The sequence below is a fragment of the Pseudomonas sp. TE31087 genome (genome assembly GCF_057284075.1).
On sequence record NZ_JBXVNN010000001.1, the window covers coordinates 608,060 to 1,060,097 of the forward strand.

The following is a 452,038-nucleotide window of genomic DNA, read 5'->3' on the forward strand; positions in this document are numbered from 1 at the left end:
GCCTACACCGGCCGCCGGGTCGATGCCCAGGAGGCGCTGCGCATCGGCCTGGTCAACCGCGTCTATGATGACCAGGCGGCACTGCTCGACGGGGTCTTTGCCATCGCCCGCGAGATTGCCGCAAAATCGCCGATCGCCGTGGCCGGCACCAAGGAGATGATCAGCTACATGCGCGACCATCGCATCGACGATGGCCTGGAGTACATCGCCACCTGGAACGCGGCCATGCTGCAGTCCGAGGACCTGCGCGTGGCCATGGCCGCGCACATGAGCAAACAGCAACCGACGTTCGCCGACTGACTGGACAGTGGCGGGCGCCATCAAGGGACCCGAACCATGTCAGCACGCTGGACAACCGCAGTACTCGACCCGCAGATCACCGGGGGGCTGGCCGTCGCCCGCAGCCCGGAGGGGTTCCTGGTGGACGCCAACGGCGCGCTGTTTCCCCGCGACTGGCTCAAGCGCCAGGACCTTGATGTGCTGTGCGAGCATGGTATCGGCCATTTTGATGGCCAGCCGGTGTTCCTGCTGGAGCTGCGTGGTGCCGGTGAAGTGCCGGGGTGTCACTGGCAGGGGCTGCGCCGGTTCATGCTTGAGGGCGACTTCGACACCTACAAGGTACTCGGGTACGCCGCGCAAATCGGTACCTGGGCTCGCGAGCACCGTTTCTGCGGCAGTTGCGGGCAGGCCATGACGCAGATTCGCTGGGAGCGGGCGATGTACTGCCAGCCGTGCGACTTGCGCAGCTATCCGCGGATTTCTCCGAGCATGATCGTGCTGATTACTCGCGGTGATGAGGTGCTTTTGGCCCGTTCGCCGCGCTTTGTCACCGGGGTCTACAGCACCCTGGCGGGTTTCGCCGAGCCTGGGGAGTCGGCCGAGGATTGCCTGGTGCGCGAGGTGCGTGAAGAGGTGGCGGTCGAGGTCAGGAACATCCAGTACGTTGGCAGCCAGTGCTGGCCGTTTCCGCATTCGATGATGCTGGGGTTTCATGCCGAGTACGCTGGGGGGGAGATTGTCATGCAGGCGGATGAGATCGAGGATGCGCGGTGGTTCAATGTGCATGAGTTGCCGCCTTTGCCGGCGGGGCGGTCGATTGCTCGGTATCTGATTGATTTGTATGTTACTCGGCGGTTGGGGTTGTCTGAGCCGGTTTTGCCTGTCTGAGTTGGTTTTAGTTGGGTTGGTTGGTTGGTTGGTTTTGGAAGTTGTATGCGCATTCATTTGTGATGTTGACGCTTATTCACCTTTCCGCCCTTACGGCGGGTTACTTTGGTCTTAACTCGCCGTCCGCGGCCAAAGTAACCAAAGCCGCCTCGCTCCATTCATCCGGCCCTACGCTTCGCTCCGGGTTCCCTCACTCCGGCCTTGCTCCCGGGAGGACCGCGCTGCAGGGCCCATCCTGGGCCCCAGCGCTTGACGGGCATCCATGCCCGTCACCTCCCCTCCGCAAGTCCTGCGTTCGGCCTCCTGAAGTCGCGAAGTTACGGGCGGCGCCTGGACTGGCGCAGCTGTCGCTAGTGGGAGCTTAATTAATCTCTCGATCACATCGCGGGGCAAGCCCGCTCCCACGCAATAGTCGCCGCTATATATAACCCTGTAGGAGCGGGCTTGCCCCGCGAAAGGGCCGGAACAGCCAATACATAACTAATGGTAAAACAACTAACTTCGCGCCTCTTGCTCTTGCTCTTGCTCTTGCTTCTAAGCGCGCGATAGTCCAGGCAACACCAATTGCGACTTCAGGAGGCCGAGCGGAGTTCTTGCGAAGGGAGGTGACGGCCATGGATGGCCGTCAAGCGCTGCGCCCCAGGATGGGGCGTTCAGCGCGGTCCTCCCGGGAGCAAGAACGGAGCGAGGGGACCCCGGAGCGCAGCGTAGGGGCCGGATGAACGGAGCGGAACGGTTTTGCCTACTTTTCCCAAGAGAAAAGTAGGCCGCCGTAAAGGCGGAAAGGTGACTAAATGTCGATATCTTCTACGAATGTGCTTAAAAAAATCAAAACGCTCACCAGAGTCCAAGCCCAAGCCCGACCCCTACCCAAACCAATGCTGCCAAGCCAACCGCACAGTCAACGCCAACACCACGGCAATAAACACCGGCCGAATAAACTTGCTCCCCCCGCTGATCGCCGTACGCGCCCCAAAGAACGCCCCGACCATCACCGACACCCCCATGCACAGCCCAACGATGTAATCCACCTGCCCGGAAATGATGAACACCGTAAGCGCCGCGATATTGCTGACAAAGTTCATGCTGCGCGCCACGCCACTGGCGCGAACCAGGTCGATCGGGTAGAGCAGCAATGTGCTAACGGTCCAGAAGGCACCGGTGCCCGGCCCGGCGACGCCGTCATAGAAGCCCAGGGTGAAACCTTGCGGGAACTGCCACTTCTTCCTGATCGGCGCCTCGGCGTCCAGAGGCGCCTTGGGCGTACCACCGAACAGCAGGTAGACGCCACAGGCGAAGACGATCACCGGCAACATCTTGTTCAGCCATTCGGCGGGCATGTAGTGGGCCACCACCGCGCCGATCAGCGCGCCCACCAAGGTGCCGACGATCGCCAGGCGCCACTGCGCCGGATGGAACAGCTTGCGCCGATAATAGGTGATGCTGGCGGTGGCGGCGCCGAAGGTCGAGCTGAGCTTGTTGGTGCCCAGCACCAGGTGCGGCGGCATGCCGGCGGTGAGCAGCGCGGGAGTGGTCAGCAGGCCACCGCCGCCGGCAATGGCGTCGATGAAGCCAGCGACGAAGGCGACCAGGGCGAGGATCAGCAGGGTGAGCGGTTCTACGGTGAGTTCGAAGGGCATGGAGTTTGGCTGGCGAGGGGGTGGGTGCGGCAAAAGGCCGCGCTAGAGGGGGCACATGGTAATCCCGGACGGTAGGGGTTGCCAGTGCCGGCCTCATCGCGGGGCAAGCCCGCTCCCACGCCAGTTCGGGATCGTTGCGTGGGAGCGGGCTTGCCCCGCGATGGATGTCACAGGAACCAGCGATATTCCCGCGCACTGACCTCCTGCAGGAACGCCAGATGGTCCTGGCGCTTGTTCTCGCAATAGACCATCACGAATTCCGCACCCAACCCTTCGTTGACGGCCGGATGCCCGCGCATCGCCGCCACCGCGCCGAGCATGTCCTTGGGAAAGTCGATCCCGCTGCCACGATCCTCGTTCAGCGGTGCAATCGGCTCCTGCGCGGTGTCCAGCCCATGCTCCATCCCGCAGAGGATCGCCGCCAGTACCAGATACGGATTGGCATCCGCCCCGGCCAGCCGGTGCTCGATCCGCAGGTTGCGCGGATCCGACTCTGGAATGCGGATGCACGCGTCGCGGTCCTCGAAGCCCCAGCTCGCACGGCTGGCGGCATTGACCATGGCGCCGTAGCGGCGAAACGCGTTGTGGTTGGCGGCGAACACCGGCATGCAGTGCGGCAGCAGCGCCAGGCAGCCGGCCACGGCGTGGCGCAGCGGGCGCTGGGCGTCGGCGGCGAGCAGGTTGTTGCCGGCCGGGTCGTAGAGGCTGACATGCACATGCATGCCGCTGCCCGGCGCGTGCAGGTAGGGTTTGCTCATGAACGAGGCACGCAGCCCATGCTTGAGCGCCACGCCACGGGTGCTGCGGCAGAACAGCGCCGCCCAGTCGGCGGCGCGCAGGCCGTCGTCGCAGTGGCCGAAATTGATCTCGAACTGGCCAGGGCCCAGCTCGGCGGTGATGACATTGGCGTCCACTCCCTGGGCGTTGGCGGTCTCGACCATTTCGCGCAGCACATCGGAAAAGCGTGACAGGCGCTCGATATGCATGTTCGGCTGGTCGTCGGCATCGCCACTGGCCGGGTCGCGGGGGAACTGCGGCAGGCCCTCTTTCAGCGCCCGGTCGAACAGGTAGAACTCCAGTTCGAACGCCACCACCGGGCGGATGCCCCGGCGCTCCAGGCGTTGCAGGACACGGGCCAGCACCTCGCGGGGCTCGAATTCGATAGGCGCCGCGGTACCGTCCGAGGTGATCAACATCTGCCCCAGCGGCTCACGCTCCCAGCTCACCGGTTTCAGCGTACCGGGTACCAGGCGGCGCGGGGCGTCCGGGTCGCCGTCGTTGAAGCAGTAGTCGCCGATGGGGAACAGCCCACCCTGCACGCCGAGCAGCACGCAGTTCTGCGGCAGCTTGAGCGGGCTGCCCGCGGCCACCTTCTCCAGCATGTCGATGGGGTAGCGCTTACCGTAGAAGTGCCCGGGGATGTCCAGGCTGATCAGGTCGACGTAGCGCACCTGCGGGTGTCGGGCGCGGAAGGCGCGTACTTCGCTGAGCAGATCGGGGAAGCCTGTTGTACTTGTCATTGGCATGCTCTCAACGGAAGACCCAGAGAACCCGGGTCGTTCGGGCGGTCAGGTTGGCGTAGCGGAACTGGCTGTGGGGCGGCAGCTGGAAGCTGTCGTTGGGGTGCAGGGTAATAGCGTCATCCTGGCCTTCGAGCCACAGGGTCAGCTCGCCCTCGAGGACGAAGCCACCCTGTTCCGAGCTGTCGTCCAGATGCCCTTCGCCGCTGCTGGCGCCGGGCGCCAGGTGGCTTTCGAGCATGGCGAAGCGGCCGGTGAGGGTCGGCGAGACCAGCACGTCGGTGACCCCGGCGGCGTAGTACAGGGTACGCCGCTCGCCGGGGCGGGTGACCCAGTCGAGCGCCCGGGGCGGCACGGCCTGGTAGAAGTAGGTGGTGGGAACCTGCAGCGCCTCGCTGATGGCGGTGAGGTCGGCCACCGTGGGACGCGACAGGCCGCGCTCGACCTGCGAGAGAAAGCCCAGCGAGCGCTTGACCCGCCCGGCCAGCTCGTCCAGGGTCAGCCCGCGGTGCTTGCGCAGGTCGCGCACCAGCCGCGCCAGGCCCTGGTTGTCGTCGATCTGCTCAGGCATGGTCGCGCATCCTGTACCAGGCCTTGGCGGCCGCTTCCAGCGGCGCGGCCAGCAGGTCGCCGCCGGGGAAGCGGCCATTTTCGATGCCCTGATAAAGCGCGAGCAGGTCGTCGTCACCCAGAATCGCGTCACTGACGGCGCGTGCGCCGGCCAGGGTCGGCAGCACGCCGTGGCCGGAGAATCCTTGCAGCCAGTAGCGTTGGCCCTGACGGCCGATATCCGGGGTGCGCTGGATGCTGCAGTCGATGTGGCCGCCCCAGGCATGTTCGATGGCCACCCCGCGCAGCTGTGGGAACACCCGCTCCAGATAGGGCCGGGTGGCGCTGGCGACGTCCTTGGGGATGCCGCCCAGGTAGGTGCAGCCGCCGCCGAACAGCAGGCGGTGGTCGGGCGTCAGGCGGAAGTAGTCGGGAACGAACTGGTTGTCGATCACACAGCTGTTGCGCGGCAGCAGCGAGGCGGCGAACTCGGCGTCCAGGGGGGCCGTGGCCACCTGGTAGGAGCCCACCGGCAGTAGCCGGCGCGAGAGCGTGCGGTCGAGGCGGTCGATATAGGCATTGCAGGCCAGCACCAGTACGCGGCTGCGCACTTCGCCCTGATCGGTGCGTGCAACGAAGCCGTCGGCGTGTTCGTGGTAGTCGAGCACCTGGCTCTGCTCGTAGATCCGCCCGCCGTTCGCCTCGATCACCCCGGCCAGGCCCTGGGCCAGCTTCAACGGGTTGAGGTGGGCGCCATTGGGGTCGTACAGCGCGGCCTGGTAACGGGGGCTGTCGATCCACTCGGGTAGCTCGTCGTGGCCGATCAGGCGCAGGCAGTCGTAGTCGAATTTCTCCTGTGCTTCACGCTGGGCTTCCTCCAGCAGTTTTACCCGGCGCGGCAGCACGGCGGTCCACAGGCTGCCCAGGTGATAGTCGACATCGAAGCCATGACGCTGGGGCAGTTCGCGCAGCTCGCGGGCGGCCCAGCACATGCTGTCCCACAGGCGTCGGCTGCGCTCCAGGCCCAGGGCTCGCTCAAGTGGGGGCATGTCGCACGACCAGCCCAGCAGTGCCTGGCCACCGTTGCGGCCCGAGGCGGCCCAGGCCACCCGGCTGGCTTCCAGCAGGGTCACGTGCTGGCCGGCCAGTGTCAGGCGCAGGGTAGTGTGCAGGCCGCTGAAACCGGCACCGACGATCAGGATGTCGGTGTCATGGGCGCCCTGCAGGGTGGGGCGCAGGGGGATGGTGGCGGGGTAGGTGCGGGCGTAGTAGCTGGCGACGTGCTGGGCGGATTGCTTGAACATGCCGGGGCCTCGTGAAATTTTTTCTGATTATTTTCATGAAAAAATAGCAGAGGATTTTCATAGCGCCAGTAGATGGCGCCATCGCGGGGCAAGCCCGCTCCCACGCGTCGAATACGAACAGGCGTGGGAGCGGGCTTGCCCCGCGATTGGAGCGCGCTAGGTCGCTGCCTTGCGCCGCGGCTGTCGGGGCTTGCCGGCTGCTGTCTTGCCCTTGGCGGCACCCTTGCGCTTCTTCTTCCACGGCGCCGCCGCCTTGCCCGCCGCCGGCCCGCTGATGGTCAGGCGCAGGCCGCTGCAGCGTTGCACCAGCTTGCCCATCCAGGCCGACTGGCGGGTGACGAACTCGTCCAGGCTCATCTCGCCGCTCTGCACCATGTCCAGCGCCTGTTCCCAGATCGCCGTGGTGCCAGGGTCGGCGATGGCCCGAGGCACGGCGTCGATCAGGCTGAAGGCGGCGGGCGTGGCCGACAGGGCCTTGCCGTTCTTGACCAGATAGCCACGGTCGAGCAGGCCCTGGATGATGCTGGCGCGGGTGGCCTCGGTGCCGATGCCGGTGGTTTCCTTGAGCTTCTGTTTCAGCCGAGGGTCGTCCACCAGTTTGGCGACGTTCTTCATTGCCTTGATCAGGTCGCCTTCGGTGAAGGGCTTGGGTGGCTGGGTCCACAGGTCCTTCAGTTGCAGGTCCCGCACTGCGCAGTCCTGGCCTTCGCGCAGCGCTGGCAGCACTTGGGCCGGTGGCGCCTCGCGGCCCTTGGCCGGGGTCAGTGCCTCGGGCAGCGCCCGGCGCCAGCCCGGCTCGACGATCTGCTTGCCCACCGCCCGCAGCGCATGGCCGGCGCAATCGAACTCGGCCTGGGTGCGGTCGTACTCGTGGTTGGGCAGGAACTGCGCCAGGTAGCGGGCGCGGATCAGGGTATACACCGCCTTGTACTTGGGCGGCAGGCGCGCCGGGTCGCTGGCGGCGGCGGTGGGGATGATACCGTGGTGGGCGCTGACCTTCTGGTCGTTCCACGCCCGCGAGCGGCGACCTGGATCCAGGTGCGCCCGCAGCGGCGCGAGGCTGTTGTCGGCCCGTTGCAGGGCGGCGAGGATACCGGCAGCCTCGCCGTGCTGGCTGAGGGGCAGGTAGCCGCTGTCGCTGCGCGGGTAGGTGATGAGCTTGTGGGTCTCGTACAGGGCCTGGGCGATGTCCAGGGTCTCCTGGGCGCCGAGGCCGAGTTTCTTCGAGCACACCTCCTGCAGGGTACCGAGGTCGAAGGGCAGTGGCGCCGCCTCGCGCACGCGTTCGGTGGCGATCTTGCGCACCCGGGCGCTGGCGGCCGCCTGCATGTCGGCGGCGGCCTGCTGGGCCAGCTCCTGCCTCAGGCAGCGGCCCTGGTCGTCGCAGGCGTCTTCCGGCGCGCGCCACTGGGCGTTGAACACGCTGCCGGCGCTTTCCAGCTGCACCTCGATGGCCCAGAAGGGCACCGGCACGAAGTCGGCGATGCTGCGGTCGCGGTCCACCACCAGGCGCAGCGTCGGTGTCTGCACCCGTCCCACCGGCAGCACGCCCTGGTAGCCGGACTGGCGGCCGAGCAGGGTGAACAGGCGGCTCATGTTCATGCCGATCAGCCAGTCGGCGCGTGAGCGGCCAAGGGCCGAATGGTACAGGCTGAAGGTCTCCTGGCCCGGCAGCAGGCGGCCGAGCGCCTTGCGGATCGAGGCATCGTCCAGCGCTGACAACCACAGGCGCTGGATCGGCCCCCGGTAGCGGCAATGCTCGACCAGCTCCCGGGCGATCATCTCGCCCTCGCGGTCGGCGTCGGTGGCGATCACCAGCTCGCGGGCCTCGCCGAGCAGACGCTTGACTGCCTTGTACTGGCTGGCGGTTTTGGGCTTGACCGTCATCTTCCACTTCTCCGGGATGATCGGCAGGTCCTCGAGGGCCCAGCGCTTGTAGCGCTCGTCGTAGCTGTCCGGCGGGGCGGTCTCGAGCAGGTGGCCGATGCACCAGGTCACGCAGACATCGGTTCCTTGCCAGCAGCCGTCGCCACGACGCTGGGCGCCGAGGACCTTGGCGATGTCTTTTGCCTGGGAGGGTTTTTCGCAGAGGAAGAGGCGCATGGCCGAAACGCTTGATCGCGGAAGATGGGCACTAGGATGCGCAAGCCAGGGCGTGCAGGCAAGCTTTATCTGTATGCATGTACAGGTTTTTCGCCCGCATGTTTGGCAGGGTAGCCACCCCTTGGGGTTGGACGAGTCGGCAAATGCGTGCCAGCTTTGCCTTTCGCCCGCCAGTCGTGTCACTGGACGATGTCGCTGGGGTGTCCTTCCTACAATAACAACAGGGATGTAAACCAATGCCCGTTTTCGATTACCGACAGCTCGACAGCACTGCCTCTTCCTCGCTCTATAAAGATGCCATGGCCCTGGCCACCTATGCCTACCATGGTATCGACGATGGCTTCAGCGCCGGCTACCAGAAGTACGGCTTCGGTCTGGGCCTGCCGGCCACCCTGGTCAAGGCGCTGATCGGCGGCACCGACAGCCAGGGCGTGATCCCCGGCATCCCCTGGAACCCCGACTCCGAAGCCCGCGCCCTGGCCCAGGTCAAGGCCGCCGGCTGGACGCCGATCAGCGCGGCGCAGCTGGGCTACCAGGGCAAGACCGACGGCCGTGGCACCTTCCACGGCGAAGCGCCGGGCTACACCTCGGCGCAGGTGGAAATCCTCGGCCGCTACGATGCCGCCGGCCAGCTCAGCGGCATCGGCATCGCCTTCCGCGGCACCAGCGGCCCGCGCGAGAACCTGCTGGGCGACACCATCGGCGATGCCATCAACGACCTGCTGGCGGCGATCGGCCCGGCCGGCTATGCCCGTGACTACGCCGGTAACGCATTCGGGCAACTGCTCGCCGATGTGGCGGCCTTTGCCAAGGCCAATGGCCTGAGCGGCGCCGATGTCACCGTCAGTGGTCACAGCCTCGGCGGCCTGGCGGTCAACAGCCTGGCCGACCTGAGTGGCTCGCGCTGGGGCGGTTTCTACCAGGATGCGCGCTACGTCGCCTTCGCCTCGCCGACCCAGGCCGCCGACGCCGGCAAGGTGCTCAATATCGGCTACGAGAACGATCCGGTGTTCCGCGTGCTCGACGGCACCTCGGCGACCTGGGGCACTCTGGGCGTGCACGATGGTGCCAAGGCGTCGGCCACCAACAACATCGTCAACTTCAACGACCACTATGCCTCCGACGCCTGGAACCTGCTGCCGTTCTCCATTGGCAACATCGCCACCTGGCTGTCGCACCTGCCGACGGCCTATGCCGATGGCCTTGGCCGGGTGCTGGGCTCGTCGTTCTATCAATGGACCAGCCGCGACTCGACCATCGTGGTCAGCAACCTGTCCGATGTCACCCGTGGCTCGACCTGGGTCGAGGACCTCAACCGCAATGCCGAGCCGCACAAGGGCAGCACCTTCCTCATCGGCTCAGAGCAGGACGATCTGATCCATGGCGGGCGCGGCAACGACTACCTCGAAGGGCGGGCCGGCAACGACACCTTCCGCGATGACGGCGGCTTCAACCTGATCGATGGCGGCGCCGGTCATGACACCCTGAAGCTGCAGGACGCCCTGGCCAATCTGAGCATCGCCCGGGACGGCGAGGGCACGCTGTACGTGCGCGACGCCCAGGGCGGCATCAGCCTGGTGCGCAATGTCGAGAACCTGGTGAGCAAGGAGTCGAGCCTGCTGATCTTCAGCAAGGAGGTCAGCCACGGGGTGGCGGCGCAAGGTCTGTTCGAGAGCGGCAAGGTCACGCCCTATGCGTCCTCGCTCAATGGTACCCAGGCCGGCGATCAGCTGGTGGCGGGCAATCAGGGCCAATGGTTGTTCGGCCTCGGCGGTGACGATCGGCTGCAGGGCGGCGCCGGCAATGACGTGCTGGTGGGTGGCGCGGGCAACGATGTGCTCATTGGCGGCGCGGGGCGCGACACCTTCCTGTTCAGTGAGCATTTCGGCCAGGACCGGGTGCTGGACTTCACCGGGCAGGACCGGCTGGTGTTCATCGGTGTGGATGGTGGTACGGCGACGCCGGACTGGCGTGCCCATGCCAGCCAGGTTGGCGATGACCTGGTGCTGAAGTTCGGCGGGGACAGCGTGACGCTGGTGGGGATCTCTGCTCAGGGGGTGGGGGATGGGCAGATCGTGATTGCCTGAGGGGGCGGGCGTAACCCTGTAGGAGCGGCCTTGTGCCGCGAAAGGGCCGCATAGCGGCCCCGGCGATCTTTGCGCCAACGCTGAAATCCTGGGGCTGCTATGCAGCCCTTTCGCGGCACAAGGCCGCTCCTACAAAGAGTAGGCAGCCAACCTGGTGGCTCAGGCCATCTCGCGCGAGTCGCGAACCATGTCCACGTGCGGGATGCCGGCCTCGAGGAACTCCTCGCTGACCACGCGGAACCCCAGGCGCTCGTAGAACGGCGTGGCGTGTACCTGGGCGCTGAGCATCTGCTGCTTGAGGTCGCGGTTCTGCGCCTCGATGATCACCGCGCGCATCAGCGCGTCGCCCACGTTCAGGCCGCGCCAGTCCTTGAGCACCGAGACCCGGCCAATCGTGCCGTCGGGCAGCAGGCGGGCGGTACCGATCGGGTAGTCGCCCTCCATGGCCAGGAAGTGCACGGCGGTCGGGTCTTCTGCGTCGAATTCCAGCTCCGGCGGCACGTGCTGCTCGGCGACGAACACGGCGCTGCGGATGCGGTGGATGTCGGCGTTGTCCTTGTGCCAGTCGGCCAGTCGAACACTGATCTTATTCATCGGCGAATCCCAGGCTGCCTTGCATGACCAGCTGTTGTACCAGCATCAGACCGTCTTCGTCCTGCAGCCACTGGCCAAGGTTGTCGATGTGCAAGGCATCGGCGGCGCACACCAGCTTAAGCAGTTCGCGCAGTTTGGCTGGCAGCGGGCAACTGCGCCCGCTGGCGAACAGCATCAGGTCGTCGTTGAGCTCGGACCAGGCCATGCGTGCGCTTGGGTTGCGGATCAGCACGGCGCCCTGTTCGAGATAGTTGATCAGGTCCTGCTCGCTCAGCTCTTCACCGACAACCTGCTCGGGATAACGCGGCTCGGTCATGAACTGGCCGAACCAGGTCAGCAGCAGGTCCTTGTCGGCCATGTGCTTGTCGATCAGCGCCTTGAGGCGGTCGAGGGCATCATGCTGGATCTGGTGCGGGTCGCTGACCGGCTGGGCGTCGGCGTCGCTGTAGCGCTCTTCATCGGGCAGGAACTGGCCGAGGAAGTCGGTGAAGTGGGTCAGCACTTCGGCGGCGCTCGGGGCGCGGAAGCCCACCGAGTAGGTCAGGCACTCGCTCTCGGCAACGCCGTAGTGGGCCAGGCGCGGCGGCAGGTAGAGCATGTCGCCCGGCTCCAGGGTCCACTCCTCGCTCTGCTCGAAGTCGGCCAGGATACGCAGGTCGGCGTGGTCGATCAGCGCGCTGTCGCTGTTGCACATCTGCCCGACTTTCCAGTTGCGCGTGCCGTCGCCCTGCAACAGGAATACGTCGTAGTTGTCGAAGTGCGGGCCGACGCTGCCGCCGGGCGCCGCGTAGCTGATCATCACATCGTCGATGCGCCAGCTGGGCAGGAAACGGAACTCTTCTAGCAGCTCGGCGACTTCCGGCACGAACTGGTCAACCGCCTGCACCAGCAGGGTCCAGTCGCGCTCGGGCAGGTCGGCGAAGGCGTCCTCGGCGAACGGGCCGCGACGCAGCTCCCACGGGCGCTCGCCGTGCTCGAGCACCAGGCGCGACTCGACTTCTTCTTCCAGGGCCAGGCCGGCCAGTTCGTCGGCGTCGATGGGGCTGATGAAGTCGGGGAAGGCCTGACGTACCAGCAGTGGCTTCTTCTGCCAGTAGTCGCGCAGGAATTCACGGGCCGTCAGGCCGCCCAGCAGTTGCAGTGGAGTATCAGAATTCATGTTCAACCTATTGAAAAAACTTGGTTTTCGTACGGGAATAAAAACGCCCGGCCAGGCCGGGCGTTAGGCGCGGGGCGCAGGTCAGATGCGTTTGGCCTGGGCTACCGCGTTGCCGATGTAGGTGGCAGGAGTCAGTTGCTTGAGCTCGGCCTTGGCTTCGGCCGGCATGTCCAGGCCGTCGATGAAGGTCAGCAGCGCTTCAGGGGTGATGCCCTTGCCACGGGTCAGCTCCTTGAGCTTCTCGTAGGGGTTCTCGATGTTGAAGCGGCGCATCACGGTCTGGATCGGCTCGGCCAGGACTTCCCAGCAGGCGTCCAGGTCGGCGGCGATGCGGGCGGCGTTGACTTCCAGCTTGCCGATGCCCTTCAGGCTGGCTTCATAGGCGATGACGCTGTGGGCGAAGCCCACGCCCAGGTTGCGCAGCACGGTGGAGTCGGTCAGGTCGCGCTGCCAGCGCGAGATCGGCAGCTTGCTGGCCAGGTGCTGGAACAGTGCGTTGGCGATCCCCAGGTTGCCTTCGGAGTTCTCGAAGTCGATCGGGTTGACCTTGTGCGGCATGGTCGAGGAGCCGATTTCGCCAGCGACGGTCTTCTGCTTGAAGTAGCCCAGCGAGATGTAGCCCCAGACGTCACGGTCGAAGTCGATGAGGATGGTGTTGAAGCGGGCGATGGCGTCGAACAGCTCGGCGATGTAGTCGTGCGGCTCGATCTGGGTGGTGTAGGGGTTGAACACCAGGCCCAGTTCGTCCTCGATGAAGGCGCGTGCGTTGGCCTCCCAGTCGATCTGCGAGTAGGCCGACAGGTGGGCGTTGTAGTTGCCCACGGCGCCGTTGATCTTGCCCAGCAGCGGCACGGCGGCCACCTGGGCGATCTGGCGCTCCAGGCGGTAGACGACGTTGGCCAGCTCTTTGCCCAGGGTGGTCGGCGAAGCCGGCTGGCCGTGGGTGCGCGACAGCATCGGCACGTCGGCGTGGGCGTGGGCCAGGGCGCGGATGGATTCGGCGATCTGGCGCATCAGCGGCAGCAGCACATCGTCACGGCCAGCGCGCAGCATCAGGGCGTGGGACAGGTTGTTGATGTCCTCGCTGGTGCAGGCGAAGTGGATGAACTCGCTGACCTTGGCCAGCTCAGGCAGTTGAGCCGCTTGCTCCTTGAGCAGGTACTCGATGGCCTTGACGTCGTGGTTGGTGGTGCGCTCGATTTCCTTGACGCGTTCGGCGTGCTCGAGCTTGAAATCGGTGGCCAGGCTGTCCAGCACGGCGTTGGCTTCGGCGGAGAACGCCGGCACTTCGCCGATCTGCGGGTGGGCGGCCAGGCGCTGCAGCCAGCGCACTTCGACCAGGGCGCGGAAACGGATCAGGCCGAATTCGCTGAAGATGGGGCGCAAGGCCTGGGTTTTGCCGGCATAACGGCCGTCTACAGGGGAAACCGCAGTGAGCGAGGAGAGCTGCATGGGGTGTTCTCGGACAGTCAGGCTTTTGGAAGGGCGCATATCATACATGAAAAACGCGCCCGAGTCGGGTGGCTGACCAAAGGTCGGGCCTGTGAATCATGTCGCAATACCCTGTGTAGGAGCGGCCTTGTGCCGCGAAAGGGGCGCGCAGCGGCCCCAGAACCTTCGCCCCGGCACAGATTGCCGGGGCTGCTGCGCAGCCCTTTCGCGGCACAAGGCCGCTCCTACACAGGGCGCAGTTTCAATCAGCGGTACGCATCATCCCGTACAGTTCATTGAGCAACTTGCGCCGGCTGAACACCAGTTGCCAGCGGTGTCCGCCCAGCTGTCGCCACAGGCGCGCGGCACGGATGCCGGCCAGCAGCAGGGCGCGGATCTTCGAGGCATTGCTGGCCTGCTGCAGGAAACGCATGTCGCCGTGCACCTGGATACGCTGGCGCAAGGTGCTCAGGGTGTCCTGATACAAGGCTCCGCTGGAAGCGATGACGTTTTCGTGAACCAGGCCGAAATGCTCGGCCTGGGACTGGATCTGCGGCAGGCGGTTGCCGATCGTGTCGAGCAGGTCGCCACGCTTGTTCAACTGGCGTTCCAGGCCCAGCATCGACAGGGCATAGCGCAGCGGTTCGCGTTGCAGGCTGCTGGGGTCGCGCTCCAGGGCGCCGACCAGCGCGCGGTAGCCGTCGCGCAGGTTGAGGTCGTCGCCGCCGAACACCTCCAGGGTGTCCTTCGGGTCGCGCACCAGCAGGCTGCCGAGCATGCAGCCGATATTGGCTTCGCTGGCCTGGCCGGTGCGGGCGATGCGGTCGACCAGCACCGCGGCCTGGAACACGCCGCCCAGGGCGATCAACTGCTCCTGGAGGTTGTTCATCGGCGCGGGCTCCACGGCTCGGCGGTTTCAATCACGCCGCCGCCCAGGCACACCTCGCCGTCGTAGAACACCACCGACTGACCCGGGGTCACGGCGCGCTGCGGCTCGTCGAACACGGCGCGGTAGCCGCTTTCGGTGCGTTCCAGGGTGCACTGCTGGTCGCCCTGGCGGTAGCGCACCTTGGCGGTCAGGCGGCGCGGGCTGGACAGGTCGATCGGGTTGACCCAGAAGATCTCCGAGGCCAGCAGGGCGCGGGAGAACAGCCACGGGTGCTCGTTGCCCTGGCCGACCACCAGCACGTTGCGCGAGAGGTCTTTCTCCAGCACGTACCACGGCTCGTCGCCGGCGTCTTTCAGGCCACCGATGCCCAGGCCCTGGCGCTGGCCTATGGTGTGGTACATCAGGCCATGGTGCTGGCCGATCACTTCACCTTCGGTGGTCTGGATCTCGCCGGGCTGGGCCGGCAGGTACTGCTTGAGGAAATCGCTGAAGCGGCGCTCGCCGATGAAGCAGATACCGGTGGAGTCCTTCTTCTTGGCGGTGGCCAGGCCGTGTTTCTCGGCGATGGCCCGTACCTCGGGCTTTTCCAGTTCGCCGACCGGGAACAGGGTGCGGGCGATCTCCTTGCCGCCGACGGCGTGCAGGAAGTAGCTCTGGTCCTTGTTCGGGTCCAGGCCCTTGAGCAGCTCGGTCAGCTCGCCGGTATCGCGGCGGCGCACGTAGTGGCCGGTGGCGATCAGGTCGGCGCCCAGGGACAGGGCGTAGTCGAGGAACGCCTTGAACTTGATCTCGCGGTTGCAGAGGATGTCCGGGTTGGGCGTGCGGCCGGCCTTGTACTCTTCGAGGAAGTGCTCGAACACGTTGTCCCAGTATTCGGCGGCGAAGTTGGCGGTGTGCAGCTTGATGCCGATGCGGTCGCACACGGCCTGGGCGTCGGCCAGGTCTTCGCGGGCGGTGCAGTATTCGGTGCCGTCGTCCTCTTCCCAGTTCTTCATGAACAGACCTTCCACCTGGTAGCCCTGCTCGATGAGCAGAAGGGCGGAGACGGAAGAGTCCACGCCGCCGGACATGCCGACGATGACGCGGGTCTTGGCGGGGTCTTTGAGTGCTGGGCTGGTCATGGCTACCGGTGTGTATCAGAGGGGAAAAACGCCGATTCTATCAAACCCGCGGGCTGGCGTCAGTCGCGCAGCAGATCGAGGCTATGCAGCGGGCCTGCGAGGTAGTCGTCGAGGCAGCGCGGTACCAGCTCGCTGCGCCAGCGCGACGGCTCGGCCAGCAGTTCGTCGCGGGTCAGCCAGACGGCGCGGACAATGTCGCTGTCCAGCGCCAGGTCAGCGTGATGGCGCACGGGGCGGGCGGCGAAGCAGATGCGCTGGTAGGTGACGCCGTTGCTCGGGGCGGTATAGAGGTAGATGCCGACCACGCCGGTGAGCTCGACCTCCCAGGCGGTTTCCTCGAGGGTTTCGCGCAGGGCCGCCTGGGCGATGGTTTCGTTGGCTTCGAGGTGGCCAGCGGGTTGATTGAGTACGTGCTGGCCGGCCTTGAATTCCTCGACGAAGAGGAACTTGCCGTCGTGTTCGACGATGGTGGCGACGGTGATGTGGGGTTGCCAGGTCATGTGCGATTCCTATGGTAGGCGCGGGCCTTGTAGGAGCGGCCTTGTGCCGCGAATGGGCCGCAAGGCGGCCCCGGCAATGTTTGTTGCGAAGCTGAAAATCCGGGGCCGCTTCGCAGCCCATTCGCGGCACAAGGCCGCTCCTACAAGGGGCCGTTTCTGCGCTGCAGAAAGCACAAACCCCGGTGCGTGGCCGGGGTCTGTGCTGTTACGTCAAGCGAACCTTACAGGGCGGCAATGGCGCTGTTCAGGGTCTGGCTTGGGCGCATCACCTTGGCGGTCAGCTCGGCATCCGGGGCGTAGTAGCCACCGATGTCGGCCGGCTTGCCCTGGACGGCGTTGAGCTCGGCGACGATGGTCGCCTCGTTCTCGCTCAGGGTCTTGGCCAGCGGGGCGAAGCGCGCCTGCAGGGCGGCGTCGTCGGTTTGGGCGGCCAGTGCTTCTGCCCAGTACAGGGTCAGGTAGAAGTGGCTGCCACGGTTGTCGATACCGCCGACCTTGCGCGAAGGCGACTTGTTGGTGTCGAGGAACTTGCCGGTAGCCTGGTCCAGGGTGTTGGCCAGGACCTTGGCGCGCGGGTTGTCGTAGGTGTTGCCCAGGTGCTCCAGGGAGGCGGCCAGGGCCAGGAACTCACCCAGCGAGTCCCAGCGCAGGAAGTTCTCTTCGACCAGCTGCTGCACGTGCTTCGGTGCCGAACCGCCGGCGCCGGTCTCGAACAGGCCACCGCCGTTCATCAGCGGGACGATCGACAGCATCTTGGCGCTGGTGCCCAGCTCCATGATCGGGAACAGGTCGGTCAGGTAGTCGCGCAGCACGTTGCCGGTCACCGAGATGGTGTCCTTGCCTTCGCGGATGCGGGCCAGGGAGAACTTGATGGCGTCGACCGGGGCCAGGATGCGGATGTCCAGGCCGGAGGTGTCGTGATCCTTAAGGTACTGTTGCACCTTCTCGATCATCACGCCGTCGTGGGCGCGGGCCGGGTCCAGCCAGAACACCGCCGGGGTGTTGCTCAGGCGGGCGCGGTTGACGGCCAGCTTGACCCAGTCCTGGATCGGCGCGTCCTTGGTCTGGCACATGCGGAAGATGTCACCGGCTTCGACGTTCTGCTCCAGCACGACCTGGCCCTTGCCATCGACCACGCGCACGACGCCGTCGGCCTTGATCTGGAAGGTCTTGTCGTGGGAACCGTATTCTTCGGCTTTTTGCGCCATCAGGCCGACGTTCGGCACGCTGCCCATGGTGGTCGGGTCGAAGGCGCCGTTGGCCTTGCAGTCTTCGATGGTGGCCTGGTAGATGCCGGCGTAGCAGCGGTCCGGGATGATCGCCTTGGCGTCCTGCAGTTCACCGGCGGTGTTCCACATCTTGCCCGAGTCGCGGATCATCGCAGGCATCGAGGCGTCGACGATGACGTCGCTCGGTACGTGCAGGTTGGTGATGCCCTTGTCCGAATTGACCATGGCCAGGGCCGGGCGAACGGCGTACAGGGCCTGGATGTCGGCTTCGATCTCGGCTTGCTTTTCAGCAGGCAGGTCCTTGATGCGGGCGTACAGGTCGCCGATGCCGTTGTTGGCGTTGAAGCCGACTTCGGCCAGGGCGGCGGCGTGCTTGGCCAGCACGTCGTTGTAGAACTCTTCGACGATCACGCCGAACATGATCGGGTCGGAGACCTTCATCATGGTGGCTTTCAGGTGCACCGACAGCAGCACGCCGGAGGCCTTGGCATCGGCGATCTGCTCGGCGATGAAGGCTTTCAGGGCCTTGCGGCTCAGGGTGGCGCAGTCGATGACTTCGGCGGCCTTGACTGCGGTTTTTTCTTTCAGGACGGTGGTGCTGCCGTCTTTACCGACCAGTTCGATGCGCAGGCTGTCGTCAGCCTCGATCAGCGCGGCTTTTTCGCTGCCGTAGAAGTCGCCCTGGGTCATGTGGGCAACGTGCGACTTGGAGTCGGCGGCCCAGGCGCCCATCTTGTGCGGGTGCTTGCGGGCGTAGTTCTTGACCGACAGCGGGGCGCGGCGGTCGGAGTTGCCTTCGCGCAGGACCGGGTTCACGGCGCTGCCCTTGATGCGGTCGTAGCGGGCGCGGGATTCTTTTTCCTCGGCGCTGGCTGGCTCGTCGGCGTAGTCGGGGATGTTGAAGCCCTTGGCTTGCAGCTCCTTGATCGCGGCCTTCAGCTGTGGAACCGATGCGGAGATGTTCGGCAGCTTGATGATGTTGGCTTCAGGGGTGGTGGCCAGCTGGCCCAGTTCCGCCAGGTGATCGCCTACCTGCTTACCTGCGCCCAGTTGCTCCGGGAAGGCGGCAAGGATACGGCCGGCCAGGGAGATGTCGCGGGTTTCGACGGCGATATCGGCCGAAGCGGTGAAGGCCTCGACGATCGGCAGCAGCGAGTAGGTGGCGAGGGCGGGGGCTTCGTCGGTGAAGGTGTAGATGATCTTGGAACGGGTGGGCATGCGGGTTAACTCTCTATGTGCTGAGCGTACTCGAGTCTCGAGGTGCGCAGGGTAGGCGCTTCGCCCTGGCGACGCCATGAGCGGAAAGTCGAGAGGCTGCGAGCGGTGATGGTGGATGCATCAGTCGAGCGTCAAGTGCTGGGCCGCGGTAACAACCCAGGCTTTGTGGTCATTCATGACCAAGGGCGAGCCGCATTTTCCTAGGGTTCGCCCCGATGACCCTATGGTCGCGCCGGAGTATATCAAACCCTTTGGGCTATTCAGCAAGGCGAAGTGGTATCAGCGCATTTATAAGACCAAAGACGTAGGAGCAATGTGGCGTGTTGCCGCAGGCTTGGGCGGTGAAACACACCCAGTTCTTTGGTGGTCGACGTGGGAGCGGGCTTGACCCGCGATGCGTGCGCCGCAGTGCGTGGCACCGGCTTCGCCGGTGTTCGCGGGGCAAGCCCGCTCCCACGTGGTGCTTGCAGGGATGGCGATCCAGATCGGCGAGCGTACCTTGCAGGTCGGCAGATGTGGTTTAGGCTCAGTGGATCGCACGATTTCCAATCACACCAGGAAAAGCGGAGTAGTGCAGCATGGGATACCAGAAAATCAAGGTTCCGTCTGATGGTGCCAAGATCACCGTCAATGCAGACCATTCGCTCAATGTTCCCGACAACCCCATCATTCCCTACATCGAAGGCGACGGTATCGGCGTGGATGTCTCGCCGGTGATGATCAAGGTGGTTGATGCCGCCGTGCAGAAAGCCTACGGCGGCAAGCGCAAGATTGCCTGGATGGAAGTGTACGCCGGCGAGAAAGCCACCCAGGTCTACGACCAGGACACCTGGTTGCCCCAGGAGACCCTGGATGCGGTAAAGGATTATGTCGTGTCGATCAAGGGGCCGTTGACCACCCCGGTCGGTGGCGGCATCCGTTCGCTCAACGTGGCCCTGCGCCAGCAGCTCGACCTTTATGTGTGCCTGCGTCCGGTGGTCTGGTTCCAGGGCGTGCCGAGCCCGGTGAAAAAGCCGGGTGACGTCGACATGGTGATCTTCCGCGAGAACTCCGAGGACATCTATGCCGGCATCGAGTGGAAGGCCGGCTCGCCCGAGGCGAACAAGGTGATCAAGTTCCTCAAGGAGGAGATGGGCGTCACCAAGATCCGCTTCGACCAGGACTGCGGCATCGGCGTCAAGCCGGTCTCGAAGGAGGGCACCAAGCGCCTGGTACGCAAGGCGTTGCAGTATGTGGTGGACAACGACCGCAAGTCGCTGACCCTGGTGCACAAGGGCAACATCATGAAATTCACCGAAGGGGCCTTCAAGGATTGGGGCTACGAGGTGGCGCGCGACGAGTTCGGCGCCGAGCTGCTCGATGGCGGCCCGTGGATGAAGTTCAGGAACCCGAGAACCGGCCGTGAGGTGGTCGTCAAGGATGCCATCGCCGACGCCATGCTCCAGCAGATCCTGCTGCGTCCGGCCGAGTACGATGTGATCGCCACCCTCAACCTCAACGGCGACTACCTGTCCGACGCCCTGGCGGCGGAAGTGGGCGGGATCGGCATCGCGCCGGGGGCCAACCTGTCGGACACCGTGGCCATGTTCGAGGCCACCCACGGCACCGCGCCGAAGTACGCCGGCAAGGACCAGGTCAACCCGGGGTCGGTGATTCTGTCGGCCGAAATGATGTTGCGGCACATGGGCTGGACCGAGGCGGCCGACTTGATCATCAAGGGCACCAATGGCGCCATCGCGGCCAAGACCGTGACCTACGACTTCGAGCGCCTGATGGACGGCGCGACCCTGGTCGGTAGCTCGGGCTTTGGCGAGGCGCTGATCAAGCACATGTAAGCGGGGCAAAAAAACCGGTCGCGTCTTTTATTAAAGGGGCGACCGGTTTTTTCGTTTACCGGCAGGCAGGTCGGGGATCAGACTTCGACGGTGTTGCCCGGGTTCGTCGCGCTGGCCTGGACGCTGCTGGTGGCGCTTCTGATGTCGGTCGCGTGCAGCCCTTTGGGGCCCTGGATGATCTCGAAGTTCACGGCTTGGCCTGCTTTCAGCGTCTTGTAACCGTCCATCTGGATCGCTGAATAATGGGCGAACAGATCATCAGTCTTGCCGTCCTCGTTGATGAATCCGTAGCCCTTGGCATTGTTGAACCACTTGACTTTACCGCTTGCCATCCCTATGTCCCTCTGCAAAGGACTCCATCACTGGAGTATCATCCACTTCATCCGCATACGAACCTTGCGAGAAAATCTGGTTGACTGCGCGGATCTTTATCGACCACGGTGGGTTCTTATTGGTTGTAACACCGTTTTGCCGATAGTCAAGGTCAGCCGGCGCCCGCGCCGGAAGTGGCCTGCGCGGTCAACCCACAACCTTAACCTGTCGCTCATGATGAAATTCTTTCCATGCATGTACCCAGTGAGATTCGACTAACATTCAATCAGGATCGCCCGCAGTCGAACGAGGACGGGCATGAGGACGATGGCGCCGGCCTTGCGGTCCAGGAGGCCAAGCCGATCCTGCAGGCGCCACCGATGTACAAGGTGGTTTTGTTCAACGATGACTACACGCCAATGGATTTCGTCGTCGAAGTGCTCGAGACGTTCTTCAATCTGAACCGCGAGCTGGCAACGAAGATCATGCTGACCGTCCATACCGAAGGACGGGCAGTATGCGGATTGTTTACCCGTGACATCGCCGAGACAAAGGCCATGCAGGTCAACCAATACGCCAGGGAAAGCCAGCATCCGCTACTCTGTGAAATCGAGAAGGACGGTTAATCGCCGACCACTTGGGTATGAGGTGAAGCTATGTTAAACCGCGAGCTCGAAGTCACCCTCAATCTGGCCTTCAAGGAGGCTCGTTCGAAGCGTCATGAGTTCATGACCGTCGAACATCTGCTGCTGGCACTCCTTGACAATGAGGCTGCCGCGACCGTTCTGCGCGCCTGTGGCGCCAATCTCGACAAACTCAAGCACGACCTGCAGGAGTTCATCGATTCGACCACCCCGCTGATCCCCGTGCATGACGAGGACCGCGAGACGCAACCGACCCTGGGCTTCCAGCGTGTGCTGCAGCGTGCCGTGTTCCACGTGCAGAGTTCCGGCAAGCGCGAAGTGACCGGCGCCAACGTGCTGGTGGCGATCTTCAGCGAACAGGAAAGCCAGGCGGTGTTCCTGCTCAAGCAGCAGAGCGTGGCGCGCATCGACGTCGTCAACTACATCGCCCACGGCATCAGCAAGGTGCCGGGCCACGGTTCGCACAGCGAGAGCGAGCAGGACATGCAGGACGAGGAGGGCGGCGAAGCGTCGTCTTCCAGCAACCCGCTGGACGCCTATGCCAGCAACCTCAACGAACTGGCCCGGGCCGGGCGCATCGACCCGTTGGTCGGGCGTGAGCAGGAAGTCGAGCGCGTGGCGCAGATCCTCGCCCGCCGGCGCAAGAACAACCCGCTGCTGGTCGGTGAGGCCGGCGTGGGCAAGACCGCCATCGCCGAAGGCCTGGCCAAGCGCATTGTCGATGGCCAGGTGCCCGACCTGCTGGCACAGAGCGTGGTCTACTCGCTCGATCTGGGCGCGCTGTTGGCAGGTACCAAGTACCGCGGCGACTTCGAAAAGCGCTTCAAGGCGCTGCTCGGCGAGCTGAAAAAACGTCCGCAGGCCATCCTGTTCATCGACGAGATCCACACCATCATCGGCGCCGGCGCGGCTTCCGGTGGTGTGATGGATGCGTCCAACCTGCTCAAGCCACTGTTGTCATCCGGTGAGATCCGTTGCATCGGTTCCACCACCTTCCAGGAGTTCCGCGGCATCTTCGAGAAGGATCGCGCCCTGGCGCGGCGCTTCCAGAAGGTCGACGTCACCGAACCGTCGGTGGAGGACACCGTGGGTATCCTGCGCGGGCTCAAGGGCCGCTTCGAGAGCCACCACAACATCGAGTACAGCGACGAGGCCCTGCGCGCCGCCGCCGAACTGGCCTCGCGCTACATCAATGACCGGCACATGCCGGACAAGGCCATCGACGTGATCGACGAGGCTGGCGCCTACCAGCGCCTGCAGCCGGAAGCCAATCGGGTCAAGCGCATCGACGTGCCGCAGGTCGAGGACATCGTCGCCAAGATCGCGCGGATTCCGCCGAAGCACGTCACCAGCTCCGACAAGGAGCTGCTGCGCAACCTCGAGCGTGACCTGAAGCTGACCGTGTTCGGCCAGGATGCGGCGATCGACTCGCTGGCCACCGCCATCAAGCTGTCCCGTGCCGGCCTCAAGGCACCGGACAAGCCGGTCGGCTCGTTCCTGTTCGCCGGCCCCACCGGCGTGGGCAAGACCGAGGCCGCCCGCCAGCTGGCCAAGGCCCTGGGCGTGGAACTGGTGCGCTTCGACATGTCCGAGTACATGGAGCGGCACACCGTGTCGCGCCTGATCGGTGCGCCGCCCGGCTATGTCGGGTTCGACCAGGGCGGTCTGCTGACCGAGGCCATCACCAAGCAACCGCACTGCGTGCTGCTGCTCGACGAGATCGAGAAGGCCCACCCGGAAGTCTTCAACCTGCTGCTGCAGGTAATGGACCACGGCACCCTGACCGACAACAACGGGCGCAAGGCGGACTTCCGCAACGTGATCCTGATCATGACCACCAACGCCGGCGCCGAAACCGCCGCGCGGGCCTCGATCGGCTTCACCCACCAGGACCACTCGTCCGATGCGATGGAGGTCATCCGCAAGAGCTTCACGCCGGAGTTCCGCAACCGCCTGGACACCATCATCCAGTTCGGCCGCCTGTCCCACGAGACGATCAAGAGCATCGTCGACAAGTTCCTCATCGAACTGCAGGCGCAGCTGGAAGACAAGCGTGTGCTGCTGGAGGTCACCGACGCCGCCCGCGGCTGGCTGGCGGCCTCGGGCTACGACGTGCAGATGGGCGCGCGGCCGATGGCGCGGCTGATCCAGGACAAGATCAAGCGGCCGCTGGCCGAGGAGATCCTGTTCGGCGAGCTGGCCGAGCACGGTGGCGTGGTGCACATCGACCTGCGCGATGGCGAGCTGGTGTTCGATTACGAGACCACGGCCGAGGTCGCGTAACGACCATCGCGGGGCAAGTCGCATCGGCGCACCGCCGCTCCCACGCCAGCAGAAACTGGCGTGGAGCGGGCTTGCCCCGCGATGCTTTTCAGCGCCCACAAAAAAGCCCGGCACATTGGCCGGGCTTTTTCATGGCTTGAGCTTAGCGCGCACGGTAGGTGATGCGGCCCTTGCTCAGGTCGTACGGCGTCAGTTCGACGCGGACCTTGTCGCCAGTGAGAATACGGATGTAGTTCTTGCGCATCTTGCCAGAGATGTGCGCGGTAACGACGTGCCCGTTTTCCAACTCCACGCGGAACATGGTGTTGGGCAGGGTGTCGACGACAGTGCCTTCCATTTCGAAGCTGTCTTCTTTCGACATGCAGTAAAGCCCTCGGTATCCAGTGATGGCCCGACGCACGACTGCACCGGGCAAAAAAGTGGCGTGGATTATGCCCGAAATTTGTGTTTCAAGCCAATGTCTTTCAGTTGAGGCTGACCCAGCGCTGGTTGATCAGCAGTTCGATGGGGCGGTACTGGGTCTTGTAGTTCATCTTCTTGCAGTTCTTGATCCAGTAACCGAGGTACACCGCCTCGAGGTCCTGGCGCAGGGCCTCGGTGATCTGCCAGAGGATGGCGTAGCGCCCCAGGCTGCGGCGTTCCTCCTCGGGTTCATAGAAGGTGTACACCGCCGACAGGCCGTTGGGCAGCAGGTCGCACACCGCCACGGCCAGCAGCCGGCCCTCCAGGCGGAACTCGTAGAACCAGCAGAACGGCAGGTCGCGGACCAGGAAGGTGGAGAACTGGTCGCGGCTGGGCGGGTACATGTCGCCGTCGGCGTGGCGTTGCTCGATATAGCGCCGGTACAGGTCGAAGTATTCTTCCTTGAAGGACGGGCGGGCGGCAGTGACGGTCAGGTCGGCATTGCGCTTGAGGATGCGCCGCTGCTGGCGGTTGGGAATGAAGCGCGCCGCCGGGATGCGCGCCGGCACGCAGGCGTTGCATTGCTGGCAATGCGGGCGATAAAGGTGGTCGCCGCTGCGGCGAAAGCCCATTTCCGACAGGTCGGCGTAGATGTGCACGTCCATCGGCTGGCTCGGGTCGAGGAACAGCGTGGTCGCCTGTTCATCCGGCAGGTAGCTGCAGGAGTGGGGTTGAGTGGCATAGAACTTCAACCGCGCCAGCTCTGTCATGATCAACCCCTTAGGTGAGACGTTGTCTCTAAGTGTAAGCCAGCTCCGGGAACTCGCCTAGGCAACCCAGCGGGCGCCGCTGGGCTGGTCCAGGTACTGCGCCAGATGGCTGGCGAAGTCGGCCCGGCTGATGGCGCGGGCGCCCAGGCTGTGCAGGTGGTCAGTCGGCATCTGGCAGTCGATCAGCACGAAGCCGGCCTGCCTGAGGTGCTCGACCAGGGTCACGAAGCCTACCTTGGAGGCGTTGTCGGCGCGGCTGAACATCGACTCGCCGAAGAACAGCCGGCCCATGGCCAGGCCGTACAGGCCGCCGACCAGCTCGCCGTCGCGGCGCACCTCCACCGAATGGGCGATGCCGCGCCGGTGCAGCTCGCAGTAGGCGGCGCGCATGTTGTCGGTGATCCAGGTGCCGTCGGCATAGTCCCGTGGCGCGGCGCAGGCGTCGATCACGGCGCTGAAGTCGCTGTCGAAGCTCACCTGGTAGCGGCCCTGGCGGATCAGCTTGGCCAGCGAGCGCGAGACGTGCAGCTCGTCCGGGAACAATACGGTGCGCGGGTCGGGTGACCACCAGAGGATTGGCTGGCCATCCTGGTACCAGGGGAAGCAGCCATGGCGATAGGCCGCGACCAGGCGGTCCGGGGTCAGGTCGCCGCCGGCGGCAAGCAGGCCATTGGGGTCGTGCAGGGCCTTTTCCAGGGGCGGGAAGGTCAGCGAATCGCGGGTCAGCCAGGTGAGCATGGGGTTCTTGAGCGGCGGGGGAGGGGAGAGGGCAGCATGGCGTGCGTGCCTGGCAGGGTCAACTGCTGTGGCGCCTTCGCGGGCAAACCCGCTCCCACAGGCGTGCCGATAACCCTGTGGGAGCGGGTTTACCCGCGAAGGCGCCGGATCAGGCGAAACCCTTGGTAATTGCCCTGCCATTGACAGGTCACTTGGCACCATCTGGCGCTTTTGCTGTCACACCTGTGCAAAAACACAGCATAAGCCTTTGTCACAAAAGAAAATGCATGCTCAAATTGCAGCTATATGAAAGTAGCCCCCGTTCACGCCCCACACGGCGTGCCGCCATGGCGGCTGGCGGGCAGTAATGTTAAAAGTAGTGGTTCATTGGCCAGTGACCGGCCAATCACTATTGGACGCGCAGCACGCGCAGGAATAGACGCGTTTTGAAGAAATCCACCGCAACTCCAGCCCCCTTGCCAGTGCCCCTGTGGCGGCAACAGCTGCATTACCGCCTGAAGGAAGGTGCGCTGATTGCCGTCGGTGCCCTGTGCCTGTACCTGTGGATGGCACTGGTCACCTACGACACCGCCGACCCGGGCTTCAGCCACACCAGCAATGCCGAGCAGGTGCAGAACGCCGCCGGCCGCGCCGGGGCCTACTTCGCCGACATCCTGTTCATGGTGCTTGGCTACTTCGCCTATATCTTCCCGCTGCTGCTGGCGATCAAGACCTGGCAGATCTTCCGCGAGCGCCACCAGCCCTGGCAGTGGAGCGGCTGGCTGTTCTCCTGGCGCCTGATCGGCCTGGTGTTCCTGGTGTTGTCGGGCGCGGCGCTGGCGCATATCCACTTCCACCCGCCGGCGAGCATGCCGTTCTCCGCCGGTGGCGCCTTGGGCGAGAGCCTCGGCGATCTGGCGCGCAACCTGCTCAACGTGCAGGGCAGCACGCTGATGTTCATCGCCCTGTTCCTGTTCGGCCTGACCGTGTTCACCGACCTCTCGTGGTTCAAGGTGATGGACCTCACCGGCAAGATCACCCTCGACCTGTTCGAACTGGTGCAGGGCGCCGCCAACCGCTGGTGGGAGGCGCGCAACGAGCGCAAGCGCCTGGAAGCCCAGCTGCGTGAAGTCGACGACCCGGTCTTCGACCTGGGCGACAAGCGCGAGCCGGCCAAGCCGCAGCCGCGTGAACGCGCCGAGCCCGTGGTGATGCGCGAAGAGCCGCCGGCCCGCCCGGTCGCGCCGCGCGAAACCGTGGTAGCTCGCCCGCAGCCCGCCGCCCCGGTGATCATCCCGCCGACCGCGGACAAGGCGCCGGAGCCGAGCAAGCGGGTCATGAAGGAAAAACAAGCGCCGTTGTTCATCGACAGCGCTGTGGAAGGCACCTTGCCGTCGATTTCCATCCTTGACCCGGCCGAGCAGAAAAAGATCGAGTATTCGCCGGAATCCCTGGCCGGCGTCGGCCAGTTGCTGGAGATCAAGCTCAAGGAATTCGGCGTGGAAGTCGCGGTCGACTCGATCCACCCGGGCCCGGTGATCACCCGCTACGAGATCCAGCCGGCCGCAGGCGTCAAGGTCAGCCGTATCGCCAACCTGGCCAAGGACCTGGCGCGCTCGCTGGCGGTCACCAGCGTGCGCGTGGTCGAGGTCATTCCCGGCAAGACCACCGTGGGTATCGAGATCCCCAACGAGAACCGCCAGATGGTGCGCTTCTCCGAGGTGCTGTCGTCGCCGCAGTTCGACGAGAACAAGTCGCCGGTCACCCTGGCCCTGGGCCATGACATCGGCGGCAAGCCGGTGATCACCGACCTGGCCAAGATGCCGCACCTGCTGGTGGCCGGTACCACCGGTTCCGGTAAGTCGGTGGGTGTGAACGCGATGATCCTGTCGATCCTGTTCAAGTCGGGCCCGGAAGACGCGCGGTTGATCATGATCGACCCGAAGATGCTCGAGCTGTCGATCTACGAAGGCATCCCGCACCTGCTGTGCCCGGTGGTCACCGACATGAAGGACGCCGCCAACGCCCTGCGCTGGAGCGTGGCCGAGATGGAGCGCCGTTACAAGCTGATGGCGGCCATGGGCGTGCGCAACCTGGCGGGCTTCAACCGCAAGATCAAGGACGCCCAGGAAGCCGGCGAGATCATCCACGACCCGCTGTACCGTCGCGAAAGCATGGATGACGAGCCGCCAGCGCTGAAGACCCTGCCGACCATCGTGGTGGTGGTCGACGAGTTCGCCGACATGATGATGATCGTCGGCAAGAAGGTCGAAGAGCTGATCGCCCGTATCGCCCAGAAGGCCCGTGCCGCCGGTATCCACCTGATCCTGGCCACCCAGCGCCCGTCGGTGGACGTGATCACCGGCCTGATCAAGGCCAACATCCCGACCCGCATGGCGTTCCAGGTGTCGAGCAAGATCGACTCGCGGACCATCATCGACCAGGGCGGCGCCGAACAGCTGCTCGGTCACGGTGACATGCTCTACATGCCGCCGGGCACCAGCCTGCCGATCCGCGTGCATGGCGCGTTCGTTTCCGACGACGAGGTGCATCGTACGGTCGAGGCCTGGAAGCTGCGCGGCGCGCCGGACTACAACGATGACATCCTCAACGGCGTCGAGGAGGCCGGCAGTGGCTTCGAAGGCGGCGGTGGCGGCGGCGATGGCGACGACCCGGAAGCCGACGCGCTCTACGACGAAGCCGTGCAGTTCGTGCTGGAAAGCCGCCGGGCGTCGATCTCGGCGGTACAACGCAAGCTCAAGATCGGCTACAACCGCGCCGCGCGGATGATCGAGTCGATGGAGATGGCCGGCGTGGTCACGCCGATGAACAGCAACGGCTCGCGGGAAGTGATTGCCCCGGGCGGCCCGCGCGACTGATGAACAACCTGCCGGGCGCCATTGACGGCGTCCGGCCCCTTCACTGTGCAATGAGGATTTCCATGCGCGCGATTCGCATGCTGTTGGTTTCTGCCCTGGCTACGGCCAGCCTGTCGGCCCAGGCCGGCGAACAGGACGTCCAGCGCCTGACGCAATTGCTGGAAAAGTCGCAGACCATCGAAGCCAATTTCTCCCAGCTGACCCTGGATGCCGGCGGCACCAGCCTGCAGGAGACCAATGGCAAGATGACCGTCAAGCGCCCGGGCCTGTTCTACTGGCACACCGATGCGCCCCAGGAGCAAGTGGTGGTGTCCGACGGCAAGAACGTCACCCTGTGGGACCCTGACCTGGAGCAGGCCACCGTCAAGAAGCTCGACGTGCGCCTGAACCAGACCCCGGCGCTGCTGCTGTCCGGCGATGTGTCGAAGATCAGCCAGAGCTTCGACATCACCTCCAAGGAGCAGGGCGAAGTGATGGACTTCACCTTGAAGCCCAAGACCAAGGACACCCTGTTCGACTCGCTGCGCGTGTCGTTCCGCAGGGGCCTGATCAATGACATGCAGCTGATCGACAGCGTCGGCCAGCGCACCAACATCCTGTTCAATGGCGTCAAGGCCAACCAGGCGGTGCCGGACAGCAAGTTCCAGTTCGACATCCCCAAGGGCGCTGACGTCATCAAGGAGTAAGCGGAGCCTGTGATGGACCTGTTTCGAAGCGAACCCGTCGCCCAGCCCCTGGCCGCCCGCCTGCGTCCGTCCAACCTGGACGAGTACGTCGGCCAGGAGCACCTGCTGGCGCGTGGCAAGCCGCTGCGCGAGGCGCTGGAGCAGGGTGCGCTTCACTCGATGATCTTCTGGGGGCCGCCTGGGGTGGGCAAGACCACCCTGGCGCGGCTGCTGGCGCAGTTCTGCGACGCCCACTTCGAAACGGTGTCGGCGGTGCTGGCCGGGGTCAAGGAGATCCGCCAGGCGGTCGAGGTGGCAAAGCAGCAGGCTGGCCAGTATGGCCGGCGCACCATCCTGTTCGTCGACGAGGTGCACCGCTTCAACAAGTCGCAACAGGACGCCTTCCTGCCCTACGTGGAGGACGGCACGCTGATCTTCATCGGCGCCACCACCGAGAATCCGTCGTTCGAGCTGAACAACGCGCTGCTGTCGCGGGCGCGGGTCTACGTGCTCAAGAGCCTGGACGAGGCCGCGTTGCGCAAGCTGGTCGATCGCGCCCTGAGCGAGGAGCGCGGCCTGGGCAAGCGCAACCTGCGGGTGGGCGATGAGGCGTTCAAGATGCTCATGGCCGCCGCCGACGGCGATGGCCGGCGCATGCTCAACTTCCTCGAGAATGCCTCGGACCTGGCCGAAGACGGCGGCGAGATCGGCGTCGAGCTGCTGCAGAGCCTGCTCGGCGACAGCCGCCGGCGTTTCGACAAGGGCGGCGAGGCCTTCTACGACCAGATTTCCGCGCTGCACAAATCGGTGCGCGGCTCCAATCCGGACGGCGCGCTGTACTGGTACGCGCGCATGCTCGACGGCGGCTGCGACCCGCTGTACATCGCCCGGCGCGTGGTGCGCATGGCCAGCGAGGACATCGGCAACGCCGACCCTCGCGCCCTGAGCCTGTGCCTGGCGGCGTGGGACGTACAGGAGCGCCTGGGCAGCCCCGAAGGCGAGCTGGCGGTGGCCCAGGCCATCACCTACATTGCCTGCGCGCCGAAGAGCAACGCGGTGTACATGGGCTTCAAGGCGGCCATGCGCGAGGCCGCCGAGCACGGCTCTCTGGAAGTGCCGCTGCACCTGCGCAACGCACCGACCAAGCTGATGAAGCAACTGGGCTATGGCGAGGAGTACCGCTATGCCCACGACGAGCCGGACGCCTACGCCGCCGGCGAGGACTATTTCCCCGAGCAGCTCGAGCCGCGCCAGTACTACCAGCCGGTGCCGAGGGGGCTTGAGCTGAAGATCGGCGAGAAGCTCAAGCACCTGGCCGAGCTCGACCGCAACAGCCCCCGTCAGCGGAGAAAACCGTGATTGCACTTATCGCTGCCGTCAGCGCCGGCGGGATTGCCGGCACGCTGCTGCGCTTCGCCACCGCCAACTGGGTCGCGGCCCACTGGCCACGGCACTTCTATGCCGGTACGCTGGCGGTCAACCTGGTCGGCTGCCTGCTGATCGGCCTGCTCTACGGCTTGTTCCTGCACAAGCCGCTGGTGCCGGTCGAGCTGCGCGCCGGGCTGATCGTCGGCTTTCTCGGCGGCCTGACCACTTTTTCCTCCTTCTCGCTCGATACCGTGCGCCTGATGGAAAGCGGGCAGGTCCCGCTGGCCTTGGGCTATACCATTATCAGCGTGGTAGGCGGCCTGCTCGCGACCTGGGCCGGCCTGTCCCTGACCCGATTCTGAACCAACACCTACTTATAACGAGAGAACGATATGCTCGATTCCAAACTGTTACGCGGCCAACTTCAGGAAGTGGCGGACCGCCTGGCCTCCCGTGGCTTCAGCCTGGATGTCGCGCGCATCGAATCGCTGGAAGAGCGCCGCAAGGCGGTGCAGACCCGCACCGAGCAACTGCAGGCCGAGCGTAACGCCCGTTCCAAATCGATCGGTCAGGCCAAGGCCAAGGGCGAGGACATCGCGCCGCTGATGGCTGACGTCGAGCGCATGGCCAATGAGCTGGCCGCCGGCAAGACCGAGCTGGACGGTATCCAGGCCGAGCTGGACGGCATCCTGCTGACCATCCCCAACCTGCCGGACGCCAGCGTGCCGGTCGGCGCCAGCGAAGACGACAACGTCGAAGTGCGCCGCTGGGGCACCCCGACCACCTTCGACTTCGAGATCAAGGACCACGTCGCCCTGGGTGAAGTCAGCGGTGGCCTGGACTTCGAGGCCGCGGCCAAGCTCTCCGGCGCCCGCTTCGCCGTGCTGCGCGGCCCGATCGCCCGCCTGCACCGCGCCCTGGCGCAGTTCATGATCAACCTGCACACCGGCGAGCACGGCTACGAGGAGCACTACACCCCGTACCTGGTGCAGGCCCCGGCCCTGCAGGGCACCGGCCAGCTGCCGAAGTTCGAGGAAGACCTGTTCAAGATCAGCCGTGAAGGCGAGGCCGACTTCTACCTGATCCCGACCGCCGAAGTGTCGCTGACCAACCTGGTGGCCGGCGAGATCCTCGACGCCAAGCAGCTGCCGCTGAAGCTGGTCGCCCACACCCCGTGCTTTCGCAGCGAAGCCGGCGCCTCGGGCCGCGACACCCGCGGCATGATCCGTCAGCACCAGTTCGACAAGGTCGAGATGGTGCAGGTCGTCGAACCGGCGAAATCCATGGAAGCCCTGGAAGGCCTGACCGCCAACGCCGAGCGTGTGCTACAGCTGCTGGAACTGCCGTACCGCGTGCTGGCGCTGTGCACCGGCGACATGGGCTTCGGTGCGGTGAAGACCTACGACCTGGAAGTGTGGGTGCCGAGCCAGGACAAGTACCGCGAGATCAGCTCCTGCTCCAACTGCGGTGATTTCCAGGCGCGGCGCATGCAGGCCCGCTGGCGCAACCCGGAAACCGGCAAGCCGGAGCTGGTACACACCCTCAACGGTTCGGGCCTGGCTGTCGGCCGGACCCTGGTGGCGGTGCTGGAGAACTACCAGCAGGCCGACGGTTCGATCCGCGTGCCGGACGTGCTCAAGCCGTACATGGGTGGCGTCGAGGTCATTCGCTGAATGGACTACCTGCCGCTTTTCCATAAGCTGCAGGGCGGCCGCGTGCTGGTCGTCGGTGGCGGCGAGATCGCCTTGCGCAAGGCGCGCCTGCTGGCCGATGCCGGCGCCGCGCTGCGGGTGGTGGCGCCGGAGGTCGACGGCCAGCTGGCCGCGCTGGCCCGCGAGGGCGGTGGCGAGGTGCTGGTGCGTGGCTACCAGGCGAGCGACCTGGAGGGTTGCCGCCTGGTAATCGCGGCCACCGACGACTCGGCGCTCAACGCCCAGGTCTCGACCGAGGCCCAGGCACGCAGCCTGCCGGTCAACGTGGTGGATGCCCCGGCCCTGTGCACGGTGATCTTCCCCGCCATCGTCGACCGTTCACCCCTGGTGGTGGCGGTCTCCAGCGGTGGCGACGCCCCGGTGCTGGCGCGCTTGATCCGCGCCAAGCTGGAAGCCTGGATCCCGTCCGCCTACGGCGAGCTGGCCGGGCTGGCGGCGCGTTTCCGGCACAAGGTCAAGGCCTTGTACCCGGACGTCAACCAGCGCCGTGGCTTCTGGGAGAGTGTGTTCCAGGGCCCGGTCGCCGAGCGCCAGCTGGCCGGGCAGGGCGCCGAGGCCGAGCGCCTGTTGCAGGCGATGGTCGATGGCGCGCCGGTGCAGCAGGGCGGCGAGGTGTACCTGGTGGGCGCGGGGCCGGGCGATCCGGACCTGCTGACCTTCCGTGCCCTGCGCCTGATGCAGCAGGCCGACGTGGTGCTGTACGACCGCCTGGTGGCCCCGGCCATCATCGAGATGTGCCGGCGTGACGCCGAGCGTATCTATGTCGGCAAGCGCCGCGCCGACCACGCCGTGCCACAGGACAAGATCAACCGCCTGCTGGTCGACCTGGCCCGTCAGGGCAAGCGCGTGCTGCGGCTCAAGGGTGGCGATCCGTTCATCTTCGGTCGGGGTGGCGAGGAGATCGAGGAGCTGGCGGACGAGGGTATTCCGTTCCAGGTGGTGCCGGGCATCACCGCGGCCAGTGGTTGTTCCGCCTATGGCGGAATTCCGCTGACCCACCGCGATTACGCCCAATCGGTGCGCTTCGTTACCGGTCACCTTAAGGATGGCACCAGCAACCTGCCCTGGGATGACCTGGTGGCGCCGGCCCAGACCCTGGTGTTCTACATGGGTTTGGTCGGGTTGCCGACCATCTGCGCCGAGTTGATCCGTCATGGGCGTGCGGCGAGCACGCCGGCAGCCCTGGTGCAGCAGGGGACCACGCGCAATCAGCGGGTGTTCACCGGTACCCTGGCTGACCTGCCGGAGCTGGTGGCGCGGCATGAAGTGCATGCGCCGACCCTGGTGATCGTTGGGGAAGTGGTGCAACTGCGCGAGAAGCTGGCGTGGTTTGAAGGGGCGCAAGACGCCTGAGCACGTTGTAGATCCACGTGGGAGCGGGCTTGCCCCGCGATGGCGTCAGAGGCGGCAACATTGTTGCCTGATCTGGCGCCATCGCGGGGCAAGCCCGCTCCCACGTGGGGTCTTCATCCTCTCAGCCAGATTCCCTTGCCCGACAACCGCTCCCGATCATGCGGCAAGCCAAAGTCCTGCAACGGCCCCTTGGGCACGATCCCATTCGGGTTGATGGTCTTGTGGCTCATGTAATAGTGCTTCTGGATATGCTCCATGTTCACCGTGCCCGCCACCCCCGGCCACTGGTACAGCTCGCGCAGCCAGTTGGACAGGTTCGGGTAGTCGCTCAGGCGGCGCAGGTTGCACTTGAAGTGCCCGTGGTACACCGCATCGAAACGCACCAGCGTGGTGAACAGGCGCACATCGGCCTCGGTCAGGTACTCGCCGGCCAGGTAGCGCTGGCGACCCAGCAGCCCTTCCAGATGATCCAGCTCGTTGAACACCTCGTCGAAGGCGGTCTCGTAGGCGTCCTGCGAGGTGGCGAAGCCGGCGCGGTATACACCGTTGTTCACGGCCGGGTAGATACGCTCGTTGAGCGCATCGATGGTCGCCCGCAGCGGCTCGGGGTAGAGGTCCAGGGTATTGCCGGTCAAGTCGTCGAAGGCGCTGTTGAAGATGCGGATGATCTCGGCCGACTCGTTGTTGACGATGCGTTTCTCCTGCTTGTCCCACAGCACCGGCACGGTCACGCGCCCGGTGTAGTGCGGGTCGTCCTGGGTGTAGCGCTGGTGCAGGTACTGCAGCGCATCCAGTTGATCGCCGCTGGAGCCTTGCTGCTGGTCGAAGGTCCAGCCGTGCTCGCCCATCAGCCAACTGACCACCGAGACATCGATCACCGACTCCAGGCCCTTGAGGGCGCGGAAGATCAGGGTGCGGTGCGCCCATGGACAGGCCAGCGACACATAAAGGTGGTAGCGGCCGGCCTCGGCGGCGGGCAGCGGGTTGCGCCGCTGCGCGTTCTCGCGCTGGAAGGCGCCGTCCTTGCTGCTCTGGTACCACTGGTCATGCCAGCGGCCATCGATCAAAAGGCCCATCTCGGAGCTCCTCGAAACACAATCGTTTGTCGTTGGAGCTCAGTCTAGGGCAAAGCGTTCGAAGAAATAGCGCAAAGACTGCCCTATTCCTATCGGTTTATTCGATGTCTTTACGGGCGGCCCAGTAGGCGCGGGCATTGCCGAACGCCTGCTCGCGTTCCTGGCCGAGCCCACGCAGGGCCAGGGCCATGGTCGCGACCACGGCCAGTTCGCCGTAGCTGTCCTGCGCCTCGCCGCGCCACACCGCCAGCAGGTGCTCGGGCTGCAGGCTGGCCGGCTTCACATGGCGCTGGGCGCTGAGCGCCGGCCACTCTTCGTCCCAGGCCTCGCCGGCCGAGGTGCCGTACAGGTGGCTGATGACATCCGGGTTGACCTCGATCTCGCCACCGTCGCCCTTGATGACCACGGCATGATCGCCGAGCAGGCGGCTGGCTTCGCGGTGCACGGCCTGGTAACCGGGGTGGAAGATGCTCTGCAGGCCGCAGCGGGCGGCAAGCGGGTTGAGCACCCGGGCCAGCGAGTGGATGGGCGAGCGCAGGCCCAGGGTGTTGCGCAGGTCGATCATGCGCTGCAGTTGCGGTGCCCAGTCCTGCAACGGGAAGAAGGCCAGTCGGCGGCTGTCCAGGGCCTGCTCCACGGCCGTCCAGTCACGGCAGAGCGGGATGTCCAGCAGATCGAGCAATTGCTCGGTGTACAGCCGCCCGGCCGTATGGGCGCCACCACCGTGCATCAGGATGCGCACGCCATTGCCTGCCAGGCATTTGGCCGCCAGCAGGTACCAGGGCAGGTGGCGCTTCTTGCCGGCGTAGCTCGGCCAGTCGAGGTCGATGGCGATGCGCGGCGCCTGCAGGTGGGCGCGCAGGGCCTCGGTGAAGCCGGCCAGCTCCTCGGCGCTTTCTTCCTTGTGCCGCAGCAGCATCAGGAAGGCGCCCAGCTGGGTGTCCTCGACCTTGCCTTCGAGCAGCAGGGTCATGGCGGCGCGGGCCTCCTCGCGGGTCAGGCCGCGGGCGCCGCGCTTGCCCTTGCCGAGGATGCGCACGAACTCGGCGAACGGGTGTTCGGCCGGGGTTTCCAGGGTCAGCGGGCGTACGTCGTTCAGCTGTGGCTCGGTCATATGCAGTTGGTCGGCTTGGGCAGGCCCGCCAGCTTGGCGGCGAGTTTGGCGGGGGTGCCGTTGAACAGGCGGTTCAGGTGCGGGCTGTTGCCTTTTTCCGCCCCGAGCTTGAGCGCGGTGTACTTGATCAGCGGACGGGTGGCCGGCGACAGCTGGTATTCCTGGTAGAACTGGCGCAGTAGCTCGAGGATTTCCCAGTGGTCCGCGGTCAGGGCGATGCTTTCGCGCGTGGCGAGGGCCTCGGCGACTTCGTGGGACCAGTCCTGCAGCTCGACCAGGAAGCCGTCCTTGTCCAGGGCGATGTGGCGATCGCCGACAGTCAGGGTACTCATAGCCAGCTGTTGACCTTGTCGTGGTGCAGGGAGAGCTCGACGAAGGCGGCGTAGTCCACGGCCTTGGCCAGCGGGTTGTCGAGGGCGCGGGCCTGCAGGTCTTCGGCGAGGGCGAACAGGCGTTCGCCGAGGTTGGCGGCCTGCAGGGCAGCGAACGGCTCGCTGCCGGCCTTGAGCGCGTAGGTGGCGTCGCCGCACAGCAGCAGCGCGTCTTGCGGGCCCAGCAGGCGCAGGCAGCTGGCCAGGCGCTCGTCGCCGAAGGGCGAGTGGGCGATTACATGCAGGGTCGTCATCAGAGCGTCACCACCTGGTCGAAACGGGCAATCAGCGCGGCCAGCGCGGTAGCGTCGAGGACCTCGACCGGCAGCGCCAGGGCATCACCGTCCAGCCCCCGGCGGGCCAGGCTGTGGCCGCAGGCGAACAGTTCCTCGACCCCGAACATCGGCAGGGCCTGGAGGTTGGCGGTCAGGTTCTTCTGCTGCAGGGCGTCGGGTTGCTGCGCGGCGGCGAGCTGGAACACGCCGTCATCGAGGAACAGCATGCCCAGCGGCAGGTCGAAGGCGCCGCCGGCCAGGGCGATGTCCAGCGCCTCGCGGGCGGACGGGCCGCTCCAGGGCGCCTGGCGGCTGATGATCAACAAGGACTTGGCCATCTCAATCACCTCCGAAGCAGACCAGGCGGTCGGCCAGTTGCGCGGCTTCGTGCAACTGGCCCAGGCCGGACAGCTCCCACGGCATCGGCAGGTTCACCGCCGGGCGCTGGTAGCGGTTGGCTTCAGTATCGTCGAGCACGCCCCGGCGCAGGGCCGCGGCGATGCACACCACGGCGTCCAGGCGGTGGTCGCTGACAAAGGCGCGCCACTGCGCGGCCACGTCGAGCTCGTCCTGGGGCGTGACGATATTGGCCGAGGCGCTGTGCACCCCATCCTGGTAGAAGAACAATCGGGCTATTTCATGCCCGCCGGCCAGCACCGCCTCGGCAAAGCGCAAGGCGCGGCGCGAGGAGGGCGCATGGGCCGGGGAAAAGACCGCGATGGCGAATTTCATGGAAGGCTCGTGCAAATGAATGCGGCCATGATAAAGCAAAAAGCCCGCGCTGGTGGGCGCGGGCTTTTTGCTCAGGCGGGCACGGCTCAGGCCTGTTCCTTGCCCTCGGGCAGGAACCAGTTGAGCAGCAGGGCGCAGATACCGCCGGTGGCGACGCCCGACTCCAGCACGTTGCGCAGCGCCGCCGGCATGTGCGCGAGGAACTCCGGCACCTGGGCCACGCCCAGGCCCAGCGACAGCGACACGGCGATGATCAGCAGGGCGCGGCGGTCGAGGCGGGTGCTGGCGAGGATATTGATGCCCGAGGCCGCCACGGCGCCGAACATCACCATGGCCGCGCCGCCGAGCACCGGCTCCGGCACCGCCTGGATCACCCCGGCGACGCTGGGGAACAGGCCCAGCAGGATCAGCATGACGGCGATCCAGATGCCGATATGGCGGCTGGCGATGCCGGTCAGCTGAATCACGCCGTTGTTCTGGGCGAAGATCGAGCTGGGGAAGGTGTTGAACAGACCGGCCAGCAGCGAGTTGGCACCGTTGACCAGCACCCCGCCCTTGATCCGTTGCATCCATACCGGGCCTTCCACCGGCTGGCGCGAGACCTTACTGGTGGCGGTCACGTCACCGATGGCTTCCAGCGAGGTGACCAGGTAGATCACCAGCATCGGGATGAACAGCGACCAGGAGAAGCCCAGGCCGAAGTGCAGCGGCGTCGGCACCTGGAACAGCGCGGCCTGGTGCATGCCGGTGAAGTCCAGGCGGCCCAGGTAGCCGGCCAGGGCATAGCCCACGGCCAGGGCGATGACGATGGCGCAGCTGCGCATCCACACCACCGGAATGCGGTTGAGGATGACGATGATCGCCAGCACCACGCCCGACAGCAGCAGGTTCTCGCCATCGGCGAAGGTGCCGTTGGCCATGGCGCCAAAGCCGCCGCCCATGCTGATCAGGCCGACCTTGATCAGGGTCAGGCCGATCATCAGCACGACAATGCCGGTCACCAGCGGGGTGATCAGGCGTTTGACGAAGGGCAGGATGCGCGACACGCCCATTTCCACGAACGAGCCGGCGATGACCACGCCGAAGATCGCCGCCATCACGCTCTCGACCGGCGTGCCCTGCTTGACCATCAGCGCGCCGCCGGCGATCAGCGGGCCGACGAAGTTGAAGCTGGTGCCCTGGACGATCAGCAGCCCGGCGCCGAACGGCCCGAAGCGCTTGCACTGGACGAAGGTGGCGATACCCGAGATCACCAGCGACATCGACACGATCAGGTTGGTGTCACGCGCCGACACGCCCAGCGCCTGGCAGATCAGCAGGCCCGGCGTGACGATCGGCACGATGATCGCCAGCAGGTGCTGCAATGCCGCCAGCAGGCCGATCAGCAGGCGAGGCTTGTCCTCGAGGCCAAGGACCAGTTCATTGGCAGGCGCCGCCGCGCCTGGGCCGTGTTCGTGTGAACTCATGGGAAAATGCCGCCCCGGAAGAAAAAAGGAGCGCATTCTACGGGCAGAAAGGCCATAGGGGTAGAGGCAAGCACGATGGCCGCACAATCGCGGCGGAATGGGCTAATAAGCTGACTTTTAAGTCAATCTTCGGGGGCTTTGCCGATGCTGTTCAGCAGGCACGAAAAAGCCCGCCGAAGCGGGCTTTTTGTGAGGCGCTGTCGACCGATTCGATCAGTCGTCGCGGCCCATGATGCCGAACAGCTGCAGCAGGCTGACGAACAGGTTGTAGATCGATACGTACAGGCTGATGGTGGCCATGATGTAGTTGCGCTCGCCGCCATGGATGATGGCGCTGGTCTGGAACAGGATGCAGACCGACGAGAACAGTACGAAGCCAGCGCTGATCGCCAGTTGCAGGCCGCTGATCTGGAAGAAGAAGCTGGCCACCACGGCACCCAGCAGGACGAAGAAGCCGGCGGTGATGAAGCCGCTGAGGAAGCTCATGTCCTTGCGGGTGATCAGCACGTAGGCCGACAGGCCGCCGAACACCAGGGCGGTCATGGCGAAGGCCGAGCTGACTACTTCGGCGCCACCGGCCATGCCCAGGTAGCGGTTGAGGATCGGGCCGAGGATGAAGCCCATGAAGCCGGTGAGGGCGAAGGTGGACACCAGGCCCCAGGCCGAGTCACGCAGCTTGTTGGTGAGGAAGAACAGGCCGTAGAAGCCGATCAGCACCACGAAGATGTTTGGGTAGCCGACACGCATCTGCTGGGCGACGAAGGCCATGATGCCGCTGAAGGCGAGGGTAAGGGCCAGCAGGCTGTACGTGTTGCGCAGGACCTTGCTGACCTCCTGCTGCTCGACCTGCTGGCCGTGTTGGACGGCGTAATCCTGTTCGCGCATGGCGCACTCCTTTGGGCTGAGACCGCGGTCCGGGACCGGCGGTAGTGGAACGTATGAGGCAGAGCATATCAGAGCTGTCGCAGGGCGCGACACAGAGAGTTTGACAGCTTGTTACATTACGGTATGATTGCCGCCGCAAAACAAGCTGGAAGCGTGGCCGAGTGGTTTAAGGCAACGGTCTTGAAAACCGTCGATGGGCAACTATCCTAGAGTTCGAATCTCTACGCTTCCGCCACATTCAAAGCCCTGATTTTTCAGGGCTTTTTGCGTTTTTGGGGCTTAGTAAAACTACCCATGGGAACACCTTTGGGAATGGCTCCAGGTACTTTGAATTAGGACGCGTCCTAATACTTTGCTCATTTGGTCGGCTTGGCGAGTGCCCCGACGCGTCGATAAACCCTCTCGGTTATGTCTCCTTTCGTATGGCCAAGCAGTAGGCTGGCATGGTCGACATCGGTGATTTCCGAGGCTGCCTTTGGGCGAATGTCGCGGAACTGGAATTGGCTGATCCGGCCCGCTAGCACCTGGTCCCCGGTTGCTACAGCTTCCTTCACCGCTTGCTCTCGTGCATCGTCCCAGCGGTGGCGTAGCATCGCGGCTGTGACCCGTTTGCCCACCTCGGTGAGTATCAAGTAGGGCGAGCCATGAGCCTCATTGCGTTTCAAGATCTTTTCGATCAAGACGCCCAGGCCGCTGGCCAATCCGTCCACCTCCAGCATGATCCGCAGCTTCTTGTGGGTCTTCTTCTGTTTGACGCCGAGAGCTTTGTCCTCGATGTCATCCTTCCTCATCACCAGCACGTCTGCAGGACGCTGGCCTGTCAAATACGCCAAGTCCATGGCGACCCTCAGCTCATCAACCGCTTTCGCATAGACCGCACTCCAGACCGCGTCATTGGCGTAAAAGTCTCGCGGCGTCTCCTTGTTCTTACGCACGCCCTGGCAAGGGTTCTCCTTCGTGGTGAAGCCCCATTCTCGGGCCAGGTTGTAGACGTGGGATAGAAGCGCAATCTCCCGGTTTGCCCTCACGGGCGCTGATCTGGCATCCCTGTACTGTGCGACCAGAGCCGGCGTTATTGCGTCAATCGGCGCCTCATCGAAGAAGGGACGAAGCTGGCGAAGCTCTGCCAGATTGTCCTTTTGTGTTCGTTCCGCCTTCTTGGGGATTACGTCGCGTTGGTACCTATCGAAGATCGCTTTCATCAGCAGCAGATCAAGAGGCTTGTCTTTCGCTTCAAGCTCCGCCCATTTTATTCGGGCGATGTTCAGGTCGGCACCTAGGGTGATCTCTTTTCCCGATCTGTCTAGGTAGTAGTAGCTGACCCAGACCTTGCCACTTTTGCGCTTGCGCTTTCGTTCGTACAGTCGGGGCGGGAGGTGGCGGTTTTCAGTCTTGCGCGGGCGCATGTCATCTCACTTTCGAAAAATCTGGTGTCCACGCGGCGGCCGGTGGTCGGGGTGGTGGAGCGAGGGGTATCGCCTCAAGGGTTACGCCCAGCTTCATGCGGGCGTACTGGCGACCCACCAAAGGGCGGCCGCCGCGGCTCTCGACAAAGTGCCAGCAGCGATCATTGAGCCAGCGGCGTTGCCACCCTCTGGCTTTGTAGCCGGTTAGATCTGCCAGCTCTTCGTCAGAAAGGATCTCGGTTTGCATGGGATGGTCTCCGCGCCGCCGGTGGCGGCAATAGCTCTCCATGCCCGCACACGTCGGCGGGCTTGAGTAGTTGGGGGAGGGGTTAGGCTCTAGCGATGATGTCGGCTTCGGCCAACTCGCAGAAGAACGAGCAGGCTGGCAGCTTTTCGTTTCGGCGAATCGGCCCGTCGCCGAGCTCGCGCAGGGAGAACCGAACGTTTGAGGTCCGGTTGCGGAACAGGTAAGAGCCTTCGCCCAGGTCATCCTGAATGGCGCACAGCGCCTCGAACTGCTCCGGGAAGTCTTGCCTGATGGCCCGGAAGTAGCCTTCTCCACCCTTTACGCAGCCTATGCAGTTGGCGTTGTCGTAGCCCAGCCGGTACATCAGGGGCAGCTCGATGCCCGCACGCAGCAGGATGGCCTTGCAGTCATCCTTGCCCAAGCTGCGGTCAATCAGCGGGGCGATCACTGGGCGGTCTGGATTTCGCTCCCTGAAGTCTTCCAGGCGGTCGGCTTCCTCGGCGGTGTAACCGAGCACCATCACATCACCTGGCTGTTTCCACGAGTCGAGCAAGCGCCGCTTGAGGATCTTGGTACACGGCGCCCCGGTTCGGCCTTTCATGTAGCGCTCGCGGCGAAACACCTCGTGGGCGTCGGCGCCGTACTTCTCGTCCCGCAGGACGGTGATCGGCTGGCCGAACCATGTTTCGCAGTCCTGGGCGAATCGGCGGTTGTCGGATTCCTCATTGGCAAGGAACGCATTGATGATCTGCACGTCGTGCGTGCTGCCGTACTCTGCCAAGGCCAGCTTGGTGGCCACCGCCGAAGCGGCGCCGCAACTGAACTGGCAGACGATCCTTGCGCTCATTGCGGCGCCTTCCAGATCAGGTAGGCCATGTAGGCGAGGGCAATCATGATGCAGCCTGCTTTGCTGGCGGCCAGGATGCGTATTCTCCCTGCGGCAGCTCGTCGGTCACGTCATGGCCGGCCCACTCCAAGAATTTCTTGATAGGCATGCGCGGATAGTGGCGCCCAGGGGCCACTGATGGCCCGTCGTACTGGACCTCATCCACGCCGACATAGATGACGGTTCGATCATTGACCAGGCCGCAGCTGCGCACGCACGCGGGCTTCTTGCCGCGATAGGCGCGGCCGCGCTCCAGTTTGAGTATTTCAGGCATGACGATTCCTTGGCCGCTAGATCGCGGCAGTGAATAGAGGGGAGAGGGGTTACAGCTGGGTGGAGTACAAATGTGCTCTATGTGATCTGCGATAAGCCTGGCGTGCTAACTGTCCAGACCATCGAGCACTACCGCCAGCGCATCGTCGAGTCCTAGAGCCAAATTACCGCTCGGAGCGACGAATGAAACGAACCACTGACGCAATCAATCTTGTGACCGCAATCGTGCGACTCATTGATGCGCTATTGCGCGCTGGCTGGCTTTGAGTTAGCGCTTCAGGCACTGACCATCTCTGTGTTGCTGGATCGGTTTTCTATGGGCATGGGGATACCTCGCGGCTATAGTTTCGACGCAGTCAATTTTCGACTGCGGCGAGCTCAAGGTTGGATTACGAATGCCATTTTCATACATAGAGTGCCGGTTAGGAGCGACATCATGGCCAGCGTTTCCCAAACGTTAAGCAATCTAGCTGCCCTCCTATCAGCGTCATTGGGTGCGGGGTAGTGATGGTGCGGATCGTCCGCTTTGTAGCCTTGAGACTTGGATGAGCATGGCCTGGTTTGGTGATGAGGGATCAGTGGAGGCGGCAAAATCGAGGTGCCGGCCTGCTGGTATCTGTCACCTTCCCTCTTTCCGACTTTTAGTTCAGAATGGCCAAAAGCTTTTAGTTGGGAACTGATATGCACAGTTTTGAGAACTTCAAGAATTACTCAAAAGCAAGTATTGACTTGTTTTCGAATGTGACGCTTCTAATTGGTAAGAATGGAAGTGGAAAGTCCAACTTGATTGAGGGTGTTGAGCTTCTTGCAGCCCTAGCGGAGGGGCGGGCGCTGCATGAGCTCGTTGATGGGCGTGGCGGGAGTCAGGCAAGCCTAGCCATTCGTGGTGGGATTCACAGTTGTGTTAAGTTTGGCGAAGATAATTTTACGCTTGGTTTTTCAGGGGCTATCAAATTCTTAGAAGCCAAAGAGCATTTTGATTATGGGATATCTATTTCTATAGATCCGTTTCCGTGCGTGGTTAGTGAGTGGCTTACGGTAGGGGCGCGAAAAATTTTCTTCGCAACTCCCGATGGCCCTAGTCGCGATGGTATGTTGAGTGTGCTGTTTGATAATTTTGCTCGAGGTGGTACCAAGCCACACCGAAAAATGTATGGCGATCGATCAATTTTATCTCGTTATGAGGAGCTTGCTGACGGAAATGATGCAGGAGATAAGAATAAGAAGCTGAAAGCTGTTCAAATGGTTGCAGGGATAAAAAGGTATTTGCAGTCGTCTTATGTTTTTGATCCTAGTCCGAGACTCATGAGGGACTACTGCCGGCTTGGCCAAAACGTCTTGTTGAAGGATGGCTCTAATATTTCTGCTGTCTTGCACATGATGAGTCAGCAAAAGAATAGTGAGGCTCTTAAAAGAATTCTCGCGGTCCTTCGTCAAATTCCCGAGGAACCGTTCCTGGAGTTCGGATTCGTTGTGACTACCCAGCATGATGTTCTGCTGACCCTCAAGTCAGGAGATGCGCCAGTAGATGCGCGCTTGATATCTGACGGTACTTTAAGGGCTTTAGCGGTGCTCGTTGCTTTGGAATCAATACCTGAGCGTTCGCGAGTCGTTATTGAAGAGTTTGATAACGGGCTACACCCAAGTCGGGCTGAGGTGTTGCTAGATGCCATTAAAGAGATAGTAGAGCGTAAAAGTCATAATATTTTGTTGTCTACGCACAATCCTGCAAGCCTAAACTCTCTTGATTCTGAGTGGCTGGCTAATGTTCATGTTTGCTATTGGAGTGCTGATGAAAAGTCCTCCAAGTTAGTTGCGTTGCTGGATATACCTAAGGTTGACAGCTTGCTAGAGGCCAAAGGTGGGTTAGGTGATCTGGTCACTCGCTCAGTGTTTGAAACGCACCTAGCACCTCGATTCGCTGAAGATAAAAAACAGAAAGCCAATGAGTGGCTAAAGCGGTTGAGCAAATGAGCAAAATCATCGTACTCGACACCAGTTTTCTTCTTGAATTGTTTCAGGTTCCTGTAGATTCTGATCCCAAGCTTCATGCTCCCGCTCTGGAGCTAATGAGGGAGGCAATCGAGGGGGCATACGATGTATATTGTACGGTTGGTGTGCTCTATGAAATGGCTAATCATATAGTTGATATAAAGAACCCGGCGGCACAGAAGGGTATTGCTCAGCAATTTAAAGAAATGGTTGAGATGTCTTGGGTGGATGGAACTCCATTTACGATAATTCCGGGCGCGAGTAGCTCGGAGCTGGTGTTGGAGCTGTCTAAGCTCCCGGACTTGTGTGTCACTTATCAGGAATCTATACGCCAGCGACTGAGTTTGGTCGATTGCGTAATTATTGATTTGGCTAAGAGGCTGAGAGAAAGTTATAGGTCTAGACAAAAAAACTGGCCGGCTCATATATGGTCTCGTCATGGTTCTCTCAAGGCTTTAGAGCCTGATAAGTTTGAGCATCTTTATTTTTAGTTTGGATTGGTGGGCTCAGCCTAAACAGCGAGGGGGCAAACTTTTACGCTACAGCCCGGGGCATCGCTGCCTGCGGAGGATGCTCCTCTGCAGGACTCACGCGTGATGTTCGAAGATCTCGGTTTTGCGAACGATTCGAGCCTGGGCAATGCGCCGCTCGGGCGTCCTGCGGTCGCGCCGCAATGGATCATCCTCATCGATGACTGCATGTATGGCAATCAGTCCGGCGAGTGCGATGCACAGCGGGCTGATGATCTGCCGGCGCATAGCTTCGGCCACAGCAGCTGCTCGACGCGCTACGCCGAGTTTGAACATTGCGTTTTCGATGCGGTTGGCAACAGTGCCCGGGGTGATCTGCATCTGCTGGGCAATCTGTTTGGCGGTCATGCCCTGGGCGACACCAAGCAGCGCTTCTAGCTCTCGGGGAGCCAGCCCTTTACCAAGGTGGCCTGTCCATGTGCCGCAAGTGATCGTTTCCATGAGTTATCTCGGTAGAGCGCCTTCCAGGGCTTTGCGCAGCTCAAGAACCAGCACGGTCGGCAGAGTGAGGTGTACGCTGTCTTCGTCGATGGAATCCAGCGTTGCAATCAAATTGCGTGAGGCGGTGTGCACGGCCATCAGCCTGGGCTTCGGGATCGTCGGTCCTTTCATCGTGCCGGCCGTGACCTTCTTCTTTCCTTTGGCCTGAGCTTTTTCCAGCTCGGCGCCTAGCACCTTTCCGGCACCGTCTCCGTGCTCGCGGACAATCTGGGCGGCTGTCGTCGCCGATACATGTCCGGCTGCGACGAGGTTCTGCACGTCGGTGTTTGCATTGCCCACGGTGAGCACCTGCTCGACATGCTGTCTTGTCTTGCCGACCTTCTTGGCGATCTGATCGGGCGTCCACCCGAAGGCTCGCAATCGCTTGTAGCCCTCGACCAGCTCAAGAGTGGAAAGCTTTTCGTTTTCCTGGCTGGTGATGATCCGTGCGACTCGATCTGCATCGCTGCCTTCGAAGGCGGTGACTGCAATCCAAGCCTCGGGAGGCTGCTTAGGATCTTTGCTTGGCGTGCGAGGTAACCGCCCGGCGTTGTCGAGCTTGAGGAGTGAGCGCCGGCGCCGGTGTCCATCGACTACCCAAACACCGCCTTCTGCGCGAGGTCGCACCTCAAGCGGTGGGATCTAGCCGCCCCCGGCGATGAACTCTGCAAGGGTGTCGATACTTGCTTCGAGAGCATCGCCCTCTGTGCGCAGGTTAAAGCCGGGTTCCTCATGGAGGTCTTCCAGCTTCACCTTCATGGCGTCTGCGCGGCGCACATCGCCATCCTTGATCATTTGCTTGAATGACTTTGTCATTGCAATTTACTTCCGTTGGGGCTGCATTGGAGAGCCAATCCCGCCTGTCTCCCTGAACATGTTGATGTAGGGTCGGGAAGGGCTCTCCGATGCAGCCTGGTGCTGGGGAAGACCAAGTGATCGGGCAGTTAACGTCAGGCTGACATGGTGCTAGCGATCTAAATGATTGCTGTCAGAGTCTTGCTGCCATCAGGCTTGATCGTTGTCATTTGCATGACTGCGGCAACGCCTCCAAGGGAAGTAGTGCCATTGCGTATGGTGTTCGCAGATCTGCGAAAGCGCTCATCAAACTTCTCGTCACCATCTGGCAGGTGGGTGGTCACGGTAAGCTCGGTCGCATCTTCGCCATTCGGCCCGGCGGCACCAACTACACCGGGGATTGAGGGGAAAGGAATGATCTACAACAGCGTAACGGGCGCAGTAGTCGCCGATCTGGCGGCCGGAGAAAAAGGGGCGGCCAAAGGTGTGGCAGAAGCTGTACCACTCTGCTGAGGATGAGGGTGGCTGCCTGGCTTCGCTGGGTGGCCGATCTGATGGAGTGGATAGGGTTCAGATGGATTACTGGGTGGCAGCGCGCTTACGCCACTTGTTAGCTCCACAGCAATGGAGTGTACTGAACGCCAAATACGCAACCAGCAAGGCCAGTAAGCTCAAAGGTATCTCAGCAATCGCGCCGCTTGTTGCAAGTCCTGCCCCGCAATTGTTCATTTTCAAGGCTGTGACTGCCTGGGCAATTCCGAAGTTGAAGGGCGTCCATCGCAAAAAGGCTCGTTCGGTGGTGGTCGACGTTCCGCTAGATGCGCCGGCATGGCGTCGAGAGCGCATGATGAATGCTGCATCGGCTGCTGATCATGCCGAGCGCAAGAAGGTGGATGCTCTTACGCAGGGCTTAATAATACTCCCCGACAGCTTCTATGATATGAATACGTGGTACCTTGGCGGAGTTCCGGAGCCTACGCGGTACCGCTGGCGTGCTGGGATCAAGGAGAAGTTTGACGGGCTGGTCAGTGATCCCCTAATGGCCGTGCAAGAAATTCTGGAGGAAGAAGAGCTGCTTAGTGAGCGGGCAGCGTAATTAACTGTTGACTTCGATGAGTAAGTGAGAGAAATTGCCGCCATGATGCCGCTTCTATGTCCTGAATAGAGGCGCTTTCAGCCCAGGCATGGTTGCCGGGTTTCTATGGCTATCTGCCATGTTCTGGGTTATCGTTACAGTATTTCGATACGGTAGTGAATTACATGGACGAACCAGAACCGCTAAATATTGTAATCAGATCTGAAGCTCAGGCATTTGAATACTTAGCTCGGGCTCAGGCAGGTGAGTTTGAGGGAGAAGAAGTTCTTTTATCTTTTTCCGGCTGGCCTGTCCTGGATATCAATGTAAAGGGTGATCGGTACCATAGCACTATTCCTGCGGGGATAATGAAAGGGCTTGTTGAATACCAAGGTGCACTGAACAAAGCTTTTGCGCTAGTATCAAATAGTGATACTTCAAAATCTTTGACTGACGATAACCGGAAAGCGCTAGATGTTACCTTCGAAGTAAAGGAGGGTAGCTCAGATATCAAAAGTGATATTGCTAAGCAGCTTGGAGTTATTGCGCAGCAGGCGATGGGTCATATGAGCGGAACAGAGATAGTCCTAACAGTGCTCGGTATCGCAATTATTGCGAGCCTGACGTACCTTGGTGCAACTAAAATTCGAACTACTGGCGAGAGCGCGGCTGAGAAACAACGCCTAGACTTTGCTAAGGAAGTTGTTGAAAGTAATGTTAAGCTTGCTCAGATTAACAAAGAAGTTACAGAGTCGGCGTTGTCTGTGATTAAAGGTGCTCACGACGCAGAGATACTGAAGCTTGGAAAGTCCGTACTGACTAGGACGGATATCGAGTTTCTCAATCGACGAACACGTTCCTTATCTGATAAGCGACGAATTGATGACTCATTCCATGTGATAAAGCTTCACACCACTGACCAAAAGTGGAAGCTGATCTTAGAACATCCGGTTTACGGTCAGATAAAAGTTGACCTGTATAAGGGTGAGGAAGCAGGCAAAGTTCTAGATGAGATCCAAACCGCTTTCCGGCAAGAAAAGACGGTTAAGCTTTATATGGTGGCATTATTCAAAGAGGAAACGGTTGTTTCTGCGAGTATTGTAGGTACCCCGACACTGGGGTTGCTATACGAAGACGAATGAATAATTTTTTCTAAAAGCCCGCAGAAATGCGGGTTTTTTTGATTTTTTGAGCGTGTTTAGCATGAATGAAAAAGATCCAACTCTTTGGGCTGCAGTGGTTGCATGGCTTGCAGCGCACCAGCCGCAGCTCTACGCGGCTGGAATGTCAGTCGGGATTGCTGCCTTGAGGGTGTTATATGGAGGGGGTAGCAAACGCCAAATGTATCTCGAAGGTGCGTTATGCGGTCTGGTGACTTTGTCGTAGGCCCCACTACTTGAGTGGCTTGGTCTCCCTCAGAGTGTGGCAACCTTTGCAGGGGGTACAGTTGGCTTCTTTGGGGTAGAAAAAGTCCGAGGCTATTACGATCGGATTGTAATTAGACAAAGCGAGAGGTGATTATGCCGCCAACGCGAACTACGAGTGCCCGTCGTCGGTGTTTGTGGAAGGCTTGCGAAGGGCGTTGGCATGAACACCTGGGCCCTACGCTTCACGGGCGCCGGCCTGCTGATCGTGTTCGGCATGGCCGTCGGTACCTGGGTCACAACCCGTCACTTTCGGCCTCTACTGGACAACCAGCAGGACCTGACCACGCAATGCGCGGCGGCCCTGGACAGCCTCGCAGGCTTGGTACAGGAGCAGGGGGAGGCCATTGGTGACCTGACCCTGGCCGCGAACGAGCGCCAGGCCAAGGCTGAGCATGCCGTGGGAGAGGCAACAGCTAGCGCCCAGGTCGACTTTGCCGCAGCGAACCGGCTGCAGCATGAACGCACCGGTGGCGACCAGTGCGCAGCGGCCGCCTCGATCATAGACAAGGAACTGGCTCTATGAGAATTCAGGCGCTGCTGGCCGGCCTGATGCTAGCTGGATGCACGGTCAAACCTCAAACGCAGATACAATACGTGCGCGTTGAGGTTCCGGTGCAGGTACCGTGTCGTGTGCCAGAGGTAACTATGCCGACATGGGTTACTGACAGTCTGCGGAAGACCGACAGCCTTGAAGTGAAGGTGAGAACGTTATTGGCTGAGCGTCGTCAGCGGATCGGATATGAACGTCAACTAGAAGCATCATCATCAGTTTGCCGTTGAGGTGGGTAGCTACATCGACGATAGGGCTCACCTCAACGGGGTGTGCAGCTCTGAGCGTTTAGTCGTCGAGCTCTTGAGCTGCGTCATAATACTGGATTTCGAACAGGTCTTTCAGCCATTCGTACCCATAGTCCCCATACTCAAACAGGTAATGTTCTCCCCGTACCGTCGCGGAAAAAAAGACTCCTTTGCTAGGGTCTGAGTAGGTGTCGACATCCACCTGTCCCAGATGCTCAGCATGATAGACGTTGATATCGGCTGTTCTAAAATATGCAATAGCGAGCGATCTCTTGCGCGCCGGGACGGTCCACTCGGCTAGCGGTCCGTAACCGTTCCGAGTTTTTATGAGATAAAAACGTGATTTCTTTGCCATTTTCCCCTCTCCTGATGGTTGCCGAGGCCACAAAATACGCCTAGCGAGTAATGGTGTGATGGCAAAATGGGGGCGTTCAAAGATATTTCAATCTAGCATTTTCATTATTTTGCGATCGCATAGGCTCTAAATGGCAATCCTTGAGCTGCATCCATGTTACTTCAGCCGCTAGGGCAGAATCGTGAAGCGAACCCTCGAAGGAATGATAGGAGGCGGGTGAGCCGTTGATTCGCGAGGCAATTGAGGCCCTCCGTACCTTCCACAATGCACAGGCTGTCTGAGCCCCGGCGGAGGAGATCGAACGACTTCGGGTAGTCGCTGAGTGCTCTTTCCAAGCTGTGACTGACTACCAGCTCTACGCCCTAAGGCATGAGCCCTTGGTCCGTCACTGAGGCGCCGGACGGTAGTGGCCTGACCATCCGCTTGAGTGGTCAAATGCTATATTGATATACAGTATTTGGTGCTGCATGTACTTTCTCCTTGTCCGCCGCCGTGAGCTCGGTTTCGCTATCCCGACAGACAAGTTGTCCAAGATAACCCCGATCAGGGCTGACGTTCACTTGCACGAGTGCCATAGCGCGGCCCTTGGCCGCTGCTGCATTGAGGTCTGGGTGTTCATTATCATCCCGCGCCTACTGGATGCCAAGGTGAATGGCATGGGCAGCCTCGGGCTGAACATCACCGGTGTTGAGGATGTCGACGGTGTTCTCTATGCGCAGGAGGATCGAAATTAGCAAGACAGCCAGGAACCCATTCACCTACGCAGCCATCCCATTGCTATCCACCGGAGCAGGCTTCGCAGCAGCTGGAGCCATTGGGCAGCCTGCTTTTGGGTATAGCGGTGCAGCGATGATGGTTAGCGGAGCTGTCCTGCTGATTATTGGTTTCAGGCGCAATCGTCGTAAGGCTTAAGCTACTGCTCCTCTCAGGCGTACTATGGTGACGAATCAGTGCTCCCGACATGACCTGTTCAACGAATGTCTAGCCTCAGACTTCGAGCCCGCAGCACAAGACTCTCTGGTCTTGTAACCGGTCAGTTCGGCTGATTCTTCATCTGAAGGAGTTCCAGTTTTTATGGATCGTCCCCTGTCGTAGCCGCCGGCAAGCCGGGATATGGAAAATTCATGAAACCCCGCGTACCCTCGGCTTGTTTTTCAGGGCCGGAGGGCCACATGTCGAACGGAATCAAGTTGTGTGCAGTAATCCTTCTGGGCTTCCTAATGACAGGCTGCGGTAGTCAGCGGTTGATCTACTCGCCATCTGCTGCACACTTCGATGATCGTCAACACGCCGCTGATTTCGTCGAACAAGCGTTTTTCGAGGATTACGGAAAGAAATTCCGGCCTCAGTCCGTGCTGATCACCGACAAGGTCATCATTTTGTCCGACGGGGTGATTTCTGAGGCTACGGGTTTTGCTTCTGCTGCACCGCTAGGCTCGGGCGCAATCGCTGCCGGGAGCAGCAGGAGTGTCACCAAAGACGCCAGCAGGCGCATCTATCTGAGCTCCATTGATGAAATCACCATCTATCAGAAGCGCGGCAGGTCTAACCGCTTCACGGTGGTCATTCGTGGTGACGACGGCAGAGAGCTTGGCTCAGTCAGGACCGGTAGCCTGGAGCGAGCACAGCGATTTAGCGATGCGCTGACCTACCTGAAAGGCTCGGCAAGCCCGAAACCCTAGCCCGCGCATGCAGCGGGCTGGCGTTGATGGAGTGGTCTCCATCAGAACTGCGATGCAAACGTCAGCGATACGACTTCGAAGTGCCTGCCATTACGGGATGCTGACAAAAGCCCCTCTTCGGCAGACATTCGCTTCCCTGCTTGCTTTCCCTCAAAGCCAAATCGCCTCAGTGATACAGAAGGGGGGTTACAGCAGAAGTATTTCCGGGTACTTTCCCGTTTTTCAGGAGAACCCCACGTGATTGTTCATGGAGTTGAGTACCATTTCTGCACCGCCTCTTGTGTCACCCTAGGCCACGATGGCCTGGGGCTTGAGTGTGTCCGCGGCGACCAGATCATTTTCGAGATCTTTCGTAACGACGAGACACTCAGATTCGAGGTGACGCTGTTCGAGCGTGACGTTCCTTTGGAGCTGCTCGAGTATGCAGTGCCCGTTGCCCGGGAACTACTTGGGGATTTCGACCCTTTCGTCCCAAGCTGATCCCGGCGTTACCGGATGGGTTCAGGGGTACCTCATTGAACAAGGAGAGTGGTAATGCGGTTGCAGGAAAGGCATGCAGCGTTCAAGGAATGGTTCATACCGAAGCGCAAGCGTCGAGTTGGCGCGGTGATGGTTGTTATCTGGGTGATCGGAATGGTGATCAACCCATCCGTACACTGGTCCTGGTCGTACATCGGGGGGCTGGGGATGTTCTATTTCATCAGCGCTTGGCCGCCAGAGCTCCACGACAAGCGCTAAAGAGCTGGCGGGCAGTGTAGAGTCTGAGCCCTGATCGTTCAGGCTCAGTCCACAATAAAGAGCTTGGCTCCAGTAGCCGTCGATGACCGGTGCGCCTCCGCTTCGTCCCCCACTTGATAGCTCATACCCGGCTGCAAGGTGAACGTGCGACCATCCTCCAGCTCGGTGTCCAGCCGACCCTCCAGGCAGAACAGAATATGACCCTTCCGGCACCAATGATCGGCCACATATCCTGGGGTGTACTCGACCCACCGAACCCGAACGTCCCCAAACAGACAGGTACGCCAATACGCCGTACCGTTCTCGCCCGGATAAGCGACAGGATCGATTTTTGACCAGTCCGTGGTGCCAAACGGGATTGCTGCCAGCTCCATGACAACCTCGCAGAAACAGTGAGGCCTGAACCGTACCGATGAAATCGCTCTGCCAATAGACACAGACCGCTGGGAATTTGGACATACAGACAGTCCAGCGAACCTGCCTCAGGGGCCAAGCTGCTTGAGAACTGCCGCCACAATCGCTTCCGGCCTGTCTTCCTGCATCAGGTGGCCTGAGTTCTCTACTCGGACACAGGGCTGTTGGGAGATAAGCCCAGCAAGGCGCTCCCCTTGGGAATAGGGAATCCAGGCGTCCTCCGAGCCCCAAAGTACCGATACGGGGCAGTCCAGCTTCCCGTAGAGCGGTTCGATTTCGTCGGTGTAGCGCTGATTCATCTGTGCGATCTGTCTGTAGAAGGCTGCCTGGCCAATCGGCCCCAGCCATGGAGCGCTGTACGCTTGCCGGGCTTCGCCACTGAGGGGATTGGCCGCAGCGGTTTGCAGATAGGCTGCCAGCAGCGCCCGGTGCATGTAGTCGGGCATCCCGGCAAAGGCGGCCTCATGTTGACGGACATGCTGAACGAAAGGAGAGCCCCAAGGTGCCAGGGCTACGGCATCGAAAATGGTGAGGGACGCATAGCGCAGACCGTTCAGGTAGTAAGCGCGCAGTGCTGTCGCGCCTCCAAAGTCATGGGCCAGGACGTCAGGGCGCTCGATGCCCCATTCCTCGAAAAGCGCAGCCATGACGTTGTTTTGCATCGCCAGTGAAACGTCCTGGCCTTCCCTCATTTCAGACAGGCCATAGCCAACCAGGTCGAAGTAATACACGGTTCTGCGGTCAGCGAGATGAGGTATGACGCGCCTCCATACCTGCGAAGAGAAGGGGGTGCCATGGATGGCAACCAGCGGCGCCCCGGTCCCCATTTTCCCCCATCTGACGGTGTTGCCTTCGATGCTCGATTCGTAGGGTAGATCCAACATGGCTCACCTCACATTGTCATTTAGCTAAATGACTATATGATGTGGGCATGGACAGATCAATACAGATGAAAGCGATGAGCAGTGAGGTTCGTATGGCGATCCTTCGCCTGCTCGCAGCACCTCGTGACCACTTCGCTGAACAATGGTCGGCAGACCCCGTCGAGTTCGGCGTCTGCATGACCCTTATCGCAAGTGCGCTGGGTATTGCCCAGCCAACAGCGAGCCGGCACCTTGAGATTCTCAGGCAGGCGAGGTTCATCTCGGTTTCAAAGCAGCAAAAATGGTCGTACTGCAAGCGTAACGATGCCGAGATTCTCGAGTACCTGGAGTGGCTCAGGTTTGAGTTGGCGCCGGGTGGATGTGTCTAGCAATTTTGCTTCGCTGGTGCCGCGCAGCACCGCAGGCGATCCGCTTCACCGCAAACCAAACAGGGAGAGTGAGTGCCAATGGGCAGAAGGTTAGAAAAGGTCCGAGAGTGGCTCACGCCACGCAGGCGTATCTGGGCAGGAATAAGCCTGTTAGCCGCGTACTATTTGATTCCGGCAGTCAGCTCGGGAACGAAGGTGGATTGGCTGATAGGGCCAGCAGCCGTTTTCCTCATAGGCGGCCTCATGCCCGAGTCGACCAGAAGACAATGAGGCGCTGATGGGCAGCGCCAGCGGGTCGAAGGAGGGCAGCAGGCATTGTTCGCCGCTGCCCTGTCTGGCGTACTTACCGCGAGGCTTGCCAGCATCACTGCGCTTATCACGGACTTGGCCGTCCTTGTTGCGAGAGCGTGGTTGTTCACCACCGCCAGGTGTGGAGCCTTATGGCCTTTCCCGAATCCAGGAAGCGACAGCGGCAGATGCAAAAGAGGGAGGGGTTGGGCGACCTCCATTTGGGCTTGAGGACCAGCTCTTTCAAGGTGTTGGGAATGGGCGTTCGACTTGGATTTGCCGGGGTCGCTTTGCGACCCTTTCGCGACACAAGGCCGCTCCTACAGGTGACCGCGCCATCCTGTAGGAGCGGCCTTGTGTCGCGAAAGGGCTGCAAAGCAGCCCCGGCAATCTTGAATTGAAGCGGCCATATCCGAAAAAACGCAAAGACCTTTTGGGGACGGTAGGTTGGGGCAAGCTATTGAGTCGAGCCCCAGAGCGTCCTCTTAGCCGGCCTGGGGGTGATGCTCAAGCCTCCGGAACCCCTTTCTCCCAAACCGCCCAATTCTTCAGGATCTCCTGCACCAGCGGATTCCCAGTCCGATAAAGATTCTCCAGCGCCGGAACAAAACCGCCCTGGTCGGCATACTTGAGCAAATTTCCCACCTCGCTGCCCCCCGGCTCAGGCCGATCAAAATCAGACCCCGCCCGCACCACCGCCACCCGCTGCACATCCACCAACCCTTCACGACTGGCCCGCAGCAGCGCTTCATAGGTGGAGTTATCTTCCTGCTGGGTCGTGCAGTACTCCCCCTTGTTATCCGTCAGCAACCGAGTCCAGACCTCGGCCCGCTCACTCAAGCGCGTCCCGGAAAACCAGGTGTTGCCCGCCACGGTGTCACACCGGGTCACCACCGGCGGCTGGTTGGCCGGCGCCATCGGGTACTTGAGCCGCCAGGCCGCCGATTCCTTGCTCTCGCTCAGGCTCACCCCGCGTGACAGGGCATAGGCCTTGGCCTGCAGCTTCGGATTGAGCTCGAAGACCTCGGTCTTGTAGTCCAGCGGCGGCTTCTCGTTCGGGCCCTTGGTGTTGATCCCCAGGTAGCCCGTCGGCCAGTCCTTGGGCGCATCCCGCGAGTCCAGCTCCCACTGGGTGCCGAACTCCACCAGGTAATGGGCCCAGGCGGTGGTGCCGAGGGTCCCGTGCTTCGGGTTGATCCCGGCAATCCCCGCGACCAGGAAGTAGCTCTTGCGCAGGTCGAACTTCGGCGACAGCGCCAGTGCCAGGGTCGAGGCCGCGGCGTTGGTCTGGCCCATGCCGGTCACCAGCAGGCAGACGTCCTGACTGTTGCAACGTATCACCGGATATTCCGCCGACAGGCCCGGCACACGCACCTCCTGCTTCAGCTCCAGGCGCTCGATCCAGTGCTGGGCCTCAGGGGCGAACATAGTGATCAGCATCACCTTGGGCTTGATCGGCGGCGCAGCCGTCTCGCCGGCCTGGGCCGTCGAGGTGAGCAGGATGCCGCAGGCCAGGCCCACGGCGAGGGAAAGACGGTGAATCGGGTGCATGCGAGCCTCCATGGCGCAAGTGATCAGAACTGGTAGCCGACCCCGGCGTAATACCCCCAGCCATCGGACCGGCCGCGGAAATCGCCGTCGCCGAAGTTCAGCTGGCTGCCATCCTGCCAGTTGCCGCCATTGTGGAAATGGCGGCCCACCAGGGTGAAGCGCAGGTGGGTGAAGGCGTACAGCAACACGTTGGTGGATACCGTGGCATTGGCCGTGCGGTTGGGGTTGTCCTTGTGCAGGTCCGAGCCGAAATCGAAGTTGGTGAAGCCGATATAGGTCAGCGAGGCGCCGTTGTCGAACTTGCCGAGGGGCACGATGTACTTGAGCTGGGCCCGGTAGCCGTCCCACGAGTACTCGTTGCTGGCGCCATAGTTCTCCCACTGGTAACGGCCATAGAAGTTGGCCGACAGATTGACCCGCGAATGGGTGTCGATGTCGGTGCCCAGGCCGCTGTACAGGGTGTTGGCGCGGTTGGCGCTATTGCTGCCGTGGTCGTAGATCCAGTCGAAGGCCACATACCACTCCTTGAACGGGCCGACGGCCAGGCTGCGGCCGGCCAGGTAGTCGATGGAGATCCGTGGCTCGTGCTCCATGAACAGCGGCGAGCCGTGGTCCCACGCGCCTTTGTCATGGCTGTTGCCGATGTCGAGGATCTTCGGGATGTCGATGTAGCCGTACAGCTCGAACGGCCCCTTGCGGCCGAAGTACTCGTATTCGAGGTAGATATCGTCGACAGGGCGGGGGCCGAAACTGATGTCCTTGGTGCCGATCAGGGTGAAGTTCTGGTTGTACCAGTCCGACAGGTAGGGCCCCGATTTGGCCGGTGCGGCGGCCGGGCTCAGGGTCTCGCCCTGGGCTGACTCGCTGGGGGGATTGTCCTGGGCCTGGGTGGTGACGCTGAGTAGTCCCGTAACAGCGCCCAGTAGCAAGGAGACAGCCAGGGGGGAGCGAGCTGCTGGGCGCAGGGATGCAGGTTGACGCATTGAAAGTCCTTGTTCATGCGGTGGTAGCCCCGAGAGGCTGAGGTGAGCGAAAGCTTCGGCGATTGTTCGCTTAATTGTTTTGAGCAAACGTTTGCATACTCTGTACCAACCTGCCAGAGGTGTTTGAAATAAAAGCCGAACTCGGGGTTTTAGCTGACCTTTCGGTTAGAAAGTTGCACTGGATCTGGGCGTGGGATGGGGGCGGGCGCGAGCTTGGGGCAGTCATGCTGCGGGTAGCGACGAAAAATGAGGGAGTGGGTCTTCGATTGAGCGTGGGCGGTGTACGCGATGGGCTTGCGGCGCCTCACCAGGGCGAGCCGCAAATCCATCACCACCTTGCTGGCATCACTTCACTGCAGTGTTTCGGGCTTCCTTCCCTGGGAGGCCTCCTTCAATCCCTGCTCCATCCGCCCAATTACCTGCGCCAGTATCGCTGCTCTTTCCAGCTCTCCCGACGCTTTCATCCGTGCATGATCCCGGCGCAGGTTCAGCAGGCATTTCTGCAGTCCAAGCGCCGAGCTGTCGTAGTTGTCCATGTCGTTCTCACTGGCCGTGGGCATCCGTGCCGTTGTAGGAAAGGCTCGACGGTATCAGGTCAATTCCCCAGCCAATACTGATTATTCATACACCGGATCACAAACCCGTAGAAACGTCCTACAGCGACAAAAGAGGCGTCTTACAGGATGGCCGGGGTGAATGTTTCGGCATGCGTCCGCTCATTTTGCGGCAGGCCGCGGAGTACAAGGCCTGCCACGGAACAGACGGGTCGCAGAGGCAATCCGCGCATCCCGGCACCCGACACGCGCCGCCGAAACGATATGTTGCAATTGCCCTTACAGATGGTCCGCATCCACCACGGCCTTGACGAACGCCTCGGGCGCTTCCTGCGGCAGGTTGTGGCCGACGCCGCCGCTCACCAGGCGGTAGGCGTACTTGCCGGTGAAGCGCTTGGCGTAGGCCTCGGCCGGTGGATGCGGCGCGCCATTGGCATCGCCTTCGAGGGCGATGGTGGGCACGCCGATGGCGGGGAAGGTGGCCAGCTTCGCCTCCAGTGGGTCGTAGCGGGTCTCCCCCTGGGCCAGGCCGAGCCGCCAGCGGTAGTTGTGCACGGTGATGGCGACCTGGTCGGGGTTGTCCAGGGCCTTGGCGCTGCGCTCGAAGGTGGCGTCGTCGAACTTCCACTGCGGCGAGGCGGTCTGCCAGATCAGCCGGGCGAAGGCGTGGCGGTTGCTGTCGTAGCCGGCGCGGCCGCGCTCGGTGGCGAAGTAGTACTGGTACCACCACTGCAGTTCGGCGCTGGGCGGCAGCGGGGCCTTGGCGGCTTCCTGGCTGCTGATCAGGTAGCCGCTGACCGACACCAGCGCCTTGACCCGCTCGGGCCACAGGGCCGAGACGATATCGGCGGTGCGCGCGCCCCAGTCGAAGCCGCCGAGCACGGCGCGCTTGATCTGCAGGGCGTCCATGAAGGCGATGACGTCGCTGGCCAGGGCGGCGGGTTGGGCATTACGCGGGGTGTTCGTGCAGAGGAAGCGGGTGTCGCCGTAGCCGCGGGCGTAGGGCACCAGCACCCGGTAACCCTGGGCGGCCAGTTGCGGCGCCACCTGCTCGTAGCTGTGGATGTCGTACGGCCAGCCGTGCAGGAGGATCACTACCGGGCCGTCGGCGGGGCCTTGTTCCACGTAGGCGACGTCCAGCACGCCGGCCTGGACATGCTTGAGCGGGCCGAAGGGGGTGGACTGGCGGGCTGCGGCAGGCGAGCGGGTTTCCTCGGCCTGACCGGGGGTGGTGGTCAGCAGGGCCAGAGGCAGCAGGGCGCAGGCGAGCAGGGCTGAGCGGTTGAGGCGGTTGGCGCTGGCGAACATGGTGCATCTCCTTGGCGGGCCATCGGTGTGGGCGGGATGGCGTGTAGTTAAGGAGGTGGCTGTGTCCGGGGTGTGTCGGGTGCTGGTGGGGTGGGCGTTCGTGTGTATCGGGAGGCGGTTGGTACACAGAATGCTACAAAAGGGCAGGGCTTTGTTGGTGGCTGTCTGGTTATTCGGACTGCGTTGCAAGCTATCAGCGTGGGAGCGGGCTTGCCCCGCGATGCAATGGATGGCACCGGCCAGGCCGGTGATCGCGGGGCAAGCCCGCTCCCACGTTGATCTCGTTAGTTCGCTAGATCAGAGACTCGAGGTTTGGGCGTTCTCGGGTTTCATCGTTTGCCTGGGCCTGCAGCCAGTGCACCACTTGCTCGGCGGCCGAGCCTGCCTGCGGAGCATGGCCGGCGAGCAGGTGGAAGCCGGCGTTGCTGTGCAGTTCATGGTCTTCAAGGGCGAGTACCAGCGTGCCGGCCTTCAGGGCATTCGCCACCAGCAGGCGGGGCACCAGGGCGATGCCCATGCCTTGCTCGGCGGCCTCGATGGCGAGGATGGTCTGGGAGAACACCGGGCCGCTGAAGCGCGTGCCGGGCAGCGCGTAGTGATCGAACCAGCGCTTCCAGTTGTTGTGGCTGTCGGAGATCAGCGGCTGCTGCGCAAGATCCGCGGCTTGCCGCCAAGGGTGTTCACCGCGCAATGCCGGCGCGCATACCGGCACCGCCACGCCGGGCAGCAGGGGCAGGGCATAGGCGTCGGCGAAGGGCGGGGCTCCCCAGCGCACCGCCAGGTCCACGGCGCCCTTGCCGCTCAACGGGCGGGTACTGTCGGAGGCATCGATCATCAGCGCCACCGGCGGGTGGGCCTGGGCCAGCAGGCCCAGGCGCGGGATCAACCAGCGGCTGGCGAAGGCGGGGGTGGTGCTGAGCAGGATCTGCCGGGGATCGCGCTGGCTGTCGCGCTCCAGCAGTTCGCCGGTGGCGTCCTCGATGATGTCCAGGGCCAGGCGCACGCGGGTCAGGTAGTCGGCGCCGTCCGGGTTGGGCCGCAGGCCTCGGGGCAGGCGCTCGAACAGCGGGCGGCCGAGCTTGTCCTCGAGGGTGCGCACCTGCTGGGCGACGGCGCCGGGGGTGACGTGCAGCTCGTCGGCGGCGGCGCGGAAGCTGCCCAGGCGGGCGGCGGCCTCGAAGGCCACCAGGTGATTGACGATGGCGGGGGCATTGCGTCGCTTGGGCGCGCTCATCCAGTAGATTTCCTGCAGGCTGCTGCCAGTATTTGTGATTGGTGCGATAAGCCGGATTCTGGCTTCATGGGCCTACTTGATCAACTCCCATAAGGAGCAGCATATGTCTTCCCAGAAAGTTGCAATCATCACCGCAGGCGGCAGTGGCATGGGTGCCGAGGCCGCGCGGCGGCTGGCCGCCGATGGCTTCAGGGTGGCGATCCTGTCGTCGTCCGGCAAGGGCGAGGCGCTGGCGGCCGAGTTGGGCGGCATCGGCGTGACCGGCTCCAACCAGTCGGTAGAAGACCTGCAGCGTGTGGTCGACACGGTGATGCAGCAATGGGGGCGGGTCGATGTGCTGGTCAACAGCGCAGGCCACGGCCCGCGCGCGCCGGTTCTCGAGCTGAGCGACGACGACTGGCACCGTGGCATGGAGGTGTATTTCCTCAACGTGGTGCGCCCGACCCGCCTGGTGACGCCGATCATGCAGCGCCAGGGTGGCGGCGCCATCATCAACATCTCGACCTTCGCCGCCTTCGAGCCGGATCCGACGTTCCCGACTTCCGGGGTGTTCCGCGCCGGGCTCGCGGCCTTCACCAAGCTGTTCGCCGACCGTTACGCGGCCGAGAACATCCGTATGAACAACGTGCTGCCGGGCTTTATCGACAGCCTGCCGGAGAAAGAGGAATTCCGTAGCCGGATTCCCATGGAGCGGTACGGCAAGGCCGAGGAGATCGCGGCCACCGTCGCCTTCCTGGTCTCCGAGGGCGCGGGCTATATCACCGGGCAGAACCTGCGGGTCGATGGGGGTATCACCCGTTCGGTCTAACTGGCATGGCGGGCATACAGCTGGGCGACGACTTCCGTTAGCATGTCGCCCCTGTTTCCCGCTATCCGGATCCGCCCCATGAGCACCCCGATGTTCCGCCAGGCCACGGCAACCGACGTGGACCGTTGCTACCAGATCGAAACCAGCGCCTACGAAGGCGACGAGGCCGCCACCCGGGAGAAGATCGCCACGCGCATCGCCCAGTACCCGGAGGGCTTCCTGGTGCTGGAAGCCGATGGCCAGGTGATCGGCTTCATCAACAGCGGCTGCGCCGACCAGGTGGTGATGTCGGACGAAGCCTTCAAGGAGCTGGTCGGGCATGATCCGCTGGCGCCCAACGTGGTGATCATGTCGGTGGTGCTCGACCCTGCGTACCAGGGCCTGGGCCATGCCAGCCGGCTGATGGCGCGTTTCGTCGAACAGATGCGTGAGCGCGGCAAGGCGACTATTCACCTGATGTGCAAGGAGCGCCATGTCGGGCTGTACGAGAAGATGGGCTACGCCTATGTACGCCCGTCGGCCTCCGATCATGGTGGCATGGCCTGGCACGAAATGATCATGGTGCTCTGAAGGACCTTCGACTAGCATCGACGCTTTTCGCAGCCAGGGAGAGGCCTGTGAACTACGTCGTGATTGCCGCACACCGCAGTGAGTATCCTGCGCCCATCACCTTCGCCCGAGGCACGCTGCTGGACATCGGCCAGCGTTACGAGGGTGACGAGCACTGGGAGGACTGGTACCTGTGCAGTTGCCAGGGCCAGGAGCCAGGCTGGGTGCCCGGCCAGCTCATCGAGCGGCTTGGCGTCGGCCGGGGCAGGGCGGTGGAGGCCTATTCGGCCCATGAGCTGGACGTTGACCCCGGCCAGTCGCTGGAGGGCCTGCGCCCCCTGAACGGCTGGCTCTGGTGCCGTCGGGCTGGCAACGGGGAGCTGGGCTGGGTACCACTGGCGAAGCTGCGCCAGCTGGACTGAGATCAGACCGCAGCCAGCAAGGCCGCGCTGTCGAGAATCCGCGCATAGTCCATGGCCAGGTTGCCCAGGGCCAGGGCATGGACGTCTTCCGCCGGCCACAGTCGGCCCTGCAGGTCGTGCTGGTCGAAGGTGTAGCAGGCATCGGCCACCACCAGCGTATCGAACCCCAGGTTGCCCGCCGAGCGCGCGGTCGACTCTACCGAGTTGTTGGTGATCACGCCGACGATGACCAGCTGGCTGATGCCGCGCTGGTGCAGCCAGCGTTCAAGGCCACTGTTGCAGAAGGCGTCGGGCACGTGTTTTTCGAACACGGTCTCGCTGGCCTGCGGGGTGAAGGCGGGCTGGAACTCGCAACCGGGCTGGCCCGGCCAGAACACCGAATCGGGATCGCGGGAGATGTGGCGCACGTGTATCACCGGATGCGTGCTTGCACGCCAGGCGGCGAGCAGTTCGCTGATGCGCTGTTCGGCTTCGGGGTTGTTGCGACGGCCCAGGCGAGGGTGGTTGATGCCGTTCTGCATGTCGATGATCAGCAGGGCGGCGTTGCTGGCGAGCGCGGTCATCTCCGGGAGTTCTCCTTGTCTGGGCTTCGGACCGTAGCACAGGTGTGTTGCCTGCGCGGAGGTCATCGCGGGGCAAGCCCGCTCCCACGCCGATCGCGTTGGCCTCAAGGTATGCGCCCCGCGATGGGAGAAATCATCATCTGATCCGCTTTTTTTCCACGAACCTGAATCTGTAACCGTATCAGCCGCTGCCGGAAAATACACCCAGGCCCAGCCTTCCAACCCGGTGTGCGCTGGGCAGGCTGCCCCGCTGCACTGCCGCAGCGGCCAGCCCCGCCGTTACGTCATCACACTGTAGAGGTTCCGATGGGCAAGCTCGCGCTGTTTCTGGGTGGTTTTCTGCTGCTGACTATCATGATTGGCCTGCTGGGCACCATTCCGCCAAGCTGAGCCGCAACTTTTTCCTGTCCCGGCCCGCCTGGCACAATGGCGGGCCAGACCCTTCCCCAAGTTTTTCCCGCCTCTTGGCTGCAGTCGTCTAGACAAGCGGTAGCTGCAAGTCGTTCTCAAGTACAAGTCGCTCGTGTAATCTCCCGCCCCCAATCCCAGGGCCCGGGCACACGGGCCGTTTACTTGCCTTGGAGACAATACACACTATGGAATGCAAGAAAGGCACTGCAGCGATGCTGGAGTGGCGCGGTCGTTTTCTCGGTGAGGGCATCCTCCACGAAGCGGACTACGATCAGGCACTGCGCCGTGCCGAAGAGTTGGAGCGTTCCGGTGTGATCAGCGCAAGCGAATGGATCGAGTTGGTCAAGTTGGCCAATGCGGCCTTGCTGCGCTTGTAAAAATTCCTTCAAGGCTTGCAGAAACTGTCCACAAAATTCGTGGGTAGGTCTGTGGATAAAGCGCTACAGGCCATGGTTCTCAGGGCCTCTGTTAGATTGAGCAGAAATTGAGCAGCCCACTTCAGGGCTGTTCCCCTCCCCGCAGACCGGCCTCGCGCAGGGTCTGCAGCAGCTCGCGGACCTTCGCCGGCAGGTCGCCGGCCGGGTACACGGCGTGCATCTGCGGGTCCTGCCCGGTGCTGGATGTCAGGTGGTAGTCGGGGCAGACCCGCACCAGGCGCCCGGCACGCACCTGCGGCTCCCCCAGCCAATCCGCCAGCCGGGCGATACCGGCCCCTGCCAGGGTACTCTGCAGCACCGCCACCCCCGAGCCCAGGCGCAGCCGTGGTCGCGGGCGCAGGCTGACGATGTGTCCGTCCTTGCTGAAATGCCAGGCCTTCAGGATGCGTGGCGCGGTGTGCAGGATCAGCGTATGCCGCTCCAGGTCTTCCAGCACCTGCGGTGTGCCGGTCAGCGCCAGGTATTGAGGGCTGGCGTAGAGATGGCGGCGGTAACGCCATAGTGGGTAGCCGATCAGCTCGCTGGACTGCGGGAAGGCCCCGCGGATCACGAAATCCAGCTTGCCTTGCAACGGGTCGAAGGCCTGGTCGCCGTACTGTACGTCGAGGGTGACGTGGGGGTGGCGCCGGGCAAATTCGGCCAGCACCGTCGGCAACACCTGCTGGGCCAGCACCTCGGGCGCGGCCAGGCGGATCCAGCCCTGGGCGTCGCCGGTCAGCGCTGCCAGTTCGTCGGCGGCGTCCCGTTGCACATCCAGCAAGCGCTCGGCATGGGGCAGCAGTCGCTCGCCAGCTTCGGTCAGGGATACCGAGCTGGCGCTGCGGTTGAACAGCTTGGCGCCGCTGTTATCCTCCAAGGCCTGCACGGCCCGTGTTACCGCGCTGGGTGAGCGACCCAAGGCACGGGCGGCGCTGACGAAGCTGCGCTTGTGCGCGACGCTGACGAACGCCTGTATTTCTCGCAGCATGTCCAGTGCCATTACGGGGTTCCTTGTTGCAGTTTTCGCAATATGGCATTTCAACACACGCGCGGCGCTTTGATTAGTCTGGCAGCCTGTTTTATGCCGCCCGGACCCCGAGATGATGGATATCGCCCTGCTTTCACTGTTCGCCTTCGCCGCTGGCCTGATCGATGCCGCCGTGGGAGGCGGCGGGTTGATCCAGATCCCGGCGCTGTTCAACGTGCTGCCCAACGCCCAGCCGGCGGCGTTGCTGGGCAGCAACAAGCTGGCCTCGGTGTGCGGCACCAGCTTTGCGGCGCGTTCGTTCATCCGCAAGGTCAAGCTGGACTGGGGGCTGATCGTGCCGGCGGCGCTGAGCGCCTTCGTCATGTCGTTCTGCGGCGCGGCCACCGTGTCGCTGGTACCGGCAAGCGTGATGCGGCCGATGGTGCTGGTGTTGATCGTGCTGATGGCCATCTACACCTTCTGCAAGAAGGACTTCGGCACCTTGCACAAACCCATGGCGATCGGCCGCAAGGAACAGTGCCTGGCGGTGTTGATCGGCGGCGCCATCGGCTTCTATGACGGATTGTTCGGCCCAGGCACTGGCAGCTTCCTGATCTTCCTGTTCATCCGCTTCTTCGCCCTGGACTTCCTGCATGCCTCGGCTTCGGCGAAGCTGGTCAACATCGCCACCAACCTGGCGGCGTTGGTGTTCTTCATTCCGTCGGGCAATGTGCTGTGGGCCATTGCGCTGCCGATGGCGCTGTTCAACATCCTCGGCGCGCTGACCGGCACCTGGCTGGCGGTGCGCAAGGGCGCGGGGTTCGTGCGCGGGCTGTTCCTGGTGCTGCTGTGCGTGCTGATCGCCAAGCTGAGCTGGGACCTGCTGGCCGGCTGAGTCACACCACCTGGCGCTGTCCCTCGGCCTGTTCGACCCGGTTGCGACCCTGGGCCTTGGCCCGGTAGAGCGCCTGGTCGGCGCTGGCCAGCAGTTCGTCGAGGCTGGGCGCCGGGGTGTCGGCGGTGCAACCGCTTACTCCGATGCTCACGGTGATCCGCAGCACCTGCCCGGGCTGCGCGATGTGCTGGTCCTGTACCGCCCGACGCAGGCGCTCGGCGGTGAACCTGGCCAGTTCCGGTGCCAGCCCCGGCACGACGATGACGAATTCCTCGCCGCCCAGGCGGGCGAACAGCTCGCCGTCGTGCAACTGGTCCTGCAAGGTCATGGCGAACTGGCGCAGCACCTGGTCGCCGACTGCGTGGCCATGCTGGTCGTTGATGGTCTTGAAGTGATCGATGTCGAGCATCATCAAGGTCAGCGGCGCTTGCCGACGGTTGTCGAGCAGGGCGTGGGCGCGGCGGATGAAGGCGCTGCGGGACAGGGTGCCAGTGAGGTGGTCGATGGTCGCCTGATGCGCCAGGCGCGCCATCAGGCTGCGGTTGGCGCTGCTGACACAGGCCAGCACCAGCGGGCCGAGCACCAGCATGGCGATGCCCAGGCGCGCCGACATCAGGGTGGTGACCCCCGATTCGCTCTGCGGGATGCTGAAGTGCATGAGGTTCTGCGCCACGGCGACGATCAGCGTGCTGCCGGCGGTGAGCGCCAGCAGCGCCACCAGGAATGGCGAGTAGCTGAGCGCGCACCACAGCAGCGCGGCGATCGGGAAGGCGATGGCCCCGGGGCCGCCGAAGACGATGCTGACCGCCAGCGAGGCGAGCAGCACCAGCAGCGGCGCCAGGCGGATCGGCTGGCTGGCGCTGCCGTGGCCGCTCAGGGCGCGTGGCGAGGGGGCGGTGAGCAGCACGGGCAGGACCAGCACGCTGGTGGAGAACTGCTCGCTGAACCAGGCAAGCCAGGTGGCGCGCAGCGATTGTTCGAACCAGGGCGTGGCCATCACGCAGGCCAGGCTGGCGGCGACCACGGCGCCGACCGCGCAGGTGCCGAACAGGTACAGGGTGCCGTGGGGCGTGCGCAGGCGTCGGTGCACGCGTGGCAGGCGGGCCATCAGGTACCAGATGCTGACGATGGCGCCGAGGTTGCACAGGTTGAACCACAAGGCTGGCTTCCAGGCGCTGCCGCAGGCCAGGTCGGCGCCCACCATGGCCAGGTAGATCAGGGCGAAGCCGGAGGGGGTGGCCTGGCGCGGATTGCGCAGCAGCACCCCGGCGAGCACCGCGTTCACCGGCCAGAACAGCGACAGCGATTCGATGGGGCGGGCGAGGATGCCGGCCAGGGTCAAGGCGAGGGTCAGGCCGAACAGGCTCAGCAGGGGCAGCAGGCGCGACGGGGCTGGTGACACCATGGGTTCGACCGGCAAGCGAAGACGAAATCCAGGAAAACGGCCGTAGGCACCTGGGACGATAGTCTGAGAGTGTCTTTCAAGTCGCCAATTGATGTCAATTCGCCGCAAATCGCCTGGATCGTGCCGCCGACTACAAGCCGAACACCCACGGCACCATCAGCACGGTGACCAGCATCACCAGCAGGGTGAAGGGCACCCCGATTTTGACGAAGTCGGCGAAGCGATACTGGCCGGGGCCCAGCACCAGGGTGTTGACCGGCGACGACACCGGCGTCATGAACGCCGCCGACGCCGCCAGGGCCACGGTCATGGCGAACGGGTAGGGCGACATGCCCAGCTGCTGCGCGGTGCTGACCGCTACTGGGGCCATCAGCACCGCCGTCGCGGTGTTGGAGATGAACAGGCCGATCAGCGCGGTAAGGGCGAACAGGCAGGCGAGGATCACGCTCGGCCCGGCGCCGCCGAGGGTGTTGACCAAGGCGCCGACGGCCAGGTCGATGCCGCCGGTCTTCTGCAGGGCCAGGGCGAAGGGCAGCATGCCGACGATCAGCACCAGGCTCTGCCAGTGGATGGCGCGGTAGGCGCTGTTCATGTCGATGCACCGGCCGGCGCCCATCAGCAGGCAGCCGATCAAGGCGGCGATGACATTGGGTACCAGGCCGCTGACCATCAACCCGACCATCACCGCCAGGCTGATCAGCGCGTAGGGCGCGCGGGCGCGAGCCGGGGCGACCTGGTCGATTTCCGCCGGCAAGCTCAGCACCAGGAAGTCGCGGGGCTTGCCCTGCAGTTGGCGTACCGCTTTCCACGGGCCGACCACCAGCAGGGTGTCGCCCAGGCGCAGCTTTTCTTCCACCAGCGGCCCTTCGATCGCCTGCTGGTCGCGGCGCAGGCCGACCACATTGAGGTCATAGCGGGTGCGGAAGGTCAGCTCGAGGAGGGTCTTGCCGATCAGTTGCGAGCCCGGAGGCAGCGAGATCTCGGCCATGCCCACTTCCTGGGACTGGTCGATGAAATAGGCCGCCTTGAAGTGCAGGGGCTCGAGCAGCATCGACTGGCACAGGCTGCGCAGGTCGTCGCGGTTGGCGAACAGGTCCAGCAGCAGCACGTCGTCCTGTTGCAGCAGGGTACCGGAGTCGGCGGGGATCACCCGGGTGGTGAACTTGTGCTGGCGTTCGATGCCGATCACGTTGGCGCCGTGGCGGGTGCGCAGCTCCAGCTCGCCCAGGGTGTGGCCGATCAGCGGCGAATGGGGGCGGATGCGCAGGCGCCGCTCGCGGCCGCTGAGCTTGTAGTCCAGCACCAGGTCGAGCAGGGTGCGTCGGCTCTCGACGCGGCCGTCCTTGCGCACCTCGCCGTTGAGCCAGTGGCGGGTCAGCAGCATGTAGCCGATGCCCAGCACCAGCACCACCAGGCCGAAGGGGGTGAAGCTGAAAAAGCCGAAACCGCTTTCGCCGTGGCGCACCAGCTCGCTGTGCACCACCACGTTCGGCGGGGTCGCCACCAGGCTGAGCATGCCGCTGATCAGGCCGGCAAAGCTCAGCGGCATCATCAGCCGGCTGGGCGAGAGCTGCAGGCGCGCGGCGATGCTCAGCACCACCGGGATGAAGAGAGCCACCACGCCGGTGGAGCTCATCACCGAGCCCAGGCCGGCCACCGCCACCATCAGCAGCACCAGCAGGCGCGCCTCGCTGTTGCCGGCGCGCTCGCTCATCCACTCACCGATGCGATAGGCAATGCCGGTGCGCACCAGCCCTTCGCCGATCACGAACAGCGCGGCGATCAGCACCACGTTGGGGTCGCTGAAACCGGCCAGGGCCTGCTCGACGGTGAGAATGCCGGACAGCGGCAGCGCGAGGATCACCAGCAGGGCGACCACGTCCATGCGCGGACGGTTGATGATGAACAGGACGACGACGACGGCCAGCAGGCCTAGGACCCAGAGCAGCTCATGGTTCATGGGGAGGGGTGTTCCTTCACACAGGGGCACGAAAGGTGGTGGCCCTAGTGTGGCAGCTTGACGCGAATGCGTCGTTGACGTGCTGCAGTGTTTTGCCGGGTGGTGACCAGGTGCGCGATGGCAGAGTGCTTGGGGGCGGATGTGTGGGAGCCAATTTTGTGGGAGCGGGCTTGCCCCGCGATGAAGCCAGCCTGGACAACATCACCGCCAGGTCAGCCGCCATCGCGGGGCAAGCCCGCTCCCACAAGGCCCGCAGGCTCGCCCGTGTTACTTGTTAGTGGCGATGCTTGTGCTTGCGGTTGTTGTCGCCCATGTGGTTGCCGATCGCGCCGCCCGCCGCGCCGCCCAGGCCCGCGCCGACGGTCGAGCCGGTGGAGCCGCCGAGCTTGCCGCCGATCAGCGAGCCGCCGGCCGAACCCAGGCCACCGCCGATGGCGGCTTCGGCACGGTTGCCCTTGCGTGCGCCCACCGCGCTGCCGGCCGCGCCGCCCAGGCCCGCGCCGATGGCCGCGCCGGTGCTGCCGCCGATCTGTTTGCCGACGACGTTGCCCAGGGCACCGCCCAGGCCGCCGCCGATGGCAGCGGTACCGTCACCGGCGAAGGCGCCCTGGCAGAGCAGCAGGCCGAGGGCGAGGGAAGGCAGAGTCAGACGCATGTTGTGAACCTCAGGGGAATCATCAGGGGTAGGGTGCCGCGTGGTTGGCGGCGAGTCAGGGTTTGAAAGACGCTTCAGCGGTAGTAGCGGTCACGGTACTGGCGGTCGTCATCGTCACGGTCGTGGCGATGGTGATGACGGTGGCCGCGGTCACGGTCGCGCCAGCCGTCGTCATCGTCGTGGTAGTGGTTGCTGTAGCAGCCACCGAGCAGCAGCAGGGTGGCGACCATCGAAAGGCTTGCAAGGCGTTTCATCACGTTATAGGTCCTTGATCCGCAACGGTTTACGCGGTACCTCCTGTGACCTGTGGCGATCGATTTGGTTCTTCGCCGCGCAAACTTTTATCGCGGCGGCGATGAGCGGTAGCGGCGATTCCCCGGCCGGCCCGGCAGTGCTAGAGTCTGCTTCTTTTTTGTCCCGAGGATGGAACATGCGAGCAATTCTGCCGATCACCGTGGCGCTGCTGCTGGCGGGCTGTGCATCGTCGACCATGGAAGCGGCGCGCAACGGCTCGCCCACCGCACGCCTGGATTCGCACAAGACGCCGGACCTGGTCGCCCAGTGCATCCAGTTCAGCTGGCAGGAAGAGAACACCTTCGGGGTCGATGCCAGCGGCTACCTGGAGGCGCGCAAGCAGGGCGGGTTCACCGTGTACACCCGGGAGGCGGAGTCGTTCGTCGATGTCTACGCCCAGGCGGGGGGCACGCGGGTGGACTATTACGCGCAGAAGAATGACGGCGTGGCGTTGCAGCGCCGGGCGGCGGCGGCCACCTGTCTGTAGCTTGAAGCCAGGCCAGTGCAGGACTGGAACAGGCAAATCGACACCCTGTGGGAGCAACTGTCTTGCTCATTTTTTGGAGTCTGGCGCGATACCTGTGGGAGCGGGCTTGCCCGCGAACACCGGCGTAGCCGGTGCCAAGCACCGCGTCGGATTCTTCGCGGGTAAACCCGCTCCCACAGGGGGGGGGCGCTGTGATGCTTACCCTGCCGCGCGCTCGGCAGTGATGTCCTCGAACACGCTGATCAGATGCTCCGGCTGCCCGTCGGCGCGACGTTCGAGTGAGGTGCGCGCCCGTACCCAGATATAGCGCCCGTCCTTGTGGCGCACGCGCTTCTGCACCTCGTAACGCTCGATCTCGCCGGCCAGCATGCGCTGCAGCAACGCCAGGTTGCCCGGCAGGTCGTCGGGGTGGGTGATCTGCTGGAAGGTCGTGCCGTACAGTTCGTCCTCGCGGTAGCCCAGCAGCTCGCAGAAGCTGCCGTTGACCCGCTGCCAGCTGCCATCCGGGTCGATATAGGCCAGCGCGCCCCAGGCCAGTTCGAAGATGGTGCGAAAACGCGCCTCGCTCTGGCGCAGCTCTTCTTCGGCGACCTTGCGCTCGGTGTTGTCCATGCTGATGCCGACCATCTTCACCGGGCGCCCGACGCTGTCACGCAGCACCGTGGCGCGCGAGGCGATCCAGCGCTGGCCACCGTCGGGGCGAGTGATGCGAAAATCGCATTCGCAGCCGGTGCCGTCGGCCACCGCCTGGGCATACATGCCCTGCATGTGGCGGGCGTCATCGGCGTGGATGTGTTCCCAGAAGTCCTCGTTGCGGCGCAGCGGCCAGCCATACACCGCCTCGACGTTGGGCGAGTAGGTCACTTCGTCGGTGACCAGGTTCCATTCCCAGGTGACGATGCGCGCGCCTTCCTGGGCCAGCTTCATGCGCGTCTCGCTTTCCATGATCTCGGCGGTGTAGCGGCGGCGCACATCGGTCATCGGCAGCTCGACCACCTCGGCCTGGCGCACGCTGTGCAGGGCCTCTTCGCCGTAGCGCAGCCAGATCCAGTTGACCTTGAGCAGGTCGGCCAGGCGGCGCAGGTTGTCGTAGTCGATCTCGCCGCCACGGGTCCACTTGTGCACCGCCGTGCGCGAGATCCCCAGCGCCGTGCCCACGGCCTGCAGGGTCAGCTTGTGGTGTTCGAGCAGTTCCTTGAGGCGAAAGGCGAAGCTGTTTTCGGTCATGGGCGCTGGATCCTTGGGCGGGCACGAAGCGGGCAGTATACCCGAGCCGTCAACTTCTGGTTGACGGGGTGGTTGCCGGGTTTGTCGGGGCCGGTTAACGTGGCGCCTGACTCAATCAGGACAGGGAAGCACCGCTATGAGCCGATCACTGGAACTCAACCGCGCCAGCTGGGACGAGCGCGCCCCCCTGCACGCCGCCTCCGGGGACTACGAAGTCGAGCGTTTCGTCGCCGAGCCCGGGCACCTGTCCGAGGTGGTGCGCTTCGACCTTCCACGCCTGGGCGATATCCACGGCCTGCGCGCGGTGCACCTGCAATGCCATATCGGCACCGACACCCTGTCGCTGGCTCGCCTGGGCGCCGAGGTCTGCGGCCTGGATTTCTCTGCGGCGTCCCTGGTCCAGGCACGCCAGCTGGCCGAGCGCTGTGGGGCGGGCATCGCCTATGTCGAATCGGACGTCTATCAGGCTACGCAGGTATTGCCGGCGGCGGCTTTCGACCTGGTCTACACCGGCATCGGCGCGCTGTGCTGGCTGCCGAGCATCGAGCGCTGGGCGCAGACCGTGGCGGCGTTGCTCAAGCCGGGCGGGCGGCTGTTCCTGCGCGACGGTCATCCGATGCTGATGGCCGTGAACGAGGACCATCAGGACCGCCTGCAACTGGAGTACCCGTATTTCGAGCGCGAGGCACCGACGGTGTGGCACAGTGACGAGACTTATGTCGAAACCGACCAGGCACTGACCCAGACCGAAACCCATGAGTGGAACCATGGCCTGGGCGAGGTGATCACCGCGCTGCTGAACAACGGCCTGCGCATCACTGGCCTGGAGGAGCACCAGAGCATCCCCTGGGAAGCGCTGCCGGGGCAGATGACGCTGGGCGATGACGGCGAGTGGCGCCTGAACGAGGCGCCGTGGCGGTTGCCGCTGAGCTATACGTTGCAGGCGATCAAGGGATAGATCCGCGGGTTGCGCCATCCCTGTAGGAGCGGCCTTGTGCCGCGAAAGGGCTGCAAAGCAGCCCCGCGATCTTTGCACCAGCGCTGAAATCCTGGGGCTGCTGCGCAGCCCTTTCGCGGCACAAGGCCGCTCCTACACAGGGCGTGCGTGGATCCGGATCAGGACAGGAACCCACCATCGACATTGAGCGCGGTGCCGGTGGTATAGCTGGAGGCATCGCTGGCCAGGTACAGCACCGCGCCGGCCATCTCGCTCGGGTCGGCCACGCGCTTGAGCGGGATCTGCTGCAGCGCGGCGTTGCGGATGCTGTCGTTCTTCACCAGCGCCGAGGCGAACTTGGTGTCGGTCAGCCCCGGCAGCAGAGCGTTGCAGCGGATGCCGAACTGCGCGCACTCCTTGGCGAAGACCTTGGTCATGTTGATCACCGCCGCCTTGGTCACCGAGTAGATGCCCTGGAACAGCCCGGGCGAGACGCCATTGATCGAGGCCACGTTGATGATGCTGCCGCCACCGTGCTCGCGCATCAGCTTGCCGGCTTCCACCGACATGAAGAAGTAGCCGCGGATGTTGACGTCGACGGTCTTCTGGAACGCGCCCAGGTCGGTGTCCAGGACGTTGCAGAACTGCGGGTTGGTAGCGGCGTTGTTGACCAGGATGTCGAGGCGGCCGAATTGCTCGCGGATGCCGGAGAACACCTGCTGGATCTGCTCCATCTCGCCGATGTGGCAAGCCACCGCGGTAGCCTTGCCGCCGGCGGCGACGATCGCTTCGGCCACCTGCTGGCAGCCGTCGAGCTTGCGGCTGGAGACGATCACATGGGCACCCTGCTGGGCCAGCAGGTGGGCGATGGCTTCGCCGATGCCGCGGCTGGCGCCGGAAACGAAGGCGATCTTGCCGTCGAGGTCGAACAGGTGGGTCTTGGACATGCGCGTATTCCTTGTTGTCTGCCGGGATTACAGGCTGGATTTGCCGATCAGTTGCAGGCTCATCTGCTCCAGCAGCCGGTTCATGTGGATGAACTGGGCGAAGCGCTTGTCCTGGGTCTGGCCGTGGAAGAAGCGGTAGTAGATCTGCTGGACGATGCCGGCCAGGCGGAACAGGCCATAGCAATAATAGAAGTCGAAGTTGTCGATGCGGATGCCGGCGCGCTCGGCGTAGTAGTCGACGAACTGCTGGCGGCTGAGCATGCCGGGGGCGTTGCTTGGCTGGCGGCGCATCAGTTGCACCGGTGCCGGGTCGTCGGCCTCGATCCAGTAGGCCAGGCTGTTGCCCAGGTCCATCAGCGGGTCGCCGATGGTGGCCATCTCCCAGTCCAGCACGCCGATGATGCGCATCGGGTTGGCGCTGTCGAGGATGACGTTGTCGAAGCGGTAATCGTTGTGCACGATGCCCGGGCGCGGATGGTCGGCGGGCATCTTCTCGCGCAGCCAGGCGATCACCTGCTCCCAGCGCGGCGCGTCGGGGGTCAGGGCTTTTTCGTAGCGGCTGGCCCAGCCTTCGACCTGGCGCTGCACATAGCCTTCCGGCTTGCCCAGGTCGGCCAGGCCGCAGGCCTGGTAGTCCACCTGGTGCAGCTCGACCAGGCGGTCGATGAAACTCTTGCACAGGGCTTCGGTGCGGCCGGCGTCCAGGTCCAGTTCGGCGGGAATGTCCGAACGCAGGATGATGCCGTTGACCCGTTCCATCACATAGAATTCGCCGCCGATCAGCGACTCGTCGGTGCAGTGCACGTAGGCCTTGGGGCAATAGGGGAAGCCAGCGTTGAGCTGGTTGAGGATGCGAAACTCACGGCCCATGTCGTGGGCCGACTTGGCCTTGTGGCCGAATGGCGGGCGGCGCAGCACGAACTCCCGGTCCGGATAGCTGACCAGATAGGTCAGGTTGGAGGCGCCGCCGGGGAACTGGCTGATGCTCGGCGTGCCCGCGAGGCCGGGAATGTGATCCTTGAGGTACGGATCGATGACGGCCGCGTCGAGTTCTTCGCCGGGGCGTACCTGGGTGGACTGGTCGGTGAGCGTCATGCGATTTCCTTATGATCAGTAGCAAGGACTATTGGCTAATCTAATTTCCTGTCAAAGCTGGTACAAGCGTGCCAGACGTTTATTGGCCTGGGTGTTGCCGGGCGATCAATGGCCCTGATGGGCGGGCCTTGCAGCGGGCGAAAAAAAACCGAAGCCCGTCAGGCTTCGGTTTTTTCATTGGCGATTCGCCGCGCCGATCAGGACGGGAACAGCTCGCTGAGCTTCATCGACAGCATCATGTCGCCTTCGACGCGCAGCTTGCCGCCCATGAAGGCCTGCATGCCGTCGGTGTCACCGCTGACGATGCCCTTGAGGGTTTCGCTGTCCATCACCAGGGTGCAGTTGGCATCGGCGTTCTCGCCTTCCTGGATCTCGCAGGTGCCGTCCTTGACCAGCAGGGCGTAGTGCTTGTCTTCGTCGGTGATGTTGAAGCCGAACACCAGGTCCAGGCCGGCGGCAGCGGATGGGTTGAATTTTGCCTTCATCGCCTCGACGGCTTTAGCTACATCGCTCATGGTGTATTCCTTGTTAAGTGATATTCGCGTCCGCAGGGACACAACAGACCGGGCTCATCGGTAGGTGACGAGCTCCGGCAACCGCAACAGCCGCACATGGGCTTGGCTGTTGAAGGAAGCCAGGGTGACGTCGCGGCCACGGAACTTCAGGTGGCTGAGCGACGTGTTGATGATCTGCCAGTTCAGGGTGAACGCCTGAGCCGGCGTAATTGCGCTTACCAGATGGAGCAGGGCGGCGATGGTGCCGCCGGAGGTGAACAGGGCGATGTTGTCGCCGTTGGCGGCGCTGTCGAGCAGGCGCCGCAGGCCATCGCCGACCCGGCCGGTGAAGGCCTGCCAGGTTTCCAGGTGTTCGTCGTGGGCGTGGTCGCCGTCGTGCCAGCGCTGCACCATCAGGGCGAACAGGCGCTGGAACTCGCTGCGGTGCTGGGCGCCGTTGCGCAGCACATGCAGGGCCTCGGGCTCTTCGGGCAGCAGGGCAGGGAGCAGGGCGCGGATCACGCCGTCGGCGTCGAACTCATTGAAGGCCGCGTCGGTCTCTATGGCCGGGACTGCTTCGCCATGGGCTTGCAACGCGTCCAGAGCCAGGCGGGCGGTGTCCTGCTGGCGACGCAGGGTGCCGGCCACGCAACGGTCCAGGCGCAGGCCCAATTGGGCGAAGTGCTCGCCCAGTGCCTGGCTCTGACGCTCGCCGACCGGCGAAAGGACGTCGTAGTCGGCGGCACCAAAGGAGGCTTGGCCATGTCGGATCAGGTAGAGATTGCCCACGTTGAAGTCCGGCCCGGTTGGAGGTTGCTGCGAGGTTAGGTTGCCCCAGGCGGGCTGTCAACGAAAAAACATACAAGCGTTTGAAAAGGTCGTTTGAACTGTGTTGCCAGCATTTTCACCGGCTGGCAGCGGCCCTGGCGCCCCGGTATGCTTGCATCCAGTTCGCGCCGTTGCGGCGCTGGTTTATCAAGGAGTCAATGTGGAGTTTCTTGCCGAATACGCAAGCTTTCTCGCCAAAACCGCCACCCTGGTGATCGCCATCCTGGTGGTGCTGTCGGCCATCGCCGGCCTGCGTGGCAAAGGGCGGCGCAAGCCGGGCGGGCAATTGCAGGTTACCCGTCTCAACGAGTTCTACAAGGAACTGCGCGAGCGCCTTGAGTCGGGCCTGCTCGACAAGGCCCAGCTCAAGGCCCTGCGCAAGCAGCAGGCCAAGGCGGAAAAACAGCAGAAGAAAAAGCCCGAGGACAAGCGCCGGGTGTTCGTCCTCGACTTCGACGGCGACATCAAGGCCTCGGCCACCGAGAGCCTGCGCAACGAGATCACCGCACTGCTGACCCTGGCCACCCCGCGTGACGAGGTGGTGCTGCGTCTGGAGAGCGGCGGCGGTATGGTGCACAGCTACGGCCTGGCGGCTTCGCAGCTGGCGCGCATCCGCGAGGCCGGCATCCCGCTGACCATCTGCATCGACAAGGTCGCCGCCAGCGGCGGCTACATGATGGCCTGCATCGGCGAGAAGATCGTCAGTGCGCCGTTCGCGGTGCTGGGCTCGATCGGCGTGGTGGCGCAGATGCCCAACGTCAACCGCCTGCTGAAAAAGCACGACATCGATTTCGAGGTGCTCACCGCCGGCGAATACAAACGCACCCTGACCGTGTTCGGCGAGAACACCGACAAGGGCCGGGAGAAGTTCCAGGAAGACCTGGACATCACCCATCAGCTGTTCAAGGACTTCGTCGCCCGCTACCGCCCGCAGCTTCATATAGACGAGGTGGCCACTGGCGAAGTCTGGCTGGGCATCGCCGCGCTCAATCGCCAGTTGGTCGACGAACTGGGCACCAGCGACGAGTACCTGAGCCGCAGCGCCCGCGAGGCCAATGTGTTCCACCTGCGCTTCGCCGAGCGCAAGAGCCTGCAGGAGCGTATCGGCGTGGCCGCCAGCGGGGCGGTGGAGAACACCCTGGTCGGCTTGTGGAGCAAACTCGGGCGTCTGCGCTAACACCTTGAACCCCTTGAAGATTTTTTTCTCCAAGGGGGTTGCAAGGTGCGTCGAATGCCGACATAATGGCGTCCATCGAAACGCAGCTGACTTGAAAAAGCCCAGCGGTTTCAAGGAGATAGCGAAAGCTGACTCCGACTTTGAGGCCGAGTAGCAAAGTGGTTATGCTCCGGATTGCAAATCCGTCTACGCCGGTTCGATTCCGACCTCGGCCTCCACCATTCGAAACCCCGCAGATCTAGGTCTGCGGGGTTTTTTAATGCCTGCGAATTGTTCGTCGCCCCGCCATCTGGAACAAATCGTGGGACACTAAGGAAAGTGTGTGACCACCGGTAAATTCGCTGTGATCCTCTACTGGTTATTCAAGGATGAAACGCAATGAAAAAGCTCAAAGAACTGGACGCAGCCGCCACCCGTTACCTGAGCAGGTACTCCCGCAAGCAGTTTTTCTCGATTTTCGTTGTGATTACGGCGATCAACTATTGGTGCGCCTACAACGTAGAGGGATACAAATCGATCTGGCTGGCAATGATCGGCGGCTGGTTCTTCGGTATGACCTTTGCGCCGTTCCACGCTAAAAAGGGCCAATCCTGAAGGCAACTGCCGGGTAGCATCCGGGGTGGGAGCAAGGGCGGCCAGCGTGGGACAGCAAGCGGCCTGGATCAGCCGCGTCTGCGCAGCCATTCATCCGCAACTTCCCCCATGGTGGCAGGTGCTCCGCTCTTGATCCAGGCCATGAAGGCGCGGTCGAACTTGAAGGCCTCGCCACATTCACCGACCAGGAACCGCCGGACCTTCTGCGTGTTCCGGTAGTGCCTGTCCAGCGGGGTGTTGCGGGTGATCGGTCCAGCGTGCCAGTCGAGGCTCATCTTCATTCCCTTGGATGGCTGTGATCCCAGGAGCGTAGCATTGTCGGCGGCTGCGCGGGCGTGCCCTGACCTGATGGTCTGCGCCGTCTCATTAAGCCAGGCGGCTTGCCAGCAGCTCGATGAATGCACGCACCTTGACCGGTCGAAAGCGAGCCGTTGGAAAGACTGCATGGATCTCGCCTCGGGGCAGCGACCATTGCGGCAGGACCTCGATCAGCCGGCCTGCTTGCAGGTCTGGTTCCGCCACATAGTCCGGAAGGACCGATAGCCCGGCCCCGAGCAGCGTGGCTTCGCGCACTGCCAAGGTGGCGTTGAGCGACAGGCTGGCTCTCATCTCCACCGTTTCGCGCTGCATCGCGTCCTTGGCAAATACCCACCGGGTCGGCTCTCGCAGCGCCAGGTTCGCCACGATCGGCAACTCGGCCAGCTCCGCTGGGGCCTGCAGTTTGTCCGCTCGCGCTTGCCATTGAGGGCCGGCCACCAACCGTTGCGCAAACTCGCCGATTCGCCGGGCCTGCAGATGTTGCTCGGTAATCCAGCCAACGCGAATGGAAAGGTCCAGATCGTTGGCGCCCAGGTCCAGGGTCTGGTCGCTGAAGTGTGCCTCGACCTTGCACTGCGGATATCGCTGCGAGAATGCGGTGATGGCCGGCACCACGACACCGATGCCGTAATCGAAAGGGGCGGTCAGGCGTAGGGTGCCCGTCGGCTCGCTGGCCGCTTCGGACAATTCCTCGAAAGCCTCTTCAGCTTCTTTGAGGATCAATGCACAGCGGTGATAGAACTGTTGGCCCGCCTCGGTGGTGCGGACTTTGCGCGTGCTGCGAACCAGCAGTGTGGTACGACAGTCGCTTTCCAGCCGCGCTACCTGTTGGCTGACCACGGCCTTGGTGATGCCGAGGCGCTCTGCTGCTGCGGTGAAGGAGCCGGTTTCGACCACTGCGGTGAAGTACGCAAGCCTGTTCAGGCTGGAAGCGCCGGTCATTGATATATCCTTTAATGTATGTTTGTAGCATACAGTGTGTTTATTTCGTATGTGTTTAAATGTCAATTCGCTCGCTATAAGATTCGAGGCATTCCATTCAAGGCGTTTCACCATGAACAAGACCCTGGTTTACCTCTTCGACCCACTGTGCGGCTGGTGCTACGGTGCAGGAGGACCGCTGCCTCGGGTTCTCGAATCCACGGGCCTCGCGTTACGCCTGATACCGACGGGGCTGTTTTCCGGCAGCGGTGCTCGCGCCATGGATGATGACTTTGCGGCCTACGCCTGGAGCAACGACCAACGCATCGAGCGGCTGACCGGGCAGGTCTTCAGTGAGCGCTATCGCGACCAGGTACTCGCCGACCGCCTTCAGGCGTTCGACAGTGGTCCGTCTACCCTGGCGCTCAGCGCAGTGAACCTGACTGCGCCTGAGCGCGAGTTCGAAGCGCTCAAGGCGATTCAGGCGGCGCGCTATGTCGATGGCCTGGATGTGACTCGACTGGAGACGTTGACAGCTGTGCTGGCGAACCTGGGCTTGAATGCCGCCGCCGAGCGGCTGGCGCGCCCGGATTCGGCCTTGCTGCAGGCCAACGACGATCGTGTGGGGCATGGGCGTGCCTTGCTGGGTCGCGTGGGCGGCCGAGGCGTCCCGACATTTGTCCTGCAACAAGCGGACGATGCCCTGCAGTTGTTACCTGCCAGCGCTATCTTTTCAGATCTTCAGGCCTTCATTCGCGAGCTGAACGTGGGGGTAAAGCCATGAGCAAGAGCAACCTGGACATCATCCGAGCCTCGTACGAAGGCTCAGCCGAACAGAATGGCCAGAATCTGCTGGCGGCGCTGGCAGCGGACGTGACCTGGACCGAGGCGGCCGGCTTCCCTTATGCCGGTACCTATGTCGGCCCGCAGGCGATCATGGAGGGTGTGTTCCATCGCCTGGCCACCGAATGGGATGGCTACCAGGCCAAGGTGCATACCTATGTGGCCGAGGACGACCGAGTTGCCGCCTTTGGCGTTTACTCGGGGACCTATCGCAAGACCGGGAAGGCGATGACGGCTACCTTTGCCCACCTGTACCGGCTGAACAACGGCAAGATCGTCAGCATGGAGCAATACGTCGACAGTGCGCAGGTCAACGCGGTGCTCACCTGAGGTCGCCGTCGGTTCCAGGCGCAGGCCGCTGCAGGGCGGCCTGCGCCGACTGGCAATTACTTGCCCGAAGCGTCCTGCTCGACCACCAGGTCCAGCACATAGACCTGCGACGGGGCGTCGGCCGGCGGGTTCTTCCATTCGTATTGCTTCACGCGCAGCACGGTGCGCACGCCGTCACGGTACTCGAAGCCCTCGATGGACTGGTACAGCGGGTGCCAGCTGTCCTGGGTCGCCAACTGCAGGCCGGCGTCGTCATAGCGACGCTCGCGCACTTGCAGGCACTGGTAGTTGGGGATCAGTGGATGGCTGCACTTGACGGTCTTGGCGGCCACTTCCAGGAACTTGATCTCGCCCTTGCTGCCGTAGCGGGTCTCCGGGGTGGCTTCACCCTGGAACTTCAGCACAGAGCCGTCCTGGGTGGTCAGTTGCAGCATCGGCTCCCCGGCATCGTCGGATAGGGTGGTACGCAGGTCGCCCTTGAACAGGCGCCCGACCTGGGCGTCCAGTTCCATCAGGGGCTTGTCGCAGGCCTTCAGGGTCGAGGCCAGTGATTGCACCTTCAGTACGCCGTCCTGGTAGGAATAGCCGCCGAACTGGTTGTTGCAGCCGCCGCTGATGTTCAGCTTGCGTTCGGCGAAGTTCAACCGCAGTTTGCCCTCGATGCCTGGGGCCATGGCGGTGATGGGCTTGCCCGACGCATCGTTGGCCGCTACCAGGTTCCAGTAGTAGGCCGAGAGGTTGGGCTGGGTGGCGCTGGATGCGGCAGTGGCGGGCATGGAAGGCGTCCCTTCATGGGAGGTGGAAGCCGGGGCACATGCCTGGAGCAGGGCGGCGCAGACGGCAACGAGGAGAATGTTCTGTTTCATGGTTCGCTCTTTCAGCCTTGAAAAATGAGGGCGGCATCCTCGACAGGTGGGATGCGCGCGCCGGTAAACCGGGATATCGAGGCCGTTTCAGGATCGCTTCGCGATGTGGACCTTGCCACGTCTGTGAGCGCTATCGGACGGCCTCGGCAGTAACCGATGGCAATGGGACAGCATCGATCCCATTGAGTTTCATCGACGGGGTGGCCTGTAAGTGTTGCCAGATTTTGCAGCACAGCCAGCGCCCTCTAGACCTGCGGACCTTTGCAGGAGTATCCACTCATTTTCGCGGCCTGCAGCGCCCGCTCGCTGGTCAAGGGCTTGAGTGCTCCCGCGGCGTAGCCGTTCTTGATGTAAAGAAAATAGTTGCCCTTCAGATCGTGGAAGATCCGGTACACATCGGCAGCTCTATGGGGGGTTGGCAGCGTGACGTTGTCGACCACCAGTTCATAGCCGTCGATACCCAGGTTGCCCAGCCTGGTCGTGAAGTCTGCTTCGAAGGCTGCGCGCCAGCGATTGCGCTCGAAGGTGCATGCCCAGAAGAGGGCGATCAGTAGCAATAGCCCCGCGCACAGGAAGGCTATGTCGGTGAGCAGTTTCAGCATGTCGTTCCTTTGACCTGTGGTCCTTCAATACCGGCTGGATGCCACTTTACCAAGTCGCCCTTGCCCCCAGGCATCGCCAACACTCGATGGCCGGCTGCTGGGCCAACTTCCGCGTTATGACGGTTACGAATGGATGCAGGCGGGTGTCGACCTTATTCTGGTAGCAGTCGCCACGAGGGTGATCTACGAAGTACTCAACGGCGCTTTCGACTAGCGCGCAGGCAAAGAAAAGGCCCGCTGGGGAGGGCGGGCCAAGTGTTTCACGGATGAGTCATTACCTTGGCACGGCAGAGGTGAAAAAGTTGTCAATTGGCGCGCTCTGGTTTGTACGGAAAGCGCAAAAAAGAAAACCCGCCAAAAAGGCGGGTTGAACAGAACGTATCGAAGCCAGGTCAGTCTGCCTGGGCGTTTGTCAGAATTTCGTGAAGGCCATCCGGATAATCGTGCAGTAAACGTTACCGAGTTTTTCATAAGTCCGGCGAACGTTCCCCGGCAACGGCTCCCGAGCCTCTAACGGTGCAGCAGTTCCAGCTGGCTGATCACGCAGACAGACGCATCCGTGGACGGGGTGTCATCGCTGAAGTCCACCTGGTTGTAGACACCGCCATGGAAGTTGAAGGTGTGGTCCTTCCAGCCCGAGGTCATTTGCAGCAGGCCGGAGTCGCCGCTGCGGCCGTTGCAGGCAGCGGTCACCGTCGCGGCCCTGGCCGCAGTGACTTCGAGGGTGATGTCGAAGGGTGTGCCCAGGGGTACATCGACGAGGAGGGTGCTGTTGGTCGGCGTCGCCTGGTTGAAGTCCCGGCGAAAGCCGAGGGTGATCTTGCCCTTGTTCCAGAACACCTTGATCGCCGGGCTGTCGTCGTCTTTCACATGCAGCTGCGCGATCACCACCTTCTGTGCCGAGTTGACCTGCTCCAGCACCATGCGCTGGTGGCTGAAATGTCGGCTGGCGCTGCTCATGGCCCAATAGGTGGCCTCCTTCCACTCGCAGCGGGTTCGATGGGTACTCTTGCTCGATGCGCCCTTGGTCGGGGCGCTCATGCGCACTGCGCCACTGCTCAGCCGGCTCACAACCTGGGGCAGGCTGGCGAGGGCCTGGGCGCCGGTGACCTCCAGGGCCACAGGGTTGGTAGCGGATTTGGGCACCGGGGTGGTAATGATCAGGTGGTCGATATTCACGGCCATGGGGAAAGCTCCTTGATGGAAAAGATCCTGCACCCATGCGAGCGCTGAAATGGCGGGCGGTTCAGTGGTGCGGGGGAGGGCCGGGCAAAAAAAGCCCGCCAGGGCGGCGGGCAAAGAACGTTTTTGAAGGGAGAGCCTGCACCATGCGCCTTGTCGGTTAAGCCGGGGTTAAGCGCCGCGAGGATTGACCGCCCGCGTCGATGCGCCTATACAGGCGTGCCGTTGTTACCGGAGCCTGCGATGCACGACGAAGACGATCTGCCCGAACCCGAGCACGACCACCTGCTCGACCCCGAATTCCACGAAGACTTCGACCCCGAGGCGGACGCCTACGGGGCGCTGGACGAAGTCGAGGAGGACGAAGAGTCGCTCGACGACTTCGATGATGAGGACGACCATCCAGCCTGGCACGACGACTGCGACGACTGAGGCCGCAGTCGCGTTCAGCGACGGTCGAGGGAGAAGCGCCCGGCGCCGGTGAGGGCCAGCAGCAGCAACCCGCCGACAATGGCGAGGTTCTTCAGGAACTGGGTCATGTTGGCGCTGCGCTCGGGCTCGACCATGTTCCAGAACGGGTGCCCGAGCAGCGCGGTGCCCAGCACGAACAGGGCGAACAGCAGGGCCAGCGGGCGGGTGTAGAAGCCCAGGATCAGCAGGATGCCGACCAGCAGCTCCATGATCACGGCAACGGCCGCCGCCAGCATGGGCGCGGGCGCGCCGAGAGAGGTCATGTAGCCGACCGTGCCTTCGAAACCGCTCAGCTTGCTCCAGCCGGAGAGCACGAACAGGATCATCAGCAGGATGCGGGCGAGCAGCAGGATGACGTCGCGTTGACCGTCGAGCAGGCTATAGCGCATGGCGGCGCTCCAGTGGACAGTGACAGGTTCCACTCTAGCAGCTGCGCGGCGGTTTTCCGGCGGGCATGAAAAAGGCGCCGCAAGGGCGCCTTGATCGACAGAAGATGGTGCGAGTGGCGGGACTCGAACCCGCAAGGCTCACGCCGACAGATTTTAAGTCTGCTGTGTATACCAATTCCACCACACTCGCACGATTGACCGGCATGCTTCATAGCAGCAGGGCCCAGGCAATCAGGCGCGCTTTATAACCCATTGTTATAGGAGCGTCAACCGGCCACAGGGTTCAGGGCCTGATGCTACGGGCGATTTCACGCATCTCGCAGGCCGAGTGGTGCAGGTCATCGACATGCCCGTCCATGGCCTGGGCATCGGCCTGGTGGATCGAATGGCGCAGGAACCGTGCATGGCCCTCCAGGGCCTGGCACAGTTGGTCGAGTTCGCCGGCGCTGCGCACAAGGTCGTCCTGCAACCCTTGCATGCGAAGGTTCGAAGTCATGTCGCTTCCTTGTGGGATCGGGGCGCGGCCACTATAGGTCAATTGACAGGATGCCGCCATTACGCCACTGTTGACTCATTGGATCCAATGGTCGTGTCGCCATGTCATCGCGTTCCCCCGACCCAGACGCAGTCCGGCGTATCCGGCCGAAGCTGTTCTGGCGTCTGCTGTTCCTGCTTGTCTGCCTGCTGGCGGCATTCCTGTACGCAGGCTTCATGAGCCTGGGCGGCTACCTGCTGATGCTCGGGCTCGATCAGGAACAAGCAGAACCACAGCGCGTGCTGGCATTGGGCGGCGGGGCGTCGATCCTGCTGCTGGGGCTGTGGTTGCTTAAGGTGGCGATGCCGCGCCGGCTGGTGCCGACGGTGGTGGAGCGCGAGCACTGACGATCGTCGCCTGAAGGGCTGTGTCTGCGGGACTTTTGACTACGCTCAATATGTCCTTTCGCGGTGCTTGTGGAGCTTGCATGGTGTCGACAGACCGCCCCACCCATTCGGTGATGCCCGAAGCGCGCTACGAGCAGTTGGTCCAGGCAGTGGTGGACTACGCCATCTACATGCTCGATCCGACCGGCCATGTGGTGTCGTGGAACGCGGGTGCGCAGCGGATCAAGGGTTATCGCGCCGACGAGGTGATCGGCCGGCATTTCTCGTTGTTCTTTACTGACCAGGACCGTGCCGAAGGCCGTCCGCAACAGCTGCTGCACCAGGCCTTGGAAGAGGGCAAGGTGCAGGACGAGGGCTGGCGCGTGCGCAAGGACGGTACGCAGTTCTGGGCGCTGGCGGCGCTGGATGTGATCCGTGACGAAACTGGCGAGGTCATCGGCCTGGCCAAGGTCACCCGCGACATCACCGACCGCCGCGAGTCCGCCCTGCAACTGGACGCCATGCGTGCGCAGCTGTTCCAGGCGCAGAAGCTCGAGGCCCTGGGGCAGTTGACCGGCGGCCTGGCCCATGACTTCAACAATCTGCTGACCATCATCCTCAGCTCTGCCCGGCTGGCCTCTGGCAGCCAGGACCCGGCACGGGTACGACGCCTGCTCGAGCATATTCTTGATGCCGGCGAGCGCGGTACCCAACTGACCCAGCAACTGCTCAGTTTTGCCCGGCATCGGCAACTGAGCATCACCCGCATCGCCCCGGCCCAGATGGTCGACACCACCTGCGGGCTGGCGGAGCACGCGCTGCCCAGGGACATCGAACTGCTGCCGCAGGTGCAGCCGGACCTGCCGCTGATCGAGGTGGACGCCGGGCAGTTGCAGATGGTCCTGCTCAACCTGGTGTTCAACGCCCGCGACGCCATCGCGGCGACCGGGCAGATCCACCTGGCAGTCGAAAGTGTTCGCCTGGCCGGCGAGGTGGAGGGGCTGCATGGGCACTTCGTGCGCTTCGATGTGCGTGATGACGGGCAGGGCATCGACCCTCAGGTGTTGCCGCGCATCTTCGAGCCGTTCTTCACCACCAAGGCCTTCGGCAAGGGCACCGGCCTGGGGCTGAGCCAGGCCTATGGTTTCGCCCGCCAGAGTGAGGGCGCGATCAGCGTGTCCAGCCGCCCTGGCGAAGGCACCTGCATGAGCCTGTACCTGCCCGCCCGAACGGGCGACGATACGCCTGCGAGCGAGGGATAGACGACCATGGTCGAGCAACTCAAGCGACTGGCCACCGGCATCGAAGGGCTCGATGCGCTGCTCAAGGGCGGGCTGGTGGTCGGCGCCTCCTACATCGTCCAGGGGCACCCGGGCTCGGGCAAGACCATCCTCGCCAACCAGCTGGCCTGCAACCATGTGCGCGACGGTGGCCGGGTGCTGGTGGCGACCCTGCTCAGCGAGTCCCATGAGCGCCTGTTCCAGTACCTGTCGACGCTGAGTTTCTTCGACCCGGCGCTGGTCGGTGACAGCATCCAGTTCGTCAGCGCCTTCGACACCCTGGAGCAGGATGGCCTGGATGCGGTGGTCAGGCTGTTGCGCCAGGAGATTGCCCGGCAGCAGGCCACCTTGCTGGTCGTCGATGGCCTGCTCAACGCACGCTCGCGGGCGGAAACCAGCCTGGACACCAAGAAGTTCGTCTCCGAGCTGCAGGGGCATGCGGCGTTCGCCGGTTGCACGGTGCTGTTGCTGACCAGTGCCCGGCTGGAGGAGGGCAGCCCCGAGCACACCATGGTCGATGGCGTGATCGAGCTGGGCGAGCACTTGGTCGGCAGTACCGCGGTGCGGCATGTCCAGCTGCGCAAGACCCGCGGCAGCAGCGCGCTATCCGGGCGCCACGAATGCCAGATCGATGAGTCGGGGTTGCAGGTCTATCCGCGCCTCGAGGCGCTCTACAGTCGGCCCAGCCAGCAGGATGCGCAAACCCTGGCGCGGGTCGCCACCGGGGTCGCCGACCTGGACGGCATGCTCGGTGGCGGGCTGGCCGAGGCCTCGGTGAGCCTGCTGATGGGACCATCCGGTGTGGGCAAGACGGCCTTGGGCATCGCGTTTCTCGCCGCTTCGACGAAGGCCGCGCCGGGCCTGCATTTCGGTTTCTACGAGACGCCGGCGCGGCTGCGCTTGAAAGCTTCTGCACTGGGCTTTGAGCTGCCGGCGCTGGAGCGCGAGGGGGCGGTGCAACTGAGCTGGCAGCCGACCACCGAAGGCCTGCTGGACCAGCTCGGCGCCCGTCTGCTGGCGCAGGTCGAGGCATTGGGTGCGCGGCGCGTGGTGATCGACAGCCTGGGCGCCTTCGGCCGCCTGGCGCTGGAGCCTGCCCGCCTGAACGCGTTCTTCCGCGCGCTGACCGGCGAGCTGCGCGCCCGCGGCGTCACGGTGCTGCTGACCTGGGAGATGCGCGACATCTTCGGTTCGGAAATCACCGCGCCGGCCCCGGACCTGTCTAGCATCGTCGACAACCTGATTCTCATGCGCTTCGCCGAGCTTGATGCACAACTGCACCGTGCCCTGTCGATCATCAAGGTGCGCGACAGCGACCACGATCCGGCCCTGCAGGCGTTGAGCCTGGGACCGAAGGGCATCAGCCTGGCGCGGGCGTTCGATGGCGCCAGCGGCGTGCTCAGCGGCTCGGCGACAACGCCAGGAGACCGCTGATGGGATGAACAGCATCCTGATCGTCGATGACGAGTACCTGATCGCCGATATCCTGGGTTTCGCCCTGGAGGACGAGGGCTACCTGGTGGAAAAGGCCAGCAATGGGCGCAAGGCCCTGGAGGCCCTGAAAGAAAAGCGCGTGGACCTGGTGATCACCGACTACATGATGCCGGTGCTCAATGGCGAGGAGTTGCTCAACGCAATTCGTGAAGAGCTGCAGCTGGCGGACTTGCCGGTGATTCTCATGAGCGGTGCCCAGGCCAGCCAGGGTCGGGCCTGCCCCGGAAGGTTCGCGGCGGTGTTCGACAAGCCATTCGACATGGATCGAATGATCGCCACGGTGCGCGAGCTGCTCGGCACCTGAGGTTCGGGAGAGGCTCCCCGCATGGGCGGGCAATCGATCAGGCGCATCCGTGCGGCATGATGCGTTGGCTTGGGATTACTCGTCGTTGCTCTTTTCCGGCGCCGGGCTGCCGGCCTGGATCCGCTTGTAGATCTCTTCACGGTGCACCTGGACATCCTTCGGTGCATCGATACCGATCCTCACCTGCATCCCCTTGACGCCCAGAATGGTGACTTTGATGTCGTCGTCGATGACGATGCTTTCGCCAACCTTGCGTGTGAGTATCAGCATGTAGTTCTCCTTGGTGATGTAGAAAACCGCCGAGCCTGATGGTCTGCGGTGGGAGCCTGTCCCTCTTCCTTCTCATTAAAGACGCTTTCGGCGGATAGTAATTCCCCGACAGACAAATTCTGTTATCGATCTTTAGTTGCAGGTGCCAGTGGGGGTGCTACGCATTCCACTGGCCAAGGTGCTCGGTGGCAAGGATAGGGTGCTTGGCGCCATATGGGAAATTTCTCTGCTCGATGAACTAAATAGTGGGGCTCAATGATCGTTCTGGCCCTGCAGGGCCTGGAGGAAGCGCAGCAGCGACACTTCCTCGAGTTCCAGGCCCTTGCGCGCCCGTGCGCGGGGCAGGTCCGCCAGGCGTCCGAGCTGGAAGTGTTCGAGAACCGCGGGATGGATGTAGCAGCGCCGGCACACCGCGGGGGTGTTGCCCAGGCGCGCCGCCACCTGGCGGACGGTGTCGGCGACCTGGCGCCGCGCTTCGCTATCCGGCTCCCAGGCCAGTGGCCTTAGCAGGCTCAGCGCCAGGCTGCTGCCGGCCCAGGTGCGGTAGTCCTTGGCGGTGAAGTCGGCGCCGGTCAGTTGCTGGAGGAACTGGTTGATCTCGGTCGAGCCGATGCCATGGCGCTGGCCCTGGTCGTCCAGATACTGGAACAAGGCCTGGCCGGGCAGCTCCATGCAGCGCTTGACCAGCCCGGCCAGACGCCGGTCGGTCAGGGTGACGTTGTGCTCGACCCCGCGCTTGCCGCGGAACTGGAAGCGGATTCGGCTGCCCTTGACCTGCACATGGCGGGTATTGAGCGTGGTCAGCCCGTAGGAGCGGTTGTCACGCAGGTACTGGCGGTTGCCGATGCGGATCAGCGTGCTGTCGAGCAGGCTGATCACCAGCGCCATGACCTTCTCCCGGCCCAGCCCCGGGCAGGCAAGGTACCTGTCCAGTTGCTTGCGCAGCCTTGGCAGCGTTTCGGCGAAGGCCAGCATGCGTCCGTACTTGTGCTGGTCGCGCAGCTCGCGCCATTGCGCGTGGTAGCGGTACTGCTTGCGCCCCCGGGCATCCCGTCCGGTGGCCTGCAGGTGCCCCTGCGGGTCGGCGCAGATCCATACATCGGTGTAGGCCGGCGGGATCACCAGGGCGGCGATGCGCGCCAGGGTGTCGGTATCGCGTACCCGCTGGTTGCCGGCGTCGAAATACTGAAAACCATCGCGCCAGCGCCGCCGGGTCAGGCCGGGCTGGCTGTCATCGACGTAGTGCAGGGCGGCAGGCAGCGGGCAGTCGGACATGGGCGCGGTCCATCAGGGGCACTGTTGCTGCAATGGACAGCGTCCGTTGCTGCATTGCTCAACCCAGCAGCGCCACCGACTTGATCTGCGCCCACAGCATCTGGCCCGGCTGCACCGCGAGCTGGTCCGCCGAATAGCGGGTGATGCGCGCCAGCAGGGCGTTGCCGGCGGCATCCAGGCTGACCAGCACATGGGCCGGGTTGTCCGCCGGGCGGCACTCGCGGACCCGCACCGGCAGGCGGTTGAGGATGCTCGAGGCGCTGTCCGCGGTCAGTGCCAGGCTGACATCCCGGGCTTGTACCTTGAGGCGCAGGGTGCTGCCCATGTGCAGCCCGGGGTGGGCGATGCGCAAGCACTGGCCGTCACCGCCGGGCAGGCGCAGCTCGAACAGCTGGTAATGCGGGTCGTGGCCCACCACCACGCCTTCGAGCACCACGCCGGCATCTTCGCCCTGGGCCAGGGGCAGGTCGAGGCGCGCCAGGGTCTGGCCGATCGGCCCGCTGGCCACGGCCTTGCCCTGTTCGAGCAGGACCAGGTGGTCGGCCAGGCGCGCCACTTCGTCCTGGGCATGGCTGACGTAGATCAGCGGGATATCCAGTTCGTCGTGCAGGCGCTCCAGGTACGGCAGGATCTCGCGCTTGCGCGCGCTGTCGAGCGCGGCCAGCGGTTCGTCCATCAGCAACAGCCGTGGGCTGCTGAGCAGGGCCCGGGCGATGCCGACCCGCTGCGCCTCGCCACCGGACAGGGTCGCCGGCTTGCGCGCCAGCAGGTGGCCGATGCCCAGCAACTGGCAGGCCTGCTCCTGGCTGATCTTGCGCGCCTCGGGGGCGATGCGGCGCCAGCCGAACTCGAGGTTGCCGCGCACCGACAGGTGCGGGAACAGGCTGGCTTCCTGGAACACGTAGCCGACCGGGCGTTGGTGCGGCGGGGTGAAATGCCCGCGTGCGCTGTCCTCCCAGACCTCGCCATTGACCTCGATGTAGGCGCTGGTGGCTCGCTCCAGGCCGGCCAGGCAGCGCAGGCACGAGGTCTTGCCCGAGCCGGAGTGGCCGAACAGGGCGCTGATGCCGCGTCCGGGCAGGTTCAGGTCGACGTCCAGGGTGAAGTCGTCGCGCGCCAGTTTCAGGCGCGCCTGTATCGATGCACTCATGTCAGCTCCAGCCAGCCTTGCCACGGCGGCCTGCATAGAGCATCAGCAGCACCAGGAACGAGAATACCAGCATGGCCCCGGCCAGCCAGTGCGCCTGGCTGTATTCCATGGCCTCGACGTGATCGAAGATCTGCACCGAGACCACGCGGGTCTTGTCGGGAATATTGCCGCCGATCATCAGCACCACGCCGAACTCTCCCACGGTGTGGGCGAAGCCGAGGATGCTGGCGGTGACGAAGCCGGGGCGCGCCAGTGGCAGCACCACGTGGATGAAGGTGTCCCAGGGGCTGGCGCGCAGGGTGGCGGCCACCTCCAGCGGGCGCTGGCCGATGGCGCCGAAGGCATTCTGCAACGGCTGCACCACGAAGGGCATGGAGTACACCACCGAGCCGATCACCAGCCCGGTGAAGCTGAACACCACGCTGCCCAGGCCCATGGCCTGGGTGGCCTGGCCGATCCAGCCATGAGGGCCAAGGGCCAACAGCAGGTAGAAGCCGATCACCGTCGGTGGCAGCACCAGGGGCAGGGCCACCACCGCGCCGATCGGCCCGCGCAGCCAGGAGCGGGTGCGCGCCAGCCACCAGGCGATGGGCGTGCCCAGCACCAGGAGGATGGCGGTGGTCAGGCTGGCCAGCTTGATGGTCAGCCAGATCGCGCCCAGGTCACTGGCGTCGAGCGGCATCAGAGCTCATAGCCGTAGGACTTGATCACCGCGGCGGCCTTAGGACCCTTGAGGTAGTCGACCAGGGCCTTGGCGGCCGGGTTGTCCTTGCCTTTGTTGAGGATCACCGCGTCCTGGCGGATCGGGTCATGCAAGTCGGCGGGCACGATCCAGGCGGAGCCTTCGCTGACCTTGCCGTCCTTGTAGATCTGCGACAGGGCGACGAAGCCCAGCTCGGCATTGCCGGTGGACACGAACTGGAAGGCCTGGGTGATGTTCTGGCCTTCGACGATCTTCGCCTTGGTGGCCTCGGTCAGCTTCAGCTTGTCCAGCACCTGGGTGGCGGCCAGGCCGTAGGGCGCGGCCTTGGGGTTGGCGATGGACAGGTGCTTGTATTCGTTCTTCTTCAGCACTTCGCCCTTGGCGTCTACGTAGCCCGGCTTGGCCGACCACAGCGCCAGGGTGCCGATGGCGTAGGTGAAGCGCGAGCCGGCGACGATCTCTTTTTCCTGCTCGAGCTTGGCCGGGGTGCTGTCGTCGGCGGCGAGGAACACTTCGAACGGTGCGCCGTTCTTGATCTGTGCGTAGAACTGGCCGGTGGCGCCGTAGGCGGCGACCAGCTTGTGGCCGGTGTCCTTTTCGAAGTCCTTGGCGATGGCCTGGATCGGCGCTGTAAAGTTGGCCGCTACAGCGACCTGGACTTCATCGGCCTGGGCGGCATTGACGGTGATCAGGGTGGCCAGGGCACTGAAGGCCAGGTGGGACAGGCGAATACGCATGCAAACGGCTCCTAGGGACGGCGGGTTATCGTTATGGCTTGAACTATATAGCGATACGCCATCCGTCGGGAAGAGGGTGTCCGAATATTTCCTGATCTATGGGTCAGCTTTTTGCTGTCTGCCCGGCAATGGCCCGAGTCAGGTCGCCCGCCGGCATATGCCGCCCGAGGCGCAGCGCCTGTCCCGACCACAGGTTGCTGAAGTCGGCGTTGCCCTGTGGATCGGTGATCGCCCGCAGTGGCATCAGCGCGCCGCCGGCCAGCGGGAAGCGTGGGGCGAGGGGACTCATCGGCCCCAGTTCGCGCATCAGGCGGTTGTTGATGCCACGCGCCGGACGACCGGTGAACAGGTTGGTCAGGGCGGTATCGCTGGCGGGCGCGCTGTCCAGGGCGTGGCGGTGCGCCGGGGACACCTTGGCCTCGGGGCAGAACAGGTAGGCGGTGCCCACCTGTACCGCCGAAGCGCCCAGGGTCAGGGCGGCGACCAGACCGCGATGATCGCCGACACCGCCCGCCGCGATCACCGGCACCTGCACCGCATCGACCACCTGGGGCACCAGGGCGAAGGTACCGATCTGGCTGGTGATGTCGCTGCCGAGGAACATGCCGCGATGGCCGCCGGCCTCGTAGCCCATGGCGATGATCGCGTCGCAGCCGTGCTGCTCCAGCCACAGTGCTTCCTCCACCGTGGTGGCGCTGGACAGCACCTTGGCCCCGCTCGCCTTGACTCGCCGCAGCAGCTCGGGCGTCGGCAGACCGAAGTGGAAGCTGATCACCTCTGGGCGCAGTTCCTCCACCAGCCGGCAGCTCTGTTCGTCGAAGGGCGCACGATTGGACACCGGCGTTGGCGCCTCGAAGTCCGCGCCGACTTCCTCGTAATAGGGCTTGAGCGCCTGCTTCCAGCGGGCGTCGCGCTCGGGGTCGGGCGCCGGCGGCTGGTGACAGAAGAAGTTCAGGTTGAGCGGGCCCTGGCAGGCGGCACGAAAGGCCTCGATCTCGCTGCGCACCTGTTCGGCGCTGAGCATGGCGCAGGGCAAGGCGCCCAGGCCACCGGCGTTGCCCACGGCAATGGCCATGGCCGAACCGCTGGCGCCGGCCATGGGCGCCTGGAGAATGGGCAACTCGATACCCAGCAGGTCGAGGATGCGGCGGTCTTGCCAGGGGCTCATGGGCGACTCCTTGAGTGCGGGGCGTGCGGCGTGGTTACAAGGCCTTGCTGACCTGAATGTCGCTGATCTTGTCGGCGTCGTCGCCGTGGATCTTGCGCAGGGCTTGCTGCGCCTGCTCGAGGGAGGCATCGGGCATCAGGGCGAAGTCCCAGCGGCGTTCACCGTCGAGCTTGTACTTGATCACGTACTTGATGGTCTGGGTCATGCGGCTATCCGAGTGTTATCCGAGTTTCGACGACGAGCGACGGATGATCTTGATCTTGTGGCTGAGGGCCGGCTTGCGCGTCACCGAGATCGGGCGAGTGGTCACGGTATCGATGGTGATGTTCCAGAAACCGGTGCTGGGCACGGTGATCTTCGCCGGGAAGCGCTCGAAGTGACCACCGTGGTAGGTGTGGCGCCCGCCATTCTTGAAGCTGCGGAAGTTGGCGTCGTTCATCAGGCGGATGTTGCAGCGCTGGGAGCACTCGATGACGACGATGTCGTCCTCGTTCAGGTGCTCGCGCTGGTGTACGAATTTCATGGGGTGCTCCGCAAGGATTGGTTCAGCAAACGCGAAAGATACCACGATGTGAGGTTACACTTGCGCCCGGGCTGGCCAAGCCAAGGAGATTTCTGCCAGACGTGGGAGCAAAACCGCCTGGATGTGGTCAGAGGATGACTTTGAAGAAGCTGGAGACGATGTAGATGAAATGGGTAGCAGCAGCGGTGGCGCTGACGTTGGGTGGCTGTGTCAGCGTGACGGAGCTCGAGCAGTCCCACGCGACGCTGGATGTGATCTCCGGCAAGACGCCGCGCGAGTATGCCGACTGCGTCAAGCGCAAGCTGGCCGATACGCGTGATCCCTTGCAGGAAGAGGTGCGTGGCGATGGCTTGCGCCTGACCGTGCCGCAGAAGGTGTCGGCCGGCGTCGGCCCTGCGGCGCTGCTCGATATCGACAAGCGCGGCAGTGGCAGCGCGATCAAGGTGTACGAGCGGTTGAACAACTTCCCGCTGCGCCTGGGTGATGTGCGCACCTCGGCGACCCAGTGCATCTCCGGTTCTTGATCCAGCTCAGTTAATCGGCAATTAGCTGGCGGTTTGCCACTTTCCTTCCCGGTGACACGTTGTCGCACGTCGGGGAATAGGCCTAGTATTTCTGGGCTTATATCGTTTAAGCCTAAGCTTATAACAAGGAAATGGAGCCTCCGTGATGAAACCCCTGAGCCATGTCGTGATCGGCAGCCTGCTGATCTTGGCCTGGCCCTCGGCGCACGCTGCCGATGGCCAGAAAATCTTCAACCAGGGCGGGCAGAACCCCGCCGCCATGGCCTGCCTGGGCTGCCATGGTCCGGACGGCAAGGGTATCGCCGCCGCCGGTTTTCCCCGTCTTGCCGGCCTGCCTGCCGGCTATCTCAGCAAGCAATTGCATGACTTTCGTAACGGCAGCCGCAAGCAGGCGGTGATGGAACCGTTGGCCAAGGCCCTGGACGATGCCGAGATCGAAGCGGTCAGCGCCTATCTGGCCAAGCTGCCGGCCGATGCCGCGGCGGACACGCGCCGTCAGCAGATCGCCAACGATCCGGTGACCCGCCTGGCCATCTATGGCGACTGGAGCCGGTTGATCCCCGGTTGCGTGCAGTGCCACGGCCCGGGCGGCAGTGGCGTCGGTGAGCACTTCCCGCCACTGGCCGGACAACCCGCCGCTTACCTGGTGGCGCAACTCAACGCCTGGCGCGATGGCAGTCGCAGCAATGATCCCAACCAGTTGATGGTCAACGTGGCCAAGGCGATGACCGATGCCGAGGTCAAGGCGGTCGCCGACTACTTCGCCCAACCGGCCAGCCAGGAGGTCAAGCCATGAAAGTCCTGATGCCAACCCTGCTGCTGGTGGCCATGGGCACTGCCCAGTCCGCGCCCATTGCCATGGAAGACCAGTCCCAGCTCAAGGTCCCGGGTGTGCAGGCTGCCCCGCAGTTCGTGCCACCTGCGGAAAGCGCGATCCCGGACAACGCCTTCGGCAAGATGATTCGTGAAGGCCACGCCCTGTTTGTCGATACCCGGCGCCTGATGCCCGAAGCGGTCGGTAACGGCATGAACTGCAGCAACTGCCACCTTGACCAGGGGCGCCTGGCGCATTCCGCGCCGCTGTGGGGCGCCTACCCGATGTATCCGGCGTATCGCAAGAAGAACGACAAGGTCAACACCTTCGCCGAGCGTATCCAGGGCTGCTTTACCTTCAGCATGAACGGCAAGCCGCCGGCGGCCGACAGCCCGCAGATGACCGCCTTGAGCGTTTACGCCTACTGGCTGTCGACCCAGGCCCCGACCGGTGTGGAGATTGCCGGTCGCGGCTACCCGGAAGTGCCCAAGCCCGAAGGCGGTTACGACTTCAAGCGCGGCAAGCAGGTGTTCGACGAGCAATGCGCGATCTGCCACGGCGGCAATGGCGAAGGGCAGAAAGTGGCCGGGGAGTACGTGATGCCGCCGCTGTGGGGCAAGGACTCCTACAACTGGGGCGCCGGCATGCACCGGATCAATACTGCGGCGTCGTTCATCAAATACAACATGCCACTGGGCAAGCCCGGCAGCCTGAGCGACCAGCAGGCGTGGGACGTGGCGGCGTGGATCAACCGCCATGAGCGGCCGCAGGATCCGCGGCTGGTCGAAGGCTCGATCGAGAAGACCCGGCTGAAGTTCCATGCCAACGACGGGGTCAACCTGTACGGGCAGAAAGTTGATGGCGTGTTGATCGGGCAGGGGATCGGCGGTTGAGCTGAAACCCTCGCGGGGCAACCCCGCTCCCACGCCCAGCAAGGGACGATCGTGGGGGCGGGCCCGCCCCGCGATGATGTCGCCGGTCGCCTGAAATTCACGGCCTGGCGGAACTATCTACACTGGAATGTCTCTATGATGGCATCGGCCAGCGCGGGGGGCATTGTAAGGTGACCGCCGCCTGATTAGACTGCGCCGAATTTCGTACGCAAAGCCCTTGTTAAGGACGTATATGATCAAGAAATGCTTGTTCCCGGCAGCCGGTTACGGCACCCGCTTCCTGCCCGCTACCAAAGCCATGCCCAAGGAAATGCTGCCGGTGGTCAACAAGCCACTGATCCAGTATGGCGTTGAAGAAGCGCTGGACGCCGGCCTCAACGAGATCTCCATCGTCACCGGCCGTGGCAAGCGTGCCCTGGAAGACCACTTCGACATCAGCTACGAGCTGGAAAACCAGATCAAGGGTACCGACAAGGAGAAATACCTGGTCGGCATCCGTCGTCTGCTCGACGAGTGCTCGTTCTCCTACACCCGCCAGACCGAGATGAAAGGCCTGGGTCACGCGATCCTCACCGGTCGTCCGCTGATCGGCGACGAGCCGTTCGCCGTGGTGCTGGCCGACGACCTGTGCGTCAACCTCGAAGGTGACGGCGTACTCAAGCAGATGGTCAAGCTGTACAAGCAGTACCGCTGCACCATCGTGGCGATCATGGAAGTCGACCCTCAGGAAACCAGCAAGTACGGCGTGATCGCCGGTGACCTGATTGGTGACGACCTGTACCGCGTACGCAACATGGTCGAGAAGCCAAAGCCTGAAGATGCACCGTCGAACCTGGCGATCATCGGTCGCTACATCATGACCCCGGACATCTTCAAGCTGATCGAAGAAACCGAGCCGGGCAAGGGCGGTGAAATCCAGATCACCGACGCCCTGATGAAGCAGGCCCAGGACGGCTGCGTCATCGCCTACAAGTTCAAGGGCAAGCGTTTCGACTGCGGTGGCGCCGAAGGCTACATCGAGGCGACCAACTTCTGCTTCGAGAACTTCTACAAGACCGGCAAGGCTTACTGAGTCCCCGGCGTTGTAAAAAGCCACCTTCGGGTGGCTTTTTTGTTTGCGGCGGCCAACGGCGCTATGCTGGGCGCCTGCCCAGGAGATTGAATACATGGCTTACGATTTTGATCTGTTCGTGATTGGCGCCGGTTCCGGCGGTGTGCGCGCGGCGCGTTTTGCTGCGGGTTTCGGCGCAAAAGTGGCGGTGGCCGAGAGCCGCTACCTCGGCGGCACCTGCGTCAATGTCGGCTGCGTACCGAAGAAACTGCTGGTGTACGGCGCCCATGTCGCCGACGAACTGGAACAGGCTGCAGGTTTCGGCTGGACCCTGGAAGAGGGCCACTTCGACTGGGGCACGCTGATCGCCAACAAGAACCGCGAGATCGAGCGCCTCAACGGCATCTACCGCAACTTGCTGGTCAACAGCGGCGTCACCCTGTTGCAGGGCCACGCCCGCATCACCGGCGCCAATGAGGTGGAGGTCGAGGGCCAGCGCTACAGTGCCGCCAACATCCTCATCGCTACCGGCGGCTGGCCGCAGGTGCCGGACATTCCGGGCAAGGAACTGGCCATCACGTCCAACGAGGCGTTCTACCTCAAGCAACTGCCGCGACGCGTGCTGGTGGTGGGCGGTGGTTACATCGCCGTGGAGTTCGCCGGGATCTTCCAGGGCCTGGGCGCCGACACTACGCTGCTGTATCGGGGCGATCTGTTCCTGCGCGGTTTCGACGGCTCGGTGCGCACGCACCTGAAGGAAGAACTGGAAAAACGCGGCATGGACCTGCAATTCAACGCCGACATCCAGCGTATCGACAAGCTTGCGGACGGCAGCCTCAAGGCCACCCTCAAGGATGGTCGCGAGCTGGTCGCCGATTGCGTGTTCTACGCCACCGGCCGTCGGCCGATGCTGGATAACCTGGGCCTGGAGAACACCGGCGTGGAGCTGGACGAGCGCGGTTACATTCGCGTGGACCAGCAGTACCAGACCACCGCCCCGTCGATCCTGGCCATCGGCGACGTGATCGGCCGCGTGCAACTGACCCCGGTGGCGCTGGCCGAAGGCATGGCCGTGGCCCGCCGCCTGTTCAAGCCCGAGCAGTACCGCACGGTCGACTACCAGAACATTCCGACCGCAGTGTTCAGCCAGCCGCCAATCGGCACCGTGGGCCTGACCGAGGAGCAGGCGCTGGCCGCCGGGCACAAGGTGCAGATCTTCGAGAGCCGCTTCCGGGCGATGAAGCTGACCCTGACCGATATCCAGGAAAAGACCCTGATGAAGCTGGTGGTCGATGCCGACACCGACAAGGTGCTGGGCTGCCACATGGTCGGGCCGGATGCTGGCGAGATCATCCAGGGCCTGGGGATCGCCCTGAAGGCAGGTGCGACCAAGCAGCAGTTCGACGAGACCATCGGCGTGCACCCGACCGCCGCCGAAGAGTTCGTGACCATGCGCACCGTCACCCGCTGATACGCGTTATCCCAGATCGCGGGGCAAGCCCGCTCCCACGCCTGAAAACCTCCTGGCGTGGGAGCGGGCTTGCCCCGCGATGCATTTTGCCCTCGCAATCCTTTGCTCAGCCCAATCCCTTCTATTAATAATCCCGCCTTATAGCCAAAACCAATCACCAGCATGAGCTTTGCCAATGAGCCTTCGAGGGGACCAGCGGTTAGGATTCTCTCCGTCAACCGAATTCAACCCATGAAGGAGCGTCTCTCATGCCAATCATCAACAGCCAGGTCAAACCGTTCAACGCCACTGCTTTTCACAATGGCGAATTCGTCCAGGTCAGCGAAGCCGACCTGAAAGGCAAGTGGTCCGTCGTGTTCTTCTACCCGGCCGACTTCACCTTCGTCTGCCCGACCGAACTGGGTGACCTTGCTGACAACTACGCCGAGTTCCAGAAGCTGGGCGTGGAAATCTACGGTGTGTCCACCGACACCCACTTCACCCACAAAGCCTGGCACGACACCTCGGACACCATCGGCAAGATCAAGTACCCGCTGATCGGTGACCCGACCCACGTCATCTCGCGCAACTTCGACGTGCTGATCGAAGAAGCCGGCCTGGCCGATCGCGGTACCTTCGTGATCAACCCGGAAGGTCAGATCAAGATCGTTGAAATCAACGACGGTGGTGTAGGCCGTGACGCCAGCGAACTGCTGCGCAAGGTCAAGGCTGCCCAGTACGTTGCCGCCCACCCAGGTGAAGTCTGCCCCGCCAAGTGGAAAGAAGGCGAAGCCACTCTCGCTCCGTCCCTTGACCTGGTCGGCAAGATCTAATTTTCGTCCGATAAGCGCCTGCGCGACGACCATGCTGCGTTGAAAACAGGCTCGGAATGCTCATTTGCAACCAGCAAAGTCGAGCGCGACTCCGACCGTTCCTCGCCTGTTTTCGCCTTGCCTGATCGCCGCGCAGTCACTTCTCGAACGAAAATCCGGTTATGCGCCAATCGCGGGCGGTAGACAGCCGCCAAAGCTGAAGTAGTTACCGCCCCGTAAAAACGCCCGGGCGATCTCGCCTGGGCGTTTTTGTATCCGAGTTTTGAAAAAGGAATCGCCCGTATGTTGGACGCCACGCTTAAATCGCAACTGAAAACCTACCTGGAGCGGGTCACCCAGCCGATCGAGATCGTTGCCTCCCTCGACGACGGCGCGAAGTCCCGCGAACTGCACGACCTGCTGGTGGAAATCGCCGGCCTGTCGAACCTCATTACCTTCAGCGCGGATGGCAACGACGCCCGTCGTCCTTCGTTCTCGCTGAACCGCCCTGGCGCGGATATCAGCCTGCGTTTCGCCGGCATCCCCATGGGCCACGAATTCACCTCCCTGGTGCTGGCGCTGCTGCAGGTCGGAGGCCACCCCTCCAAGGCCAGTGCCGAAGTGATCGAGCAGATCCAGGCGCTGGAGGGCGAATTCACCTTCGAAACCTACTTCTCGCTGTCGTGCCAGAACTGCCCGGACGTGGTCCAGGCGCTGAACCTGATGGCGGTGCTCAACCCCAATGTGCGCCACGTCGCCATCGATGGCGCGCTGTTCCAGGATGAAGTCGAAGCCCGCAAGGTCATGGCGGTGCCGAGCATCTACCTGAACGGCGAAGTGTTCGGCCAGGGCCGCATGGGCCTGGAAGAGATCCTCGGCAAGATCGACACCAACGCCGGCGCCCGCCAGGCCGAGAAGATCAACGCCAAGGACGCCTTCGACGTGCTGGTGGTCGGGGGTGGCCCGGCTGGCGCCGCCGCCGCGATCTACGCCGCCCGTAAAGGCATTCGCACCGGTGTCGCCGCCGAGCGCTTTGGCGGCCAGGTGCTCGACACCCTGGCGATCGAGAACTTCATCTCGGTGCAGGAGACCGAAGGGCCTAAGCTGGCCACGGCCCTGGAAGAGCACGTCAAGCAGTACGACGTCGACATCATGAACCTGCAGCGCGGCGAAGCGCTGATCCCGGCCACCGATGGTGGCCTGCATGAAGTACGCCTGGCCGGCGGCGCCTCGCTCAAGGCCAAGACGGTGATCCTCGCCACCGGCGCCCGCTGGCGTGAAATGAACGTGCCGGGCGAGCAGCAATACCGCGCCCGTGGCGTGGCCTACTGCCCGCACTGCGACGGCCCGCTGTTCAAGGGCAAGCGCGTGGCGGTGATCGGCGGTGGCAACTCCGGCGTGGAAGCGGCCATCGACCTGGCCGGCGTCGTCGCCCAGGTGACCCTGATCGAGTTCGACAGCCAGCTGCGCGCCGATGCCGTGCTGCAGCGCAAGCTGCACAGCCTGCCGAACGTCAAGGTGATCACCAGTGCACTGACCACCGAAGTGGTCGGCGATGGCGAGAAGGTCACCGGCCTGTGCTACAAGGACCGCACCAACGACACGCTGCATGACCTGGCGCTGGAAGGCATCTTCGTGCAGATCGGCCTGTTGCCGAACACCGATTGGCTTAAGGGCACGGTGGAGCTGTCGCCGCGTGGCGAGATCATCGTCGATGCCAAGGGCCAGACCAGCATCCCCGGCGTGTTCGCCGCCGGCGACGTGACCACGGTGCCGTACAAGCAGATCGTCATCGCCGTGGGCGAGGGCGCCAAGGCGTCGCTGGCGGCCTTCGATCATCTGATCCGCACTTCGGCGCCGGCCTGACGGCAGCGGGGTGTAAATGCGAAAACGCCGCCATTCCCTGGGGATGGCGGCGTTTTTGTGTTGGGGCTATCGTGGGCAAGCTCGCCCCATGTAGCTGATCCCGGTCAGGCTGGATTACCCAGCGCTTCGTCGGCGGCCTTGCCGCGCCCGCCCAGCCACACCAGCAGCAACCCGGTCGCCGCCAGCAGGCCACCGGCCATCGGCACCGCCGCATAGCCCAGGTCCAGGCTGATCACCGCGCCACCCAGGGCGGCGCCGACGGCATTGCCCAGGTTGAATGCACCCACGTTGATCGATGACGCCAGCCCCGGTGCCTCGGCTGCGGCGATCATCACCCGCATCTGCAGCGGCGGCACCACGGCGAAGGTGAACATCCCCCACACCAGCAAGGCCAGCGCGGCGCCGACATGGCTGCCCAACACCAGCGGCATCAGCAGCATGATCGCCGCCAACGCGCCGAGGAAGATCCGCGCGGCGCCGTCCAGCGACCAGTCGGCCAGCTTGCCGCCCAGGCTGTTGCCGAGGGTGAAGCCGACGCCGATCAGCACCAGGCCGAGGGTGACGAAACTGTCGGAGGCGCCGGTCAGTTCGGCGAGCACCGGGGCGACATAGGTGTACAGGGTGAACATCGCGCCGGCGCCCAGGACCGTGGTGGCCATGGCCAGCAGCACGTTGGGGCGGGCGATCACCGCCAGTTCCTTGCGCACATGGGGCACGCTGCCGCGCTCGCCCTTGGGCAGGGCGTACCACAGCGCCGCGATGGCCAGCACGCCGAGCACCGCGGTGCCGGCGAAGGCCATGCGCCAGCCGACCTGCTGGCCGAGCCAGGTGGCGGCTGGCACGCCGCCGATGTTGGCGATGGTCAGGCCCATGAACATGGTGGCCACGGCGCTGGCCTGCTTGTCCCGGGGTACCACGCTGGCCGCCACCACCGCGCCCAGGCCGAAGAAGGCGCCGTGGTTGAGGCTGGTGATCAGGCGCGAGAGCAGCAGGGTGTAGTAGTCCGGCGACAGGGCCGAGAGCAAGTTGCCGACGGTGAAGATGCCCATCAGCATCATCAGCGCGGCACGCTTGCCGAAGCGGCTGAACAGCAAGGTCATGATCGGCGCGCCGACCATCACGCCGATGGCATAGGCGGTGATCAGCATGCCCGCGCTGGGGATGCTGGCACCGACGCCATCGGCGATCACCGGCAACAGGCCCATGGGGGTGAACTCGGTGGTGCCGATGCCGAAGGCGCCGATGGCCAGGGCGAACAGCACCCGTTTGGGGGAAAGCGTGCTCATTGGGAGCTCCGAAAAAGCGGTTGAGAGCGGGGCGGTGGGCCTCCATGCCCGAAGGATATCAGTCCCAGGCTGGCGCCAGGCCGTCCGGGCTGACTTCGCGGCCGTTGCGCTCCAGGGTGGCGATGCGCGCCATGTCGTCGGCGTCAAGGCGCAGGCTGCGGGCAAGCAGGTTGCTGGCCAGGTTCTCGCGTTTGGTGGACGACGGGATAACCGCATAGCCCAGTTGCAATGCCCAGGCCAGGGCCACCTGGGCCACGGTGGCCTTGTGCTTGGCGGCGATCTCGGTCAGCAGCGGATCCTTCAGCACCTTGCCGTAGGCCAGGGTCATGTAGGAGGTGGTAGTGATGCCCTGCTCCTGGAGGAAGGCAGTCAGCTTGCTGTTTTGCAGGTACGGGCTGAGTTCGATCTGGTTGGTGGCGATCTCGCCCTGGCCGACCACGGCGATGGCCTGGCGGGTCAGCTCGATATTGAAGTTGGAGATGCCGATCTGGCGGGTCAGGCCCTGGCGCTTGGCGTCGGCCAGCGCCTGCATGTATTCGGGCAGCTCGACGCCGTTGCCCGGCGCCGGCCAGTGGATCAGCAGCAGGTCGACATGGTCGGTGCGCAGTTTGGCCAGGCTCTCGCGCAGGCTAGGGATCAGTTTGTCGGCGGCGTAGTGGTCGACCCAGATCTTGGTGGTGATGAACAGCTCGTCGCGCGGCACGCCGCTTTCGGCGATGGCCTGGCCGACCTCGGCCTCGTTCTTGTAGATCTGCGCGGTGTCGATGGCGCGGTAGCCCAGCGCCAGCGCCGACTTGACCGAATCGATGACGGCCTGGCCGGTGAGGCGGAAGGTACCCAGGCCAAAGGATGGAATGCTCATGCAACTGCTCCTGTCGAGTGAGGGGATCGAGGCCCGGGCAGTGGGGCACGGGATCGAACGGGTAGGTGCAGTGTGCGGTGTTCGGCGGGATTGATTAAGCCGTTGACGCGCCAAGGTCCTTTGACCTGGAGTCATGAATACCTGGTTGGATTGTGAGCGGGGCGAGGCAATGGCGGCTATCGCGGGGCAAGCCCGCAGGGGCTGCGCTGACTGCTCTCAGTAACAGCGCAGCCCCGGGGGTGGGCGATCTGCGGCAGGTTGGCAGTGCTGTCAGGCGACCGGTATCAGCGGGTCGGCCGCTGCCAGTGCGGTGGCCCGGTCCGCCGCCGGTGGGTAGATCCACACCGAGTTGATCTGCTGCTTGAGCTGCTTGGCCTCGGCCTTGTCGGTCGGTGGCGAAACGGTGCGTTCCCAGCCTTCGGTGTACACCGCGCCCCAGGCGCCGAGGTCCAGGCAGGTGACGTACTTGGGCTGGCTGTAGGTCATCGGCGCCACGCCGATCAGCTCGGCGGCGGCGTTGTTGCCGGCGTAGCGGCCCAGGGGGATGGCGTGCTGGCAGGACATCACGGCAAAGTTGCCGACCTCGTCGCAAGCCGCGTAGGCCACATCGCCCGCGGCATACACATCCGGGTTGCCGATGACCTTGAGCTGGCCGTCCACATGCAGGCGGCCCTGGCGATCGCGCTCGCCGGTGATCTGCTCGGTCAGCGGGTTGGCCTTGAAGCCGACGGTCCAGACCACCGTATTGGCGGCGATGCGTTCGCCGTTGTCGAGCAGCACGCCACCGGCATCCACCGAGGCCACCGTGGCGCCGCAGACCCATTCGATGCCCAGCGCCGCCGAGGCCTGCTCGATGGCCGGGCGGATACCGTCGCCCAGGGCGGCGCCGATCTTCGCCCCGCGGTCGACCACGACGATGCGCGGCGTGACCTTGTCGCCCAGGATCGCCCGCAGCCGGCTGGGCAGCTCGGTGGCGGTCTCGATGCCGGTGAAGCCGCCCCCGGCCACCACCACGGTGTTGCGCGCCGGGCTGTCGGGGCGGGCGGCCAGGGACTTGAGGTGTTCTTCCAGGCGGGTGGCTGACTCGATCTTGTCGACGTCGAAGGCGTGGCGGTCGAAGCCTTCCAGCGCCGGGCGGTTGAGCAGGCTGCCGCAGGCCATGATCAGGCGGTCGTAGCCAAGCCTGGCCTCGATGCCGCCGGGCTGGCGGTACGCCACTTCACGGCTGGCCTGGTCGATGTGGTAGGCGCTGCCTTTGACGAAGCGCACGTTGACCGCGTCGAACAGCGCCTGCAACGGCGCGCCCATGGTGTGTACGTCGGGTTCGTAGAAGCGTGGGCGGATGTGCAGTTCCGCCTGGGGGGCGAGCACGGTGATCTGCACGTCGTCGTGTTTGTGCTGGTCGAGCAGGCGGGCGGCGCCGAGGGCGCTCCACAGCCCGGCGAAGCCTGCGCCAATGATCAGGATCTGTTTCATGGGGTGCTCCTGGATGCCGCGATTATCGATGTTGTCGCTGCGGCAGTGGGAAAAGGGTACGCCTTGTGGGTGGGCCTGGATTGCGGCCCGACAGGCGTGCAGCAGATGCTAAAGGCGTGCCCCGTTTGCCCCTAGGCCAAAGAACCCTGGATTTCGGCCAGCGGCACGCTGCGGGCAAAGCGTGCCCGGTAGTCCCGCGGGGTCACCGCCAGATGGCGCTGGAACGCCAGGCGCATGCGCTCCTCGCTGCCGAACCCGCAGTGGCGGGCAACCTGCTCGATATGCTGGTCGGAGTTCTCCAGCAAGCGCCGCGCCGCCTCCAGGCGGAACACTTCGATGGCCTTGGCCGGGGTGCGGCCGGTCTTGTGCTTGTACACCCGGGTGAAGTTGCGCAGGCTCATGCGCGCCTGCTCGGCCAGCCGCTCGACCGTCAGGCGCGGGTCGCCCAGGTGCTCGTTGAGCCACAGGTGCAGGGCCTCGAAGGCGGCGCCGTCCTCGCCCTGGGCCTTGAGCAGTTCGCTGAACTGCGCCTGGCCACCGGGGCGCTTGAGGAACACCACCAGTTCGCGGGCCACCTGCATCGCCACCTCGCGGCCGCAGTCGGCCTCGACCAGGGCCAGCGCCAGGTCGATGCCGGCGCTGACCCCGGCCGAGGTCCACACCTGGTCCTGCTGCACGAAGATCGACTCGGCATCCACCTCGATGGCCGGGAAGCGCCGGTGCAGCGCATCGCACATCGCCCAGTGGGTGGCGGCCCGGCGGCCGTCGAGCAGGCCGGCGGCGGCCAGCAGGAAGGTGCCGCTGCACACCGAGGCGGTGCGTCGGGCGCGCTGGGCGGCCTGGGCCAGCCAGGCGATCAGCTCGGCGTGATCGGGGAGGGTGTGGACGATCTCCGGTGCGCCGGGCACCACCAGGGTGTCAAACGGCTCGCACAACCAGGGTGCCAACGGTTCGGTGCCTATCGACAGGCCTTCTGCGGTGGGCACCAAGCCGCCTTCGAGGCTGGCAGTGACCAGGCGATAGCCCGGCAGGCCACGCGCGGTACGGGCCTTGGTCGCGGCCCAGAACACCGTCTGCGCGCCGGTGAGGTCGAGCAGGCCCATCTGCGGGTAGGCGAGGAACAGCAGGGTGCGCGGCTGATCCAGGGCGTGTACGGGCGGGGTGGGGATCTGCGGGATGTCGGTCATGGCGCGCTGCTTGTGACGGAGGCGTAGCGCTAAGTCGAGCACCTGGCGCGGCGCCGATCAAGCGCCGCGCGACAGGCGCAGGCGCCGAGGCTTTGCAGGAACAGCGTGGGAGCGGGCTTGCCCCGCGATGACGTCGGCCCAGGTTGGCGAAGCATCGCGGGGCAAGCCCGCTCCCACGCTGCCCCAGTCAGATCGGAGATTTACATTTTGAACCCCGAGTGGGCTGTACCTGCCTCAGAAGCTGTAGTCGACCGTGGCGAAATACGAGCGCGGCGCGCCCAGCAGCCATTGCTCGCCGCTGAAGCTGGACTGGGCGTACTGGCGGTCGAACAGGTTGTTCAACTGCAGGCCCAGGCGCACATCGGGCAGCACCTGCCAGCCCAGGTTGGCGTCGACCACCGTGTAACCCGGCACGCGCTGGTCGTTGGCCGCGCTGGAGTAGCGCTCATCCACATAGCGCAGGCCGATACCGGCATCCACGGCCTGGCCGAAGCCCTTGCTCAGCCACAGGTTGGCGGTGCGCCGCGGCACATCCTGCGGGCGGTTGCCGGCGCGGTCGTTGACCGTGCCGTTGTCGCCTTCCTCCAGGAAATCGTCGTACTTGGCCCTCACCAGCGCGGCGTTGGCCGAGAGCTGCCACTGGTTGCCCAGCGCCAGTTCCAGGCTGGCCTCCAGGCCGTCGGAGGTCTGCTGGCCGGCCTGCTGGCTGTCGTGGGTGAGCGGGTTGTACACCGGCAGTTTCTTCTTGACGATGTGATAGGCCGCCAGCGTCCACTCGCCACGGGTATCCCAGAAACGTTGCTTGAGGCCGATCTCGGTCTGCTTCGCTTCGGTCAGCTCCAGGCGCTTGTTCGGGCGCTGGGTGAGCAGGTCGCCGACGCCGTCCTCGCTGGTGGAGTACTGCCCGTACAGCGACAGGTCGTCGGTGAGCGCGTACACCAGCCCGGCGCGCCAGTTGCCGCCTTGCAGGCTGCGGTCGCTGCGGGCGTTGTTGACCAGGTCGTCACGGTCGATGTGGTTCTGGTCGCGGCGGATGCCGGTGACCAGCGCGAGGCGGTCGCTCAGCTGGGTGCGGTTCTCGGCGAACAGGGCGAAGGTGTCGACCTTGGACAGCGTCTGCGCGCGGGTCGGGCTGAGGCTGTGGAAACCGCCCGGAGCCGGATGCCACGGGTCGAGCGGGTCGCTGCTGCCATCGCTGTAGGGCGAGTTGCTGTCGACGTTGAAGCGGATGCGGTTGTATTCGGCGCCGACCACGGTCTTGCTGGTCAGGCCGAACAGGCCATGGTCGAAGGTAAAGCTCTGGCGATCGCCGAGCTGCTCCTGGTTATGGCGAATCTCGAAGAAGCTGCCGCGCTGGATCACGCCGTTGGCGGCGTCCCAGGCGTAGGACTCGGCGTTGCGCCACTGGCGGCGGCTCTTGATGTAGTAGAGCTGGTTGCTGGCGCTGACACTGTCGCTGAGGGTCCAGTCGGTGGTCAGGCGCGTCCACTCGTCGTGGTAGCGCTGTTCGTCGTTGCTGACGTTGTAGTTCTTGCGGCGCACGCTGCTGCGCAGGTGCCCGTCGATCAGCGGGGTGCCGTAGTAGTTGGCTGGTTGCGCATCGCCGCGTTCGTGGGCGAGGGTGAAGCTCAGGTCGTCGCTGGCATCGAAGCGCAGGGCGGCGCTGAGGGCCAGGCTGCGCGAGTCGGTGCGGTCGACCCAGCCGTTGCCGGCCTGCTGGTTGAGGGTCACGCGGTAGCTCAGCCGCTCGCTCAGGCTGCCGCCGCTGTCCAGGCCCAGTTGCTGGCGGTCCCAGGAGCCGTAGCCCAGGCGCAGGTGGTTGCGGATGTCACCGGCGAACGGCTTCTTCGGCACCACGTTGACCACCGCGCCGGTGGCGCCTTCGCCGTACAGCACCGAGGCGGGGCCGCGGATCACGTCGATGCGCTCGACCATCCACGGGTCGACCGGGAAGGTCAGGGTGCCGGCGCCGGCGTACAGGCGCGAGCCGTCGAACAGGGTCATCACCGAACTCTGCCCGGTGAAGCCCCGGGCCGACAGGCCGGTACCGCCGTCGCCCGGTGTGCCGATGAAGGTCAGGCCCGGCGAGCGGGTCACGGCGTCCTGCACGGTGAGGTTGTTGCGCTGCTGGATCTGCGCCTCGGTCAGGCTGCTGGTGCTGGCCGGGGTGTCCAGGGCGCTGAGGTTCAGGCGCGAGCCGGCCGGGGTTGGCGTGGCCAGGTCGATGACCTGTGGCTCGCGGGTGTCGGTGATCGCCGTGGAGGGCAGGGTGAGGGGCGCCACTTCATGGTCGTCGGCCAGTGCTGGCAGGGACACGGCCAGGCAGGCCGCCAGGGTGTGAAGCTTGTTGAATCGGGACATGTCGTTCCACTGCTGCAGGAAGGAATGGATCCCGGTGGAAAACACGCAACGGCGAAGCGCGCACGCAGGCGCGCGCGGATACCGGCCTGCGCCCGCCCACCGCGGGTTGCCAAATGAAGCCTCAGGCCGGTCTCCGGGCTTGCGAGGAGCATGAAGCCTTCACCTTCCCATGCGTGCGCACAGTGGTCTGTCGAAGGATTCGCTCGCTTACCGTTGCGGGGGCAGCGCCGGACTTGTCGTGACAACGACGCACCGGCTTCCCGTTTCACCCTGCGCGCGGCGGCGCAGGACACCTGAAACTGGCGCGCATCTGACCATCGAACGGGTGGCGAGTCAATCGCCTGGGTGGCAGGAAAATATCTGGTGGGGCAATGGGTTAGCTGCAATTGCGTTGTCGCTGATCGCGGGGCAAGCCCGCTCCCACGGCGATACCCTGGCAGCTCCAGGCAATCGGATCGTGGGAGCGGGCTTGCCCCGCGATGGGTTCAGCGCCCGCGCCGACGCGAAACTCGCGCCTCGATATTCTTGCGTCCGATCAGCAGCGCCGGCTTTTCCACCACCGGCTCGTCGGCCAGCCACTTGTACATCACCAGGCAGTCCACCAGGCCCAGCTCGGCATGGCGGTAAGCCCTGGGCAGGCGGCCGACGGTCTCGAAGCCGAGCTTGTGCCACAGCGCCACCGCCACCTCGTTGCTGGCCACCACCGAATTGAACTGCAGGGCCAGGAAGCCCTCCTGGCGCGCCAGCTTCTGCGAGTGCTCGCACATCAGCCTGGCCACGCCCCGGCCGCGGGCCTGCTCGCAGACCATGTAGCCGCAGTTGCCGACATGCCCGCCGGGGCCGGCGGCATTGGCCTTGAGGAAGTAGGAGCCGAGCAGCACGCCGTCGTCCTCGGCCACCAGGGTGCGCAACGGGGTTTCCAGCCACAACCGACGCGCCTGGTCGACGTCCAGGGCCGGGTCGAAGGCGTAGGTCTGGCGGGCCTGGACAATGGCCTGGAAGGTCGGCCAGAAGCGTTCGAAGTCTTCCGGGGTCATGGGGCGGATCTGGATCATGGTGGTTCCTGCACGGGCTGAACCGCCAAGTCTGGGTGTCGCGGCGCCGTCGCGCAAGGGCGGCGGCGCCATGAAGTTTCAGGCGCCAGTCTTGCCCACGGCGTCCAGCGCCCTGGCCGAGTAGACCAGCGCGGCGCCGGCGTTCATTGCCACCGCCACGCCCAGGGCCTCGGCGATCTCCTCGCGGGTGGCGCCGTGCTTGACCGCCTGCTGCGAATGCACGGCAATGCAGCCGTCGCAGCGGGTGGTGACGGCGACGGCCAATGAGATCAGCTCACGGGTCTTGGCGTCCAGGTGATTGGTCTTGGCCCCGGCGCCGCTGGCGGTCGCGTAGCCGGCCACGGTATCGGGTGAGAGTTGCTTGAGATCGCCGATGCCGGCCATCAACTGCTTACGGTAGGCGTCCCAGTCCATCATGCTCATCGTCTTCACCTTGTCAGGTTGGCAACAGGAGCATTCAGGCTAGTCGATATTTCGCTGGAGGGGCTGGCCCCAGGGAGGATGGATCAAACCCGGGACCTGTTCGAATCACTGGTCAATCAGTCGGTACCCGGCGCAGCGCCGCCGCCAACGCTACGGTCAGTGCCACTGCCAGGCCCATGGCGAGGCCGATGGTCACGGCAACCCCCAATCGCTCCAGCAACCCCGCCATCGCCAGGTAGAATGCAATCACTCCCAGCGCACCAATGGCATTGCCCCGCACCATCGCCGCCATCCCGGCTCGGCCGCCCTGCACATGGGCGAACACCACCAGCGGCCAGGCGATCACCGGTATTGGCGCCAGCATGCCGCTGGTGGCCGGCCCCAGCCAGCTGGCCAGGCTGGTGGTGATCATCAGCAGCGAGGTGGCCGATACCATGCGCAAGGGAATCTCCCAATACCGCTGTCGGGGACGGGCGAGGGTGTCGGGCCTGGGCTCGCGGCCACTGGCACGGATCAGCACGCCGATCAGCAGCAGCGCCACGGCCACCGACAGGTAAAGCCCACCCCAGTGGGTGAAGGCATAGGCCGCCAGGCCGTAGAACAGGATCGCCAGCAGCACGGCCGGGGCGATATCGACCCTGCGCGTGGCGAACAGGTAGAAGGCGTAGGTGGCCTGCACCGCCGCCAACCCACCCAGCGCGCCGGGCACCGCGCCCAGGGCGAAGCCCGTGCCTTGCTCCAGGCACAGGAAGGTCATCACCAGGGCCGAGGTGATCGGCAGACCGGACAGCAGCCCGCCGAGCAGTCCGCCCCAGCGCCGCGAGGCGAGGGAGATGGCCCACATCAGCAGCGGGGTGACCAGGAGTTTCAGGTAGAAAAGGGTCATTACGCGAGGTTCCGGTTCTGCAGGGTACGCGCCCGCCGTCGGCATTGGGTGGGGCGCGGGTCGATCAGCCGCGGCTGGCCTCAAGGGCCTGGGCGAGGTCGGCGATGATGTCGTCGCTGTGCTCGATGCCGATCGACAGGCGCACCATGTCGCGCGGTACGCCGGCCTTCTCCAGCTCTTCGTCGTTGAGTTGACGATGGGTGGTGGAGGCGGGGTGGCAGGCCAGCGACTTGGCGTCGCCGATGTTGACCAGGCGCACCACCAGTTGCAGCGCATCGATGAAGCGCGCCCCGGCGGCCTGGCCGCCCTTGATGCCGAACGACAGGATCGCCGCCGGCTTGCCGCCGGTGTAGCGCCGGGCCAGTTGGTGCTCGGGGTGGTCGGGCAGGCCGGCATATTTCACCCAGGCCACCTGGTCGTGTTCCTGCAGGTAGCGGGCGACCTTGAGCGCATTCTCGGTATGGCGCTCCATGCGCAGGGCCAGGGTCTCCAGGCCTTGCAGGATCAGGAAGGCATTGAATGGCGACAGCGCGGCGCCGGTGTTGCGCAGCGGCACCACGCGGCAGCGACCGATGAAGGCGGCGGGGCCGAAGGCTTCGGTGTAGGTGACGCCGTGGTAGGACGGGTCGGGAGTATTGAGCAGGGCGAAACGCTGCTTGTGGTCGGCCCAGGGGAATGTGCCCGAGTCGATGACGATGCCGCCGATGCTGGTGCCGTGGCCGCCGATGTACTTGGTCAGCGAGTGCACGACGATATCGGCGCCGTGCTCGAACGGGCGGCAGAGAATCGGCGTGGCCACGGTGTTGTCGACGATCAGCGGCACGCCATGGCGGTGGGCTGCCTCGGCCAGCGCGGCGATATCGACGATGTTGCCGGCGGGGTTGCCGATCGACTCGCAGAACACTGCCTTGGTGCGCGCGTCGATCAGGGCCTCGAGGGCGGCGATGTCGTCGTGGGCGGCGAAGCGGGTGGTGATGCCCATGCGCGGCAGGGTGTGGGCCAGCAGGTTGTAGGTGCCGCCGTATGTTGTCACCAGCTTCGGCGACGGTCTGGATGGCGTAGGTGATGGCGGCCATGCCCGAGGCCACGGCCAGCGCGCCGACCCCGCCCTCGAGGGCGGCCATGCGTTGCTCGAGGACGTCGTTGGTGGGGTTCATGATGCGCGAGTAGATGTTGCCCGCGACCTTGAGGTCGAACAGGTCGGCGCCGTGCTGGGTGTCGTCGAAGGCGAAAGAGGTGGTCTGGTAGATCGGCACGGCCACTGCCTTGGTGGTCGGGTCGGGGCTGAAGCCCGCGTGGATGGCGAGTGTTTCCAGCTTCATGCGGTCGTTCCTTGAGCGTGGGATGGAAGCGGTTGAGCATGGGCTGGGGCGGCGCTGGCGGTCAAGGGTCGAGATTCAACGTTGCGCCGAGGGCACCTGGCGCCGTTGTGTTTCTTCCTCGAGATAGCTGATCAGCGCGGCCACCTCGGTTTCCCCCAGGCGCATGTTGGGCATCGCCAGCTGGTTGTACTGCGCGTACAACAGCATTGCCAGCGGGTCTTGCTCCGCCAGCATCCGATCCGGCTCCTTCAGCCAGCGCTTGAGCCACTGTTCATCCCGCTGACGGGTCACCCCCAGCAGGTCCGGGCCGATGCCACGGGTGGCACCGGGCTCGGCATCACCCAGGGTATGGCATGACGAGCAGCGGGTACGGAACAGTTGTTCGCCGGCGCTCGGCGGGCGGATATCCGGGGCCTGGGTGTAGTCGCGGCGCTGGGCGCTGGCGGTCTTCCAGTTGTGCAGGCTGTTGGCCAGGCGGTCGGCGAGGATGTACGGGCTTTCGAAGGGCGAGGCCTTCATCCAGCGGCCGGTGGCCTGGTTGCCGATGATCAGGCTGAGGTTGTGGTCCTTGCTGCGGCCGTTCTCCAGGCCCTCGATGTACAGCCCGAGGCTGCGGCGCAGTTGCTCGATGTCGGCGGCTTCGCCAGTGAGCAAGGTCCAGCCGGGGCCGATGGCGAACTTCTCGGCGTAGCGCTTGAGGGTGGCGGGGGTGTCGTTGTAGGGGTCGATGCTGATCGAGTAGATGAAGATGTCCTGGCCGACGCGCTCGCCCAGCAGCTTCTGCACCTGGCGCAGGCGCGCGGTTTCCACCGGGCAGGAGTCGCCGCAGCCGGTGAAGATGAAGTTGATGGCCACCACCTTGTCCTTGATCAGGTCGTCGAAGAAGCGCACCTGTTGGCCGTCCTGGGTGAGCAGGGGGATGTTGGGGAAGTAGTCGGCGCCCCAGGGTGTGGAGGGCGTTGCGCGGGTGCTGGGGGGGAGCGACCAGGCAAGGCTGAGGGGGAGCAGCAGCAGGAGCAGCAGGCGGCAGAGGCGGGGCATGGTTCTACCCTCTGGTCAGGGGACAGGCAAGGACAGCGTGGGGGCGGGCAAGCCCGCTCCCACGCCAATCCCCAGTGTGGTCTTGGCGATATCAACGGATACTCAGCGGCACCGTCACGCTCTGCCCCAGCGCCGACTTCACCGTCACCGCCGGTGGCGAGGCCGGGCCGCTGCCAGTAGTGGTCACCGACAACTTCCAGCGCGCGCCGCTGCCGCTGGTGGTCAGGGTCGCCAGGCCCAGGTCGAGCGGCCCGCTGGTGGTGTTGGTGGAGACCCGGATACTGTTGCCGGCGGCCACCGAGGTGGTCCCGGCGATTTCCCAGGTCCAGCGGCTGTTGCTGCGCAACTGTACCGTGGCGCTGCTGACCTGGATCTGGTCCATCGGTACCGCCGGCGAGACCGCAATGCTCACCGTGGCCGGCGCCAGCGACTCGAGGCCCTTGGCGTCGCGCGCGGCATAGGTGAAGCTGGCGGTGAATGCCGTGGCGACCGTGGCCGGGGGGGTATAGGTCAGCTGGGTGCCGTTGCTGCTCACCGTGCCCTGGCCGGAGTCGGGCTGAGCCAGGCTGCTGATGCTCAGCGGCAGGTTGCCGTCGGGATCGGTGTCGTTGGCCAGCACGTTGAGCACGATCGGCTTGCCGGCCATGGTCGCGGCGCTGTCGTTCACCGCCACCGGCGGCTTGTTGCTGTCGTTGCCGGGGCCACTGCTGGCAGTGCGGAAGGTCGGCAGGGCGGCGGAGTTGATGTATTCCACGCCATCCCAGCCGGGCAGCGGCGTCGGCATCATCTGGAACTGGCCGGGGTGTTCCAGGTCCCAGCGCAGCAGCATCGAGGTGTCCTCGTGCTGGGTGTTGTGGCAGTGCTCCATGTAGGTGCCGGCGAACTCGCGGAAGCGAATGGCCATTTCCACTTCTTCCGACGAATCAGCATCCGCGCCGATGCGGTACACGTCCTTGCGCGCCCATTTTTCCCATTCCGGCGGCGCCTTGCCGTCGCGGCTGAGGATCACCCCTTCCTCGAAGTGCACGTGCACCGGGTGGCTCCAGCCGTTGCCGCCGTTCTTGATCTTCCACACTTCCAGGGTGCCATCGCCGCTGAAGCCAGCGTCGGTGGCTTCGTTGGCCAGTTGCGGGGCGGCGCTGATACGCCGTGGGTCCATGGTGAAGCCAAAGCCGCCGTCGGTCTTGATGGTCCAGGGCGTGCTGTCGGTGCCGTCGGAGCGGCCGAAGATGAACTCGCGGTGGCGAGCGGCCTTGATCTTGACCTGATCGCTGGCGCTGTTGCGGTCGATGGGCAGGGGGATCATCGCCAGGCCAGCAGCCTTGCCGGGCTTGGCCGGTTCATACAGGCTCGGGTCCATGCTGACGTCCTGGCCGGTGTAGGGCTGCACGATCAGTTGCATGAACTTGCCGACCACCGGGTCGCCGCCATCCCATTCCGGGCCGTTGCTGGTCTGCTTGATCACAGGCTTGTACTTGCCCGACAGCACGTCGGCCAGGGCGATGGGCTGTTTCGGGCCCTTGCCGGTCTCGTGTTCCATGAGGTTGACGAAGTACAGCTTGTCGCCGACCTTGATCCCGTTCCTGGCGAAATTGATGATGATGTCGTAGCGCTCGGCGATGCCCTGCAGCGGCATGATGGCGTTGTTGTCCTGCAGGTTGCCGTCACCGTTGAGGTCCAGGGTGCCGTCGAACGGCACGGCGTGTTCCATGATGTTGCCGTCGTTGGCGATCATGTGGAACGGCACCCGGGCGTAGGAAAGGTTGGAGCCGGTCGGGCCCTTGAACTCGCCGCTGGTGCCGGCGATTTCACGCACCACGGCGAACTTGAAGTAACGCGACACCGAGCCGTTGAGAATGCGGAAGCGGTAGCTGCGCGCGCGCACCTTGAGCTTGGGCTGGTACTGCCAGTTGACCAGGATCTGGTCGCCGAGGAAGCCGTCGGTGTTGAACGGGTTGAACCACAGCTGGCCGTTGGCATCCCAGGCCTTGTCGGCGATCACCAGGTTGACGTCATAGTCGCGGTTGCCCCACGGCATCGCCGCGCCGCTGGGAAAACGCAGGTTGACGCCGTCCTGCAGGGCCTCGTTGCCGCGGTCGATGGCCGAGTAGTAGTTCATCATCACCGCGTTGCCCTTGTAGACGTTCTGCGCGGTGAAGTCGAGCATGTGGTCGTGGAACCAGTGGGTGCTCATGGTCTCGCGCCAGTCGCCGCGTATCTTGATGCTGCCGTTCTCGCAGGTCTTCAGGCCTGGTGAGGCGTCGTTGACGTACAGGGTTTCGCCCGGCGCGCAGGGGAAGGCGGCGCGCGGGTCCTGGGCACGGGTGTTGATGGTGTCGTAGCCGGCCAGCTGGATCGGCCAGCGGTAGTCGTAATACTGGCCGGGGAAGAAGTAGGCATTGGCGAAGCCGTCGCTCTCGGCCGGCGAGTGGCCGTTATGCTCGTGGGTGGAGATGGTGTGCAGGCCGAAGCCGTTGTTGGCCGATGGGTCGATCGGCAGGGCGTTGTAGTGGCGCATCAGTACCGGCTGGCCGTAGCGCACCATCAGCAGCTTGACCGGGAAGGTGCCGTCGAAGGTCCACAGCGCCTTGTGGCCCTGCAGGGGCATTTTCGGGTGGAAGCGCGTGTCGATGCCCTTGGTGGTGCCCAGGGTGGTGGGGATGTCGGAGGTCTGGTAGTACAGCCCGCCCGGGGCGAATTCACCCTTGGCGTAGTTGTGCAATTGCTTGCGGTCGCGCAGGCCCTGGTTGATGCGCGCCCCGGCCTGGGCGGTCTTGAACGCGGCCTGGGGGTAGAACTCGTTCCAGCGCTGGTGCGACCAGCCCTTTCCTGGCGGCCGGCCTTCGGCGGGCGAGCCGACCCCGCTGCGGTTGAGGAACATCTCGATCTGCGCCTTCCACGGGTTGCGGTCGAGCACGTTGGCGTACTGCGACGGGAACGGCGTCAGCCCCGGCTGGGTCAGGAACGCTTCCAGGGCGTTGCCGTTGGGGCTGCTGCGGGCGGCGTAGTCGGGGTCCTGGGCGGGGGCCGCGCCGATCACGGGCGGCGGGAAGGTCATGGCGTAGGGCGGGGTGGCCGGGTCGAGTTTCTCCGGGCCGAATTCTTCGAACAGCAGCAGCTGCTGAGTGAACGGCTCGGCGCCGAACAAGGGGCTGGGCTTGCCGTTGGTGGGGTACTTGCGCGAAGTCTGCAACGCAGGGGGCAGCACGTTGTTGCTGGTCACGGTGGCGCGGGTGCCGTAGACGCCATTGGTCAGCTCCAGCGAGCCTTCGTTGGCCTCGGGCATCGACTTCAGGGCCTCCAGTGCCGCCGCCTGGGCCGCTGGCGTGGCGGGCGGGTCGCTGTACGCGGAAGGATCGGTAGGAGGTGGCTGGCTCACGTCGTCGAGCGACCCGGCGACCGCGCTGGCCAGCCCCAGGCTGAGCAGCAGTGCCGTGAGGGAGGACAACCTGGACACCTGGGTCGATGTTGCAGCTGGTTTCTTCATTGCCGTATGCCCCGTGTTGTGCAGACTGGCATCTGTTGCCACTCGAGGAGCGGCGATGTGCCTTGAACAGAGGTCAGCAACGGCTGTGCCAAGCGGTAAATGGCCAAACGCCAGTTGTTTCAAGATGTTGCAGTGTTGCGAACGAGAAACGCTCAAGGTGTTGCCGCAAACCTGGGGCTGGACACCCATTGCTGGGTGGGGAATGCTCCCCAGCCGATGTCATCGATCGTCGCAGGGGGCCCACATGGATCCGCTCTATCTCATCGCCCTTGGCGCCATCGTCGCCGGTTTCGTCCAGGGTCTGTCGGGCTTTGCCTTCGGCATGGTGGCCATGTCGTTCTGGGCCTGGGGGCTGGAGCCACGGGTGGCGGCGGTGCTGACCGTGTTCGGTAGCCTTACCGGGCAGTTGATCGCCGTGTTCAGCGTGCGCCGGGGCTTCAGCTGGACGCTGCTGTGGCCCTTCGTGCTGGGCGGGCTGGCGGGGATTCCACTGGGCGTGTGGGTGCTGCCTTACCTGGACATGCTGTGGTTCAAGGCGGTGTTCGGCACGCTGCTGGTGGTGTGGTGCCCACTGATGCTGCTGGCGCCGCGCCTGCCGCGTCTGCAGGGCGGGCGCCTGGCCGATGGCGCGGTGGGCATGGTCGGTGGGGTGCTGGGCGGCATCGGTGGCTTTACCGGCACGGTGCCGACGCTCTGGTGCACCCTGCGCGGGTTCGAGCGCGACACCCAGCGGGCGGTGATCCAGAACTTCAACCTGTCGATGCTGGCGGTGACCATGCTCACCTACCTGGGCAGCGGACTGGTGACCCCGGCGTTGCTGCCGGCGTTCGCGGTAGTGGCGTTGGCGATGGCAGTGCCGACGCTGCTGGGTACGCGCCTGTACCTGGGGATCAGTGAACTGGCGTTTCGCCGGATCGTGCTGGGGCTGCTGACCCTGTCCGGGGTGGCGATGCTGGTGGTCGCGGTACCGGGGTTGCTGGCGCGGGGCTGATGCGGCCGATCACTCTCCCCTGTAGGAGCGGCCTTGCCGAGGCGTCGGACCGGTCGGAAAGGGGTGCGAAGCGCCCCCAAGATTTGTGCCTCAAGCTGATATCGCCGGGGCCGCTTTGCGGCCCTTTCGCGACACAAGGCCGCTCCTACAGGGAAACGCTTACATTTCGGTCATCGCACAAGACCGCTTCATCACACGCAGCCAACCCTTGCCCGAACCCGGTGTTCTTGGCACCCTTGCCTGCCTTGCCTCTCGTCACGCCCGTAAACAAGGAACCCTCAAGGTGAATTGGGAAAAAGTCGGTAAATCCCTGGTGGGCCTGCTGGCCCTGGTCACCGTCGCCGCCGCGCTCTATGCGGTGCTGCGCGACGACGACCGCCTGCAGGCGCGCCTGACCTACGCCCATCTCACCTATCCGGGCCAGTTCAGCGAGCGTATCAGCCAGGCCAACGACCTGCTCAAGTACGAGCGGCTGCACACGCAGATCAGCGAGATCGGCGCTGGTTCCCTCAGCCATCCGCAGATCGACAAGCTGGTCGATCTGGCCCAGGCCCCGTATCTGCAGCTGTTTGCCAGGCCGTTCGAGGCCGGATTGGTGGATCACCGCACCGGCCTGCTCATCGAGCTGTACAACCCCGCGCAGGCGCCGCTCAAGGCCGTGCACATCCGTTTGCCGGCCAAAGGCCTGGTGCAGGTGCGCGACGCCGCCGGCAATGACACGCTGGTGCCGACGCCCACCAGCAGCATCGACCTGCCGGCCATCGACGGGGTGAGCGAGAGCAAGGTCTGGGTGTACTTCGACGCCGACTACTCGCAGATCCGCCAGGGCGGCATCAGCATCCGCGATGCCGACGGCAGCGCCGATATCCAGGTGACCCGCGAGGTGGTGGGGTTCCCGGCGCTCCTGGCGCGCTACAGCCAGCTGGTGGCGGCGGTGTTTGCCGGGCTGGTGCTGGGGTTGCTGGCGTTGGCGTATGCGTGGCTGGGGCGGAGCAGGGCTGCGGGTGTTTCGCACTCTCTTTAGGTGAGTGCGCCGGGCTAGTTCCGCGCTTATGAGAAGTGTTGACTTCAACCTCGGCGAACGTGCTTGACCAACACCTTCTCCAGCAACTCCCACATCGCCGGATCGGTACTGAACGCCACATTGAAGCGCATCCAGCCGGTGGCCTTGGCATCGACCATGAATAGTTGCCCGGGCCCGAGCATGATGCCTTTCTCCAGGGCATCATCCAGCAGCGCGGCGCTGTCGGGGATCGCCGGATGGCGGGTCCAGATGTACATCCCCTCATCCGATTCGATGAACAGCTCGAAGCCCAGCCGGTGCAGGTGCCGGCCGACTTCCTGGTGCGCCTCGGCCAGGCGCTGGCGCAGGCGCTTGAGGTGCTTGCGCCAGCGACCGTCGATGATCGCGGCGTATACCACCCGTTCCATCACCTGCGAAGTGGTCAGGCCCGAGCGCATCTTCAGGTGCAGCAGTTGCTGGGTCAGTTCGGGGTTGGCCAGCAGGTAGCCGACCCGCACGTTGGGTGAAATGCTTTTCGAGTAGCTGCCCACGTACACCACCTGCTGCAAGTGGTCGAGGCTGGCCAGGCAGGGCAGCGGGTCGGCGATCATGTCGGCGTAGAGGTTGTTCTCCACCAGGCGGAAACCATGCTGGCTGGCCAGTTGCAGCAAACGGTGCAGCTGCGCCAGCGGAGTGCGCGAGCAGGTCGGGCTGTGCAGGTGCGGCTGGGTGAAGAACGCCGTGGGGCGGTGGTGGACCAGCAGGCGCTCGAGCTGGTCGAGGTCGTAGCCGGCCGGAGTGCGAGGCACGCCCACCAGGGTGGCGCCCTGGGTGCGCAGGATGCTCATCAGGTTGGGGTAGCCGGGGTCGTCCACCAGCACTACGTCGCCGGGACGTACCAGGGTGCGCACGGCCAGGTCCAGGGCCTGGCTGGCGCCGTGGGTGAGCATCAGCTGCGCCGGGTTGGCGACGATCGACAGTTCCTGCTGCAGGTTCTGCGCGGTCAGCGCACGCAGCTCCGGCAGGCCCAGGGGGTCGCCGTAGCCGGACAGCTCCAGCGGGCTGCCGGCCACCTGGCGCAGGCCGCGGCGCAGGCCCTCCTCGTACATCCAGTCGTTGGGCAGCCAGCCGCAACCCGGCTTGAATGGCAACTGGCGGATCTCGAAGATCTGCTGCAGGTACCACTCGGAATTGAAGGTGGGGCGGCTGGTGTCGACTTCGACGTTGTGCTTGTCCAGCAACTCGTTCGCCGCACGATTGACGAAGAACCCTGCATTGCCCTTGCTCACCAGCAACCCTTGGGCCACCAGGCGGTCATAGGCTTCGACCACGGTGAAGGTGCTCACCGAGTAGGTCGAGGCGAACGCCCGGATCGACGGGACCTTGGCCCCGGGCTTGAGGGTCTGGTCGTCGATCAGCGCGCGCAGCCCGTCGATGATCTGGTTGACCAGCGGGGTGGAGGAGTCCGGATGGAGCTGGAGCATTCGGGTGCCTGCAGGGGGTATCGCGGGTGTATTGCATCGGCGGCCTGTACAGTGCAGTGCGATTTTCATGCCGCTGTGCATGGCCCTATGTGTTCGACATTTTTACATTACGTGTCAGATATAGCCAACACAGCACGTACCAGCGCCATGAATAATCACAACATCGCTGCTTTGCCGTCGGGGTTTGCCCCGCACCTTCCTTTCGCCTGGCCGGACGCTTCTCGTCCGTCCCCAGCATGGTTCAGTTCGTCCAGAGGGTTGCCTCTGGCCGCGTAAGCAGGCCGCCACGGATGGCCTGCGTGTGCTCCGCACACCTCCCTGCCCGCAGTAGCACTGATGTACAGGTGAGACCGATAACCATCGGGGTTTCACAGTTTTTCCTTGGATAAAAAGAAGCACGGGGTAAATAACTGATGGACGCAACATCCACATCCACCACCGCGAAGGATGGGCACGAGAGCAAGCTCAGTGCCTCGCTCAAGTCGCGCCACCTGACGATGATGTCGATCGCCGGGGTGATCGGCGGCGCCTTGTTTGTCGGTTCCGGCAGCGTGATCCACAGCGCCGGCCCGGCCGCCGTGCTGGCCTATCTCGCCGGCGGCATCCTGGTGGTGCTGATCATGCGCATGCTCGGCGAAATGGCGACCTCCTCGCCGGACACCGGCTCGTTCTCCACCTACGCCGACCGCGCCATTGGCCGTTGGGCCGGTTTCACCATCGGCTGGCTGTACTGGTGGTACTGGGTGATCCTCATGGCCTGGGAGGCCTACGTGGCGGGCAAGATCCTGCACGGTTTCTTCCCCGACGTGAGCGTCAACGTGTTCGTGCTGGCCACGACGCTGCTGCTGATCACCGTCAACTTCTTCAACGTCAAGCACTACGGCGAGTTCGAGTTCTGGTTCGCGCTGATCAAGGTGGTGGCGATCGTCTGCTTCCTGGTGGTGTGCACCGCCGCGGTGATGAACATCTGGCAGTTCGGCGAAGTGCGCGGTATCACTCATTTGACTGCCGAAGGCTTCATGCCCAACGGCATCACCACGGTGATCGGGGCCTTGCTGGGGGTGATGTTTGCCTTCCTTGGCGCCGAGATCGTCACCATCGCGGCCTCCGAGGCGAAGGATCCGGCCACCCAGATCGTCAAGGCGACCAACTCGGTGGTGTGGCGGGTGTGCCTGTTCTATGTCGGCTCGATCTTCCTGATCGTCTGCCTGGTGCCGTGGAACGACCCGCACCTGGGCGTTTCCGGCTATGGTGCCTACCGCCGTACCCTGGAGCTGCTGGGCGTGCCGTATGCCGAGTTGCTGATGAACTTCGTGGTGCTGACTTCGGTGAGCAGCTGCCTGATCTCCGGCCACTACACCGCCTCGCGCATGCTGTTCTCCCTGGCCCAGCGCGGCGACGCGCCGCGCCTGTTCAAGTACACCCGCACCGGTACCGGCGTGCCGGTGAATGCGATCATCGGCTCGTGCCTGGTGGCGGTGTTCTGCGCGCTGATCAACTTCAGCGACACCCTGCGGCCGAAGGACGTGCTGGAAACCCTGATGAACACCACCGGCATGATCGCCCTGCTGGTGTACCTGGTGATCGCCTTCTCGCAGTTGCGCATGCGCCGCAAGCTGATCGCCGAGGGCAAGGAAGTGCGCCTGAAGATGTGGCTGTTCCCGTGGCTGACCTACCTGGTGATCCTGTTCATCGTGGCGGCCCTGGTGACCATGGCCTTCATGCCTGACTACCAGATCCTGGTGATTTCCACCGGCATCGCCGCGGCGATCGTGGTGGCGATGGGCGTGGTGCACCAGATCCGTACCGCCACGCGTCACTGATCGCGGCAGTGCCTCCGGCAACGGCCGGTCCCTTTTAAGGGATCGGCCGTTTTCATTTGTGGGCATCGCCTCCTTTGCCAGTCAGATCATCCTTACGTTGCTACATGCCGACATGGCTTATGCTGCACACAATTGCCCTACAAGGAGTCGCCCATGGCCTGGTCCGCCACCCAGTATTCGTTGTTCGAAGACGAACGCACCCGCGCCGTGCGCGATCTGCTGGCTGCCGTGCCGGCGCGTCCGGTGCGGCATGCCACGGACCTGGGCTGCGGCCCGGGCAACTCTACCGAGGTATTGCTGCAGCGCTGTCCGGATGCCCAGGTCCTCGCCCTGGACAGCGATCCGGACATGATCGGCAAGGCCCGGCAGCGGCCACGCCTGAGCATTCCGCGGGTGCGCTGCGAGATTGGCGAGATTGCCAGCTGGACGGCCCACGAGCCCCAGGACCTGATCCTTGCCAACGCGTCGCTGCAGTGGGTGCCGGATCATGCCAGCCTTTACCCGCATCTGGTGCGGCAATTGGGCGATGGCGCCAGCCTGGCCGTGCAGACCCCCGATAACCTCGACGAGCCGGCGCACCGCCGGTTGCGCGAGATCGCCAGCCAGGGGCCCTGGGCCGGGAAGTTCGCCGATTTCAGCCTGCCGCCGCGGCACAACGCCGGCTTCTACTACGACCTGCTCAGCCCGCTGTGTGCGCGGGTGGATGTGTGGCGCACCACCTATCACCACCCGCTGGAAGGTGGTGCCGAGGCGGTGGTGGAGTGGTTCAAGGGCTCGGCGCTGCGGCCTTACCTGGCGCGGCTGGATGAGCAGGAGCAGACGAGTTTCCTGCAGCTTTACCTGCAGGCCATGCAGCGTGACTATCCGCCGGCCAGCGATGGCAGGGTGTTGTTGCCGTTCCCGCGGTTATTCGTGGTGGCGACGCGCTAGGCGCCAGATCACGCAGGCGTAGACCCCCAGGTTGAGCAGCAGCACGACGGTGCCCAGCCACAGCTGGATCTGTGGGGTCAGGCCGGCGGGGTAGATCACTGGCCAGATGTAGTGTTCGACGAAACCGCCGTGGTAGCCGGCGTCGCCGGCGGCGGTGCGCAGGTGGTTTTCCCAGTCGGTCAGGGGGCACTCCAGGTGCAGGCCTTCCACGGCCAGGCCCCAGGCGAGGGCGGGGAGGTGGATCAGCAGGGCGCGGCGGCGCCAGAGCACCAGCAGGCCGCCGAACAGGACCAGCAGGATGAACGAGAGGTGGAACAGGACCAGGGTGTCGGCGGCCAGGCGGTAGAACATGGTGGGTGGGGCCTTGCTGTTGGAGATGGGTTAGTTTGTCATGGTTTTTTGATTCTGGGTTTCTGGGTTTCTGGGTTTTTGAGGCTGGGCGGTAGTTGTTTTGATAGTTGTATGCGCGTTCATTTGCGATGTCGACGCTTATTCACCTTTCCGCCCTTACGGCGGGTTACTTTGGTCGTGGCCAAAGTAACCAAAGCCGTTGCGCTCCATTCATCCGGCCCTACGCTTCGCTCCGGGTTCCCTCACTCCGGCCTTGCTCCCGGGAGGACCGCGCTGCAGGGCCCATCCTGGGCCCCAGCGCTTGACGGGCATCCATGCCCGTCACCTCCCTCCGCAAGTCCTGCGTTCGGCCTCCTGAAGTCGCGAAGTTACGGGCGGCGCCTGGATTGGCGCAGCTGTCGCTAGTTGGTTTTTAATGAATCTCTCGATTGTTTCGCGGGGCAAGCCCGCTCCCACGCAATAGTCGCCGTTATATAAAACCCTGTAGGAGCGGGCTTGCCCCGCGAAAGGGCCGGAACAGCCAATACATAACTAATGGTCAAACAACTAACTTCGCGTTTCTCGCTCTTGCTCTTGCTTCTAAGCGCGCAATAGTTCAGGCAACACCAATTGCGACTTCAGGAGGCCGAGCGGAGTTCTTGCGAAGGGAGGTGACGGCCATGGATGGCCGTCAAGCGCTGCGCCCCAGGATGGGGCGTTCAGCGCGGTCCTCCCGGGAGCAAGAACGGAGCGAGGGAACCCCGGAGCGCAGCGTAGGGGCCGGATGAACGGAGCGGGGCGGCTTTGGTTACTTTGGCCAAGACCAAAGTAACCCGCCGTAAGGGCGGAAAGGTGCCTAAATGTCGTTATATTCTACGAATGCGCATACAAAAACCAAAACAATCACCAAAGACCCAGACCCAGACCCAGACCCAGACCCAGACCCAGACCCACCCCTAAATCCCCTCCAAAACCATCTCCAAAAACGTAGCCACCACCCGCCGCGTCCTCTGCTCACTCAAACAAACCAGCGTCTCAGTCAAATGCCGCCGACAATCCACAATCGGCAAAGCACAAACCCGCGCATCAGCCCCAAACTCCGCCGCCGAAACAACCCCAACGCCAATCCCCACCACCACCGCCTCCCGCGCCGCCTCACGCCCCTCGACCTGGATCGCCGGCCGGATCCGCAACCCGGCCCGTTGCATTTCCTCCTCCAGCGTCTGCCGCGTCACCGACCCCGGCTCACGCAGCACCAACGGCGTGTCATCCAGGTCCACCAGGTTGATCTGCCCCCGGCTGGCCCACGGATGGTTGTGCGAAACGAACGCCACCATCGGGTCACGCCGCATCGGCACGCAGAACAACCGCTCATCATCGACATCGCGCCCGAGCAGGGCCAGGTCCGCCTGGTAGCTGAACAGCCGGGCCAGCGACTCGTCGGTATTGCCGGTCTCGATCTTCACCTGGATCCCCGGATAGCGCTGGCAGAACCGGGCGATCTGCGGCAGCACGTGCACCGGCGCGTCCACCGCCAGGGTCAGGCTGCCGGTGTGCAGGGCGCGGGAGTCCTGCAGCAGCTCCACGGCCTCGGCCTCACAGGCGAACAGACGCTGGGTCACGCCCAGCAAGCGCTCGCCCAGGTCGGTCAGCTGCACCGAGCGCTTGTTGCGCTGGAACAGCAGCACACCGAAGCGCTCCTCGAGCTTGCGCACCTGATCGGACACCGCCGGCTGGGTCAAAAACAGCTTCTGCGCCGCACGGGTGAAGCTGCCCTGTTCGGCGACTGCATGAAAGGCCTTGAGTTGAGCATGGGAGACCGACATCGAACACTCCGCTTACAAGCTGGGCTTATGTGTGAAATACGATAAATCGATTTTATTTATCAGTCAGCAGCTGTTTCCATGTGTTTCAACCCGGCTGCGCCGCCACGAGCGGCGCCATGTCGGCCATGGCGGCACCACCGCCATCTGACCAGGTGACGTCCCTCCGTCACGCAGTGCGCAACACAACAACAAGACAGGCGTTTCTTCACATTCTGCCGGCACACTCAAGCAAGAGGTCAGAGTCAATGAATCAATCCCTGGGCGCTATCAAACGCTGGCGCGTGCAGATCTTCGCGATTACCTGGCTGGCCTACGCCGCCTTCTACTTCACCCGCAAAGCCTTCTCGGTGGCCAAGCTCGGCATCGGCGAGGATCCGAATTTCATGCTCGACAAGGCCGCCATGGCCAACCTCGATGCGATCTACCTGGCCGCCTACGCCGTGGGCCAGTTCACCTGGGGCATGCTCGCCGACCGCTTTGGCCCCCGTGTGGTGGTGCTGGGCGGGCTGCTGATCTCGGCGGCGGCCGCGGTGGTGATGGGCAGCTACGCGACCTTCCCGATCTTCGCCACCTGCATGCTGATCCAGGGGCTGGCGCAGTCCACCGGCTGGGCGGGGCTGTGCAAGAACATCGGCAGTTTCTTCCCGGCCTCCCAGCGCGGACGGGTGCTGGGGCTGTGGAGTTCGTGCTACGCCTTCGGCGGCCTGGTGGCCTCGCCGTTCGCCGGCTGGTGGGCCTACACCCTGGTCGGCACCTGGCATGCGGCGTTCTTCTCCAGCGCCGTGGTGGTGGCCGTGGTGGCGGTGCTGTTCTTCATCTTCCAGCGCAACAAGCCCGAGGACGTCGGCTTGCCGGCGGTAGAGCCCGAGCCGCAGAGCATGGCCCCGGGGGGCAATTTGTGCAGCGTGTGGGCGCCGCTGCGCGAGATCCTGCGCAACCGCACGGTGCTGACCCTGGGCCTGGCCTACTTCATGCTCAAACCTGCGCGCTACGCCATCCTGCTGTGGGGCCCGGTGATCGTCTTCGAGCAGATGCCGTCGGTGGGCAAGGTCGGCGCGGCGATCATTCCCACGGCCTTCGAACTGGCCGGGTTGCTCGGGCCGATCCTCATCGGCCTGGCCTCGGACAAACTGTTCGGCGCCCGGCGCATGCCGGCCTGCGTGATCAGCCTGGTGCTGCTGACCCTGACCCTGGCCGGTTTCATGGCGGCGATGCACAGCGGCAGCGTGCTGCTGGTGGTGGCCCTGCTGTTTGTGATGGGCCTGACCCTGTATGGCCCGGACTCGATGATCAGCGGCGCCGCGGCCATCGACTTCGGCACGGCCAAGGCCGGCGCCACCGCGGCCGGCTTCGTCAATGGCTGCGGCTCGGTGGGTGCGGTGCTCGGCGGCCTGCTGCCCGGTTACTTCGACAGCGTCACGGTGTTTATCGTCTTCGCCGGCACGGCGCTGTTCTCCGCCCTGGTGCTGCTGCCGCACTGGAACAGCCGCCCGGCAACAGCACCCCAGGCCACCGATGTGGCACCCAACACCAGCATGGCGATCAAGCCACTGCGTACCTAAAGGAAAGCAAGTAGATGAGACCCTTCTGGCTGCAACAGGCCCTGGACCAGGAAGACCAGGCGCCGTGCCCGCCGCTTGCCGGCGACGTGCGCTGCGACGTGTGCATCGTCGGCGGTGGCTACACCGGCTTGTGGACCGCGCTGATGATCAAGGAACAGGCGCCGCAGCTGGAGGTGCTGCTGCTCGAGGCGGACATCTGCGGCGCCGGGGCCAGCGGGCGCAACGGTGGCTGCGCGCTGTCCTGGTCGGCCAAGTACTTCACCCTCGAGCGATTGTTCGGGGTGGCCGAGGCGGTGCGCCTGGTGCGCGAGTCCGAGCGCAGCATCGGCGCCATCGGCGAGTTCTGCGCGGCCAACGGTATCCGCTGCGACTACCGCATGGACGGCACCCTCTACACCGCCACCAACCAGGCCCAGCTCGGCGGCACCGATGCGGTGATCGCAGCGCTGGAGCAACAGGGTATCAACTCGTTCCAGCACCTGGCACTGGAGCAGGTGCAGCGTCTGGCCGGTTCCGAACGGCATCTGGAGGGCTGGTATTCGCCGGCCGCGGCCACGGTGCAGCCGGGGCGGCTGGTGCGCGGCCTGCGCCGGGTGGCCTTGCAGCGTGGCGTGCGCATCCACGAGGGCACGGCGATGACCGGCCTGGAGCATGGCGCGCCGGTGCAGGTGCGCACCCGCGCCGGCACCGTTCGCGCCGACCGTGTGGTGCTGGGTCTCAATGCCTGGATGGCGCGGGCCTTCCCGCAGTTCGGGCGCAGCGTGGCGATCGTCTCCAGCGACATGGTGATCACCGAGCCGTGCCCCGAACTGCTGGGTCGGATCGGCCTGGACAGCGGCGTCAGTGTGCTCGACTCGCGGATCTTCGTGCACTACTACCACAACACTTCCGATGGCCGGCTGATGCTCGGCAAGGGCGGCAATACCTTTGCCTACGGCGGGCGCATGCTACCGGTGTTCGACCAGCCGTCGCCGTACCAGCCGCTGCTGCGCGAAAGCCTGGCCGAGTTCTTCCCGGCGCTGGCCGAGGTGCCGCTGGCGGCCAGTTGGAACGGGCCGTCGGACCGCTCGGTGACCGGGCTGCCGTTCTTCGGTCGGCTCGATGGGCAGGGCAACGTGTTCTACGGCTTCGGTTACTCCGGCAGCGGGGTGGGGCCGTGCCACATGGGCGGGCAGATCCTGTCGTCGCTGGCACTGGGGCTGGACAACGCCTGGACCCGCTCGCCGCTGGTCAAGGGGCCGCTGGGGCAGTTCCCGCCGGAACCGGTGCGCTACCTGGGCTCGTTGCTGGTGCGCGATGCCATCCGCCGCAAGGAGCGCGCCGAAGACTGCGGTGTGCGGCCGCGCCGGCTGGACGTGCGCCTGGCGAAGTTCGCGGCGGCGGCGGGGAAGGCGGACAAGGGCTGAGCTCCCATGTGGGTTATGCGATTTCTTGTCGAACCCGGTGCGCAGGGCGTATAAACTCTCCCCACTTTATTAAGGCCGGTCGCTTCCTGAACCGGCCGCGGAAACAAAGAGAGTCGATATGGGCGCACAGTGGAAAGCCAAACATAGAGAAACAGCGGCCAATGCCAAAGGCAAGATCATGGGCAAGCTGGCCAAGGAGATCCAGATCGCTGCCAAGTCCGGTGCCGACCCGGACATGAACCCGCGCCTGCGCCTGGCCATCGTCCAGGCCAAGAAAGCCTCGATGACCCGTGAGACCCTGGAGCGTGCGATCAAGAAAGGCGCAGGCCTGGACGGCGAGGCCGTGCAGTACCATGCGGTCAGCTATGAAGGCTTCGCCCCGCACCAGGTGCCGCTGATCGTCGAGTGCCTGACCGACAACGTCAACCGTACCGTGGCGCAGATCCGCGTGCTGTTCCGCAAGGGTCAGCTGGGTGCCAGCGGTTCGGTGGCCTGGGACTTCAACCATGTCGGCCTGATCGAGGCTACCCCGGAAGGCGACGCCGACCCGGAAATGGCGGCCATCGAAGCCGGTGCCCAGGACTTCGAGGATGGCGAGGAAGAGGGTTCGACCCTGTTCATCACCGACACCACCGACCTCGATGCCGTGCAGAAGGCCTTGCCGGAGCATGGCTTCACCGTCACCTCGGCGAAGATCGGCTACACCCCGAAGAACCCGGTGAGCGCAGCCAGCCTGAGCGCCGAAGCGCTGGCCGAGGTCGAGGCCTTCCTCGAGGCGATCGACGAGAACGAAGACGTGCAGAACGTCTATGTCGGCCTGACCGACTGATCCGCGCGTCATCCTCGCGGGGCAAGCCCACTCCCAGCACATCTGTGGGAGCGGGCTTGCCCCGCGATCATTTCCGGACCTGCGCCATGCACCCCACCTTCGCCTCCCTCAGCCTCGCCCACCTGCGCACCCTCGACTGCCTCCTGCAACTGAAGAACCTCAGCCACGCCGCCGAGCGCCTGGGCTGCAGCCAATCGGCCCTGAGCCGCCAGCTGGCCAGTCTGCGCGAGGCCTTCGACGATCAGTTGCTGGTGCGCCAAGGCCGCGGCTATGTGCTCAGCGAGCACGCCGAGACGCTGGTCGAGCCGTTGCGCCAGGTGCTGGAGGAACTCAACGCCCTGCGCCAGCCCGCGGCGTTCGATCCGGCGCGCTGCGAGCGACGCTTCTGCCTCGCCGCCTCCGACTACGTGGCCGAGCACATGCTGCCGCAGCTGGTCGCGGTGCTGGAGCAGGAAGCGCCGGGCGTGTCGCTGGAGTACCGCACCTGGCAGGCTGGGCAGTACGCCTTGCTCGCCAGCGGCGAGATCGACCTGGCCACCACGTTGTTCGACGAATCGCCGCCCAACCTGCACGGCCGGCTGCTGGGCGAGGACCGGGCGGTGTGCCTGATGCGCCATGACCATCCGCTGAGCACCCGCGCCGAGCTGAGCCAGGACGACTACCTGGCCTTCAAGCATGTGCGGGTGTCCGGGGGCGGAGACAAGGACAGCTTCATCGACCGTCATTTGCGCGCCCAGGGGCTGCAGCGGCGCATCAGCCTGGAGGTGCCGTTCTTCAGTGCCATGGTCCAGGTGCTCGGCAATGGCCAGGCCCTGGCTACAGTGCCCGAGCACATCGCCCGGCAACTGGCGCGGCTGCACGGCCTGAGCTGGCGGCCGATGGGCTTCATCGACCACACCCAGCGCTACTGGGTGGTGTGGCACCAGCGCCTGCAGGCCTCGGCCGAGCACCGCTGGCTGCGCAACCGGGTATTCGAGGTGTGGCGCCAGTCGCAGTTCGGCGTGCAAGGTGGGCATGCGCCTTCGCCATAGCAGCTATGCGCGAAGCGGGGTTATTCGCAAGCCGGCAGGCGCCTAGACTGCGGGCATTGTGTTGCCAGTGCCGGCCTCTTCGCGGGGCAAGCCCGCTCCCACGCAGAGATGTTGCCTGTTGTTGGAAATAGCCCGACGCTGTCGCTCAGTGAACAGGGTTGCAAGCAAACTCGCGTGGGAGCGGGCTTGCCCCGCGATGAGGCCGGCACTGGCAGCGGACACCTCTCAGGAGAACGCGCATGACCCCAGAAGAGTTTCGCCAATACGGCCACCAACTGATCGACCTGATCGCCGACTACCGCCAGACCGTCGGCGAGCGCCCGGTCATGGCCCAGGTCCAGCCGGGCTACCTCAAGTCTGCCTTGCCCGAGGGCGCGCCGCAGCAAGGCGAACCGTTCGAAGCCATCCTCGCCGACGTCGACAAGCTGGTGATGCCCGGCCTGTCCCACTGGCAGCATCCGGACTTCTACGGTTACTTCCCCTCCAACGGCACCCTGTCGTCGGTGCTCGGCGATTTCCTCAGCACCGGCCTGGGCGTGCTCGGCCTGTCGTGGCAGTCCAGCCCGGCACTGAGCGAGCTGGAGGAAATCACCCTCGACTGGCTGCGCCAGCTGCTGGGCCTGAGCGGGCAGTGGAGCGGGGTGATCCAGGACACTGCCTCGACCAGCACCCTGGTGGCATTGATCAGCGCCCGCGAACGCGCCACCGACCACGCCCAGGTGCACGGCGGCCTGCAGGCCCAGGCCAGGCCATTGATCGTCTACGTCAGCGCCCACGCCCACAGCTCGGTGGACAAGGCCGCGCTGCTGGCCGGATTCGGCCGCGACAATATCCGCCTGATCCCCACCGACGCCCGCTACGCCATGCGTCCGGAGGCGCTGCGCGAGGCCATCGAGCAGGACCTGGCCGCCGGCAACCAGCCCTGCGCCGTGGTCGCCACCACCGGCACCACCACCACTACCGCGCTGGACCCGCTGCGTCCGATCGGCGAGATCGCCCAGGCCAACCAGCTGTGGCTGCATGTGGACTCGGCCATGGCCGGCTCGGCGATGATCCTTCCGGAGTGCCGCTGGATGTGGGACGGCATCGAGCTGGCCGACTCGGTGGTGGTCAACGCCCACAAATGGCTGGGTGTGGCCTTCGACTGCTCGATCTACTACGTGCGCGATCCGCAGCACCTGATCCGGGTGATGAGCACCAACCCCAGCTACCTGCAGTCGGCGGTCGATGGCGAGGTGAAGAACCTGCGCGATTGGGGCATCCCGCTGGGGCGCCGGTTCCGCGCGCTGAAACTGTGGTTCATGCTGCGCAGCGAAGGGGTCGAGGCCCTGCAGCAACGCCTGCGTCGCGACCTGGACAACGCCCGTTGGCTGGCTGCCCAGGTCGAGGCGAAGGCGCAGTGGGAAGTGCTGGCGCCGGTGCAATTGCAGACCCTGTGCATCCGTCATTGCCCGGAGGGCCTCGCGGGTGAGGCGCTGGATGCCCATACCCGTGCCTGGGCCGAACGTCTCAACAATTCGGGCGATGCCTACGTGACCCCGGCGACTCTCGACGGGCGCTGGATGGTGCGGGTGTCGGTGGGGGCGCTGCCGACCGAGCGTGCGCATGTCGAGCGGCTGTGGGCCCGGTTGCAGGCGGTAGTGGCCGAGTAACGCGGCAAACTCAAGCGCTGAACGCTGTCGCGGGGCAAGCCCGCTCCCACGTGTTTGTGGGGGCGGGCTTGCCCCGCGACACGTTTTGCAATGCTGACAGAGCAAGGCTATCACCCCCCAATAGCGCCTCTATTAGACCTCTGCCCAAGCTCGGCTAGTCTTTCTGCTGGTTCCGCGAAAAGCCGGTGCACCGCCGTGCCCGGCCACACTGATGAGGAGTGGGCGCGCTTTCGGGCGCACCCGTTCCAACACCTGGCAACGAAAATACAAGAACGCCCGGAAATCTGAATTGAACCGACCCAAAAGGTAGAAGCAGATGGCGAACGAATCGAAATGCCCGTTCCATCAGACCGCCGGTGGCGGCACCAGCAACCGTGACTGGTGGCCTGACCAGCTCAACCTGAAGATCCTCCACCAGCACTCCAGCAAGTCCGACCCCATGGACCCGGACTTCGACTACGCCAAGGCGTTCAAGAGTCTCGATTTCCAGGCCCTGAAAAATGACCTGACCGCCTTGATGACCGATTCCCAGGACTGGTGGCCGGCCGACTTCGGCCACTATGGCCCGCTGTTCATCCGCATGGCCTGGCACAGCGCCGGCACCTACCGCATCGGTGACGGCCGTGGCGGCGCCGGCTCCGGCCAGCAGCGCTTCGCCCCGCTCAACAGCTGGCCGGACAACGTCAGCCTGGACAAGGCCCGGCGCCTGCTGTGGCCGATCAAGCAGAAGTACGGCAACAAGATCTCCTGGGCCGACCTGATCGTGCTCACCGGCAACGTCGCCCTCGAATCCATGGGCTTCAAGACCTTCGGCTTCTCCGGTGGTCGCGCCGATGTGTGGGAGCCCGACGAGGACGTGTACTGGGGCTCGGAGAAGGTCTGGCTGGGTGGTGATACCCGCTACGGCAAGGACCAGGTCAAGGCCCAGCCGCCCGGCCAGGGTGACCTGGTGGCCGAGCCCGCCAAGCACGGCGAGGAACAGAACCGCGACCTGTCGGCCGAGCGCAACCTGGAAAACCCGCTGGCCGCCGTGCAGATGGGTCTGATCTACGTCAACCCGGAAGGCCCGGAAGGCGAGCCCGACCCGGTGAAATCCGGCAAGGACATCCGCGAGACCTTCGGCCGCATGGCCATGAACGATGAAGAGACCGTGGCGTTGATTGCCGGCGGCCACGCCTTCGGCAAGACCCACGGTGCCGGCCCTGCCGACAATGTCGGCGCCGAGCCGGAAGCCGCAGGTCTGGAGCTGCAGGGCCTGGGCTGGAGCAACAAGTTCGGTACCGGCAAGGGCGGCGACACTATCACCAGCGGTCTGGAAGTAATCTGGACGTCGACCCCGACGAAGTGGAGCAACGAGTACCTCAACAACCTGTTCAATTTCGAGTGGGAACTGACCAAGAGCCCCGCGGGTGCCCACCAGTGGCGGCCAAAGGACGGCAAGGGTGCGGGGACCGTGCCCGATGCCCACGACCCGGGCAAGAAACATGCGCCCTCGATGCTCACCTCTGACCTGGCGCTGCGTTTCGACCCTGTCTACGAACCCATCGCCCGGCGTTTCAAGGACAATCCCGACCAGCTTGCCGACGCCTTCGCCCGTGCCTGGTACAAGCTGATCCACCGTGACATGGGCCCGTTGGCCCGCTACCTAGGGCCAGAAATGCCCAACGAGGAGTTGCTGTGGCAGGACCCGTTGCCCAAATCAGGACCGCAACCGAGCGACGCCGATATCGCCGCGCTCAAGGCCAAGGTGCTGGCTTCGGGGCTGAGTGTCCCTGAACTGGTTTCCGCCGCCTGGGCCTCGGCCTCGACCTTCCGCGGCTCCGACAAGCGCGGTGGTGCCAACGGTGCGCGGTTGCGCCTGGCTCCGCAGAACGGTTGGACGGCGAACCAGGGCCTGGACAAGGTGCTGACGGCACTGGAGAAGATCCGCAGCGAGGGCGGCAACAAGATCTCCCTGGCCGACCTGATTGTGCTGGCTGGCAGCGCGGCGGTGGAGAAGGCGGCCAAGGATGCCGGGCACAACATCAGCGTGCCATTCCATCCGGGGCGTGTGGATGCCTCGCAGGAGCAGACTGACGTCGAGTCGTTCGCCGTGCTCGAGCCGCTTGCCGACGGTTTCCGTAACTTCAGCAAGACCCGCTACAGCGTCAAGGCCGAGAAGCTGCTGCTGGACAAGGCCCAGTTGCTGACGCTCACCGCACCGGAGCTGACCGTGCTGATCGGCGGCCTGCGGGTGCTCGGCGCCAACCATGGCGGCAGCAAGGACGGCGTGTTCACCGACAAGGTCGGCGTGCTCAGCAATGACTTCTTCCGCAACCTGCTGGACATGGGCGTGGAGTGGAAGCCGACCTCGGCGGACAACGAAGCGTTTGAAGGCCGTGATCGCAAGACCGGCCAGGTGAAATGGACCGCCAGCCGGGTCGACCTGGTGTTCGGCTCCCATGCGCAACTGCGTGCCTTGAGTGAGGTGTATGGCAGCAGCGATGCCAAGGACAAGTTCGTCAAGGACTTCGTGGCGGCGTGGGTGAAGGTCATGGAGCTGGACCGCTTCGACCTGGCCTGAGGAAAGGCCTGGGGCGTCGTTTCGTGGGAGCGGGCTTGTGGGAGCGGGCTTGCCCCGCGATGAGGCCATCAACCGTTCAGGCCATCATCGCGGGCAAGCCCGCTCCCACGAAAAGCCCCAGGGCTATCACCTACAGGTCCTGCGACACCCCAGGCTGATCGTTGCCTGGGGTGCCCTCATGCAATGAAGCCTGCGAGGTTTCCGGCAAGGCCAACCCACCCACCAATGCCAGCAACGCAATCACTACCAGGTAGAACGCCGGTGCCAGGCGGCTGCCGCTCTGTTCGATCAACCAGGTCGCCACCAGCGGCGCGGTGCCGCCGAACAGGGTGTAGGCGACGTTGTAGGTGATCGCCGAGGCGGTGTAGCGGCTGCGGGTGGGGAAGCATTCCGACAGCAGCGCGGCGGTGACCACGCCACTCATCAGCGCGCCGATGGCCAGCAGGATCACCCCCAGCAAGGCCCCCGACAGCGAACCGGAACTGGCCAGCCAGTAGGCGGGGAACACCGCGAGCATCACCCACAGGCAGGTGAAACCGATGGTCCGGCGCCGGCCGACGCGGTCGCTGAAGGCACCCGCCAGCGGGCAGCCGGCGGCGGCGAACAGTAGGGCCACGGTCGAGACCAGCAGCGCCTGGGCGCGGCTGAGGTGGCCGACCGTCTGCAGGTAGGTGGCGAAGTAGGTGGTGAACATGTAGAACGACAGCGCCGTCAGCGAGATGAACGCGCCGAGGTTGCGGATGGTGCGGCCGTGGTGGCGCAGGGTGTCGCCCAGCGGCGAGTGCGCGTGGGCCTTGCCTTCGGCCAGCGCCTGGCGAAACGCCGGGGTCTCCTCCATGCGCCAGCGCAGGTACAGGCCCACCAGGCCCAGGGGCGCGGCCACCAGGAACGGCACGCGCCAGCCCCAGGTATTCATCGCCTCGGGCGTAAGGCTGGCCTCAAGGCCGTAGGCGATGACCGCCGCGCAGGCGAACGCGGAGAAGGTCGAGACTGGCACGAAGCTGCCGTAGAACGCTCGTCTGCCTCGCGGTGCGTGCTCCATCAGGTAGGCGCAGGCACCGGCGTATTCGCCGCCCGCGGAAAACCCCTGCAGGCAGCGGGCGAAGGTGAGCAGTACCGGGGCCAGCACGCCGATGCTGGCGTAGGTCGGCAGCAGGCCGATCAGGGTGGTGGAGCCGGCCATCAGCAGGATGGTCAGCGACAGGATGCGTTTGCGTCCGAGCCGGTCGCCCAGCGCGCCGAACACGATACCGCCGAGCGGGCGCAGGGCGAAGGCCACGGCGAACACGGCGAAGGTCTTGAGCAGGGCGACGCCTGCGTCTTCGCTGGCGAAGAACTGGCTGGCGATCAGCGTGGCGAGAAAACCGTAGACGGCGAAGTCGAACCATTCGACGAAGTTGCCGATGGCCGAGGCGGCGATCACCCGCCGCAAGGTGGCGGGCGGGACCTCATGGGGAATGGACATGGATGCTCTCCGTTGCGCTGGGCAGCCTGGGCCGGTGCGGCTCACTCGGGGCGCGCCGTCGTTGTTCTGGGGCCAGTAGACAAGCGGCAAGAGGTGGAGGCTTTGTCATAGACGACATCGGGTTATCCGTTACGACCATACCTGGGGCACAGAGGCCGGAGCACTTGCATCGGTTCTCGCCCGAAAGGTCGAGGAAAGGGCCGTTAAGGGGGCGCGAGCGCTCTAGGGGGCGAATGGCGGATGCCTGATGGGTTTGGCTGGTGGCACTTTGATGGTAATTTGGCGGGCAATCAATTTCTGGTCAGCCTGACAGGTTTCTGGGGGGTGGCCATCTACTCATGGAAAGAGGTCGACATGACATCGGTTCCCCATCAATTGATTCTGTTTGGGCCGCCGGGCACCAGCAAAAGCCATCGTGCCCGCAAGTACAAGGCTCGTGAGCTGGGTGCCGACGACCAGAACATCATCCCTGTTACCTTTCATCCTGAGTACAGCTATGGCGAGTTCGTCGCCCGGGTGCTTCCCCTGACTAATGCTGACCATCGGATCGAGTACAGGGTGCATGCCGGCCCGCTGATCCAGGCGCTGACGCGTGCGTATGCCGAGTTGGAAAAAGAAACGCCCGGGAAGGTGATGTTGTTGATCGACGAGATCAACCGGGGTAACTGCGCTGAGATCTTCGGCGATATCTTCCAATTGCTGGACAGGGACGATGAGGGATGGTCGAGCTATTCGATCACCGTATCTGAGGTGATCTGCTCGGCATTGAAGGTTTCAATGGGGCCTGTCACTACCACGCAAAGCATTCTGCAGCAGAAACTGCGCGAGGGCCTGGAGCACAACCGGCTCATGTTGCCGCCGAACCTGCACATGATCGGCACCATGAACACCAGTGACGAGTCGATCTTCTTCATGGACTCGGCATTCAAGCGCCGCTGGCATTTCGAGTTTTGTCGGGTCCACCTGGGCGAGTCGGATGAGGAACGCATCCAGGCCGATGCCTTGATTCCGTCGGCCGAACCGGTTCGTTGGGAGGCATTTCTCAAGGTGCTGAATGACTTCATCCGCGAGACCTGCACGGCGCCCCAGCTGGATGACAAGCTGGTCGGGCCATGGTTCATCAAGGCGCGCCCGCCCCGCAAAGGCAAGGTACACGAGCTTCAGGACGCAGATGCCTGGAACAGGCTGCGATCGCTTGCCAACAGAGTCACGGAGTCTGGGGCCGGAGGTGACAACAGCACGTCGTTCGAAAACAACGTCTTGGCATTCACCAGAAACTGCAGCAAGGCGACGCAGGACAGGATCCATGAATTGGCCGACTACGATCCTGGGGCAACCCGCAGGTTCAAGTCCATTCTCTCTGACGGTGGCGGTGCCTATCCGTACTACCTGACCAAGGCGGACGCCGGTAGTGAAGGGCTCACCATCCTGAAGTTCCTGGATGCGCTGCAGGAGCTGGAGGCGGAAGTCGATGAGCCTTGTATTCAGCGAGCCGATATCGCCGGCAAGTTGTGCCTCTACCTTTGGGACAATGTCTACGCGCGCGACAAGACGCCTCTTGCGGAGCTGGTCGGCATGAATCGACAGACGTTGCGCACGTTCGACCAGTTCGTCGATCGGCTCGATACCTTCATCGGCAACCTGATGAAGCTTCCTTCAGCTGATGCCAAAGGTGAGGAGTCTTGAGCCAGGATGCTATGCGAAGCGCTTGAAATCGTCGAAGGCGATAAGGACATTGGCCTGTTCCTGAGCGCCGAAGGACGCACTCTGCTCAAGGTGCCTCACGGTCTCGACTGCAGCGGGTTATCACCTACCGCAGTCTTTTCGCTGCTTTACCGCATGTTTGCCGTATTTCGCCGCACCGGACATGGCGAGCGCATCATGGCGGCCAGGGATGGCGTGGAGCGGCATGGCAAAGGTGGCGCGCAGGCAGCGGGTAACGGGGCGGGGTTTGTCGACATGCTGGCATTCGACGAGCTGTTCGATGAGGTGGACCCTCGCAGCATAGTGTCCTTGCATGCGCATCCTGGCATGACGTCTCCTCAGGACGTCCAGCGACTCGACCGGTACCTGTCCCGTGCGCTCTTCGACGAAGGCGACATCCCGTATCTGGACCGGGTACCAGGCATGCGTCGGACAATGGGCCTGGGCAAACAGGCAATCGTGGGGCTCTATTGTTTTCTGGCACGGGACTTCTACCAGCACCTGCTGCAGGTGGATCTTCAGTGCGCCTGGGGCAGCTTCTTCCGAGATGGAATAGCCCTGGCGGAGGACTTCCAGCACCGCTACCTGGCGGCAGACGACTCGCTCTACCTGGGTGATGCCGAGCAGATCAAGCACTGCCGCGAGCGGCTCAGCCACTTGTTGTGGCGCATCGACCGCCAGGCCACGCCAAGGGATGCCACCTACTGCCGGTTGCATGATGCCCTGGCGCGCTACCTGCAGGGTGCGAGCAGCGTGGAGCAGTCACCTGGCCTGGTTTGGGGCGTTAAAGGATTCTGGGCGGTATGGGAGTCGATGTGCCTGTGTCATGCCTTGGCCGAAAATGCCGACACCACCATCCACAACTGTGACTTCGAACATCTGCCCCGCGGGTTGTGCGGTCCCAGGGACATGGCGCGCTGGCAAGGGGCGCAGCGCTTGGTGTTCTCGCGCAACCATCTGCATCGGCGCCCCGACCTGGTGGTGAACGCTGGCGAGCGGTGGCGTGTGGTCGACTTCAAGTATTACCCGCAACCCCTTTGGCAGCGGCCGAAGGAGAAAGAAGACGAGCCACCGACCAAGGAGGAACGTGATTTCACCAACCTGGAAATCTACGCTTTGCTGCTGCGTTGCCATCTATCCGCGACTGCGTCGGGCGAACCGCCCATTGCCCTGGAAATGTGGCTGCCGGGTCGCGCCTTCGAGGTGCATGCACTGGAAGCGACTCCAGCCTGGGACCCGCCATTGTCCGTGCACTTGCTGCAAACCAGGGTCTTGCTGGAACGCTACGCGAGTCTTTACCAGTCAATGGCGCTGCGCAGCGAGGCCGCTGCGTTCAACCGTAGATCTCCCGCTCAATTGCCTTGATCTGTTCGTGCAGGTCTTCGTTCACCGGGGCGGGTATGCCCTGGGCGTGGCTGATGGATTCGGCCTCGAACTCATGGAGTTCGAAAAAGTCGTACATGTATTTGCCCATGGGGGTGATCAGGTCGTAGTGAAACAAGGTGCTCCGTCCGACCAGGTGAACGTTTATGGAAAGATGCTTGTAGGCATCGGTCAGGTTCGGGTGAGCAATGCGGTAATGATCCGGGTTGAACAGTAGGCTCTTGTGCATTCTGGGGATGCGCAGCAATGCCGGGTCAATGAAGTCCAGTCGTGCGCGTTTGACCTTCCTGTTGCATTTGGCGCAGGCCACCGCCAGGTTCGGCAGGTCGAAGATGCAATGATTGAACTGGCTCTTTGGCAATACATGCTCTATATCCAGCACCATGTTGTACTCGCCGCCAATAGGTCTCTGGCAATAACAGCAGCGCTCGCCTTGTTCACGGCGTTTGTGCGCCTTGAGCCGTCGCTTGATCGGTGCTACATGGGCGGATTCCCAGATTTCTCTGGCCGAAGGGCGAGGTCTGGTGCCGACCTGTAGTGCCCTGGCGATACTCAGGTGCTCATCCATCGTGTAGGTGAATGTGGTCATGATACGAGCATCCTCGCCTTGCGAATCAGCAGCAGTTGCTTGCCGTCATGTGCGGCGGCGGCTTCCAATTCATCGAACTCACGGTGGAACAACTGTTCAGTCAGCATGCCCTGCTGCCGGCGGTGCAGCAGGGTGGTCATATGGTGGGACAGGAAAGCGCTGCGTGGCGTCAGCATCCTGAACACGTCCCATAGCACTTGCTCCATGCCTTCGTCGCCACAGTCCAGGGGGCGGGGGGCGTTGTTCTTGACGGCATAGGCCTGCCAGGGCATTTCGGCGTGGGGCGCGGTGGTGACCATGACCGGTGAGTGGGTTGCGATGACCACCCTGGGCCTGTGGTAGTGAAAGAGGTCGAACAGCCTCTTGATGTAGTCATGCTGCCAACGTGGATGAAGACTGTTTTCCGGTTCGTCGATCAGGATCGCCGCATCTTTGTCGATGTGGGAAGCAATGAAGGCCAGGGTCGTGATCAACTGGATCTCACCGGAGCTCGCCTGCTCCAGCGGGAATTGTTCGTTGCCCTTGTGCAGGAATATCGCCGGCCAGTTGCGTAGTTCGTCCTTGTACAGATTCAGTGTCCACGCCCCTTTGTCCGAATACCGCGAGAGACTCTCGGAAGACTGGCTGCTTCCTAGGTCGAACCAGTCGATTCGAGCTTTGGCGTTCTCCTGGCAGATGCCCATGCGAGGCTCATATCCCAGGCGCTCAAGTACCTTACCGATCAGAAAACGGGTATCGGAAGGTTCCTTGATCGACGCGATGACACGTTGCAGCGCGATCGAGAGGAAGGTTTGGCCATAGCGGCCACCCATGAAGAAATAGCGTTTGCCCTTGTCACGGAATTTGTCGAACGGGCAGTTGGCAATGGCGATGACCGTGCGGTTCTTGCTGATGTAGGCCTCGGCGATATCCGCCAGGGCCTGGCTCTTGCCACTGCCGTTTTCGCCGATAAGGATCGATAGGGGGCAATCGTAGTCGAAATCGTGCAGTCGGGTACGCATGAAGAATCCTTTCCTGGGATCGGCAATCGGGGCCATTCGCGAGTGGGCAGCATACGTTGGGTGATGGCTTTACGCCATTTCTTGCCTCCCTCAAGCCTGTCCGTCGACCGGTTTATTGTCGATCACAGCCGGCCGGTATTGGCCAAGTCTGGACCGGGCGCTGGTCTTTCAGGGCCTCCGGCACCTCTATCGGTGCCTCGCCCGGGCCGAGCAACGCCTCGATTTCACGAACGCTGCGCAGGTATGGGTCGAGGTCGGTGCCCAGCCCGGCCTGGTGCGGGATCCACCAGGCGATGACCTGGGGCTTGCCCTGGTCATCCTCGGTCAGCAGCACCTTCCAGAACACCTCGGGCGTGGCAATGCCGTGGGACGTGACAAAGGCGTCGTTGTCCAGTGCCGCGCCGGCATGACCAAACACCACGCCACCGATCACCGTCACCGGGTGCAGGTCGCGGTAGCACTCGGTGAGCAGCTCGGTCTGGTACCAGGTGCGGCTGTTGTGTGAAGCCAGTTGCGGAACGATGTTGCTCATCAGGTTGGAGGCATCCATCGCCACGCGGTCGTCGTCGAAATGATTGTTGGCCGCCAGGTGTCCGCGGTGGTAACCCTTGGGAGTCGAGTAAGCCTTGGCCGAGAACTGACCCCTGCAGCCCTCGGGCAGACTACGGTCGATACGGAAGTTGTCGATGCGCTGCAAATGGCCCTGGTCTTTCCATAGGGTGAACGCGAAGCGGTGCGGCTCGCCGCGCTGACAGTCGTACCAGAGCCGGAAGCGGCCGTGATCGAGCAGGGTGAGGGGCGGGGCGGCGGGTTCGGGAGCCGGCGGGGAGGGCAGGCGCGGGGCGCAGGAGGTCAGGCTGAGGAGCAACAGCAGGAACAGCAAACGGCGCATGGCGCGTCTTCCTTGATCAAAGGCGCGGGATGGTACAACAGTCTGCGGATCGGTTGCCTGTGAAAGGGCTGGCCATCAGGCATGAAAAAGCCCGGCCTTTGCGGGCCGGGCTCAAGCAACGGTGGACTGCCGAGGCATTCAGTTCAGCGAGTCGATCACCTTGATTGCCTGCCGCTCGCGGGCGGCGGGCCATTCTTGTTGCAGGGTCTGCAGCACGCGACCGACAAAGGAAGTGTCGGCGGCGGCCTTCCTGCCGACGTAGCCCTGGCCACGGCGGTAGACCTTGAAGCGGGCGCGCATGCTGGGCATGTGCGATTCGAATTCGGCTTCAACCGTGTTCGGCGGCAGGCGATCCAGACGGACCTCGCCGGACTGGCTGACCCACAGCAGGTGGTCGTCGAGGCTGTCCTTGCGTGCGGCGAACAGCCGGGCCAATTGGTCGATGGTTGGATTGTTGTTCAAGTTCATCATAAAGCCCCCATTACTCTCATTCGTTGGTGAAGTTCGGCTGAAGTTCACATTCGGCGCCACACCATGTAGCGCGCTAACCAAGGCTGCTACAGCAGCATCGCAACAGGGGCTTTCTCACGCTGCCTTCTGGGCAGTTTCCCTCTCCACGGACGGCCTGCGTTACCGCGCAGGCCGTCTGGAACACCCTTGCCACCGCTCCCGATCGGGGAGACGGCCTCATCATGCACAAGGCGCGGGAAGGGCGTCAACAGGTTTGTAGTGATTATTTTTGCTCACTACATCTTGTCGGACAATCCTGCCGGTTCTGTCACGCCAGTCCGTTGTCGCCGTGCTCGAGGTAGCCGGGGCGTTGGCGCAGCCGCTCATGATAGGCCTCCAGCGCCGGCAACTCGGGGTGCTCCAGGGGCGTGCGCCGCCAGCGGTTGAGGGACAGGCCGATGGCCACGTCGGCGAGGCTGAAGGCGTCGCCGGCGACATAGGCGCCGGTGGCCTGCAGGCGTGCTTCGAGCAGGCGCATCCTGGCCGTCCACTGGGCGCTGCTGGCGGCCAGCAGCGCGGGGTCCTGGTGCGCCGGCGACTGGCGCACCAGCGACATGAACGGGTAGCGCCAGGCGTCGTTGAGGTCGGTGGCCTGCCAGTCGAGCCATTGGTCCACCGCGGCGCGGGCGCGGGGGGCGCCGGGGTAGAGCGCCTCGCCGTCGTACTGGTTGACCAGGTAGCGCAGGATGGTATTGGACTCCCACAGCACGAAGTCGCCATCGACGATCACCGGCACCATGGCGTTGGGATTCAGCGCCAGGAACTCGGGCGTGTCGGTGGTGCGAAAGCCGCTGCCCCAGTCTTCGCGCTGGAACGGCAGGTTCAGTTCGGCGCAGGTCCACAGTACCTTGCGTACGTTGATCGACGAGGCCTTGCCAAGGATCTTCAGCATGTCACGGCTCCAGGCTGGAAAGGATGCGTTGCGCGGCGCGCACGCGTTCTTCGTTGGGGTAGTTGCGGTTGGCCAGCAGCACGATGCCCATCTGCCTGGACGGCACGAACGCCACGTAGGCACCGAAGCCGCCGGTGGCGCCGGTCTTGTTGTACCAGGCGGCAGGCTCGGCGGGCAGCGCCGGGTTCAGCGCCTGGATCGGGTTTTCTCCGCGGATGATCTTGTCGCCGTTGTATTCCAACAGGGTGTCGAGGCTGACCGGGTAGGGGTAGCGCTCCCAGCCCAGACCCTGGGTCATCGCGCCGACCTTGAAGTAACCGGACTGGGTGATGGCGATGGCCTTGCGCATGACCGGGTCGAGGGTGTCCGGTTGCAGCTGTAACTGCACATAGCGCAGCAGGTCGCTGGCACTGGTCTTGATGCCATAGGCCTGCTCGGCATAGGGGCCCGGGTTGACCCGCACCGGCTTGTCCTTGGCGTCGTAGCCTTGTGCGTAGAGCCCGCGGGCACTGGCCGGCACCTCCAGATAGGTGTGCTTGAGCCCAAGGCGGGGCAGCACCTGTTGGGTCATCAGTTCGGCGAACGGCCGCTGTTGGGCGCGGGCCGCGAGGTCGCCGAACAGGCCCAGGCTGGGGTTCGAGTAGCAGCGGTGGGTGCCGGGCGCGAAGCGGCGTTGCCAGTGCTGGAACCAGGTCAGGGTCTGGGCCGGCGTCTGCACCTCATCGGGGAACTGCAAGGGCAGGCAGTCGCCGCTGTAGGCCCCCAGTTCCAGCACGCTGGCGCTGCCGATCGAGGCTTTGGCCAGGGCCGGCTGGTAGCGGCTGGCAGGGGCCTGCAAGTCGAGCTTGCCTTCGGCGCTGGCCAGGGCGGCGAGGGTAGCGGTGTAGGTCTTGCTCACCGAACCGACCTCGAACAGCGTGTCGCGGCTCACTGCCTGGCGGCTGGCCTTGTCGGCCAGACCGTAGTTGAAGTAATGCGACTGGCCGTTGGCATACACCGCCACGGCCATGCCGGCGATGCCTCGCTCGCGCATCAGCGCCGGGATCACGTCATCGACGGTGGCTTGCAGGTCGTTGGCCAGCAGCGGCGGCGCGGCCAGCATCAGGGTGGCGGCCAGCAGCAGGCGTGGGGGGCGTTTCATGGTGGGGCGTTCCTTGTCGTGGATCAGGGGCGTGGCGAAGCGAGGTGTCCGTTGGGCGACACCGACAGGGGTTCCGGCGTTAGCGGCACAAGGGCCAAGACCTTATCGTCCAGGCTTGCACAAAGACAAGACGGAAACTGTGATGAGATATCTACGGATGCTGTTCGACAACTTTACCCTGGCCCTGCTCGGGGTGGTGTTCATCGCCACCGTGCTGCCGTGCTCCGGCGAGGGGGCGGTGCTGTTCGGCTGGCTGACCAACCTGGCCATCGGCCTGCTGTTCTTCCTGCATGGCGCCAAGCTGTCGCGCGAGGCGATCATCGCCGGTGCCGGTCACTGGCGCCTGCATTTGCTGGTGTTCTCCTGCACCTTCGTGCTGTTCCCGTTGCTGGGCCTGGCGTTCAAGCCGCTGTTCGTGCCGTTGGTGGGCAACGAGCTGTATCTGGGCGTGCTGTACCTGTGCGCCTTGCCGGCCACGGTGCAGTCGGCCATCGCCTTCACTTCGCTGGCCCGGGGTAACGTGCCGGCGGCGATCTGCAGCGCGGCGGCCTCGAGCCTGCTGGGGATCTTCCTGACGCCGCTGCTGGTGATGCTGTTGCTGGGCGCCTCGGGCGACACCGGCTCCGGGCTGGACGCGGTGCTGAAGATCACCCTGCAGTTGCTGGTGCCCTTCGTCGCCGGGCAGGTCGCCCGCCGCTGGATCGGCGCCTGGGTCAAGCGCAATGCGCGTTGGCTGAAGGTGGTGGACCAGGGTTCGATCCTGCTGGTGGTTTACACCGCCTTCAGTGAAGCGGTGGTCACCGGTCTGTGGCATACGGTGTCGCCGCAGCACCTGGCCGGGCTGTTCGCCGTGTGCGGTATCCTGCTGGCGGTGGTGTTGCTGGGCACGCGCTTGCTCGGGCGGGTGCTGGGATTCAATGTCGAGGACCGCATCACCATCCTGTTTGCTGGTTCCAAGAAGAGTCTGGCGACAGGCGTGCCCATGGCGCAGGTGTTGTTCGTGGGGGGCGGCATTGGGGCGATGATCCTGCCGTTGATGCTGTTTCATCAGATCCAGCTGATGGTCTGCGCGGTGCTGGCGCAGCGGTATGCGGCGCGGGTGGAGGAGGGGCATCCTGAGGTGCGCGCCTCGCTGTAAGGATCATCCCTGAAGGCCTGGCTGTAAGGATGCGGTGGGAGCGGGCTTGCCCCGCGATAGCGATTGCCTGGGCGAGCGCTATCGCGGGGCAAGCCCGCTCCCACGAGTTCGCTCTCACGAAGGCGTCCGATTCACATTCACTGACCCACCAACGTCTGCAATCGCGCCAGCGCCGGCCCTTCGCGCTGGCGGTCGAAGACCAGCAGTGACACTTCCAGCATCGCCCCCGGCGCACGCGACAAGCGTTGCTCACAGCGCAGGCGCAAACGCCCCTGGTCGCATTCGAACTGTCTGACGCCTGCCTTCGCGCCGCCCTCCAGGCGCAGTTCGGCCAGGCGCCCCTGGGCCGCCAGCAGGGCCAGTCCCTTGTCGCGCAACTGCCCGTTGCCCTGGGTCATCAACCCGGTGGCACGCACGGCGGCGGCCATGGCCACGGCGACGATGGTCAGCGCCACCAGCACTTCGATCAGGGTGAAACCGTCCTCGGTGGTGCGCACGGGAACTCCATTCGCGCAGGCCAAAGCGGCACTGTAGAGCGGTGCGATGACGGTTTGACGACGCCGACTCCCGAGCTTTTTCAATATCCGTGACATACCGGCTTGCCACAATCGGCCCCCGATTCGAACTCACGCAAGGAATGCCGAGATGCAGATCGACCGCCGCAACATGCCCGCCCAGCGTATCCGCCAGCAAGGCTTTACCCTGATCGAGATCATGGTGGTGGTGGTGATCCTCGGGATTCTTGCGGCGATGGTGGTGCCCAAGGTGCTTGATCGCCCCGACCAGGCCCGCGCCACCGCAGCACGCCAGGATATCGGCGGGCTGATGCAGGCACTCAAGTTGTACCGGCTGGACAACGGCGCCTACCCCAACCAGAACCAGGGCCTGAAGGTGCTGGTGGAAAAACCGGCCCAGGCCAAGGACGGCCAATGGCGCGCCTACCTCGACCGCCTGCCCAATGACCCATGGGGGCGCCCGTACCAGTACCTGAACCCGGGCGCCAACGGCGAGATCGATGTGTTCTCCCTCGGCGCCGACGGCCAGGCCGGCGGCGATGGGGTGAATGCCGACCTCGGCTCCTGGCAGTTGTGACCGGCCATGGCGCGCCAGGAGGGCATGGCCGTGATCAGTGCGTTGCTGATCGCTGCGGTAGTGGCGGTGATTGCCGCCGGCATGATCGAGCGTCAGGGCTTGCTGACCCGTCAGGCGGAGAATCGCCAGCTGGCATTGCAGGGCCAATGGGCCCTGGAAGGCGGCTTGCAGCTTAGCCGCCAGGTGCTGTTCGAACAGCGCCAGCGCGATCCGCTGGTGCGCGGCGGCCAGCCCTGGTCACGCCCGATGCGCGATGTGCCGTCCGCCAGCGTGCGTTTCGATGGGCAACTGGAAGACGAGCAGGGCAAGTTCAACCTGCGCAACCTGGTGGTCGATGGCCAGGTGGACGCCGAGGCGTTGGCGACCTTCCAGCGTCTGTGCGCGCTGATCGGGATCAATGAGCGACTGGCCACGGCCATTGCCGGGCAGGTGATCGATAGCTATCCACAGCGTCCGCTGGCCACTCCCGCCAATGCCGGCTTGGGCCTGGCCAGCGGCCGTGCGACTTCACCGGCCAGCGCCGACGAAGCGTTGCCGGCCAGGCGCCCGATGTTGCGCAGCGTCGAGGCCCTGGCCGGGCTCAAGGGCATGGATGGCGAAGCCCTGGCGCGCCTGCGCCAGTTCGTCACGGTGCTGCCGGCGCTGACCTGGGTCAACGGCAACACCGCCAGTGCCGAAGTGCTTGCCGCTCAGGTGCCGGGCCTGTCGTTGCAGCAGGCCGCGGCGTTGGTGGCTGAACGTGACGGCGGGCGCTGGTTCATCAATCGCGGCGATTTCGTCAATCGCCTGCGCATGCCATCCCTGGCCATGGCCAACGTCCGGGTGGGGATCAACAGCGACTGGTTCCGCCTGCATGGCCTGGCGCGCCTGGGCAGTCGCGAGCTTCCCCTGCAGGCGCTGCTGCGCCAGCGCGAGGGGCAGTTGCCGGATGTCATCTGGCGCCGGGTGGGCGCATGAGCACGGTCATGGAGGTATGGCTGGCACCGCTGGCCGAACTGGACGAGGCGTCGGTGCTGGAGTATCGCCTGGCTGATCGGCACGGGCAGGCGAGCCGTGGACAGTTGCTTCGGCAGGCCAAGGGCGCGCCCTGGCGTCTGCACCTGCACGAGCAGGATAGCCTGGCCCTGGAGATCGCCATGCCACCCTTGGCCGGCAAGCGTCTGATGTCGGCGGTGTGCTGCGCGGTGCAGGGGCTGGTACTGGGTGATGCCGGGCAGGTCCATGTCGCGCATGGGCCGCGTCGGGCCGATGGGCAGGTCGCGGTGGCCTGGCTCGGGTTGACGGAACTGGCGAGGCTGCAGGCGTGGTTGCAGGCCGATGGCATCAGGCCGGCTGGATTGTACGCCCGACAGGACGATGCCCTGTCGGCGGCGGATCTGTGCGGCGGGCTGGCCGGGCCGACGAAGCCGATGGCCTGGGGGCGCACGTTGGGCATCTGGGCGGCGGCAACGTTGGTCTGGTGCCTGGGCCTTAATCTTTACGCCGCGCACCTGATTCGAGAGGGCGAAGCATTGCGTACCCGCATGGTCACACAGGTGCGCACGGCCTTCCCGCAGTTGCCGGTGGTGCTCAACCCGTTGCAGCAGGCGCGCCAGCAACTGCAGGGCGGGCAGGGTAGCGCGGCGGCGGGGCTGACGGCATTGCTGGAGGGTGCCGGGCAGGTCATGCCGTTCCTGGCCGGTAATGTCGAGGCCATGGATTACCAGGATGGCCAGCTGCGTATTACCCCCTTGCCCGACGGCGGCAAGGTCCCGGCGGACAGCGCCTGGCAGGCTGATCTTGCCGCCCGTGGCATCGACGGCCAGGCCAGCGGGCAGGGCTGGACACTGCGAGCGGCCAATCCGTCTGGCGAGGAGCTGGCCCATGTCGATTAAGGCGCGCCTGGCTACCCTGCGTGCGCAGGGGCGGCAACGCTGGCAGGCCCTGGCCGCGCGGGAGCGCCGCGCCGTCGCCCTGGGCGGCGGTCTGCTCGGCGTGCTGTTCTGCTGGCAGGTGCTGGTCCAGCCGGCCCTGGCCCGGATCGACCACTGGCAAGCCGAGACACCCAAGCTGCGCGGCCAGGCCCAGGCGCTCGACGCACTGCTCGGCGAGCGCTTGGCGCAGCGGCCCGCAGATACCGCCCTGGCATTGCGGCAAAGCCTGGAACAGGCCGGCCTGCTGGCACAGACACAGCTCGATGGCGAGGGCGATGCCTGGCGCCTGAGCTGGCAGCGGGCCCCGGCCGAAGCGGCGATGGCCTGGCTGCAGAGCGTGCCGCCACGGCTCGGCCTGGACACCGGCCAACTGGCGCTGCGCCGCGATCCGGCTGCCGAGCCGGGCAGCCCGGTGACCTTCTCCGGAACTCTTCGCATGGATCAGGCGCATGGCGCTAAGGACCCTTCATGACGTGCCTCCGTTCACCGCGACTGCCGTTCGCGCCCTTGCTCCTGGCCTTGGCGCTCAGTGCCTGCGCCAGCGCGCCGATCGCGCAACGCCCCCTGGCCAGCAGCGAGCTGGGCCGCCCGCTGGCCGAGGCCGGCGCCTCGTCGGCCGGGCTGGATCATCGTGCGCAGCCAGAGCCGCAAACACGCCCGGCAACGCGTCAGCCTGCCCCTCGGGTCGGTCAGCGCCACAGCCGCGCCGTGGCGACGCCGCCCCAGGCCAATCCACTGGGTGACCAGCCGGTACAGCTGAACTTCGTCGACGCCGATATTCAGGCGGTGGTACGTGGCCTGTCCCGTGCCACGGGGCGTCAGTTCCTGGTCGATCCGCGGGTCAAGGGCCAGCTGACCCTGGTCTCCGAGGGCGAGGTGCCCGCCAGCAAAGCCTATGGCATGCTGTTGTCGGCCCTGCGCATGCAGGGTTTCAGCGTGGTCGACGTCGGCGGTGTGGCCCAGGTGGTACCGCAGGCCGATGCCAAGCTGCTCGGCGGCGCACTGGTGACGGGGGACCGCGACGCCGGCAACGGCATGGTCACCCGCACCTTCCGCCTGCAATACGAGAACGCCGTCAACCTGATCCCGGTGCTGCGCCCGATTGTCTCGCCCGACAACCCGATCAATGCCTACCCCGGCAACAACACCCTGGTCGTCACCGACTACGCCGAGAACCTCGAGCGGGTGGCGCAGATCCTCGACCGGGTCGACATTCCCACGGCCATCGACACCGATGTGGTGGCGATCAACAATGGGATCGCCAGCGACATCGCCGGCATGGTCAATGAACTGCTCGACAGCCAGGGCAGCGACCCGACCCAGAAGATCAGCGTGCTGGGCGACCCGCGTTCGAACAGCGTGGTGATCCGCTCCGGCAGCCCCGAGCGCACTCAGCTGGCCCGCGACCTGATCTACAAGCTTGACAACGCCCAGAACAGCGCCGGCAACCTGCATGTGGTGTACCTGCGCAATGCCCAGGCCGACAAGCTGGCGCAGAGCCTGCGCGGGCTGCTGACCGGCGAGAGTGACACTGCCGGCAACGACACCACGCGTGCGCTGCTCAGTGGAGGCGGCATGCTCACTGGCGGCAGTAGCAACGGCGCCAACGGCAATGGCAGCAGCACGCAAGGCAACAGCGCCAACAACAACGCCAGCAGCAGCCGTGGCAGCAGCCAGGGCGCCGGCACGACACCGAACGGCTATGGCAGCACCACCCAGCAGAACGACCAGGGCACCGCGTTCTCCGCCGGTGGCGCGACCATCCAGGCCGACAAGACCACCAACACCTTGCTGATTTCCGCGCCCGAGCCGCTGTACCGCAGCCTGCGCGAAGTCATCGACCAGCTCGACCAGCGCCGCGCCCAGGTGGTGGTGGAAAGCCTGATCGTCGAAGTCGGTGAAGACGACGCCAACGAGTTCGGCATCCAGTGGCAGGCCGGTAACCTCGGCAAGAATGGCGTGTTTGGCGGCGCCAACCTCGGCGGCAGCGGCTTGGTCAAGGGACCCAGCAGCATCGACGTGCTGCCGAAGGGGCTGTCAGTGGGGGTGGTCGATGGCACGGTGAAAATCCCGGGCATCGGCGAGGTGCTCGACCTCAAGGTGCTGGCCCGTGCGCTGACGAGCAAGGGTGGCAGCAACGTGCTGTCGACACCCAACCTGCTGACCCTGGACAACGAGGCGGCGAGCATCTTCGTCGGCCAGACCATCCCCTTCGTCAGCGGCCAGTACGTCACCGACGGCGGCGGCAACAGCAACAACCCGTTCCAGACCATCCAGCGCGAGGAGGTGGGGCTGCGGCTGAACGTGCGTCCGCAGATCTCCGAGGGCGGCACGGTCAAGCTGGACGTCTACCAGGAAGTCAGCAGCGTCGACCAGCGCGCCTCCAGCGCCGCCGGCACGGTGACCAACAAGCGCGCCATCGACACCAGCATCCTGCTCGACGATGGCCAGATCATGGTCCTGGGCGGCCTGCTGCAGGACGGCTACACCCAGACCAACGAGGGCATTCCGTGGCTGTCCGGGCTGCCGGGGGTCGGTGCGTTGTTTCGCAGCGAGCGCCGCGCCAGCAACAAGACCAACCTGATGGTGTTCCTGCGCCCTTACATCGTGCGCGATGCGGCGGTCGGGCGCAGCATTACCCTGAACCGCTACGACTTCATCCGCCGCGCCCAGGGCAGCCTCAAGCCCGAGCACTCCTGGGCCTTGCCGGACATGGACATGCCCCTGCTGCCGCCAGTGGAGCAGGGCGTGCCCGACCAGGGCCGCGCCCAGCCGGCAGCGCTGCGCGCACCACGGGCCGCGATCCGCGCGGTGCCGGTGGACGAGGTGGCGCGTTGAGCCGCCTGCCCTACGCCTGGGCCAAGGCACAACGCCTGGTGCTGCAGGTGGATGGCGAGGCCGGGGCGGTGCTGTCGCGCTGCCCGTCGAGCCCGGCCTGGGCAGTGGCCGAAGTGCGCAGGCGCCATGGCCAGGTGCTGGTCGAGGCGCTCGACGACGCGCAGATGGACGCGCTGCTGGTCAGTGCCTACGCCGACACCGGCAGCGCGGCGGCGGTGGTGGGCGCGGCGGAGAACGAGGTGGACCTGGATCGCCTGCTGCAGGACATCCCGGAAGTCGCCGACCTGCTCGAGGCCCAGGACGACGCGCCGGTGATCCGCATGATCAACGCCTTGCTCACCCAGGCCGCGCGCGACCAGGCCAGCGACATCCATATCGAGCCGTTCGAGAGCCATTGCCTGGTGCGCTACCGGGTCGACGGCACCCTGCGCGACGTGGTTTCGCCGCGCAAGGCGCTGCACGGCGCGCTGGTGTCGCGGATCAAGATCATGGCGCAGCTGGATATCGCCGAAAAGCGCTTGCCCCAGGACGGCCGCATCGCCCTGCGCGTAGCCGGGCGACCCATCGATATCCGCGTCTCCACCGTGCCCACCGGTCATGGCGAGCGGGTGGTGATGCGCCTGCTCGACAAGCAGGCCGGACGCCTGCGCCTGGAAGCACTGGGCATGGACGCAGGCCTGCTGGCGCGGCTCGACCAGCTCATCCGCCAGCCCCATGGCATCGTGCTGGTCACCGGCCCCACCGGCTCGGGCAAGACCACCAGCCTGTACGCCGCGCTGGCGCGGCTGGACGCCAGCGTCAGCAACATCCTCACCGTGGAGGATCCGGTGGAATATGACTTGCCGGGCATCAGCCAGATCCAGGTCAACGCGCGCATCGACATGAGCTTCGCCGTGGCCCTGCGCGCCATCCTGCGCCAGGACCCGGACGTGATCATGATCGGCGAGATCCGCGACCTGGAGACCGCGCAGATCGCCGTGCAGGCCTCGCTGACCGGGCACCTGGTGCTGGCCACCCTGCACACCAACGACGCGGTGTCGGCGGTCAACCGCCTGGTCGACATGGGGGTCGAGCCGTTCCTGCTGGCCTCGGCGCTGCTCGGGGTACTGGCCCAGCGCCTGGTGCGCCGATTGTGCCCGCACTGTCGCGAGCCCGACCCGGCCACGCCCGGGCAGTACCGTGCGGTGGGCTGTGCGCACTGCAACCATTGCGGCTATAGCGGTCGTACCGGCATCCACGAGCTGTTCTGCGTGGACGACGAGGTGCGCAGCCTGGTGCATCAGGGCGCGGACGAACAGGTCCTGCGCGCCGCCGCCCGGCGCAACGGCATGCGCAGCATGCGCGAGGACGGCCAGCGCTGGGTCGACAGTGGCAGCACCTGCCTGGAAGAGATCCTGCGCGTGACACGGGACGCTTGATGAATCGCTATCGCTATGAAGCCGCCGATGCCCAGGGCCGCGTAGTCAAGGGCCTGCTCGAAGCGGACAGTCCGGCGGCGGCGATGGCCCAGCTGCGCGCCCTGGGCCTGACCACCCTGGAGGTCGAGGCCCTGGCTGTGGGCGGGCAGGGCAATGGTCTGTTCGGCGCGAAGCTGTCCGACGGCGACCTGGCCTGGGCCACGCGTCAGCTGGCCAGCCTGCTGGCCGCCGGCCTGCCGCTGGAGGCGGCGCTGGGGGCGACCCTGGAGCAGGCCGAGCGCAAGCATGTGGCGCAGTTGCTGGGCGCGGTGCGTGGCGATGTACGCAGCGGCATGCGCCTGGCCGATGCCCTGGCCGAGCGGCCGCGGGACTTCCCCGAGATCTACCGGGCGTTGGTGGCGGCGGGCGAGGAGTCCGGCGACCTGGCCCAGGTGATGGAGCGCCTGGCCGACTACATCGAGGACCGCAACACCCTGCGCGGCAAGATCCTCACCGCGTTCATCTACCCCGGGGTGGTGGGGCTGGTGTCGGTGGGTATCGTCATTTTCCTGCTCAGCTACGTGGTGCCACAGGTGGTCAGTGCCTTCACCCAGGCGCGCCAGGACCTGCCCGGGTTGACCCTGGCCATGCTCGCGGCCAGTGACTTCGTGCGCGAATGGGGTGTGCTGTGCTTCGCCCTGTTGGCCGGGGTGTTCTGGGGCTGGCGGGTCTACCTGCGCGCGCCGGCGGCGCGCCTGGCCTGGCATGGGCGGATCCTGCGCCTGCCATTGTTCGGACGCTTCGTGCTGGGCCTGAACACGGCGCGTTTCGCCTCCACGCTGGCGATCCTCGGCAGCGCCGGGGTGCCGCTGTTGCGGGCTTTGGAGGCGGCGCGCCAGACCCTGGGCAACGACCGCCTCGACCAGTGCGTCAACGAGGCCACGGCGCGGGTGCGCGAGGGCGCCGGGCTGGCTTCGGCGCTGGCGGTGGAGAAGGTCTTTCCGCCGCTGCTCATCCACCTGATCGCCAGCGGCGAGAAGACCGGCAACCTGCCGCCGATGCTCGACCGCGCCGCCGACAGCCTGGCCAAGGACATCGAACGCCGCGCCATGGGCATGACCGCGCTGTTGGAGCCGTTGATGATCGTGGTCATGGGCGCGGTGGTACTGCTGATCGTCATGGCCGTGCTGATGCCGATCATCGAGATCAACCAGCTGGTGCAATGACCTGTTGCGCCACCTCCCACACCTGCTGGCGGAACCAGCCACGCAAGGGATCGGCGTGGGTGCGCGCGTGCCAGATCTGCATCACCTCGACGTGCGGCAGCACCAGGGGCAGGGCATGCAGGCGCAGGCCGGGGTCGCGCTCGACTGCCTCCATGGCCAGCGAGCGCAGGCAGGTCAGCAGCAGGTCGGTGCCACGCACCAGGCGTGTGGGGGCGATGAAGCTGGACAGCCCGGCTACCACCCGACGTTGCTGGCCGAGGGCCCGCAGGGCCTGGTCGACCCGGCCGTCGAGATCGCCGGTCAAGGTCGTCAACAGGTGGTCGCAGGCCACGAATGCCTCCAGGGTCAGGCCGTCGACCAACCTCGGGTTGTCGGCGGCGGCCAGCACCACGAAGTCCTCGCTGAGCAGCCGCTGCTGGTGGAAGGTGTCCGGCAGGTCGCTGTAGAAGCCGGCGATGGCCAGGTCGCAGGTGCCTTTCTCCAATGCCTCGCGGGGCAGGTCGCCCCGGGTGTTGTGGGTGATCAGGGTCAGGTTGGGCGCTTGGTCACGAAGAATCGGCAGCAGCCCGGGCAGCAAGGTCTGCTCCAGGTAGTCGGTGCTGTACAGGTGCAACTGGACTGGGCGTTCGAGGAAGTGCTCGCCGTCGCAGCGGCTGAAGAAGTCCTGCAGGTGCCCGATCAACTGTTGCACCTCGGGTGCCAGTTCGTGGGCCCTGGGGGTGGGCGTGAGGCCGCGTGGCGCGCGCACGAACAGCGGGTCGCCAAACTGGTGGCGCAGCTTGTTGAGCTTGTGGCTCAGGGCCGGCTGGCTGAGCGCCAGGCGTTGCGCGGCACGGGAGGCGCTGCGCTCTTCGTAGAGCACCTGGAACAGGTGCAGCAGGTTGAGATCCTTGTTACCGATATTCATATATTGGATCGCAGAAATAAGTTCTTTCGAATTATCGAATCATAGCGCGATGGTTAGGATGGGCCCAACCTGTTGAGGGAGTCGCCCATGACCATCGCCATTTTCGCCATCATCCAGCCCCTTCCCGAATACCGTGACGCTACCGAGCAGGCCCTGCGCCGGATGGTCGAGCATTCCCGTGCCGAGCCAGGCAACCTGCGCTACGACTTGTTCGTGCGCGAGGGCGGGACGCTGGCGTTCGATCTGTTCGAGCTGTACGTCGACGAGGCCGCCGTCGAGGCCCATCGCCAAAGCACCCATTACCAGGCCTACCGCGCCGCCACCGCCGATTGGCTGGCCGCACCGACCCAGGTGCAGCTTGCCCGTCCGTTGGACATCGCGCCATTCAACTGAATCAGGAATCGACCATGAACAAGATTGCTCCCGTTGCGCTGGCGCTGGCCGGCGCCTTGCTGGGTGGCCACGCCGCCGCTGCCGCGAAGGGCGAAGTGCTGGTGCTGCTGTCCAGCGAGAACCAGTTGCCGCTCAAGGACGGCAAACAGTATCCCACCGGTTATTATCTCAACGAGTTCGGCGTGCCCGCCGACCGCTTGCTCAAGGCCGGCTACAAGCTGGTGCTGGTGACGCCCAGGGGCAATGCGCCGAGTGTCGACGAACGCTCGATCGACCCGATGTACTTCGGCGGCGATGCCGGCGAGATGCAGCGAATCCGCCAGGTGGTCGAAAGCCTGCCGGACATTCGCGACACGCTGTCGTTGAAGGAGGTGCTGGCGGGCGATCTGGATCGTTACGCCGGGATCTTCATCCCAGGTGGCCATGCGCCGCTGATCGACCTGGCCAACAACCCGGACGTCGGCACCTTGCTGCGTCATTTCCACCAGGCCGGCAAGCCCACGGCCGCCATCTGCCACGGCCCGATCACGCTGCTGTCGGCGCAGCAGGATCCGGTCGCCTATCGCGCCGCATTGGCCCGTGGCGAAACCCCGGCAGCCGGAGATTGGAGCTACCAGGGTTATCGCATGACCATCTTTTCCGACCCGGAGGAGCAGGTGTTCGAAGGTTCGCTCAAGGACCAGCGCCTGCAGTTCTATCCGGCCAAGGCCATGGCCGGCGCGGGAGGTGACATGAGTTATGCCGAGGCCTGGCAGCCCCATGTGGTGGTTGATCGTGAGTTGATCACCGGGCAGAACCCGTTCTCCGACAAGGCGTTGGCCGATGCGCTGCTGGAGCGGTTGGAGGCTGCAGGGCAATAGCGATTCAGGTGCTTGGCGAAACAGGTATAGCGCCTATGAGATCGAGCGCCGCGCGGGCGGCGCTCGATCTCATAGGCGCTGCAAGGGTTACGGCAGGCACCTGGCGGCCTAAACGCGATCAATAGCTTCGCGACACCAGGGCTCACATTTCTCAGGTGTTTGAGAGCCTGCGTGGCTTGCGCGGCCTGCCAGCATAGGCTGAGCTTTCGACATTTTTGAAGGCATCAATGACTTCATCTGTAAGGAAACTGCCGTACTGCTTCGATGCTAGAAGTCGGGACAACTTCTCGACGGCAATAGCCTCGAAGTAGGCGACGTCTGAATTGACCTCATGCTGATCTTTTATCTCTTCGTCCATGCGCTGCCCTCGAATGCAGGAAAACTGAGGTAGCGTGAAATTAACTCGAGTTGCTCTCGGACTGGGCCTTGAGAGTTGAAGGAAGTTTCCTGGGCTTGTGTGGCCAGTATCTGGCCAAGCGATTTTGGAGGTCGGACGCCCCTGGGTGCGCGACCTCCTGGCAAGAGGGATCAGACCCTGGCCGGTTTCTTCCAGGCACCCAACGCCAGCACCAGCGCACCCGCCATGATGCCGATGTCGGCAAGGTTGAACACGCCGGTATGCAGCGGCCCAAGGTTGAGCACGAGGTAGTCGACCACATGCCCGTCGCGCAGCACCCGGTCGATCAGGTTGGCCAGTCCGCCCATGGCGATGAAGTAGGCTGCGCCGGCCTTCACCGGGGTCGCCTGCCAGTGCCTGAGTGCCCAGGTCACGGCCCAGCAGCAGGCCACGCCTACCGCGGCGACGAAGATCAGTTGCTTGAGGCCCGGCGACAAACTGGCGCCGAGGCTGAGGAACGCGCCCGGGTTCAGGCTCAGGGCCAGGTCGAGCCAGGCGATCTGGTTGCCGAATACATAGCTGTGGTTGTTCAGGGCGACCAGGGCGATCAGTTTCACCCACTGGTCGAGCAGGATGAAGGCGACGCCGAGGATCAGGACGAGGGTACGGCTGGAGGGCATGCAGGCAATTCCTTCGCTGCGCGGGCGCGGCCGTCCGGTATTGGCGGGGCTGCCGACAGCGCGGCGAAGATAGCGCAGGCGGGTCTAGACTTAAAGTCCGGGTCGGTTGCAGACGCGGCCCGATCATCCATCCGACCACCGCCTCCCGGACCGGACGTCGCCGACGGTGGCCTTCTGGCAAGAGGAGGGCAGGTCATGGACGAGGCACGGCTTCAGGCATTCATGGGCAAGCTGGTGGGCGACATGGGCGCGGCGGCGACGCTGGCCAATGTCATTCTAGGGGATGAACTCGGGCTGTACCGGGCCATGGCCGACAGCCTGCCGGTCACCCCCGAGGCGCTGGCCGAACGCACCGGTTGCCAGCCAAGGCTGGTGCGCGAATGGCTCAATGGCCAGGCCGCGGCGGGTTACCTGGTGCATCACGACGGGCAGTTCACCCTGCCGCAGGAGCAGGCCATGACACTGGCCCTGGAGGACTCCCCGGTCTACATGGCCGGTGGTGCCTCGGTGCTGGCGGCGCTGTTCCATGACAAGGACAAGCTGGTCGCGGCCATGCGCGGCGACGGCGCGCTCGCCTGGGGCGATCATCATCCATGCATGTTCAGCGGTACCGAGCGCTTCTTCAGGCCGGGCTATCGGACCTTCCTGGTGGCCGACTGGCTACCGGCACTGGAAGGCGTGGTGGCCAAGCTGCAGGTTGGCGCCCAGGTGGCCGATGTCGGTTGTGGCCACGGTGCCTCGACCATCGTCATGGCCGAGGCATTCCCGGCCTCGCGCTTTATCGGCTACGACTACCATGCACCGTCGGTGCAAACTGCCAGCGAGCGGGCCCGCGATGCGGGGGTGGGCGACCGGGTCAGCTTCCAGCAGGCCTCGGCCAAGGACTACCCCGGCCGCGACCTGGACCTGGTGTGCTTCTTCGATTGCCTGCATGACATGGGCGATCCGGTGGGGGCGGCGCGGCATGCCTATCGGGCGCTCAAGGACGACGGCACGGTGATGCTGGTCGAGCCGTTCGCCGAGGATACGCTGGATGCCAACATCAACCCGGTCGGCAGGCTGTTCTATGCGGCGTCCACCTTCATCTGCACGCCCAACTCGCTGTCCCAGGAAGTGGGACTGGGGCTGGGGGCCCAGGCGGGCGAGGCGCGCCTGCGGGCGGTGTTCGAAGAGGCTGGGTTCCGCCAGTTCCGCAGGGCGACGCAGACACCGTTCAACTTGATTCTGGAGGCCAGGAAGTAGAGATTCGTCGGTACTGTTCTCGGTGCGGGGCAAGCCCGACTACCAAGGGATGTTTGAGCAAATACGGCTAGGCGGGCCCAGGTGCGGATCGGCGAACCTGTGGCCTGCCGTGATTCCAGGAGCAACCGAGCTTGTCCGTCAATGCCCATTACAAGACCCGCTTCGACACTGTGCTCGCCTACATCCAGGACAACCTGGAAGGCGATCTGTCGGTGGAGGCCCTGAGTGTGGTGGCGCACTTTTCGGTGTTCCATTTCCATCGTCAGTTCAGCGCTTACGTGGGCGTGCCGGTGGCCCGCTATGTGCAGCTGATGCGTTTGCGTCGTGCGGCGCATCGGCTGGTCGGCCAGCCCGGGCACTCGGTGCTGGAGGCCGCGCTGGAGGCGGGCTTTGAAAGCCCGGAAGCCTTCAGCCGGGCGTTCCGGCGGGCATTCGGGCACGCGCCCAGCGCGTTCCGCCGCCGGCCCGACTGGCAGGTATGGAACACGGTGTTTGCCATCCCTCATTTTTCCAGGAGCATCACCATGCAGGTACGAATCGTCGATTTCGCCGCCGTGCGCCTTGCGGCGCTGGAGCATCGCGGGCCGGCCAGCCAGGTCAGCGAGACCGTGCGCCGCTTCATCGAGTGGCGCATGAGCAGCGGGCAATCGCCTGTGGCCAGCAGCCGCAGTTTCGGCATCCCGTTCAACAACCCGGATACCACGGCACCGGAGGACTTCCGCTTCGCCATCTGTGGGGAAATCCACGAGGCGGTGGCGCCCAACGCCCAGGGCGTGCTGGAGTCGGGCCTGCCCGGTGGGCGTTGCGCCGTGGTGCGGCATGTCGGCTCGCCGGATCATATCGGCGAGACGATCTACCCGATCTACCGCGATTGGCTACCGGCCAGTGGCGAAGAGCTGCGCGATCATCCGCTGTTTTTCCATTATCTGAGCATCTACCCGCAGACGCCGCTCGAGCAGTGGCAGACGGACATCTACGTGCCGTTGCGCTGAGCGCAGACAAGCCCGCCCCTGCAGTCCTTGCGGGGGCGGGCTTGTCTGTGCGGCGGCGTCTCGGTCAGTCGTGGATCTTCGCCGGGTCGGTTTGCAACTGCCACAGCCCGGCATGGGCCGCCAGCTGTGCGTCGAGGTCGTACTGGCTACCGTTGCGCCGGGCCTTCTCATCGGTCTTGAACAGATCGTCGAGCAGGTTCAGCAGGTTGCGCGAGCGGCTCACCGATTCGGGCGTGCTGACATCCGACTCGAGCTTGCCACCCTCGTAGGTGAGCACGCGCTTGGTGCTGGTGGCCTCCTGGGTGGCCTTGGCTTCCTTGAGCACGTTGTCGACGAACGCCAGTTCGGTGGTGCTGCTCGCCGTTTCGCTGAGCGTGTGGTAGCGATAGTTCTTCTCGTCGAACGGATCCGCTTCGGTCAGCTTGGCCGCGGACGACAGGCTCGAATGCCAGGCGGCGTCCAGCTTGGCCTCCTGGCGTTGCTGACGGGCGATGGTGGTGCCCTGGCCACTGGTCGAGGTCGATTGCGACACCTGGTAGGCGAAGCGGTCTTCCTCGTCCAGGCGCCGCGCATTCAGGCGGCTGGACGGTTGCACGATCGAGGCCTTGAAGTCGGCCAGGCCGCTGAGCAGCGCGCGGCTGTAGGTGTTCACCGCGTCGTTGTGGCCCGCCGGGCGCGGGCTGTTGTCGTCGATGCTGTTCAGTTGGCTGAAGGCATCCTTGAGCAGCGAGGTCAGTTGTGCATCGCCCTTGCCGCGTTTCTGCGCATCGTCGAACTGGGTCAGGTAGTTGTCCAGGGCGGCCTGGCGCTGGGCCTTGCCGCCCAGCAGCGCACCACCCTGGCTATCGAGGTCCAGCTGCACCTGGCCGCTCGGGCCATCGAGTTTCAGGCTGCGGGTGGAGCCGTCCAGGCGCAGGTCGAAGGTCTGTTGCCCACCGCTGGGCAAATCCAGCTTGGCGTTCATCTGCAGGCCGCTGAACAGGCTCGGGTCGAGCTTGACCAGCGCGCCGAGCTGCAGGCTCGGCGGTTGCCGGGTCAGGCCATTGATCGCCGACTGGAAACCGTCGGCCAGGGCGGCCAGGCCCTTGAGCTCGTTGGCGTTCAGCTCGCCGCCCTGGACTTCGGCGTCGACCGCCAGGCCCCGTTCACCGTTGTACAAGCCCAGTTTTACCGTGGCGCCGGAGGCAGTGGTGAGGCTGAGGGTGACGGTATTGCTGGCGAACTCGCGCAGGCGTGCCTGCTGCAGGCTCAGCGCGGTGGTGTCGGTCTCGTTGAGCTGCAAGGCGGATTGGGAGACGCGCTGGCCGCCGTTGGCCGCCAGTTGTTCCACCAGGGCGCTGCCCAGGCCCTGGAAGCGGGCGGCGGTGGTGGACGACTTGACCGCGCTGAACATGTACATGCTCAGCTTGTCCAGTCCGTCCTGTTCCCAGGTGTAGCTGGGCTGCGCGCTGTCCAGCGTGCCTCGCGAGGTGTAGGTCTCGCTGTCGGGAATGCGGGTGTCCTGCCCCAGGCTGACCTGGGTGCCAGGGGCGCTGGCGACGCTCGCGGGTTGGCGAACGATCAGGTTCTGCGCGGGAGCAGGTGGCGTTTGGATCGGCGTCAGTCGCAGTGCCGAAGTGATCGGGCTCATCGTCGCTGTCCTTGCGGAGTGAAAAGGATATGCCCTGATATCGGCATGCCATCAGCAAACCTGAGCGAGCGTTCGGATTTTCCCTCGGCCATATCCGGACTGATCGTCTTGCAGGCGTAAAAACGAATCGGCCCGCCAGAAGGCGGGCCGAGCGTACGGCAAGCGACGATCAGCGGCGGCGGAACAGCGGCAGCGGTTCGTCGGTGGCGCCCTGGTAGGTCACCGAAAAGTCCTTCAGGCTCTGCAGCGCGTCTTCCGGGTCCTTGTCGGCACGGATGGCGAACGCGTCGAAGCCGCAGCGGGCCATGTAGAACAGCTGGTCGCGCAGCACGTCGCCGATGGCGCGCAGCTCGCCCTTGAACTTGTAGCGGTCACGCAGCAGGCGCGCGTTGGAGTAGTTGCGCCCGTCGGTAAAGGCCGGGAAGTTCAGGGCGATGACCTGGAAGTGCTCGACGTCTTCACCGATTTCCTCGGCTTCCTCGTCGCTGTCCAGCCAGATGCCCAGGCCGCCATCGCGGGCCTTGAGCAGGCTCGGATGATCGCGCCACAGCTGCAGCGGCACGATGTAGTCGTCGCAGTTGGTCAGCTCGTCGATCGAGACGTCCTTGGGCAGCAGGTGCCAGGTTTCGTCGACGATCTGGTTGTTCTTAATGATTCGCTGCATAGACGCGTTCCTTGAAGGGGTCGATGCCGATCCGCTGGTAGGTGTCGATGAAGCGCTCGTCTTCGGTGCGCTGCTCGACGTATACATTGATCAGCTTCTCGATCACGTCGGCCATGTCGTCCTGGGCGAAGGAGGGCCCGAGGATCTTGCCCAGGCTGGCGTCGCGGGCAGCGTTGCCGCCCAGCGAGACCTGGTAGAACTCTTCGCCCTTCTTGTCCACGCCAAGGATGCCGATGTGGCCGACGTGGTGGTGGCCGCAGGCGTTCATGCAGCCGGAGATGTTCAGGTCGAGCTCGCCGATGTCGAACAGGTAGTCCAGGTCGTCGAAGCGGCGCTGGATGGATTCGGCGATCGGGATCGACTTGGCGTTGGCCAGCGAGCAGAAGTCACCGCCCGGGCAGCAGATGATGTCGGTCAGCAGGCCGATGTTCGGGGTGGCGAAGCCTTGCTCGCGCAGTTCCAGCCAGAGGGCGTGCAGCTGGCGCTGCTCGACGTCGGCGAGGATGATGTTCTGCTCGTGGGAGGTACGCAGGTAGCCGAAACTGTAGCGTTCGGCGAAGTCAGCGACGGCGTCGAGCTGCTTGTCGGTCAGGTCGCCCGGGGCGACGCCGGTGGGCTTGAGCGACAGGGTCACGGCAACATAGCCCGGCTTCTTGTGCGCGCGGGTGTTGCGCGAACGCCAGCGGGCGAAGCCTGGGTGCTCGGCGTCCAGGGGGGCGTAGTCGACATTGTCGAGGGCCAGGTACTCGGGGTCGACGAAGTGACGGGCAACGCGCTGCACTTCGTCCTCGGTCAGGGTGGTGCTGCCGCCGCGCAGGTGGGCCATCTCGGCCTCGACCTTCTCGGCGAACACTTCCGGGGATGAGGGCCTTGACCAGGATCTTGATCCGCGCCTTGTACTTGTTGTCACGGCGGCCGTAACGGTTGTACACGCGCAGGATGGCGTCCAGGTAGCTGAGCAGGTCCTGCCAGGGCAGGAACTCGTTGATGAACGAGCCGATCACCGGGGTACGGCCCAGGCCGCCGCCGACCAGCACGCGGAAGCCCAGCTCGCCGGCGGCGTTGCGCACCGGCTCCAGGCCGATGTCGTGCACTTCGATGGCGGCGCGGTCGTCGCTGGAGCCGTTGACGGCGATCTTGAACTTGCGCGGCAGGTAGGCGAATTCCGGGTGGAAGGTGGTCCACTGGCGGACGATCTCGCACCACGGGCGCGGGTCCACCAGCTCGTCGGCGGCGACACCGGCGAACTGGTCGGTGGTGACGTTGCGCAGGCAGTTGCCGCTGGTCTGGATCGCGTGCATCTGCACGGTGGCCAGCTCGGCGAGGATCTCCGGGATGTCTTCCAGCGCCGGCCAGTTGTACTGCACGTTCTGGCGGGTGCTGATGTGCGCGTAGCCCTTGTCGTAGTCGCGGGCGATCTTCGCCAGCATGCGGGTCTGACGGGCGTTCAGCTGGCCATAGGGCACGGCGACACGCAGCATCGGCGCGAAACGTTGGATATACAGGCCGTTCTGCAGGCGCAGAGGGCGGAATTCTTCTTCGCTCAGCTCACCGGCCAGGTAGCGGCGGGTCTGATCACGGAACTGCTTGACGCGGTCCTCGATGATCCGCTGATCGTACTCGTCGTATACGTACATATAAGTCCTGTCTCAGGCTAGCATGCAGCTAATCGCGCGCACGGCCGCGCACTCCGGGTCGGAGCCGAGGCACGATAGCAGAGTGGGTTTATGCGCTAAAGTGATGTTTTTGCATATGAAAAGAACCATTTGGACTAAGTGAGACTGACTGGCATTTGTCCGCGCCGGTACATCGCGGCGCTATAATCCGGGGTTTGCTCCGCAGGGAAGTAACAGCATGCTCAAGGCCTTGTGCCAGAGCCTGTGCCTGAGCCTGCCGCTGGCAGCGAGCGCACAGGCCGCGTCCGTGGTGTTCCTCAACCCGGGCTATTCCAACGAGACGTTCTGGGTCGATTACTCGCGCTTCATGCAGGCCGCCGCCAACGACCTGGGCATGGCCTTGCGCGTGCAGTACAGCGAGCGCCGCGCCGACCTCGCGCTGACCCAGGCCCGCGAGGTGCTGCAAGGACCGCAGCGCCCGGACTACCTGGTGCTGGTCAACGAGCAGTATGTCGCGCCGGAGATCATCCGCCTGTCGCGGGGTACCGGGGTCAAGCTGTTCCTGGTCAACAACGGCCTTACCGACAGCCAGGCGCACAGCATCCAGGCGCAGCCGGACAAATACCCCGAAGTGCTCGGTACCCTGGTCAGCAACGACGAGGAGGCCGGCTACCAGATGCTCAAGGTGATGGCGGCGCAGCTGCCGGCCGAGTCGCAGGCGGTTGAGCTGCTGGCCTTCGCCGGGGTCAAGACCACGCCGGCCTCGCAGTTGCGCGTGCAGGGCATGCGCCGGGCGTTGGCGGAGTTCCCCCAGGTGCGCCTGCGCCAGGTCGTGTACGGCGGCTGGAGCCGCCAGCGCGCCTTCGAGCAGGCGCAGATGCTGCTGGAGCGCTATCCCGACACGCGCCTGGTGTGGTCGGCCAACGACCAGATGGCGTTCGGTGCCATGCAGGCATTCGAGGCGCTGGGCAAGCTGCCCGGCCGCGATGCCCTGTTCAGTGCGGTCAACAGCTCGCCCGAGGCCCTGCGGGCGCGGATCGACGGACGCCTGAGCGTGCTGATGGGCGGGCATTTCACCCTGGGCGGCTGGGCCATGGTCATGTTGCATGATGACGCCCAGGGGCTGGCGGTGGGGCGCGACGGTCAGCGTGAACATAGCGTGCCGGCCTTGCAACTGATCGACCCGGACAAGGCCCGACGCTGGCTCAAGCTGCTGGAACAGGACAACCACGGCATCGATTTCCAGCGATTCAGTGCCGAGGGACGCCCGGCGGACTTTCGTTATCCCTTCCTCACGTCACCCGTCGACTATTGAAAGACCCTGCTTGAGGGAAGGGCATTGCTGGACTTAACTGCTGCTTGTGAAGTGCATTCCCATAACCACTACAAGAGGCAATGCAATGGGAAACTCTACCAAGGTCCGCAAAGCTGACAGCAGTGTCGATGCCTGGGCGATCCTGTGTCTGATCGTGCTGGTGGTGGTCACTGCGGTGTACTGGGTCAGCCATCAGTAGCGGATAACTGCTCGAGACCGTGAGTAACACCTGAACCGCCCGCGGAAGGGAAATCCGCGGGCGGATTGCGTTTTGGAAACAGGTTCGCAAATCTCGTGGGAGCGGGCTTGCCCCGCGATGAACGTGCATGATCGCGGGGCAAGCCCGCTCCCACGAGTGATGGGTCGTTGCTGACTAACGCGCCGTCAGGTGCATCGCCAGCTGCACCAGGCCGATCAGCACGAAGATGAAGATCAGCGTGAACAGCGTCCCCATCACGATGAAATGGCTGGCCTTGCCGTAGGTGAAGTCGCGGGCGCGGTTCTTGCCGCTCTGCACGCCGAAGGCGGCGGCGAGGATGCTCTGCAGCATCTGCCAGAAGGTCGGTGGCTTGCCGTGTTGGTGATCGTCCATGAGTGGCTCCCTGATTCAGAGGCAATCACCGACAGTGTAGGCGACTCAGGCCGATGCCATGGCCGGATCCGCCTGTTCCTGCTCATCCTGGGCCACCACCCGTTCGCACAGCTCGATGATCTGCTCGCGCATCCAGCGGTTGGCCGGGTCCTGATCGGTGCTTTCGTGCCAGTACAGGTGGGTCTCCAGCGCCGGCACCTCCACCGGCAGCGGTTGGTGGCGCAGTTGGTGGCGACGGGCGAAACGCTCGGGCACGGTCATGACCATGTCGGTCTGCTGCAGCACCTGCGAGGCCATCAGGTAGTGCTGCGAGCGCAGCGCGACACGCCGCTGCACGCCCATCTTGCCCAGGGCCAGGTCCACATAGCCCAGGCCGTTGCGGCGGCTGGAGATATGGATGTGGGTCATGGCCAGGTAGCTGTCCAGGGTCAGCTTGCCGTCGGCCTGCGGGTGGCCGGGGCGCATGGCGCAGACGTAGCGGTCCTGCATGAGCTTGACGTGGCGCACCTGCGGGTCGGTGTTCAGCGGCGCGTCGACGGCGAAGTCCAGGCGCCCGGCAGCCAGTTCCTTGGTGGTCTCGCGGCGCTTGCACAGGAAGCTCTCGATCACCAGTGCCGGGGCCAGCCGACGCAGGCGCTGGAACAGCGGCGGCAATATCACTGCCTCGGTGAGGTCGGTCATGCTGATGCGGAAGGTCTTGCTGGCCTGCAGCGGGGTGAAGATGCGGCTTTCCTGCACCGAGGTGCGCAGCAGCGACAGTGCGTTGCGCACCGGGCCGATGATGTTCTGCGCCATGGGCGTGGGCACCATGCCCTGGGCGGTGCGCACGAACAGCGGGTCATTGAAGGTCTCGCGCAGGCGCGACAGGGCGTTGGACACCGCCGGCTGGGTGATGCCGACGATCTGCCCGGCGCGGGTCAGGTTGGCTTCGGTGTAGATGGCGTCGAAGACGATGAACAGGTTGAGGTCGACCTTGCTGAGGTTCATGGCGCCGCTCTTTGTTGGAGTTATCGGGGGATCATATATTGGTTATGAATGTTTATACACGTAGAAAATAGACTAGGTGGATGAAGGGTGGCTGTTCTAGGCTCAGGTCCATGTTCTTCATTGACTGAAGGTAGCCCCGATGGATTTCGCCTATTCGCCCAAGGTCCAGGCACTGCGCGAGCGCGTCAGCGCATTCATGGATGCATACGTCTACCCGGCCGAGCCGGTGTTCGAGCGCCAGGTCGCCGAGGGCGACCGCTGGCAGCCCACCGCGATCGTCGAGGAACTCAAGGCCAAGGCCCGCGCCGAGGGGCTGTGGAACCTGTTCCTGCCGGAGTCGGAGTACGGCGCGGGGCTGACCAACCTCGAATACGCGCCACTGGCCGAGATCATGGGTCGTTCGCTGTTGGGGCCCGAGCCGTTCAACTGCTCCGCGCCGGACACCGGCAACATGGAAGTGCTGGTGCGCTACGCCAGCGAGGCGCAGAAGCGCCAGTGGCTCGAGCCTCTGCTGCGCGGCGAGATCCGCTCGGCGTTCGCCATGACCGAGCCGGACGTGGCCTCCTCGGACGCCACCAACATGGCCGCCACCGCCGTGCGCGACGGTGACGAGTGGGTGATCACCGGCCGCAAGTGGTGGACTTCCGGCGCCTGCGATCCGCGCTGCAAGGTGATGATCTTCATGGGCCTGTCCAATCCGGACGGCCAGCGCCACCAGCAGCACTCGATGATCCTGGTGCCCACCGACGCACCCGGGGTGAAGATCGTCCGCCCGCTGCCGGTGTTCGGCTACGACGACGCGCCCCACGGCCACGCCGAAGTGCTGTTCGAGAACGTCCGCGTGCCTTATGAAAACGTGCTCTTGGGCGAGGGCCGCGGCTTCGAGATCGCCCAGGGCCGCCTTGGCCCGGGCCGCATTCACCACTGCATGCGCTCGATCGGTATGGCCGAACGCGCCCTGGAGCTGATGTGCAAGCGCTCGGTCGAGCGCACCGCCTTCGGCCGGCCCTTGGCGCGGTTGGGGGGCAACGTCGACAAGATCGCCGACTCGCGGATGGAGATCGACATGGCCCGCCTGCTGACCCTGAAGGCCGCCTACATGATGGACACCGTCGGCAACAAGGTGGCGCGCAGCGAGATCGCCCAGATCAAGGTGGTGGCGCCCAACGTTGCGCTGAAGGTGATCGACCGGGCCATCCAGATCCATGGCGGGGCGGGGGTGAGCGGTGATTTCCCGCTGGCGTACATGTATGCGATGCAGCGCACCCTGCGCCTGGCCGACGGGCCGGATGAAGTGCACCGGGCGGCGATCGGCAAGTATGAGATTGGCAAGTATGTGCCGAAGGAGATGTTGCGCAGCGGGCACTGAAGAGCATCGTGACCAGCCCGCTCAGGTTCGGCCGCACGCCTGGACAGGCTGGTTACAGGGTTGGTTTTAGGACTTTTCTCTAGGCAGAGTAGGAAAGTTCTCTTTCGCTTTTTCTCGGGTAACAGGGCGAGCTTCATTTGTTAGGTTCTTGAGCTTTCAGCGCAAAAGGAACCTGCACATGTATCGCGTCAGTCTTGATGGGAAAGGCCAGGCAGTAGATGGTGATGTCACCACCACGGGTGCAATTTGCATTGCCAGCGGTGAGGGTTACATCTGTGATGGGCGAAAGGTCCTGCGGGTCGGGGACTCGACTACCGAATGTCCGCTCTGCTGCCAACCTGGCGTCGTTGTAGAGGGCTACCTCGGGTGGATTTCCGACGGTCAGCCACTGGCGATGGATGGTTCACTGGTTGCCTGTGGCTGCCCGAACGGCAGTAACAGGGTGGTTGCTCCTTTGGGTGGAATGGCGCCGTCCAGTCATCCCATGCATGGCAGGCAGACAAACGCGGCGACGGCCCCCGGCGCCCGCACTCTCCATGCCCCAGCCAACGCACAGATGCCTGGCGCCATCGCGTCTGCGCAAGTCGGGTTGGAACCCGGTTTTCATATCGTTCCCCGCAGCATGTCCGGTCCCCAGGTACTGGCGCAGTTGTTGGCGCAGGACAGCACACTGCCTATTGCACGCATCCAGCGCCTGAACCCTACCTTCGAGCAAGGTTTCAAGGCCGGTGAAATCTTTGTCCTCGGTGACCCCGACAATCACCACGCCTGCACCCGCGAGGAGGCCGACCTGATGGCTGCGGCGCAGCGGGCGCGGGAGGCACTGGCTGTGCTCGACGAGCAGGAGGCCAACTTCATGATGCAGCACATTGGCGAGATCGCCGGAGTGCTCAACGGCGCGAGTCAATCCATGGGCGTGGGCAAGGACATGCTGTCGCGCGGGCTGGGGCAGGTTGGGGATACGCTCAAGGGGCTCGAGCGCCTGCATCAGCGCGAGTTCACTTTGCATGGTCATCTCAATAGCCCGCAATTCTTCGAATCACGTCGAGCGCTCTATCAGCAACTGGATGCACAGCTGCGTAGTGCGTTTCTAGGCAAGTACCTGAACCTTGGTGGGCATGAAAGCCTGCGTAAGAGCTTGAATATCTCCACCAAAAGCCTCGTTCATCACTGGTCCAAGGCTGGTGCGCCGGGGGCGATACCGGGGTATGCGACACATTTGGATGAAGTGGCGAAGATGTCGAAGTATTTGAAGTATGGGGGGCATGTGGCGGTGGGGTTAGGTGCGACATCGTCCTACCTTAAAGTACAAGAGGTATGTCGTGCAGGGGAAACTGAGCAATGCAGAAAGGTTCGCTTCACTGAAGCTGGCAGCTTTGCTGGCGGGCTTGCCGGTGGCGTTCATGGTGCACGGGTAGGCACCCTGATGGCCACCTTCTCTTGTGGAGCCGTAGGTGCTGTTACAGCTGGCGTAGGGGGTGCTGCGTGCGGTCTAGTGCTTGTGGGGGCAGGTTCATTCATCGGTGCCACAGGTGGTGGTATGGGAGGTGAGTGGCTAGGAGAAGCTTTGTATGAGTGGCGATCGAAATGAGCAGTTTCTGGTCGACGGGATGGGCCATGGTGTTTATGGCGATACCGTTTTTGCTTTGCCAGATCGGATTGATCATGAGTTTGATGCTTACTCGTGAGAGTTGTTACGACCGTGTTGTCAAAGCGCTCCCCAGAAGTGTTTGGGTGGAACAGCGGAGACGTTCCTTTGATGAGCTAAGTTTCAGATCAAGGTGGTATTTTATAAATACAGTCAGTGGGGCGTTTCTCTACCCTTCTTATGTCATTCGCAAAGGCCTTTTTGACGAGAGCGAGGTAGTGGCTTTCCCTGCCGGTCTTCGATGCATGATGGTTGTATCTGCCTGGTTTTCCATTGTTGGATTTTTATGGTTGATATTTGCAGTGGCGTTGCTGGCGTTTACACGGGTTGGTTGATCATTATGATTGACCTCAGTGGATGGCCTGTCGGTTTACGGATAGTGCTGCTGATTGCTCCATTTGTATTGTTGATCATCGGCGTCGCTATCAATGCCTATATTGCAGGGTCGCGTCACTTCAATGTTATGTGTCATGCCTTTCGACGTAGTAGTGGTCTTGACGACGAGGTCGCTGTATGGGGTACGAAAAATTTGAAGTCACGGATGTTGATCGTTAGCACCATGAGCCTTGGTGTGATATGGCCATCCTTTGGGCATCGTTGTGGGTGGTTGAGCATTAAAGATAGCGATGAATTTCCGAGTTACCTGAAATGGAGGATGAAGTTAAGCAGCTATTGTTTACTGGCTGGCTTAGGGGGGCTGTTTTTCCTAACGACATTTGTGAAGATCATAGAGTCATGAATGTTTAGGTGCTGTTCGCAAAACGCTACACTAGTGTCCTGTCTCGGAAATAGGTTGTTCACTTTTGGCGGCGTCTTGGGCGCCCGGCCGGCGTTGCCACTGCTCGCCATAGCCCTGCTATGACTCGTCGCGGCGCCTTGGCCGAACACCCAAGCCAGTCGCCCAAAGAGAACGTATTTCCGAGACAGGACACTAGGGGTTTACTCAAGGTGTCTTGAGGTCGAGCACCAGATCCTTCGCGGCCTTGGTCGCGAGCACGCTCATCAGTTTGCCCATCTCGTCTTGACGACCAAGCCCCGCGTCGGAGCCTCCCATCATCACGCTGGGCACCGGCGCCTGGGCTGCTGCGTTGGCCCAGGCGCGGTTGATCTGTACCAGGGCGTCGAGCTTGGTCTGCAGGGCGCCGTCGGCCTTGAGCGAGGCTTCACGTGCATAGGCTTCCGCGTCGGCCGTGATCTTGGTGGCCTCGGCGTTGACCTTGGCCTTGTCTCGGAGCAGCTCGGCGGTTTGCTTGTCGATCTCGGCCCGGCGTTTTTCCCGTTCGGCATTGATCAGGGTGAGCTGTTTCTCGGTCTCGGCTTCCGTGGTGCGTTCGATTTGCTGGCGCAGGCTTTCCTGGCGCTTGGCCTCGACGTCCTTGGCGCCGCGGGCGGAGACCAGCTCTTTCTCTTCTTCTTCCTTGAGCCGGTTCTGCCGGGCCACGGCGAGCTCGGCCAGGGCCTGCTGCACCCTCACCATGCGTTCCTGGTACTGGGGGTTGGGGTCGATGTGCGTCACCCGGGCATCGACGACTTCGACGCCGAACAGGCGGAACTGTTGTTGCTTGCGCAGTTCCTGGCCGTCCTTGTCGAGTTTCTTTTCGATGACGAAGCGGGTCGCGGAGTTATCGCCGAAGCTGCCCTGGTCGGTGCCCGACTGGAGTATCGCGGTCTGTGCCGGCAGGTTGTCGCGCTGCACGCGAATCTCCTTGCGGCTGGTCAGGTACAGGCCGTTGCGCAACTGGTTCTCGAACTCGGCGCCAAAGTGGCTGCGGTTGCCGGCGTAATAGTCATCGGCGCTCATCAGCGAGGCGGTGGCCTGCAGGGTTTCCTTGACGGCGGGCAGCAGGGCGCGCTGCAGGAAGTTGTCGGGGGTGCGGTACTCCTGGGCAATCTTCAGGAAGGCATCGCCCGAGGGCAGGCGGAACTGGGTGCTGAACTCGGCCTTGGCATCGACGTTGCCGAGGAACACGATCGGCAGGTTTTCCAGGATCACCGACGGTTGTCCGCTGCGGTTGTCCTCCTGGTTGTCCACCCGCAGGGCGGACTGGACGCCAATGGTGCGTCGCCAGACCGTGCTACGACCGAACCACTTGGTCGCATAGCCGACATCCTCGACCACCTTCTCCTCGCCGAAGATCGTGCGCACGTGAGTCATCTGGCCCGCTTCGTTGTAGAAGAACACTTCGTTGAACACGGCAGCGATGGCGCCGAGGGCAAGCACCGGCAGGACGATGGCGGCAATCAGCTTGCGCTTCTTGCGCAGGATCGTGAAGTCGGGGGCTGGCAATTTTTGCATGGGACACTCCTTGTGCGGGAAGTGCGTATGCTCGCCAAGGTGTTTTGCCTGGAGTAGTCAGCTGGGTCCGCTTGCTATGTAGGACGTTTCTGGGTGAGCGGTGGGCATGCCAGGCAATGGCAGAAGACCCGCCGCGGCGGGTCTTCCTGTCGATCATCAGCCCGGCGGATTCAGACCCCCGCCGCCAGCTTTGCACTCACTTGCCGACGACGATATTCACTGTCCCGGCTGGCCAGCCACCAGTACAGCGGCGAGGTGATCGCCAGCCCCACCAGCCACGACAGGTCGGCGCCATTGATGTGTACGGACACCGGCCCGACATACAGCGGTGTGTTCATGAACGGGATCTGCACCGCGATACCCACCGCGTAGGCAATCAGCGCCTGGGGGTTGTAGCGGCCGTAGATGCCGCCGTCGACCTTGAAGATCGAGTCGATGTCGTAGTCGCCCTTGTGGATGACATAGAAGTCGATCAGGTTGATCGCCGTCCACGGCACCAGCACCACCAGCAGCACCAGCACCATGTCGACGAAGTGGCCGATGAAGTCCGCCGAGGCGAACACCGCCACCACGCAGCAGGCGGCCAGGACGATCAGCGACAGCACGGCGCGGCTCTTGGCGGTGGGGATCCAGCGGTAGGCGAAGGTCTGCACCAGGGTGATGATCGACAGCACCGCGCCGTACAGGTTGAGGGCGTTGTGGCTGATCACGCTGAGCAGGAACAGCACCAGCATCAGCGGGCCGAGGGTGCCGGTGGCGAGTTTGACCGCGTCCATGGTGTCCATCCCGGCCGGGATCGCCAGCACCGCGACCGCGCCGAAGATGAACGACAGGCTCGAGCCCAGGGCCGAGCCCAGGTAGGTGGTCCAGAAGGTCGAGGACACCTTGACGTCGGCCGGCAGGTAGCGCGAATAGTCCGACACGTAGGGGGCGAAGGCGATCTGCCACAGCGCCGCCAGCGACACGGTGGCCAGCCAGCCGGCCAGGTTGAAGCCGCCGCGGGTGAGGAAGTCGTCGCTCTGCACATGGCTGAAGATGTAGCCGAAGCCGACCACGATGCCGATGCCCAGCACCCAGGTGCCGATGCGGTTGAGCACGTGGATGAAGCGGTAGCCGATGATGCCGATGATGCCCGAGCCCAGGGCGCCGATGACGATGCCTACCGGCACCGGCACGCTGTCGACCACGCCGTGCAGCGACTTGCCGGCCAGGACGATGTTGGAGGCGAAGAAGCCGATGTACATGACCCCGGCGATCACCACCACCAGCAGGGCGCCGAGCGAGCCGAACTGGGCGCGGCTCTGGATCATCTGCGGGATGCCCATCTGCGGGCCCTGGGCCGAGTGCAACGCCATGAGCACGCCGCCGACCAGGTGGCCGACGAGGATCGCGACGATGCCCCAGACCAGGTTGAGGTGGAACAGCTGCACGCCCAGCGCGCCGGTGACGATGGGCAACGGCGCGATGTTGCCGCCGAACCACAGTGTGAACAGATCCCTTACCTTTCCATGGCGGTCTTGCGGCGGCACGTAGCCGATCGTGTGTTTCTCGATGAGGGGTGCCGAATTGGCTGCACTGGTCATGACTGACTCCAAGGCAAGGTGGGGCATCGGGGGAGGCCCGGGTGCGTGCCGGCAAGGGGCGACGCGTTCTTGTTGGAGCGATGATGCGGGGCGGGCGGGTATCGAGAAATTAGTAAATTTGTGCTCATGAACCTTAAAAAACCTAAGGCTGGCAAAAGGTTAAGCGGGGGACGGGAGCAAGGAAGGTGCCAGGTGGCGGGAGCGCCTGAGGTAGGTGGGTTGCCGGGGCTGCGGGTGGCTTCGGGTGCGCGGTGGTGGTGCAGAATGAGCATTGCTGGTGCACGGGTACAGGTTGACCAGGCCGGCCCATTCGCGGGTAAACCCGCTCCCACAGGTTCATCAATAGCCTGCGGAATCTGTGGGTTTACCCGCGAATGGGCCGGTGCAGGCAATACATACCGACCAGGCTACCTACATCGGCAACAACCGGTCCTGGATCACCTCCTTCATCACCAGCGTCGAGCTCAGGCGTTTGACATTGGGAATGCTGGTCAGCTGTTCGTCGTACAGTTTCTGGAACGCCGGCAGGTCCCTGGTCACCACGTGCAGCAGGTAGTCCGGATCGCCGAACAGGCGCTGGGCCTCGACGATCTGTGGAATGTCCGCGAGCGCCGCCTCGAAGTCCGCCACTGGCTGGCGGGTCACTTCGCGCAAGGTCACGAACACCAGCGCAGCGAAGTTCAGGCCCAGGGCCGCCGGGGCCAGGCGGGCGTGGTAGCCGAGGATGGCGCCGGATTCCTCCAGCGCCTTGAGGCGGCGGTGGCAGGGCGACAGGCTCAGGCCCACGCGCTCGGCCAGCTCGGTGACCGACAGGCGCCCGTCTTTTTGCAGCTCGGCAAGGATCTTTCGATCAGTTCGATCCATGGGGGAGAATCTTCCATCGATTGGCTTGGTAGAGGGAATATACGAAAGAAAATCCCCGGGCGATATCCGTAGTCTTTCTTTCACCGAAACCTGTGTGAAAGGAAGGATCGAAATGACCATGAGTGTATTGGCGGCGTTCTGGGCCGTTTCCCTGCTGTTCGTGATCACCCCCGGTGCCGACTGGGCCTATGCCATCTCGGCCGGCATGCGCGGACGCTGGGTGGTGCCGGCGGTGGCGGGCATGTTGTCCGGGCATTTCCTCGTCACCCTGGTGGTGGCGGCCGGGGTCGGCAGCCTGCTCGCCGGGCATCCGCTGGCGCTGACCCTGCTCACCCTGGCCGGCTGCCTCTACCTGCTGTGGCTGGGCGGCAACTTGCTGTTGAGCCCGGCGGTGCCCGAGGCGGGCGAGGGCGGCGAGCGCGACTCGGGGTCGCGCTGGGCGTTCAAGGGCTTGTGCGTCAGTGGGCTGAATCCCAAGGTCTTCCTGCTGTTCCTGGCGTTGCTGCCACAGTTCACCGACCCGCAGTCGAGCTGGCCGCTGCCGTTGCAGATCCTGCTGCTGGGGCTGGTGCACCTGGGCAGCTCGCTGGTGATCTACCTGATGGTCGGCTACGGCGCCAAGGCCGTACTGCGCACCCGGCCCGCGGCGGCGCGGGTGGTGGGGCGGTTGTCCGGCGGCGTGATGATCCTGATCGCCGTGGGGCTGATTGCCGGGCAATTGCGCTGAACCTGTCAACGGCGGCGGCTTGGGCTATGCTGACGGCCCTTACGAACCGGACCGACAACCATGAAATACGCCGCCGCACTCCTGCTCAGCCTGCTTCCGTTCCTGGCTCACGCTGCGCAGACCGGGGAAACCCTGGCGCCCTGGACCCTGCTCGACCAGTACGACCAGCCCTACAGCCTGGGCAGCGACACCCGCATCCTGCTGGTCGCCCGCGACATGGACGGTGCCAAGCTGATGAAGGCGGCCCTGGCCGAGCAGCCCAAGGGCTACCTGGAGGCGCGCAATGCGGTGTTCGTCGCGGATATCCAGCGCATGCCGGCGCTGATCAGCAAGCTGTTCGCCATCCCGGCCATGCGCGACTACAGCTACCGGGTGCTGCTGGACCGTGAAGGCCAGGTCGCCAGTCGTTATGCCGGCGAGGAGGGCAAGGTGCTGTGGCTCTCGCTGGACAAGGGCGTACTGGTCGGGCAGAAGACCTATACCGCTGCCGATGACCTGAAAGCGGCGCTGGAGCAGGCCGGCCACTGAGCCGATGGCCCTGTGCAGGCGAGCCTCGTGGGAGCGGGCTTGCCCCGCGAAAGGGCCACCAGCGACAGCGCGGCAGGTTCAGGTAAACGCCTGGCGCATCAACTCAGGCAACATTTCGCCCGCCTTGCCGGCCAGCACGAACTCTCGCGGATGCCCCTCGCTCTCAGGCTGCGGATTGACATGCACCACCGTCGCCCCCGCCGCCAGCGCCAGCCGTGGAATCGAGGCCGCCGGCTGCACCACGCCGGACGTTCCCACCGACAACAGCAGGTCGCATTGCTGCGCGGCGTCGAACGCCCGCTCCAGCGTCTGCTCCGGCAACATCTCGCCGAACCACACCACCCCGGGCCGCAGCGGCCCGCCGCAACGGCTGCAGCGCGGAGGCTCAATGCGCCGGCCTTGCAGGGCGTCCTCGGGCAGGGCCACAGGCGCGTCCGCCGGACGTGCGCAGTCCAGGCAGCGGAACGCGTCCAGCCGCCCATGCAAATGCAGCACGTCCTGGCTGCCGGCGCGCTCGTGCAGGTCGTCAACGTTCTGCGTCACCAGGGTCAGCTTCGGTACCCGCGCCGCCAGCGCGGCGATGGCCTGGTGAGCGGGGTTGGGCGTGGCCTGGGCGATCCCCGCTCGGCGCATCTGGTACCAGCCCCAGACCAGCGCCGGGTTGGCGCGAAAGCCTTCGGCGCTGGCCAGTTGCGCTGGGTCGAAACGCTCCCACAACCCGGTCAGCTTGTCGCGGAAGGTGGCGATGCCGCTTTCGGCGGATACCCCGGCACCGGTGAACACCACCACGTGGCGGGCTTGGGTGAGCAAGGTTGGATCGAACGGCATGGGGGCTCCAGGACGACGGTGCGAGGGCGCCACTGTGCCAGTGGGGCCGGAAGGCGACAAGCACCGGGGAGTCGGGGGCTTGACCTCGACCTAACCTGAGGTTTGATACTCGGCCGCTCATTCCATCGACGGAGCGATACCATGACCCAGCCAGCCGCCTTCGCCCTGAGCAACCCCGAAGGCCTCTACGACCCCAGTGGCAATGCCTATTCCCATGTCGCCGAAGTGCGTGCCGGCAGCCGCCTGCTGTACATCGCCGGGCAGGGCGGCGAGGACCTGCAGGGCAATCTCTCGGCGCGTTTCGACGAGCAGGCGCGTCAGGCCCTGGTGAACCTGAAGATTGCCCTGGCCTCCCGTGGGGCCACTCTTGAGCACGTGTTCAAGCTCACCTTGCTGGTGGTCGATCATTCCGAGGCGCGCCTGAGCCAGTGGGTGGCCGAGGCCGAGCGCGCCTGGGGTGGCAGGATGACGCCGACCTGCACGCTGATTCCGGTCCCGCGCCTTGCGCTGGACGGGATGCTGGTGGAAGTGGATGCGGTGGCGGCGCTGCCCGAATGACCTGGCTCTGCACAATACCTGTAGGAGCGGCCTTGTGTCGCGAATGGGCCGCAAAGCGGCCCCGGCGATCTGTGCATCAACTCTGAAATCCTGGGGCCGCTTCGCAGCCCTATCGCGACACAAGGCCGCTCCTACAGGGGGACGTGCAAGACCTTGGTCCACGATGGGCTGGTAGACTCACGATTTGAATCGAGCCTGCGCCATGACCGCCCCTGTCGAACTGCACCAGACCGGCCCCGAGCACGTCGAACTGGTGCGCAACCTCTACCAGTTCTACGCCTACGAGTCCTCCGACTGGGAGCAGGAGGACGTCGAGGTGGACGGGCGCTTCTACATCCACGAGCCGCACTTCGCCCGCTACTGGCAAACCCCCGGCTGGAGCGCCAACCTGATCCTGGTGGACGGCTTCATCGCCGGCTTCATGCTTATCGAGCGCAGCGAACTGCCCGGCATCGAGGCCTGCGAGTTGGCCGACCTGTTCATCCTCAAGAAGTACCGCCGCCAGGGCGTGGGCCTGGCGGTGGCGCGCCAGACACTGTGCCAAGGCGACAGCGACTGGCTGGTGCGCTGCTATCGCGAGGATACCCCGGCCCTGGCGTTCTGCCAGGCAGTGCTGGCGGACCTGCCGCGTCCGGTGCGGGAGATCGCGCTGGATGACGAGCCGCATCTGCGCAATTTCCTGGTGACCCGACGGCGGCACTGAATCCCTGCAGATTTTTTGTGACGCACTTCACAAAAGCCCTGCGTCGAGCGGCATAATGCCAGCACTTCGTTATTTCGGACTGTTCCGACATACGGTCCGGAGGTTTCCTATTCCTGCTGTGAAGGAGTCAGGTCATTCCCATGCCGCTCGCCGCCAATCCCGACATGATGTACCGGTTGTTGATCCAGAGTGTGGCGGACTACGCCATCTACCAGCTCACCCCCGAGGGCATCGTCGCCAACTGGAACCCGGGCGCGCAGCGGGCCAAGGGCTACCAGGCCGAGGAGATCATCGGCCAGCACTTCTCGGTGTTCTATACCGACGAGGACCGCCATGCCGGCCTGCCGGCGCTCAGCCTGGACACCGCGCGTAACGAGGGGCGCTTCCAGGCCGAAGGACTGCGCCAGCGCAAGGACGGTTCGCACTTCTGGACCAGCGTGGTGATCGAGCCGATCAAGGATGAACACAGCGGCCAGTTGATCGGCTATGCCAAGATCACCCGCGACATCTCCGAGCGCCGCCAACATGAGCTGGAGCTGCTCAAGGCCAAGGAGCTGGCCGAACAGTACAGCCAGGAGATGACCACCCTGTCGCAGTTCCTCGACTCGGTGATCGCCAACATTCCTGCCAGCGTCATCGTCCAGGACCTGCAGAGTCAGCAGATCCTCCTGGCCAACCAGCAGGCCGAGCACCTGTTTGGCCGCCAGGGCACGCGCATGGTCGGCCAGCTGCCCGGCCAGTGCCTGGTGCCAGCGGCCGTCGACTACCTCGAACAGCAGCTGGCCCGCGGGGCGCGCAGCAGCAAGGGCTATGCCGCCGAAACCCGGGTCGACACCGCCACGGGGCCGCGCACCCTGCGCAGCCGGGCCACGCTTTGCGACAACCGCGAAGGGCAGGGGGACTACGTGCTGTTCGTCGCCGAGGACGCCACCGAGGAACTGGCCGCCCATGCCCAGATCCATCACATGGCCCACCACGACGCGCTGACCGGGCTGCCTAACCGTACCCTGTTCCATGAGCGTCTCAAGCAGGCGCTGCTGCGCGGCGAGGACAGCGACAAGCTGACCGCCGCCCTGTGCCTGGACCTGGACAACTTCAAGAACATCAACGACACCCTTGGCCACGCTTTCGGCGACAAGCTGCTGCGCGCCCTGGGCAAGCGCCTGCGCCGCGAGCTGCGCGAGCACGACACCCTGGCCAGGCTCGGTGGCGACGAGTTCGCCGTGGTGCTGTCGGGCCTGGAGACCGGCGACGCGGCGCGTAACACTGCCCAGCGCCTGATCGAAGCGATCTGCCCGCCGTTCCATATCGAAGGGCACCAGTTCAGCGTGGGGGTGAGCATCGGCGTGGCGGTCGCGCCCGACGACCACGACCAGGCCGAGCAGTTGCTGGGCTACGCCGACATGGCCCTGTACGAGGCCAAGCGCAATGGCCGCAACCGCTACGAGTGCTTCCATGTCGAACTGGATGTCGCCGCCCGCCAGCGCCGCCTGGTCGAGACCGACCTGCGCACCGCGCTACACCTGGGCCAGCTGCAGCTGCACTACCAGCCGGTGGTGGACCAGCAGAGCGCCAGCGTCACCGGCTACGAGGCCCTGCTGCGCTGGGAGCACCCGAGTCGCGGCATGATCATGCCCATGGATTTCATCCCCATCGCCGAGGAGACCGGCCTGATCCACGAGATCGGCGCCCGGGCGCTGAACCTGGCATGCCAGGAGGCGGCCAGCTGGGGCACCGCGCAGACGGTGTCGGTCAACCTGTCGGCGGTGCAGTTCAAGAATGCCAACCTGGTGCACACCGTGGCCCTGGCCCTGGCCGACTCGGGGCTGCCGGCCACGCGCCTGGAGCTGGAGATCACCGAGTCGGTGCTGCTGGGCAACAGCGAGGAGAACGTGCGCACCCTGCGGGCATTGAAGGATCTGGGTGTGTCGATTTCCCTCGACGATTTCGGCACGGGGTATTCCTCGCTCGGCTACCTGCGCTCGTTCCCCTTCGACCGGATCAAGATCGACAAGTCGTTCGTCCACGACATGTGCGAAAGCCGCGAGGCGATGTCGATCATCCGCGCCATCACCGAGCTGTCCAACAGCCTGATGATCAAGACCACGGCCGAAGGGGTGGAGTCGGCCGAGCAGATGGAGCGTCTGCTGGCCGAGGGCTGCTCGCATTTCCAGGGCTACCTGTACGGCCGACCGGCACCGGCGAGCGAGCGCTTGACGCAGGTTATGCCGCGGTCCTGAACGCACAACCAATTTTGGACTGCATGCTCGATCCGGGTTCTAACGTGGGAGCGGGCTTGACCCGCGATCACCGGCAAAGCCGGTGCCATGCATCGCATCGCGGGGCAAGCCCGCTCCCACGCTGGTGATGCTTGCCACCCTGAAAGCCAAGCTCAATAGGCTGAGCGATCTCCTGAACAAACCACACTCTCCTTCGGCAAAAGTGGTCGATCAGCGAACAAAATGTACCGGTTGGACCACAAGGCTTTGTCGCGTCCCCGGGTTCTCTTCTAGAATCCGCCCATGCCCCGGCACCATGCCGGGGCCATCGCCCGAGAGCCTCATGAGTTCCAGTTCGCCGCTGTCCGGAGTCAACCAGCCGCTGCGTGGCATCGCCCTGGTGGTGGTGGCCACCTTCCTGTTCGCCAGCCACGACGCACTGTCGAAACTCCTCGGTGGGATCTACCCGATCATCATGGTGGTCTGGGTGCGTTACCTGGTGCACACCCTGCTGATGGCCGGGATCTTCCTGCCCAAGGCGGGCCTCGCGGTGCTGCGTACCCGCCGGCCATTGTTGCAGACGCTACGCGCGCTGAGCCTGCTCAGCACCAGCCTGCTGTTTACCGCCGGCTTGCAGTACCTGCCGTTGGCGGAGGCGACCTCGGTCAACTTCCTCGCGCCGGTGCTGGTCACCGCGCTGTCGGTGCCGCTGCTCAAGGAGCGAGTGACGCCGGGGCAGTGGTTGGCGGTGGTGATGGGCTTCATCGGTGTGCTGGTGGTGGTGCACCCGGGCGGGGCGATGTTCACTCCGGCCATCCTGTTCCCCTTCGGCTCGGCGCTGGGGTTCTGCTTCTACCAGTTGCTGACGCGCAAGCTGGCCGCCCACGACACTCCAACCACCAGCAACTTCTATGCGGGGTTGTGCAACACCCTGATCCTGACGGCGCTGGTGCCGTTCTTCTGGCAGGTGCCGCAATGGCCCCATGTGCCGCTGATGCTGGCGCTGGGCGGCTGCGGGATGACCGCGCACCTGTTGCTGACCCAGGCGTTCCGCCATGCCGCACCGGCATTGCTGGCGCCGTTCAGCTATTGCCAGATCGTGTTCGCCGGGCTGCTGGGGCTGGTGGTGTTCGGCCAGGTCCCGGATGGCACGAGCCTGGTCGGCATTGCGGTGATCTGCCTCAGCGGGCTGGGGGCGGCCTGGATGCAGCGAAGGGCGTGAGGGGCATGTTCCTCAGCCAGCACCCTGCTGTTTGCGATAGGCCCCGGGTTGCACGCCGACCGCCTTGGCGAACGCCCGGGTAAAGGCCGCCACCGATTGATACCCCGCCTGCGCGCCCACCTGTTCGACGGTATTGCCCGCCTTGAGCAACTGGCAGGCATGGCGCATGCGCAGCGCCAGCAGTACCTGCCCGGGCGATTGCCCGGCCAACTCGTTGAAGCGCTTGAAGAAGGCCGAGCGCGAAAGCCCCGTGCAGGCCGCCATGTTCTCCAGCGTCCAGGCCTGCCCCGGCTCCTCGATCAAGCGTTCCAGCAAGCCGGCGAAGGCCGGCTGGCGGGCGAGGGCGACCAGCCCGCCCAGCGAGTGGCCGGCGTGCACCTGCTGGCGCAGCACATACAGGAACAGCAGGTGGGTGAGGCGTTCCAGCAGCGCCTGGGAGGGCTGCGGGCGACGGCATTCCTCGAGGATCAGCCCGAACAGCGCCCGCGCCGCGCTGCCGGCCGGCTCGCTGGCGCGCAGCAGGATCCAGTCCGCCAGCCCGTCGACGATCAGTGACGACAACCCCGACTGGAAGTGGAAGAACCCGCACACCAGCCCCACGCCGTCGCCCGCTTCGAGGTCCAGCGCCTGCATGCTCCGGCGCGGCTGGGCACAGGCGTCGGCGGCATCCTCGTCGTTGGAAAGTCGATAGGCCAGGTCCCGCAAAAGGAATACCGCATCGCCGCTCTCCAGGCGCAGCGGCTGCGCCTGGCCATCGATATGCAGCCAGCAATGGCCCTGCACCACCAGGTGGAAACTGGCCCGGCCCATGCCCTGGGTGCTGGCGTGCCAGCCCCCGCAGTAGCGGCCGACATGGAACAGGCTGGCGTCGAGCTCCAGACTCTCTAATAACCAATCGACGAGGGGGCTGGAAGAAATCATCTAATGCAAGGACTCTGGAGCAAGGAAAGGCGACTGATGAATATGGATGCTACTTCTTATAACCAACAGACTGTAGCGACCTACATCAAAGGAGACCACTCCATGTCCGCACGCATCACTCTACACAGCCTGCAGACCGCCCCGGAAGCCGCCCGCCCATTCCTCGAGAACGCGCAGAAGAACTCCGGCTTCATCCCCAACCTGCTGGGCATCCTGGCCAACGCCCCGGCGGCGCTGGAAACCTACGTTACCGTCTCGGCGCTCAACGGCAAGTCCGAGCTGACCCTGGCCGAGCGCGAGGTGGTGCAGTTGATCGCCGCCACCCAGCACGGTTGCGATTTCTGCGTCGCCGGCCACACCGCCGTGGCGCTGAACAAGGCCAAGCTGCCCCAGGAAGTAGTCGATGCCCTGCGTGCCCGCGGCGAGCTGCCTGACGCCCGCTACGAGACCCTCGCCGAATTCGCCCGTGAAGTGATCGCCACCCGCGGCAACGTCGGCGATGCCACCTATCAGGCATTCCGTGACGCCGGATTCAGCGAAGGCAACGCCCTGGAAGTGATTCTCGGCGTGAGCCTCGCAACCCTGTGCAACTTTGCTAATGTGTTCGCCCAGACGCCGCTCAACGACGAGCTGAGCAAGTACCGCTGGCAGCCTTCGGCCTGATCAAGGCCTGATGCCGGCGCGTCCGGCGTTTCAACAGGAGTAGGGACATGCTTGATTATGCATTTCGACAATGGCTGGATGCCAATGCCGAGGCCATCGACCAGGGCCAGTGCGATCCACACCTGGTGCTGGCGCATATCGCCGAATCGCAATTGCTGCGCATCGGCGTCGCCCCGGCCCTGGGCGGCTCGGGTGGTGACGTCACTGTGGCGGTCGAGGCCATCGCCGCCATCGCCAGCCGTTCGCTGGCCGCGGCCTTTGTCTGCTGGGGCCAGCGCGCCTTCATCGAATACCTGCTGCAAAGCCCTAACCGGGCGCTGTGCGAACGGCTGCTGCCCGACCTGCTGAAGGGCGAACTGGCCGGGGCCACCGGCCTGTCCAACGCCATGAAGTTCCTTTCCGGCATCGAGGCCTTGCAGGTGCGTGGCCGCGCCGCGAGCGACGGTTGGAACCTGGAAGGGCGCCTGCACTGGGTGACCAACCTGCGCAAGCGCGGCTTCGTGGTGGCCGCGGCTATCGAGGATGACGCCGGTGGCGCGCCGTTCGTGGTCGCCATCCCGTCGAACGCGCCGGGCCTGGAACGCTCCGACGACCTGCAACTGATGGGCCTGCAATCGAGCAACACCGCGGCGCTGGCCTTCCACCAGGTACCCTTGGCCCGTGACTGGCTGCTGCACGACAACGCCCGTGAGTTCCTGCCCAGGGTGCGTCCGGCGTTCCTGGCGCTGCAGTGCGGCATGGCCATCGGTCTGGCTCGCCGCGCCCTGGAGGAGGCACAGGCACACTTGCAGGGGCGTGGCGCGTTCCTTGAGGAGGCCCGCCAGGTGCTCGTCGAGCGCCTGGAGAACACCGTCGCCGAGCTCAAGCAGGGGCTGCTCGACGGCCGCTTCCAGAGCCAGCCGGCCGCCTTGTTCAAACTGCGCATCACCCTCGCCGAATGCGCCGCCGACGCCGTGCAGCTGGAGTTGCAGGCCAGCGGTGGCAAGGCCTACCTGACCGCCTACGGCGAGGGCTTCGCCCGCCGCTGGCGCGAGTCGGCGTTCGTGCCGATCGTCACTCCGAGCCTGGTGCAGCTGCGCGCCGAGCTGCAACGCCAGGCGGCCTCTGCATGACCGACGTGCTACTCGAAGCCCGCGACATCAGCCTGGGCTACCCGCGCGAGGGTGGCTGGCAGGCGGTGCTGGAGCAGTTCGACCTGGCGCTGGCGCCGGGGGAGGTGGTCAGCATCCTCGGCCCCAGCGGGGTCGGCAAGTCCAGCCTGCTGCGCGTGCTGGCCGGCCTGCAGCAGGCCCGTGGCGGCAGCGTGCAGTTGCGCGGCGAGCCGCTGCAGGGGCCGCATCCGCGCCTGGCGGTGGCATTCCAGGACCCCAGCCTGCTGCCTTGGCTGAGCCTTGAGAAGAACGTCGCCTTCGGCCTCGACTTCGCCCGCCAGCCCAGGCTGCCGGCGGCCGAGCGGCGCGCACGGATCGACCACGCCATCGACGCGGTGGGCCTGGCCCACGCCCGTGGCCAGTACCCGGCGCAGCTGTCCGGCGGCATGGCCCAGCGCACCGCGCTGGCCCGCTGCCTGGCGCGCCAGCCCGAGGTGTTGTTGCTGGACGAACCCTTCGGCGCGCTGGACGAGGTGACCCGGGCCGACATGCAGCAACTGCTGCTGCAGCTGATCGCCACCCACAACACCGCCGCCGTGTTGATCACCCACGACATCGACGAAGCCCTGCTGCTGTCCGATCGCGTGCTGCTACTGGGCAACCACCCGGCGCGCACCCTCGGCCAGTGGCACATCGACCTGCCGCAGCCCCGCGCGCAGCGGGTCGAGGAACTGGGCGCGCTGCGCATCGAGATACTGAAAACCCTTCGGCGGGCAAGCCGCACAGCCGAACCCACTCCATTCCCCTTGCCCTCGGAGGCTGTCCATGTGCATGGATGACTGCTGTTCCACGACGTCCCGTCGCGACTTTCTGAAGCTGAGCGCCATGCTCACCGCCGCCGGCGCCGTGCCGCTACTGTCGAGCCTGCAGGCCCGCGCCGCCGCCGAGCCGGACGCGCCGGTGCGCATCGGCTACCTGCCGATCACCGACGCCACGCCCTTGCTGGTGGCGCACAACAACGGCCTGTTCGAGGCCGAGGGCATCAAGGCCGAGCGCCCGGTGTTGCTGCGCAGCTGGGCGCAGGTGATCGAGGCATTCATCTCTGGCCAGGTCAACGTCATCCACCTGCTGTCGCCAATGACCGTGTGGGCGCGCTACGGCAGCAAGGTGCCGGCCAAGGTCGTGGCCTGGAACCACGTCGGCGGCTCGGGCCTGACCGTGGCCCCGGACATCACCGAGATGAAGCAGCTCGGCGGCAAGACCGTGGCGATTCCGTTCTGGTACTCGATCCATAACGTGGTGCTGCAACAGATGCTCACCGACAATGGCCTCAAGCCCGTGTCCAAGCCGGCCGATGCGCAACTGGCGGACAACGAGGTCAACCTGCTGGTGCTGCCGCCGTCGGACATGCCACCGGCCCTGGCCAGCAAGCGCATCGCCGGTTACATCGTTGCCGAGCCGTTCAACGCCCTGGCCGAGAACCTCAAGGTCGGCCGCGTGCAGCGCTTCACCGGCGATGTCTGGCGCAACCATGCCTGCTGCGTGGTGTTCATGCACGAGCACGACCTGAACAACCGTCCTGAGTGGTCGCAGAAGGTGGTCAACGCCATCGTCAAGGCCCAGCAGTGGACCCGCGAACACCGCGCCGAGGCCGCAGCCCTGCTGTCCAAGGCCGGCCCCAACAAGTACACCCCGCACGAGCCGGCGGTGCTGACCAAGGTGCTGGCGCCTTCCGCCGAAGACCGCGCCGGCTACATCGCCAGCGGCGCGATCCAGCACCAGCAGTGGGACGAGAAGCGCATTGACTTCCAGCCTTACCCGTTCCCCAGCTACACCGAGGAACTGGTCAAGCGCCTGAAGAACACCCTGATCGTCGGCGAGAGCGATTTCCTCGCCGCCCTGGACCCGGCGCAGACCGCCCGTGACCTGGTGGACGAGCGTTTCGTGCGCAACGCCATCGCCGCCGTGGGTGGCCCGACAGCGTTCGGCATCGCCGAGAACTTCCAGCGTAGCGAGGAGTTCGCGGTCTGATGCGCAGGCATGTCGTGCATGGCGCCCTGGGCCTGGCGGGCCTGGCGGCGCTGCTGTTGTTGTGGTGGGCGGGCGTGCGCCTGTTCGGCGCCGCCGATGGCCTGTCGGCGCGCTTCTCGCCCCAGGCCACATTGCAAAGCCTGGTAGAGCTGCTGGGGCAGGGCGAGGTCTACGGGCATATCTGGGTAAGCCTCAAGCGCATCCTCGTCGGCCTGCTGCTGGCGCTGCTGATCGGCGTACCGCTGGGCCTGCTGGTGGGCAGCTACCGGCACCTGGAGGCGGCGACCACGCCGGCGTTCCAGTTCCTGCGCATGATCTCGCCGCTGTCGTGGATGCCGGTGGTGGTGATGCTGATGGGCGTGGGCGACCAGCCGATCTACTTCCTGCTGGCCTTCGCCGCGCTGTGGCCGATCCTGCTGAACACCGCCGCCGGGGTACGCCAGCTCGACCCGCGCTGGCTGCAGTTGAGCCGCAGCCTCAGCGCCACGCGCTGGGAGACCTTGTGCAAGGTGATCATCCCCGGGGTGATCGGCCATGTGCTGACCGGCGTGCGCCTGGCCATCGGCATCCTGTGGATCGTGCTGGTGCCGTGCGAGATGCTCGGTGTCAGCGCCGGGTTGGGCTATTTCATCCTCGATACCCGTGACCGGTTGGCTTACTCGGAGCTGATGGCGATGGTGCTGCTGATCGGGGTGCTGGGGTTCATGCTTGATGCCCTAGCGCGCGGGCTGCATCGGCGTTGGGTGCATGCCTGAAGCCTGTAGGGGATCGCCCAGCCCGTCGGGCTGCGCTGTCGCGCAGGGAACTGTCCCCCTGTGGGAGCGGCCTTGCGTCGCGATAGGGGCGCGCAGCGGCCCCAGGTTCTGAGCCACCGTCAAAATTGCCGGGGCTGCTGCGCAGCCCTTTCGCGACGCAAGGCCGCTCCCACAGAGCCAAGCTAAATCAATAAGTTTCGGTTTGTTCCATGAGAGCGACCTTGTGCCGCGAAAGGAGAGGCGCGTAAGGCCTGAAAATAGATGGTTGGCGCATCCCTGCGCCCTGGGATTCAGAAACTGTACTTGGCCGTCAGCATCAGGTTGCGCGGATCGCCGAAGGTGTCGCTGCCATAGTTCACCGACTTGGAGATCGACGAGTAGTACTTGCGGTCGAACACGTTGTTGGCATTGAGCTGCAGGTCCAGGTGCTGGTTGACCGCGTAGCCGGCCATCAGGTCGGTGACGGCGTAGGCGCCTTGTTCCAGGCGGTAGCTGCCGCCGTCGGCCACGGTGAAGTCGTTGTACATGCGGCTCTGCCAGGTGACGCCGCCACCGACCCGCAGTTTCTCCAGCGGGCCCTGGAAGTGGTAGGTGGTGAACAGCTTCAACTGGTGCTGCGGCGTGTCGGACTCGAACGGCTTGTTGACCTTCTCTGGATTCTTGGCGTCCTTGACCGTGTGTACGCGGGCATAGGTATAGCCGGCGCCGATCTGCCACTGCTCGGTCAGCGCGCCCTGCACCTCGAAGTCGATACCCTGGCTGCGCACTTCGCCTGACGCCTCGTAGCAGGCGAACTGACCGGCCCGGCACAGGCTCTTGTCCACCTCGACCGCGCGGTTCTCCTGATCAATGCGGAACACCGCGAGGCTGGCGTTGAGCGCGCCGTCGAAGTACTCGCCCTTGATGCCCACCTCGTAGTTCTTGCCTTCGATCGGCCGCACCGGCGTGCCGCTGGGGTCCTTGTTGTCCTGGGGCTGGAAGATGTCGGTGTAGCTGGTGTACAGCGAGTGGTGCTCGTCCAGCTCGTAGATCAGGCCGGCGTAGCGGGTGACGTTACGGGTCACCTTGTAGTCGCCCTCGTTGCTGCCGCGCTGGTCGTAGTCGTACCAGTCAAGGCGCCCGCCTAGGATCAGCTTGAGCGGGTCGGCCAGGCTCAGGCGGGTGGTGGTGTACACGCCTTCCTGGTTGATCAGGTAGCGGCTGCTGCTGGTGTGCAGGAAGTCCGGTTTGCCGCCGTCGATGGGGTAGTCCAGGTCGTAGGGGCTGTAGTTGCGCTCGGTCATGTCGTAGATGCGCTTGCTGGCACCCACCACCAGCTCGTGGGTGCGGCCGAAGGCCTCGAACGGGCCGCTGGCGAAGGTGTCCAGGCCCAGCTGGTTCTCGTCGTGGGCCGACTGGTAGACCGTACGGCTCAGCGGCTTGGCCAGGTCCCAGCGCGACTGGTAGGAGCCGCGGAACAGCGCGTTCTGCTCGCTGTAGATGGCGTTGACCTGCAGCTTCCAGTCATTGGCCAGGCGCTGGCGCAGCTCGGCGAACAGGGTGTTGATCTCCTGGTCCTTGACCTCCCAGTCGGTGGCCGGGTTGTACGAACGGGGCAGGTCCTGGTGATGGCCGTTGAGGTCGGTGGGGATCGCGCCCCAGAATACGTTGGTCTTGTCCTTCTGGTGGGACAGGCCAAGGGTCAGGGTGGTGTCCTCGCCCAGGTCGGCCTCGGTGATCGCGTAGAACAGCCCGTGGTCTTCCTGCTGCCCGTCACGGAAGCCATTGGCGTCGCGGTACGAGGCCACCACGCGACCGCGCAGGGTGCCACTGTCGTTGAGCGGGCTGGAGGCGTCGAGTTCGCCCGCGGTAGTTGTCCCAGCTGCCGGCGGCACCGGTGAGGGTGACCTTCTGTTCCGCCAGCGGACGCTTGCGCACCAGGTTGATGGCCGCCGAAGGCGTACCGGAGCCGGTGACCAACCCGGTGGCGCCGCGCACCACCTCGACCCGGTCGAACATCGCCAGGTTGGGCTGGGCGCCGACCACCCAGCCGGTGTAGGCGCTGGGGATGCCGTCGTACATGATGTTGTCGACGTCGAAGCCGCGGGCCTTGTAGGTCTGCCGGCCCGGGCCGTTGGACTGGTTGAGGAACAGCCCCGGGGTGTACCTGGCCACGTCGTTGATGCTGGTCATGCCCTGGTCGTCCATGCGCTGGCGGGTGATCACGGTCACCGCCTGGGGCGTTTCGCGCATGGTCAACGGCAGCTTGGTGGCGGTGGACATGGAGCCGGTGGTGTACGACTTCGACCCCTCGGTGGTGCTGCCCAGGCTGCTGTCGTTGATGGCCGTGGCGCCCAGCTCGATCACGGCCGGCGCTTGCTCCTCGGCCAGCGCCGGGGTGAGGGTCGCCATGCAGATGGCCATGGCCAGCAGGTTGCGGCTGGGCGTGAAACAGTGAGGGGAGAGGTGCGGTGACATGCCGGGCTTTATCCTTATTGCTAGTGCTTATGAGAATAATTAGCAATAATTGTGTCGGATTGTCAGGCTCGTAACAATGCATCCGAAGCTGAGAATGATGAATTTTTCACAAATTCAATCCATTTGGATTGATTGCGGGGTTCCCTGAGGCAATCCGTTTGCCACGCTGACGCCCGACCTCCAGTGCCTGCCCGTCGCGCTGCTTGCCATGTCGCGCCTGGCCGACCAGCTCGGGGATCAGCGGGCCCTCCGGCAGGTGGCGCCAGAAGCGCCCGGGCAGGTGCTGGCGCAACGCACCGGGGTTGAGCCGGGCGGGGTTGAAGGTGTGACGGTAGTAGGCCAGCCACAGCTCGGCGCCGGGGTCCTCGGCGTTGCGCGCCCATTGCCGCCACGCCTGCGGGCACTGGCGCTGGTAGTCCAGGTGCTGGCCGTCGAAGCGCACGCCATCGAGGGGCGTGGCGATCAACCAGCGCTGGCGCCCCAGGCGATCGGCGAAATGCCCGCAGGCGCTGTCGAGGATGTCGTGGGCCGGTTCGTGGTAGGCCACCAGGTCCAGTTGCAACTGCTCGGCCAGTGCCTCGGGCAGTGGCACGAAGCGCACGAAGGCATGCAGGTGATGGGCTTCGCGGCCAACCTGGCGGATGCGCCGCTGCATCTCGCTCCCGAGGCGGTCGCCGGCGAGCATGGCGGTGCGATCGCCATGGGCGACGCGCCACAGCACTTCGTACAGCAGGTTCCAGCGCTGCTCGCCGCGGTAGCGTCCGGCCTGTTCCAGCTGGGCCAGTAGCGCCGCCGGCACGCGGGCGCGAAACGGGCCGGGGCCGGCGGGCAGGGGCGTGGGCACGGCCAGCAGGTCGTCCATACGTGCCTGGCCCCAGGTCACCGTGGCCGGGTCGATGCCATGGCCGAGCAGTTGCCGCGCCTGGTCGCGCCAGGTGGCGAAGTCGTCGCCGCAATCCAGCGCAATCATCCCCACAGGCCCATCTGCACCGGTGCCTGGGGTTCACGCAGGCGGGCGCGCAGCAGGCCACTGCGCAGCTCGGCCTGGGCCGGGCGGTAGTCGCTGGTGACGATGAACGGGCGGGCCTTGTCCAGCACGCAGCGCAACTGGATCAGGTCGTCGTAGCGGATACGCCGCTCACGGCGCAGGGCCACCAGGCGCTGCACGCTGCGCAGACCGATACCGGGGATGCGCGCCAGCAGGGCCGGCTCGGCGCGGTTGACGTTGAGCGGGAACACCTCGCGGTTGGCCAGCGCCCAGGCCAGCTTGGGGTCGATGTCCAGGGCCAGGTTGCCGGTTTCGCCCAGCAGTTCGCGGGCCTTGTAGCCGTAGCCGCGCAGGAGGAAGTCGGCCTGGTACAGGCGGTGTTCGCGCAGCAGCGGCGGGGCCGCCAGGGGCACGCTGGACGGGCTGTCGGGGATCGGGCTGAAGGCGGAGTAGTAGACGCGCCTGAGGCCGTAGCCCTGGTACAGCGACTCGGCGTTGCGCAGCAGGGCGCTGTCGTCGGTGGCGTCGGCGCCGACGATGACCTGGGTGCTTTGCCCGGCGGGGGTGAAGCGTGGCGCCCGTGGTTCACCGGCGACGGCCTGCTGGCCGTGGTGGATCACGCCCATGGCCTGGCGGATGGTGCTGGCGCGTTTTTCCGGGGCCAGGCGTTCGAGGCTGGCGTCGGTGGGCAGCTCGATGTTCACGCTCAGGCGGTCGGCCAGGCGCCCGGCTTCCTCGATCAGCAGCGGGTCGGCGTCGGGAATGGTCTTGAGGTGGATGTAGCCGCGAAAGCCATGCTCCTCGCGCAGCAGGCGCGCCACCCGGATCAGCTGCTCCATGGTGTAGTCGGCCGAGCGGATGATGCCGGAGCTGAGAAACAGGCCGCTGATGCAGTTGCGTCGGTAGAAGTCCAAGGTCAGGCGCACCACTTCCTCGGGGCTGAAGCGCGCCCGCGGCACGTTGCTGGAGCGGCGGTTCACGCAGTACTGGCAGTCGTACAGGCAGAAGTTGGTCAGCAGCACCTTGAGCAGCGACACGCAGCGCCCGTCGGGGGTGTAGCTGTGGCAGATGCCCATGCCGTCGGTGGCGCCGAGGCCGTCGCGACCACGGGAGCTGCGCTTGGGGGCGCCGCTGCTGGCGCAGGACGCGTCGTACTTGGCGGCATCGGCGAGGATGCCGAGCTTGGCGATGAGCTGCATGGGGTAATCCGATTTTACTGTTCATGCATACAGTATTTCGGCGTTGGGCTGATAGCAAGTGTTTGCAGGTGGTTTTGATGGCGTGATGGCGCAGAGGTGCCTGGCGAGAGTCCTGTAGCGCCTATCAGATCGAGCGCCGCCCGCGCGGCGCATCGCGGGACAAGCCCGCTCCTGCATTTGTTGCAACGTGCCGAACCTGTCAGGCCATGGTTGCCCGCCTTGGTGCCTGTCTTGAGACAGATGAAGCGGCAGCGGTGCACACGCTGAAACCGTGTCGGACCAACAAGGCGGACCAGGTAATGGCACAGGATTGACTGGCCCGAAACAGATGTAGGAGCGGGCTTGTCCCGCGATGCGCCGCGCGGGCGGCGCTCGATCTGACAGGCGCTGCAACTCTAACGTCGAACACCCTGAAAGACCCTCATCTCAAGGCGATCCACCCTCGGCACCCCTTGATTACAAAATTGTAATCTTCCCGCCACCCCCCCGATAACCACCGCTGCCTAAAGTCCCTCGCCAAAGCATTCCGCCGCTTGTCGACGAGGACTTCCGCCGTGCCCATCCCCCGCAAGATCGCCTTGCTCTGCCTGTTGCTGGCCGGCCCTGCCGGTGCCCAGGGCCTGAGCCTGGAGCAGGCGCTCGACGCCGCCTTTGCCCAGAACCCGGACTTCGCCGCCATCGGCCGCGAGATCGGCATCGCCGAGGGCGAGCGCCGCCAGGCCGGGCTGATTCCCAACCCCGAACTGTCCTGGGAAGTCGAGGACACCCGCCGCGACACCAGCACCACCACCGTGACCCTCAGCCAGGCCCTGGAGCTGGGCGGCAAGCGCGGCGCGCGGATCGAAGTCGCCGAGGCCGGCCAGGCGATCGCCCGGTTGGAGCTCGAGCGCCAGCGCAACAGCCTGCGCGCCGATGTGATCCAGGCCTTCCATGCTGCCTTGCGGGCACAGACCGCGCTGGAGCTGGCGCAACAGTCACAGGCGCTGACCGAACGCGGCCTGCGGGTGGTGGAAGGGCGGGTGCGGGCCGGGCAGTCCTCGCCGGTGGAGGCCACCCGTGCCCAGGTGCAGTTGGCCCAAGCCGAGGCGGCGGTGCGTCGGGCACGCACCGAACGTGGCGTGGCCAACCAGGCCCTGGCGCGCCTGACAGGCAGTGCCGAGGCCCGCTTCGACCGGCTCGACGCGAGCAACCTCTCGCCTGGCCCGGCGCCGCAGACCGAGCGCCTGCTGGCCAAGGTCGAGCAGACTGCCGAGTGGCGCCTGGCCGCGGCGCAGATCGAGCGTGGCGATGCCAGCCTCGGCTCCGAGAAGGCCCAGCGCATCCCCAACCTGACCGTCAGCCTCGGCAGCCAGTACAGCCGCGAGGACCGTGAGCGGGTCAACGTGGTCGGGCTGTCGATGCCGCTGCCGCTGTTCGACCGCAACCAGGGCAACGTGCTGGCCGCCGCCCGCCGCGCCGACCAGGCCCGCGACCTGCGCAACGCCGTGGATCTGCGCCTGCGCAGCGAAACCCGCAGCGCCCTGGAGCAGTGGGGCACGGCCATGGGCGAGGTCCAGGCCTACGACCGCACCATCCTGCCCGCCGCCCAGCAGGCGGTGGACACCGCCACCCGCGGCTTCGAGATGGGCAAGTTCGCCTTCCTCGATGTGCTCGATGCCCAGCGCACGCTGATCGAGGCGCGCGGGCTGTACCTCGAGGCGCTGGCCCAGGCGACCGATGCCCGGGCTCAGGTGGAGCGGATCTACGGCGAGCTTTGAGCCTCGTCCCATCGCGGGGCAAGCCCGCTCCCACGGGAATGCGTGGGAGCGGGCTTGCCCCGCGATGGGCCCTGAACTGCAACGACTTTTCCAGCAGGAGCAACAATGACCAACCCACGCAAGCTCGCCATCCTCGCCGCTGCCCTGGCCGTTCTCGGCCTCGGTGGCGCGGCCTGGACCGGTACCCTTGGCAAGGCCGGCAGCGGCCAGGCCCAGCACGACGACCATGGTGAGGAAGGCCATGGCCATGAAGAAGGAACGGCAGAGGAGCATGCCGACGAAGAGGGCCAGCTGCACCTCTCCGCCGAGCAGATCCAGGCCGCCGGCGTGCAACTGGCCACTGCCGGCCCACAAAGCCTGGGTACCGCCATCAGCTTCCCCGGCGAGATCCGCTTCGACGAGGACCGCACCGCCCACGTGGTGCCCCGCGTCCCCGGCGTGGTCGAGTCGGTGCAGGCCGAGCTGGGCCAGGCGGTCAAGCGCGGCCAGGTGCTGGCGGTGATCGCCAGCCAGCAGATCTCCGAACTGCGCAGCGAGCAGCAGGCTGCCCAGCGCCGCCTGGAGCTGGCGCGCCTGACCTTCGAGCGCGAGAAGCAACTGTGGCAGGAGCGCATCAGCGCCGAGCAGGACTACCTGCAGGCCCGCCAGGCGCTGCAGGAGGCCGAGATCGCCGCCGCCAACGCCGGGCAGAAGGTCGCCGCCGTGGCGCCGGCCGGCAAGGGCAATCGTTACGAGTTGCGCGCACCGTTCGACGCGGTGGTGGTGGAAAAGCACCTGACCGTGGGCGAGGTGGTGGACGAGACCAGCAATGCCTTCACCCTGTCTGACCTGAGTCGGGTCTGGGCCACCTTCGCCGTGGCCCCGCGCGACCTGGACAAGGTGGTCAGCGGCCGTGGCGTCAGCGTCAGCGCGCCGGACCTCGGTGCCCAGGTGGAAGGCAAGGTCAACTACGTCGGCAGCCTGCTCGGCGAGCAGAACCGCGCCGCCACCGTGCGCGCCACCCTGGCCAACCCCAATGGCGCCTGGCGTCCCGGGCTGTTCGTCAACATCGCGGTCACCGTCGAGCGTTTCGACGCCGCCGTGGTGGTGCCGGAAAGCGCCCTGCAGACCTGGGAAGAGCAGACCGTGGTGTTCGCCCGTACCGACGAGGGCTTCGAGGCCCGCCCGGTGAAGACCGGGCGTCGTGACGCCGGCCAGGTGGAAGTGCGCGAAGGGCTGGCCGCCGGCACCGTGATCGCCGCCGCCGGCAGCTTCGTCCTCAAGTCCGAGCTGGGCAAAGGCTCGGCCGAACACAGCCACTGACCGGGGACGCCATTCATGTTCGAACGCCTTATCCAGTTCGCCATCGAGCAACGCCTGGTGGTGATGCTCGCCGTGGTGCTGATGGCCGCCGTGGGCATCCACAGCTACCAGAAACTGCCCATCGACGCCGTGCCCGACATCACCAACGTGCAGGTGCAGATCAACACCGCCGCGCCCGGCTATTCACCGCTGGAAACCGAGCAACGCATCACCTTCGCCATCGAGACCGCCATGGCCGGCCTGCCGGGCCTCAAGCAGACCCGTTCGCTGTCGCGCTCGGGGCTGTCGCAGGTGACGGTGATCTTCGATGACGGCACCGACATCTTCTTTGCCCGCCAGCTGGTCAACGAGCGCCTGCAGGTGGCCCGCGAGCAGTTGCCCGAGGGGATCGAGGCGGCCATGGGGCCGATCTCCACCGGCCTTGGCGAGATCTTCCTGTGGACGGTCGAGGCCAAGGAGGGCGCGCTAAAGGATGACGGCACGCCCTATACCGCCACCGACCTGCGGGTGATCCAGGACTGGATCATCAAGCCGCAGCTGCGCAACGTACCGGGCGTGGCCGAGGTGAACAGCATCGGCGGCCATGCCAAGCAGTACCTGATCGCCCCCGACCCCAAGCGCCTGGCGGCCTACAAGCTGACCCTCAACGACCTGGTCGCGGCGCTCGAGCGCAACAACGCCAACGTCGGCGCCGGCTACATCGAACGCAACGGCGAGCAGCTGCTGATCCGCGCCCCGGGCCAGGTGGCCTCGGCCGAGGACATCGCCAACATCGTCATCTCCAGCGTCGATGGCACGCCGATTCGCGTCAGTCATGTGGCCCAGGTCGGCCTGGGCCAGGAACTGCGCTCGGGCGCTGCCACCGAGAATGGCCGCGAGGTGGTGCTGGGCACGGTGTTCATGCTGATCGGCGAGAACAGCCGCACGGTGTCCCAGGCGGTGGCGGCCAAGCTCGAGGAGATCAACCGCAGCCTGCCCAAGGGTGTGGTGGCGATCACCGTCTATGACCGCACCAACCTGGTGGAAAAAGCCATCGCCACGGTGAAGAAGAACCTCATCGAAGGCGCGATCCTGGTCATCGCCGTATTGTTCCTGTTCCTGGGCAACATCCGCGCGGCGCTGATCACCGCCATGGTCATCCCGCTGTCGATGCTGTTCACCTTCACCGGCATGTTCAGCAACAAGGTCAGCGCCAACCTGATGAGCCTGGGCGCGCTCGACTTCGGCATCATCGTCGACGGCGCGGTGGTGATCGTCGAGAACGCCATACGCCGTCTGGCCCATGCCCAGCAGCATCATGGCCGCATGCTGACCCGCTCCGAGCGCTTCCACGAAGTGTTCGCCGCCGCCCGCGAGGCGCGCCGGCCGTTGATCTACGGACAGCTGATCATCATGGTGGTGTACCTGCCGATCTTTGCCCTGACCGGGGTCGAGGGCAAGATGTTCCACCCCATGGCTTTCACCGTGGTGATGGCGCTGCTGGGGGCGATGATCCTCTCGGTGACCTTCGTCCCGGCGGCCCTGGCGCTGTTCGTCACCGGCAAGGTGAAGGAGGAGGAGGGCGTGGTCATGCGCACCGCCCGCCGTCGCTATGCCCCGGTGCTGGACTGGGTGCTGGGCCGACGCAACCTGGCCTTCGCCGGCGCCGCCACCCTTGTGCTGTTGTCCGGCGTGCTGGCCAGCCGCATGGGCAGCGAGTTCATCCCCAGCCTCAGCGAGGGTGATTTCGCCCTGCAGGCCCTGCGCGTGCCGGGCACCAGCCTGTCGCAATCGGTGGACATGCAGCAGCGCCTGGAGAAGACCATCATCGCCCAGGTGCCGGAAGTCGAGCGGGTGTTCGCCCGTACCGGCACCGCCGAGATCGCCTCCGACCCGATGCCACCGAACATCTCCGATGCCTACGTGATGCTCAAGCCCCGCGAGCAATGGCAGGACCCGGGCAAGCCGCGCGATGAGCTGATCGCCGAGGTGCAGCGCGCCGCCGCCAGCGTGCCGGGCAGCAACTACGAGCTGTCGCAGCCGATCCAGCTGCGCTTCAACGAGCTGATCTCCGGGGTGCGCAGCGATGTCGCGGTGAAGGTGTTCGGCGACGACATGGAGGTGCTCAACCGCACCGCCGCGCAGATCGCCGCCAGCCTGCAGCAGGTGCCGGGTGCCTCCGAGGTGAAGGTCGAGCAGACCACCGGCCTGCCGGTACTGACCATCGATATCGACCGTGACAAGGCGGCCCGTTACGGCCTGAATGTGGGCGACGTGCAGGACGCCATCGCCATCGCCGTGGGCGGTCGCACTGCCGGCACCCTGTATGAAGGCGATCGCCGTTTCGACATGGTGGTGCGCCTGTCGGAGGCGCTGCGAACCGATGTCGACGGTCTGTCCAGCCTGCTGATCCCGGTACCGGCCAGCGCCGCCGCCGGTGCTTCGCAGATTGGTTTCATCCCGCTGTCGCAAGTGGCCACCCTGAACCTGCAACTGGGCCCCAACCAGGTCAGCCGCGAGGATGGCAAGCGCGTGGTGGTGGTCAGCGCCAACGTGCGCGGGCGTGACCTCGGTTCGTTCGTCGAACAGGCGTCGCAGACGCTGATCGACCAGGTGCAGATACCGCCGGGCTACTGGACCCGCTGGGGTGGCCAGTTCGAGCAGTTGCAGTCAGCGGCCGAGCGCCTGCGGGTGGTGGTGCCGGTCTCGTTGCTGCTGGTCATGGCCTTGCTGCTGATGATGTTCAACAACCTCAAGGATGGCCTGCTGGTGTTCACCGGCATCCCCTTCGCACTGACCGGTGGGGTGCTGGCGCTGTGGCTGCGGGATATCCCGCTGTCGATCTCGGCGGGGGTGGGCTTTATCGCGTTGTCGGGCGTGGCGGTGCTCAACGGCCTGGTGATGATTGCCTTCATTCGCAACCTGCGCGAGGAAGGCCGCGGCCTGCGCGCCGCCGTGGAAGAGGGCGCGTTGACCCGCCTGCGGCCGGTGCTGATGACCGCGCTGGTGGCGTCGCTGGGGTTCATTCCCATGGCCCTGGCCACGGGCACCGGCGCCGAGGTGCAGCGGCCGCTGGCGACGGTGGTGATCGGCGGGATCCTGTCGTCGACGGCGCTGACCTTGCTGGTGTTGCCTGCCCTGTATCAGTGGGCGCATCGGCGGGATGAGTCAGGGGTAGCGTAGGGCCCTATCGCGGGGCAAGCCCGCTCCCACGAAGCCCGCTTCCACGGAGGTGTCGCTTCGTGGGAGCGGGCTTGCCCCGCGATGATTTCAGTGCCGTCGCCACAGCCAATGATCCAGGCTCAACCTGCCAGCCCCCTTCAACAGCAACGGCAGTAACGCCACCAGGTAGATCAGCGGCAACTTGAAGTTGCCGAAGCCCTGGTCGGTGATCGCATACCCCCGCCCCAGTTCCGCCAGGCTCGACCACTGGCTCGGCCAGTGCACCGCGGCTATCGCCACCACCGTCACCACCATCAGCACCGCCGAGGCCAGCCGGGTACCGAGCCCCAGCAGCAGGAGCAGCGGGCAGATCAATTCGGCCCACATCGACAGCTGCCAGTTGAGGTCCGCCGGCAGCAGGTCGAACGGGAACGGAAAACTGCCTTGCAGGTCGGCGAACCAGTTGGCGCCGTTGAACTTCTCCAGGCCCGATTCGAAGAACTCCCAGGCCAGGAACAGGCGCAGCGGCAGGTCGGCGCTCCAGTTGCCGGTGTGATCCAGGGCGTTGAACAGCTTCCAGTCAGCAAACAGTGGCAGGGCTTTCATGGGCAGGCTTCCCGGTGCAGGCGGCAACGGCGGGGTGCCGTCGCGCTGTTGTGGCCGGAAGTGTGCGGGGCGGGGGTATCGGCAGTGTGTCGGGGGCGATGGGGTTATGTATCGCTGTGTAGCGAGGCTCAGCGATTGCTGGTCAGGCGCTGTTGCGCCGCCGCGCAGCCGTTGATGTCCACCGCCTTCTGCAGGAAGGCCTGGCGCTGGCGGGGGTCGAGCTCACCGAGCAGCCGGTAGATCTCGGCCTGGTAGTCGCGCTGGCGCCCCCACTGCATTTGCAGGCCCTGCGGGCGGGTGCGGCTGCACGCCAGGCGGGTGGCTGGCTGGGGGTAGTAGGCGGCGTACAGGGTGGCCATGCTGGGCACCGCCTCCAGGGCCTCGCGGTAGGCGGGGCTGGCATTGTAGGGCGAACACCAGTGGGCGATGGCCAGTGCAGGCGGGGCGAAGCCTTGCTTGAGGCTGGCCTCCAGCAACGGGCAGGCGGCCTCGGCGATCTGTCCTGCCGGCAGATAGGTGGTGTAGTACAGCGCCAGGCGGTACTGCGCCACCGGGTGGCCGAGGGCCACCGACCTCTTCAGCAGGGCCACCGCCGTTGGCAGCGTGTGAGCCATCGCCTGGCCTTGGCGGCTGAGCTCGGGGTCGCCGCCGGCGGTGCGCAGCGGGCTGGCGCCGTCGTCCTGGCTGTCAGCCTGCTCGAGCAGCGGCAACGCTTGGCGATAGAGCAGGTCGGCATGGGGGTCGATGTTCACGTCCAGGGCCTGGGCGCCTGTGGCGGCCAGCAGCAACGGCAACGACGCGACCAGACAGGCGCGGGGACGGGCCAGAAGCGAGGGGACGGCAGGAATGGTCATGGCGGTTACGCGGTTGCCTCGGGCAAATCAGGAGCGACGACGGGCCTATTCTATCCATCCGCGTGCGTTCCCCGAAAGCCCGGCGTGCGGCCATCAGACCAGCTTGATCGGCGCGACCTTGCGCAGGGCCTGTCTTTCCTGGGCTAGCCCCAGCTTGGCGGTGATCACCTTGGCCAGCGTGTTGTTACCCAAATCATTGAAGTGCAGGCGGTCGACGAACAGGTGCTCGGCGAACACCGGCGAACTGCTGAGCATGCTGTTCATGTCGTAGCAGGGGACCGGGTCGGCCTGGCTCTTGATGCGACGGAAGAAGGCCATGTGCAACTGGCTGTCGAAGGTGTCGCCGAGCAAACGGTCGAAATTCGACGGCTGACGCTCAAGCTTGCCGAGCATGGCCTGTTCCGCCTTGGGCAATGCCTCGCGGCACCAGGGCAGCAGCGGCTGCAGGATGAAGGTGAGGGTGGTGTGGCCGTCTGCCAGCAGGCGGTCCCATTGGCGCAGGGTGCGGCCCACGGCATCGGCGGCGCGGATCAGGCGCTTGTCCGGACTCGATAGCGGTTCCACCTGCGGCCAGTGTGCTTCCCGGGCCGGCGCCAGGAGCTGGCCCAGGCGTTGCCAGAATGATTCGCGGCGCGCTTCGCCTGGCGTTTGCACGCCTTCGTTGAAGCGGTTGAGGAAATCCTGGTAGGCCTGCGCCCGGTGCGGGTCCTGTGCGCCGGACAACACCTCGGCGAGGGCCTCCTGGGCCAGCGTGTTCAGGCCGCTGAGCACCACCACGTGACCGATCTGGCCAAAACGGTGCTGATGGGTGAGGAACATCAGCAGTTCCTGGGTGGCGTTCAGGCCGCAACCGGCAAGGCTCAGCCAGATCTCGCCAGTCAGTACCGACAGGTACGAGGCCACAGTATGCTCGTCGGAACTGGCGCCGATGCCCATGGCGGTGGAGCCGCCCACCAACAGGTTGACCCGCGCCGCGCCACCGCGCTCGGCCACCGAGAAGCGCTTGCCGGCGCAATGGCTGTAGCGCATGCCCAGGGCATCGGTGTTGATGGTGCCGGAGCGATAGCCGCGCTCGTGCACGTACAGCGTGTGCGGCGCGCGGCGGCTGCCCAACTGCAGGAAGCGCTGGTAGTCCTGCGCCAGGGGGTCGGGCGTGCCCATGCTGCCGGTGGCGGCGGGGTCGATCGGGGTCATGGGCGCTCCTTCTTTTGGGGGTTGGCTCAGGCGGCCAGCTCCTTGAGGTTGTAGGCCAGGCCGACGCCGGCGATCAGCAGCAGGGCGACCCCCGAGGCCAGGCTGATCACACGGTTGCTGCGCGGCGAGGCGATCTTGCCGATGGCGAAGATGTACAGGCTGAGCACGGCGAAATCGATGGCGATCCACAGCAGCGACAGCACCACCATGCTCTTGCCGAACGACTCGGTGATCTGGATGAACTGTGGGAAGAAGGCGATGAAGAAGATGATGTCCTTGGGGTTGGAGATGCCGACCATGAAGCCCTGCAACAGGCCGCCACGACCCGGCTGCGCGCTGGCCGATGGCTGCGGGGCACTGTCGACCGGTGCTTGCAGCGCCTCGCGCAGGGTGCCAAGGGCGATGTAGCCGATGAACAGGCAGCCCAGCAGGCTCATGCCGCTGAGCCAGGCCTTGTCGATGGCCGCGCTGGTCAGGATGATCCAGGCGGCCGCGCCGATCAGCACCAGTGACGCCCAGTTGGTGCCGACCGCGGTGAACAGGGCCTTGCGCGAGCCCGAGGCGGCGGCGGTGTTGACGATCAGGGCCACCACCGGGCCGGGCGTGGCGATCAGCAGCAGGACGGTGAGGGCGTAGGTGGCGGTCAGTGCGGTATTCACGATCAGTTCTCGGTGAGGGTTGCAGCGGTTGCATGGGCATGGAACGGGCAGCGCGCCGGGCTCGGCGAGCCGGGCTCCTGCAGTTGGTACTGCTTCCATTCGAAGTTGTCGTCCTGGCCAAAGAAGCCCAGGGTGTCGGGCATCACCCCGTCGTTGTAGTGGCGCACCCGTTCGCGGATGCGTGCGCGGATGCGCTGGCCGCTTTCGGTGCTGGCGCTGGCGACCTCGTCGAAGCTTTCCCGCGGGTTGATGACGAAGGCGATGTGCCGGCCCAGGTTGCGGCTTTTCATCAAGCGGTGGGCGGGGAAGCTCATGTTGATGAACAGCGGCATGCCGGCGAAGCAGAACGACCAGCGCGTGTCGTGCGGGTCCTGCGGGACCTCTTCGGGCCAGGGCTGCGGGTCGCGTGCATGGACCTGGTTCAGCACATCCCAGGCCAGTGTCTGTTGCGCCTGCAGCGTTGTGTCGGGCGCCGTCTCGAGGAACACCAGCAGCGGGTTGCCGATGCGCTGCTTGAGCGGAATCGGCTCGATGGTGCGGATGTAGTCACCCAGGCCCCGGGCAATATCGTCGGCCAGCCGTTCGGCACGGGCGAAGACGATGTGGCAGGTGCGCGCGTTGACCGCCTTGCGTCCGAACAGGCACGGGAAGTCGGGGTTGGCGAGGGTTTCCTTGAAGTGTTCTATGGTCTTGTGCGTCCAGTGGTGGCGGTTCTGGACATGTTCATCGGCGAGCTCCAGCGCATCCAGGCGGTAGCAGTTTCCATAACCCGTAAACATGATTTCCCCAGGCATATCCGTATGCAGTGTTTAGTAGGACTTCTCGTTCAATAGATCGTTTTCATTACAACTCGGCAGGTTTGCTATATTTAATTGTTATTTACCGGCATTTTCCGAGATGGTTCCCGCGTTGTAAAACGCCTGGATCTATGACCTACTATTAGCTTCACTCATGCTCTGGAAGGCGCCATGTCGGAACGGATTCAAGCCTTGCACGCCTTGCGCGCCTTCGAAGTGGCCTCGCGTTACGGCTCCTTTACCCGCGCGGCCCAGGAGCTGGCCCTGACCCAGGGTGCGGTCAGCCACCACATCAAGACCCTCGAAGCCCTGTTCGGCTGCGACCTGTTCGAACGCCGCGGCCCCAAGCTGCGCCTGACCGAGCACGGCCGGCTGCTGGCCCAGGAGCTCAAGGTCGGTTTCAAGATCATCGAAAACGCCTGCGCGCTGCTGCGCCAGGACCGCTATGGCGTGCGCCTCAAGGCACCTTCCACGCTTACCGTGCGCTGGCTGCTTCGGGCCCTGGACGGCTTCAAGCGGGTCGACAACAGCTGCTCGGTGCAGTTGTCGAGCGTGTGGATGGACATCGACGCGGTGGACTTCTATTCCGAACCCTATGACTGCGCCATCCTGCTCGGCAACGGGCGCTTTGCGGCAGACGTGGAGAGCCTGAAGCTGTTCGATGAATGGCTGATCCCGGTGTGCCACCCGAGCTACCTCGAGCAGGCCCGGCCGGAGCTGTCGGTGCTCTCCAGCTGTGAATTCCTCCACCCCTCGCCGGACCGGCGTGACTGGCGGCGCTGGCTGGCGCGCATGGACGCGCTGGACATCAGCATCGACCAGGGCCAGGTGTTCGATACCCTCGACCAAGGCATCTCGGCCGCCCAGCAGGGGCTGGGCATCTCGGTGGTCGACCTGGTGCTGGCCAGCGCCGACCTGGCCGCGGGCAACCTGGTCACGCCGTTCCCCCACGCGGTGGCCACTGGCGATGGCTACTACATGACCTGGCTCAAGGCCAGCCCCAAGGCCCACCAGATGCACAAGCTGCGCGACTACCTGGTGGCGCAGGTGCCGGGGTTGTCGCACAAGGACATCAGCTACCTGTACGGCTGAGGTCGGTGGCCGGCAGCACCCGTTCGAGCATGAAGTCGATGAACACCCGCAGCTTGGGCGGCATCTGCCGCCCCGATGGCCACAGCAGGTAGAAGCTGCCGCGCCGCTCCATGAAACTTTCGAGCACGCTCACCAGTCTGCCGGCCGCCAGTTCCTTGCGCACGCTGAAGTCCGGCAGGCAGGTGATGCCGCGGTGGTTGAGGGCAAAACAGATGCGCGTCTCGACATGGTTGCAGACCATCGAGATGGGGATCGTGTAGTCCTGCTCGGGGTGCTCCCGGCGCAGCGGCCAGGTTTCCAGCTTGCCGCTGCTGGGGAAGCGGTAGTGCAGGCAGCTGTGCCCGGCCAGTTCGCGGGGATGCTGCGGCGTGCCGCGCTCGCGCAGGTATTCGGGGGAGGCCACCAGGCGATGCTGGAAGTGCCCGAGGAACTTGGCGTTGAGCCGCGAGTCCAGCGGCTGGCCACCGCGCATCACCACGTCGAAGCCCTCGCCGACGATATCCACCATGCGGTCGCTGAAGTCCAGGTCCAGTTCGATCTCGGGGTAGCGCGCCATGAACTCGGCCAGCGCCGGCATCACCAGCCCGGTCACCTGCGGCAGGCTGACCCGCAGGCGCCCGCGGGGCGCGCCGCTGGCCTGGGAGAGTTCCTGCTCGGTGGCTTCGATCTCGGCGAGGATGCGCCGGCTGCGTTCGAGGAGCAGTGTGCCCTCGGCGGTCAGGGTGATGCTCCGCGTGCTGCGGTGGAACAGGCGCACGCCCAGGCGTTCCTCCAGCCGTGCCACGCGCTTGCCCACGGCGGACGCACTGATCCCCAGCGACTGGCCGGCGGCGACGAAACTGCGGGTTTCGGCGACCCGGTTGAAGACCATGAAACCGCTGAGGCTGTCCATGTTGCACTCCGATTGCGGACATCGATGTCCTGACTGATCGGAATTGTACCCGGCTTTTTCCGCAATGCCCCAGCGGCGCACCATGCCTGCCTTGATCGATAGCCGGAGACAACCATGCATTCACCTTCCCCGACGGCGAGCCTCGCCGCATCCCCCGCCAGCGCCGTACGCCTGCCCCTGAGCGGCCTGCTGGCCCTGGCCCTGACCGGCTTCATCGCCATCCTCAGCGAAACCTTGCCGGCCGGCCTGCTCGACCAGATCGCCGACGGAATGCAGATCAGCCAGGCCATGGCCGGGCAGTGGGTCACGGCCTATGCCCTGGGCTCGCTGCTCACCGCCATTCCATTGGTGACCCTGACCCAGGGCTGGTGGCGGCGCCGCGCGCTGTTGCTGGCCATCGCTGGCTTCATTCTGTTCAACGGCCTCACCGCACTGTCCTCTGACAACACCCTGACATTGTGCCTGCGCTTTCTCACGGGCGCCGCCGCCGGCCTGGCCTGGGGCCTGATCGCCGGCCATGCGCGGCGCATGGTGGAGCCGGCCCAGCAGGGCAAGGCCATGGCGGTGGCGATGCTCGGGCAACCCATCGCGCTGTCGCTGGGCCTGCCTATCGGCACATGGCTCGGCGCCTGGTTGGGTTGGCGCGCAGCCTTCGTGGTGGTCACGGTCGCGGCGTTGCTGCTGACCGTCTGGGTGGTGCGGGCGGTGCCGGATTTCCCCGGCCAGGCCGCCGGCAAGCGCCCCGCGGCACTGGCGGTGCTGCGCACGCCGGGCGTGGCGCGGGTGTTGCTGGTGATCCTGGCTTGGATCCTCGGCCACAACATCCTCTACACCTACATCGTGCCGCTGCTGGCGGCGGCGGGCATGGCGGCCGAGGTGGGCCAGGTGCTGATGACCTTCGGCCTGGCCTCGCTGGCCGGCATCGTGCTGGTGGGCCTGGGTGTCGACCGTCATCTGCGCGGGCTGGTGTTGCTGTGCCTGGCCGGGTTCGCCCTGGCGACCCTGGCCTTGGGGCAGGCGCAGGGTGCTGCCTGGCTGGTGCATGTCAGCGTGGCGCTGTGGGGGATGACCTACGGCGGTGCGCCGACGCTGTTGCAGACCGCCTGCGCCGATGCGGCGGGCGAGGGCGGGGATGTGGCGCAGTCGATGCTGGTGACGGTGTGGAATAGCGCGATCGCCCTGGGCGGGATCATTGGCGGGCTGCTGCTGGTCGGCGCCGGGGTCGGGTCGTTTGGCGCGGTGGTGCTGGGGCTGGTGGCGCTGGCGTGGCTGCTGGTGTTTGGTGGGCAGCGAGCCGGGTTTGTGGTGGGCGCACGTTAGCCTGATCGGACGTCATCGCGGGGCAAGCCCGCTCCCACGCATGGGCCTGGACTTTAGCGTGGAACCCAGTATTCGAACGTGGGAGCGGGGCTTGCCCCGCGATGGGGCCAGGCCTGGAAACACCCCTTTATGCCAGGAGGAACGGTACAATCCGCCTATATGAGAAAAGCAGCGATCCGAGGTCCCCGCAGTGCCGTTGCAACAAGGCTTCGTCCTGACCCGCCACTGGCATGACACGCCCGAAGGCACCTGCGTGGAGTTCTGGCTGGCCACCGACCAGGGCCCACGGCGCCTGCGCCTGGCCGCGCAGCCCTCGGTGGCGTTCATTCCCGCGGCCCAGGCTGCCCACGCCCGGGCGCTGCTGGCCGACGAACAGGGCGTCGAACTCAAGCCGCTGCAACTGCGCGACTTCGATCTGCGCCCGGTGATGGGCCTGTACTGCCGCCAGCACCGCCAGCTGATCGCCCTGGAAAAGCGCCTGCGCGCCGCCGGTGTCGAGGTGTTCGAAGCCGACATCCGCCCCCCGGAGCGCTACCTGATGGAGCGCTTCATCACCGCCCCGGTGCGCTTCGATGGCCGCCCCGACAACCAGGGCGTCCTGCACGATGCCCAGCTCAAGCCCGACCCGGACTACCGCCCGCCGTTGCGCCTGGTGTCGCTGGACATCGAGACCAGCGAACGCGGCGAGCTCTACAGCATCGCCCTGGAAGGCTGCGGCCAGCGCCAGGTCTACATGCTTGGCCCGGCCAACGGCGAGGCGGGCGAGTTGGACTTCGACCTGCATTACTGCGCCGATCGCGCCGAGCTGATCGTCTGCCTCAACCAGTGGCTGGCCCGCCACGACCCCGATGCGATCATCGGCTGGAACCTGGTGCAGTTCGACCTGCGCCTGCTGCATGAGCACGCCCAGCGCCTCAATGTGCCGCTGTGCCTGGGCCGCGACGGCGCGCCAATGCACCTGCGCGAACATGGCAGCCGCAGCCACTTCTTCGCCGAGGCCCCGGGCCGATTGCTGATCGACGGCATCGAGGCCTTGCGCTCGGCGACCTGGAGCTTCCCCTCGTTCAGCCTGGAGAGCGTCGCGCAGCAGTTGCTGGGCGAGGGCAAGGCCATCGATACACCGTACCAGCGCATGGACGAGATCAACCGCCGCTTCGCCGAGGACAAGCCGGCCCTGGCCCGCTACAACCTCAAGGACTGCGAACTGGTGACGCGGATCTTCGCCCATACCCGCTTGCTGGACTTCCTCCTCGAACGCGCCTCGGTCACCGGCCTGGCCGTGGACCGCAGCGGCGGGTCGGTGGCCGCGTTCTGCCACCTGTACATCCCGCACATGCACCGCCTGGGCTATGTCGCGCCGAACCTCGTCGGCGGCGAGGGCGAGGCCAGCCCGGGCGGTTTCGTCATGGACTCACGGCCCGGGCTGTACGACTCGGTGCTGGTGCTTGACTACAAGAGCCTGTACCCCTCGATCATCCGCACCTTCCTGATCGACCCGGTGGGGCTGGTCGAGGGCCTGCGCCAGCCGGATGACGCGCACTCGGTGGAGGGCTTTCGCGGTGGCCGTTTCTCGCGCAGCCAGCATTGCCTGCCGGCGATTGTCGAGCGCGTCTGGCAGGGACGCGAGGCGGCCAAGCGCGCAGGCAACGCGGCGCTTTCGCAGGCACTGAAGATCATCATGAACGCCTTCTACGGCGTGCTCGGCTCCAGTGGCTGCCGCTTCTTCGACCCGCGCCTGGCCTCGTCGATCACCCTGCGCGGGCACCAGATCATGCGCCAGACCCGGGCGCTGATCGAGGCGCGGGGCTTTGATGTGATCTATGGCGACACCGACTCCACCTTCGTCTGGCTCAAGGACGCCCACGACGAGGACGCCGCAGCGCGCATTGGCCGCGAACTGGTGGCCGAGGTCAACCAGTGGTGGCAGCGGCACCTGGCCGACACCCTGGGCCTGGAAAGCGCCCTGGAGCTGCAGTACGAAATCCACTACCGGCGTTTTCTCATGCCGACCATCCGTGGTACCGACGAGGGCAGCAAGAAACGCTACGCCGGTCTGGTGCGCCGCGCCGATGGCAGCGAGGAGATGGTCTACAAGGGCCTGGAGTCGGTGCGCACCGACTGGTCGCCGCTGGCTCGCCAGTTTCAGCAGGAACTCTATGGCCGGGTGTTCCGGGGCCAGCCGTACCGGGACTACGTGCGCGGCTACGTCGAGCGCACGCTGGCCGGTGAGCAGGATGAACTGCTGATCTACCGCAAGCGCTTGCGCAGGCCGTTGGCCGACTACCAGCGAAACGTCCCGCCGCATGTGCGTGCGGCAAGGTTGGCGGACGAGTACAACAGCCGTCTCGGGCGGCCCCTGCAGTACCAGCGTGGAGGCTGGATCAGCTACCTGATCACCACCGCCGGCCCGCAGCCGCTGGAGGACCTGCAGGCGCCGATCGACTACCAGCACTACCTCAGCCGCCAGCTGCAGCCGGTGGCGGATGCCATCCTGCCGTTCGTCAACGATGACTTCACCCGTCTGACTGATCGGCAACTGCTGCTGTTCTGAGTGGGTGGTAGCTATCTAATCATTGCTAGCGCCTCGCTTTGCCTAGCCTCGGGCCTCCACGCACTATGGAGGTCAGCATGCAGAGCAGTAACCAGCAGCCATCGGTTGCAGTCGATAGCCTGGCCGTGGCCCAGGCCTACCAGGACCAAATGATCGCCAAACGGCTGCCAGCCTGGGTCACGCGGTTGAGCGAGTCCGAGTTCACGCTGCTCGGTGATGCCCTGCGCAGGCTCCTGGACTGCGAGCAAAAGCTTTCGGCCGCGTTTGCCCGGATCAGGCATATCGATGTCTTCACCAAGCCATTGCTGCAACAGGCGCTCCAAGCTCACGGCAATCTTGACCCCGCGGCTATGTACTTTCGGCGCTGGTATGTCTATGAGGCAAACACGGTCAGCTACCTGGCAGGTCGTGTGCTCGTTCCGGACAGCGACTACTACGATATGCCGGTGCTGGAGTCCGCGCTCTACAACTTCACTGAATCCGAGTGTTGGCAACAGCCTCGGCGCAATGCCGTGGTCGATGGCAAAGGCGTTCGTCAGCCGGGGCTGTCCGCGTTGACCCTGGCCAGACTGTGTCGAGCGCTAGACATGGGGCAGCAGTATCAGGATCACCTGGACTCGGTTCTGCTTGCAGGCACCGACGCATACAGTGTCAAGACACTGCTGGCGCAGTTCCTGCGCAGCAGCATGCTTGCCGACGCCTTGCAGGCCAAGGCGCAGGGAGGGCTGAGCGAGGCCGAGCTGCAATTGGTGATCGGGCTGTGCCGGGATGACAAGCTTGGCAGTCTGGAGGGTGCGCCGGTCCATGCCCGGCAACTGAAGATCTTCGGTTGCCCGGTGCAGCGTGTCGTTGTGCTGGATGTCATCGATGAGGGGTGGGTCTTCAATACCAGCAAGCGAGTGCTGGTGTACGTGCCGGGCGACCCACTGGGCGCCTGGAGCGTCAGTGACGATCTTGAGGAGTATGCGCGTCGCGTGCTGGGGCAGCGACTGCGCAAGGATGACTACCGTCGATTCTTCAGCCGTTTCGTGCGCCGTCGTGACAGCCACCGGGTCTTTACGGCGGTCAGCGAGCGCTTGGGTGACCTGGCGGACTGGGCGACCCGCGATCTCGATGAGCAGACCACAGGCTACCGGCTGCCGCTGTTCGAGCATCTGGCGCAGGCCTGGATCGCACAGATCAAGGACGATGCCGCAATGATCGCCCCGCCCGTGGCGCAACTGGACCGTCAGGTGCAGGCCGAACACGACAGGCGCCTGCGCTCCGAAGGCTGGATGTTGCTGACCGTGGCCGGATTGTTCGTGCCATTGCTTGGCGCGGCGCTGGCGGCGCTGATGGTCTACGAGTTGCTGCGCGAGTCCTTTCAAGCCATCGACGACTGGCGCAACGACGAGCGTGATGCCGCCCTCGAGCACTGGCTGAACGTTGGCAAGGGCGTGGTGACGCTGGCTGCGACTGCCGCAACCGTCACCGTGGTTCGCCGCGGCTGGAGCAAAGTGGACCGCTTGGTCTCGGCGCGGCTGGACGATGGCAGTGAAAAACTGTGGAACGGTGATCTGCAGCCCTACCGCGGCGAAGGGCCGCCGAGTGACGCGGTCATCGACGAACAGGGTATCCACCGGCATCGAGCGAGCCGCTGGATCGAGATGCAGGGGCACTGGTATCGGGTCGGCCAGGACCGTGCTGGCGAGCCTTGGCGATTATTGCCTTATCGCGGACACCGCCCGCAGCTGCGTCACAATGATGCCGGGGCGTGGCGGCTCTGGCACGAGCAACCGGCCGAGTGGAGCGGTGCGCACATGATGTTTCGCCGGCTGGGCAGGCCGTTCAGTTCGCTCGATGAACAGCAGATCGACCAGGTCATGGCCATTCACGATTTGCAGGAAGATCACCTGCGGGCCTTGCATGTCTATGGCCGGCGCCCGGATGCGGCAGCGACCGATACGGCCAGCCGCATCCTGCTGGCCAGCCGCATCGGGGAACTGGCTCAGCAGTTGCGCAGTGGCGCGGCCGTCACCGACGCCACGTTGCTTCGGCGCGCACGCGGTCTGCCTGGGGCAAAGGGGCAGGACGGTCAGTCCCTGGCCGATGTGGTATGGCGTCAGCGCCGTGTCCTGCTGCAGCAATGGTATGACTCGGATTTTCCCGATACCGAAGCCAGTTCGATCCTGCGCGGCAGTTTCGCCAGTCTGCACCGTCTGGCGGCAGATGAAGTCTGGCGTACGGCCAGTGCCGATGACCAGGCTGCATTGCTGGATACGCGGCGGGTGCCGTTGTCCATGGCCCAGTCGGCCAGGCGCCAGGTCATGGGCATCCGTATGGCGCGCGTGTATGAGGCGCTGCTATTCGATACGCCGCAGACACTGGACCTCGGACGGGTCGCCCTGAATCTGCTCGGGCGCTTGCCGGGGGCTGCGACCAGGCCCGGCTGGCGGCTTTACGATGGCGATGCCGACCAGCCGTTGCTGAGCATCGCGGGGCGTGGAACACCTTTTGATCTGATCCACCGCAATGGCGTGTTCAGCTGTCGTGTGGCAGGCGCTGAGCCCTTGGCGACCGAGGGCGAGCTGTTCGACATCCTGGGCAAAGCCTACGGTGATGAGCAGTGGGCCTCGCTGGGTCTTGACGAACCCCATGCGGCCGCATTGCGCGCACGACTGGCGGCGGATGCCGGCAGCCTGCGGCCCCTGATCGCGACCTGGCTGGGCGCGGATCAGCCAAACGGTGCGTTTCTGGCCCCGTTGCCGCTTGGTGACGGCAGGGTAGGCTATCCGTTGAGCGGTGGCAGATTCTGGGCGACCATGGGTCAGCGCCCGCCGCGGGCCCTTCAGGCACGGCTGCGAGACCTCTATCCGGCGTTCAGCGACGAGCAGATCGGGCGATGGCTTCAAGGAGAGGACGCACAGGCGCGCCTGGACGCGTTGGAGCAACAATACAACGTACTGAACAACCACCTGAACCTGTGGGTTCGAGGTGCATTTCCCACATTCGAACTGTTGGCCCGGCGTGCCTTTCGCAAGGGTCTGATCGACTGCTGGCGCTGGTTGGTACCGGAACTGGAAGGCGGCCTGGCGGAGTCGCAACGCTACATGTTGTTCCAGGTCCGCAGTCGGCTGCAGCGCTTGCCGAGCATCCCGTCGTCCGTCAGCTTCCCCCATATCTCGATTCTCGGGCTGCATGACATGCGCCTGGAGTCGATTCCGGATGACTTTCTGCGGGCATTTCCCAATTTGCGCAGCCTGGAGATCACCCACTGTCGGCTCAGGCGCCTGCCCCTGCCGGAAACCCTCACTGGGCAGCTGGAGGTGCTCGACCTGTCGGGCAACCAGATCGCCCTGGATGAGGGGCAAGCCCTGGTCCTGGCCAGCTGCCAGTCGCTGGTGTATCTCAACCTCTCGTTCAATCCACTGGGCAGGAGTTTTTCGGTCTTCGGCATGCCCAGGCTCAATGCCTTGCACCTTCAAGCCAGCCAGCTGGACACCTTTCCCTACGGCGTCATGGACAGCCCGGAGCTGCACACACTGGACCTCAGGGACAACGCGCTTTACGACTTGCCTGAGGATTTTCACCAGTCGAATCTGTGGCGGGTGGGCAGGGTGAACCTGCGTGGCAACCTGTTCGCCGCAGCGCCGGAGTCTTTGAGTCGATGGCATTGGCTGGAAGCCAGTCGCGTGCCTTACCGCCTGCGTTGGCTGGATGTCGTGCCGGTCGAAAGGCGTGACGAGATGTCTGCCCTGTGGACGCAACTGGAAACGGAGCAGGGTTCTGCCGACTTTTTCAATACGCTGGCCGCGCTGACTTCATCGGGTAACTTCAAGTCGGCGCCATTGGCCAGGAACTTCGCGGTGCGCCTGTTGGACATGTTCGAATTCATGAGCCGAGACCCTGTGCTCAAGCGGGAGTTGTTCGACAACGCAGCCGTGACTGATTGCCAGGACAACGCAACGATTCGCTTCACAGACCTCGAACTGCGTGTACGGGTGTGGCGGGCGCGACACAGCGAACTGGCACGTCAGCCGGAACAGGCGCTGCTGCACTTGGGTGGGCAGCTCTGGCGGATGAACGTGCTGGATCAGTTCGCGGCTGAGCATGCGCTCAGGGCGGGCGCGAGCAGCGAGTCGATCGAGTTCGCGCTGGCCTATCGCATTGCGTTGCGCAGCAAGCTCGACCTGCCGATCCAGCAGGATGACATGCTCTATTTTGGCATTCCCAACCTCACTCCCTGGAACCTGCACAATGCCACGCATGCGGTCATCGCCGAGCAATCGGCGAACAACCTGGCCCAGTACCTGGCCAGGCAACCATTCTGGCAGGACTACTTGCGGGCCAACTACGCCCGCAGGCTCAGGGTGCCATCAGGTATGCATGAAGAGCTGCAACGGCTCATGGATCTGGGCGACAGGGAACAGGAGATCGCGCGTCTGCACATCGACAACCAGCAACGGGAGCATGAGGTGATGCTGCAGTTGACCCGCGAAGCCATGGGCCGGGCCAGGACAATATCGCTGGGCGCTTCATGAGCAAACTGGAATGCATGAAGGTGGTAATTAGCTAGCGCCAGGCAAGCCGATGCGTTGGATAGGCTCCTATACCTTTGCGAGCCGGAGCAACGACATGGACAGCGCAGTCAAAAGGTCAGCAGGAAGCATTGATACGCTGGCCATGGAGCAGGCCTACCAGGACCAACTGATCGCCCGGCGCCTGCCGCCGTGGCTGAGTGGCCTGAACCCGGCACAGTTCGCCGTGCTGGGCGAGGCGCTCAAGACCAGCCTGCGCTGTCGTCAGGGATTGAGCATGGCGCTGACGCGGATCCAGGCTATCGACCAGTTTGCCAGGCCGCTGTTGCAGCAAGCGCTGGGCGACCGCCATGGTGTCGTCCAGCCCGTCGATGACTTGTCTTTTCGCCGACAGTATTTCCACGTTGCCAACGAACCTGGCCTGATTGCCGGCCGCTATCCACTTCAGGGTTCGAGTGACTACGAGATCCCTTTGCTCGAAGCGGCCCTGTGCAACTTCACGGCGCAAGAAGCTGGCGCCAACGGACAGCCGCGGCACAGTGCGGTGGTCGACGAAGCGGGGCAGGTCCTGTCTGGCGTGGACGCCAAGGGCTTTGCCAGCTTGTGTCGGACGCTCGACCTGGGCGCACAGTATCAACGCCATCTCGACGAAGTGCTGGGGTCGGATGTCGCCGGGCAGAACGTCAAGGTGCTGCTCAGGCAATCACAGCAGGCCAACCTGCTGATCGATGCCTGCAAGGCCAGGGTCGAAGGCGTGCTGAATGATGCCGAACTGGCCTTGATCATTGGCCTCTATCACGATGGGAAACCGGGCACGCTTGCCGGTGCCCCGGTGATCGCCAAACAGATGAAAGCATTCGGTTGCGAGCTGCAGCAGATCGTCGTGCTGGATGTGATCGACAAGGGCTGGTTGCGCGATACCAGCAAGCGCGTGCTGGTGTACATCCCAGACGACCCCCACGGCCCCTGGAGTGCCCGTGACGACCTGGAGGACTTTGCCCGGCGAGTGCTGGGCAAGCGCCTGCGCAAGGTCGAATACCGGCGCTTCTTCGCACGCTTTGTGCGCAGGCGTGACTGCCAGGTGTTCTTCTCAAGTGTCCAGCAGCGTGTGGGTAATCTGGCCGACTGGGCAACCCGGGACCTCGACGAGCATATGCACGCCTACTCTGGCGCATTGTTCGAGCATCTGGCCAGCGCCCGTATCGCCCAGATCAAGGACGACGCCGCGATGATCGCGCCACCCGTGGCCCGGCTTGATCGGGCGTTGCAGGCCGAGCACGACAAGCGCCTGGCGGCCGAAGGCTGGACCTTGCTTGGCCTGGCCGGTTTGTTCATACCCCAGGTCGGTATCGCGTTGCTGGCGGTGATGGCCTGGGATCTGTTGAAGGAGACCTTCCAGGCCGTCGAGGACTGGCGCGAAGGCGACACCAATGCCGCCCTGGATCACCTGTTGACGGTAGGCAAGAGTACCGCGCTGGTTGGGGCGACGGTGGCCGGGGTGGTGGTGCTGCGTCGAGCCTGGAGCCTGGTGGACGAACTGCTGCCGGCACGGCTGGAGGATGGCAGCGAGAAACTGTGGAGCGGCGACCTCACGCCCTTTCGCAGTGACGCGCCGCCTGCCGCCGCGCAAGTGGACGAGCAGGGCGTCTATCAGTTGGGCAACCAGCGCTGGATCCGCATGGAGGGGCACTACTACCCGGTGCGCCTGCGGGCGAGTGACGAGCAATGGCAGTTGTGCCCGCACCAGGGCCACGGGCCATTGCTGCGCCATAACGACGCTGGCGCCTGGCGGCTGTGGAGCGAGTCGCCGAGCGAGTGGGATAACCGACACAGGATGTTTCGCCGGTTGGGCGGTGCGTTCGAGCGCCTGGACGATGCGCAGGTAGACCAGGCCATGGCGATCCATGGGATGGATGCCGGACAACTGCGAGGTTTGCACGTGTATGGCAGGGCAGCGCAGGCGGAGTTGACCGATACGGTGGCGCGCATGGAGCTGGCCGAGCGGATCCGGGAGGTGACAACTCAACTGCGTGCAGGCGCCCAGGTGGTTGACCTGGCGGTGCTGGAAAAGGCCAAAGGCCTGCCGGGAGCCGGGGAGATGAGCGACCAGGCGTTGGCCGGGCAACTGTGGCACGACCGCCGGATCGTGGTTCGACAGCTGTACGATGAGCAGAATGTCGATACCGAGTCCACCCAGCTTTTGCGACGGGACTTCGCCAGCCTGCATCGGCCGGCCGCGCAGACCTTGCTGCGCGAGGCCAGCGACAGCGACCGGCAACGGCTGCTCGATGAGCGCCGGGTACCAGTGGCAATGGCCCTGGCGGCCAGCACCCGGGTTCGGCGCATTCGCCTGGCCAGGGTGCTGGAGGCGTTGACCTTCGATACCCCGCAGAACCTCGATCTGGCCAGGGTGGTCCTGGCGCTGCTCGAAAAGATGCCTGGCGCGGCCACCGCACCGGCCTGGCGGCTTTACGATGGCGCCGCCAGCGAGCCATTGCTCAGCACCTCGGGCACGGGGCGAGAGCTGCAACTGGTGCATCGCACCGGTGTCTTCCAGCTTGCCGACCACGACGGCGCGGCCATCGGCCAGCCGGGTGAGCTGTTCGCGGTGCTGGCACAGGGTTACGACGCCGGTCAGCGGGCGGCGATGGGTATTGGTGAGCCGTTCGCCGAGTCCCTGCAGGCGGCGCTGGCCCGGCAGGCGTTGCAGCAACGTCAGTCCGTCGCGAGCGTACTGGGCCTGGATCGCGCACCGGTTTCGTTCATGGCCCCGCAACGGCTCGAGGACGGTCGCCTCGGTTATCCACTCAGCGGCTGGCGCCGCTGGTTGGGCATCAGCAACAACCGGCCGCGCGCATTGACGGCCAGACTGCGCGATCTGTATCCGGCGTACAGCGATACCCAGCTCCAGCAATGGCTCGAACAATTGCAGCAGAGTGGCCGGGATGCCGATACCACGCTGGGTGAACTGGAACAGCAGCATGCCCTGCTGCAGGAGACACTGACCACCTGGAAGCGCAAAGCGTTCGCTACGAGCGAATGGGAGGCGCGACGCGACCTGGGGCGCGGGTTGATGGACTGCTGGCGGTTCCTGGTTCCCGAGCAGGCCAATGGTGCGCTGCCGACCGGAGGCTACCTGCTGACCCAGACCCGCAGCCGCCTGCGGCAACTGCCGAGCCTACCTGCCCAGGTCAGTTTTCCCCATGTGTCGAGCCTGGCGCTGAGGGCCATGCGGCTGCGTGAGGTCCCGGACGCGTTCCTGCGGGCCTTCCCCAACTTGCGCACACTGGAGATTACCCACTGCAAGCTGCAGCAGTTGCCGTCAGCGCTCAACGAGCAGCTTGAAGTGCTCGACCTGTCCGGCAACCGCATCACCCTGGATGCCGAGCAAGAACGGATCCTGGCCAACTGCAGGGCGCTGATCTACCTGAACCTGTCGCACAACCCGCTGCGCAGTTCGTTTTCCGTCCGTGGCATGCCGCGCCTGAATGCCTTGTTGCTCAGCCGCACCGAGGCGACCGCCTTGCCCGACGGCGCACTGCAGGCCCCACGCTTGCATACTCTGGACCTCAGCGACAACGGTATCGAGGCGCTGCCCGAGGGCTTTCACCAGTCACATCTGTGGCGCGAGGGCAGGGTAAGGCTGTTCGGCAATCTACTGGCCGTGAGTGTGGACGCGATGGACACGTGGAACCCTGTTACGCAAACCCGGGTGCCCTATCAGTTGCGCTGGCTCGACCTGGTAGACGGGGACGTGCGAGATGACATGGCGGCGGTCTGGGTTCAGCTGGAGAGCGAGGTGAATTCCGCGGAATTCTTCAACCTGCTGGCCGAACTTACCGACTCCGCTGACTTTCACAGCGAGTTTGGCGCCCGCTACCTGGGCGCCCGGCTGTTGCGCATGCTGCAAGCGATGCAGGAGAGCCCGGCGTTGCGCGAGGAACTGTTCGCCAATTCGGCGGTGACCCGCTGCGAAGACAGCGCGACGTTCCGCTTCAGCGACCTGGAGGTACGCCTGAAGGTCTGGCAGGCCGAACAGGGCACACTGCCGGGCCAGCGCGAACCGGCCCTGCTGCATCTTGGCGGCCAGCTCTGGCGCCTGCAGCGACTCGACGAACTGGCCTGGACCCACGCCGAACTCATGCCCACCGCGGGCGTGGAGTCACTGGAGGTGGCGCTGGCCTATCGGATCGACCTGCGCGACGAGCTGGACCTGCCGGTCGAGCTCAGCAACATGCTCTACCGCGGCGTGGCCAACCTCAAACCGGCAGACCTCGCCTGGGCGCGCAACTGGATCCGGGCGGCGCAGACCGAGAATGCGATCAGCGAGTGGATGGTGGGCCTGCGTTTCTGGCGGCAATACCTGGAAACGACCTTTGCCGAACGCCTGCGGGTTCCCCAGGCCGACCACGACACCCTGGACGACCTGCTGGCCCTGGATGCCCCGGAGGAGGCAATTGACCGCCTGCATGCACGGTTCCTGCGGCGCGAGCACGACACCCTGGTGGCGCTGACCCGCGAGGCGCTGGCCAGGAACGCGCTTAGCTGGCAGGTGCCGCTGCATTGACGGGCCTCACGGGCGCGGGCATTGAACTATGCTCAGCTCAGCCGTAGACGGTTTCCGGGAGGCAACGGCCAGTCAGGATGGATCCGGTAATGGCAAGTTACCTTTAGCCCAAGCACCGGTCTATCCGGGTGGTTTAGGCTCCCGCGTCGGATCTTTCTCCCTGATCCGCAGTCTTTGGTTTTATCGAGAGAATAAGGAGATGCCCATGCTCGTCCGGTTACTGACCCTCGCCACCTTGCTCGCCGTAGCAGGCCCCTTGTATGCCGCCGACAGCGACGCGCCCCTGGCCAAGGAACTGGGCAAGGCCAGGCCACTGGTGGTCATTGCCCCGAGTTCGGCCGACCCGACCCTGCGCGGCCTGGAAGAGGCGCTGAAAGATCCCGCCACCCAGGCCGGATTCAAGGAGCGTGGCCTGGTGTTGTACAGCGTGGCCCAGATGATGGGTAAGCGTGAGGACAAGAACCTCGAGCAGCAGACCACCATGGCCCTGATCCGCGAGCTCAAGCTGGGCGCGAGCAAGGGCACCAAGGTGATCCTGGTGGGCAGGGACGGCGAGCGCCATATGCTCAAGGACGACGACAGCGGCGCGAAGCTCGACCCGCAGGTGATCTTCAAGGCGGTCGACGAACTGCCGGCCAGCGAGAAGGCAGTCATCGCTCCCGAGCCCGTCGCCGCCGCGCCCGCCGAGCCCAAGGCAAAGGACAGCAAGGCCAAGCCTGCGAAGCCCGCCAAACCTGCCGCACCACCCAAGCCGCTGGAGGACTGACACCTCTGCCACGGCCCTCTGCGTGATCAGGGGGCCGTTCGTGTATCTCTGTGTATCTGTGCCTCGCCGCGACCCACTGGCATACAAAACATCGCCTGCCTCGATACATCCGCGACACACCGCTGCGGCTCAATGGCTCCACTTTCCAACCACAGTGGAGCGACACCATGAAAACGACCCGTCAAACCCTCGGCCTGCTCGGCGCCACCCTGCTCGGCGGCATGGTCCTGGGCAACAGTGCCTTTGCCGTAGAACCCCTGGCCCAGGGCTACCAGCTGGCCGCCGCCAAGACCCCGGGCGAAGGCAAGTGCGGCGAGGGCAAGTGCGGTGCCGGCGGCAAGGCCACGCAGAGCGAAGGCAAATGCGGTGAAGGCAAGTGTGGCGCCAGCGCCAAGGCCGGAGCCGAGGGCAAGTGCGGTGAGGGCAAGTGTGGCGACGCCTCGTTCGCCCGCACCGACAGCAACCACGACGGCAAGGTCTCCCGCGAAGAGTTCCTGGCCGTGGCCAAGGACCGCGCGGCTGACTTTGACAAGATCGACCGCAATCACGACGGCTTCATCTCCGAGCAGGAGGCCCACGATCACCTGGCGGCGATCTACAAGGCCAACGGCAAGGCCATGCCTGATGGGCTGTTCAGCCACCTGACCGGCAAGTCCTGAAGTCTGTCGCGGGGCCAGCCCGCTCCCACGCATGACATTGTGGGAGCGGGCTGGCCCCGCGATGCCGTTCAACGCCCCACGGAGCCCTCCGATCATGCCCCAACCCCAATTGCACACCGGCCTCGGCCTGCGCCGTGGCCTGCTGTCCGACCTGCTGACGATGGAGGCGGAAGCGGTGGACTTTCTCGAGTGCGCCCCGGAAAACTGGATCGGCGTCGGCGGCGCCTTCGGCCAGGGCCTGGCGCGCCTGGCGGAACGCTTTCCCATCGCCTGCCATGGCCTGTCGTTGTCACTGGGCGGTACCGCGCCGCTGGACCGCAGGTTCCTCGAGCGCACCCGACAGTTCCTCGACCGCCACCAGGTGCGGATGTACAGCGAGCACCTGAGCTATTGCAGCGACGACGGCCATCTCTACGACCTGATGCCGATTCCCTTCACCGAAGAGGCCGTCCACCATGTGTCCGCACGCATCCGCCAGGTCCAGGACGTACTTGGCCGGCGCATCGCCGTGGAGAACATCAGCTATTACGCCGCGCCGTACCAGGCGATGCCCGAACTGGACTTCGTCCGCGCCGTGCTTGACGAGGCCGACTGCGACCTGCTGCTGGATGTGAACAATGTCTTCGTCAATGCCTGCAACCACCGCTACGACGCACGGGCCTTCCTCGCCGGCCTGCCTCGCGAGCGGGTAGTGAGCATGCATGTGGCCGGTCATTACGACGAGGCACCGGACCTGAAAGTCGATACCCACGGCGCGCCGGTCAAGGAGGATGTCTGGGCGTTGTTCGCCGACGCCTGCCGACGCTTCGGGACGCAGCCCACCGTGCTCGAGCGCGACTTCAATTACCCGCCGCTGGCCGAACTGCTGGCTGAAACGGCGCGGATCCGCAGCCTGCAACGTGCCCACGGAGCGCCAGGCCATGACTGAGACCCTGCGCACCCAGCAGTTCACCCTGGCGCGCCACCTGCGCGACCCGGCCGCCAACCCGCCGCCGCCCGGCATCGAGGCACGGCGCCTGAAGGTCTATCGCGAGCTGTTCTACGGCGCCATCGAAGGACTGCTGGCCGGTAGCTTCCCGGTGCTGTGCCGGACCCTGGGCGATCAGCGCTGGCATGCGCGGGTGCGTGATTTCTACGCCCATTACCGCAGCCAGACACCACTGTTCACCGAAGTCGCCGAGGCATTCCTCGACTACCTGCAGGGTATCGAGCCCGATACGCCCTGGCAGCTGGAACTGGCGCACCATGAATGGATCGAGGCGCAGCTGTACCTGAGCGATGCCGAGGATCCGCCGCACGATCCGGGCGGCGACTTGCTCGAAGGCGAGCCGCTGCTGTCGTGTGTGGCGCGGGTACTGGCCTACCGTTGGCCGGTGGAACGCATCGGCCCGGACCACCAGCCGAGCGAAGCGCCGGAGCAGCCTACCCTGTTGCTGGTCTACCGCGACGCCGACCTGCAGGTACGTTTCGCCCGCCTGGCGCCGCTGGCCTGGCAGCTGCTGATGGGCCTGCCCGGCACCGGCCGCGAGCGTTTGCGCGCGCTGGGCGATCAGCATCTGCAGCAGGGGTTGCACCTGCTGTATCAATTGCGCGAGCAGGGCATCATTGTCGGGACCGTGCAGCGCGCGGTGCCGTAAAAACAGAAGGGGCGCCATCTGGCGCCCCTTCGTCGTGCAGCTTAGGCTTCAGCGTCCCACGGACGATCGCCTTTTTCATCCTTGACGCGGGTCGGCAGGCCCATCACGTCCAGCGCCTTGAGGAACGGCTCGGCCGGCAGCTCCTCGACGTTGACCATGCGCCCGGCGTCCCACTCGCCACGGGCGACCAGCAGCGCGGCGGCCACCGGCGGCACGCCGGCGGTGTAGGAGATGCCCTGGCTGTCAGTCTCGGCGTAGGCTTCTTCGTGATCAGCCACGTTGTAGATGAACACTTCGCGCGGCTGGCCATCCTTGGTGCCCTTGACCAGGTCACCGATACAGGTCTTGCCGGTGTAGCCCGGGGCCAGCGAGGCCGGATCCGGCAGCACGGCCTTGACCACTTTCAGCGGCACCACTTCCAGGCCTTCGGCGGTCTTGACCGGTTGCTCGCTGAGCAGGCCGAGGTTCTTCAGCACGGTGAACACGTTGATGTAGTGCTCGCCGAAGCTCATCCAGAAACGTACGTTTGGCACGTTGAGGTTCTTCGAGATCGAGTGCACCTCGTCGTGGCCGGTCAGGTACAGGTTCTGCGAACCCACCACCGGCAGGTCGTCGGTACGCTTGACTTCGAACATGGTGTTGCTGGTCCACTGGCTGTTCTGCCAGCTCCACACCTGCCCGGTGAACTCGCGGAAGTTGATTTCCGGGTCGAAGTTGGTGGCGAAGTACTTGCCGTGGGAACCGGCATTGACGTCGAGGATGTCGATCGAATCAATGCGGTCGAAATACTGCTGCTGCGCGAGTTTCGCGTAGCTGTTCACCACACCCGGGTCGAAGCCGACACCAAGAATGGCGGTAATGTTCTTCTGCTGGCATTCCTCGAGGTGTTTCCACTCGTAGTTGCCATACCAGGGCGGGGTTTCGCAGATCTTGCCCGGTTCTTCGTGAATCGCGGTGTCAAGATAAGCGACACCGGTATCGATGCAGGCGCGCAGCACCGACATGTTGAGGAAGGCGGAACCAACGTTGATCACGATCTGCGATTCGGTCTCGCGGATCAGTGCCTTGGTCGCCTCGACATCGAGGGCGTTGAGCGAGAAGGCCTGGATGTCGGCGGGTACCTTGAGGCTACCCTTGGCCTTGACGCTGTCGATGATGGCCTGGCATTTGGAGATGTTCCGTGACGCAATCGCAATACGACCCAGTTCGTCGTTATGCTGTGCGCACTTGTGGGCCACCACCTTGGCGACACCTCCTGCACCAATGATAAGAACGTTCTTCTTCAATTCAGCTTCTCTCCTTCATGAAAGCCTGTCTTACGACAGGCTCGAAACGTAGTCGTCGAACCCGAACTCGCGCACCACCTCGACGCTGCCGTCGAGCTGCTTGACCGCGATGGACGGCATTTTCAGACCGTTGAACCAGTTTTTCTTGACCATGGTGTAACCGGCGGTGTCAACGAACGACAGGCGGTCACCGATCTGCAGCGGTTTGTCGAACTGATACTCGCCGAAGATATCGCCGGCCAGGCACGACTTGCCGCAGACCATGTAGGTATGCGCGCCGTCGTTGGGCGCCATCTTGGCGTTGAGGCGGTAGATCAGCAGGTCGAGCAGGTGTGCCTCGATCGAGCTGTCGACCACGGCCAGGTGCTTGCCGTTGTACAGGGTGTCGAGCACGGTCACTTCCAGCGAGGCGCTGTTGGTGATGGCCGCTTCGCCCGGCTCCAGGTAGACCTGCACGCCGTACTGTTGCGAGAAGGCTTTCAGGCGCGCGCAGAACGCGTCCACCGCGTAGTCTTCGCCGGTGAAATGGATGCCGCCACCGAGGCTGACCCACTCGACCTTGTGCAGCAGGTGGCCGAAGCGCTCCTCGATGTGCGTGAGCATCTTGTCGAACAGGCCGAAGTCGCCGTTCTCGCAGTTGTTGTGGAACATGAAACCGGAGATCTTCTCGATCACCTTCTCGATCTTCTCAGGGTCCCACTCACCGAGGCGGCTGAACGGGCGTGCCGGGTCGGCCAGCAGGTAGTCGGAGCTGCTCACCTGCGGGTTGACGCGCAGGCCGCGCACCTTGCCCTCGGACTGCTCGGCGAAGCGCTCGAGCTGGCCGATGGAGTTGAAGATGATCTTGTCGCAGTTCTCGAGCATCTCTTCGACTTCATCGTCGGCCCAGGCCACGCTGTAGGCGTGGGTTTCGCCGGCGAACTTCTGGCGGCCGAGCTTGAGCTCGTACAGCGAGGACGAGGTGGTGCCGTCCATGTACTGCTGCATCAGGTCGAATACCGACCAGGTGGCGAAGCACTTGAGGGCGAGCAGGGCCTTGGCCCCGGACTGCTGGCGCACGTAGGCAATCTTTTCCATGTTGCCCAGCAGTTTCTGTTTATCGATGAGGTAGTACGGCGTCTTGATCATTTAAAGGCCCCCGGCCAGGCCGGCCAAAAAAAGGACACGCATTGTGCCTTCACTTGCCGCGCTACGAAAGGGCGCGAGGCGCATTTCGTCCGAGTTGCGCGCGCACTTCGTTGGCGAAGCGCCATCAGGCCCGTGGCTGTGCCGTCCCTGGTGCCGGACCGGTCCGTGCCGCGATGGCCGACCGACAGCCTTTTCCTGCTGGGGCAACAGCAAGTTGAACAAACGAATGTGACTATCGTAATCGGCTGTTCCCGGGCGCAGCGAGAATCCGATGAGCGCGGGAAGAGAGCGATCATTCAATGCTTTGCAGGTAAGATAGTCGTTATATTTTTATTGATATAGCGATCAGGCGATCCTGCCCAATGGCCATGGTTCCGGGCGCAGGCTGCGCAGCAGCAGGTCGGCCTGGGCCTGGGTGGATGCGTGGGTTGGCTTGATCTGCCCCGAGCTGCCGGGGGCCATGCCGAAGCGAAAGGTCGCCAGCGACGTGGACCAGAGGAACAGCAGCAGATGCTCCGGCGCGGTCCGCACGATCAGCCCGCGGTCCATCCACTGTGCCAGGCAGGCCAGGGTCTGCCGGGCACTCTGCTGCAGCAGCTCGGCGCGCTCGCCTGGCAGTTGCCGGGCGCCATGCAGCATTTCCTTGAGCCATACCCGCACGGCACCGGGATGACGCCGCGCCACTTCGGCCTTGGCCTTGAAGTAGCGGGGCAGGGCCTGCTCGGGGTGAGCGTCCGGCACCAGGCTGCGCGCGGCGCGTAGCAGCGGCTCCATCACCAGGTCGAGCACGGCTGCGTAAAGCAGGCGCTTGTTGCGAAAGTAATAGAACACATTGGCCCGGGGCAGGCCGGCGCGGGCGGCGATGTCATCGACCCGGGCGGCGGCGAAGCCGTGGTAGGCGAACTCTTCGCTGGCGGCAGCAAGGATCAGTTGCAGGTTGCGGTCACGGATACTGGGCATGGCAAACATGTACTTCTGAATCGATATGTTCAAAAGTATATAGCGGTGGCGTGCTCGCCGATAGCAGCACGGATTCCTGTGCGCAGATCACCCAGCCCTTCGGGCTACGCTGTCGCGCAGGGAACTGTTATCCCTGTGGGAGCGGGTTCACCCGCGAACACCGGCGCAGCCGGTGCCATACACCGCGCTGGATGCTTCGCGGCGGTGCGGCGGTTCGATAAACCCGCTCCCACAAGGCCAAGCTAAATCAATGGGTTGCGTGTTGTTCCATAGGAGATTACACAGCCCTTACGGGCTGCGCTGTCGCGCAGGAAACAGAGTTCCAGCGTGGGAGCGGGCTTGCCCCGCGAACACCGGCGAAGCCGGTGCCATACACCGCATCGCGGGGCAAGCCCGCTCCCACGCTACCCAGTCAAATCAAAGAATTATGTTTTGTTCCATGAGAGCGGGCTTGCCCTGGATCAAAAATTAGGTTTTGTTCCAGCAGAACGGGTCTGTGTCGAATCAGCAGGTCGCTCGCCAGGCGCGGATCTGCTCCAGCGTGGCGGTGGCGCCGCCGCAGACGATCACCAGCACATTGCCGTAGGCCGCCATGGCCTCGGGGTGTTCGAGCAGGGCCAACGCGGCGCCGCAGGCCGGCTCCACCAGCAGGCGATGGTCGCGCAGCAGCCGCTCGCAGGCGTCGAGGGCTTCGCGGTCACTGACCAGGTGGCTGAGCACCGGCTGCTGGCGGGTGCAGGCCAGCGCCTGCTCGGCGACCCGCTTGGCGCCCAGCGAAGTGGCCACCGAGGCGATGCGCGGCAGTTCCACGGTATGCCCGGCGGCCATGGCGGCGTGCAGCGACGCCGCGCCGTCGGTCTCCACCGCCAGTACCGGTACGTCGTGCCAGCCGTTGCGCTGCAAGCCCTCGACCACCCCGCAGAGCAGGCCGCCGCCGCCAACCGAAAGCACCACCGCGTCGGGCTTGAAACCTGCTGCGGCGACTTCGTCGATCATGCTGGCGTGGCCGGTCCACAGCAGCGGATCGTCGAACGGGTGGATGAAGGCGTCGTCCGCGCCGACCAGGGTCTGGGCGTGCTCATTGGCTTCCTGCCAGGAACTGCCGCGCACGACCACGCTGGCGTCTTCCAGGCGTAGCAGTTCCCTGGCCCGCTCGGTGGTGGTCTCGGGCACCACCACGGTCACCGGCACACCGAGTTTGCGCCCGGCATAGGCCACCGCCAGGCCGGCGTTGCCGCCGGACGACGAGACGAAATGCCGGGCACCGCGGGCATGGTGGACCTCGCAGGCATGGCCGACGCCGCGCAGCTTGAACGAGCCGCACGGTTGCAGGGCTTCGAGCTTGAGCCACACCGGGCGGCCGGCGCTCAGGGACAGCGGGCGGGATTCGATCAGTGGGGTAGGAATGTGCAGCGGCATGATGGGCTCCGGGGTTCAGTCGCGGGCAGCCGTGGCGGGTTCGCCGCGCAGCTGCTCCAGGTAGTTGTAGACGGTATAGCGGGTCACGCCGAGGGCCTCGGCGGCTTTCTCCACGCCACCCTTGACGATGAACAGGCCGCGCTCCTGCATGATGCGCACGGCCTCGACCTTGGCCTGTTTGTTCATACGCCCCTGGCCGCTGCGTTGCAGCGCATCCTGGATGATCCCGGCCATCAGCGCGGTCATGTCGGCCGCCTCGTCGACCACCGCCGGTGTGGCGCCCAGTGGCTGGAAGTGCTGGAGAAAGGCCATGGCCGCGTCCAGGCCGGTGACGTCGGTGTTCACGCACAGGCTGGCGAAGGGTTGGCCATCGCGATCACGGAAGATCGCCGTGGCGCTGCGCAGGCTGCGACCCTTGAGGGTGGTGGGGTAGTCGGGCAGCACCACTGGCGCAGAGCCCTGTTGGTCGGCCGAGGCCTGCATCAGCGCCTTGAAGCCCTGGTCCTGCTCGGGTGCGGCGAGAATCGGGCTGCCGACGCGGCGGCCGGAGAGATGGCCGTTGACGATCGCCACCACCGAGCGCTCCGGGTGCTCGAGGTTATGCAGAAGGATTTCGACGTTGCGTGGGACGACACTGCCCAGGGCCTGCAGGGTGGCCTGGAGGACTGTCAGGGTGAGTTGGCGTTCTTGGGAAGGCGTCATGGTGGCATCGCATTATCAACAGTTAGTTGATTTTTGCATGCCTTGTTGAAAAATTCCACTGAGGTAGAAAGCATCGCGGGGCAAGCCCGCTCCCACGCAATTGTGCGTTTGGGAGCGGAGATTGCCCCGCGATGTCTAGCGATCAGGCCAGCTTGGGCGTGCGCGGCGGGATCATGCGGCGCGAGCCGGTCGACTCGAAGGCGGCAGCGAATTTCAACAGATTGTTGTCACTGTACGCCTTGCCGGCGAAGGTCAGCCCCACCGGCATGCCGATATCGGCCATCACGCCCATCGGCACGGTCACGGTCGGCACACCCAGGTGACGGATCGCCAGGTTGCCGTTGGCCACCCAGATACCGTTGCTCCAGGCGATGTCCGCCGATGCGGGGTTCACGTCGGCGTCCGCCGGGCCGACGTCGGCCACGGTGGGGAACAGCACCGCGTCCAGGCCCTGGGCGTCCATCCAGTCTTCCAGGTCGAGCTTGCGGGTGGCTTCCAGGCCGCGCAGGCCATCGGGCACGGTGGCGATCTGGTCCCAGGTCTTCAGGCCGCGCTTGGCCATGTTGACGTATTCGTCCATGCCGGCGGCCAGGTCGTCCTCACGGTTGGGCAGGGTGCCCGGGTCGTGGGGGAAGATCCGCGGGCCGTCGACATCGGCCAGGCGGTTGAGCTTGGGATCGTCGTTGGCGCGCAGGAAGTCGTCGAAGGCCCAGCCGGACAGCTCCCACAGTTCGTCATGGAGGAATTCCTTGCTGACGATGCCGCGGGTGAACACGGTCGGCGCGCCCGGGCGGTCGCCCTCGCAGTTGGACACCAGCGGGAAGTCGGTCTCGACCACTTCGGCGCCGGCCGCTTCCAGTGCCTGGCGGGCCTGCTGCCACAGTTCGATCACGCTGGCGCGGGTGTTGATGCGCTGGCCGGTCGGGCCGCCGATGCCGGGCTTCTGCGAGGTACCGGCTTCGCTGTCGGCGTTGATGTACATGCGTGGCACGGCGAAGCGCTTGCCCTTGAGCGACTCGGCGCCCACGGCGAGGTCCAGATACGACTGCGGGCGCACGCTGGAGGCGGCCGGGACCGGCACCCAGGACTGCAGGCGCCACAGGTCGCCGCGGCTGTCGGCGTCGTCGGCCACCACCACGTCGAGGATTTCCAGCAGGTCGGCCATGGTCCGGGCGTAGGGCACGACCACGTCCATGGTCGGCGTCAGCGGCCAGTTGCCGCGCACCGAGATCACCCCGCGCGACGGGGTGTAGGCGCACAGGCCGTTGTTCGAGGCCGGGCCACGGCCACTGGACCAGGTTTCCTCGGCCAGGCCGAAGGCGCTGTAGCTGGCGGCGGTGGCGGTGCCGGCGCCGTTGGACGAGCCGGAGGCGAAGGGCGCGGTCAGGTAGGCGGCGTTGTACGGGCTCTCGGCGCGGCCGTAGACGCCGCGCTGCATACCGCCGTTGGCCATGGGCGGCATGTTGGTCTTGCCCAGGCAGATGGCGCCGCCGGCGCGCAGGCGCTCGACGGTGAAGGCGTCACGCTGGGCGACCAGGTCCTTGAACGCCGGGCTGCCGGAGGCGGCGGTCAGGCCTTTGACCAGGTAGCTGTCCTTGGCGGTGTAGGGAATGCCGTCCAGCGGGCCGAGGGTTTCGCCACGGGCGCGGCGGGCGTCGGAGGCTTCGGCCTCCTTGAGCGCGTCAGGGTTGCGCACGACCACGGCATTGAGTGCGGTGGCGGTGTCCTTGCCATCGTAGGCGTCGATGCGCGCCAGGTAGGCCTTGACCAGTTCGACGGCGGTCGTGCGGCCGGACTCGAGCGCGTCGCGCAGCTCGGCAATGGAAACCTCGGTTACCTCGATCATGCTGTCACCACAGTTGTGCAGGTGGAAAAATCATGGCGCGAGTGTAGCAAGAAGGTCCCGATGGGCGCAGGCATGCAGTGGCGAAATGCTTCGTTGCAGCGCGGCATTCAGGCGCTTGCGGGACAGGGCTGAATAACGGGGGAGCGGCGAACCGCCGCTCCACGGTTATCGATTGGCTTTGCTGATTACAGCAACTTGCGCTGTACCGCTTCGTCCAGGGTGCTGCGGGCCAGTTCGCGGACCACGTCGCGGGTATCGGCCTGGAACGGCAGGCCGACGATCAATACCAGCTGCATCCAGGTGCGCACCGACTCGCTCTTGCTGACACGGCCGATTTCCTTGCCGTCCTTGTCCTTGAACACGGTCTCCAGGGTGAAGGTGTTCTTGGCGGTCGACGGCACGATGAAGAAGGTGAAGCCGGTGATGAACGCCGAGGCCACGACGAACTGCTCATGGTTGGTCAGGGTCGATTCGGCGTACAGGTCGGCCGTGCCTTTCTGCGTGGTCACCTGGGTGAAGCGTCCGGACTCCTGGTAAGTCTCGGTGAGGGTCTTTTCCCACATCAGCGCCTGGGCGCCGGCGGCGGCGGTAGCCGGGTTGTTGTTGGCCTTGAAGAGCGACGTGTTGCGCAGGTAGGCATTGGGCTTGACCGCCTCGACGCTGGCCTTGGGTGGCCAGGTGCCGACCGGGGGCAGGTCGCCGGTGGAGTAGGAGACGCAGCCGCCGAGCAGCAGTGCGCCGAGCAGCAGCAGGTGTTTGAAGTCGTTCATGGGGCGATCCCTTCTTTCAACGTTTGGCCAGTTGCACGGTGGCGGTATCCATCAGCTCGGTCACCAGCTGGTTGAGCTGTTTCGAACCCATGGTCGGTGCCCAGTATTCGCGGCCATACAGGCCGACATTGCGCTCTAGCTTGACCTGGTCCTTGGCCCTGGCCAGCTCGCTGCCGTTGCGGTCGACGATGACCAGGTCGCCGGCGACATCGAAACTGTCGACATAGATCGGGCCATTGACCCAGATCCACAGCGTCAGCGTCAGCAGGGCGCCGGGGAAGTAGCCCGGGTGCGGGGCGCGACGGCCCTTGAGGGAGGTCATGTCGAACTTCAGCAGCACGTCCTGCTCGTCGAGGCGAGTGGGGTACTCGCTGATGGCCTTGAAGTAGCCGCCTTTTTCCACGTACTGGCCAAGCTGGCTGGTCAGCGAGCGGCTGATGGTGGTGCGCGTGGCTTCGTCGATGCCGGGGGCGGACACCACCACGTCGGCAATCTGCGCGGTGCGTGGGCTGGTGACCGAGGCAGGGTGTGGCGGGGTGCCGACGGGGCCGGTGACGTTATAGGAAATGCAACCGGTCATGGACAGCAGAGCCGCCAGGGTGGCGGCTCGCAGCAGTGTGTTCAACGTGGGACTTCCTTGCACAGGTGTGAAATCTGAGCAGGATGACGGCCGCGTTGCAGGGAACTTTAGGATGCGATGCCATTAAATTGATATCGCCCTGGGAGCAGGGCCGGCAATCGACCCCGTTCGATATCAGGCAAGGTCCGCCGCCGAATGGCGTTCCGCCACCTGGCTGGCTTCCTCGCCCCAGGTCCGATTGACCCGGGTGCCGCGTTGCACGGCCGGGCGCTGGGCGATGGTTTCGGCCCAGCGCTGTACGTTCGGGTATTCGTGCACCGCGAGGAACTCCGCCGCGCCGTACAGGTTGCCACGCACCAGCTGGCCATACCAGGGCCACACGGCGATGTCGGCGATGCTGTACTCGGGGCCGCCCAGGTAGGCACTTTCGCCCAGGCGGCGGTCGAGGACGTCGAGCTGGCGCTTGGCTTCCATGGTGAAGCGGTTGATGGCGTACTCGAACTTTTCTGGCGCGTAGACGTAGAAGTGGCCGAAACCTCCGCCCAGGTAAGGCGCCGAGCCCATCTGCCAGAACAGCCAGTTGAGGGTTTCGGTGCGCGTGGCGATGTCCTTGGGCAGGAAGGCGCCGAACTTTTCCGCGAGGTACAGCAGGATCGAACCGGACTCGAACACCCGCACCGGCGGTTCGACGCCGCGGTCGAGCAGGGCGGGGATCTTCGAGTTGGGATTGACCTGCACGAAGCTGCTGGCGAACTGGTCGCCCTCGCCGATGCGGATCAGCCAGGCGTCGTATTCGGCGCCGCCGTGGCCGAGGGCCAGCAGTTCTTCCAGGAGGATGGTGACCTTGACGCCATTGGGCGTGGCCAGGGAGTACAGCTGCAGCGGGTGCTTGCCGGTGGGCAGCGGCTTGTCGTGGGTGGGCCCGGCCACCGGACGGTTGATGCTGGCGAACTGGCCGCCGGAGGGCGCCTCGAAGGTCCAGACCTTGGGCGGAACGTAGGGCTTGCTCATGGGGAATCTCCAGTATGGCGCTATGCAGGTGGACTGCTTTCTATGCCATGGATTCGCCAATAGTCACAAGCGCGACATGCTCTGTGTAGGAGCGGCCTTGTGCCGCGAAAGGGGCGCGAAGCGGCCCCGGGGTTTCAGCGTTGATGCATCAATCGCCGGGGCTGCCATGCAGCCCTTTCGCGGCACAAGGCCGCTCCTACATGGTCCGTGCAGGGGCTGCGGGCTGGGGCGCGGGCTTCTTCGCAGGTTTAAGCCGCGACACCCCGAACAGCACCAGCACCAGTCCGGCCACCTGGTACAGCGAGACCGCCTCGCTGAGGATCAGCCAAGACGCCAGCATGGTCAGCACCGGCCCCAGGTTGCCCACCGCCGCCGTGTGCGTGGGGCCCATGCGCTGGATCGCCAGGGCCACCCAGTAGATCGGCAGCACCGTGGAGAACAACGCCATCAGCGCCGCGTTGAGCCACACCGCGCTCGGCAGCTGCAGCAACGGCGCGACATCCGCCACCAGCAGGTAGTGGGCCAGCACCATCAGCGACGAGGCGCTGCCGCACAGGCCGGCCAGGCGCATCGAGTTCATGCGCTTGAGCATCATCCCGGTACCGGAGTAGTACAGGGCATAGGTCACCGCGCTGGCGAATACCCACAACGAGCCGACCAGCACCTGGTTGCCGCCGCCCGCGCTGCCGATGTCATGCACGAAGGCGATGCCCAGCCCCAGGTAGCACAGGCCCATGGCCGCCAGCGTGCGCAAGGTGGGGCGTTCGCGTTGGACGACGGCCTGGATCACCAGCACCAGGGTCGGGTAGGTGAACAGGATCAAGCGCTCGAGGCCGGCGCTGATGAATTGCAATCCATAGAAGTCGAACAGGCTGGCCAGGTAGTAGCCGAACAGGCCGAGCAGGGCCACCCGCAGGCCATCGCCGGCACTCAGCGGCGCGCTGCCCTGGCCGCGGCTGGCCCACACCAGCCAGGCGAACAGCGGCAGCGACAAGGCCATGCGCAGCGCCAGCAGGCTGATGGCGTCCACGGGGCCGGCGGCATAGGCGAGCTTGACGAAGATGGCCTTGAAGCTGAAGCCCAGGGCCGCGAGCACGGCATACAGGCTGCCGTTGGCGAGGGCGCGGTGGAGCGGGGCGGGCAGGCGGGTCATGACAGGTCCGTGACGGCAAGGGGGCGTGGCTTATTCTGCGCAGAACGCAGGCAGGCTAGAATCGCTTTTTCTCGAACATGGCGTTCTGATTTGGAGAAGCCTCGATGCATTTCGATCTCGCGGACCTGCGCCTGCTCGCGGCCATCGCCGCGACCGGCAGCCTGAGCAAGGCGGCGGCGACCTTTCCGGTAGCGGTGTCGGCCGCCAGCACCCGGCTGCGCCTGTTCGAGGCGCGCTGTGGCTTGACCCTGTTCCTGCGCAAGGCCGACGGCATGCAGCTGACCCCCGCCGGGCGCCTGGTGCTGGAGTCGGCACGCGGCGTGCTGGGCGAGGCGCAGAAGCTGCATGACACCCTCGGCGAGCTGGCCGGCCAGCGGCGCATTACCCTGCACCTGGCGGCCTCCACGGTGACCAACAGCACCTTGCTGCCGGCGGTGCTCGGGCCGTTCCTGGCCGACTACCCGGAGGTGGACCTGCAACTGGTCGAGCACAAGAGCATCGATGTGCTGCGGGTGGTGCTGGCCGGTGAGTGCGAGATCGGCGTGTACGACGGCAACCTGGTCAATGATGGCCTGGTGTCGCTGCCGTTTCGCACCGAGCGGCTGGTGCTGCTGGTGCCGCTCGATCACCCGTTGGCCGGGCGTGGCCAGCTGCGCCTGGCGGACGCCCTGGGTTTTCCCTTCGTCTGTCTGCCGGCCGAGCGCGCCATGCAGCGTTTCGTCGAGGAGCTTGCGATGAATCTGGCCATGCCGCTGAAGGTGCGGGTACGCGCCCCCAGCTTCGAAGCCATCGCCCAGCTGGTGGCCCAGCACGCCGGCATCGCCATGTTGCCCGAGACCGCCGCGGTGCGCGCCGAGCAGGAACTGGCGGTGCGCCGGGTGGCACTGGAGGAGCGCTGGGCGACCCTGGAACTGCGCATCTGCTTCCGTGGCTGGGAGGCGCTGAGCTCCCATGGGCGGCAGCTGGTGAACTTCCTTTCCGGGCAATAGCGCGGGCGGATGGGTTGTTCGTCAGGATGCCATCATTTGGATATCAAATGTGCCTGTGCAAACGCCGTCGAGCGCATACAATCAGCGCTCTGAACGGTAATACACAGGCCACCCCCACCCATGGCGTTCGACGCTTCCACCCTGCTGACCCTCTCCATTGCCCTGGCCGCGGTCGCCGCCTTGTACCTGGCCGTGGAATGGATCAGCGTGCGCGAGTCCTCCTTGTTGTGCTGGAGCGCCAGCTTCGCCACCATCAGCGTCGGCTCCTCGCTTGCCCTGCTGCGCGGCAGCGGTTATCTGTTCGTCGGCATCTGGTTTGCCAACGGCATGCTGGTCGCCGCTCACTGGCTGTTTTTGCTGGGGGTGTCGCGCTTCACCGAGACGCGGCTGTCACGGGCCTGCTACCTGGCACCGCTGCTCTGGTCGGGCCTGTTGCTGCTGCCGCAATGGCCGCTGTGGTCGAAGACTTTCCTGGTGCTCAACTCGCTGCTGGTCGCCAGCTTCACCCTGTACGCCAGCGCGTTGCTGCGCCCGCACGGTAAGTCCCTGAGCGTGGGGGCGGTGCAGTTGCGCTACATCCTGCTGCTGCACGGCCTGTTCTACCTGGCCAAGACCTTGCCGGCGCTGCTGCCGGGGACGCTGATCGACCTCACGGCGTTCCGTGGGCAGATCATCCAGGCGTCGCTGGTGGAGGGTGCCATGGCAATCATGCTGATCGCCCTGTCGATGACCGGCACCGTGCGCTACCGCCGCGAGGAACGCATCGAGCGCCTGGCCGCGCGCGATCCGCTGACCGCGCTGTACAACCGTCGCGCCCTGGAGGTGCGGGCGGCGAACCTGCTGAAGGAGGTCTCGCCGCAACGTCCGGGCGCCTTGCTGCTGATCGATATCGACCATTTCAAGCTGGTCAACGACCTGCACGGACACGCCGCCGGCGACCGCCTGCTGGTGGCCTTGAGCGAGATGATCCGGGCATTGCTGCCGGAGCGGGCGATCGCCGCGCGCCTGGGCGGTGACGAGTTCGTCATCCTGCTGGGTGATGCTTCGCGCCAGGCCATTGAACAGCTGGCCGATACCTTGCGCCGGCAGTTCCAGGCCACGGCCGAGCAATCGTTCCGCACCCCCGAGGCGGTGACCCTGAGCATTGGCGCCAATCTGTTCGACCGCCCACCGGCCAGCCTGGCGGCCCTGATCGAGCAGGGGGACGTGCTGCTGTACGCCTCCAAGCGCGGCGGGCGCAACAGCCTGCAGTTGGTGGACGGGCTGCGCGGCTGAGCTACTTGTTGTTGATGCATTGCGACTGCACCGAGTAGCGCACGGTGCGCAGGGTGCCCTGGCTGTCCTCGAAGGTCATCAGCCGGGGTACCACCTCGCAGGTGCGCGGGTCGCCCGACTGGCGCACGAGGCGGGCGACGTCGAGCTTCATGCCATAGCGGTAGTCGACGATCTCCGGCATCGGCTTGGCGCGTTGCGCCGCGTAGGCCGCCACGGCCTGCTGGTGGTCTTCGAGCAGCTGCTCGCTGTCTTGCCTGGAAAAGCCCGTGGCCTGGGCCGAAAGGGAAAGCGCCAGCAGGGCGGCGATCAGGGTCGGTCGTAGCATGGTGCGTGTCTCCGAAAGGTTCGTTTCGCAGTCCACGCTAGCGATGGGCAGCCGACAGCGGCATGACGCCCGGGTTACAGATATGAAAGGTGGCCGGGGATGCCGATTCCACGGCCGCGAATGACACGATTGTAATCCTCCCATCACCTTCCCGTTATCCGCCAGCGGCGAGCATCAGGCTCGGCCAACGGGACTGGGTGCGCACGCATCTGGCCAGACCAGGGACGCTCCAGCGCCAAGGCCCGACAACAAGAACAGCCGCAATCGAAGGAGCATCGGATGACAAGCAATCCAACACTTTCCCTGGCCGCCCTGGTGGCGCTGGCCGGCTTCGGCCCGGCGGCCTGGGCCGCGCAAGAGCAGCAGGAGGGCTTCATCGAGGGCAGCCGCCTGAGCGTGCTCAACCGCAATTACTACTTCAATCGAGACCATCGCGACGGTCGCGCGCCCACCTACAACCCCGGCAAGGCCAGCGACAACGGCTACTCCGAAGCCTGGGCCCACGCCATCATCACCCGCTTCGAATCCGGCTTCACCCAGGGCACGGTGGGTGTCGGCGTGGATGCCTTCGCCATGCTCGGGCTCAAGCTCGATACTGGTGGCGGGCGCAACGGCGGGCGCAGTTCGTTCGACGTGCTGCCGGTGGACCGTGATGGCCAGGCCCGCGACGAATACAGCAAGGTCGGCGGCGCGGCCAAGGTGCGCCTGTTCGACACCGTGCTGCGGGTGGGCGATGTGTTCCCGGTCAACCCGGTGGTCGCTGCCGGCGACTCGCGGCTGCTGCCGGAAAGCTTTCGCGGGGTGACCCTGGAGAACACCAGCCTGCAAGGCTTGACGCTGCAGGCCGGGCGCCTGCACGCCATGAGCCAGCCGGTGTCCAGCGACCTGCGCGAGAACTTCGTGACCTTCTACGGCGGCCCGGTGGACTCGCCATGGATCGCCTACGGCGGCGGCGACTACGCGATCAACGAAAACGTCAGCGTGAGCCTGTTCGGCAGCCGCCTGAAGGATGTGTGGAACCAGTACTACGCCGGCACCAGCGTGACCTGGCCGTTGTCGGATGAGCTGGCGCTGATCGGCGGGTTCAATTTCTACAATGCCAAGGATGAAGGGCGTCAGCGCCTGGGGCAGTTCGACAACGACATCTGGAGCGCCAGGCTCGGCGTGCGCTACGGCGCCCACACCCTCGCGCTGACCCACCAGCGCAACAACGGCGACGACGATTTCGACTACCTGCGCCAGTCCGACTCGATCTTCCTCGACAACTCCATCCAGTACAGCGACTTCAACTCGCCGAAGGAGCGTTCGTGGATGCTGCGCTACGACCTGAACATGGCCGCCTACGGGGTGCCGGGGCTGTCGTTCATGACCCGCTATGGCCGTGGCAGCGACGCCGACTACAGCCACGCCAACGCCTACTACATGCGCCGCGATGACAACGGCGACCCGCTCACCGACCAGAAGCGCTGGGAGCGCGACATCGAGGTCAAGTACGTGGTGCAGACCGGCGCGGCCAAGGACCTGTCGCTGCGCGTGCGCCAGGCCACCACCCGGGCCACGGCCTTCGAATCGGACCTGGACGAGGTGCGGGTGATCGTCGAGTACCCCCTGTCGATCCTCTGAGCATTTCCCGAATTCACCTTGAGAAGCCCACGTGCTCCTTTGGTTACAGGTGAATGTCTTGACGCCTCCAATGAGGCGTCTTTTTTTTGCCCCCGATTTCGCCCCCCCCACCTGTAGGAGCGGGCTTGTCCCGCGATCACGGGCAACGCCCGTGCCAAGCAGTAGCGATGCCTCGCTTGCCCTCGCCATGGGCCCTATCCAATCGAAGGCCCCACCCCGCGACAAGTTGTCTGCTTGACTTGCAGAGGTACCCTACGATCGTCAACTTGACTTCGCAGTCAGTTTTTGTGATCGTGCGCGCCCTCCCAGTTTCTCAAGCACCAGAAAAAGCATGGGCAGCCCAAGAGCTACCCAGAGGATCAACCATGTCCAACCGTGATATTTCCCGGCGTTCGTTCCTGCAAGGCGGGCTGATCGCCGGTGTCGGCGTGACCCTGGCGCCGCTCGGCAGCCAGGCCTTCGCCGCCCTGATGGAAAACAAGGTCACCACCTCGCCGCAGAAGTGGATGAACCACGACGGCAAGGCGCGTTTTCGTAACGACGCGCTGTCCAAGGTCTGTGGCAACAAGGTGTTCGCCCGCGACATCCGCGCCAAGGACATGCCCGGCTGGCCGCAGCAGCAGGGCCACGCCATGCTGCTCAAGGCCACCAAGGCCGACCGCATCTACGCAGGCCATGACCTGTCGCTGCTGGGCGCCGAGCTGCAGCCGGACCGTATCGTCACCGCCGACGACCTGAAGAAGGACGGCATCGCCTGGCCCGAAGCCCATTCGCCGGACCCGCTGCTGCCGCCGGGCCAGGTGCCGATGTTCATCGGCCACCCGGTGGCGATCCTGATCTGGAACGACTTCGAGCGTTTCCGCAAGGCCAAGCTCAAGCTGCAGTTCAACGACCAGGCAATCCGCTATGGCGCCCAGGCGCCGCTGTACCAGCGCGACCCCTACGGCAGCTTCCGTTTCGTGCGCGTGGGCGGCAAGACGCCGTTCGACGAGGACGAATACTCGAGCCTGAAGAACACCATGCTGTTCCCCACCATCCTGGCGCGCAAGCCGGTATGGACCGCCGAGCCCAAGCAGCACGGCACCCTCACCGAGCAGGGGATGTTCTACGCCCAGCGCATCGACGAGCAGCTCAAGCAGCCGCCGGAAGACTGGTTGCTGTTCGACGAACGCTACAAGACCCCGTCGATCGAGCCCGCGGCCCTCGAGCCGGACAACGGCAACGGCTGGTTCGACCCGGCCACCGGCACCCTGCATTTCGTCGTGGCCACCCAGTGCCCGTTCGAAGTGGCGCAGGAATGCGTGCACATGATCAAGCCGTCGCGCTTCGGCCTGAAGCACCTGAACATGCACCCGGGCTACACCGTCGGCTACGGCTCCAAGGACAACAACATCTTCGTGTTCTACGCCGCCGTCGCCGCCCTGTACGGCGCGGGCGTGCCGATCCGCCTGGCCAACGACCGCTACGAGCAGTTCCAGAGTGGCATCAAGCGCCACCCGTTCGACATCCGCTACCAGCTGGCCGTCGACAAGAAGGACATGAGCTTCAAGATCTTCCGCGCCGACATGAGCGTCGACGGCGGCGGGCGCATCAACTACAGCCCGTCGGTGGCCGCCGTGGGCGCCACCGCGGCGCAGTCGATCTACTACATGCCGCAGAACGACCTGTCGGTGACCGCCTACCATTCCCGTGGCGTCGAGGCAGGCTCCATGCGCGGCTACGGCACCCTGCAGAGCATGGCCGCCACCGAGATGATGGTCGACGAGATCGCCGACCGCCTGGGCGTTGACGCCATCGAGCTGCGCCGCAAGAACGCGCTCAAGTCGGGCATGAAGAACACCCAGGGCGCGGTGCCCGCCGGTGCCCTGCGCCTGCACGAGATCCTCGACAAGGCCGCCGCGCACGACTGGTGGAAGAACCGCCAGGCGCGCAAGCAGGCCGAAGACGCCAAGGACCACGACAACTGGTACGGCGTGGGCTTTGCCATCACCCAGAAAGACTTCGGCACCGGCTCCGAGGCGCCAATGGCGGCAGTCGAGTTCACCGCTGACGGCCGTATCAGCCTGCGCCATATCGGCACCGAGCTGGGCACTGGCATGTCTACCTCCCAGGCCCTGGTAGTCAGCGACTTCCTCGGCCGTGTCGCCGACGAGGTAATGACCGCCCAGACTGAGTGGCCGGAGTTGGCGCTGACCACCAGTGGCAACCCCTACCTGATCAGCCAGGCCGAGCAGGACGCCGCGCTGCGCAACCCGCGCTGGGTCGGCAAGCTGGCTTCGCCGTCGTCGGCGACCAACTCGGCGTTCTACTTCAGCCACGCCACCCGCGAAGCGGCCCGCGTGCTGTTCAACCACGGCCTGTGGCCGGCGGCCATGGCCCTGTGGAGCCAGGGCCCGTATGGCGGTCAGGCCAACCCGCTGGTGGTGCGCCGCGAGAACGCGGTGTGGGTCAACGGTGAGCTGACCGGCAACGGCCTGGCGCCGATCCCGTTCGCCACGCTGGCCAAGAAAGCCCATGAGATGGGCCTGGTCACCGGTGTCAGCGTGCACGGTTTCAACCGCTGGAGCTGGGCCGAGGCCGACTACGTCATCGACGGCGTGCGCGAGCGCCTGCCGCTCGATGCCGTGGCGGTGAAGTACGGCGACGGCGCGGTGATCGCGAAGAAGGCGCAGATGAACAGCGCCGGCTTCCACCTGCTTGACCGGCAGAACGCCGAGTACCCGGCCACCCAGCTGAACAACGCCATGGTCACCTACTACAGCCCGGTGGCGACCATCGTCGAGGTCAAGGTCAACAAGGGCAGCGGCGAGGTGACGGTGCTCAACCACCACAGCTGGGTCGAGTGCGGCCGGGTGCTGGTGCCGGAGCTGGTCAAGGGCCAGCTCGAGGGCGGTATCGCCATGGGCATCGGCCATGCGCTGCTGGAAGAAATGCCGCTGTACGAGGGTGGCCCGGGCGAGGGCGACTGGAATTTCAACCGTTACCGCCTGCCGATGGCCAAACATGTGGCGGTGTGGAAGCAGACTTCGGAGATCCTGCCGCCGCTGTCGCCGACCGATCCGTCCAAGGGCATCGCCGAAGTGGTGATGATCCCGGTGGTCGGCGCCATCGGCAACGCCGTGGCCCATGCCATCGGCAAGCGCGTGCGCGACCTGCCCATCACCCCCGCCCGAGTCAAGGAGGCCCTCAATGGCTGACCGCAAGCTGCAACTGACCCTCAACGGTCAACCTGTCGTCACCGAAGTGGTCCCCGATGACCTGGCGATGATCGACTTCCTGCACGAATACCAGAACCTCACCGGCTCGCGTCTTGGCTGCGGCCAGGGCATCTGCCATGCCTGCGTGGTGATCGTCGACAACCCCGACGGCACCAGCGAGGAAGTGCGCACCTGCATCACCGGCGCGCATTACTTCGAGGGCAAGAAAGTCCGCACCATCGAAGGCCACGCCAAGGTCGATGAAGCCGGCAACCCCGGCGAGCTGAACCCGATCCAGCAGAAGTTCGTCGACCGCTTCGCCTTCCAGTGCAGCTACTGCGCGCCGGGCTTCGTCAACGCCGCCACGGTGCTGGTGGAAAAGGCCCAGCGCAAGCCGCTGAAGCAGAGTGAGCTGGAGGGCGCCATCGAGGCCAGCCTCGGCCACCATGTGTGCCGCTGCACCGGCTACGTGCGTTACTACGAGGCGACCCGCGAAGTGCTGGGTGACCTCGGCCTGGTCAAGGAGGGTTGAGCATGACGCGTGTTCTGAGCAGCCTGGCCCTGGCCATCGGCGCACTGGTCACCTTCAACGCCCAGGCGGCGGACGAGGCCTTGATCAAGCGCGGCGAATACCTCGCCCGCGCCGCCGACTGCATGGCCTGCCACACCGCCGAAGGCGGCGCCCCGTATGCAGGCGGCCTGCCGATCCATTCGCCGTTCGGCACCATCTACGGCACCAACATCACCCCGGACAAGCAGTACGGTATCGGCAACTACAGCAGCGACGAGTTCTTCGCCGCCCTCACCGAGGGCAAGCGCAAGGACGGCGCCAACCTGTACCCGGCCATGCCGTACACCTCGTACCACCTGGTCAAGCGCGAGGACTCCGACGCCATCCATGCCTACCTGATGAGCGTGGCGCCGATCAACCGTCCGGCCCCGGAAACCAGCCTGAGCTTCCCGTTCAACGTGCGCACCGGCCTGATCGGCTGGAACCTGCTGTACGGCAAGAGCGTGCAGCTGGAGGAGGGCAAGGGCAACAGCGAGGCGTGGAAGCGCGGCCAGTACATGGTCGAGGTGCTCGGCCACTGCGGCGAATGCCACACCCCGCGCAATCCGATTGGCGCGCTGCAGCAGGACAAGCGCCTGACCGGCGGCTTGCTGCTGGGCTACCTGGCACCAAGCCTGCTGGCCCAGGACCTGGCCGACCGCGGCTGGAACCAGGCGGATCTGGCGACCTTCCTCAAGCACGGGGTCAGCGCCCAGGGCAGCATGTTCAACGAGATGTACCCGGTGGTGCACCACAGCACCCAGCATCTGCAGGACAGCGACCTGGCGGCCATGGCCACCTACCTGCTCGGCGACCAGCCGCCGGCGGCCAAGGTGGTGCAGGCGGTCGCCCACGAAACCATGGGCGAGAGCGCCAAGCGCGGCCGCCAGCAGTACCTCAACGTCTGCGCCGGCTGCCACGGTGTCGAGGGCGAGGGCAAGCCGCACATCGCCGTGGCCATGCGCGGTAACACCGTGCTGCGCCAGGCCGACTCGCGCAATCTGGTCAAGGCCATCGTCGACGGCATCCGCGAGCAGCAATTCACTGGCTTCGAGCGCATGCAGCCGATGCCGGGCTTCGCCGACAAGCTCGACGACCGGCAGCTGACCGACATGGTCAACTACCTGCGCGAAGCCTGGGGCGGCCTGCCGGGCGACCTGACCACCCAGCAGCTGGCCCAGCTGAAGGCGGACTGACCGGTGCAGCATCTCGACCTGCAGGTGGTGCGCCAGGCGGCGCAGTGGTCGCGTGACGGCTTGCGCGTGTGGCTGTGCACGGTGCTCTGTACCTATGGCTCGGCGCCGCGCGCGCCGGGCTCGCTGCTGGCGGTCAACGACCAGGGGCACTGGGTCGGCTCGCTGTCCGGCGGCTGCGTCGAGGAGGACTTCCTCGAACGCGTCGCCGCCGGCGAGTTCGCCGGGGCCGTCGCCGTGGTGCGCTATGGTGACGGCAGCGACACCCGCGGCAACATCCGCCTGCCCTGCGGCGGCATCCTCGACGTGCTGGTGGAGAACCTGCCGGGCGACTGCGCGACCCAGGCGCACCTGGGTGAGCTGGAGGCGGCCTTGCTGGGTCGCCGTCGGCTTGTGCGCGAGGTCGACCTGCGTACGGGCGAACGCCGGGTGCAGGATGACCACAGCCAGGGGCCACGGGTGGAGCAGGGCGAGCATCGCGTGCGCTTGCGTGTCGGCGCCGCCCAACGCCTGCTGCTAGCCGGCTACTCGAGCGTCGCGCACTTCTGCGCCGAGTTCGGCAAGGGCCTGGGCTTCGAGGTGGTGCTGTGCGACCCTCGCGACGAGGTGATGGACAACGTGGTGCTCGACGGGATAGAAATCCGTCGGGAACTGCCCTCGCTGTTCATCGCCAACGGTGGTTGCCACCGCGACACGGCGGTGGTGGCGCTCACCCACGACCCGAAGATCGACGACCTGGCCATGCTCGAAGCGGTACACACCGAAGCGTTCTACATTGGCGTGATGGGCTCGCGGGCCACCTCGGAAAAACGCCGTGAACGCCTGCGCCGTGTCGGCGGGCTCGGCGATGCCGAGATGGCGCGCATCCATGCCCCCATCGGCCTCAACCTGGGCAGCAAGACGCCAGCGGAGATCGCCCTGGCGGTGCTCGCCGATATCTTGCGCACCCGTAGCGGCATCGCCCGCGAGGCCTTGTGAGCGTCGTCGCGCTGGTGCTGGCGGCCGGCCAGGGTTCGCGTTTCGGCGCGGACAAGCGCCGGGCCGTGCTCGGCGATGGTCGCAGTCTGTTGCAGCACAGCGTCGAGCACGCCCTGGCGGTGTTCGACGAGGTGCGCGTGGTATTGCGTGCTGGCGAGCGGGGCGAGGACCTGGGGTTGCCGGCGATCTGCCGGGTCGTCCATAGCCTCGATGCCGGGCTGGGCATGGGCCATAGCCTGGCGGCGGGCGCCGCATCGCTGGGGGACAGCGAGGCAAAGGCCGTCGCCATCCTGTTGGGGGACATGCCGTGGATTCTGCCTGCAACCTTCCAGCGTTTGATCGCAACTGCTGGCCCTTCGGTCATCGTGGTGCCGCGTCATCTGGGGCAGAATGGGCATCCGGTGCTTTTTGGCCGGGAATTCTGGGCCGAGCTCGGCGGGTTGTCCGGTGATGAAGGGGCACGCGCCGTGTTGCGACGGCATGCCGATCGCGTTGTTGTTCTGGACCTGGACGATGGCGGTGTCGTGCGCGACGTCGATACGCCGTCTGCGCTCGGCTAGACTGCTCTGGTCCCATTCGTAACCCTTGTAGGAGCGGCCTTGTGTCGCGAAAGGGGCGCGCAGCGGCCCCAGGTTCTGAGCCACCCTCGAAATTGCTGGGGCTGCTGTGCAGCCCTTTCGCGACACAAGGCCGCTCCTACAGGGATCGCGCGGTCTGATGTACCGATGCCACAGGCAGCCATTGAGGGAAAACCCTCATTGCCGCTCATCCGGTGGCCTCCTAGCATGGATCCGGTCAACCCCCAGGCACTGGAGCACAGCCATGACCAGCAACAACGACGACAAACGCCCGACCCTCGATCCGGCCGAGGACAATGCCTTCTTCCCCTCGCCGTATTCCCTCAGCCAGTTCACCTCACCCAAGTCCGACCTCAGCGGCGCTGACTACCCCGACGCCTACAAGGGCGGACGCTGGAAAATCCTCCTGATCGGCGCCGACGAACGCTACCTGCTCACCGACAACGGCACGCTGTTCTCCACCGGCAACCATCCCGTGGAAACCCTGCTGCCCATGTACCACCTGGACAAGGCTGGCTTCGCCTTCGACGTCGCGACCCTGTCGGGCAACCCGGTCAAGTTCGAATACTGGGCCATGCCGCGCGAGGACCAGCAGGTGCTCGGCCTGTTCGAGCGCTACAAGCCTGCCTTCAAGCAGCCGCGCAAGCTCGCCGAGGTGATCGACAGTGCCCTGGGTGACGACTCGGACTACATCGGCGTGTTCATTCCCGGCGGCCACGGCGCGTTGATCGGCCTGCCGGAAAGCGAAGAAGTTGCCCAAGTGCTGAAATGGGCGGCGGATCACGACAAGTTCGTCATCACCTTGTGCCACGGGCCGGCGGCGCTGCTGGCTGGCGGCAAACTGTTCGATGGCTACAAGATCTGCGCCTTCCCCGATGAGCTGGATGCCAAGACCCCGGACATCGGCTACATGCCCGGTCATCTGACCTGGAAGTTCGGCGAGCGTCTGCAGGCCCAAGGCGTCGAGATCATCAACGACGGCATCTCCGGCGCTGTCCACCAGGACCGCCGGCTGCTCACCGGCGACAGCCCGCTGGCCGGCAACGCCTTGGGCAAGCTGGCCGCCGCGGCCTTGCTCAAGGCGGCCAACGGCGGGTGAGTGGCATGCCGTTCGACGAGGTGGTCCAGGCGGTCCGGCAGATCGAGCAGGCCACCGCCCTGGCGACGATCCAGACGGCCGTGCGCAACGTCGCCCGGCCGCTGGGCTATGACCGCTTCGTGCTGTTCAGCGCCAGCGCCGCGCGGGACGAGGTGGTCGAGCGCATCCACTGGGTGGAAGGAGACTGGTTCGGTGACGGCCAGGCGGTCGATGCCCGGACCTACGTACGCCATTGCCCGGTAACCCGCCATCTGCTGGCGGCCCGTGAAGCGTTTTTCTGGAGCAAGCAGCCGAGCGACGAAGGTGAACGCTATCGGGTGGTGCGGGTGCCATGCGGGCCGGGCATCCATGGCCTGCAAGTGCCGGTGTTCGGCCCGGCGGGCCTGGAGGGAGCGATGAGCCTGGGCGGTGTGCGCATCGACGCTTCGGCGCCGGCGCGCCTGGCCCTGAGCCTGTTGGCCAACACCGCGTTCCTCGGTGCCCGGCGGCTGCTGGAGGCACCGCCCGGCGAGGGTCAGCTGTCGGCGCGTGAGCGCCAGGTGCTGGCCTGGACCGCCGCCGGGCAGCGCCAGGCGGATATCGCCGCCACCCTGGGCCTGTCGGTGCGCACTGTGGAAAACCATCTTCGCGCCGCCCGCCGGCGCCTGGGGGTGAGCACCACCGCTCAGGCGATCAGGATCGCCCTGGGCAGCGGCGCGCTCGACTGACTCAGCCGTTGTGCGCAACCTTCAATACCACCTTGCCGATATGCCGGCCAGACTCCATCAGGACATGGGCCTGGTTGGCCGCCGCCAGCGGGAAGGTCGCGTGGATCAGCGGCTTGACCGCGCCGCTGCGCACATGGGGCCAGGCCTTGGCCTGCAGGTCCGCGAGAATCGCCGCCTTGTCGTCGGCGCTGCGCGCGCGCAGCGTCGAGCCGATATGGGTCAGGCGCTTGGTCAGCAGGGGGAACAGGTCGACCTCGGTGGCCGGCCCCTTGACCACACCGATCTGCACGATGCGTCCATCCATGGCCGCGGCCTTGAAATTGCGGGCCACATAGTCGCCGGCGATGATGTCGACGATCACGTCCACGCCCTTGCCCTCGGTGTGCAGCATGACCTGTTCGACGAAGTCCTCGCGGGTGTAGTCGATGGCCACGTCGGCGCCCAGTTCGAGGCTGGCGGCCTGTTGCCCGGCGCCATTGACTGTGGTGAGGATCTTCGCCGCGCCCAGGGCCCGGGCCAGCTGCGTGGCGGTGGTGCCGATGCCGGACGCGCCGCCGTGGATCAGCACGCTTTCACCGGCCTTGAAGCCGCCGCGCTGGAACAGGTTGACCCAGACGGTCATGAAGGTTTCCGGCAAGGCCGCGCCCTCGACCATCGACAGGTTGTCCGGCAGGTGCGCGGTGGTGCGCTCGTCGGCCACGGCGTATTCGGCGTAGCCGCCGCCCTGGACCAGAGCGATCACCGCATCGCCCACGGCAAAGTGGCGGACCTGCTCGCCGATGGCCACGACCTTCCCGGCGATCTCCAGCCCCGGAATGTCCGGCGCGCCGGCGGGCGGGTCGTACAGGCCCTTGCGCTGCAGCAGGTCGGGGCCGTTGACGCCGGCGGCATGGACCTGGATCAGCACCTCCCGGGGGCCTGGTCGAGGCGTGGCATGGGTGGCGGCCTGCAGGACCTCGGGGCCCCCAGGTTGGGTAATATCGATGGCGGTCATGTGAGTGGGGATGTGACGCATGAAGACCTCTGTCATTCTGAGGAAAGGCCGTTTTGGCCCGGTGCGTCACAGGGTATGAAACCCACGCTGCGCGGTCGCGCGGCGATTTTGCGACGCACCTTTGCAGATTTTCTTCAGGTGAGATTCCTGTCCTGTGGGAGCGGGTTTACCCGCGAATACGTTGGTGAACCCACTACTGTTTTCGCGGGTAAACCCGCTCCCACAGGCTCTCGTTGCCCGACGAACAATGGAGTGAACGAATGAACTGGGACGACGCCCGCATGCTGCTGGCCTTGAGCCGCGAACTGACCCTGCGCCGCGCCGCCCGGGTGCTGCGCGTCGACCAGGCCACGGTGGGCCGGCGGGTGGCGGCGCTGGAGGCCGATCTTGGCGCGACCCTGTTCCTGCGCACCCCCGCCGGTTACCAGTTGACCGCCACCGGCGAAGTGGCCGTGGAGCTGGCGCAGAAGATGGAGCAGGCTGCCCTGGAGCTGGCCCGTCGCACCCGGGGCAGCGATAACGAACAGGCCGGCGAGGTGCGCATCGCCACCACCGATTCCCTGGCGCTGGAGTTCGTCATCCCGGCGCTGCGCCGGTTGCACGACGATCACCCCGAGGTGCGCATCGTGCTCAGCGGCAGCTCGGAGATCGTCAACCTGTCGCAACGCGAAACCGACATCGCCATCCGCAACCAGCGCCCGGACAACCCCGACCTGGTGCTGCGCAAGCTGGTCAGCTGGCAGATGGGGCTGTTCGCCTCGGCGGACTATCTGGCGCGTCGCGGCATGCCGCAGGAGGGCAGTTTTGCCGGCCATGACCTGGTGGTGTACGAGCCGTACTGGCGTGATCGCGGGGTACCGACCCTGGTGGACGTGCCCATGGGCGAGGGCAGGGTGGTGATGGCGGCCAATGCCAGCATGATGCTGCGCCGGGGCATTGCCGAAGGGTTGGGCCTGGGCGAGATCCCCGTGGCGTTGGGGCAGCGCGACGGCCTGCTGCGGGTCTGGCCGCAGCGCGCGCGCAGCCAGCCCTACGAGGTATGGATGGTCACCCATCGCGACCTGCGCCACACGGCGCGGGTGCGGGCAGTGATCGAGCATCTGGTGCGGGCGTTTGCCGATTGAAGAGGCGGTTCTGTCCGGATGCCTTCAGCTGGCGGGCAGCTTCAGCGGATGCAGGGTGCGAAAACCCTGGGCCTCTTCAACCAGCCAGTCATGCACTGCACGCGCTCCCGGCTGGCTCAGTCCGCCCGGCGGATACAGCAGCACATAGCGCTTGTGGTTGGCGATCGGCACCCCGAACGGCACGATCAGCGCGCCGCGCTCCAGCTCGTCGTTGAGCAGGGTGCGCCGGGCGATGGCCACGCCGACGCCGGCGATGGCGGCCTCGATGGTCAGGTGGTTGCGGTTGAAGGTGTGCCCGCGGCGCACGTCCAGCCCGCCGGCGCCGATGCCGTCGAGGTAGAACTCCCATTCGGCGTACTCCGAGCTGCCGCGCCAGGCGGTGATGTCGTGCAGCAGCGGGTAGTGGGCCAGGTCCGCCGGCCCGTGCAGCGGCGGGCGGCCACGCAGCAGGGCCGGCGAGCAGACCGGAAAGATCTGCTCGTCCAGCAGCGGGGTGGAGAGCATGCCCGGATAGCTGCCGTCGTTGAGGTCGATGGCCAGGTCGAAGTCTTCCGGGTGCAGCGCCTGGTTGCTGTCCTCGGCCACCAGGCGCAGCTCGATGTCCGGGTAGCGCTGCTGGAAGCGCGGCAGGCGCGGGGTCAGCCACTTGGCCAGGAACGAGGGGATCGAGCGCAGGCGCAGGGTGCCACGTATTTCACCGGCATCCAGACGCAGCAGCTCGGCCTCGATGCTGCCGTAGGCCTCGGCCACGGTCTGCGCCAGGCGCTGGCCTTCGGCGGACAGCTCGACGCCGCGGGCGCGGCGCAGGAACAGGCGAAAGCCCAGGCGTTCCTCGAGCTGGCGCATTTGTTGGCTGACCGCGCCGGGGGTGATGTGCAGCTCCTCGGCGCAGCGGGTGAACGACAGGTGCCGCGCCGCACAGGAGAACACGTGCAGCCAGACGAACACCTGGCCGTTGAGTGGGCCTTTCATCGTTTAGTCCTGCTAAAGGCTTATGTAGGAAGTTTCGTTGGTCAAGCTGGCCTGAGAGGGGCAGTATCGCGCAACTTGGCAATACCGCTCAAATTTTCCAGAGAACCGTGGCATATCCTAGATGGTTGTCACGGTCAGGCATTAGCATGGCTATCAGTGTTTTCGACCTTTTCAAGATTGGCATCGGCCCGTCCAGCTCCCATACCGTCGGCCCCATGCGCGCCGCGGCGACCTTCGCCCAGACCCTGCGTGAACGCGGCCTGCTGGCCCAGGTGCGGCGGGTCGAGGTGCGCCTCTATGGCTCGCTGTCGGCCACCGGTGTCGGTCACGCCACGGACCGCGCCTGCCTGCTGGGGTTGATGGGCCAGTGGCCGGACCGCATCGATCCGCACAGCATCGAGCCACGCATCGACCAGCTGATGCAGGAGCAGTGCCTGATGCTCGATGGCAGCCAGCCGATCGAGTTCCAGTACAGCCGTGACATGCGCCTGCTCGACGAGAACCTGGCCTATCACCCCAATGCGATGACCCTGGAAAGCTTCGACGGGCAGGGCAGCCAGTTCAGCCAGACCTACTATTCCGTGGGTGGCGGCTTTATCGTCGAGCAAAGCGAGATCGATGCGCCGCAAGGCAGCGACAACCTGGTCGCCTTGCCCTACGAATTCTCCAGCGGCGCCGAACTGCTGGCCCTGTGCAAGGCCCACAACCTGAGCGTCAGCCAGCTGATGCTGGCCAACGAGTGCGCCTGGCGCCCGGAAAGCGAGGTGCGCGAAGGCCTGCTGAAGATCTGGGCGGCGATGGGCGAGTGCGTCGACAACGGCCTGCGCAACGAAGGCATCCTGCCCGGCGGGCTGAAGGTCAAGCGCCGGGCGGCACGCCTGCACCGCAGCCTGCAGGAGGTCGGCAAGCCCAACGTGATCGGCTCGACCCTCAGCGCCATGGAGTGGGTCAACCTGTTTGCCCTGGCGGTCAACGAAGAGAACGCCGCCGGCGGGCGCATGGTCACCGCGCCCACCAACGGCGCGGCCGGGATCATTCCGGCGGTGCTGCATTACTACATGAAGTTCAACCCCGGTGCCTGCGACGACGACGTGGTGGCGTTCCTCCTGGCCGCCGCAGCAGTGGGCATCCTGTGCAAGAAGAACGCCTCGATCTCCGGCGCCGAAGTGGGCTGCCAGGGCGAGGTGGGCTCGGCCTGCTCGATGGCCGCCGCGGGGCTCGCCGAGGTGCTGGGCGCCACGCCGCCACAGCTGGAAAACGCTGCCGAGATCGCCCTTGAGCACAACCTCGGGCTGACCTGTGACCCGGTCGGTGGCCTGGTGCAGATCCCCTGTATCGAGCGCAACGCGATCGCCGCGGTGAAGGCCATCAACGCCGTGCAGATGGCCTTGCGCGGTGACGGCGAGCACTTCATCTCCCTCGACCGGGTGATCCGCACCATGCGCGACACCGGCGCGGACATGCACGCCAACTACAAGGAAACTTCCCGCGGCGGCCTGGCTGTCGCGTTCGTCGAGTGCTGACACCCAAGTGATCTCCTGTGCGGGACGGCTTCGTGGGAGCGGGCTTGCCCCGCGATGGCCACTACCATCGCGGGGCAAGCCCGCTCCCACGAAGCTGTTCCCACAATCCTGATTGAACCTGCAACACCCGCTGTACCTGCGACAAAAACAACTACAAGGCGATACCCAATGACTGATGTACAAAGCACCACGAGCGTTCGTGCGGATTCGGCTGCCCTGGCTTCGGCCAGCGGCTCGACCACCTGGAACCGCCACGACACCACCTGGGCCCTGGGCCTCTACGGCACGGCAATCGGCGCCGGCACCCTGTTCCTGCCGATCAACGCCGGGGTCGGCGGCTTCTGGCCGCTGCTGATCCTGGCGCTGCTGGCGTTCCCCATGACCTTCTTCGCCCACCGCGCGCTGACCCGCTTCGTGCTGTCCGGGCGCAAGGGCGGCAACGAGGACATCACCGAGGTGGTGGAAGAGCACTTCGGCGTGGGCGCCGGCAAGCTCATCACCTTGCTGTACTTCTTCGCCATCTTCCCGATCCTGCTGGTCTACAGCGTGGCCTTGACCAACACCCTGACCAGCTTCTTCGAACACCAGCTGCACATCGGCGCGCCGCCGCGAGCGCTGCTGGCCCTGCTGCTGATCTGCGGGCTGATGATCGTGGTGCGCTGCGGCCAGCAGATCATCGTCAAGGCCATGAGCGTGCTGGTCTATCCCTTCGTTGCCTCGTTGCTGCTGCTGGCCCTGAGCCTGATTCCCAACTGGAACGGCGCGTTCTTCGCCCAGGCCAACGAAGGCATCAGCGCCTCCAAGCTACTGCTGACCTTGTGGCTGGCGATCCCGGTGATGGTGTTCTCGTTCAACCACTCGCCGATCATCTCCGCGTTCGCCGTCGACCAGAAGCACCGTTATGGCAATGATGCCGACCGCAAGAGCGGCCGCACCCTGGCCACCGCCCATGTGATGATGGTACTGACGGTGATGTTCTTCTGCTTCAGCTGCGTGCTGGCCCTGAGCCCGGCCGACCTGGCCGCGGCCAAGGCGCAGAACATCTCGATCCTGTCGTACCTGGCCAACCACTTCCAGACCCCGGTGATCGCCTTTGTCGCGCCGCTGATCGCGCTGGTGGCGATCACCAAGTCGTTCCTTGGCCACTACATCGGTGCCAGCGAAGGTTTCCAGGGCATGATCGTCAAGAGCCTGCGCGGACGTGGCAAGGCCTGGCCGGCCAAGCGCCTGGAGCGCGCCACGGCGCTGTTCATGCTGGTGACCTGCTGGGCGGTGGCGACCCTCAACCCGAGCATTCTCGGGCTGATCGAAAGTCTGGGTGGGCCGGTGATCGCCTGCTTGCTGTTCCTGATGCCGATGTATGCGGTACAGAAGGTGCCGGCGTTGCGCCAGTACTCGGGCAAGCTGTCGAACGTATTCGTGGTTTTGATCGGCTTGATCACGCTGTCGGCGATTGCCTATAGCTTCATGGCCTGACCGATGATCGCGGGGCCAGCCCGTTCCCACACCTTGATGTGGGGGCGGGCTGGCCCCGCGACGGTTCAGGTCAAGCGTTTTCCAGGTGCTTGATCACAGCCTTCAGGCGCTCCGCGGGTTGCGGTTGATCCTGGTGGGTGATGTCCGGCGCCTTGCGCACGCGGCCATGCTGGTCGACCCAGTGGCCGTTGCTGAAGTACCGGTAGCTGGCGGTGCCGATGTTCCAGCCCTGGTCGAGCAGACCCTGCAGGTGGAAGCTCTGGGCGATCTGGCTGAGCGGGCCGCTTGGGCTGCCATCCAGGTGCAGGACAATTGACGGGCTACCTACGGGCGCGAACGGCAGCTCGCTGTAGCCGCCCCACACCTTGGCGTGGAAGACCTGGACCGGATGCGTGGCCTGGATGATGGAGGCCCTGCCGGTGACCTTCTTCTGCACGGTATTGACCAGCAGGTCGAGGGTCAGGATAGGTGCGCCGAGCAGCCCGTTGCTGACGTTCAGGCGGGTATGAAAAAGTCCGAAGGACATGCTGATTCTCCTTGTCTGCTCAGGCTTTCTTGGCGGCTTTGGCGGCCGGGCTCTTGGTCGAGGCGAGGGCCTGGTCCAGGGCTTTGCCCACGGCACCGCTGGCCAGTTGCTTGAGTTGCGCGACGTCACCAGTGGCGATCACTGCCTCCAAGGTGGCGTTGTGCAGTTCGGTCGTCAGGTCGACGTTCGCCAGCGTCTGGATGCGTTTGAGCTCAAGCACGACGGGTACGTTGTCCACCTCGATCCAACGCTGGCCGTTGTAGTAACGGTAGCTGGCCGTGCCTTTCTGCCAGTCCAGGTCAAGCAGTGCGCGCAGTTCGAACTGCTCCGGCGAATTGGCGTGTGGGCCACCGTGGTTGCCACGTACCGTCAGCAGGATCTTGCCTTCGCTTGGTGGTTGCACGGTGAGGTAGCTGTAGCTGCCCCAGGCATCCAGGCCCAGCTCCAGCGGTGGGTTGGTGGTCTGGGTGATCAGCGCGTGGCCGTTGACGCTGCGGTCTGGGGTGTAGACCAGCAGGTCCAGCTGCAGGCGCGGGGCGCCCGGGGCATTGGTACCAATGAGGTAGGACACCGGGAACAGGCCTTCCGACGGTGCGGTCAGCGATACAGACATGATTGCCTCCGTTGCATTCAATGAATGAAATACCGTAACCAACGCTTGCGCAGGCGGACGGGGGAGAAAAGGGGGAGAGGCAGGTAGACGGGCGGATGTACTGGCGTGCCCGGTGCGAGCGGCTGTTGGCAGCCGGCTTGTGCAGCCATCCCTGAAGTGCGGTGCCGCCTGCCTGGCAGCTCGCTTGAGTTAAGCAGGCAAAAAATGCAGTGATGGCCTTTTTGCAGTATGTCCGACGAGTGGTGTCAATCAGGCCTGCAAGCCGGCTCCCGTTTCGTGGGAGCCGGCTTGCCCCGCGATGAGATCTAAAGGCTGGACTGCCTCACTTAGACTTCTGCTGCAACGCCACGAAGCTGCGGCGCATGTCGCTGGCCCAGCCATCGAGCACCGGCTTGACGTCGTTCAGGGTCAGTTGCGTGCTGTCGTTCTCCAGCTCCTTGCCGCTGCCCTTGCGCACCACCTGGGCCAGCACGTTCTGGTTGCCGCCGTCGAGGAATGCAGCCTCCACGGCAATGTCCACGGCCTGGTCGCGACCGCCCGCGGCCGTGTTCACCGCCGCGGCCACCAGGGCGATGGGAATCACCTCGTAGGGCTTGAGGCCCTCGGTGCTGGTGGACACCGCGGTGATCGCCGGGCGCACCACGATGGTGTTCGGGCCAGGCTCCTTGACCAGGGTGAGCACGCTCCCCAGTTCGCGGCGCATCGCTTCGTTGAAGTAGCGGGTGATCTCCTGCAGGGTCTGCGCCGAGATCACGTTGGTCGGCTGCGGCTTGGGATAGAATTGGCTCGGTTCGATGAACACCTTGGTGTACTGGCTGGCCTTCACACCCGGATCGATCCAGCGCATCACCGGCGCGCCGGAGACGCTCTCGGCGGGCTTCAGGCGGCTGTAGTCCTTGAGAAAGCCGGAATAGTCCTTGGGATCGACACGGTTGCTGGAGCAGGCAACCAGGGCCAGCAGAGCAGCGCACAGCAGGGTGGTGCGAGGCAGGTGCTTCATGATGACGAGGTCCATGAGGGAAGTGGCCAGAACAACGCTAGCAGGTGGTTGGCCGAAGGCCAGTGTTCGGATGGCGACGGTTGCCGTTTCCTACTGTATTGCCGGAATACGCTGACTATCGATGGGGCTCTGACACTGTGAAGGTATGCCCTCCACGGGTATGTTTATTCTGGAGGTCCACTGTGACCAGCAAACTCATTGAATCACTGCGTGCCGACCTCTCGGCCCTCGAGCAGGCAGGTGCCGTCGGCAAGGTCACGTTGCGCGACTTCGAGGCGATCTGCCCGGCCCCGGTGCGGGCATTCAGCGCCCAGGACATCCGCCACCTGCGCGAAGCGCTGAACTTCAGCCAGCCGGTATTCGCCCTCCACCTGCACACCAGTGCATCGACGGTGCGCAAGTGGGAACAGGGCGAAACACGCCCGGCCGGGCCTGCCTTGAAGCTACTGAACATCATTGCCGACAAGGGGCTGCAGGCCATCCTCTGAAGCAGGGTTGTCAGCCCAGCGCCTCGCGCAACCGGTACCACAGCATGCCCAGCGCCAGCAGCGGCGAGCGCAATGCCTTGCCGCCGGGGAAGGTCAGGTGCGGCACCGCGCTGAACACATCGAAGCCCTGGCTGTGCTCGGTGGCGATGGCCTCGGCGAGCAGCTTCGCGGTCCAGTGGGTGACGTTAAGTCCATGCCCAGAGTAACCCTGGGCATAGTAAACGTTAGGGTGCTGGCCGAGGCGGCCGACCTGGGGGAAACGGTTGGCGGTGATGCCGATCATGCCGCCCCACTGGTAGTCCAGGCGCACCTCGGCCAGTTGCGGGAACACCTTTAGCACTTTGGGCCGCATGTAGGCGCCGATGTCCTTCGGGTCGCGCCCGGAATAGTGGCAGGCGCCGCCGAACAGCAGGCGGCGGTCGGCGGTCAGGCGGTAGTAGTCCAGCCCCACCTTCTGGTCGCACAGTGCCATGTTCTGCGGGATCAGCGTGCGCGCCAGGGCCTCGGGCAAGGGTTCGGTGGCCACCACATAGCTGCCGGCCGGTAGGACCTTGCCGCTCAGGCGCGGCTCCAGTGCGTCGAGATGAGCGTTGCAGCCCAGGATCAGGCTCTGGGCGCGCACCCGGCCCCGGGCGGTATGCAGGGTCACCGTACTGCCATGTTCGATACGCAGCACCGGGCTGTGCTCGAAGATCCGCACACCCAGGCCGTGGGCGGCGCGCGCCTCCCCCTGGACCAGGTCGAGCGGGTGCAGGTGGCCCGAGCCCATGTCCACCAGGCCGCCGGCGTACAGGTCGCTGGCGACGATCTCGCGCATGCGTTCGGGGTTGACCAGGCGGGTCTCGTGGCGATAGCCCAGCTCGGCCAGGTCGCGCTGCTCGTCTTCGAAGGCGGCGAACTGGGCGGGGGTGTTGGCCAGCTCGCAGAAGCCCCAGCGCAGGTCGCATTCGATACCGTACTGTTCGATGCGCCGGGCCACCAGCGCGACCGAATCGATGCCGGCCTGCTTGAGGTAGCGCACGCCGTCCTGGCCGACGTGACGGGCGAAACCGGACACGTCATGGCCGATGCCGCGGATCAGCTGGCCGCCGTTGCGCCCGCTGGCGCCCCAGCCGATGCGGCGGGCTTCCAGCAGGATCACCGAGAGGCCGCGCTCAGCCAGTTCGAGGGCGGCGTTGACCCCGGTCAGGCCGCCGCCGACCACGCAGACATCGGCCTGCAGGTCCTGGTCGAGCGCAGGGTAGGTGGCCGCCAGGCGCGCCGAGGCGGCGTAGTAGGAGGCGGTGTGTTCGTTCATCTGTGGCATGGGCGGGCTCGGCTCAGCGGTTGGACTTGATCTTGCTCCAGGAGCGGGTCATCTGCCGCAGGATCCCGGGGCTCTGCATGGTCGAGACATACAGGTTGTCCAGCACGTCCTGGGGCGGGTAGATCTCGGGGTTGTTCACCAGCGCCGGGTCCATGTCGGCCTTGGCATCCGGGTTGGCGTTGGCGTAGCCGACCGTGGCGCTGACCTTGGCGATCACCTTGGGGTCGAGCAGGTAGTTGATGAAGGCCAGGGCCTGCTCGGGGTTCTTGGCGTCCTTGGGGATGGCCAGCAGGTCGAACCACAGGTTGCTGCCTTCCTTGGGAATGCTGTAGGCGACCTTGACGCCATTGCCGGCCTCCTCGGCGCGGTGGGCGGCCTGCAGCACGTCGCCGGAATAGCCGAAAGCGATGCAGACGTCGCCGTTGGCCAGGTCCGAGACGTACTTGGAGGAGTGGAAGTAGGTGATGTACGGGCGCAGTTCCAGCAGGCGGGCCTCGGCCTTGCGGTAGTCGTCGGCCTTCTCGCTGCGCGGGTTCATGCCCAGGTAGTTGAGCATGGCCGGGAACAGTTCGTCCGGCGAGTCCATGAACGCCACGCCGCATTGCTTGAGCTTCTTCAGGTTCTCGGCTTCGAACAGCACCGCCCAGGAGTCAATCCGGTCGATGCCCAGCACCGCCTTGACCTTGTCGACGTTGTAACCGATGCCGTTGGTGCCCCAGAGGTACGGCACGGCGTACTGGTTGCCCGGATCGTTCTGCTCCAGCTGCTTGAGCAGTTGCGGGTCCAGGTGCTGCCAGTTCGGCAGCTTGCTGCGGTCAAGCGGCAGGAACGCGCCGGCCTGGGCCTGGCGCGCGAGGAAATGGTTGGAGGGCACGACCACGTCGTAGCCGGTGCGCCCGGCCAGCAGCTTGCCCTCCAGGGTCTCGTTGGAGTCGAACACGTCATAGACCACCTTGATCCCGCTGCTGGCCTGGAAATCAGCCAGGGTGGTGTCACCGATGTAGTCGGTCCAGTTGTACACGCTGACCGTCGGCTGGGCCTGGACGGCGGCGCCGAACAGCAGGGCGAAGGTTGCGGGGATCAAAGCTTGCGGATGACGCATGTCGACACCTCGTTGGTCTTGTTCTTCGAATTCGGTGGTGTAGGGGCTGCTGCGCAGCCCATTCGCGGCACAAAGCCGCTCCTACTGAACGCGCGCAGCCCCTGTAGGAGCGGCCTTGTGCCGCGAAAGGGGCGCAAAGCGCCCCCGAGGGGGCTTAAACGCTCAGCAGCAGGAACTCCCGCTCCCACGAGCTGATCACCCGCTTGAAGTTCTCATGCTCGGCGCGCTTGACCGCGACGTAGCCCTGGACGAACTGCTGCCCCAGGTACTGCTGGACCTTCTCGCAGTCTTCCATGTGCTGCAGTGCGTCCTCGATGGTGATCGGCAGGCGCAGGTTGCGTCGCTCGTAGGCACGGCCCTGCACCGGGGCGCTGGGCTCCAGTTTTTCGACCATGCCGATGTAACCGCACAACAGGCTCGCGGCGATGGCCAGGTAGGGGTTGGCGTCGGCACCCGGTAGGCGGTTCTCCACGCGCATCGCTTCGGGGCTGGACGTTGGCACGCGCAGCCCGGCGGTGCGGTTCTCCTCGCCCCATTCGACGTTCACCGGCGCCGAGGTGTCGGGCAGGAAGCGGCGGAACGAGTTGACGTTCGGCGCGAACATCGGCAGCAGCTTGGGGATGTACTTCTGCAGGCCGCCGATATGGTGCAGGAACAGTTCGCTCATGCTGCCGTCGTCATTGGCGAAGATCGGCTTGCCGGTGGCGATGTCGACCACGCTCTGGTGCAGGTGCATGGCGCTGCCCGGTTCGTCGGTGATCGGCTTGGCCATGAAGGTGGCGGTGACGTTATGCTTGAGCGCCGCCTCGCGCATCGTGCGCTTGAACACGGTGATCTGGTCGGCCAGGTCCAGGGCGTCGCCATGACGGAAGTTGATCTCCATCTGCGCCGGGCCGTCCTCGTGGATCAGCGTATCCAGGTCCAGGCCCTGGATCTCGCACCAGTCGTAGACGTCCTCGAACAGCGGGTCGAATTCGTTGGCGGCATCGATGGAGAACGACTGGCGGCCACTCTCGGCGCGCCCAGAGCGACCCAGCGGCACCTGCAACGGCAGGTCCGGGTCTTCGCAGCGCTGGGTGAGGTAGAACTCCATCTCCGGCGCGACGATCGGTTGCCAGCCCTTGTCGGCGTAGAGTTTCAGGACCTTCTTCAGCACGTTGCGCGGCGACAGCTCGATGGGGTTGCCCTGCTTGTCGAAGGTATCGTGGATGACGATCGCGGTCGGTTCGATGGCCCAGGGGATCTGGTACACCGCCGTGGGGTCGGGGCGGCAGACCATGTCGATGTCGGCGGCGTCGAGCAGGCTGTAGTAGATGTCGTCATCGACGTAGTCGCCGGTGACGGTCTGCAGCAGCACGCTCTCGGGCAGGCGCATGCCGCGCTCGTGGAGGAACTTGGCGGTCGGGGCGATCTTGCCGCGGGCGATGCCGGTCAGGTCGCTGATCACGCATTCGACTTCGGTGATCCGGTGTTCTTTCAGCCAGGTGGACAGCTGATCGAAGGGGGCGTTCATACAAACCTCTTGGTTGGGTAGTTGTGGTGGGACGCAAGGCGTTCATCGCCGCAGGGCACTTCCCACAGGTGACGCTGAGGACTATCTTGGTCGCTGCCCCCCGGGCGATCTATCCACTTTCTTCGGCATTCAATGCACCAAAAGAGTGCAACTAGGACAGCGCGTGACAACGCCAACCGCCTTGCAGGTCCAGGACATCCGCACCACCGACGTGACCGAACAGACCCGCGCCACCCCGGGCTGGCAGCAGCAGTACCGGCAGATGTCCCCCGGGCATTTCAACGGCCAGCTGCGCTGGCTGGGGCTCGACGGCGTCGAGGTGTACGAGGAGCGCCTGAACACCCGGGTCGAGCAGTTCTTCCGCGCCCCCAGCGGTGCCCTGGCGTTCTGCTTCGACCGTAGCGAGAACAGCCTCTACCTGCTCAACGAAGACAGCCGCAACATCTGGATCACCCCGGAGAACTACCAGGAAGTGGCGGTGGTGTTCGAGCAGCCGTTCCTGGCCAGCCATGGCCTTGACCTGGAGCGTCTGCGCGGCCTGTTCATGGTGCCGCTGACCTGCCAGCAGAATGCCCTGTTCGGCAACTGGCTGAGCGCCACCCTGACCCGGCTGGGCCAGGCCGATTGCCCGCTGGAGGGCAGGGCGTTGGCCGAGCAGTTGCTGGAGGACTGCCTGTTCATCCTCGACAACGCTGGGCAGCGTCTGCAGGGCGAGGCGCTCGGACGGCGCGACGAGGAGCGGGCGATCATGCGCCGGGTCAGCGAATGGGCCGCCGACTGCCCCGACGAGACCCTCAACCTGGTGGAGCTGGCCAAGGTCGCCGGGGTTTCCGTGCGTCAGTTGCAGCAAGCCTTCAAGGGCTTCACCAACCTGCCGCCGGCACACTGGTTGCGCCTGCGGCGGCTGAACGGCGCGCGGCGCGACTTGCTGGCAGGCGACGCGACCGTGGCCGAGGTGGCCATGCGCTGGTCGTTCTGGCATCTGGGGCGGTTTTCCGAAAGCTACCGCCAGCTGTTCCGCGAACTGCCGAGCGAGACGCTCAGGCGTGGTCGGGGAAACTGATTACGAAAGGTCTGCTTGGGCGGTTTCCGGCAGTTGCCGAACTTCCTGTGTAGGAGCGGCCTTGTGCCGCGAACGGGCCGCAGAGCGGCCCCGGCGATCTGTCTTGTGGCGCAGGCCCTGGGGGCGCTACGCGCCCCGTTCGCGGCACAAGGCCGCTCCTACACAGGGGGCGCGCAGGGTTTGAGGCAGAGGATCAGTTGCGATCCAGCCACACCGTCTGGGCGTTGGTGAACTCGCGCACGCCGAAGTGCGACAGCTCACGGCCGAACCCGCTCTTCTTCACACCGCCGAACGCCACGCGAGGGTCAGAGGCGCAGTAGCCGTTGATGAACACGCCACCGGTGTCCAAAGCCGCGGTCATGCGCTCGGCCAAGGCATAGTCGGCGGTGTAGATCGTTGCGGCCAGGCCGAATTCACTGTCGTTGGCCAGCTCCACCGCGTGGTCTGCATCGCGGGCGCTGATGATCGCCGCCACCGGGCCGAACAGTTCCTGCTTGAAGGCGGTCATGTCCGGGGTGACGTTGGCGAACACGGTAGGCGCGTAGAAGTTGCCCACGCCTTCGATCTTGCTGCCGCCCAGCAGCAGGGTGGCGCCCTCGGCCAGGGTTGCCTGGACCTGGCCGTCGAGTTCGTCGCGCAGGTCGTAGCGGGCCATCGGGCCGATGTAGGTGGCGTCGTCCAGTGGGTTGCCGATGGTCAGCGCGCGGGTGGCCGCGACGAACTTCTCGGTGAACGCTTCGACGATGCTTTGCTCGACGATCAGGCGCTTGGCGGCGGCGCAGACCTGCCCGGTGTTCTGGTAACGGCCGATCACGGCGGCCTTGACCGCGGCATCGAGGTCGGCGTCGGCCAGCACGATGAACGGGTCGGAACCGCCCAGTTCGAGCACGCACTTCTTAAGTGCGGCGCCGGCCTGCGCGCCGATGGCCATGCCGGCGCGCACGCTGCCGGTGAGGGTGATGGCGGCGATGCGCGGGTCGTTGATGGCGCGGGTGACGCCTTCGGGGGTGACGTTGAGCACCTCGAACACGCCTTCAGGCAGGCCGGCGCGCTTGAACAGGTCGGCCAGCAGATAGGCGCTGCCCATCACGTTGGGCGCGTGCTTGAGCACGTAGGTGTTGCCCGCCAGCAGCGCCGGTACCGCGCCGCGCAGCACCTGCCAGACCGGGAAGTTCCACGGCATCACGGCGAGGATCGGGCCCAGCGGGCGGTATTCGATGCGGGCCTTTTCGACCTGGGTCGGCTCCGGCGCCAGCATGGCCGGGCCGTGTTCGGCGTACCACTGGCACAGGCCGACACACTTGTTGACTTCGCCGCGGGCCTGGCTGATCGGTTTGCCGATCTCGCGGGCGATCATCTGGGCGAAGGCCTCGGCGTTGACCTGCAGGGCTTGCCCGAGCGCGACCAGATACTCGCTGCGCTGACCCAGCGACACTTTGCGCCACTGGTTGTAGCCCCCCTTGGCGCGTTGCAGCGCCGCGTCCAGTGCGGCGTCGGTGTCGAAGGCGTAGTGGCCGATCCGTTCGCCGCTGTAGGGGTCGACGGAAATGGCGTGGGTCAGGCTGCTGATCTCGCTCATGGCAGGACTCTCATTGTTTTGATCGGGTGAGCCCAGACTAGGGGTAGCGTGCTTTAATGAAAACTGAATAATAATGAGCGAAACATTCACGTTTGGAGAATGACCGTGGACCTGGTGCAACTCGAGATGTTCAAGGCCGTGGCCGAGCACGGCAGCATCAGCGCCGCCGCCCAGCAGATCCATCGGGTGCCGTCGAACCTGACCACCCGCATCAAGCAGCTGGAGGAGGACCTGGGCGTCGAGCTGTTCATCCGCGAGAAAAGCCGCCTGCGCCTGTCGCCGGCCGGCTGGAATTTCCTCGAGTACACCCGGCGCATTCTCGACCTGGTGCATGAGGCGCGGCTGACCGTGGCGGGTGAGGATCCCCAGGGCACCTTCGCCCTGGGTTCGCTGGAAAGCACGGCGGCGGTACGCATCCCGGCCTTGCTGGCGGCGTACAACCAGCGCTACCCCAAGGTTGACCTGGACCTCTCCACCGGCCCGTCGGGGACCATGCTCGAAGGCGTGCTGTCCGGGCGCCTGGTGGCGGCCTTCGTCGATGGCCCGGTGCTGCACCCGACGCTCGAAGGCATGCCGGTGTTCGAAGAAGAGATGATGGTCATCGCGCCGCTCAACCACCCACCGGTCACCCGTGCCCGTGATGTGAACGGTTCGAGCATCTACGCGTTTCGTGCCAACTGCTCGTACCGCCACCATTTCGAGAGCTGGTTCGTCCATGACCAGGCGGTGCCGGGCAAGATTCACGAGATGGAGTCGTACCACGGCATGCTGGCCTGCGTCAGTGCCGGCGCGGGCCTGGCGATGATGCCGCGCAGCATGCTCGACAACATGCCGGGGTGCAGCACGGTCAGTGCCTGGCCGATGGCCGAGGACTTCCGCTACCTGAAGACCTGGCTGGTGTGGCGGCGGGGCACGGTGTCGCGCAGCCTGAGCATGTTCATCAAGCTGCTGGAAGAGCGTCGAGAGCTGCCTACGCCCTGACGGACTAACGGTGCGCCGGGATGCGAACCCCAGCCTCGGAAAATCCTCCAAATTGTGTAGACCATCCCCAAGCGGGAGGAATGCACCATGTGTACCCATCATTACGGCCTGTGCGCGGCGCTGTTGCTGGCCTTGGCCATGCCCTGGACATTGGCGGCGGCCGCCGACCTGAACGCGCCCATCGATTCGCAAGGCGTGCAGCTGCAGCCCCAGGAACAGAACGGCATCCGTTACCTGCAGGGCGGCATCGGCCAGGACGAGGCCAATGCCCTGCGCCGCACGCCCGGCTATGACTTGCACATCACCCTCTCGACCGGCCCGGACGGCAAGTTCCAGAGCGGTGCCGCGCTGGATATCCAGTCGGCCCAGGGGCAATCGGTGCTGGCGCTGCAGGACGTCGGGCCGCTGATCTTCGTGCAGTTGCCTCCCGGGCACTACCGGGTGATCGGCAATGCCGATGGCCGTACCGTGCAACAGCAGGTGACGGTGGATGGCAAGGCGCCGGCGCGGGTTGATCTGAACTGGCGCTGAGGCCAGTCCTTTCAAGGTGTTTTGGGGCGCTATGCGATAGACCTAGTGAGGGCTACCACGTGTCCGCCGTTAGGCTTGCAGCGCCTATGAGATCGAGCGCCGCGCGGGCGGCGCTCGATCTCATAGGCGCAGGAGCCTTCGCGGCAAACACGAAGAGGCAAAATACGACTGAACCCTTGAATGGAACGCAATGTCCTTAGCCAATAGTGGCAAATCACTTTCCACTATCGGAATATTCGGACAATAATCGAGGAAGTATTACCACTTGTAACCCGGTTGGATGTGCCGGGGCGCTGGTGCACAACGAGGGGCGCAGCCCCCACTTGCCCGCAGGCACGCGCCAGGTCGCGCGCCTGCCCGTGAAGACCATCAGGAGAAGTCATTTGATGAAGACCCGTCTCGCCACTACGTTGGCTGCCGCTGTGCTGGCATTCGCCGGCGCCAACCTGGCCCAGGCCGCCCAGGTGTCCGGTGCCGTCGGCGCCACTGGCCAGGGCGACATGACCTACCGTATCGGGATGTCGTTCGACTGGGACAAGAAATGGCTGGAAAGCAGCACCGGCCACCTGACCGGTTACTGGGACGCGGCCTACACCTACTGGGAAGGCGGCGAGGCCAGCGGCGCTCACTCGCTGTCGTTCAGCCCGGTGTTCGTCTATGAGTTCAGTGGTTTCACTTACACCCCGTTCATCGAGGCCGGTATCGGCCTGGCGGCATTCTCCAAGACCGACGTGGGCGACCAGCGCCTGGGCTCGTCGGTGAACTTCGAGGACCGGATCGGTTTTGGCCTGAAACTGCCGGCGGAGCAGAAGATCGGCATCCGTGCGATGCACTATTCCAACGCTGGGCTGAAGCAGCCTAACGATGGGATCGAGTCGTACTCGCTGTTCTACAGCAAAGGGTTCTGAACCGAACAAACCCGCTCCCGCAGCGTGGGAGCGGGCTTGCCCCGCGATGCTGCCTCAACGCACCGCCTTGATCGCCAGCACATTGCACAGCGGGTGCTCCAGCACATGCGCCGTGGTGCCGCCGAGAAACGCCTGCAAGGCATCGTGCCGGTGGTTGCCCATGACGATCACATCCACCCGGTGGGCGGCGATGTACTGGGTGATCGCCTTGACCGCCGGGCCTTCGAGGAAGTGACGACGCTCCAGGTCAATCTGGTAGTGGTCGCCCAAGCGGTTGAACGCCGTGCGCTGGGCCGTGCGCACGCTGGTGTCGAACCCGGGCATGGTCACGGTGCCGGCGCCGAAGTCGGCGATATGGGTCCTGGTCGCATCACACACGTGCAACAGGTGCAGCTCGGCGTTGCACTGCAGGGCCAGGGCGTGGGCGCTGCGGATCACCTGGTCGTCCAGGTGCTCGCCGCTGCCATGGCTGTTGAGGTCGACCGCCGCGGCGATCTGTCGGGGCAGGGGCAGGCGGATGTCGCTGACCAGGTGCACCGCCACCGGGCTGTCCTTGAGCAGTTGCCAGTCCAAAGGGGTGACCAGCAGGCGCTTGAGGATGGGTTCGTGCTGCACGTCCTTGACCAGCAGGTCGCAGCCCAGGCGCTCGATCTGCTCCAGCACGCTGCACAATGGATCGCGGGTCAGCAGCAGTTCGGTGGAGACATCCAGGCCGGCGTTGCGCAGTTGCTCGGCCTCGTCGGCCAGCCACTGGCGGTTGTCCTCGAGCAGGCGTTCGCGCTCGCGGCTGTCGCTCATCAGGCCGAAAGTGTCGACATCGTCGACGAAGACATTGAGGTCCAGCAGGGCCCCGCTGGATTCGGCCAGCGCCGCGGCGCGCTGCAGGGCAGGCGTGTGGCGCATCTGCGGGCCGAGCATGACCAACAATCGCTTGAACTGGCTCATCTCACACCTCCACGTGTGGCAGCCCCCTGTTCAGTCTAGACCCGCCGCCGGTGAAATCCTGCGGAGCGACGGCGGGTCGTCTTTCAGTGCGGCGCGCGCGGGATGGTCTTGAGCAGGTCTTCCGGGCTGATGTACCCGACCACCTGGGCCACCGCGCTGCCTGGGGTCGGCAGGTCGATGATGTGGCTCTTCATCTTGCCGATCACGTGCATCTCGCAAGGCTTGCAGTCGAACTTCAGGGTCAGCACCTCGTCACCCTGGATCAGTTGCATCGGCGCCACCTTGGTACGTACGCCAGTCACGCCCTTGGCCTGCTTGGGGCACAGGTTGAAGGAGAAGCGCAGGCAGTGCTTGGTGATCATCACCGGCACTTCGCCGTGCTCTTCATGGGCCTCGTAGGCGGCATCGATCAGCTGCACGCCGTGGCGGTGGTAGAAGTCGCGGGCCTTCTGGTTGTAGACGTTGGCCAGGAACGACAGGTGCGACTCGGGGTACACCGGCGGTGGCGTGGTCTCGGCCTTGCGTCCGCCCCGTGGGTGCGCCTGGATCCGTGCTGCGGTCAGCGCCTCGATGGCTTCGCGGCGCAGGGCCTTGAGCTGCGAGTTGGGGATGAAGTAAGCCTGTGGTGCATCGAGCTCGATGGCCGTGGCGTGGTACATCGTGGTCCCCAGCTGACCAAGCAGGTCGTGCAGTTGGTCCAGGGCCTGCTGTGGCTTGTTGGCGGCACCGAACGGCCCGTCGAGGGCCACTTGCACACTGACACCCTCTTCACTGCTGAGGGTGAGCATCAGGCGCTGTTCGCGCAGTACCGCATGCCACTCGACACCGACCCGACGCTCGGCGGAGGTGCGCTGCAGCGCCTGCTGCCAGTTGTGGTCGAGGTTGCGCGACAGCGGGTGGTTGGGGCGCAGCTTGTACAGGCCCTCGGGCATCTCGTTGGGTTCGACGCGGTAGCGGTAGCGCTTCTGGCCGTCTTCCTCGGATTCGCTCTTGAGTTCGGCAATGTTGGCGCGGAAACCCACGACCTCGCGCTTGACCAGCACGTTGAGGCCGTCGCCGTTGGTCAGCGGGACATCGGTGGCCACCAGCAGGTCGCGTTTGCCGACTTTCTCCACCACGCCCACCGGCAGGCCGGTGAAGGTGGGGGAATCGAAGGCGCCGATGTCGATCTTGCGATCACTGACGAAGTAGTCGGTGCTGCCACGGTGGAAGGTCTTGTCCGGGTCCGGCACGAAGAAGTGCTCGGTACGCCCGCTCGAGGCGCGGGCCAGTTCAGGACGGTCCTCGAGGATGGCATCGAGTTCCTTGCGGTAGTGGGCGGTGATGTTCTTCACATAGCCCACGTCCTTGTAGCGGCCCTCGATCTTGAACGAGCGCACGCCGGCATCGACCAGGTCGCGCAGGTTGGCGGTCTGGTTGTTGTCCTTCATCGACAGCAGGTGCTTCTCGAAGGCCACCACGCGGCCCTGGTCGTCCTTGAGGGTGTACGGCAGGCGGCAGGCCTGGGAGCAGTCGCCACGGTTGGCGCTGCGCCCGGTCTGGGCGTGGGAGATGTTGCACTGGCCGGAGAAGGCCACGCACAGCGCGCCGTGGATGAAGAACTCGATGGCCGCGTCGGTCTCGGCGGCAATGCTGCGGATCTGCTGCAGGTTCAGCTCGCGGGCCAGCACCAGCTGGGAGAAGCCGGCCTGGTCGAGGAACTTGGCCCGCTCCAGGGTGCGGATGTCGGTCTGGGTGCTGGCGTGCAGCTCGATCGGCGGGATATCCAGCTCCATCACCCCCAGGTCCTGCACGATCAGCGCGTCGACACCGGCGTCGTACAGCTGGTGGATCAGCTTGCGGGCAGGTTCGAGCTCGTTGTCGTGGAGGATGGTGTTGATGGTGGTGAATACGCGGGCGTGGTAGCGGCGGGCGAACTCCACCAGTTCGGCGATATCACTGACTTCGTTGCAGGCGTTGTGGCGCGCGCCGAAGCTCGGGCCGCCGATGTAGATGGCGTCGGCGCCGTGCAGGATCGCCTCGCGGGCGATGCTCACGTCACGGGCAGGGCTGAGCAGTTCCAGGTGGTGCTTTGGAAGGGACATGTCGTTATAGGTTCGGGCTGTCACGGTAAGGCGGGCATTGTAGCGGTGAATCGGGGCGGGGGCATCCTTAACCGATGAACTTGGCGGAAATGGCGGTCAGGGGCGTGTCAACTCGGCAGAGCGGGTGGCGCCTGGCATTTTTGTCAGTTATGCCTGTCTGGCAACGGTGATAGCGTCGGGGCCATTACTTCTCGGCAAAGGTATTGCCATGACATCCACCTGTTTGTTGGCCGTAACCGACCTGCAGCGATCAGTACTGGGTGGCTCCGGGCCGGCCAGGGTCTATACGCCATATGGAGGACATTCCGACAGGCGGGGAGCCGTGTTGGCTTATTGCGGGCAAGCTCGTGATCAGTTGACGGGGCATTATCATTTGGGAAATGGACATCGGACCTTCAATCCGTTCGTGATGCGGTTCCACTCACCTGATCGGTTGAGCCCTTTTGGGGTAGGCGGGGTCAATGCCTATGCCTATTGTCATGGAGACCCTGTTAACTTTCATGATCCGAACGGTAAGGAGGATACCAGGTCGGGATTGGCGATTTCAGCCCTGGCTTTCGGAGGGTGGGGGGCAGAGAAGGTTTTTCATCATATTGAAATGGCATCAAAGATAAGTAGGATCGAGACGCTTCAGGGGATACTGAAGGAAAATGGATTGCCGTCAGGGCCTAGAGTCCTGCCTTGGGAAAAAAGTGATCATATAAAAGGTGCCATATCCAGCGCTGGGGCAGCTGTCGTGGGCGGGGTGGCTGGTCTGTATTTCTACTTTGTACCGGCTAGTTGGTCTGGGGCTAAGTACGCTGATGTGGGTGCGGTAGGAGCAGTATCAGCTATGACTATTGCGTCCAAAGCACATGACCGATTAATCGGAAGTAATGGCGCTGAAATCGACAAGCAATTGGAGTTTTTAATAAAAGCCTTTAAAGGCATGGATGACAGACTAAGCGAGGTCGTTACACCATCTCGCACTGAACAAGCCTCGCAATATGCAGCTGAGTGGGTGGCGACTCAAAGCAATGCACTAGTGCGCAGTATCAGTGAACAGCCGTCATACGGAAGTTTCCATAGCATATCGGACGGTGGATCCTAAAAGGGCCGCAATAGGTGCGGCCCTTGAGGGACCAATCAGCCCTTGGCCGCCATCGCCGTCACTTCCACACGCATCCCCTCGAACGCCAGCGAAGCCACGCCCACCGCCGCGCGCACTGGCCACGGCTTTTTGAAGAACCGCTGGTACACCTCGTTGAAGGCGGCGCGGTCGGCCATGTCGGTCAGGTAGATGGTCAGGTGAAGCACTCGGTCCATCGAGCTGCCGGCGCGTTCCAGGGCGACCTTGAGTGCCTGCAGGGTGCATTCGCACTGGGTGGTGATGTCGCCCAGCTCTAGGCTGCCGTCGGCCTGCACGGGGATCTGGGTGCTGACCAGGATGCCGTTGTACTCGGCAACGTCCGAGGAGATCGAGTCGGCGTCCGGGTCTGGGGTGTAGATGATGTTGCTGTTTGCCATGGGGTTTCGCCTTGCAACGGAAGGAAACCGCCAAGCCTACGCGAGCGGGTCGGGCAGGTCGAGGCGGCCGGCCGGTCGCGGGCATTTGAAATACGCGGCACGGGCGGTCAGAATCGCGCCCCGACCCGGCCACAGGTGCCGGGCCCAGGTTGTCAGAAGAGGCTTGCGTTGAACGAACACACATTGTCCATGCGTCTGGAGCGCGTGGCCGCCCAGGTGCCGGCCGGGGCGCGCCTGGCCGATATCGGCTCAGACCATGGCTACCTGCCAGTGGCGCTGGTGCGCCGCGGTGCGATTGTCGCGGCGGTGGCCGGCGAGGTGGCGCTCACGCCCTACGAGGCTGCACGGCGTACCGTGCGCGAAAATGGCCTGGATGATTGCATCACGGTGCGGCACGCCAGTGGCCTGGCGGCCATCGAGCCGGGTGATGGGATTACCGCGATCAGTATCTGTGGCATGGGCGGCGAGACCATTCGCGACATTCTCGAGGCCGGCAAGCAGCACCTAGGCGGGCACGAGCGCCTGGTCCTGCAGCCCAACGGCGGCGAGCCCGCGTTGCGCCAGTGGCTGATGGACAACGGCTACCGGATCGTCGGTGAGGAAGTGCTGCGGGAAAACCGCTTCGACTACGAAATCATCGTCGCCGAACGTGCCGAGGCGGTCGCCTATACGGCCGAGCAGCTGTACTTCGGCCCGCTGCTGATGCAGGCGCGCAGCCCGGCTTTTCTGTTCAAGTGGCAGCGCATGCTGCGCCAGAAGCAACAGAGCCTGGACAACTTCGCTCGGGCACGCCAGCCGGTGCCCGATGAAAAAGTGCGCGACATGACCCGCCAGGCCGGTTGGATCCGCGAGCTGCTGGCCTGAGCCCATTCATTTCGGGTTGACCACGCTGGCGGGTACCTTCAGCACCAGCACGCCACCGAGCACGATGGCCACGGCCAGCACCTGCAGGGCCAAGCCCGGGTTGGCGGTGCTGTCGCGCATCCAGCCGATCAGGTAGGGCGCGGCGAACGAGGCGATGCTGCCGAACGAGCTGATCATGGCGATGCCGGCGGCCTGGGCGCCACCGGCCAGGAACGCCGGCGGCAGTTGCCAGAACATCGGCAGCGCGGCGCTGGCACCCATGCCGGCGATCACCAGCCCGGTCATCACCAGCAAGGCATTGCCCGGCGCCGACCCGGCCAGGGCGATGCCGGCGGCGGCCATCAGCAGCGGCACGCACAGGTGCCAGCGGCGTTCGCGCTGGCGGTCGGAGGAGCGCCCGCAACCGAGCATGAACAGGCATCCGGCCAGATAGGGGATGGCGCTGAGCAGGCCGACCTGGCCATCGCTGCCGATACCGGCGCCGTGGATCAGACTGGGCATCCAGAAAGCCAGGGTGTTGACCGCCAGCATCACCGCGCAATACACCGCCACCAGCAGCCAGACCTGCGCATTGCCGAGCAGGCCGGCCAGCGAGCTGATGGGTTTGTGCCGCTCCTCACCGGCCATTTCCTCGCGCAACGCATGCTTTTGCCCGGCATCGAGCCAGGCGACCTGCTCGAAGCTGTCCGGCAGGCACTTGAGCACCACCAGCCCGAGCAGCACCACCGGCAGGCCCTCGATCAGGAACATCCACTGCCAGCCGCGCAGGCCGCCCTGGTCATGGAAGGCCTGGAGAATGCCGCCGGACAACGGTCCGCCGACCACGCCGGCCAAGGGCACGGCAATGGCGAACAGCGCGGTAACCTGGGCACGACGCCGTGCCGGGTACCAGCGATTGAGCACTACGAGGATGCCGGGGAAGAAACCCGCTTCAGCCACCCCCAAAAGAAACCGCAGGGCGTAGAAACCGGCGGCGTCCTGCACCCACATCATGCCGGTGGACAACAGCCCCCAGACCACCATCAGGGTGGCGATCCAGCGCCGCGGCCCGATCCGCTCCAGCGCCAGGTTGCTGGGCACGCCGAACAGCGCGTAGGCGATGAAGAACAGGCCGGCGCCCAGGCCGTAGACCGTGTCGGAAAAGCCCAGGTCGGCGCTCATCTGCATCTTGGCGAAGCCGATATTGATGCGATCCAGATGGGCGAACAGGTAGCACACCAGCAGCAGCGGCATCAGCCGCCAGGTGATGCGGGCATGGGTGGCGTCGCAGGCGCGCACGGGCGTGGCCGTGGAGGTATCGATCGTATTCATGGTCCGGGACGTTCTTGTTGTTGTCCCGGCAGATCATGCGGCGGTGTCGTGGGCGGGCAAATGCACTTTCAGCAAGATGGCTGGTATTTTTCCCAGGGCTTACAGCTGCGAGCAATTGCCCATCTGGCGGTAGTCGACTTCGCGGGTCTGTCCCTGGTGGTCGACGTAGACCATGTGCGCGGTGCCCACCTGGCAGTCGGCGTCATTGCTGGCCGGGGTGATCGAGATGACCTTGGCGATGTCCAGCGGCATGCCGTATTCGTAGGTGCTGGCAGTGGTGTCGGCCAGGGCGCCAAACGAGGCGAGGGTGGCGCTCAGGGCGAGCAGGGCGATCGAACGTTTCATGACAGGCTCCTCATTTATTGCGGATAGCTAATGATCCATTCATTTGTGTTTCACAATAAATGGGCTATCACGTGATAGATTGCTGCCTTTCATGTATGAATGAGGCTGCCTGCCCATGGACATGCTGCATGCGATGCGAACCTTCGCCCGGGTAGTGGAGTGCGGCAGCTTCGCCGCGGCGGCCCAGGCCCTGGATATCTCTGCGGCGCAGGTGTCGCGGATCGTCGCGGAGCTGGAGAACCAGTTGCAGACCCGCCTGCTGCACCGCACCACCCGGCGCCTGCGCATGAGCGAGGCGGGGGAGCGGTTTCTCGAGCGCACCCGGCAGATCATGCTGCTCACCGAGGAGGCGGTGGACGAGGCCCGTGGCGCCCACCTCACGCCTCGCGGCCACCTGCGTTTCCATTGCACCCATGGCCTGGGGTTGCTGATGATGCCGCTGGTGGCACGCTACAACGCCACCTGCCCGGAAGTGGTGATGGAACTGACCCTGTCGCAGCGCAACCCCGACCCGCTGGCCGAGGGGCACGATGTGGTGATCACCATCGGCCAGGGCCTGCCGGACTCGCAACTGATCGCCATCCCGCTGGGCAGCATCCACAGCATCCTATGTGCCTCCCCGGAGTACCTGGCCCGCCACGGCGTACCTGAGCGGCCTGAGGATTTGCATGAGCACATCTGCCTGCGCACGGTCGACCCGCTGTTCGAGGAGGACTGGTCGTTCGAGGGCCAGCCCGACAGCTGTGTGATCGTGCCCCAGGACACCTTCCTCACCAACGTCGCCGACGCCATGCTCAAGGCCACCGAACTGGGCATGGGCGTGGGGCTGCTGCCGTACTACTCGGCGAGCCAGGCCATGGAGGAGGGGCGCCTGTGCCGGCTGCTGGCGCCGCACCGGCTGCGCCAGCGCGAGATCTATGCGATCTATCCGTCGCGGCATTACCTGGATGCCAAGGTGCGTACCTGGCTGGACTTTCTCAAGGAGCAGTTGCCGTTGCTGTTTGCCGAGCACCAGCGGGTGGTGGATGAGCCTCGCTACTGGCGCTGACGCATATCGCGGGGCAAGTCCTTTCAAGGTTTTTGCAATTTTTTGATATGACCGCTCCAACTCAGGATTGCTGGGGTCGCTTTGCGACCCTTTCGCGGCACAAGGCCGCTCCTACAGGATCATGCGGTCGCCTGTAGGAGCGGCCTTGTGCCGCGAAAGGGCTGCAAAGCAGCCCCGGCAAATCCAAGTCGGACGCCAATTATCATCACCTTGTCAACGGCTGTCCTGATCCTCGGCACTGCCACCTGACGCCCCGGCCCCGGAGCCTGTGGCTTCACCCGTGCTGTTGGAGCCTCCGGCAGCACCATCGGCGGCGTCGGAATCGCTGCCGGTATCACTGCTGTCGTTATCCTTGCTGCCACCGGGATTGTTGATACTGCCGTCTTCACCGGCGGTCTTGCCCTGGTCTGTGGCGTGTCCGCTGTGGCTGTTGCCATCGTTCATGGCGGTCGCAGCAAGGCTGAGGGTGGCGCCGCCACCGAGCAGCAGCGCCAGCATCAAGGCGAGGGGGCGTGGATTGACCATGATGAATCTCCTGTCGGATGACCTGTCATGGTTGGGCTGCCACGGTGGTGCCAAGGTGCCCGTCAAGCGACGGGCGGTCCTTGGCGCGGGCTTTCAGTGGGCGTCGGGACGCGGCGACTGCTGGCCGTGCGTGGCGTCCATTGCCTCCAGCGTCGGGTGCTCCTGGGCCGCGTGCATCAGGTCCTCGGTCACCCGCAGTTCCGCGCCGGTCGGCGAGAAGGTCGCGGTCGGCGCGAACGGCGCCGGATGCTCCGGTGCCGGGCGCTTGCCACGACGCCAGAGGAAGAAGCCGACCATGGCCAGGTTGATCACCGCGAAGGCCCAGAACAGTCCAGCCTCGCCGTAAGCGGTCATCATCGGCGAAATGGCCAGCGGCGCCATGGCCGAGCCCAGCGAGTTGATCAGCAGCAGCCCCTGGATCATCGGCACCAGCGCATCGGCCGGGGCGCGGTCGGCGGCGCTGCTGACGGCCACCGGATACAGGGCGAACACGCCGCCGCCGAGCAGGAACAGCAGCGCCGGCAGCAGCACGGTGTCGGCCGGCAGCAGCACGATCAGCACCGACAGCACGGTGCACAGGGCGGCCAGGGCGATCAGCACGTCCTGGCGGTCCTTGCGGTCCGACCAGCGCCCGACCGGGTACTGCAGCAGCATGGCGCCAAGGATCACCCAGGCCATCATGTCGCCGACCTTGCCCACATCCAGGCCGATGCGCTGCAGGTACAGCGGCAGCAGGGCGTAGATGCCGGCGATGGCGACCCCCGAGCCGAAGCAGCCGACCAGCCCGGTCGGCGCCACGCCCAGCAACTGCCGTGGCTTGAGCGGCTCGACCTGATCCAGTAGCGGCGACACCCGTGGCAGGATCACGATCGGCAGCACCGACAGCGTGGCGAGCATGCCGGCGACCATGAACGGCGCGGTGTCGCCCCAGCCGGTAACCTCGCCCAGGCCGGCCTGGGCGATCACCCCGGCGCCGTAGAAGGCAATCATGTACAGCGCCAGCAGGCGTCCGCGGATCTTGGCGTCGCCGGCCAGCAGCAGCCAGCTCTCGATCACCAGGAACACCCCGACCGCGGCCCAGCCGTTGATCAGGCGCAGGGCGAACCACCAGGTGGTGTCGTAGAACAGGCCCTGCAGCAGGATGGTCGCGCCGATCAGCGCGGCGAAGCTGCTGTAGGCGCGGATATGGCCGATGCGCAGGATCAGGCGGTCGTTGAAGATCGCCCCCAGGGTCAGGCCGATGAAGTAGGCCGAGGACACCACGCCGATGGTGGTCGCCGATTCGCCGGCGGCGCCCAGGCGCAGGGTGGTCAGGGAAGACAGCACACCATTGCCCAGGGCAATGATGAACAGGCCGAGCAGGGGTGCCAGCGCCATCGCCAGCAAACGCACAGACATAGTTACCTCAAGGTTGAAAAGAGCTCAGATGCACCTTTTCGGCTGCACGGGCCGGGTCGTGGCGGCGTGCAGTACGGCTTGGGCGGGCTGCGACCTTGGCAAGATTCAACCGCGGACCTGATGCAGGCAGGTCGGGCGGGGGCGGTTGAGCCTGTGGCACATGCGCGATGTGATGAGGCACGGACACTGTCTTTGCGGGCGGTTGCCACCGGCTGGGGCGACGGGCGAAAAGGAGGCGGAATTTTAAGGCCTGTGCAGGATTTGCCAAGTAGGAAAAGGCTGCGACGAGTGGCCGCAGGGGCGTCAGTCCAGCCTCTGTGCCGCCAGCAGCAGGGATTGTGGTACCTGGCTCTGCGGATGCTGTGGTTCCTGCAACGCCAGCAGGCCGAACCCGGCCAGCTCCAGCGCCTTCAGCCAACTGCCCAGGGTGCGGAAGTACCAGGGCATGGGGCGCCAGTCACCGGTGAACCCGGCAAACGATTCCTCGCGCCAGCCGTCCTGGTATTGGCCGGCAGCCGCCGTCCACGGGTGCAGGGTCTGGATCAGCAGCGTGCCGCCGGGCACCAGCAAGGTCCGCATGGCGCAGAGCAGGGGGATGATGTCCTGTTGTAGCAGGGCGAAGTTGGCGCACACCAGGTCATAGCCATGGCCGATGTCCACCGCACCTTCGGCCAGCTGCTGGTAACTGGCCAGGTGTACCTGCGCGGAGCCCGCCGAGTGCGCGGCGGCGACCAGCGTCGCATCGCCATCCACGCCGACCGCGTCGATGCCCCGTGCCGCCAGGGCCCGCAGCAACCAGCCCTCGCCACAACCCAGGTCGAGCACCCGCGCAGGTTGTCGGCCCAGCACGGCCAGCAGTATCGCCTGGTCGGTGACCTCGCGGCGGGAGGCGATGGTGCCGGAGCGTACGGCTTCGATCCAGGCCTGGGCGTTGTGCTGCCAGCTGTCCAGCAGGGGATCGGTGGTGGGCATGCTCGGGTCCGATAAGGGCGGGTGGTTCTGGTGTGATGTTTTGCAAATACGACCAATAAATCGCGAGCGATTTTTGCGCTCAGGCAAGGCGTCGCGACGAGTCGTAGCCCAGCTACGGCGAGGAGCGACAACGCCGCATGAGCGCAAAAAGTGTCGCGAGTTATGGTCGTTATTTGTGAAACACCACACCAGCATAGGCCAGTCTTGTGTCCGGGGGGCTTTGCTCTGCACACTGGCGCACCTGCGAAGGAGCATGGCATGGCACTTGCGAAAGCGGATTTCACCACGCGCCTGCTGGTCGAGGCCGGTATCGGCCCGGGCATGCGCGTGCTTGACGTCGGGTGTGGCAGCGGTGATGTGAGCTGGCTGCTGGCTCGCCTGGTGGACGGCGATGGCGCGGTGGTTGGCGTTGACCAGGCGGCTGATGCCCTGGAGCTTGCACGTTTGCGTGAGACACCCAAGGGCGCGGCGATACCTGAGTTCGTCCAGGCTGACCTGCAGGCACTGCCCGAGTCCCTGGGGTTGTTCGATGCCATCGTCGGGCGGCGGGTGCTGATGTACCAGGCGGAGCCGGTCAAGGCTTTGCGCCTGCTGGCCCGGCATCTGTTGCCCGGTGGGCTGATGGTCTTTCAGGAGCACGACAGCAGCCTGACCCCGGCCAGCCTGGAACCCTTTGCGTTGCATCGCAAGGCCCAGCAGTGGCTGCAACGCATGCTGGCCCATGAGGGGGCCGACCTGCACATCGGTTTCAACTTGCATCGGCTGTTCAGCGAGGCGGGGCTGGAGGTCGAGGACCTGCGGGCCGAAGGCCTGGTGCAGACGCCCGACAGCGCCTATCCCCTGGCCGATATCATTCGTGCCTGCCTGCCGCGGATCATCAGCCATGGCGTGGCTACGGCCAGGCAGGTCGGGATCGATACGCTACAGGCGCGGCTGGAGGCCGAGCGGCTTCAGTCCCGGGGCATCTACATAGGCGACATGGCCTTTGGCATCTGTGCGCGCAAGCGCTGAACAATGTGTTTATTTGATCAAGGAGGTATCGGATGGCGCAGTACACCGCACAAGTGACCTGGAATCGTGACGGGCAGGATTTTCTCGGTAACCGCTACAGCAGGCGGCATTTGTGGCGTTTTGATGGTGGGGTGGAGGTGCCGGGCTCGTCCTCGCCCCATGTGGTGCCCTTGCCGATGTCGGATGCCTCGGCGGTGGACCCGGAGGAGGCGTTCGTCGCGGCGTTGTCGAGTTGCCATATGCTGTGGTTCCTGTCGTTGGCGGCCAAGCAGCGGTTTTGTGTCGAGCGGTATGTTGATGATGCCCTGGGGGAAATGGCGCTTGATGGGGCTGGGCGGATGGCCATGACCGTGGTCACCTTGCGGCCTTTGGTTGAGTTTTCCGGGGAGCGGCGGCCTGACTTTAAGCAACTGGAGCGGTTGCATCATCTGGCGCATGAAGAGTGTTTTATTGCCAATTCGGTGAAGACTGAAGTGCGGTGTGAGCCGGTGGTTTCTGGGTGAGGTTTTGTTGGTGCGGTTTATGTGTTGGCGTTGATTGTTGATTGTTTTGATAGATGTATGCGCATTCATTTGCGATGTCGACGCTTATTCACCTTTCCGCCCTTACGGCGGGTAACTTTTTGAAGGATCAAAAAGTCACCAAAAAATCCTCGCTCCATTCATCCGGCCCTACGCTTCGCTCCGGGTTCCCTCACTCCGGCCTTGCTCCCGGGAGGACCGCGCTGCAGGGCCCATCCTGGGCCCCAGCGCTTGACGGGCATCCATGCCCGTCACCTCCCTCCGCAAGACCTCCGTTCGGCCTCCTGAAGTCGCGAAGTTACGGGCGGCGCCTGGACTGGCGCAGCTGTCGCTAGTTGAAAGCTTAGCTGATCTCTCGACCGTATCGCGGGGCAAGCCCGCTCCCACGCAATAGTCGTTGTTATATAGAATCCTGTAGGAGCGGGCTTGCCCCGCGAAAGGACCGGGACAGCCAATAAATAACTAATGGCCAAACAACTAACTTCGCACTTCTTACTCTTGCTCTTGCTTCTAAGCGCGCAATAGTTCAGGCGCCGCCAATTGCGACTTCAGGAGGCCGAGCGGAGTTCTTGCGGAGGGAGGTGACGGCCATGGATGGCCGTCAAGCGCTGCGCCCCAGGATGGGGCGTTCAGCGCGGTCCTCCCGGGAGCAAGAACGGAGCGAGGGAACCCCGGAGCGAAGCGCAGGGGCCGGATGATGGAGCGAGGATTTTTTGGTTCCTTTTTGATCCTTCAAAAAGGGACCCGCCGTAAGGGCGGAAAGGTGACGATGCGTCACCATCGCCAATGAATGCGCATGCAAAGATAAAAACAAACCTCAAAACTATAGGCGCATTTAATTGAGATGCCAGCAGTCACCGGTTCCGCTTTTAAAACCACCAGCCCCGATTGACGCCACCCCCCGCCTGGGTAAGGCTACCCCTTCCCCCAAACCAAGAGACCACCAATGCTGATCGATCCCCGCAAGGCCACGCTGCTGGTCATCGACATCCAGGAAAAACTGATAGGCGCCATGAGCGACCCCGAGGGCACCGCAGCCCGCGCCCGCTGGCTGCTCGCGGCAACCGCCGAACTAAAACTCCCCACGGTAATCTCCGAGCAATACCCCAAGGGCCTGGGCCACACCCTGGCCGCCCTCAAGGCCGCAGCGCCAGCCGCCGAGATCGTCGAAAAACTGCACTTCTCCTGCGTCGCCGCCGAATGCCTGCCCAACAGCCTGCTTGAACGCGAACAGGTAATCGTCTGCGGCATGGAGACCCACGTCTGCGTGCTGCAGACCGTGCTCGGCCTGCGCGCCCTGGGCAAGCAGGTGTTCGTGGTCGAGGACGCCTGCGACAGCCGCACCCCACAGAGCAAGGCTGCGGGCCTGGCGCGCATGCGTGATGCCGGGGCGCAGGTGGTCACCCGCGAGATGGTGCTGTTCGAGTTGCTGGGCAGCTCCAGCCACCCGCTGTTCCGCCAGATCAGCAAGACCTACCTGGTCGGTGAACAGCCCTGAACGCCCGCCTGCTGACCACCGCGCTGCTGACCCTGGGCCTGCTCCAGGGTTGCGCCGGGCGACGTGAGGAAGCCGCCGAGGCCGACCCGGCCAAGGTTCGCGCCCAGCTCGTGCGCCTGCTGCCGGCCCAGGTCAAGGACCGACAGGGCTGGGCCGAGGATATCCAGGTGGCGTTCCAGGCCCAGGGCATCAGCCCGAGCAAGAGCAACCTGTGCGCGGTGTTGGCGGTGACCGAGCAGGAATCCACCTTCAACGCCGACCCGCAGGTGCCAAACCTGGGACGCATCGCCCGGGAGGAGATCGACCGCCGGGCGGCGCGCCTGCATGTGCCCCGGCTGCTGGTCGATAGCGCCCTGAGCACGCCCTCGGCCAACGGCAAGACATACCAGCAACGGCTGCTCGCCGTGCGCAGCGAGAAGCAGCTCAGTGCCCTGTACGACGAGGTGATCGGCGGCCTGCCGCTGGGGCGCTCGCTGCTGGGCGGGTTGAACCCGGTGCGCACCGGCGGGCCGATGCAGGTCAGCGTGGACTTCGCCGAGCGGCACGCCAAGGGCTATCCCTACGACCACTCGGGCAGCATCCGCCAGGAGGTGTTCAGCCGCCGTGGCGGGATGTACTTCGGCATCGCCCACCTGCTCGGCTACCCCACCCACTATGAACGCCAACTGTACCGCTTCGCCGACTTCAACGCGGGCTGGTACGCCAGTCGCAATGCGGCGTTCCAGGCGGCCTTGAGCCGGGCGAGCGGGGTGGCGCTGGCGCTCGATGGCGACCTGATCGCCCCCGGCGCCATACTGCCCGGCACCACCGAGCAGGCGGCGCGCAAGCTGGGGACGAAGCTGGGGTTGCGCAATCCGCAGATCAGGGCTCAGCTGGAGAAGGAGAATGGCCTGGAACTGGAGGACACCACGCTGTATCGCGGGGTGTTCGCCCTGGCCGAAGCGAAGGCGGGCAAGGCGTTGCCACGTGCGGTTTTGCCGGGGATCGAGCTGAAGAGCCCGAAGATCACCCGCAAGCTGACCACGGCGTGGTTTGCCGGCAGGGTGGATGAGCGGTATCAGCGGTGCATGAAGCGTTGACACGGTCCCTGCAGGAGGTCGCTGCGGCGCTCTCGATTAAGAAAGAGCTATACGCATCACCAGCGTGGGAGCGGGCTTGCCCCGCGATGAGATGCATGGCACCGGCTTCGCCGGTGTTCGCGGGTCAAGCCCGCTCCCACGCTGGTGATGCTCCCGACTTTGTTCCCTCTGCGATAGTGCAGCCTGAAGGGCTGGGCGATCTCCTGAAGGCGCTCAACTGTCACCGAGTGCCTTGACCACCTGCTCGACACTGGCCTTGAGCCCCGCCACGGTGTCGTCAGGATCGGCGTCCACCACCAGCAACTTCGCCCCGGACGCGGCGATCACCTCGGCCACCCTGGCATCCGGCTGGCGATGGTGCAGCACCAGCGCCACATCCTGCGCCTTGAGGTTTTCCCCAAGCGCCTTGAGCGCCGCCTCGTCCCACTTGTCGTCAGCCGGCAGCGGCTGCTCGAGCACATCCAGGTTCAACCCGCTGGCCAGGTAGCCCAGGCGCTCGGACAGGCTGACCACGGTCAGGTTGTCGATCTCGGCCAGGCGCGTCTGGCTGCTGGCGGTCAGCTCCAGCATCTGCCGCTTGATGCCGGCGAGGTTGGCCTGGATCTTCGCCTTGTCCGCTGGCGAAAGACGTTCCAGATCGTTGGCGACGACATCGGCCATGCGCCCCAGGTTGGTCGGGTTCAGCCAGGGATAGGCGGCGAAGGCCTCGTCACCCTTGACCGCGATACCGGGCAGGGCGCCGTCCACCGGGCGTGCGGCGTCGATCTCGACAATGCGGATGTTGCTGCGCCGGGCCATGGGGTAGAGCGGGTCGTCACGCCAGATCGAGCGCACGCCGATCACCGCGTCGGCCTTCGACGCCGCCTTCTGCAGGCTGGCGCCGCCACGGCCGCTGAAGTACGACGGCTGGCGGCTGGCCGGCAGATTGGCCGGGGCGGCGCGCTTGAGCTGCACCGAGGTGCCGTCGAGCAATACGCTGGCCAGGCTGTGGGTCACCGGCAGGGTGGTCAGCACTTCAGTAGCATTGGCCAGCAGCGGCAGGCCACTCAGGGCCAGGGCCAGGGTCAGTTTCTTCAGGGTCATGCCGGGTTTCCTTGCAGGCGGGGGACGAGGGCGCGGGCCAGGGCGGCGAGGGCGAAGCAGATCCCGGCGACCAGGATGATCGCCGCGCCCGAGGGCACCGGCAGGTCGAAGACGATCGGCAGCAGGATGCCGAGCAGGGTGCTCAGGGTGGCGATGATCACCGAGACGAAGAAGAAGCCCTTGAGCGACTGGCTGACCAGCCGCGCCGCCGCCGCCGGGATCACCAGCAGGGCGCCGACCAGGATCGCGCCGATCACCTTCACCGAGGCCACGGTGACCAGGGTCACCAGGACCACGAACAGGTAGTCCAGGGTCTTCACCGCCACCCCGCGCACCGCCGCCAGCTGCGGGTTGAAACTAGCCAGCATGATGCGGTTGTACAGCGGCAGGGCCAGGGCCAGCACCAGCACGGCGACGATACCCAGCACCAGCAGGTCGTGGGCGCTGACGGTGAGCACCGAACCGAACAGCACGTTCTCGAGGATGTGCACGTTGATCTTGCCGGCCAGCATCAGCAACAGGCTCGCGCCCAGGGCCAGCGACACCGAGAGGAACACGCCGATCAGCGTATCCGGGGACAAGCCGGTGCGGTTGCGCAGGAAGTTGAGCAGGATGCCGAATAGCAGGCAGTAGCCGAACAGGCTGCCGTACGGGCCGGTGTAGGGCTCGCCGAGCAGGATGCCGATGGCCACGCCGGTCAGCGCGGCATGGCCGACCGCCTCGGAGAAGAAGGCGAAGCGCTTGACCACCACCAGGGTACCCAGCCCGCCCAGCACCGGGCCGATCATCAGGCCTGCCAGCAGGGCGTTGACCACGAAGCCGTAGGCCAGCGCCTCCGGCAGGTAACCAGCGGTGGCCCAGTCCTGGACCAGTTGGCGGAACGATTCGAAACTCATCAGGCAAGGCTCTCGCTGCGCGGGTGGACGGAGAACAGCCCGAGCAGGCGCTCGGGGGTCAGGGCCTGGGCCGGCGGGGCGTCGAACAGCACCTGGCGGCTCAGCCCGGTGATCCGGTCGGCCAGGCGCAGCACCGCTTCCAGGTCGTGCTCGATCCACAGCACGGTGGTGCCGGCCTGGCGCCAGCCGTGCAACAGTTGCTCGAACACCTGGATGCCGGCCTCGTCGAGGGCCGACATCGGCTCGTCCAGCACCAGCAGCTGCGGCTCGGGGATCAGCCCCTGGGCCAGCAGCACGCGCTGGCGCTCGCCACCGGACAGCGCGCCCATGCGCCGCTTGCGCTTGTCGAGCATGCCCACTCGCGCCAGCGCCGCGTCGATCGCCGGACGCACGCGCCGGGACAGGCCGAGGAACGCCGGGCGGCGCTGGCACATGGCGGCCATGAAGTCGTCCACGGTCATTGGCAGGCCGCGGTCGAATTCCAGGGCCTGGGGCACGTAGCCGATCACTTCACGCTCAGCGGGCCAGTGCAGGGTCAGCTGGCCCTGGTGCGGCATCTGCCCGAGCAGGGTCTTGATCAGCGAGCTCTTGCCGCCACCGTTGGGGCCGACGATGGCGTGCACGCTGCCGGGGGCGACGCTGAAGCGCACGTTCTCGAGGATACGCGTGCGGCCGAGGGTGAGGTCGATACCGTCGAACTCGATGCGTGGCCCGCTGGCGGTTGTGAGGTTGGCGGCGGCGGTCACGTGCGGTTCTCCTGGATGGCCTGGACCACCGTGTCGAGGTTGCGCTTCATCTCCACCTCGTACTTCTCGGTGGTGTATTCGCCGTAGGAGATGTGTGTGAGCGGGTAGATGCGCACGCCGGACTCGCGGTGGATGGTGTCGACGTAGGCCGAGGGGAAGTCCATCTCCGAGAAGATCACCTTCACATCCAGGGCCTTGAGCTGGTCGATGGTCTTCTTCAGCTGTGCCGGGCTCGGTTCGATGCCGTGGGCCGGCTCCACCACGGCGGTGACTTCCAGGCCGAAGTCGCGCACCAGGTAGTCGTAGGCGGCGTGGATGGTGGCGACACGGAAGGTCGCGTCCGGTGCCTCGGTGACCTTGGCCAGCGCCTCGGCACGCAGGGCACGCAGGCGCTTGGCGTAGGCCCGGGCGTTCTGCGTGTAGAACCTGGCGTTGTCCGGGTCGAGCTTGCCCAGTTCGCGGGCGATGTTGTTGACCTGGGCGATGGTGGCGCTGATCGACAGGAAGGTGTGCGGGTTGACCACCTTGCCGGCGCCGCGGGCGGCAATGCCGGTGGCCGCCAGCAGCGGCACGTTGGCGTTGGACTCGATGGTCTTGATGTCGGGCTTCTCGCTGGCGGCGATCATGCGGTCGGCGAAGTCGTCGTGGCCGACGCCGTTGAGCACGATCACGTCGAGGCTGCCGATGCGCTTGATGTCCTCGGCGCGGGGCTCGTAGGCGTGGGGATTGAAGCCGGCCGGGATCAGCGGCACCACCTCGGCCTTGTCGCCGACGATGTTGCTCACGTAGCTGTAGTAGGGGTGCAGGGTGATGCCGATGCGCAGCGGCTTGCCATTGTCGGCGAGGGCCACGGCGGGCAGGGCGCAGGCCAGGAGCAGCGCCAGGGTGCGGCGGGCGAAGCGGAGCATGGGCAGGTCCTTAGTGACGGTGTTGGCGGGTGACCCCGGCGTCGTAGTGGGTGACGATCTGCTGCCAGCCGGCGGCGATCAGCGCATCGCTGTCCAGCGCGTCCGGGGGCAGGGCGGTACTGTCGCGGCGCAGCCAGACATCCGGCTGGGCGTCGCTGGCGGCGGGCAGGATCACCAGGAAGCTGCCGGCCACCTGGGTGTCCTGACTGCGGCCCAGGTAGGCGCCGTTGGCCAGCAGCGACCACTGGTGGCTGCCGCGGCTCTGGCTGCTGGCGTCGTTGACGAACGGCGGCAGCCCCTCCTCGGCCAGGGCCTGGGCGTCCGGGGCGGTGCCGTTGTCCTCGCGCAGGGCGCGGATCTCCTCGACGGCCACCCACAGGTCGGTGTGGATGCCCTGTTCGGCGGCATTGAGGTCGCGGCGGGCGTCGAGCTGGTGGGCGGCGATGGCCTGTTCATCCTCGCGCTCGCCGCGCGCGGCCACCACGCTGGCGGCCAGCACCACGATCAGCAGCGCGGCCAGCAGCACATAAAGGGTCTCGTGCCCGGCGCCGGCCGGGCGCACCACCTGGGCGCGGCTCATGGCGCACCGATGTCGGCGTGGTCCACTTCCACCACGTGGCCGGGGCCGGCATCGAATAGCACGTAGAACTCACCGTCGGGGCGCTTGAAGGTCAGGGTCGAGTCGTCGCCGAGCTTGCTCGCCACCAGCACCTGCTCGTCGTAGCCGATCACGTCCAGGGTCACCCCGGGAGCGCCGCTGCCGTCGGAGAAGCCGCCCTTGCAGGTGATCTGCTCGCCGTGCTCTGTGCACTCGCACATCGGGTTGTGCGCCAGCGCCGGGGTGGCGGCCAGGGCCAAGAGGGGCAGGGCGAGCCTGCGCATCAGCTGTTTCATTTATTGCCTCCTTGTTTCTCGAGCCAGGCCGCGGTGGCGGGGGATGCCTTGGCCAGCGGCACCGCGGCCTGGTACATCTTGCCGTCCCAGCCTTCGATGGTGATCCAGATGTCGGCGTCAGGTCGGGTGCGTGGCGGGATCGGCAGCGAGGTGCCCATGCGCGCCGGCGCGCCGAAGAAGATCGTGCCGGCGGCGCGCAGGCTGCGCGGCTTGCCCACCCGCAGGTAGATGGCCTTGGCGCCTTCGTTGCAGGTGCCACAGGCGGCGTTGAAGGCCTTGAAGTAGCCGGCCGGACCCTCGGCGCGCGGCGCCTCGTCGCGCAGTTCGGCCAGGTCGAGGGTCCAGCGTCCAACCTGGATATCCTCGACGATGTTGGCACCCAGGCCACTGTCGCCGCGGAACAGGCTGGCGTCGGCGAAGTACTTGGGCATGAAGCCCAGCGGCACGAGGATCAGCAGGATGTTCAGGTGGAAGCGCCATTTCAGCCACAGCTGCTTCAGGCCGCTGGGCGGCAGGGTATCGGTCTGGCTCAAGGTTGGGCCTCCAGGGTGGTTGGGCTGGCCGCGGCGCGCTTGCGTGCCGGACGCTCGCTGCGCTTGAGGGCGGCGAGGGTGGCCTGGGTGGTGCGTTTGGTCCAGATCAGCAGGCCGCTGAACACCATCAGGGTCAGTACCAGGCCGAAGAAGAACCAGATCAGCTTGATCGCCAGGCCACCGAAATCACCGGTGTGCAGCGGGCGCATGGATTCGGTGACGAACTCGAGGGCCGAGCGGTCGCCGAGCAGGAACTGGCTGTCGACGTTGCGCGTGTAGGGGTTGACCTCGGCGGTCTGGAACATCAGCGGATACCAGCCTCGCCCGCCCATGCTGTAGTGGCTGTAGGCGGTGGCCGGCAGCGAGATGAAACTGATGTCCAGGCCGGGTACTTTCTCGGTGGCGATGCGTGCTGCCTGGTCCAGGTCGATGCGTGGCGCCGGGCTGCCGTCGGCAGTCTGCGGTACCTGCTCGCGGGCGATGACCGGCACGATCGGCTCGGTGGAAACTGTCACATGGTTGTCGCCGAGGATCGCCTGGATCAGGAACCAGGTGCCGGTGATGGAAATGACCGCAATGAACCAGATTGACCACACCCCGGCCAGGCGGTGCAGGTCGCCCCAGAAGATCCGTGGGCCGTGGCCGGTACGCACTGGCTTGAAGAAACCGCGCCAGAACTTCTTGTACACCACCAGCCCCGTGACCAGCGAGGCCAGCATCGGCAGCCCGAGCAGCGACACCAGGTACCAGCCCCAGCTGTAGCCGTTGGTGAAGGGCACCAGCCACCAGCCGTGCAGGGCGCGGGTGAAGGCCTCGAAGTCGAAGTCCGGACGCTGCCCCTGTATGGCCCCGCTGTACGGGTTGACGTAGAGCAGCGCATTGGTGCCGTCGGCGCGGGTCACCGAGGCCTGCAGGGCGAAGTGCGAACCGTCTGGCTGGCTGAAGAAACGCACTGCCAGGTCCGGTTCGGCCTTGTGCATGGCGTCGAGCACCTGCTGGTAGCTCAGGCGCTGGCTGTCGTCGTCGGGCTTGCTGGCGCGCACATCAGCGTTGGCCAGCCAGACGATCTCCTGGCTGACCACCGCGAGCATGCCGGTGAAGCAGACGATCAGGACGAAGAACCAGATCGGCAGGGCAAGCCAGCTGTGGACCAGGAACCACAGCTTGGAATTGGATTTCTTTCTCGATTGTCGGGCCATCGCTCGGTCTTCTGCATATAAAAATACGGTCGAGTCTGTGCTCAACCTGGAAGGCTGCATAAGTAAGGACGAATGAGAATCAGAAAGCTGCCAAAGCAAATGAAAGAAAATGTTTCAAGAACTGGACGTGACCTCCGTCGAAACCGGCGCCTTGGCCGCGCGCGCCTGCTTCAGGCTGCGCTTGAGCGCGTTGGCGGTGGCCAGGGCGGTGCGCTTGCTCCAGATCAGCAGGCCGCTGAGCACCATCATGCTCAGTAGCAGGCCGAAGAAGAACCAGATCAGCTTGCTCGTCAGGCCGGCGAACTCGCCGGTGTGCAGCGGGCGCATGGACTCGGTGAAGATCTCCACCGCCTTGCGATCGCCGAGCAGGCGGCTGGCCTCCATCGCCCCGGTATAAGGGTTGATCTCGGCCTTCTGGTACACCAGCGGATACCAGCTCATGCCGCCGATGCTCAGGTGCGCATAGGCGTTGCTGGGAAAACCGACATAGTCGACGGTGAAGCCGGGAATCTCGCGCTGGGTGATCCTCACCGCTTCGTCCGGGCTGATCATCGGCGCGGGGCTGCCGTCGGCGGTCAGTGGCACCGTCTCGCGGGCTATCACCGGAATGATGGGCTGGCTGGAAATGGCGATATGGTTGTCGGCGAGCAGCGCCTTGACCAGGAACCAGGTACCGGTGATGGAAATCACCGCGATGAACCAGATCGACCAGATGCCGCTCAGGCGGTGGAAATCGCCCCAGAAGATCCGTGCGCCCTGGTTGAAGCGCAGGGTCGGCTTGAAGAAACCTTTCCAGAAGCGCTTGTAGATCACCAGGCCGGTGACCAGCGAGGCCAGCATCGGCAGCCCGAGCAGCGACACCAGGTACCAGCCCCAGCTGTAGCCGTTGGTATGCGGCACCAGCCACCAGCCGTGCAGTGCGCGGGTGAACTCTTCGAAGTTGAACTGCGGCGGGACGCCCTGAATATGCCCGGTATAGGGGTTGACGTAGACCCTCAGGGTACGGCCGTCGGGGTAGGTGACATCCGACAGCATGGCGAAGTGCGATTCGCTCAGGGTCATCAGGCTGGCCACGGCGATACCGGGCTGGTCGCGCTGCATGGCTACCAGCAGTTCGTCGTAGTTCAGCCGCCGGGCCTCGTCCGAAGGCGGGTTGGCGCGGGTTTGCGGGTTGGCCAGCCAGACGATCTCGCGGCTGATCACCGCCAGGGTGCCGGTGACGCAGACGATCAGCACGAAGAACCAGATGGGCAGGGCCAGCCAGCTGTGCACGAGGAACCAGATTTTCGAGCGTGACTTTTTCGACATGGGGTACGCAGTGTCAATGGCGAAGTTCAGGGGCAAAAGCCCGGCCGTATCTGAAAGAGACGCATGAGCAGGGCAAAACCTGATGGATCATTTGCAAGCAAGTGTTTCCAGGGTGGCCGTGCTGGCGATGCAGGCCCACGTGGGAGCGGGCTGGCCCCGCGAACACCGGCAGTGCCGGTGCCAGGCGCCACAGTGCCTGCATCGCTCCTGCAAAGGGACTAATTTGCCTGCCCCTCGAAACGTCCTCCTATCACCGGACGCGAGCGAGCCCCTGGGCCGTCGGTCCCTTTCATCGAATGTGTACAGGAGGCCCGTCATGGGTGTTGCTGTGGGATTTACAGTGCGTCCGCTGTTGCCGGAGCAGGGACGTTTGCCGTTGCTGGTGGAGGCGGGTGACGACGACACCAGCCTGTTGGAGGTGTTCGACGAGCTCAAGGCGCTGGTGGATGAACACCTGCTGCGCGACGGCGGCATCCTGTTCCGCGGGTTTCGCCTGGAGGGCGCCGAGCAGTTCCGCCAGTTCGCCGCCAGCTTCGGTCATCCGCTGCTCAACTACGAGTTCGGCTCGACGCCGCGCACCAACGTCACCCAGGGGGTCTACACCTCCACCGAGTACCCGGCGCACCAGCATATTCCGTTGCACAACGAGCAGGCCTACTCCCGCGACTGGCCGATGAAGATCTGGTTCTACAGCATGATCGCGGCAAAATCCGGTGGTCAGACGCCGATTGCCGACAGTCGCGAAGTCTATCGGCGGGTGCCGGTGCATGTCCGCGAGCGTTTCGTCAGCAAGGGCCTGATGTACGTGCGCAACTTCGGCAACGGGCTGGATGTGTCGTGGGAGGATGTATTCAATACCGATGACCCGCAGGAGGTCGAAGCCTACTGCAAGGCTCACGGCATCACCTGCGAATGGAAGGATGACGGCGAGCTGCGTACCCGTCAGGTGTGCCAGGCGGTGGCCGAGCACCCCGTGACCGGCGACATGGTCTGGTTCAACCAGGCGCACCTGTTCCATATTTCCAACCTGCCGCCCGAGGTGCGGGAAAGCCTGCTGGACATCGTCGATGAGGAAGACCTGCCGCGCAACGTCTACTACGGCGACGGTTCGCCCATCGAGGACGAGGTGCTCGATGAGATCCGTGCGGTGCTGGAGGACTGCAAGATCAGTTTCCTCTGGCAGGAGGGTGACGTGATGATGCTCGACAACATGCTCGCCGCCCATGCCCGTGCGCCGTTCGAAGGCCCGCGCAAGGTGATCGTGGCAATGGCCGAGGGGCATTCGCTGGAGCAGGGTTGAGGCGATGAGGTGTTTGGCGGGAAGGATTTGGCGCCTGTGAGATCGAGCGCCGCCCGCGCGGCGCATCGCGACGCAAGGCCGCTCCTACATCTGTTTCGGGCCAGTCAATCCTGTGCCATTACCTAGTGCGCTTTGTTGGTATGACGCGGTTTCAGTGTGGGCACCACTGCCATTCCACCTGTCTCAAGACATGCGCCAAGGCGGGCAACCATGGCCTGACAGGTTCGGCACGTTGCAGCAAATGTGGGAGCGGGCTTGTCCCGCGATGCGCCGCGCGGGCGGCGCTCGATCTCGCAGGCGCCGCCCCGCTCAAGCTAAATCATCCCCCCGCCCATTCGTTCTTGTTGATGCGCCCGGACCTTCCGGTCGCGCCGCCGATCAGCAAGGACCTCACACATGAATGCCGCAGACGCCCAGAAACTTTCCCGCCGTTTCATCGAGTTGCCCCTGGACAAGCGCCGCTTGTTCCTCGAAGGGATGCGACGCGAGGGTATCGATTTCGCGCAGCTGCCCATGTCGTCCTGTGCCGGTCTGAGCGAGCGCGACGGCCTGTCCTACGCCCAGCAGCGCATGTGGTTCCTCTGGCAGCTGGAGCCCCACAGCGCCGCCTACAACCTGCCGATGGCCGTGCGCCTCGATGGCGAGCTGCAGGTGAAGGCGCTGGAGCGGGCGTTCAGCCTGCTGGTCGCCCGCCACGAATGCCTGCGCACCACCTTCGCCCAGGACGGCGAGCGGGCGTTGCAGCGGGTGGCGGAGCCTGCGCCGGTGAGCATCCAGCTGTTCGACCTGGCCGACTTGCCCGAAACCACGCGCTGGGAGCGCGCGCACCAGCAGATGGCGGCCCAGGCCACCCAGGCCTTCGACCTCGAAGGCGGGCCGCTGTTCGGCATCGCCCTGTTGCGCCTGGCGCCCCAGGAACACGTGCTGTTGCTGACCCTGCACCACATCATCGCCGACGGCTGGTCGATGAACATCCTGATCGACGAATTCATGCGCAGCTACGACGCCCTTGTGGCGGGGCGCGAGCCGCAGCTGGCGGAGCTCAAGGTGCACTATCGCGACTATGCGCTGTGGCAGCGCAGCTGGCTGGAGGCCGGCGAGCGCGAGCGCCAGCTGGACTACTGGCGCGAGCAGCTGGGTGAAGAGCACCCGTTGCTGGAGCTGCCGACCGACCGGCCTTACCCGGCCCAGCCCAGCCACCTCGGCGAGCGTCTGGAGCTGATGCTCGACGCGGGCCTGCGCGAGGATCTCAAGCAGTTGGCCCAGCAGCACGGCGTGACGCTGTCCACGGTGCTGCTGGCCGTGTTCAAGACCCTGCTGTACCGCTACAGCGGGCAAACCGACATCCGTGTCGGCGGCCTGATCGCCAACCGCAACCGCAGCGAGACCGAAGGGCTGGTCGGCTTCTTCGTCAACACCCAGGTGCTGCGCAGCCAGTTCACCGCGCAGACGCCGTTCAGCGACCTGCTGCGCAGCCTGCACCAGGCCTCCGTCGGCGCCCAGGCGCACCAGGACCTGCCGTTCGACGCGCTGATCGAAGCCCTGCAGCCCCAGCGCAGCCAGAGCCATACGCCGCTGTTCCAGGTGATGTTCAATCACCAGCCGCTGGTCACCGACCTCAACGACGTGCGTCTGGACTGCGGCCTGCGCGTGGGCTACCTGAGCGCCGAGCAGCTGGCTGGCAGCCGCCGCCAGCATGCCGCCACCAGCGACCTGATGCTCGACACCCGGGAGGAGGGCGAGCAGCTGTTCGCCGCCTTCACCTATGCCACCGACCTCTTCGACGAGGCCACCATCGCCGCCCTGGCCGGGCACTGGCGCAACCTGCTGTGCGCGGTCTGCCAGGCACCGCGCCAGCGCCTGGGCGAGTTGCCGCTGCTGGCCGAGGCCGAGCGCCAGGCGCTGCTGTGCCCGGTGGCCGAGGTGTCGTCGCTGGTACCCGTGCAACGGCTGTTCGAAGCCCAGGCCGCTCGTAGCGGCGAGGCATTGGCATTGATCCTGGCCGACGGCGCCGCGGCGCCATCCATGAGCTATGCCGAACTCAATGCCCGCAGCAATCGCCTGGCCCATCACCTGCGCCATCAGGGCGTCGGCCCCGATGTGCTGGTGGGCGTGGCCCTGGATCGCTCGCTGGACCTGGCCGTGGCCCTGCTGGCCGTGCTCAAGGCCGGCGGCGCCTATGTGCCGCTGGACCTGCAGGCCCCGGCCGAACGCCTGGGGCATGTCTTCGAGGACAGCGGCCTGCAATGGCTGCTGACCACCACCGCCCAGTTACCCGGCCTGCCGGCGCAGGATGGGCTGCGCTGCCTGTGCCTGGATCAGTTGGCGCTGGACGATGAGTCGGCGGACGACCTGGCGTTGACCGTCACCCACGACAACCTGGCCTATGTGATTTACACCTCCGGTTCCACCGGCCGGCCCAAGGGCGTGGCCATCAGTCACGGCGCCCTGAGTGAGTTCATCGCCCGCGCCATCGACTACAGCGACCTGCGCGAAGGCGACCGCGTCCTGCAGTTTGCCACCAGCAGCTTCGACGGCTTCGTCGAGCAGTTCTTCCCACCGCTGTGCCACGGCGCCTGCGTGGTTCTGCGCGATACCCGCCTGTGGGACAGCGCCGCCCTGCATGAGGTGCTGATCAGCCACGGCGTGACCCTGGCCGACCTGCCGGCTGCCTACTGGTACTGGCTGGTGCAAGACTTCGCGGCGCGTCCACCGGCCAACTACGGCGCGCTGCGCCAGATCCACGTCGGCGGCGAAGCGATGGCGGTGGACGGGTTGCGCCTGTGGCAACTGGCCGGGCTGGGTCATGTGCGCCTGCTCAACACCTATGGCCCGACCGAGGCCACGGTGGTCTCGACCATCCACGACTGCACCGGGCTCGGCCACGAGGCGGTGTCCTGGCGCGGCATCCCCATCGGCCAGGGCCTGGCGCAGCGCCGGCTGTACATCCTCGACGATGACCTCGAACTGCTGCCGCAGGGCGCCGTGGGCGAGCTGTACATCGGCGGCCCGGGCCTGGCCCGTGGCTACCACGGTCAACCGGCGCTGAGCGCCCAGCGCTTCGTCGCCGACCCGTTCGCCCATGGCGAGCGCCTGTACCGCACCGGCGACCGTGCGCGCCTGGGCGCTGACGGCGCCATCGAATACATCGGCCGTGTCGATCACCAGGTCAAGGTCCGGGGTTTCCGCATCGAGCTCGGCGAGATCGAGGCGCGCCTGCAGCAGTGCCCGGGCGTTCGCGAAGCGGTGGTGCTGGCCCTGCCGATGACCGGCGGCCTGCAACTGGTCGCCTATGTAGTGCCCGACGCTGGCGAGCAGGATGCCGCCGAACAGGCGCGTTTCCGCCAGCAGGTGCGCAGCCTGCTCAAGGCCCGCCTGCCCGAATACATGGTGCCTGGCCACCTGTTGCTGTTGCCGCGCCTGCCTCTGACGCCCAGCGGCAAGCTCGACCGCAAGGCCCTGCCGGCACCGGACCCCAGTGCACTACAGGCTGAGTATCGGGCGCCGCATAGCGCCACCGAGCAGCAGCTGGCGCAGATCTGGATGCAGGTGCTGGGCGTGGCCAAGGTCGGCCTGGACGATCACTTCTTCGAGCTGGGCGGGCACTCGTTGCTGGCCGCCCAGGTGCTGGCGCGGATCAAGGACCAGCTGGGCCTGGTGCTGCCGTTGCGCAGCCTGTTCGAACACCCGGCGCTGGGCGACCTGGCCGCCGAGCTGGGCCGCCTGGAGGGCGGCGATAAGGATGACGACTGGTCGGATATGGATGCGTTCATGAGTTCGTTGGAAGGGGTTGAGGCATGAGTGGCAACATGGCGGTACGCATTGCGAAACGGTTCGTCAGCCTGCCCCTGGAGCAGCGCCGGCAGTTCCTCGCCAAGCTGCGCGAGGACGGCAAGGACTTCAGCCTGTTGCCGGTGGTCGAGTCGCGTCACGACTTTGCCAGCATCCCCCTGTCCTTCGCCCAGCAGCGCCTGCTGTTCCTCTGGCAGCTGGAGCCGCACAGCGCGGCCTACAACATGGCGGCCGGCCTGCGCCTGAGCGGCCGGCTCGACGTGGCGGCCCTGCAGCGCTCGTTCGAGCACCTGGTGGCGCGCCACGAAGCGCTGCGCACAGTGTTCCAGGTCGATGGCGAACAGCCGCGTCAGGTGATCCTCGAGACCCAGGCCGTGCCGCTGGAACAGGTCGATCTCACCGCTGTCGCCAGCGAGCGGCGCGAGGCCGAGCTGGCCGCGCAGGTGCGCGAGGCCAGCCACCAACCCTTTGACCTGCTGCACGGGCCGCTGCTGCGCGCCAGCCTGTACCGGCTGGCGGCCGAGGACTATGTGCTGCTGGTGAGCATGCATCACATCGTCTCCGACGGCTGGTCGATGGACGTGATGGTCAAGGAGTTCGTGCACAGCTACCAGGCCTTCAGCCAGGGCCAGGCGCCGCAGTTGCCGGCGCTGGAGGTGCAGTACGCCGACTATGCGATCTGGCAGCGCAGCTGGCTGGAGGCCGGCGAGGGCGAGCGCCAGCTCGACTACTGGCGCCAGCAGCTGGGCCAGGAACAGCCGCTGCTGGAGGTGGCCGCTGACTTTGCCCGCCCGCTGACCCAGAGCTTCGACGGCCAGACCCTGAGCTTCGACTTCGGCGCCGAGCTGTCCCGACGCCTGGGCGGCTACGCCCGCGCCCAGGGCATGACCCTGTTCATGCTGGTGCTGGCGGGCTTCTCGTTGTTTCTCTCGCGCCAGGCCGGGCAGCGCGATATCCGCATCGGCGTGCCCAACGCCAACCGCGGCCGCGCCGAGGTCGAGGGGCTGATCGGTTTCTTCGTCAACACCCAGGTGCTGCGCTGCCAGGTGGACGAGCGCCTGAGCTTCGACGACCTGCTGGCCCAGGTGCGCGAGGCGGTGCTCGGCGCCCAGGCGCACCAGGAGCTACCGTTCGAGCAACTGGTGGACGCGCTGGTGCCGGAGCGCAACCTGGGCCACAACGCGCTGTTCCAGGTCAAGTTCAACCAGAACGTCGGCATGCAACGCCAGCGCTCGCTGGCCCTGCCGGGCCTGAGCGTCGCCGAGTACCCGCTGGACAAGGTTGGCACCCACTTCGACCTGGCGCTGGACATCACCGACGACGGCCAACTGATCCATGGCGAGATAACCTTCGCCAGCGACCTCTATCAGCGCGCCACGGTGGAGGCGTTCATTCCGGCGTTCATCGAGCTGTTGGGCCAGTTGCTCGACGCGCCGCAACTGCCGCTGCACCGCCTGGCCGCGCCGCTGCGTGGCGGGCAGGTGCCGGAGCGCGAGGCGCCGGTACTGGTAGTGGAGCAATGGCAAGAGCAGGTACGTCGGCAGCCCGAGGCGCTCGCCGCCCGTAGCCTGGAGCACAGCCTGAGCTTCGCCGCCCTGGACCTGGCCGCCAACCGGCTGGCTCACCACCTGCAACGTCAGGGTGTGACCCGCGGCGAGCCTGTAGCGGTGCTGATGGAGCGTTCGCTGGACTGGCTGACCGGCATGCTCGGCATTCTCAAGGCCGGCGCCGTGTACATGCCGCTGGATACCAAGGCGCCTGAAGCGCGTCTGCGGCAGATGCTCGACGCGGCGCAGGCCAAGGTGCTGTTGTGCGCCGCCGGCGATGCGCGACTGACCAGCCTGGCCAGCGCCGAGCGTCAGGCGCTGGCCTACGTGCCAGCGCAGTGGCACGACCTGCCGGCCAGCGCACCGGCCATCACCCTGTGGGCCGAATCGCCGGCCTATGTGATCCACACCTCCGGCTCCACCGGCCAGCCCAAGGGCGTGCTGGTCAGCCATGGTGCCCTGGCGAGCTATGTCGCCGGCCTGCTCGAGCGTCTGGCGCCGGCGCCGGAGGCGAGCATGGCGCTGGTCTCGACCATCGCCGCCGACCTGGGCCACACCGTGCTGTTCGGCGCCTTGTGCGCCGGGCGCCTGCTGCACGTGCTGCCCGAGGCGCTGGGCTTCGACCCGGACGCCTTCGCCCGCTACATGGCCGAACACCGGGTCGGTGTGCTGAAGATTGTCCCCGGGCACCTCGCGGCGCTGCTGCAGGCCGGCAATCCCGCCGATGTGCTGCCCGAACAGGCGCTGATCGTCGGTGGCGAGGCCTGCACACCCGCCTTGGTGGAGCAGGTGCGCCGGCTCAAGCCGGGCTGCCGCCTGATCAACCACTATGGCCCGAGCGAGACCACGGTCGGCGTGCTGACCCACGAGGTCTCGACCCTGGCCGCCGAGGCCCGCGCCGTGCCGGTGGGTACGGCCCTGCCGGGCGCCCATGTGCTGCTGCTCGACGATGTGCTCAACCCGGTGGCCGACCAGGTCGCGGGTGAGCTGTATATCGGCGGTGCCAGCGTGGCCCAGGGTTACCTGGGCCAGCCGGGCCTGACCGCCGAACGTTTCGTGCCGGACCCTACGCAGCCGGGCCAGCGCTTGTACCGCAGCGGCGACCGCGTGCGGCGCAATCGCGCGGGGCAGGTGGAGTTCATCGGTCGCGCCGACGACCAGGTCAAGGTGCGCGGTTATCGTGTCGAACCAGCCGAAGTGGCGCGGGTGCTGCTGGGGCTGGACGGGGTCGCCGAAGCGGTGGTCCTGGCCCAGCCGGTGGACGGTGACGAGAGCCGCCTGCAACTGGTGGGCTGGTGCGTGGGGCAGGGTCTGCAGGGTGAAGCCTTGCGCCAGCAACTGCAGGACCGCCTGCCGGACTACATGGTGCCGGCGCAGATCCTGGTCCTGGAGCGCCTGCCGCTGACTGCCAACGGCAAGCTCGACAAGCGCGCCCTGCCGGCTCCGGGTGTCGCCCGGCGCCAGTACACCGCGCCGGTCGGCGAGATCGAGCAGGCCCTGGCGGCGATCTGGGCCGAGGTGCTCAAGCTCGACCAGGTCGGCAGCACCGACAACTTCTTCGAGCTGGGCGGCGACTCGATCCTCAGCCTGCAGATCATCGCCCGGGCCAAGCGCCAGGGCATCAAGCTCAGTCCCAAGCAATTGTTCGAGAAACAGACCATCGGCCAGCTGGCGGCAGTGGCCAAGCGCATCGAGAAAAAGGCCGCGCCGGTCGAGCAGGTCAGTGGCACGCTGGCGTTGCTGCCGATCCAGGCACGCTTCTTCGAAACCGACATTCCCGAGCGCCAGCACTGGAACCAGGCGCTGCTGCTCAAGCCGACCCAGGCGCTGCGCGCTGACTGCCTGACGGGCGCGCTGCAGGCGCTGGTCGACCAGCACGACGCCCTACGCCTGCGCTTCACCCAGCGCGATACCTGGCAGGCCGAGTTCCAGGCCGGCAAGGTCGAGGATATTCTTTGGGTTCGCGCGTTGAGTGACGTGGCCGAGCTGCCGGCCCTGGCCGAGCAGGCCCAGCGCAGCCTCGACCTGGCCAAGGGGCCGTTGCTGCGGGCGCTGCTGGTCGACCTGCCCGAAGGCCAGCAGCGTTTGCTGCTGGTGATCCACCACCTGGTGGTCGACGGTGTGTCCTGGCGGGTGCTGCTGGAAGATCTGCAACTGGCCTACACGGCCCTGGCCGCGGGCAAACCGCTGACGCTGGCGGCCAAGAGCAGTTCGCTCAAGGCCTGGGCCGAGCGCCTTGAAGCCTATGCCCGCAGCCCTGAACTGCTGTCTGAGGCCGACTACTGGCTGGACGGCCTCGCAGCCGCTGGCGATGAATTGCCACGGGACAATCCGTCGGGCGCCCAGACCAACCGTCACGTCGCCCATGCCTCGTCGCGCCTGGACACCGCGCTGACCCGCAAACTGCTGCAGGTGGCGCCTGCCGCCTACCGCACCCAGGTCAACGACCTGCTGCTGGCGGCCCTGGCGCGGGTGCTGTGCGACTGGACCGAAGAGAAATCGGTGCTGATCCAGCTGGAAGGCCATGGCCGCGAGGACCTGTTCCCGGAACTGGACCTAAGCCGGACCCTGGGCTGGTTCAGCAGCCTGTTCCCGGTACGCCTGACGCCAGCTCATGGGCTGGGCGCGGGTCTGTGCGCAGTCAAGGAGCAGTTACGTGCGGTGCCGAACAAAGGCATCGGCTACGGCGTGCTGCGCTACCTCGGCGAGCCCGACCTGCGCGCGCGCCTGGCGGTATTGCCGCAGCCACGGGTGACCTTCAACTACCTGGGGCAGTTCGACGGCAGCTTCGCCGAGGCCGAGGCCGAGGGCGCGCTGTTCACTCCAGCCAGCGAGGCCAGCGGTGCTACCCAGGATATGGACAGCCCGCTGGGCAACTGGCTCGGCATCACCGGGCAGGTCTACCAGGGCGAGCTGGAGCTGGACTGGAGCTTCAGCCGCGAGGTGTTCCGTCCCGAGACCATCGAGGCCCTGGCGCGCCGCTACGAGCAGGTGCTGGCCGAGCTGGTCGAGCACTGCGCCCAGGCGCCGCACCAGGGCGTCACGCCATCGGACTTCCCGCTGGCCGAGCTGACCCAGGCGCAACTGGATGGTCTGCCGCTGGCGGCCGGGGAAATCGAGGACCTCTACCCGCTGTCGCCGATGCAGCAGGGCATGCTGTTCCACAGCCTCTACGAGCAGGCGGCGGGCAACTACATCAACCAGTTGCGCGTGGATGTGCGCGGGCTTGACATGGCGCGCTTCCGTGCGGCCTGGCAGGCGGTGGTGGACAACCACGAAGTGCTGCGCAGCTGCTTCCCGCAGGATCTGCCGGCACCGGTGCAGGTGGTACGGCGCCAGGTGCAGGTGCCTTTCGTCGAGCTCGACCAGTCCCAGGATCCGGATGCCGTGGCCCAGGCCGAGCGCCAGGCCGGTTTCGACTTGGCCAGCGGTCCGCTGCTGCGCCTGACGCTGATCCGCACAGGCGATGACAGTCATCACCTGATCTACACCAGCCACCATATCCTGATGGACGGTTGGAGCAGCTCGCGCTTGCTGGGCGAAGTGCTGCAGCGCTACAGCGGCGCGACGCCGGGCGGCAAGACCAGCCGTTATCGCGACTATATCCAGTGGCTGCAAGGCCAGGACCAGCAGGCCAGCGAAACCTTCTGGCGGGGGCAGGTGGCCGATTTGCAAGAACCGACCCGTCTGGTCCAGGCGTTCAAGTCCTCGGCCCAGGGGCAGGGCCATGGCGTCCTGGCGCTGCGTTTCGAGGCGCAGCAGACCCGGCAGCTGGCGGACTTCGCCCGGGACCAGCGCGTTACCCTCAACACCCTGGTCCAGGCCGCCTGGCTGCTGCTGTTGCAGCGCTACACCGGCCAGGCCAGCGTGACCTTCGGTGCCACCGTGGCCGGTCGCCCGGCCGAGTTGCCGGGTGTCGAGGAGCAGCTGGGGCTGTTCATCAACACCTTGCCGGTGGTCGCCAGCCCGCGCCCGGAACAGACCGTGGGCGACTGGGTGCAGCAGGTCCAGGCGCTGAACCTGGCCTTGCGCGAGCACGAGCACACGCCGCTGTACGAGATCCAGCGCTGGGCCGGCTGGAGCGGTGAGGCGCTGTTCGACAACATTCTGGTCTTCGAGAACTACCCGGTCGCCGAGGCGCTGCAACAGGGCGCACCGCAGGGTCTGCAGTTCGGCGAGGTGCTCAACCAGGAGCAGACCAACTACCCGCTTACCCTGGTGGTGCAAGTGGGTGAGCGCCTGGAGGCGAGCTTCAGTTTCGATCGCCAGTGCTTCAGCGAACAGGCCATCGACCAGTTGGCGGGGCACTTCCAGCACCTGCTTGCGCAGTTGGCGGCTGACGCTCAGCGTGCACTGGGTGCGCTCAGCCTGCCGGTGGAAGACCAGCAGGTAGTGGCCAGCTATCCGAGCACGGCTTGCACCCATGAGTTGATCGAGGCGCAGGCGGTGCGTACGCCTGAGGCGATCGCCGTGACCTTCGCCGGGCAGGCGCTGAGCTACGACCAGCTCAACCGTCGCGCCAATCGCCTGGCGCACAAGCTGCGCGAGCAGGGCGTGGGGCCGGATGTGCTGGTGGGCATCGCGGTGGAGCGTGGCTTCGAGATGATCGTCGGCCTGCTGGCGATCCTCAAGGCGGGTGGCGCCTATGTGCCGCTGGATCCGGAGTACCCGCAGGATCGCCTGAGCTACATGATGGAAGACAGCGGTATTCAACTGCTGCTGACGCAAGGTCACTTGCTGGCTGAATTGCCTGTGCCGGCGCAGGTTTGCAGCCTGAAGCTGGAAGATGATCTGGCCGGTTACAGCGATGAGAATCCCGAGCACCTGAGCCAGCCGGATAACCTGGCCTATGTGATCTACACCTCGGGCTCGACCGGCAAGCCGAAAGGCACGCTGCTGCCGCACCACAACCTGCTGCGCCTGTTCAAGGCGACCGATGCCTGGTTCGGCTTCGGGCCGCAGGATGTATGGACGCTGTTCCACTCGTACGCCTTCGACTTCTCCGTCTGGGAGATCTTCGGTGCGCTGCTGCACGGCGGTCGTCTGGTGATCGTGCCGCGTGAAACCACGCGTTCGCCGGAAGACTTCCACCAACTGCTGGTGGAGCAGGGTGTCACCGTGCTGAACCAGACCCCATCGGCGTTCAAGCCGCTGATGCGGGCGGCCTGTGACAGTGCGTCCGACCTGTCGCTGCGCTACGTGATTTTCGGCGGCGAAGCCTTGGATGTGGCGGCACTGCAACCCTGGTTCGAGCGTTTCGGCGAGGACTGCGACAACCTGATCAACATGTACGGCATCACCGAGACCACGGTCCACGTGACCTATCGGCCAATCCGCTTTGTCGATACGCAACAGCCGGGCAGCCCGATCGGTGCGGCGATCCCTGACCTGTCGATGTACGTGCTGGATGCTGATTTCAATCCGGTGGCCAAGGGCTGCACGGGCGAGCTGCACGTCGGCCACGCCGGCCTGGCGCGCGGTTACCACAACCGTGCCTCGCTGACCGCCGAACGCTTCGTACCGGATCCGTTCTCCAGCGAAGGCGGACGTCTGTACCGCACCGGCGACCTGGCCCGTTATCGCGGCCAGGAGGTGATCGAATACGTGGGCCGGATCGACCATCAGGTGAAGATCCGTGGCTTCCGTATCGAACTGGGCGAAATCGAGGCACGCCTGCAAGAACATGCCGCCGTGCGCGAAGTGCTGGTGCTGGATATCGACGGGGCAGGGGGCAAGCAACTGGCTGCCTATCTGATCGCTCAGGATCCATCCGCCGATCACGCAACGCTGCGTGACACGCTGAAACAGCACCTGAAAGCCAACCTGCCGGACTACATGGTCCCGACCCACTTCCTTGTGCTGGACCAGTGGCCGCTGACGGCCAACGGCAAGCTGGACCGCAAGGCCCTGCCGAAGCCGGACGCCAGCCAACTGCAACAAGGCTACGTGGCGCCACGCACGGCGCTGGAACAACAACTGGCCGCGATCTGGAGCGAAGTGCTGAAGGTCGAGCAGGTGGGCCTGCACGACAACTTCTTCGAGCTCGGTGGCCACTCGTTGCTGGCCACCCAAGTGACCTCGCGGATCCGCCAGCGCTTGGAGCTGGAAGTCCCGCTGCGCAGCCTGTTCGAGTCCGCCGACCTGCAGGCTTTCGCCCAGGCTGCCGGCCAGGGTTCGGCCAGCCAGGCGCCGGCATTCACGATTGTGGATCGCAACCAACCGCTGCGGCTGTCCTACGCCCAGCAACGCCAGTGGTTCCTCTGGCAGCTGGAGCCGGACAGCGCCGCCTACAACATCCCTTCGGCCCTGCGTCTGAAGGGCGAGCTGAACATCGAGGCCCTGCGCAGCAGCTTCGCCGCGCTGATCGCCCGTCACGAAACCCTGCGCACCACCTTCAGGCAGCAGGGCGATAGTGCCGAACAGGTGGTGCACCCGACGCTCGATGTTCCGCTGCAGGTCGCGTCGGCTGCCCTGGATGAGACGGCGCTACAGGCCTGGGTCGAGGCCCAGGTGCGCGAGCCGTTCAACCTCGAGCACGGTCCGCTGCTGCGCGCCCGCTTGCTGCGCCTGGCCGCCGACGACCACGTGCTGGTGCTGACCCTGCACCATATCGTCGCCGACGGCTGGTCGATGCCGATCATGGTCGACGAACTGGTGCGCGGCTATGAAAGCCATCTGCAGGGTAAGGCCCCGCAGCTGCCGGCCCTGGCGTTCCAGTACGCCGACTACGCCGCCTGGCAGCGCCAGTGGATGGAGGCTGGCGAGCAACAGCGCCAGCTGGACTACTGGCAAGCGCGCCTGGGCAGCAGCCAGCCGATCCTCGAGCTGGCCACCGACCACCCGCGTCCCGCCGTGCAGCAATACGACGGCGCTCGCCTGCAGGTGAGCCTGGAGCCGGGCCTGGTTGCCCAGCTCAAGGCGCTGGCCGGGCAACAGGACGTGACCCTGTTCATGCTCCTGCTGGCGTCGTTCCAGGCCTTGCTGCATCGTCATTCCGGTCAGGCCGACATCCGCGTCGGCGTGCCGGTGGCCAACCGCACCCGGGCCGAGACCGAAGGGCTGATCGGCTTCTTCGTCAACACCCAGGTACTGGATGCCCGCTTCCAGCCGCAACTGCGCTTCGACGAATTGCTGCAACAGGTCAAGCACACCGCCCTGGGCGCCCAGGCGCACCAGGAGCTGCCCTTCGAACAACTGGTCGAGGCCCTGCAGCCGGAGCGCAGCCTGAGCCACAGCCCGCTGTTCCAGGTGCTGTTCAACCACCAGACCCAGGTGCTGGGCGAATCCCGCGAGCTGGCGGGCCTCAGCCTGCAGGGGCTGGTCTCGGACAAGCAGACCGCGCAGTTCGACTTGACCCTGGACACCGCCGAGCACGAAGGCGGCCTGAGCGCGACCCTGACCTACGCCACCAGCCTGTTCGAGGCCGCCAGCGTGGCGCGCATGGCCGAGCACTGGCGCAACCTGTTGCAGGGCATCTGCCAGGACGCCGGGCAGCGGGTTGCCGAACTGCCGCTGCTGAGCCGCGAGGAGCGCGAGCGCACCCTGCACGCCTGGAACGACAGCGCCGCCGACTACCCGCGCGGGCAGACCGTCCAGCAGTTGATCGAGGCGCAGGCCGCGCGCACGCCGCAGGCCATCGCCGCAGTGCTGGGCGAGCAGTCGCTGAGCTATGAGCAGCTGAACCGTCGCGCCAACGCCCTGGCCCATCACCTGCGCAGCCTGGGCGTCGGCCCCGATGTGCTGGTGGGGATCGCCGTGGAGCGCAGCCTTGACATGCTGGTCGGCCTGCTGGCGGTGCTCAAGGCCGGCGGCGCCTATGTGCCGCTGGACCCGCAGTTCCCCGAGGACCGCCTGGCTTACATGATGGAGGACAGCGGCATCGCGCTGCTGCTGACCCAGTCCAGCCTGCTGCAGCGCCTGCCGATTCCGCCGCAGGTGCACAGCCTGTGCCTGGACCAGCCGCTGCCAGCCGAGCACGGCGGGGACAATCCGCGCCAGCTGGCACTGCCGGAAAACCTCGCCTACGTGATCTACACCTCCGGCTCCACCGGCAAGCCCAAGGGCGTGACCATCCGCCACGACGCGCTGGTCAACTTCCTCTGCAGCATGGCGCGCCAGCCGGGCATCGACGCCTCGGACAAGGTGCTGTCGCTGACCTCACTGTCGTTCGACATCGCCGGCCTTGAGCTGTACCTGCCGTTGCTGCGCGGCGCCAGTGTGGTGCTGCTGGGCGAGCAGGTGAACAAGGACCCGCAGGCCTTGCTGGCGGTGATCCAGGCCCAGGCGGTCAGTGTCGTCCAGGCCACGCCATCGACCTGGCGCATGCTGCTGGATGCCGCGACGCCCGGGGCCTTCGCCGGCAAGAAGGTGTTGTGTGGCGGCGAGGCGCTGAGCGCCGAGCTGGCCCAGCGCCTGATTGCCCAGGCCGGGCATGTGTGGAACGTCTACGGCCCGACCGAGACCACCATCTGGTCGGCCTGCCACTACCTGACCGCCAGCGACGACGTGTGGCTGGGCCGTCCGCTGGCCAACACCCGCCTGCATGTGCTCGGCGCCGAGCTGGACCTGTTGCCGCAGGGTGCGCGCGGCGAGCTGCTGATCGGCGGCGATGGCCTGGCGCGGGGTTACCACAACCGTCCGGGGCTGACCGCCGAGCGTTTCGTGCCGGATCCGTTCGCCAGCGAGCCGGGCGCGCGCCTGTACCGCACCGGCGACCTGACCCGCTACCGCGACGACGGCGTGATCGAGTATGTCGGGCGCCTGGACCATCAGGTGAAGATCCGTGGCTTCCGTATCGAGCTGGGCGAAATCGAGGAGCGCCTGCTGCTGCACCCGGCGATCCGCGAGGCCGCGGTGATCGATATCGACGGCCCGGCCGGCAAGCAGCTGGCCGCCTACCTGGTGCTGCACGACGCGCAACAAGGCGTGGAAGCGCTGCGCGGCGAGCTGCGCGCGCACCTGAAGGCCGGGCTGCCGGACTACATGGTGCCGAGCCACCTGGTGGGCCTGGCGCGCATGCCCCAGACCCCCAACGGCAAGCTGGACCGCAAGGCCCTGCCGCTGCCGGACGCCAGCCAGCTGCAGCCGGCCCATGTGGCGCCGGTCACGGAGCTGGAGCGCAAGCTGGCGGCGATCTGGGCCGAAGTGCTGCATGTCGAGCGGGTGGGCCTGCAGGACAACTTCTTCGACCTGGGTGGGCACTCGCTGCTGATTGTCCAGGTGATCGGCCGGGTGCGCGAGCAACTGGGCGTCGACCTGAGCCTGAACGAGCTGTTCGAGCAGGCCACCCTGGCCGATTTCAGCCAGGTGGTCGAGCGCAAGTCGGGGCAGGTCGCCAACGCCCATGACGAACTGACTAAATCCCTGGAGGCCTTGAAACGTCTTACTGCACAGGAAATAGATAATCTGATCGCTTAGCGGGAGACATTCAAAGTGCAAGAGCTGCTCGACTCCGTAAAGTCGCTGTCCACCAGGGAGCGCAAGGCATTGGCAGCCTTGCTCAAGCGCCAGGGTGTCAACCTCTACGGGGTCACCCCGATCTTCAGAAGGGACTCTGCGGACGGGGCAGCGCTTTCATATGCACAGCAGCGCCAGTGGTTCCTCTGGCAGCTCGATCCGCACAGCGCCGCCTACAACATTCCGGCGGCGCTGCGGCTCAAGGGCGCGCTGGATATCGAGGCGTTGCAGCGCAGCTTCGACAGCCTGGTGGCGCGCCACGAGACCCTGCGCACCACCTTCCGCCAGGAGGGTGACGGCGCGGTGCAGGTCGTCCATCCGCCCTTGCCGCTGGCATTGGCGGTTGAGCCGTTCGCGGTTGCCGATCCGGCAAATCTGGAAGCGGCCATCCGTGCACGGGTGGAGGCCGAGGTGCAGCAACCCTTCGACCTGCAACAGGGCCCACTGCTGCGGGTCAGGCTGCTGGTGCTGGGGTCTGATGAGCATGTGCTGATTCTCACCGTGCACCATATCGTCTCCGATGGCTGGTCCACGCCGATCCTGGTGGACGAGCTGATCCGTCTTTACCAAGGCTTGCGCCAGGGCTCGCCGGTTACCCTGGCTGAGCTGCCGATCCAGTACGCCGACTACGCGTTGTGGCAGCGCGACTGGATGGAAGCGGGCGAGCAGGAGCGCCAGCTCGGCTACTGGCGCCAGCAGCTGGCCGGCGAGCAGCCGCTGCTGGAGCTGCCCGTCGACCGTCCGCGGCCGTCGGTGCAGAACTTCCACGGCGCGCGGCTGGCCATCGATATCGATGCCTCCCTGGCCCAGGCGCTCAAGACCTTGGCGCGTCAGCAGGGGGTGACCCTGTTCATGCTGTTGCTGGCGTCGTTCCAGACGCTGCTGCACCGCTACAGCGGCCAGGCCGATATCCGTGTCGGCGTGCCGGTGGCCAACCGTGCCCGGACCGAAACCCAGGGGCTGATCGGCTTCTTCGTCAACACCCAGGTGCTCAAGGCCGAGTTCGCGCCGCAGACCACCTTCACCGTGTTGCTGCAGCAGGTCCGCGAGGCCGCGCTGCAGGCCCAGGCGCACCAGGACCTGCCGTTCGAGCAACTGGTCGAGGCGCTGCAGCCCGAGCGCAGCATGAGCCACAACCCGCTGTTCCAGGTGCTGTTCAACCACCAGGCCGAAAGCCCGGGCATGGCCCGTCAGCTCGGCGAGCTGCAGGTCGAGGGCTTGAGCTGGGAAGGGCAGACCACCCAGTTCGACCTGATCCTCAACACCGCCGAACACGACGGCGGGCTGATCGCGGCACTGACCTACGCCACCTCGCTGTTCGACCCGGCCACGGTCGAGCGCATCGGTCGGCATTGGCGCAACCTGTTGCAGGGCATTTGCCAGGACCACGCGCAGCGTGTGGCGCAGTTGCCGTTGCTCGATGTGGCTGAGCAGGGCGAGTGGAAAGCCGACGTGCAGCGTTATCCAAGCTCGGCTTGTGCCCAGGAGTTGATCGAAGCGCAGGCGGCGCGTACGCCTGAAGCGGTCGCCGTGACCTTCGCCGGGCAGGCGCTGAGCTACGACCAGCTCAACCGTCGCGCCAATCGCCTGGCGCACAAGCTGCGCGAGCAGGGCGTGGGGCCGGATGTGCTGGTGGGCATCGCGGTGGAGCGTGGCTTCGAGATGATCGTCGGCCTGCTGGCGATCCTCAAGGCGGGTGGCGCCTATGTGCCGCTGGATCCGGAGTACCCGCAGGATCGCCTGAGCTACATGATGGAAGACAGCGGTATTCAACTGCTGCTGACGCAAGGTCACTTGCTGGCTGAATTGCCTGTGCCAGCGCAGGTTCGCAGCCTGAAGCTGGAAGATGATCTGGCCGGTTACAGCGATGAGAATCCCGAGCACCTGAGCCAGCCGGATAACCTGGCCTACGTGATCTACACCTCGGGCTCCACCGGCAAGCCGAAAGGCACGCTGCTGCCGCACCACAACCTGTTGCGCCTGTTCAAGGCCACCGATGCCTGGTTCGGCTTCGGCCCGAAGGATGTATGGACGCTGTTCCACTCGTACGCCTTCGACTTCTCCGTGTGGGAGATCTTCGGTGCGCTGCTGCACGGCGGTCGCCTGGTGATCGTGCCACGTGAAACCACGCGTTCGCCGGAAGACTTCCACCAACTGCTGGTGGAGCAGGGCGTGACCGTGCTCAACCAGACCCCGTCGGCGTTCAAGCCGCTGATGCGAGTGGCCTGTGACAGCGCTGATGATCTGGCACTGCGCTACGTGATCTTCGGTGGCGAGGCTTTGGACGTTGCTGCACTGCAACCGTGGTTCGAGCGTTTCGGCGAGGACTGCGACAACCTGATCAACATGTACGGCATCACCGAGACCACGGTCCACGTGACCTACCGGCCGATTCGCTTCGCCGACACCCAGCAGTCGGGCAGCCCGATCGGTGCGGCGATCCCGGACCTGTCGATGTACGTGCTGGATGCCGACTTCAATCCGGTGGCCAAGGGTTGCACGGGCGAGCTGCACGTTGGCCATGCCGGCCTGGCCCGCGGTTACCACAACCGCGCTTCGCTGACTGCCGAGCGCTTCGTGCCGGATCCGTTCTCCAGCGAAGGCGGACGTCTGTACCGCACCGGCGACCTGGCCCGTTATCGCGGCCAGGACGTGATCGAATATGTGGGCCGGATCGACCATCAAGTGAAGATCCGTGGCTTCCGTATCGAACTGGGCGAAATCGAGGCACGCCTGCAAGAGCATGCCGCCGTACGCGAAGTGCTGGTGCTGGATATCGACGGGGCAGGGGGCAAGCAACTGGCCGCTTACCTGATCGCCCAAGATGTAAATGCAGACCACGCAACGTTGCGTGACACGCTGAAACAGCACCTGAAAGCCAACCTGCCGGACTACATGGTTCCGACTCATTTCCTGGTGCTGGAACAGTGGCCGCTGACCGCCAACGGCAAGCTGGACCGCAAGGCCCTGCCGAAACCGGACGCCAGCCAGCTGAAACAAGGCTACGTGGCCCCACGTACGGAGCTGGAGCAACAACTGGCCGCGATCTGGAGCGAAGTGCTGAAGGTCGAGCAGGTCGGCCTGCACGACAACTTCTTCGAGCTCGGTGGCCACTCGTTGCTGGCCACCCAAGTGACCTCGCGGATCCGCCAGCGCTTGGAGCTGGAAGTCCCGCTGCGCAGCCTGTTCGAGTCCGCCGACCTGCAGGCCTTTGCCCAGGCCGCAGGCCAAGGTTCGGCCAGCCAGGCGCCTGCGTTCACTGTCGTGGACCGCAGCCAGCCGCTGCCGCTGTCCTACGCCCAGCAACGCCAGTGGTTCCTCTGGCAGTTGGAGCCGGACAGCGCCGCCTACAACATCCCTTCGGCCCTGCGCCTGAAGGGCGAGCTGAACATCGAGGCCCTGCGTAGCAGCTTCGCCGCGCTGATTGCTCGTCATGAAACCCTGCGCACCACCTTCCATCAGGAAGGCGACCAAGCCTGGCAGCGCATCCACCTGGCCAGCGACTTCGACCTGGCCGTCGAAACGGTAAACGCCGAAGCCCTGCAGGCACGTATCGTCGAGGAAACCGCCCAGCCATTCGACCTGGAGCACGGCCCGCTGCTGCGCGCCCGCCTGCTGCGCCTGGCCGCCGACGAGCATGTGCTGGTGCTGACCCTGCACCATATCGTTGCCGACGGCTGGTCGATGCCGGTCATGGTCGATGAAGTGGTGCGCCTGTATGCCGCCCATTGCCAGGGCATTGCCCCGCAACTGCCGGCCCTGGCGTTCCAGTACGCCGACTATGCGGCCTGGCAGCGCCAGTGGATGGAAGCCGGCGAGCAGGCTCGCCAGCTCGACTACTGGCGCCGGCAGCTGGGTGATGAGCAACCGTTGCTGGAGCTGCCGACCGACCGTCCGCGGCCCCTGCAGCAGAACCACGCCGGCGCACGCCTGGACATCCGTCTGGAGCGCGAGCTGGTCGAGGCCCTCAAGGCTACCGCGCGGCAACAGGGCGTGACCCTGTTCATGCTGCTGCTGGCTTCGTTCCAGACGCTGCTGCACCGCCTCAGCGGGCAATCGCAGGTGCGCGTCGGCGTGCCGGTGGCCAACCGCAATCGGGCCGAGACCGAGGGCCTGATTGGCTTCTTCGTCAACACCCAGGTGCTCGACGCCCGCTTTGACCTGCGCACCACTTTCGCCGAGCTGCTGCAACAGGTCCGCCAGACCGCCGTGCAGGCCCAGGCGCACCAGGACCTGCCGTTCGAGCAGCTGGTCGAGGCGCTGCAGCCCGAGCGCAGCATGAGCCACAGCCCGCTGTTCCAGGTGTTGTTCAACCACAAGACGGAAAACCCCGGCACGGCCCAGGAGCTGGCCGGGCTGCGGATCGAGGGGCTGGACTGGGAAGACCGTACCACCCAGTTCGACCTGGTGCTCAACACGGTCGAACACAGCACCGGGTTGAACGCCATCCTGAGCTATGCCACCGCGTTGTTCGACCCGGCCACGGCCGAGCGTCTGGGCGGGTACTGGCGCAACCTGCTGCAGGGCATCTGCCAGGACAGCGGCCAGCGCGTGGCGCAGTTGCCGTTGCTCGATGCGGCCGAGCTGGTCGAGCTGCAAGCGGATGTGCAGCGTTATCCAAGCGCCGAGTGCGCTCATGTGCTGATCGAGGCGCAGGCGGCACGTACGCCTGAGGCGATCGCCGTGACCTTCGCCGGACAGGCACTGAGCTACGACCAGCTCAACCGCCGCGCCAACCGCCTGGCGCACAAGCTGCGCGAGCAGGGCGTGGGGCCGGATGTGCTGGTGGGTATCGCCGTGGAGCGCGGCTTCGAGATGATCGTCGGCCTGCTGGCGATCCTCAAGGCCGGAGGCGCCTATGTGCCACTGGATCCGGAATACCCGCAGGACCGCCTGAGCTACATGATGGAAGACAGCGGCATTCAACTGCTGCTGACGCAAGGTCATCTGCTGGCCGATCTGCCCGTACCGGCGCAGGTTCGCAGCCTGAAGCTGGAAGACGACCTGGCTGGCTACAGTGACGAAAACCCCGCGCACGTTACTCAGCCGGATAACCTGGCCTATGTGATCTACACCTCGGGTTCGACCGGCAAGCCGAAAGGCACCTTGCTGCCGCACCACAACCTGCTGCGCCTGTTCAAGGCCACCGATGCCTGGTTCGGCTTCGGCCCACAGGATGTATGGACGCTGTTCCACTCCTATGCGTTCGACTTCTCGGTCTGGGAGATCTTTGGTGCGCTGCTGCACGGCGGTCGCCTGGTGATCGTGCCGCGTGAGGTGACCCGTTCGCCGGAAGACTTCCACCAGTTGCTGGTGGAGCAAGGCGTCACCGTGCTCAACCAGACACCATCGGCGTTCAAACCGCTGATGCGAGTGGCCTGTGACAGTGCGTCCGACCTGTCGCTGCGCTATGTGATCTTCGGCGGCGAAGCCCTGGATGTGGCCGCGCTGCAACCATGGTTCGAGCGCTTCGGCGAGGACCGCGACAACCTGATCAACATGTACGGCATCACCGAGACCACGGTCCACGTGACCTACCGGCCGATCCGTTTCACCGATACGCAACAGCCGGGCAGCCCGATTGGTGCGGCGATCCCGGACCTGTCGATGTACGTGCTGGATGCCGATTTCAATCCGGTGGCCAAGGGTTGCACGGGCGAGCTGCATGTCGGCCATGCCGGCCTGGCGCGCGGGTACCACAACCGTGCCTCGCTGACCGCCGAACGCTTTGTGCCGGATCCGTTCTCCAGCGAAGGCGGACGCCTGTACCGTACTGGTGACCTGGCGCGTTATCGCAGTCAGGACGTGATCGAATACGTGGGCCGGATCGACCATCAGGTGAAGATCCGTGGCTTCCGTATCGAACTGGGCGAGATCGAGGCACGCTTGCAAGAGCATGCCGCCGTGCGCGAAGTGCTGGTACTGGATATCGACGGGGCAGGGGGCAAGCAACTGGCGGCCTACCTGATCGCCCAAGACCCATCCGCCGATCATGCAGTCCTGCGCGACACGCTGAAACAGCACCTGAAAGCCAACTTGCCGGACTACATGGTCCCGACCCACTTCCTGGTGCTGGAACAATGGCCGCTGACGGCCAACGGCAAGCTGGACCGCAAGGCGCTGCCGAAACCGGATGCCAGCCAACTGCAACAAGGCTACGTGGCGCCACGCACGGAGCTGGAGCAACAGCTGGCGGCGATCTGGAGTGAAGTGCTGAAGGTCGAGCAGGTCGGCCTGCACGACAACTTCTTCGAACTCGGCGGTCATTCGCTGCTGGCCACCCAGGTGTCCTCGCGCATCCGCCAGCGCCTGGAGCTGGAAGTCCCACTGCGCAGCCTGTTCGAGTCCGCCGACCTGCAGGCTTTCGCCCAGGCCGCAGGCCAAGGCTCGGTCAGCCAGGCACCGGCATTCACTGTCGTGGACCGCAACCAGCCGCTACCGCTGTCCTACGCCCAGCAACGCCAGTGGTTCCTCTGGCAGCTGGAGCCGGAAAGCGCCGCCTACCATATCCCCGCAGCCCTGCAACTGAAGGGCCGGATCAACCTGGAGGCGCTGCGCCAGGCCTTCGAGGCGCTGGTCACGCGGCATGAGAGCCTGCGCACGACCTTCGAGCAACAGGGGGGCGAGGCACGGCAGCGCATCCAGGCGCCCGCGACCTTCACCCTGGTCATGGAGTCGCTGCAGGACACCTCCACCGAGGCGGTCCGCGAACGCGTGGCCCGCGAGATCCAGCGCCCCTTCGACCTGACCCAGGGGCCGCTACTGCGGGTACGCCTGCTGCGCCTGGCCGAGGACGAGCATGTGCTGGTGCTGACCCTGCACCATATCGTCGCCGATGGCTGGTCGATGCCGATCATGGTCGATGAGGTGATGAGCGCCTACCTGGCCTTGAGCCAGGGCCGCCAACCCGAGCTGCCGGCCCTGGCCGTGCAGTACGCCGACTATGCCGCCTGGCAGCGCCAATGGATGGCGGCCGGCGAGCAGGCCCGCCAGCTCGATTACTGGCTGGCCCAGCTGGGCGGCGAGCACTATGTGCTGCAACTGCCCACCGATCACCCGCGCCCCACCGTGCAGAGCCACGCCGGACGCAGCCTCGCCATCGAGGTACCGGCGCCGCTGGTCCAGGCCCTGAAGGCCCAGGCGCGCCAGCAAGGGGTGACGTTGTTCATGCTGCTGCTGGCCTCGTTCCAGAGCCTGCTGCACCGCCAGACCGGGCAGGCCGACATCCGCGTCGGCGTGCCGATCGCCAACCGCACCCGGGCCGAGACCGAGGGGCTGATCGGCTTCTTCGTCAACACCCAGGTGCTCAAGGCGCAGTTCGAGCTGCACACGACCTTCAGCGAGTTGCTGCAGCAGGTCAAGCACACCGCGCTGCAGGCCCAGGCCCACCAGGACCTGCCGTTCGAGCAACTGGTCGAGGCGTTGCAGCCAGAGCGCAGCCTGAGCCACAACCCGCTGTTCCAGGTGATGTTCAACCACCAGGCCCAGCGCTCGGATCAGGCGCGCGAGTTGCCGGGTTTGAGCATCGAAGGGCTGAGCTGGGGCAACCCCACGGCGCATCTGGACCTGGCCCTGGACACCTTCGAAAGCGAGGATGGCCTGGGCGCGACCCTGACCTACGTCAGCGACCTGTTCGAGCACGCCACCATCGAGCGCATGGCCGCGCACTGGCTCAACCTGCTGCAGGCGGTCAGCACCCAGCCGGCCCAGCGCATCGTCGAGCTGCCGCTGCTGGACGCGGCGCAGCGCCAGACCATCCTTGAGCAATGGAGCCGACACGAGGCGGTCTACCCCGACCAGCGCACCGTGCAGCAGCTGATCGCCGACCAGGCCGCGCGCACGCCGCAGGCCACGGCGCTGATCTGCGAAGGGCAGCAGCTCAGCTACCAGGCCCTGGACCAGCGCGCCAACCAGCTGGCCCACCGCTTGCGCGAGGAAGGCATCGGCCCGGACGTGCGCGTCGGCATCGCCCTGCCGCGCAGCCTGGACATGGTGGTCGGCCTGCTGGCGGTGCTCAAGGCCGGCGGCGCCTATGTACCGCTGGACCCCGACTACCCGCACGAGCGCCTGGCCTATATGATGGAGGACAGCGGCATCGTCCTGCTGCTTGGCCACAGCACGCAGCTGCAAGGCCTGGCGGTGGCGCCGCAGGTACGCTGCCTGTGCCTGGACAGCGAACCCCTTGACGCCTGGCCGAACCATGCGCTGCCTGAACTGGGCGACCCCGACAACCTGGCGTACATCATGTACACCTCCGGTTCCACCGGCCGCCCCAAGGGCGTGGGCATCAGCGCCGCGGCCCTGAGCCGGCACGCCCATGTCGCCAAGGGCTTCTGCGGGCTGTCGGCGGCCGACCGGGTGCTGCAGTTCTCCACCTTCAACTTCGACGCCTTCGTCGAGCAGCTGTACCCGGCGCTGATCTGCGGCGCCAGCGTGGTGGTGCGTGGCCCGACGCTGTGGGACAGCGAGACCTTCTACCGCGAAGTGGTGACCCACGGCATCACCTTCGCCGACCTGCCGACCGCCTACTGGCACCTGCTGGCCAAGGACTTCGCGGCCAAGGGCCTGCGGGACTATGGCCAGCTGCGGCGCATCCACATGGGCGGCGAGGCCATGGCCGCCGATGCGGTGCTGGCCTGGCAACAGGCCGGGCTCGGCCATGTGCGCCTGCTCAACACCTATGGGCCGACCGAGGCCACCGTCAGCGTCATGAGCCATGACTGCAGCGCCTATGTCACCGGCGAGCAGCCCCTGCCGGTGCAGATCCCGATCGGCAAGGCCCTGGCCGGCCGCTCGATCCACCTGGTGGACGCCGACGGTGACCTGGCCCTGCCTGGGGCCATCGGCGAACTGCTGGTCGGTGGCGAATTGCTTGCCCGCGGTTATCACAACCGCCCTGGGTTGACTGCCGAGCGCTTCATCCCCGATCCGTTCGCCAGCACACCGGGTGGGCGTCTGTACCGTACCGGCGACCTGGCGCGCTATCGCGAGCAGGGTGTGGTCGAGTATGCCGGGCGCATCGACCATCAGGTGAAGATCCGCGGATTCCGTATCGAGCTGGGTGAGATCGAGGCACGTCTGCGCGAGCACCCGGCGGTGCGCGAGGTGCTGGTGGTCGATATCGACGGCCCGGGCGGCAAGCAGCTGGCCGCCTACCTGGTGCCCGACGCGATGCCCGAGGAGGACGCTGGCCTGCGCGCCGAACTGAAGGCGCACCTGGGTGCCAGCCTGCCGGACTACATGGTGCCGATGTACCTGGTGCTGCTTGAGCGCATGCCGCTGCTGCCCAACGGCAAGCTCGACCGCAAGGCGCTGCCGGCCCCCGATACCCGCCAGGCGCAGTCGGCCTACGTGGCCCCGGTCAGCGAGCTGGAACAGCAGCTGGCGGCGCTCTGGGCCGAGGTGCTGGAGGTCGAGCGGGTGGGCCTGATGGATGACTTCTTCGAGCTGGGCGGGCATTCGCTGCTGGCGGCCCAGCTGATTTCCAAGATCAACTCGGGCCTGGGGATCGACATCCCGCTGCGCCTGCTATTCGAGAAACCGCAATTGAATGATTTTGCCCAGGCCTGTGCCTCCACCGGCCTGTCGTTGAGCGACGACGGCTTGTCCGATATCGAAAGAATGATGAATGAAATGGCGGGCGTCTGAGATGGACAAGAGCACAGCAGAACGTATCGCCAAACGCTTTGTCGGCCTGGCCCTGGAGCAGCGTCGGCAGATCCTCGACAAGATGCGCGAGACCGGGCAGAGCTTCCGCCTGCTGCCGATCGCCGTCACCCGCCACGACAGCCCGCGCATCCCGCTGTCCTACGCCCAGCAGCGCATGCTGTTCCTCTGGCAGCTGGAGCCACAGGGCAGTTTCTACAACGTGCCGATGGCGGTGCGCCTGAGCGGCTCGCTGAACCAGCAGGCCCTGGCCGAGGCCCTGGATGCGCTGGTGCGGCGTCACGAAAGCCTGCGCACGCGTTTTGTCTCAGAAGAGGGTGAGTTCCACCAGCAGGTCCTTGAGCAGTCGGGCGTGAGCCTGGAAGTGCGTGAGGTGCAGGCCGGTCCGGGCGAGGATCTCGAACAGTGCCTGCGCGGCGCGGTACGCGAGGCGCTGGATGCGCCCTTCGACCTGCTCGAAGGGCCGCTGCTGCGGGTCCGCTTGCTGCGCCTGGCGCCTACCGAACACGTGCTGACGGTGTGCATGCACCATATCGTCTCCGACGGCTGGTCGGGCGAGCTGATGGTGCAGGAGTTCGTGCACCTGTACGAAGCGCTGTCTCAGGGCCGTGCTGCCGACCTGCCGCCGCTCGAGGTGCAGTACGCCGACTATGCGATCTGGCAACGCGCCTGGCTCGAGGCCGGCGAGGGCGAGCGCCAGTTGCAGTACTGGAAGCAGCAACTGGGGGACGAGCACCCGGTGCTGGAGTTGCCGTTGGATCATGAGCGTCCGGCGCACCCTAGCTACCGCGGCGCGACCCTGCGCAGCGATGTGCCGGCGGCGCTGTCGGCCAAGCTCAAGGCCCAGGCGCGCAGCCAGGGCCAGACCGTGTTCATGCTGACCCTGGCGGCTCTGGCCGTGACCCTGGCGCGCTACAGCGGCCAGGCCGACATCCGCATCGGCGCGCCCAACGCCGGGCGCAACCGCAAGGAAGTCGAAGGCCTGATCGGCTTCTTCATCAACACCCAGGTGCTGCGGGTGCAGGTGGACGAGCGCCAGAGCGGCGCGGCCCTGCTGGAGCAGGTGAAGCAGGTGGTCAGCGGCGCGCAGTCGCACCAGGAACTGCCGTTCGAGCACCTGGTGGATGCCCTGGCGCCAGAGCGTAATTTGGGCCACAACCCGTTGTTCCAGGTGAAGATCAACCAGAACCTGGCCGACAGCGAAGCCGCCGCCCAGGCCCGGCAAACGCTGGGCGGCCTGAGCGTCAGCGGTTTTTCGGTCGAAGGCCGCGATGCCCGCTTCGACCTGGCCTTCGACTTCTGCGAAACCCCCGACGGCCTGCAAGGCTACTTCACCTACAGCACCGACCTGTTCGAAGCCGCGACCATCGAACGTATTGCTGCTTCGTTCCAGGCGGTGCTGTGTACCCTCGTAGAGCATCCTGAGGCGGCGCTGTTCGAGCATCCCGATACCCAGGCCGCGCAGGTCGAGGCCAACCTCCGGGACTGGTCGCAGCCGGACTTCCTCGCCCTGTGGCGCCAAGGCCTGCAGGCCGGTGCCGGGCAGCCGGCGCTGCGCGCGGGTGATCGCATGGTCAGCTACATGGAGCTGGAGCAGCAGGCCAACCGCTTCGCCCACTATCTGAAGGCGCAGGGCATCGCCCCGGGCATGACCGTGGCGCTGTGCCAGGAACGCTCCATCGAGTGGGTGACCAGCCTGCTGGCCGTGCTCAAGCTGGGCGCGGTGTACCTGCCGCTGGACAGCCGCCAGCCCGCCGAACGCCTGCAGCAACTGCTGCAGGCCAGTGGCGCGCGGTTGCTGGTGCATGCCCTGGGCGATGCCCAGGCGGCGGGGCTCGGCGTATGCCCGGCGCTGGCTTTTGACGCGGCGCAGCACGCAGACTGCAGCGACCAGCCGCCGGCGGTACACATCGAACCGCAGCAAGCGGCGTACATCATCTACACCTCGGGTTCCACCGGGCAGCCCAAGGGCGTGGTGATCAGCCACGGCGCGCTGGCCAACTACCTGCAGGGCGTGCTGCAACGCCTCGACCTGCAGCCCGGCGCCAGCCTGGCGATGGTCTCCACCGTGGCCGCGGACCTGGGCCACACCGTGCTGTTCGGCGCGCTGGCCTCGGGCCGGCTGCTGCACCTGCTGGGCCACGACCAGGGCTTCGATCCGGATGGTTTTGCCAGCTACATGGCCGAGCACCGGGTCGATGTGCTGAAGATCGTGCCCAGCCATCTGCAGGGTCTGTTGCAGGCGGCGCAGCCTGAGCGGGTGCTGCCCGAACAGCTGCTGATCCTCGGTGGCGAGGCCAGTTCCTGGGCCCTGATCGAGCAGGTCCGGCGCCTGAAACCCGGCTGCCGGATCATCAACCACTATGGCCCGACTGAGACCACTGTGGGCATCCTCACCCACGAAGTCGGCGAACGCCTGCCCGGCTGGCGCAGCGTGCCGGTGGGTCGACCATTGGATAACGGCCAGGCGCGGGTGCTGGATGCCTACCTCAACCCGTTGCCCGAGCGGGTGGCCGGCGAGCTGTACCTGGGTGGCCAGGGCCTGGCCCAGGGCTATGTCGGCCAGCCGGGCCTGACCGCCGAGCGTTTCGTCCCCGATCCCTTTGGCCACAACGGCGAGCGGCTGTACCGTGCCGGTGACCGCGCGCGCCTGGATCAGGGCGTGCTGGAATACCTGGGCCGCGGCGACGACCAGGTGAAGATCCGCGGCTACCGGGTCGAGCCGGGCGAGGTCGGTCAGGTGCTGCAAGGCCTGCCCGGCGTCGGCGAGGCCGTGGTGCTGGCGCTGCCCCTGGACAGTGATCCGACGCGCCTGCAACTGGTGGCCTGGGCCGTGCCGGCGGCGGGCGTGGAGCTGCAGGCCGAGGCGTTGCGCCAGGCCCTGCAGGCGCGCCTGCCGGAGTACCTGGTGCCGGCTCAAGTGCTGTTGCTCGAGCGCCTGCCGCTGACCGCCAACGGCAAGCTGGACAAAAAGGCGCTGCCCAAACCGGGAGTGGCCAGGCAGCGTTACACCGCGCCTGTTGGCGAAATCGAGGAAAAACTTGCCGCGATCTGGTGCGAAGTGCTCAAACGCGAGCAAGTGGGCAGCACCGACAACTTCTTCGAGTTGGGCGGCGATTCGATTCTCAGCCTGCAGATCATCGCCCGGGCCAAGCGCCAGGGCATCAAGCTGAGCCCCAAGCAGTTGTTCGAGAAGCAGACCATCGGCCAACTGGCGGCGGTGGCCAAGCTGATCGAGAAGAAACCGGCGGCCGAGGTGGTCGAGCAGGTCAGCGGCAGTCTGCCGTTGCTGCCGATCCAGGCGCGTTTCTTCGACACCGCGATTCCCCAGCGTCACCACTGGAACCAGGCGGTGCTGCTGAGCCCGCGCCAGTCCTTGACGGTGGCGTTGCTGCAGCCTGCGCTCGAGCTGCTGGTGGCGCAGCACGACGCCCTGCGCCTGCGGTTCAGTGAGGAGCAGGGGCAGGGGCAGTGGCAGGGGCAGTTCGCGCCGGTTGATACGCAGCAATTGCTGTGGGTGCATCAACTGGACGATGCCGCGCGCCTGCCGGAGCTGGCAGACGAAGCCCAGCGCAGCCTGGACCTGAAGCATGGCCCGCTGCTGCGGGTGGTGCTGATCGACCTGCCCGAAGGCCAGCAGCGCCTGCTGGTGGTGATCCATCACCTGGTGGTCGACGGCGTGTCCTGGCGCGTCCTGCTCGAAGACCTGCAGGCGGCCTGCCAGGCCCTGGCGGCCGGCAAGACGCCGGTACTGCCGGCCAAGAGCAGCTCGCTCAAGGCCTGGGCCGAGCACCTGCGCGAGCATGCCCGCAGCCCTGCGCTGGTGGCCGAGTTGGCCTACTGGCAGGCGCAGTTGCAGGGCGTCAGCGACGCCCTGCCTGGGGCCAACCCGCAGGGTGGCCAGCAACGCAAGCATGAGATCTCGGTGCGCACCCGACTGAACGCCGAGCTGACCCGGCAACTGCTGCAAGAGGCGCCAGCCGCCTACCGCACCCAGGTCAACGACCTGCTGCTGACGGCGCTGGCCCGGGTCATCCGCCGCTGGACCGGCGAGGCGCATGCGCTGATCCGCCTGGAAGGCCACGGCCGTGAAGACCTGTTCGACGACCTCGACATCACCCGCACGGTGGGTTGGTTCAGCAGCCTGTATCCATTGAAACTGACCCCGGCAAGCGAGATGGGCGCGTCGATCATGGCGGTCAAGGAGCAGCTGCGCGCAGTGCCGGCCAAGGGTATCGGCTACGGCGTGCTGCGCTACCTGGGCGACGAGCAGGCTCGCCAGACCCTCGGCGCATCGGCCCAGGGCAGCATCGTGTTCAACTACCTGGGGCAGTTCGACGGCAGCTTCGACAGCGAGCAAGGGTTGTTCACCCCGGCGCCGGAAGGCGCGGGGCAGGGGCAGAGCCCGGAGGCGCCGCTGGGCAGCCTGCTCAGCATCGATGGCCAGGTTTACGCCGGCGAGCTGGCCCTGGACTGGAGCTTCAGCAGCGCCGTGTTCGAGCGCGGACAGATCCAGCGCCTGGCCGACGAATACGCCGAGGAACTGCGCCTGCTGATCGCCCATTGCACCACCGCTGGCGTGGCGGGCGTGACGCCGTCGGACTTCCCGCTGGCCCGCCTTGACCAGCGCCAGCTGGCGGCGTTGCCGGTGGCCGCGAGCAATATCGAGGACATCTACCCGTTGTCGCCGATGCAGCAGGGCATGCTGTTCCACAGCCTCTACGAGCAGGCGGCGGGCAACTACATCAACCAGCTGCGGGTCGAGGTGCAGGGCCTGGATGTGCCGCGCTTCGTTGCGGCCTGGCAGGCCACCCTGGACAGCCACGAGGTACTGCGCAGCAGCTTTGTCAGCGGTTACGACCAGTCGCTGCAGGTCGTCCTGCGCGAGGCGCGCCTGCCGCTGGTGGAGCTGGACTGGCGCGACCAGGCCGACCTGCCTACGGCGTTGCAGGCCTGGGCCGAAGCCGACCTGCGCGCCGGCTTCGACCTCGCCTGCGGCCCGCTGCTGCGCCTGGCGGTGATCCGTACCGGCGAACAGCAGTACCAACTGGTGTTGACCAACCACCATATCCTGCTGGATGGCTGGAGCAGCTCGCGGCTGTTCGGCGAGGTGCTGCAGCGTTACGCCGGTGTTGTGCCTGCGGCCAAGACCAGCCGTTACCGCGACTATATCCAGTGGCTGCAACGCCAGGACCAGACAGTCAGCGAGCGCTTCTGGCGCGAGCGCACCGCCTGCTTGAACGAACCCACCCGGCTGGCCCAGGCGTTCCGCTCCGAGGCTCATGGGCAGGGGCAGGGTGAATACCCGGTGCTGCTCGACCCGCAACGCACCCAGCGCCTGGGCGAGTTTGCCCGGGAACAGCGGGTCACCCTCAACACTCTGGTCCAGGCGGCCTGGCTGCTGCTGTTGCAGCGCTATACCGGGCAGTCCAGCGTGACCTTCGGCGCCACCGTGGCAGGTCGCCCGGCCGAGTTGCCGGGTGTCGAGGAGCAGCTGGGGCTGTTCATCAACACCCTGCCGGTGATCGCCACCCCGCGTCCGGAACAGACTGTGGACGACTGGGTGCAGCAGGTCCAGGCGCTGAACCTGGCCTTGCGCGAGCATGAGCACACGCCGCTGTACGAGATCCAGCGCTGGGCCGGCTGGAGCGGCGAGGCGCTGTTCGACAATATCCTGGTGTTCGAAAACTATCCGGTGTCCGAGGCGCTTCAAGCCGGTGCGCCCCAGGAACTGGCGTTTGGCGAGGTGGTCAGCCAGGAGCAGACCAACTATCCGCTGACCCTGGTGGCACAGGTGGGTGACAAGCTGCTGGCCAGCTTCAAGTTTGATCGGGCCAGTTATGCCGAATCGGCCGTCGAACAGTTGGCGGCGCACTTCGTCGAGCTGCTGGAAGGATTGGCGGACTCGTCGCAGCGGGCGCTGGGTGACCTGGCCTTGAGCGGGGCGGCGGAGCAGGAGATTGCCAGTTTCCCGAGCGAAGCCTGTGCTCATGTGCTGATCGAAGCGCAGGCGGCGCGCACGCCTGAAGCAGTCGCCGTGACCTTCGCCGGGCAGTCGCTGAGCTACGACCAGCTTAACCGCCGCGCCAACCGCCTGGCGCACAAGCTGCGCGAGCAGGGCGTGGGGCCGGATGTGCTGGTGGGCATCGCGGTGGAGCGCGGCTTCGAGATGATCGTCGGCCTGCTGGCGATCCTCAAGGCGGGTGGCGCCTATGTGCCGCTGGATCCTGAATATCCGCAGGACCGCCTGAGCTACATGATGGAAGACAGCGGCATTCAACTGCTGCTGACGCAAGGCCATCTGCTGGTCGATCTGCCCGTACCGGCGCAGGTTCGCAGCCAGAAGCTGGAAGATGATCTGGCCGGCTACAGCGATGAGAATCCCGAGCACCTGAGCCAGCCGGATAACCTGGCCTATGTGATCTACACCTCGGGCTCCACCGGCAAGCCCAAAGGCACCTTGCTGCCGCACCACAACCTGCTGCGCCTGTTCAAGGCCACCGATGCCTGGTTCGGCTTCGGCCCGCAGGACGTGTGGACGCTGTTCCACTCGTACGCCTTCGACTTCTCCGTTTGGGAGATCTTCGGTGCGCTGCTGCACGGCGGTCGCCTGGTGATCGTGCCGCGTGAAACCACGCGCTCGCCGGAAGATTTCCACCAACTGCTGGTGGAGCAGGGCGTGACCGTGCTCAACCAGACCCCGTCGGCGTTCAAGCCGCTGATGCGGGTGGCCTGTGACAGCGCTGATGATCTGGCACTGCGCTACGTGATCTTCGGCGGCGAGGCCCTGGATGTGGCGGCACTGCAACCGTGGTTCGAGCGCTTCGGTGAAGACTGCGACAACCTGATCAACATGTACGGCATCACCGAGACCACGGTCCACGTGACCTACCGGCCGATCCGCTTCGCCGATACGCAGCAACCGGGCAGCCCGATCGGTGCGGCGATCCCGGACCTGTCGATGTATGTACTGGATGCCGATTTCAATCCGGTGGCCAAGGGCTGCACGGGCGAGCTGCACGTCGGCCACGCCGGCCTGGCCCGCGGTTACCACAACCGTGCCTCGCTGACCGCCGAACGCTTCGTGCCGGATCCGTTCTCCAGCAAAGGCGGGCGCCTGTACCGTACCGGCGACCTGGCGCGCTATCGCGGCCAGGACGTGATCGAATACGTGGGCCGGATCGACCATCAGGTGAAGATCCGTGGCTTCCGTATCGAACTGGGCGAGATCGAGGCACGCCTGCAAGAGCACGCTGCCGTGCGCGAAGTGTTGGTGCTGGATATCGACGGGGCAGGGGGCAAGCAACTGGCCGCTTACCTGATCGCCCAAGATGTAAATGCAGACCACGCAACGTTGCGTGACACGCTGAAACAGCACCTGAAAGCCAACCTGCCGGACTACATGGTCCCGACCCACTTCCTGGTGCTGGACCAGTGGCAGCTGACCGCCAACGGCAAGCTGGACCGCAAGGCCCTGCCCAAGCCCGACGCCAGCCAGCTGCAACAAGGCTACGTGGCGCCACGCACGGCGCTGGAACAACAACTGGCCGCGATCTGGAGCGAAGTGCTGAAGGTCGAGCAGGTGGGTCTGCACGACAACTTCTTCGAACTCGGCGGCCACTCGCTGCTGGTGATCACCTTGGTAAACCGGGTGCGCGAAGCCTTCGCCACCAACATCAGCCTGCATGAGTTCATGCTGATGGCGAGCTTCGAGGAACTGGCAAACTTCATCGGCGGCGGCAAGGATCGCCTGAAATCGTCGGTGATCAACCTCAACGGTTGCCAACTGCAGCGTCCGGCGCTGTTCTGCCTGCCGCCGGGCGGTGGCGGTGCCTACGCCTACTACCCGCTGGCCAGCCGCCTGGCCGACGAGCGTCCGGTGTATGGCCTGGTCAACAAGTGCTACGCCGAGCCGGGCTGGGTGGACGAGTCCTGGGAGGCGATGGTCGGCTTCTACGTCGAGCAGATTCGTCGTACCCAGGCCAGCGGCCCTTACCATCTGCTGGGCTGGTCACTGGGTGGCGCCCTGGCGCTGGAGGTGGCTCATGCCCTGGAGCAGGCAGGCCAGGAAGTGGGCTTTGTCGGCCTTGTCGATACCCTGCTGCCGAAGGATGTGTCCGGCCTTGAGGCCGAGCCCGTCGAGGTGGTGCAGGTGGCGCGGGCGGACGAGAGCCTGCTGCGGGGGCTGCTGGCTTTCGCTCCGGGTGTTGGTGAAGCCCGTATCGTCGGCTTTATCGAGGAGGCCGGGCGTCTGCCTGCCGGGGTCGACAGGACCGAGTGGGTCATCGAGCAGGTGGCCGCTGCCGGCGGTGTCAGCGCCGAGCGGCTGCGGGCCATTCATGAGGATGTGCACCTGCAGCGGGAGATTGTCGATGGCTTTGCTGTCCTTGATCGCAACGTCGAACTGAGCCAGGCGTTTCGCCTGCGGCCGCTGGCGGTCCGGGTGGATTGCTGGTGGGCCAGCGAGAGTCGTAGCCTGGAGCGGGTGCGGATGGGGGAGGCGGGGTTGCTGGCGCAGGCTTCGGTCAACGGGTTGGCCAGTTCTACGGTGATCGCTGATGGGCATGAGGGGGTTATCAATGCCGTGGCGTTTGTCGATGGGCTGGTGGGGAGGTTGGCTGATAAGGCTTGATGGGTGATTGGGGGCGGGTGGGGCGTTGGGTTCTACCCGTTATTCTTGTGTATCTCGTCCTTCTGTCTTGCGATGGCATCTGAGTTGCTAGAACTTTTAAAACTATTGTTGGCTGGTTTTGAAAGTTGTATGTGCATTCATTTAAGATGTCGACGCTTATTCACCTTTCCGCCCTTACGGCGGGTTACTTTGGTCTTGGCCAAAGTAACCAAAGCCGCCTCGCTCCATTCATCCGGCCCTACGCTTCGCTCCGGGTTCCCTCACTCCGGCCTTGCTCCCGGGAGGACCGCGCTGCAGGGCCCATCCTGGGCCCCAGCGCTTGACGGGCATCCATGCCCGTCACCTCCCTCCGCAAGACCTCCGTTCGGCCTCCTGAAGTCGCGAAGTTACGAGCGGCGCCTGGACTGGCGCAGCTGTCGCTAGTTCAAACTTAATTAATCTCTCGATCGCATCGCGGGGCAAGCCCGCTCCCACGCGATAGTCGTCGTTATATATAACTCTGTAGGAGCGGGCTTGCCCCGCGAAAGGGCCGGAAAAGCCAATACATAACTAACTGTAAAACAACTGACTTCGCATTTCTTGCTCTTGCTCTTGCTCTTGCTCTTGCTCTTGCTCTTGCTTCTAAGCGCGCAATAGTTCAGGCGCCGCCAATTGCGACTTCAGGAGGCCGAGCGGAGTTCTTGCGGAGGGAGGTGACGGCCATGGATGGCCGTCAAGCGCTGCGCCCCAGGATGGGGCGTTCAGCGCGGTCCTCCCGGGAGCAAGAACGGAGCGAGGGAACCCCGGAGCGCAGCGCAGGGGCCGGATGAACGGAGCGGAACGGTTTTGCCTACTTTTCCCTAGAGAAAAGTAGGTCGCCGTAAAGGCGAAAAGGTGACTAAATGTCGATATCACCTACGAATGCGCATACAAAAATCAAAACAGTCACCAAGAAACCAGAGCCAGAACCAGAACCCTCAGGCAATAAACTCCGACTCCCCACCCCCCCGTACCTCACCATCATCCTGCCGAACACTGAGCACCACAGCCCCCCCACACAACCCAACCAACCCCACACTGGCCACCAAGATATCCCCCATCCCCATACCGGCAAGCAGCAAAATCAGACTGATCCTGAACAGTGTGGTCATGGCCATCTCCAAGGCAGGGCGAACGAACTCCGTAAAACCACCATAACCCCGAAGCCCCTCATGTACAGCGCCAGGACAAGCGTTTGGCACTGAATCCACCCGCTTTGGCAGAAAGCCCGTCACTTGACGCCACCCCCCATCCCTGATTTCATTGAAACCGTTTTCATCAACCCTGCAAAAGCGCAAACAAGAAGGAAACAGGGTGAACAAAGAGCCAACATCCGTCCGCGGTCGGGTCACCATCAGCGAGGTCGCCAAGGCCGCCGGCGTGTCCAAGGCCACGGTCTCGCGCTATATGGGCGAGGACCGGCAACTGCTCGCCGAAGCCACCGCGCAACGCATCGAGGCCGTCGTCGAACGCCTCGGCTATCGCCCCAACCGCATGGCCAGCGCCCTCAAGCGCGGCCGCACCGGGCTGATCGGCATGCTCCTGGCTGATATCCGCAACCCCTATTCGGTGGCGGTAATGCACGGCGTCGAGACTGCCTGCCGCCAGCACGGCTACAGCCTGGTGGTGTGCAACACCGACTACGACGACGATCAGGAACGCAGCCACCTGCAAGCCCTGCAGTCGTACAACGTCGACGGCCTGATCGTGAACACCCTCGGCCACCGCGCCGACGAGCTGGCCAAGCTGGCCCTCGACCTGCCGATGGTGCTGGTCGACCGGCAACTGGCCGGCCTGGCAGTCGACCTGGTGGGGTTGGACAACAGCGACGCCGTCGAGCAGGCCCTTGATCACCTGCAGCGTTGCGGTTATCGCGACATCCTCGCCGTGACCGAGCCGCTCGACGGCACCAGCTCCCGCCAGGAGCGAGTTGACGCCTTCCAGGCCTCCATCGCCCGGCGCCGTGGCCTGCGTGGGCAGGTGCTGGCGGTGGGGGCGGACTTGCCGGAGCAGCTGGGCAGCTTCATCGCCGGGGCAGGGCACGGCCCGCAGGCCTTGTTCACCTGTAACGGCGTTGCCACCCTGGAGGTGGTACGCGTGCTGCACGCCCGTGGCGGAACGCTGTTCCAGGACGTCGGCCTGCTGGCGCTCGACGAGCTGGACTGGTACCCGTTGGTGGGCAGCGGCATCACCGCCCTGGCCCAGCCCACCGGGCGGATCGGTGCCGCAGCGTTCCAATGCCTGCTGGAGCGCCTGCAAGGCAGCGGTTCGCCGGCGCGGCGCCTGGATTTGCAAGCCGAGCTGATCCCGCGAGGCTCCACCCGATCACAAGCCTGACGGCGTCCTTGACGCCGTTGCTGCTGGCGAAAAATGAAACCGGTTTCATCTACAAGAACAAGGACCACACACATGCAATCGCCCATTGTCTCCATCAGCTTGTCGAGTTTCGGTGCCGATGCCGTGCGGCGCCTGGGTCAGGCCAGCTACCTGCCGTTGCTGGCCGCCGCCGGTGCGCGGCGGGTGGAATGGCGTGAGGAACTGTTCGACGCCACGCCCGCTGCCACCACCCTGGCCAACCTGGCCGCCGAGCATGGCCTGCAGAGCCTTTACTCCACGCCACTGGAGCTGTGGCGCGAGGATGGCAGCCTGGAGCCGGCCATCGCCCAGCGCCTGCAACTGGCAAGCGAAATCGGCGCGGTGGCGCTGAAGGTGTCGCTGGGGCATTACCAGCCAGGCTGTGACTTGCAGGCCCTGGCGCCATTGCTGGGGCACAAGACAGCGCTGTATGTGGAAAACGACCAGACGCCTTACGGCGGACGGCTGCAGGTCCTGGAACGATTCTTCCGCGAGGCGCAGGAGCAGGACGTGGCACCGGGCATGACCTTCGATATCGGTAACTGGTACTGGCATGACGAATCACCGCTGCTGGCGGCACAGCTGCTGGGCCGTTGGGTGCGCTATGTGCACTGCAAGGCCGTGGCCCGGCGTGCCGACGGGCGCCTGGTCGCGGTCGTGCCCCAGGCGCTTGACCTGGCCCAGTGGCGCGAGCTGATGACCTATTTCGCCCCGGACCTGCCGCGGGCCATCGAATACCCCCTGGCCGGTGATGACCTGCTGGCGCTGACCGCGCGGCAGGTCGCGCAACTGGCGCAGCTGGAAGGGCAGGTGTGCCATGGCTGAGCGCGACGTCCTGTGTTTCGGTGAAACCATGGCCATGTTCGTGGCCGCGCAGCCGGGCGAACTGGCCCAGGTCGAGGGTTTCGGCAAGCGCATCGCCGGTGCCGACAGCAACGTGGCCATCGGCCTGGCGCGCCTGGGCCTGGGGGTGCGCTGGCTGAGCCGGGTGGGTAACGACTCGCTCGGCGCCTTCGTGCTCGACACCCTGCGCCAGGAAGGGCTGGACTGTTCCAGCGTCGAGATCGATGACGAGCATCCCACCGGGTTCCAGCTCAAGGAGCGCTGCGATGACGGCCGCGATCCGAAAGTCGAGTATTTCCGTCGTGGCTCGGCGGCCAGCCGGTTGTCGCCGGCTCAACTGCAACCCACGTTGCTGGAGGCCCGACACCTGCACGCCACTGGCATTCCACCGGCCTTGTCGGCTAGCTGCCGCGCGCTCTGCCACCAGTTGCTGGACAACATGCGCGCCCATGGCCGCAGCATTTCCTTCGACCCCAACCTGCGGCCTTCGCTGTGGCCGGACCGCCAGACCATGGTGCGCGAGATCAACGCCTTGGCGTTCAAGGCCGACTGGGTCCTGCCGGGGCTTGAGGAGGGGCGCCTGCTGAGTGGCCGCGAGTCGCCGCAGGACATCGCCGAGTTCTACCTAGAGCAAGGTGTGCAATACGTGGCCATCAAGCTTGGCGCCGAAGGCGCCTACTGGCGCGACGCCAAGGGTGAGCACGGGGTGGTCCCTGGTTTTCCAGTGGCCCGGGTCGTTGACACCGTGGGGGCGGGCGATGCCTTCGCCGTCGGCGTGATCAGCGCCTTGCTCGAGGGCCTGCCACTGCGCCGGGCCGTGGCCCGGGGCAACTGGTGCGGCAGCCGGGCGGTGCAGAGCCGGGGCGACATGGAAGGCCTGCCGCAACGCCACGAACTGGACCTGCACGAACACGCTTCGATCCAACCACGCTGAATCGCCGGACCGTCCGGCACCTGATGTGACAAGAACAACAAGACCAGGAGAATCCCCATGCAGCTTGATCGACTCGCTCCCAGACGCTGGTGGTACATCATGCCCATCGTCTTCATCACCTACAGCCTGGCCTACCTCGACCGGGCCAACTATGGCTTTGCCGCGGCCTCGGGCATGGCCGACGACCTGAAGATCACCCCGGCGCTGTCGTCGCTGCTCGGCGCGCTGTTCTTCCTTGGCTACTTCTTCTTCCAGGTGCCGGGCGCCCTCTATGCGCAGAAGCGCAGCGTGAAGAAGCTGATCTTCGCCAGCCTGATCCTCTGGGGCGGCCTGGCGACGCTGACCGGCGTGGTGCACGACGTCTACCTGCTGATCGTCATCCGCTTCCTGCTGGGCGTGGTGGAGGCGGCGGTGATGCCGGCCATGCTCATCTACCTCTGCCACTGGTTCACCCGCGCCGAGCGCTCGCGGGCCAACTCCTTCCTGATCCTCGGCAACCCGGTGACCATCCTGTGGATGTCGGTGGTTTCGGGCTACCTGGTGCAGCAGTTCGACTGGCGCTGGATGTTCATCATCGAAGGCGCGCCGGCGATTCTCTGGGCCTTCATCTGGTGGCGCCTGGTGGATGACCGTCCGGAGCAGGCCAAGTGGCTGGATGCCCGCGAGAAGGCGGCGCTGCGCCAGGCGCTGGACGCCGAGCAGCAGGGTATCAAGCCGGTGAAGAACTACCGCGAGGCGTTCCGTTCGCCCACCGTGTTGATCCTGTCGCTGCAGTACTTCTGCTGGAGCATCGGCGTGTACGGCTTCGTGCTCTGGCTGCCGTCGATCCTCAAGCAGGCGGCGGCGCTGGACATCGTCACCGCCGGCTGGTTGTCGGCGGTGCCGTACCTGGGGGCGGTGGTGGCCATGCTCGGCGTGTCCTGGGCCTCGGACCGCCTGCAGAAGCGCAAGCGTTTCGTCTGGCCGCCGCTGCTGATCGCCGCCCTGGCGTTTTACGGCTCGTACAGCCTGGGCACCGAGCATTTCTGGTGGTCCTACGCCTTGCTGGTGATCGCCGGGGCCTGCATGTACGCGCCCTACGGGCCGTTCTTCGCCATCGTCCCCGAACTGCTGCCGGCCAACGTCGCCGGGGGCGCCATGGCGCTGATCAACAGCATGGGCGCGCTGGGTTCGTTTTCCGGCTCGTGGCTGGTGGGCTACCTCAATGGCGCCACCGGCGGACCCGGCGCCTCCTACCTGTTCATGTGCGTGGCGCTGCTGCTGGCCGTGGCCCTGACCGCCGTTCTCAATCCCTTGCAACAGACACGCCGGCAAAGCCTGGCGCCCAGCCGATAGGTACCGTGCAATGAAGAAACGCATCGTCCTCTACAAACGCCTCTCCGACGCGCTCATGGCCCGCCTGCAGGCGCACGCCGAGGTGACCCTGGTCGAATCGCCCAGTGCCGACGGCCTCGCCCGCCTGCGTGCGGCGCTGCCGGGCGCCCATGGGCTGCTCGGCGCCAGCCTGCGCCTGGACGCCCCCTTGCTCGACCTGGCGCCGCAGCTGGAAGTGGTCTCCAGCGTCTCGGTCGGCGTCGACAACTACGATATCGACGCCTTCGACAAGCGTGGCGTGCTGCTGACCAACACCCCCGACGTGCTCACCGAAACCACCGCCGACACCGGCTTCGCCCTGATCCTCGCCTGTGCCCGGCGGGTCGTCGAGCTCGACGGCTGGATCCGCGCCGGCCACTGGCAGGCGGGCATCGGGCCGGCGCAGTTTGGTTGCGACGTGCAGGGCAAGACCCTGGGCATCGTCGGCATGGGCCGCATCGGCGAAGCCCTGGCCCGCCGCGCCCATGCCGGTTTCGGCATGCGCGTGCTGTACCACACCCGCCAGCCACGGCCCGAGGTGGAGGCGCGGTTTGCCGCTGCGCATCGCAGCCTGGAGGCATTGCTGGCCGAGTCCGATTTCGTCTGCCTGTGCCTGCCGCTGACCGCCGCGACCGAGAACCTGATCGGCGCGCCGCAGCTGGCGCTGATGAAGCCGTCGGCGATCCTGGTGAACATTTCCCGTGGCCGGGTGCTGGACGAGGCTGCGTTGTTCCAGGCCCTGGCCGAGCGGCGCATTCGCGGCGCCGGCCTGGACGTGTTCGTGCGCGAGCCGTTGCCCGCCGATTCACCCTTGCTGCAACTGGACAACCTGGTGGTGACGCCGCACATCGGCTCGGCCACCGAGGAGACCCGCGAGGCCATGGCCCGTTGCGCCGTTGAAAACCTGCTGGCCGCCTTGGCCGGCGAGCGACCGCAGAACCTGGTCAACCCGCTTGCCTGGTCGCGGCGAAACCCATGAGTGGGGCGAGCACTGTGCTTGCCATAACAACAGCCCTTGCCCGATTCGATATCCCGGGGTCGCGCCGCGACCCTTTGGCAAAACAAGGCCGCTCCGCAGAGACAGCGCTGTCTCGGCCTGTGGCCCCGGGATCTTCAGCGGTGAAAAGGGCGACGATTTCCGTATGACCTGATCAACAGAGAGACATCCTCATGTCCAAGGACCAACCCGCCTCCGTGCAACCGGCGCGCCGGGCGTTCCTGCGCCAATCCCTGACCCTGATCCCGGTGGCGACCCTCGCCGGCACGGGACTGGGCAGCGCAGTGCTCGCCGACAGCGTCACCCCGGCACCTGCCGAACCGGCCCGAGCGGCCCCGGCACGGGCCTACCAGCCGAGCTTCTTCACCCGCGAGGAGTGGGCCTTCGTCAGCGCCGCCGTGGCCGTGCTGATCCCCACCGACGCCCTCGGCCCCGGTGCGGCCGATGCCGGCGTGCCCGAGTTCATCGACCGTCAGCTCAACACCCGCTACGGCAGCGGTGGGCTGTGGTACATGCAGGGGCCATTCCGCCCCGACGCGCCCAGCGAGCTGGGTTACCAGCTCAAGCTCAGCCCCCAGGAGATCTACCGGCTGGGCATCGCCGAAACCGACGCCTGGTGCCAGGCGCAGTTCGGCAAGGCGTTCGCCCAGCTCGGCCTTGAACAACAGCAGCAGGTGCTCGAGGCCCTGGACGGCGGCAAGCCGGTCTTTGCCACGGTGCCGGCGGCCACCTTCCTCGGCATGCTCTGGCTCAACACCCGCGAGGGCTTTTTCAGCGACCCCCTGCACGGCGGCAACCAGGGCCTGGCCGGATGGAAGCTGGTCGGCTTCCCCGGCGCCCGCGCCGACTTCATGGACTGGGTGGAGCGCGACGAGCGCTATCCCTTCCCACCAGTATCCATCAGCGGCGAGCGAGGTTGAGCCATGAGCCAAGTGATGAAGAAAGTCGATGTGGTCATCGTCGGGTTCGGCTGGGCCGGGGCGATCATGGCCAAGGAACTGACCGAGGCCGGCCTGCAGGTGCTGGCCCTGGAGCGCGGCCCGGCCCGCGACACCTACCCGGACGGCGTCTACCCGCAGACCATGGACGAACTGACCTACAACTCGCGCAAGAAGCTGTTCATGGACATCTCCCGCGAGACCGTGACCCTGCGCCACAGCGTCAACGACGTGGCCGTGCCGTACCGCCAGTTCGGCGCCTTCCTGCCCGGCACCGGTACGGGCGGAGCGGGGCTGCACTGGTCCGGCGTGCATTTTCGCGTCGACCCGGTGGAACTGCGCCTGCGCAGCCACTATGAAGAGCGCTACGGCAAGCGGTTCATTCCCGAGGGCATGACCATCCAGGACTTCGGCGTCAGCTATGAAGAGCTCGAGCCGTACTTCGATTTTGCCGAGAAGGTGTTCGGCACCTCCGGCACGGCCTGGTCGATCAAGGGTCAGGTGGTGGGCCGCGACAAGGGTGGCAACCCGTTCGCCGCCGACCGCTCCAGCGACTTCCCGCTGGCGGCGCAGAAGAACACCGTGTCGGCGCAGCTGTTCGAGAAGGCCGCCCGCGAGGTCGGCTACCACCCCTACAACCTGCCGTCGGCCAACACCTCCGGGCCGTACACCAACCCCTACGGCGCGCAGATGGGGCCATGCAACTTCTGCGGCTACTGCAGCGGCTATGCCTGCTACATGTACTCCAAGGCCTCGCCCAACGTGAACATCCTCCCGGCCCTGCGCCAGGTGCCGAACTTCGAGCTGCGCAACAACGCCCATGTGCTGCGGGTCAACCTGACCGCCGACAAGCGCCTGGCCACCGGCGTGACCTACGTCGACAGCCAGGGGCGCGAGGTGGAGCAACCCGCCGACCTGGTGATCCTCGGCGCGTTCCAGTACAACAACGTGCGCCTGATGCTGCTCTCGGGCATCGGCAAGCCCTACGACCCGGTGAGCAACGAAGGGGTGGTCGGGCGCAACTTCGCCTACCAGAACATCTCCACCGTGACCGCGTTCTTCGACCGCGACAGCCACCACACCAATCCCTTCATCGGCGCTGGCGGCAACGGCGTGGCGGTGGACGACTTCAACGCCGACAACTTCGACCATGGCCCCCACGGCTTCGTCGGCGGTTCGCCGTTCTGGGTCAACCAGGCCGGCGCCAAGCCGATCTCCGGCACCAAGGTGCCGCCGGGCACGCCGAAATGGGGCAGCGGCTGGAAGGCCGCGGTGGCCGACAGCTACCGGCACATGCTGTCGATGGATGCCCATGGCGCGCACCAGTCCTACCGCGACAACTACCTCGACCTGGACCCGGTGTACAAGGATGCCTACGGCTTGCCCCTTTTGCGCATGACCTTCGACTGGAAGGACAACGACGTGAAGATGAACCGCTTCATGGTCGAGCGCATGGGCAAGATCGCCGAGGCCATGGGACCCAAGGCGATCAGCGCGGGCAAGAAAACCTTCGGCCAGCACTTCGACGCCTCCACCTACCAGACCACCCACCTCAACGGCGGCGCGATCATGGGCACCGACCCCAAGACAAGTGCGCTCAATCGCTACTTGCAGTGCTGGGACGTGCACAACGTGTTCGTCCCCGGTGCCTCGGCCTTCCCCCAGGGTCTGGGCTACAACCCCACCGGGCTGGTGGCGGCACTGACCTATTGGTCGGCGCGGGCGATCCGCGAGCGCTACCTGAAAAACCCCGGTCCACTGGTGCAGGCATGAGGAAGGCCAACATGAAGACACTGCTCATCGCCATGCTGGGCCTGGGCGCCAGCACCTTGCTGCAGGCCGCCGACGCGGTGGACCCGGCGCAGGTCAGGCAAGGCGAATACCTGGCCCGCGCCGGCGACTGCGTGGCCTGTCACACCGCCAAGGGCGGCAAGCCGTTCGCCGGCGGGCTGCCCATGGAAACGCCCATCGGCACCCTGTACTCGACCAATATCACGCCCCATGCGAGCGGCATCGGCCAGTACAGCTACGAGGACTTCGAGCGTGCCGTGCGCCAGGGTATCGGCAAGGATGGCAGCACGCTGTATCCGGCCATGCCGTACCCGTCCTATGCCCGGGTCAGCGACCAGGACATGCAGGCGCTCTACGCCTACTTCATGCACGGCGTGCAGCCGGTGGAGCAGCAGAACAAGGACAGCGACATTCCCTGGCCGCTGAGCATGCGCTGGCCGCTGGCGTTCTGGCGCGGGTTGTTCGCGCCGCCGGTCAAGCCGTTCGAAGCCGCCGGGCGCGATCCGGTGGTGGCGCGCGGCGCCTACCTGGTCGAAGGGTTGGGGCACTGTGGCGCGTGCCACACGCCGAGGGCGCTGACCATGCAGGAAAAAGCCCTGGATGCCGGCGACGGCGCGGCGTTCCTGTCCGGCAGCGCGCCCCTTGAAGGCTGGATCGCCAAGAGCCTGCGCGGTGACCACAAGGATGGCCTGGGCAGCTGGGACGAGGCGCAGATCGTCGCCTTCCTCAAGACCGGGCGCAACGAGCGCACCGCAGTGTTCGGCGGCATGAGCGATGTGGTCGAGCACAGCATGCAGTACATGAGCGATGCCGACCTGACCGCCATCGCCCGTTACCTCAAGACCCTGCCGCCGGTGAACCCGGACGACAAGCCGTTCCACGAGGACCCTGCCGTCGCCCAGGCGCTGTGGCAGGGCAATGATGGCAAGACCGGCGCGGCGCTCTACGTCGACAACTGCGGCGCCTGCCACCGCACCGACGGCAAGGGCTACGCCCGGGTGTTCCCGGCGCTGGCCGGCAACCCGGTGGTGCAGGGCGAGGATGCCACCTCGTTGATCCATATTGTGCTGGAGGGCGCGACCCTGCCGGCCACGGCGACGGCGCCCTCGACCTTCAGCATGCCGGGCTTCGGCTGGCGGCTGTCGGACCAGCAGGTGGCCGATGTGGTCAACTTCATCCGCGGCAGCTGGGGCAACCAGGCACCGGCGGTGGAGGCGGGGCAGGTGGCGCAACTGCGCAAGCAGGCGCCGCCGGTACTGAAGGCCGAGTCGTTGATCGGCGATACCACGGGTATCCAGGAGCCCTGAGCGGTGGCCGGGGGCAACGGGTCTGCACGACCTTGCCCCTGGCCCCTCACTCAGAACCAGCGGTCGTTGCGTTTACGGCCGCGGGTCAGCGCCGGCAGGATCAACCCCGCCAGCAGCCCGGCCCCGGCGATGCTGCCGCCGTAGACCATGTAGCGCATCATCACCTGCTTGTTCTCGTCACCCAGGCGCGCCTGGGTGTCGCGCAGGGTCGACTGGCTCTGCGCCAGTTGCTCGTTGAGCGCCTTGTTACGGCTTTCCAGCTCGTCGATCAGCGCTTTGCGCGAGTCGAGGGTCTCCTGCATGCCCTGCACGCGGTTCTTCCAGCTGTCGTCGATGTTCTTCAACTGGCCGGACAACTCGGCCACCTGGGCGTCGAGCTGCGGCAGGCGCTCGTTCTGGCCGGGCACGGCCTGCAGGTCGTTGCTGAGGATCCACACCAGGTCGCCGCTCTGTCCGCGCACCTGGCTGTAGTTGCCCTGGCTGGTCACCAGGCTGACCTTCTGCCCGGACTTGAGCGTGCCGACTATGCGGTGGCCATCGGTGGGACCGCTGCGCACGTAGGTGCTCAGGCTGTCGCTGACCCAGCGCGCATCGCTGGCCGGCTCTTCGGCGTGGGCCGGAACGGCAAGGGCGATCAGGGCGGCGATCAGGCCGCCGCGCAGGGCGGTGAGGGCAGGGGAAGCGGGCTGGATGTCTGGCATGCTGGTCTTCGCTGAAACAGGACGAATGAAGGCCCGATGACTGGGCCGGCGATCCGGTCGGGTGGATTGACCGTCAGCGAAAGACCGTTTTTTTGTAGGCAGGTTCACTGCTTGGCGCAGGAAATGTCTGCAGGATGTTGCTGGCCGTATCCCCATCAGGAAACTGCCCAGCCCATCTGGCTAAGCTGTTGCGCAGGGAACAGCGTTGCAACATTTATCAGCGTGGGAGCGGGCTTGCCCCGCGATGCGATAGATGGCACCGGCTTTGCCGGTGATCGCGGGGCCAGCCCGCTCCCACGCTGCCCCAGCTAAATCACAGCATGACTTTTTGCTCCATTGCAGCGGCTACCTCAAGCCACCACCTCATAGCACGGCACATACGCCGCCCCACCGGGCAGCTTCATGCGGTGCTGGTCGACGAACGCCTGCAGCAGGCGCCCGAGCGGGTCGAGGATCGCCGCGTCGCCGCGGATCTGGTACGGCCCGTGCTCTTCGATCAGGCGGATGCCCTTGTCCTTGACGTTGCCGGCGACGATCCCGGAGAACGCCCGGCGCAGGTTGGCCGCCAATTCGTGGGGCGGCAGTTCGCGGCGCAGGGCCAGGTTGGCCATGTTCTCGTGGGTCGGGTCGAACGGGTGCTGGAAGCCCTCGTCGATCTTCAGCAGCCAGTTGAAGTGGAACGCGTCGTTACGTTCACGGCGGAACTGCTTGACCACCTTGAGCCCCTCGACCATCTGCCGGGCCACTTCGGCCGGATCGTCGATGATGATCTGGTAGTGACGCTGGGCGGCCTCGCCGAGGGTGGCGCCGACGAAGGCGTGCAACTGCTGCAGGAAGGCTTCGGCGCTGCGCGGCCCGGTGAGCACGACCGGGAACGGCAAGTCCTGGTTGTCCGGGTGCATGAGAATGCCGAGCAGGTACAGGAACTCCTCGGCGGTGCCGGCGCCGCCGGGGAAGATGATGATGCCGTGGCCGACGCGGACGAAGGCCTCCAGGCGCTTCTCGATGTCCGGCAGGATCACCAGTTCGTTGACGATCGGGTTGGGCGCCTCGGCGGCGATGATGCCCGGCTCGGTCAGGCCCAGGTAGCGACTGCCGTGCATGCGCTGCTTGGCATGGGCAATGGTGGCGCCCTTCATCGGCCCCTTCATCACGCCCGGGCCGCAGCCGGTGCAGACATCCAGCTTGCGCAGGCCCAGCTCGTGGCCGACCTTCTTGGTGTACTGGTATTCCTCGCTGCTGATCGAGTGCCCACCCCAGCACACCACCAACTTCGGCTCGACGCCCGGGCGCAGGGTGCGGGCGTTGCGCAGCAGGTGGAAGACGTAGTCGGTGAGGCCTTGCGAGCTTTCCAGGTCGATGCGCTGGCTGGCCAGCTCGCTCTCGGTGTAGACGATGTCGCGCAGGGCGCTGAACAGCATCTCGCGGGTGCTGGCGATCATTTCGCCGTCGACGAAGGCGTCGGCCGGGGCGTTGAGCAGTTCAAGGCGCACGCCGCGGTCCTGCTGGTGGATGCGTACCTCGAAGTCCTTGTAGGCCTCGAGGATGGTCTTGGCGTTGTCGACATGGGCGCCGGTGTTGAGGATGGCCAGGGCGCACTGGCGGAACAGGGTGTAGAGGCTGCCGGTACCGACTTCGCTCAGTTGCTGGACTTCACGTTGCGACAGCGTCTCCAGGCTGCCCTTGGGGCTGACGGAGGCGTTGATGACATTGCGTTGGGGCATCTGGTCTTTCCTGTGCGGGTAAAACATCCTTCTTGGACAACACCATACAAGCAAATGTGCGTGGCAACGAGGGGGCGGGTGAAAAAGCCTGGCTGGCGATCGTGGGAGTGGCCTTGTAGGAGGGGGCTTTGTGGGAGCGGGCTTGCCCCGCGATCAGGGCCGGTAAGGCATCGCGGGTCAAGCCCGCTCCCACGAAGGTCACCTCACCTTGAACACATGCCGCAGGTACGCCACGAAATTCTCGTCCCGGCACTGGGTCTTGCCCGGGCTGTCGGAGATCTTCGCCACCGGCGCGCCGTTGCAGGCGGTCATCTTGATCACCATGTTCATCGGCTTTACCCCGGGGATATCGCAGGTGAGGTTGGTACCAATGCCGAAGCTGACATGGATCCTGTCATTCAACGCACGGTACAGCTCAAGCATCTTCTGGAAATCCAGTCCATCGGAAAAGATCAGCGTCTTGCCCTTCGGGTCGATCCCCAGCTGCTCATAGTGGGCGATGGCTTTCTCGGCCCAGGCCAGCGGATCGCCCGAGTCATGGCGTAGGCCATCGAACAGCTTGGCGAAGTACAGGTCGAAGTCGTGCATGAACGCATCCATGCCGATGCAGTCGGTCAGGGCGATGCCCAATTGTCCACGGTATTCACGTACCCAGCATTCCAGTGCGGCGACCTGGCTGTCGACCAGGCGCGGACCGAGCTGCTGGTGGGCCATGAACCACTCATGGGCCATGGTGCCTAGGGGTTTGACCTGGTATTCGCGGGCCAGGTGCACGTTGCTGGTACCGACGAAACGCCCGGGAAAATCACGCTTGAGGATATGCACCACTTCTTCCTGCACCCGGTAGGAGAATCGCCGGCGGGTACCGAAATCGGCCAGTTGCAGACCGGCCAGCTCGTCGTCGCTGGCTTCTGCCCTGAGCCAGTCGAGTTTCTGGTACAGGCGCTCACCGACCTGTTCGATCAGCACTTCGCGATAGCGGTAGCGGTTGCGTACCTCGCTGATGATCGCCAGCAACGGAATCTCGAACAGGATCACATGCAGCCACGGGCCACGCACGCGGATCGCCAGTTGCCCGGCATCGTCCAGGCCGACCTGCACATAGCGCAGGTTGAAGCGGAACAGGCTGAGGAAGCGGATGAAGTCCGGCTTGATGAACGGGATCTTCTCCAGATAGGCCAGCTGGTCATGGGTGATCGAGACATCGGCCAACTGCTCGACCTGATAGCGGATCTCGGCGAGGTAGGCCGCCAGGTCCTCGTCGTTGCGGCAGCGAAATTCCCATTCCACCTCGGCGTTGGGGTAGTTGTGCAACACCGCCTGCATCATGGTGATCTTGTAGAAGTCGGTGTCCAACAGGTTCTGGATGATCCGTGGGCCGAAGACGCTGTCGCTCATGGGCGGGCCTCCTTGAGTTGAACGAGTTGGATGTCGAGGGCCTGTTCGTCGGCGCACAGGTGGATGCCGGCACGGGTCATTTCGGCGCAGGCCGCCTGTGCGCCTTCCGCGCTCAGGGCACGGCAGGCCGGCAGGTACAGCAGTACCTCGAAGCCGGCGCGGCGCAGTTGCAAGGCGGTGGTGCGCACGCAGTAGTCCAGTGCCAGCCCGCCGACAATGATCGCCTGCGCCTGTTGCACCTTGAGGAACTCGATGACGCCGGTGGAGCGGCGCTCGGCCAGGTCGTGGTAGCAGGCGCCGTAGGGGTGCAGGTCGGGTTCTACGCCTTTCCAGACGAAGTAGTCGTAGTCGATGGGGGCGGGCAGGCCGGGCAGCAGCTCGAACCCCGGCGTGCCGGGGACGCAGTGGCTGACCCAGGTCAGGTCGGCATTGGCCAAGGTCAGTGGTTGCAGCATCTGGCCCGGCTCGGCGACCACCCAGGCGGCGTTGGCCGGGTGGGCGTCCTTGCTGCCCAGGCGCAGCGAGGCGCGTTGGGCCATGGTGTTGAGCGCGGGGGCGATCAGGTGGCCGTCGGGCACCGGCAGCTCATGGGGGGCGTTGGTGGTGAAGCCGTTCTGCGCGTCGACATCGAAACTGGCGATTTTCATCGGAGGAAGCTCCTCGGCTGGAATGGCTATATATTTCACCTGGTGAATTAAGTGTGTCAAGATTATTTTATCCAGGGGTTCAGACTTGCTCTATTTAATCGCCCTGGTGGAATATAGGCGGACGTTGATTAAGGAACCGTTCCGTGAGCACAGCTGAAGTCCTGGCCAGTGTCGATATCGTCACCCTGCGCCTGTCGCCACACAGCCAGCGCCTGGAGGTGTTGCTGTCCCCGCGCGAGCGCGAGCCCTACAAGGGCCAGTGGGCCTTGCCGGGCGTCATCGTCAATGGCAGTACTGCGGACAACAATCTGGATGTCGCCGCCTGCCGGGCTCTCTCGGAAAAGGCCAAGGTGCGCCCGCGCCACCTGGAGCAGGTCGGCACCGAGGGCAATGCTTCCCGCGACCCACGGGGCTGGACATTGAGTACTTACTACCTGGCGTTACTCGACCCTGCGGTCGTGGTCGAGGATCAGCAGATTGCCTTCTTCGATCTGCAAGGCGTCCTGGATAATGAGCCGCCGTTGCCGTTCGATCATCGCCTGCTGGTCGAGCGCGCCTATGAACGGCTGGCGGCCAAGGCCGTGTACACCAACCTACCGTTGTATCTGGCACCCGAGCGCTTCACCGTGCTGGACGCCCTGGCCGCCGCGCAGGCGTGCCTGGGACAGCCGGTCAACAACACCTCAATGCGCAAACGTCTGGAGCGCATGAAGAGCGAAGGTTGGGTGCAGGACACCGGAGAGAAGAACCAGCCCAGGCTGGGGCGGCCACAGCAACTGTACCGACATACCCCACAGGGGAGCGGGGCGTTCATGTTCGACCGGAGTTTGCTGGCGGGAGGATAGTCAGGAGAGGTCGCGGCCTCTTCCTGCAGTCGTCGAGTAGCGACTATCCTTGCCCCATGACCAACCTGCCTCCCCAACGCCATCCTTGTCCACCGGGCGCCTGCGACTGCGGCCGCGAACGCCTGGCCGACGGCCCCGAGCGACGCATCCTGCTGCTCACCCGCGAGGAGGAGAAGCGCCTGGTCGAACGCCTGGAAAACCTCAAGGATCTGGAGGACCTGCAGCGCCTGCAAGCGCGCCTCTACGAACAACTGGGCATCCGCGTGTATATCGCCCCGGGCTTCAACGAAGTGCGCACCATGCGCGGCATCGTCATCGAGCTTGCGGCGCAGACAGGGCTGTGCCGCAAAACCCGCCAGTCGATTCCCGCCGCCATCCGTCGTGGGCTGGAGCGCAATCCGCAGGTGGCCTTCCGCCTGCTCGACGCCCACGACCTGTTGCGCGACGCCTGAGCCTCAGCGCATCGCCGCCAGCTTGATACCAAAGCCCACCAGGCAGGCGCCGGCCAGGCGTTCGAGCAGGTTGGCGATGCGCGGGCTGGCGCGCATGCGCTCGGCCAGGCGGTGGGTGAGCAGCACCGCCACCAGGCCGTAGAGCAGGGTCAGGCCGGCCACGGTCAGCGCCATGAAGGCGAAGGTCACCACGCCCTGGTGGCGCACCGGGTCGATGAACAGCGGGAAGAACGCCATGTAGAACATGATCGCCTTGGGGTTGAGCAGGGTGATCATCATGGTCTGGCGCAGGTAGCGGCCGCTGGCCATGCCGCTGTCGCGCGGCGCACCGCCGGGCTTGCTCAGCACCATGCGCAGGCCGAGCCAGGCCAGGTAGGCGGCGCCGGCCCACTGCACCACATGGAAGGCGGCCGGGTAGGTGGCCAGCAGGGTGGCGACGCCGGCCACCGCCAGCCACATCAGCACCTGGTCGCCGAGGATCACCCCGAAGGTGGCGGCCAGGCCGCCCTTGATGCCGCCCTTGCCGGTGGCGGTGATCAGGGCGAAGTTGCCGGGGCCGGGGATCGCCAGGAGGATGAGGAACGCGATCACGAAAGCGCCGTAGTCGGTCACGCCGAGCATGGGAAGTCTCCTGGGGAAGGTGGGCGGGCAGATCACGATATATGCCATTATTCGCGGGACTTGCAAAGCCATGGCGGCACAGGGAGGTGAAGATGGCATTCAGCGCGGATGAGCGGGCGGTATTGCTGGCGGTCAAGGGCGTGGGGCCGACCGTGGTGCAGCGGCTCGAGCAGTTGGGTTATGACTCGCTGGCACGACTGGCCGGGGCCGATGCCCTGCAGATCGTCAGCGAGGCGGCCGGGCTGGTGGGCAGCAGTTGCTGGAAGAACAGCCCGCAGGCGCGGGGGGCGATACAGGCGGCGATTGCGCGGGCCAGGGAGGTTGCTTTTTGACGGGCTGTCCAGATGTGGCACGCACGTTGACCGTTTCCCCTGTAGGAGCGGCCTTGTGCCGCGAAAAGGCTGCGTAGCGGCCCCAGGGGTTCAGCGTTGACACATCAATCGCCGGGGCTGCTACGCAGCCCTTTCGCGGCACAAGGCCGCTCCTACAGAGGGGCGTGCAGGGCCTTTGGAGCAGCATAAAAAAGCCCCGAAGACCAAGGCCTTCGGGGCAAACGGTTGGGGGAGGAACCAACCAAAGGAGTCTTCACATCAGGGGGCGATCAGCGCGAGCTGGCCACCACGTCGGGTTGCCAGCCGCCGCCCAGCGCCTTGTAGATCGCGACGATGCCGCTGTACAGCTCGACCTCGCCCTGGGCCTGGGCGTCTTCGGCGCTCAGGCGTTCGCGCTCGGCGTCGAGCAGCACCAGGTAGTCCACCGTACCTTCGCGGTAGCGCACCGAGGCCAGTTCCGCCGCCTTGCGGCTGGCGTCGCTCTGGCGCATCAGCGCCAGCAGGCGCTGTTGGCGCTTGCCGTAGTCGCTGAAGGCATTGGAGGATTCCTCCAGGGCCAGCAGCACCTGCTGTTCGTAGTTGGCCAGGGCACCCTCGGCATCGGCCTTGGCGCCGCGCAGGCGGGCGCGCACGCTGCCCAGGTCGAAGGCTGCCCAGGTGATGCTCGGGCCCAGCGCCCAGGCATTGGCAGCCGAGGAGCCGATCTGCGAGCCGCGCGCGGCGGTGAAGCCGAGGAAGCCGCTCAAGCTGACCCGTGGGAACAGGTCGGCGGTGGCCACGCCGACGTTGGCCGTGGCCGCGGCCAGCTGGCGCTCTGCGCTGCGGATGTCCGGGCGGCGGCGCAGCAGCTCGCCGGGGTCGCCCACCGGCAAGGCCTTGGCGATGGCCGGCAAGGCCTTGGGCGCAAGGTCCACGCTCAGGGCGTCCGGGCGCTGGCCGAGCAGGGTGGCGATGCGGTTCTTCGCCCGCACCTGTTCGGCCTGCAGCTGTGGCACGGTGGCTTCGACACCCGCCAGGCGGGCGTCGGCGCGGACCACGTCGAGCTCGTTGCCGACCCCGGTGTCGCGCAGGGTCACGGTGATGTCCCGCGACTGCTGCTGGGTCTTCAGGTTGGCCACGGCGATCTGCTCGCGCAACTGGGCGCCACGCAACTGGCCGTAGGCGTCGACCAGCTCGGCGATCAGGCTGACCTGCAGCTGCTGCAGGTCGGCTTCGGCGGCCGCTTCCTGCGCTTCGCTGGCTTCGATCTGGCGCTGGATGCGGCCGAACAGGTCGAGCTCCCAGGCCATGTCCAGGCCCAGGTCATAGCGCTCGCTGTTGACCCGGCGCTCGGTCTGGCCGGGCACCTGGCCCTTGCCCAGGTCGCTGCTGGCGCGGCTGGTGACCACGGGGATCTGGTCGTTGGACACGTCCTCGCGAATCGACCGCGCCGCTTTCAGGCGGGCGAACGCCACGCGCAGGTCGCGGTTGCCGTCCAGCGATGCCTGCACCAACTGGTTCAGCACCGGGTCGTCGAACTGTTTCCACCACACGCTCTCGAAGCGGCTGCGGTCATAGGCTTTGGCTTCAAGGCCGGCGTCCAGCTTGGCCGGTTCGGTCAGCGGGGCCTTGTAGTCCGGACCCACCGCGCAGGCCGCCAGGGCCAGTGCCAGCAGGCTCGGGGTCAGGGGTTTGAGCAACTTCATGCATGGTTCTCCAGCGCCACTGCGTGCTCGGCCTTGCGGGCCTGGCGACGCTCGACGAAACGGCGGATCAGGAAGAAGAACACCGGGGTCAGGAACAGGCCGAACACGGTCACCCCGATCATTCCCGAGAACACCGCCACACCCATGGCGTGACGCATCTCGGAACCGGCGCCGGAGCTGAACACCAGCGGCACCACGCCCATGATGAAGGCGATCGAGGTCATCAGGATCGGCCGCAGACGCAGGCGGCAGGCTTCCAGTACCGCAGCCAGCGGGTCGAGGCCCTTGGCCTGTTCATCCTTGGCGAACTCGACAATCAGGATCGCGTTCTTGCACGCCAGGCCCACCAGTACGATCAAGCCGATCTGGGTGAAGATGTTGTTGTCGCCACCGGAGACGATCACCCCGGTGATGGCCGACAGCAGGGTCATCGGCACGATCAGGATCACCGCCAGCGGCAGGCTCCAGCTCTCGTACTGGGCGGCCAGCACCAGGAAGGCCAGCAGCACGCAGAGCGGGAACACGAACAGCGCGGTGTTGCCTGAGAGGATCTGCTGGTAGGTCAGGTCGGTCCATTCGAAGGTCATGCCGTTGGGCAGTTCCTCCTTGAGCAGTTTCTCGATCGCCGCCTCGGCCTGGCCGGAGCTGTAGCCTGGGGCCGCGGCACCGTTGATCTCGGCGGTGATGAAGCCGTTGTAGTGCATGACCCGGTCAGGCCCGGAGGTGTCGCTGACCTTGAGGAAGGTCGCCAGCGGGATCATCTCGCCCAGGTTGTTGCGCACCTTCAGCTGGCCGATCTGCTCGGCGTCGAGGCGGAACTGCTGCTCGGCCTGGACGTTGACCTGGTAAGTGCGGCCAAAGCGGTTGAAGTCGTTGGTGTACAGCGAGCCCAGGTAAACCTGCAGGGTGTCGAAGATGTCATTGATTGCCACGCCGTGGGTCTTGGCCTTTTCCCGGTCGATGGCGGCATCGACCTGCGGCACGTTGACCTGGTAGCTGGTGAACAGGCCCGCCAGTTCCGGCACGTTGTGGCTCTTGGCGATGATGTTCTGGGTCTCTTTGTACAGCGCTTCGTAGCCCAGGTTGCCGCGGTCCTCGATCTGCAGGCGGAAGCCGCCGATGGTGCCCAGGCCTTGGACCGGTGGAGGCGGGAAGATCGCGATGTAGGCGTCCTGGATATCAGCGAACTGGGCGTTCAGGGCCGCCGCGATGGCCGCCGCCGACTGGCTCGGGTCCTTGCGCTCGTCGAACGGCTTGAGCGGGGTGAACACGATGCCGCTGTTCGGGCTGTTGGTGAAGCCGTTGATCGACAGGCCCGGGAAGGCCACCGAATCAGCCACACCCGGTTGCTTGAGGGCGATCTCGCTCATCTTCTTGATCACCGCCTCGGTGCGGTCGAGGCTGGCGGCGTCAGGCAACTGGGCGAAGGCCACCAGGTACTGCTTGTCCTGGGCCGGGACGAAGCCGGTCGGGGTGGACGAGAAGCCCAGGTAGGTCAGGCCCATCAAACCGGCATAGACGAACAGGGCAATGCCGCTGGAGCGGATGACCCGGCGCACGCCGCCGACATAGCCATGGCTGGCGCGGTCGAAGAAGCGATTGAACGGGGCGAACAGCCAGCTGCCCAGCAGTTTTTCCAGGAACCGCGAGAAACGGTCCTTGGGCGCGTGGTGGTCCTTCAGCAGCACGGCGGCCAGGGCCGGCGACAGGGTCAGCGAGTTGAATGCCGAGATCACGGTGGAGATGGCGATGGTCAGGGCGAACTGCTTGTAGAACTGCCCGGTGAGGCCGGAGATGAACGCGGCGGGCACGAACACGGCGCACAGCACCAGGGCGGTGGCGATGATCGGGCCGGTCACTTCGCTCATGGCCTTCTGCGTGGCTTCCAGCGGTTTCAGGCCAAGGCCGATGTTACGCTCGACGTTCTCCACCACGACGATGGCGTCGTCCACCACGATACCGATGGCCAGTACCAGGCCGAACAACGACAGCGCGTTGAGCGAGAAGCCGAACAGGTGCATCACCGCGAAGGTGCCGATCAGCGAGACGGGCACGGCCATCAGCGGGATGATCGAGGCGCGCCAGGTCTGCAGGAACAGGATCACCACCAGCACGACCAGGATCAGGGCTTCGAACAGGGTGTGTACCACGGCTTCGATGGAGCCACGAACGAACACGGTCGGGTCATAGACGATGCTGTAGTCCATGCCTTCCGGGAACTCTTTCTTCAGTTCGGCCATCTTCGCCCGCACTTCGTCGGAGATCTCGATGGCGTTGGAGCCTGGGCGCTGGAAGATCGGGATGGCCACCGCCGGCTGGTTGTTCAGCAGCGAGCGCAGGGCGTACTGGCTGGAGCCGAGCTCGACCCGGGCGATGTCCTTCAGGCGGGTGATCTCGCCGTTGGCACCGGCACGGATGATGATGTTCTCGAACTCTTCCTCGTTGACCAGGCGGCCCTGGGTGTTGATCGACAGCTGGAAGCTGGTCGAGCCCGGGGCGGGCGGGGCGCCCAGCTGGCCGGCGGCGACCTGGCGGTTCTGCTCGCGAATGGCGGCCACCACGTCGCTGGCGGTCAGGTTGCGCGAAGCGGTCTTGTTCGGGTCGAGCCACACCCGCAGCGAGTAGTCGCCCATGCCGAACAGCTGCACGTCACCGACGCCACCGAGGCGCGCCAGCTCATCCTTGATGTTGAGGATGGCGTAGTTGGACAGGTAGAGCATGTCGTAGCGGTTGTCCGGCGAGGTCAGGTGCACGACCATGGTCAGGTCGGGCGAGGCCTTGTCGACGGTGATGCCGATGCGCGTCACCTCTTCCGGCAGCTTGGGCTGGGTACGGGTCACGCGGTTCTGCACCTGCACCTGGGCGTTGTCCAGGTCGGTGCCCAGGGCGAAGGTGATGGTCAGGGTCAGCTTGCCGTCGGCGGTGGACTGCGAGGACATGTACAGCATGTTCTCGACACCGGTGATGGCCTGCTCCAAGGGCGCTGCGACGGTCTCGCCGATCACCTTGGGGTTGGCGCCGGGGAAGTTGGCGCGCACCACCACGGTGGGCGGCACCACTTCGGGGTATTCGCTGATCGGCAGCTGGAACAGCGAGATCGAGCCCGCGATCAGCAGCACCAGCGACAGCACCGCGGCGAAAATCGGCCGGGTAATGAAGAATTTCGAAAAGTTCATCGGTGTTGTCCCTTAACCGCGCGGCGCTTGGGCGCTGGCGACTTTGACATTGGCGCCGGCAACCTTCGGCGCCGGGTTGCTGGCCTCCAGGGCCTGGCGCTGCTGGGCGAGGGCGGCGAGGGTCTGCTCGCTGGCCATCGGCGTTTCCTCAGGGGTGACCGGCGAGCCCGGGCGCACGCGCTGCAGGCCCTTGACCACGATGCGGTCGTCCTTGGCCAGGCCACTGCGCACGATGCGCAGGCCTTCGAGCTTGGGTCCCAGTTCCACGGCGCGGTAGGCGGCCTTGTTGTCCTTGTCCATGACCAGCACGAACTTCTTGCCAAGGTCGGTGCCGACCGCTTCGTCGTTGATCAGCACGGCGTCGTACTGGGCGCTGCCGACCAGCTTCAGGCGCGCGTACAGGCCCGGGGTGAACTGGCCGTCGCGGTTGTCGAACACGGCGCGGCCACGGATGGTGCCGGTGCGCGGGTTGACCTGGTTGTCGACGAAGTTCATCTGGCCCAGGTGCGGGTTGCCGGTCTCGTTGGTCAGGCCCAGGTACACCGGGGTGCTCTGGCCGCGCTGGCCGTCGCGGGCGAGCTGGCTGTACTTGAGGTACACGCGCTCGTCGGCGTCGAAGTAGGCGTACACCTTGTCGGTGGAGACCACGCTGGTCAGCGGGGTGACGTCGGCGCTGACGATGTTGCCGGCGGTGAACTGGGCGCGGCTGACGCGGCCACTGATCGGCGCGGTAACGCGGGTGAAGCTCAGGTTCAGGCGGGCCAGGTCGAGCTGGGCCTGGATCGCGTCGACCCCGGCGCGGGCTTCGGCGGCGGCGCTGCTGCGCGACTCGGCCAGTTCCGCAGAAATCGCGTTGCTGTCGCGCAGGCGCTCGCCACGGCGGGCTTCGTTGGCGCTGCGGATGGCGGTGGCCTTGGCCTGTTGCAGCTGGGCTTCGAGGCGGCGCACTTCTGCCTGGAACGGGCGTGGGTCGATCTGGAACAGCAGGTCGCCTTTCTTGACCTGGGCGCCTTCGGTGAAGGCCACCTGGTCGATCTGGCCGGACACCCGTGGACGTACCTCGACGGTTTCCGGCGCTTCGAGGCGGCCGGTGAACTCGTCCCATTCGTTGATCGGCTGTTCGATCACCTTGGCTACGCTGACCTTGGGCGCGGCGGGAGCCTGCACGGCGTCGGGGGTGCGACCGCAAGCGCTGAGCACCACCACTGCCAGGGCAGCGAGGGGGAAGCGCAAGGGTTTGAGTGAGTGATCCATGGAGAACTCCGCCAATGTATTAGTAGTGGGCGGAGTGTGAGTGTCTTGCGCGTGGCGCACGAATCAAACGGAGCGAAGGTTATTATCACGCGCAATGATAGGTCGGGTGCCGTCATCGATCCGGACGCATGGTTTCAGGCCGGCATCACCCCGTGTAGGAGCGGCCTTGCGCCGCGAAAGGGCTGCGCAGCAGCCCCAGGATTTCAGCGTTGACGCATCAATTGCCGGGGCTGCTTAGCAGCCCTTTCGCGGCACAAGGCCGCTCCTACAGGGGGATGGTGTAATTCGGCAGTCAGCGTGGCCCGCCGGATGCCTTCTCACGCAACGCCTTGGCCACTTTCGCCTCGATCTCGTAGGCCGGCCCCTCCAGTGCCTGGTAATCCCGGGTATAGCGCCTGGCGAATTCCTCCACCCCCAGTTCCTGGTACTGCTGCACATGCTTGAGCTCATGGGCCCACAGCGCCACGTTGTCCTCGGCATCGGCGCTGCGACGGAAAATGATGGTGTCGATCAGGGTCACCGCGTTGACGTCCGGGTTCTGCAGCAATGCGTTGGCGGCGCTGATCTGCTGTTCATCGCCCACCCGGTAGCGCGCCGCGTCGAGCACGGCGAAATCGTACCAGGGCTCGAGCTGGGCACGGACATGCAGGGGGATCGGCTGGCTGCCGCTGGCGGTGGCCTCATCGCGAGCCTGGCGTAGGGCGAATACCAGGCTGCCGCTGGCCATGCGCTCGACATCCTGCAGCACCTGGCCGCCCTGGTTGGGGTCGATGGGCGCGCAGAAACACACCACCAGGCATACCTGGTATTGCCCGACCGGGCAGTTGTCCTGGGCGAAGGCGGGCAGAGTCAACAGCAGTCCCAGCAGCGTACTAGCGAGCCTCATCGAAGACCCGTCCGACCAGTTTGCGGCTGGCGTCCAGCACCTGCGCCTGCACCGGCTCGCTGGCCAGCATACGGCCCACCACCAGTGCGCCGACGCACTGACTGAGCAAGGCCCAGGCCAGCTCGGAGTCGTCGAGGGTCTCGCTCCACGCCTGGTGCAGCTCCACCAGCCAGTGTTCGGCCTGTTCGCGCACCGGTCGCTCGGCGCGGGCGATCTCCACCCCCAGTGGCGGCAGTGGGCAGCCGCCCTCGGCATTGTGCAGGTGGGCCAGGCTCAGGTATTGCTCGAGCAGGCGCTTGAGCCGGGGCCGATCGGTGCCACGCTCGACCAGACGCGCCAACGGGCTGTTGGCCAGTTCGCGGCGGACGATCTCGCTGAACAGGTCGTCCTTGGACGGGAAATGGTTGTAGAAGGCGCCGCCGGTCAGGCCGATGGCCTTCATCAGCCCGGCCACGCCGGCGGCGGCGAAACCCCCGCGCTTGGCCAGGGCGCCGCTGCTGGCCAGCAGCTTTTCGCGGGTCTGTTGCTTGTGGTCGGTGCTGTAGCGCATGCGCGGAACCTCTTGGCGCGGGCTTGACGATAGGCTGATCGTAGCATAGCGTTCGTTTACTAAACGATCATTCATCAATGGAGCGGTCCATGGCAGAACAACAAAAGGTCGTGCTGGTGATCGGCGCGGGCGACGCCACCGGGGGCGAGATCGCCAAGCGTTTCGCCCGCGAGGGGTATGTCGCCTGCGTGACCCGGCGCCAGGTGGAAAAACTGCAGCCGCTGGTCGATGAGATCCGCGCCGCAGGTGGCCAGGCCCATGGCTTCGGGTCCGATGCGCGCAAGGAAGAAGAGGTCGCCGAGCTGGTCGAGACCATCGAGCGGGATATCGGCCCGATCGACGCCTTTGTCTTCAATATCGGCGCCAATGTTCCGTGCAGCATCCTCGAGGAAACCCCGCGCAAGTACTTCAAGATCTGGGAAATGGCCTGCTTCGCCGGCTTTCTCACCGCCCAGGCGGTCGCCCGGCGCATGGTGACCCGCGAGCGCGGCACCATTCTCTTTACCGGCGCCACCGCCGGTACCCGCGGCGCGGCCGGTTTCGCCGCCTTCGCCGGGGCCAAGCATGGCCTGCGCGCCTTGGCCCAGAGCATGGCGCGGGAGCTTGGGCCGCGCAACATCCATGTCGCCCATGTGGTGGTCGACGGCGCCATCGACACCGCGTTCATCCGCGACAGCTTCCCCGAACGCTATGCGCTCAAGGACCAGGACGGCATCCTGGACCCTGCGCACATCGCCGACAGCTACTGGTTCCTGCATGCCCAGCCACGGGATGCCTGGACCTTCGAACTTGACCTGCGCCCGTGGATGGAGCGCTGGTAAGTCCCACCCTCATACAAGGAACGAATCATGAGCAAGACCGTCGAGTTCTTCCTGGACCTGGGCAGCCCGGCCACTTACCTGGCCTCGACCCAGCTACCCGCCCTGTGCGCGCGTCACGGGGCGCGGTTGGTGTACAAGCCGATTCTGCTGGGCGGGGTGTTCCAGGCCACCGGCAACGCCTCGCCGGTCATGGTGCCGGCCAAGGGGCGCTATATGCGCATCGACCTCAAGCGCTACGCCGACCGCTGTGGCGTGCCCCTGACCCTGCCGCCAGGGTTTCCGGTAAACACCCTGAACCTGATGCGCGGGCTGACTGGCGTCCAGTTGTTTGCCGAAGCGCGATTCGAGGCGCTGTTGAAGGTGCTGTTCGAAGGGCTGTTCGTGCACGGGCGCAATCTGGGAGACCCTGCGGTATTGGGTGAGACCTTGGCCGCAGGAGGCTTCGAGGCCGAGATGTTCCAGGAACTGGCCGCGCGGCCCGAGGTCAAGGACGCCTTGCGCAAAGCTACCGAGGAGGCGGTCGAACGTGGCGTGTTCGGGGCGCCGACATTCTTCGTCGACGGGCAGATGTTCTTCGGCCAGGACCGGCTGGATTTCGTCGAGCAGGCTTTGGCCCGGCAGGCATGACGATCTGGCCATGCCACCCCCCTGTAGGAGCGGCCTTGTGCCGCGAAAGGGGCGCGAAGCGGCCCCGGCGATCTTTGCGTCAACGCTGAAACCCTGGGGCCGCTTCGCGCCCCATTCGCGGCACAAGGCCGCTCCTACAGGGGATCAGACCAACAGTCGTTCTATTTGATCGCGTTCCCAGAGGCTCAGGTGATCCACCGGATTGGTGCCATAGCGGTGCCAGTCGTCCAGCGTGCCCTGGCGCCCATCCGGGCTCTGGCAGTGGCTGCAGTGGGCCAGCCCCTCGCTGTCCAGCACCAGGCTCAGGCGCCAGCCGTCGACTAGCACCTCGACCTGCCCGCCGGCCAGGCGGGCGACCGTTACCAGCGATCGGACGCCAAGGGCGGCGTCACGCAGGCACTGGTACGCCTCACGGCTGGCGACGGTGGTCATGGGCGGATCAGAAGTTCGCCGGGGTATTGGCGCTGATGATCTCGGCCTCGTCGGGGCCGATGTTCTTGAAGGTGTGGGGCAGGGTGGTAGGGATGTAGTAACCATCGCCGGCGTTAAGCACGCTGACCTGGCCATCGACCCACAGCTCCATGGTGCCTCGGGTGACCAGGCCGCATTCCTCGCCTTCGGCGTGGACGATCGGCTCGCCGGAATCGGCGCCCGGCGCATACAGCTCGCGCAGCATGCGCATCTGCCGGCCTTCGACACTCGCACCGACCAGCAGCATGCGCAGGCCGTTACGGCCCAGGTCGGGCTGCTCGCCGCCACGGAAAACGTAACGTTCCTCGCGCACCGGCTCGTCGAAACTGAAGAACTCCGCCAGGGACATGGGGATCCCTTCGAGCAGTTTCTTGAGGGAACTGACCGAAGGGCTGACCCGGTTCTGCTCGATCTGCGAGATCGTCGAGTTGGTCAGCCCGCTGCGGCGGGCCAGTTCCCGTTGGGAGAGGTTGTTGCGTTCACGCACCAGTTTGAGTCGTGTCCCCGTGTCCATAGCCGCCTTGTTTGCAGAGGTGTCAAAAATAATGGGCGAGGCATTAAAACACACTCTGCAGGCTTGCGCGCTGTGCGTCTCAGTGACGCTGGTCGCTCGCTGCCGGCCACAGCCCCACCAACAACAGCAGGGCACCCACGGCAAGGAACGGCAGGCGCGGGTCGAGGGCATAGACCAGGGTGCCGGCCAGCGGCCCGATCACCGCGCCCATGCCCTGGGCGGCGCCGATCGAGCCGGCCGTGGCACCCTGTTCGCTGGCGTGCATGGCGTTGGCCGCCAGGGCGGAGAATGCCGGGAAGACGAAGCCCATGCCAAACGCAGCGACGAAGAATGCGCTCCACAGCCAGGGTGCGTGGGTTGCCAGCGCTGCGGCAGCGAAGCCCAGGCCGGAGATGCTGGCGCCGACACGGATCATTTTCGCCGGCGGCCACTCGAGCCTGCGCAGGAACACCTGCGCCAGCATCAGCGCCACGCCCACGCAGGTCAGGGCGATGCCCGCGGCCTGGGCGGCGTCGCCGGCCTCCAGGTGCAGGCGATCGAGGGCGAAGAAACCGACGGCGATCTGCGACACGGTGATGCTCAGCATGGCGCTGAAGGCCACCAGCAACGGGCGGCGCAGGCGTGGATCGGACAGGCGCACCGGATTGGGCGCATGAACGTGTGCCAGTGGCTGCGGCTTGAGCTTGAACAGCAGCACCACGAACGCCGTGGCCGGCAGCAGCGACATGGCATAGAACGGCAGGCTCAGGCTGTAGCGCGACAGCAGCGCGGCCAGTGCCGGGCCGACCACCAGGCCGACGGCATTGGCCGCGCCCAGCGAAGCCATGGCCCGCGCCCGGCGCTGGGGCTCGACATGGTCGGCAATCAGGGCATTGCCGCCCACCGGCAGCGCGGCATAGAAGGCGCCGATCAGGCCGCGGGCCAGCATCAGCCCGAAGAACGCCACGCTCGCGCCCGGCAGCCAGCGCAATGCGCCGTCGATGAACAGGCACAGCACCCAGTAGGCCAGGGTGAAGCCGCCGCTGCCCAGCAACAGTACGCGGCGCCGGCCATAGCGGTCGGCCAGGCGCCCCCAGGGCCGCGCCAGCAGCACCCAGACCACGCCGGCCACGGTCACCGCCGCGCCGGCCTGCCAGGTGGCCATGCCCAGCAGGCGGGCGATGGGGCCGATCAGGGCGACGAAGGCCATCATCGACATGGTGCAGGCCATGTTCACCAGCATCAGTGGACGCAGGTCCAGGGTGCTGGACGGGGTCAAGGCGGCAGGGTCCTTTGCAACGTTCATGGGGCAGTCCGGGGCAGTTCGACGAAATGAGCGCCAATGTTAGTAATAATTATTTACATGTGTCGACCCCGGCAATGCTCATTCACTGCGGCGCAGCGGGCCTGGCCACATGCTACGCAAGACGCCGTCGCGGCGCACCAGGGCATGCACCAACGCCGCCCCCAAGTGCAGCAGCACGGTGGCGAACAGCAGGTAGCCGGCCCAGCCGTGGGCCTGGCGCAGTATGGCGTACAACTGCAAGTCGTGGGGGGCGATGGCGGGCAGTTGCAGGGGCCGTGGATAGCCACCGGCCGAGAGCATGGCCCAGCCGAGCAGCGGCATGGCCAGCATCAGGCCGTACAGCAGCAGGTGCGAGGCGCCGGCGGCCAGCCGTTGCAGGCGCGGCAGGTCGCCGGGCAGCGCCGGGTGTGGCAGGGCCAGGCGCAAGGCGATACGCAGGATCACCAGCACCAGCAGGGCCAGGCCTGTGGCCTTGTGCAGCTCGACCAGCAGCGGATGCCGTGGCGACAGGTCGCCGACCATGTTCACGCCGATGAACAGCATGGCCAGGATCAGCGCGGCCATCAGCCAGTGCAGCAGGCGGGCCAGGGGGTGGAAGGCGGTGGCGGTCATGGGCGGGCTCCTTCGCTCAGCGCTTCGTGGCTGCGGCGGTTGAACGACACTGAATAGGCGGCCGAGCGGGCGGCGAGGATCGGGTCGGCGGACGGTTCGATGCCGTGGGGCAGGATCAGCGGATCGAAGTTCAGGTCGCGGCAAGCGCCTTGCTCGGGGCCGTCGACCCGTTCCACGACCAGGGTGCCGGCGTCGATGCTGCGACGTTCGGCGGACCAGGGACGGGCAGGGTCGTCCACCGGGTCGCCGGGCTCGGCCAGGGTCAGGCGCAGGGTCCAGCGCAGCGGGCCCTGGGCCAGGCGTTGCTGCAGGTCGTGCTGGAGGAACTGCTGGTCATCGACCTGGGCGGGCAGGGCAGCGAACGTTGTCTGCGGCTCCAGGGCCCAGCGTACCGGGTGGGCGTTGCCCTGGGCATCGATCAGGCGAAAGGCATTGATGCTGTTGTAGGCGGTGCTGGCGAAGCTGTCGCTGGGCTTGTAGCTGGCCGCCCACTGGCGAAACGCCGCGCTTTCCGGGTGGCTGGCGAAAAACGCCTGCAGCTTCGCTGGGTCCGGCTTGCCGGTGGCCGGGTCGGGCGCCCCGGCCAGCACCTGCTGGTAGAACGCCTCGGGCGTGCTCACCGCCAGCACCGGCGGGTTGTTCATGCCGGTGCGCCAGACCTGGCCGTCGTCGCTGCTCAACTGGATGGCCAGGCTGCGTACCGGTATGGCGGTGTCCGGGGCGAAGGGGTTGGCGCCGCCGATGGCGAAACGACCGATCACCGGCACCTGGGCCTGGCTGAAGACGCGGGCGCTGGAGAGCGCCGCAGCCTGCCCGCTGGCCTGGAAGTAACCGCTGACGCACAGGCCTTTGGCATGGTTTTTCCGATAGCCGGGATAATGGCCGGCCTGAGCCTCGAAGGTGTCGATGATGCGCTGCGGGGTCAGCCCTGGCGCGCCGATCCAGCCGGCGGCATAGGCGAAGCCCGCTCCGAGGGCGGCGAGGGTGGCGCCGATGGCGGCCAGGCGCAGGGCCTTGGCGGTGCCATGCAGGGGAGTGGTCATGGGGACGCTCCGGTCAGGTGGGATGAGCCGGTACGACGCAAGGGCGAACGATTTATTCCCGCCGGGGGAATAGATTTCGTGCCGGGCCGTCTGCCCATTACACTGACTGCCCATTGGGGCCCGGAACCCGACCATGCACGATCTGGACGACCAACAATGGCGCGAGCTGCTGCAACGCCTGCGCCGCTTCGCCTTGTGGCTGACCCGCGAGCCCGGCGGCGCCGACGACCTGGTCCAGGCCACGGTCGAGCGTGCCCTGAGCCGCCGTGGCCAGCAGCGCGACGCCGACAGCCTGCGGCCCTGGCTGTTCACCATCCTTTACCGGCTGTTCCTCGACGGCAAGCGCCGCGAGCGCCTGCACGCCCGCTGGCTGGCCTGGTTCGGTCGGGGCCAGGCCGAGGAACCGACCGGTGGCGAGATCGAGAGCATCGTCCTGGCCCAGGCCGATCTGCGCGCCTTCGCCCGGCTGTCGGCGGAGCAACGCGCCCTGTTGCTGCTGGTCAGCGTCGAAGGCCTGAGCTACAAGGAGGCGGCCGACACCCTCGGCATTCCCATCGGCACGGTGATGTCGCGCCTGTCGCGTGCCCGTGCCGCCCTGCGTGAACTGACCGAGGGCAACCCCACGCCCCCGGCCCTGCGGAGACTCAAATGACGCGCCTGATCCCCACCGAGCACGAGTTGCACGCCTATGTCGACGAGCGCCTGGAGCCGGCTCGTCGGGCCGAGGTCGAGGCGTGGCTGGCGGTCAATCCCGAGGAGGCGGCGCGGATCGAGGCCTGGCGCGGCGATGCCCGGCGCCTGCGGGCGGCCCTGGCCGGCTTCGGCGAGCAGCCCAGCGATCCGGCGCTGGACCTGGCGCCCCTGCGCCGCCGCTTGCGCCAGCGTCGGCAATGGCGCCTGGCACAGGCGGCGGTATTGCTGCTGGCCATGGGCCTGGGCGGCCTGGGCGGCTGGCAGGCACGTGAGGCGACGCTGTTCGCCGGCATGTTGCCCATGGCCGATGCGGTGGAGGCCCACCGACTGTTCGCCGACGCAAGCACGCTGGATATCCAGGCCAGTGATCCGGCGCGGCTGCAGGCCTGGCTGGGACGTCACTTCAACCGTGTCGGCCAATTGCCGGACCTGTCTGGCTATGGTCTGCAGCCGGTGGGCGCACGCCTGCTGAGCAACGAGGCGGGGCCGGCGGCGCTGCTGGTGTTCCAGGACCGCCAAGGGCTGCGCATCAGCCTGTTCCTGCGCTCGCCCGGCGAACACTTCGAGCGCATGCCCAGCGGCCAGCGCACCGACGGCCAGTTGCAGGCCCGCTACTGGTCCCACGGCGACTACAACTTCGCCCTGGTCAGTGCGGTGGATGATGCCCGTGGCGAGCAGGTGCGCCGGGCGCTCGGCGTCAGCCTGTAGGCCAGTCACCTGTCCCGGGTATCGATGCTCACCACCACCGACATCCCCGGCCGCAGCTGCCTGGCCTCGGGCTGGTCGCCATCGACGGTGATCCGCACCGGGATGCGCTGGGCGATCTTGACGAAGTTGCCGGTGGCGTTGTCGGCCTGCAGCAGGGCGAATTCCGAGCCGGTGGCCGGGGAGATCTGCTGCACGTGGCCGCGCAGCTTCAGGTGGTTGAGCGCATCGACGGTGAAGGTGGCGGGTTGGCCGATGCGCACCTTGGCCATCTGCGTTTCCTTCAGGTTGGCGATCACCCACAAGGTGTCCGGCACCAGCGCCATCAACTGCGCGCCGGGATTGACGTAGGCGCCCAGGCGGGTGCCGATCTGCCCCAGTTGGCCGTCCCGTGGCGCCTTGACCCGGGTGTTGTCCAGGTCGATGCGGGCCAGCTCCACCGCGGCCCTGGCATTCTCCACCGAGGCCTGCAGCGCGGCACGGTTGACGATTACCGTCTCGCGGTCCTGGCGGGCGATTTCCAGCGCGGCCCTGGCCTGGGCCAGGCTGGCGACGGCGGCGGCATGGCTGGCGCGGCTCAGGTCCAGTTCGCGGCGCGACACCGAGCCGTCGCTGACCAGCGCCTGGTTGCGCTGCAGGTCGGCCTTGGCCTTGTCGGCCTGGGCCGCGGCGTCGCTGATCGCGGCCTGACGCTGGGCGATGCCGGCCTCGGCGCTGTTGCGCTGCTGTAGGTTGTTGGCCAGCGCCGCCTCCTGCTGTTTGAGCTGGGCGATGGACTGGGCCAGGCGCTGGGTGTAGATACGGTCATCCAGGCGCACCAGCAGGTCGCCCTGCTTGACGAACTGGAAGTCGTGCACCGGCACCTCGACGATATAGCCGCCCAGTTGTGGCCCGATAATCGTCACCTGGCCGCGCACCAGGGCGTTCTCGGTGCTCTCGATGGCGCTGCTGAACGGCGGCAGGCGCCAGGCGTACAGCACCAGCAGGATGCCGGCCAGGGCCACGGCGGCGAAGCTCAGCGACGACAGCAGGCGCACCCGCCGACTGCGCGCCGGGCTGGTCGGTTCGCTGGGTGGTTGCGCGCCTTCCGGGGTTTCGGCGATGGCGGTGGTGGTGGTCGTTGGCGTCTCTTGGGTCATCGGCTCGGGGTACCGCTGGTGGAGTGGTTGTAGCGCAGGTACAGGCTGCGGATGAAGATCCAGATCATGGTCAGGATAGCGATGGCGCCGATCAGCATGAACACATCGTTGTAGGCCAGCACATTGGCCTCGCGGGTCGCAGCGTTGGCCAGCAGGCGCATGCCGGCCTCGTTGCGCAGCGCCGGGTCGGCGAACACCCCGGCGTAACCGGCGCCACCGCCCTGCACGCGGGCGCTGACCAAGGGTTCCAGGGCGCTCAGGCGATCCATCAGCTGGTTGGAGTGGAATTTCTCGCGCACGGTCTGGAAGGTGCCCAGCAGCGCCGAGCCGATCAGCCCGCCGAGGTTGTTGCAGATACCGAACAGCACCGAGAAGCTCACCAGGTTGCGCGGGTTGGCGCGCACATGGCCGATGCCCAGCGCCATCGACGGGCCGACGAAGAACGTGCTGCCGAAGGCCAGGAGGAACTGGCTGAGGTACATCTGCGCCGGCCGGGTCAGGTTGCTCGAGGTGCTGTCCATGAAGGCGCCGGTGGCCATGGCCGCCAGGGAGATGAACAACGGCAGCACCAGGTGCTGGGGGTTGATGGTCAGGGCGCTGATGGCCAGGCCCGTGACCGCGCCCAGCAGCATCACTGCGTACAGCGCGCGCATCTGCTCGTTGCCCATGTTCAGTGCCTGGAGAAAACCCACGGCGCCGGTGGACTGCTCGGAGATCACCATGCGGATCAGGATCACGCACAGGGCCAGACGGATGATCGCGCCGCTGCCCAGCCAGCGGGTCATCAGCAGCGGGTTGCTGCGGTTGTGCTCGATGGCCAGGCCCGAGAGGATCAGGGCGATGGCGCACGCCAGGGCGACGCCGATCCACGGCGCGTCCAGCCACCAGTCGATGCGCCCCAGCGATAGCGCCGCGCAGAGCAGGGCGGTGCCGCTGGCCATCAGGGTGAAGGTGAGGAAATCCAGGGGCTCGAAGGTCTTGAAGCGATCGCCGGGGGGCAGCTTTAGCAGCAGCACGCAGCCCAGCGCGGCCAGGGCCAGGCCCAACTCGAACAGGTACAGCCCCCGCCACTCGGCGATCTGCAGCAGGTCCTCGGAGAACACCCGGGCCAGCGGCACCGCCAACTGCGAGGCGCCAAGGCCCAGGACCATCGCCTTGAGCCGCCACTGCGCGGGGAAGGCCTGGATCATGTAGTACAGGCCCAGCGAACTCAGCGCGGCGCCGACCATGCCATGGGCGGCGCGCACGGCGATGGCCGAGTTGAGGTCGTTGACGAACAGGTGGGCGAGGGTGACCAGGGCATAGAGCACCAGGAACACCTCGGTGAAGGCGCGCAGGCCGAACTCCTGGCGGAACTTCACCAGCAGCAGGTTCATCGACACGTTGGTCATCACGAAGGCCGCCGGCAGCCAGGCCATTTCGGCACTGGTGGCACCCAGCGCGCCCTGCAGGAACGGCAGGTTGGCGACCACCAGGGCGTTGCCCAGGCCGCCCGTGATGGCCACCAGCAGGCCGACCAGGCCGAAGGCCAGGCGCTTGGCCGGGGCGTGCAGCGGCGTCGAGGGCGAGCCGGGCAGGCTGGGCTTCTCATGGGGGAGCCACTGGCGGGGGGCGTACTTGTCCATCGGGTTGTCCGTTACCGCAGGTGATCCGACTCTACGTCAATGGCCGTTTGGATGAAATCATCGCTCAAACGCCGAGCGCCAGGCGCATGGCGCAGCGATTGCCCAGGCCATGGGCCAGCTCGCCGGCAAGGATGCCTTGCAGGCGCGCATCAAGCTGCGGCGGGGGGATGCGCTCGAAACCATAGCGGGCGTAGAACGGGGCATTCCAGGGGACATCGTCGAAGGTGGTCAGGGTCAGCCAGGCCAGGCCGTTCAGGCGCGCGGCTGTACGCGCCTGGTCCAGCAGGCCGCGACCCAGGCCCTGGCCCTGGGCTTCCTGGCGGACCGATATCTCATGGATGTGCAGGGCGTCGCCTGTGGTGCTGGCGCAGAGAAAACCCAGCGGCAGGTCCCGGCCATCCACGGCAACCCAGCTGCCGCCCTCGGTGACGAACGTCAGGTGCTCGGCTTCGTTCATCACATCGCTGTCGGCCAGCCAGGCCAGGTGCGGCAATTGCCGGAAAGCCTGGGCCGCAGAGCGTTCCAGGGTAGGGAGCAGGGGGATGTCGCTGACGAGGGTGGGGCGCACGTGCATGGTGGATCAGGGCCTGTAGGAAATCGCGCAGCCCATTGGGCTGCGCTGTTGCATAAAGAACTGTACCCCTGTGGCAGCGGGCTTGCCGCGAAGCAGGCGTCGCGGTGCTTGGCACCGGCTTTGCCGGTGATCGCGGGGCTAGCCCGCTCCCACGCTGTTCCAATCTGCGCAGGAAGAGTGGAGTTTGCCAGATCGGCGTGTGAAGGTGTTGCATTGTAATTGTTATAACGTAACATTTATGGTCTTCCTTTCATCCAGGGCCTCCACCGTGATCCGCAGAAACCCCTCCGGCCATCTCCCGCAAATCGCCGAATCGGCCTATATCGATCACACCGCCATCATCTGCGGCAAGGTGATCATCCACGACAACGTGTTCGTCGGCCCCTATGCGGTGATCCGCGCCGACGAGGTGGACGGCAGCGGCGACATGCAGCCGATCGTCATCGGCGCCAACTCCAATATCCAGGACGGCGTGGTGATCCACTCCAAGTCCGGCGCGGCGGTGCGCATCGGCCAGTACAGCTCGATCGCCCACCGCTCCATCGTCCATGGTCCGTGCGAGGTCGGTGACCGGGTGTTCATCGGTTTCAACAGCGTGCTGTTCAACTGCAAGGTCGGCGACGGCAGCGTGGTGCGGCACAACTCGGTGGTCGACGGTCGCGACCTGCCACCGCGCTTCTATGTGCCGCCCACCGAGCACATCGGCCCGCACACCGACCTGGAGCGTTACCCGCCGGTCAGCGTGTCGGCCTCGGAGTTCTCCGAGGACGTGGCGCGCACCAACATCGACCTGGTCCAGGGCTACAAGGCCCTGCAGAACGAGTTCTGAACATGGACACATTGCTGGTGCGCAACGCACGGCTGGTCAATGAAGGGCGCGAGTTCGAAGGCGACCTGCTGGTGCGCCACGGGCGCATCGAGCGGATCGCCGGCAGCCTCGACAATGCCCGGGCGGCGCTGGAGATCGATGCCCGGGGCGCCTGGCTGCTGCCGGGGATGATCGACGACCAGGTGCATTTCCGCGAGCCGGGGGCGCCGCACAAGGGCAGCATCGCCAGCGAGTCGCGGGCGGCGGTGGCCGGGGGCATCACCAGCTACATGGACATGCCCAACACCAACCCGCCGACCCTGACCCTGGAGGCGCTGGCCGACAAGAAGCGACGGGCGGCGGCGAGTTCGCGGGCCAACTATGGCTTCCACTTCGGCGTGAGCCGCGACAACCTCGACACCATCGCCGCCCTCGACCCGCGCGAAGTGGCCGGGATCAAGGTGTTCATGGGGGCCTCCACCGGCGACATGCTGGTGGACGATCCGCAGGTGCTGGAAAAGCTCTTCGTCTATGCGCCGACCATCGTCCTGGCGCACTGCGAGCACACCCCGAGCATCCTCGAGAACGAGGGCTGGTGGCGGGCCCGCCACGGAGAGTTCATTCCCCCGGCCGCGCACCCGCTGATCCGCGACGCCGATGCCTGCTACCGCTCCTCGAGCCTGGCGGTGGAGTTGGCCCGGCGCTTCGGCACGCGCCTGCACGTGCTGCACCTGACCACGGTGCGAGAACTGGCATTGTTCCAACCGGGCCCGGTGAGCGGCAAGCACATCACCGCCGAGGTGTGCCTGCACCACCTGCTGTTCGACGACAGCGACTACGCAAGCCTCGGCCACCTGATCAAGTGCAATCCGGCGATCAAGACCGGCACCGACCGCGATGCCCTGCGCAAGGCCCTGGCTCGCGATCGCATCGATGTGATCGGCACCGACCATGCGCCGCATACCCTGGAGGAAAAGCGCCGGGTGTATACCCGTGCGCCGTCGGGCCTGCCGCTGGTGCAGCATGCCTTGCCGGCGGCGTTGGAGCTGGTCTGCGAAGGGGTGCTGAGCATGGCCCAGGTGGTGAACAAGACCAGCCACGCAGTGGCCGAACTGTTCGCTATCCGCGAACGCGGTTTCCTGCGCGAGGGCTATTGGGCGGACTTCGCCATCGTCGAGCGCCTGGCCAGCCCACGGGCGGTGGCGGACGACCCGATCCTGGCGCATTGCGGCTGGACGCCGTTCCAGCAGCGCGCCTTCCACCATGTGGTGCGCAGCACGGTGGTGTCCGGGCAACTGGCCTGGCACCAGGGGCGGGTACGCGACCAATGCCAGGGCTTGCCCTTGATGTTCAACCGCTGAATCCCCCCAGATCGCCCATCCCTTCGGGCTGCTCTGTCGCGCACGGAACAGAAGAGCACGCATCACCAACGTGGGAGCGGGCTAGCCCCGCGATCACCGGCAAAGCCGGTGCCATACACCGCATCGCGGGGCAAGCCCGCTCCCACGCTGTTCAAGTCAGCAAGTTACGTTTTGTTCCATGAGGGCGGTCTCGCGCCCCCAGCATTCTGGAGTTACCCCCATGACTGAAGAGCAACTGCTGCAACAACCCGCCAGCGCCTACATGAACGAACCCCAGCGCCAGTTCTTCCGCAACCTGCTGCTGACCCAGCGCGGCGAGCTGCAGACGCGCATCGAGCAGGAGTTCCGCGCCCTGCGCGAACAGGAAGTGCACAGCGACCCCGCCGACATCGGCAGCGCCGAGGAGGAACGTCACTGGCAACTGCGCTCGCTGGAGCGGGAGAAGAAGCTGCTGGACAAGATCGACCAGGCGCTGGAGCGCCTGGCCCGGGGCGATTACGGCTGGTGCGAGGAAACCGGCGAGCCGATTGGCCTGCGCCGCCTGCTGCTGCGGCCCACCGCCACCCTGTGCGTCGAGGCCAAGGAACGCCAGGAGCTGCGCGAACGGCATGTGCGCGACGACGTCTAGTCAGAGGGCAGACCCTGGGCCTGCAATTGCCAGCGCACCGCGCTCACGCCTTTCTCCAGGCTCACCCGCCCGACCAGGCGCTCCAGCTGGGTCGGCGCCTGCGGCGTGCCGAGCAGCTCGGCGCGCACTTCCAGGCGTGCCGGATCGGCCAGGTCCTCGCTGTGCAGCGACTGCAGGCGCAGGCCCGGGTCGCTGAGGCTGTGCAGCATCAGGCTGCGCACCTGGATCTCGTCCTCGGCGCGGCAGACGATGCGCACCTCGTAGCGCTGCTCGACCTCGCTGGCCGGCACCACGTCCTGGCGGTCCAGGCGCTGGGCGAGGTCGCGCAGCAGGATGTTGGCGCACAGCACCACCAGGCTGCCCAGGGAGGCCTCCAGCAGCAAGCCGAGGCTGCACAGCACGCCAACTGCGGCGGTGCACCAGAGGGTGGCGGCGGTGTTCAGGCCGCGCACGTTGAAGCCGTCGCGCATGATCACGCCACCGCCGAGAAAGCCGATGCCCGACACCACATAGGCGGCGATGCGTGAGGCATCGGTGGGTGCCATGCCCGGCACGGCCTGGGTCATCAGCACGAACAGGCAGGCGCCGGTGCTGACCAGGGCGTTGGTGCGCAGGCCCGTCAGGCGCTGGCGCAGTTGACGTTCGGCACCGATCAGGGCACCGAGCAGCAGGGCCACGCTGACGCGCAGCAGAAAGATTTTCCAATCCATAGCGAACTCCGTTCCGCGGGCGATGGCCCGCACGAGCACCGACCGCAGACGGCGCGAATGAAAGCGAGGAATGCGCAGGACCACGCGCCATGCCAGGTGGCAGGGCAGGAAAGGAAGGAGGAATGTTCAGCCCCGCAGGGCCGAAGGGAACCACCGTCTACCGTGTGCGGCGAGACAGTGGCAGGAACGCTGCCGGACTAGCTCGCCGTGTGGGCCTGTCGCAATCGACTGGGGCTACTGTCCAATGCAGGGAACTCCTGTGTGGGGGATGCTTGAGTGCGCGGCGGACCATACGCCTTGACCCGCACAGGGTCAAGGCATGAATCATGACAATTGCGTTACGCCAGGCGCTGGCAGACGTAGGCCTGGGTCCGGTAGGGGAAGGTGATGCGCTCGCGGCCCTTGAGCGCCGGGTGGTTGTCGATCAGGTCCTGCAACCGGGCCATGACCCTGTCCTGTTCGGCCTGGGGCAGGGCGGCGATGAAGCTGACCGAGCGCAGGCGTTCGAGGATCACCGTCTGCGGGCTGCCTTCATGGACGTGGGGCAGGGTGGTCAGTTGCGGCGCGCTGAAGCGGCTGCCCGCGAAGGCGTCGCGCCAGCGACCGGTGTGAAAGCGTGGGGTGTCGCCCTCGTAGGGGGTGATGATCTCGGTGATCCGCGCCACCCAGTCCACCGCTTCGTCACGCACGTTCCAGATCAGCCCCAGGCGCCCGCCCGGCGCCAGCACCCGGTGCATCTCGCCCAGGGCGGCGGCATCGGCGAACCAGTGGAAGGCCTGGGCGCAGACCAGCACCTGCTGGCTGGCGTCGGCCAGCGGGATGTGCTGGGCGGTGCCTTCGAGCACCGGGACCTCGGGCAGCCGCTCGCTGAATCGCTCGCGCATGGCGGCCACCGGCTCCACCGCCGTCAGGCGCGGCGCCAACGCGGCGAGCAGGCGGGTGAACTTGCCGGTGCCAGCGCCCAGGTCGAGGACCGGGGTGCCGGCGCCGATGCCCAGGGTGTCGCGCAGCCAGCCCTGCAAGGCGCTGGGATAGTCGGGCCGGCCCTGCTCGTAGTTGCTCGACTGGCGGGTGTAGCCGGTGCTGGCTGAGACGTGCACATCCTTCATGGAAAATCCCTCCGAATGACCTGGCGGCAATGGTACCCTTGCGCCTTTCGTTGCCAACCCCCCGGACCGATCCATGTTGTTCAATCTCGCCGTGCTGTTCGGCACCCTGGTGGCCATGGAGGGCGTCGGCACGCTGGCCCACAAGTATGTCATGCACGGCTGCGGCTGGTGGCTGCACCGCTCGCACCATGAGCCGCAGCTGGGCATGCTGGAGACCAACGATCTCTACCTGCTGGCCCTGGGCCTGATCGCCACGGCGCTGGTGGCCCTGGGCAAGGCCGGGCATGCACCGTTGCAATGGGTTGGCGCTGGGGTAGCGGGGTATGGCGTGGCCTATGTGCTGGCCCACGATGGCTTTTTCCACCGGCACTGGCCGCGAGCACCGAAACCGGTCAACCGCTACCTCAGGCGCCTGTATCGGGCGCATCGCCTGCACCATGCGGTGAAGGGGCGCCAGGGCAGCGTTTCGTTCGGCTTCTTCTACGCGCCGCCCTTGCGGGTGTTGAAGCAACAGCTGAAGCGGCGGCGGGGCTGAGCTTCACGCCTCTCCCCGACCTTCAGGCGCCGCCGGCCTACCAGGCCAGCGGCTGCTCGAATCCCTTCCAGCACAACCAGCGCCTCACCTCGCCATGCGCCCCGGTGCCGATCTGCCATTGCGGCCTGCCGCTGTCCAGGGCGATCAGTGAAATGAAACCGGCATGGCTGGCCACCGCCAGGGTGCGGCCATCGGCGCTGATGTCCATGGCGCTGATGGTCGAGCCGAGGTAGTGCTGCCAGTGCTCGCTGCCGTCCTCGCCGAAGGCGCGCAGGTAGCCATGGGCGTCGCCGACGATGTACTCGCTTTCACGGGCCACGCCGGCGTAGATCCGTGCGCCGTCCTGCAACAGCGGCGTGCGCGGGTCCTCGCTGTAGAAACCGGTATCCAGCCCCGGCAGGTCGGTCACCCGCACGCCGACGGTGCCGCCCCGGTAGAAGTGGCAGGCGTTGAGGATCAGCTGGTCGCCACGCCGGTTGAACAGGGCGAAGTGCGGGTATTCGCTGGCCGGGCCCACTTCGGCGATGGGCTTGAACTGCTCGTCGAGCACCAGGTGTCGGCCGCATTGCTCTCCTAGGGCGATCAGCCGGCCATCCGGTGACAGCGCGGCATGCTCCATGGCCAGGCCCAGGACGATGTCGTCCGGATCGGTGCCCTGGCGCAGTTCATCGAGAATGTCCGCCTGCCGCGGCAACAGGCGCGTGGCACCGCTGGCGGCGAGCACGAAGATGCCGTCGCTGCTGACCAGCAGGACCCGCTGGCCATCGGGGAAGGGCAGCAGCGCGGTGGGTATCGGCGGCAGGTCGAGGGGGTCGAACGGGTAGCCGGCGGGCAACCCTTCCAGGCCATGGGGCCAGGCCAGCCTGGCCACCTGCGGGCCGCCCCAGCCATCGGTCACGCGCACCCCTTCGGCATTGGCCAGGGCGTAGTAGCGCCGTTGCGGGCAGCGGCCGAAATGCTCGACGCCGATCACCGGGGTGACGCCCTGGTCGTCGATGCGCAGCACCTGCCCCCGGTCGAACGGCATGCCGATGCGCGCCAGCAGGCTGCCGTCGTCGAGCAGCAGCAGGCTGCCGATGCCCTGGGCCTGTTCCTCGAACAAGGGCACCAGTGGCAGGTGCGCCGGCGGCCAGGCCTCGCGGAACAGCTGGCGCTGTGCCGGGTCGACGCCGGGCCGGTTGATGGCCCGCAGCGCCGCCAGCCAGGCGTCGAGCAGGTGTTCGGTGGCCGCTGCCTGCGGCTCTTCCAGATCGTCCCAGTCTTGCGCACGGCCCTGCGCGACATAGCGGTTGATGGCCTCGGCGTAGGCGATGACCGCCTCGCGCCACTGCTGCTGGGGGTGCTGCTTGTCCATGGGCGGATCGAACTCCTTGTTCCGCAGGGGGGGTGGCGATGCCACAAAAGGGTGCATGGTACTCCGTCCGCACCCGAGGTTGTGAGGGCCGGGCTTGATGCGTACCATGCTGGGCATCCTTCCAATAATCAAACGTGCGTCACCGGCCTGGCACCTGGGCGGGCGGTGTGCGTCCTGTTGCCTTGCCCGCGGAGAAAAACCTCTTCACATGAATGGACCCGTACCTACCTCCATGCCTCCCGCAGCCGGCAATGGCAATTGGCTGAGCGTCATCGCCCTGGCCCTTGCGGCGTTCATCTTCAACACCACCGAGTTCGTCCCGGTGGCGCTGCTCAGCGATATTGGCCGCAGCTTCGAGATGACCACCGCGCAGGTCGGCCTGATGCTGACCATCTATGCCTGGGTGGTGGCGCTGGCGTCGCTGCCGATGATGCTGATGACCCGCAATATCGAGCGGCGGCGCCTGCTGCTGATCGTGTTCCTGGTGTTCATCGCCAGCCACCTGTTGTCGTGGTTGTCGCAGAGCTTCGCCATGCTGCTGGTCAGCCGTATCGGCATCGCCCTGGCCCACGCGGTGTTCTGGGCCATTACTGCGTCGCTGGCGGTGCGCGTGGCGCCGCCCGGCCAGCAGGCCAAGGCACTGGGCCTTTTGGCCACCGGCACCACCCTGGCGATGGTCATGGGCATCCCGCTGGGGCGGGTGGTGGGCGAGACGCTGGGCTGGCGCATTACCTTCCTGTGCATTGCCGGGGTGGCGCTGGCGACCATGCTGTGCCTGATGAAGTCGCTGCCGCTGCTGCCGAGCCAGAACTCCGGCTCGCTGCGCAGCTTGCCTATCCTGTTCAAGCGCCCGGCGCTGGTGATCACCTACGTGCTGGTGACGCTGGTGATCACCGCGCAGTTCACCGCCTACAGCTACATCGAGCCGTTCGCCCTGCACGTGGCGCAGATCAGTGGTGAACACACCACCTTGCTGTTGTTGCTGTACGGCGGTGCCGGCGTGTTTGGCTCGGTGCTGTTCAGCCGCTACAGCGAGCGCTTCCCCCATGGCTTCCTGGTGGGCGCCATCGGCGCGCTTGCCGCGTGCCTGCTGTTGCTGTTGCCGCTGTCGGGCAATTTCCAGGTGTTCGCCGCCCTGAACATGGTCTGGGGCGTGGCGATCCTGAGCTTCAGCCTGGCCCTGCAGTCCAAGACCCTCAAGCTCGCCTCGGACGCCACCGACGTGGCCATGGCGTTGTTCTCGGGTATCTACAACATCGGCATCGGCGGCGGCGCGCTGCTGGGCAGCATCGTCAGCAGCCAGCTGGGCGTGGCGCATATCGGCCTGGTCGGTGGCGGCGTCGCCGTCGTTGGCCTGGTGCTGGCGCTGGCCAGCATCCAGCGCTTTCGCGAAGCCCTGACGCGAGTTCCCGGCCAGGCCTGAACCGCGACCTCTGCAGGAGCGGCTTTAGCCGCGATCACCCGCGAAGCGGGTGCCAGGCTCCGCGTTGCCTGCATCGCGGCTAAAGCCGCTCCTACAGAAAAAACCCGCTTCCCGGCACCTCCACCCCTGGGAATCTCTCCCGACTGATCCGCATCAATCCCCCTGGCAACCAGCGCCCCTGTAATAGGGGCGCTTGTGCATCGGCAAGGCTGCCACTAATATCCAAGCGTTTTCTTGTGTAATTGCCTGTTCCCCCTGGCCAGGCCATCAATACGGACGTTGATATGGATTTGCACACCTCCCTGTGGCTGTTCCAGGCCATCCAGGCCGTGGGCCTGGCGTTATGGCTGAGCATCGCGGTATTGAACAACCTGCAGGCTTTCGCCAGTTCCGTCGGCGCCATCGGCGCCACCCTGGCCATGGCGCCGCTGCGCCAACCGCCGGCCATCGACTTCCCCCTGCTGCGCCGGGCCTGCCAGTCGGCCGGCCTGGCCCGCGCCGCGCTGCTGGTGATCCTGCTGCTGCAGATCGTCGCCAGCCTGGCGGCCTGGGTCGGCTGCTACGGGCTGATCATCGCCCAGGATCCGCTCATGGCCCGCGCCTGGCTGAACCTGGCGCTCGCCGCGTTCCTAGCCTTCACCTTCGCCATGCTGCTCGGTGGCCTGTGGTTCGGCTACTGGATTCGCCAGGAAGGCCTGCAGCTCACCCATCTGGTGCTGGTGCTGTGGGCGATCCTGGCGTTCTTCCTGTTCAACCTGAACTGGGCCTGAGGCGAGGACGCGCGATGAATAGCAAGACGATACTTGGCAGCGCCCTGGTACTGGCGCTGGTCACCGCCGGCGGTCTGGCCTGGCGCCACACCGGCCAGGCCCAGGCCACGGCGACACCGGCGCGGCACCTGGTCAAGGTGGCCCTGGCCACGGTGCAGAAAGCACCGCAAAAACGCGCCTTCGCCGGCGTCGGCGAGCTGGAGGCGGTACACCAGGTGCTGGTCTCGGCCGAAATCGGCGGACGGGTGACGGCGATCAACTTCACATCCGGCCAGCAGGTGCGCAAGGGCGATGTGCTGGTCACCCTCAACGATGCCCCGGAGCAGGCCGAGCGCCTGCGCCTGAAGGCCCAGCTGGGCAATGCGCGGACCAACCACCGGCGGGTCAAGGACCTGCTGCGCGAGAACGCTGCCACCCAGGAACAGCTGGACAATGCCCTGGCAGCCCGCGACATGGCCCAGGGCGAGCTGGCCCGCACCGAGGCGGTGATCGCCCAGAAGGCGGTGCGCGCACCGTTCGACGGGCGCCTGGGCATCCGCCGGGTGAACCAGGGGCAGTACCTCAATGTCGGCGATCCGGTGGTCAGCCTGATCGACACCCGCAGCCTGTACGTCAACTTCTCCCTCGAAGAGCAGTTGAGCGCCCAGCTGCGCCCCGGCCAGCCGGTCGAGGTGCGCCTGGACGCCTTCCCCGACACGCCGTTCACCGCCCATATCACGGCCATCGACCCGCTGATCGGGCGGTCGCGCACGGTGCAGGTCCAGGCCACCCTGGCCAAACCTGATGCGCGCCTTGCGGCCGGCATGTACGCCAGCGTGCAGGTGGCCAGCCCCGATGACGGCCAGGTGCTGACCGTGCCGGAAACCGCGGTGGCCTACACCGCCTATGGCGACACGGTGTTCGTCGCCCGCCGCGATGACGCCGCCGATGCCCTGGTGGTGCAGCGGGTGGCGGTGCGCACCGGCGAGCGCCAGGCCGGCCGTGTGGTGATCGAGCAGGGTCTGAACGAGGACGACCAGGTGGTGGTATCCGGGCAGTTGCGCCTGAGCGACGGTACCGCCGTGCAAGCCACCGAAGACACCCTGCAGGCCCCGGCCAGCGGCGCCTGACCCCAGCGAGAACATGCCATGACATTCACCGACCTGTTCGTGCGCCGGCCTGTGCTGGCGCTGGTGGTCAGCACCCTGATCCTGTTGCTTGGGCTGCTGTCGCTGCTGCAGTTGCCGATCCGCCAGTACCCGCTGCTGGAAAGCTCGACCATCACCGTGACCACTGAATACCCCGGCGCCCCGGCCGAGCTGATGCAGGGCTTCGTCACCCAGCCGATCGCCCAGGCGGTGTCGTCGGTGGAAGGCATCGACTACCTGTCGTCCTCCTCGGTCCAGGGCCGCAGCCTGGTGACCGTGCGCATGGAGCTCAACCGCGACTCGACCCAGGCGCTGACCGAGGTGATGGCCAAGGTCAACCAGGTGCGTTACCGCCTGCCGGAGCGCGCCTACGATCCGGTGATCGAGCGCTCGGCCGGCGAGTCGACGGCGGTGGCCTATATCGGCTTCGCCAGCCCGAGCCTGCCGATCCCGGCCATGACCGACTACCTCACGCGGGTGGTCGAGCCGTTGCTCAGCACCATCGAGGGCGTGGCCAAGGTCCAGGTGTTCGGCGGCCAGACCCTGTCGATGCGCCTGTGGATCGACCCGGCGCGCCTGGCCGCCCGGGGCCTGACCGCCGCCGACGTGGCCGAGGCGGTACGGCGCAACAACTATCAGGCGGCGCCCGGCAAGGTGAAGGGCCAATATGTGATTGCCAATATCCGCGTCGACACCGACCTGACCTCGGTCGGCGACTTCCGTGAGCTGGTGATCCGCAACGACGGCAATGGCCTGGTGCGCATCCGTGACATCGGCACCGTCGAGCTCGGCGCCGCCTCGGCCGAGACCAGCGCCAGCATGGACGGCGTACCGGCGGTGCACCTGGGCCTGTTCGCCACCCCGGGCGGCAACCCGCTGGTGATCGTCGAGGGCATCCGCCAGCTGTTGCCGCAGATTCGCCAGACCCTGCCGCCGGACGTCAAGGCCGAGCTTGCCTTCGAGACGGCGCGCTTCATTCAGGCCTCCATCGACGAGGTCACCAAGACCTTGCTCGAAGCCCTGGCGATCGTGGTGGTGGTCATCTACCTGTGCCTGGGTTCGCTGCGCACGGTGCTGATCCCGGTGGTGACCATTCCCCTGTCGATGCTAGGCGCGGCGGCGCTGATGCTGGTGTTCGGCTTCAGCATCAACCTGCTCACCCTGCTGGCCATGGTGCTGGCCGTGGGACTGGTGGTGGATGATGCCATCGTCGTGGTGGAGAACGTCCATCGTCATATCGAGGAGGGGCGCACGCCGGTGGCGGCGGCCTTGATCGGCGCCCGCGAGGTGGCCGGGCCGGTGATCGCCATGACCATCACCCTGGCCGCGGTGTACGCGCCGATCGGCATGATGGGCGGGCTGACCGGCGCGCTGTTCCGCGAGTTCGCCCTGACCCTGGCCGGCGCGGTGGTGGTCTCCGGCGTGGTGGCCCTGACCCTGTCGCCAGTGATGAGCTCGTTCCTGCTCGATGCGCGCCAGTCCGAGGGGCGCATGGCCCATACCGCCAACCGCTTCTTCGATTGGCTGGCCGAGCGCTATGCCCACGTACTGGGATTCTCGCTGAAGCACCGCTGGATCAGCGTCGGCTTCGCCTTGCTGGTGCTGGTCAGCCTGCCGCTGCTGTACAGCCTGCCGCAGCGCGAGCTGGCGCCGACCGAGGACCAGGCCGGGCTGCTCACCGCGATCAAGGCGCCGCAGCATGCCAACCTGGCCTATGTCGAACGTTTTGCCGACAAGCTCGACGCGGTCTACCGCACCCTGCCGGAAACCGTCAGCACCTGGATCATCAACGGCAGCGACGGCATCGCCTCGGGCATCGGCGGCATCAACCTGCAACCGTGGGACGAGCGCGCGCGCAACGCCTCGCAGATCCAGCTCGACCTGCAGGCGGCGGTGAACGATGTCGAGGGCACCAGCATCTTCGCCTTCCAGCTGCCGGCGCTGCCGGGCTCCACCGGTGGACTGCCGGTGCAGATGGTGTTGCGCAGCTCCCAGGACTACCGGGTGCTGTTCGACACCATGGAGCAGGTCAAGGCCAAGGCCCGGCAGAGCGGCCTGTTCGCCGTGGTCGACAGCGACCTGGACTACAACAACCCGGTGGTGCAGGTGCGGGTCGACCGGGCCAAGGCCAACAGCATGGGCATCCGCATGCAGGACATCGGCGAGTCGCTGGCGGTGCTGGTGGGGGAGAACTACCTCAACCGTTTCGGCCTCGACGGCCGTTCCTACGACGTCATCGCCCAGAGCCCGCGCGACCAGCGCCTGACCCCGCAGGCCCTGACCCGGCAGTACGTGCGCAGCGAGGAGGGCCGGCTGGTGCCGCTGTCCACCGTGGTGCAGGTCAGCGAGCAGGTCGAGCCCAACCGCCTGACCCAGTTCAACCAGCAGAACGCGGCGACCTTCCAGGGCATCCCGGCGGCCGGGGTCACCCTGGGCGACACTGTGGCCTTCCTCGAACAGGTCGCGGCTGAATTGCCCATCGGCTTCAGCATCGACTGGCAGTCCGACGCCCGCCAGTACCAGCAGGAGGGCAACGCCCTGATGCTGGCCTTCCTCGCCGCCGTGGTGGTGATCTACCTGGTGCTGGCGGCGCAGTACGAGAGTCTGGTCGATCCGCTGATCATCCTGATCACCGTGCCGCTGTCGATCAGCGGCGCGCTGCTGCCCCTGGCGCTGGGGGTGGCCACGGTGAACATCTACACGCAGATCGGCCTGGTGACGCTGATCGGGCTGATCAGCAAGCATGGCATCCTCATGGTCGAGTTCGCCAACACCCTGCAGGCCGAGCAGCACCTGGACCGGCGCACGGCGATCGGCAAGGCGGCGCAGATCCGCTTGCGGCCGATCCTGATGACCACGGCGGCCATGGTGGTGGGGCTGATCCCGCTGCTGTTCGCCTCGGGCGCCGGCGCCGCCAGCCGGTTCGGGCTGGGCGTGGTGATCGTCACCGGGATGCTGGTGGGGACCTTGTTCACCCTGTTCGTGCTGCCGACCATCTACAGCCTGCTGGCCCGTGACCATGCCAGCACCGCGCGTTCGGCGCGGGCACGGTCGTTGGCCGAAACCCTGGAGGGCCAGCCATGAAGCCTGTATTCGTCGTTTCCCTGATGGCCCTGGCCTTGACTGCGTGCAGCGTCGGCCCCGACTACCAGAAGGCCGAGGTACCGGCCACTGGCGTGCACAGCCCGCAGCGCGCGGCCTTCGCCGCCCGTGGCGAGTTGCCGGCGCAGTGGTGGCGGTTCTTCGATGACCCGCAGTTGGTGCGCCTGGTCGACCAGGCCCTGGCCAACAACCACGACATCCGCCAGGCCCACGCCAACCTGCTGGCGGCGCGGGCGCTGTTCGACGACCGCAGCCTCGACCGCTATCCCTGGGTCACTGCCCGCGCCGGCTACAACCAGAGTCTGGAGCAGCAGCAACCGGCCGATGGCAGCGATCCGCGACGCATGCGCACCGAGCAGTACCGCGCCGGTTTCGACGTGCAGTGGGAGATCGACCTGTTCGGTCGCCTGCAGCGCCTGACCGACGCCGCCGAGGCTCGCGCCGACGCGGCGGCGGCAGACCTGCGCCAGGCGCGGCTGAGCATCGCCGCGGAGGTGGCCCGCAACTACTACCTCCAGCTTGGGCTCAAACGCAGCCTGACCGTGGCCGAGGACCAGGTCGAGGCCTGGCGCGAGACCCTGCAACTGACCAGCGCCCAGGTACGCGCCGGCAGTGGCCAGTACGAAGACCAGCAGAACGCCCACGCCAACCTGTTGCTCAGCGAGGCGGCGGTGCCGCCGTTGCAGGCGGCGATCCAGCAGGCCAGCTACCGCCTCGACGTGCTGACCGGACAGGTGCCGGGCAGCCAGGAGCAGGGCGCCGCGCCGTTCCTGCCGCCGTTGGCGCGCCAGTTGCCGCTGGGCGATGTCGACGCATTGATCGGCCAGCGCCCCGATGTAGTCAGTGCCGAGCGTGAGCTGGCGGCCAGCACCGAGGACGTCGGCGCGGCCACCGCCGAGCTGTACCCGCGCCTGGACCTGGGCGGCTTCATCGGCTTCTTCGCCCTGCGCAGCGGCGACCTGGGCAGCGCCGCCCGTGCCTACGAGCTGGCGCCGGTGGTGACCTGGCCGGCGCTGCGCCTGGGCAACGCCCGAGCCCGCCTGCGGGTGCGCGAGGCGCTGGCCGAGGGCAGCCAGGCACGCTACCAGCAGGCCGTGCTGCAGGCTCGCGAAGAGGTGGAAAACGCGGTGACGCAACTGGTGCGCAACCAGGCACGGCTGCAAAGCCTGGTGGCCTCCGCCGGCCACGGCAGCGAGGCCATCGACATTGCCAACAAGCGCTACCGGCGCGGCGCGGGGACCTACCTGGCGGTGCTGGAGAACCAGCGTGCGCTGTTCTCGATCAAGCGCGAGGTGGCCGAGGCGGAGACGGCCTCGTACCTGGATGCGATTGCGCTGTACAAGGCGTTGGGGTGGGGGAGTGCGGCGCAGTAGCACCTGTCGGTCATGCATGTCGTACTAACAGGGCTGGCAACCATGGCCTGTCAGGCATGGCCGCGTTGCAACAGATGTAGGAGATTACACAGCCCTTACGGGCTGCGCTGTCGCGCAGGAAACAGAGTTCCAGCGTGGGAGCGGGCTTGCCCCGCGAACACCGGCGAAGCCGGTGCCATACACCGCATCGCGGGGCAAGCCCGCTCCCACGCTACCCAGTCAAATCAAAGAATTATGTTTTGTTCCATGAGAGCGGATTCAGCCGCGATGCGCCGCGCGGGCGGCGCTCGATCTTGAGCGCCGCGCAATGCTATCGTCGAGCGCCCCTAATTTTCCCCAAGCGTCCTTCGTTTTCATGGAAGCCGCCCTGCGCCCGGCGCGTTCGGCACTCATCATTCAAGGAGACAGGCAATGACTTCCGTTTTCGACCGCGACGATATCCAGTTCCAGGTAGTGGTCAACCACGAAGAGCAGTATTCCATCTGGCCCGACTACAAGGCGATCCCCAACGGCTGGCGCGCGGTGGGCAAGAGCGGCCTGAAGAAGGACTGCCTGGCCTACATCGATGAAGTCTGGACCGACATGCGCCCACTGAGCCTGCGCCAGAAGATGGCCGAAGCCGCGGCGCAGTAAGCCGGTGTCGAGCCTGAACCTGCTGTGCCTGCCGTACTCCGGCGCCAGCGCCATGGTCTACAGCCGCTGGCGACGCAAGTTGCCGGCCTGGCTGCAGGTGCGCCCGGTGGAACTGCCCGGTCGCGGCGCGCGCATGGGCGATGACCTGCACACCGACCTGCGCGGCCTGGCCCGGCAGTTGGCCCATGAGCAGCGCGCCGCCACCCAGGCACCCTACGCCCTGCTCGGGCACAGCCTGGGGGCGCTGGTCGCCTTCGAGTTGGCCCACGAGCTGCGGGCGCTGGGCTGTCCACAGCCGCTGGCGTTGTTCGCCAGTGGCACCGCGGCGCCGACCCGCCGCGAGGACTACGCCGGCGGCAAGTGGACCGAACCCCGTGGCGACGCCGAGCTGATCGCCGAACTGCGCAAGCTGGGCGGCACCCCCGAGGAAGTACTGGCCAACCAGGAGCTGATGAGCCTGACCCTGCCGATCGTGCAGGCGGACTTCCTGCTCTGCGGCCGCTACGCCTACCAGCAGCGCCAGCCGTTGCAATGCCCGCTGCACGTACTTGCCGGCGAGGATGACCGCGCCAGTGACGAACAGTTGCAGGCCTGGGGACGGGAGACCGTGGGTGCGCATTCGCTGGCGAAGTTCCCCGGTGGGCATTTCTTCATCCACGAGCAGGAAGACCGGGTGCTCGACGTGCTCTGTCGGACCCTGGAGCCGCTGCGGCTTTGTGCCTGAGCGGCGGTTGCCGGCGGGTCATCGTCATCGTCGGCGACGGCAACTGACCTGTTCGCCTGCTTTGGGTAGGTCGCTGGAACTCCGGCGACCGGCCCCGGCATTTCTGTCAGTTGCAGGCGTGTTATGTTGCACTCAGAGTCATACGGATAGACAACTTGTTCAGGCGTTTTCATGCCGGACTCGATCACCCCACCGAATGTTGCATTGCTGGCTACGGGGCATGCAGCCCGATGCTTGCGCCAAGTATCCAAGCCTCGATTCAGGCACGGCCCTATGTATGCGGAACAGCCTTGACCATCCCCGCATACTGCGCCTTCAAATGCCCCTGCTCATCCAGCAAATACGCATCCATCACCTCCCGCACCACCGGCCCCGCCACCCGACCTCCAGCCTCGCCGTTTTCGATCATCACCGCCACCACCATCGCCGGGTGCTCGGCCGGGGCGAAGCCGACGAACAGGGCGTTGTCGCGGTGGCGCTCGAGGGTCTTGTCGCGGTTGTAGCGTTCGCCCTGCTTGATCGCCACCACCTGCGCCGTGCCGCTCTTGCCGGCGATGCGGTACTGCGCGCCGGCGGCGGCGGCGCGGGCGATGCCGCGCGGGTCGTGCATGACCATCTGCATGCCCTGGCTGACCTGGTCCCAGGCGTGCCGGTCGTGCAGCACGATGTCCGGCATCGGATTGGGGTCGACCGGCGCCTGGCCGCCGATGGTCAGTGCCAGGTGCGGGCGGTGCCAGGCGCCCTTGCTGGCCAAGAGGCTGGTGGCCTGGGCCAGCTGCAGCGGGGTGACCTGCATGTAGCCCTGGCCGATGCCGAGGATCAGCGTCTCGCCGGGGAACCAGGCCTGACGCCGGGTAGCGCGCTTCCAGGCCTGTGACGGCATCAGCCCGGGGGCTTCCTCGAACATGTCCAGCGAGACCTTCTGGCCCAGGCCGAACTCGGCCATGTAGTCGTGCAGGCGGTCGATGCCCAGCTTGTGCGCCAGGTCGTAGAAGTAGGTGTCGTTGGAGCGCATGATCGCCGTGTACATGTCCACCCAGCCATCGCCCGTGCGGTTCCAGTTGCGGTACTTGTGGTCGTAGTTGGGCAGCTCGTAGTAGCCGGGGTCGAAGACCCGGCTGGCGGGGTTGATCACGCCGCTGTCGAGGCCGGCGATGGCCACCTCGGGCTTGACCGTCGAGCCGGGGGCGTACAGCCCGCGCAGCACGCGGTTGAACAGCGGCCGGTCGATGGAATCGCGCAGGGCGGCGTACTGCCTGTAGCTGATGCCCTTGACGAACAGGTTGGGGTCGAAGGCCGGGTTGCTGACCATGGCCAGCACTTCGCCGTTGGCCGGGTCAAGCACCACCACCGCGCCGCGCCGGTCGCCCAGGGCTTTCTCGGCGGCCTGCTGCAGATGGGCGTCGAGGCTCAGCACGATGTCCTTGCCCGGCACCGGGTCGTGGTGGTTGAGCACGCGCATCACCCGGCCCTGGGCGTTGGTCTCGACTTCCTCGTAACCCACCTGGCCGTGCAGTTCGTTCTCGTAGAATCGTTCGATACCGGTCTTGCCGATCGACTGGGTGCCGCGGTAGGCGGTGCTGTCGAGGGCCTTGGCTTCCTTTTCGTTGATGCGCCCGACGTAGCCCACCGAATGGGCGAAGTGCTCGGCCAGCGGGTATTCGCGGATGAACTGCGGCTCGACCTCCAGCCCCGGCAGGCGGAACTGGTTGACCGCAATCAGGGCGATCTGCTCTTCGCTCAGGCCCACCAGCAGGGTCACCGGTTCGAACGGCTTGCGACCGCGGCGCAGGTCCTTGTCGAACTGGTGGCGGTCGTCCTCGGACAGACCGAGGATCTGCGCCAGGCTGTCGAGCACCCGCGCCGGGTCGCCGGCCCGTTCGCGGGTCATGGTCAGGTTGAAGCTCGGCTTGTTGTCGGCCAGCACCACGCCGTTGCGGTCATAGATCAGGCCGCGTTCGGGTGGAATCGGCAGCACATGCACGCGGTTGTTCTCCGACACCGCGGTCTGCTGGTCATGCTGCAGCACCTGCAGCACATAGAGCCGGCCCACCAGCACCGCCACTAGGCTCATCACCAGCAGGGCGCAGGCCAGCAACCGGCGGTTGACCAGGTGCTTTTCCTTTTCGTGGTCCTTGAGGGGAATGGGCTGGGGCATGGGCTTCGTGGTGTCACGCAATGGGGCCGCGATGCTACGCGGGCGGGTAGGGGGGCTCAAGGCGAGCCCCACCGCGCGGTCCCCATGCAGCGCCGGTCGGCCCCGCGTCCAGGGGCCTGGCGGCAAATATGAAGTTTCCTTCATGGAACGCTGGGACGGCGCTGGGAACGATCGGATTTGTGGCGAAGGGATGGGATTTGTCAGAATACGCGACAAGCAATCATTATCATTCGCAAGGTAATCCATGCAGTCGGCTCTCGCTTCCCATGCCCCGGTGCGCATCCTCGCCATCGAGGACGACCCCGTCCTGTCCGCCCATATCGGCAGCCATCTGGGCGAGCGCGGCTTCGCGGTCACCGTGCGCCACGGCACTGGCGATGTGCCACAGCTGCTGCGCGAGGGCGGCTTCGACCTGATCCTGCTGGATATCCTGCTGCCGGACAGCAATGGCCTGGATATGCTCGTCGAGTTGCGCCGCCGCCAGCGCGTGCCGGTGATCCTGATGTCGGCGCTGGGCGCCGAGCAGGACCGTATCGTCGGCTATAGCCAGGGCGCCGACGATTACCTGGCCAAGCCCTTCAGCATGGCGGAGATGGACGTGCGCATCGATGCCCTGTTGCGCCGGGTGGCCTATGAGCGCCAAGGTCCGGTCAGCCATCAGGACCTGGGCAGCGCCCTGGGCCTGACCTTCGACCCGCTGCGCGGCGATGTCTGCCACGACCAGTGCTGGGCCGGGCTGACCGGCTGCGAGTACCGCATCCTCGAGACCCTGCTGCATGCCCAGGACGAAGCGCTGAGCAAGACCTTCCTCTACCAGCAGGCGCTGAACCGCGCCTATTCGATCCATGACCGCAGCCTGGACATGCATGTCAGTCACCTGCGCCGCAAATTGCAGTCGATCGGCTACGCCGCGGCCAGGGTGGAGACCGTGCGCGGCGTTGGCTACATGCTCAAGCGCGTGCTCCCATGAGGCTGCCGGATCGCCACTCGCTGTTCTGGACGCTGCTCGGCGGCATCGCCTTGCTCAGCCTGCTGATCATCAGCCTGCACGTGGATGTCAGCCAACGCCTGGACATGGCCACCTCGACCCTCGGTAGCACGGCGCGCAACACGCTGTCCGATTACGCGCGACAGGCCGAGCAGGCCTGGGAGGAGGGCGGCGAGCCGGGCGTGGATGCCTTTCTCGACACGTTGACGGCGCAGGAGGGCGTGTGGGCGGCGGTGGTCGGGCCGCATGGCGTGTCGTTGTCGTCGCGGCCGTTGCGCGGGCGAGAGCGTAAAAAACTCAGCTTCATGCGCTCGCTGGACTGGTCGGTGGGGCGGCCCGGCGGCACGCCGACGTTCTACGTGCCGTTCAGTCGTGGTGAGGCCCAGTTGGTGATGGACCTGCCGGCGCGGCTCAATCCGCGCAAGTACAACCACCTGTGGCAGGCCTTGCTGGAGCGGGTGCTGCCAGCCGCCCTGGCACTGGGTCTGGGCGTGCTGCTGTACCGCCGGGTCATCGCGCCGCTGGGCGTGCTGCGGCGCCAGGCCATCGCCCTTAGCGCCGGCGACCTGTCCGCGCGGGTCGGCGGGCAACTCACCCGGCGTCGCGACGAACTGGGTGAACTGGCGGGGGCCTTCGATCACATGGCCGGTCGCCTGGAAAATACCGTGGCATTCCAGCGCCGCTTGCTGCGCGACCTGTCCCACGAGCTGCGCACCCCCTTGAGCCGCCTGCGTGTCAGCGGCGAGCGCGAGCAGGACAACCAGGCCTTGCGTCAGCGCCTGGAGCGCGAAGTGCAGGGCATGGAACGGCTGATCAACGACACCCTGGAGCTGGTCTGGCTAGACACCGAGCGGCCGCTCCTGCCGCTGGCGCCGGTGGATGTGGCCCGGCTATGGGAAGTGCTGTGCGATGACGTCTGCTACGAGACCGGCTGGCCGGCCGAACAGCTGCGCAATGCGCTGCCTGCCGGCTGCACGGTACTCGGCCACCTCAACAGCCTGGCCCAGACCCTGGAAAACCTGCTGCGCAATGCCGTGCGCCACTCGCCGTCAGGCGGCGTCGTAGCCCTGGGCGGCCGTTGCGAGGGCGACACCTGGTTGCTGTGGGTCGAAGACCAGGGCCCCGGCGTCGAGCCGCAGCACCTGGAAAGCATCTTCCAGCCCTTTACCCGGCTCAATGCCGCGCGTCCGGGGGGCGATGGCTTTGGCCTCGGGCTGTCGATCGCGCGCAGCGTCACGCAGTTGCAGGGCGGCGAGGTCTGGGCGCAGAACCGCTCACCGGGCCTGCGGGTCAGCCTGCGGCTGAGAAATGTATAGATTGTAAAATAGATTTACTCTCAAATGAGAATATATAGCATTCGTGCTCATCCCGTGCCGGCCCCGGGGCGAGTCGGATCGTCGTGCTCCCGCTCGCTCCTTGCCCGGACCGTTCCCAACGCGCAAGGAGTGTCCCGATGCAGCCCCGATTCAAGCTCAACCATCTCTGCCTGGCCCTGCTGGCCGCGTCGCCCGCGACCCTGTGGGCCGCCACCGACAGCCAGGGCAACGAGGTGCTTGAACTGAGCGACACCCACGTGGTGGCCACCGCCGAGCAGGAGCTGAAGCAGGCATCGGGCGTCTCGATCATCAGCGCCGAGGACATCAAGAAGCGTCCGCCGGTCAACGACCTGTCCGAGATCATTCGCAAGATGCCCGGGGTCAACCTGACCGGCAACGGCGCCAGTGGCTCGCGGGGCAACAACCGCCAGATCGACCTGCGCGGCATGGGCCCGGAAAACACCCTGATCCTGATCGACGGCAAACCGGTGACCTCGCGCAACGCGGTGCGCTACACCCGTGCCGGCGAGCGCGACACCCGCGGCGACAGCAACTGGGTACCGGCCGACCAGGTCGAGAGCATCGAAGTGCTTCGTGGCCCGGCGGCGGCCCGCTATGGCTCGGGTTCCATGGGCGGGGTGGTGAACATCATCACCAAGCGTCCGACCCAGGAAATGACCGGCAGCATCACCGCCTTCACCAACCTGCCCGAGGACGATGCCGAGGGCATGACCAAACGCACCACCTTCAGCCTCGCCGGCCCGCTGACGGAGTCGCTGACCTTTCGTGTGTACGGCAACCTGAACAAGACCGACGCCGACGACGCCGACATCAACCAGGGCCACACCGACACCGCCAGCGGCTCGTCCCTGGCCGCCGGCCGCGAGGGCGTGCGCAACAAGGACGTCAACGCCCTGGTGAGCTGGGCGCTGGACAACCAGCAGACGATCGACTTCGAGACCGGCTTCAGTCGCCAGGGCAACATCTACGCTGGCGACGTCGGCACCGGCGGCACCGATTCGCTGGTGCCGGGCAGCACCATCAACGGCTGGCTCGGTCGCGAGACCAATACCATGTACCGCCAGGACTTCTCCGTTACCCATCGCGGCGACTGGGACTTCGGCACTTCCCGTGTGCTGGCGCAGTACGAGAAGACCCGCAACAACCGTCTGCTCGAAGGCATGACCGGCAGCGTCGACGGTGATATCAGCGGCAACGAGAAAGCCACCAGCACCTACGACAGCTACCTGGTCCAGGGCCAGCTGGACCTGCCGCTGGATCTGCTGCGTCCACAAACCCTTACTCTGGGCGCCGAGTGGAACTACCAGGAACTCGACGACCCCAGCACCTTGAACCGCGCCGTGGGCACCACGCTGCCGACCTCCGCCGCTGGGGCGCGGCCCACCGACATGGACGCCACCATCATGGCCGTCTACGCCGAGGACAATATCGAGCTGACACCAAGCTGGTTCCTCACCCCGGGCTTGCGTCTGGACCACCATGACCAGTTCGGCGCCAACTGGAGCCCGAGCCTGAACACCTCGTACAAACTCACCGAGGACGTCACCCTCAAGGCCGGCATCGCCCGGGCGTTCAAGGCGCCGAATCTGTACCAGTCCAACCCCAACTACCTGTACCGCAGCAACGGCAACGGCTGTGCGCCGAGCCTCAGCTCGAACGGTTGCTACGTGCTGGGCAACGCCGACCTCGACCCGGAGATCAGCGTCAACAAGGAACTGGGGGTGAGCTTCGCCCGCGATGGCTGGAGTGCCAGCCTGACCTACTTCCGCAACGACTACGACAACAAGATCGTCTCGGCCAACGACGTGACCGGGCGCACCGCCACCAACGAGGCGATCCTGCGCTGGGACAACGCCCAGGACGCGGTGGTCAAGGGCTGGGAAGGCAGCATCGGCGTGCCGCTGCTGGGCGAGGCCGGCGAGGTGCTGAGCTGGAACACCAACTTCACCTACATGGACGCCAACGAGGACAGCGACGGCAACCCGCTGTCGGTGGTGCCGGAGTACACCGTCAACACCATGCTCGACTGGCAGGTGACCGAGGCCCTGTCGCTGAGCCTGACCGGCACCTACTACGGCAAGCAGGAGCCGCGCCAGTTCAACCCGACCCGCGAGGTCAGCGTCACGGCGCAGAACGAGCTGAAGACCCTTGATCCGTACCACGTCTGGGGCATCGGTGGCACTTACGCGCTGAACAAGAACCTGTCGTTCGGCGCCGGCATCAGCAACCTGTTCGACAAGCGCGTGTACCGCGAAGGGGCGGGGACCAGCGCCGGCGCCGCCACCTACAACGAGCCGGGACGCGCGTTCTATGCGTCGGTGACTACCTCGTTCTGATGACAAGCGGGGCTGCTGCGCAGCCCTTTCGCGGCACAAGGCCGCTCCTACAGAGGGATGTGATTTTCTGTAGGAGCGGCCTTGTGCCGCGAAAGGGGCGCAACGCGCCCCCAAGGACTGCAAACCGTGAATATCGCCTGGCCCATGCTCTCGCGCATCGTCGCCGCCGTGCTTGGCGGCTATGCCTTCACCTACGCCTTCACCGCCGCGCTGGCGCGGCTGCTGCCGCTGCAACCGGCGGATGCCCTGATCGTCGCCACCGTGCTGTCGTTCGCCGTCTACACCGGCGCGATCCTCTGGGTCTTCGCCTGCCGTAGCGCCACCCGCGCCTGGGCCGGCCTCGCCCTCGGCGTGCCGCTGGCGTTGATCGGCTTCTGGCCGCAACTGCTGGAGCGCCTGGGATGAAGCAGAAAACCATCACCCAATCCCTATCATGGCTGCACACCTGGAGCGGACTGTTGTTCGGCTGGGTGCTGTTCGCCATCTTCCTCACCGGCACCCTGGCGGTGTTCGACAAGGAGATCGACAACTGGCTGCGTCCGGAAATCCCGGCGCACAGCCTGGACAGCCGCGAGGCGGCGCAGACCGCGCTGGACTACCTGCAGGCCCGTCATCCGCAAGCCCGCACCTGGAACATCGGCCTGCCCAACGAACGCGCACCCACCCTCAGCGTGTCCACCGGTGAGCAGCGTCGCGGCGGCGGCGGACAAGCGCTTGACCCGGAAACCGGCGAGCCGCTGCAGGTGCGTGAAACGGCCGGTGGCGGCTTCTTCTTCCGCTTCCATTTCACCCTCAACCTGCCGCGCCTGCTCGGCATCTGGGTGGTGGGCCTGGCGGCGATGGCGATGCTGGCGGCGCTGGTCAGCGGCATTGTCATCCACAAGAAACTCTTCAAGGAGTTCTTCACCTTCCGCCCGGCCAAGGGCCAGCGCTCGTGGCTGGACGCGCATAACGCCACTGGCGTGCTGGTGCTGCCGTTCCACCTCATGATCACCTACACAGGGCTGGTGATCTTCTACCTGATCTATATGCCGGCGGCCTCCGATGCGCTGTTCGGGGGGGATCGCGAGGCACTCAATCGCGCCCTGCGCGGCATGCCCGAGCAGCATGCCGGCCAGGGCCGCCAGCCACCTCAGGAGGTTGCCGGGCCGGCGCCGTTGACGGCGTTGCCGCCGCTGCTGGCCGAGGCCGAGCGCGTGTTGGGGCCGTTGGCCAGCCTGTCGATCCACAACCCGGGGCGGGGCGATGCGCGGATCGAGGTGCGCCCGCTGCTGGGCAATCGCATCGAGCTGACCAAGGGCCAGAGCATGGTCTTCGATGGTGTGACCGGCAAGGTACTGCGGGCGCCCGCCGAGAGCCGCCCGAGCCTGCTCACGCAACGGGTGCTGGCGGGCATGCACTTCGCCCAGTTCGGCGGCTACCCGATGCGCTGGCTGTACTTCGTCTGCGGCCTGGCCAGCTGCGCGATGATCGCCACGGGGCTGGTGCTGTTCACCGTAAAGCGTCGACGCCGGCATGACGGCGAAGGGGCGCTGGGCGCCGCGCTGTACATCGGCGCCGAGCGCATCAACGTCAGTGTGGTGGCCGGCCTGACGCTGGCCTGCGTCGGCCTGTTGTGGGCCAACCGCCTGTTGCCGCTCGAGTTGGCGCAGCGCGGCGGTTGGGAGGTGCGGGTGTTCTTCCTGATCTGGCTGGCGACATTGCTGCACGCCTGCCTGCGTCCCTGGTTGCAGGCCTGGCAGGAGCAGCTCGGGCTGACGGCGGCGCTGTGCCTGGGCTTGCCGTTGCTGAACGTGGTCACGGTCAATCGCGGCGACTACATCCCCCTGGAGGTCACCACCCTGGTGATCGGCGGCCTGCTGGCCGCGTGTGCCTGGAAAATCGGGCAGCCAGCGCCGGAGCGTGCGCTGCGTGTCCGTACGGAGGTCAACTGAAATGGGTCTGGTGATAGCCACGGGATTGTGGTTGGCGTACAGCGGCATGATTGCCCTGTGCCTGGGGCTGGAGCGGCACTACAAACAGGTCTGGGGCCGGCCGCCATCGTCGTCGCGGCGTCGGGCGCTGCGGGTATCGGGCTGGCTGGCGCTGGTGGCCAGTTTCGCCGCCAGTGTCGTGGCCTGGGGTTGGGCCATGGGACCGATCGGCGGGCTTGGCCTGGTCTCGCTGGCGGGGTTGGCGCTGGTGCTGGTGCTGCCCTACCAGCCGCGGCTGGCGATCGGGACGGCTGTTGCGGGGTGGCCAGTACTGGCGCTGGCGACGCTGGCAGGGTGACACCTGTCGGCGCATTTGCCATCCGTGTGGCGGCTCTCCATACTCGACAAGGCAGAGCCGACCGCATGACCCTCGCCACTTGACCTGGGGCTGCGCACAAGATCGGCCGCCGTTCCGTGCCTTAGCCGTTTCCTCCGACTCGAAGTGGAAGTGACGGATGTTCGATAGAAGCAGGTCCCAATCCCGCCCCTGGCGCCTGGCAGGCGCACTGTTCGCCACCTTGCTGCTGGCGCTGCCCGTGGGCGCGGCGGAAAAGTTCAAGGTGGTCACCACCTTCACCATCATTGCCGACATGGCTCGCAACGTGGCGGGTGATGCTGCGGTGGTCGAGTCGATCACCAAGCCCGGCGCCGAGATCCACAATTATTCGCCGACTCCCGGCGACCTGCGCCGTGCCCAAGGGGCGCAACTGATCCTGTGGAACGGCCTGAACCTGGAGCTGTGGTTCGAGAAGTTCTTCCAGCGCCTGCAACAGGTACCGGGCGTGGTGGTGTCCGACGGCATCGAGCCGATGGGCATCCTTGCCGGCCCCTACAGCGGCAAGCCCAATCCACACGCCTGGATGTCGCCGCGCAACGCCCTGGTCTACGTGGACAATATCCGCGACGCGCTGGTGCGCCACGACCCGGCCAACGCCCAGGCCTACCAGCGCAATGCCGAGGCCTACAAGGCGCGTATCGAGGCAACCATCGCGCCGCTGCGCGCCCGTCTCGAGCAGATTCCCGCCGACAGGCGCTGGCTGGTCAGCAGCGAAGGCGCGTTCTCCTACCTGGCCCGCGACTTCGGCCTGGAGGAGCTGTACCTGTGGCCGATCAACGCCGACCAGCAGGGCACGCCGAACCAGGTGCGCACGGTCATCGACGCGGTCAGGGCGCATCACATCCCGGCGGTGTTCAGCGAAAGCACGGTCTCCGACAAGCCGGCCCGCCAGGTGGCCCGGGAAACCGGCGCGCACTATGGCGGCGTGCTCTACGTCGACTCCCTGAGCGCCCAGGACGGGCCGGTGCCGACCTACCTCGACCTGCTGCGGGTGACCACCGACACCATCGTCCAGGGCCTGGGCCAGGCAGGCAGCCGATGAACCAGCACAACCAGGCCCTGGAAAGCGGCATCGTCGTCCAGGGCGCCACCGTGACCTACCGCAACGGCCATACCGCGTTGCACGACGCCAGCTTCGAACTGCCGATGGGCTCGATCACCGCGCTGGTGGGCATCAACGGCTCGGGCAAGTCGACCCTGTTCAAGGCCATCATGGGCCTGGTGCGCCTGGCCGCCGGGCGCATCAGCGTGCTGGGCCTGCCGGCCGAGCGTGCCCTGCGGCGCAAATGCACGGCCTACGTGCCCCAGGCCGAGGAAGTGGACTGGGACTTTCCGGTGCTGGTCGAGGACGTGGTGATGATGGGTCGCTACGGGCACATGGGTCCGCTGCGCATTCCCCGGCGCGCCGATCACGAGGCGGTGGACGCGGCGCTGTGCCGGGTCGACATGCAGGCCTTGCGCAAGTGGCAGATCGGCGAATTGTCCGGCGGCCAGCGCAAGCGCGTGTTCCTCGCCCGTGCCCTGGCCCAGGACAGCCGGGTGATCCTGCTCGACGAGCCGTTCACCGGGGTCGATGTGAAGACCGAGGACCAGATCATCCAGCTGCTGCGCGAGTTGCGCGGCGAAGGTCGGATCATGCTGGTGTCGACCCACAACCTCGGCTCGGTGCCGGAGTTTTGCGACCGGGTGGTGTTGATCAAGCGCACCGTGCTGGCCCACGGGCCGACCGACGAGGTCTACACCCGGGACAATCTCGAGCGCGCTTTTGGCGGAGTACTGCGCCACTTCGCCCTGCTGCCGGGCGATCCGTCGCAGCAACCGCCGGTCAGCGTGTTCAGCGACGACGAGCGACCGCTGATCCTGCGCAACGGCCTGCCGGCGCGACGCGAACCGGGCAGCGACAGCGAGGCCGACGCATGATCGAACTGCTGCTCGAGCCGTTTGCGTACGGCTACATGCGCAATGCCCTGTGGGTCTCGACCCTGGTCGGCGGGGTCTGCGCGTTCCTGTCCTGCTACCTGATGCTCAAGGGCTGGTCGCTGATCGGTGACGCACTGTCCCACGCCATCGTGCCGGGGGTGGCCGGCGCCTACATGATCGGCCTGCCGTTTTCCCTCGGCGCGTTCTTCGCCGGCGGGCTGGCCTCGGCGGCGCTGCTGTTCCTGCAGCGGCGCACGCGGCTCAAGGAAGATGTGGTGATCGGCATGATCTTCACCTCGTTCTTCGGCCTGGGCCTGTTCATGGTCTCGCTGTCGCCGACCTCGGTGAACATCCAGACCATCGTCCTCGGCAATATCCTGGCGATCACCCCGGGCGACACCCTGCAGCTGGCGATCATCGGCCTGGTCACCCTGGCGGTGCTGCTGGCCAAGTGGCGCGACCTGATGCTGACCTTCTTCGACGAGCAGCAGGCCCGCGCAGTCGGCATTCGCCCGGACGCACTCAAGCTGCTGTTCTTCGCCTTGCTGTCGGCCTCGACCGTGGCCGCGCTGCAGACGGTGGGGGCGTTCCTGGTGATCTGCATGGTCATCACCCCCGGCGCCACGGCCTACCTGCTCAGCGACCGCTTTCCTCGGTTGCTGGTCATCGCCGTCGTCATTGGCGCCCTGACCAGCCTGACCGGCACCTACCTGAGCTACTACCTCGACGGCGCCACCGGTGGCGTGATCGTCGTGCTGCAGACGCTGATCTTCCTGCTGGTATTCGTCTTCGCCCGCAAGCACGGGCTGCTGGCCGCGTGCCGCCGTCGGCGCCAGGCGCTGGAGGTGCAGCCATGAACGTGACCGACCTGCTGCTGGAACCCTTGCGCTTCGACTTCATGGTCAACGCCATGGCCATCGCCGTGCTGATCGCCATTCCCATGGCGCTGCTGTCGTGCTTCCTGGTGCTCAAGGGCTGGGCGCTGCTGGGCGACGCCATCGCCCACGCGGTGTTCCCCGGCGTGGTGATCGCCTACATCGTGCAGATTCCCTACGCCATCGGGGCGTTCCTGGCCGGCATGTTCTGCGCGGTGGCCACGGGGTACCTCAAGGAGAACAGCCGCATCAAGCAGGACACGGTGATGGGCATCGTCTATTCGGGCATGTTCGGCCTGGGGTTGGTGCTGTACCTGAAGATCCAGTCCGATGTGCACCTGGACCATATCCTGTTCGGCGACATCCTCGGCGCCGGCCCCCAGGACCTGTGGCTGTGCGCGGGCATCGCCGTGCTCACGGCGCTGGTCATCGCCACCAAGTGGAAAGACCTGATGCTGCACACTTTCGATGCGGTGCAGGCGCATGCGGTCGGCCTGCGCAGCGGCTGGCTGCACTATGGCCTGCTGTGCCTGATCTCGTTGGCGGTGGTCGGGGCGCTGAAGGCCTCGGGGGTGATCCTGGCGATCGCCTTGCTGATTGCCCCAGGGGCCATCGCCGCGCTGCTGACGCGCCAGTTCCGGCACATGTTGTGGCTGTCGTTACTGGTCGCCATCGGCTGTTCGTTCGTGGGCGTGTACAGCTCGTTCTACCTCGACAGCGCCCCGGCGCCGACCATCGTCATGGCCTTTGCCGGGGTGTTTGTGCTGGTGCTGGCCTGCCAGGCGTTTGGACGCAGGTCCGGATCACCCATGGCTACATGACCGGCGCTCAGAGACTGAGCGTCAGGCTCAAACTGAAGTTGCGCGGCTCCCCCGGCAGCACCCACGAACTGTTGTACGAGCGTTCGTAGTACTTGCGATCGAACAGGTTGTTGAGGTTCAGCCCCACGGTGACCTGTTCGCTGGCCTTGTAGTGCGCCAGCAGGTCGACCGTGCTGTAGGCGTCCAGGGTGAAGTGGCTGCCGGCCTGGCCGGAGCGCTCGCCGACATAGTTGAACGCCGCGCCAATGTCCGAGCCGCGCAGGGCGCCGTCCTGGAACTCGTACACGCCCATCACGCTGCCACTGTTGCGGGCAATGCCCAGCAAGTCGCTGCCCTTGGGCAGGGCCGCGTCGCCCTTGGTGACCTCGGCATCGATGTAGGCGTAGGCACCGATCACCCGCACCGCGTCGGTCAGTTGGCCGCTGAACTGCAGGTCCAGCCCCTGGCTGCGCGCTTCGCCCGCCGCCACGCTTTCGCCGAGTGCGTCGGTGGTGATGACGTTTTCCTTGTCGATATGGAACAGCGCGATGGTCGCGCCCAGGCGGTTGTCTAGCAGGTCGAGCTTTAGTCCGGTCTCGTAGCCCAGGCCTTTTTCAGGCTTGTAGACCTGGCCCTGGGTGCCGATGGTGTTGGGCTTGAACGAGGTCGAGGCGTTGGCGAACACGCCCACTTGCGGGGTCAGTTGGTACAGCAGCCCTATGCGCGGCGTGGCGACATCCTTCGCCTGGCTGTTGCTGACCCCGGTGGAGCGGTTCTGCGCAGTCTGTTCAATGCGCTCCAGACGCACACCGAGCAGGCCGCGCAGGCGCTCGGTGAAGGCGATCTGGTCCTGCAGGTTGAGGGCATGGCTTTCGGTGCGTTCGAAGAAGTCGTTGGCCCGTGTGAGCGCCGGCTTGGGCTTGCCGTACACCGGGTTGTAGATGTCCAGGCCATAGCCCGCCGAGGTCGCGCTTTGCGGGTACTTCTGGCTGTTGCGGTAGTTTTCGTATTCAAGCCCGATCAGGCTCTGGTGCTGCCAGCCGAGCAGCTGGAACTGGCCGTGCAGCTCGGCCTGGGTGATGTTGTCGTTCCACTCGAAGTCGCGCTCGCGGTAGAAGCGGGTGAGGGTGTTGCCGACCAGGGCCTGGGGCTCGGAGCTGTTGCCCTTGAGCGTGCCCTGGGTGTAGTGGTTGGCCAGGCGCAGCTTCCAGTCGTCGTTGAGAAAGTGCTCCAGCGCCAGGTCGAGGGTCTGGTTGTCGTTGCGGATCTTGCCGTCGTTGGGTTCGCCCATGAAGGCCGAGCGCGGTACCGAACCCATCTGGCCGTTGACCGCCGGAATGCCCCGGTCGAACACCGATTCGGTGCGCGAGAACTCGGCATCGAGCATCACCCGGGTGTCCGGCGACAGCTGCCAGCTCAGCGACGGACTGACAATGCGCCGTTCACTGTTCACGTGATCGCGGAAACTGCCGTTGTCCTCGACCGCGAGGTTGATCCGGCCCAGCAGGTTGCCTTCGCTGTCCAGGGGCGCGTTGGCATCCAGGGCGGTGCGGTAGCGGTCCCAGCTGCCCGCGCTCAGGCTGAGGGTGCTGAAGGTCTCGGCCTGGGGGCGCTTGCTGACGATATTGACCAGCCCGCCAGGGTCGCCACGGCCATAGAGGCTGGCGGCCGGGCCCTTGAGCACTTCGATGCGCTCGATGCTGGAGGTGTCCGGGGAACTGTAGCTGCCGCGGTTGATGGCAAAGCCGTTCTTGTACAGCTCGCCGGTGGTGAAGCCGCGCACGCTGTAGTTGAGGAAGGTCAGGCCGCCGAAGTTGTTCTGCCGCGACACGCCGCCGGCAAAGTCCAGGGCACGGTCGATGCGGGTGGTGTTGAGGTCCTTGATCACCTGGGCGGGCACCACCTGGATGCTCTGCGGGGTGTCGCGGATATCGCTGTCGGTGCGCGTGGCGGTGGCCGAGCGGGTGGCGCGATAGCCTTGCACCGGGCCGTCGGCACGCTCTTCGAGGTAGGCGTCGGTGATCGAGGTTTCCTCCAGCAGCAGGGGTTGGGCTGCCGAGAGGGGTTGGCCGAACAGGCCCAGGGTGAGGCCGGCCAGAAGCGGTGCGCGAGGGTTCACGGGGGATCTCCAATTAATATGTAATAACGTAACATTTATCATTGCTCTGACGCCATAGGGAGCTGTGGTTTACGGCGTGATTGTCAGATGGGAATGATTCGCGTTATTGTAATGTTATTACGTAACTGGAGGTTCCCATGCAAGTACTGTCCTCACTCAAGCAGGCCAAGCGCCGTCATCGTGATTGCCAGGTGGTCAAGCGTCGTGGCCGGATCTATGTGATCTGCAAGTCCAATCCGCGGTTCAAGGCCAGGCAGGGCGGGGTGAAGAAGAAGCGGGGGTAGCACGCTGTCCTGGTCGAATCGAAGAATTACGTTTGGCTCCATGAGAGATCGTCCAGCCCTGTTATTTCTGTGGGAGCGGGTTTATCGGACCGCCGCACCGCCGCGAACACCGGCGGAGCCGGTGCCATACACCGCGCTGGATTCTTCGCGGGTAAACCCGCTCCCACAGAGTCAAGCTAAACCAATGGGTTACATGTCGTCCCATAGGAGCCCACCAGAAAGTGGCGCACCTGATGCCATACCTTGGACGCAGACGCTAACGGAGCGTCCTGCGCAAACGCCGCCAACCCAGCACCACACCACTGAGGGCAATCACCAGTCCACCGCTACTCAGGACGATGATCAGCCCTTCCCGCAACAGCGGCCGCGCCAGCAGCGGTTGCCAGTCCCAGCTGTGCAACAGGTTGAACAACCAGCGGCCGGTGCGTTGCGCCCGGTCATGGCTGGCCACCAGCATGCCGCTGGCCGGGTCCATGTAGGCCCAGGTGCCGGCCGGGTCGTCGAAACGCAGACGCAGCACAGGTAACGGCCTGGACTGGAAACCGTACATACTCTGCGGATCGCGGGCAAAGTAGTGGAAGTCGTAGGCGGTCTGCCAGTCGTCTTGCACCGTAATGCCCGGGGCCATGGCCTGCGCGGCCGCCAGCAGACGTTGCCGGGCAAACGCCCGGGCCGGTGGCGCGCCGGCTTCGAGGATGCGGCTGTCGCCGTTGGCGTTGCGTGCCACCAGGTAGGTGATGTCGGCCAGGCGCTGCCACTGCAACTCGACGGCGTTGAAGCCTGCCTCCTCGCGTAACCAAGCCAACGCCGTGGCGACCGGCAGCTTGAGGTCGACGGCGCGCAGCGGGCCGGGTTGCAGGGCGATCTGCGAACGGCTGTCGGTCAGGCCCCAGGGGCGCATCGACATCAGGCCACTGAACACCCACAACACCAGCACGCCGCCGAACAGCAGCCCGCCGATGTGGTGCCAGCGCAGCCAGCCGCTCGGGTAAGGGCTGCACGAGCCGCTGCGATAGCGCTTGCGCAAGCGTAGGCGCAGGATGCCCACCGCCATGCCCAGGACCGCCATCAGCGTGCCGAGCACGGACAGGCCGATCACCAGCGTGCGCCAGCCGTTGTCGAAGCCGAACCCGCCGCGCAAGGGATAGAGCCAGTGCAGCCAGGCACCGACCCAGTTCCATGTGCGTTCCTGTGCGGTGGCGTCGCGGACCACTTCACCGCTGCGCCCGGACAGGTACAGCCAGGTGCCGGCGGCATCGTCCACCCGCACCCGGTGCAAGGGCCGGTCGCCGTCCAGGGCCCGGGAGTGGGTCCACATGTCCTCGTCCACCGTGCCCTGGTAGGCCAGTGCCGCGTCACCGGCGTACTGCCGGGCATTGGCCAGGGCCCAGGCGGCGTCGGCCTGAGCCAGGGACGCGCCGCTGGCGGCATCGAGGGTGACGCGGCGCCCGTCGGCCAGCTCCAGCAGGTAGTGCGCCCGCCCGCCCAGGCTGGTCAGGCGCAGTGCCTTCAACGGCTGCTGCGCCCACTGCGCCGGCAACTCGGCGCAGCAACCCGCCGGCAGTGCCGGCAGGTGGGCCAGGCGCTCGGCCGGGGTCAACTTGGGGTAGCCGACATACAGCATGACCACCCCGGAGACGAACCACAGCGCCATGAACAGGCAGGCGACGATACCCAGCCAGCGGTGCCACAGGTACAGCTGGCGTTTCAGGCCCATCAGTAGCGCCACTGCACAGCGACTTCCAGGCTGCGCGGCTCACCCAGGTAGTACTGGGTGTTGGTCTGGTGGATGAAGCGGGCGTAGACCTCGTCGGTGAGGTTGCGCAGCCGCGCGCTGAGCTGTACGTGCTGGTCCAGATCGTGGGTCATCGACAGCCCGTAGACGGTGTACGACGGCACCCAGGCGGTGTTGGCGGTATTGGCGTACACCGACGACACATAGCGGGCGTCGGCGCCGACCTGCCAACCCGGCGCCAGGTCGTAGGTCAGCCACAGGTTGGCGACCCGGTCGGGGATGTTCACCGGGTTCTTGCCCTTGCGCGAGTACACCACGCCGCCGATGGTCTCGTTGAATTCGTCGTATTCGGCGTTGACCCAGCTGAAGTTGCCCGCGGCCAGCAGCTTGGGCGTGACCTTGAACGAGGCCGCCAGCTCGATGCCGGTGGAGGTCTGCTGGCCCGCCTGCTCGGTGGTGTTGGGCACGGTCGAGGAGGGCACCGAGATGTTCTTGCGCACGATGCGATAGGCCGCTGCAGTGGCCGAGCCGCGCCCATCGAGGAAGTCGAACTTGCTGCCCACTTCCACCTGGCGGCCGGTGCTCAGGTCGAAGTCGCCGACCTGGCTGATCGAGGCGCCGGTGAGCGAGCCTCCCGGCGGCTCGGCCGAGGTGCTGTACTGGGTGTACAGGCTGACATTGGGCGTCAGCTCGTAGACCAGGCCCAGGCGGCCGGTGAAGGCGTCCCAGCGCCGGTCCAGCTTGGCCCGGGTCACGTGGTCGACCACGTCGAAGTCGATATGGTCGTAGCGCAGCGCGGTGATCAGCGACAGCTGGTCCGGTCAGGCGGGTGCGGTTTTCGACGAAGCCCGCGGTGGTGTCGGTGTTGGTGCTGCGGCCTTTGGCCCGCGGCGCGTCCATGCCGGGGATGTCGAGGAAGTGATCGGGTTGGAAGCCGTTCGGGTCGATGCGGTCGAAAGCACCCTTGGATAGTGGGTAGTTGGTCTGCTGGTTGCGGTTGTAGTCCACGCCGAACGCCCAGTCGCTGGCCAGGCCGAACAGCTGGCCCTGGTGGGTCAGCTCGACGCGGTTGCCGTTGACCTCCTGGTCGTGGCGCTGGCGGTAGCCGCCGGAGCGGTCGATGGCAGTGTTGCCGGCGTTGTAGCGGTACACCTCGAGGTTGCGGTAATCGCGCTGGCCGTTGTAGTGGTAGAAGGTGTTGCGCAGCTGGTTGCTGTCGTCGATGCGATAGTCGGTGATCGAGCGCAGCCAGCGCGTGCGCTGCTCGTAGCGGCCGTCCTCGACGTTGTAGTTGTTGAAGCGATTGTGCTTGTCGATATGCAGGGTGCCGACCGCCGGTTGCAGCACCGGCGTGCCCCAGTACGGGCTGTCCTCTTTTTCTTCCAGGTACTCGATGGCCAGGGTGTGCGACAACTGGTCGTTGATGTCGCTGAGCAGCGAGAAGGCCAGGTTGCCGGCCCCGTTCTCCTGGCGGTCGATGTAGCCATTGGTGCTGGTGCGGCTGTAGTCGAGTCGGGCGTAGTGGCGTGGGCCGTCGCCGCTGTTGAGCGCCTTGTTGAAGCCGACCGAGGTCTCCATCGTGTCGTAGCGGCCATAGCTGACGCGGCCTTCGAAGGTATCCTCGTCGCGGTTGGCCAGCTTGGTGATCATGTTCAAGCTGCCGCCGACGGCGCCGCTGCCGTTGAGGAACGACGAGGGGCCGCCGAGCAGTTCGACGCGGTCGTAGATCCACGCCCCGACCGGTCGCCCGGCAGCGCCGTACTGCAGGTTGATGCCATTGAACAGCTGGCTGACCTGGGCACCGTTGAAGCCGCGGTACGACACGTAGCCGCCCCAGCCGGGCGGTGCCGAAGCGTTGACCCCGGGCAGGGCGTTGGCGGCGTCCTGGAAGTTGCGCGCGCCGATGCGTTCCATGGTCTTGCGGTCGGCGACGCTGACCGAGGCGGGGTTCTCGCGGGCGCTGAGGTTCAGTCGCGAGCCGCTTTCGATAGGCCGGTCAAGGTCCAGGGTGGTGGCTTCTTTGGGGTGGTCGGCGGTGGCCGTGACGTTGCTGGCGGGCAGGGTCAGGGTGTCATCCTGCGCCCAGGCGCAGGTTGCGCTGCCAACGAGCAGCGCCAAAGTGGTCATGCGAAACATGCAAGGCTTCCTGGCTGAAATCGGTGAGCGCACGCCCGCTGCCGATCAGGCAGCGCAGGGCGTGGCGATGTCAGAACGCGAGAAGCGAAGCAGGAGAGGCGCGCGGATTGACCAGTGGCCAGCGCTGCTTGGGCAGGGGTGGCGCGGGTTGCCTGGGTAAGGGTTTGCTCGACTCCCCGGCGAGCAAGGCCAGCAGGCCGAAGAACACCGCCAGCAGGGTGGCGCTGAACAGGCTGGCGATCACGCAGTCGCCGCCGGCGGGCAGCACCGGGTCGCTGATGTCCTGGTCGCCCTTGAACACGCCGCTGCTGTCGGCCGCGCACCAGGCGGCGTCATCCAGGCCGGCCAGGCGCAAGCCCGCCATCTGTCCATGGCCCATGGCGCACAGCAACGAGCCGAACAGGATGCTGAAATACAGCACCCAGGCGACTTGCGATTGTGTGTGGCGGGCCAGCTTCATCGGCAAAGCTCGAAGGGAATGAGAATAGGTTCGGCGTGCGGATTCTACAGCGTTTGAAACATCTGCCTAGTGTCCTGTCTCGGAAATACGTTCTCTTTTGGCGAGTGGCTTGGGTGTTCGGCCAAGGCGCCGCGACGAGTCATAGCAGGGCTATGGCGAGGAGTGGCAACGCAGGCCGGGCGCCCAAGACGCCGCCAAAAGTGAACAGCTTATTTCCGAGACAGGACACTAGAGTGCTTGGCCGATAAAAAACATTCGAATCGATTCACCTGGCTGGCTTGACGCCTCTCGGCCCCAGGTGTTCAGATGCCGACCGATTTCAGGTGTCCCATGCCGCCGCGCATGGGGTGAAACGGGAAACCGGTACGCGCTTCGCGCCAGTCCGGTGCTGCCCCCGCAACGGTATGCAAGTGATGCCTTCGACAGACCACTGTGGCTAATGCGCCATGGGAAGGTGAAGGTGTCTTGTCTTGCGAGCCCGGAGACCGGCCTGGAATGTGGTAGGCAAACTCCTGCGGTGGGCGGGCATGGGCCGGTATTGGCTGTGCGCGATCCCTGCTCCTGCGTGCTTCTGCGAAAGTCACTTTCGAGAAGAGCATGATTGCTGTGATTCACTCCCGACGTTTCTCCCCCAAGGCCCGGACCCTGCTTCTGGGCTGCCTGGCCAGCCCCCTGGCACTGGCCGAAAACACCCCTCTGATCCTCGACCAGCAGATCGTCGCCGCGCCCTCGGTGGAGTCGACCACGGTCGCCGCCATGGCCCAGTACGGCAGCAAGGTCGAGATCGTCAGCCGCGAGCAGATCGAGCGCGCCGGCCCCGGCGCCGACATCACCCGGGTGATGCAGATGTTCATCCCCGGCTTCTACGTCGCGCCGAAGAACGGCCCGTTCGACTACGGCACCTACTCGCTGCTGGGCGGGCGCAACGACGACACCTTGATCCTGCTCGACGGCGTGCGCCTGAACAACCGCCTGTACGGTGGCCTGTACCTGGACACCCTGCCGGCCAACGCGGTGGAGCGCATCGAGGTGCTCAAGGGCGGCCAGAGCCTGTTGTTCGGCACCCAGGCGGTGGCGGGGGTGATCAATATCGTCACCCGCAGCCCGCAGCGCCGCGAGGCTTCGGGGGAGGTCAACCTGGGCCTGGACAGCTTCGCCGGCAACAGCAAGGACGCCCGCGTCGAGCGGATCTTCAGCAATGGTTTCGGCGACCTGGGGCTGCTGGCCTATGTCAGTCACAACGTCTCCGACGGCTACCAACCGTTTCGCAACCGTGACTACAGCGGCAACGTCAGCGACAAGAAACGCGGCTACGAGGTAACCACCTTCGGCGGCAAGGCGATCCAGGCCTTCGGCGACGATACGCGGCTGGAGCTGTTCTACCAGTACACCGACGCCAACCTCGATTTCGCCCGGCCGGTGAACAACTACAAGACCACCAACGACCGCGTGCAGCAGATCGCCACCGCCACCTTCGAGCAGCGCCTCAACGAGCGCCTGAGCTACTTCGTCAAGGGCCATGTCAACGACTGGGACACCCGCTACACCCGCATCAACAACCGCGCCGACGGCAGCCGCAACGTGGTCAACCACAACGACTACTGGGGCTTCACCGACTGGGGTGTGCAGGCCGAGGGCAAGGCCGAGCTCGACGGCGGCCATGTGCTGGTGTTCGGTTCCGACAACCAGTGGTTCAAGGGCCAGGACGACGTGCTGTTGATCGACGACAACGAGGCCCAGGCCAATGCGCTGTATGTCCAATTGAGGCCCAGGATCGAGGCCCTGCCGAACTGGCACCCGAGCCTCGGCGTGCGCCACGAAGCCATGAGCGGCGGCGACAGCGCCACCGTCGGCATGCTCACCTCGCTGTACGACCTGAACGACAACTGGCAGCTGCGCGGCCAGTACGGCAGCGCCTACAAGCTGCCCAACGCCGAGCAGCTGTTCGTCAACGAGCCTGGCGACGAGATCGGCAACCGCAACCTCAAGCCCGAGAAGAGCCGCAATGCCGAGCTTGGCCTGGACTACCACGGCCTGCTGCTGGCGCGTGAGTTCAGCGCCAGCGTCACCGTGTTCCGGCGCAAGATCACCGACCTGATCACCCTGGACGGCAGCCAGTGGGTGAATGGCCAGGGGCAGGTGCAGATGCGTGGTTTCGAGGCCGATGCACGTATCCAGCTCGACGACCAATGGAGCCTGCAGGCCGACATGACCCGTAACCTCACCGAGTCGCGCACCGGGGCGACGATCAACGACGTGCCGAGTTTCTTCGCCCGCTCGCGGCTCGGCTACGAATCGGCAGACCGCAGGTGGGGTGCCGGAGGGGCCATTCGCTACATTCGCGACGTGGTCAGCTCCAAGGGCGTCGACTATGGCCATTACTCGGTGGTCGATGCCGATGCCTATCGCTACCTGGATGGCGCCCGCCAGCACCGGCTGAGCCTGCTGGTGGAGAACCTGTTCGACCGCGACTATGTCACCAGCCGGGCGAGCAATGTCGACAACCTCGGGCGGCCGTTCACCAGCGAACTGCGGTACACCTACACCTTCTGAGGGGCGTGAGCATGGACTATCAGCGTGTGCTGTTCGTGGGCCCCGGTCTGGCGAGTGGCTCGGTGGCCGAGTCGTTCGGCGCCGAGGTTCGCGACCTGCGTGGCCGCGAGGCGGACCGGGATATCGTCGATACCCTGGAGGGCTTCGACGGGCTGTGGGTGGTTATCCGCGAGGCCCTTGACCTGGGCATTGAGCGCTTGCTGGTAGTGGACCTGGAACCCACCTCGGACAGCGCCTACCTCGACTGGCTGCGCGATGAGCTGGGGCGCCTGGCGCAAGGTCGCGCCGGTATCTGGATCACGGCCCAGGCCCTGGGTCGGCGCGGGCTGGATGCTCGGGCGGCGTGTGCCAGCGTCGGCGAGCATGCCCGTCACCTGCCATGCGACCAGGTCAACGCGGTGGCCAGCGATCCGGACTGGTCGCGGATACCCGAGCATGCCCGCCAGGTGTTCCTGTGCACCGGCCCACGCTGCGTGCGGCGCGGTGCCTTGCCGTTGTGGAAACGCTTGCGCCGCCAGCTGCTGGAGCGTGACTTGATCGAGACGCCAGGCGGCGTGCTGCTGACCCGTACCGGTTGCCAGTTCCCCTGCAACCTGGGGCCAGTGCTGACGGTGCACCCGGACGGCTGCTGGTATCGGGTACGTGATGATCGGGAGGTGGAGGAATTGGTAAAAACGCATCTAGAGGGCGGAAGGATCGCCGAAAGATTGCTGATCAAGGGAGGGACATGCGATGCGTAAAGCCTGGTTGCTGTCGCTGGCCCTGTGCTGTGGCACACCGGCCCTGGCCGAGCGCTTTCGCAACTGCGGGCAAGACTGGCAACGGCCTGCGGCGACGCCTGCACGTATCGTCGCCCTCAACCAGCACGCGGCCGACCTCCTGCTCGCCCTTGGCGTCGGGCCGTCGATGGTCGGTGTGGCCTACCTGGACGACAACGGCGCCGCCTACAAGCAGAGCCGCTACCAGGGCGTGCCGGTGATCGCCCGGGAGTATCCGGCCAGCGAGGTGCTGTACGCGCAAAGGCCGGACCTGGTGGTCGGCGGATTCGCCACGGCCTTCGGCGATGGGGTCAGCTCGCGAACCCGGCTGGCCGGCAACGGGATCGCCACCTACCTGCTCGAGTCGGCCTGTGCCGGCCATTCCCTGGACTACTACGCCCATGTCCGGCGTGACCTGACCCTCCTTGGCGAAATGCTCGGCAGGCAGGCGAGGGCGCAGGCGTTGATCGAGGCGATGGAGGCGGACCTGGCGCGGGCCAGGGCGATCGCGCCTGTCGGCAAGCCGCTGTCGGTGTTCTACCTCGACAGCGAGGTCCGGGGGCTGGACAGCGAAGGTGGGCGGGGTTTCGTCACGCCATTGCTGGCCGCCGCCGGGGCGCGCAATGTGCTCGGCGGGATTGACCAGTACCGGGTGACGGTCAACCGCGAGGCGCTGCTGAGCAGCGACCCCGATGTGATCCTGCTGGCTGACGCCCTGTGGTCGCCGGCCAGCCGCAAGCGTCAGCTGCTGGCCCGTGATCCGGTGCTCTCGAGCCTGCGGGCGGTGCGCGAGAACCGCATGATCGATATCCCGTTCACCGAGCTGGTGCCGACGCCGGCCAGCGGGCGGGTGGCCCTGGAACTGGCGCGGCGGCTCAGGGAAGTGGCTGTCCCATAGCTGGCCAGCCCTGATCGCGGAGCTTGGCGTGGGAGCGGGCTTGCCCCGCGATGGGCTGGGTGTTACTCGCCGAGGACCAGCTGACGCGCCAGCTGGTTGTGACGCTCCAGTACTCGCGGCAGGTCGACGGTGGTGATGCGCCCACCCTGAACCACCACACGCCCGTTGATCACGCTGGTGTCGACATGGGTCGGGGTGCAGAACACCAGCGCCGCCAACGGGTCGTGCAGGGCGCCGGCATAGGCCACATGGCCAAGGTCGAAGGCGACGAAGTCGGCGACCATGCCCGGGGCGAGGGCGCCGATATCGTTGCGGTTGAGCACCTTGGCGCCGCCCAGGGTGGCGATCTCCAGCGCCTCGCGGGCAGTCATCGCATCCGGTCCGAAGCCGACCCGTTGCAGCAACAGCGCCTGGCGCACCTCGCCGATCATGCTGGCGCCGTCGTTGGACGCCGAACCATCGACCCCCAGGCCCACCGGCACGCCGTGGTCGCGCATCTTGCGGATCGGCGCGATGCCTGAGGCCAGGCGCATGTTCGAGCACGGGCAGTGGGCGACCCCGGTGCCGGTGCGGGCGAACAGCTCGATGCCGTGCTGGTCGAGCTGCACGCAGTGGGCGTGCCAGACGTCGTGGCCGACCCAGCCCAGGTCCTCGGCGTACTCGGCCGGGGTCATGCCGAACTTCTCGCGGCTGTAGGCGATATCGTTGACGTTTTCGGCCAGGTGGGTGTGCAGCGACACGCCATACTGGCGGGCCAGCACCGCCGCCTCGCGCATCAGGTCGCGGCTGACCGAGAACGGCGAGCAGGGCGCCACCACCACGCGCAGCATCGAGCCGTGGCTGGCATCGTGGTAGTCCTCGATCAGGCGCTGCGACTCCTTGAGGATGTCGCTTTCCTTCTCCACCACCGAATCGGGCGGCAGGCCGCCCTGGCTGCGGCCGACGCTCATGCTGCCGCGCGCGGCGTGGAAGCGCATGCCGATCTCCTCGGCGGCGTGGATACTGTCGTCGAGCTTGCAGCCGTTGGGGTAGATGTACAGGTGGTCGCTGGAGGTGGTGCAGCCCGAGAGGATCAGCTCGGCCATGGCCGTCTGGGTCGATACCGAGATCATCTCCGGGGTCAGCCGCGCCCAGATCGGGTAGAGGTTGGTCAGCCAGTTGAACAGCTCGCCGTCCTGGGCCGCCGGCACCACGCGGGTGAGGCTCTGGTACATGTGGTGGTGGGTGTTGACCAGGCCCGGGATGACCACCTTGCCGGTCATGTCGAGGATCACGTCGGCGTGCTGAGGCAGGGTATCGCTGGGGCCGACCTGTTTGATCACATTGTCTTCGATATAGAGGCCGCCGCGCTTGATCTCGCGGCGTTCGCCGTCCATGGTCACCAGCAGTTCGGCGTTCTTGACCAGTAGTGTCTTGGGCATGGGTGTCCCTCCCGCTTGGGGTGTGTTTTCTGATTGTAGGGAAGCGTCAGGCGCCGTGGCGAAGCCCGGCAGCAGAACCGCGCACGCGCAGGATCGGCCCTGGCGAGGGCGTATCGGGCGTGTGGGTCGATGGCAGCAGGGCGGATGCGGCGTTCAGGACGCACGGCATTCGAGAAGGGGGCCCGGAGAGGTTGGGCGATAGCGGATGTCGCATGGCTTGAGCCTGTCGCAATACGCAACGGCGATGACCGTTGTCGTAGGCGTGAGGCAGTGTAAACAGAATTTCTTTTTTTTGTATACGAGTTTTTCGCCGCAATTCTGACGACTGCGGGACGGGCCACTCTCATGGAACAAACTTGATTTAGCTTGACCCTGTGGGAGCGGGTTTATCGGACCGCCGCACCGCCGCGAAGAATCCAGCGCGGTGTATGGCACCGGCTGCGCCGGTGTTCGCGGGCAAGCCCGCTCCCACGGGGATCGCGCCAGATTCTAAAAATTGAGCAAGACAGTTGCTCCCACAATGATTCAGGGCGTGATTGATGTCGTTGCGCCAGTATGCGACTGTCTCGCTACCAGCCACTGTCACAGGCCGGCAGGTTCGCGCGGGCTGATTACACTGTGGAAATCGCCACACGGGGAGTACCTGGGATGGGCTGCGCGTTGATGGGGCATGCGGCAAGGCTGGCGTCTGCACGGGGCAGGCGTTCATGAACAACCGTGGCCGGAGTATCTCCCTGCAATGGCTGGTGGCGCTGGCGATCATGCTGGGCATGCTGGCGCTGGGCGCGGCCCTGGCCTGGCAGGGCTACCTGGGGGTGCGCCAGACCCTGGTGGCCGCCGCCGGCGATGCCGCCCAGCAGATCGGCCGGACCATCGACGAGCGCGCCCGACGCCTGGTCGATTCGGTGCAGAGCAGCATCCGCCTGCTGGCCTTCGATACCGCTGCGGGCACAATGGCGCAGCACCTGGAGCGCCTGCCGCAACTGGTCGAGAGCCTGCGTGCCAATCGCATGCTCAGCGCCGCCTACCTCGGCTACCCCAATGGCGAGTTCCTGCTGGTCCGCCGCCTGCGCGATCCACAGTTGTTGCAGCGCTTCGCGGCACCGCCGGGCACGATGTTCCTGGTGCAGACCGTCAGCCTGGGCGAAGACGGTGCGTTGCATGGCGAATGGCGTTTCTACGACCAGGCGATGACCCTGCTGCTGCACCAGCCCAAGCCGGACTACCGCTACGATCCGCGTCAGCGCCCCTGGTTCGTCGAAGCCTCTGCGCAAGCCACCACCGTGCTTACCCGCCCTTATGTGTTCTTCACCACCCGCGAGATCGGCCTGACCATGGCCCAGCGTAGCGTCGATGGCGCGGCAGTGATCGGCATGGACGTCTCGGTCACCGACCTGGCCAGCGAGAGCCGCGACCTGCGCATGACGGCTGGCACCGAGATCGCCGTGGTCGATGACCAGGGCAGCGTGGTGGCCTATCCGGACCTGCAGCGGGTCATCGTCCGCGAAGGCGAGGGCGTGCGCCTGTCGCGCATCGATGAACTGGGCATTGCCAGCCTCGCACGGATCCATGCTGATACCCTCCAGGGTACCCGGCCACAGCCGTATCAGGTTGAAGGGCAGACCTGGTATGGCATGCGCGTGCCGCTGACCACCGTGGCCGGGCAGGACCTGCAGGTGCTGATTGCCGTGCCGGCCCACGAGCTGCTGGCCGGCGCGCGCCAGGTGTTGTTCGAGCAACTGCTCTGGGCCGGCGCGCTGGCGGCGGTGTTGCTGTTGCTCGGTGGCTTGCTCGGCCGGCGCATCGGCCGCCCGTTGCGCCGGCTTACGGAGCAGGTGCAGGGCCTGGCTGGTTTTGATTTCAGCCGTGAGGTGGGTGTGCTCTCGCGGGTGTCGGAGGTGCGTGAACTGAGCCGGGTGCTCAGCCGCATGTCCGGCACCATCCGCAACTTCCAGGCGATCACCCTCACGCTCAGCCGCGAGACCCAGCTCGAGCGCATGCTCGACGGCGTGCTCAACCACCTGGTGGCGGCTGCCAGCGCCAGTGCCGGCGCGGTGTACCTGTACGATGCCGACAACGCACGCCTGCGCCTGGCTGCGGCCTGCCGGGCCCAGGACTATCCGGCTGAACTGGCGGTACATGAGCACGACCATCAAGACCTCGCCAATGCCGTGACCCAGGCCTTGTCGTTGCAGGGACGCAGCCTGGCGGTGGTGCTCAACGACCGCGGCCAGTCGCTCCTCGGCATTCTGGTCCTGCAACTGGAGGACGAACACGCCGGGCAGGCGTTCCGGCGCTTCGTCGAGGAACTGTCCGGCGCCGCCGCCGTGGCCATCGAGACCCGCCAGCTGGTCGAGGCCCAGCAGTGCCTGCTGGACGCCATGATCAAGCTGCTGGCCGACGCCATCGACGCCAAGAGCCCCTATACCGGCGGTCATTGCGAGCGAGTGCCGTAGCTGGCGCAGATGCTCCTGGACCAGGCCGTGCAGGCCGACAGCGGCCCCTATGCCGGCTTCAGCATGAACGAGGCCGAGCGCTACGAGTTTCGTGTGGCTGCCTGGTTGCACGACTGCGGCAAGATCACCAGCCCTGAGTACGTGGTGGACAAGGCGACCAAGCTCGAGACCCTGTACAACCGCATTCACGAGGTGCGGATGCGCTTCGAGGTGCTCTGGCGCGACGCCGAGATCGCCTACTGGCAAGGCGTGGCCAACGGCGATGATGAGTTGCTGCTGCGCCAGGCGCTGGAGCAGTGCCGGGCCGAGTTGCAGGACGAATTCGCCTTCGTCGCCCACGCCAATATCGGCGGCGAGTTCATGCAGGAGGCCGACATCGAGCGCCTGCGCCTTATCGGCCAGCGCCGCTGGCTGCGGCACTTCGACAACCGCCTGGGCATCTCCCGCGACGAGGCCGCGCGCTTCGCCGACACGCCACCTGCGCCCTTGCCGGTGGAGGAACCGCTGCTTGCCGACCGCGACGAGCACCAGGTGCCCTGGGGGCCGCGCAAGCCACCGGTGGCCAAGGACGATCCGCGCAACCACTGGGGTTTCGACATGCGCCTGCCGGCCCATGCCAGCAACCACGGCGAGCTGTACAACCTGTCGATCCGCCGTGGCACGCTCAACGACGAGGAGCGCTTCAAGATCAACGAGCACATCGTGCAGACCATCATCATGCTCAGCGCGCTGCCGTTCCCGCGCCAGCTGCGGCGCGTGCCGGCGATCGCCGGCAACCACCACGAGAAGATGGACGGCAGCGGCTATCCGCGCAGGCTCGGCAAGGATGCGCTGGGCATCCCCGAGCGGGTGATGGCGATCGCCGACATCTTCGAGGCGCTGACCGCGGCGGACCGGCCGTACAAGGCGCCGAAGTCCCTGTCCGAGTCGGTGAAGATCCTGGTGTCGATGGCTCGGGACAACCATGTCGACGGGCAGTTGCTGCGGCTGTTCCTCAGCACCGGCGTGTATCGGCAGTACGCCGAGCAGTTCCTGCGCCCCGAGCAGATCGACGAGGTGGACGTGGAATATTGGCTGGCGCAGCTGTAGGTACTCAAAGCCTCAGACCCTCAGCAGCAGGTGCTCACGCTCCCAGGCGCTGATCACCTGTCGGTAGTTGTACAGCTCGGTGCGCTTGACCGCCACATACCCACGGACGAAGTGGTCGCCCAGGTACTCCCCGAGCAGCTCGCAACCTTCCAGCCGCGCCAGCGCATCGTCCAGCGTGGCCGGCAGGCGCAAGCCGCCATGATCGTAGGCGCGACCCTGCACGGGCGCGCTGGGCGCCGCCTGTTCGAGCAGGCCGAGATAGCCGCACAGCAGGCTGGCGGCCATGGCCAGGTAGGGATTGGCATCGGCGCCGGGCAGGCGGTTCTCCACGCGCAGGGCGGCCGCTGTCGCGGTAGGCACGCGCAGGCCCACGGTGCGGTTTTCTTCGCCCCATTCGACATTGACCGGGGCACAGGCGTCGGGCAGGAAGCGGCGGTAGGAATTCACGTTCGGGGCGAGCAGCGCCAGTGCCTGGGGCAGGTACTTCTGCAGGCCGCCGATGTAGTGCAGCAGTCGATCGCTCGGTGTACCGTGGGCGCTGGCGAAAAGGTTGGCGCCGGTGGCCCTGTCCAGCACGCTCTGGTGGATGTGCATCGAGCTGCCAGGTTCATGGGCGATCGGCTTGGCCATGAAGGTCGCGCTGATACCGTGCTGCAGCGCCGCTTCGCGCAAGGTGCGCTTGAACACGATCAACTGGTCGGCCAGGCGCAGCGGGTCGCCATGGTGGAAGTTGACTTCCATCTGCGCCGGGCCGCTTTCGTGGACCAGCGTGTCCAGGTCCAGGCCCTGGACGGCGCTCCAGTGGTAGACGTCCTCGAACAGCCGGGCGAATTCATGGGTGGCTTCGATGGAGAAACTCTGCCGACTGGTCTCCGCCCGGCCCGAGCGGCCTTCGGGCGCTTCCAGCGGCAAGTCCGGGTCATGGCTGCGCTTGGTCAGGTAGAACTCCAGCTCCGGCGCCACCACCGGCTGCCAGCCACTGTCGCTGTACAGGGCCAGCACGCGCTTGAGCACGTTGCGCGGCGACAGCTCGATGGGCTGGCCGTGCCGGTCGAAGCTGTCGTGGATGACCATGGCGGTCGGTTCCGCCAGCCATGGCAGGCGGTAGACCGCATGGGCGGCGGGGCGGCAGTGCATGTCGATGCCGGCCTCGTCCAGCAGCGCGTAGAAGACCTTGTCGTCGACGAAGTCGCCGGTCACCGTCTGCAGCAGCACGCTCTCCGGCAGGCGTATGCCGCCTTCGTCGAGGAAGCGGTCGAGGGAGGCGACCTTGCCGCGGACGATGCCGGAAAAATCGCTCACCACGCATTCGACCTCGCAGATGCCCTGTTGCCTGAGCCGTTGCGCCATTTGTTCGGCGGGGGTGTTCATACCAACCTCGGAAGGGGGCATGCGTTCATCCTGAATGCCAGCCCGCCCAGGCAGGGGATTCGCGTACAGCGTCATGTTGCACTCTCGATACTCCGAAGACCTGGCAAAGGGTATTGAGTTGCGTATCAAGTTGCTGTCGGTTTGCGGCTCGTCGGCGTAAAGAGTTGATAAAGCGTGGCGGGTAAAATCGGCCCGCCACCGCTCTATGGAACAACAGGCGCGTCTCAGGCTAGGCAACGTCAGCGTGGGAGCGGGCTTGCCCCGCGATCACCGGCGTAGCCGGTGCCATACACGGCATCGCGCGGCAAGCCCGCTCCCACAGCGATCGCTCAGGACGGTTGGACCGCCAGGCGATTGCTGACGCTGCGCCCCAGCACCAGCACCGTGACAAAACCGCAGCCCACCAGCGCCGTGGCCAGGCTGAACAGTACCGCGCTACCCATCTGGTCGACGATCCGCCCGCCGAAGAACGAGCCCAGGGCGATGATCACCTGGAACATGGCGACGAACAGCGGCATGCCGCGCTCCACATCCTTGGGTGCCACGACGAACATCCAAATGCTGGCGCAGGCCGGGAAGGCGCCGAAGGCGAAGCCCCAGAGTGCGATCAGCATCGCCGCGCCGGTGAGGCTGGTGGCGAAGTAGGGGAACAGTGCGGTGCCGATGCCGATCATCAAGGCGACCAGCATCAGGGTGTAGCGCACGCTCTGGTTGGCGGCAAAACCGGCGAAGACATTGCCCAGCACCCCGGCCACGCCGTAGAGCAGCAACAGCGAGCCGATCATCGGCCCGTCGAAGCCGGCGTTGTGCTTGAAGAACGGCGCGACGTAGGTGTACGCGGCAAAGTGCGCCAGGCCGATCAGCAACACCGCGATCAGGCCGACCCGCGCCTGCGGGTTGACGAACAGCGCCGGCAGGTCGCTGATGCGGATGGCCTTCTCCGGGTTGAGCCGCGGCAGCAGCAGGACCTGCGCCAGCAGCACCGGCACGCCCACCAGCGCGGTGACCAGGAAGGTCATGCGCCAGCCCATGAGCCCGCTGAGCCAAGTGCCCACGGGCACGCCGAGCACGGTGGCCAGGGTCACGCCGACCATGATGATCGAGGTGGCCTGGGCCACGCCCACGCCCTTGGGCGCCAGGCGGCCGCTCAGGGCGATCGCGGTCGCCCAGAAGCCACCGATGCTGATGCCCAGCAGTACCCGGCCGAACAGCAGCAGGCCGAAGTCGGTGGCGTAGGCCACCACGGCGTTGGCGACGATCATGATCAGCGTCAGGGCGATCAGCAGGTAGCGTCGGTCGAGGGCACCGATGCCCACCGACAGCAAGGGCGCGGCCAGGGCCGCCATGATGCCGGGTAGGGTCACCATCAGGCCGGCCTGGCCTGCGCTGATGCCGAGGTCGGCGGCGACATCGTTGAGCACGCCCACCGGCAGGAACTCGCTGGTCACCAGGGCGAAGGCGCCCACGGCGACCGAGAGAATCGCCAGCCACTGCTGACGGACGCTCTGCTGGCTGTGTTCGGGTGGGCTGTGGGGGGACGGGTTGGGGCTTGGCATGGTGCGGGCTTCCATAGGGGACTGTCGCCTGGGACAGGCGCTGCAGCGAGGGGAAAACGGGGAGGCGATTATAGGGGGTGGATTTTGCAGCTCGACAGGCGGGCGGCTTGATAGTAATCATCAGTGGGATCGATGGGGGGCTTGGGATAGAGCGTTTGGCCATCCCTCTCAAGGTTTTGGCCTGCACGGAAGGACATATGACAGAGGCATACCAAGGAAGCTGCCTGTGCGCAGCGGTCAGCTACGAGCTGCTCACGCCACCCAAGGCCGTGAGTCATTGTCACTGCAGCCAGTGCCGCAAAGGCCACGGGGCTGCGTTCGCGTCATACGCCAGTGTGCCACGCAGCGCACTTCGAATACTTCGCGGGGCCGACAGCATCAAGGCCTACGCCTCTTCGCAGACAGTGTTACGCGAGTTCTGCGGGGCGTGTGGCTCGACGTTGTTCTGGTCACGATCCGCAGGTGAGTTCGCCGACTGGATCTCTATCGCGCTGGGTACACTTGATACACTGTTCCAGCCACGCAAGCAAAAGCACGTTTACATCGATTCTGCGGTGCCCTGGTATACGCCATCCCGTTGTTGTCCCGAGGCCGACTGACGGCTTGCATCGCCGGAATGGGGTATGTTCTTGCCTCTGCGCTTGCTTACTGGCCTGTCATGACTGCTTGAGTATTCGATGCTGATTTCCACGCTATCCAACGGTCGATTCATTACGCCATCGCTCCAGGCCGAACCCTGTGTGCCATGGTGGAGTTTCACCAAGACGGTGTTGGCCGCGACCGCCCTGACTCTGGTGCGCGACCGACGACTCGCCCTGGATGCTGCGCTTCCTGAAACCACGTACACCTTGCGTCAGCTTCTGCGTCACGAGGCGGGCCTCGCTGATTATGGCGAGCTTCCCGAGTACCACGCGGCGGTTGCCAATCATGAATCCGCGTGGTCTGCGGACGAGATGATGCAGCGCCTGGATGGTGCTCGGCTTCGCTATGACCCTGGAGCGGGGTGGCGCTATTCGAATGTAGGCTACATGCTGGTCGCCAGGCTCATTGAACGTGCAACAGGCCTGCCGCTTGAAGAGGCGATCAGGCAGCAAGTCCTGGCTCCACTTGGTATCTCGGCGGTTCGCTTGGCAACCCAACGCGCAGATCTGAACGGGGATTACCTCGGCCATTCGTTGAACTACGACCCTGGCTGGGTCTATCACGGATTGTTGATCGGCCCTGTTTCGCAGGCTGCCCTTTTCCTGGAGCGTCTGCTCGTCGGGACACTGCTTCCGGCCGACCTGCTCCAGGAAATGCAGGCAACAAAGGTGTTGGGTGGGCCAATGACTGGCCGACCGTGGATTGCGCCTGGGTATGCCCTGGGCCTGATGCGCGGGACGATCGAGGGTGGCCTGACGCTGGCCGGGCATACCGGGTGTGGCCCCGGCAGTGTGGTGGCGGTCTATCGATGCGCGGTTGGGGAGGCCGTCGCGTGTTGCGCAGTATTTTCGACGGCCTCGGATGAGGGACGTATTGAGGCGCTGGTCGCTCAGGAGATACGCAAGGTGCTTGAGGCTGTGCGTTGAGGCTGCCTGGTACTTGTTCCGCCTTGGATTGTCACAAGATCGGCGGTGCATAGACAACTTGGTCGCGCCCTCCCTGTTTGGCTGCGTAAAGTGCGCTGTCGGCGCGCCGTAGTGCATCATCGATCTGCTCGCTATCGGCGACTAGAGTACATCCCACACTGAGACTCACCCTCAGCGGACCGCTGGAGAGTTGCATCGGTCTGCTGCCAACGATCAGGCGCACGCGCTCTGCGATCCGCACCAGCTCGTCACGGTCCTTTACCCGCAGCAATGCGACGAATTCCTCACCGCCCTGGCGTACCAGCAAATCCTCCGGGCGAAGGGCAGCTCGCAGACGACGCGCACACTCGCAGAGCACCTGGTCACCGTCAGCATGACCGTACTTGTCGTTTACAGACTTGAAGTGGTCAAGGTCGGCATACAGAGTACCCAACTGCAGACCTTTCTCTTTTGCCAAACGGCGTTCACGATCCTGGAAGGCGGCCAACGCGCCGCGGTTCCATAGCTGTGTTAGCGGATCAAGCAAAGCCTTGCGTTGCTCACGGTCCATTTCAAGGCGTAAGTCGTGATTGGTCTGTATCAAGCTGCGCAGTTGCAGATAACCCTCTGCGAGCGTGGCCAAGTCTCTGAAGTTGGCCTGCTGGGCCTCACTTAGCAGGCGTGGGCGAGGGTCGAACATGCATAACGTCCCGATCGCTTTGCCGTTTCCGGCACGCAAGGGGTGACCGGCGTAGAAGCGGATGTAGGGAGCGCCAAGTACCAGCGGATTGTCGGCGAATCGCGAATCGCACTCGGCGTCTGCCACCAGCAGGGTGTCCTCACCCAGAATGGCGTAGCCGCAGAAGGACACATTGCGCGGGGTCTCGTTAACGTCTAGCCCGATCCTGGCCTTGAACCATTGCCGATCGTGATCAATCAGGCTGATCAGCACGGTATCCACGTGCGCCACTTCTTGAGTGAGCCGCACCAGCGTATCGAGGTAATGCTCAGCCGGTGTATCCAGCACATTCATTTCATCGAGGGTACGCTGGCGCAACGTTTCGTCAGTCGGTATGGGACAAGCCGGCATGTCGTTTCTCCAGTCCATGGGGTAGCGTCTCCAAAAGGTAAGGTTTGACGCCAAGACTGAATCTACTCTAGACAGTTGAATGGATAAGGTCGAAACCATCAGTCGCCAAGGGTTATCCCGTTTGGTACTTGTCCCAGAGCTTGTTCCGGAATCGCCCCCCTGGATCGACTTGCGCTTTGAGTGCTAACAGACGGCGCGCGTTTGGGTAGGCACTTGAGAACTGTTCCTGCGTTGCATGCAGTTGGTAGGGAAGGTAGTAGGTACCGCCAAGCAACAGCGCAGCGTTGATGAGTTCGCGTGTCCACACGCCAACTGCCTCGCGATCATCCATCCCGACGCGCTGCCAATAATAGAGCACGAATGAAAAGACTTCTTCGCGTGCCCAGGACAGCAACGAGCCGGGGTCGGCCGGAGCGTGTCGGATGGAGATATTGACGGCGTCAACGCGGTGCGCCTGAAGGATGGCGGCCATTTGCGTTACGAACGCATTGAACTGTGTCACTGGCACAAAATATTCTTGCAACGCATAGGTACTGTTTCGGGTTGCAATGGGGCCAAGCGAAGCGACATCCGCACTGGCCTCGTAGTTGCGCCGGACGACCGGTTGATTGAGATAACGCAGTGGATCGACCACATCCTTGCGAATCATTGGGCCACCGGGAAGCTTGGTCACACTCCACATGACGGTCTGGTTGATTTTGTACGACTGCCCCGGCGCCACCAGTCTTTCTGCGACGGTCAACGCTTTGTCCGAGGCACGCCAAGTGACGGAAGTGGCCACGTCGAAATATGGGGGGGCCAAATCGGCATTATGCAAGATAGCCTGTTCGTTCTCGCGGACTTGCTCATTGAAAAAACGCGGGTAATCAGCAACTGGCATGCGGCGTACTTGTCGTTCCATTGTGATGTTGGACGCAAGGTCCAGCTCGACCTCAGTGATCACCCCCATTGCACCATAGCCACCGATAGCAGCGTAGAACAGGTCGGAATTTGCGCTGCGGGACGCTTCTACTACCGAACCGTCCGCAAGTACCAGTTGCAGAGAACGCACAGAGTTGATGACCGGACCTGCGCCGACATAGCGTCCATGAGCATTGACTGACAGCGATCCGCCGACGGTGAAGTTGGCATAACTCTGCATGATTTTTATCGAGAGGTCGTCCGGGTCTATGACCGACTGCAGGTCACGCCAACGCATCCCTGTTTGCACGCGTATGACTCTGCTCTCAGGCGAATATCGGATCACCTGATTAAGCTGACGCATGTCGAGGTGCAGGCTGTTTTCGGTAGCAATCTGCCCCCCCATGCTATAGCGGCCACCACCGATGCTGACTGGGCCTGACGACATAGCGAGCGCCCGCTGTATTTCGCCCGTGGTGCGAGGTGCGAGCAGACGATTGACCCAAATCGGATTGAGCATCGTCACATCGTTCACCAGGACGCCCGATGGTGCCGCCCATGACGACCACGGTGAAAGCACACTGACGGCAATCCCGGTCATCCCAGCCTGGAGTAGATGGCGCCGAGTGAGGATAGGCGACGACTCTGAAACGGCGTGCTGTTGTGTACTGTCGATCAATTGCGCTCCCTCGCGGTGAATCAAAAATAAGATGCGCCTTCAGACTTCAAAGCAGGCTAGGGCCGTACAGCGTCTTTACAGAGCCCGGCCGGAATACCACAAAAGTGTGCACTTGTCCCTGAGTCCTGACACCACTGCTTTGCCGTCATCTTTTCCGCTGCAGTTCGTCGTAAATCGGCAACTCAATTGCACTCGCCTTCGGAGAAAGGCGCTTTCCAAGCAGGGTCTTCAATCCTGGTGCGCTGGCCATCCTCAACACGGCGTGGCCGAGTGTGATGCCTAGTCGCGAATGCGGCGATGCCAGTCTGGGCGCGAACCTGGGTACGTTTTGCGCCTGGGTAACATAAGGACGCATCAGTTTTTCATAGGCCGCAAACGCGCTGATGTGATCAGCATGGCGGCTCAGTTCGCCAGCCAATACATAGGCGCCGCATAGTCCAAGACTTGTGCCCATGCCGCTGATGGGCGATGCGCAATAGGCTGCATCCCCCACTAGCGCGATGCGCCCTTTGCTCCAGCGGGGCATCTTGACCTGACCTACCGCGTCCAGATAAAGGTCAGTCGCTTCATCCAGTGCACAGAGCACGCGAGGCGTCTCCCAACGGGCGTCGGCAAACGTGCGCTTGAGCAGCGATTTCTGCTCGGCCTGCGTCAGTTTTTCGTAGCCGCTAGGGGCTTGCTGAAAAGACAAGAAGGCTCGTGTGGTACCGAGGTTATCTGGGCGCAGGCATACGCAACGGCCGCCGGGGATATTGTGCCAGCGCATGACCTGGCCATCGCTTGGCTGTCGGGGCACGGTGAAATAGGCGGTGTAAAGATCAAGAGGGCGGCGCTCGACTTCCTTGCCGAATACCAGATTGCGCGTTGTCGAATTAATCCCCTCGGCCACGATAACGAGATCGTACATCTGTTCGTCACCCTGTTCGAAGCTCACATGCACCTGCTCGCCATTGTCCACGATGGTTTTAATGCAGTCGCCGAATCGATAGTTGACCCTGTCCTGGCTGTGCTGGATCAACAGTTTGGCCAGCTCTCCACGCAGGATCTCAAGCTCGGCGATCGGCCCCTCACCGTCGAGCGCGTCGACAGCAATAAACGCCTTGGTGCGATTGATTTGATCAACAAAGGCGATGCCCTGCTCATGAGTGGTGTTGGCTCGTACCTGATCCTCCAACCCCATGCGCTGAACGACAATACGACCGGCGCCACGTACGTCAATGGTCTGCCCTCCATCGCGAAACGAAGGCGCTCTCTCGACCACCGTGACGTCCATGCCCTGCCGGGACAACCAATATGCCAGCGCCGGCCCGGCGATGCTTGCGCCTGTCACAAGGACCTTTCTAGGTGTCATCACGTGTCCTGATTTCCAGGGGTGGCGGCAGTGCTGCCTGGCAAGGTTCTGCGGTAGACCTCGATCACCTGCCCAAGAAACGCTTCCACCACGGAGCGATCCTGCCCTTTGAGTGCGCCCAGCACAGTGCTCAAGCCATTGAGCATTGGTGCGATATGCCGATAAGCCTGCGCCGCGGATTCGGGTACAGGGCGTACCAGTACACGGCGCTTGTCATTGAGCTGGCGCTCACGCACCACATGTCCGGCGCGCTCAAGGCGGTCGATGACCTGGGTAATGCCTGCGGTCGTCACTGAAACACGCACTGCAAGCTCGGTCGGTGGCAGTGGTCCATCGGTGATCAGGTGTTCCAGTGCGGCCATGTCAGTCTGATTGATGCCTAGCGCTGTACTCAGATGACTGGCAGTTCTACGTGTCAGGATGGCAATTTGTTGCAACTGCTGGCCGACGGTGTCGCCGGCAATTTGCAAGCTGCGCGGATCTTCGGCTGATAGTGGTTGAGAAGGCGACTTCATGGGGCGGGGCTGTCAAGGGGCCAGGGCTGATTGCGGTGATAGTGCAAGCTATCACATAGCTAACTAGCTTAGCTAGTTTAATGGTGTCTATCGATACCGGGTCTGGCTGGTTTCAATCTCTGGCCAACCTCAGCTATTGGTCGTTAGCGGCCAGTCGCGAACGGCTGCCATCGACCCATAGTTGCCGCTGGTGAAGAGCGGCGATCGAGCTTTGCTGGTTATTCACTGGTCTCGATGTTGTTCAGGTAAGCTCAGCCCTCTGCAGCGCCACCAAGGACGGTACCCATGCATTCACTCACCGATGAGCAGCTACTTGAGATCATCCGTCACAACCCAATAAACCGAGAGCTATTGGAGATTCTCCCAACGCTCGGTATCCCTGATTCCATGGTGGCCGCAGGCGCTTTGTTCCAAACGTTCTGGAATCACCGCTCGGGACAACCTCCTGAGTGGGGTATCAAGGACTATGACATCGCCTACTTCGACGATGACTTGTCTTGGGAAGCGGAAAACCGGGTCATAGCCCAAGCTCATCAGGCGTTCTCGCACCTGGGTGTTAACGTCGAGATACGCAACCAGGCCCGCGTGCATTTGTGGTACGAAGGGAAATTCGGCGGCACCTATCCACCGCTGAAAAAGGTAACGGATGGTATCGACCGCTATCTGATTCGGTCGACCTGCCTAGGCGTTGATGCTTGTACGGGTAAGCTCTACAGCACCCATGGCCTGAACGACCTCTTGAACAACTGGCTCAGGATGAACGAGTTGAATCCGCGTCCAGACTTATTCAGGGCGAAAGCTGCCAGCTATCAGGCGCGCTGGCCGTGGCTTCAATTGGTTGAATGAACGTCCGCAATGGGTCGATAGCTGTCATTCGCGAATGGCTGCTTCCGACCCAGAGCGGACGCAGCCGACCTAACGATGTGTCGTTCGGCGAGCGACACATCACTTATGGAAGAGCAAGCTCTTCTAACCTAGTGCGGCGGCGAATGCTTCTGGCGTGGGGCTCTCCTGCCATTGCGCGATAGCCCCCGGCAGCACCAGCCATGGTTGCTTGCGCCGAGTCCAGATATGCGCAACCGGTTCGAAACGCTCAGCGCCTTCCAGGATGCCGGCCCGTACCACTCGCATGCCGGGTGCTGCCGTGGTCTCGTTAAACAGCCGGGTATGACATGTACCGCAGGCATGTTGGGTAGACGTTTGTCCCTGGTGTTCATGCTCAAAGATCGCCGTTTCGCCAGTCACCTGAACAGCCGAAGCCACGCTCAGCATGTGCAGACCAAACGCACTGCCGCTCCAGCGCTGGCAGTTCAAACAGTGGCAGGCATACAGCGGCGGCAATCGCTGCGCCACGATCTCAAGGATGACTTGCCCACATTGGCACTGACCGGTGATTCTCATGCGTTGGTTCCTTACAATGACGCCAGGTAAAATGTGAGCGAATGATCGCTTTTCATGGGCTCTGGTAGAAGATCAAATTAGGAGCAACTGTTGGCCAAGAATGTATGAGCGGTATTGAATGGGAAAGCCAGCGTGTATTTCTCGCCGTGTTGCGCTCTGGCAGCCTGAGCGGCGCAGCGAAGTTGCTGGATATCGCCCAGGCCACTGCGCGCCGGCGACTCGACCATCTTGAACACGCTCTCGGTGTGAGTCTGTTCACCCGCACACCTCAAGGACTGACGCCTACTGCCGGAGCGCAGCGCCTGATCGAACATGTGGAGGCCATGGATATGGCCGCGCAAACCTTCAACCGCATGGCCAGCTCTGAAGCGTCGATGGATCACGGTACAGTCCGGCTGACCTGTGGCGAGTTGCTTGGCGTCGAGGTATTGCCCGACCTGCTGCGCCCTTTCCGTTACGAACACGTCGGACTCAAACTTGAGTTGAGCATAAGCGATGCCCTTGAAAACATCGCCAGGCTGCAATCGGATATTGCGGTGCGGCTGATGCGGCCCAATGAAGCGGATATCACAGTGCGGCGTGTCGGAAGTTTGCGGATTGGCATCCATGCCAGTGCCGGGTGCCTGGAGCGCTACGGTAATCCAGCTTCCCTGCTGTCGCTGCGCCAGGGGCCGTTGATCGGGCCGGACAGACGCTCAGCGGATTTGCGTCGGTTTGTCGACGCCGGTCTGTGCGATGCCGATCAGCACTTCGCCATTGCCTCTGATCATCACCTTGCTCAGCTGGCCGCTCTGAAAGCGGGCTTAGGCTTCGGACTCTGCCCGACGCAAATCGCAAAATCGCACGGCCTGGTACATGTGCTAGCACACGATTTTGGCTTTGAGGTAGATGTGTGGATCGCAATGCACAATGACCTGCGCAAAATTAACAGGATCGCTCAGGTGTTCGAGGTTCTTGGAGAGCAGTTGCATCAGTATCTATGCTCGGCCGATCAGTGAGCAGCGTAGACGGTCGCATTCACTGCTGGCCTCAACGGCAGCTATGGGTCGAGAGCAGCCGGTCACCAGGGGCCGTTATCGACCCACAGCTGTCGTCGACAAGGCCATGGCGAGGGCGAATCAAAAATGCTAATTTAGATTCATTCTCATTTATTGCCCGTTTTCATGGACAAATCGCGATCCACCTCATCCGACTCAATTGGCGAACTGTATGCAGGGCACCATCACTGGTTGGTGACGTGGCTGCGGCGTCGCCTGCAATGTCCGCATCAGGCCTCGGATTTTGCCCAGGACACCTTTTACCGTGTACTCACCGCCGGGCACTACGATCCGCCTCGGGAACCTCGAGCATTCCTGGCCACCATCGCGCGTCGCATCCTGATCGACAACGGTCGCCGTTTGCGGCTGGAACAGACTTACAGAGAGGAGCTTGAGCGCAGTATCGAGCACATGGACCAGGCGTTTTCTCCCGAACAGATCCTGCAGGCCATCGAGCTGCTCGAACGTATCGACCAGGCTTTGTCACGCATGAAGGCGAGGGTCCGGGAGACCTTCATCCTGCGTCACCTTGAAGGCTGGCCTCAGGATGACATTGCTCGCCACCACGGCATCTCGGTGAGGACCGTGCAGGCCGACCTGGTCGAAGCCATGCTGGCTTGCGATGCCGCCATGGGGACGAGCTGATGGCAGAGACGACGGCCGACTCCGTCCTGCGCGAAGCGGCGCAATGGCTGGTGCTGCTCGACAACCAGGCCGATGAGCACTTGCAGGCAGCATTCCAGGCGTGGCTGACCGAGTCGTCCGAGCATGGCGCGGCGGTCGCCCGCTTGCAGGGGCGTCTGGGCTCGCTGCAACAGCTTCCCCGCCACGCGGCCGTCACGGCCCTGCGCCAGGCACCGCGCAAAGCCCTGAGCCACAAGGCGCAGGCACTGGCCTGGGCGATCGCCCTGGTGCCAATGGCGTGGGCTGCCACGACCTATTGGCAACAGGGCTACCTGCTGGCGGACCTGAGCACCTCGGCAGGGGATTGGCTCGATCACCGACTCGACGATGACAGCCAGATCCACCTGGACGCGGGGTCGGCGGTGGATGTGCGCTTCGACGCAGGCGAACGCAGGATCGAACTGCTGCGCGGCGAAGTCCTGGTCGATGTCGCCAAGGATCCTCGCCCGTTCGTGGTGGTCACGGCGCATGGGCGTGTGCAGGCTCTTGGCACGCGCTTCACGGTGGAGCGACAGGACGACTCGACGCAAGTGGTCATGTTCGAGTCGACTACTGCCATCAGCAGTGCCGGGCAATCATTGCACCTGACCGTCAACCAGCGCGTGCGCCTGAGCGCCGAAGGCCCTGGCAAGGTAGAGCAGGTGCAGGCAGGACCCCTTGAGCAGGCGTGGCGCAAGCACCAGCTGCTGGCAGATGATCAGCCGCTGAGCGATGTGCTCGCGCGCTTGTCGCGCCACTACCCCGGTGTGCTGTGGGCCGACCATGCAGCCCTTGCAGGCCTGCGGGTCACGGTCATGCTGCCGCTGGACGATCCACGCCAGGCACTGCGGCTGCTGCAACGCACCTTGCCGATCGAGGTCAGCCAGTACACCCCCTGGATAACCAGGGTGACCCTGAAACCCGATGTGGTGAGTAAATAATTTCAATAATCATTTCGTGTTTTCGATTTTCGCCCGTCCTCCCATGGCCAACACCATCAGGAGTATCGAAAACATGAACTCGCCGATTCGAGCGCTGCCGCGTTCCACCTCGCGCAGCCTCTGCCTGGCCGTGCGCCTGGCCCTTTGTGCGGCACCGCTGGTGCTGCCTGCCAGCGCCTTGGCCGAGCAGATCGTGCAGCGATATGACATCGCTGCCGGCCCATTGGGTGAAGTACTCAGTCGTTACGCCCAGGCCAGCGGCGCCCCCATCTCGTTCGAGTCCCGCCAGGTGCAAGGTTTGACCAGCCCGGGCGTTCGAGGCAGCTTCACCATCGAAGGCGGTTTTGCCCAGGCCTTGCTGGGCTCGGGGCTGGTGGCAAGCCCAACCCAGGATGGTTATCAACTCCTGCAGGCATCGCCGGTTACAGACGCGCTGGAGCTCGGGGCGACCACCATTTCCGGCAAGGTGCTCGGCTCGACTACCGAGGGCAGCGGGTCTTACACCACGGGGTCAACCAATACGGCGACCAGGCTCGCCCTGAGCCTGCGCGAAACACCGCAGTCGGTGACGGTGATCACCCGCAAGAAGATGGATGACCAGAACATCCAGAACCTGGACGATGTCGCGCGCACGGCGACCGGCATCACCCTCACCAAGATCGGCACTGACCGCTCTACCTACTACTCGCGCGGCTTCGAGATCAGCGATCTGCAATACGACGGTATTCCGACCAATATCTCGGAAAACTACTCGATGGACGTCATGTCCACCTCGAACATGGCGATCTATGACCGCGTCGAAGTCGTCCGTGGGGCCAATGGCTTGCTGCAGGGGACGGGCAACCCGTCGGCGGCGATCAACCTGGTGCGCAAGCGACCGACCCAGGACTTTCGCCTGGGCGCGGAGCTGGGCGCGGGCTCCTGGGACAATTATCGTAGCCAGGTGGATGTGTCCGGGCCTTTGACCCCCACAGGCAATGTGCGCGGCCGCGCAGTGGCCTATTACAACAACGCCAACAGCTACAAGGACGGCTCCGGGCGCGACAACCAGTTGCTCTACCTGGTCGGCGAAGCGGATCTCGACGACGCCACCGTGCTGACGGTCGGCGCCACGATCCAGAAGGACAACCAGAACGGCTATGACTGGGGCGGCTTGAATACCCGCAGCAACGGCGCTTTCTATCCGCTTTCGCGTTCCACCAACCTCAACGGCAAGTGGGCCCACCTGGATCGCAACAACTACACGCTGTTCAGCGATGTCACGCACACCTTCGACAACGAGTGGAAGGTGACCCTGGCCATGAACGCGATCTGGTCGGACGCCGACTTTCTTTCCGCGTATCCGAACCGGGTATCGGGTGACAACTATCGGATGACCGTCTCCCAGGCCGACTACGAAGACACCCAGTTCGCGCTGGATCTCTACGCGACCGGCCCCTTCGAGCTGTTCGGGCGCAAGCATCAGCTGATGCTTGGGGCCAACACGCGCCAGGACGAGTTCGACGCGGTGATCAAGAGTGCCACCAACAACCCGACGATCAACATCACCGACTTCGACTACAGTGCGCTGCCCAGCCCCATCCTCAATGCCATCGGCGCGGACTACAACTACACGCGCAAGGAGCGTGGGCTGTACGGCGCCTCGCGCTTCAGCCTCACTGATGACCTGAGCCTGATCCTCGGCACGCGGGTGAGTTGGTCGGACTACAAGGTGGGCAGCCCCTATACCAATGATCAATACCGGGAGAATGGCCGGCTGGTGCCCTACGCGGGGTTGGTACTGGACCTGGACAAACACCACACCTGGTATGCCAGCTACACCGAGATCTACAAGACACAGAGTTACTATGGTGTCGGCAATACCCTGCTTGATCCGATCGAAGGCGAGAACTACGAAACCGGCATCAAGGGTGAGTACTTCGAAGGCCGCTTGAACACCTCCCTGGCGATTTTCCAGACCAACCTGGAAAACATGCCCGAGGCACTGTCGGTGTCGCCCACCTGTGGCGTGACCGGTACGAGCAAGTGTTACGAAGCCGGCGCGAAAGTGCGTAACCGCGGCTTCGAACTGGAGATTTCAGGCGAGCCATTGGAGAACTGGAACGTCAGCGCGGGCTACACCTACAGTGATCCGGAGTATGTGGCCGGCGGTAGCAAAGGCTCGGACTACTACCGCAAGATCCCGCGGCGCCTGCTCAAGGTGTCGACGGACTACCGCTTGCCCGGTGTCCTCGACCAATGGCGTGTGGGCGGCGATGTGTATGCCCAGAGCCGCACCGCCGCCGATGTGACCGGGTACAGGATTGAACAGGGTGGCTACGCCTTGCTCAACCTGCATGCCCATTACCAGATCAACCAACAGTTCAGTGTGCAGTACAACCTCAACAACGTGCTGGACAAGACGTACTACCAGTCGTTGCCCACTTCGAACAATTTCGGTGGCCTGTACTACGGTGATCCTCGCAATTTTGCGGTGACCTTGCGCTACCAATATTGATCGAAGGCCTGGGGTGGCGCTTCACCCGTCTTGTACCGATGCCCTTGCAAGTACGCATGCAGTTGACCGCGTCGCTGATTGCCGTAGAATCGCGCGCCCAAAATTCAGCAGGCATGGCGAGAGGGAGCTTCAATGCAACGGGTGATGATCATTGGTCAGCCAGGGTCTGGGAAAAGTACCCTGGCGCGCAAGCTGGGCGAGCGCACAGGGCTGCCGGTCGTGCATATCGACACGATTCACTGGCAGCCAGGGTGGGTCGAACGCAGCCGGGACGAGAAGACGCGTCTTTGCCATGAGGTCGAGGCCCGTGAGCGCTGGATCTTCGAAGGCGGACACTCGACCACATGGAACAACCGGCTGGCCCGCGCTGACATGCTGATATGGATCGATCGCTCGGCGCCGCTTCGATTCTGGCGCGTGCTCCTCAGAACGGCGCTGAACCGCGGTCGCTCTCGACCCGACCTACCGGACGACTGCCCGGAACTGCTGGCCAACCTGCCGGAGTTTTTCAGGTTCATGTGGCGGACGAAAACCTCGTCTCGGGAGTCGATGAAGCGATTCATGGCGACGGCGCCGTCGGGGTGTCGCGTGGTCTGCCTGCGGTCCAATCGGGAGACCGAGGTTTTTCTGGCGAGTCTGGGCGCGCAGTCTGATCAGGCTGTGCAAGGTCACTAGATGCTCGAGCTCGATTGGCGGCAGGCGCCTGCCGTGAAGGCGCATCAGAACGGTTAACCTGCCTAAGGATGGCCCATGGCGCTGACCAGCAAGATCACGACCTACAATCCTGAATGGCCGCAGCGGTTTGAGGCAGACAAAGTGCTGCTCGCACCGGCATTCGGCGATGAGCTTCTCGGTATCCACCATGTGGGCAGCACGGCTGTTGCGCAACTTGCCGCCAAGCCCGAGATCGATGTGCTGATCGAGGTTTCAGAGCATCGCAATGCGGCAGTCCGAGACGAGGTGTTGCTTAGCCTGGGGTATGTACGCGGCAGTGACTTGTCGGAAGGGCACCATTTCTACCGCCGCAATGTTGGCGAGGTGCGCACCCATAAGATCCACATTTGCAGACGTGGCCACCCTTCAGTCATCCAGATGCTGACGTTCAGGGATCTGCTCAGGACCGACGCCTCTCTCCGGCAGCGATACCAAGATCTCAAGATCGAGCTGGAGGCCACCAATACCGGGGGGATGGCTGAGTATCTGGAGAAGAAGGGGCCGTTTATCCTTGCGGCGCTGCTCGCGGGCGGTATCAGGCGGTAGTGATGGTCTCCCGTAGGGCTTTTCGATTATTCGAGGCCCACTGCTTTCGATCCATAGCGGACGTTCGAGATCTTCCGCGCCAGGTACTTCAAGGTTGATACAATCCGCCGCTTCTACACTGATGAGATGGATTTCATGGACCTGTATGTCGTACGGCATGGTGAAACCTGGGCGAATGCCGAACATCGTTACCTGGGATCGCTCGACCCATCGCTCACGGAGCGGGGGCGTGAGCAAGCTCAAGAACTAAGGGCGAGTTTGCCCCATGAGCTGGACACGCTTGTCGTATCTCCTCGTCTACGAGCAATGGAAACCGCCAGTATTCTTAACGAGAAGCTCAAGCTCCCGGCCCAGACAATGGACTGCTTTCGAGAGCGTGATGTTGGGGTTTTCGAGGGGTTGACCCAGGCGGACGCAAGGGAACGATATCCGCAGCTTTGGTCGCGAAACATTACGCGCCAATGGGGGGTAGGGCCCACCGGAGGAGAGTCGATAGCTGATGTTGTGAAGCGGGTCAGAGGCGGATTGGTAGACCTGGAGTCGAGATATCCGTCGAAGCGTGTTCTTCTTGTAGCACACGGATTTGTTGCGAAGACTATCCGGGCGTTGGCCAGGAATGACTTTTCAGACTTCTACAACTGGCAACTCTCCAACGGCAGCATGTTGGCCTTGGAAAGCCTTGTACTCCCGACCTCTGACCTTAAGACGCTGCAGGCCTCGCTACCACCGGGCGATTGAGGTAATTGCCAGCACCTTGGCCTTAGGCTCTGCTATGAGTCGGAAGCGGTCAGTCGCTCATCGCTGTTAACGACCAATCCTTGAGTCTTTGAAATAAAAACGCCAGCGCTCTCTGGAACACCGGGTGGCAATCGGTGTAGGGAAGATCATCTAGCGGAGCCCAGAAAAACTCGAACACGTGGCCGTGGTCATCCAGTGTCTGATGAGCCCAGCGCTCAGGCAGGTGTCGTCCTGATCGACAAAGGTGAAACGACCATACCTGATCTTGATGTTCAGCGCTCCAGCACCCCAGGTCTGTCTCAACCGTAGCGCCAGTGATACCGGACTCCTCTGTCAGCTCACGCAAGGCGGCTTCGCTGGGTAGCTCTCCGTTCTCGATAGTGCCTTTAACCAGTTGGGTGCCCGCCAAGGGATGCCGAAACAGGAGAAGCCTGATCGGTAGCGAAGACGACAGCACCACCGGGCAAGCCTTGTTGGGAAGCATTGCACACTCCATGTGTAGATCGAGAAGCTGATCATACTAAGGATTTACATGGGCTAATATCCGCGAATCAGTGCATGAAAAGGAATTCTATGAAGCAGTTCTCGAACTGAGCGCCCTATGCTGCTTTCTTCAGCGTCTGCAATGGGGCGGCTGCTGCCGTTCACGACTGACCACTGACGACCCATGGCGATCCTACGCTGAGAGCAGCAAACGGCCAGAAGAGGGCGCTAGTAGCGACCATGTACAGCTTTTGCAGATATTCTCTCTCGTCTGAGTAACGTCCATGTGAGAGGGTCGTGCGCATGATTGACCAAAGACGCCTGAAGGTTTGGCAAGCCTTATCCGAGCTGTTCCTGGATACCGAAATCGATCACGGGACTTTCACCTATGTGGCGAAGGCTGTCATAGACAGTCAATACTCGTCGGAAGAAATTCGGATCATTCTGTGGGGAGAGGTTTTCCCAGTCCTTGAGTCAAACTTGCGAAGCGTTGCAGGCGAGTGGGCAGGATGGACGGACGATTGGCTGGTGAAACATCTCAAGGTGTGCGAAGGACCTGTCCCGCCTACGAGCGCTGGCAGCATTGCCGCAGAAATCAGCCGCTGTTGGATTGAGGTAGCGTCCCGGCTTCCACCCTCGTTTCATTCATACCCCTGATCCAAAATCTGTCCGCTATGGGTCGAAAGCTGCAGGTCGTGAACGGCTGCAATCGACCCATGGCGGTCATAGCAGCAAACTTGGCCAAGTCTTCAGAAAGCTTAGCTATCCCAGCCTAGTCGCTGCTACTGCCCATCAAAATCCATCTTTTCCCACCCTGCTGAATATCGAAAGCGAAGTCCCAGAACACTGGGTATGCCGGATGGCCCTTGGTTAGCCAAAATGAAGTTAGGGTGCTGGCCTGGTCTAGGCGCACATGCGTGAACAGGTCCTCAAGAAGACTCAGGATTTCGGAGCGTTTTGCATCCAAATCCAGTGGGCCGTAACCGCCATCCCCGGCGTGCAGCAGTTGCTCGGTAACCTCACTGCGAGCCTCGCTTGCGGTCACGCAGGACTGCCCGCCGATGATCACTTCGTTACCGGTGGAAAAAGCGAGTTGCTCTTCAAGCGTCCTATCCAGGTCAAAGGGCCCATAGGTGTTGACCCAGACCGAATAGTTAAAACCCTCCAAGAGATGCTCAAGCCTGAGGATTTCGTTTGCACGTAAATCTTGGGTGATACGCATACTGGCTCCTTTAATCAAGGCTTTGAAGCCTACCAGAGAGCTTTCAAGGCGTTCTGGCGATAGACCACTCGCAAACACACAACAGAAGCCGAATTGCTCTTCACTTACTCGTAAATTTTTCCGCAGTAAAGAAATGTAGCGAACTGCGCCCACGGGTTGGAAGGTGAAAGCCCTTGGCGGATACCAAATTCACTCACTTCGGCCCAAGCTATTGCGGCATCCAGAAAGGCTTCAACGCTGGTATTCTCCCAATCGTTGCTTGCGCGTTTATCAGCCGCTAGGGCGTGGACGAAAGCCAAGAAGGTCGTCGCGTCCATGACCTCGGCCAATTGTTCATGAAGGTCCACGAGTTTCTCCCTCGCTAAGGTATACGCAGGTAGGCATTGTCTTTCAGATTATGAGTGGCCGCTAAGGGTCGAAAGCGGCCATTCTCGAGTGAGCCCTATCGACCCATAGCGAATCGCCGTGGCTGCCTGACAAAGCAGCCAAGGTGGGGTTGGGCTTTGCGTGCGCTTGCCCGGGTCTATAAGCTGCACCCTTAGTCCCAATCAACTTCGCAAGAGGCAAACCTTTGTCCACAGATCCGCTGTGTCTCGTTTTTGTTCCGGCGCTTGTATCCCTGCTCAAGGCGGCGGAGGATCGCAAAGGCTCCCAGCTCAGCGAGGGTGAGGTGCTTGAGATACGCGATAATGCAACCGCGACAGCAATACCCTTCAGTGTCGCCGTCGCGTTGGAAAAAGAGCGGGGTTATGAAGACATCGTCCCAGAAGAGTGCTGGAAGGAATGGCAGCGAGTACGCTCATTTCTCTGAGCAAACAGTCCTCACGCAACCGTTCGGGGCCAGAAATTGCGCAATTACTATCGGAGCGATGGATCAAATGACGACAGTATCCAGCCTCATCGGTCCTTGGAAAGGTGCGACGTCGACAACGTTGCTACAGCGTTGTCGAGATGCCTGGGACACGCCTTTTGAAGCGCTTTCAGATCTCATGGTCGCTACTTTTCTGAGCCAGCGAGTCGCAGTTCCTCAACTGTTGGTCGAGGCCATGCGGCGGTTGGATTCAGAGCCCCGCGATGACACCGAGTACTTCGATGGCCAACTGGCTGAGGCAGTTTCGGCGCTGAAAGCTGACTGTGTCTGACCGTTAGCTGCCCGACTATGGGTCGATAGCGGCATCACAACAGGACACCAGTATGTATGCATTCCTCAGCCTGTCTTAATCGCCATTTCACAACCACCGAAGGTGGTCGTTTGCAACGTCACGTCTGCCCATCACTCGGATAGGCTTTCCTTGCTTTCAGCGCCGTGCGGAAAGTTGTTGCGGCGCCAGGAAGGCGTCGTGGAAGTAATTGTGGAACGCGTGCATCGCCGGGCTGAATTCCCGCTCGCGATGCCAGGCCAGGCCGACGCTCATGGGGGTGACCTTGTCGCTGATGGTCACTGTTTCGATGCGTTTACCCTCCAGCGACCAGGGGCGGTGTACCAGGTCGGAGAGGATCGCCACGCCGCTGCCGTTGGCCACCATGCTGCGCACCGCTTCCACAGAGCTGGTGCGGATTCGCACGTTGGGCTGCTGGTGGGCATGTTCCCAGTAGCGCATGGCGCTTTGTTCGGCTTCGTCGACGGTAAGCAGGATGAAGGGCTCCTGTGTGACGTCGGCAAGGCTCACGGCCGAGCGTTCGCACAGCGGGTGATGACTGGGCAGCCACAGCCGGCGCTCGGAATTGAACAGGGTTTTCGAGACGATGTCCGGGTGGGTCAGGTTCGAGGTCAGCACCACCGCCATGTCGAATTCGCCTTCAAGCAGGCCTTGCTCGATGGCCTGGCGCTCCCGTTCGTGCACTTCGATGGCCACGTCCGGGTGCCAGTGTTCCAGGCGTTGCAGGTGGTGCGGCAGGAAGTAGCCGATCACCGTGTAACTGGCCGCTACCCGCAACAGGCCGGTGGCGCGAACGTCCGGCAGCGGGCTGTTGAGGGCGTCGTCGACGCTGCGCAAGATCACGTAGGCCCGATTGAGAAAGTGCCGTCCGGCATCGGTCAGGCTCATGCCCTGGGCCGAGCGCTGGAACAGTAGCGTGCCGAGCATGCCCTCCAGTTCCTTGATCGCAGTGGTTACCGCCGACTGGGAAATATTCAGATGAATCGCAGCTTGGGAGATTTGCCCGATCTCGGCCGTGGCGACGAAGTAGCGAACCTGGCGCAGGGTCAGAGACATGAGCACTCCGCTTGATGGGTATCTGATTTTCAGAAGATATCCCCTCGGATAATAGATCTTCCCAAGGGGTTGGCTGGAACTTAACGTGCTCTGCATGAAGTCACAAGCGTCAGGAGCACGTGTCATGCAGGCAGTAGATTTCAATTCGGACATGGGCGAAGGCTTCGGTCCGTGGACGATCGGCGACGGGGTCGACAACGAACTGATGGGCTTCATCAGCTCGGCCAACATCGCCACCGGTTTCCATGCCGGCGACCCCGGCACCATGCGTCGCACGGTCGAGCAGGCCAAGCGCCTGGGCGTGGCCGTCGGTGCCCATCCGGGCTTTCGTGACCTGGTCGGGTTCGGCCGCCGCCACATCATTGCATCGGCCCAGGAGCTGGTGGACGACATGCTGTATCAGCTGGGCGCCCTGCGTGAGCTCGCCCGAGTTCAAGGCGTGGCCCTGCAACACATCAAACCTCACGGTGCGCTGTACATGCACCTGGCCCGGGACGAAGAAACGGCGCGCTTGCTGGTAGAAAACCTGCAGCGCCTGGAGCCCGAGCTGCTGCTGTATTGCATGCCCGACTCGACGATCTGGCGCATCGCCAAGGAGCTTGGCCAGCCAGTGATCCGCGAGTTCTACGCCGACCGCGAATACGACATCAGCGGCTCCATCGTCTTCACCCGCAACGTGCGTGCCTACGACCCCGCGCAAGTCGCTGCGCGGGTACTGCGTGCCTGTCAGCAAGGCGTGGTGCGCACGGTGGAGGGTGAAGACCTGGCGATCGAGTTCGACTCCATCTGCTTGCACAGCGATACACCCGGTGCCCTGGCACTGGTCGAGGCCACCCGCAAAGCGCTCGATGGCGCGGGGATCGAGGTGCGCGCACCGCGATAACGCAACCGAAGACACCTGGCACGCAGACGCCAGGGTTTGCTCGACACACAGATTTTTTGCCTGCCTTTCTACAACTATTCCAAGAGGAACAGACATGGCGCAGCACACAGTCATCACCCCATTGCCGGGGACGTTCTACCGCAAGGCCACCCCGGAGTCGCCGAACTACGTCGAGGCCGGTGCCAACGTCAGCGCCGACACGGTGATTGGCCTGATCGAGGTCATGAAGCAGTTTTCCGAACTGACCGCGGGTACGGCAGGGCGTCTGGACGCGTTTCTGGTCGAAGACGGTGATCCGGTGGAGCCGGGTCAGGTCATCGCGACACTCGAAGATGCGTGAGGGCACGACCATGACCCAAGGCATTGGTAAACTGCTGATCGCCAACCGTGGCGAGATCGCCGTGCGGATCATCCGTGCCGCGAAGGCACTCGGGATTCCAACCGTGGCGGCATGCAGCGAAGCAGACGCCGACTCCCAGGCCGCGCGCATGGCCGACGAAGTGCACATCCTCGGCCCGGCCCGTGCTGACAAGAGCTACCTCAATGTCGAGGCCTTGCTCGGTGCCCTGAAGGCCACCGGAGCCAACGCGGTGCACCCTGGTTACGGCTTTCTTTCGGAAAACGCCGAATTCGCCGAAGCGGTACTCGCGGCTGGGGCGATTTTCGTCGGCCCATGCCCCGAGACCATCCGCCGCATGGGTGACAAGGCCGAAGCCCGGCGCACCGCGCAAGCGGCGGGCGTGCCGGTGGTGCCCGGTTCTGCCGATGAACTGTTCGATGTGGAGTCGGCGGTCGAGGCCGCCAAATCCGTCGGTTTCCCGCTGCTGATCAAGGCCTCGGCCGGAGGCGGCGGACGCGGCATTCGCCTGGCGCAAAACCTGCAACAGTTGCGCGAAGAATTTCCCCGTTCCCAGCGCGAAGCCCAGGCCGCCTTTGGCAATGGCGCGGTGTATCTGGAGCGTTTCATCGGCAAGGCCCGGCATATCGAAGTGCAGGTGCTGGGCGACGGCAAGCAGGCGGTGCACCTGTTCGAGCGCGAATGTTCGCTGCAACGCCGTCGACAGAAGATCTTCGAGGAAGCGCCGTCGCCGGTCCTCGATGCGCGGCAGCGCGAGGCCCTGTGCGCGAGCGCCGTGCGCCTGACCGAGGCGCTGGGATACAAGGGCGCCGGCACCCTTGAATACCTGTACGACGACGCCACCGGTGAGTTTTTCTTCATCGAGATGAACACACGGATCCAGGTGGAACATCCGGTCAGCGAGCTGATCACCGGTATCGATCTGGTCCAGGCCATGTTGCGCATTGCCGATGGCGAGCCACTGGGACTCAAGCAAGGCGATATCGCGATCAACGGCGCAGCCCTGCAGATGCGCCTGAACGCCGAAGACCCAGCAAAGGATTTCTTCCCAAGCCCAGGGCTTGTGCAAGCGCTGAACTGGCCACAAGGCGAGGGCGTGCGGGTCGACAGTCATCTGTATGAAGGCTACCGGGTGCCGCCATACTATGACTCGCTGCTGGCCAAGCTGATTGTTCATGGCCGTGACCGCGCCGAAGCCCTGGCCCGCGCGCGACTGGCGGTCGAGCAGACCACGCTCACCGGCATGGCCAGCACCTTGTCGTTGCATGGCGAACTGCTGGAGCAACCCTGGTTGCACACCGCCGATTTCCACACCGGCACATTGGAAACCTGGCTGGCCGAGCGCCGCAGCGGAGGTGCAGCATGAGCAGTCCGATTCGCTACAGCTTTGGCGCCGACGAACACCTGTTTGCCGAAGTCAGCGACAGCATGTCCCTTGAAGCCTTCTTCAAGGGCATGGCGGTCACCCGCGCGGTGGAGCGTCTGGCCCTCGATGGCGTGCTCGACGTGTGCTTGGCCAACGCCTCGTTCCAGATCCGCTTTGACCCGGATCGCATCGCGCCGGCCGATCTGCTGGAAGCGGTGAAGGGGGCCGAGACCGAGGCCGTGGCCGAGCGCACCCTGCACACCCGGATCATCGAGATCCCGGTGCTCTACAACGATCCCTGGACCCACGAAACCCTGATGCGCTTTCGCGACCGCCACCAGGATCCGAATGCCACGGACCTGGAGTACGCCGCGCGCCTCAACGGCTTGGCCGACGTCGAGGCGTTCATCGCTACCCACAGTGGCGCGCCTTGGTTCGTTTCGATGGTGGGCTTTGTGGCGGGCCTGCCGTTCATGTTCCAGATGGTCGAGCGCGAACGCCAGTTGCAGGTGCCCAAGTACCTGCGGCCGCGTACCGACACGCCGAAACTGACCCTGGGCCATGGTGGCTGCTTCGGTTGCATCTACTCGGTACGTGGCGCCGGTGGCTACCAGATGTTTGGCGTCACTCCGGCACCGATCTACGACCCACAGCAGAACCTGGCGTACCTGAAGGAGCACATGGTGTTCTTCCGTCCCGGCGACATCGTGCAGTTCAAGCCGATGGACCGCGATGCCTATGACCACGCCGTGGCCGAGGTCGAAGCCGGGCGCTTCGATCTGCGCATCCGCCCAGTGGAGTTCTCGCTCGATGCGTTCCTCGCCGACCCGATCGGTTATCCCAAGTCGCTGCAGGAGGTGCTGGCATGATCAAAGTGCTCAAACCCGGTCTGGCCACCTCGGTGCAGGACCTCGGCCGCGAAGGCTACTACCACCTGGGTATCCCGCCTTCCGGGGCGCTGGACCAGTACGCCCTGAGCGCGGCCAACCAGTTGGTGGGCAATCCGGCCAATTCGGCGGCGCTGGAGTGCACCTTGCTGGGGCCGGAGCTGGAATTTCAGCAGGACGCCCTGGTGGCGGTATGTGGCGCGCAGATGACGCCGAAGGTCGATGGCGTGGACATGCACTTGGACACCGCCTTCGAAGTGAAGGCCGGGCAAGTGCTGCGTTTCGATTTTCCCAAGGCTGGCGCGCGGGCTTATCTGGCGGTGGCCGGCGGTATCGATGTGCCGGTGGTGCTCGGCAGTCGTTCCACCTACGCGCTGGGGGCGCTGGGTGGTTTTCAGGGGCGCAGGCTGGTGATGGGTGATGAACTGCCGATCGGCACCGCCAGCGGCAAGGGGCGTGTCGGGGCGAGTCTGCCCATGGCGTTGCGACAGTCGCTGGGAGGGGAGATCACCCTGCGGGTGGTGCCGGGGCTGTACTACGAGCGCCTGACCCTGACGGCGGCGGACAGCTTTTTCGCTGAAGCCTGGACTGTCGGCTCGGAGGCAGATCGCATCGGCTATCGCTTCAAGGGTGGCAGCCCGCTGAGCTTCCAGCCTCGCGAGCAGCCATTCGGCGCAGGCTCCGACCCTTCGAATATCGTCGACAGCTGCTACCCGATCGGCTCGATCCAGGTGCCGGCAGGGCTCGAGCCCATCATTCTGCACCGCGATGCGGTGTCCGGTGGCGGCTACGCGATGATCGGCACGGTGATCAGCGCCGACCTCGACCTGGTCGGCCAGATGCAACCCAACCAGAAGGCCCGCTTCGTTGCGGTGACACTGGAAGAGGCGCTGCAAGCCCGACGGTCCTACAAGAAAAAACTCAGTTGTCTGAGTAAGCTGTTCCCTTCCTGATCTGCCCGCCGCACTGCGCGGGTAAAGCCAAAAAGGTAAGCCAACGCCGCCCTTCGTTACGGGGCGGCTGCCCGCGCTTCAACCTCTGACTTGCGGCGCCGCGCAAGGTCGGTATCAGCCGTCAGTGATGGTCTGGCCTCGGCTACCAGGCTTGCGCATGAGGTTCTGGACCTGCCAGCGCAGGAAACAGCGGCAGCACTTCTTCGGCCAGTTCCTGGATGATTTCCAACGTCGGGCGCCGCGCCATCTGCATGCCCAGTGCCGCATGATTGACCCCGGCGTCACGCCACTCATGCAGCAGATCGATCAGGCCGTTTCGACCGGTGCGCAACACGTAGCCGCCTTGTTGCGGCGTGCGCGGGAAGGTCGGGTCCTCATCGAGGTCGATCCATTCATTGGTGACATGCGGGCGGAAGCCTCCACCGGGAATGAGCGCCCGCCAGGCACTGATCTTCTCGGCCAGGCGCCGAGGCCCAAGGATATTGTGGGTGGCGTCGGGGTAGGTGATCCAGCCGTCGGCCTGCTCGCCAAGCCACTGCAACGACTGGCGCGATGAGCCTGTCACCAGCAGCGGGATCCGTCCAGTGACGGCGCTGGGCAGCAGTTTGGCGCCATCGAGCTGTCCCAGTGGCGAATGGATCGGTGCAGGATGGCCGGCCAGCAGTCGGCGGAAGTAGTCCACGCTCTGCGCGAAGCGCTCCCCTCGACCGTCATGGGTCAGGCCATAGGCCGGAAACTCCACCGGTCGATCGCCCGAGGCGATGCCCAACACCAGGCGTCCACCTGACAGACAGTCCACGCTGGTCGCGGCTTTCGCCAGGTCGACAGGGTGACGCAGCGTGAAAATCGCGCTGCCGGTTGCCAGGGTGATCCTGCGGGTATGGGCCGTCAGATAGGCCAGGTAGGTGAACGGATCGAATACCTGGCCGGCATCACCGAAGGCAGGATCGTACAAGGGCACATCACGTACCCAGGCGGCGGCAAAGCCCAGGCGGTCGATCTCGCTGACCAGTTGCGCCTGTCCGTGCAGCACGCCCATATCGCCGTCATAGAAACGAAGCGGCAGGAAGATGCCCAGGGTCAACTGACCGTGGGCGAACATACGACGGTAACCGGGATGCAGGGCGAAGGCATCGGCGCTGGCGCCCTGGGTGCTGATAGGGGTCATGGACATTCCTTGGTCGGGGAGTCAGGGGCCGGTGGCGGGCGCCGGGAGACGAATGCCGCGTTGCACGGCGGGACGCTGCTCGATCTGCCGGTACCAGCGATTCAGATGGCGGTAGGAACTGAAGTCGAAGCCAACGATCTCGGCGATGTGCAGCCAGGCGAAGCTGGCGATATCTGCAATCGAATAGGATTCGCCGGCCAACCATGGGCGGGTTGCAAGTTGCTGGTCGAGAAGTGCGAAGGCATCCTCGGTGAGGGCGCGGTAGCGCTTCTGCGCCGCAGGATTGGGGATCGGCTCGAAGCACTCGAAGTGCACGCGCTGACCCAGCAAGGGGCCCATGCTGGCGCTGTGGTACATCAGCCAGGTGATTGCCGCCCAACGCGGTTGCGCTGCCTGTTCGAGCAGTTGACCGCTGTGTTGCGCCAGGTACAGCAGAATCGCGGCTGATTCGAACAGCACGATGCCGGCTTTGCGGTCTACCAGCACCGGGATGCGACCTGCCGGGTTGAGTGCCAGGAAGTCTTCGTGGCGATGCTCGCCCAGGTCGATGTTCACGTGGACCAGGCGATAAGGCAGCCCCAGCTCTTCGAGGGCAATGGTGATCTTGAAACCGTTGGGGGAGCTGTCGGTGTAAAGCACAAACGCAGGGTCCGGCATGATTTTAACCTTAGTAAAACTGATTCGAATGTGTCTGGCACAACGCTATGCTAGGTATCATCCAGGTGGTTTACGAACGATCATTCCACTTGCTTAAATCAGTTTTTCTAAGGTTGGTATTGCATGGGTGCCGTGTTGCCGTTGCTTGCGTTGCGTGCCTTTTCCGAAACCACTCGCCTGGGCAGCCTGAAGGCCGCCGCCGAGCGCATGGGCGTGACCCCGGGTGCTATCAGTCAACAGATTCGCCTGTTGGAAGATCGCCTCGGAGTCACCTTACTGACCCGCAGCCGTTATGGCGTCCAGCTCACGGAGGCGGGCGCGAGTCTGTATCCGGGGCTGTCGCGTGGGTTTGGCCAAATTGAAAGCGCGTTGCTTGATCTTCAAGTGCTGACACGGGCCAACACCTTGACGATCAGCACCCAGCCGTCATTCGCGTCCAGCTGGCTGGTACCGCGGTTGGCGGACTTCAATGCGCTGCACCCGGAGATCGACGTGCAGGTGCAGTCCACGGCCGAGCTTGTCGATCTGCACCGGGAGCCTGTCGATATTGCCTTGCGTCATGGCCTGGGCGATTACCCGGGGCTGGAGTCGATACCGTTGCTGGCGCCTGTGCTGCTGCCGGTGACCAGCCCTGGCTTGCTTGCCGGCGGGCCGGCCCTGAACGAGCCGCAGGACTGCCTGCACTACCCACTTCTGCAGGATGCCGAGCGTGCCGACTGGACGCTGTGGTTGCAGGCTCATGGTGTCGAGCCCGATCACCGTAGCCGCCGGGGACCGAGCTTTGACGAGGATCTGCTGTTGGTGCGTGCGGCTGTCAGTGGGCAGGGTATTGCTCTGGTACAGGCGCAGCATGCCGAAGAGGATCTGCGAAGTGGCAGGTTGGTGGTGGCGGTGGACCGGGCCTGGCCTTCGCGGTTTGCTTATTACCTGGTTGGTCGCGGGGAGAATATGCGGCGAGTGCAGGTGCGTGCGTTTGTTGAGTGGATTCAAGCGCGGGTTGAGGCTGAGATGGCATTGGGTGGTCGTGCTGGAGAGTCTGACTCAGGTATCTCGTTGTAGGGTGTCAATGGCAGAGCTAATGCGGGCAGTGGGGGGCTGGAGTGGTGGAGCTCAGGTGTGCGACGGCAACTGACACCTAACGACCCAAAGCTGCCCTCCGGGAAGGGCAGATAACGGCCAAAAGCAGACTGTTTGAGCAACAAATAAATTCGTGCCCTCGCGACACCAGTTGCCAAGTTTGATGATGATTTTAGGCACCATTCGCACATCATCTGGCTTGATGTTGTAGATGCCAATCAGATCTATATTTTTAAAGCTTTCAAGGGGGCAGTAACAAGCCTAGCCTGGCCGAACGGAACTCATTAGCACTATTTCACGGTACTTTGGCGCCATGAAATTATTACTCAACGAATAAGCACCAAAGTTTTACAGGCAAAAAGACAAAATTGAAATAATTCGACTTCACTGAGGCTCGAAGGGGTATCATGCCTTGTGGCTTTAAGGTGCTCTTGCTCAAAACTGCGTACTAAGCTCTTCGAGCTCGACAAAGTTATGGGCAGAATCTAGTTTGCTATGACGTGAGGCAATAAAAAATACTAAACTTGGAAGGTCGCATCGAACCATCAATGTGATTTCACTCTTTTCTGCAAATACAGAGTATTGCGTCTTAATTGGTGAGTACCCTAGTCCGCTCAGCACCACTTCCCCTCGGTTAAGGCATTCGAATTTATCCATAGCGACCGACTTCCAGTTCGTAGAAATGTTAGGGCCTGAAAGAGCGTCAAAAGAAACTAATAATGCAAAAAATGCAAACATAATCGCCGCCATTGACGGCATTCTACGAGCACTCATATATAACTCCTCGCACTCACTTCAATTTAGCACGGAGTGCTATTACCACCTGGACCTAGGAAGAAATCTTTTTGCCCCATGCTCTGCACACATTAAATTGTATAAAGCAAGATAGCTACCTGCTAAACTCGCTTGATTTTTCTATTTTAAAATAAGTAGTGTGTCGCGCGGGTTCGAGGTGTGACAGCCCCCCCCCCTGGTTTTTAGCAGCGATCTGCCCCAATTTTTCATCAGCCTTAATGACTTTCTACATCATTTAGCGCGGCATTAACAAGTTTTAGACATTAACTTGATTGCTCGTTATATTTTTTTGAAATTGATTAGATTGATTCTAGGTATTGGGCGCGGTTATTGGCGGCACGTTGACGTGCGCGCGTTCCTTTCGAACATGACAGCCTAGGCCCTCCCTTAATAAACGAACAACCCTCCTGCCTGTCTTAAACCACAAAAGTTAACTATCCTCGATCTAAAGGCCGAAATTTTTTATTCCTCAATGGAATTACATTGATAATAAAAATTTCTATATTTTAGCTTAGTCATATACATCAAAAAATTAGCGCCCCTGCATTTCACGCCTACACTCAATCTTGCTGCTTGACATCTAAAGCAGCACAGCCTGCAGAAATAATACTAAGCGCGATATCACCGAGCCGGGAGCATAGCCATGTCGGATATGAAAATACCTTTTACCAAAGTAATACTTCCAATGATTGGCCCACTTGGCGGATTTGGCGCCTTAGATGTCGGTATTGGCCAAAGCGTGCCCGCCTCTGAATTATTTAATAACTTAATAAAACAAATGAATGCCGACCTCCAGCAGCGAATGTCTCAGCGATCTGAGACGCTAAATCAACAAGCAAAAGACACGCAAGAGGGAGTGCCATCTGGCTGGGAGATAGAATTTGAAGTAACCCATGAGGAGCAGCATTGGAGTTTTGATATTCCCAGCATTACTATGCGCACTCAAACCTGGTCATTTGACTGGCCAGAGCTACGCGGCAAAGAAGCCTCATTTGATGTACCAGACGGATTGGAGTGGCGAAATGAGCGAAGATATCTTGGGGACTTCTTTCAGTGCAGAAGTATTACCGATTGCGGTTGGTATCCGGTCTACGCAGACATCCCTGTTGCGGTTGTTAAAACAAAACGAGTTACTTTCACCGTCCCCGAAGTTGTAATGGAAAGGAAGGAGTTTAAGTGGGACGTTCCAGAGTTCGGAGTTGAGCGTGTAGATTGGTACGTGAAAATCCCTCAATTTAAATTGGTAAGATCGGCCGCAACATATGCCGAAGAAGCAGAGCGAAAAGCCGAAGAGCTGAAAACTCAAGCTACAGCCGAAATGAAACAAGACATTCTTGATATTCGAAACATATATAAGGACCAGCTATTTCAAGCCGCAACTGCAGTTGCAGAAGAGTCCAGGCTGAAAATGACGGAGCAGTATAATATTAATCTTGCGCTATTCAATGGCGCTATTGAAGGCATGAATTCGCAAATATCGAAATTACCTGCAAGTGAGCAAGAAAAATATCAAGTCAACCTCAATTCTCTCATGGCGAACCGGCAGTCACTAATAGACCAATATACATCATTCATGACAAATATTGACGCTGAAATACAGATGATGGTCCAGAGGGTTTTTGAAAGCTTGGGGGCTGCTGCTGGGCTTTAAAAATTATAAAGTCCTTAGCCCCCCCCCTGAATTAACGGCTTCATGACCGTCCCCTAAAGACCTCGACGATCAGAAGATTAGCCAGAGGTAGGTGTTTTCACAAAGTACGGGCCAAAGGGAGTCGAGCGGGTCGACGCTGCTAACCACGCACTACGGATTACGGTGAGATTGCCTTCCGACCAAATCCGATGGATCGTGTCCCAGGAAGTGGTGTAACTGAACCAGCCGAAGGCGCCCTGCGGGCGAAAGAGGATGGTCATCGTGGTTCTTGGCTAACGTTGAGTTTGCGGACTTAACCTTCACCAGAGAAACCACGATGACCAAGCCCACTATCGCATTGACCGAGTTGGTTGAGAAAGGGGCAGACGCTGATCTGCTCAAGCAAATGATCCAGTTCGTTGCCCAGCGCATGATGGAGTTCGATGTCGAAGGCCTGTGCGGCGCCGGCTTCGATGTCAAAAGCCCAGAACGGACAAACAGCCGCAATGGCTACCGTGATCGCCTCTGGCAAACCCGCGCCGGTGACGTTGACCTGAAGATCCCGAAGCTGCGCCAGGGCAGCTACTTTCCTGGCTTTCTCGAGCCTCGACGTACCGCCGGAAGGCCATGGCAGCGGTGATCCAGGAAGCTTACATTCAGGGCGTTTCAACGCGTTCGGTGGACGAGCTGGTCAAGGCCATGGGCATGACCGGCATCTCCAAAAGCCAAGTGTCACGGCTGGCTGGTGAGATCGATGAGCGCGTTCACGCCTTCCTTGACCGACCGCTTGAAGGCGACTGGCCTTATCTCTGGATAGATGCCACCTACGTCAAAGTGCGGGAGGCCGGGCGCATCGTCTCGGTCGCCGTAATAATCGCTGTGGCCGTGAACACCGATGGTGGCCGTGAAGTCCTGGGCATGCGTGTTGGCCCATCAGAAGCCGAGCCGTTCTGGACGGACTTCCTGCGAAGCCTGATGCGGCGTGGCTTACGTGGAGTGAAGTTGGTCATCTCCGATGCCCACGAGGGGCTCAAGGCGGCTGTCTCCAAGGTCTTCAACGCGACTTGGCAGCGCTGCCGCGTGCATTTCATGCGTAACGCCATGGCCCATGTCGGCAAGGGCCAGCGCACCATGGTGGCAGCGCTTCTGCGCACGGTTTTCGCCCAGGACAGCCGTGCCGAATGTCATCAGCAGTGGCGCCTGGTCGCCGATCAGTTGCGCGAAAAGTACCCCAAGATCGCGACGCTCATGGACGGCTGCGAGGATGAAGTGCTGGCGCACATGGCGTTTCCAAAAGCGCACCGTCAGCAGTTGCACAGCACCAATCCACTGGAACGGCTCAACGCTGAAATCAAACGTCGCACCGACGTCGTGGGCATCTTTCCCAACGACCCTGCAATCACACGGCTGGTAGGCGCGATGCTGCTGGAGCAGAACGACGAGTGGTGCCTGCAACGGCGGTATATGCAGTTGGAGGCCTTCGAGGCGGTCAGCGATAATCCACAGGCCAAGCTGTCGGCCGTGATCAACTAAACGGCAAACTCAGTGGTCAAGGCCATGATGAGTTACACCACTTCCCGGGACACGATCATCCGATGCGGTCGCTAGATAGAATTGGTGCAAGCGGATAGTGAGGTGGAGAGCAATTCGTATTATGACAACAGGCGCCTCGCAGCGCCTGTTTTTTCGACAGCCTGAGGTGAATTGAGGTCGACCCATAACCAAGCAAGCCAAATTTTAATCAATTAGAACTAGCATCTTCAGCTACGCTCGATATGCCTTCCTAAACGGCTGCGTTTGGCCGATAGCCTTCGCGAACGGCCGCTATGGGTCGATAGCGGTCACCGGTAAGCGGCCGCTTCTGACTCATAGCTGCCCTCCACTGCACTGGCAGAAAACGGGAAACAGCGGAAATTTGGAGTACCTGATCCTGAAACGGCTTTACCCCCGTTTCACTCAACCACCGGCGCATGCTCGGCCATCAACTCGATTATCCAGTCGATAAACACCCGCACCTTGGCGCTGACATGGCGATTCGGCGGGAAGGCCAGATACATCGGCATCGGCGACATGTGCCAGTCTTCAAACAGCGGCAGGAGTTCGCCGCTGAGCAGGTGCGGTTTGGCCATGTACTGCGGCAACCAGAGCATCCCCAGGCCAGCCAGGCCGGCGGCAAGGTACGCATTGCCGTCATCGACCATCAGTTGCGGGCGGGCCTGGACCTCTATGCGCTCCTCACCTCGCTGCATCGCGTAGGGCAAGGTTTTGCCTGTACGAAACCAGAGAAAACCGATGGTCTTGTGCTGACCTTCCTCTAACTCACGGGGGTGCACCGGTGTACCGAGGCGCTGCAAGTAGCCGGGCGTGGCATACATGCCGAGCTGCAGATCGCCCACATGCCTTGCCACCAGGGACTGATCGGTTATCTCGCCGCCACGCACCACGCAGTCGACGTTTTCACCAATGATGTCGACGATGCGATCGCTGACGCCCACGGTCAGCTGGATTTCTGGATAACGTGCAAAAAACTCTGGCAAGGCGGGTATGAGCAGCATTCGCGCCAGCGGGCTGGGGACATCCACCCGCAGCCGTCCGCGCGGTGCCATCGACGCGCTGGACAAGCTGGTCTCGGCGTCGTCCATGTCGACCAGTAGCCGGACGACGCGTTCGTAGTAGGCCGCGCCGTCGGCGGTGACATTGACCTTGCGTGTGGTGCGGTTGAGCAAGCGTACGCGCAGCCTCGCTTCCAGCTGCTGAATGAGCTGCGTCACGGTGGTCTTGCTCATGTGCAGGGTGGCGGCCGCCTTGGTGAAACTACCGGTTTCCACCACTCGGGCAAACGCCTGCATTGCATCGAATCGGTCCATTCCACGCCTCGTTCGCACCTGGATTGTTTGGAGTATACAAACAGTCCTGACCAGCGCTGCCCGTTTATCCAGGTAGGTGGCCTTTTTAAAGTGACCTTACCGTAAACACCGGGCCGCGATGGCCTAGAACGAGGTAGGTAATGTCCAGTAAACGTGATGTCGTTTTCCCACCCGATCGCCATGCTTTGTACGAGCTGCACCGCTACTCGCCGGCGATTCGCTCCAATGGTTTTCTGTTCGTATCCGGTCAGGTCGGCAGCCGCAAGGATGGTTCGGCCGAGCCGGACCTGGCGGCGCAGGTTCGCCTGGCCTTCGCTAACCTCAACGCGATTCTCGCCGAGGCCGGCAGTAGTTTCGAGGATGTGGTTGATACGACCATCTTCATGGTCGACCCCGATTCGAAGTTCGAAACCATCTGGGAGGTGGCGGCCGAGTATTGGGGTGAGGCGCCTTATCCCACGGTGACCGCTCTTGGCGTGACCTGGCTGTCCGGCTTCGATTTCGAGATCAAGGTGATCGCGAAACTGCCGCAATAGAGGCGGTCCAGCCCCTGCTTCGGGTTCAAGTTGCAGGGTGCGTCCATGCTATTTCGCTGCACTCGGTAAGCTCCCGCTTACCCGTCGGCCAGACGGTAATGGCGGTTCGCCTTGCGGGGGCTATCGTTGCTTGTCTGGGCGACGACTACCGACCGAGGGCGGTGCCATGAACACGAGTGATCTACTGGAACAGTTGCTTCGGGCCGGGCAGGGCTCGCAAGCGCAACAAGGGCGCGGCGGCATGTCCGCGCAAGATGGCCTGGGTGGATTGCTGGGAGGGCTGCTTGGCGGCGGCAGTGGAGCAGGGGGCAGTGGTGGCCTTGGTGGTTTACTTGGCGGCCTTCTGGGTGGCGGTGGTGGCAACGCCGGCGCTTCCGCTCAGGGACGCTCTGCTGGTGGCGTCAATTACGCGGCTCTGGCGTCGTTGGGCATGATGGCGTTCCAGGCTTATCAAAGTTGGCAAAGCAGCCAGGCGGCAGCCCCGCAACAGGCCGTGCGTACCGTGGATCAATTGTCTGGCCCCGAGGCCGAAGATCACAGCCATGCGATCTTGCGTGCGCTGATTGCGGCAGCCAAGGCTGACGGTCGCATCGACCAGCAGGAAGAACAGTTGATCTACGCTGAAATCAAACGTCACACCAGCGACCCGCAACTGCAGCAATGGCTGGATGAGGAAGTCAGCAAGCCACTCGATGCCGCCGAGGTGGCACAGTCGGCCCAGGACCCGGGCATGGCTGCGGAAATGTACCTGGCCAGTGTGATGCTGGTGGATGACCAGCAGGGCGCGGAGCGGGCCTACCTTGATGAGTTGGCCAGTGCGTTGGGGATCGATCCGACTTTGCAGGTGCATCTGGAACAGCAGGCGAAGGGGGCCGCCTGATCGGGCTGAAGTGCTCTCGCTGTCTATCAATCTAAAGCCAGCGCAGGCAAGGCCCGAGAGATTGCGCGTACGCTCAGACTCTTCGTCTCGACCAGGAGCGGACATTGCTCCAAGGCAGTGTTTTCAACGCAGCCTGATTTTTGGGCTGCGTGGGAGCGGGCTGGCCCCGCGATCACCGGCAACGCCGGTGCCATACGCCGCATCGCGGGGCAAGCCCGCTCCCACGTTGATATCGCTTGTAACTTTGTTCACGGCACGATTGTGTAGCCCAATGGATCCCGTGATGTCGACAAGAGCCGGACCTGGGCTTAGCCCACCTCCGTGAACCGCCGCCGCGTCATGAACAGCACCGCGCCCAACGGCACTGCCAGGAGCGCCAGCAGCTCCAGGTCAAAGCCCAGCACCTGCTGCTGGTCGAAATTGAAGATGCCGACCAGGCCTGCCGCCAACATCGCCACGCCCAGCCACTTGCGTAAGGGGTATGGTTTCAGAAACTGAACGATGAGTGCGCCCAGTACCAGAAGGATGGCGGCTTGCATGATGTGGGGCATATGCAACTTCTCAGACCGGATGACCAAAAGTGGGGGAATCTCTACAAGCTCTGGGTGAGATGTAAACCGTCTTTTTTGGGGCTGGGTAGACGGGCAGGGGAGAGATCCCGCGTCGCGTCCTACAGGGATTAATCAGATTTTCACTATTTCGAATAGTCCGTTTCCGAAGCATGCTCTACCCGCTTTTACGCCATCCAACCTAGGTCTAGCCTTGCCTTGCTGGGTCGCTACAAAAAAGTAGCGACCGGGTCTGCAAGCCCGAGCGGGATATCTAGATCAGCACCACCCATTGCCATTGGTCTCAAGGCATTGGCCGTGCATCACGGTGGCTGCGTACGGGTGGCCTTCGGGTCAGTCGGGCTTGCTCTAGTTGCCCCGGTCTTGCAGGCCCGTACGTGGCCGCCACCCCTTCGTTTGCAAGCGATGAGTTGCGGGCTGATCAGCGTAACTAGAGGGCTTCAACATGAAGATTTTCCCCGACCCATGAGTTTCGGCTTCTTGCTATGCAGCCATTTCGCGGCACAAGACCGCTCCTATAGGGATCGTGTCAACTTTCAGCTGCATCTGGATGCCCGACTTTTCAGAATCTCCGCTTATTTTGTAAGGAAGCGTTAATGAACTTTGAAGGGACACACCAGTACATGGGCAACCACGGGATCGTGTTCAACATTTCGCAGATCACCCTCACCGACAGTGACCGCGGTCGCTTGCGCGAGCTGCATTTTGGCGAAGCAAAGCATGCCCATTACCAAGTCACCAGCAAAGTCGTAGAGGTGTACGACAAGATGCAGGCCAAAAACCTGCCCTGCGTGATGATGGTAGGTATTTCCAAACCGCTGACCCGTCAACAAGCAGACACCCTCAATACCCAGCGCACCAGCATTGCTAACCTGGCGCTCTCCGCTTTCGGTGGTGCTGCCCGTGCTGTGGGCAATCTGGCCGGGCCAGTAGCAGGGCTTGCCGCCGGTACTGCTGTAGGTATGGGCGTGCGCTCTTACGTTAATGACGTCTTACCCACCTACCATGCTGGTGACGTAGTCGTGAGCATTCAAGCTCAGGTAAGTGGTGGGATTGGTCCGCAGCGTACTGCCGAATCACTTATCATCAGGGCTTGAGAGGAGGTGCACATGTCCGAATTTACGCAGGCAGTCATCTTCGTTGCACTGGCTTTTCTATTTGAACGGTTCATGAGGCCATACTTGCTGCGCAAGTGGCTAGGCGTTGCGTTGGTCATTGCTGGACTGATTGGTTGTGTTGCGCTGAGCCAGACTCGTTTGCAGAGCTTTGACCTGGGATTGATGTCTGCCCTTGCAGTGCCGCTCGGCATAGGGTTGTTCCTGAGCAGACGACGATTTGAGGGGCGAGAGTAGGATCCTGGAGCGGCCTTGCACCTGTTTCGCCCGGTCTGCAAGCCTGCGCGGTATTAGGGTCTGTACGAAATGTGTCTGCGCGAAGGCCAGACAAGGCGAAACGGGGGGAGGAACGGCCGGGGTCGCGCCCGACTGTACTGGAGTACATGAGCATTCCGAGCCCCGTTTCAACGCAGTATGGGCGAGTGCAGATACATTTCGTACAGAGCCTAGGATGGTGCTCACCATGATCCTCGGCGTTGAGTAGTGGGTCTCGCTTTATGGTGGCTACGTGCGGGTGACCTTTGGGTCAGCCGGGTTTTCGCCTCGTAATACCCCGGTCTTGCAGACCTGCACGTAGCTGCCGCCTTTTACCTGCAAGTGAAAAGTTGGGGGCTGTCTAATACATTGCGAGGTATTTTTGCTTAAGATCGCCCCGGATCCACTGCCGTCCACCGAATCCCCCCCTCCTTGAAGACACTCTGGTCCAGGCCAATGAGTACGTCATGTGCGCACTGGCCGTCGCCCATCAGTCGTTCAGCCACCTGCCCAAATCACTGGCCACTCTGGTGATGCTGACGATGATGCACGAGCTTGATGCCACCCGCATGCTGCTGGAGTCGGCTTTGGCCCAGCTCCAGATGAGTGAACGACCGCCGTCATACACGTTGCACTGACAGGGTTGCCACAGCCCCCCAGCGTCGGCCTAAATCATTGAGTGACGGTCAGTTCCACAAGAGAGGATTTCGCAAATGCACAACGAAACCCCTGCAGACTACGGCCAGCTCGGCTGGACCGTCAGTAGCTGCACCTGCATGGAAGGCTCCACCAAAGGTACGCGCCTGTTCCGTGTCGAGCCCGGCAATTGCGCAAGCCACGCCATGGAGCAGGCCTCCGTGCTGCTCGACAGCGCACGCCGGGCGTCCTTCATTGGTGTGATGGACAATGAGCCGGTGCTGGTCTGGGCATCGCACTACCTGGGCGATATGGCCAAGGCATTGATGGATGATGCGCATATGGGGATGTTGAAGAAGGTGTGAAACAGACCCCGGTGATCTGGGTCGGACAGTTGCATCGATCCAGGCCACACTTGGACGGACGCTTGAACCGTGTGCCAGGATCACTGAACGCCTTCGAGGTCTTTCAAGATCTCCGTCAAATACAGTCTGGTATACCGCTCTGACGGCTGTATGTGTTCCGAGTCCCCTGAATGGTGGTATTCCCCTTCGTCGAATGCCAGGTAGATGCCAAATGCCGGCTGTGGCATCTCCTCGTCCGTGCTCAGTTCGACAATGGCGGTGAATAGGCCATTCATGATGTTATCGCCAGCCTCATACGATATTGCCCCCGAAATGAATCGTCGGGCCGTTACGATTGATAGGGCATTGAGCAGATCGGCAGATCGCAGGTCTGGGCTTCGGCAGTAAACCGATAAATCGTCCAGGGTCAGCGAGCGATCGTGCGCTGTACCTAGCAAGGCATTGATATCGGAGTGGGGGACCGGTGTGGGCATCAGCGACGTAGCCTAATGTATTTCAAGACTGGGAGTGCGGATCTCGAATCGCTTGCTGGTCAGGCTAGTCCCAGTACATTTCGATGTTTTCCTGCATTCTGAACTCATCCAACACGATGTGAAAATGCGACCTTTCAAAAGTCAGGCAGGGTATCGCGTCGAACCAGTCAACAGCGGGAGCTTCGACAGTGATCAGGTCCTTCAGCAAGCCAAATCGACTCCAATGAACGGCATGCTCACCAGCGCATTGTTCAGCAACAATCACGGTGCAGGTGAGATCCAGGTCATCCGAGCAGACCAGCAAAGGCACCAAGGTCTTCCACCCTGGCGCCGTGGAATAGATCCGATCCCAGATCAACAAGGTGTCTTCATCACTGTGCAAACCGGAGTGGGCGGCTACAAGGTGGAATTCGGCATCCGCATTCTGCATGGGTAGCCAAACCTCAAGGGGTGATCCGTCAATCGCAAAGGTTGGGTAGTAGCCTTGGCTGTACTTGGACTTGTGACTGGCAATTGATAGCCGGTTGAGCATTCGGTTTCTCGCTCTGCTGAAGCCCACATAACTTACTGCTTTTGGCTGTGAATGTCTGCCAAGGGGCAATCGGTGAGCAGTGCAGAGTCCGGCCAATGATTCGTTGGCGCGTCCTACATGGATGAATCAGATTTTCCCTATTTTGAGTAGTCCATTTCCTAAGCATGCTTTGGCCACTGTTGCGCCCTCGAAGTGGCGGCTAGTCTCGCTGGGTCGTTGCCAAATCAACGACCGGGCCTGCAAGCCCGTCTGAACATCGAACTGTACTCACCTTCGAGTCGCTGGCGTTTTCCAGTGGTTGTGCTCAATGGTGGCTACGTGCGGTTGGCCCTCGGGCCGGCCGGGTTATCGCTCGATGTTCCCCGGACTTGCAGACCCGCACGTAGCCGCCACCCATCCTCCTGCAGGTGAATGGGTGTCTGGTTGATCATTCATGAACGTCGAGTATGAAGTCATGTTGAAGATCGTCCCGGATCCACCCCCGTCCGCTGAGTCCTCTCATCTGCTTGAAGACACCCTCGTCCAGGCCACCGAGTACGTCATGTGCGCGCTGGCCGTCGCCCATCAGTCGTTCAGCCACCTGCCGAAATCACCGGCCACTCTGGTGATGCTGACGATGATGCACGAGCTTGATGCCACCCGCATGCTGCTGGAGTCGGCACTGGCTCAGCTCCAGATGAGTGCGCGACCGCCGTCATACACATTGCACTGATAGAGCTGCCACAGGCCCCAGGTTCCGCGCCGCAATCAAGATTGTCGGGGCCGCTGCGCAGCACTTTCGCGGCGCAAGGCCGCTCCTACAGGGGCTAGCTAAATCAATGAGTTATGGCTTTTCCACGAGAGAGGATTTCGCAAATGGACAACGAAACCCCAGCAGACCACGGCCAGCTCGGCTGGACCGTCGGCAGTTGCACCTGCCTGGAAGGTGCCACCAAAGGCACGCGCCTGTTCCGTGTCGAGCCCGGCAACTGTGCAAGCCATGCCATGGAGCAGGCTTCCGTTTTGCTCGACAGCGCCCGCCGGGCGTCCTTCATCGGTGTGATGGACAACGAACCGGTGTTGGTCTGGGCATCGCACTAACTGAGCGATATGGCCAAGGCACTGATGGATGATGCGCATATGGGGATTTTGAAGAAGGTGTGAAGCAGACACGGCGGTCTGGGGCGGGCAACCCCACCGCCCCAGACCACACTCGAATGTCCTCAACACCTTCAATCGTGGCGACAAGTCCGTATAGTGCCTAGCTCTCATCTGTCAAAGGAGTGGCCAATGAAACAAGCAACATATCGCCTGGAGAGGGGAATCCGATGCGTATCGCAATGATCCTTGCGACAGTCGGGACCACTTTGTCGCTGATGTCTGCATCGCTATCGGCGTCATCCAACCAGCCTCCGTCTTCGCCACTAGGGCACGCTGACCAGCAGCGTATCTCGGTACAGGTCGAAGGCGCGGGCAGGGATGTGATCCTGATTCCGGGGCTGGCATCGTCCCGCGAGGTATGGGCTGACCTTGCCACTCGGTTACGCCAGGAGCACCGCCTTCACCTCGTGCAGCTCGCAGGCTTCGCCGGTTTGCCTGCGGTGTCCGATAGCGAAGGGACAGTGGTCGCTCCAGTGGCCGAGGCAATTGCTGATTACATTCGCACCCAGCATATCGAGGCCCCCGTGATCATCGGTCACTCGCTGGGGGGAGAGGTTGCATTGATGCTGGGGGCTCGCCATCCCGATCAGGTTGGTCGCTTGATGATCGTCGATGCGTTGCCGTTCTACACGTTGCTGATCGATCCTTCGGCGACCAGCGAAACCGCTACCGTGCATGCCGCAGCAATGCGCAGTTCGCTGTTGGCTGCATCGCCGGAGCAGAGCGAAGCGATGCAGAAGGCATCCATCGCTCGGCTCGTCAAAACCGAGGCGCTCAGACCAGGGGTGGTTTCTGCGGGGATCAGCTCTGATCGCAAGACCGTGGCGGATGCAGTGTATGAGTTGATGATCACTGATCTGCGTCCCGAACTCGGTCGCATTAGTGCGCCGGTCGAAGTTGTGTATGCATACGACGCTTTTTACGGCGTGCCTGCATCCAATGTTGATGCAACGTTCCGTCGGGCCTATGCCTCGACACCTGATATCCATTTCACCCGCATCGATGACAGTTTTCATTTCGTCATGCTCGATCAACCGGAGCGGTTTGCCAGTGCTGTTGCGGCTTTCCTCGAGCCGGGAGCAGACCGCGGGCAATGAGTCGTTGGCGTGCCGCCCTCTCAAGGTCTTTGGCTGCGAGGGCTATTGACCGATTGAGGGCCTCGAGGTGTTCGCCGCAAGCCTTGCACCGCCTGTGAGATCGAGCGCCGCCCGCGCGGCGCTCGATCTCACAGGCGCAGATGCCTTCGCGGCGAACACCTGGAAAGGCCTGGCGCTTACAACGCCGTCCCTGCCCCCATCAGAAACTCCCTTTGAGCGTCACCATGAAGTTGCGCGGCTCACCATAGTAGTTACCCCAGCCAGTAGCCCCCACGGTCGAGTAATAGCGCTTGTCCAGCAGGTTGTTGCCATTCAACGCCAGGCTCCAGTGCTCGTCGAGGCGGTACTGCACACGGCCGCTCCACAGTGTGTAGCCCGCCTGCTCGATGCTCAGGTTGCCCTGGCGGCGGAAGTTGTCGCTCTGGCTGGAAACCCCGGCACCGACCGTCCAGCGTTCGAGCGCGCCGTCCAGCTGGTAGTCGCCCCAGACCTTGAGCATGTGCCGCGGAATGAAGCTGGAGCTGAAGGTCAGCTCGGTCGGGTCGGTCTGGTTGATGGTGTTAAGGTACTTGGTCTGGGTGTAGGTGTAGCCCGCCAGCAACTGCAGGCGTTCGACGGGCGAGCCGCTGACCTCGGCCTCGAAGCCCTGGGCGCGTACCTTGCCGCTGTCGGTGTAGCAGTACTGGTCGCCCGAGCCCAGGCAGGTGTCGGCGAAGTCGGTTTCGGCGCGGTGCTCCTCGACCGTGCGGAACAGGTTGAAGGCGGTGTTCAGCGCACCGCCGAACAACTCTCCCTTGATACCCAGCTCGTAGTTGGCGCCGGTCTTGGGTTGCAGGGCCTGGCCCTGGGCATTCACCAGGTTGCTCTGCGGCTGGAAGATGTCGGCGTAGCTGGCGTAGGCGGTCCACTCATCGTTGAGGTCGTAGAGCAGGGCGGCGAAAGGGGTGACCTGGCCGTTTTCCTGGCTGCGGTTGTGCACCCAGTAGTCCCAGGCCTGGGTGTAGGAATCGCTCTTGTTGCGGTACCAGCTCACCCGCGTACCGAGCACCAGCGTCAATGGCTCGGCCAGCTTCAGGCGCAGGGTGGCGTAGGTGCCGTACTGGGTGGTGGTGGAGTCGGTGGGTACGCTACCGCCGCGGCTGGGGGCGGTCAGGAACGCCTCCTTGGACGGGTGGGGGAAGGCCGGCGACGGATCGAACGGGTTCTGGGTACCGCTCAGGCCCATCAGCGCGAAGTAGTCGTGGGTCTGCTGGCGGCTGGCGTTGGCGCCGACGATCAGCTCATGCTCGAGGCCGAACGCCTCGAACTTGCCGTCGAGGTAGCTATCGAAGCCGTAGTCGTCCTGGTCGTAGTCGAACCGCCCGGCATAGCGGCGGATCCCGGCGCTGCCGGCGCCCACCGGCACCGCGCCCTCGGCGTAGCCGTACTCGATGTTCTGGTTGTTGTGGGTGTAGACCGAGGCGAAGTTCAGCGTCCAGTCGTCGTTGAAGCGATGCTTGAGGTCGGCAAAGCCGGTGGTGCGCTGGCTCTGCAGGTCGTTCCAGCTGGCGCCCAGGCAGGTGGAGCGCGACAGCTTCAGGTCGCTGCCGTCGACGTAGCGGGGCAGGCCGTGGTAGCAGGGCGAGGCGTCGACGTCTTCATAGGCAAGGCCCACGCCCAGGGTGGTGTCGGGCGTCACGTCCCAGTCGAGGGCGCCGTACAGCACCTGGTCCTGGCGCTTGGCGTTGTCGTAGAAGTACTGGCGGTCCTGCAGGGTCGCCACAGCGCGGCCGCGCACGCTGCCCGATTCGTTGAGCGGGCCGCCCAAATCCACCTGGCCACGGTAGTTGTCCCAGGTGCCGGGCGGACAGGGTCAGCGTGGTATGGGCCTTGTCCTGGCCGCGCTTGCGCACGAAGTTCACGCCGCCGGCGGACGAGCCTGAGCCCTTCATCATGCCGGCCGCGCCCTTGAGGATTTCGACGCGGTCATAGAAGGCCATGTCACTGGAGAAGCTGTTGGCCTGCACATAGTTGCCGCCCACATCCAGCGGCACGCCGTCGTACTGGTACTGGCCGTCGAGGTTGAAACCACGGGAGTAGAAGTACTTGCCACCCATGGGCGAGTCGTAGACGGTGATGCCGGGGGTCTTGTCCAGCACCTGCTCCAGGGTGTTGAGGTTCTGGTCGTCGAGCATCTTGCGGGTCATCACAGTGACCGACTGCGGCGTTTCCTTGAGGCTATGCACGCCTTTACCGATGGTCACCGCGCGCGCCGCGTAGGACTGGGTACCCTCGCTGGTGGCATCGAGGCGGTTGGCGTCGATGGTCAACGGCCCCAGTTCCATTGCCGTGCCGTTGTCGGCCGGGACCAGCACATAGCCGCCGTTGCCCTGGCGCTGGGCTTGCAGCCCGCTGCTGGCGAGCAGGCGCAGCAGGCCTTCCTCGACGCTGTAGCTGCCGTCGAGTCCGGCGGTGTTGAGGTGGCGGGTCTGCTCGGTGTCGAACGAGATCGTTACCCCCGCCTGCACGCCGAACTGGGTGATCGCATTGCCCAGGGGGCCGGCGGCGATATGGTAGGTGTTCTGGCTGCTGGCCATGGCATGGGCTGGCGCGAGCAACGCGCAGGGCACGGTGGCGAGGGACAGGCCAAAGGCGAGCCGGCGGATGGCCAGGCGCAGGCGGACGGTGGGGTGGGGAGCGGGCATTGGGTGATCCTTGCGTGTCATGGCGGAAAGTCGCTGTCGTCGCGGCTTGTGTCATGGACGGACGAGAATCGAAATCAGCAAGATTGCGGAAAACTTTTTTCGTTCAGGACTTAGGCAGGTTCCACGCTGACCCAGTAGCGGCTCAGGTAGCGCAGCTTCACCGGCAGGGATTTGGGCAGGTTCGCCAGGGCGATGTCGGTGTCGTCGATGCGGAACGAGCCGGAAATGCTCATGCCGCGAATGGCCGGGGCGCAGCGCAGCACCCCGCTTCGGTAGCGGCCCAGCTCGTCGATGAAGTCGCCCAGGCGCCAGTCGTTGACGCTGAGCATGCCCTGGACCCAGGCCGTCGAGTCGGCGGGCAGGGGCTGGGCGCGGGCGAAGGTGTCGCGGTCGAAGCCGGCCTGTTGTCCGGCGTCCAGGCGCAGCACCTGGTCGAGGTGGTGCCGGGGGCGTATCTCGACGGCCGACTGCAACACCCCGACCCGTGTCTGCTCCGCCAGCTGACGCACACTGAACCGCGTACCCAGCGCCCGCACACTGCCGTTGTCGGTGTGCACGATGAACGGGCGCCGGGCGGGGTCGCTGGCGGTGCTGACCAGGATCTCGCCGCAGTACAGCTGGATCGCCCGTACCTGCGCATCGAAACGCACATCCAGCGCGGTGTCGACGTTCAGCTCCAGCTGCGAGCCATCCTCCAGGCGCAGCGAGCGCCGCTCGCCGGTGCCGGTGCGCTGCTGGGCGAGCAGGGCGCGGTAGGGCACCTGCTCGCTGGCCAGCCAGGTGCCGCCGCCGATGGCCAGCAGCATGCCCAATACTTTCAGCACGTCGCGACGCTGCGCCTGGGCCGCGCCCAGGCCCGACAGCGCGGCCTGGCGCGGCACCATCGCCCATTGCCGCTGGAGCTTCTCCACCCGCGCCCAGGCTTCGGCATGCGCCGGGCTTGCGGCCAGCCACGTCTGCCAGGCCTGGGTCCGTGCAGTGTCGGCATCACCGTCATTGAGCTGCACGTACCAGGTCGCGGCCGCTTCGAGTGTCTTCATATCCATTGACCAGCCCTCAGCTCTCGACCACCAGCAGGCAGCGGGTCATGGCCCGGATCAGGTGGTTTTTCACCGTGGTGATCGAGACGTCGAAGCGTTCGGCGACCGCCGCATAGGTCAGCCCTTCCAGTTGCACCGCGAGGAAGATGTCGCGGGTCCTGGGGCCGAGCTCGTCGAGCATTGCATCGACCGATACCAGCATCTCGATGATCGACAGGCGAATCTCCGGCGACACCTCGACCGGTTCGGGTCGCAGGGCCAGGGCCTGCAGGTAGGCCTGCTCGATGGCGCGGCGGCGAACCTTGTCGATCAGCAGCGCGCGGGCGATGGCACTGAGGTAGCTGCGCGGCTCGCGGATAGGGGCCTGGTTACGGGCGGTCATGACCCGCAGGAAGGTGTCGTGGGCCAGGTCGGACGCATCGGCGGCATTGCCCAGGCGCGCGCGCAACCAGCTTTTCAACCAGCCGTTGTTTTCGCTGTACAGCTGGTGCAGCGCCGAGCGGTCGAGCGTCGACATAGAGCGGGATCCATGATGTAAATGGTAATTGCTCGCATTGTCTCGGTGCGGCGGGGGGATTGCAAGGTCCACGGCTGCTGGCGTGCCGTGCGAGGCGCCTATCAATCGCTAGTGCGTACTAGATGACTGCCAGCGAATTCTGACGCACACTGCCGAAAAATCCGATGCCCATTGCCCCGCCTGCGCGGGGCACCCCTGGAGCACGCAATGGCGCGACAACTTCCAACAACAAACGCCAACGACCCGCTGCAGCAATCCCGCCTGGTCCGCCTGAAACTGGCCAGTGAAGGCGAGCTGCCCTCCGGCATGCTGCGTGACGAGATCGACGCCTCCTGGCGCCGCAGCCTCGGTCACGGCCTGGACTGCCTGCAGGGCGAGCAGGTGGGCCTGGGCATCCGCCATGGCCTGGACCTGCGCGCGCTGCTGGAGCACAACCGGCTGCTGATCGACGCGGTCACCCCCGAACTGGATTACCTGGTCAAGCGCCAGGGCAAGAGCGGCATCGTCATCCTCGGCGACGCCCAGGCCAACGTGCTGGCCATCGAGGGCCAGAAGCAGACACTCGAGCGCGAGGGCCTGCGCGACCTGCACCCGGGCAGTTGCTGGAGCGAGGCCCTGCGTGGCACCAATGCCATCGGCACGGCGGTGGTCGAGGGTCAGCCGACCCTGATCAACTGCGGCGAGCATTATCTCGACCGGCTCAGCCCGTTCTCCTGCACCTCGGTGCCCCTGCGTGACCCGTGCGGCGAAGTGATCGGCGTGCTCGACGTGACCCGCGAAGGCGTCATGGCCCAGCCCCAGGACAGCCTTTCCACGCTGCTGCTGGCCGCCGGCAATATCGAAAGCCGGTTGTTCGGGCTGTATCACCCCGAGCACCTGGTGCTGGCCTTCCACAGTCGGCCGCAGTACCTGGCCAGCGCCTGGCAGGGCCTATTGGCGCTGAGCTTGGAGGGCGAGGTGCTGGCGGCCAACGACAACGCCTGCCAGTTGCTGCAGATGCCGCGCCAGACACTGCTTGGGCGGCGCAGCAGCGACCTGCTGGGCGAGCGTTCGCCGGCATTCATCGCCCGCCTGTGGCAGGGCGGTGTCAGCAGCGTGCAGACCGCCAAGGGCGAATTCTTCTTCCGCGCCTTGCAGCTGCCACGGCATGGCCGCATCAGTGGTCCGGCGCCCACCACCAAACAGGCCGAGCCGGCCAAGGCCCAGGCCCTGGAGGCCCTGGCCGGTGGTGACCCACGCCTGGCACGGGCCCTGCGCATGGCCCGCCAGGGCCTGGCCAATGGCTTGCCGGTGCTGCTGCTGGGCGAAACCGGTACCGGCAAGGAAGTTGCCGCCCGTGCCCTGCACCAGGCTGGCCCGCGGGCCGACAAGCCGTTCGTGGCGGTCAACTGCGCGGCGATTCCCGAGGGCCTGATCGAGTCCGAGCTGTTCGGCTACCGCGAGGGTGCCTTCACCGGTTCCCGCCGCGGCGGCATGGTCGGACGGCTGATGCAGGCCCATGGCGGCACGCTGTTCCTCGACGAGATCGGCGACATGCCACTGGCCTTGCAGGCGCGCCTGTTGCGTGTCCTGCAGGAGCGCCGGGTGGCGCCGCTGGGGGCCGGTGACGAGCAGGACATCGATGTGGCGCTGATTTGCGCCACCCACCGTGATCTCAAGCGACTGGTCGCCGACCAGCAGTTTCGCGAAGACCTCTACTACCGGGTCAACGGCGTATCCCTGCGCCTGCCGGCACTGCGCGAGCGCGACGACCTGGCGACGCTCATCCAGGGCCTGCTGGACAAGTCCGGGGCCAGGGGCGTGAGCCTCGATGCGCCCTTGGTGGCACTGCTGGAGAACTTCGACTGGCCGGGCAACATCCGCCAGCTGGAGATGGTGGTGCGCACCGCCCTGGCGATGCGCGAGGAGGGCGAGCAGGTGCTGACCCTCGACCACCTCACCGACTGCCTGCTCGATGAACTGGCCAGCGGCGCCGCGCCGTCCGGCAGTCTGCGCGACAACGAGCTGGAGCTGATCCGCGCCGCCCTGGCCCGTCATCAGGGCAATGTCTCGGCCGCGGCCGAGGCCCTGGGCATCAGCCGCGCGACGCTGTACCGCAAGCTCAAGCAGTTGCGTGGTTGAGCCATGGGCGGACTGTTTTCCCGGCTGATCGAATCCAGCGACCCGGCGCTGATGCGTCAGGCGCTGGCCTGGCTGTATGGCTTCGTGCGTCCACACCGTGGCGCCATTGGCGTGCTGCTGGCGTTGTCCCTGGGCGCCTCGCTGCTGGCCCTGGCGCAGCCCTGGCTGGTCAAGACGCTGATCGACGAGGGGCTGCTGGCCAAGGACTACCAGACCCTCTGGCACATGGCGGCGATCATGATCGTCGCCGGCCTGCTCGGTACCGTGCTGGCCGGGGTCAACCGCTACCTGCACACCCGGCTGTCCGGGCGCATCCTGTTCGCCCTGCGCGACGACCTGTACCGCCACCTGCAACGGCTGTCGCCGACCTTCTACGGGCGGCGGCGCACCGGTGACATCCTGTCGCGGCTGGACGGCGATGTCGCCGAGATCCAGCGCTTTGCCGTGGACTCGCTGTTCTCGGCGGTGTCGGCGCTGATCGGCCTGGTCGGCGCGGTGGCCCTGATGCTGATGCTGTCCTGGCAGCTGTCGTTGCTGCTGGCGCTGCTGATTCCGCTCGAGGTGCTGTGGCTGCGCTGGATGCGGCGCAAGGTCGAGCGCGAGGTGCGCAGCCTGCGCGAGCGCTCGGCGGACGTGTCGTCGTTCCTGGTCGAGACGCTGCCGGCGATGAAGTTCATCCAGGCCGCCGGCCAGCAGCAGCGCGAGGCCGAACGCCTCGACCGGCTGGGCCAGGGCTACATGGGGCAGTTGCTCAAGGTGCAGGTCACTGAGTTCTTCACCCAGGCGGTGCCCGGCACGCTGACCTCCTGGTGCCGGGCGTGCGCGTTCCTGGTCGGCGGCTGGTGGGTGATCCAGGGGACCTGGCAGCTGGGTGCGCTGATCGCGTTTTCCACCTACATGGGCATGGCCGTCGGCCCGGTGCAGAGCCTGCTGGGCCTGTACGTGGCGGTGCAGCGGATGGCCGTGAGCCTGGGGCGGGTGATGGAGCTCAAGCAGGAGGCGGTCGCGGTGCGCGAGGCGGATGATCCCAAGCCCATGCCGCAGGGGCCTGGCGAGCTGCGACTGGACGCGGTGTGCTTCGCCCACGACGGGCGCCAGGGCAGGGTGCTGGACAAGGTCGATGCCTGCCTGCCGGCCGGGGCCAAGGTCGCCATCAGTGGCGCCTCCGGTGTCGGCAAGTCGACGCTGATCGACCTGTTGCAGCGCTTCTACGACCCCGATGGCGGACGCATCCTGCTCGATGGCGTCGACCTGCGCGAGCTCGACCTGCAGGCCCTGCGGCGACGCATCGCCGTGGTCAGTCAGGACATCGTGCTGTTTCGCGGCACCCTGGCGCAGAACCTGGCCTACAGCACGCCCCAGGCCAGCCGTGACGACCTCGAGCGGGTGGTGCGCCTGACCCGCCTGGAGAGCTTGGTGCAGAGCCTGCCGCTGGGGCTCGATGGTTTGCTGGGTGAACGCGGCCAGCAGCTGTCCGGTGGGCAGAAGCAACGCATCGCCATCGCCCGGGCGCTGCTGCAGCAACCGGCGATCCTGGTGCTGGACGAAGCCACCTCGGCGGTGGATGAAGCCACCGAGCGCGAGGTGATCGCCGCCATCGACCAGCTGTTCGCCGGGTGCACGCGGATTCTCATCAGCCACCGCGCCTCGACCCTCGCCGACGCCGACCTGCACCTTGAGCTGCACGGCGGGCAGTTGCGCAGCAAGGAGCCCGCCGACCATGGCCGCTGAACCCTGGATTGGCGTAATCGACAGCGGCTGCTCACCGCAGCAGGCGGCCGGCCTGCTGGATGCGCGTCGCTTCTGGCTCGAAGAGGGCATGTTGCGCGAGGGCGACCCGCTGCCGGACGCCTTGGGCCATGGCAGCGCCGTACTGGCGAGGCTGCACGCCGAGTCTGGCGCCCAGCCTGTGCTGCTGGCTCAGGTATTCGCCGGGCAGGGCAGCACCAGTGCCCTGCAGGTGGCGGCTGGTCTGTTGTGGCTGGTGGAAGCCGGCGCGAGCGTGGTCAACCTGAGCCTGGGCCTGCGCCAGGACCGCCCGATGCTGCGCCAGGCCTGCGCCGAGGCCGTGGCCGCCGGGGTGCTGCTGTGCGCCTCCAGCCCGGCGCGGGGCGAGCCGGTGTACCCGGCCAGCTACCCTGGGGTCATCCGCGTGACCGGCGATGCCCGTTGCGTTGCCGGGCAGTGGTCGTGGCTGGACACGGCCCAGGCCGACTTCGGCGCGGCGGTCGGCAGTGATGGCGGGGCAGGCGCCAGCCTGGCCTGCGCCGCATTCAGCGGCCGGGTGGCGGCCCTGCTGCGCGATGAGCCTGGCATGACCCGGGAGGCGCTGTTGCGGTGGCTGAAAAGCCACGCGGCGTTCGCCGGCCCTGAGCGCAAGGGACCGATCAATGCCTGAAGCAAGCATCCTGGTACTCGGCGCCGGACCTGCCGGCGCGGCCACGGCCCTGGGGCTGCGGCGGATGGGCTACCCCGTCACGGTGGTGTCCGACTGGCGCCGCTTCGCTGCGGTGGAAGGCGTGTCGCAGCGGGTGCTGGAGGGCCTGCGCCATGCCGGCCTGGGCGCCGCCCTGGCCGAGGCCACCACGCCGGCCACGCGTCAGGTGCACTGGAACGGCGAGCGGCTGCAACCGAACCAGGAATGCCTGCTCGATCGTCAGCGTTTCGACCAGGCCCTGCGCGACGACCTGCGCCGCGCCGGTGTCGAGCTGGTCGAAGGGCGTGTGCGCGAAGTGGCGCGGGAACAGGGGTACCGGATACACCTGGACGACGGCCGCACCTTGCGCGGGGAGTTCCTGGTCGAGGCCCGTGGTCGCCAGGCCCCGTTGAGCGAAGGTCGCCTGCGCGGGCCGGAGACCGTCAGCCTGCTCAACCTCTGGCAGGCCGCGCCCGGCGCGCCGGCCTCGGCGGTGGAGAGCCTGGATGACGGCTGGGCCTGGATGGCGCGACTGGCCGATGGCCGCTGCTACTGGCAGGTGACGCTGGACGCGACGGCGGCGCAGCTGCCGGGCAAGGCGGCCTTGCCCGTATACTGTGCCGAGCGTCGGCGTGGTTCGGCGCTGGTGGCGCAGCTGTTCGATGAGCGGGCCTTCGCTCCCGCGCAGGTGCATGCGCGCAGCAGCACGGCGATTCTCGCCGGCAACTGCGCGGGCCCTGACTGGTTGCGGGTCGGCGACGCCGCGATGGCGGTCGACCCGCTGTCGGGTAATGGCATCTTCCAGTCCTTGTCCTCGGCGCTGCAGGCGCCCGTGGTGATCAATACCCTGTTGCAACGACCCGGACAGGCGGACTTGGCACAGCGCTTCCATCAGACGCGGGTCGAGCAGCTGTTCCTGCGTTTCGCCCGGATCGGCCGGGACTTTTACGCGCAGGAGACGCAGCGCGGTGAACAGCCGTTCTGGGCCCGCCGCCGCAATTGGCCGGATGCCCGGCCGCTGCATGCGGCGGCGGACTGGCAGGCGGTGCGGGTGGAGCGACGCCCGGTGCTGCGTGATGGCTGGGTGGAAGAGGCCGAGGTAGTAGTGACGGTGGACCAGCCGCTGGGCGTGTGGCACCTGCAGGGTGTAGAGCTGGCCTCGGTGGTGCGCGGGGTGCAGGCTGGCATCGGCCTGGAGCGCCTGGTGACACAGGCGCACCAGCCGATGGTTGCGCGCTGGCTGCGCGAACAGGGTTTCTGCTGAGGATTCATCGCGGGGCAAGCCCGCTCCCACCGGTGCTGCGTCAGTCAGCAAACCTTGCGTGGGAGCGGGCTTGCCCCGCGATTTAGAAGAAAGTCCCCACCACCAGCTGCAGGTAGGTCCCGCTCTCCCGGCCACCCAACTGCACGCCGCCATCCTGCGCGCTGCGCTGTGGGGTATAGAACCCCACCAGCGGGCTGATCAGCCAGTGCTCGTTGACCATCCACTCCATATACAGGTCCACCTCGCGCCCACCCAGGTTGCCCTGGTCGGTCTCGAGCGTGTCGAAGTCAAAGTACAGCGCCCCCACGGTCAGGCCCTCCCGCGGCGTGGCCTTGAGCGCCACATGGTGCACCTGGGTGTTGCTGTTGAAGGGCCCTGCGTAGTTGGCCGCCACCTCGCCCTGGAACCAGGTGCCGTAGCCTCGGCTCAGGCCATAGAACAGCGGGTCGAAATGCTCCGAGAAGCGGCTGTAGCGGTAGGTGGCGGTGGGCGACCAGGGCAGTGCGGAGAAGGTCCAGTTGCCCTCCAGATACCAGGCGTTCTCGCGTCCGCCAGTGCGGTCCTGGGTGACGTACTCGGCGGCCAGCTCCAGGTCCTTCACCCCAAGGTTGCCGCGCCCACGCAGGCTCACCGTGTCCATGCCGTCGCGGTGTTCCAGGCCGAGGATCTCGGCGTAGCGGCGGTCGACATCCAGGCCGTGGATCCAGCTCAGGCCCACGGTGCCCGCATCGCTGACATGTTCGAGGTTGGCCACCGCCATGGACGTGTCGGCCTGGAACGGGTTGTCTGATTTGAGCCACATCAGGTCGCCACGCCAGCCTTGCTTGCCGCCCAGGCGCAGCACGGCGGTGCGGTCGAAGGCCTTGCGCGCCGCCAGGTAGTAGGCGCCGCCACGGTCGAAATCGGCGCCCAGGTCGACATTGCCGGCATTGACCGGGTCGCCCTGGATCAGGAAACCGTCGCCGAGGGTGATGACCTGGCGCCCCCCGGAGACATCGATACCATCCTCACCGAGGGCCGGGAACAGGTTGCCCGAGCGCCAGCCGAGGTAGGCGTCCTCGACGCCGGTGCGACGCTCGTTGCCGAGGGTGAAACCGGCGGCGTCGCCATCGCCCCAGGTGGCCGAGCTGAGCAGGCTGAAGGCACCGTACAGCGTGCCGCTGTCTGCCAGGGCCTGGCTGGCGCTCAGGCCGTATTTGACGTAGCCCTCGCGCCAGTTGCTGCTGCCGGGCTGGCGGTTGCCGAACTGGTCGTAGCTCTCGTCACTGTGGAAGACGCCGAACAGGGCTTCGAGGTTGGTGTCCAGGGTGGTGCCGGCGTTGTTGTAGAGTTCATGCGCCTGGGTGAGGGGCGAGGCCAGCAGCAGGGCCAATGTGCAGGCGAGTTTGTGCGTCATGGTGTGCTCCATGTTTTTATTGTGTGTTCTGTAAGGTCTGTTCTGGCCTCTTCGCGGGTAAGCCCGCTCCCACAGGGATCGAGCGAATCCTGTGGGAGCGGGTTTACCCGCGAAGAGGCCGGTGCAGGAAGACTCAGAGCTTGATCAACACCGACTTCAGCTCGGTGTAGTGCTCGATCGCCGCCGCGCCCATCTCGCGGCCGACGCCGGAGAGCTTGTAGCCGCCGAACGGCAGCGCCGGGTCCAGCGCGCTGTGGCAGTTCACCCACACCGACCCGGACTTGATCCGCGGGATCATCCGGTGCACCGCGGCGAGGTCGTTGGACCAGATGCTCGCGCCCAGTCCGTAGGGGTTGTCGTTGGCCATGCGCACCACCTCGTCGAGGTCGTCGAACGGCATGGCCACCAGCACCGGGCCGAAGATTTCCTCCTGCACCAGGCGGTGGCGCTGGTCGACATCGACGATCACCGTGGGCTTGACGAAGTAGCCCGGGCCGAAGCCTTCGCCGCCGCAGGCGATGGTCGCGCCCAGCTCGCGGCCCAGGTCGATGTAGCCGGTGACCCGGTCCTGCTGCTTGGCCGAGATCAGTGGCCCCATCTGCACGGTGGGGTCCAGGCCGTTGCCCAGTTTCATGGCGTTGGCGATGCCGGCGATATCGGCCACCACGTTGTCGAAGTGCTTGCGGTGCACGTACAGCCGGGAGCCGGCGCAGCATACCTGGCCCTGGTTGAAGAAGATCGCCGTGGCAGCGCCGGCGGCGGCTTGCTGCAGGTTGGCGTCGGGCAGGACGATGGTCGGCGACTTGCCGCCCAGCTCCAGGGTGACGCGGGTCATGTTGTCCATGGCGGCCTTGCCGATCAGCTTGCCGACCTCGGTGGAGCCGGTGAAGGTCAGCTTGTCCACGCCCGGGTGGCGGCTCAGGGCGGCGCCGGCGTTCAGCCCGGTGCCGGTGATCACATTGAACACGCCGTCCGGGTAGCCGGCCTCGCTCACCAGTTCGGCGAGCTTCAGCGCGGTCAGCGGGGTTTCGTCGGCAGGCTTGAGGACCACGGTGCAGCCGGTGGCCAGGGCCGGACCGAGCTTCCAGCAGGCCAGCAGCAGCGGGAAGTTCCAGGCGACGATGGCACCGACCACGCCGACCGCTTCGCGGCGGATGAAACCGTGGAACTCATCGTCGGGCATCAGCGGCAGCGAGGGCTCGACCGTGCTGCCTTCGAGCTTGGTGGCCCAGCCGGCCATGTAGCGCAAAAAATCGATGGCCAGTTGCACGTCCATCACCTGGGCCACGGCGGCGCTCTTGCCGTTGTTCAGGCATTCCAGCTCGGCCAGCTCCCGGGCATCGCGCTGCATCAGGTCGGCCAGGCGCCACAGCAGGTTCTGCCGTTCACGCGGGCGTGTGCGGCTCCAGGTCGAGTTGTCGAAGGCCTGGCGCGCGGCCTGCACGGCGCGGTCCACGTCCTGGGCCTCGGCCGCGGGCACCTCGCCGAGGACCTCGCCGGTGGCCGGGTTGCGCAAGGTCATGGTGCGACCGCTGGCGGCGTCCTGCCAGTCGGCGCCGATGCGCATCCTGAGCTTGCGTGCGAGGAAGTCGCGTGTGGCGGGGAGGATCGGCAGTTCGGAATGCATGGGGGCGGTGCCTCTTGTCATGGTTGTGACCAGGGCTGGGGCAATGGGCGTGCCAAAGGACTCGGATGGCGGGTAGGCCCAGCTAGTGGTGGCTTTTACCGGATTGGGAGTGAATAGAATCAGGGTTGATCTGTTGCATATTGAGATCGGGTGAGACGTCGTGTGACACACATTCACGGGTGCTGGGGCCGCTGTGCGGCCCTTTCGCGGCACAAGGCCGCTCCTACAGGGGATCGCGGTCTCCTGTGTAGGAGCGGCCTTGTGCCGCGAAAGGGCTGCGAAGCAGCCCCGGCAACTGTCTCAAGGTGAAACACCCAGTCGCGAAATGGGACGTTCACCTACAATCCCAAACGCTGGCCCCTACCCGCAAAACCAAGGTAACTCACTGATCCAAAACATTTTTGCTGCAACTGGCACACTTCCTGTATCGCAACTGTCACATGCACACCGCTGTACCCAAGCGTGCGAATAACGATAAGAACAACACCGTGGAGGTCTGACCTTGAAGACGACTCGACTCCGGCGGCAGGCGGGCACACTGGCGCTGGTCGCCACCGCACTGCTGGCCGCCCAGGCCATGGCGGCCGAGCAGGGCCCGAGCCTGTTGCAGAACAAATGCATGGGTTGCCATATCCCCGAAGGCAACCACAGCTACAGCCGCATCAGCCACCAGCGCAAGACCCCGGAAGGCTGGCTGATGAGCATCGCCCGCATGCAGGTGATGCATGGCCTTTCGATCAGCGACGACGACCGCCGCACCCTGGTCAAGTACCTGGCCGACAAGCAGGGCCTGGCGCCCAGCGAGACCGAGGGCGTGCGCTACGCCATGGAGCGGCGGCTGAACACCGTCGAGCACTTCGACGATCAGCTCAGCCAGATGTGCGGCCGCTGCCACTCCGGCGCCCGGGTCGCCCTGCAGCGGCGTCCGGCCAAGGAATGGGAACACCTGGTCAACTTCCACCTCGGCCAGTGGCCGTCCCTCGAGTACCAGGCCCAGGCCCGCGACCGCGACTGGCTGGACATCGCCCTCAAGCAGATGGTGCCGGACCTGGCCAAGCGCTTCCCCCTCGACAATCCGGCCTGGGCCGAGTGGCTCAAGGCGCGGCCCGAGTCCAAGGTCCTGGCCGGGCAATGGGCGTTCAGCGGCCACATGCTGGCCAAGGGCGACGTGCGCGGGGTGATGACGGTCAGCGCCGAGCAGGGCGACACCTTCAAGGTCGAACTCAAGGGCGCCTATGCCGATGGCACGCCGTTCAACGGCAGCGGCTCGGCGATCCTCTACAACGGCTATGAGTGGCGCGGCAACGTCAAGGTCGGCGAAGCCAACCTGCGCCAGGTGTTCGCCGCCATCGACGGCCAGATGAAGGGCCGCATGTTCGAGGCCGAGCATGACGAGCGCGGCCTGGACTTCAGCGCCGCCAAGGCCGGCCAGGGCCGTCTGCTGGCGGTGCAGCCGGCGTTCATCAAGGCCGGCGGCGACAGCGAGATCAACCTGGTGGGCAGCGACCTGTCCGGCAAGCCCGACCTGGGCGCGGGCGTCGAGGTGACCGAGGTGCTTGAGTCGACGCCGACGCTGATCCGGGTCAAGGCACGTGCCGCCAGGGACGCCGCCGCTGGCCAGCGCGAGGTCGCGGTGGGCGCGCTCAAGGGCGTGCAACTGGCGGTGTACGACAAGGTCGAGGAGGTCAAGGTGGTGCCGGCATTCTCCATTGCCCGCATCGGCGAGAACGGCGCCTCGGTGCCCAAGGTCCAGGGCCGCTTCGAGGCCGAGGCCTGGGGCAAGGACGCCAGCGGCCAGCCGCTGCGCATCGGCTATCTGCCGGCCACCTGGAAAGTCGAACCGTTCAACGAACGGGCGGTCGAGGACGAAGACGTCAAGTTCGCCGGGCAGATGCAGGCCGACGGCGTGTTCGTGCCGGGCGGGGCAGGGCCCAACCCGGCGCGCAAGATGATGACCAACAACGCCGGCAACCTGAAGGTGATCGCCACCCTCGCCGACGGTGGCCAGCAGGGCGAGGGGCACATGATCGTCACCGTGCAACGCTGGAACAATCCGCCACTGCCATAGGCATCAACTGACGCATCGAATCCCGGGAGGTCGCCATGGGCGCACTACTGAACCTGGTCGAACGCAACCTGCACGAAGTGCAGGTGGATGCCGACCGCATGCTGTTCCATATCCCCAGCAGTTCGCTGTTCGCCGCCGACGCGGTGACCGGCGGCATCATCGACGCCCTGCGCCGCCAGGGCTGCTCCGCCGAGGAGCTGATGCAACGCCTCGGCCAGCAGTTTTCCGGACAGGACATCGAGGAAACCCTGCGCGAGCTGATCGCCCTGGAAGTGGTCAGCGACGGCTCGCCGCTGACGCCGGAGATTGCCCTGAAACAGGTCGAGCGCACGGCGCTGAACACCGTGGTGCTCAACGTCAACACCGGCTGCAACCTGAGCTGCACCTACTGCTACAAGGAAGACCTCGACAAGCCTTCGGCCGGGCGCAAGATGAACACGGCCACCGCCGAGGCCTCGGTGGAGATGCTGCTCAAGGAGTCGCCCGACGAGCAGCGCTACAGCGTGGTGTTCTTCGGTGGCGAGCCGCTGTCCAACCGGGCGCTGATCGAGCACATGGTGGCTTACTGCGAGCGGCGCTTCGCCGAGGTGGGCAAGCAGGTCGAGTTCATCATGACCACCAACGCCACCTTGCTGACCGAGGAAGTCGTCGACTGGCTCGACGCTCACCGTTTCGGTTTGTCGGTCAGCATCGACGGGCCCAAGACCGTGCACGACCGCAACCGCATCACCGTGGGCGGGCAGGGCACCTACGACGTGGTGCGGCGCAAGGCCGACATGCTGCTGTCGCGCTACCGCAGCCGGCCGGTGGGCGCGCGGG

391 protein-coding genes, 3 tRNA genes, 11 pseudogenes and 2 riboswitches (2 of these 407 cut by a window edge) are annotated in these 452,038 nt (G+C 65.0%); of the genes and pseudogenes, 208 read left to right on the top strand and 197 right to left on the bottom strand.

Annotation, left to right across the window (positions count from 1 at the left end; genetic code table 11):
* Both ACZ899_RS02770 and nudC read left to right on the top strand, forming a co-directional pair.
* Positions 1–300, top strand: partial view of a crotonase/enoyl-CoA hydratase family protein gene (locus ACZ899_RS02770; protein ID WP_028692407.1) — the end only. The gene continues 513 nt to the left of window position 1, outside the view; only the last 300 of its 813 coding nucleotides appear in the window; its start codon lies off the left edge, out of view; it ends in the stop codon at positions 298–300.
* A 36-nt stretch (positions 301–336) separates the two neighbouring features.
* Complete coding sequence (nudC, locus tag ACZ899_RS02775) at positions 337–1,167, top strand: NAD(+) diphosphatase (protein WP_234562850.1); 831 nt, start codon at positions 337–339, stop codon at positions 1,165–1,167.
* Positions 1,168–2,033: 866 nt separating this feature from the next.
* Here nudC and ACZ899_RS02780 read toward each other — a convergent pair.
* The 5 genes from ACZ899_RS02780 to ACZ899_RS02800 form a co-directional block, all read right to left on the bottom strand.
* Positions 2,034–2,807: a TSUP family transporter gene (locus ACZ899_RS02780; RefSeq protein WP_203652198.1), complete on the bottom strand. Its 774-nt coding sequence runs from the start codon at positions 2,805–2,807 to the stop codon at positions 2,034–2,036.
* Positions 2,808–2,974: 167 nt separating this feature from the next.
* Positions 2,975–4,327: a glutamine synthetase family protein gene (locus tag ACZ899_RS02785; RefSeq protein ID WP_232855657.1), complete on the bottom strand. Its 1,353-nt coding sequence runs from the start codon at positions 4,325–4,327 to the stop codon at positions 2,975–2,977.
* 10 nt (positions 4,328–4,337) lie between these two features.
* Positions 4,338–4,898, bottom strand: coding sequence for a helix-turn-helix domain-containing protein (locus ACZ899_RS02790; RefSeq protein ID WP_232855656.1), 561 nt, complete (start codon positions 4,896–4,898; stop codon positions 4,338–4,340).
* Positions 4,891–6,180, bottom strand: coding sequence for an NAD(P)/FAD-dependent oxidoreductase (locus ACZ899_RS02795; protein WP_234560768.1), 1,290 nt, complete (start codon positions 6,178–6,180; stop codon positions 4,891–4,893). The genes ACZ899_RS02790 and ACZ899_RS02795 overlap by 8 nt, the downstream gene beginning before the upstream one ends.
* A gap of 156 nt (positions 6,181–6,336) precedes the next feature.
* The gene (locus ACZ899_RS02800) at positions 6,337–8,283 is read right to left on the bottom strand and encodes a DNA topoisomerase III (RefSeq protein WP_234560767.1); all 1,947 of its coding nucleotides are present in this window, start codon (positions 8,281–8,283) and stop codon (positions 6,337–6,339) included.
* A 236-nt stretch (positions 8,284–8,519) separates the two neighbouring features.
* Here ACZ899_RS02800 and ACZ899_RS02805 point away from each other — a divergent pair, with 236 nt between their 5' ends.
* Positions 8,520–10,370 carry a polyurethane esterase gene (locus ACZ899_RS02805; protein WP_234560766.1) on the top strand — a complete coding sequence of 617 codons (1,851 nt, stop codon included), beginning with the start codon at positions 8,520–8,522 and terminating at the stop codon, positions 10,368–10,370.
* A 159-nt stretch (positions 10,371–10,529) separates the two neighbouring features.
* On the opposite strand, the gene ACZ899_RS02810 is transcribed toward ACZ899_RS02805, so the two are convergent.
* From ACZ899_RS02810 to ACZ899_RS02840, 7 genes are all read right to left on the bottom strand, one after another.
* A complete protein-coding gene (locus tag ACZ899_RS02810; protein ID WP_203652207.1) occupies positions 10,530–10,964 on the bottom strand; it encodes a GNAT family N-acetyltransferase in 435 nt (144 codons plus the stop codon).
* Positions 10,957–12,123 (bottom strand): ribosomal protein uL16 3-hydroxylase, encoded by a 1,167-nt coding sequence (locus ACZ899_RS02815; RefSeq protein ID WP_234560765.1) that lies wholly within the window; start codon positions 12,121–12,123, stop codon positions 10,957–10,959. The genes ACZ899_RS02810 and ACZ899_RS02815 overlap by 8 nt, the downstream gene beginning before the upstream one ends.
* An 81-nt stretch (positions 12,124–12,204) precedes the next feature.
* The gene (gene purB / locus ACZ899_RS02820) at positions 12,205–13,575 is read right to left on the bottom strand and encodes an adenylosuccinate lyase (RefSeq protein WP_062359667.1); all 1,371 of its coding nucleotides are present in this window, start codon (positions 13,573–13,575) and stop codon (positions 12,205–12,207) included.
* 241 nt (positions 13,576–13,816) lie between these two features.
* Positions 13,817–14,443, bottom strand: a complete 627-nt coding sequence (gene hflD, locus ACZ899_RS02825; protein WP_203652209.1) for a high frequency lysogenization protein HflD — start codon at positions 14,441–14,443, stop codon at positions 13,817–13,819.
* Positions 14,440–15,564, bottom strand: a complete 1,125-nt coding sequence (gene mnmA / locus ACZ899_RS02830; RefSeq protein WP_234560764.1) for a tRNA 2-thiouridine(34) synthase MnmA — start codon at positions 15,562–15,564, stop codon at positions 14,440–14,442. Before mnmA ends, hflD begins: the two co-directional genes overlap by 4 nt.
* 59 nt (positions 15,565–15,623) lie before the next feature.
* Positions 15,624–16,064, bottom strand: a complete 441-nt coding sequence (locus tag ACZ899_RS02835) for an NUDIX hydrolase (RefSeq protein ID WP_234560763.1) — start codon at positions 16,062–16,064, stop codon at positions 15,624–15,626.
* A 221-nt stretch (positions 16,065–16,285) separates the two neighbouring features.
* A complete protein-coding gene (locus ACZ899_RS02840) occupies positions 16,286–18,511 on the bottom strand; it encodes an NADP-dependent isocitrate dehydrogenase (RefSeq protein ID WP_234560762.1) in 2,226 nt (741 codons plus the stop codon).
* A gap of 578 nt (positions 18,512–19,089) precedes the next feature.
* Here ACZ899_RS02840 and icd point away from each other — a divergent pair.
* Positions 19,090–20,346, top strand: a complete 1,257-nt coding sequence (icd, locus tag ACZ899_RS02845; protein ID WP_203652214.1) for an NADP-dependent isocitrate dehydrogenase — start codon at positions 19,090–19,092, stop codon at positions 20,344–20,346.
* A 77-nt stretch (positions 20,347–20,423) separates the two neighbouring features.
* On the opposite strand, the gene cspD is transcribed toward icd, so the two are convergent.
* Entirely contained in the window at positions 20,424–20,678 is a 255-nt protein-coding gene (cspD, locus tag ACZ899_RS02850; RefSeq protein ID WP_186716100.1) for a cold shock domain-containing protein CspD, read from the bottom strand.
* Between the two features lie 231 nt (positions 20,679–20,909).
* Between cspD and clpS the strand changes: the two genes are divergently transcribed.
* Positions 20,910–21,284, top strand: a complete 375-nt coding sequence (gene clpS / locus ACZ899_RS02855) for an ATP-dependent Clp protease adapter ClpS (protein ID WP_203652216.1) — start codon at positions 20,910–20,912, stop codon at positions 21,282–21,284.
* 30 nt (positions 21,285–21,314) lie between these two features.
* Positions 21,315–23,585, top strand: a complete 2,271-nt coding sequence (gene clpA, locus ACZ899_RS02860; protein ID WP_203652218.1) for an ATP-dependent Clp protease ATP-binding subunit ClpA — start codon at positions 21,315–21,317, stop codon at positions 23,583–23,585.
* 142 nt (positions 23,586–23,727) lie between these two features.
* Here clpA and infA read toward each other — a convergent pair whose 3' ends face one another.
* The 3 genes from infA to aat form a co-directional block, all read right to left on the bottom strand.
* Positions 23,728–23,946 carry a translation initiation factor IF-1 gene (gene infA, locus ACZ899_RS02865; RefSeq protein ID WP_002553999.1) on the bottom strand — a complete coding sequence of 73 codons (219 nt, stop codon included), beginning with the start codon at positions 23,944–23,946 and terminating at the stop codon, positions 23,728–23,730.
* 103 nt (positions 23,947–24,049) lie between these two features.
* Complete coding sequence (locus tag ACZ899_RS02870) at positions 24,050–24,757, bottom strand: arginyltransferase (RefSeq protein WP_234560761.1); 708 nt, start codon at positions 24,755–24,757, stop codon at positions 24,050–24,052.
* A 57-nt stretch (positions 24,758–24,814) separates the two neighbouring features.
* On the bottom strand, positions 24,815–25,495 hold the full coding sequence (gene aat, locus ACZ899_RS02875; RefSeq protein ID WP_234560760.1) for a leucyl/phenylalanyl-tRNA--protein transferase: 681 nt from the start codon (positions 25,493–25,495) through the stop codon (positions 24,815–24,817).
* 425 nt (positions 25,496–25,920) lie between these two features.
* Between aat and ACZ899_RS02880 the strand changes: the two genes are divergently transcribed.
* The 6 genes from ACZ899_RS02880 to cysG all read left to right on the top strand — a co-directional run bounded on the left by ACZ899_RS02880 (position 25,921) and on the right by cysG (position 33,451).
* Positions 25,921–28,353: a DNA translocase FtsK gene (locus ACZ899_RS02880; protein WP_234560759.1), complete on the top strand. Its 2,433-nt coding sequence runs from the start codon at positions 25,921–25,923 to the stop codon at positions 28,351–28,353.
* 62 nt (positions 28,354–28,415) lie between these two features.
* The gene (lolA, locus tag ACZ899_RS02885) at positions 28,416–29,039 is read left to right on the top strand and encodes an outer membrane lipoprotein periplasmic chaperone LolA (protein ID WP_232855646.1); all 624 of its coding nucleotides are present in this window, start codon (positions 28,416–28,418) and stop codon (positions 29,037–29,039) included.
* A 12-nt stretch (positions 29,040–29,051) separates the two neighbouring features.
* On the top strand, positions 29,052–30,377 hold the full coding sequence (locus tag ACZ899_RS02890) for a replication-associated recombination protein A (protein WP_110733657.1): 1,326 nt from the start codon (positions 29,052–29,054) through the stop codon (positions 30,375–30,377).
* Positions 30,374–30,748 carry a fluoride efflux transporter CrcB gene (gene crcB, locus ACZ899_RS02895; protein ID WP_102682642.1) on the top strand — a complete coding sequence of 125 codons (375 nt, stop codon included), beginning with the start codon at positions 30,374–30,376 and terminating at the stop codon, positions 30,746–30,748. Before ACZ899_RS02890 ends, crcB begins: the two co-directional genes overlap by 4 nt.
* Before the next feature lie 30 nt (positions 30,749–30,778).
* Entirely contained in the window at positions 30,779–32,059 is a 1,281-nt protein-coding gene (gene serS / locus ACZ899_RS02900; RefSeq protein ID WP_232855644.1) for a serine--tRNA ligase, read from the top strand.
* Positions 32,060–33,451 carry a siroheme synthase CysG gene (cysG, locus tag ACZ899_RS02905; RefSeq protein WP_234560758.1) on the top strand — a complete coding sequence of 464 codons (1,392 nt, stop codon included), beginning with the start codon at positions 32,060–32,062 and terminating at the stop codon, positions 33,449–33,451.
* A gap of 113 nt (positions 33,452–33,564) precedes the next feature.
* On the opposite strand, the gene ACZ899_RS02910 is transcribed toward cysG, so the two are convergent.
* From ACZ899_RS02910 to ACZ899_RS02945, 8 genes are all read right to left on the bottom strand, one after another.
* On the bottom strand, positions 33,565–34,527 hold the full coding sequence (locus ACZ899_RS02910) for a glutathione S-transferase family protein (RefSeq protein WP_234560757.1): 963 nt from the start codon (positions 34,525–34,527) through the stop codon (positions 33,565–33,567).
* A gap of 97 nt (positions 34,528–34,624) precedes the next feature.
* Positions 34,625–35,608, bottom strand: coding sequence for a glycosyl transferase family protein (locus ACZ899_RS02915; RefSeq protein WP_234560769.1), 984 nt, complete (start codon positions 35,606–35,608; stop codon positions 34,625–34,627).
* A gap of 29 nt (positions 35,609–35,637) precedes the next feature.
* Positions 35,638–35,973 (bottom strand): TusE/DsrC/DsvC family sulfur relay protein, encoded by a 336-nt coding sequence (locus ACZ899_RS02920; protein WP_028692378.1) that lies wholly within the window; start codon positions 35,971–35,973, stop codon positions 35,638–35,640.
* Positions 35,970–36,266 carry a sulfurtransferase complex subunit TusB gene (gene tusB / locus ACZ899_RS02925; RefSeq protein WP_096048157.1) on the bottom strand — a complete coding sequence of 99 codons (297 nt, stop codon included), beginning with the start codon at positions 36,264–36,266 and terminating at the stop codon, positions 35,970–35,972. The genes ACZ899_RS02920 and tusB overlap by 4 nt, the downstream gene beginning before the upstream one ends.
* Complete coding sequence (gene tusC, locus ACZ899_RS02930) at positions 36,266–36,625, bottom strand: sulfurtransferase complex subunit TusC (protein WP_234560756.1); 360 nt, start codon at positions 36,623–36,625, stop codon at positions 36,266–36,268. Before tusC ends, tusB begins: the two co-directional genes overlap by 1 nt.
* 1 nt (position 36,626) lies before the next feature.
* The gene (gene tusD, locus ACZ899_RS02935) at positions 36,627–37,019 is read right to left on the bottom strand and encodes a sulfurtransferase complex subunit TusD (RefSeq protein ID WP_028692375.1); all 393 of its coding nucleotides are present in this window, start codon (positions 37,017–37,019) and stop codon (positions 36,627–36,629) included.
* Between the two features lie 86 nt (positions 37,020–37,105).
* Positions 37,106–38,485, bottom strand: coding sequence for a nucleobase:cation symporter-2 family protein (locus tag ACZ899_RS02940; protein WP_110733680.1), 1,380 nt, complete (start codon positions 38,483–38,485; stop codon positions 37,106–37,108).
* Positions 38,486–38,698: 213 nt separating this feature from the next.
* Entirely contained in the window at positions 38,699–39,370 is a 672-nt protein-coding gene (locus tag ACZ899_RS02945) for a Bax inhibitor-1/YccA family protein (RefSeq protein ID WP_028692373.1), read from the bottom strand.
* 147 nt (positions 39,371–39,517) lie between these two features.
* On the opposite strand from ACZ899_RS02945, the gene ACZ899_RS02950 reads away from it, so the two are divergent.
* A tRNA-Ser gene (locus tag ACZ899_RS02950) sits at positions 39,518–39,605 on the top strand.
* A 121-nt stretch (positions 39,606–39,726) separates the two neighbouring features.
* Here ACZ899_RS02950 and ACZ899_RS02955 read toward each other — a convergent pair.
* The 4 genes from ACZ899_RS02955 to ACZ899_RS02970 all read right to left on the bottom strand — a co-directional run bounded on the left by ACZ899_RS02955 (position 39,727) and on the right by ACZ899_RS02970 (position 42,183).
* Positions 39,727–40,776: a tyrosine-type recombinase/integrase gene (locus ACZ899_RS02955; RefSeq protein WP_234560755.1), complete on the bottom strand. Its 1,050-nt coding sequence runs from the start codon at positions 40,774–40,776 to the stop codon at positions 39,727–39,729.
* 1 nt (position 40,777) lies between these two features.
* A complete protein-coding gene (locus ACZ899_RS02960; protein WP_234560754.1) occupies positions 40,778–41,023 on the bottom strand; it encodes a DUF4224 domain-containing protein in 246 nt (81 codons plus the stop codon).
* A gap of 82 nt (positions 41,024–41,105) precedes the next feature.
* Positions 41,106–41,870: a hypothetical protein gene (locus ACZ899_RS02965; RefSeq protein WP_234560753.1), complete on the bottom strand. Its 765-nt coding sequence runs from the start codon at positions 41,868–41,870 to the stop codon at positions 41,106–41,108.
* A gap of 43 nt (positions 41,871–41,913) precedes the next feature.
* A complete protein-coding gene (locus tag ACZ899_RS02970) occupies positions 41,914–42,183 on the bottom strand; it encodes a hypothetical protein (protein WP_234560752.1) in 270 nt (89 codons plus the stop codon).
* Between the two features lie 680 nt (positions 42,184–42,863).
* On the opposite strand from ACZ899_RS02970, the gene ACZ899_RS02975 reads away from it, so the two are divergent.
* Together ACZ899_RS02975 and ACZ899_RS02980 are read left to right on the top strand one after the other, a co-directional pair.
* On the top strand, positions 42,864–44,156 hold the full coding sequence (locus tag ACZ899_RS02975; protein ID WP_234560751.1) for an AAA family ATPase: 1,293 nt from the start codon (positions 42,864–42,866) through the stop codon (positions 44,154–44,156).
* Positions 44,153–44,665: a PIN domain-containing protein gene (locus tag ACZ899_RS02980; protein WP_234560750.1), complete on the top strand. Its 513-nt coding sequence runs from the start codon at positions 44,153–44,155 to the stop codon at positions 44,663–44,665. Before ACZ899_RS02975 ends, ACZ899_RS02980 begins: the two co-directional genes overlap by 4 nt.
* A gap of 96 nt (positions 44,666–44,761) precedes the next feature.
* On the opposite strand, the gene ACZ899_RS02985 is transcribed toward ACZ899_RS02980, so the two are convergent.
* Genes ACZ899_RS02985 through ACZ899_RS02995 form a run of 3 tightly spaced genes read right to left on the bottom strand, consistent with a single transcriptional unit; the run spans position 44,762 to position 46,000 of the window.
* Positions 44,762–45,145, bottom strand: a complete 384-nt coding sequence (locus tag ACZ899_RS02985) for a helix-turn-helix domain-containing protein (protein ID WP_234560749.1) — start codon at positions 45,143–45,145, stop codon at positions 44,762–44,764.
* Between the two features lie 3 nt (positions 45,146–45,148).
* A complete protein-coding gene (locus ACZ899_RS02990; protein ID WP_234560748.1) occupies positions 45,149–45,811 on the bottom strand; it encodes a ParB/RepB/Spo0J family partition protein in 663 nt (220 codons plus the stop codon).
* 15 nt (positions 45,812–45,826) lie between these two features.
* Positions 45,827–46,000 carry a hypothetical protein gene (locus tag ACZ899_RS02995; RefSeq protein ID WP_234560747.1) on the bottom strand — a complete coding sequence of 58 codons (174 nt, stop codon included), beginning with the start codon at positions 45,998–46,000 and terminating at the stop codon, positions 45,827–45,829.
* A 553-nt stretch (positions 46,001–46,553) separates the two neighbouring features.
* Here ACZ899_RS02995 and ACZ899_RS03000 point away from each other — a divergent pair.
* The 4 genes and pseudogenes from ACZ899_RS03000 to ACZ899_RS03015 all read left to right on the top strand — a co-directional run bounded on the left by ACZ899_RS03000 (position 46,554) and on the right by ACZ899_RS03015 (position 49,004).
* Complete coding sequence (locus ACZ899_RS03000) at positions 46,554–47,075, top strand: hypothetical protein (RefSeq protein WP_234560746.1); 522 nt, start codon at positions 46,554–46,556, stop codon at positions 47,073–47,075.
* A 164-nt stretch (positions 47,076–47,239) separates the two neighbouring features.
* The gene (locus ACZ899_RS03005) at positions 47,240–48,196 is read left to right on the top strand and encodes a hypothetical protein (RefSeq protein WP_234560745.1); all 957 of its coding nucleotides are present in this window, start codon (positions 47,240–47,242) and stop codon (positions 48,194–48,196) included.
* 61 nt (positions 48,197–48,257) lie between these two features.
* A pseudogene (locus tag ACZ899_RS03010) lies at positions 48,258–48,572 on the top strand (phage holin, lambda family).
* 69 nt (positions 48,573–48,641) lie between these two features.
* A complete protein-coding gene (locus tag ACZ899_RS03015; protein ID WP_234560744.1) occupies positions 48,642–49,004 on the top strand; it encodes a hypothetical protein in 363 nt (120 codons plus the stop codon).
* Between the two features lie 315 nt (positions 49,005–49,319).
* Here the strand turns inward: ACZ899_RS03015 and ACZ899_RS03020 are convergent, their stop codons facing one another.
* Entirely contained in the window at positions 49,320–49,634 is a 315-nt protein-coding gene (locus tag ACZ899_RS03020) for a hypothetical protein (protein WP_234560742.1), read from the bottom strand.
* A gap of 202 nt (positions 49,635–49,836) precedes the next feature.
* Here ACZ899_RS03020 and ACZ899_RS03025 point away from each other — a divergent pair.
* The 5 genes and pseudogenes from ACZ899_RS03025 (at position 49,837) to ACZ899_RS03045 (ending at position 52,054) form a co-directional block, all read left to right on the top strand.
* Positions 49,837–50,026: pseudogene (locus ACZ899_RS03025) on the top strand (hypothetical protein).
* A 75-nt stretch (positions 50,027–50,101) separates the two neighbouring features.
* Positions 50,102–50,368, top strand: a complete 267-nt coding sequence (locus ACZ899_RS03030) for a hypothetical protein (RefSeq protein WP_234560741.1) — start codon at positions 50,102–50,104, stop codon at positions 50,366–50,368.
* Positions 50,369–50,806: 438 nt separating this feature from the next.
* On the top strand, positions 50,807–51,316 hold the full coding sequence (locus ACZ899_RS03035; protein WP_234560740.1) for a hypothetical protein: 510 nt from the start codon (positions 50,807–50,809) through the stop codon (positions 51,314–51,316).
* A 237-nt stretch (positions 51,317–51,553) separates the two neighbouring features.
* Positions 51,554–51,796: a hypothetical protein gene (locus ACZ899_RS03040; protein WP_234560739.1), complete on the top strand. Its 243-nt coding sequence runs from the start codon at positions 51,554–51,556 to the stop codon at positions 51,794–51,796.
* 54 nt (positions 51,797–51,850) lie between these two features.
* A complete protein-coding gene (locus ACZ899_RS03045; protein WP_198742603.1) occupies positions 51,851–52,054 on the top strand; it encodes a hypothetical protein in 204 nt (67 codons plus the stop codon).
* 44 nt (positions 52,055–52,098) lie between these two features.
* Here the strand turns inward: ACZ899_RS03045 and ACZ899_RS03050 are convergent, their stop codons facing one another.
* Positions 52,099–52,428, bottom strand: coding sequence for a DHCW motif cupin fold protein (locus tag ACZ899_RS03050; protein ID WP_234560738.1), 330 nt, complete (start codon positions 52,426–52,428; stop codon positions 52,099–52,101).
* A 108-nt stretch (positions 52,429–52,536) separates the two neighbouring features.
* Positions 52,537–53,352 carry an alpha/beta fold hydrolase gene (locus tag ACZ899_RS03055; RefSeq protein WP_234560737.1) on the bottom strand — a complete coding sequence of 272 codons (816 nt, stop codon included), beginning with the start codon at positions 53,350–53,352 and terminating at the stop codon, positions 52,537–52,539.
* A gap of 65 nt (positions 53,353–53,417) precedes the next feature.
* Here ACZ899_RS03055 and ACZ899_RS03060 point away from each other — a divergent pair, with 65 nt between their 5' ends.
* Entirely contained in the window at positions 53,418–53,720 is a 303-nt protein-coding gene (locus ACZ899_RS03060; RefSeq protein ID WP_234560736.1) for an ArsR/SmtB family transcription factor, read from the top strand.
* A gap of 795 nt (positions 53,721–54,515) precedes the next feature.
* Here the strand turns inward: ACZ899_RS03060 and ACZ899_RS03065 are convergent.
* The 5 genes from ACZ899_RS03065 to ACZ899_RS03085 form a co-directional block, all read right to left on the bottom strand.
* Entirely contained in the window at positions 54,516–55,559 is a 1,044-nt protein-coding gene (locus ACZ899_RS03065) for a purine-nucleoside phosphorylase (protein ID WP_234560735.1), read from the bottom strand.
* A gap of 23 nt (positions 55,560–55,582) precedes the next feature.
* Positions 55,583–56,542 carry a nucleoside-specific channel-forming protein Tsx gene (locus tag ACZ899_RS03070; RefSeq protein WP_234560734.1) on the bottom strand — a complete coding sequence of 320 codons (960 nt, stop codon included), beginning with the start codon at positions 56,540–56,542 and terminating at the stop codon, positions 55,583–55,585.
* Positions 56,543–56,892: 350 nt separating this feature from the next.
* Positions 56,893–57,078 (bottom strand): hypothetical protein, encoded by a 186-nt coding sequence (locus tag ACZ899_RS03075; RefSeq protein WP_102682584.1) that lies wholly within the window; start codon positions 57,076–57,078, stop codon positions 56,893–56,895.
* A gap of 297 nt (positions 57,079–57,375) precedes the next feature.
* On the bottom strand, positions 57,376–58,404 hold the full coding sequence (locus ACZ899_RS03080; protein ID WP_234560733.1) for an alpha/beta fold hydrolase: 1,029 nt from the start codon (positions 58,402–58,404) through the stop codon (positions 57,376–57,378).
* A 292-nt stretch (positions 58,405–58,696) separates the two neighbouring features.
* On the bottom strand, positions 58,697–59,638 hold the full coding sequence (locus ACZ899_RS03085; RefSeq protein ID WP_234560732.1) for a LysR substrate-binding domain-containing protein: 942 nt from the start codon (positions 59,636–59,638) through the stop codon (positions 58,697–58,699).
* A 103-nt stretch (positions 59,639–59,741) separates the two neighbouring features.
* Here ACZ899_RS03085 and ACZ899_RS03090 point away from each other — a divergent pair, with 103 nt between their 5' ends.
* The 3 genes from ACZ899_RS03090 (at position 59,742) to ACZ899_RS03100 (ending at position 61,417) form a co-directional block, all read left to right on the top strand.
* Positions 59,742–60,446, top strand: coding sequence for an SDR family oxidoreductase (locus tag ACZ899_RS03090; protein WP_234560731.1), 705 nt, complete (start codon positions 59,742–59,744; stop codon positions 60,444–60,446).
* A gap of 78 nt (positions 60,447–60,524) precedes the next feature.
* On the top strand, positions 60,525–61,016 hold the full coding sequence (locus tag ACZ899_RS03095; RefSeq protein ID WP_234560730.1) for a GNAT family N-acetyltransferase: 492 nt from the start codon (positions 60,525–60,527) through the stop codon (positions 61,014–61,016).
* Positions 61,017–61,063: 47 nt separating this feature from the next.
* The gene (locus tag ACZ899_RS03100) at positions 61,064–61,417 is read left to right on the top strand and encodes an SH3 domain-containing protein (RefSeq protein WP_203652265.1); all 354 of its coding nucleotides are present in this window, start codon (positions 61,064–61,066) and stop codon (positions 61,415–61,417) included.
* Between the two features lie 2 nt (positions 61,418–61,419).
* Here the strand turns inward: ACZ899_RS03100 and ACZ899_RS03105 are convergent, their stop codons facing one another.
* Complete coding sequence (locus ACZ899_RS03105; protein WP_234560729.1) at positions 61,420–61,980, bottom strand: cysteine hydrolase family protein; 561 nt, start codon at positions 61,978–61,980, stop codon at positions 61,420–61,422.
* A gap of 596 nt (positions 61,981–62,576) precedes the next feature.
* On the opposite strand from ACZ899_RS03105, the gene ACZ899_RS03110 reads away from it, so the two are divergent.
* The gene (locus ACZ899_RS03110) at positions 62,577–62,768 is read left to right on the top strand and encodes a hypothetical protein (RefSeq protein WP_028691846.1); all 192 of its coding nucleotides are present in this window, start codon (positions 62,577–62,579) and stop codon (positions 62,766–62,768) included.
* 121 nt (positions 62,769–62,889) lie between these two features.
* Here the strand turns inward: ACZ899_RS03110 and ACZ899_RS03115 are convergent, their stop codons facing one another.
* Positions 62,890–63,807 carry a LysR family transcriptional regulator gene (locus ACZ899_RS03115; protein WP_234560728.1) on the bottom strand — a complete coding sequence of 306 codons (918 nt, stop codon included), beginning with the start codon at positions 63,805–63,807 and terminating at the stop codon, positions 62,890–62,892.
* Positions 63,808–63,907: 100 nt separating this feature from the next.
* Between ACZ899_RS03115 and ACZ899_RS03120 the strand changes: the two genes are divergently transcribed.
* Positions 63,908–64,669, top strand: a complete 762-nt coding sequence (locus tag ACZ899_RS03120; RefSeq protein WP_232855618.1) for a sulfite exporter TauE/SafE family protein — start codon at positions 63,908–63,910, stop codon at positions 64,667–64,669.
* Between the two features lies 1 nt (position 64,670).
* Here the strand turns inward: ACZ899_RS03120 and ACZ899_RS03125 are convergent, their stop codons facing one another.
* The 4 genes from ACZ899_RS03125 to ACZ899_RS03140 form a co-directional block, all read right to left on the bottom strand.
* Positions 64,671–66,089: a GGDEF domain-containing protein gene (locus ACZ899_RS03125; protein ID WP_234560727.1), complete on the bottom strand. Its 1,419-nt coding sequence runs from the start codon at positions 66,087–66,089 to the stop codon at positions 64,671–64,673.
* Positions 66,090–66,204: 115 nt separating this feature from the next.
* A complete protein-coding gene (locus ACZ899_RS03130; RefSeq protein WP_234560726.1) occupies positions 66,205–68,034 on the bottom strand; it encodes an SLC13 family permease in 1,830 nt (609 codons plus the stop codon).
* A 274-nt stretch (positions 68,035–68,308) separates the two neighbouring features.
* Positions 68,309–68,689 (bottom strand): glycine zipper domain-containing protein, encoded by a 381-nt coding sequence (locus ACZ899_RS03135; protein ID WP_203652278.1) that lies wholly within the window; start codon positions 68,687–68,689, stop codon positions 68,309–68,311.
* Positions 68,690–68,763: 74 nt separating this feature from the next.
* A complete protein-coding gene (locus tag ACZ899_RS03140; protein ID WP_046855050.1) occupies positions 68,764–68,943 on the bottom strand; it encodes a hypothetical protein in 180 nt (59 codons plus the stop codon).
* Positions 68,944–69,119: 176 nt separating this feature from the next.
* On the opposite strand from ACZ899_RS03140, the gene ACZ899_RS03145 reads away from it, so the two are divergent.
* Positions 69,120–69,470 (top strand): hypothetical protein, encoded by a 351-nt coding sequence (locus tag ACZ899_RS03145; protein ID WP_186733684.1) that lies wholly within the window; start codon positions 69,120–69,122, stop codon positions 69,468–69,470.
* 198 nt (positions 69,471–69,668) lie between these two features.
* Here ACZ899_RS03145 and ACZ899_RS03150 read toward each other — a convergent pair whose 3' ends face one another.
* The gene (locus ACZ899_RS03150; protein ID WP_203652283.1) at positions 69,669–70,697 is read right to left on the bottom strand and encodes a PAS domain-containing protein; all 1,029 of its coding nucleotides are present in this window, start codon (positions 70,695–70,697) and stop codon (positions 69,669–69,671) included.
* Positions 70,698–70,833: 136 nt separating this feature from the next.
* On the opposite strand from ACZ899_RS03150, the gene ACZ899_RS03155 reads away from it, so the two are divergent.
* Complete coding sequence (locus ACZ899_RS03155) at positions 70,834–71,655, top strand: class I SAM-dependent methyltransferase (RefSeq protein WP_234560725.1); 822 nt, start codon at positions 70,834–70,836, stop codon at positions 71,653–71,655.
* A gap of 158 nt (positions 71,656–71,813) precedes the next feature.
* On the opposite strand, the gene ACZ899_RS03160 is transcribed toward ACZ899_RS03155, so the two are convergent.
* From ACZ899_RS03160 to ACZ899_RS03175, 4 genes are all read right to left on the bottom strand, one after another.
* The gene (locus ACZ899_RS03160; RefSeq protein WP_234560724.1) at positions 71,814–72,581 is read right to left on the bottom strand and encodes an SDR family oxidoreductase; all 768 of its coding nucleotides are present in this window, start codon (positions 72,579–72,581) and stop codon (positions 71,814–71,816) included.
* A 27-nt stretch (positions 72,582–72,608) separates the two neighbouring features.
* A complete protein-coding gene (locus tag ACZ899_RS03165; protein ID WP_234560723.1) occupies positions 72,609–73,676 on the bottom strand; it encodes a phosphotransferase family protein in 1,068 nt (355 codons plus the stop codon).
* Between the two features lie 197 nt (positions 73,677–73,873).
* Positions 73,874–74,191, bottom strand: a complete 318-nt coding sequence (locus ACZ899_RS03170) for an SCP2 sterol-binding domain-containing protein (RefSeq protein WP_203652286.1) — start codon at positions 74,189–74,191, stop codon at positions 73,874–73,876.
* A 54-nt stretch (positions 74,192–74,245) separates the two neighbouring features.
* Positions 74,246–74,959: a histidine phosphatase family protein gene (locus ACZ899_RS03175; RefSeq protein ID WP_234560722.1), complete on the bottom strand. Its 714-nt coding sequence runs from the start codon at positions 74,957–74,959 to the stop codon at positions 74,246–74,248.
* A 199-nt stretch (positions 74,960–75,158) separates the two neighbouring features.
* Between ACZ899_RS03175 and sohB the strand changes: the two genes are divergently transcribed.
* From sohB to ACZ899_RS03190, 3 genes are all read left to right on the top strand, one after another.
* A complete protein-coding gene (gene sohB, locus ACZ899_RS03180) occupies positions 75,159–76,175 on the top strand; it encodes a protease SohB (RefSeq protein ID WP_232855611.1) in 1,017 nt (338 codons plus the stop codon).
* A gap of 144 nt (positions 76,176–76,319) precedes the next feature.
* Positions 76,320–76,393: transfer RNA gene (locus ACZ899_RS03185), tRNA-Cys, on the top strand.
* A 160-nt stretch (positions 76,394–76,553) separates the two neighbouring features.
* Positions 76,554–76,769: a hypothetical protein gene (locus ACZ899_RS03190; protein WP_028692450.1), complete on the top strand. Its 216-nt coding sequence runs from the start codon at positions 76,554–76,556 to the stop codon at positions 76,767–76,769.
* A gap of 68 nt (positions 76,770–76,837) precedes the next feature.
* Here the strand turns inward: ACZ899_RS03190 and ACZ899_RS03195 are convergent, their stop codons facing one another.
* Both ACZ899_RS03195 and ACZ899_RS03200 read right to left on the bottom strand, forming a co-directional pair.
* A complete protein-coding gene (locus ACZ899_RS03195) occupies positions 76,838–77,044 on the bottom strand; it encodes a DUF6434 domain-containing protein (protein ID WP_234560721.1) in 207 nt (68 codons plus the stop codon).
* Positions 77,045–77,135: 91 nt separating this feature from the next.
* Entirely contained in the window at positions 77,136–78,029 is an 894-nt protein-coding gene (locus tag ACZ899_RS03200; RefSeq protein WP_234560720.1) for a LysR family transcriptional regulator, read from the bottom strand.
* A 112-nt stretch (positions 78,030–78,141) separates the two neighbouring features.
* Between ACZ899_RS03200 and ACZ899_RS03205 the strand changes: the two genes are divergently transcribed.
* Positions 78,142–78,792 (top strand): DsbA family protein, encoded by a 651-nt coding sequence (locus ACZ899_RS03205; protein WP_234560719.1) that lies wholly within the window; start codon positions 78,142–78,144, stop codon positions 78,790–78,792.
* A complete protein-coding gene (locus tag ACZ899_RS03210; RefSeq protein WP_234560718.1) occupies positions 78,789–79,181 on the top strand; it encodes a nuclear transport factor 2 family protein in 393 nt (130 codons plus the stop codon). The genes ACZ899_RS03205 and ACZ899_RS03210 overlap by 4 nt, the downstream gene beginning before the upstream one ends.
* 56 nt (positions 79,182–79,237) lie before the next feature.
* On the opposite strand, the gene ACZ899_RS03215 is transcribed toward ACZ899_RS03210, so the two are convergent.
* Both ACZ899_RS03215 and ACZ899_RS03220 read right to left on the bottom strand, forming a co-directional pair.
* Complete coding sequence (locus tag ACZ899_RS03215; protein WP_234560717.1) at positions 79,238–79,957, bottom strand: META and DUF4377 domain-containing protein; 720 nt, start codon at positions 79,955–79,957, stop codon at positions 79,238–79,240.
* Between the two features lie 335 nt (positions 79,958–80,292).
* A complete protein-coding gene (locus ACZ899_RS03220; RefSeq protein ID WP_234560716.1) occupies positions 80,293–80,649 on the bottom strand; it encodes a hypothetical protein in 357 nt (118 codons plus the stop codon).
* Positions 80,650–80,706: 57 nt separating this feature from the next.
* Between ACZ899_RS03220 and ACZ899_RS03225 the strand changes: the two are divergent.
* Positions 80,707–80,863, top strand: a pseudogene (locus ACZ899_RS03225) (anti-virulence regulator CigR family protein); the annotation flags it as partial.
* A 296-nt stretch (positions 80,864–81,159) separates the two neighbouring features.
* On the opposite strand, the gene ACZ899_RS03230 reads toward ACZ899_RS03225, so the two are convergent.
* Positions 81,160–81,834, bottom strand: a complete 675-nt coding sequence (locus tag ACZ899_RS03230; protein WP_234560715.1) for a polysaccharide lyase family 7 protein — start codon at positions 81,832–81,834, stop codon at positions 81,160–81,162.
* 240 nt (positions 81,835–82,074) lie between these two features.
* Between ACZ899_RS03230 and ACZ899_RS03235 the strand changes: the two genes are divergently transcribed.
* Positions 82,075–82,263, top strand: a complete 189-nt coding sequence (locus ACZ899_RS03235) for a hypothetical protein (RefSeq protein WP_050706261.1) — start codon at positions 82,075–82,077, stop codon at positions 82,261–82,263.
* Between the two features lie 14 nt (positions 82,264–82,277).
* Here ACZ899_RS03235 and ACZ899_RS03240 read toward each other — a convergent pair whose 3' ends face one another.
* The 3 genes from ACZ899_RS03240 to ACZ899_RS03250 all read right to left on the bottom strand — a co-directional run bounded on the left by ACZ899_RS03240 (position 82,278) and on the right by ACZ899_RS03250 (position 83,187).
* A complete protein-coding gene (locus ACZ899_RS03240) occupies positions 82,278–82,691 on the bottom strand; it encodes a DoxX family protein (protein ID WP_028692439.1) in 414 nt (137 codons plus the stop codon).
* Between the two features lie 105 nt (positions 82,692–82,796).
* A tRNA-Leu gene (locus tag ACZ899_RS03245) sits at positions 82,797–82,881 on the bottom strand.
* Positions 82,882–82,974: 93 nt separating this feature from the next.
* Positions 82,975–83,187, bottom strand: coding sequence for a hypothetical protein (locus tag ACZ899_RS03250; RefSeq protein WP_234560714.1), 213 nt, complete (start codon positions 83,185–83,187; stop codon positions 82,975–82,977).
* A 101-nt stretch (positions 83,188–83,288) separates the two neighbouring features.
* Between ACZ899_RS03250 and ACZ899_RS03255 the strand changes: the two genes are divergently transcribed.
* From ACZ899_RS03255 to ACZ899_RS03270, 4 genes are all read left to right on the top strand, one after another.
* Positions 83,289–83,573, top strand: coding sequence for a hypothetical protein (locus tag ACZ899_RS03255; RefSeq protein WP_234560713.1), 285 nt, complete (start codon positions 83,289–83,291; stop codon positions 83,571–83,573).
* An 80-nt stretch (positions 83,574–83,653) separates the two neighbouring features.
* Positions 83,654–84,814 carry a two-component system sensor histidine kinase NtrB gene (locus ACZ899_RS03260; protein ID WP_234560712.1) on the top strand — a complete coding sequence of 387 codons (1,161 nt, stop codon included), beginning with the start codon at positions 83,654–83,656 and terminating at the stop codon, positions 84,812–84,814.
* Between the two features lie 6 nt (positions 84,815–84,820).
* Positions 84,821–86,266, top strand: a complete 1,446-nt coding sequence (locus tag ACZ899_RS03265; RefSeq protein WP_203652300.1) for an ATPase domain-containing protein — start codon at positions 84,821–84,823, stop codon at positions 86,264–86,266.
* 4 nt (positions 86,267–86,270) lie between these two features.
* Positions 86,271–86,630 carry a response regulator gene (locus tag ACZ899_RS03270; RefSeq protein WP_203652301.1) on the top strand — a complete coding sequence of 120 codons (360 nt, stop codon included), beginning with the start codon at positions 86,271–86,273 and terminating at the stop codon, positions 86,628–86,630.
* Positions 86,631–86,705: 75 nt separating this feature from the next.
* On the opposite strand, the gene csrA is transcribed toward ACZ899_RS03270, so the two are convergent.
* From csrA to ACZ899_RS03310, 8 genes are all read right to left on the bottom strand, one after another.
* On the bottom strand, positions 86,706–86,900 hold the full coding sequence (gene csrA / locus ACZ899_RS03275) for a carbon storage regulator CsrA (protein ID WP_023628788.1): 195 nt from the start codon (positions 86,898–86,900) through the stop codon (positions 86,706–86,708).
* 252 nt (positions 86,901–87,152) lie between these two features.
* Positions 87,153–88,175: a DNA topoisomerase IB gene (locus ACZ899_RS03280; protein ID WP_234560711.1), complete on the bottom strand. Its 1,023-nt coding sequence runs from the start codon at positions 88,173–88,175 to the stop codon at positions 87,153–87,155.
* 58 nt (positions 88,176–88,233) lie between these two features.
* Positions 88,234–89,325, bottom strand: coding sequence for a molybdenum ABC transporter ATP-binding protein (gene modC, locus ACZ899_RS03285; RefSeq protein ID WP_232855604.1), 1,092 nt, complete (start codon positions 89,323–89,325; stop codon positions 88,234–88,236).
* Position 89,326: 1 nt separating this feature from the next.
* The gene (gene modB, locus ACZ899_RS03290) at positions 89,327–90,007 is read right to left on the bottom strand and encodes a molybdate ABC transporter permease subunit (RefSeq protein ID WP_203652304.1); all 681 of its coding nucleotides are present in this window, start codon (positions 90,005–90,007) and stop codon (positions 89,327–89,329) included.
* Positions 90,007–90,765, bottom strand: a complete 759-nt coding sequence (gene modA / locus ACZ899_RS03295) for a molybdate ABC transporter substrate-binding protein (RefSeq protein ID WP_234560710.1) — start codon at positions 90,763–90,765, stop codon at positions 90,007–90,009. Before modA ends, modB begins: the two co-directional genes overlap by 1 nt.
* Positions 90,766–90,868: 103 nt before the next feature.
* Positions 90,869–91,933 carry an NAD(P)H-dependent flavin oxidoreductase gene (locus tag ACZ899_RS03300; RefSeq protein ID WP_234560709.1) on the bottom strand — a complete coding sequence of 355 codons (1,065 nt, stop codon included), beginning with the start codon at positions 91,931–91,933 and terminating at the stop codon, positions 90,869–90,871.
* A gap of 34 nt (positions 91,934–91,967) precedes the next feature.
* Entirely contained in the window at positions 91,968–92,138 is a 171-nt protein-coding gene (locus ACZ899_RS03305) for a hypothetical protein (protein ID WP_203652307.1), read from the bottom strand.
* 15 nt (positions 92,139–92,153) lie between these two features.
* A complete protein-coding gene (locus ACZ899_RS03310; RefSeq protein ID WP_050706249.1) occupies positions 92,154–92,456 on the bottom strand; it encodes a DUF1883 domain-containing protein in 303 nt (100 codons plus the stop codon).
* A gap of 164 nt (positions 92,457–92,620) precedes the next feature.
* Here ACZ899_RS03310 and ACZ899_RS03315 point away from each other — a divergent pair, with 164 nt between their 5' ends.
* The 7 genes from ACZ899_RS03315 (at position 92,621) to ahpF (ending at position 99,866) form a co-directional block, all read left to right on the top strand.
* Positions 92,621–92,980: a hypothetical protein gene (locus ACZ899_RS03315; RefSeq protein ID WP_050706248.1), complete on the top strand. Its 360-nt coding sequence runs from the start codon at positions 92,621–92,623 to the stop codon at positions 92,978–92,980.
* A 145-nt stretch (positions 92,981–93,125) separates the two neighbouring features.
* Positions 93,126–93,776 (top strand): c-type cytochrome, encoded by a 651-nt coding sequence (locus ACZ899_RS03320; RefSeq protein WP_203652308.1) that lies wholly within the window; start codon positions 93,126–93,128, stop codon positions 93,774–93,776.
* Positions 93,773–94,687, top strand: coding sequence for a c-type cytochrome (locus ACZ899_RS03325; protein WP_234560708.1), 915 nt, complete (start codon positions 93,773–93,775; stop codon positions 94,685–94,687). Before ACZ899_RS03320 ends, ACZ899_RS03325 begins: the two co-directional genes overlap by 4 nt.
* A gap of 232 nt (positions 94,688–94,919) precedes the next feature.
* Entirely contained in the window at positions 94,920–95,759 is an 840-nt protein-coding gene (gene galU / locus ACZ899_RS03330; protein WP_010223914.1) for a UTP--glucose-1-phosphate uridylyltransferase GalU, read from the top strand.
* 94 nt (positions 95,760–95,853) lie between these two features.
* Positions 95,854–97,209 (top strand): glutathione-disulfide reductase, encoded by a 1,356-nt coding sequence (gene gorA / locus ACZ899_RS03335; RefSeq protein ID WP_203652310.1) that lies wholly within the window; start codon positions 95,854–95,856, stop codon positions 97,207–97,209.
* 248 nt (positions 97,210–97,457) lie between these two features.
* Entirely contained in the window at positions 97,458–98,021 is a 564-nt protein-coding gene (gene ahpC, locus ACZ899_RS03340; RefSeq protein WP_008090543.1) for an alkyl hydroperoxide reductase subunit C, read from the top strand.
* A gap of 282 nt (positions 98,022–98,303) precedes the next feature.
* Positions 98,304–99,866 (top strand): alkyl hydroperoxide reductase subunit F, encoded by a 1,563-nt coding sequence (gene ahpF / locus ACZ899_RS03345; protein ID WP_234560707.1) that lies wholly within the window; start codon positions 98,304–98,306, stop codon positions 99,864–99,866.
* 104 nt (positions 99,867–99,970) lie between these two features.
* Here ahpF and ACZ899_RS03350 read toward each other — a convergent pair whose 3' ends face one another.
* From ACZ899_RS03350 to ACZ899_RS03400, 11 genes and pseudogenes are all read right to left on the bottom strand, one after another.
* Positions 99,971–101,152 (bottom strand): MFS transporter, encoded by a 1,182-nt coding sequence (locus ACZ899_RS03350; RefSeq protein WP_234560706.1) that lies wholly within the window; start codon positions 101,150–101,152, stop codon positions 99,971–99,973.
* Positions 101,153–101,210: 58 nt separating this feature from the next.
* Entirely contained in the window at positions 101,211–102,014 is an 804-nt protein-coding gene (dkgB, locus tag ACZ899_RS03355; protein WP_203652313.1) for a 2,5-didehydrogluconate reductase DkgB, read from the bottom strand.
* Positions 102,015–102,284: 270 nt separating this feature from the next.
* On the bottom strand, positions 102,285–103,490 hold the full coding sequence (locus ACZ899_RS03360) for an NAD(P)/FAD-dependent oxidoreductase (protein WP_234560705.1): 1,206 nt from the start codon (positions 103,488–103,490) through the stop codon (positions 102,285–102,287).
* Positions 103,491–103,621: 131 nt separating this feature from the next.
* The gene (locus ACZ899_RS03365) at positions 103,622–104,677 is read right to left on the bottom strand and encodes a GlxA family transcriptional regulator (RefSeq protein WP_203652314.1); all 1,056 of its coding nucleotides are present in this window, start codon (positions 104,675–104,677) and stop codon (positions 103,622–103,624) included.
* A gap of 234 nt (positions 104,678–104,911) precedes the next feature.
* Complete coding sequence (locus ACZ899_RS03370; RefSeq protein WP_234560704.1) at positions 104,912–107,038, bottom strand: TonB-dependent receptor; 2,127 nt, start codon at positions 107,036–107,038, stop codon at positions 104,912–104,914.
* Positions 107,039–107,145: 107 nt separating this feature from the next.
* A riboswitch (cobalamin riboswitch) is annotated at positions 107,146–107,350 on the bottom strand.
* Between the two features lie 173 nt (positions 107,351–107,523).
* Positions 107,524–108,093, bottom strand: coding sequence for a GNAT family N-acetyltransferase (locus tag ACZ899_RS03375; protein WP_203652316.1), 570 nt, complete (start codon positions 108,091–108,093; stop codon positions 107,524–107,526).
* A 78-nt stretch (positions 108,094–108,171) separates the two neighbouring features.
* Positions 108,172–108,516 (bottom strand): carboxymuconolactone decarboxylase family protein, encoded by a 345-nt coding sequence (locus tag ACZ899_RS03380; RefSeq protein WP_198742706.1) that lies wholly within the window; start codon positions 108,514–108,516, stop codon positions 108,172–108,174.
* Between the two features lie 112 nt (positions 108,517–108,628).
* Entirely contained in the window at positions 108,629–109,402 is a 774-nt protein-coding gene (locus ACZ899_RS03385; protein ID WP_234560703.1) for a hypothetical protein, read from the bottom strand.
* A 64-nt stretch (positions 109,403–109,466) separates the two neighbouring features.
* Positions 109,467–110,724, bottom strand: a pseudogene (locus ACZ899_RS03390) (bifunctional O-acetylhomoserine aminocarboxypropyltransferase/cysteine synthase).
* A 75-nt stretch (positions 110,725–110,799) separates the two neighbouring features.
* The gene (locus tag ACZ899_RS03395; RefSeq protein ID WP_232855590.1) at positions 110,800–111,765 is read right to left on the bottom strand and encodes an SCO family protein; all 966 of its coding nucleotides are present in this window, start codon (positions 111,763–111,765) and stop codon (positions 110,800–110,802) included.
* A gap of 91 nt (positions 111,766–111,856) precedes the next feature.
* Positions 111,857–115,252 (bottom strand): Ig-like domain-containing protein, encoded by a 3,396-nt coding sequence (locus tag ACZ899_RS03400; protein WP_232855589.1) that lies wholly within the window; start codon positions 115,250–115,252, stop codon positions 111,857–111,859.
* A gap of 244 nt (positions 115,253–115,496) precedes the next feature.
* On the opposite strand from ACZ899_RS03400, the gene ACZ899_RS03405 reads away from it, so the two are divergent.
* Both ACZ899_RS03405 and ACZ899_RS03410 read left to right on the top strand, forming a co-directional pair.
* Complete coding sequence (locus tag ACZ899_RS03405; RefSeq protein ID WP_186734299.1) at positions 115,497–116,243, top strand: sulfite exporter TauE/SafE family protein; 747 nt, start codon at positions 115,497–115,499, stop codon at positions 116,241–116,243.
* Positions 116,244–116,526: 283 nt separating this feature from the next.
* Positions 116,527–117,267, top strand: coding sequence for a hypothetical protein (locus tag ACZ899_RS03410; RefSeq protein WP_234560702.1), 741 nt, complete (start codon positions 116,527–116,529; stop codon positions 117,265–117,267).
* 44 nt (positions 117,268–117,311) lie between these two features.
* On the opposite strand, the gene ACZ899_RS03415 is transcribed toward ACZ899_RS03410, so the two are convergent.
* The gene (locus ACZ899_RS03415) at positions 117,312–118,730 is read right to left on the bottom strand and encodes an aminotransferase-like domain-containing protein (RefSeq protein WP_234560701.1); all 1,419 of its coding nucleotides are present in this window, start codon (positions 118,728–118,730) and stop codon (positions 117,312–117,314) included.
* A 413-nt stretch (positions 118,731–119,143) separates the two neighbouring features.
* On the opposite strand from ACZ899_RS03415, the gene ACZ899_RS03420 reads away from it, so the two are divergent.
* Together ACZ899_RS03420 and tam are read left to right on the top strand one after the other, a co-directional pair.
* Entirely contained in the window at positions 119,144–120,553 is a 1,410-nt protein-coding gene (locus ACZ899_RS03420) for an amino acid permease (protein ID WP_234560700.1), read from the top strand.
* Between the two features lie 153 nt (positions 120,554–120,706).
* Positions 120,707–121,483, top strand: coding sequence for a trans-aconitate 2-methyltransferase (gene tam / locus ACZ899_RS03425; RefSeq protein WP_234560699.1), 777 nt, complete (start codon positions 120,707–120,709; stop codon positions 121,481–121,483).
* On the opposite strand, the gene ACZ899_RS03430 is transcribed toward tam, so the two are convergent.
* Positions 121,460–121,834 (bottom strand): DUF2784 domain-containing protein, encoded by a 375-nt coding sequence (locus tag ACZ899_RS03430; protein ID WP_234560698.1) that lies wholly within the window; start codon positions 121,832–121,834, stop codon positions 121,460–121,462. The two genes, tam and ACZ899_RS03430, sit on opposite strands and share 24 nt — an antisense overlap.
* A gap of 935 nt (positions 121,835–122,769) precedes the next feature.
* The gene (locus tag ACZ899_RS03435) at positions 122,770–123,639 is read right to left on the bottom strand and encodes a LysR substrate-binding domain-containing protein (protein ID WP_234563099.1); all 870 of its coding nucleotides are present in this window, start codon (positions 123,637–123,639) and stop codon (positions 122,770–122,772) included.
* 245 nt (positions 123,640–123,884) lie between these two features.
* Here ACZ899_RS03435 and ACZ899_RS03440 point away from each other — a divergent pair, with 245 nt between their 5' ends.
* The 6 genes from ACZ899_RS03440 (at position 123,885) to katG (ending at position 132,682) form a co-directional block, all read left to right on the top strand.
* Complete coding sequence (locus ACZ899_RS03440; RefSeq protein ID WP_234563100.1) at positions 123,885–125,201, top strand: MFS transporter; 1,317 nt, start codon at positions 123,885–123,887, stop codon at positions 125,199–125,201.
* 14 nt (positions 125,202–125,215) lie between these two features.
* Positions 125,216–126,607: an FAD-dependent oxidoreductase gene (locus tag ACZ899_RS03445; protein ID WP_234563101.1), complete on the top strand. Its 1,392-nt coding sequence runs from the start codon at positions 125,216–125,218 to the stop codon at positions 126,605–126,607.
* Positions 126,608–126,725: 118 nt separating this feature from the next.
* Complete coding sequence (locus tag ACZ899_RS03450; RefSeq protein WP_023631852.1) at positions 126,726–127,436, top strand: YebC/PmpR family DNA-binding transcriptional regulator; 711 nt, start codon at positions 126,726–126,728, stop codon at positions 127,434–127,436.
* A gap of 86 nt (positions 127,437–127,522) precedes the next feature.
* Positions 127,523–128,467, top strand: a complete 945-nt coding sequence (locus ACZ899_RS03455) for a LysR family transcriptional regulator (protein WP_234563102.1) — start codon at positions 127,523–127,525, stop codon at positions 128,465–128,467.
* Positions 128,468–128,706: 239 nt separating this feature from the next.
* The gene (locus ACZ899_RS03460; protein WP_234563103.1) at positions 128,707–130,119 is read left to right on the top strand and encodes a DOPA decarboxylase; all 1,413 of its coding nucleotides are present in this window, start codon (positions 128,707–128,709) and stop codon (positions 130,117–130,119) included.
* Between the two features lie 316 nt (positions 130,120–130,435).
* Positions 130,436–132,682 (top strand): catalase/peroxidase HPI, encoded by a 2,247-nt coding sequence (gene katG, locus ACZ899_RS03465; RefSeq protein ID WP_234562378.1) that lies wholly within the window; start codon positions 130,436–130,438, stop codon positions 132,680–132,682.
* Between the two features lie 130 nt (positions 132,683–132,812).
* On the opposite strand, the gene ACZ899_RS03470 is transcribed toward katG, so the two are convergent.
* Positions 132,813–134,147 carry an MFS transporter gene (locus ACZ899_RS03470; RefSeq protein ID WP_234562377.1) on the bottom strand — a complete coding sequence of 445 codons (1,335 nt, stop codon included), beginning with the start codon at positions 134,145–134,147 and terminating at the stop codon, positions 132,813–132,815.
* A gap of 240 nt (positions 134,148–134,387) precedes the next feature.
* Here ACZ899_RS03470 and ACZ899_RS03475 point away from each other — a divergent pair, with 240 nt between their 5' ends.
* The gene (locus ACZ899_RS03475; protein WP_234562376.1) at positions 134,388–135,833 is read left to right on the top strand and encodes an McrB family protein; all 1,446 of its coding nucleotides are present in this window, start codon (positions 134,388–134,390) and stop codon (positions 135,831–135,833) included.
* 6 nt (positions 135,834–135,839) lie between these two features.
* A complete protein-coding gene (locus tag ACZ899_RS03480; protein WP_234562375.1) occupies positions 135,840–137,216 on the top strand; it encodes a hypothetical protein in 1,377 nt (458 codons plus the stop codon).
* Here the strand turns inward: ACZ899_RS03480 and ACZ899_RS03485 are convergent.
* The 6 genes from ACZ899_RS03485 to ampC form a co-directional block, all read right to left on the bottom strand.
* Entirely contained in the window at positions 137,185–137,823 is a 639-nt protein-coding gene (locus ACZ899_RS03485) for an HNH endonuclease (protein WP_232855576.1), read from the bottom strand. The genes ACZ899_RS03480 and ACZ899_RS03485 overlap by 32 nt on opposite strands.
* Positions 137,820–138,824 (bottom strand): AAA family ATPase, encoded by a 1,005-nt coding sequence (locus ACZ899_RS03490; RefSeq protein ID WP_234562374.1) that lies wholly within the window; start codon positions 138,822–138,824, stop codon positions 137,820–137,822. Before ACZ899_RS03490 ends, ACZ899_RS03485 begins: the two co-directional genes overlap by 4 nt.
* 112 nt (positions 138,825–138,936) lie before the next feature.
* Positions 138,937–139,716, bottom strand: coding sequence for a DNA/RNA non-specific endonuclease (locus ACZ899_RS03495; RefSeq protein WP_234562373.1), 780 nt, complete (start codon positions 139,714–139,716; stop codon positions 138,937–138,939).
* Positions 139,717–139,854: 138 nt separating this feature from the next.
* Positions 139,855–140,187: a hypothetical protein gene (locus ACZ899_RS03500; protein WP_186714050.1), complete on the bottom strand. Its 333-nt coding sequence runs from the start codon at positions 140,185–140,187 to the stop codon at positions 139,855–139,857.
* Between the two features lie 307 nt (positions 140,188–140,494).
* Entirely contained in the window at positions 140,495–141,118 is a 624-nt protein-coding gene (locus ACZ899_RS03505) for a glutathione S-transferase family protein (protein WP_232855573.1), read from the bottom strand.
* A 1-nt stretch (position 141,119) separates the two neighbouring features.
* Complete coding sequence (gene ampC, locus ACZ899_RS03510; protein ID WP_234562372.1) at positions 141,120–142,259, bottom strand: class C beta-lactamase; 1,140 nt, start codon at positions 142,257–142,259, stop codon at positions 141,120–141,122.
* Positions 142,260–142,401: 142 nt separating this feature from the next.
* Here ampC and ACZ899_RS03515 point away from each other — a divergent pair, with 142 nt between their 5' ends.
* Positions 142,402–143,397 (top strand): bile acid:sodium symporter family protein, encoded by a 996-nt coding sequence (locus tag ACZ899_RS03515; protein ID WP_234562371.1) that lies wholly within the window; start codon positions 142,402–142,404, stop codon positions 143,395–143,397.
* Positions 143,398–143,534: 137 nt separating this feature from the next.
* On the opposite strand, the gene gspI is transcribed toward ACZ899_RS03515, so the two are convergent.
* Positions 143,535–143,894 carry a type II secretion system minor pseudopilin GspI gene (gene gspI / locus ACZ899_RS03520; protein WP_234562896.1) on the bottom strand — a complete coding sequence of 120 codons (360 nt, stop codon included), beginning with the start codon at positions 143,892–143,894 and terminating at the stop codon, positions 143,535–143,537.
* Positions 143,895–144,042: 148 nt separating this feature from the next.
* Here gspI and gspG point away from each other — a divergent pair, with 148 nt between their 5' ends.
* Genes gspG through gspF form a run of 7 tightly spaced genes read left to right on the top strand, consistent with a single transcriptional unit; the run spans position 144,043 to position 151,863 of the window.
* Positions 144,043–144,489, top strand: coding sequence for a type II secretion system major pseudopilin GspG (gene gspG, locus ACZ899_RS03525; protein ID WP_203652333.1), 447 nt, complete (start codon positions 144,043–144,045; stop codon positions 144,487–144,489).
* A 24-nt stretch (positions 144,490–144,513) separates the two neighbouring features.
* Positions 144,514–145,446 (top strand): type II secretion system minor pseudopilin GspK, encoded by a 933-nt coding sequence (gene gspK, locus ACZ899_RS03530; protein WP_234562897.1) that lies wholly within the window; start codon positions 144,514–144,516, stop codon positions 145,444–145,446.
* Positions 145,443–146,363, top strand: a complete 921-nt coding sequence (gene gspL, locus ACZ899_RS03535; RefSeq protein WP_234562898.1) for a type II secretion system protein GspL — start codon at positions 145,443–145,445, stop codon at positions 146,361–146,363. The genes gspK and gspL overlap by 4 nt, the downstream gene beginning before the upstream one ends.
* Complete coding sequence (gspM, locus tag ACZ899_RS03540; protein WP_234562899.1) at positions 146,353–146,874, top strand: type II secretion system protein GspM; 522 nt, start codon at positions 146,353–146,355, stop codon at positions 146,872–146,874. Before gspL ends, gspM begins: the two co-directional genes overlap by 11 nt.
* On the top strand, positions 146,871–149,240 hold the full coding sequence (gspD, locus tag ACZ899_RS03545; protein ID WP_234562900.1) for a type II secretion system secretin GspD: 2,370 nt from the start codon (positions 146,871–146,873) through the stop codon (positions 149,238–149,240). Before gspM ends, gspD begins: the two co-directional genes overlap by 4 nt.
* A complete protein-coding gene (gspE, locus tag ACZ899_RS03550; RefSeq protein WP_234562901.1) occupies positions 149,237–150,658 on the top strand; it encodes a type II secretion system ATPase GspE in 1,422 nt (473 codons plus the stop codon). Before gspD ends, gspE begins: the two co-directional genes overlap by 4 nt.
* Positions 150,658–151,863: a type II secretion system inner membrane protein GspF gene (gene gspF / locus ACZ899_RS03555; protein WP_232855564.1), complete on the top strand. Its 1,206-nt coding sequence runs from the start codon at positions 150,658–150,660 to the stop codon at positions 151,861–151,863. Before gspE ends, gspF begins: the two co-directional genes overlap by 1 nt.
* Here gspF and ACZ899_RS03560 read toward each other — a convergent pair.
* Positions 151,844–152,770: a LysR family transcriptional regulator gene (locus ACZ899_RS03560; protein WP_203652339.1), complete on the bottom strand. Its 927-nt coding sequence runs from the start codon at positions 152,768–152,770 to the stop codon at positions 151,844–151,846. The genes gspF and ACZ899_RS03560 overlap by 20 nt on opposite strands.
* An 87-nt stretch (positions 152,771–152,857) precedes the next feature.
* Between ACZ899_RS03560 and ACZ899_RS03565 the strand changes: the two genes are divergently transcribed.
* On the top strand, positions 152,858–153,163 hold the full coding sequence (locus ACZ899_RS03565; RefSeq protein ID WP_203652340.1) for a putative quinol monooxygenase: 306 nt from the start codon (positions 152,858–152,860) through the stop codon (positions 153,161–153,163).
* Between the two features lie 14 nt (positions 153,164–153,177).
* A complete protein-coding gene (locus ACZ899_RS03570) occupies positions 153,178–154,023 on the top strand; it encodes a type 1 glutamine amidotransferase domain-containing protein (protein ID WP_203652341.1) in 846 nt (281 codons plus the stop codon).
* Between the two features lie 151 nt (positions 154,024–154,174).
* Here the strand turns inward: ACZ899_RS03570 and ACZ899_RS03575 are convergent, their stop codons facing one another.
* Positions 154,175–154,381, bottom strand: a complete 207-nt coding sequence (locus ACZ899_RS03575; RefSeq protein ID WP_203652342.1) for a hypothetical protein — start codon at positions 154,379–154,381, stop codon at positions 154,175–154,177.
* Between the two features lie 170 nt (positions 154,382–154,551).
* The gene (locus ACZ899_RS03580; RefSeq protein WP_234562902.1) at positions 154,552–155,040 is read right to left on the bottom strand and encodes a signal peptidase II; all 489 of its coding nucleotides are present in this window, start codon (positions 155,038–155,040) and stop codon (positions 154,552–154,554) included.
* 195 nt (positions 155,041–155,235) lie between these two features.
* Between ACZ899_RS03580 and ACZ899_RS03585 the strand changes: the two genes are divergently transcribed.
* Positions 155,236–156,282 (top strand): class I SAM-dependent methyltransferase, encoded by a 1,047-nt coding sequence (locus ACZ899_RS03585; protein WP_234562903.1) that lies wholly within the window; start codon positions 155,236–155,238, stop codon positions 156,280–156,282.
* A 131-nt stretch (positions 156,283–156,413) separates the two neighbouring features.
* Positions 156,414–157,274 (top strand): AraC family transcriptional regulator, encoded by an 861-nt coding sequence (locus tag ACZ899_RS03590; RefSeq protein ID WP_234562904.1) that lies wholly within the window; start codon positions 156,414–156,416, stop codon positions 157,272–157,274.
* A gap of 64 nt (positions 157,275–157,338) precedes the next feature.
* Here ACZ899_RS03590 and ACZ899_RS03595 read toward each other — a convergent pair whose 3' ends face one another.
* The 3 genes and pseudogenes from ACZ899_RS03595 to ACZ899_RS03605 all read right to left on the bottom strand — a co-directional run bounded on the left by ACZ899_RS03595 (position 157,339) and on the right by ACZ899_RS03605 (position 161,205).
* On the bottom strand, positions 157,339–158,904 hold the full coding sequence (locus ACZ899_RS03595) for a hypothetical protein (protein ID WP_234562905.1): 1,566 nt from the start codon (positions 158,902–158,904) through the stop codon (positions 157,339–157,341).
* Between the two features lie 169 nt (positions 158,905–159,073).
* Complete coding sequence (locus ACZ899_RS03600) at positions 159,074–159,568, bottom strand: DUF934 domain-containing protein (RefSeq protein WP_028691443.1); 495 nt, start codon at positions 159,566–159,568, stop codon at positions 159,074–159,076.
* Positions 159,552–161,205, bottom strand: a pseudogene (locus ACZ899_RS03605) (nitrite/sulfite reductase). Before ACZ899_RS03605 ends, ACZ899_RS03600 begins: the two are co-directional and overlap by 17 nt.
* A 217-nt stretch (positions 161,206–161,422) precedes the next feature.
* Between ACZ899_RS03605 and ACZ899_RS03610 the strand changes: the two are divergent.
* On the top strand, positions 161,423–162,499 hold the full coding sequence (locus ACZ899_RS03610; protein WP_234562906.1) for an ABC transporter substrate-binding protein: 1,077 nt from the start codon (positions 161,423–161,425) through the stop codon (positions 162,497–162,499).
* A gap of 373 nt (positions 162,500–162,872) precedes the next feature.
* Here the strand turns inward: ACZ899_RS03610 and ACZ899_RS03615 are convergent, their stop codons facing one another.
* Positions 162,873–163,091, bottom strand: coding sequence for a DUF2970 domain-containing protein (locus tag ACZ899_RS03615; protein WP_050706106.1), 219 nt, complete (start codon positions 163,089–163,091; stop codon positions 162,873–162,875).
* 45 nt (positions 163,092–163,136) lie between these two features.
* Positions 163,137–164,078, bottom strand: a complete 942-nt coding sequence (locus ACZ899_RS03620; protein WP_050706105.1) for a LysR family transcriptional regulator — start codon at positions 164,076–164,078, stop codon at positions 163,137–163,139.
* A gap of 139 nt (positions 164,079–164,217) precedes the next feature.
* Here ACZ899_RS03620 and ACZ899_RS03625 point away from each other — a divergent pair, with 139 nt between their 5' ends.
* From ACZ899_RS03625 to ACZ899_RS03635, 3 genes are all read left to right on the top strand, one after another.
* A complete protein-coding gene (locus ACZ899_RS03625) occupies positions 164,218–165,447 on the top strand; it encodes an acyl-CoA dehydrogenase (protein ID WP_234562741.1) in 1,230 nt (409 codons plus the stop codon).
* 178 nt (positions 165,448–165,625) lie between these two features.
* Positions 165,626–167,038: a PAAR domain-containing protein gene (locus ACZ899_RS03630; RefSeq protein WP_234562740.1), complete on the top strand. Its 1,413-nt coding sequence runs from the start codon at positions 165,626–165,628 to the stop codon at positions 167,036–167,038.
* Entirely contained in the window at positions 167,035–167,430 is a 396-nt protein-coding gene (locus ACZ899_RS03635; protein WP_203652350.1) for a hypothetical protein, read from the top strand. Before ACZ899_RS03630 ends, ACZ899_RS03635 begins: the two co-directional genes overlap by 4 nt.
* A gap of 608 nt (positions 167,431–168,038) precedes the next feature.
* Here ACZ899_RS03635 and ACZ899_RS03640 read toward each other — a convergent pair.
* The 3 genes from ACZ899_RS03640 to ACZ899_RS03650 form a co-directional block, all read right to left on the bottom strand.
* Positions 168,039–169,391: an SPFH domain-containing protein gene (locus tag ACZ899_RS03640; RefSeq protein WP_234562739.1), complete on the bottom strand. Its 1,353-nt coding sequence runs from the start codon at positions 169,389–169,391 to the stop codon at positions 168,039–168,041.
* Positions 169,392–169,561: 170 nt separating this feature from the next.
* The gene (locus ACZ899_RS03645; RefSeq protein ID WP_203652352.1) at positions 169,562–170,974 is read right to left on the bottom strand and encodes a purine-cytosine permease family protein; all 1,413 of its coding nucleotides are present in this window, start codon (positions 170,972–170,974) and stop codon (positions 169,562–169,564) included.
* 411 nt (positions 170,975–171,385) lie between these two features.
* Positions 171,386–171,838, bottom strand: a complete 453-nt coding sequence (locus tag ACZ899_RS03650) for an Lrp/AsnC family transcriptional regulator (RefSeq protein ID WP_203652353.1) — start codon at positions 171,836–171,838, stop codon at positions 171,386–171,388.
* 112 nt (positions 171,839–171,950) lie between these two features.
* Here ACZ899_RS03650 and ACZ899_RS03655 point away from each other — a divergent pair, with 112 nt between their 5' ends.
* A complete protein-coding gene (locus ACZ899_RS03655; protein ID WP_198744729.1) occupies positions 171,951–172,565 on the top strand; it encodes a LysE family translocator in 615 nt (204 codons plus the stop codon).
* Positions 172,566–172,625: 60 nt separating this feature from the next.
* Positions 172,626–173,093, top strand: coding sequence for an FAD/FMN-containing dehydrogenase (locus ACZ899_RS03660; protein WP_203652354.1), 468 nt, complete (start codon positions 172,626–172,628; stop codon positions 173,091–173,093).
* A 78-nt stretch (positions 173,094–173,171) separates the two neighbouring features.
* Here ACZ899_RS03660 and ACZ899_RS03665 read toward each other — a convergent pair whose 3' ends face one another.
* The gene (locus tag ACZ899_RS03665; protein ID WP_234562738.1) at positions 173,172–173,921 is read right to left on the bottom strand and encodes an SIR2 family NAD-dependent protein deacylase; all 750 of its coding nucleotides are present in this window, start codon (positions 173,919–173,921) and stop codon (positions 173,172–173,174) included.
* Positions 173,922–174,062: 141 nt separating this feature from the next.
* Here ACZ899_RS03665 and ACZ899_RS03670 point away from each other — a divergent pair, with 141 nt between their 5' ends.
* The 4 genes from ACZ899_RS03670 to ACZ899_RS03685 all read left to right on the top strand — a co-directional run bounded on the left by ACZ899_RS03670 (position 174,063) and on the right by ACZ899_RS03685 (position 178,623).
* Positions 174,063–174,479, top strand: a complete 417-nt coding sequence (locus ACZ899_RS03670) for a RidA family protein (protein ID WP_234562737.1) — start codon at positions 174,063–174,065, stop codon at positions 174,477–174,479.
* 202 nt (positions 174,480–174,681) lie between these two features.
* A complete protein-coding gene (locus ACZ899_RS03675) occupies positions 174,682–175,182 on the top strand; it encodes a GNAT family N-acetyltransferase (protein ID WP_234562736.1) in 501 nt (166 codons plus the stop codon).
* 140 nt (positions 175,183–175,322) lie between these two features.
* Positions 175,323–177,422: a putative bifunctional diguanylate cyclase/phosphodiesterase gene (locus tag ACZ899_RS03680; protein ID WP_234562735.1), complete on the top strand. Its 2,100-nt coding sequence runs from the start codon at positions 175,323–175,325 to the stop codon at positions 177,420–177,422.
* A gap of 322 nt (positions 177,423–177,744) precedes the next feature.
* Entirely contained in the window at positions 177,745–178,623 is an 879-nt protein-coding gene (locus tag ACZ899_RS03685; protein ID WP_234562734.1) for a DMT family transporter, read from the top strand.
* Positions 178,624–178,635: 12 nt separating this feature from the next.
* Here the strand turns inward: ACZ899_RS03685 and ACZ899_RS03690 are convergent, their stop codons facing one another.
* A complete protein-coding gene (locus ACZ899_RS03690) occupies positions 178,636–179,544 on the bottom strand; it encodes an AraC family transcriptional regulator (RefSeq protein ID WP_232855552.1) in 909 nt (302 codons plus the stop codon).
* Between the two features lie 102 nt (positions 179,545–179,646).
* On the opposite strand from ACZ899_RS03690, the gene ACZ899_RS03695 reads away from it, so the two are divergent.
* The 5 genes from ACZ899_RS03695 to ACZ899_RS03715 are packed head-to-tail and all read left to right on the top strand — an operon-like array spanning position 179,647 to position 184,084.
* Entirely contained in the window at positions 179,647–180,207 is a 561-nt protein-coding gene (locus ACZ899_RS03695; protein WP_186733139.1) for a carboxymuconolactone decarboxylase family protein, read from the top strand.
* 47 nt (positions 180,208–180,254) lie between these two features.
* A complete protein-coding gene (locus tag ACZ899_RS03700; RefSeq protein ID WP_234562733.1) occupies positions 180,255–181,319 on the top strand; it encodes an acyl-CoA dehydrogenase family protein in 1,065 nt (354 codons plus the stop codon).
* Positions 181,316–182,137, top strand: a complete 822-nt coding sequence (locus ACZ899_RS03705; protein WP_232855549.1) for an ABC transporter ATP-binding protein — start codon at positions 181,316–181,318, stop codon at positions 182,135–182,137. The genes ACZ899_RS03700 and ACZ899_RS03705 overlap by 4 nt, the downstream gene beginning before the upstream one ends.
* The gene (locus ACZ899_RS03710; RefSeq protein WP_232855548.1) at positions 182,124–183,329 is read left to right on the top strand and encodes an ABC transporter substrate-binding protein; all 1,206 of its coding nucleotides are present in this window, start codon (positions 182,124–182,126) and stop codon (positions 183,327–183,329) included. The genes ACZ899_RS03705 and ACZ899_RS03710 overlap by 14 nt, the downstream gene beginning before the upstream one ends.
* On the top strand, positions 183,329–184,084 hold the full coding sequence (locus ACZ899_RS03715) for an ABC transporter permease (protein ID WP_232855547.1): 756 nt from the start codon (positions 183,329–183,331) through the stop codon (positions 184,082–184,084). Before ACZ899_RS03710 ends, ACZ899_RS03715 begins: the two co-directional genes overlap by 1 nt.
* A gap of 290 nt (positions 184,085–184,374) precedes the next feature.
* On the opposite strand, the pseudogene ACZ899_RS03720 reads toward ACZ899_RS03715, so the two are convergent.
* The 3 genes and pseudogenes from ACZ899_RS03720 to ACZ899_RS03730 all read right to left on the bottom strand — a co-directional run bounded on the left by ACZ899_RS03720 (position 184,375) and on the right by ACZ899_RS03730 (position 188,728).
* Positions 184,375–186,541, bottom strand: a pseudogene (locus ACZ899_RS03720) (TonB-dependent siderophore receptor).
* Positions 186,542–186,647: 106 nt separating this feature from the next.
* On the bottom strand, positions 186,648–187,511 hold the full coding sequence (locus ACZ899_RS03725) for a TIGR03915 family putative DNA repair protein (RefSeq protein ID WP_234562731.1): 864 nt from the start codon (positions 187,509–187,511) through the stop codon (positions 186,648–186,650).
* Positions 187,508–188,728, bottom strand: a complete 1,221-nt coding sequence (locus tag ACZ899_RS03730; protein ID WP_234562730.1) for a putative DNA modification/repair radical SAM protein — start codon at positions 188,726–188,728, stop codon at positions 187,508–187,510. Before ACZ899_RS03730 ends, ACZ899_RS03725 begins: the two co-directional genes overlap by 4 nt.
* A gap of 554 nt (positions 188,729–189,282) precedes the next feature.
* Between ACZ899_RS03730 and ACZ899_RS03735 the strand changes: the two genes are divergently transcribed.
* The 3 genes from ACZ899_RS03735 (at position 189,283) to ACZ899_RS03745 (ending at position 194,949) form a co-directional block, all read left to right on the top strand.
* The gene (locus tag ACZ899_RS03735; protein ID WP_232855544.1) at positions 189,283–190,485 is read left to right on the top strand and encodes a TolC family protein; all 1,203 of its coding nucleotides are present in this window, start codon (positions 189,283–189,285) and stop codon (positions 190,483–190,485) included.
* A 105-nt stretch (positions 190,486–190,590) separates the two neighbouring features.
* The gene (locus ACZ899_RS03740) at positions 190,591–191,787 is read left to right on the top strand and encodes an efflux RND transporter periplasmic adaptor subunit (protein ID WP_234562842.1); all 1,197 of its coding nucleotides are present in this window, start codon (positions 190,591–190,593) and stop codon (positions 191,785–191,787) included.
* Positions 191,788–191,802: 15 nt separating this feature from the next.
* Complete coding sequence (locus tag ACZ899_RS03745; RefSeq protein WP_234562841.1) at positions 191,803–194,949, top strand: efflux RND transporter permease subunit; 3,147 nt, start codon at positions 191,803–191,805, stop codon at positions 194,947–194,949.
* A gap of 87 nt (positions 194,950–195,036) precedes the next feature.
* On the opposite strand, the gene ACZ899_RS03750 is transcribed toward ACZ899_RS03745, so the two are convergent.
* The 5 genes from ACZ899_RS03750 to ACZ899_RS03770 all read right to left on the bottom strand — a co-directional run bounded on the left by ACZ899_RS03750 (position 195,037) and on the right by ACZ899_RS03770 (position 199,020).
* On the bottom strand, positions 195,037–195,534 hold the full coding sequence (locus tag ACZ899_RS03750) for an HvfX family Cu-binding RiPP maturation protein (RefSeq protein ID WP_234562840.1): 498 nt from the start codon (positions 195,532–195,534) through the stop codon (positions 195,037–195,039).
* Positions 195,535–195,662: 128 nt separating this feature from the next.
* The gene (locus ACZ899_RS03755) at positions 195,663–196,388 is read right to left on the bottom strand and encodes a sel1 repeat family protein (RefSeq protein ID WP_203652369.1); all 726 of its coding nucleotides are present in this window, start codon (positions 196,386–196,388) and stop codon (positions 195,663–195,665) included.
* A gap of 93 nt (positions 196,389–196,481) precedes the next feature.
* Positions 196,482–197,582 carry a hypothetical protein gene (locus ACZ899_RS03760; RefSeq protein ID WP_232855541.1) on the bottom strand — a complete coding sequence of 367 codons (1,101 nt, stop codon included), beginning with the start codon at positions 197,580–197,582 and terminating at the stop codon, positions 196,482–196,484.
* Between the two features lie 26 nt (positions 197,583–197,608).
* A complete protein-coding gene (locus ACZ899_RS03765; RefSeq protein ID WP_232855540.1) occupies positions 197,609–198,241 on the bottom strand; it encodes a LysE family translocator in 633 nt (210 codons plus the stop codon).
* Between the two features lie 2 nt (positions 198,242–198,243).
* Positions 198,244–199,020, bottom strand: a complete 777-nt coding sequence (locus ACZ899_RS03770) for a YqcI/YcgG family protein (RefSeq protein ID WP_203652370.1) — start codon at positions 199,018–199,020, stop codon at positions 198,244–198,246.
* A 189-nt stretch (positions 199,021–199,209) separates the two neighbouring features.
* On the opposite strand from ACZ899_RS03770, the gene ACZ899_RS03775 reads away from it, so the two are divergent.
* A complete protein-coding gene (locus ACZ899_RS03775) occupies positions 199,210–200,130 on the top strand; it encodes a LysR substrate-binding domain-containing protein (protein ID WP_203652371.1) in 921 nt (306 codons plus the stop codon).
* Here ACZ899_RS03775 and ACZ899_RS03780 read toward each other — a convergent pair.
* Positions 200,111–201,022 carry a LysR family transcriptional regulator gene (locus ACZ899_RS03780; protein ID WP_234562839.1) on the bottom strand — a complete coding sequence of 304 codons (912 nt, stop codon included), beginning with the start codon at positions 201,020–201,022 and terminating at the stop codon, positions 200,111–200,113. The two genes, ACZ899_RS03775 and ACZ899_RS03780, sit on opposite strands and share 20 nt — an antisense overlap.
* A gap of 114 nt (positions 201,023–201,136) precedes the next feature.
* Here ACZ899_RS03780 and ACZ899_RS03785 point away from each other — a divergent pair, with 114 nt between their 5' ends.
* From ACZ899_RS03785 to ACZ899_RS03820, 8 genes are all read left to right on the top strand, one after another.
* Positions 201,137–202,342 carry an MFS transporter gene (locus ACZ899_RS03785; RefSeq protein ID WP_234562838.1) on the top strand — a complete coding sequence of 402 codons (1,206 nt, stop codon included), beginning with the start codon at positions 201,137–201,139 and terminating at the stop codon, positions 202,340–202,342.
* 190 nt (positions 202,343–202,532) lie between these two features.
* Positions 202,533–204,893: a DNA polymerase II gene (locus ACZ899_RS03790; protein WP_234562837.1), complete on the top strand. Its 2,361-nt coding sequence runs from the start codon at positions 202,533–202,535 to the stop codon at positions 204,891–204,893.
* 77 nt (positions 204,894–204,970) lie between these two features.
* Positions 204,971–209,413, top strand: coding sequence for an NEL-type E3 ubiquitin ligase domain-containing protein (locus tag ACZ899_RS03795; RefSeq protein WP_234562836.1), 4,443 nt, complete (start codon positions 204,971–204,973; stop codon positions 209,411–209,413).
* 94 nt (positions 209,414–209,507) lie between these two features.
* Entirely contained in the window at positions 209,508–213,977 is a 4,470-nt protein-coding gene (locus ACZ899_RS03800; RefSeq protein WP_234562835.1) for an NEL-type E3 ubiquitin ligase domain-containing protein, read from the top strand.
* Between the two features lie 205 nt (positions 213,978–214,182).
* Positions 214,183–214,743, top strand: a complete 561-nt coding sequence (locus ACZ899_RS03805; protein ID WP_203652377.1) for a DUF4174 domain-containing protein — start codon at positions 214,183–214,185, stop codon at positions 214,741–214,743.
* A gap of 167 nt (positions 214,744–214,910) precedes the next feature.
* Positions 214,911–215,402: an HvfA family oxazolone/thioamide-modified RiPP metallophore gene (locus tag ACZ899_RS03810; protein WP_110733818.1), complete on the top strand. Its 492-nt coding sequence runs from the start codon at positions 214,911–214,913 to the stop codon at positions 215,400–215,402.
* 94 nt (positions 215,403–215,496) lie between these two features.
* Entirely contained in the window at positions 215,497–216,330 is an 834-nt protein-coding gene (locus tag ACZ899_RS03815) for an HvfB family MNIO-type RiPP peptide maturase (protein WP_234563114.1), read from the top strand.
* Positions 216,323–217,039, top strand: a complete 717-nt coding sequence (locus tag ACZ899_RS03820) for an HvfC family RiPP maturation protein (protein ID WP_234563113.1) — start codon at positions 216,323–216,325, stop codon at positions 217,037–217,039. Before ACZ899_RS03815 ends, ACZ899_RS03820 begins: the two co-directional genes overlap by 8 nt.
* Before the next feature lie 41 nt (positions 217,040–217,080).
* On the opposite strand, the gene ACZ899_RS03825 is transcribed toward ACZ899_RS03820, so the two are convergent.
* The 10 genes from ACZ899_RS03825 to ACZ899_RS03870 all read right to left on the bottom strand — a co-directional run bounded on the left by ACZ899_RS03825 (position 217,081) and on the right by ACZ899_RS03870 (position 227,894).
* Complete coding sequence (locus ACZ899_RS03825) at positions 217,081–218,325, bottom strand: saccharopine dehydrogenase family protein (RefSeq protein WP_028691662.1); 1,245 nt, start codon at positions 218,323–218,325, stop codon at positions 217,081–217,083.
* Between the two features lie 30 nt (positions 218,326–218,355).
* On the bottom strand, positions 218,356–219,453 hold the full coding sequence (nspC, locus tag ACZ899_RS03830; protein ID WP_234563112.1) for a carboxynorspermidine decarboxylase: 1,098 nt from the start codon (positions 219,451–219,453) through the stop codon (positions 218,356–218,358).
* A gap of 345 nt (positions 219,454–219,798) precedes the next feature.
* Positions 219,799–220,413 carry a TetR family transcriptional regulator C-terminal domain-containing protein gene (locus ACZ899_RS03835; protein WP_234563111.1) on the bottom strand — a complete coding sequence of 205 codons (615 nt, stop codon included), beginning with the start codon at positions 220,411–220,413 and terminating at the stop codon, positions 219,799–219,801.
* Positions 220,414–220,917: 504 nt separating this feature from the next.
* A complete protein-coding gene (locus ACZ899_RS03840) occupies positions 220,918–221,832 on the bottom strand; it encodes a pyridoxal-phosphate dependent enzyme (protein WP_203652382.1) in 915 nt (304 codons plus the stop codon).
* Between the two features lie 15 nt (positions 221,833–221,847).
* The gene (locus tag ACZ899_RS03845) at positions 221,848–222,534 is read right to left on the bottom strand and encodes a helix-turn-helix transcriptional regulator (RefSeq protein ID WP_234562307.1); all 687 of its coding nucleotides are present in this window, start codon (positions 222,532–222,534) and stop codon (positions 221,848–221,850) included.
* Positions 222,535–222,676: 142 nt separating this feature from the next.
* The gene (locus ACZ899_RS03850) at positions 222,677–224,380 is read right to left on the bottom strand and encodes an amidase (protein ID WP_234562308.1); all 1,704 of its coding nucleotides are present in this window, start codon (positions 224,378–224,380) and stop codon (positions 222,677–222,679) included.
* A gap of 185 nt (positions 224,381–224,565) precedes the next feature.
* Positions 224,566–225,150: a hypothetical protein gene (locus ACZ899_RS03855; protein ID WP_234562309.1), complete on the bottom strand. Its 585-nt coding sequence runs from the start codon at positions 225,148–225,150 to the stop codon at positions 224,566–224,568.
* A 16-nt stretch (positions 225,151–225,166) separates the two neighbouring features.
* Positions 225,167–225,730 carry a hypothetical protein gene (locus tag ACZ899_RS03860; RefSeq protein ID WP_203652631.1) on the bottom strand — a complete coding sequence of 188 codons (564 nt, stop codon included), beginning with the start codon at positions 225,728–225,730 and terminating at the stop codon, positions 225,167–225,169.
* A gap of 174 nt (positions 225,731–225,904) precedes the next feature.
* Positions 225,905–226,741: a glutathione-dependent disulfide-bond oxidoreductase gene (yghU, locus tag ACZ899_RS03865; RefSeq protein WP_234562310.1), complete on the bottom strand. Its 837-nt coding sequence runs from the start codon at positions 226,739–226,741 to the stop codon at positions 225,905–225,907.
* A gap of 196 nt (positions 226,742–226,937) precedes the next feature.
* Positions 226,938–227,894, bottom strand: coding sequence for a DMT family transporter (locus ACZ899_RS03870; protein WP_234562311.1), 957 nt, complete (start codon positions 227,892–227,894; stop codon positions 226,938–226,940).
* Between the two features lie 104 nt (positions 227,895–227,998).
* Here ACZ899_RS03870 and ACZ899_RS03875 point away from each other — a divergent pair, with 104 nt between their 5' ends.
* Together ACZ899_RS03875 and ACZ899_RS03880 are read left to right on the top strand one after the other, a co-directional pair.
* The gene (locus tag ACZ899_RS03875) at positions 227,999–228,883 is read left to right on the top strand and encodes a LysR substrate-binding domain-containing protein (RefSeq protein WP_186714112.1); all 885 of its coding nucleotides are present in this window, start codon (positions 227,999–228,001) and stop codon (positions 228,881–228,883) included.
* A gap of 120 nt (positions 228,884–229,003) precedes the next feature.
* Positions 229,004–230,158: a GGDEF domain-containing protein gene (locus ACZ899_RS03880; protein ID WP_186714113.1), complete on the top strand. Its 1,155-nt coding sequence runs from the start codon at positions 229,004–229,006 to the stop codon at positions 230,156–230,158.
* A 1-nt stretch (position 230,159) separates the two neighbouring features.
* Here the strand turns inward: ACZ899_RS03880 and ACZ899_RS03885 are convergent, their stop codons facing one another.
* Positions 230,160–230,483 (bottom strand): DUF2790 domain-containing protein, encoded by a 324-nt coding sequence (locus tag ACZ899_RS03885; RefSeq protein WP_110739211.1) that lies wholly within the window; start codon positions 230,481–230,483, stop codon positions 230,160–230,162.
* A gap of 279 nt (positions 230,484–230,762) precedes the next feature.
* Between ACZ899_RS03885 and ACZ899_RS03890 the strand changes: the two genes are divergently transcribed.
* The 8 genes from ACZ899_RS03890 (at position 230,763) to ACZ899_RS03925 (ending at position 240,408) form a co-directional block, all read left to right on the top strand.
* Positions 230,763–232,106 carry an OprD family porin gene (locus ACZ899_RS03890; RefSeq protein ID WP_234562312.1) on the top strand — a complete coding sequence of 448 codons (1,344 nt, stop codon included), beginning with the start codon at positions 230,763–230,765 and terminating at the stop codon, positions 232,104–232,106.
* Positions 232,107–232,471: 365 nt separating this feature from the next.
* Positions 232,472–235,303, top strand: coding sequence for a xanthine dehydrogenase family protein molybdopterin-binding subunit (locus ACZ899_RS03895; RefSeq protein ID WP_234562313.1), 2,832 nt, complete (start codon positions 232,472–232,474; stop codon positions 235,301–235,303).
* Positions 235,296–235,835 carry a (2Fe-2S)-binding protein gene (locus tag ACZ899_RS03900; protein WP_203652391.1) on the top strand — a complete coding sequence of 180 codons (540 nt, stop codon included), beginning with the start codon at positions 235,296–235,298 and terminating at the stop codon, positions 235,833–235,835. Before ACZ899_RS03895 ends, ACZ899_RS03900 begins: the two co-directional genes overlap by 8 nt.
* A gap of 2 nt (positions 235,836–235,837) precedes the next feature.
* Positions 235,838–237,049 carry a cytochrome c gene (locus ACZ899_RS03905; RefSeq protein ID WP_203652392.1) on the top strand — a complete coding sequence of 404 codons (1,212 nt, stop codon included), beginning with the start codon at positions 235,838–235,840 and terminating at the stop codon, positions 237,047–237,049.
* Between the two features lie 3 nt (positions 237,050–237,052).
* On the top strand, positions 237,053–238,024 hold the full coding sequence (locus ACZ899_RS03910) for an XdhC family protein (protein ID WP_234562314.1): 972 nt from the start codon (positions 237,053–237,055) through the stop codon (positions 238,022–238,024).
* Complete coding sequence (locus ACZ899_RS03915) at positions 238,021–238,584, top strand: nucleotidyltransferase family protein (protein WP_234562315.1); 564 nt, start codon at positions 238,021–238,023, stop codon at positions 238,582–238,584. Before ACZ899_RS03910 ends, ACZ899_RS03915 begins: the two co-directional genes overlap by 4 nt.
* 262 nt (positions 238,585–238,846) lie before the next feature.
* Entirely contained in the window at positions 238,847–239,701 is an 855-nt protein-coding gene (gene hchA / locus ACZ899_RS03920; protein WP_234562316.1) for a glyoxalase III HchA, read from the top strand.
* A gap of 5 nt (positions 239,702–239,706) precedes the next feature.
* Positions 239,707–240,408 carry a PA1136 family autoinducer-binding transcriptional regulator gene (locus ACZ899_RS03925; protein ID WP_234562317.1) on the top strand — a complete coding sequence of 234 codons (702 nt, stop codon included), beginning with the start codon at positions 239,707–239,709 and terminating at the stop codon, positions 240,406–240,408.
* Between the two features lies 1 nt (position 240,409).
* On the opposite strand, the gene ACZ899_RS03930 is transcribed toward ACZ899_RS03925, so the two are convergent.
* Positions 240,410–241,402, bottom strand: coding sequence for an NAD(P)H-quinone oxidoreductase (locus ACZ899_RS03930; protein ID WP_326491856.1), 993 nt, complete (start codon positions 241,400–241,402; stop codon positions 240,410–240,412).
* 260 nt (positions 241,403–241,662) lie between these two features.
* On the opposite strand from ACZ899_RS03930, the gene ACZ899_RS03935 reads away from it, so the two are divergent.
* A complete protein-coding gene (locus tag ACZ899_RS03935) occupies positions 241,663–242,526 on the top strand; it encodes a LysR family transcriptional regulator (RefSeq protein ID WP_234562319.1) in 864 nt (287 codons plus the stop codon).
* Between the two features lie 24 nt (positions 242,527–242,550).
* Here the strand turns inward: ACZ899_RS03935 and ACZ899_RS03940 are convergent, their stop codons facing one another.
* On the bottom strand, positions 242,551–243,498 hold the full coding sequence (locus ACZ899_RS03940; protein ID WP_234562320.1) for a LysR substrate-binding domain-containing protein: 948 nt from the start codon (positions 243,496–243,498) through the stop codon (positions 242,551–242,553).
* Between the two features lie 146 nt (positions 243,499–243,644).
* Here ACZ899_RS03940 and ACZ899_RS03945 point away from each other — a divergent pair, with 146 nt between their 5' ends.
* Together ACZ899_RS03945 and ACZ899_RS03950 are read left to right on the top strand one after the other, a co-directional pair.
* The gene (locus ACZ899_RS03945; RefSeq protein ID WP_234562321.1) at positions 243,645–245,021 is read left to right on the top strand and encodes an L-serine ammonia-lyase; all 1,377 of its coding nucleotides are present in this window, start codon (positions 243,645–243,647) and stop codon (positions 245,019–245,021) included.
* Between the two features lie 168 nt (positions 245,022–245,189).
* Positions 245,190–246,497 (top strand): serine/threonine transporter, encoded by a 1,308-nt coding sequence (locus tag ACZ899_RS03950; RefSeq protein ID WP_203652400.1) that lies wholly within the window; start codon positions 245,190–245,192, stop codon positions 246,495–246,497.
* 70 nt (positions 246,498–246,567) lie between these two features.
* Here ACZ899_RS03950 and ACZ899_RS03955 read toward each other — a convergent pair whose 3' ends face one another.
* The 3 genes from ACZ899_RS03955 to ACZ899_RS03965 form a co-directional block, all read right to left on the bottom strand.
* A complete protein-coding gene (locus ACZ899_RS03955) occupies positions 246,568–247,023 on the bottom strand; it encodes a DUF1842 domain-containing protein (protein WP_203652401.1) in 456 nt (151 codons plus the stop codon).
* A gap of 19 nt (positions 247,024–247,042) precedes the next feature.
* Positions 247,043–247,636: a DUF1842 domain-containing protein gene (locus ACZ899_RS03960; RefSeq protein ID WP_203652402.1), complete on the bottom strand. Its 594-nt coding sequence runs from the start codon at positions 247,634–247,636 to the stop codon at positions 247,043–247,045.
* Between the two features lie 322 nt (positions 247,637–247,958).
* The gene (locus ACZ899_RS03965) at positions 247,959–248,636 is read right to left on the bottom strand and encodes a DUF3313 domain-containing protein (protein WP_203652403.1); all 678 of its coding nucleotides are present in this window, start codon (positions 248,634–248,636) and stop codon (positions 247,959–247,961) included.
* 182 nt (positions 248,637–248,818) lie between these two features.
* On the opposite strand from ACZ899_RS03965, the gene ACZ899_RS03970 reads away from it, so the two are divergent.
* Positions 248,819–249,124, top strand: a complete 306-nt coding sequence (locus tag ACZ899_RS03970; protein WP_186714127.1) for a helix-turn-helix domain-containing protein — start codon at positions 248,819–248,821, stop codon at positions 249,122–249,124.
* Positions 249,125–249,134: 10 nt separating this feature from the next.
* Here the strand turns inward: ACZ899_RS03970 and ACZ899_RS03975 are convergent, their stop codons facing one another.
* From ACZ899_RS03975 to ACZ899_RS03985, 3 genes are all read right to left on the bottom strand, one after another.
* Positions 249,135–250,430, bottom strand: a complete 1,296-nt coding sequence (locus tag ACZ899_RS03975; RefSeq protein WP_234562824.1) for an NAD(P)/FAD-dependent oxidoreductase — start codon at positions 250,428–250,430, stop codon at positions 249,135–249,137.
* Positions 250,431–250,443: 13 nt separating this feature from the next.
* Positions 250,444–251,532, bottom strand: coding sequence for a polyamine ABC transporter substrate-binding protein (locus ACZ899_RS03980; RefSeq protein WP_203652404.1), 1,089 nt, complete (start codon positions 251,530–251,532; stop codon positions 250,444–250,446).
* Between the two features lie 154 nt (positions 251,533–251,686).
* Positions 251,687–253,045 carry a glutamine synthetase family protein gene (locus ACZ899_RS03985; protein WP_028689491.1) on the bottom strand — a complete coding sequence of 453 codons (1,359 nt, stop codon included), beginning with the start codon at positions 253,043–253,045 and terminating at the stop codon, positions 251,687–251,689.
* 163 nt (positions 253,046–253,208) lie between these two features.
* Here ACZ899_RS03985 and ACZ899_RS03990 point away from each other — a divergent pair, with 163 nt between their 5' ends.
* Positions 253,209–254,108, top strand: a complete 900-nt coding sequence (locus ACZ899_RS03990) for a helix-turn-helix domain-containing protein (protein ID WP_050705595.1) — start codon at positions 253,209–253,211, stop codon at positions 254,106–254,108.
* Positions 254,109–254,301: 193 nt separating this feature from the next.
* On the opposite strand, the gene ACZ899_RS03995 is transcribed toward ACZ899_RS03990, so the two are convergent.
* On the bottom strand, positions 254,302–255,687 hold the full coding sequence (locus ACZ899_RS03995; protein WP_234562825.1) for an aldehyde dehydrogenase family protein: 1,386 nt from the start codon (positions 255,685–255,687) through the stop codon (positions 254,302–254,304).
* A 105-nt stretch (positions 255,688–255,792) separates the two neighbouring features.
* Between ACZ899_RS03995 and ptrR the strand changes: the two genes are divergently transcribed.
* The 3 genes from ptrR to ACZ899_RS04010 all read left to right on the top strand — a co-directional run bounded on the left by ptrR (position 255,793) and on the right by ACZ899_RS04010 (position 258,107).
* Entirely contained in the window at positions 255,793–256,668 is an 876-nt protein-coding gene (gene ptrR, locus ACZ899_RS04000) for a putrescine utilization regulator PtrR (RefSeq protein WP_186733201.1), read from the top strand.
* An 87-nt stretch (positions 256,669–256,755) separates the two neighbouring features.
* Positions 256,756–257,199: a carboxypeptidase regulatory-like domain-containing protein gene (locus ACZ899_RS04005; protein ID WP_234562826.1), complete on the top strand. Its 444-nt coding sequence runs from the start codon at positions 256,756–256,758 to the stop codon at positions 257,197–257,199.
* Between the two features lie 386 nt (positions 257,200–257,585).
* Positions 257,586–258,107, top strand: a complete 522-nt coding sequence (locus ACZ899_RS04010) for an acyloxyacyl hydrolase (RefSeq protein ID WP_050705601.1) — start codon at positions 257,586–257,588, stop codon at positions 258,105–258,107.
* Positions 258,108–258,161: 54 nt separating this feature from the next.
* On the opposite strand, the gene ACZ899_RS04015 is transcribed toward ACZ899_RS04010, so the two are convergent.
* The gene (locus tag ACZ899_RS04015) at positions 258,162–259,052 is read right to left on the bottom strand and encodes a universal stress protein (protein ID WP_234562827.1); all 891 of its coding nucleotides are present in this window, start codon (positions 259,050–259,052) and stop codon (positions 258,162–258,164) included.
* Positions 259,053–259,135: 83 nt separating this feature from the next.
* Positions 259,136–261,136: a peptidase U32 family protein gene (locus tag ACZ899_RS04020; protein ID WP_234562828.1), complete on the bottom strand. Its 2,001-nt coding sequence runs from the start codon at positions 261,134–261,136 to the stop codon at positions 259,136–259,138.
* 208 nt (positions 261,137–261,344) lie between these two features.
* Between ACZ899_RS04020 and ACZ899_RS04025 the strand changes: the two genes are divergently transcribed.
* Positions 261,345–262,226 carry an RHS repeat-associated core domain-containing protein gene (locus ACZ899_RS04025; RefSeq protein WP_442800062.1) on the top strand — a complete coding sequence of 294 codons (882 nt, stop codon included), beginning with the start codon at positions 261,345–261,347 and terminating at the stop codon, positions 262,224–262,226.
* 35 nt (positions 262,227–262,261) lie between these two features.
* On the opposite strand, the gene ACZ899_RS04030 is transcribed toward ACZ899_RS04025, so the two are convergent.
* On the bottom strand, positions 262,262–262,642 hold the full coding sequence (locus ACZ899_RS04030; RefSeq protein WP_234562829.1) for a RidA family protein: 381 nt from the start codon (positions 262,640–262,642) through the stop codon (positions 262,262–262,264).
* Positions 262,643–262,810: 168 nt separating this feature from the next.
* Here ACZ899_RS04030 and ACZ899_RS04035 point away from each other — a divergent pair, with 168 nt between their 5' ends.
* A complete protein-coding gene (locus ACZ899_RS04035; protein ID WP_326491861.1) occupies positions 262,811–263,506 on the top strand; it encodes a tRNA (adenine(22)-N(1))-methyltransferase in 696 nt (231 codons plus the stop codon).
* Between the two features lie 6 nt (positions 263,507–263,512).
* On the opposite strand, the gene ACZ899_RS04040 is transcribed toward ACZ899_RS04035, so the two are convergent.
* Positions 263,513–264,817 carry an MFS transporter gene (locus tag ACZ899_RS04040; protein WP_234562830.1) on the bottom strand — a complete coding sequence of 435 codons (1,305 nt, stop codon included), beginning with the start codon at positions 264,815–264,817 and terminating at the stop codon, positions 263,513–263,515.
* 99 nt (positions 264,818–264,916) lie between these two features.
* Positions 264,917–265,162 carry a DUF2790 domain-containing protein gene (locus ACZ899_RS04045; RefSeq protein ID WP_110738166.1) on the bottom strand — a complete coding sequence of 82 codons (246 nt, stop codon included), beginning with the start codon at positions 265,160–265,162 and terminating at the stop codon, positions 264,917–264,919.
* Positions 265,163–265,277: 115 nt separating this feature from the next.
* Here ACZ899_RS04045 and ACZ899_RS04050 point away from each other — a divergent pair, with 115 nt between their 5' ends.
* A complete protein-coding gene (locus ACZ899_RS04050) occupies positions 265,278–266,210 on the top strand; it encodes a LysR family transcriptional regulator (protein ID WP_234562831.1) in 933 nt (310 codons plus the stop codon).
* Positions 266,211–266,423: 213 nt separating this feature from the next.
* Here the strand turns inward: ACZ899_RS04050 and ACZ899_RS04055 are convergent, their stop codons facing one another.
* From ACZ899_RS04055 to ACZ899_RS04065, 3 genes are all read right to left on the bottom strand, one after another.
* Positions 266,424–266,735 (bottom strand): hypothetical protein, encoded by a 312-nt coding sequence (locus ACZ899_RS04055; RefSeq protein WP_234562832.1) that lies wholly within the window; start codon positions 266,733–266,735, stop codon positions 266,424–266,426.
* A gap of 93 nt (positions 266,736–266,828) precedes the next feature.
* Entirely contained in the window at positions 266,829–268,133 is a 1,305-nt protein-coding gene (locus ACZ899_RS04060) for an MFS transporter (protein WP_232855505.1), read from the bottom strand.
* A gap of 303 nt (positions 268,134–268,436) precedes the next feature.
* Positions 268,437–269,105 (bottom strand): class I SAM-dependent methyltransferase, encoded by a 669-nt coding sequence (locus ACZ899_RS04065; RefSeq protein WP_234562833.1) that lies wholly within the window; start codon positions 269,103–269,105, stop codon positions 268,437–268,439.
* 258 nt (positions 269,106–269,363) lie between these two features.
* Between ACZ899_RS04065 and ACZ899_RS04070 the strand changes: the two genes are divergently transcribed.
* The 4 genes from ACZ899_RS04070 to ACZ899_RS04085 all read left to right on the top strand — a co-directional run bounded on the left by ACZ899_RS04070 (position 269,364) and on the right by ACZ899_RS04085 (position 273,214).
* On the top strand, positions 269,364–270,116 hold the full coding sequence (locus ACZ899_RS04070) for a methyltransferase domain-containing protein (RefSeq protein ID WP_203652418.1): 753 nt from the start codon (positions 269,364–269,366) through the stop codon (positions 270,114–270,116).
* Between the two features lie 32 nt (positions 270,117–270,148).
* On the top strand, positions 270,149–270,619 hold the full coding sequence (locus tag ACZ899_RS04075; protein WP_232855502.1) for an OsmC family protein: 471 nt from the start codon (positions 270,149–270,151) through the stop codon (positions 270,617–270,619).
* A gap of 964 nt (positions 270,620–271,583) precedes the next feature.
* Complete coding sequence (locus ACZ899_RS04080; protein WP_234562323.1) at positions 271,584–272,135, top strand: hydrolase; 552 nt, start codon at positions 271,584–271,586, stop codon at positions 272,133–272,135.
* A complete protein-coding gene (locus ACZ899_RS04085) occupies positions 272,132–273,214 on the top strand; it encodes a DUF1615 domain-containing protein (protein WP_324256566.1) in 1,083 nt (360 codons plus the stop codon). The genes ACZ899_RS04080 and ACZ899_RS04085 overlap by 4 nt, the downstream gene beginning before the upstream one ends.
* A 213-nt stretch (positions 273,215–273,427) precedes the next feature.
* Here the strand turns inward: ACZ899_RS04085 and ACZ899_RS04090 are convergent, their stop codons facing one another.
* From ACZ899_RS04090 to ACZ899_RS04130, 9 genes are all read right to left on the bottom strand, one after another.
* Positions 273,428–274,297: a metal ABC transporter substrate-binding protein gene (locus tag ACZ899_RS04090; protein ID WP_234562324.1), complete on the bottom strand. Its 870-nt coding sequence runs from the start codon at positions 274,295–274,297 to the stop codon at positions 273,428–273,430.
* On the bottom strand, positions 274,294–275,193 hold the full coding sequence (locus ACZ899_RS04095) for a metal ABC transporter permease (RefSeq protein ID WP_028692191.1): 900 nt from the start codon (positions 275,191–275,193) through the stop codon (positions 274,294–274,296). The genes ACZ899_RS04090 and ACZ899_RS04095 overlap by 4 nt, the downstream gene beginning before the upstream one ends.
* Complete coding sequence (locus tag ACZ899_RS04100) at positions 275,193–275,939, bottom strand: metal ABC transporter ATP-binding protein (protein ID WP_234562325.1); 747 nt, start codon at positions 275,937–275,939, stop codon at positions 275,193–275,195. Before ACZ899_RS04100 ends, ACZ899_RS04095 begins: the two co-directional genes overlap by 1 nt.
* Positions 275,936–276,847: a metal ABC transporter substrate-binding protein gene (locus tag ACZ899_RS04105; RefSeq protein WP_203652423.1), complete on the bottom strand. Its 912-nt coding sequence runs from the start codon at positions 276,845–276,847 to the stop codon at positions 275,936–275,938. Before ACZ899_RS04105 ends, ACZ899_RS04100 begins: the two co-directional genes overlap by 4 nt.
* 10 nt (positions 276,848–276,857) lie before the next feature.
* On the bottom strand, positions 276,858–277,427 hold the full coding sequence (locus ACZ899_RS04110; RefSeq protein ID WP_234562326.1) for a DUF6162 family protein: 570 nt from the start codon (positions 277,425–277,427) through the stop codon (positions 276,858–276,860).
* Positions 277,424–277,741: a hypothetical protein gene (locus tag ACZ899_RS04115; RefSeq protein ID WP_028692195.1), complete on the bottom strand. Its 318-nt coding sequence runs from the start codon at positions 277,739–277,741 to the stop codon at positions 277,424–277,426. The genes ACZ899_RS04110 and ACZ899_RS04115 overlap by 4 nt, the downstream gene beginning before the upstream one ends.
* Positions 277,738–278,274, bottom strand: coding sequence for a thiamine pyrophosphate-binding protein (locus ACZ899_RS04120; protein WP_203652425.1), 537 nt, complete (start codon positions 278,272–278,274; stop codon positions 277,738–277,740). The genes ACZ899_RS04115 and ACZ899_RS04120 overlap by 4 nt, the downstream gene beginning before the upstream one ends.
* Positions 278,271–279,473: a PepSY-associated TM helix domain-containing protein gene (locus tag ACZ899_RS04125; protein ID WP_232856160.1), complete on the bottom strand. Its 1,203-nt coding sequence runs from the start codon at positions 279,471–279,473 to the stop codon at positions 278,271–278,273. The genes ACZ899_RS04120 and ACZ899_RS04125 overlap by 4 nt, the downstream gene beginning before the upstream one ends.
* A gap of 114 nt (positions 279,474–279,587) precedes the next feature.
* A complete protein-coding gene (locus ACZ899_RS04130) occupies positions 279,588–280,781 on the bottom strand; it encodes a PepSY-associated TM helix domain-containing protein (protein ID WP_232856159.1) in 1,194 nt (397 codons plus the stop codon).
* A gap of 316 nt (positions 280,782–281,097) precedes the next feature.
* Here ACZ899_RS04130 and ACZ899_RS04135 point away from each other — a divergent pair, with 316 nt between their 5' ends.
* The 5 genes and pseudogenes from ACZ899_RS04135 (at position 281,098) to ACZ899_RS04155 (ending at position 315,174) form a co-directional block, all read left to right on the top strand.
* Entirely contained in the window at positions 281,098–282,081 is a 984-nt protein-coding gene (locus ACZ899_RS04135; RefSeq protein WP_234562327.1) for a TauD/TfdA family dioxygenase, read from the top strand.
* A 396-nt stretch (positions 282,082–282,477) separates the two neighbouring features.
* On the top strand, positions 282,478–285,882 hold the full coding sequence (locus tag ACZ899_RS04140; RefSeq protein ID WP_234562328.1) for a non-ribosomal peptide synthetase: 3,405 nt from the start codon (positions 282,478–282,480) through the stop codon (positions 285,880–285,882).
* The gene (locus tag ACZ899_RS04145) at positions 285,879–296,837 is read left to right on the top strand and encodes a non-ribosomal peptide synthetase (RefSeq protein WP_326491857.1); all 10,959 of its coding nucleotides are present in this window, start codon (positions 285,879–285,881) and stop codon (positions 296,835–296,837) included. Before ACZ899_RS04140 ends, ACZ899_RS04145 begins: the two co-directional genes overlap by 4 nt.
* 15 nt (positions 296,838–296,852) lie before the next feature.
* A pseudogene (locus tag ACZ899_RS04150) lies at positions 296,853–306,524 on the top strand (amino acid adenylation domain-containing protein); the annotation flags it as partial.
* Position 306,525: 1 nt separating this feature from the next.
* Entirely contained in the window at positions 306,526–315,174 is an 8,649-nt protein-coding gene (locus ACZ899_RS04155) for an amino acid adenylation domain-containing protein (RefSeq protein WP_234562329.1), read from the top strand.
* Positions 315,175–316,130: 956 nt separating this feature from the next.
* On the opposite strand, the gene ACZ899_RS04160 is transcribed toward ACZ899_RS04155, so the two are convergent.
* Positions 316,131–316,304, bottom strand: coding sequence for a hypothetical protein (locus ACZ899_RS04160; protein ID WP_234560894.1), 174 nt, complete (start codon positions 316,302–316,304; stop codon positions 316,131–316,133).
* A 202-nt stretch (positions 316,305–316,506) separates the two neighbouring features.
* Between ACZ899_RS04160 and ACZ899_RS04165 the strand changes: the two genes are divergently transcribed.
* The 8 genes from ACZ899_RS04165 (at position 316,507) to ACZ899_RS04200 (ending at position 325,710) form a co-directional block, all read left to right on the top strand.
* Complete coding sequence (locus ACZ899_RS04165; RefSeq protein WP_234560895.1) at positions 316,507–317,529, top strand: LacI family DNA-binding transcriptional regulator; 1,023 nt, start codon at positions 316,507–316,509, stop codon at positions 317,527–317,529.
* 72 nt (positions 317,530–317,601) lie between these two features.
* Complete coding sequence (locus tag ACZ899_RS04170) at positions 317,602–318,372, top strand: AP endonuclease (protein ID WP_234560896.1); 771 nt, start codon at positions 317,602–317,604, stop codon at positions 318,370–318,372.
* Positions 318,365–319,324 (top strand): sugar kinase, encoded by a 960-nt coding sequence (locus tag ACZ899_RS04175; RefSeq protein WP_234560897.1) that lies wholly within the window; start codon positions 318,365–318,367, stop codon positions 319,322–319,324. Before ACZ899_RS04170 ends, ACZ899_RS04175 begins: the two co-directional genes overlap by 8 nt.
* A gap of 57 nt (positions 319,325–319,381) precedes the next feature.
* Positions 319,382–320,659: an MFS transporter gene (locus ACZ899_RS04180; protein WP_234560898.1), complete on the top strand. Its 1,278-nt coding sequence runs from the start codon at positions 319,382–319,384 to the stop codon at positions 320,657–320,659.
* 10 nt (positions 320,660–320,669) lie between these two features.
* Entirely contained in the window at positions 320,670–321,656 is a 987-nt protein-coding gene (locus ACZ899_RS04185) for a 2-hydroxyacid dehydrogenase (protein WP_234560899.1), read from the top strand.
* A gap of 191 nt (positions 321,657–321,847) precedes the next feature.
* On the top strand, positions 321,848–322,594 hold the full coding sequence (locus ACZ899_RS04190) for a gluconate 2-dehydrogenase subunit 3 family protein (RefSeq protein WP_234560900.1): 747 nt from the start codon (positions 321,848–321,850) through the stop codon (positions 322,592–322,594).
* A gap of 3 nt (positions 322,595–322,597) precedes the next feature.
* Positions 322,598–324,385 carry a GMC family oxidoreductase gene (locus ACZ899_RS04195; protein WP_234560901.1) on the top strand — a complete coding sequence of 596 codons (1,788 nt, stop codon included), beginning with the start codon at positions 322,598–322,600 and terminating at the stop codon, positions 324,383–324,385.
* Between the two features lie 11 nt (positions 324,386–324,396).
* Positions 324,397–325,710: a cytochrome c gene (locus tag ACZ899_RS04200; protein ID WP_234560902.1), complete on the top strand. Its 1,314-nt coding sequence runs from the start codon at positions 324,397–324,399 to the stop codon at positions 325,708–325,710.
* A 50-nt stretch (positions 325,711–325,760) separates the two neighbouring features.
* Here the strand turns inward: ACZ899_RS04200 and ACZ899_RS04205 are convergent, their stop codons facing one another.
* The 4 genes from ACZ899_RS04205 to ACZ899_RS04220 form a co-directional block, all read right to left on the bottom strand.
* Positions 325,761–326,411 carry a TIGR04211 family SH3 domain-containing protein gene (locus ACZ899_RS04205; protein ID WP_234560903.1) on the bottom strand — a complete coding sequence of 217 codons (651 nt, stop codon included), beginning with the start codon at positions 326,409–326,411 and terminating at the stop codon, positions 325,761–325,763.
* Positions 326,412–326,761: 350 nt separating this feature from the next.
* Entirely contained in the window at positions 326,762–328,135 is a 1,374-nt protein-coding gene (ppnN, locus tag ACZ899_RS04210; RefSeq protein WP_203652441.1) for a nucleotide 5'-monophosphate nucleosidase PpnN, read from the bottom strand.
* Between the two features lie 198 nt (positions 328,136–328,333).
* Positions 328,334–329,533: a nicotinate phosphoribosyltransferase gene (gene pncB, locus ACZ899_RS04215; protein WP_234560904.1), complete on the bottom strand. Its 1,200-nt coding sequence runs from the start codon at positions 329,531–329,533 to the stop codon at positions 328,334–328,336.
* Positions 329,530–330,180, bottom strand: coding sequence for a nicotinamidase (locus tag ACZ899_RS04220; protein ID WP_234560905.1), 651 nt, complete (start codon positions 330,178–330,180; stop codon positions 329,530–329,532). The genes pncB and ACZ899_RS04220 overlap by 4 nt, the downstream gene beginning before the upstream one ends.
* Positions 330,181–330,323: 143 nt before the next feature.
* Here ACZ899_RS04220 and ACZ899_RS04225 point away from each other — a divergent pair, with 143 nt between their 5' ends.
* The gene (locus ACZ899_RS04225) at positions 330,324–331,025 is read left to right on the top strand and encodes an NUDIX hydrolase (RefSeq protein ID WP_234560906.1); all 702 of its coding nucleotides are present in this window, start codon (positions 330,324–330,326) and stop codon (positions 331,023–331,025) included.
* Positions 331,026–331,081: 56 nt separating this feature from the next.
* On the top strand, positions 331,082–331,477 hold the full coding sequence (locus ACZ899_RS04230; RefSeq protein WP_203652447.1) for a hypothetical protein: 396 nt from the start codon (positions 331,082–331,084) through the stop codon (positions 331,475–331,477).
* Positions 331,478–331,480: 3 nt separating this feature from the next.
* Here ACZ899_RS04230 and ACZ899_RS04235 read toward each other — a convergent pair whose 3' ends face one another.
* Positions 331,481–332,098 carry a LysE family transporter gene (locus ACZ899_RS04235; protein WP_186732241.1) on the bottom strand — a complete coding sequence of 206 codons (618 nt, stop codon included), beginning with the start codon at positions 332,096–332,098 and terminating at the stop codon, positions 331,481–331,483.
* A gap of 92 nt (positions 332,099–332,190) precedes the next feature.
* Between ACZ899_RS04235 and ACZ899_RS04240 the strand changes: the two genes are divergently transcribed.
* On the top strand, positions 332,191–332,430 hold the full coding sequence (locus tag ACZ899_RS04240) for a helix-hairpin-helix domain-containing protein (protein ID WP_110738643.1): 240 nt from the start codon (positions 332,191–332,193) through the stop codon (positions 332,428–332,430).
* A gap of 269 nt (positions 332,431–332,699) precedes the next feature.
* On the opposite strand, the gene ACZ899_RS04245 is transcribed toward ACZ899_RS04240, so the two are convergent.
* The 5 genes from ACZ899_RS04245 to ACZ899_RS04265 all read right to left on the bottom strand — a co-directional run bounded on the left by ACZ899_RS04245 (position 332,700) and on the right by ACZ899_RS04265 (position 339,981).
* Positions 332,700–334,115: an efflux transporter outer membrane subunit gene (locus tag ACZ899_RS04245; RefSeq protein ID WP_234560907.1), complete on the bottom strand. Its 1,416-nt coding sequence runs from the start codon at positions 334,113–334,115 to the stop codon at positions 332,700–332,702.
* Positions 334,112–337,291 carry an efflux RND transporter permease subunit gene (locus ACZ899_RS04250; RefSeq protein ID WP_050705839.1) on the bottom strand — a complete coding sequence of 1,060 codons (3,180 nt, stop codon included), beginning with the start codon at positions 337,289–337,291 and terminating at the stop codon, positions 334,112–334,114. The genes ACZ899_RS04245 and ACZ899_RS04250 overlap by 4 nt, the downstream gene beginning before the upstream one ends.
* A 12-nt stretch (positions 337,292–337,303) precedes the next feature.
* Positions 337,304–338,545, bottom strand: a complete 1,242-nt coding sequence (gene mexE / locus ACZ899_RS04255) for a multidrug efflux RND transporter periplasmic adaptor subunit MexE (protein WP_203652452.1) — start codon at positions 338,543–338,545, stop codon at positions 337,304–337,306.
* A gap of 292 nt (positions 338,546–338,837) precedes the next feature.
* The gene (locus ACZ899_RS04260; RefSeq protein ID WP_234560908.1) at positions 338,838–339,431 is read right to left on the bottom strand and encodes an eCIS core domain-containing protein; all 594 of its coding nucleotides are present in this window, start codon (positions 339,429–339,431) and stop codon (positions 338,838–338,840) included.
* A complete protein-coding gene (locus tag ACZ899_RS04265) occupies positions 339,418–339,981 on the bottom strand; it encodes a TetR/AcrR family transcriptional regulator (RefSeq protein WP_234560909.1) in 564 nt (187 codons plus the stop codon). Before ACZ899_RS04265 ends, ACZ899_RS04260 begins: the two co-directional genes overlap by 14 nt.
* An 89-nt stretch (positions 339,982–340,070) precedes the next feature.
* Here ACZ899_RS04265 and ACZ899_RS04270 point away from each other — a divergent pair, with 89 nt between their 5' ends.
* Both ACZ899_RS04270 and ACZ899_RS04275 read left to right on the top strand, forming a co-directional pair.
* On the top strand, positions 340,071–340,802 hold the full coding sequence (locus ACZ899_RS04270; protein ID WP_234560910.1) for an SDR family oxidoreductase: 732 nt from the start codon (positions 340,071–340,073) through the stop codon (positions 340,800–340,802).
* 27 nt (positions 340,803–340,829) lie between these two features.
* Positions 340,830–341,429 carry a 2-hydroxychromene-2-carboxylate isomerase gene (locus tag ACZ899_RS04275; RefSeq protein ID WP_234560911.1) on the top strand — a complete coding sequence of 200 codons (600 nt, stop codon included), beginning with the start codon at positions 340,830–340,832 and terminating at the stop codon, positions 341,427–341,429.
* A 144-nt stretch (positions 341,430–341,573) separates the two neighbouring features.
* Here ACZ899_RS04275 and ACZ899_RS04280 read toward each other — a convergent pair whose 3' ends face one another.
* The 5 genes from ACZ899_RS04280 to ACZ899_RS04300 form a co-directional block, all read right to left on the bottom strand.
* On the bottom strand, positions 341,574–341,861 hold the full coding sequence (locus tag ACZ899_RS04280; RefSeq protein WP_203652456.1) for a DUF7693 family protein: 288 nt from the start codon (positions 341,859–341,861) through the stop codon (positions 341,574–341,576).
* Positions 341,862–341,868: 7 nt separating this feature from the next.
* Positions 341,869–342,414: a cupin domain-containing protein gene (locus ACZ899_RS04285; RefSeq protein ID WP_050705832.1), complete on the bottom strand. Its 546-nt coding sequence runs from the start codon at positions 342,412–342,414 to the stop codon at positions 341,869–341,871.
* A gap of 79 nt (positions 342,415–342,493) precedes the next feature.
* Complete coding sequence (locus tag ACZ899_RS04290; protein ID WP_203652457.1) at positions 342,494–343,699, bottom strand: MFS transporter; 1,206 nt, start codon at positions 343,697–343,699, stop codon at positions 342,494–342,496.
* A 78-nt stretch (positions 343,700–343,777) separates the two neighbouring features.
* Entirely contained in the window at positions 343,778–344,311 is a 534-nt protein-coding gene (locus ACZ899_RS04295; protein WP_232856135.1) for a cytochrome b, read from the bottom strand.
* Positions 344,308–345,354 carry a catalase family peroxidase gene (locus tag ACZ899_RS04300; RefSeq protein ID WP_234560912.1) on the bottom strand — a complete coding sequence of 349 codons (1,047 nt, stop codon included), beginning with the start codon at positions 345,352–345,354 and terminating at the stop codon, positions 344,308–344,310. The genes ACZ899_RS04295 and ACZ899_RS04300 overlap by 4 nt, the downstream gene beginning before the upstream one ends.
* A 133-nt stretch (positions 345,355–345,487) precedes the next feature.
* Between ACZ899_RS04300 and ACZ899_RS04305 the strand changes: the two genes are divergently transcribed.
* Positions 345,488–346,006, top strand: coding sequence for a sigma-70 family RNA polymerase sigma factor (locus tag ACZ899_RS04305; RefSeq protein WP_062573788.1), 519 nt, complete (start codon positions 345,488–345,490; stop codon positions 346,004–346,006).
* On the top strand, positions 346,003–346,755 hold the full coding sequence (locus ACZ899_RS04310) for an anti-sigma factor family protein (protein ID WP_232856132.1): 753 nt from the start codon (positions 346,003–346,005) through the stop codon (positions 346,753–346,755). Before ACZ899_RS04305 ends, ACZ899_RS04310 begins: the two co-directional genes overlap by 4 nt.
* 5 nt (positions 346,756–346,760) lie before the next feature.
* On the opposite strand, the gene ACZ899_RS04315 is transcribed toward ACZ899_RS04310, so the two are convergent.
* From ACZ899_RS04315 to ACZ899_RS04325, 3 genes are all read right to left on the bottom strand, one after another.
* Positions 346,761–347,891, bottom strand: a complete 1,131-nt coding sequence (locus tag ACZ899_RS04315; protein ID WP_234560913.1) for an HlyD family secretion protein — start codon at positions 347,889–347,891, stop codon at positions 346,761–346,763.
* Positions 347,888–349,516, bottom strand: coding sequence for an MFS transporter (locus tag ACZ899_RS04320; protein WP_234560914.1), 1,629 nt, complete (start codon positions 349,514–349,516; stop codon positions 347,888–347,890). Before ACZ899_RS04320 ends, ACZ899_RS04315 begins: the two co-directional genes overlap by 4 nt.
* A gap of 64 nt (positions 349,517–349,580) precedes the next feature.
* Positions 349,581–350,090, bottom strand: coding sequence for a GNAT family N-acetyltransferase (locus ACZ899_RS04325; protein ID WP_234560915.1), 510 nt, complete (start codon positions 350,088–350,090; stop codon positions 349,581–349,583).
* Between the two features lie 268 nt (positions 350,091–350,358).
* Between ACZ899_RS04325 and ACZ899_RS04330 the strand changes: the two genes are divergently transcribed.
* From ACZ899_RS04330 to dksA, 3 genes are all read left to right on the top strand, one after another.
* On the top strand, positions 350,359–350,919 hold the full coding sequence (locus tag ACZ899_RS04330; RefSeq protein ID WP_062362175.1) for a gamma carbonic anhydrase family protein: 561 nt from the start codon (positions 350,359–350,361) through the stop codon (positions 350,917–350,919).
* 2 nt (positions 350,920–350,921) lie between these two features.
* A complete protein-coding gene (locus ACZ899_RS04335) occupies positions 350,922–352,259 on the top strand; it encodes a dihydroorotase (protein ID WP_234560916.1) in 1,338 nt (445 codons plus the stop codon).
* 220 nt (positions 352,260–352,479) lie between these two features.
* Complete coding sequence (gene dksA, locus ACZ899_RS04340; RefSeq protein ID WP_203652463.1) at positions 352,480–352,887, top strand: RNA polymerase-binding protein DksA; 408 nt, start codon at positions 352,480–352,482, stop codon at positions 352,885–352,887.
* Here the strand turns inward: dksA and ACZ899_RS04345 are convergent.
* The gene (locus ACZ899_RS04345) at positions 352,884–353,597 is read right to left on the bottom strand and encodes an MgtC/SapB family protein (protein WP_203652464.1); all 714 of its coding nucleotides are present in this window, start codon (positions 353,595–353,597) and stop codon (positions 352,884–352,886) included. The genes dksA and ACZ899_RS04345 overlap by 4 nt on opposite strands.
* A 338-nt stretch (positions 353,598–353,935) precedes the next feature.
* Positions 353,936–354,706 (bottom strand): class I SAM-dependent methyltransferase, encoded by a 771-nt coding sequence (locus ACZ899_RS04350; protein ID WP_234560917.1) that lies wholly within the window; start codon positions 354,704–354,706, stop codon positions 353,936–353,938.
* Between the two features lie 73 nt (positions 354,707–354,779).
* Between ACZ899_RS04350 and ACZ899_RS04355 the strand changes: the two genes are divergently transcribed.
* Entirely contained in the window at positions 354,780–355,241 is a 462-nt protein-coding gene (locus tag ACZ899_RS04355; RefSeq protein ID WP_203652466.1) for a sterol desaturase family protein, read from the top strand.
* Between the two features lie 37 nt (positions 355,242–355,278).
* On the opposite strand, the gene ACZ899_RS04360 is transcribed toward ACZ899_RS04355, so the two are convergent.
* The gene (locus tag ACZ899_RS04360; RefSeq protein ID WP_234560918.1) at positions 355,279–356,595 is read right to left on the bottom strand and encodes a hypothetical protein; all 1,317 of its coding nucleotides are present in this window, start codon (positions 356,593–356,595) and stop codon (positions 355,279–355,281) included.
* A 208-nt stretch (positions 356,596–356,803) separates the two neighbouring features.
* Here ACZ899_RS04360 and ACZ899_RS04365 point away from each other — a divergent pair, with 208 nt between their 5' ends.
* From ACZ899_RS04365 to ACZ899_RS04395, 7 genes are all read left to right on the top strand, one after another.
* On the top strand, positions 356,804–358,018 hold the full coding sequence (locus ACZ899_RS04365) for a sugar transporter (protein ID WP_234560919.1): 1,215 nt from the start codon (positions 356,804–356,806) through the stop codon (positions 358,016–358,018).
* A gap of 284 nt (positions 358,019–358,302) precedes the next feature.
* Positions 358,303–358,788, top strand: coding sequence for a DUF2165 family protein (locus ACZ899_RS04370; protein ID WP_203652469.1), 486 nt, complete (start codon positions 358,303–358,305; stop codon positions 358,786–358,788).
* A gap of 14 nt (positions 358,789–358,802) precedes the next feature.
* Positions 358,803–359,897 (top strand): efflux RND transporter periplasmic adaptor subunit, encoded by a 1,095-nt coding sequence (locus ACZ899_RS04375; RefSeq protein WP_234560920.1) that lies wholly within the window; start codon positions 358,803–358,805, stop codon positions 359,895–359,897.
* An 18-nt stretch (positions 359,898–359,915) separates the two neighbouring features.
* A complete protein-coding gene (locus ACZ899_RS04380; RefSeq protein ID WP_234560921.1) occupies positions 359,916–362,999 on the top strand; it encodes a MexW/MexI family multidrug efflux RND transporter permease subunit in 3,084 nt (1,027 codons plus the stop codon).
* Positions 362,996–364,390 (top strand): efflux transporter outer membrane subunit, encoded by a 1,395-nt coding sequence (locus ACZ899_RS04385; protein ID WP_234560922.1) that lies wholly within the window; start codon positions 362,996–362,998, stop codon positions 364,388–364,390. The genes ACZ899_RS04380 and ACZ899_RS04385 overlap by 4 nt, the downstream gene beginning before the upstream one ends.
* 411 nt (positions 364,391–364,801) lie before the next feature.
* Positions 364,802–365,023, top strand: a complete 222-nt coding sequence (locus ACZ899_RS04390) for an MbtH family protein (protein ID WP_003256222.1) — start codon at positions 364,802–364,804, stop codon at positions 365,021–365,023.
* A 4-nt stretch (positions 365,024–365,027) separates the two neighbouring features.
* Positions 365,028–365,747: a thioesterase II family protein gene (locus ACZ899_RS04395; protein ID WP_234560923.1), complete on the top strand. Its 720-nt coding sequence runs from the start codon at positions 365,028–365,030 to the stop codon at positions 365,745–365,747.
* 271 nt (positions 365,748–366,018) lie between these two features.
* Here the strand turns inward: ACZ899_RS04395 and mrdA are convergent, their stop codons facing one another.
* Positions 366,019–367,905, bottom strand: a complete 1,887-nt coding sequence (gene mrdA, locus ACZ899_RS04400; protein ID WP_234560924.1) for a penicillin-binding protein 2 — start codon at positions 367,903–367,905, stop codon at positions 366,019–366,021.
* 244 nt (positions 367,906–368,149) lie between these two features.
* Here mrdA and ACZ899_RS04405 point away from each other — a divergent pair, with 244 nt between their 5' ends.
* The 10 genes from ACZ899_RS04405 (at position 368,150) to ACZ899_RS04450 (ending at position 378,492) form a co-directional block, all read left to right on the top strand.
* Positions 368,150–368,875 carry a response regulator transcription factor gene (locus tag ACZ899_RS04405; protein ID WP_234560925.1) on the top strand — a complete coding sequence of 242 codons (726 nt, stop codon included), beginning with the start codon at positions 368,150–368,152 and terminating at the stop codon, positions 368,873–368,875.
* The gene (locus ACZ899_RS04410; protein ID WP_234560926.1) at positions 368,872–370,209 is read left to right on the top strand and encodes a sensor histidine kinase; all 1,338 of its coding nucleotides are present in this window, start codon (positions 368,872–368,874) and stop codon (positions 370,207–370,209) included. Before ACZ899_RS04405 ends, ACZ899_RS04410 begins: the two co-directional genes overlap by 4 nt.
* 137 nt (positions 370,210–370,346) lie before the next feature.
* A complete protein-coding gene (locus ACZ899_RS04415) occupies positions 370,347–372,566 on the top strand; it encodes a TonB-dependent siderophore receptor (protein ID WP_234560927.1) in 2,220 nt (739 codons plus the stop codon).
* A gap of 117 nt (positions 372,567–372,683) precedes the next feature.
* Complete coding sequence (locus ACZ899_RS04420; RefSeq protein WP_442799925.1) at positions 372,684–372,971, top strand: DUF3649 domain-containing protein; 288 nt, start codon at positions 372,684–372,686, stop codon at positions 372,969–372,971.
* Complete coding sequence (locus ACZ899_RS04425) at positions 372,968–374,500, top strand: PepSY-associated TM helix domain-containing protein (RefSeq protein ID WP_234560928.1); 1,533 nt, start codon at positions 372,968–372,970, stop codon at positions 374,498–374,500. Before ACZ899_RS04420 ends, ACZ899_RS04425 begins: the two co-directional genes overlap by 4 nt.
* A gap of 1 nt (position 374,501) precedes the next feature.
* On the top strand, positions 374,502–374,837 hold the full coding sequence (locus ACZ899_RS04430) for a DUF3325 domain-containing protein (protein ID WP_234560929.1): 336 nt from the start codon (positions 374,502–374,504) through the stop codon (positions 374,835–374,837).
* Between the two features lie 157 nt (positions 374,838–374,994).
* The gene (locus tag ACZ899_RS04435; RefSeq protein WP_234560930.1) at positions 374,995–375,918 is read left to right on the top strand and encodes a metal ABC transporter substrate-binding protein; all 924 of its coding nucleotides are present in this window, start codon (positions 374,995–374,997) and stop codon (positions 375,916–375,918) included.
* Positions 375,915–376,796 (top strand): manganese/iron ABC transporter ATP-binding protein, encoded by an 882-nt coding sequence (locus ACZ899_RS04440; protein WP_234560931.1) that lies wholly within the window; start codon positions 375,915–375,917, stop codon positions 376,794–376,796. The genes ACZ899_RS04435 and ACZ899_RS04440 overlap by 4 nt, the downstream gene beginning before the upstream one ends.
* A complete protein-coding gene (locus ACZ899_RS04445) occupies positions 376,793–377,653 on the top strand; it encodes a metal ABC transporter permease (RefSeq protein WP_234560932.1) in 861 nt (286 codons plus the stop codon). Before ACZ899_RS04440 ends, ACZ899_RS04445 begins: the two co-directional genes overlap by 4 nt.
* Positions 377,650–378,492 carry a metal ABC transporter permease gene (locus ACZ899_RS04450; protein WP_234560933.1) on the top strand — a complete coding sequence of 281 codons (843 nt, stop codon included), beginning with the start codon at positions 377,650–377,652 and terminating at the stop codon, positions 378,490–378,492. The genes ACZ899_RS04445 and ACZ899_RS04450 overlap by 4 nt, the downstream gene beginning before the upstream one ends.
* A 7-nt stretch (positions 378,493–378,499) precedes the next feature.
* On the opposite strand, the gene ACZ899_RS04455 is transcribed toward ACZ899_RS04450, so the two are convergent.
* Positions 378,500–380,590, bottom strand: coding sequence for a TonB-dependent siderophore receptor (locus ACZ899_RS04455; protein ID WP_234560934.1), 2,091 nt, complete (start codon positions 380,588–380,590; stop codon positions 378,500–378,502).
* Positions 380,591–380,727: 137 nt separating this feature from the next.
* Here ACZ899_RS04455 and ykgO point away from each other — a divergent pair, with 137 nt between their 5' ends.
* Entirely contained in the window at positions 380,728–380,874 is a 147-nt protein-coding gene (gene ykgO, locus ACZ899_RS04460; protein ID WP_023632134.1) for a type B 50S ribosomal protein L36, read from the top strand.
* A 256-nt stretch (positions 380,875–381,130) separates the two neighbouring features.
* Here ykgO and ACZ899_RS04465 read toward each other — a convergent pair whose 3' ends face one another.
* The 3 genes and pseudogenes from ACZ899_RS04465 to ACZ899_RS04475 form a co-directional block, all read right to left on the bottom strand.
* The gene (locus tag ACZ899_RS04465; RefSeq protein WP_234560967.1) at positions 381,131–382,585 is read right to left on the bottom strand and encodes a PepSY domain-containing protein; all 1,455 of its coding nucleotides are present in this window, start codon (positions 382,583–382,585) and stop codon (positions 381,131–381,133) included.
* 5 nt (positions 382,586–382,590) lie between these two features.
* Positions 382,591–384,745: pseudogene (locus tag ACZ899_RS04470) on the bottom strand (TonB-dependent receptor).
* A gap of 70 nt (positions 384,746–384,815) precedes the next feature.
* Positions 384,816–385,205, bottom strand: coding sequence for a DUF2946 family protein (locus tag ACZ899_RS04475; protein ID WP_234560936.1), 390 nt, complete (start codon positions 385,203–385,205; stop codon positions 384,816–384,818).
* 304 nt (positions 385,206–385,509) lie between these two features.
* A riboswitch (cobalamin riboswitch) is annotated at positions 385,510–385,713 on the top strand.
* 89 nt (positions 385,714–385,802) lie between these two features.
* Between ACZ899_RS04475 and ACZ899_RS04480 the strand changes: the two genes are divergently transcribed.
* The 3 genes from ACZ899_RS04480 to ACZ899_RS04490 are packed head-to-tail and all read left to right on the top strand — an operon-like array spanning position 385,803 to position 389,414.
* On the top strand, positions 385,803–387,758 hold the full coding sequence (locus tag ACZ899_RS04480) for a TonB-dependent receptor plug domain-containing protein (RefSeq protein WP_234560937.1): 1,956 nt from the start codon (positions 385,803–385,805) through the stop codon (positions 387,756–387,758).
* A gap of 11 nt (positions 387,759–387,769) precedes the next feature.
* Positions 387,770–388,498, top strand: a complete 729-nt coding sequence (locus ACZ899_RS04485; protein ID WP_267967105.1) for a (2Fe-2S) ferredoxin domain-containing protein — start codon at positions 387,770–387,772, stop codon at positions 388,496–388,498.
* A complete protein-coding gene (locus tag ACZ899_RS04490) occupies positions 388,491–389,414 on the top strand; it encodes an ABC transporter substrate-binding protein (RefSeq protein ID WP_234560939.1) in 924 nt (307 codons plus the stop codon). The genes ACZ899_RS04485 and ACZ899_RS04490 overlap by 8 nt, the downstream gene beginning before the upstream one ends.
* A 62-nt stretch (positions 389,415–389,476) precedes the next feature.
* Here the strand turns inward: ACZ899_RS04490 and ACZ899_RS04495 are convergent, their stop codons facing one another.
* Positions 389,477–390,835 carry an 8-oxoguanine deaminase gene (locus tag ACZ899_RS04495; RefSeq protein ID WP_234560940.1) on the bottom strand — a complete coding sequence of 453 codons (1,359 nt, stop codon included), beginning with the start codon at positions 390,833–390,835 and terminating at the stop codon, positions 389,477–389,479.
* A gap of 707 nt (positions 390,836–391,542) precedes the next feature.
* Here ACZ899_RS04495 and ACZ899_RS04500 point away from each other — a divergent pair.
* Positions 391,543–394,380, top strand: a pseudogene (locus tag ACZ899_RS04500) (HD domain-containing phosphohydrolase).
* A gap of 12 nt (positions 394,381–394,392) precedes the next feature.
* Here the strand turns inward: ACZ899_RS04500 and ACZ899_RS04505 are convergent.
* Both ACZ899_RS04505 and ACZ899_RS04510 read right to left on the bottom strand, forming a co-directional pair.
* Positions 394,393–395,751 carry a glutamine synthetase family protein gene (locus ACZ899_RS04505; RefSeq protein WP_234560941.1) on the bottom strand — a complete coding sequence of 453 codons (1,359 nt, stop codon included), beginning with the start codon at positions 395,749–395,751 and terminating at the stop codon, positions 394,393–394,395.
* Positions 395,752–396,080: 329 nt separating this feature from the next.
* Entirely contained in the window at positions 396,081–397,307 is a 1,227-nt protein-coding gene (locus ACZ899_RS04510) for an MFS transporter (RefSeq protein ID WP_186732287.1), read from the bottom strand.
* A gap of 197 nt (positions 397,308–397,504) precedes the next feature.
* On the opposite strand from ACZ899_RS04510, the gene ACZ899_RS04515 reads away from it, so the two are divergent.
* Together ACZ899_RS04515 and ACZ899_RS04520 are read left to right on the top strand one after the other, a co-directional pair.
* Positions 397,505–397,906 (top strand): GFA family protein, encoded by a 402-nt coding sequence (locus tag ACZ899_RS04515; RefSeq protein ID WP_234560942.1) that lies wholly within the window; start codon positions 397,505–397,507, stop codon positions 397,904–397,906.
* A 78-nt stretch (positions 397,907–397,984) separates the two neighbouring features.
* On the top strand, positions 397,985–398,875 hold the full coding sequence (locus ACZ899_RS04520) for a serine hydrolase domain-containing protein (RefSeq protein ID WP_234560943.1): 891 nt from the start codon (positions 397,985–397,987) through the stop codon (positions 398,873–398,875).
* 31 nt (positions 398,876–398,906) lie between these two features.
* Here ACZ899_RS04520 and ACZ899_RS04525 read toward each other — a convergent pair whose 3' ends face one another.
* The 4 genes from ACZ899_RS04525 to ACZ899_RS04540 all read right to left on the bottom strand — a co-directional run bounded on the left by ACZ899_RS04525 (position 398,907) and on the right by ACZ899_RS04540 (position 403,389).
* On the bottom strand, positions 398,907–399,944 hold the full coding sequence (locus tag ACZ899_RS04525; protein WP_234560968.1) for a GGDEF domain-containing protein: 1,038 nt from the start codon (positions 399,942–399,944) through the stop codon (positions 398,907–398,909).
* Between the two features lie 112 nt (positions 399,945–400,056).
* The gene (locus ACZ899_RS04530) at positions 400,057–401,364 is read right to left on the bottom strand and encodes an FAD-binding oxidoreductase (RefSeq protein ID WP_234560944.1); all 1,308 of its coding nucleotides are present in this window, start codon (positions 401,362–401,364) and stop codon (positions 400,057–400,059) included.
* 304 nt (positions 401,365–401,668) lie between these two features.
* The gene (locus ACZ899_RS04535; RefSeq protein WP_234560945.1) at positions 401,669–402,874 is read right to left on the bottom strand and encodes an FAD-dependent monooxygenase; all 1,206 of its coding nucleotides are present in this window, start codon (positions 402,872–402,874) and stop codon (positions 401,669–401,671) included.
* The gene (locus ACZ899_RS04540; RefSeq protein WP_234560946.1) at positions 402,874–403,389 is read right to left on the bottom strand and encodes a MarR family winged helix-turn-helix transcriptional regulator; all 516 of its coding nucleotides are present in this window, start codon (positions 403,387–403,389) and stop codon (positions 402,874–402,876) included. The genes ACZ899_RS04535 and ACZ899_RS04540 overlap by 1 nt, the downstream gene beginning before the upstream one ends.
* A 285-nt stretch (positions 403,390–403,674) precedes the next feature.
* Here ACZ899_RS04540 and ACZ899_RS04545 point away from each other — a divergent pair, with 285 nt between their 5' ends.
* Positions 403,675–404,235 carry a nucleotidyltransferase family protein gene (locus ACZ899_RS04545; RefSeq protein ID WP_234560947.1) on the top strand — a complete coding sequence of 187 codons (561 nt, stop codon included), beginning with the start codon at positions 403,675–403,677 and terminating at the stop codon, positions 404,233–404,235.
* A 123-nt stretch (positions 404,236–404,358) separates the two neighbouring features.
* Here ACZ899_RS04545 and ACZ899_RS04550 read toward each other — a convergent pair whose 3' ends face one another.
* Positions 404,359–404,790: a GFA family protein gene (locus tag ACZ899_RS04550; protein ID WP_232856095.1), complete on the bottom strand. Its 432-nt coding sequence runs from the start codon at positions 404,788–404,790 to the stop codon at positions 404,359–404,361.
* A 104-nt stretch (positions 404,791–404,894) separates the two neighbouring features.
* Here ACZ899_RS04550 and ACZ899_RS04555 point away from each other — a divergent pair, with 104 nt between their 5' ends.
* The 7 genes from ACZ899_RS04555 to ACZ899_RS04585 all read left to right on the top strand — a co-directional run bounded on the left by ACZ899_RS04555 (position 404,895) and on the right by ACZ899_RS04585 (position 411,926).
* Positions 404,895–405,788 carry a LysR family transcriptional regulator gene (locus ACZ899_RS04555; RefSeq protein WP_234560948.1) on the top strand — a complete coding sequence of 298 codons (894 nt, stop codon included), beginning with the start codon at positions 404,895–404,897 and terminating at the stop codon, positions 405,786–405,788.
* Between the two features lie 165 nt (positions 405,789–405,953).
* Entirely contained in the window at positions 405,954–406,472 is a 519-nt protein-coding gene (locus tag ACZ899_RS04560) for a sigma-70 family RNA polymerase sigma factor (RefSeq protein ID WP_234560949.1), read from the top strand.
* Positions 406,472–407,431 carry a FecR family protein gene (locus ACZ899_RS04565; RefSeq protein WP_234560950.1) on the top strand — a complete coding sequence of 320 codons (960 nt, stop codon included), beginning with the start codon at positions 406,472–406,474 and terminating at the stop codon, positions 407,429–407,431. Before ACZ899_RS04560 ends, ACZ899_RS04565 begins: the two co-directional genes overlap by 1 nt.
* A 73-nt stretch (positions 407,432–407,504) precedes the next feature.
* Positions 407,505–409,928, top strand: coding sequence for a TonB-dependent siderophore receptor (locus tag ACZ899_RS04570; RefSeq protein WP_234560951.1), 2,424 nt, complete (start codon positions 407,505–407,507; stop codon positions 409,926–409,928).
* A gap of 132 nt (positions 409,929–410,060) precedes the next feature.
* A complete protein-coding gene (locus ACZ899_RS04575; protein WP_234560952.1) occupies positions 410,061–410,603 on the top strand; it encodes an AAA family ATPase in 543 nt (180 codons plus the stop codon).
* A gap of 75 nt (positions 410,604–410,678) precedes the next feature.
* Positions 410,679–411,188, top strand: coding sequence for a GrpB family protein (locus ACZ899_RS04580; RefSeq protein WP_234560953.1), 510 nt, complete (start codon positions 410,679–410,681; stop codon positions 411,186–411,188).
* Positions 411,189–411,323: 135 nt separating this feature from the next.
* Positions 411,324–411,926: a histidine phosphatase family protein gene (locus ACZ899_RS04585; RefSeq protein ID WP_186712451.1), complete on the top strand. Its 603-nt coding sequence runs from the start codon at positions 411,324–411,326 to the stop codon at positions 411,924–411,926.
* A gap of 49 nt (positions 411,927–411,975) precedes the next feature.
* Here ACZ899_RS04585 and ACZ899_RS04590 read toward each other — a convergent pair whose 3' ends face one another.
* On the bottom strand, positions 411,976–412,410 hold the full coding sequence (locus tag ACZ899_RS04590) for an NUDIX hydrolase (RefSeq protein WP_234560954.1): 435 nt from the start codon (positions 412,408–412,410) through the stop codon (positions 411,976–411,978).
* Between the two features lie 302 nt (positions 412,411–412,712).
* On the opposite strand from ACZ899_RS04590, the gene ACZ899_RS04595 reads away from it, so the two are divergent.
* Positions 412,713–413,066: a DUF7079 family protein gene (locus tag ACZ899_RS04595; RefSeq protein WP_442799923.1), complete on the top strand. Its 354-nt coding sequence runs from the start codon at positions 412,713–412,715 to the stop codon at positions 413,064–413,066.
* A gap of 115 nt (positions 413,067–413,181) precedes the next feature.
* Here the strand turns inward: ACZ899_RS04595 and ACZ899_RS04600 are convergent, their stop codons facing one another.
* The gene (locus ACZ899_RS04600; protein WP_234560955.1) at positions 413,182–413,631 is read right to left on the bottom strand and encodes a hypothetical protein; all 450 of its coding nucleotides are present in this window, start codon (positions 413,629–413,631) and stop codon (positions 413,182–413,184) included.
* A gap of 104 nt (positions 413,632–413,735) precedes the next feature.
* Positions 413,736–413,978: a DUF7660 family protein gene (locus ACZ899_RS04605; protein ID WP_052895951.1), complete on the bottom strand. Its 243-nt coding sequence runs from the start codon at positions 413,976–413,978 to the stop codon at positions 413,736–413,738.
* Positions 413,979–414,202: 224 nt separating this feature from the next.
* Between ACZ899_RS04605 and ACZ899_RS04610 the strand changes: the two genes are divergently transcribed.
* A complete protein-coding gene (locus ACZ899_RS04610; protein ID WP_234560956.1) occupies positions 414,203–414,442 on the top strand; it encodes a hypothetical protein in 240 nt (79 codons plus the stop codon).
* On the top strand, positions 414,381–414,773 hold the full coding sequence (locus ACZ899_RS04615; RefSeq protein ID WP_234560969.1) for a hypothetical protein: 393 nt from the start codon (positions 414,381–414,383) through the stop codon (positions 414,771–414,773). The genes ACZ899_RS04610 and ACZ899_RS04615 overlap by 62 nt, the downstream gene beginning before the upstream one ends.
* A 156-nt stretch (positions 414,774–414,929) precedes the next feature.
* On the opposite strand, the gene ACZ899_RS04620 is transcribed toward ACZ899_RS04615, so the two are convergent.
* On the bottom strand, positions 414,930–415,847 hold the full coding sequence (locus ACZ899_RS04620; protein ID WP_186732303.1) for a LysR family transcriptional regulator: 918 nt from the start codon (positions 415,845–415,847) through the stop codon (positions 414,930–414,932).
* Positions 415,848–415,971: 124 nt separating this feature from the next.
* Between ACZ899_RS04620 and ACZ899_RS04625 the strand changes: the two genes are divergently transcribed.
* The 5 genes from ACZ899_RS04625 (at position 415,972) to ACZ899_RS04645 (ending at position 420,294) form a co-directional block, all read left to right on the top strand.
* A complete protein-coding gene (locus ACZ899_RS04625) occupies positions 415,972–416,730 on the top strand; it encodes a 5-oxoprolinase subunit PxpA (protein ID WP_234560957.1) in 759 nt (252 codons plus the stop codon).
* A 94-nt stretch (positions 416,731–416,824) separates the two neighbouring features.
* The gene (locus ACZ899_RS04630) at positions 416,825–417,070 is read left to right on the top strand and encodes an acetyl-CoA carboxylase (protein WP_023629552.1); all 246 of its coding nucleotides are present in this window, start codon (positions 416,825–416,827) and stop codon (positions 417,068–417,070) included.
* Positions 417,071–417,080: 10 nt separating this feature from the next.
* Positions 417,081–418,454, top strand: coding sequence for an acetyl-CoA carboxylase biotin carboxylase subunit (locus ACZ899_RS04635; protein WP_234560958.1), 1,374 nt, complete (start codon positions 417,081–417,083; stop codon positions 418,452–418,454).
* The gene (locus tag ACZ899_RS04640) at positions 418,451–419,323 is read left to right on the top strand and encodes a 5-oxoprolinase subunit B family protein (RefSeq protein ID WP_234560959.1); all 873 of its coding nucleotides are present in this window, start codon (positions 418,451–418,453) and stop codon (positions 419,321–419,323) included. Before ACZ899_RS04635 ends, ACZ899_RS04640 begins: the two co-directional genes overlap by 4 nt.
* Positions 419,320–420,294: a 5-oxoprolinase subunit C family protein gene (locus ACZ899_RS04645; protein WP_234560960.1), complete on the top strand. Its 975-nt coding sequence runs from the start codon at positions 419,320–419,322 to the stop codon at positions 420,292–420,294. The genes ACZ899_RS04640 and ACZ899_RS04645 overlap by 4 nt, the downstream gene beginning before the upstream one ends.
* Positions 420,295–420,436: 142 nt before the next feature.
* Here ACZ899_RS04645 and ACZ899_RS04650 read toward each other — a convergent pair whose 3' ends face one another.
* Together ACZ899_RS04650 and ACZ899_RS04655 are read right to left on the bottom strand one after the other, a co-directional pair.
* Complete coding sequence (locus ACZ899_RS04650) at positions 420,437–421,462, bottom strand: LLM class oxidoreductase (RefSeq protein ID WP_234560961.1); 1,026 nt, start codon at positions 421,460–421,462, stop codon at positions 420,437–420,439.
* 21 nt (positions 421,463–421,483) lie between these two features.
* Positions 421,484–422,119, bottom strand: a complete 636-nt coding sequence (locus ACZ899_RS04655; protein WP_234560962.1) for a glutathione S-transferase family protein — start codon at positions 422,117–422,119, stop codon at positions 421,484–421,486.
* 123 nt (positions 422,120–422,242) lie between these two features.
* Here ACZ899_RS04655 and ACZ899_RS04660 point away from each other — a divergent pair, with 123 nt between their 5' ends.
* Positions 422,243–423,178: a LysR substrate-binding domain-containing protein gene (locus ACZ899_RS04660; RefSeq protein WP_234560963.1), complete on the top strand. Its 936-nt coding sequence runs from the start codon at positions 422,243–422,245 to the stop codon at positions 423,176–423,178.
* 453 nt (positions 423,179–423,631) lie between these two features.
* On the opposite strand, the gene ACZ899_RS04665 is transcribed toward ACZ899_RS04660, so the two are convergent.
* On the bottom strand, positions 423,632–423,970 hold the full coding sequence (locus ACZ899_RS04665; protein ID WP_234560964.1) for a hypothetical protein: 339 nt from the start codon (positions 423,968–423,970) through the stop codon (positions 423,632–423,634).
* A 664-nt stretch (positions 423,971–424,634) separates the two neighbouring features.
* Between ACZ899_RS04665 and ACZ899_RS04670 the strand changes: the two genes are divergently transcribed.
* Together ACZ899_RS04670 and ACZ899_RS04675 are read left to right on the top strand one after the other, a co-directional pair.
* Entirely contained in the window at positions 424,635–425,642 is a 1,008-nt protein-coding gene (locus tag ACZ899_RS04670) for a hypothetical protein (protein ID WP_234560965.1), read from the top strand.
* Positions 425,643–425,958: 316 nt separating this feature from the next.
* A pseudogene (locus ACZ899_RS04675) lies at positions 425,959–427,154 on the top strand (IS256 family transposase).
* A 419-nt stretch (positions 427,155–427,573) separates the two neighbouring features.
* Here ACZ899_RS04675 and ACZ899_RS04680 read toward each other — a convergent pair.
* Entirely contained in the window at positions 427,574–428,488 is a 915-nt protein-coding gene (locus ACZ899_RS04680) for a LysR family transcriptional regulator (RefSeq protein WP_234562578.1), read from the bottom strand.
* Positions 428,489–428,628: 140 nt separating this feature from the next.
* On the opposite strand from ACZ899_RS04680, the gene ACZ899_RS04685 reads away from it, so the two are divergent.
* Complete coding sequence (locus ACZ899_RS04685; RefSeq protein ID WP_110737717.1) at positions 428,629–429,024, top strand: RidA family protein; 396 nt, start codon at positions 428,629–428,631, stop codon at positions 429,022–429,024.
* Between the two features lie 166 nt (positions 429,025–429,190).
* Positions 429,191–429,904, top strand: coding sequence for a tellurite resistance TerB family protein (locus ACZ899_RS04690; RefSeq protein ID WP_234562577.1), 714 nt, complete (start codon positions 429,191–429,193; stop codon positions 429,902–429,904).
* 308 nt (positions 429,905–430,212) lie between these two features.
* On the opposite strand, the gene ACZ899_RS04695 is transcribed toward ACZ899_RS04690, so the two are convergent.
* Positions 430,213–430,455, bottom strand: coding sequence for a hypothetical protein (locus ACZ899_RS04695; protein ID WP_234562576.1), 243 nt, complete (start codon positions 430,453–430,455; stop codon positions 430,213–430,215).
* A gap of 614 nt (positions 430,456–431,069) precedes the next feature.
* Here ACZ899_RS04695 and ACZ899_RS04700 point away from each other — a divergent pair.
* From ACZ899_RS04700 to ACZ899_RS04715, 4 genes are all read left to right on the top strand, one after another.
* A complete protein-coding gene (locus ACZ899_RS04700) occupies positions 431,070–431,570 on the top strand; it encodes a hypothetical protein (RefSeq protein ID WP_062574277.1) in 501 nt (166 codons plus the stop codon).
* 12 nt (positions 431,571–431,582) lie between these two features.
* Positions 431,583–431,825 (top strand): hypothetical protein, encoded by a 243-nt coding sequence (locus tag ACZ899_RS04705; RefSeq protein WP_062574276.1) that lies wholly within the window; start codon positions 431,583–431,585, stop codon positions 431,823–431,825.
* Between the two features lie 485 nt (positions 431,826–432,310).
* Positions 432,311–432,481, top strand: a complete 171-nt coding sequence (locus ACZ899_RS04710) for a hypothetical protein (protein ID WP_234562575.1) — start codon at positions 432,311–432,313, stop codon at positions 432,479–432,481.
* A gap of 75 nt (positions 432,482–432,556) precedes the next feature.
* Positions 432,557–432,844 (top strand): DUF3077 domain-containing protein, encoded by a 288-nt coding sequence (locus tag ACZ899_RS04715; protein ID WP_234562574.1) that lies wholly within the window; start codon positions 432,557–432,559, stop codon positions 432,842–432,844.
* A gap of 537 nt (positions 432,845–433,381) precedes the next feature.
* Here the strand turns inward: ACZ899_RS04715 and ACZ899_RS04720 are convergent.
* A complete protein-coding gene (locus tag ACZ899_RS04720) occupies positions 433,382–433,849 on the bottom strand; it encodes a hypothetical protein (RefSeq protein ID WP_234562573.1) in 468 nt (155 codons plus the stop codon).
* Between the two features lie 454 nt (positions 433,850–434,303).
* On the opposite strand from ACZ899_RS04720, the gene ACZ899_RS04725 reads away from it, so the two are divergent.
* From ACZ899_RS04725 to ACZ899_RS04735, 3 genes are all read left to right on the top strand, one after another.
* Positions 434,304–434,561 carry a hypothetical protein gene (locus ACZ899_RS04725; RefSeq protein ID WP_234562579.1) on the top strand — a complete coding sequence of 86 codons (258 nt, stop codon included), beginning with the start codon at positions 434,304–434,306 and terminating at the stop codon, positions 434,559–434,561.
* A gap of 143 nt (positions 434,562–434,704) precedes the next feature.
* Positions 434,705–434,929 (top strand): hypothetical protein, encoded by a 225-nt coding sequence (locus ACZ899_RS04730; protein WP_234562572.1) that lies wholly within the window; start codon positions 434,705–434,707, stop codon positions 434,927–434,929.
* A gap of 227 nt (positions 434,930–435,156) precedes the next feature.
* Positions 435,157–436,086: an alpha/beta fold hydrolase gene (locus ACZ899_RS04735; RefSeq protein WP_234562571.1), complete on the top strand. Its 930-nt coding sequence runs from the start codon at positions 435,157–435,159 to the stop codon at positions 436,084–436,086.
* Positions 436,087–436,285: 199 nt separating this feature from the next.
* Here ACZ899_RS04735 and ACZ899_RS04740 read toward each other — a convergent pair.
* The 3 genes and pseudogenes from ACZ899_RS04740 to ACZ899_RS04750 form a co-directional block, all read right to left on the bottom strand.
* Positions 436,286–438,770: pseudogene (locus tag ACZ899_RS04740) on the bottom strand (TonB-dependent siderophore receptor).
* Positions 438,771–438,880: 110 nt separating this feature from the next.
* Complete coding sequence (locus ACZ899_RS04745; protein ID WP_186712425.1) at positions 438,881–439,816, bottom strand: FecR domain-containing protein; 936 nt, start codon at positions 439,814–439,816, stop codon at positions 438,881–438,883.
* Between the two features lie 10 nt (positions 439,817–439,826).
* Positions 439,827–440,327 (bottom strand): sigma-70 family RNA polymerase sigma factor, encoded by a 501-nt coding sequence (locus ACZ899_RS04750; RefSeq protein WP_110737734.1) that lies wholly within the window; start codon positions 440,325–440,327, stop codon positions 439,827–439,829.
* 207 nt (positions 440,328–440,534) lie between these two features.
* On the opposite strand from ACZ899_RS04750, the gene ACZ899_RS04755 reads away from it, so the two are divergent.
* From ACZ899_RS04755 to qhpG, 4 genes are read left to right on the top strand one after another with little or no spacing between them, the layout of a single operon-like run.
* On the top strand, positions 440,535–442,448 hold the full coding sequence (locus ACZ899_RS04755; protein WP_234562569.1) for a sigma-54-dependent Fis family transcriptional regulator: 1,914 nt from the start codon (positions 440,535–440,537) through the stop codon (positions 442,446–442,448).
* Between the two features lie 3 nt (positions 442,449–442,451).
* Positions 442,452–444,179 carry an ABC transporter ATP-binding protein gene (locus ACZ899_RS04760; RefSeq protein ID WP_234562568.1) on the top strand — a complete coding sequence of 576 codons (1,728 nt, stop codon included), beginning with the start codon at positions 442,452–442,454 and terminating at the stop codon, positions 444,177–444,179.
* Positions 444,169–444,846, top strand: coding sequence for a subtilisin-like serine protease QhpE (gene qhpE, locus ACZ899_RS04765; protein ID WP_234562567.1), 678 nt, complete (start codon positions 444,169–444,171; stop codon positions 444,844–444,846). Before ACZ899_RS04760 ends, qhpE begins: the two co-directional genes overlap by 11 nt.
* The gene (qhpG, locus tag ACZ899_RS04770) at positions 444,839–446,128 is read left to right on the top strand and encodes a flavin-dependent monooxygenase QhpG (RefSeq protein WP_234562566.1); all 1,290 of its coding nucleotides are present in this window, start codon (positions 444,839–444,841) and stop codon (positions 446,126–446,128) included. The genes qhpE and qhpG overlap by 8 nt, the downstream gene beginning before the upstream one ends.
* A gap of 82 nt (positions 446,129–446,210) precedes the next feature.
* Here the strand turns inward: qhpG and ACZ899_RS04775 are convergent, their stop codons facing one another.
* Both ACZ899_RS04775 and ACZ899_RS04780 read right to left on the bottom strand, forming a co-directional pair.
* Positions 446,211–447,524, bottom strand: coding sequence for an alginate export family protein (locus tag ACZ899_RS04775; protein WP_234562565.1), 1,314 nt, complete (start codon positions 447,522–447,524; stop codon positions 446,211–446,213).
* 133 nt (positions 447,525–447,657) lie between these two features.
* The gene (locus ACZ899_RS04780) at positions 447,658–449,151 is read right to left on the bottom strand and encodes an aldehyde dehydrogenase family protein (protein ID WP_234562564.1); all 1,494 of its coding nucleotides are present in this window, start codon (positions 449,149–449,151) and stop codon (positions 447,658–447,660) included.
* A gap of 502 nt (positions 449,152–449,653) precedes the next feature.
* Between ACZ899_RS04780 and peaA the strand changes: the two genes are divergently transcribed.
* Together peaA and peaB are read left to right on the top strand one after the other, a co-directional pair.
* Positions 449,654–451,219: a quinohemoprotein amine dehydrogenase subunit alpha gene (gene peaA / locus ACZ899_RS04785; RefSeq protein ID WP_234562563.1), complete on the top strand. Its 1,566-nt coding sequence runs from the start codon at positions 449,654–449,656 to the stop codon at positions 451,217–451,219.
* Positions 451,220–451,254: 35 nt separating this feature from the next.
* Positions 451,255–452,038, top strand: partial view of a quinohemoprotein amine dehydrogenase maturation protein gene (peaB, locus tag ACZ899_RS04790; RefSeq protein WP_203652543.1) — the 5' portion only. The gene runs 647 nt beyond the window's last position; the window shows 784 of its 1,431 coding nt (coding positions 1–784); it begins with the start codon at positions 451,255–451,257; its stop codon lies beyond the right edge, outside the window.

What these genes read in the sequence shown, in the direction of transcription:
- nudC (WP_234562850.1), top strand. Translation starts at nt 337, where the DNA reads ATGTCAGCACGCTGGACAACCGCAGTACTCGACCCGCAGATCACCGGG.
- ACZ899_RS02780 (WP_203652198.1), bottom strand. Translation starts at nt 2,807, where the DNA reads ATGCCCTTCGAACTCACCGTAGAACCGCTCACCCTGCTGATCCTCGCC.
- ACZ899_RS02785 (WP_232855657.1), bottom strand. Translation starts at nt 4,327, where the DNA reads ATGACAAGTACAACAGGCTTCCCCGATCTGCTCAGCGAAGTACGCGCC.
- ACZ899_RS02790 (WP_232855656.1), bottom strand. Translation starts at nt 4,898, where the DNA reads ATGCCTGAGCAGATCGACGACAACCAGGGCCTGGCGCGGCTGGTGCGC.
- ACZ899_RS02795 (WP_234560768.1), bottom strand. Translation starts at nt 6,180, where the DNA reads ATGTTCAAGCAATCCGCCCAGCACGTCGCCAGCTACTACGCCCGCACC.
- ACZ899_RS02800 (WP_234560767.1), bottom strand. Translation starts at nt 8,283, where the DNA reads ATGCGCCTCTTCCTCTGCGAAAAACCCTCCCAGGCAAAAGACATCGCC.
- ACZ899_RS02805 (WP_234560766.1), top strand. Translation starts at nt 8,520, where the DNA reads ATGCCCGTTTTCGATTACCGACAGCTCGACAGCACTGCCTCTTCCTCG.
- ACZ899_RS02810 (WP_203652207.1), bottom strand. Translation starts at nt 10,964, where the DNA reads ATGAATAAGATCAGTGTTCGACTGGCCGACTGGCACAAGGACAACGCC.
- ACZ899_RS02815 (WP_234560765.1), bottom strand. Translation starts at nt 12,123, where the DNA reads ATGAATTCTGATACTCCACTGCAACTGCTGGGCGGCCTGACGGCCCGT.
- purB (WP_062359667.1), bottom strand. Translation starts at nt 13,575, where the DNA reads ATGCAGCTCTCCTCGCTCACTGCGGTTTCCCCTGTAGACGGCCGTTAT.
- hflD (WP_203652209.1), bottom strand. Translation starts at nt 14,443, where the DNA reads ATGAACAACCTCCAGGAGCAGTTGATCGCCCTGGGCGGCGTGTTCCAG.
- mnmA (WP_234560764.1), bottom strand. Translation starts at nt 15,564, where the DNA reads ATGACCAGCCCAGCACTCAAAGACCCCGCCAAGACCCGCGTCATCGTC.
- ACZ899_RS02835 (WP_234560763.1), bottom strand. Translation starts at nt 16,064, where the DNA reads ATGACCTGGCAACCCCACATCACCGTCGCCACCATCGTCGAACACGAC.
- ACZ899_RS02840 (WP_234560762.1), bottom strand. Translation starts at nt 18,511, where the DNA reads ATGCCCACCCGTTCCAAGATCATCTACACCTTCACCGACGAAGCCCCC.
- icd (WP_203652214.1), top strand. Translation starts at nt 19,090, where the DNA reads ATGGGATACCAGAAAATCAAGGTTCCGTCTGATGGTGCCAAGATCACC.
- cspD (WP_186716100.1), bottom strand. Translation starts at nt 20,678, where the DNA reads ATGGCAAGCGGTAAAGTCAAGTGGTTCAACAATGCCAAGGGCTACGGA.
- clpS (WP_203652216.1), top strand. Translation starts at nt 20,910, where the DNA reads ATGCATGTACCCAGTGAGATTCGACTAACATTCAATCAGGATCGCCCG.
- clpA (WP_203652218.1), top strand. Translation starts at nt 21,315, where the DNA reads ATGTTAAACCGCGAGCTCGAAGTCACCCTCAATCTGGCCTTCAAGGAG.
- infA (WP_002553999.1), bottom strand. Translation starts at nt 23,946, where the DNA reads ATGTCGAAAGAAGACAGCTTCGAAATGGAAGGCACTGTCGTCGACACC.
- ACZ899_RS02870 (WP_234560761.1), bottom strand. Translation starts at nt 24,757, where the DNA reads ATGACAGAGCTGGCGCGGTTGAAGTTCTATGCCACTCAACCCCACTCC.
- aat (WP_234560760.1), bottom strand. Translation starts at nt 25,495, where the DNA reads ATGCTCACCTGGCTGACCCGCGATTCGCTGACCTTCCCGCCCCTGGAA.
- lolA (WP_232855646.1), top strand. Translation starts at nt 28,416, where the DNA reads ATGCGCGCGATTCGCATGCTGTTGGTTTCTGCCCTGGCTACGGCCAGC.
- ACZ899_RS02890 (WP_110733657.1), top strand. Translation starts at nt 29,052, where the DNA reads ATGGACCTGTTTCGAAGCGAACCCGTCGCCCAGCCCCTGGCCGCCCGC.
- serS (WP_232855644.1), top strand. Translation starts at nt 30,779, where the DNA reads ATGCTCGATTCCAAACTGTTACGCGGCCAACTTCAGGAAGTGGCGGAC.
- cysG (WP_234560758.1), top strand. Translation starts at nt 32,060, where the DNA reads ATGGACTACCTGCCGCTTTTCCATAAGCTGCAGGGCGGCCGCGTGCTG.
- ACZ899_RS02910 (WP_234560757.1), bottom strand. Translation starts at nt 34,527, where the DNA reads ATGGGCCTTTTGATCGATGGCCGCTGGCATGACCAGTGGTACCAGAGC.
- ACZ899_RS02920 (WP_028692378.1), bottom strand. Translation starts at nt 35,973, where the DNA reads ATGAGTACCCTGACTGTCGGCGATCGCCACATCGCCCTGGACAAGGAC.
- tusB (WP_096048157.1), bottom strand. Translation starts at nt 36,266, where the DNA reads ATGACGACCCTGCATGTAATCGCCCACTCGCCCTTCGGCGACGAGCGC.
- tusC (WP_234560756.1), bottom strand. Translation starts at nt 36,625, where the DNA reads ATGGCCAAGTCCTTGTTGATCATCAGCCGCCAGGCGCCCTGGAGCGGC.
- tusD (WP_028692375.1), bottom strand. Translation starts at nt 37,019, where the DNA reads ATGAAATTCGCCATCGCGGTCTTTTCCCCGGCCCATGCGCCCTCCTCG.
- ACZ899_RS02940 (WP_110733680.1), bottom strand. Translation starts at nt 38,485, where the DNA reads ATGAGTTCACACGAACACGGCCCAGGCGCGGCGGCGCCTGCCAATGAA.
- ACZ899_RS02945 (WP_028692373.1), bottom strand. Translation starts at nt 39,370, where the DNA reads ATGCGCGAACAGGATTACGCCGTCCAACACGGCCAGCAGGTCGAGCAG.
- ACZ899_RS02955 (WP_234560755.1), bottom strand. Translation starts at nt 40,776, where the DNA reads ATGCGCCCGCGCAAGACTGAAAACCGCCACCTCCCGCCCCGACTGTAC.
- ACZ899_RS02960 (WP_234560754.1), bottom strand. Translation starts at nt 41,023, where the DNA reads ATGCAAACCGAGATCCTTTCTGACGAAGAGCTGGCAGATCTAACCGGC.
- ACZ899_RS02965 (WP_234560753.1), bottom strand. Translation starts at nt 41,870, where the DNA reads ATGAGCGCAAGGATCGTCTGCCAGTTCAGTTGCGGCGCCGCTTCGGCG.
- ACZ899_RS02970 (WP_234560752.1), bottom strand. Translation starts at nt 42,183, where the DNA reads ATGCCTGAAATACTCAAACTGGAGCGCGGCCGCGCCTATCGCGGCAAG.
- ACZ899_RS02975 (WP_234560751.1), top strand. Translation starts at nt 42,864, where the DNA reads ATGCACAGTTTTGAGAACTTCAAGAATTACTCAAAAGCAAGTATTGAC.
- ACZ899_RS02980 (WP_234560750.1), top strand. Translation starts at nt 44,153, where the DNA reads ATGAGCAAAATCATCGTACTCGACACCAGTTTTCTTCTTGAATTGTTT.
- ACZ899_RS02985 (WP_234560749.1), bottom strand. Translation starts at nt 45,145, where the DNA reads ATGGAAACGATCACTTGCGGCACATGGACAGGCCACCTTGGTAAAGGG.
- ACZ899_RS02995 (WP_234560747.1), bottom strand. Translation starts at nt 46,000, where the DNA reads ATGACAAAGTCATTCAAGCAAATGATCAAGGATGGCGATGTGCGCCGC.
- ACZ899_RS03000 (WP_234560746.1), top strand. Translation starts at nt 46,554, where the DNA reads ATGGATTACTGGGTGGCAGCGCGCTTACGCCACTTGTTAGCTCCACAG.
- ACZ899_RS03005 (WP_234560745.1), top strand. Translation starts at nt 47,240, where the DNA reads ATGGACGAACCAGAACCGCTAAATATTGTAATCAGATCTGAAGCTCAG.
- ACZ899_RS03015 (WP_234560744.1), top strand. Translation starts at nt 48,642, where the DNA reads ATGAACACCTGGGCCCTACGCTTCACGGGCGCCGGCCTGCTGATCGTG.
- ACZ899_RS03020 (WP_234560742.1), bottom strand. Translation starts at nt 49,634, where the DNA reads ATGGCAAAGAAATCACGTTTTTATCTCATAAAAACTCGGAACGGTTAC.
- ACZ899_RS03030 (WP_234560741.1), top strand. Translation starts at nt 50,102, where the DNA reads ATGTACTTTCTCCTTGTCCGCCGCCGTGAGCTCGGTTTCGCTATCCCG.
- ACZ899_RS03035 (WP_234560740.1), top strand. Translation starts at nt 50,807, where the DNA reads ATGTCGAACGGAATCAAGTTGTGTGCAGTAATCCTTCTGGGCTTCCTA.
- ACZ899_RS03045 (WP_198742603.1), top strand. Translation starts at nt 51,851, where the DNA reads ATGCGGTTGCAGGAAAGGCATGCAGCGTTCAAGGAATGGTTCATACCG.
- ACZ899_RS03050 (WP_234560738.1), bottom strand. Translation starts at nt 52,428, where the DNA reads ATGGAGCTGGCAGCAATCCCGTTTGGCACCACGGACTGGTCAAAAATC.
- ACZ899_RS03055 (WP_234560737.1), bottom strand. Translation starts at nt 53,352, where the DNA reads ATGTTGGATCTACCCTACGAATCGAGCATCGAAGGCAACACCGTCAGA.
- ACZ899_RS03060 (WP_234560736.1), top strand. Translation starts at nt 53,418, where the DNA reads ATGAAAGCGATGAGCAGTGAGGTTCGTATGGCGATCCTTCGCCTGCTC.
- ACZ899_RS03065 (WP_234560735.1), bottom strand. Translation starts at nt 55,559, where the DNA reads ATGCACCCGATTCACCGTCTTTCCCTCGCCGTGGGCCTGGCCTGCGGC.
- ACZ899_RS03070 (WP_234560734.1), bottom strand. Translation starts at nt 56,542, where the DNA reads ATGCGTCAACCTGCATCCCTGCGCCCAGCAGCTCGCTCCCCCCTGGCT.
- ACZ899_RS03075 (WP_102682584.1), bottom strand. Translation starts at nt 57,078, where the DNA reads ATGGACAACTACGACAGCTCGGCGCTTGGACTGCAGAAATGCCTGCTG.
- ACZ899_RS03080 (WP_234560733.1), bottom strand. Translation starts at nt 58,404, where the DNA reads ATGTTCGCCAGCGCCAACCGCCTCAACCGCTCAGCCCTGCTCGCCTGC.
- ACZ899_RS03085 (WP_234560732.1), bottom strand. Translation starts at nt 59,638, where the DNA reads ATGAGCGCGCCCAAGCGACGCAATGCCCCCGCCATCGTCAATCACCTG.
- ACZ899_RS03090 (WP_234560731.1), top strand. Translation starts at nt 59,742, where the DNA reads ATGTCTTCCCAGAAAGTTGCAATCATCACCGCAGGCGGCAGTGGCATG.
- ACZ899_RS03095 (WP_234560730.1), top strand. Translation starts at nt 60,525, where the DNA reads ATGAGCACCCCGATGTTCCGCCAGGCCACGGCAACCGACGTGGACCGT.
- ACZ899_RS03105 (WP_234560729.1), bottom strand. Translation starts at nt 61,980, where the DNA reads ATGACCGCGCTCGCCAGCAACGCCGCCCTGCTGATCATCGACATGCAG.
- ACZ899_RS03110 (WP_028691846.1), top strand. Translation starts at nt 62,577, where the DNA reads ATGGAATGCAAGAAAGGCACTGCAGCGATGCTGGAGTGGCGCGGTCGT.
- ACZ899_RS03115 (WP_234560728.1), bottom strand. Translation starts at nt 63,807, where the DNA reads ATGGCACTGGACATGCTGCGAGAAATACAGGCGTTCGTCAGCGTCGCG.
- ACZ899_RS03120 (WP_232855618.1), top strand. Translation starts at nt 63,908, where the DNA reads ATGATGGATATCGCCCTGCTTTCACTGTTCGCCTTCGCCGCTGGCCTG.
- ACZ899_RS03130 (WP_234560726.1), bottom strand. Translation starts at nt 68,034, where the DNA reads ATGAACCATGAGCTGCTCTGGGTCCTAGGCCTGCTGGCCGTCGTCGTC.
- ACZ899_RS03135 (WP_203652278.1), bottom strand. Translation starts at nt 68,689, where the DNA reads ATGCGTCTGACTCTGCCTTCCCTCGCCCTCGGCCTGCTGCTCTGCCAG.
- ACZ899_RS03140 (WP_046855050.1), bottom strand. Translation starts at nt 68,943, where the DNA reads ATGAAACGCCTTGCAAGCCTTTCGATGGTCGCCACCCTGCTGCTGCTC.
- ACZ899_RS03145 (WP_186733684.1), top strand. Translation starts at nt 69,120, where the DNA reads ATGCGAGCAATTCTGCCGATCACCGTGGCGCTGCTGCTGGCGGGCTGT.
- ACZ899_RS03150 (WP_203652283.1), bottom strand. Translation starts at nt 70,697, where the DNA reads ATGACCGAAAACAGCTTCGCCTTTCGCCTCAAGGAACTGCTCGAACAC.
- ACZ899_RS03155 (WP_234560725.1), top strand. Translation starts at nt 70,834, where the DNA reads ATGAGCCGATCACTGGAACTCAACCGCGCCAGCTGGGACGAGCGCGCC.
- ACZ899_RS03160 (WP_234560724.1), bottom strand. Translation starts at nt 72,581, where the DNA reads ATGTCCAAGACCCACCTGTTCGACCTCGACGGCAAGATCGCCTTCGTT.
- ACZ899_RS03165 (WP_234560723.1), bottom strand. Translation starts at nt 73,676, where the DNA reads ATGACGCTCACCGACCAGTCCACCCAGGTACGCCCCGGCGAAGAACTC.
- ACZ899_RS03170 (WP_203652286.1), bottom strand. Translation starts at nt 74,191, where the DNA reads ATGAGCGATGTAGCTAAAGCCGTCGAGGCGATGAAGGCAAAATTCAAC.
- ACZ899_RS03190 (WP_028692450.1), top strand. Translation starts at nt 76,554, where the DNA reads ATGAAAAAGCTCAAAGAACTGGACGCAGCCGCCACCCGTTACCTGAGC.
- ACZ899_RS03195 (WP_234560721.1), bottom strand. Translation starts at nt 77,044, where the DNA reads ATGAGCCTCGACTGGCACGCTGGACCGATCACCCGCAACACCCCGCTG.
- ACZ899_RS03200 (WP_234560720.1), bottom strand. Translation starts at nt 78,029, where the DNA reads ATGACCGGCGCTTCCAGCCTGAACAGGCTTGCGTACTTCACCGCAGTG.
- ACZ899_RS03205 (WP_234560719.1), top strand. Translation starts at nt 78,142, where the DNA reads ATGAACAAGACCCTGGTTTACCTCTTCGACCCACTGTGCGGCTGGTGC.
- ACZ899_RS03210 (WP_234560718.1), top strand. Translation starts at nt 78,789, where the DNA reads ATGAGCAAGAGCAACCTGGACATCATCCGAGCCTCGTACGAAGGCTCA.
- ACZ899_RS03215 (WP_234560717.1), bottom strand. Translation starts at nt 79,957, where the DNA reads ATGCCCGCCACTGCCGCATCCAGCGCCACCCAGCCCAACCTCTCGGCC.
- ACZ899_RS03220 (WP_234560716.1), bottom strand. Translation starts at nt 80,649, where the DNA reads ATGCTGAAACTGCTCACCGACATAGCCTTCCTGTGCGCGGGGCTATTG.
- ACZ899_RS03230 (WP_234560715.1), bottom strand. Translation starts at nt 81,834, where the DNA reads ATGGCCGTGAATATCGACCACCTGATCATTACCACCCCGGTGCCCAAA.
- ACZ899_RS03235 (WP_050706261.1), top strand. Translation starts at nt 82,075, where the DNA reads ATGCACGACGAAGACGATCTGCCCGAACCCGAGCACGACCACCTGCTC.
- ACZ899_RS03240 (WP_028692439.1), bottom strand. Translation starts at nt 82,691, where the DNA reads ATGCGCTATAGCCTGCTCGACGGTCAACGCGACGTCATCCTGCTGCTC.
- ACZ899_RS03250 (WP_234560714.1), bottom strand. Translation starts at nt 83,187, where the DNA reads ATGACTTCGAACCTTCGCATGCAAGGGTTGCAGGACGACCTTGTGCGC.
- ACZ899_RS03255 (WP_234560713.1), top strand. Translation starts at nt 83,289, where the DNA reads ATGTCATCGCGTTCCCCCGACCCAGACGCAGTCCGGCGTATCCGGCCG.
- ACZ899_RS03260 (WP_234560712.1), top strand. Translation starts at nt 83,654, where the DNA reads ATGGTGTCGACAGACCGCCCCACCCATTCGGTGATGCCCGAAGCGCGC.
- ACZ899_RS03265 (WP_203652300.1), top strand. Translation starts at nt 84,821, where the DNA reads ATGGTCGAGCAACTCAAGCGACTGGCCACCGGCATCGAAGGGCTCGAT.
- ACZ899_RS03270 (WP_203652301.1), top strand. Translation starts at nt 86,271, where the DNA reads ATGAACAGCATCCTGATCGTCGATGACGAGTACCTGATCGCCGATATC.
- csrA (WP_023628788.1), bottom strand. Translation starts at nt 86,900, where the DNA reads ATGCTGATACTCACACGCAAGGTTGGCGAAAGCATCGTCATCGACGAC.
- ACZ899_RS03280 (WP_234560711.1), bottom strand. Translation starts at nt 88,175, where the DNA reads ATGTCCGACTGCCCGCTGCCTGCCGCCCTGCACTACGTCGATGACAGC.
- modC (WP_232855604.1), bottom strand. Translation starts at nt 89,325, where the DNA reads ATGAGTGCATCGATACAGGCGCGCCTGAAACTGGCGCGCGACGACTTC.
- modB (WP_203652304.1), bottom strand. Translation starts at nt 90,007, where the DNA reads ATGCCGCTCGACGCCAGTGACCTGGGCGCGATCTGGCTGACCATCAAG.
- modA (WP_234560710.1), bottom strand. Translation starts at nt 90,765, where the DNA reads ATGCGTATTCGCCTGTCCCACCTGGCCTTCAGTGCCCTGGCCACCCTG.
- ACZ899_RS03300 (WP_234560709.1), bottom strand. Translation starts at nt 91,933, where the DNA reads ATGAGCCCCTGGCAAGACCGCCGCATCCTCGACCTGCTGGGTATCGAG.
- ACZ899_RS03305 (WP_203652307.1), bottom strand. Translation starts at nt 92,138, where the DNA reads ATGACCCAGACCATCAAGTACGTGATCAAGTACAAGCTCGACGGTGAA.
- ACZ899_RS03310 (WP_050706249.1), bottom strand. Translation starts at nt 92,456, where the DNA reads ATGAAATTCGTACACCAGCGCGAGCACCTGAACGAGGACGACATCGTC.
- ACZ899_RS03315 (WP_050706248.1), top strand. Translation starts at nt 92,621, where the DNA reads ATGAAATGGGTAGCAGCAGCGGTGGCGCTGACGTTGGGTGGCTGTGTC.
- ACZ899_RS03320 (WP_203652308.1), top strand. Translation starts at nt 93,126, where the DNA reads ATGAAACCCCTGAGCCATGTCGTGATCGGCAGCCTGCTGATCTTGGCC.
- ACZ899_RS03325 (WP_234560708.1), top strand. Translation starts at nt 93,773, where the DNA reads ATGAAAGTCCTGATGCCAACCCTGCTGCTGGTGGCCATGGGCACTGCC.
- galU (WP_010223914.1), top strand. Translation starts at nt 94,920, where the DNA reads ATGATCAAGAAATGCTTGTTCCCGGCAGCCGGTTACGGCACCCGCTTC.
- gorA (WP_203652310.1), top strand. Translation starts at nt 95,854, where the DNA reads ATGGCTTACGATTTTGATCTGTTCGTGATTGGCGCCGGTTCCGGCGGT.
- ahpC (WP_008090543.1), top strand. Translation starts at nt 97,458, where the DNA reads ATGCCAATCATCAACAGCCAGGTCAAACCGTTCAACGCCACTGCTTTT.
- ahpF (WP_234560707.1), top strand. Translation starts at nt 98,304, where the DNA reads ATGTTGGACGCCACGCTTAAATCGCAACTGAAAACCTACCTGGAGCGG.
- ACZ899_RS03350 (WP_234560706.1), bottom strand. Translation starts at nt 101,152, where the DNA reads ATGAGCACGCTTTCCCCCAAACGGGTGCTGTTCGCCCTGGCCATCGGC.
- dkgB (WP_203652313.1), bottom strand. Translation starts at nt 102,014, where the DNA reads ATGAGCATTCCATCCTTTGGCCTGGGTACCTTCCGCCTCACCGGCCAG.
- ACZ899_RS03360 (WP_234560705.1), bottom strand. Translation starts at nt 103,490, where the DNA reads ATGAAACAGATCCTGATCATTGGCGCAGGCTTCGCCGGGCTGTGGAGC.
- ACZ899_RS03365 (WP_203652314.1), bottom strand. Translation starts at nt 104,677, where the DNA reads ATGACCGACATCCCGCAGATCCCCACCCCGCCCGTACACGCCCTGGAT.
- ACZ899_RS03370 (WP_234560704.1), bottom strand. Translation starts at nt 107,038, where the DNA reads ATGTCCCGATTCAACAAGCTTCACACCCTGGCGGCCTGCCTGGCCGTG.
- ACZ899_RS03375 (WP_203652316.1), bottom strand. Translation starts at nt 108,093, where the DNA reads ATGATCCAGATCCGCCCCATGACCCCGGAAGACTTCGAACGCTTCTGG.
- ACZ899_RS03380 (WP_198742706.1), bottom strand. Translation starts at nt 108,516, where the DNA reads ATGAGCATGATGGACTGGGACGCCTACCGTAAGCAGTTGATGGCCGGC.
- ACZ899_RS03385 (WP_234560703.1), bottom strand. Translation starts at nt 109,402, where the DNA reads ATGACCCTTTTCTACCTGAAACTCCTGGTCACCCCGCTGCTGATGTGG.
- ACZ899_RS03395 (WP_232855590.1), bottom strand. Translation starts at nt 111,765, where the DNA reads ATGCCCCGCCTCTGCCGCCTGCTGCTCCTGCTGCTGCTCCCCCTCAGC.
- ACZ899_RS03400 (WP_232855589.1), bottom strand. Translation starts at nt 115,252, where the DNA reads ATGAAGAAACCAGCTGCAACATCGACCCAGGTGTCCAGGTTGTCCTCC.
- ACZ899_RS03405 (WP_186734299.1), top strand. Translation starts at nt 115,497, where the DNA reads ATGGATCCGCTCTATCTCATCGCCCTTGGCGCCATCGTCGCCGGTTTC.
- ACZ899_RS03415 (WP_234560701.1), bottom strand. Translation starts at nt 118,730, where the DNA reads ATGCTCCAGCTCCATCCGGACTCCTCCACCCCGCTGGTCAACCAGATC.
- ACZ899_RS03420 (WP_234560700.1), top strand. Translation starts at nt 119,144, where the DNA reads ATGGACGCAACATCCACATCCACCACCGCGAAGGATGGGCACGAGAGC.
- tam (WP_234560699.1), top strand. Translation starts at nt 120,707, where the DNA reads ATGGCCTGGTCCGCCACCCAGTATTCGTTGTTCGAAGACGAACGCACC.
- ACZ899_RS03430 (WP_234560698.1), bottom strand. Translation starts at nt 121,834, where the DNA reads ATGTTCTACCGCCTGGCCGCCGACACCCTGGTCCTGTTCCACCTCTCG.
- ACZ899_RS03435 (WP_234563099.1), bottom strand. Translation starts at nt 123,639, where the DNA reads ATGTCGGTCTCCCATGCTCAACTCAAGGCCTTTCATGCAGTCGCCGAA.
- ACZ899_RS03440 (WP_234563100.1), top strand. Translation starts at nt 123,885, where the DNA reads ATGAATCAATCCCTGGGCGCTATCAAACGCTGGCGCGTGCAGATCTTC.
- ACZ899_RS03445 (WP_234563101.1), top strand. Translation starts at nt 125,216, where the DNA reads ATGAGACCCTTCTGGCTGCAACAGGCCCTGGACCAGGAAGACCAGGCG.
- ACZ899_RS03450 (WP_023631852.1), top strand. Translation starts at nt 126,726, where the DNA reads ATGGGCGCACAGTGGAAAGCCAAACATAGAGAAACAGCGGCCAATGCC.
- ACZ899_RS03455 (WP_234563102.1), top strand. Translation starts at nt 127,523, where the DNA reads ATGCACCCCACCTTCGCCTCCCTCAGCCTCGCCCACCTGCGCACCCTC.
- ACZ899_RS03460 (WP_234563103.1), top strand. Translation starts at nt 128,707, where the DNA reads ATGACCCCAGAAGAGTTTCGCCAATACGGCCACCAACTGATCGACCTG.
- katG (WP_234562378.1), top strand. Translation starts at nt 130,436, where the DNA reads ATGGCGAACGAATCGAAATGCCCGTTCCATCAGACCGCCGGTGGCGGC.
- ACZ899_RS03470 (WP_234562377.1), bottom strand. Translation starts at nt 134,147, where the DNA reads ATGTCCATTCCCCATGAGGTCCCGCCCGCCACCTTGCGGCGGGTGATC.
- ACZ899_RS03475 (WP_234562376.1), top strand. Translation starts at nt 134,388, where the DNA reads ATGCCTGATGGGTTTGGCTGGTGGCACTTTGATGGTAATTTGGCGGGC.
- ACZ899_RS03480 (WP_234562375.1), top strand. Translation starts at nt 135,840, where the DNA reads ATGCTATGCGAAGCGCTTGAAATCGTCGAAGGCGATAAGGACATTGGC.
- ACZ899_RS03485 (WP_232855576.1), bottom strand. Translation starts at nt 137,823, where the DNA reads ATGACCACATTCACCTACACGATGGATGAGCACCTGAGTATCGCCAGG.
- ACZ899_RS03490 (WP_234562374.1), bottom strand. Translation starts at nt 138,824, where the DNA reads ATGCGTACCCGACTGCACGATTTCGACTACGATTGCCCCCTATCGATC.
- ACZ899_RS03495 (WP_234562373.1), bottom strand. Translation starts at nt 139,716, where the DNA reads ATGCGCCGTTTGCTGTTCCTGCTGTTGCTCCTCAGCCTGACCTCCTGC.
- ACZ899_RS03500 (WP_186714050.1), bottom strand. Translation starts at nt 140,187, where the DNA reads ATGATGAACTTGAACAACAATCCAACCATCGACCAATTGGCCCGGCTG.
- ACZ899_RS03505 (WP_232855573.1), bottom strand. Translation starts at nt 141,118, where the DNA reads ATGCTGAAGATCCTTGGCAAGGCCTCGTCGATCAACGTACGCAAGGTA.
- ampC (WP_234562372.1), bottom strand. Translation starts at nt 142,259, where the DNA reads ATGAAACGCCCCCCACGCCTGCTGCTGGCCGCCACCCTGATGCTGGCC.
- ACZ899_RS03515 (WP_234562371.1), top strand. Translation starts at nt 142,402, where the DNA reads ATGAGATATCTACGGATGCTGTTCGACAACTTTACCCTGGCCCTGCTC.
- gspG (WP_203652333.1), top strand. Translation starts at nt 144,043, where the DNA reads ATGCAGATCGACCGCCGCAACATGCCCGCCCAGCGTATCCGCCAGCAA.
- gspK (WP_234562897.1), top strand. Translation starts at nt 144,514, where the DNA reads ATGGCCGTGATCAGTGCGTTGCTGATCGCTGCGGTAGTGGCGGTGATT.
- gspL (WP_234562898.1), top strand. Translation starts at nt 145,443, where the DNA reads ATGAGCACGGTCATGGAGGTATGGCTGGCACCGCTGGCCGAACTGGAC.
- gspM (WP_234562899.1), top strand. Translation starts at nt 146,353, where the DNA reads ATGTCGATTAAGGCGCGCCTGGCTACCCTGCGTGCGCAGGGGCGGCAA.
- gspD (WP_234562900.1), top strand. Translation starts at nt 146,871, where the DNA reads ATGACGTGCCTCCGTTCACCGCGACTGCCGTTCGCGCCCTTGCTCCTG.
- gspF (WP_232855564.1), top strand. Translation starts at nt 150,658, where the DNA reads ATGAATCGCTATCGCTATGAAGCCGCCGATGCCCAGGGCCGCGTAGTC.
- ACZ899_RS03560 (WP_203652339.1), bottom strand. Translation starts at nt 152,770, where the DNA reads ATGAATATCGGTAACAAGGATCTCAACCTGCTGCACCTGTTCCAGGTG.
- ACZ899_RS03565 (WP_203652340.1), top strand. Translation starts at nt 152,858, where the DNA reads ATGACCATCGCCATTTTCGCCATCATCCAGCCCCTTCCCGAATACCGT.
- ACZ899_RS03570 (WP_203652341.1), top strand. Translation starts at nt 153,178, where the DNA reads ATGAACAAGATTGCTCCCGTTGCGCTGGCGCTGGCCGGCGCCTTGCTG.
- ACZ899_RS03575 (WP_203652342.1), bottom strand. Translation starts at nt 154,381, where the DNA reads ATGGACGAAGAGATAAAAGATCAGCATGAGGTCAATTCAGACGTCGCC.
- ACZ899_RS03580 (WP_234562902.1), bottom strand. Translation starts at nt 155,040, where the DNA reads ATGCCCTCCAGCCGTACCCTCGTCCTGATCCTCGGCGTCGCCTTCATC.
- ACZ899_RS03585 (WP_234562903.1), top strand. Translation starts at nt 155,236, where the DNA reads ATGGACGAGGCACGGCTTCAGGCATTCATGGGCAAGCTGGTGGGCGAC.
- ACZ899_RS03595 (WP_234562905.1), bottom strand. Translation starts at nt 158,904, where the DNA reads ATGAGCCCGATCACTTCGGCACTGCGACTGACGCCGATCCAAACGCCA.
- ACZ899_RS03600 (WP_028691443.1), bottom strand. Translation starts at nt 159,568, where the DNA reads ATGCAGCGAATCATTAAGAACAACCAGATCGTCGACGAAACCTGGCAC.
- ACZ899_RS03610 (WP_234562906.1), top strand. Translation starts at nt 161,423, where the DNA reads ATGCTCAAGGCCTTGTGCCAGAGCCTGTGCCTGAGCCTGCCGCTGGCA.
- ACZ899_RS03615 (WP_050706106.1), bottom strand. Translation starts at nt 163,091, where the DNA reads ATGGACGATCACCAACACGGCAAGCCACCGACCTTCTGGCAGATGCTG.
- ACZ899_RS03620 (WP_050706105.1), bottom strand. Translation starts at nt 164,078, where the DNA reads ATGAACCTCAGCAAGGTCGACCTCAACCTGTTCATCGTCTTCGACGCC.
- ACZ899_RS03625 (WP_234562741.1), top strand. Translation starts at nt 164,218, where the DNA reads ATGGATTTCGCCTATTCGCCCAAGGTCCAGGCACTGCGCGAGCGCGTC.
- ACZ899_RS03630 (WP_234562740.1), top strand. Translation starts at nt 165,626, where the DNA reads ATGTATCGCGTCAGTCTTGATGGGAAAGGCCAGGCAGTAGATGGTGAT.
- ACZ899_RS03635 (WP_203652350.1), top strand. Translation starts at nt 167,035, where the DNA reads ATGAGCAGTTTCTGGTCGACGGGATGGGCCATGGTGTTTATGGCGATA.
- ACZ899_RS03640 (WP_234562739.1), bottom strand. Translation starts at nt 169,391, where the DNA reads ATGCAAAAATTGCCAGCCCCCGACTTCACGATCCTGCGCAAGAAGCGC.
- ACZ899_RS03645 (WP_203652352.1), bottom strand. Translation starts at nt 170,974, where the DNA reads ATGACCAGTGCAGCCAATTCGGCACCCCTCATCGAGAAACACACGATC.
- ACZ899_RS03650 (WP_203652353.1), bottom strand. Translation starts at nt 171,838, where the DNA reads ATGGATCGAACTGATCGAAAGATCCTTGCCGAGCTGCAAAAAGACGGG.
- ACZ899_RS03655 (WP_198744729.1), top strand. Translation starts at nt 171,951, where the DNA reads ATGACCATGAGTGTATTGGCGGCGTTCTGGGCCGTTTCCCTGCTGTTC.
- ACZ899_RS03660 (WP_203652354.1), top strand. Translation starts at nt 172,626, where the DNA reads ATGAAATACGCCGCCGCACTCCTGCTCAGCCTGCTTCCGTTCCTGGCT.
- ACZ899_RS03665 (WP_234562738.1), bottom strand. Translation starts at nt 173,921, where the DNA reads ATGCCGTTCGATCCAACCTTGCTCACCCAAGCCCGCCACGTGGTGGTG.
- ACZ899_RS03670 (WP_234562737.1), top strand. Translation starts at nt 174,063, where the DNA reads ATGACCCAGCCAGCCGCCTTCGCCCTGAGCAACCCCGAAGGCCTCTAC.
- ACZ899_RS03675 (WP_234562736.1), top strand. Translation starts at nt 174,682, where the DNA reads ATGACCGCCCCTGTCGAACTGCACCAGACCGGCCCCGAGCACGTCGAA.
- ACZ899_RS03680 (WP_234562735.1), top strand. Translation starts at nt 175,323, where the DNA reads ATGCCGCTCGCCGCCAATCCCGACATGATGTACCGGTTGTTGATCCAG.
- ACZ899_RS03685 (WP_234562734.1), top strand. Translation starts at nt 177,745, where the DNA reads ATGAGTTCCAGTTCGCCGCTGTCCGGAGTCAACCAGCCGCTGCGTGGC.
- ACZ899_RS03690 (WP_232855552.1), bottom strand. Translation starts at nt 179,544, where the DNA reads ATGATTTCTTCCAGCCCCCTCGTCGATTGGTTATTAGAGAGTCTGGAG.
- ACZ899_RS03695 (WP_186733139.1), top strand. Translation starts at nt 179,647, where the DNA reads ATGTCCGCACGCATCACTCTACACAGCCTGCAGACCGCCCCGGAAGCC.
- ACZ899_RS03700 (WP_234562733.1), top strand. Translation starts at nt 180,255, where the DNA reads ATGCTTGATTATGCATTTCGACAATGGCTGGATGCCAATGCCGAGGCC.
- ACZ899_RS03705 (WP_232855549.1), top strand. Translation starts at nt 181,316, where the DNA reads ATGACCGACGTGCTACTCGAAGCCCGCGACATCAGCCTGGGCTACCCG.
- ACZ899_RS03710 (WP_232855548.1), top strand. Translation starts at nt 182,124, where the DNA reads ATGTGCATGGATGACTGCTGTTCCACGACGTCCCGTCGCGACTTTCTG.
- ACZ899_RS03715 (WP_232855547.1), top strand. Translation starts at nt 183,329, where the DNA reads ATGCGCAGGCATGTCGTGCATGGCGCCCTGGGCCTGGCGGGCCTGGCG.
- ACZ899_RS03725 (WP_234562731.1), bottom strand. Translation starts at nt 187,511, where the DNA reads ATGATTGCGCTGGATTGCGGCGACGACTTCGCCACCTGGCGCGACCAG.
- ACZ899_RS03730 (WP_234562730.1), bottom strand. Translation starts at nt 188,728, where the DNA reads ATGCAGCTCATCGCCAAGCTCGGCATCCTCGCCGATGCCGCCAAGTAC.
- ACZ899_RS03740 (WP_234562842.1), top strand. Translation starts at nt 190,591, where the DNA reads ATGACCAACCCACGCAAGCTCGCCATCCTCGCCGCTGCCCTGGCCGTT.
- ACZ899_RS03745 (WP_234562841.1), top strand. Translation starts at nt 191,803, where the DNA reads ATGTTCGAACGCCTTATCCAGTTCGCCATCGAGCAACGCCTGGTGGTG.
- ACZ899_RS03750 (WP_234562840.1), bottom strand. Translation starts at nt 195,534, where the DNA reads ATGAAAGCCCTGCCACTGTTTGCTGACTGGAAGCTGTTCAACGCCCTG.
- ACZ899_RS03755 (WP_203652369.1), bottom strand. Translation starts at nt 196,388, where the DNA reads ATGACCATTCCTGCCGTCCCCTCGCTTCTGGCCCGTCCCCGCGCCTGT.
- ACZ899_RS03760 (WP_232855541.1), bottom strand. Translation starts at nt 197,582, where the DNA reads ATGACCCCGATCGACCCCGCCGCCACCGGCAGCATGGGCACGCCCGAC.
- ACZ899_RS03770 (WP_203652370.1), bottom strand. Translation starts at nt 199,020, where the DNA reads ATGTTTACGGGTTATGGAAACTGCTACCGCCTGGATGCGCTGGAGCTC.
- ACZ899_RS03775 (WP_203652371.1), top strand. Translation starts at nt 199,210, where the DNA reads ATGTCGGAACGGATTCAAGCCTTGCACGCCTTGCGCGCCTTCGAAGTG.
- ACZ899_RS03780 (WP_234562839.1), bottom strand. Translation starts at nt 201,022, where the DNA reads ATGGACAGCCTCAGCGGTTTCATGGTCTTCAACCGGGTCGCCGAAACC.
- ACZ899_RS03785 (WP_234562838.1), top strand. Translation starts at nt 201,137, where the DNA reads ATGCATTCACCTTCCCCGACGGCGAGCCTCGCCGCATCCCCCGCCAGC.
- ACZ899_RS03795 (WP_234562836.1), top strand. Translation starts at nt 204,971, where the DNA reads ATGCAGAGCAGTAACCAGCAGCCATCGGTTGCAGTCGATAGCCTGGCC.
- ACZ899_RS03800 (WP_234562835.1), top strand. Translation starts at nt 209,508, where the DNA reads ATGGACAGCGCAGTCAAAAGGTCAGCAGGAAGCATTGATACGCTGGCC.
- ACZ899_RS03805 (WP_203652377.1), top strand. Translation starts at nt 214,183, where the DNA reads ATGCTCGTCCGGTTACTGACCCTCGCCACCTTGCTCGCCGTAGCAGGC.
- ACZ899_RS03810 (WP_110733818.1), top strand. Translation starts at nt 214,911, where the DNA reads ATGAAAACGACCCGTCAAACCCTCGGCCTGCTCGGCGCCACCCTGCTC.
- ACZ899_RS03815 (WP_234563114.1), top strand. Translation starts at nt 215,497, where the DNA reads ATGCCCCAACCCCAATTGCACACCGGCCTCGGCCTGCGCCGTGGCCTG.
- ACZ899_RS03820 (WP_234563113.1), top strand. Translation starts at nt 216,323, where the DNA reads ATGACTGAGACCCTGCGCACCCAGCAGTTCACCCTGGCGCGCCACCTG.
- nspC (WP_234563112.1), bottom strand. Translation starts at nt 219,453, where the DNA reads ATGATCAAGACGCCGTACTACCTCATCGATAAACAGAAACTGCTGGGC.
- ACZ899_RS03835 (WP_234563111.1), bottom strand. Translation starts at nt 220,413, where the DNA reads ATGCCCAGTATCCGTGACCGCAACCTGCAACTGATCCTTGCTGCCGCC.
- ACZ899_RS03840 (WP_203652382.1), bottom strand. Translation starts at nt 221,832, where the DNA reads ATGCCGCTGCACATTCCTACCCCACTGATCGAATCCCGCCCGCTGTCC.
- ACZ899_RS03845 (WP_234562307.1), bottom strand. Translation starts at nt 222,534, where the DNA reads ATGACGCCTTCCCAAGAACGCCAACTCACCCTGACAGTCCTCCAGGCC.
- ACZ899_RS03850 (WP_234562308.1), bottom strand. Translation starts at nt 224,380, where the DNA reads ATGATCGAGGTAACCGAGGTTTCCATTGCCGAGCTGCGCGACGCGCTC.
- ACZ899_RS03855 (WP_234562309.1), bottom strand. Translation starts at nt 225,150, where the DNA reads ATGAACGACTTCAAACACCTGCTGCTGCTCGGCGCACTGCTGCTCGGC.
- ACZ899_RS03860 (WP_203652631.1), bottom strand. Translation starts at nt 225,730, where the DNA reads ATGACCGGTTGCATTTCCTATAACGTCACCGGCCCCGTCGGCACCCCG.
- yghU (WP_234562310.1), bottom strand. Translation starts at nt 226,741, where the DNA reads ATGAGCAAGCCCTACGTTCCGCCCAAGGTCTGGACCTTCGAGGCGCCC.
- ACZ899_RS03870 (WP_234562311.1), bottom strand. Translation starts at nt 227,894, where the DNA reads ATGACCCGCCTGCCCGCCCCGCTCCACCGCGCCCTCGCCAACGGCAGC.
- ACZ899_RS03875 (WP_186714112.1), top strand. Translation starts at nt 227,999, where the DNA reads ATGCATTTCGATCTCGCGGACCTGCGCCTGCTCGCGGCCATCGCCGCG.
- ACZ899_RS03880 (WP_186714113.1), top strand. Translation starts at nt 229,004, where the DNA reads ATGGCGTTCGACGCTTCCACCCTGCTGACCCTCTCCATTGCCCTGGCC.
- ACZ899_RS03885 (WP_110739211.1), bottom strand. Translation starts at nt 230,483, where the DNA reads ATGCTACGACCGACCCTGATCGCCGCCCTGCTGGCGCTTTCCCTTTCG.
- ACZ899_RS03890 (WP_234562312.1), top strand. Translation starts at nt 230,763, where the DNA reads ATGACAAGCAATCCAACACTTTCCCTGGCCGCCCTGGTGGCGCTGGCC.
- ACZ899_RS03895 (WP_234562313.1), top strand. Translation starts at nt 232,472, where the DNA reads ATGTCCAACCGTGATATTTCCCGGCGTTCGTTCCTGCAAGGCGGGCTG.
- ACZ899_RS03900 (WP_203652391.1), top strand. Translation starts at nt 235,296, where the DNA reads ATGGCTGACCGCAAGCTGCAACTGACCCTCAACGGTCAACCTGTCGTC.
- ACZ899_RS03905 (WP_203652392.1), top strand. Translation starts at nt 235,838, where the DNA reads ATGACGCGTGTTCTGAGCAGCCTGGCCCTGGCCATCGGCGCACTGGTC.
- hchA (WP_234562316.1), top strand. Translation starts at nt 238,847, where the DNA reads ATGACCAGCAACAACGACGACAAACGCCCGACCCTCGATCCGGCCGAG.
- ACZ899_RS03925 (WP_234562317.1), top strand. Translation starts at nt 239,707, where the DNA reads ATGCCGTTCGACGAGGTGGTCCAGGCGGTCCGGCAGATCGAGCAGGCC.
- ACZ899_RS03930 (WP_326491856.1), bottom strand. Translation starts at nt 241,402, where the DNA reads ATGACCGCCATCGATATTACCCAACCTGGGGGCCCCGAGGTCCTGCAG.
- ACZ899_RS03935 (WP_234562319.1), top strand. Translation starts at nt 241,663, where the DNA reads ATGAACTGGGACGACGCCCGCATGCTGCTGGCCTTGAGCCGCGAACTG.
- ACZ899_RS03940 (WP_234562320.1), bottom strand. Translation starts at nt 243,498, where the DNA reads ATGAAAGGCCCACTCAACGGCCAGGTGTTCGTCTGGCTGCACGTGTTC.
- ACZ899_RS03945 (WP_234562321.1), top strand. Translation starts at nt 243,645, where the DNA reads ATGGCTATCAGTGTTTTCGACCTTTTCAAGATTGGCATCGGCCCGTCC.
- ACZ899_RS03950 (WP_203652400.1), top strand. Translation starts at nt 245,190, where the DNA reads ATGACTGATGTACAAAGCACCACGAGCGTTCGTGCGGATTCGGCTGCC.
- ACZ899_RS03955 (WP_203652401.1), bottom strand. Translation starts at nt 247,023, where the DNA reads ATGTCCTTCGGACTTTTTCATACCCGCCTGAACGTCAGCAACGGGCTG.
- ACZ899_RS03960 (WP_203652402.1), bottom strand. Translation starts at nt 247,636, where the DNA reads ATGTCTGTATCGCTGACCGCACCGTCGGAAGGCCTGTTCCCGGTGTCC.
- ACZ899_RS03965 (WP_203652403.1), bottom strand. Translation starts at nt 248,636, where the DNA reads ATGAAGCACCTGCCTCGCACCACCCTGCTGTGCGCTGCTCTGCTGGCC.
- ACZ899_RS03975 (WP_234562824.1), bottom strand. Translation starts at nt 250,430, where the DNA reads ATGCCACAGATGAACGAACACACCGCCTCCTACTACGCCGCCTCGGCG.
- ACZ899_RS03980 (WP_203652404.1), bottom strand. Translation starts at nt 251,532, where the DNA reads ATGCGTCATCCGCAAGCTTTGATCCCCGCAACCTTCGCCCTGCTGTTC.
- ACZ899_RS03985 (WP_028689491.1), bottom strand. Translation starts at nt 253,045, where the DNA reads ATGAACGCCCCCTTCGATCAGCTGTCCACCTGGCTGAAAGAACACCGG.
- ACZ899_RS03995 (WP_234562825.1), bottom strand. Translation starts at nt 255,687, where the DNA reads ATGAGCGAGATCAGCAGCCTGACCCACGCCATTTCCGTCGACCCCTAC.
- ACZ899_RS04005 (WP_234562826.1), top strand. Translation starts at nt 256,756, where the DNA reads ATGTGTACCCATCATTACGGCCTGTGCGCGGCGCTGTTGCTGGCCTTG.
- ACZ899_RS04010 (WP_050705601.1), top strand. Translation starts at nt 257,586, where the DNA reads ATGAAGACCCGTCTCGCCACTACGTTGGCTGCCGCTGTGCTGGCATTC.
- ACZ899_RS04015 (WP_234562827.1), bottom strand. Translation starts at nt 259,052, where the DNA reads ATGAGCCAGTTCAAGCGATTGTTGGTCATGCTCGGCCCGCAGATGCGC.
- ACZ899_RS04020 (WP_234562828.1), bottom strand. Translation starts at nt 261,136, where the DNA reads ATGTCCCTTCCAAAGCACCACCTGGAACTGCTCAGCCCTGCCCGTGAC.
- ACZ899_RS04025 (WP_442800062.1), top strand. Translation starts at nt 261,345, where the DNA reads ATGACATCCACCTGTTTGTTGGCCGTAACCGACCTGCAGCGATCAGTA.
- ACZ899_RS04030 (WP_234562829.1), bottom strand. Translation starts at nt 262,642, where the DNA reads ATGGCAAACAGCAACATCATCTACACCCCAGACCCGGACGCCGACTCG.
- ACZ899_RS04040 (WP_234562830.1), bottom strand. Translation starts at nt 264,817, where the DNA reads ATGAATACGATCGATACCTCCACGGCCACGCCCGTGCGCGCCTGCGAC.
- ACZ899_RS04045 (WP_110738166.1), bottom strand. Translation starts at nt 265,162, where the DNA reads ATGAAACGTTCGATCGCCCTGCTCGCCCTGAGCGCCACCCTCGCCTCG.
- ACZ899_RS04050 (WP_234562831.1), top strand. Translation starts at nt 265,278, where the DNA reads ATGGACATGCTGCATGCGATGCGAACCTTCGCCCGGGTAGTGGAGTGC.
- ACZ899_RS04055 (WP_234562832.1), bottom strand. Translation starts at nt 266,735, where the DNA reads ATGGTCAATCCACGCCCCCTCGCCTTGATGCTGGCGCTGCTGCTCGGT.
- ACZ899_RS04060 (WP_232855505.1), bottom strand. Translation starts at nt 268,133, where the DNA reads ATGTCTGTGCGTTTGCTGGCGATGGCGCTGGCACCCCTGCTCGGCCTG.
- ACZ899_RS04065 (WP_234562833.1), bottom strand. Translation starts at nt 269,105, where the DNA reads ATGCCCACCACCGATCCCCTGCTGGACAGCTGGCAGCACAACGCCCAG.
- ACZ899_RS04070 (WP_203652418.1), top strand. Translation starts at nt 269,364, where the DNA reads ATGGCACTTGCGAAAGCGGATTTCACCACGCGCCTGCTGGTCGAGGCC.
- ACZ899_RS04075 (WP_232855502.1), top strand. Translation starts at nt 270,149, where the DNA reads ATGGCGCAGTACACCGCACAAGTGACCTGGAATCGTGACGGGCAGGAT.
- ACZ899_RS04080 (WP_234562323.1), top strand. Translation starts at nt 271,584, where the DNA reads ATGCTGATCGATCCCCGCAAGGCCACGCTGCTGGTCATCGACATCCAG.
- ACZ899_RS04090 (WP_234562324.1), bottom strand. Translation starts at nt 274,297, where the DNA reads ATGACCCTGAAGAAACTGACCCTGGCCCTGGCCCTGAGTGGCCTGCCG.
- ACZ899_RS04095 (WP_028692191.1), bottom strand. Translation starts at nt 275,193, where the DNA reads ATGAGTTTCGAATCGTTCCGCCAACTGGTCCAGGACTGGGCCACCGCT.
- ACZ899_RS04105 (WP_203652423.1), bottom strand. Translation starts at nt 276,847, where the DNA reads ATGCTCCGCTTCGCCCGCCGCACCCTGGCGCTGCTCCTGGCCTGCGCC.
- ACZ899_RS04110 (WP_234562326.1), bottom strand. Translation starts at nt 277,427, where the DNA reads ATGAGCCGCGCCCAGGTGGTGCGCCCGGCCGGCGCCGGGCACGAGACC.
- ACZ899_RS04115 (WP_028692195.1), bottom strand. Translation starts at nt 277,741, where the DNA reads ATGAAACAGCTGATGCGCAGGCTCGCCCTGCCCCTCTTGGCCCTGGCC.
- ACZ899_RS04125 (WP_232856160.1), bottom strand. Translation starts at nt 279,473, where the DNA reads ATGGCCCGACAATCGAGAAAGAAATCCAATTCCAAGCTGTGGTTCCTG.
- ACZ899_RS04130 (WP_232856159.1), bottom strand. Translation starts at nt 280,781, where the DNA reads ATGTCGAAAAAGTCACGCTCGAAAATCTGGTTCCTCGTGCACAGCTGG.
- ACZ899_RS04135 (WP_234562327.1), top strand. Translation starts at nt 281,098, where the DNA reads ATGGGTGTTGCTGTGGGATTTACAGTGCGTCCGCTGTTGCCGGAGCAG.
- ACZ899_RS04140 (WP_234562328.1), top strand. Translation starts at nt 282,478, where the DNA reads ATGAATGCCGCAGACGCCCAGAAACTTTCCCGCCGTTTCATCGAGTTG.
- ACZ899_RS04145 (WP_326491857.1), top strand. Translation starts at nt 285,879, where the DNA reads ATGAGTGGCAACATGGCGGTACGCATTGCGAAACGGTTCGTCAGCCTG.
- ACZ899_RS04155 (WP_234562329.1), top strand. Translation starts at nt 306,526, where the DNA reads ATGGACAAGAGCACAGCAGAACGTATCGCCAAACGCTTTGTCGGCCTG.
- ACZ899_RS04160 (WP_234560894.1), bottom strand. Translation starts at nt 316,304, where the DNA reads ATGACCACACTGTTCAGGATCAGTCTGATTTTGCTGCTTGCCGGTATG.
- ACZ899_RS04170 (WP_234560896.1), top strand. Translation starts at nt 317,602, where the DNA reads ATGCAATCGCCCATTGTCTCCATCAGCTTGTCGAGTTTCGGTGCCGAT.
- ACZ899_RS04175 (WP_234560897.1), top strand. Translation starts at nt 318,365, where the DNA reads ATGGCTGAGCGCGACGTCCTGTGTTTCGGTGAAACCATGGCCATGTTC.
- ACZ899_RS04180 (WP_234560898.1), top strand. Translation starts at nt 319,382, where the DNA reads ATGCAGCTTGATCGACTCGCTCCCAGACGCTGGTGGTACATCATGCCC.
- ACZ899_RS04185 (WP_234560899.1), top strand. Translation starts at nt 320,670, where the DNA reads ATGAAGAAACGCATCGTCCTCTACAAACGCCTCTCCGACGCGCTCATG.
- ACZ899_RS04190 (WP_234560900.1), top strand. Translation starts at nt 321,848, where the DNA reads ATGTCCAAGGACCAACCCGCCTCCGTGCAACCGGCGCGCCGGGCGTTC.
- ACZ899_RS04195 (WP_234560901.1), top strand. Translation starts at nt 322,598, where the DNA reads ATGAGCCAAGTGATGAAGAAAGTCGATGTGGTCATCGTCGGGTTCGGC.
- ACZ899_RS04200 (WP_234560902.1), top strand. Translation starts at nt 324,397, where the DNA reads ATGAAGACACTGCTCATCGCCATGCTGGGCCTGGGCGCCAGCACCTTG.
- ACZ899_RS04205 (WP_234560903.1), bottom strand. Translation starts at nt 326,411, where the DNA reads ATGCCAGACATCCAGCCCGCTTCCCCTGCCCTCACCGCCCTGCGCGGC.
- ppnN (WP_203652441.1), bottom strand. Translation starts at nt 328,135, where the DNA reads ATGCCCCAACGCAATGTCATCAACGCCTCCGTCAGCCCCAAGGGCAGC.
- pncB (WP_234560904.1), bottom strand. Translation starts at nt 329,533, where the DNA reads ATGAGCGACAGCGTCTTCGGCCCACGGATCATCCAGAACCTGTTGGAC.
- ACZ899_RS04220 (WP_234560905.1), bottom strand. Translation starts at nt 330,180, where the DNA reads ATGAAAATCGCCAGTTTCGATGTCGACGCGCAGAACGGCTTCACCACC.
- ACZ899_RS04230 (WP_203652447.1), top strand. Translation starts at nt 331,082, where the DNA reads ATGACCAACCTGCCTCCCCAACGCCATCCTTGTCCACCGGGCGCCTGC.
- ACZ899_RS04235 (WP_186732241.1), bottom strand. Translation starts at nt 332,098, where the DNA reads ATGCTCGGCGTGACCGACTACGGCGCTTTCGTGATCGCGTTCCTCATC.
- ACZ899_RS04240 (WP_110738643.1), top strand. Translation starts at nt 332,191, where the DNA reads ATGGCATTCAGCGCGGATGAGCGGGCGGTATTGCTGGCGGTCAAGGGC.
- ACZ899_RS04245 (WP_234560907.1), bottom strand. Translation starts at nt 334,115, where the DNA reads ATGAAGTTGCTCAAACCCCTGACCCCGAGCCTGCTGGCACTGGCCCTG.
- ACZ899_RS04250 (WP_050705839.1), bottom strand. Translation starts at nt 337,291, where the DNA reads ATGAACTTTTCGAAATTCTTCATTACCCGGCCGATTTTCGCCGCGGTG.
- mexE (WP_203652452.1), bottom strand. Translation starts at nt 338,545, where the DNA reads ATGGATCACTCACTCAAACCCTTGCGCTTCCCCCTCGCTGCCCTGGCA.
- ACZ899_RS04260 (WP_234560908.1), bottom strand. Translation starts at nt 339,431, where the DNA reads ATGAGGCTCGCTAGTACGCTGCTGGGACTGCTGTTGACTCTGCCCGCC.
- ACZ899_RS04265 (WP_234560909.1), bottom strand. Translation starts at nt 339,981, where the DNA reads ATGCGCTACAGCACCGACCACAAGCAACAGACCCGCGAAAAGCTGCTG.
- ACZ899_RS04270 (WP_234560910.1), top strand. Translation starts at nt 340,071, where the DNA reads ATGGCAGAACAACAAAAGGTCGTGCTGGTGATCGGCGCGGGCGACGCC.
- ACZ899_RS04275 (WP_234560911.1), top strand. Translation starts at nt 340,830, where the DNA reads ATGAGCAAGACCGTCGAGTTCTTCCTGGACCTGGGCAGCCCGGCCACT.
- ACZ899_RS04280 (WP_203652456.1), bottom strand. Translation starts at nt 341,861, where the DNA reads ATGACCACCGTCGCCAGCCGTGAGGCGTACCAGTGCCTGCGTGACGCC.
- ACZ899_RS04285 (WP_050705832.1), bottom strand. Translation starts at nt 342,414, where the DNA reads ATGGACACGGGGACACGACTCAAACTGGTGCGTGAACGCAACAACCTC.
- ACZ899_RS04290 (WP_203652457.1), bottom strand. Translation starts at nt 343,699, where the DNA reads ATGAACGTTGCAAAGGACCCTGCCGCCTTGACCCCGTCCAGCACCCTG.
- ACZ899_RS04295 (WP_232856135.1), bottom strand. Translation starts at nt 344,311, where the DNA reads ATGACCGCCACCGCCTTCCACCCCCTGGCCCGCCTGCTGCACTGGCTG.
- ACZ899_RS04300 (WP_234560912.1), bottom strand. Translation starts at nt 345,354, where the DNA reads ATGACCACTCCCCTGCATGGCACCGCCAAGGCCCTGCGCCTGGCCGCC.
- ACZ899_RS04305 (WP_062573788.1), top strand. Translation starts at nt 345,488, where the DNA reads ATGCACGATCTGGACGACCAACAATGGCGCGAGCTGCTGCAACGCCTG.
- ACZ899_RS04310 (WP_232856132.1), top strand. Translation starts at nt 346,003, where the DNA reads ATGACGCGCCTGATCCCCACCGAGCACGAGTTGCACGCCTATGTCGAC.
- ACZ899_RS04315 (WP_234560913.1), bottom strand. Translation starts at nt 347,891, where the DNA reads ATGACCCAAGAGACGCCAACGACCACCACCACCGCCATCGCCGAAACC.
- ACZ899_RS04320 (WP_234560914.1), bottom strand. Translation starts at nt 349,516, where the DNA reads ATGGACAAGTACGCCCCCCGCCAGTGGCTCCCCCATGAGAAGCCCAGC.
- ACZ899_RS04325 (WP_234560915.1), bottom strand. Translation starts at nt 350,090, where the DNA reads ATGCACGTGCGCCCCACCCTCGTCAGCGACATCCCCCTGCTCCCTACC.
- ACZ899_RS04335 (WP_234560916.1), top strand. Translation starts at nt 350,922, where the DNA reads ATGGACACATTGCTGGTGCGCAACGCACGGCTGGTCAATGAAGGGCGC.
- dksA (WP_203652463.1), top strand. Translation starts at nt 352,480, where the DNA reads ATGACTGAAGAGCAACTGCTGCAACAACCCGCCAGCGCCTACATGAAC.
- ACZ899_RS04345 (WP_203652464.1), bottom strand. Translation starts at nt 353,597, where the DNA reads ATGGATTGGAAAATCTTTCTGCTGCGCGTCAGCGTGGCCCTGCTGCTC.
- ACZ899_RS04350 (WP_234560917.1), bottom strand. Translation starts at nt 354,706, where the DNA reads ATGAAGGATGTGCACGTCTCAGCCAGCACCGGCTACACCCGCCAGTCG.
- ACZ899_RS04355 (WP_203652466.1), top strand. Translation starts at nt 354,780, where the DNA reads ATGTTGTTCAATCTCGCCGTGCTGTTCGGCACCCTGGTGGCCATGGAG.
- ACZ899_RS04360 (WP_234560918.1), bottom strand. Translation starts at nt 356,595, where the DNA reads ATGGACAAGCAGCACCCCCAGCAGCAGTGGCGCGAGGCGGTCATCGCC.
- ACZ899_RS04365 (WP_234560919.1), top strand. Translation starts at nt 356,804, where the DNA reads ATGAATGGACCCGTACCTACCTCCATGCCTCCCGCAGCCGGCAATGGC.
- ACZ899_RS04370 (WP_203652469.1), top strand. Translation starts at nt 358,303, where the DNA reads ATGGATTTGCACACCTCCCTGTGGCTGTTCCAGGCCATCCAGGCCGTG.
- ACZ899_RS04375 (WP_234560920.1), top strand. Translation starts at nt 358,803, where the DNA reads ATGAATAGCAAGACGATACTTGGCAGCGCCCTGGTACTGGCGCTGGTC.
- ACZ899_RS04380 (WP_234560921.1), top strand. Translation starts at nt 359,916, where the DNA reads ATGACATTCACCGACCTGTTCGTGCGCCGGCCTGTGCTGGCGCTGGTG.
- ACZ899_RS04385 (WP_234560922.1), top strand. Translation starts at nt 362,996, where the DNA reads ATGAAGCCTGTATTCGTCGTTTCCCTGATGGCCCTGGCCTTGACTGCG.
- ACZ899_RS04390 (WP_003256222.1), top strand. Translation starts at nt 364,802, where the DNA reads ATGACTTCCGTTTTCGACCGCGACGATATCCAGTTCCAGGTAGTGGTC.
- mrdA (WP_234560924.1), bottom strand. Translation starts at nt 367,905, where the DNA reads ATGCCCCAGCCCATTCCCCTCAAGGACCACGAAAAGGAAAAGCACCTG.
- ACZ899_RS04405 (WP_234560925.1), top strand. Translation starts at nt 368,150, where the DNA reads ATGCAGTCGGCTCTCGCTTCCCATGCCCCGGTGCGCATCCTCGCCATC.
- ACZ899_RS04410 (WP_234560926.1), top strand. Translation starts at nt 368,872, where the DNA reads ATGAGGCTGCCGGATCGCCACTCGCTGTTCTGGACGCTGCTCGGCGGC.
- ACZ899_RS04415 (WP_234560927.1), top strand. Translation starts at nt 370,347, where the DNA reads ATGCAGCCCCGATTCAAGCTCAACCATCTCTGCCTGGCCCTGCTGGCC.
- ACZ899_RS04425 (WP_234560928.1), top strand. Translation starts at nt 372,968, where the DNA reads ATGAAGCAGAAAACCATCACCCAATCCCTATCATGGCTGCACACCTGG.
- ACZ899_RS04430 (WP_234560929.1), top strand. Translation starts at nt 374,502, where the DNA reads ATGGGTCTGGTGATAGCCACGGGATTGTGGTTGGCGTACAGCGGCATG.
- ACZ899_RS04435 (WP_234560930.1), top strand. Translation starts at nt 374,995, where the DNA reads ATGTTCGATAGAAGCAGGTCCCAATCCCGCCCCTGGCGCCTGGCAGGC.
- ACZ899_RS04440 (WP_234560931.1), top strand. Translation starts at nt 375,915, where the DNA reads ATGAACCAGCACAACCAGGCCCTGGAAAGCGGCATCGTCGTCCAGGGC.
- ACZ899_RS04445 (WP_234560932.1), top strand. Translation starts at nt 376,793, where the DNA reads ATGATCGAACTGCTGCTCGAGCCGTTTGCGTACGGCTACATGCGCAAT.
- ACZ899_RS04450 (WP_234560933.1), top strand. Translation starts at nt 377,650, where the DNA reads ATGAACGTGACCGACCTGCTGCTGGAACCCTTGCGCTTCGACTTCATG.
- ykgO (WP_023632134.1), top strand. Translation starts at nt 380,728, where the DNA reads ATGCAAGTACTGTCCTCACTCAAGCAGGCCAAGCGCCGTCATCGTGAT.
- ACZ899_RS04475 (WP_234560936.1), bottom strand. Translation starts at nt 385,205, where the DNA reads ATGAAGCTGGCCCGCCACACACAATCGCAAGTCGCCTGGGTGCTGTAT.
- ACZ899_RS04480 (WP_234560937.1), top strand. Translation starts at nt 385,803, where the DNA reads ATGATTGCTGTGATTCACTCCCGACGTTTCTCCCCCAAGGCCCGGACC.
- ACZ899_RS04485 (WP_267967105.1), top strand. Translation starts at nt 387,770, where the DNA reads ATGGACTATCAGCGTGTGCTGTTCGTGGGCCCCGGTCTGGCGAGTGGC.
- ACZ899_RS04490 (WP_234560939.1), top strand. Translation starts at nt 388,491, where the DNA reads ATGCGTAAAGCCTGGTTGCTGTCGCTGGCCCTGTGCTGTGGCACACCG.
- ACZ899_RS04495 (WP_234560940.1), bottom strand. Translation starts at nt 390,835, where the DNA reads ATGCCCAAGACACTACTGGTCAAGAACGCCGAACTGCTGGTGACCATG.
- ACZ899_RS04505 (WP_234560941.1), bottom strand. Translation starts at nt 395,751, where the DNA reads ATGAACACCCCCGCCGAACAAATGGCGCAACGGCTCAGGCAACAGGGC.
- ACZ899_RS04510 (WP_186732287.1), bottom strand. Translation starts at nt 397,307, where the DNA reads ATGCCAAGCCCCAACCCGTCCCCCCACAGCCCACCCGAACACAGCCAG.
- ACZ899_RS04515 (WP_234560942.1), top strand. Translation starts at nt 397,505, where the DNA reads ATGACAGAGGCATACCAAGGAAGCTGCCTGTGCGCAGCGGTCAGCTAC.
- ACZ899_RS04520 (WP_234560943.1), top strand. Translation starts at nt 397,985, where the DNA reads ATGCTGATTTCCACGCTATCCAACGGTCGATTCATTACGCCATCGCTC.
- ACZ899_RS04525 (WP_234560968.1), bottom strand. Translation starts at nt 399,944, where the DNA reads ATGCCGGCTTGTCCCATACCGACTGACGAAACGTTGCGCCAGCGTACC.
- ACZ899_RS04530 (WP_234560944.1), bottom strand. Translation starts at nt 401,364, where the DNA reads ATGCTCAATCCGATTTGGGTCAATCGTCTGCTCGCACCTCGCACCACG.
- ACZ899_RS04535 (WP_234560945.1), bottom strand. Translation starts at nt 402,874, where the DNA reads ATGACACCTAGAAAGGTCCTTGTGACAGGCGCAAGCATCGCCGGGCCG.
- ACZ899_RS04540 (WP_234560946.1), bottom strand. Translation starts at nt 403,389, where the DNA reads ATGAAGTCGCCTTCTCAACCACTATCAGCCGAAGATCCGCGCAGCTTG.
- ACZ899_RS04545 (WP_234560947.1), top strand. Translation starts at nt 403,675, where the DNA reads ATGCATTCACTCACCGATGAGCAGCTACTTGAGATCATCCGTCACAAC.
- ACZ899_RS04550 (WP_232856095.1), bottom strand. Translation starts at nt 404,790, where the DNA reads ATGAGAATCACCGGTCAGTGCCAATGTGGGCAAGTCATCCTTGAGATC.
- ACZ899_RS04555 (WP_234560948.1), top strand. Translation starts at nt 404,895, where the DNA reads ATGAGCGGTATTGAATGGGAAAGCCAGCGTGTATTTCTCGCCGTGTTG.
- ACZ899_RS04560 (WP_234560949.1), top strand. Translation starts at nt 405,954, where the DNA reads ATGGACAAATCGCGATCCACCTCATCCGACTCAATTGGCGAACTGTAT.
- ACZ899_RS04565 (WP_234560950.1), top strand. Translation starts at nt 406,472, where the DNA reads ATGGCAGAGACGACGGCCGACTCCGTCCTGCGCGAAGCGGCGCAATGG.
- ACZ899_RS04570 (WP_234560951.1), top strand. Translation starts at nt 407,505, where the DNA reads ATGAACTCGCCGATTCGAGCGCTGCCGCGTTCCACCTCGCGCAGCCTC.
- ACZ899_RS04575 (WP_234560952.1), top strand. Translation starts at nt 410,061, where the DNA reads ATGCAACGGGTGATGATCATTGGTCAGCCAGGGTCTGGGAAAAGTACC.
- ACZ899_RS04580 (WP_234560953.1), top strand. Translation starts at nt 410,679, where the DNA reads ATGGCGCTGACCAGCAAGATCACGACCTACAATCCTGAATGGCCGCAG.
- ACZ899_RS04585 (WP_186712451.1), top strand. Translation starts at nt 411,324, where the DNA reads ATGGACCTGTATGTCGTACGGCATGGTGAAACCTGGGCGAATGCCGAA.
- ACZ899_RS04590 (WP_234560954.1), bottom strand. Translation starts at nt 412,410, where the DNA reads ATGCTTCCCAACAAGGCTTGCCCGGTGGTGCTGTCGTCTTCGCTACCG.
- ACZ899_RS04595 (WP_442799923.1), top strand. Translation starts at nt 412,713, where the DNA reads ATGATTGACCAAAGACGCCTGAAGGTTTGGCAAGCCTTATCCGAGCTG.
- ACZ899_RS04600 (WP_234560955.1), bottom strand. Translation starts at nt 413,631, where the DNA reads ATGCGTATCACCCAAGATTTACGTGCAAACGAAATCCTCAGGCTTGAG.
- ACZ899_RS04615 (WP_234560969.1), top strand. Translation starts at nt 414,381, where the DNA reads ATGAAGACATCGTCCCAGAAGAGTGCTGGAAGGAATGGCAGCGAGTAC.
- ACZ899_RS04620 (WP_186732303.1), bottom strand. Translation starts at nt 415,847, where the DNA reads ATGTCTCTGACCCTGCGCCAGGTTCGCTACTTCGTCGCCACGGCCGAG.
- ACZ899_RS04625 (WP_234560957.1), top strand. Translation starts at nt 415,972, where the DNA reads ATGCAGGCAGTAGATTTCAATTCGGACATGGGCGAAGGCTTCGGTCCG.
- ACZ899_RS04630 (WP_023629552.1), top strand. Translation starts at nt 416,825, where the DNA reads ATGGCGCAGCACACAGTCATCACCCCATTGCCGGGGACGTTCTACCGC.
- ACZ899_RS04635 (WP_234560958.1), top strand. Translation starts at nt 417,081, where the DNA reads ATGACCCAAGGCATTGGTAAACTGCTGATCGCCAACCGTGGCGAGATC.
- ACZ899_RS04640 (WP_234560959.1), top strand. Translation starts at nt 418,451, where the DNA reads ATGAGCAGTCCGATTCGCTACAGCTTTGGCGCCGACGAACACCTGTTT.
- ACZ899_RS04645 (WP_234560960.1), top strand. Translation starts at nt 419,320, where the DNA reads ATGATCAAAGTGCTCAAACCCGGTCTGGCCACCTCGGTGCAGGACCTC.
- ACZ899_RS04650 (WP_234560961.1), bottom strand. Translation starts at nt 421,462, where the DNA reads ATGACCCCTATCAGCACCCAGGGCGCCAGCGCCGATGCCTTCGCCCTG.
- ACZ899_RS04655 (WP_234560962.1), bottom strand. Translation starts at nt 422,119, where the DNA reads ATGCCGGACCCTGCGTTTGTGCTTTACACCGACAGCTCCCCCAACGGT.
- ACZ899_RS04660 (WP_234560963.1), top strand. Translation starts at nt 422,243, where the DNA reads ATGGGTGCCGTGTTGCCGTTGCTTGCGTTGCGTGCCTTTTCCGAAACC.
- ACZ899_RS04665 (WP_234560964.1), bottom strand. Translation starts at nt 423,970, where the DNA reads ATGAGTGCTCGTAGAATGCCGTCAATGGCGGCGATTATGTTTGCATTT.
- ACZ899_RS04670 (WP_234560965.1), top strand. Translation starts at nt 424,635, where the DNA reads ATGTCGGATATGAAAATACCTTTTACCAAAGTAATACTTCCAATGATT.
- ACZ899_RS04680 (WP_234562578.1), bottom strand. Translation starts at nt 428,488, where the DNA reads ATGGACCGATTCGATGCAATGCAGGCGTTTGCCCGAGTGGTGGAAACC.
- ACZ899_RS04685 (WP_110737717.1), top strand. Translation starts at nt 428,629, where the DNA reads ATGTCCAGTAAACGTGATGTCGTTTTCCCACCCGATCGCCATGCTTTG.
- ACZ899_RS04690 (WP_234562577.1), top strand. Translation starts at nt 429,191, where the DNA reads ATGAACACGAGTGATCTACTGGAACAGTTGCTTCGGGCCGGGCAGGGC.
- ACZ899_RS04695 (WP_234562576.1), bottom strand. Translation starts at nt 430,455, where the DNA reads ATGCCCCACATCATGCAAGCCGCCATCCTTCTGGTACTGGGCGCACTC.
- ACZ899_RS04700 (WP_062574277.1), top strand. Translation starts at nt 431,070, where the DNA reads ATGAACTTTGAAGGGACACACCAGTACATGGGCAACCACGGGATCGTG.
- ACZ899_RS04705 (WP_062574276.1), top strand. Translation starts at nt 431,583, where the DNA reads ATGTCCGAATTTACGCAGGCAGTCATCTTCGTTGCACTGGCTTTTCTA.
- ACZ899_RS04710 (WP_234562575.1), top strand. Translation starts at nt 432,311, where the DNA reads ATGTGCGCACTGGCCGTCGCCCATCAGTCGTTCAGCCACCTGCCCAAA.
- ACZ899_RS04715 (WP_234562574.1), top strand. Translation starts at nt 432,557, where the DNA reads ATGCACAACGAAACCCCTGCAGACTACGGCCAGCTCGGCTGGACCGTC.
- ACZ899_RS04720 (WP_234562573.1), bottom strand. Translation starts at nt 433,849, where the DNA reads ATGCTCAACCGGCTATCAATTGCCAGTCACAAGTCCAAGTACAGCCAA.
- ACZ899_RS04725 (WP_234562579.1), top strand. Translation starts at nt 434,304, where the DNA reads ATGTTGAAGATCGTCCCGGATCCACCCCCGTCCGCTGAGTCCTCTCAT.
- ACZ899_RS04730 (WP_234562572.1), top strand. Translation starts at nt 434,705, where the DNA reads ATGGACAACGAAACCCCAGCAGACCACGGCCAGCTCGGCTGGACCGTC.
- ACZ899_RS04735 (WP_234562571.1), top strand. Translation starts at nt 435,157, where the DNA reads ATGCGTATCGCAATGATCCTTGCGACAGTCGGGACCACTTTGTCGCTG.
- ACZ899_RS04745 (WP_186712425.1), bottom strand. Translation starts at nt 439,816, where the DNA reads ATGGATATGAAGACACTCGAAGCGGCCGCGACCTGGTACGTGCAGCTC.
- ACZ899_RS04750 (WP_110737734.1), bottom strand. Translation starts at nt 440,327, where the DNA reads ATGTCGACGCTCGACCGCTCGGCGCTGCACCAGCTGTACAGCGAAAAC.
- ACZ899_RS04755 (WP_234562569.1), top strand. Translation starts at nt 440,535, where the DNA reads ATGGCGCGACAACTTCCAACAACAAACGCCAACGACCCGCTGCAGCAA.
- ACZ899_RS04760 (WP_234562568.1), top strand. Translation starts at nt 442,452, where the DNA reads ATGGGCGGACTGTTTTCCCGGCTGATCGAATCCAGCGACCCGGCGCTG.
- qhpE (WP_234562567.1), top strand. Translation starts at nt 444,169, where the DNA reads ATGGCCGCTGAACCCTGGATTGGCGTAATCGACAGCGGCTGCTCACCG.
- qhpG (WP_234562566.1), top strand. Translation starts at nt 444,839, where the DNA reads ATGCCTGAAGCAAGCATCCTGGTACTCGGCGCCGGACCTGCCGGCGCG.
- ACZ899_RS04775 (WP_234562565.1), bottom strand. Translation starts at nt 447,524, where the DNA reads ATGACGCACAAACTCGCCTGCACATTGGCCCTGCTGCTGGCCTCGCCC.
- ACZ899_RS04780 (WP_234562564.1), bottom strand. Translation starts at nt 449,151, where the DNA reads ATGCATTCCGAACTGCCGATCCTCCCCGCCACACGCGACTTCCTCGCA.